This window comes from Burkholderia sp. LA-2-3-30-S1-D2 (genome assembly GCF_001523915.2).
Taxonomy (GTDB): Bacteria; Pseudomonadota; Gammaproteobacteria; order Burkholderiales; family Burkholderiaceae; genus Burkholderia; species Burkholderia diffusa.
This window is the reverse complement of the sequence record NZ_CP013384.1, coordinates 2,683,108-3,143,063: the sequence shown is the minus strand read 5'-3', so window position 1 is coordinate 3,143,063 and position 459,956 is coordinate 2,683,108. Positions and strand designations below refer to the sequence as shown.

Annotated in this window: 396 protein-coding genes, 4 tRNA genes, 3 rRNA genes, 1 other RNA gene, 2 pseudogenes, 1 riboswitch and 1 other annotated feature (2 of these 408 only partly in view); of the genes and pseudogenes, 228 read left to right on the top strand and 178 right to left on the bottom strand. The window is 65.8% G+C overall.

Going from position 1 to position 459,956, the window contains the following annotated elements:
- From tssC to WS66_RS27500, 10 genes and pseudogenes are all read left to right on the top strand, one after another.
- On the top strand, positions 1 to 1,083 hold the 3' portion of the coding sequence (tssC, locus tag WS66_RS27540; protein WP_039320274.1) for a type VI secretion system contractile sheath large subunit. 408 nt of this gene lie to the left of the window's left edge; the window shows 1,083 of its 1,491 coding nt (coding positions 409-1,491); its start codon lies off the left edge, out of view; the stop codon is at positions 1,081 to 1,083.
- A 70-nt stretch (positions 1,084 to 1,153) separates the two neighbouring features.
- Entirely contained in the window at positions 1,154 to 1,657 is a 504-nt protein-coding gene (locus tag WS66_RS27535) for an Hcp family type VI secretion system effector (RefSeq protein WP_006477093.1), read from the top strand.
- A 62-nt stretch (positions 1,658 to 1,719) separates the two neighbouring features.
- A complete protein-coding gene (tssE, locus tag WS66_RS27530; RefSeq protein ID WP_059465243.1) occupies positions 1,720 to 2,205 on the top strand; it encodes a type VI secretion system baseplate subunit TssE in 486 nt (161 codons plus the stop codon).
- A 77-nt stretch (positions 2,206 to 2,282) separates the two neighbouring features.
- The gene (tssF, locus tag WS66_RS27525) at positions 2,283 to 4,118 is read left to right on the top strand and encodes a type VI secretion system baseplate subunit TssF (protein ID WP_059607865.1); all 1,836 of its coding nucleotides are present in this window, start codon (positions 2,283 to 2,285) and stop codon (positions 4,116 to 4,118) included.
- Positions 4,082 to 5,182 carry a type VI secretion system baseplate subunit TssG gene (gene tssG / locus WS66_RS27520; protein WP_059607866.1) on the top strand — a complete coding sequence of 367 codons (1,101 nt, stop codon included), beginning with the start codon at positions 4,082 to 4,084 and terminating at the stop codon, positions 5,180 to 5,182. Before tssF ends, tssG begins: the two co-directional genes overlap by 37 nt.
- Before the next feature lie 43 nt (positions 5,183 to 5,225).
- A complete protein-coding gene (gene tssH, locus WS66_RS27515) occupies positions 5,226 to 7,895 on the top strand; it encodes a type VI secretion system ATPase TssH (RefSeq protein ID WP_059607867.1) in 2,670 nt (889 codons plus the stop codon).
- A 43-nt stretch (positions 7,896 to 7,938) separates the two neighbouring features.
- The gene (gene tssA, locus WS66_RS27510; protein WP_059607868.1) at positions 7,939 to 9,060 is read left to right on the top strand and encodes a type VI secretion system protein TssA; all 1,122 of its coding nucleotides are present in this window, start codon (positions 7,939 to 7,941) and stop codon (positions 9,058 to 9,060) included.
- Positions 9,061 to 9,127: 67 nt separating this feature from the next.
- Positions 9,128 to 9,307 (top strand): annotated as a pseudogene (locus WS66_RS34915) (hypothetical protein); the annotation flags it as partial.
- Between the two features lie 404 nt (positions 9,308 to 9,711).
- Complete coding sequence (locus WS66_RS34495; RefSeq protein WP_236872961.1) at positions 9,712 to 10,176, top strand: hypothetical protein; 465 nt, start codon at positions 9,712 to 9,714, stop codon at positions 10,174 to 10,176.
- Positions 10,177 to 10,520: 344 nt separating this feature from the next.
- The gene (locus WS66_RS27500) at positions 10,521 to 11,357 is read left to right on the top strand and encodes a DUF3304 domain-containing protein (protein WP_059607869.1); all 837 of its coding nucleotides are present in this window, start codon (positions 10,521 to 10,523) and stop codon (positions 11,355 to 11,357) included.
- 122 nt (positions 11,358 to 11,479) lie between these two features.
- Here WS66_RS27500 and WS66_RS27495 read toward each other — a convergent pair whose 3' ends face one another.
- From WS66_RS27495 to WS66_RS27475, 5 genes are all read right to left on the bottom strand, one after another.
- Positions 11,480 to 12,055, bottom strand: a complete 576-nt coding sequence (locus WS66_RS27495) for a hypothetical protein (RefSeq protein WP_059607870.1) — start codon at positions 12,053 to 12,055, stop codon at positions 11,480 to 11,482.
- A 136-nt stretch (positions 12,056 to 12,191) separates the two neighbouring features.
- Positions 12,192 to 13,145 carry an OmpA family protein gene (locus tag WS66_RS27490; RefSeq protein ID WP_059607871.1) on the bottom strand — a complete coding sequence of 318 codons (954 nt, stop codon included), beginning with the start codon at positions 13,143 to 13,145 and terminating at the stop codon, positions 12,192 to 12,194.
- Between the two features lie 4 nt (positions 13,146 to 13,149).
- The gene (gene tagF / locus WS66_RS27485) at positions 13,150 to 14,139 is read right to left on the bottom strand and encodes a type VI secretion system-associated protein TagF (RefSeq protein WP_059607872.1); all 990 of its coding nucleotides are present in this window, start codon (positions 14,137 to 14,139) and stop codon (positions 13,150 to 13,152) included.
- Positions 14,136 to 18,089, bottom strand: a complete 3,954-nt coding sequence (tssM, locus tag WS66_RS27480; protein WP_059607873.1) for a type VI secretion system membrane subunit TssM — start codon at positions 18,087 to 18,089, stop codon at positions 14,136 to 14,138. Before tssM ends, tagF begins: the two co-directional genes overlap by 4 nt.
- A 301-nt stretch (positions 18,090 to 18,390) precedes the next feature.
- Positions 18,391 to 19,236, bottom strand: a complete 846-nt coding sequence (locus WS66_RS27475) for a M15 family metallopeptidase (protein ID WP_059607874.1) — start codon at positions 19,234 to 19,236, stop codon at positions 18,391 to 18,393.
- A gap of 121 nt (positions 19,237 to 19,357) precedes the next feature.
- Here WS66_RS27475 and WS66_RS27470 point away from each other — a divergent pair, with 121 nt between their 5' ends.
- Both WS66_RS27470 and WS66_RS27465 read left to right on the top strand, forming a co-directional pair.
- A complete protein-coding gene (locus WS66_RS27470; protein ID WP_059607875.1) occupies positions 19,358 to 20,314 on the top strand; it encodes a hypothetical protein in 957 nt (318 codons plus the stop codon).
- 205 nt (positions 20,315 to 20,519) lie between these two features.
- A complete protein-coding gene (locus WS66_RS27465) occupies positions 20,520 to 21,548 on the top strand; it encodes a transporter (RefSeq protein ID WP_059607876.1) in 1,029 nt (342 codons plus the stop codon).
- A 111-nt stretch (positions 21,549 to 21,659) separates the two neighbouring features.
- Here the strand turns inward: WS66_RS27465 and WS66_RS27460 are convergent, their stop codons facing one another.
- Positions 21,660 to 23,828, bottom strand: coding sequence for a M1 family metallopeptidase (locus WS66_RS27460; protein WP_059607877.1), 2,169 nt, complete (start codon positions 23,826 to 23,828; stop codon positions 21,660 to 21,662).
- Positions 23,829 to 24,473: 645 nt separating this feature from the next.
- On the opposite strand from WS66_RS27460, the gene WS66_RS27450 reads away from it, so the two are divergent.
- From WS66_RS27450 to WS66_RS27440, 3 genes are all read left to right on the top strand, one after another.
- Positions 24,474 to 24,968, top strand: a complete 495-nt coding sequence (locus tag WS66_RS27450; RefSeq protein WP_059607878.1) for an LEA type 2 family protein — start codon at positions 24,474 to 24,476, stop codon at positions 24,966 to 24,968.
- A gap of 125 nt (positions 24,969 to 25,093) precedes the next feature.
- Positions 25,094 to 26,227 carry a methyltransferase gene (locus tag WS66_RS27445; RefSeq protein ID WP_059607879.1) on the top strand — a complete coding sequence of 378 codons (1,134 nt, stop codon included), beginning with the start codon at positions 25,094 to 25,096 and terminating at the stop codon, positions 26,225 to 26,227.
- 89 nt (positions 26,228 to 26,316) lie between these two features.
- On the top strand, positions 26,317 to 27,207 hold the full coding sequence (locus tag WS66_RS27440) for a class I SAM-dependent methyltransferase (RefSeq protein ID WP_059607880.1): 891 nt from the start codon (positions 26,317 to 26,319) through the stop codon (positions 27,205 to 27,207).
- A 55-nt stretch (positions 27,208 to 27,262) separates the two neighbouring features.
- Here WS66_RS27440 and WS66_RS27435 read toward each other — a convergent pair whose 3' ends face one another.
- Together WS66_RS27435 and WS66_RS27430 are read right to left on the bottom strand one after the other, a co-directional pair.
- On the bottom strand, positions 27,263 to 27,835 hold the full coding sequence (locus tag WS66_RS27435; RefSeq protein WP_059607881.1) for a DUF1415 domain-containing protein: 573 nt from the start codon (positions 27,833 to 27,835) through the stop codon (positions 27,263 to 27,265).
- Positions 27,836 to 27,917: 82 nt separating this feature from the next.
- Positions 27,918 to 28,541: a TetR/AcrR family transcriptional regulator gene (locus tag WS66_RS27430; protein ID WP_059607882.1), complete on the bottom strand. Its 624-nt coding sequence runs from the start codon at positions 28,539 to 28,541 to the stop codon at positions 27,918 to 27,920.
- A gap of 217 nt (positions 28,542 to 28,758) precedes the next feature.
- Here WS66_RS27430 and WS66_RS27425 point away from each other — a divergent pair, with 217 nt between their 5' ends.
- The 3 genes from WS66_RS27425 to WS66_RS27415 all read left to right on the top strand — a co-directional run bounded on the left by WS66_RS27425 (position 28,759) and on the right by WS66_RS27415 (position 32,302).
- Positions 28,759 to 30,042, top strand: coding sequence for an MFS transporter (locus WS66_RS27425; protein ID WP_059607883.1), 1,284 nt, complete (start codon positions 28,759 to 28,761; stop codon positions 30,040 to 30,042).
- Between the two features lie 158 nt (positions 30,043 to 30,200).
- On the top strand, positions 30,201 to 30,806 hold the full coding sequence (locus WS66_RS27420) for a nitroreductase family protein (RefSeq protein WP_059607884.1): 606 nt from the start codon (positions 30,201 to 30,203) through the stop codon (positions 30,804 to 30,806).
- Between the two features lie 245 nt (positions 30,807 to 31,051).
- Positions 31,052 to 32,302, top strand: a complete 1,251-nt coding sequence (locus tag WS66_RS27415) for an Hsp70 family protein (protein WP_059607885.1) — start codon at positions 31,052 to 31,054, stop codon at positions 32,300 to 32,302.
- Positions 32,303 to 32,404: 102 nt separating this feature from the next.
- On the opposite strand, the gene WS66_RS27410 is transcribed toward WS66_RS27415, so the two are convergent.
- Positions 32,405 to 32,608, bottom strand: coding sequence for a cold-shock protein (locus WS66_RS27410; protein WP_006477070.1), 204 nt, complete (start codon positions 32,606 to 32,608; stop codon positions 32,405 to 32,407).
- Positions 32,609 to 33,028: 420 nt separating this feature from the next.
- Here WS66_RS27410 and WS66_RS27400 point away from each other — a divergent pair, with 420 nt between their 5' ends.
- On the top strand, positions 33,029 to 34,627 hold the full coding sequence (locus tag WS66_RS27400; RefSeq protein WP_059607886.1) for an APC family permease: 1,599 nt from the start codon (positions 33,029 to 33,031) through the stop codon (positions 34,625 to 34,627).
- Positions 34,628 to 34,735: 108 nt separating this feature from the next.
- On the opposite strand, the gene WS66_RS27395 is transcribed toward WS66_RS27400, so the two are convergent.
- The 7 genes from WS66_RS27395 to WS66_RS27365 all read right to left on the bottom strand — a co-directional run bounded on the left by WS66_RS27395 (position 34,736) and on the right by WS66_RS27365 (position 40,850).
- Positions 34,736 to 35,527, bottom strand: a complete 792-nt coding sequence (locus WS66_RS27395; protein ID WP_059607887.1) for a DODA-type extradiol aromatic ring-opening family dioxygenase — start codon at positions 35,525 to 35,527, stop codon at positions 34,736 to 34,738.
- A gap of 221 nt (positions 35,528 to 35,748) precedes the next feature.
- Positions 35,749 to 36,345: a UbiX family flavin prenyltransferase gene (locus WS66_RS27390; RefSeq protein WP_059607888.1), complete on the bottom strand. Its 597-nt coding sequence runs from the start codon at positions 36,343 to 36,345 to the stop codon at positions 35,749 to 35,751.
- 13 nt (positions 36,346 to 36,358) lie between these two features.
- Positions 36,359 to 36,670 carry a Grx4 family monothiol glutaredoxin gene (grxD, locus tag WS66_RS27385; RefSeq protein WP_011883132.1) on the bottom strand — a complete coding sequence of 104 codons (312 nt, stop codon included), beginning with the start codon at positions 36,668 to 36,670 and terminating at the stop codon, positions 36,359 to 36,361.
- Between the two features lie 67 nt (positions 36,671 to 36,737).
- The gene (prmC, locus tag WS66_RS27380; protein WP_059607889.1) at positions 36,738 to 37,580 is read right to left on the bottom strand and encodes a peptide chain release factor N(5)-glutamine methyltransferase; all 843 of its coding nucleotides are present in this window, start codon (positions 37,578 to 37,580) and stop codon (positions 36,738 to 36,740) included.
- Between the two features lie 7 nt (positions 37,581 to 37,587).
- Entirely contained in the window at positions 37,588 to 38,670 is a 1,083-nt protein-coding gene (prfA, locus tag WS66_RS27375; protein ID WP_059607890.1) for a peptide chain release factor 1, read from the bottom strand.
- A gap of 93 nt (positions 38,671 to 38,763) precedes the next feature.
- Positions 38,764 to 40,062: a glutamyl-tRNA reductase gene (gene hemA, locus WS66_RS27370; protein WP_059607891.1), complete on the bottom strand. Its 1,299-nt coding sequence runs from the start codon at positions 40,060 to 40,062 to the stop codon at positions 38,764 to 38,766.
- A 26-nt stretch (positions 40,063 to 40,088) separates the two neighbouring features.
- Positions 40,089 to 40,850: a response regulator transcription factor gene (locus WS66_RS27365; protein WP_059607892.1), complete on the bottom strand. Its 762-nt coding sequence runs from the start codon at positions 40,848 to 40,850 to the stop codon at positions 40,089 to 40,091.
- Positions 40,851 to 41,021: 171 nt separating this feature from the next.
- Here WS66_RS27365 and WS66_RS27360 point away from each other — a divergent pair, with 171 nt between their 5' ends.
- From WS66_RS27360 to WS66_RS27345, 4 genes are all read left to right on the top strand, one after another.
- Entirely contained in the window at positions 41,022 to 41,276 is a 255-nt protein-coding gene (locus tag WS66_RS27360) for a hypothetical protein (RefSeq protein WP_059449757.1), read from the top strand.
- Between the two features lie 18 nt (positions 41,277 to 41,294).
- Positions 41,295 to 43,109 carry an aminopeptidase P family protein gene (locus WS66_RS27355; RefSeq protein WP_059607893.1) on the top strand — a complete coding sequence of 605 codons (1,815 nt, stop codon included), beginning with the start codon at positions 41,295 to 41,297 and terminating at the stop codon, positions 43,107 to 43,109.
- A 73-nt stretch (positions 43,110 to 43,182) separates the two neighbouring features.
- Positions 43,183 to 43,734 (top strand): cysteine hydrolase family protein, encoded by a 552-nt coding sequence (locus tag WS66_RS27350; RefSeq protein ID WP_059607894.1) that lies wholly within the window; start codon positions 43,183 to 43,185, stop codon positions 43,732 to 43,734.
- Positions 43,731 to 44,354, top strand: a complete 624-nt coding sequence (locus tag WS66_RS27345) for an HAD family hydrolase (protein WP_059607895.1) — start codon at positions 43,731 to 43,733, stop codon at positions 44,352 to 44,354. The genes WS66_RS27350 and WS66_RS27345 overlap by 4 nt, the downstream gene beginning before the upstream one ends.
- A 59-nt stretch (positions 44,355 to 44,413) precedes the next feature.
- Here the strand turns inward: WS66_RS27345 and WS66_RS27340 are convergent, their stop codons facing one another.
- From WS66_RS27340 to gcvA, 4 genes are all read right to left on the bottom strand, one after another.
- A complete protein-coding gene (locus tag WS66_RS27340) occupies positions 44,414 to 45,736 on the bottom strand; it encodes an IS4 family transposase (protein ID WP_108064754.1) in 1,323 nt (440 codons plus the stop codon).
- Positions 45,737 to 45,917: 181 nt separating this feature from the next.
- Positions 45,918 to 47,585 carry an energy-dependent translational throttle protein EttA gene (gene ettA / locus WS66_RS27335; RefSeq protein WP_059465278.1) on the bottom strand — a complete coding sequence of 556 codons (1,668 nt, stop codon included), beginning with the start codon at positions 47,583 to 47,585 and terminating at the stop codon, positions 45,918 to 45,920.
- Positions 47,586 to 47,774: 189 nt separating this feature from the next.
- Complete coding sequence (locus tag WS66_RS27330) at positions 47,775 to 48,083, bottom strand: DUF3761 domain-containing protein (RefSeq protein WP_059600622.1); 309 nt, start codon at positions 48,081 to 48,083, stop codon at positions 47,775 to 47,777.
- Positions 48,084 to 48,172: 89 nt separating this feature from the next.
- A complete protein-coding gene (gene gcvA / locus WS66_RS27325) occupies positions 48,173 to 49,090 on the bottom strand; it encodes a transcriptional regulator GcvA (protein WP_059600624.1) in 918 nt (305 codons plus the stop codon).
- Positions 49,091 to 49,284: 194 nt separating this feature from the next.
- Between gcvA and WS66_RS27320 the strand changes: the two genes are divergently transcribed.
- From WS66_RS27320 to gabP, 3 genes are all read left to right on the top strand, one after another.
- On the top strand, positions 49,285 to 50,547 hold the full coding sequence (locus tag WS66_RS27320) for an MFS transporter (protein ID WP_059600627.1): 1,263 nt from the start codon (positions 49,285 to 49,287) through the stop codon (positions 50,545 to 50,547).
- A gap of 104 nt (positions 50,548 to 50,651) precedes the next feature.
- On the top strand, positions 50,652 to 50,996 hold the full coding sequence (locus tag WS66_RS27315) for an MmcQ/YjbR family DNA-binding protein (protein ID WP_059600634.1): 345 nt from the start codon (positions 50,652 to 50,654) through the stop codon (positions 50,994 to 50,996).
- Positions 50,997 to 51,465: 469 nt separating this feature from the next.
- A complete protein-coding gene (gene gabP, locus WS66_RS27305) occupies positions 51,466 to 52,857 on the top strand; it encodes a GABA permease (protein ID WP_059600629.1) in 1,392 nt (463 codons plus the stop codon).
- A 498-nt stretch (positions 52,858 to 53,355) separates the two neighbouring features.
- Here the strand turns inward: gabP and WS66_RS27300 are convergent, their stop codons facing one another.
- The 6 genes from WS66_RS27300 to ychF form a co-directional block, all read right to left on the bottom strand.
- On the bottom strand, positions 53,356 to 53,913 hold the full coding sequence (locus WS66_RS27300) for a hypothetical protein (protein ID WP_159086588.1): 558 nt from the start codon (positions 53,911 to 53,913) through the stop codon (positions 53,356 to 53,358).
- A 69-nt stretch (positions 53,914 to 53,982) separates the two neighbouring features.
- Positions 53,983 to 55,220, bottom strand: a protein-coding gene (locus WS66_RS27295; protein ID WP_108064622.1) for an IS3 family transposase whose coding sequence is annotated in 2 segments (ribosomal slippage) — positions 53,983 to 54,929 and positions 54,929 to 55,220 — 1,239 coding nt in all. Because the reading frame shifts where the segments join, the coding sequence is not laid out codon by codon here.
- Positions 54,823 to 54,939, bottom strand: a sequence feature (AL1L pseudoknot). Its footprint overlaps the gene before it by 117 nt.
- Positions 55,221 to 55,851: 631 nt before the next feature.
- Entirely contained in the window at positions 55,852 to 56,340 is a 489-nt protein-coding gene (locus WS66_RS33815; RefSeq protein WP_159086587.1) for a hypothetical protein, read from the bottom strand.
- Positions 56,341 to 56,343: 3 nt separating this feature from the next.
- A complete protein-coding gene (locus WS66_RS27285; RefSeq protein ID WP_108064733.1) occupies positions 56,344 to 61,206 on the bottom strand; it encodes an RHS repeat-associated core domain-containing protein in 4,863 nt (1,620 codons plus the stop codon).
- A 426-nt stretch (positions 61,207 to 61,632) separates the two neighbouring features.
- The gene (locus WS66_RS27280; RefSeq protein ID WP_236872960.1) at positions 61,633 to 62,670 is read right to left on the bottom strand and encodes a tyrosine-type recombinase/integrase; all 1,038 of its coding nucleotides are present in this window, start codon (positions 62,668 to 62,670) and stop codon (positions 61,633 to 61,635) included.
- 183 nt (positions 62,671 to 62,853) lie between these two features.
- Positions 62,854 to 63,948 (bottom strand): redox-regulated ATPase YchF, encoded by a 1,095-nt coding sequence (gene ychF / locus WS66_RS27275; RefSeq protein WP_059608048.1) that lies wholly within the window; start codon positions 63,946 to 63,948, stop codon positions 62,854 to 62,856.
- A 247-nt stretch (positions 63,949 to 64,195) separates the two neighbouring features.
- Here ychF and WS66_RS27270 point away from each other — a divergent pair, with 247 nt between their 5' ends.
- From WS66_RS27270 to WS66_RS27255, 4 genes are all read left to right on the top strand, one after another.
- Positions 64,196 to 65,374 carry a UbiH/UbiF family hydroxylase gene (locus WS66_RS27270; protein WP_059608049.1) on the top strand — a complete coding sequence of 393 codons (1,179 nt, stop codon included), beginning with the start codon at positions 64,196 to 64,198 and terminating at the stop codon, positions 65,372 to 65,374.
- A 90-nt stretch (positions 65,375 to 65,464) separates the two neighbouring features.
- The gene (locus tag WS66_RS27265; protein WP_059608050.1) at positions 65,465 to 66,193 is read left to right on the top strand and encodes a DsbC family protein; all 729 of its coding nucleotides are present in this window, start codon (positions 65,465 to 65,467) and stop codon (positions 66,191 to 66,193) included.
- Between the two features lie 117 nt (positions 66,194 to 66,310).
- Complete coding sequence (locus WS66_RS27260; protein WP_059608051.1) at positions 66,311 to 68,110, top strand: M61 family metallopeptidase; 1,800 nt, start codon at positions 66,311 to 66,313, stop codon at positions 68,108 to 68,110.
- A 147-nt stretch (positions 68,111 to 68,257) separates the two neighbouring features.
- Positions 68,258 to 68,854 carry an FMN-dependent NADH-azoreductase gene (locus WS66_RS27255; RefSeq protein ID WP_059608052.1) on the top strand — a complete coding sequence of 199 codons (597 nt, stop codon included), beginning with the start codon at positions 68,258 to 68,260 and terminating at the stop codon, positions 68,852 to 68,854.
- A gap of 119 nt (positions 68,855 to 68,973) precedes the next feature.
- Here WS66_RS27255 and WS66_RS27250 read toward each other — a convergent pair whose 3' ends face one another.
- The 8 genes from WS66_RS27250 to rpe all read right to left on the bottom strand — a co-directional run bounded on the left by WS66_RS27250 (position 68,974) and on the right by rpe (position 76,293).
- Positions 68,974 to 69,882 (bottom strand): uracil-DNA glycosylase, encoded by a 909-nt coding sequence (locus WS66_RS27250; protein ID WP_059608053.1) that lies wholly within the window; start codon positions 69,880 to 69,882, stop codon positions 68,974 to 68,976.
- A gap of 13 nt (positions 69,883 to 69,895) precedes the next feature.
- Positions 69,896 to 70,522, bottom strand: coding sequence for a CYTH domain-containing protein (locus WS66_RS27245; RefSeq protein ID WP_059608054.1), 627 nt, complete (start codon positions 70,520 to 70,522; stop codon positions 69,896 to 69,898).
- Positions 70,522 to 71,307, bottom strand: coding sequence for an indole-3-glycerol phosphate synthase TrpC (gene trpC / locus WS66_RS27240; protein ID WP_059608055.1), 786 nt, complete (start codon positions 71,305 to 71,307; stop codon positions 70,522 to 70,524). Before trpC ends, WS66_RS27245 begins: the two co-directional genes overlap by 1 nt.
- A 29-nt stretch (positions 71,308 to 71,336) precedes the next feature.
- A complete protein-coding gene (trpD, locus tag WS66_RS27235; RefSeq protein WP_059608056.1) occupies positions 71,337 to 72,368 on the bottom strand; it encodes an anthranilate phosphoribosyltransferase in 1,032 nt (343 codons plus the stop codon).
- A 13-nt stretch (positions 72,369 to 72,381) separates the two neighbouring features.
- On the bottom strand, positions 72,382 to 72,981 hold the full coding sequence (locus WS66_RS27230; protein ID WP_059608057.1) for an aminodeoxychorismate/anthranilate synthase component II: 600 nt from the start codon (positions 72,979 to 72,981) through the stop codon (positions 72,382 to 72,384).
- A gap of 13 nt (positions 72,982 to 72,994) precedes the next feature.
- Positions 72,995 to 74,488 carry an anthranilate synthase component I gene (gene trpE / locus WS66_RS27225; protein WP_059608058.1) on the bottom strand — a complete coding sequence of 498 codons (1,494 nt, stop codon included), beginning with the start codon at positions 74,486 to 74,488 and terminating at the stop codon, positions 72,995 to 72,997.
- 358 nt (positions 74,489 to 74,846) lie between these two features.
- Entirely contained in the window at positions 74,847 to 75,602 is a 756-nt protein-coding gene (locus WS66_RS27220; RefSeq protein ID WP_059608059.1) for a phosphoglycolate phosphatase, read from the bottom strand.
- Positions 75,603 to 75,606: 4 nt separating this feature from the next.
- Positions 75,607 to 76,293, bottom strand: a complete 687-nt coding sequence (gene rpe / locus WS66_RS27215) for a ribulose-phosphate 3-epimerase (protein ID WP_006482066.1) — start codon at positions 76,291 to 76,293, stop codon at positions 75,607 to 75,609.
- A gap of 177 nt (positions 76,294 to 76,470) precedes the next feature.
- On the opposite strand from rpe, the gene apaG reads away from it, so the two are divergent.
- Positions 76,471 to 76,845 (top strand): Co2+/Mg2+ efflux protein ApaG, encoded by a 375-nt coding sequence (apaG, locus tag WS66_RS27210; protein ID WP_057924835.1) that lies wholly within the window; start codon positions 76,471 to 76,473, stop codon positions 76,843 to 76,845.
- 14 nt (positions 76,846 to 76,859) lie between these two features.
- Here the strand turns inward: apaG and WS66_RS34490 are convergent, their stop codons facing one another.
- Positions 76,860 to 77,003 (bottom strand): hypothetical protein, encoded by a 144-nt coding sequence (locus WS66_RS34490; protein WP_006758475.1) that lies wholly within the window; start codon positions 77,001 to 77,003, stop codon positions 76,860 to 76,862.
- A 28-nt stretch (positions 77,004 to 77,031) separates the two neighbouring features.
- Between WS66_RS34490 and mltA the strand changes: the two genes are divergently transcribed.
- Positions 77,032 to 78,156, top strand: a complete 1,125-nt coding sequence (mltA, locus tag WS66_RS27205) for a murein transglycosylase A (protein WP_236872959.1) — start codon at positions 77,032 to 77,034, stop codon at positions 78,154 to 78,156.
- 136 nt (positions 78,157 to 78,292) lie between these two features.
- Here mltA and paaK read toward each other — a convergent pair whose 3' ends face one another.
- From paaK to paaN, 5 genes are all read right to left on the bottom strand, one after another.
- Positions 78,293 to 79,591 (bottom strand): phenylacetate--CoA ligase PaaK, encoded by a 1,299-nt coding sequence (paaK, locus tag WS66_RS27200; protein ID WP_059608060.1) that lies wholly within the window; start codon positions 79,589 to 79,591, stop codon positions 78,293 to 78,295.
- A 38-nt stretch (positions 79,592 to 79,629) separates the two neighbouring features.
- The gene (paaI, locus tag WS66_RS27195) at positions 79,630 to 80,082 is read right to left on the bottom strand and encodes a hydroxyphenylacetyl-CoA thioesterase PaaI (protein ID WP_059608061.1); all 453 of its coding nucleotides are present in this window, start codon (positions 80,080 to 80,082) and stop codon (positions 79,630 to 79,632) included.
- 1 nt (position 80,083) lies between these two features.
- Positions 80,084 to 80,875, bottom strand: a complete 792-nt coding sequence (gene paaG / locus WS66_RS27190) for a 2-(1,2-epoxy-1,2-dihydrophenyl)acetyl-CoA isomerase PaaG (protein ID WP_059608062.1) — start codon at positions 80,873 to 80,875, stop codon at positions 80,084 to 80,086.
- 45 nt (positions 80,876 to 80,920) lie between these two features.
- Positions 80,921 to 82,123, bottom strand: a complete 1,203-nt coding sequence (pcaF, locus tag WS66_RS27185) for a 3-oxoadipyl-CoA thiolase (RefSeq protein WP_059608063.1) — start codon at positions 82,121 to 82,123, stop codon at positions 80,921 to 80,923.
- Positions 82,124 to 82,210: 87 nt separating this feature from the next.
- Positions 82,211 to 83,917: a phenylacetic acid degradation protein PaaN gene (gene paaN / locus WS66_RS27180; protein WP_059608064.1), complete on the bottom strand. Its 1,707-nt coding sequence runs from the start codon at positions 83,915 to 83,917 to the stop codon at positions 82,211 to 82,213.
- Between the two features lie 129 nt (positions 83,918 to 84,046).
- Between paaN and WS66_RS27175 the strand changes: the two genes are divergently transcribed.
- The 9 genes from WS66_RS27175 (at position 84,047) to WS66_RS27125 (ending at position 96,218) form a co-directional block, all read left to right on the top strand.
- The gene (locus tag WS66_RS27175) at positions 84,047 to 84,823 is read left to right on the top strand and encodes an enoyl-CoA hydratase (protein WP_059608065.1); all 777 of its coding nucleotides are present in this window, start codon (positions 84,047 to 84,049) and stop codon (positions 84,821 to 84,823) included.
- A 569-nt stretch (positions 84,824 to 85,392) separates the two neighbouring features.
- A 16S ribosomal RNA gene (locus WS66_RS27165) occupies positions 85,393 to 86,925 on the top strand.
- A gap of 63 nt (positions 86,926 to 86,988) precedes the next feature.
- Positions 86,989 to 87,065: transfer RNA gene (locus WS66_RS27160), tRNA-Ile, on the top strand.
- Between the two features lie 37 nt (positions 87,066 to 87,102).
- Positions 87,103 to 87,178, top strand: a tRNA-Ala gene (locus WS66_RS27155).
- 281 nt (positions 87,179 to 87,459) lie between these two features.
- Positions 87,460 to 90,341: ribosomal RNA gene (locus tag WS66_RS27145) — 23S ribosomal RNA — on the top strand.
- Positions 90,342 to 90,471: 130 nt separating this feature from the next.
- Positions 90,472 to 90,584 (top strand): 5S ribosomal RNA (gene rrf, locus WS66_RS27140).
- The 16S, 23S and 5S rRNA genes sit together here with 2 tRNA genes alongside, the layout of an rRNA operon.
- A 113-nt stretch (positions 90,585 to 90,697) precedes the next feature.
- Positions 90,698 to 91,948 carry an IS256 family transposase gene (locus WS66_RS27135; RefSeq protein WP_108064732.1) on the top strand — a complete coding sequence of 417 codons (1,251 nt, stop codon included), beginning with the start codon at positions 90,698 to 90,700 and terminating at the stop codon, positions 91,946 to 91,948.
- Positions 91,949 to 92,332: 384 nt separating this feature from the next.
- Positions 92,333 to 94,408, top strand: a complete 2,076-nt coding sequence (locus WS66_RS27130) for a molybdopterin-containing oxidoreductase family protein (protein ID WP_059608336.1) — start codon at positions 92,333 to 92,335, stop codon at positions 94,406 to 94,408.
- Positions 94,409 to 94,544: 136 nt separating this feature from the next.
- Positions 94,545 to 96,218: a long-chain fatty acid--CoA ligase gene (locus tag WS66_RS27125; protein WP_059608156.1), complete on the top strand. Its 1,674-nt coding sequence runs from the start codon at positions 94,545 to 94,547 to the stop codon at positions 96,216 to 96,218.
- A gap of 380 nt (positions 96,219 to 96,598) precedes the next feature.
- Here WS66_RS27125 and WS66_RS27120 read toward each other — a convergent pair whose 3' ends face one another.
- On the bottom strand, positions 96,599 to 97,756 hold the full coding sequence (locus WS66_RS27120) for a porin (protein ID WP_059608157.1): 1,158 nt from the start codon (positions 97,754 to 97,756) through the stop codon (positions 96,599 to 96,601).
- Positions 97,757 to 98,033: 277 nt separating this feature from the next.
- Here WS66_RS27120 and coq7 point away from each other — a divergent pair, with 277 nt between their 5' ends.
- The 18 genes from coq7 to lpxC all read left to right on the top strand — a co-directional run bounded on the left by coq7 (position 98,034) and on the right by lpxC (position 118,286).
- On the top strand, positions 98,034 to 98,660 hold the full coding sequence (coq7, locus tag WS66_RS27115; protein WP_059608158.1) for a 2-polyprenyl-3-methyl-6-methoxy-1,4-benzoquinone monooxygenase: 627 nt from the start codon (positions 98,034 to 98,036) through the stop codon (positions 98,658 to 98,660).
- 387 nt (positions 98,661 to 99,047) lie between these two features.
- On the top strand, positions 99,048 to 99,476 hold the full coding sequence (gene mraZ, locus WS66_RS27110) for a division/cell wall cluster transcriptional repressor MraZ (protein ID WP_006400450.1): 429 nt from the start codon (positions 99,048 to 99,050) through the stop codon (positions 99,474 to 99,476).
- 23 nt (positions 99,477 to 99,499) lie between these two features.
- Positions 99,500 to 100,441 (top strand): 16S rRNA (cytosine(1402)-N(4))-methyltransferase RsmH, encoded by a 942-nt coding sequence (rsmH, locus tag WS66_RS27105; RefSeq protein ID WP_059608159.1) that lies wholly within the window; start codon positions 99,500 to 99,502, stop codon positions 100,439 to 100,441.
- Positions 100,438 to 100,779 (top strand): cell division protein FtsL, encoded by a 342-nt coding sequence (ftsL, locus tag WS66_RS27100; RefSeq protein ID WP_059608160.1) that lies wholly within the window; start codon positions 100,438 to 100,440, stop codon positions 100,777 to 100,779. Before rsmH ends, ftsL begins: the two co-directional genes overlap by 4 nt.
- Positions 100,776 to 102,623, top strand: coding sequence for a peptidoglycan D,D-transpeptidase FtsI family protein (locus WS66_RS27095; protein WP_059608161.1), 1,848 nt, complete (start codon positions 100,776 to 100,778; stop codon positions 102,621 to 102,623). Before ftsL ends, WS66_RS27095 begins: the two co-directional genes overlap by 4 nt.
- Positions 102,620 to 104,158 carry a UDP-N-acetylmuramoyl-L-alanyl-D-glutamate--2,6-diaminopimelate ligase gene (locus WS66_RS27090; protein ID WP_059608162.1) on the top strand — a complete coding sequence of 513 codons (1,539 nt, stop codon included), beginning with the start codon at positions 102,620 to 102,622 and terminating at the stop codon, positions 104,156 to 104,158. Before WS66_RS27095 ends, WS66_RS27090 begins: the two co-directional genes overlap by 4 nt.
- Positions 104,155 to 105,561, top strand: coding sequence for a UDP-N-acetylmuramoyl-tripeptide--D-alanyl-D-alanine ligase (locus WS66_RS27085; protein WP_059608163.1), 1,407 nt, complete (start codon positions 104,155 to 104,157; stop codon positions 105,559 to 105,561). Before WS66_RS27090 ends, WS66_RS27085 begins: the two co-directional genes overlap by 4 nt.
- A 16-nt stretch (positions 105,562 to 105,577) precedes the next feature.
- Positions 105,578 to 106,747: a phospho-N-acetylmuramoyl-pentapeptide-transferase gene (gene mraY / locus WS66_RS27080; protein ID WP_059608164.1), complete on the top strand. Its 1,170-nt coding sequence runs from the start codon at positions 105,578 to 105,580 to the stop codon at positions 106,745 to 106,747.
- A 28-nt stretch (positions 106,748 to 106,775) separates the two neighbouring features.
- A complete protein-coding gene (murD, locus tag WS66_RS27075) occupies positions 106,776 to 108,284 on the top strand; it encodes a UDP-N-acetylmuramoyl-L-alanine--D-glutamate ligase (RefSeq protein WP_059608337.1) in 1,509 nt (502 codons plus the stop codon).
- Positions 108,281 to 109,564: a putative lipid II flippase FtsW gene (ftsW, locus tag WS66_RS27070; protein WP_059608165.1), complete on the top strand. Its 1,284-nt coding sequence runs from the start codon at positions 108,281 to 108,283 to the stop codon at positions 109,562 to 109,564. The genes murD and ftsW overlap by 4 nt, the downstream gene beginning before the upstream one ends.
- A complete protein-coding gene (murG, locus tag WS66_RS27065; RefSeq protein ID WP_059608166.1) occupies positions 109,561 to 110,664 on the top strand; it encodes an undecaprenyldiphospho-muramoylpentapeptide beta-N-acetylglucosaminyltransferase in 1,104 nt (367 codons plus the stop codon). Before ftsW ends, murG begins: the two co-directional genes overlap by 4 nt.
- On the top strand, positions 110,661 to 112,058 hold the full coding sequence (murC, locus tag WS66_RS27060) for a UDP-N-acetylmuramate--L-alanine ligase (protein ID WP_059608167.1): 1,398 nt from the start codon (positions 110,661 to 110,663) through the stop codon (positions 112,056 to 112,058). The genes murG and murC overlap by 4 nt, the downstream gene beginning before the upstream one ends.
- A 1-nt stretch (position 112,059) precedes the next feature.
- Positions 112,060 to 113,001 (top strand): D-alanine--D-alanine ligase, encoded by a 942-nt coding sequence (locus tag WS66_RS27055; protein ID WP_059608168.1) that lies wholly within the window; start codon positions 112,060 to 112,062, stop codon positions 112,999 to 113,001.
- A gap of 19 nt (positions 113,002 to 113,020) precedes the next feature.
- Entirely contained in the window at positions 113,021 to 113,773 is a 753-nt protein-coding gene (locus WS66_RS27050) for a cell division protein FtsQ/DivIB (protein WP_057926855.1), read from the top strand.
- A gap of 26 nt (positions 113,774 to 113,799) precedes the next feature.
- A complete protein-coding gene (gene ftsA, locus WS66_RS27045) occupies positions 113,800 to 115,032 on the top strand; it encodes a cell division protein FtsA (protein ID WP_006752447.1) in 1,233 nt (410 codons plus the stop codon).
- Between the two features lie 192 nt (positions 115,033 to 115,224).
- Entirely contained in the window at positions 115,225 to 116,421 is a 1,197-nt protein-coding gene (gene ftsZ, locus WS66_RS27035; protein WP_059608169.1) for a cell division protein FtsZ, read from the top strand.
- A gap of 200 nt (positions 116,422 to 116,621) precedes the next feature.
- Complete coding sequence (locus WS66_RS27030; protein WP_059608170.1) at positions 116,622 to 117,128, top strand: peroxiredoxin; 507 nt, start codon at positions 116,622 to 116,624, stop codon at positions 117,126 to 117,128.
- A gap of 240 nt (positions 117,129 to 117,368) precedes the next feature.
- Entirely contained in the window at positions 117,369 to 118,286 is a 918-nt protein-coding gene (gene lpxC / locus WS66_RS27025) for a UDP-3-O-acyl-N-acetylglucosamine deacetylase (RefSeq protein ID WP_059506998.1), read from the top strand.
- Between the two features lie 82 nt (positions 118,287 to 118,368).
- On the opposite strand, the gene WS66_RS27020 is transcribed toward lpxC, so the two are convergent.
- Positions 118,369 to 118,848, bottom strand: a complete 480-nt coding sequence (locus WS66_RS27020) for a DUF721 domain-containing protein (RefSeq protein WP_059535175.1) — start codon at positions 118,846 to 118,848, stop codon at positions 118,369 to 118,371.
- A 267-nt stretch (positions 118,849 to 119,115) separates the two neighbouring features.
- On the opposite strand from WS66_RS27020, the gene secA reads away from it, so the two are divergent.
- The 4 genes from secA (at position 119,116) to WS66_RS26995 (ending at position 124,627) form a co-directional block, all read left to right on the top strand.
- Positions 119,116 to 121,914: a preprotein translocase subunit SecA gene (gene secA / locus WS66_RS27015; protein ID WP_059608171.1), complete on the top strand. Its 2,799-nt coding sequence runs from the start codon at positions 119,116 to 119,118 to the stop codon at positions 121,912 to 121,914.
- A gap of 142 nt (positions 121,915 to 122,056) precedes the next feature.
- Entirely contained in the window at positions 122,057 to 123,298 is a 1,242-nt protein-coding gene (gene argJ, locus WS66_RS27005) for a bifunctional glutamate N-acetyltransferase/amino-acid acetyltransferase ArgJ (RefSeq protein WP_059608172.1), read from the top strand.
- A 19-nt stretch (positions 123,299 to 123,317) separates the two neighbouring features.
- Complete coding sequence (locus tag WS66_RS27000) at positions 123,318 to 124,187, top strand: ATP-binding protein (protein ID WP_059608173.1); 870 nt, start codon at positions 123,318 to 123,320, stop codon at positions 124,185 to 124,187.
- Complete coding sequence (locus WS66_RS26995) at positions 124,184 to 124,627, top strand: NUDIX domain-containing protein (RefSeq protein WP_059608174.1); 444 nt, start codon at positions 124,184 to 124,186, stop codon at positions 124,625 to 124,627. Before WS66_RS27000 ends, WS66_RS26995 begins: the two co-directional genes overlap by 4 nt.
- 62 nt (positions 124,628 to 124,689) lie before the next feature.
- On the opposite strand, the gene WS66_RS26990 is transcribed toward WS66_RS26995, so the two are convergent.
- From WS66_RS26990 to WS66_RS26950, 9 genes are all read right to left on the bottom strand, one after another.
- On the bottom strand, positions 124,690 to 124,890 hold the full coding sequence (locus tag WS66_RS26990; RefSeq protein ID WP_059608175.1) for a DNA gyrase inhibitor YacG: 201 nt from the start codon (positions 124,888 to 124,890) through the stop codon (positions 124,690 to 124,692).
- 28 nt (positions 124,891 to 124,918) lie between these two features.
- Positions 124,919 to 125,674 (bottom strand): cell division protein ZapD, encoded by a 756-nt coding sequence (gene zapD / locus WS66_RS26985; RefSeq protein ID WP_059608176.1) that lies wholly within the window; start codon positions 125,672 to 125,674, stop codon positions 124,919 to 124,921.
- A 109-nt stretch (positions 125,675 to 125,783) separates the two neighbouring features.
- Complete coding sequence (gene coaE, locus WS66_RS26980; RefSeq protein ID WP_059608177.1) at positions 125,784 to 126,392, bottom strand: dephospho-CoA kinase; 609 nt, start codon at positions 126,390 to 126,392, stop codon at positions 125,784 to 125,786.
- Positions 126,393 to 126,476: 84 nt separating this feature from the next.
- On the bottom strand, positions 126,477 to 127,388 hold the full coding sequence (locus WS66_RS26975; RefSeq protein ID WP_059608178.1) for a prepilin peptidase: 912 nt from the start codon (positions 127,386 to 127,388) through the stop codon (positions 126,477 to 126,479).
- A 45-nt stretch (positions 127,389 to 127,433) separates the two neighbouring features.
- Entirely contained in the window at positions 127,434 to 128,639 is a 1,206-nt protein-coding gene (locus WS66_RS26970) for a type II secretion system F family protein (protein WP_059608338.1), read from the bottom strand.
- 5 nt (positions 128,640 to 128,644) lie between these two features.
- The gene (locus WS66_RS26965; protein ID WP_059608179.1) at positions 128,645 to 129,922 is read right to left on the bottom strand and encodes a GspE/PulE family protein; all 1,278 of its coding nucleotides are present in this window, start codon (positions 129,920 to 129,922) and stop codon (positions 128,645 to 128,647) included.
- A gap of 82 nt (positions 129,923 to 130,004) precedes the next feature.
- Complete coding sequence (locus tag WS66_RS26960; protein ID WP_082729084.1) at positions 130,005 to 131,291, bottom strand: HlyC/CorC family transporter; 1,287 nt, start codon at positions 131,289 to 131,291, stop codon at positions 130,005 to 130,007.
- 149 nt (positions 131,292 to 131,440) lie between these two features.
- Positions 131,441 to 131,517, bottom strand: a tRNA-Pro gene (locus WS66_RS26955).
- A gap of 149 nt (positions 131,518 to 131,666) precedes the next feature.
- Complete coding sequence (locus WS66_RS26950) at positions 131,667 to 132,662, bottom strand: polyprenyl synthetase family protein (RefSeq protein WP_059608181.1); 996 nt, start codon at positions 132,660 to 132,662, stop codon at positions 131,667 to 131,669.
- Positions 132,663 to 132,872: 210 nt separating this feature from the next.
- Here WS66_RS26950 and rplU point away from each other — a divergent pair, with 210 nt between their 5' ends.
- The 4 genes from rplU to proB all read left to right on the top strand — a co-directional run bounded on the left by rplU (position 132,873) and on the right by proB (position 135,981).
- Entirely contained in the window at positions 132,873 to 133,184 is a 312-nt protein-coding gene (gene rplU, locus WS66_RS26945; RefSeq protein ID WP_006025184.1) for a 50S ribosomal protein L21, read from the top strand.
- 24 nt (positions 133,185 to 133,208) lie between these two features.
- Complete coding sequence (gene rpmA, locus WS66_RS26940; RefSeq protein WP_006476999.1) at positions 133,209 to 133,472, top strand: 50S ribosomal protein L27; 264 nt, start codon at positions 133,209 to 133,211, stop codon at positions 133,470 to 133,472.
- A gap of 187 nt (positions 133,473 to 133,659) precedes the next feature.
- Positions 133,660 to 134,772, top strand: a complete 1,113-nt coding sequence (gene cgtA / locus WS66_RS26935) for an Obg family GTPase CgtA (protein ID WP_059608182.1) — start codon at positions 133,660 to 133,662, stop codon at positions 134,770 to 134,772.
- A gap of 90 nt (positions 134,773 to 134,862) precedes the next feature.
- Positions 134,863 to 135,981, top strand: coding sequence for a glutamate 5-kinase (proB, locus tag WS66_RS26930; protein ID WP_059608183.1), 1,119 nt, complete (start codon positions 134,863 to 134,865; stop codon positions 135,979 to 135,981).
- 97 nt (positions 135,982 to 136,078) lie between these two features.
- Here proB and WS66_RS26925 read toward each other — a convergent pair whose 3' ends face one another.
- Positions 136,079 to 136,636 (bottom strand): CNP1-like family protein, encoded by a 558-nt coding sequence (locus WS66_RS26925; RefSeq protein ID WP_059465329.1) that lies wholly within the window; start codon positions 136,634 to 136,636, stop codon positions 136,079 to 136,081.
- A 63-nt stretch (positions 136,637 to 136,699) separates the two neighbouring features.
- A complete protein-coding gene (locus WS66_RS26920; RefSeq protein ID WP_059608184.1) occupies positions 136,700 to 137,347 on the bottom strand; it encodes an RNA pyrophosphohydrolase in 648 nt (215 codons plus the stop codon).
- Positions 137,348 to 137,575: 228 nt separating this feature from the next.
- Between WS66_RS26920 and WS66_RS26910 the strand changes: the two genes are divergently transcribed.
- Positions 137,576 to 139,312, top strand: coding sequence for a proline--tRNA ligase (locus WS66_RS26910; RefSeq protein ID WP_059608185.1), 1,737 nt, complete (start codon positions 137,576 to 137,578; stop codon positions 139,310 to 139,312).
- A 21-nt stretch (positions 139,313 to 139,333) separates the two neighbouring features.
- A complete protein-coding gene (locus WS66_RS26905) occupies positions 139,334 to 139,936 on the top strand; it encodes a MarC family protein (protein ID WP_012363042.1) in 603 nt (200 codons plus the stop codon).
- Between the two features lie 85 nt (positions 139,937 to 140,021).
- Here WS66_RS26905 and WS66_RS26900 read toward each other — a convergent pair whose 3' ends face one another.
- On the bottom strand, positions 140,022 to 140,573 hold the full coding sequence (locus tag WS66_RS26900) for a hypoxanthine-guanine phosphoribosyltransferase (RefSeq protein ID WP_059608186.1): 552 nt from the start codon (positions 140,571 to 140,573) through the stop codon (positions 140,022 to 140,024).
- 94 nt (positions 140,574 to 140,667) lie between these two features.
- Entirely contained in the window at positions 140,668 to 142,035 is a 1,368-nt protein-coding gene (gene ffh, locus WS66_RS26895) for a signal recognition particle protein (RefSeq protein WP_059608187.1), read from the bottom strand.
- Positions 142,036 to 142,124: 89 nt separating this feature from the next.
- On the opposite strand from ffh, the gene WS66_RS26890 reads away from it, so the two are divergent.
- From WS66_RS26890 to WS66_RS26855, 7 genes are all read left to right on the top strand, one after another.
- The gene (locus WS66_RS26890; RefSeq protein WP_059608188.1) at positions 142,125 to 143,018 is read left to right on the top strand and encodes a cytochrome C assembly family protein; all 894 of its coding nucleotides are present in this window, start codon (positions 142,125 to 142,127) and stop codon (positions 143,016 to 143,018) included.
- Between the two features lie 13 nt (positions 143,019 to 143,031).
- A complete protein-coding gene (locus WS66_RS26885) occupies positions 143,032 to 143,349 on the top strand; it encodes a PP0621 family protein (protein ID WP_059608189.1) in 318 nt (105 codons plus the stop codon).
- The gene (gene ampD, locus WS66_RS26880) at positions 143,346 to 143,936 is read left to right on the top strand and encodes a 1,6-anhydro-N-acetylmuramyl-L-alanine amidase AmpD (protein WP_059608190.1); all 591 of its coding nucleotides are present in this window, start codon (positions 143,346 to 143,348) and stop codon (positions 143,934 to 143,936) included. The genes WS66_RS26885 and ampD overlap by 4 nt, the downstream gene beginning before the upstream one ends.
- Positions 143,937 to 144,388: 452 nt before the next feature.
- The gene (locus WS66_RS26875) at positions 144,389 to 147,382 is read left to right on the top strand and encodes a ribonucleoside-diphosphate reductase subunit alpha (protein WP_059608191.1); all 2,994 of its coding nucleotides are present in this window, start codon (positions 144,389 to 144,391) and stop codon (positions 147,380 to 147,382) included.
- Between the two features lie 364 nt (positions 147,383 to 147,746).
- Positions 147,747 to 148,958 carry a ribonucleotide-diphosphate reductase subunit beta gene (locus WS66_RS26865; RefSeq protein WP_059535212.1) on the top strand — a complete coding sequence of 404 codons (1,212 nt, stop codon included), beginning with the start codon at positions 147,747 to 147,749 and terminating at the stop codon, positions 148,956 to 148,958.
- An 82-nt stretch (positions 148,959 to 149,040) separates the two neighbouring features.
- A complete protein-coding gene (locus tag WS66_RS26860) occupies positions 149,041 to 149,367 on the top strand; it encodes a hypothetical protein (RefSeq protein ID WP_081334211.1) in 327 nt (108 codons plus the stop codon).
- 28 nt (positions 149,368 to 149,395) lie between these two features.
- On the top strand, positions 149,396 to 150,082 hold the full coding sequence (locus tag WS66_RS26855; protein WP_059608192.1) for a histone H1-like DNA-binding protein: 687 nt from the start codon (positions 149,396 to 149,398) through the stop codon (positions 150,080 to 150,082).
- Positions 150,083 to 150,297: 215 nt separating this feature from the next.
- On the opposite strand, the gene WS66_RS26845 is transcribed toward WS66_RS26855, so the two are convergent.
- The 10 genes from WS66_RS26845 to WS66_RS26800 all read right to left on the bottom strand — a co-directional run bounded on the left by WS66_RS26845 (position 150,298) and on the right by WS66_RS26800 (position 158,537).
- Positions 150,298 to 150,771 carry a glycine zipper 2TM domain-containing protein gene (locus tag WS66_RS26845; protein ID WP_059608193.1) on the bottom strand — a complete coding sequence of 158 codons (474 nt, stop codon included), beginning with the start codon at positions 150,769 to 150,771 and terminating at the stop codon, positions 150,298 to 150,300.
- Positions 150,772 to 150,790: 19 nt separating this feature from the next.
- The gene (locus WS66_RS26840) at positions 150,791 to 151,729 is read right to left on the bottom strand and encodes a carbohydrate kinase family protein (RefSeq protein ID WP_059608194.1); all 939 of its coding nucleotides are present in this window, start codon (positions 151,727 to 151,729) and stop codon (positions 150,791 to 150,793) included.
- A gap of 94 nt (positions 151,730 to 151,823) precedes the next feature.
- Complete coding sequence (gene tpx, locus WS66_RS26835; protein WP_059535219.1) at positions 151,824 to 152,327, bottom strand: thiol peroxidase; 504 nt, start codon at positions 152,325 to 152,327, stop codon at positions 151,824 to 151,826.
- A gap of 72 nt (positions 152,328 to 152,399) precedes the next feature.
- A complete protein-coding gene (locus WS66_RS26830; RefSeq protein ID WP_059608195.1) occupies positions 152,400 to 153,740 on the bottom strand; it encodes a DUF3426 domain-containing protein in 1,341 nt (446 codons plus the stop codon).
- Positions 153,741 to 153,785: 45 nt separating this feature from the next.
- A complete protein-coding gene (gene prmA, locus WS66_RS26825) occupies positions 153,786 to 154,688 on the bottom strand; it encodes a 50S ribosomal protein L11 methyltransferase (protein ID WP_059608196.1) in 903 nt (300 codons plus the stop codon).
- Between the two features lie 2 nt (positions 154,689 to 154,690).
- Positions 154,691 to 156,058: an acetyl-CoA carboxylase biotin carboxylase subunit gene (accC, locus tag WS66_RS26820; protein ID WP_059608197.1), complete on the bottom strand. Its 1,368-nt coding sequence runs from the start codon at positions 156,056 to 156,058 to the stop codon at positions 154,691 to 154,693.
- An 84-nt stretch (positions 156,059 to 156,142) separates the two neighbouring features.
- The gene (gene accB, locus WS66_RS26815; RefSeq protein ID WP_059608198.1) at positions 156,143 to 156,619 is read right to left on the bottom strand and encodes an acetyl-CoA carboxylase biotin carboxyl carrier protein; all 477 of its coding nucleotides are present in this window, start codon (positions 156,617 to 156,619) and stop codon (positions 156,143 to 156,145) included.
- Positions 156,620 to 156,683: 64 nt separating this feature from the next.
- Positions 156,684 to 157,136, bottom strand: coding sequence for a type II 3-dehydroquinate dehydratase (aroQ, locus tag WS66_RS26810; protein ID WP_040143361.1), 453 nt, complete (start codon positions 157,134 to 157,136; stop codon positions 156,684 to 156,686).
- 194 nt (positions 157,137 to 157,330) lie between these two features.
- Positions 157,331 to 157,885, bottom strand: coding sequence for a TlpA family protein disulfide reductase (locus tag WS66_RS26805; RefSeq protein WP_059608199.1), 555 nt, complete (start codon positions 157,883 to 157,885; stop codon positions 157,331 to 157,333).
- A 7-nt stretch (positions 157,886 to 157,892) separates the two neighbouring features.
- Complete coding sequence (locus tag WS66_RS26800) at positions 157,893 to 158,537, bottom strand: hypothetical protein (RefSeq protein ID WP_059608339.1); 645 nt, start codon at positions 158,535 to 158,537, stop codon at positions 157,893 to 157,895.
- A 234-nt stretch (positions 158,538 to 158,771) separates the two neighbouring features.
- Here WS66_RS26800 and mpl point away from each other — a divergent pair, with 234 nt between their 5' ends.
- The 18 genes from mpl to WS66_RS26705 all read left to right on the top strand — a co-directional run bounded on the left by mpl (position 158,772) and on the right by WS66_RS26705 (position 177,696).
- A complete protein-coding gene (mpl, locus tag WS66_RS26795) occupies positions 158,772 to 160,157 on the top strand; it encodes a UDP-N-acetylmuramate:L-alanyl-gamma-D-glutamyl-meso-diaminopimelate ligase (protein WP_059608200.1) in 1,386 nt (461 codons plus the stop codon).
- Complete coding sequence (locus WS66_RS26790; RefSeq protein WP_059608201.1) at positions 160,154 to 160,723, top strand: YqiA/YcfP family alpha/beta fold hydrolase; 570 nt, start codon at positions 160,154 to 160,156, stop codon at positions 160,721 to 160,723. The genes mpl and WS66_RS26790 overlap by 4 nt, the downstream gene beginning before the upstream one ends.
- Positions 160,724 to 160,804: 81 nt before the next feature.
- Entirely contained in the window at positions 160,805 to 162,895 is a 2,091-nt protein-coding gene (locus WS66_RS26785) for an RNB domain-containing ribonuclease (protein WP_059608202.1), read from the top strand.
- Positions 162,892 to 163,758, top strand: coding sequence for a shikimate dehydrogenase (gene aroE / locus WS66_RS26780; protein ID WP_059608203.1), 867 nt, complete (start codon positions 162,892 to 162,894; stop codon positions 163,756 to 163,758). Before WS66_RS26785 ends, aroE begins: the two co-directional genes overlap by 4 nt.
- A gap of 14 nt (positions 163,759 to 163,772) precedes the next feature.
- A complete protein-coding gene (gene mtgA, locus WS66_RS26775; protein WP_059608204.1) occupies positions 163,773 to 164,510 on the top strand; it encodes a monofunctional biosynthetic peptidoglycan transglycosylase in 738 nt (245 codons plus the stop codon).
- A gap of 427 nt (positions 164,511 to 164,937) precedes the next feature.
- Positions 164,938 to 166,548 carry a S10 family peptidase gene (locus WS66_RS26770; RefSeq protein ID WP_059608205.1) on the top strand — a complete coding sequence of 537 codons (1,611 nt, stop codon included), beginning with the start codon at positions 164,938 to 164,940 and terminating at the stop codon, positions 166,546 to 166,548.
- An 84-nt stretch (positions 166,549 to 166,632) separates the two neighbouring features.
- Positions 166,633 to 167,037 carry an EF-hand domain-containing protein gene (locus WS66_RS26765; protein WP_059608206.1) on the top strand — a complete coding sequence of 135 codons (405 nt, stop codon included), beginning with the start codon at positions 166,633 to 166,635 and terminating at the stop codon, positions 167,035 to 167,037.
- 335 nt (positions 167,038 to 167,372) lie between these two features.
- A complete protein-coding gene (locus tag WS66_RS26755; RefSeq protein WP_059608207.1) occupies positions 167,373 to 168,272 on the top strand; it encodes an IclR family transcriptional regulator in 900 nt (299 codons plus the stop codon).
- Positions 168,269 to 169,294: a 2-dehydro-3-deoxygalactonokinase gene (locus tag WS66_RS26750; RefSeq protein ID WP_059608208.1), complete on the top strand. Its 1,026-nt coding sequence runs from the start codon at positions 168,269 to 168,271 to the stop codon at positions 169,292 to 169,294. The genes WS66_RS26755 and WS66_RS26750 overlap by 4 nt, the downstream gene beginning before the upstream one ends.
- Before the next feature lie 22 nt (positions 169,295 to 169,316).
- A complete protein-coding gene (locus WS66_RS26745; RefSeq protein WP_059608341.1) occupies positions 169,317 to 169,994 on the top strand; it encodes a 2-dehydro-3-deoxy-6-phosphogalactonate aldolase in 678 nt (225 codons plus the stop codon).
- Positions 169,994 to 170,773 (top strand): SDR family oxidoreductase, encoded by a 780-nt coding sequence (locus WS66_RS26740; RefSeq protein ID WP_059608340.1) that lies wholly within the window; start codon positions 169,994 to 169,996, stop codon positions 170,771 to 170,773. The genes WS66_RS26745 and WS66_RS26740 overlap by 1 nt, the downstream gene beginning before the upstream one ends.
- A gap of 102 nt (positions 170,774 to 170,875) precedes the next feature.
- Positions 170,876 to 171,871 carry an arabinose ABC transporter substrate-binding protein gene (locus WS66_RS26735; protein WP_059608209.1) on the top strand — a complete coding sequence of 332 codons (996 nt, stop codon included), beginning with the start codon at positions 170,876 to 170,878 and terminating at the stop codon, positions 171,869 to 171,871.
- 67 nt (positions 171,872 to 171,938) lie between these two features.
- Positions 171,939 to 173,450 (top strand): L-arabinose ABC transporter ATP-binding protein AraG, encoded by a 1,512-nt coding sequence (gene araG / locus WS66_RS26730; protein ID WP_059608210.1) that lies wholly within the window; start codon positions 171,939 to 171,941, stop codon positions 173,448 to 173,450.
- A gap of 90 nt (positions 173,451 to 173,540) precedes the next feature.
- Positions 173,541 to 174,557 carry an L-arabinose ABC transporter permease AraH gene (araH, locus tag WS66_RS26725; protein WP_059465359.1) on the top strand — a complete coding sequence of 339 codons (1,017 nt, stop codon included), beginning with the start codon at positions 173,541 to 173,543 and terminating at the stop codon, positions 174,555 to 174,557.
- Between the two features lie 23 nt (positions 174,558 to 174,580).
- Entirely contained in the window at positions 174,581 to 175,396 is an 816-nt protein-coding gene (locus WS66_RS26720; protein ID WP_059608211.1) for an SDR family NAD(P)-dependent oxidoreductase, read from the top strand.
- A gap of 74 nt (positions 175,397 to 175,470) precedes the next feature.
- Complete coding sequence (locus WS66_RS26715) at positions 175,471 to 176,532, top strand: aldose 1-epimerase (RefSeq protein ID WP_059608212.1); 1,062 nt, start codon at positions 175,471 to 175,473, stop codon at positions 176,530 to 176,532.
- Between the two features lie 39 nt (positions 176,533 to 176,571).
- Positions 176,572 to 177,399: an orotidine-5'-phosphate decarboxylase gene (gene pyrF, locus WS66_RS26710; protein WP_011350899.1), complete on the top strand. Its 828-nt coding sequence runs from the start codon at positions 176,572 to 176,574 to the stop codon at positions 177,397 to 177,399.
- Between the two features lie 81 nt (positions 177,400 to 177,480).
- Positions 177,481 to 177,696 carry a hypothetical protein gene (locus WS66_RS26705; protein ID WP_059608213.1) on the top strand — a complete coding sequence of 72 codons (216 nt, stop codon included), beginning with the start codon at positions 177,481 to 177,483 and terminating at the stop codon, positions 177,694 to 177,696.
- On the opposite strand, the gene WS66_RS26700 is transcribed toward WS66_RS26705, so the two are convergent.
- Genes WS66_RS26700 through thiL form a run of 3 tightly spaced genes read right to left on the bottom strand, consistent with a single transcriptional unit; the run spans position 177,655 to position 179,753 of the window.
- Positions 177,655 to 178,155 carry a CinA family protein gene (locus tag WS66_RS26700; protein WP_059608214.1) on the bottom strand — a complete coding sequence of 167 codons (501 nt, stop codon included), beginning with the start codon at positions 178,153 to 178,155 and terminating at the stop codon, positions 177,655 to 177,657. The genes WS66_RS26705 and WS66_RS26700 overlap by 42 nt on opposite strands.
- A 31-nt stretch (positions 178,156 to 178,186) precedes the next feature.
- Positions 178,187 to 178,729, bottom strand: a complete 543-nt coding sequence (locus WS66_RS26695; protein WP_059608215.1) for a phosphatidylglycerophosphatase A family protein — start codon at positions 178,727 to 178,729, stop codon at positions 178,187 to 178,189.
- A complete protein-coding gene (thiL, locus tag WS66_RS26690) occupies positions 178,719 to 179,753 on the bottom strand; it encodes a thiamine-phosphate kinase (RefSeq protein WP_108064731.1) in 1,035 nt (344 codons plus the stop codon). The genes WS66_RS26695 and thiL overlap by 11 nt, the downstream gene beginning before the upstream one ends.
- Before the next feature lie 100 nt (positions 179,754 to 179,853).
- Here thiL and WS66_RS26685 point away from each other — a divergent pair, with 100 nt between their 5' ends.
- From WS66_RS26685 to WS66_RS26675, 3 genes are all read left to right on the top strand, one after another.
- On the top strand, positions 179,854 to 182,196 hold the full coding sequence (locus WS66_RS26685; protein ID WP_269467503.1) for an NADP-dependent malic enzyme: 2,343 nt from the start codon (positions 179,854 to 179,856) through the stop codon (positions 182,194 to 182,196).
- Positions 182,197 to 182,575: 379 nt separating this feature from the next.
- On the top strand, positions 182,576 to 183,007 hold the full coding sequence (locus tag WS66_RS26680; RefSeq protein ID WP_006760307.1) for a ribonuclease: 432 nt from the start codon (positions 182,576 to 182,578) through the stop codon (positions 183,005 to 183,007).
- A 16-nt stretch (positions 183,008 to 183,023) separates the two neighbouring features.
- A complete protein-coding gene (locus tag WS66_RS26675) occupies positions 183,024 to 183,587 on the top strand; it encodes a barstar family protein (RefSeq protein ID WP_059608342.1) in 564 nt (187 codons plus the stop codon).
- 339 nt (positions 183,588 to 183,926) lie between these two features.
- On the opposite strand, the gene WS66_RS26670 is transcribed toward WS66_RS26675, so the two are convergent.
- The 3 genes from WS66_RS26670 to speE all read right to left on the bottom strand — a co-directional run bounded on the left by WS66_RS26670 (position 183,927) and on the right by speE (position 186,191).
- Positions 183,927 to 184,694, bottom strand: a complete 768-nt coding sequence (locus WS66_RS26670) for a 16S rRNA (uracil(1498)-N(3))-methyltransferase (protein ID WP_059608343.1) — start codon at positions 184,692 to 184,694, stop codon at positions 183,927 to 183,929.
- Positions 184,695 to 184,711: 17 nt separating this feature from the next.
- A complete protein-coding gene (locus WS66_RS26665; protein WP_059608218.1) occupies positions 184,712 to 185,128 on the bottom strand; it encodes a VOC family protein in 417 nt (138 codons plus the stop codon).
- 205 nt (positions 185,129 to 185,333) lie between these two features.
- Positions 185,334 to 186,191: a polyamine aminopropyltransferase gene (gene speE, locus WS66_RS26660; protein ID WP_059608219.1), complete on the bottom strand. Its 858-nt coding sequence runs from the start codon at positions 186,189 to 186,191 to the stop codon at positions 185,334 to 185,336.
- Positions 186,192 to 186,407: 216 nt separating this feature from the next.
- Here speE and tkt point away from each other — a divergent pair, with 216 nt between their 5' ends.
- Both tkt and gap read left to right on the top strand, forming a co-directional pair.
- Positions 186,408 to 188,480 (top strand): transketolase, encoded by a 2,073-nt coding sequence (gene tkt / locus WS66_RS26655; RefSeq protein ID WP_059608220.1) that lies wholly within the window; start codon positions 186,408 to 186,410, stop codon positions 188,478 to 188,480.
- Positions 188,481 to 188,566: 86 nt separating this feature from the next.
- Positions 188,567 to 189,577, top strand: coding sequence for a type I glyceraldehyde-3-phosphate dehydrogenase (gene gap / locus WS66_RS26650; protein ID WP_006485712.1), 1,011 nt, complete (start codon positions 188,567 to 188,569; stop codon positions 189,575 to 189,577).
- A gap of 76 nt (positions 189,578 to 189,653) precedes the next feature.
- Here gap and WS66_RS26645 read toward each other — a convergent pair whose 3' ends face one another.
- On the bottom strand, positions 189,654 to 190,544 hold the full coding sequence (locus WS66_RS26645; RefSeq protein WP_059608221.1) for a LysR substrate-binding domain-containing protein: 891 nt from the start codon (positions 190,542 to 190,544) through the stop codon (positions 189,654 to 189,656).
- A gap of 149 nt (positions 190,545 to 190,693) precedes the next feature.
- Here WS66_RS26645 and WS66_RS26640 point away from each other — a divergent pair, with 149 nt between their 5' ends.
- Both WS66_RS26640 and WS66_RS26635 read left to right on the top strand, forming a co-directional pair.
- On the top strand, positions 190,694 to 191,467 hold the full coding sequence (locus WS66_RS26640; RefSeq protein WP_059608222.1) for an SDR family NAD(P)-dependent oxidoreductase: 774 nt from the start codon (positions 190,694 to 190,696) through the stop codon (positions 191,465 to 191,467).
- Positions 191,468 to 191,476: 9 nt separating this feature from the next.
- Entirely contained in the window at positions 191,477 to 192,535 is a 1,059-nt protein-coding gene (locus WS66_RS26635) for an L-idonate 5-dehydrogenase (RefSeq protein WP_059608223.1), read from the top strand.
- Between the two features lie 248 nt (positions 192,536 to 192,783).
- Here WS66_RS26635 and WS66_RS26630 read toward each other — a convergent pair whose 3' ends face one another.
- A complete protein-coding gene (locus WS66_RS26630) occupies positions 192,784 to 193,506 on the bottom strand; it encodes a FadR/GntR family transcriptional regulator (protein ID WP_175815302.1) in 723 nt (240 codons plus the stop codon).
- Positions 193,507 to 193,694: 188 nt separating this feature from the next.
- Here WS66_RS26630 and WS66_RS26625 point away from each other — a divergent pair, with 188 nt between their 5' ends.
- From WS66_RS26625 to WS66_RS26615, 3 genes are all read left to right on the top strand, one after another.
- The gene (locus WS66_RS26625; RefSeq protein ID WP_059608225.1) at positions 193,695 to 195,014 is read left to right on the top strand and encodes a C4-dicarboxylate transporter DctA; all 1,320 of its coding nucleotides are present in this window, start codon (positions 193,695 to 193,697) and stop codon (positions 195,012 to 195,014) included.
- Positions 195,015 to 195,115: 101 nt separating this feature from the next.
- Entirely contained in the window at positions 195,116 to 196,123 is a 1,008-nt protein-coding gene (gene alc / locus WS66_RS26620) for an allantoicase (RefSeq protein ID WP_059608226.1), read from the top strand.
- A gap of 13 nt (positions 196,124 to 196,136) precedes the next feature.
- The gene (locus WS66_RS26615) at positions 196,137 to 196,661 is read left to right on the top strand and encodes an ureidoglycolate lyase (protein WP_059608227.1); all 525 of its coding nucleotides are present in this window, start codon (positions 196,137 to 196,139) and stop codon (positions 196,659 to 196,661) included.
- A gap of 196 nt (positions 196,662 to 196,857) precedes the next feature.
- Here the strand turns inward: WS66_RS26615 and fur are convergent, their stop codons facing one another.
- Positions 196,858 to 197,286, bottom strand: a complete 429-nt coding sequence (fur, locus tag WS66_RS26610) for a ferric iron uptake transcriptional regulator (protein ID WP_011350926.1) — start codon at positions 197,284 to 197,286, stop codon at positions 196,858 to 196,860.
- 142 nt (positions 197,287 to 197,428) lie between these two features.
- On the opposite strand from fur, the gene WS66_RS26605 reads away from it, so the two are divergent.
- The 9 genes from WS66_RS26605 to WS66_RS26565 all read left to right on the top strand — a co-directional run bounded on the left by WS66_RS26605 (position 197,429) and on the right by WS66_RS26565 (position 206,683).
- Entirely contained in the window at positions 197,429 to 198,226 is a 798-nt protein-coding gene (locus WS66_RS26605) for an outer membrane protein assembly factor BamE (protein WP_059608228.1), read from the top strand.
- Positions 198,227 to 198,291: 65 nt separating this feature from the next.
- Entirely contained in the window at positions 198,292 to 199,089 is a 798-nt protein-coding gene (dapB, locus tag WS66_RS26600) for a 4-hydroxy-tetrahydrodipicolinate reductase (RefSeq protein ID WP_059608229.1), read from the top strand.
- A 19-nt stretch (positions 199,090 to 199,108) separates the two neighbouring features.
- Positions 199,109 to 199,777, top strand: coding sequence for a MotA/TolQ/ExbB proton channel family protein (locus WS66_RS26595; RefSeq protein WP_059608230.1), 669 nt, complete (start codon positions 199,109 to 199,111; stop codon positions 199,775 to 199,777).
- 24 nt (positions 199,778 to 199,801) lie between these two features.
- Positions 199,802 to 200,257 (top strand): ExbD/TolR family protein, encoded by a 456-nt coding sequence (locus tag WS66_RS26590; protein ID WP_059608231.1) that lies wholly within the window; start codon positions 199,802 to 199,804, stop codon positions 200,255 to 200,257.
- Between the two features lie 279 nt (positions 200,258 to 200,536).
- A complete protein-coding gene (gene leuS / locus WS66_RS26585; RefSeq protein ID WP_059608232.1) occupies positions 200,537 to 203,131 on the top strand; it encodes a leucine--tRNA ligase in 2,595 nt (864 codons plus the stop codon).
- 38 nt (positions 203,132 to 203,169) lie between these two features.
- The gene (locus tag WS66_RS26580) at positions 203,170 to 203,721 is read left to right on the top strand and encodes an LPS-assembly lipoprotein LptE (RefSeq protein WP_059608233.1); all 552 of its coding nucleotides are present in this window, start codon (positions 203,170 to 203,172) and stop codon (positions 203,719 to 203,721) included.
- Between the two features lie 18 nt (positions 203,722 to 203,739).
- Positions 203,740 to 204,834 carry a DNA polymerase III subunit delta gene (gene holA / locus WS66_RS26575; protein ID WP_059608234.1) on the top strand — a complete coding sequence of 365 codons (1,095 nt, stop codon included), beginning with the start codon at positions 203,740 to 203,742 and terminating at the stop codon, positions 204,832 to 204,834.
- A gap of 137 nt (positions 204,835 to 204,971) precedes the next feature.
- Positions 204,972 to 206,243 (top strand): glutamate-5-semialdehyde dehydrogenase, encoded by a 1,272-nt coding sequence (locus WS66_RS26570; RefSeq protein WP_059608235.1) that lies wholly within the window; start codon positions 204,972 to 204,974, stop codon positions 206,241 to 206,243.
- Positions 206,244 to 206,260: 17 nt separating this feature from the next.
- Complete coding sequence (locus WS66_RS26565) at positions 206,261 to 206,683, top strand: CopD family protein (RefSeq protein WP_108064730.1); 423 nt, start codon at positions 206,261 to 206,263, stop codon at positions 206,681 to 206,683.
- Positions 206,684 to 206,774: 91 nt separating this feature from the next.
- On the opposite strand, the gene WS66_RS26560 is transcribed toward WS66_RS26565, so the two are convergent.
- Positions 206,775 to 207,623: a MurR/RpiR family transcriptional regulator gene (locus WS66_RS26560; RefSeq protein ID WP_059608236.1), complete on the bottom strand. Its 849-nt coding sequence runs from the start codon at positions 207,621 to 207,623 to the stop codon at positions 206,775 to 206,777.
- A gap of 293 nt (positions 207,624 to 207,916) precedes the next feature.
- Between WS66_RS26560 and edd the strand changes: the two genes are divergently transcribed.
- The 4 genes from edd (at position 207,917) to WS66_RS26530 (ending at position 212,561) form a co-directional block, all read left to right on the top strand.
- A complete protein-coding gene (gene edd / locus WS66_RS26550; protein ID WP_059608237.1) occupies positions 207,917 to 209,773 on the top strand; it encodes a phosphogluconate dehydratase in 1,857 nt (618 codons plus the stop codon).
- 19 nt (positions 209,774 to 209,792) lie between these two features.
- Positions 209,793 to 210,419, top strand: a complete 627-nt coding sequence (gene eda / locus WS66_RS26545; protein ID WP_059608238.1) for a bifunctional 4-hydroxy-2-oxoglutarate aldolase/2-dehydro-3-deoxy-phosphogluconate aldolase — start codon at positions 209,793 to 209,795, stop codon at positions 210,417 to 210,419.
- 263 nt (positions 210,420 to 210,682) lie between these two features.
- Positions 210,683 to 212,044 carry a GntP family permease gene (locus WS66_RS26535; RefSeq protein ID WP_059535304.1) on the top strand — a complete coding sequence of 454 codons (1,362 nt, stop codon included), beginning with the start codon at positions 210,683 to 210,685 and terminating at the stop codon, positions 212,042 to 212,044.
- A 13-nt stretch (positions 212,045 to 212,057) separates the two neighbouring features.
- Positions 212,058 to 212,561 (top strand): gluconokinase, encoded by a 504-nt coding sequence (locus WS66_RS26530; RefSeq protein ID WP_059608239.1) that lies wholly within the window; start codon positions 212,058 to 212,060, stop codon positions 212,559 to 212,561.
- Between the two features lie 82 nt (positions 212,562 to 212,643).
- Here the strand turns inward: WS66_RS26530 and WS66_RS26525 are convergent, their stop codons facing one another.
- Entirely contained in the window at positions 212,644 to 213,291 is a 648-nt protein-coding gene (locus WS66_RS26525; RefSeq protein ID WP_059608240.1) for a TetR/AcrR family transcriptional regulator, read from the bottom strand.
- Positions 213,292 to 213,556: 265 nt separating this feature from the next.
- Between WS66_RS26525 and WS66_RS26520 the strand changes: the two genes are divergently transcribed.
- Entirely contained in the window at positions 213,557 to 214,978 is a 1,422-nt protein-coding gene (locus WS66_RS26520) for an NAD(P)/FAD-dependent oxidoreductase (RefSeq protein WP_059608241.1), read from the top strand.
- A 76-nt stretch (positions 214,979 to 215,054) separates the two neighbouring features.
- Here the strand turns inward: WS66_RS26520 and purB are convergent, their stop codons facing one another.
- Complete coding sequence (gene purB, locus WS66_RS26515) at positions 215,055 to 216,443, bottom strand: adenylosuccinate lyase (RefSeq protein ID WP_059608242.1); 1,389 nt, start codon at positions 216,441 to 216,443, stop codon at positions 215,055 to 215,057.
- Positions 216,444 to 216,708: 265 nt separating this feature from the next.
- On the opposite strand from purB, the gene WS66_RS26510 reads away from it, so the two are divergent.
- The 6 genes from WS66_RS26510 to WS66_RS26485 all read left to right on the top strand — a co-directional run bounded on the left by WS66_RS26510 (position 216,709) and on the right by WS66_RS26485 (position 222,538).
- The gene (locus WS66_RS26510; protein WP_059608243.1) at positions 216,709 to 217,662 is read left to right on the top strand and encodes a LysR substrate-binding domain-containing protein; all 954 of its coding nucleotides are present in this window, start codon (positions 216,709 to 216,711) and stop codon (positions 217,660 to 217,662) included.
- 221 nt (positions 217,663 to 217,883) lie between these two features.
- Positions 217,884 to 219,170 (top strand): Glu/Leu/Phe/Val family dehydrogenase, encoded by a 1,287-nt coding sequence (locus WS66_RS26505; protein ID WP_059465395.1) that lies wholly within the window; start codon positions 217,884 to 217,886, stop codon positions 219,168 to 219,170.
- A gap of 250 nt (positions 219,171 to 219,420) precedes the next feature.
- On the top strand, positions 219,421 to 220,314 hold the full coding sequence (locus tag WS66_RS26500) for a glutamate/aspartate ABC transporter substrate-binding protein (protein ID WP_059608345.1): 894 nt from the start codon (positions 219,421 to 219,423) through the stop codon (positions 220,312 to 220,314).
- Between the two features lie 84 nt (positions 220,315 to 220,398).
- On the top strand, positions 220,399 to 221,139 hold the full coding sequence (locus WS66_RS26495) for an amino acid ABC transporter permease (protein ID WP_059608244.1): 741 nt from the start codon (positions 220,399 to 220,401) through the stop codon (positions 221,137 to 221,139).
- The gene (gene gltK, locus WS66_RS26490; protein ID WP_059608245.1) at positions 221,139 to 221,816 is read left to right on the top strand and encodes a glutamate/aspartate ABC transporter permease GltK; all 678 of its coding nucleotides are present in this window, start codon (positions 221,139 to 221,141) and stop codon (positions 221,814 to 221,816) included. Before WS66_RS26495 ends, gltK begins: the two co-directional genes overlap by 1 nt.
- Positions 221,813 to 222,538: an amino acid ABC transporter ATP-binding protein gene (locus WS66_RS26485; protein WP_059608246.1), complete on the top strand. Its 726-nt coding sequence runs from the start codon at positions 221,813 to 221,815 to the stop codon at positions 222,536 to 222,538. Before gltK ends, WS66_RS26485 begins: the two co-directional genes overlap by 4 nt.
- Before the next feature lie 110 nt (positions 222,539 to 222,648).
- Here the strand turns inward: WS66_RS26485 and WS66_RS26480 are convergent, their stop codons facing one another.
- Together WS66_RS26480 and WS66_RS26475 are read right to left on the bottom strand one after the other, a co-directional pair.
- Positions 222,649 to 227,883 carry an autotransporter outer membrane beta-barrel domain-containing protein gene (locus tag WS66_RS26480; protein ID WP_059608247.1) on the bottom strand — a complete coding sequence of 1,745 codons (5,235 nt, stop codon included), beginning with the start codon at positions 227,881 to 227,883 and terminating at the stop codon, positions 222,649 to 222,651.
- A gap of 597 nt (positions 227,884 to 228,480) precedes the next feature.
- The gene (locus tag WS66_RS26475) at positions 228,481 to 229,398 is read right to left on the bottom strand and encodes a class II glutamine amidotransferase (RefSeq protein ID WP_059608248.1); all 918 of its coding nucleotides are present in this window, start codon (positions 229,396 to 229,398) and stop codon (positions 228,481 to 228,483) included.
- A gap of 201 nt (positions 229,399 to 229,599) precedes the next feature.
- On the opposite strand from WS66_RS26475, the gene pyrC reads away from it, so the two are divergent.
- The 3 genes from pyrC (at position 229,600) to rnpB (ending at position 231,963) form a co-directional block, all read left to right on the top strand.
- Positions 229,600 to 230,664 carry a dihydroorotase gene (gene pyrC, locus WS66_RS26470; protein WP_059608249.1) on the top strand — a complete coding sequence of 355 codons (1,065 nt, stop codon included), beginning with the start codon at positions 229,600 to 229,602 and terminating at the stop codon, positions 230,662 to 230,664.
- On the top strand, positions 230,661 to 231,539 hold the full coding sequence (locus tag WS66_RS26465) for a DUF3025 domain-containing protein (RefSeq protein WP_059608250.1): 879 nt from the start codon (positions 230,661 to 230,663) through the stop codon (positions 231,537 to 231,539). Before pyrC ends, WS66_RS26465 begins: the two co-directional genes overlap by 4 nt.
- Positions 231,540 to 231,551: 12 nt before the next feature.
- An RNA gene (gene rnpB, locus WS66_RS26460) (RNase P RNA component class A) lies at positions 231,552 to 231,963 on the top strand.
- A 70-nt stretch (positions 231,964 to 232,033) separates the two neighbouring features.
- On the opposite strand, the gene WS66_RS26455 is transcribed toward rnpB, so the two are convergent.
- Positions 232,034 to 232,498: an OsmC family protein gene (locus WS66_RS26455; protein WP_081060216.1), complete on the bottom strand. Its 465-nt coding sequence runs from the start codon at positions 232,496 to 232,498 to the stop codon at positions 232,034 to 232,036.
- Between the two features lie 432 nt (positions 232,499 to 232,930).
- Positions 232,931 to 233,236: a DUF1090 family protein gene (locus tag WS66_RS26450; RefSeq protein WP_059608251.1), complete on the bottom strand. Its 306-nt coding sequence runs from the start codon at positions 233,234 to 233,236 to the stop codon at positions 232,931 to 232,933.
- A gap of 312 nt (positions 233,237 to 233,548) precedes the next feature.
- On the opposite strand from WS66_RS26450, the gene rplM reads away from it, so the two are divergent.
- The 3 genes from rplM to erpA all read left to right on the top strand — a co-directional run bounded on the left by rplM (position 233,549) and on the right by erpA (position 234,960).
- Complete coding sequence (gene rplM, locus WS66_RS26445; protein WP_009687896.1) at positions 233,549 to 233,977, top strand: 50S ribosomal protein L13; 429 nt, start codon at positions 233,549 to 233,551, stop codon at positions 233,975 to 233,977.
- 11 nt (positions 233,978 to 233,988) lie between these two features.
- Positions 233,989 to 234,381, top strand: a complete 393-nt coding sequence (gene rpsI / locus WS66_RS26440) for a 30S ribosomal protein S9 (protein WP_011883283.1) — start codon at positions 233,989 to 233,991, stop codon at positions 234,379 to 234,381.
- 207 nt (positions 234,382 to 234,588) lie between these two features.
- On the top strand, positions 234,589 to 234,960 hold the full coding sequence (erpA, locus tag WS66_RS26435; protein ID WP_006751888.1) for an iron-sulfur cluster insertion protein ErpA: 372 nt from the start codon (positions 234,589 to 234,591) through the stop codon (positions 234,958 to 234,960).
- A gap of 128 nt (positions 234,961 to 235,088) precedes the next feature.
- On the opposite strand, the gene WS66_RS26430 is transcribed toward erpA, so the two are convergent.
- Positions 235,089 to 236,237, bottom strand: a complete 1,149-nt coding sequence (locus tag WS66_RS26430) for an anhydro-N-acetylmuramic acid kinase (protein WP_059608252.1) — start codon at positions 236,235 to 236,237, stop codon at positions 235,089 to 235,091.
- Positions 236,238 to 236,379: 142 nt separating this feature from the next.
- Between WS66_RS26430 and tyrS the strand changes: the two genes are divergently transcribed.
- From tyrS to WS66_RS26415, 3 genes are read left to right on the top strand one after another with little or no spacing between them, the layout of a single operon-like run.
- Positions 236,380 to 237,621, top strand: coding sequence for a tyrosine--tRNA ligase (gene tyrS / locus WS66_RS26425; protein ID WP_059608253.1), 1,242 nt, complete (start codon positions 236,380 to 236,382; stop codon positions 237,619 to 237,621).
- Positions 237,618 to 238,076: a D-aminoacyl-tRNA deacylase gene (gene dtd, locus WS66_RS26420; protein ID WP_006751891.1), complete on the top strand. Its 459-nt coding sequence runs from the start codon at positions 237,618 to 237,620 to the stop codon at positions 238,074 to 238,076. The genes tyrS and dtd overlap by 4 nt, the downstream gene beginning before the upstream one ends.
- Before the next feature lie 23 nt (positions 238,077 to 238,099).
- Complete coding sequence (locus tag WS66_RS26415) at positions 238,100 to 238,762, top strand: histidine phosphatase family protein (protein ID WP_059608254.1); 663 nt, start codon at positions 238,100 to 238,102, stop codon at positions 238,760 to 238,762.
- 51 nt (positions 238,763 to 238,813) lie between these two features.
- On the opposite strand, the pseudogene WS66_RS26410 reads toward WS66_RS26415, so the two are convergent.
- From WS66_RS26410 to WS66_RS26365, 10 genes and pseudogenes are all read right to left on the bottom strand, one after another.
- Positions 238,814 to 238,957 (bottom strand): annotated as a pseudogene (locus tag WS66_RS26410) (ParB/Srx family N-terminal domain-containing protein); the annotation flags it as partial.
- Positions 238,958 to 239,008: 51 nt separating this feature from the next.
- Complete coding sequence (locus WS66_RS26405) at positions 239,009 to 239,962, bottom strand: oxygenase MpaB family protein (protein WP_059608255.1); 954 nt, start codon at positions 239,960 to 239,962, stop codon at positions 239,009 to 239,011.
- Positions 239,963 to 239,986: 24 nt separating this feature from the next.
- Complete coding sequence (ruvB, locus tag WS66_RS26400) at positions 239,987 to 241,054, bottom strand: Holliday junction branch migration DNA helicase RuvB (RefSeq protein WP_059608256.1); 1,068 nt, start codon at positions 241,052 to 241,054, stop codon at positions 239,987 to 239,989.
- A gap of 108 nt (positions 241,055 to 241,162) precedes the next feature.
- Positions 241,163 to 241,744, bottom strand: coding sequence for a Holliday junction branch migration protein RuvA (gene ruvA, locus WS66_RS26395; RefSeq protein ID WP_059451998.1), 582 nt, complete (start codon positions 241,742 to 241,744; stop codon positions 241,163 to 241,165).
- A 167-nt stretch (positions 241,745 to 241,911) separates the two neighbouring features.
- The gene (ruvC, locus tag WS66_RS26390; RefSeq protein WP_059465409.1) at positions 241,912 to 242,454 is read right to left on the bottom strand and encodes a crossover junction endodeoxyribonuclease RuvC; all 543 of its coding nucleotides are present in this window, start codon (positions 242,452 to 242,454) and stop codon (positions 241,912 to 241,914) included.
- A gap of 151 nt (positions 242,455 to 242,605) precedes the next feature.
- A complete protein-coding gene (gene purH / locus WS66_RS26385; protein ID WP_059608257.1) occupies positions 242,606 to 244,171 on the bottom strand; it encodes a bifunctional phosphoribosylaminoimidazolecarboxamide formyltransferase/IMP cyclohydrolase in 1,566 nt (521 codons plus the stop codon).
- A 44-nt stretch (positions 244,172 to 244,215) separates the two neighbouring features.
- Positions 244,216 to 244,449, bottom strand: coding sequence for a Fis family transcriptional regulator (locus WS66_RS26380; protein WP_006476892.1), 234 nt, complete (start codon positions 244,447 to 244,449; stop codon positions 244,216 to 244,218).
- Positions 244,446 to 245,513 (bottom strand): tRNA dihydrouridine synthase DusB, encoded by a 1,068-nt coding sequence (gene dusB, locus WS66_RS26375; RefSeq protein WP_006497523.1) that lies wholly within the window; start codon positions 245,511 to 245,513, stop codon positions 244,446 to 244,448. Before dusB ends, WS66_RS26380 begins: the two co-directional genes overlap by 4 nt.
- Positions 245,514 to 245,658: 145 nt before the next feature.
- Complete coding sequence (locus WS66_RS26370; RefSeq protein WP_059608258.1) at positions 245,659 to 246,846, bottom strand: UbiH/UbiF/VisC/COQ6 family ubiquinone biosynthesis hydroxylase; 1,188 nt, start codon at positions 246,844 to 246,846, stop codon at positions 245,659 to 245,661.
- Positions 246,847 to 246,937: 91 nt separating this feature from the next.
- Positions 246,938 to 248,335 carry an aminopeptidase P N-terminal domain-containing protein gene (locus tag WS66_RS26365; RefSeq protein ID WP_059608259.1) on the bottom strand — a complete coding sequence of 466 codons (1,398 nt, stop codon included), beginning with the start codon at positions 248,333 to 248,335 and terminating at the stop codon, positions 246,938 to 246,940.
- Positions 248,336 to 248,522: 187 nt separating this feature from the next.
- Here WS66_RS26365 and WS66_RS26360 point away from each other — a divergent pair, with 187 nt between their 5' ends.
- Positions 248,523 to 249,134 carry a glutathione S-transferase family protein gene (locus tag WS66_RS26360; protein ID WP_059608346.1) on the top strand — a complete coding sequence of 204 codons (612 nt, stop codon included), beginning with the start codon at positions 248,523 to 248,525 and terminating at the stop codon, positions 249,132 to 249,134.
- A 94-nt stretch (positions 249,135 to 249,228) separates the two neighbouring features.
- Here the strand turns inward: WS66_RS26360 and WS66_RS26355 are convergent, their stop codons facing one another.
- The 4 genes from WS66_RS26355 to WS66_RS26340 all read right to left on the bottom strand — a co-directional run bounded on the left by WS66_RS26355 (position 249,229) and on the right by WS66_RS26340 (position 253,766).
- Positions 249,229 to 250,848, bottom strand: coding sequence for an FMN-binding glutamate synthase family protein (locus WS66_RS26355; RefSeq protein ID WP_059608260.1), 1,620 nt, complete (start codon positions 250,846 to 250,848; stop codon positions 249,229 to 249,231).
- A gap of 120 nt (positions 250,849 to 250,968) precedes the next feature.
- Positions 250,969 to 252,147: a tRNA 2-thiouridine(34) synthase MnmA gene (gene mnmA / locus WS66_RS26350; protein ID WP_059608261.1), complete on the bottom strand. Its 1,179-nt coding sequence runs from the start codon at positions 252,145 to 252,147 to the stop codon at positions 250,969 to 250,971.
- Entirely contained in the window at positions 252,144 to 252,653 is a 510-nt protein-coding gene (locus WS66_RS26345; protein ID WP_059608262.1) for an NUDIX hydrolase, read from the bottom strand. Before WS66_RS26345 ends, mnmA begins: the two co-directional genes overlap by 4 nt.
- A gap of 192 nt (positions 252,654 to 252,845) precedes the next feature.
- Entirely contained in the window at positions 252,846 to 253,766 is a 921-nt protein-coding gene (locus tag WS66_RS26340) for a LysR family transcriptional regulator (protein WP_059608263.1), read from the bottom strand.
- A 79-nt stretch (positions 253,767 to 253,845) separates the two neighbouring features.
- Here WS66_RS26340 and WS66_RS26335 point away from each other — a divergent pair, with 79 nt between their 5' ends.
- The gene (locus tag WS66_RS26335; RefSeq protein WP_059608264.1) at positions 253,846 to 254,769 is read left to right on the top strand and encodes a carbon-nitrogen hydrolase family protein; all 924 of its coding nucleotides are present in this window, start codon (positions 253,846 to 253,848) and stop codon (positions 254,767 to 254,769) included.
- A 52-nt stretch (positions 254,770 to 254,821) separates the two neighbouring features.
- On the opposite strand, the gene WS66_RS26330 is transcribed toward WS66_RS26335, so the two are convergent.
- The 8 genes from WS66_RS26330 to WS66_RS26290 all read right to left on the bottom strand — a co-directional run bounded on the left by WS66_RS26330 (position 254,822) and on the right by WS66_RS26290 (position 264,018).
- On the bottom strand, positions 254,822 to 255,508 hold the full coding sequence (locus WS66_RS26330) for a helix-turn-helix transcriptional regulator (protein WP_059608265.1): 687 nt from the start codon (positions 255,506 to 255,508) through the stop codon (positions 254,822 to 254,824).
- 73 nt (positions 255,509 to 255,581) lie between these two features.
- Entirely contained in the window at positions 255,582 to 255,998 is a 417-nt protein-coding gene (locus WS66_RS26325; protein ID WP_059608266.1) for a VOC family protein, read from the bottom strand.
- A 290-nt stretch (positions 255,999 to 256,288) separates the two neighbouring features.
- A complete protein-coding gene (locus WS66_RS26320) occupies positions 256,289 to 257,587 on the bottom strand; it encodes a THUMP domain-containing class I SAM-dependent RNA methyltransferase (RefSeq protein WP_059608267.1) in 1,299 nt (432 codons plus the stop codon).
- Between the two features lie 166 nt (positions 257,588 to 257,753).
- On the bottom strand, positions 257,754 to 259,877 hold the full coding sequence (locus WS66_RS26315; protein WP_059608268.1) for a site-specific recombinase: 2,124 nt from the start codon (positions 259,875 to 259,877) through the stop codon (positions 257,754 to 257,756).
- Between the two features lie 503 nt (positions 259,878 to 260,380).
- On the bottom strand, positions 260,381 to 261,118 hold the full coding sequence (locus WS66_RS26305; RefSeq protein WP_059608270.1) for a PqiC family protein: 738 nt from the start codon (positions 261,116 to 261,118) through the stop codon (positions 260,381 to 260,383).
- Positions 261,115 to 262,734 (bottom strand): PqiB family protein, encoded by a 1,620-nt coding sequence (locus WS66_RS26300; RefSeq protein ID WP_059608271.1) that lies wholly within the window; start codon positions 262,732 to 262,734, stop codon positions 261,115 to 261,117. The genes WS66_RS26305 and WS66_RS26300 overlap by 4 nt, the downstream gene beginning before the upstream one ends.
- Positions 262,727 to 263,356, bottom strand: coding sequence for a paraquat-inducible protein A (locus WS66_RS26295; RefSeq protein WP_059608272.1), 630 nt, complete (start codon positions 263,354 to 263,356; stop codon positions 262,727 to 262,729). The genes WS66_RS26300 and WS66_RS26295 overlap by 8 nt, the downstream gene beginning before the upstream one ends.
- A complete protein-coding gene (locus WS66_RS26290) occupies positions 263,353 to 264,018 on the bottom strand; it encodes a paraquat-inducible protein A (RefSeq protein WP_059608273.1) in 666 nt (221 codons plus the stop codon). The genes WS66_RS26295 and WS66_RS26290 overlap by 4 nt, the downstream gene beginning before the upstream one ends.
- Before the next feature lie 258 nt (positions 264,019 to 264,276).
- On the opposite strand from WS66_RS26290, the gene WS66_RS26285 reads away from it, so the two are divergent.
- From WS66_RS26285 to WS66_RS26265, 4 genes are all read left to right on the top strand, one after another.
- Positions 264,277 to 264,837: a cytochrome b gene (locus WS66_RS26285; RefSeq protein WP_059608274.1), complete on the top strand. Its 561-nt coding sequence runs from the start codon at positions 264,277 to 264,279 to the stop codon at positions 264,835 to 264,837.
- Between the two features lie 8 nt (positions 264,838 to 264,845).
- Positions 264,846 to 265,406 (top strand): YceI family protein, encoded by a 561-nt coding sequence (locus WS66_RS26280; RefSeq protein ID WP_059608347.1) that lies wholly within the window; start codon positions 264,846 to 264,848, stop codon positions 265,404 to 265,406.
- A 66-nt stretch (positions 265,407 to 265,472) separates the two neighbouring features.
- Entirely contained in the window at positions 265,473 to 266,054 is a 582-nt protein-coding gene (locus tag WS66_RS26275) for a YceI family protein (protein WP_059535372.1), read from the top strand.
- Between the two features lie 175 nt (positions 266,055 to 266,229).
- Complete coding sequence (locus WS66_RS26265) at positions 266,230 to 267,507, top strand: MFS transporter (RefSeq protein ID WP_059608275.1); 1,278 nt, start codon at positions 266,230 to 266,232, stop codon at positions 267,505 to 267,507.
- A 21-nt stretch (positions 267,508 to 267,528) separates the two neighbouring features.
- Here the strand turns inward: WS66_RS26265 and WS66_RS26260 are convergent, their stop codons facing one another.
- From WS66_RS26260 to queA, 6 genes are all read right to left on the bottom strand, one after another.
- Positions 267,529 to 269,064: a S41 family peptidase gene (locus WS66_RS26260; protein ID WP_179955269.1), complete on the bottom strand. Its 1,536-nt coding sequence runs from the start codon at positions 269,062 to 269,064 to the stop codon at positions 267,529 to 267,531.
- Between the two features lie 158 nt (positions 269,065 to 269,222).
- Complete coding sequence (gene secF, locus WS66_RS26255) at positions 269,223 to 270,173, bottom strand: protein translocase subunit SecF (protein WP_059608276.1); 951 nt, start codon at positions 270,171 to 270,173, stop codon at positions 269,223 to 269,225.
- A gap of 18 nt (positions 270,174 to 270,191) precedes the next feature.
- Positions 270,192 to 272,213, bottom strand: coding sequence for a protein translocase subunit SecD (gene secD / locus WS66_RS26250; RefSeq protein ID WP_059608277.1), 2,022 nt, complete (start codon positions 272,211 to 272,213; stop codon positions 270,192 to 270,194).
- 106 nt (positions 272,214 to 272,319) lie between these two features.
- Positions 272,320 to 272,643, bottom strand: a complete 324-nt coding sequence (gene yajC, locus WS66_RS26245) for a preprotein translocase subunit YajC (protein WP_006476868.1) — start codon at positions 272,641 to 272,643, stop codon at positions 272,320 to 272,322.
- 255 nt (positions 272,644 to 272,898) lie between these two features.
- Entirely contained in the window at positions 272,899 to 274,086 is a 1,188-nt protein-coding gene (gene tgt / locus WS66_RS26240; RefSeq protein WP_059608278.1) for a tRNA guanosine(34) transglycosylase Tgt, read from the bottom strand.
- 170 nt (positions 274,087 to 274,256) lie between these two features.
- Entirely contained in the window at positions 274,257 to 275,324 is a 1,068-nt protein-coding gene (gene queA / locus WS66_RS26235) for a tRNA preQ1(34) S-adenosylmethionine ribosyltransferase-isomerase QueA (RefSeq protein ID WP_059608279.1), read from the bottom strand.
- Between the two features lie 167 nt (positions 275,325 to 275,491).
- Between queA and recG the strand changes: the two genes are divergently transcribed.
- The 6 genes from recG (at position 275,492) to ubiA (ending at position 283,617) form a co-directional block, all read left to right on the top strand.
- On the top strand, positions 275,492 to 277,819 hold the full coding sequence (gene recG / locus WS66_RS26230) for an ATP-dependent DNA helicase RecG (RefSeq protein ID WP_059608280.1): 2,328 nt from the start codon (positions 275,492 to 275,494) through the stop codon (positions 277,817 to 277,819).
- A gap of 137 nt (positions 277,820 to 277,956) precedes the next feature.
- Complete coding sequence (locus WS66_RS26225) at positions 277,957 to 278,916, top strand: hydrogen peroxide-inducible genes activator (RefSeq protein ID WP_059608281.1); 960 nt, start codon at positions 277,957 to 277,959, stop codon at positions 278,914 to 278,916.
- A gap of 542 nt (positions 278,917 to 279,458) precedes the next feature.
- On the top strand, positions 279,459 to 281,645 hold the full coding sequence (gene katG, locus WS66_RS26220; protein WP_059608282.1) for a catalase/peroxidase HPI: 2,187 nt from the start codon (positions 279,459 to 279,461) through the stop codon (positions 281,643 to 281,645).
- A 99-nt stretch (positions 281,646 to 281,744) separates the two neighbouring features.
- Positions 281,745 to 281,900: a hypothetical protein gene (locus WS66_RS34165; protein WP_170296459.1), complete on the top strand. Its 156-nt coding sequence runs from the start codon at positions 281,745 to 281,747 to the stop codon at positions 281,898 to 281,900.
- 95 nt (positions 281,901 to 281,995) lie between these two features.
- Positions 281,996 to 282,484, top strand: a complete 489-nt coding sequence (locus WS66_RS26215; protein WP_059608283.1) for a Dps family protein — start codon at positions 281,996 to 281,998, stop codon at positions 282,482 to 282,484.
- A 260-nt stretch (positions 282,485 to 282,744) separates the two neighbouring features.
- Positions 282,745 to 283,617, top strand: coding sequence for a 4-hydroxybenzoate octaprenyltransferase (ubiA, locus tag WS66_RS26210; RefSeq protein WP_059608284.1), 873 nt, complete (start codon positions 282,745 to 282,747; stop codon positions 283,615 to 283,617).
- A gap of 95 nt (positions 283,618 to 283,712) precedes the next feature.
- Here the strand turns inward: ubiA and proC are convergent, their stop codons facing one another.
- From proC to WS66_RS26180, 6 genes are all read right to left on the bottom strand, one after another.
- Positions 283,713 to 284,525, bottom strand: coding sequence for a pyrroline-5-carboxylate reductase (gene proC / locus WS66_RS26205; RefSeq protein ID WP_059608285.1), 813 nt, complete (start codon positions 284,523 to 284,525; stop codon positions 283,713 to 283,715).
- Between the two features lie 50 nt (positions 284,526 to 284,575).
- Complete coding sequence (locus WS66_RS26200) at positions 284,576 to 285,274, bottom strand: YggS family pyridoxal phosphate-dependent enzyme (protein WP_059608349.1); 699 nt, start codon at positions 285,272 to 285,274, stop codon at positions 284,576 to 284,578.
- Positions 285,275 to 285,390: 116 nt separating this feature from the next.
- The gene (glcF, locus tag WS66_RS26195; RefSeq protein ID WP_059608286.1) at positions 285,391 to 286,617 is read right to left on the bottom strand and encodes a glycolate oxidase subunit GlcF; all 1,227 of its coding nucleotides are present in this window, start codon (positions 286,615 to 286,617) and stop codon (positions 285,391 to 285,393) included.
- A 7-nt stretch (positions 286,618 to 286,624) separates the two neighbouring features.
- Entirely contained in the window at positions 286,625 to 287,713 is a 1,089-nt protein-coding gene (glcE, locus tag WS66_RS26190; RefSeq protein WP_059608287.1) for a glycolate oxidase subunit GlcE, read from the bottom strand.
- Between the two features lie 150 nt (positions 287,714 to 287,863).
- Positions 287,864 to 289,357, bottom strand: coding sequence for an FAD-linked oxidase C-terminal domain-containing protein (locus WS66_RS26185; RefSeq protein WP_059608288.1), 1,494 nt, complete (start codon positions 289,355 to 289,357; stop codon positions 287,864 to 287,866).
- A gap of 38 nt (positions 289,358 to 289,395) precedes the next feature.
- Complete coding sequence (locus tag WS66_RS26180; RefSeq protein ID WP_059608289.1) at positions 289,396 to 290,805, bottom strand: FAD-binding oxidoreductase; 1,410 nt, start codon at positions 290,803 to 290,805, stop codon at positions 289,396 to 289,398.
- A gap of 140 nt (positions 290,806 to 290,945) precedes the next feature.
- Here WS66_RS26180 and WS66_RS26175 point away from each other — a divergent pair, with 140 nt between their 5' ends.
- Together WS66_RS26175 and hmpA are read left to right on the top strand one after the other, a co-directional pair.
- Positions 290,946 to 291,497 (top strand): cob(I)yrinic acid a,c-diamide adenosyltransferase, encoded by a 552-nt coding sequence (locus WS66_RS26175; protein WP_059608290.1) that lies wholly within the window; start codon positions 290,946 to 290,948, stop codon positions 291,495 to 291,497.
- Between the two features lie 96 nt (positions 291,498 to 291,593).
- Positions 291,594 to 292,802 carry an NO-inducible flavohemoprotein gene (gene hmpA / locus WS66_RS26170; protein ID WP_059608291.1) on the top strand — a complete coding sequence of 403 codons (1,209 nt, stop codon included), beginning with the start codon at positions 291,594 to 291,596 and terminating at the stop codon, positions 292,800 to 292,802.
- Between the two features lie 113 nt (positions 292,803 to 292,915).
- Here hmpA and aroG read toward each other — a convergent pair whose 3' ends face one another.
- Complete coding sequence (gene aroG, locus WS66_RS26165) at positions 292,916 to 293,989, bottom strand: 3-deoxy-7-phosphoheptulonate synthase AroG (protein WP_059465445.1); 1,074 nt, start codon at positions 293,987 to 293,989, stop codon at positions 292,916 to 292,918.
- Positions 293,990 to 294,031: 42 nt separating this feature from the next.
- On the opposite strand from aroG, the gene WS66_RS26160 reads away from it, so the two are divergent.
- Positions 294,032 to 294,277 (top strand): hypothetical protein, encoded by a 246-nt coding sequence (locus WS66_RS26160; protein WP_162499696.1) that lies wholly within the window; start codon positions 294,032 to 294,034, stop codon positions 294,275 to 294,277.
- Positions 294,278 to 294,387: 110 nt separating this feature from the next.
- On the opposite strand, the gene tldD is transcribed toward WS66_RS26160, so the two are convergent.
- The 3 genes from tldD to WS66_RS26145 all read right to left on the bottom strand — a co-directional run bounded on the left by tldD (position 294,388) and on the right by WS66_RS26145 (position 301,026).
- Positions 294,388 to 295,854 carry a metalloprotease TldD gene (gene tldD, locus WS66_RS26155; RefSeq protein ID WP_059451318.1) on the bottom strand — a complete coding sequence of 489 codons (1,467 nt, stop codon included), beginning with the start codon at positions 295,852 to 295,854 and terminating at the stop codon, positions 294,388 to 294,390.
- A gap of 93 nt (positions 295,855 to 295,947) precedes the next feature.
- Entirely contained in the window at positions 295,948 to 296,775 is an 828-nt protein-coding gene (locus WS66_RS26150; RefSeq protein WP_059608292.1) for a carbon-nitrogen hydrolase family protein, read from the bottom strand.
- A 51-nt stretch (positions 296,776 to 296,826) separates the two neighbouring features.
- The gene (locus WS66_RS26145) at positions 296,827 to 301,026 is read right to left on the bottom strand and encodes a YhdP family protein (protein ID WP_059608293.1); all 4,200 of its coding nucleotides are present in this window, start codon (positions 301,024 to 301,026) and stop codon (positions 296,827 to 296,829) included.
- 228 nt (positions 301,027 to 301,254) lie between these two features.
- On the opposite strand from WS66_RS26145, the gene glnE reads away from it, so the two are divergent.
- Entirely contained in the window at positions 301,255 to 304,056 is a 2,802-nt protein-coding gene (gene glnE / locus WS66_RS26140) for a bifunctional [glutamate--ammonia ligase]-adenylyl-L-tyrosine phosphorylase/[glutamate--ammonia-ligase] adenylyltransferase (protein WP_059608294.1), read from the top strand.
- A 128-nt stretch (positions 304,057 to 304,184) separates the two neighbouring features.
- Here the strand turns inward: glnE and recN are convergent, their stop codons facing one another.
- On the bottom strand, positions 304,185 to 305,834 hold the full coding sequence (gene recN, locus WS66_RS26135) for a DNA repair protein RecN (protein ID WP_059608295.1): 1,650 nt from the start codon (positions 305,832 to 305,834) through the stop codon (positions 304,185 to 304,187).
- Positions 305,835 to 305,853: 19 nt separating this feature from the next.
- Complete coding sequence (locus WS66_RS26130) at positions 305,854 to 306,756, bottom strand: NAD kinase (RefSeq protein WP_059608296.1); 903 nt, start codon at positions 306,754 to 306,756, stop codon at positions 305,854 to 305,856.
- Between the two features lie 131 nt (positions 306,757 to 306,887).
- Here WS66_RS26130 and hrcA point away from each other — a divergent pair, with 131 nt between their 5' ends.
- The 3 genes from hrcA (at position 306,888) to WS66_RS26115 (ending at position 309,526) form a co-directional block, all read left to right on the top strand.
- Positions 306,888 to 307,910, top strand: coding sequence for a heat-inducible transcriptional repressor HrcA (hrcA, locus tag WS66_RS26125; protein WP_011544637.1), 1,023 nt, complete (start codon positions 306,888 to 306,890; stop codon positions 307,908 to 307,910).
- Between the two features lie 138 nt (positions 307,911 to 308,048).
- Positions 308,049 to 309,113, top strand: a complete 1,065-nt coding sequence (gene hemH, locus WS66_RS26120; RefSeq protein ID WP_059608297.1) for a ferrochelatase — start codon at positions 308,049 to 308,051, stop codon at positions 309,111 to 309,113.
- 5 nt (positions 309,114 to 309,118) lie between these two features.
- Positions 309,119 to 309,526 carry an RNA-binding S4 domain-containing protein gene (locus WS66_RS26115; protein WP_059608298.1) on the top strand — a complete coding sequence of 136 codons (408 nt, stop codon included), beginning with the start codon at positions 309,119 to 309,121 and terminating at the stop codon, positions 309,524 to 309,526.
- On the opposite strand, the gene WS66_RS34160 is transcribed toward WS66_RS26115, so the two are convergent.
- Positions 309,498 to 309,659 (bottom strand): hypothetical protein, encoded by a 162-nt coding sequence (locus WS66_RS34160; RefSeq protein WP_006476841.1) that lies wholly within the window; start codon positions 309,657 to 309,659, stop codon positions 309,498 to 309,500. The genes WS66_RS26115 and WS66_RS34160 overlap by 29 nt on opposite strands.
- 350 nt (positions 309,660 to 310,009) lie before the next feature.
- On the opposite strand from WS66_RS34160, the gene grpE reads away from it, so the two are divergent.
- The 5 genes from grpE (at position 310,010) to WS66_RS26085 (ending at position 316,420) form a co-directional block, all read left to right on the top strand.
- Entirely contained in the window at positions 310,010 to 310,555 is a 546-nt protein-coding gene (grpE, locus tag WS66_RS26105; protein WP_059465453.1) for a nucleotide exchange factor GrpE, read from the top strand.
- Between the two features lie 10 nt (positions 310,556 to 310,565).
- Complete coding sequence (locus WS66_RS26100; RefSeq protein ID WP_059608299.1) at positions 310,566 to 311,006, top strand: thioredoxin family protein; 441 nt, start codon at positions 310,566 to 310,568, stop codon at positions 311,004 to 311,006.
- 147 nt (positions 311,007 to 311,153) lie between these two features.
- Positions 311,154 to 313,106 (top strand): molecular chaperone DnaK, encoded by a 1,953-nt coding sequence (gene dnaK / locus WS66_RS26095; protein WP_059608300.1) that lies wholly within the window; start codon positions 311,154 to 311,156, stop codon positions 313,104 to 313,106.
- 253 nt (positions 313,107 to 313,359) lie between these two features.
- Entirely contained in the window at positions 313,360 to 314,496 is a 1,137-nt protein-coding gene (dnaJ, locus tag WS66_RS26090; RefSeq protein ID WP_059608301.1) for a molecular chaperone DnaJ, read from the top strand.
- A gap of 4 nt (positions 314,497 to 314,500) precedes the next feature.
- Positions 314,501 to 316,420, top strand: a complete 1,920-nt coding sequence (locus WS66_RS26085) for a chorismate-binding protein (RefSeq protein WP_059608302.1) — start codon at positions 314,501 to 314,503, stop codon at positions 316,418 to 316,420.
- 136 nt (positions 316,421 to 316,556) lie between these two features.
- Here WS66_RS26085 and panB read toward each other — a convergent pair whose 3' ends face one another.
- The 6 genes from panB to hda are packed head-to-tail and all read right to left on the bottom strand — an operon-like array spanning position 316,557 to position 321,643.
- Positions 316,557 to 317,372 (bottom strand): 3-methyl-2-oxobutanoate hydroxymethyltransferase, encoded by an 816-nt coding sequence (panB, locus tag WS66_RS26080; RefSeq protein WP_059608303.1) that lies wholly within the window; start codon positions 317,370 to 317,372, stop codon positions 316,557 to 316,559.
- Positions 317,373 to 317,417: 45 nt separating this feature from the next.
- Positions 317,418 to 318,104: a deoxynucleoside kinase gene (locus WS66_RS26075; protein ID WP_059465459.1), complete on the bottom strand. Its 687-nt coding sequence runs from the start codon at positions 318,102 to 318,104 to the stop codon at positions 317,418 to 317,420.
- Positions 318,101 to 318,643, bottom strand: a complete 543-nt coding sequence (folK, locus tag WS66_RS26070; protein ID WP_059465460.1) for a 2-amino-4-hydroxy-6-hydroxymethyldihydropteridine diphosphokinase — start codon at positions 318,641 to 318,643, stop codon at positions 318,101 to 318,103. The genes WS66_RS26075 and folK overlap by 4 nt, the downstream gene beginning before the upstream one ends.
- A gap of 35 nt (positions 318,644 to 318,678) precedes the next feature.
- The gene (pcnB, locus tag WS66_RS26065; RefSeq protein WP_059608304.1) at positions 318,679 to 320,214 is read right to left on the bottom strand and encodes a polynucleotide adenylyltransferase PcnB; all 1,536 of its coding nucleotides are present in this window, start codon (positions 320,212 to 320,214) and stop codon (positions 318,679 to 318,681) included.
- Between the two features lie 5 nt (positions 320,215 to 320,219).
- Entirely contained in the window at positions 320,220 to 320,897 is a 678-nt protein-coding gene (locus WS66_RS26060; protein WP_059608305.1) for an HAD family hydrolase, read from the bottom strand.
- Positions 320,898 to 320,908: 11 nt separating this feature from the next.
- Positions 320,909 to 321,643 (bottom strand): DnaA regulatory inactivator Hda, encoded by a 735-nt coding sequence (gene hda, locus WS66_RS26055; RefSeq protein WP_059608306.1) that lies wholly within the window; start codon positions 321,641 to 321,643, stop codon positions 320,909 to 320,911.
- Between the two features lie 247 nt (positions 321,644 to 321,890).
- Between hda and purM the strand changes: the two genes are divergently transcribed.
- Together purM and WS66_RS26045 are read left to right on the top strand one after the other, a co-directional pair.
- The gene (purM, locus tag WS66_RS26050) at positions 321,891 to 322,946 is read left to right on the top strand and encodes a phosphoribosylformylglycinamidine cyclo-ligase (RefSeq protein ID WP_059608307.1); all 1,056 of its coding nucleotides are present in this window, start codon (positions 321,891 to 321,893) and stop codon (positions 322,944 to 322,946) included.
- Positions 322,947 to 323,053: 107 nt separating this feature from the next.
- Positions 323,054 to 323,449 carry a YybH family protein gene (locus WS66_RS26045; RefSeq protein WP_059608308.1) on the top strand — a complete coding sequence of 132 codons (396 nt, stop codon included), beginning with the start codon at positions 323,054 to 323,056 and terminating at the stop codon, positions 323,447 to 323,449.
- 55 nt (positions 323,450 to 323,504) lie between these two features.
- Here WS66_RS26045 and miaA read toward each other — a convergent pair whose 3' ends face one another.
- Positions 323,505 to 324,482 (bottom strand): tRNA (adenosine(37)-N6)-dimethylallyltransferase MiaA, encoded by a 978-nt coding sequence (gene miaA, locus WS66_RS26040; RefSeq protein ID WP_059608309.1) that lies wholly within the window; start codon positions 324,480 to 324,482, stop codon positions 323,505 to 323,507.
- A complete protein-coding gene (gene mutL / locus WS66_RS26035) occupies positions 324,479 to 326,467 on the bottom strand; it encodes a DNA mismatch repair endonuclease MutL (RefSeq protein ID WP_059608310.1) in 1,989 nt (662 codons plus the stop codon). Before mutL ends, miaA begins: the two co-directional genes overlap by 4 nt.
- A gap of 171 nt (positions 326,468 to 326,638) precedes the next feature.
- Between mutL and WS66_RS26030 the strand changes: the two genes are divergently transcribed.
- Positions 326,639 to 327,322 (top strand): DedA family protein, encoded by a 684-nt coding sequence (locus WS66_RS26030; protein WP_059608350.1) that lies wholly within the window; start codon positions 326,639 to 326,641, stop codon positions 327,320 to 327,322.
- 166 nt (positions 327,323 to 327,488) lie between these two features.
- Here the strand turns inward: WS66_RS26030 and WS66_RS26025 are convergent, their stop codons facing one another.
- Positions 327,489 to 328,301 carry a mechanosensitive ion channel family protein gene (locus WS66_RS26025; RefSeq protein WP_059608311.1) on the bottom strand — a complete coding sequence of 271 codons (813 nt, stop codon included), beginning with the start codon at positions 328,299 to 328,301 and terminating at the stop codon, positions 327,489 to 327,491.
- A 239-nt stretch (positions 328,302 to 328,540) separates the two neighbouring features.
- Here WS66_RS26025 and WS66_RS26020 point away from each other — a divergent pair, with 239 nt between their 5' ends.
- On the top strand, positions 328,541 to 329,323 hold the full coding sequence (locus WS66_RS26020) for an SDR family NAD(P)-dependent oxidoreductase (RefSeq protein ID WP_059608312.1): 783 nt from the start codon (positions 328,541 to 328,543) through the stop codon (positions 329,321 to 329,323).
- On the opposite strand, the gene WS66_RS26015 is transcribed toward WS66_RS26020, so the two are convergent.
- The gene (locus WS66_RS26015; protein WP_236872958.1) at positions 329,226 to 330,344 is read right to left on the bottom strand and encodes a hypothetical protein; all 1,119 of its coding nucleotides are present in this window, start codon (positions 330,342 to 330,344) and stop codon (positions 329,226 to 329,228) included. The two genes, WS66_RS26020 and WS66_RS26015, sit on opposite strands and share 98 nt — an antisense overlap.
- A 674-nt stretch (positions 330,345 to 331,018) precedes the next feature.
- Between WS66_RS26015 and WS66_RS26010 the strand changes: the two genes are divergently transcribed.
- A complete protein-coding gene (locus tag WS66_RS26010) occupies positions 331,019 to 333,073 on the top strand; it encodes a capsular polysaccharide biosynthesis protein (RefSeq protein WP_082729089.1) in 2,055 nt (684 codons plus the stop codon).
- Here the strand turns inward: WS66_RS26010 and WS66_RS26005 are convergent.
- Positions 333,015 to 334,400 carry a capsule biosynthesis protein gene (locus WS66_RS26005; protein ID WP_059608315.1) on the bottom strand — a complete coding sequence of 462 codons (1,386 nt, stop codon included), beginning with the start codon at positions 334,398 to 334,400 and terminating at the stop codon, positions 333,015 to 333,017. The genes WS66_RS26010 and WS66_RS26005 overlap by 59 nt on opposite strands.
- Before the next feature lie 70 nt (positions 334,401 to 334,470).
- Here WS66_RS26005 and WS66_RS26000 point away from each other — a divergent pair, with 70 nt between their 5' ends.
- From WS66_RS26000 to WS66_RS33805, 7 genes are all read left to right on the top strand, one after another.
- Complete coding sequence (locus WS66_RS26000; RefSeq protein ID WP_236872957.1) at positions 334,471 to 336,585, top strand: glycosyltransferase family 2 protein; 2,115 nt, start codon at positions 334,471 to 334,473, stop codon at positions 336,583 to 336,585.
- A 15-nt stretch (positions 336,586 to 336,600) separates the two neighbouring features.
- On the top strand, positions 336,601 to 337,728 hold the full coding sequence (locus WS66_RS25995) for an ABC transporter permease (RefSeq protein WP_059608316.1): 1,128 nt from the start codon (positions 336,601 to 336,603) through the stop codon (positions 337,726 to 337,728).
- A gap of 19 nt (positions 337,729 to 337,747) precedes the next feature.
- Entirely contained in the window at positions 337,748 to 338,878 is a 1,131-nt protein-coding gene (locus tag WS66_RS25990) for a polysaccharide biosynthesis/export family protein (RefSeq protein ID WP_059608317.1), read from the top strand.
- A gap of 11 nt (positions 338,879 to 338,889) precedes the next feature.
- Positions 338,890 to 339,708, top strand: a complete 819-nt coding sequence (locus WS66_RS25985; RefSeq protein ID WP_059608351.1) for an ABC transporter permease — start codon at positions 338,890 to 338,892, stop codon at positions 339,706 to 339,708.
- Positions 339,705 to 340,361 carry an ABC transporter ATP-binding protein gene (locus WS66_RS25980; RefSeq protein ID WP_059608318.1) on the top strand — a complete coding sequence of 219 codons (657 nt, stop codon included), beginning with the start codon at positions 339,705 to 339,707 and terminating at the stop codon, positions 340,359 to 340,361. Before WS66_RS25985 ends, WS66_RS25980 begins: the two co-directional genes overlap by 4 nt.
- A gap of 61 nt (positions 340,362 to 340,422) precedes the next feature.
- Complete coding sequence (locus tag WS66_RS25975; protein ID WP_082729091.1) at positions 340,423 to 341,646, top strand: glycosyltransferase family 2 protein; 1,224 nt, start codon at positions 340,423 to 340,425, stop codon at positions 341,644 to 341,646.
- A 45-nt stretch (positions 341,647 to 341,691) separates the two neighbouring features.
- Positions 341,692 to 342,669 carry a hypothetical protein gene (locus WS66_RS33805; protein WP_159086586.1) on the top strand — a complete coding sequence of 326 codons (978 nt, stop codon included), beginning with the start codon at positions 341,692 to 341,694 and terminating at the stop codon, positions 342,667 to 342,669.
- A gap of 90 nt (positions 342,670 to 342,759) precedes the next feature.
- Here the strand turns inward: WS66_RS33805 and WS66_RS25965 are convergent, their stop codons facing one another.
- From WS66_RS25965 to WS66_RS25920, 10 genes are all read right to left on the bottom strand, one after another.
- Positions 342,760 to 343,857, bottom strand: coding sequence for a polysaccharide pyruvyl transferase family protein (locus tag WS66_RS25965; protein ID WP_082729092.1), 1,098 nt, complete (start codon positions 343,855 to 343,857; stop codon positions 342,760 to 342,762).
- A gap of 57 nt (positions 343,858 to 343,914) precedes the next feature.
- On the bottom strand, positions 343,915 to 348,000 hold the full coding sequence (locus WS66_RS25960; protein WP_159086585.1) for a rhamnosyltransferase WsaF family glycosyltransferase: 4,086 nt from the start codon (positions 347,998 to 348,000) through the stop codon (positions 343,915 to 343,917).
- A 54-nt stretch (positions 348,001 to 348,054) separates the two neighbouring features.
- Positions 348,055 to 349,410, bottom strand: a complete 1,356-nt coding sequence (locus WS66_RS25955) for an aminotransferase class I/II-fold pyridoxal phosphate-dependent enzyme (protein ID WP_059608323.1) — start codon at positions 349,408 to 349,410, stop codon at positions 348,055 to 348,057.
- A gap of 10 nt (positions 349,411 to 349,420) precedes the next feature.
- Entirely contained in the window at positions 349,421 to 357,049 is a 7,629-nt protein-coding gene (locus WS66_RS25950; protein ID WP_059608324.1) for a type I polyketide synthase, read from the bottom strand.
- 617 nt (positions 357,050 to 357,666) lie between these two features.
- Positions 357,667 to 358,578 carry a dTDP-4-dehydrorhamnose reductase gene (rfbD, locus tag WS66_RS25945; protein WP_059608352.1) on the bottom strand — a complete coding sequence of 304 codons (912 nt, stop codon included), beginning with the start codon at positions 358,576 to 358,578 and terminating at the stop codon, positions 357,667 to 357,669.
- Positions 358,579 to 358,586: 8 nt separating this feature from the next.
- Complete coding sequence (gene rfbC / locus WS66_RS25940; protein ID WP_059608325.1) at positions 358,587 to 359,138, bottom strand: dTDP-4-dehydrorhamnose 3,5-epimerase; 552 nt, start codon at positions 359,136 to 359,138, stop codon at positions 358,587 to 358,589.
- Positions 359,123 to 360,016: a glucose-1-phosphate thymidylyltransferase RfbA gene (gene rfbA / locus WS66_RS25935; RefSeq protein ID WP_059608326.1), complete on the bottom strand. Its 894-nt coding sequence runs from the start codon at positions 360,014 to 360,016 to the stop codon at positions 359,123 to 359,125. The genes rfbC (WS66_RS25940) and rfbA (WS66_RS25935) overlap by 16 nt, the downstream gene beginning before the upstream one ends.
- Before the next feature lie 11 nt (positions 360,017 to 360,027).
- Entirely contained in the window at positions 360,028 to 361,089 is a 1,062-nt protein-coding gene (gene rfbB / locus WS66_RS25930) for a dTDP-glucose 4,6-dehydratase (protein ID WP_059608327.1), read from the bottom strand.
- A gap of 583 nt (positions 361,090 to 361,672) precedes the next feature.
- Complete coding sequence (locus WS66_RS25925; protein WP_059608328.1) at positions 361,673 to 362,506, bottom strand: class II glutamine amidotransferase; 834 nt, start codon at positions 362,504 to 362,506, stop codon at positions 361,673 to 361,675.
- A 150-nt stretch (positions 362,507 to 362,656) separates the two neighbouring features.
- A complete protein-coding gene (locus tag WS66_RS25920) occupies positions 362,657 to 362,986 on the bottom strand; it encodes a carboxymuconolactone decarboxylase family protein (protein ID WP_006484989.1) in 330 nt (109 codons plus the stop codon).
- Positions 362,987 to 363,115: 129 nt separating this feature from the next.
- Between WS66_RS25920 and WS66_RS25915 the strand changes: the two genes are divergently transcribed.
- Complete coding sequence (locus WS66_RS25915; protein WP_059608329.1) at positions 363,116 to 364,063, top strand: cupin domain-containing protein; 948 nt, start codon at positions 363,116 to 363,118, stop codon at positions 364,061 to 364,063.
- A 152-nt stretch (positions 364,064 to 364,215) separates the two neighbouring features.
- Here WS66_RS25915 and WS66_RS25910 read toward each other — a convergent pair.
- The 9 genes from WS66_RS25910 to WS66_RS25870 all read right to left on the bottom strand — a co-directional run bounded on the left by WS66_RS25910 (position 364,216) and on the right by WS66_RS25870 (position 370,733).
- Positions 364,216 to 364,291, bottom strand: a tRNA-Lys gene (locus WS66_RS25910).
- Positions 364,292 to 364,349: 58 nt separating this feature from the next.
- The gene (gene ybgF, locus WS66_RS25905; protein WP_059608330.1) at positions 364,350 to 365,099 is read right to left on the bottom strand and encodes a tol-pal system protein YbgF; all 750 of its coding nucleotides are present in this window, start codon (positions 365,097 to 365,099) and stop codon (positions 364,350 to 364,352) included.
- 19 nt (positions 365,100 to 365,118) lie between these two features.
- Entirely contained in the window at positions 365,119 to 365,628 is a 510-nt protein-coding gene (gene pal, locus WS66_RS25900; RefSeq protein ID WP_059465490.1) for a peptidoglycan-associated lipoprotein Pal, read from the bottom strand.
- A 17-nt stretch (positions 365,629 to 365,645) separates the two neighbouring features.
- Positions 365,646 to 366,941, bottom strand: a complete 1,296-nt coding sequence (gene tolB / locus WS66_RS25895; protein WP_059608331.1) for a Tol-Pal system beta propeller repeat protein TolB — start codon at positions 366,939 to 366,941, stop codon at positions 365,646 to 365,648.
- A gap of 109 nt (positions 366,942 to 367,050) precedes the next feature.
- Positions 367,051 to 368,118: a cell envelope integrity protein TolA gene (tolA, locus tag WS66_RS25890; RefSeq protein ID WP_059608332.1), complete on the bottom strand. Its 1,068-nt coding sequence runs from the start codon at positions 368,116 to 368,118 to the stop codon at positions 367,051 to 367,053.
- Positions 368,115 to 368,564 carry a protein TolR gene (gene tolR / locus WS66_RS25885; RefSeq protein ID WP_006484943.1) on the bottom strand — a complete coding sequence of 150 codons (450 nt, stop codon included), beginning with the start codon at positions 368,562 to 368,564 and terminating at the stop codon, positions 368,115 to 368,117. The genes tolA and tolR overlap by 4 nt, the downstream gene beginning before the upstream one ends.
- A gap of 10 nt (positions 368,565 to 368,574) precedes the next feature.
- Complete coding sequence (gene tolQ / locus WS66_RS25880) at positions 368,575 to 369,252, bottom strand: protein TolQ (RefSeq protein WP_059608333.1); 678 nt, start codon at positions 369,250 to 369,252, stop codon at positions 368,575 to 368,577.
- Positions 369,253 to 369,396: 144 nt separating this feature from the next.
- Positions 369,397 to 369,882, bottom strand: coding sequence for a tol-pal system-associated acyl-CoA thioesterase (gene ybgC / locus WS66_RS25875; protein WP_059608334.1), 486 nt, complete (start codon positions 369,880 to 369,882; stop codon positions 369,397 to 369,399).
- Between the two features lie 104 nt (positions 369,883 to 369,986).
- On the bottom strand, positions 369,987 to 370,733 hold the full coding sequence (locus WS66_RS25870) for an SDR family NAD(P)-dependent oxidoreductase (RefSeq protein WP_059608335.1): 747 nt from the start codon (positions 370,731 to 370,733) through the stop codon (positions 369,987 to 369,989).
- A gap of 180 nt (positions 370,734 to 370,913) precedes the next feature.
- Positions 370,914 to 371,014, top strand: a riboswitch (ZMP/ZTP riboswitch).
- Positions 371,015 to 371,151: 137 nt separating this feature from the next.
- On the opposite strand from WS66_RS25870, the gene glyA reads away from it, so the two are divergent.
- From glyA to WS66_RS25830, 7 genes are all read left to right on the top strand, one after another.
- Positions 371,152 to 372,399 carry a serine hydroxymethyltransferase gene (gene glyA, locus WS66_RS25860; protein WP_108064727.1) on the top strand — a complete coding sequence of 416 codons (1,248 nt, stop codon included), beginning with the start codon at positions 371,152 to 371,154 and terminating at the stop codon, positions 372,397 to 372,399.
- A gap of 6 nt (positions 372,400 to 372,405) precedes the next feature.
- A complete protein-coding gene (gene nrdR, locus WS66_RS25855; RefSeq protein WP_014897962.1) occupies positions 372,406 to 372,885 on the top strand; it encodes a transcriptional regulator NrdR in 480 nt (159 codons plus the stop codon).
- Positions 372,886 to 373,038: 153 nt separating this feature from the next.
- The gene (locus tag WS66_RS25850) at positions 373,039 to 373,599 is read left to right on the top strand and encodes a GspH/FimT family pseudopilin (protein WP_059604553.1); all 561 of its coding nucleotides are present in this window, start codon (positions 373,039 to 373,041) and stop codon (positions 373,597 to 373,599) included.
- Positions 373,596 to 374,018: a type IV pilus modification PilV family protein gene (locus WS66_RS25845; RefSeq protein WP_059604443.1), complete on the top strand. Its 423-nt coding sequence runs from the start codon at positions 373,596 to 373,598 to the stop codon at positions 374,016 to 374,018. The genes WS66_RS25850 and WS66_RS25845 overlap by 4 nt, the downstream gene beginning before the upstream one ends.
- Entirely contained in the window at positions 374,002 to 374,841 is an 840-nt protein-coding gene (locus tag WS66_RS25840; protein ID WP_082728990.1) for a PilW family protein, read from the top strand. The genes WS66_RS25845 and WS66_RS25840 overlap by 17 nt, the downstream gene beginning before the upstream one ends.
- A 106-nt stretch (positions 374,842 to 374,947) precedes the next feature.
- Positions 374,948 to 375,496 carry a pilus assembly PilX family protein gene (locus WS66_RS25835; RefSeq protein WP_082728991.1) on the top strand — a complete coding sequence of 183 codons (549 nt, stop codon included), beginning with the start codon at positions 374,948 to 374,950 and terminating at the stop codon, positions 375,494 to 375,496.
- Entirely contained in the window at positions 375,493 to 375,945 is a 453-nt protein-coding gene (locus tag WS66_RS25830) for a type IV pilin protein (RefSeq protein WP_059604447.1), read from the top strand. Before WS66_RS25835 ends, WS66_RS25830 begins: the two co-directional genes overlap by 4 nt.
- A 63-nt stretch (positions 375,946 to 376,008) precedes the next feature.
- Here WS66_RS25830 and WS66_RS25825 read toward each other — a convergent pair whose 3' ends face one another.
- From WS66_RS25825 to WS66_RS25815, 3 genes are all read right to left on the bottom strand, one after another.
- Positions 376,009 to 376,452: a DUF3318 domain-containing protein gene (locus tag WS66_RS25825; protein WP_059604450.1), complete on the bottom strand. Its 444-nt coding sequence runs from the start codon at positions 376,450 to 376,452 to the stop codon at positions 376,009 to 376,011.
- A gap of 43 nt (positions 376,453 to 376,495) precedes the next feature.
- On the bottom strand, positions 376,496 to 376,885 hold the full coding sequence (locus WS66_RS25820; RefSeq protein WP_059604455.1) for a phage holin family protein: 390 nt from the start codon (positions 376,883 to 376,885) through the stop codon (positions 376,496 to 376,498).
- Positions 376,886 to 377,009: 124 nt separating this feature from the next.
- Positions 377,010 to 377,312 carry a DUF883 family protein gene (locus WS66_RS25815; protein WP_006754606.1) on the bottom strand — a complete coding sequence of 101 codons (303 nt, stop codon included), beginning with the start codon at positions 377,310 to 377,312 and terminating at the stop codon, positions 377,010 to 377,012.
- Positions 377,313 to 377,630: 318 nt separating this feature from the next.
- Between WS66_RS25815 and WS66_RS25810 the strand changes: the two genes are divergently transcribed.
- On the top strand, positions 377,631 to 378,269 hold the full coding sequence (locus WS66_RS25810; protein ID WP_059604460.1) for a peroxiredoxin: 639 nt from the start codon (positions 377,631 to 377,633) through the stop codon (positions 378,267 to 378,269).
- A gap of 146 nt (positions 378,270 to 378,415) precedes the next feature.
- Here WS66_RS25810 and WS66_RS25805 read toward each other — a convergent pair whose 3' ends face one another.
- The gene (locus tag WS66_RS25805) at positions 378,416 to 379,603 is read right to left on the bottom strand and encodes an acyl-CoA dehydrogenase (RefSeq protein ID WP_059604462.1); all 1,188 of its coding nucleotides are present in this window, start codon (positions 379,601 to 379,603) and stop codon (positions 378,416 to 378,418) included.
- A 172-nt stretch (positions 379,604 to 379,775) separates the two neighbouring features.
- Here WS66_RS25805 and WS66_RS25800 point away from each other — a divergent pair, with 172 nt between their 5' ends.
- Together WS66_RS25800 and WS66_RS25795 are read left to right on the top strand one after the other, a co-directional pair.
- On the top strand, positions 379,776 to 380,567 hold the full coding sequence (locus WS66_RS25800; RefSeq protein WP_059604464.1) for an IclR family transcriptional regulator: 792 nt from the start codon (positions 379,776 to 379,778) through the stop codon (positions 380,565 to 380,567).
- A gap of 127 nt (positions 380,568 to 380,694) precedes the next feature.
- A complete protein-coding gene (locus WS66_RS25795; RefSeq protein ID WP_059604558.1) occupies positions 380,695 to 381,105 on the top strand; it encodes a GFA family protein in 411 nt (136 codons plus the stop codon).
- 187 nt (positions 381,106 to 381,292) lie between these two features.
- On the opposite strand, the gene WS66_RS25790 is transcribed toward WS66_RS25795, so the two are convergent.
- Positions 381,293 to 382,096, bottom strand: a complete 804-nt coding sequence (locus WS66_RS25790) for an EAL domain-containing protein (RefSeq protein ID WP_059604468.1) — start codon at positions 382,094 to 382,096, stop codon at positions 381,293 to 381,295.
- Positions 382,097 to 382,475: 379 nt separating this feature from the next.
- Here WS66_RS25790 and WS66_RS25780 point away from each other — a divergent pair, with 379 nt between their 5' ends.
- Genes WS66_RS25780 through fahA form a run of 5 tightly spaced genes read left to right on the top strand, consistent with a single transcriptional unit; the run spans position 382,476 to position 388,433 of the window.
- The gene (locus tag WS66_RS25780; protein WP_059604471.1) at positions 382,476 to 384,164 is read left to right on the top strand and encodes an FAD-dependent oxidoreductase; all 1,689 of its coding nucleotides are present in this window, start codon (positions 382,476 to 382,478) and stop codon (positions 384,162 to 384,164) included.
- 29 nt (positions 384,165 to 384,193) lie between these two features.
- Positions 384,194 to 384,424, top strand: coding sequence for a DUF2783 domain-containing protein (locus WS66_RS25775; protein ID WP_014897947.1), 231 nt, complete (start codon positions 384,194 to 384,196; stop codon positions 384,422 to 384,424).
- Positions 384,421 to 385,782, top strand: a complete 1,362-nt coding sequence (locus WS66_RS25770; RefSeq protein WP_059604473.1) for an MFS transporter — start codon at positions 384,421 to 384,423, stop codon at positions 385,780 to 385,782. Before WS66_RS25775 ends, WS66_RS25770 begins: the two co-directional genes overlap by 4 nt.
- A 15-nt stretch (positions 385,783 to 385,797) precedes the next feature.
- Positions 385,798 to 387,132 carry a homogentisate 1,2-dioxygenase gene (gene hmgA / locus WS66_RS25765; protein WP_059604477.1) on the top strand — a complete coding sequence of 445 codons (1,335 nt, stop codon included), beginning with the start codon at positions 385,798 to 385,800 and terminating at the stop codon, positions 387,130 to 387,132.
- The gene (fahA, locus tag WS66_RS25760) at positions 387,129 to 388,433 is read left to right on the top strand and encodes a fumarylacetoacetase (protein WP_059604481.1); all 1,305 of its coding nucleotides are present in this window, start codon (positions 387,129 to 387,131) and stop codon (positions 388,431 to 388,433) included. The genes hmgA and fahA overlap by 4 nt, the downstream gene beginning before the upstream one ends.
- Before the next feature lie 145 nt (positions 388,434 to 388,578).
- On the opposite strand, the gene WS66_RS25755 is transcribed toward fahA, so the two are convergent.
- From WS66_RS25755 to WS66_RS33800, 6 genes are all read right to left on the bottom strand, one after another.
- A complete protein-coding gene (locus WS66_RS25755; RefSeq protein ID WP_059604483.1) occupies positions 388,579 to 389,739 on the bottom strand; it encodes an MFS transporter in 1,161 nt (386 codons plus the stop codon).
- Positions 389,740 to 389,832: 93 nt separating this feature from the next.
- Positions 389,833 to 391,002, bottom strand: coding sequence for an MFS transporter (locus WS66_RS25750; protein ID WP_059604486.1), 1,170 nt, complete (start codon positions 391,000 to 391,002; stop codon positions 389,833 to 389,835).
- Positions 391,003 to 391,262: 260 nt separating this feature from the next.
- Positions 391,263 to 392,030 (bottom strand): 5,6-dimethylbenzimidazole synthase, encoded by a 768-nt coding sequence (bluB, locus tag WS66_RS25745; protein WP_059604489.1) that lies wholly within the window; start codon positions 392,028 to 392,030, stop codon positions 391,263 to 391,265.
- Positions 392,031 to 392,149: 119 nt separating this feature from the next.
- On the bottom strand, positions 392,150 to 393,148 hold the full coding sequence (locus tag WS66_RS25740; protein ID WP_059604492.1) for a 2-hydroxyacid dehydrogenase: 999 nt from the start codon (positions 393,146 to 393,148) through the stop codon (positions 392,150 to 392,152).
- A gap of 30 nt (positions 393,149 to 393,178) precedes the next feature.
- A complete protein-coding gene (locus WS66_RS25735; protein WP_059604495.1) occupies positions 393,179 to 394,165 on the bottom strand; it encodes a LysR family transcriptional regulator in 987 nt (328 codons plus the stop codon).
- Positions 394,166 to 394,317: 152 nt separating this feature from the next.
- Positions 394,318 to 394,593 (bottom strand): hypothetical protein, encoded by a 276-nt coding sequence (locus WS66_RS33800; RefSeq protein ID WP_159086584.1) that lies wholly within the window; start codon positions 394,591 to 394,593, stop codon positions 394,318 to 394,320.
- A 313-nt stretch (positions 394,594 to 394,906) separates the two neighbouring features.
- Here WS66_RS33800 and WS66_RS25730 point away from each other — a divergent pair, with 313 nt between their 5' ends.
- Positions 394,907 to 396,118 (top strand): pyridoxal-phosphate-dependent aminotransferase family protein, encoded by a 1,212-nt coding sequence (locus WS66_RS25730; protein WP_059604498.1) that lies wholly within the window; start codon positions 394,907 to 394,909, stop codon positions 396,116 to 396,118.
- 63 nt (positions 396,119 to 396,181) lie between these two features.
- Here WS66_RS25730 and WS66_RS25725 read toward each other — a convergent pair whose 3' ends face one another.
- Complete coding sequence (locus WS66_RS25725) at positions 396,182 to 397,117, bottom strand: AraC family transcriptional regulator (protein ID WP_059604501.1); 936 nt, start codon at positions 397,115 to 397,117, stop codon at positions 396,182 to 396,184.
- A gap of 133 nt (positions 397,118 to 397,250) precedes the next feature.
- On the opposite strand from WS66_RS25725, the gene WS66_RS25720 reads away from it, so the two are divergent.
- Positions 397,251 to 398,141: a DMT family transporter gene (locus tag WS66_RS25720; protein WP_108064726.1), complete on the top strand. Its 891-nt coding sequence runs from the start codon at positions 397,251 to 397,253 to the stop codon at positions 398,139 to 398,141.
- 111 nt (positions 398,142 to 398,252) lie between these two features.
- On the opposite strand, the gene WS66_RS25715 is transcribed toward WS66_RS25720, so the two are convergent.
- Positions 398,253 to 399,467, bottom strand: coding sequence for an MFS transporter (locus WS66_RS25715; RefSeq protein WP_059604506.1), 1,215 nt, complete (start codon positions 399,465 to 399,467; stop codon positions 398,253 to 398,255).
- Between the two features lie 348 nt (positions 399,468 to 399,815).
- Here WS66_RS25715 and xdhA point away from each other — a divergent pair, with 348 nt between their 5' ends.
- From xdhA to WS66_RS25695, 4 genes are all read left to right on the top strand, one after another.
- The gene (gene xdhA, locus WS66_RS25710; RefSeq protein ID WP_059604509.1) at positions 399,816 to 401,387 is read left to right on the top strand and encodes a xanthine dehydrogenase small subunit; all 1,572 of its coding nucleotides are present in this window, start codon (positions 399,816 to 399,818) and stop codon (positions 401,385 to 401,387) included.
- An 18-nt stretch (positions 401,388 to 401,405) separates the two neighbouring features.
- The gene (gene xdhB / locus WS66_RS25705; protein WP_059604513.1) at positions 401,406 to 403,769 is read left to right on the top strand and encodes a xanthine dehydrogenase molybdopterin binding subunit; all 2,364 of its coding nucleotides are present in this window, start codon (positions 401,406 to 401,408) and stop codon (positions 403,767 to 403,769) included.
- 1 nt (position 403,770) lies between these two features.
- Positions 403,771 to 404,445 carry a xanthine dehydrogenase accessory protein XdhC gene (gene xdhC / locus WS66_RS25700; RefSeq protein ID WP_059604561.1) on the top strand — a complete coding sequence of 225 codons (675 nt, stop codon included), beginning with the start codon at positions 403,771 to 403,773 and terminating at the stop codon, positions 404,443 to 404,445.
- Positions 404,446 to 404,542: 97 nt separating this feature from the next.
- The gene (locus tag WS66_RS25695; protein WP_059604516.1) at positions 404,543 to 404,944 is read left to right on the top strand and encodes a hypothetical protein; all 402 of its coding nucleotides are present in this window, start codon (positions 404,543 to 404,545) and stop codon (positions 404,942 to 404,944) included.
- Between the two features lie 43 nt (positions 404,945 to 404,987).
- Here the strand turns inward: WS66_RS25695 and WS66_RS25690 are convergent, their stop codons facing one another.
- The 3 genes from WS66_RS25690 to WS66_RS25680 form a co-directional block, all read right to left on the bottom strand.
- The gene (locus WS66_RS25690; RefSeq protein WP_059604519.1) at positions 404,988 to 405,935 is read right to left on the bottom strand and encodes a LysR family transcriptional regulator; all 948 of its coding nucleotides are present in this window, start codon (positions 405,933 to 405,935) and stop codon (positions 404,988 to 404,990) included.
- Positions 405,936 to 406,004: 69 nt separating this feature from the next.
- On the bottom strand, positions 406,005 to 406,643 hold the full coding sequence (locus WS66_RS25685; RefSeq protein ID WP_059604522.1) for a 2-hydroxychromene-2-carboxylate isomerase: 639 nt from the start codon (positions 406,641 to 406,643) through the stop codon (positions 406,005 to 406,007).
- Positions 406,644 to 406,750: 107 nt separating this feature from the next.
- The gene (locus WS66_RS25680) at positions 406,751 to 408,196 is read right to left on the bottom strand and encodes a TAXI family TRAP transporter solute-binding subunit (protein WP_059604525.1); all 1,446 of its coding nucleotides are present in this window, start codon (positions 408,194 to 408,196) and stop codon (positions 406,751 to 406,753) included.
- Between the two features lie 454 nt (positions 408,197 to 408,650).
- Here WS66_RS25680 and WS66_RS25675 point away from each other — a divergent pair, with 454 nt between their 5' ends.
- The 3 genes from WS66_RS25675 to WS66_RS25660 all read left to right on the top strand — a co-directional run bounded on the left by WS66_RS25675 (position 408,651) and on the right by WS66_RS25660 (position 413,788).
- A complete protein-coding gene (locus WS66_RS25675) occupies positions 408,651 to 409,016 on the top strand; it encodes a BON domain-containing protein (protein ID WP_059604528.1) in 366 nt (121 codons plus the stop codon).
- A 235-nt stretch (positions 409,017 to 409,251) separates the two neighbouring features.
- Positions 409,252 to 411,342 (top strand): D-(-)-3-hydroxybutyrate oligomer hydrolase, encoded by a 2,091-nt coding sequence (locus WS66_RS25670; RefSeq protein WP_059604530.1) that lies wholly within the window; start codon positions 409,252 to 409,254, stop codon positions 411,340 to 411,342.
- 610 nt (positions 411,343 to 411,952) lie between these two features.
- A complete protein-coding gene (locus WS66_RS25660) occupies positions 411,953 to 413,788 on the top strand; it encodes a S10 family peptidase (RefSeq protein ID WP_059604533.1) in 1,836 nt (611 codons plus the stop codon).
- A gap of 157 nt (positions 413,789 to 413,945) precedes the next feature.
- Here WS66_RS25660 and WS66_RS25655 read toward each other — a convergent pair whose 3' ends face one another.
- The 5 genes from WS66_RS25655 to WS66_RS25635 form a co-directional block, all read right to left on the bottom strand.
- Positions 413,946 to 414,734 (bottom strand): sulfite exporter TauE/SafE family protein, encoded by a 789-nt coding sequence (locus WS66_RS25655; RefSeq protein ID WP_059604564.1) that lies wholly within the window; start codon positions 414,732 to 414,734, stop codon positions 413,946 to 413,948.
- Positions 414,735 to 415,040: 306 nt separating this feature from the next.
- A complete protein-coding gene (locus tag WS66_RS25650) occupies positions 415,041 to 416,480 on the bottom strand; it encodes a DHA2 family efflux MFS transporter permease subunit (RefSeq protein WP_059604536.1) in 1,440 nt (479 codons plus the stop codon).
- A gap of 128 nt (positions 416,481 to 416,608) precedes the next feature.
- Entirely contained in the window at positions 416,609 to 417,340 is a 732-nt protein-coding gene (locus WS66_RS25645; RefSeq protein WP_059604538.1) for a DsbA family oxidoreductase, read from the bottom strand.
- Positions 417,341 to 417,556: 216 nt separating this feature from the next.
- The gene (locus tag WS66_RS25640; RefSeq protein WP_059604541.1) at positions 417,557 to 418,351 is read right to left on the bottom strand and encodes a helix-turn-helix transcriptional regulator; all 795 of its coding nucleotides are present in this window, start codon (positions 418,349 to 418,351) and stop codon (positions 417,557 to 417,559) included.
- Positions 418,348 to 419,322 (bottom strand): ornithine cyclodeaminase family protein, encoded by a 975-nt coding sequence (locus WS66_RS25635; RefSeq protein WP_059604544.1) that lies wholly within the window; start codon positions 419,320 to 419,322, stop codon positions 418,348 to 418,350. The genes WS66_RS25640 and WS66_RS25635 overlap by 4 nt, the downstream gene beginning before the upstream one ends.
- 331 nt (positions 419,323 to 419,653) lie before the next feature.
- Between WS66_RS25635 and WS66_RS25630 the strand changes: the two genes are divergently transcribed.
- The 11 genes from WS66_RS25630 to groL all read left to right on the top strand — a co-directional run bounded on the left by WS66_RS25630 (position 419,654) and on the right by groL (position 430,663).
- Positions 419,654 to 420,433: an ABC transporter substrate-binding protein gene (locus WS66_RS25630; RefSeq protein ID WP_059604546.1), complete on the top strand. Its 780-nt coding sequence runs from the start codon at positions 419,654 to 419,656 to the stop codon at positions 420,431 to 420,433.
- 67 nt (positions 420,434 to 420,500) lie between these two features.
- Positions 420,501 to 421,745, top strand: a complete 1,245-nt coding sequence (locus WS66_RS25625; RefSeq protein ID WP_059604549.1) for an NAD(P)/FAD-dependent oxidoreductase — start codon at positions 420,501 to 420,503, stop codon at positions 421,743 to 421,745.
- Positions 421,746 to 422,225: 480 nt separating this feature from the next.
- Positions 422,226 to 424,694, top strand: a complete 2,469-nt coding sequence (locus WS66_RS25615; RefSeq protein WP_108064725.1) for a beta strand repeat-containing protein — start codon at positions 422,226 to 422,228, stop codon at positions 424,692 to 424,694.
- Between the two features lie 276 nt (positions 424,695 to 424,970).
- Complete coding sequence (locus WS66_RS25610; protein ID WP_059608124.1) at positions 424,971 to 425,330, top strand: COG4315 family predicted lipoprotein; 360 nt, start codon at positions 424,971 to 424,973, stop codon at positions 425,328 to 425,330.
- A gap of 54 nt (positions 425,331 to 425,384) precedes the next feature.
- Positions 425,385 to 425,900, top strand: a complete 516-nt coding sequence (locus tag WS66_RS25605) for a sigma-70 family RNA polymerase sigma factor (protein ID WP_059608125.1) — start codon at positions 425,385 to 425,387, stop codon at positions 425,898 to 425,900.
- Entirely contained in the window at positions 425,900 to 426,688 is a 789-nt protein-coding gene (locus WS66_RS25600) for an anti-sigma factor family protein (protein ID WP_059608126.1), read from the top strand. The genes WS66_RS25605 and WS66_RS25600 overlap by 1 nt, the downstream gene beginning before the upstream one ends.
- A gap of 27 nt (positions 426,689 to 426,715) precedes the next feature.
- A complete protein-coding gene (locus WS66_RS25595) occupies positions 426,716 to 427,129 on the top strand; it encodes a hypothetical protein (RefSeq protein WP_059608127.1) in 414 nt (137 codons plus the stop codon).
- Entirely contained in the window at positions 427,126 to 427,758 is a 633-nt protein-coding gene (locus WS66_RS25590) for a LolA family protein (RefSeq protein WP_059608128.1), read from the top strand. Before WS66_RS25595 ends, WS66_RS25590 begins: the two co-directional genes overlap by 4 nt.
- 41 nt (positions 427,759 to 427,799) lie before the next feature.
- On the top strand, positions 427,800 to 428,309 hold the full coding sequence (locus WS66_RS25585; RefSeq protein ID WP_059608129.1) for an SRPBCC family protein: 510 nt from the start codon (positions 427,800 to 427,802) through the stop codon (positions 428,307 to 428,309).
- A 373-nt stretch (positions 428,310 to 428,682) separates the two neighbouring features.
- Positions 428,683 to 428,976, top strand: coding sequence for a co-chaperone GroES (locus tag WS66_RS25580; protein WP_011544732.1), 294 nt, complete (start codon positions 428,683 to 428,685; stop codon positions 428,974 to 428,976).
- 46 nt (positions 428,977 to 429,022) lie between these two features.
- A complete protein-coding gene (groL, locus tag WS66_RS25575) occupies positions 429,023 to 430,663 on the top strand; it encodes a chaperonin GroEL (protein WP_059608130.1) in 1,641 nt (546 codons plus the stop codon).
- A gap of 170 nt (positions 430,664 to 430,833) precedes the next feature.
- Here groL and WS66_RS25570 read toward each other — a convergent pair whose 3' ends face one another.
- Positions 430,834 to 431,700, bottom strand: a complete 867-nt coding sequence (locus WS66_RS25570; RefSeq protein WP_059608131.1) for a hydroxymethylpyrimidine/phosphomethylpyrimidine kinase — start codon at positions 431,698 to 431,700, stop codon at positions 430,834 to 430,836.
- Positions 431,701 to 431,954: 254 nt separating this feature from the next.
- Here WS66_RS25570 and WS66_RS25565 point away from each other — a divergent pair, with 254 nt between their 5' ends.
- The 8 genes from WS66_RS25565 to WS66_RS25530 all read left to right on the top strand — a co-directional run bounded on the left by WS66_RS25565 (position 431,955) and on the right by WS66_RS25530 (position 438,574).
- A complete protein-coding gene (locus WS66_RS25565; RefSeq protein WP_004186709.1) occupies positions 431,955 to 432,125 on the top strand; it encodes a rubredoxin in 171 nt (56 codons plus the stop codon).
- Between the two features lie 104 nt (positions 432,126 to 432,229).
- A complete protein-coding gene (locus tag WS66_RS25560) occupies positions 432,230 to 433,534 on the top strand; it encodes a hypothetical protein (protein ID WP_059608132.1) in 1,305 nt (434 codons plus the stop codon).
- 182 nt (positions 433,535 to 433,716) lie between these two features.
- Complete coding sequence (locus WS66_RS25555) at positions 433,717 to 434,295, top strand: YqgE/AlgH family protein (protein WP_006751106.1); 579 nt, start codon at positions 433,717 to 433,719, stop codon at positions 434,293 to 434,295.
- A complete protein-coding gene (ruvX, locus tag WS66_RS25550; protein WP_059530402.1) occupies positions 434,292 to 434,741 on the top strand; it encodes a Holliday junction resolvase RuvX in 450 nt (149 codons plus the stop codon). The genes WS66_RS25555 and ruvX overlap by 4 nt, the downstream gene beginning before the upstream one ends.
- On the top strand, positions 434,728 to 435,243 hold the full coding sequence (gene pyrR / locus WS66_RS25545; RefSeq protein WP_059608133.1) for a bifunctional pyr operon transcriptional regulator/uracil phosphoribosyltransferase PyrR: 516 nt from the start codon (positions 434,728 to 434,730) through the stop codon (positions 435,241 to 435,243). Before ruvX ends, pyrR begins: the two co-directional genes overlap by 14 nt.
- A gap of 74 nt (positions 435,244 to 435,317) precedes the next feature.
- Positions 435,318 to 436,349, top strand: a complete 1,032-nt coding sequence (locus WS66_RS25540) for an aspartate carbamoyltransferase catalytic subunit (protein WP_059608134.1) — start codon at positions 435,318 to 435,320, stop codon at positions 436,347 to 436,349.
- A gap of 61 nt (positions 436,350 to 436,410) precedes the next feature.
- Positions 436,411 to 437,697 (top strand): dihydroorotase, encoded by a 1,287-nt coding sequence (locus WS66_RS25535; protein ID WP_059608135.1) that lies wholly within the window; start codon positions 436,411 to 436,413, stop codon positions 437,695 to 437,697.
- A 19-nt stretch (positions 437,698 to 437,716) separates the two neighbouring features.
- On the top strand, positions 437,717 to 438,574 hold the full coding sequence (locus WS66_RS25530; RefSeq protein WP_059608136.1) for a lysophospholipid acyltransferase family protein: 858 nt from the start codon (positions 437,717 to 437,719) through the stop codon (positions 438,572 to 438,574).
- A gap of 33 nt (positions 438,575 to 438,607) precedes the next feature.
- Here the strand turns inward: WS66_RS25530 and WS66_RS25525 are convergent, their stop codons facing one another.
- The gene (locus WS66_RS25525) at positions 438,608 to 439,447 is read right to left on the bottom strand and encodes a symmetrical bis(5'-nucleosyl)-tetraphosphatase (protein ID WP_059608137.1); all 840 of its coding nucleotides are present in this window, start codon (positions 439,445 to 439,447) and stop codon (positions 438,608 to 438,610) included.
- A gap of 341 nt (positions 439,448 to 439,788) precedes the next feature.
- Here WS66_RS25525 and rfbB (WS66_RS25520) point away from each other — a divergent pair, with 341 nt between their 5' ends.
- The 10 genes from rfbB (WS66_RS25520) to WS66_RS25475 all read left to right on the top strand — a co-directional run bounded on the left by rfbB (WS66_RS25520) (position 439,789) and on the right by WS66_RS25475 (position 451,238).
- Positions 439,789 to 440,850 (top strand): dTDP-glucose 4,6-dehydratase, encoded by a 1,062-nt coding sequence (gene rfbB, locus WS66_RS25520; protein WP_059608138.1) that lies wholly within the window; start codon positions 439,789 to 439,791, stop codon positions 440,848 to 440,850.
- 11 nt (positions 440,851 to 440,861) lie between these two features.
- Positions 440,862 to 441,755, top strand: coding sequence for a glucose-1-phosphate thymidylyltransferase RfbA (rfbA, locus tag WS66_RS25515; protein WP_059608139.1), 894 nt, complete (start codon positions 440,862 to 440,864; stop codon positions 441,753 to 441,755).
- Positions 441,740 to 442,288, top strand: a complete 549-nt coding sequence (gene rfbC, locus WS66_RS25510) for a dTDP-4-dehydrorhamnose 3,5-epimerase (protein WP_059608140.1) — start codon at positions 441,740 to 441,742, stop codon at positions 442,286 to 442,288. Before rfbA (WS66_RS25515) ends, rfbC (WS66_RS25510) begins: the two co-directional genes overlap by 16 nt.
- Entirely contained in the window at positions 442,285 to 443,181 is an 897-nt protein-coding gene (rfbD, locus tag WS66_RS25505; protein WP_059608141.1) for a dTDP-4-dehydrorhamnose reductase, read from the top strand. Before rfbC (WS66_RS25510) ends, rfbD (WS66_RS25505) begins: the two co-directional genes overlap by 4 nt.
- 76 nt (positions 443,182 to 443,257) lie before the next feature.
- Positions 443,258 to 444,064, top strand: coding sequence for an ABC transporter permease (locus WS66_RS25500; protein WP_059608142.1), 807 nt, complete (start codon positions 443,258 to 443,260; stop codon positions 444,062 to 444,064).
- Positions 444,054 to 445,367 carry an ABC transporter ATP-binding protein gene (locus tag WS66_RS25495; protein WP_059608143.1) on the top strand — a complete coding sequence of 438 codons (1,314 nt, stop codon included), beginning with the start codon at positions 444,054 to 444,056 and terminating at the stop codon, positions 445,365 to 445,367. The genes WS66_RS25500 and WS66_RS25495 overlap by 11 nt, the downstream gene beginning before the upstream one ends.
- A 77-nt stretch (positions 445,368 to 445,444) precedes the next feature.
- Positions 445,445 to 446,590 carry a DegT/DnrJ/EryC1/StrS family aminotransferase gene (locus WS66_RS25490; protein ID WP_059608144.1) on the top strand — a complete coding sequence of 382 codons (1,146 nt, stop codon included), beginning with the start codon at positions 445,445 to 445,447 and terminating at the stop codon, positions 446,588 to 446,590.
- Positions 446,577 to 447,875, top strand: a complete 1,299-nt coding sequence (locus WS66_RS25485) for a glycosyltransferase (RefSeq protein ID WP_059608145.1) — start codon at positions 446,577 to 446,579, stop codon at positions 447,873 to 447,875. The genes WS66_RS25490 and WS66_RS25485 overlap by 14 nt, the downstream gene beginning before the upstream one ends.
- Positions 447,876 to 447,910: 35 nt before the next feature.
- Positions 447,911 to 449,275 carry a glycosyltransferase family 4 protein gene (locus WS66_RS25480; protein WP_059608146.1) on the top strand — a complete coding sequence of 455 codons (1,365 nt, stop codon included), beginning with the start codon at positions 447,911 to 447,913 and terminating at the stop codon, positions 449,273 to 449,275.
- Between the two features lie 40 nt (positions 449,276 to 449,315).
- Positions 449,316 to 451,238, top strand: a complete 1,923-nt coding sequence (locus WS66_RS25475; RefSeq protein WP_236872956.1) for a glycosyltransferase family 2 protein — start codon at positions 449,316 to 449,318, stop codon at positions 451,236 to 451,238.
- Between the two features lie 22 nt (positions 451,239 to 451,260).
- Here the strand turns inward: WS66_RS25475 and WS66_RS25470 are convergent, their stop codons facing one another.
- Positions 451,261 to 451,929, bottom strand: a complete 669-nt coding sequence (locus WS66_RS25470; protein ID WP_059608153.1) for a NeuD/PglB/VioB family sugar acetyltransferase — start codon at positions 451,927 to 451,929, stop codon at positions 451,261 to 451,263.
- A gap of 117 nt (positions 451,930 to 452,046) precedes the next feature.
- Positions 452,047 to 454,422 carry a glycosyltransferase gene (locus tag WS66_RS25465; protein ID WP_236872955.1) on the bottom strand — a complete coding sequence of 792 codons (2,376 nt, stop codon included), beginning with the start codon at positions 454,420 to 454,422 and terminating at the stop codon, positions 452,047 to 452,049.
- A gap of 319 nt (positions 454,423 to 454,741) precedes the next feature.
- On the opposite strand from WS66_RS25465, the gene WS66_RS25460 reads away from it, so the two are divergent.
- The 5 genes in view from WS66_RS25460 to WS66_RS25440 are tightly spaced (at most 58 nt apart) and all read left to right on the top strand, a layout consistent with a single transcriptional unit that may run on beyond the window.
- The gene (locus WS66_RS25460; RefSeq protein WP_442859296.1) at positions 454,742 to 455,533 is read left to right on the top strand and encodes a glycosyltransferase family 2 protein; all 792 of its coding nucleotides are present in this window, start codon (positions 454,742 to 454,744) and stop codon (positions 455,531 to 455,533) included.
- Entirely contained in the window at positions 455,530 to 456,495 is a 966-nt protein-coding gene (locus WS66_RS25455) for a UDP-glucose 4-epimerase family protein (protein WP_059608150.1), read from the top strand. Before WS66_RS25460 ends, WS66_RS25455 begins: the two co-directional genes overlap by 4 nt.
- A gap of 5 nt (positions 456,496 to 456,500) precedes the next feature.
- A complete protein-coding gene (locus WS66_RS25450; protein WP_059608151.1) occupies positions 456,501 to 457,517 on the top strand; it encodes an MraY family glycosyltransferase in 1,017 nt (338 codons plus the stop codon).
- A 12-nt stretch (positions 457,518 to 457,529) separates the two neighbouring features.
- Positions 457,530 to 459,416: a polysaccharide biosynthesis protein gene (locus WS66_RS25445; RefSeq protein WP_059608152.1), complete on the top strand. Its 1,887-nt coding sequence runs from the start codon at positions 457,530 to 457,532 to the stop codon at positions 459,414 to 459,416.
- A gap of 58 nt (positions 459,417 to 459,474) precedes the next feature.
- A protein-coding gene (locus WS66_RS25440) for an IS256 family transposase (RefSeq protein WP_108064691.1) crosses the window boundary here: on the top strand, positions 459,475 to 459,956 show its beginning. Its footprint extends 778 nt past the window's final position; only the first 482 of its 1,260 coding nucleotides appear in the window; its start codon is at positions 459,475 to 459,477; its stop codon lies off the right edge, out of view.

Below are 459,956 nucleotides of genomic sequence, written 5' to 3'. Positions count from 1 at the left end.
GACCAGAGCGCGCTGTTCAAGAAGGTCTACGAAGAAGAGTTCGGCACGTTCGGCGGCTCGCCGTTCGGCGCGCTGATCGGCGATTACGAGATCTCGCGCCAGCCGGAAGACATGTACTTCATCGAGCAGATGTCGCACGTCGCGGCGGCCGCGCACGCGCCGTTCATCGCGTCGGCGTCGCCGGAGCTGCTCGGCCTCGAGTCGTTCTCCGACCTCGGCAAGCCGCGCGACCTCGGCAAGGTGTTCGACACGGTCGAATACGCGAAGTGGAAATCGTTCCGCGACGCCGAAGATTCGCGCTACGTCGGCCTGACGCTGCCGCGCTTCCTCGGCCGCCTGCCGTTCAATCCGAAGGACGGTCAGACCGCGGAGAACTTCAACTTCGTCGAGGACGTCGACGGCACCGAGCACGACAAGTACCTGTGGTGCAACGCGGCGTGGGCCTTCGCGGCACGCCTGACGGCCGCGTTCGACGACTTCGGCTGGTGCGCTGCGATCCGCGGCGTCGAAGGCGGCGGCCTCGTCGAGGACCTGCCGACGCACACGTTCAAGACCGACGACGGTGAAGTGGCACTGAAGTGCCCGACCGAAATCGCGATCACCGATCGCCGCGAGAAGGAGCTGAGCGACCTCGGCTTCATCCCGCTCGTGCATTGCAAGAACTCGGATTACGCTGCGTTTTTCGCCGCGCAATCGGTGCAGAAACCGAAAAAATACAGCACCGACAGCGCGAATGCGAACGCCGTCCTGTCCGCCCAGCTTCAGTACATCTTCTCGGTATCGCGCGTCGCGCACTACCTGAAGGCGATGATGCGGGACAAGATCGGCAGCTTCGCATCGGCGCAGAACGTGGAGACTTTCCTCAACCGGTGGATTTCGCAGTACGTCCTGCTCGACGACAACGCGTCGCAGGAACAGAAGGCGCAATTCCCGCTGCGCGAGGCATCCATACAAGTGTCGGAGATTCCGGGCAAGCCGGGCTCGTATCGTTCGGTCGCGTTCCTGCGTCCGCACTTTCAGCTCGACGAACTCTCGATTTCTCTGCGACTTGTCGCTGATCTGCCCAAACCGGCAAATTCATAAGCGAGTAAATCGCCCGGGCGGGCCGCCTGGGTAGGACGTTAAAACCACCTCTTTGGGGAGTCGAAGGGCCATGTTACATATGCACTTGCAGTTTGGTAGTCCGGCGGTGAAGGGCGAATCCGCGGACAAAGACCATCAGGGCTGGATCGAACTGAAATCGTGGGATCACTCGATCGTTCAGCCGCGTTCGGCAACGGCATCGACCGCAGGCGGTCACACGATGACGCGCTGCGAGCACGGCGACATGATTTTCACGAAGGAAATCGATTCGTCGAGCCCGCTGCTGTATCAGCACGCATCGGGCGGCACCACGTTCGATGAAGTGACGGTCCATTTCTCGCGCGCGGACGGTGAAGGCAAGCGCGTGCAGTATCTGGAAGTGAAGCTCAAGTACGTGATCATCTCGAGCATCGCTCCGAGCGTTCGCGAAGAAGGTCTGCCGCTCGAGACGTTCTCGCTGAAGTACGCGGCCGTGCAGTGGAAGCAGACCCAGCAGAAGATCGGCGGCAACCAGGGCGGCAACACGCAGGGCGCCTGGAGCCTGACGAAGAACGACAAGACCTACGCGGTCTAAGGTCGGATGCGGCAACGGGGCGCGTGGCGTCCCGTTGCCGTTTTCGCTGTGCACGCCGGCCGATGAAACGATTCGAACCCAGTTTTCTCGACAAGCTGTTCGACGACGAACCGCATCTGCCGGCCTCGGCCGCGATGCGGCAATTGTCGCTGGACGAGCTCAAGAACACGGTCGCCCGCGACGTCGAGGCGATCCTCAACACCCGTATCGCGCACACCGAGATCGAGCTGGCCGCGCTGCCGGAATGCCAGAAATCGGTGCTGACCTACGGGCTGAACGATTTCGCGGGGTTGAGCCTCGCGAGCCACTACGACCGCGCGTTCATCTGCAAGTCGATCCAGCAGGCCATCGCGCGCCACGAGCCGCGGCTGCAGCAGGTGCAGGTGACGTTCGAGCTGAACGAGCAGTCGACCAATGCGCTGTACTTCGCGATCCAGGCGCTGCTCGTCGTGCATCCGGCCGAGGAGCCGGTGAGTTTCGACGCGATGCTGCAGCCGTCGACGCTGCAGTACTCGGTCACGCGCACGCGCGCGGCCAGAATGCTGTAAATCAAGCCGCCGAGCGGGCCGGACCGCCCGGTGATGGTTCAGGGTCCGGCAGGAAATATTGAGGTTCGGGGTCGTCGATGGAAGAATTGCTGCCGTACTACGAGCGCGAATTATCGTTTTTGCGGCGCTATTCGCGAGATTTCGCCGAACGTTATCCGAAGATCGCCGCGCGGCTCGCGTTGTCCGGCGAGCACTGCGAGGATCCGCACGTCGAGCGGATGATCGAGTCGTTCGCGCTGCTCGGCGCGCGCATCAACAAGAAGCTCGACGACGATTACCCGGAATTCACCGAAGCGCTGCTGGAAGTGCTGTATCCGCACTACCTGCGGCCGTTCCCGTCGTGCTCGATCGCGCAGTTCACGCCGGCTTCGCCTGGCCAGCAGACCGAACCGGTCGTGATCGATCGCGGCACCGAACTGAAGAGTCGCCCGATCCGCGGCGTGCAGTGCCGCTTCCGCACCGCCTACGACGTGACGCTCGCGCCGATCCGCATCTCGGAAGCGCGCTACGTGCCGGTCGCGCTCGCGCCGAGCGCGACGGTGCTCCCGTCCAACGCGACGGGCGTGATCTCGATCACGTTCGAATCGCTCGCGGCGCAGCTCGATCTCGGCGCGCTGAAGGTGCCGACGCTGCGTGCGCACCTGCACGGCGAGCAGTCGTTCGTCGCCGCGCTGACCGACTGCCTGTTCGTCAACGTGCTCGGCGCGTATGTCGAGCCCGAACGCAACGGCCGCTGGGCCGCGCTGCGCAAGCTGCCGATCGCGCAGGCCGGCTTCGACGAAGACGACGCGCTGATCGACTATCCGGCGAAATCGCATCCCGCGTATCGCCTGCTCACCGAATATTTCGCGTTCCCCGACAAGTTCGATTTCGTCGACTTCGACCTCGCGGCGATCGCGCGCGCGTCGGGCCGCTGCCAGCGCGCGACGTTGCATCTCGTGCTGCAGGACGTGCGCAGCGATTCGCACGTCGCGCGGTTGCTCGAGCTGCTGACGGCCAGCCATTTCCGGCTGTTCTGCACGCCGATCGTCAACCTGTTCCGCCAGCACGGCGAGCCGATCCGCATCACGCACCGCGCGGTGTCGTATCCGGTGATCGCCGAGGCGAGGCGCGCGTTCGCGTACGAGGTGTACTCGATCGATTCGGTGAAGCTCGTCAGGCAGCAGGCGCATGAAGAATCGGTGATCGAGTTCCGGCCGTTCTATTCGCTGCATCACGGCGAATCGGCGCGGATCGGCCATTACTGGTTCGCGCGCCGCAACGACTGGGTCGCGCAAAAAAGCCCCGGCTATGAAACCGAGATCTCGATCGTCGACATCGACTTCGAGCCCACGTCGCCGCAAACCGACACGCTGAGTCTCGACCTCACCTGCACGAACCGCGACCTGCCGTCGATGCTCGCGTTCGGGCTCGAAGGCGGCGACCTGTTCCAGGAAGGCGGCGCGCAGACGAGCGGCATCTCGCTGCTGAGGCGCCCGACGCAGAGCGTGCGCTTCGAGCGCGGTCGCGCCGCACACTGGCGGCTCGTGTCGCATCTCGCGCTGAACCACGTGTCGCTGGTCGCGCACGGCCTCGCGCCGCTCAAGGAAATGCTGACGCTGTACGACCTGCGGCGCACCGCCGTGTCGATGCGCCAGATCGACGGCCTGGCCGGCGTCGAGCAGCGCGGTGCCGTGCAGTGGCTGCCCGGCAAGCCGTTCGCGACCTTCGTGCGCGGCATCGAGATCCGCCTGACGATCGACGAGGAGCACTTCGTCGGCGCGAGCCTCGCATCGTTCGTGCGCGTGCTCGACAGCTTCTTCGGGCTTTACGTCCACCTCAACAGTTTCGTTCAACTAGTCGTCGTGTCGAAGCGCACCGGCGAGGAGATCATCCGATGCAAGCCCCGGACCGGCGAATCGATCCTGGCGTAGTCGACGCGCTGCTCGACGAGCCGCACCGCTTCGAGTTCTTCCAGGCGGTGCGCGTGCTCGAGGGGCTGTTCGCGCGGCAGGCGTCGGATGCCCCCGGCGCATGGCGGCAGGGCGACGTCGTCGCGCAGCGCATCGAATTCCGCAACACGCTGTCGCTCGGTTTTCCGCCGAGCGAGATCGAGGGCGCGCGCTCGTTTGACGACGACGGCACGCTGCTCGACTCGGGCGAGCAGCGTGGCGCCGCGCTCGCGGCCGGCGAGCTCGGCCACGTCGAGCTGACGCCCGCGTTCTTCGGGCTGCTGGGCGGGCAGGGCGCGCTGCCGCTGCACTACACCGAGCAGATCGTCGCGCGCGAGCACCTGAAGCGCGACCACGCGGCGCGCGCGTTCTTCGACGTGTTCTCGAACCGCGCGACCGCGCTGTTCTACGCGGCGTGGAAGAAATACCGGCTGCCGTTCCATTACGAACTCGATCGCGACGAGCGCTACCTGCCGCTCCTGCTCGCGATCGCCGGCGTGCCGAGCGACGAGGTGCGCGACAGCCTCGCGGCCGGCGCGGGCGGCGTGCTCGACGAGGCCGTCGCCGGCTACGCGCTCGCCGCGCGGCACCGGCCGATGTCGGCCGCGTACCTGCAGCGCACGCTGTCCGATTATTTCCGCGTGCCGGTGAAGATCGACCAGTTTGTGGGCAAGTGGTACGACGTGCCGACCGACCAGCTGAGCGTGCTCGGCGAAGTCAACGCGGTGCTCGGCGCGACGGCGCTCGTCGGCGAACGCGTATGGCAGCGCGACATGCGCGCGCGGATCGTCGTCGGCCCGCTGTCCAAGCGCGACTACGAGGCATTCCTGCCCGGCGGCCCGCAGGCCGTCGCGCTCGAGCGGATGCTCACGCTGCTCGCCGGCGTCACGCTCGAATACGAGGTGAAGCTCGTGCTGAAGCGCACCGAGGTCGGCGCGAGCGTGCTCGGCGCCGGCTCGCGGCTCGGCTGGGACGCGTTCCTCTGCACGCGCGACGCGGTCGACGACCGCTCGGACGCCCGCTACGAACTGCACGTGATTCACTGATTCCGAACGACAACAACACGCAATCGAACCTGAGATCGACGCCATGAGCACGCCTCTGAAGACCCTGATCACGAAACTGAATCCGCTCTGCCGGCACGCGACCGAGCGCGCGGCGAGCGCGTGCCTGGCGCGCGGCCACTACGAGGTCGATCTGGAGCATCTGTTCCTCGCGCTGCTCGACGAAGCGACGGGCGACCTGCCGCTCGCGCTGCGCGCAAGCCGTGTCGATCCGCATGCGCTGCGTGCCGATCTCGAGCGCGAACTCACGCGCCTGAAGACGGGCAACACGCGCACGCCGGTGTTCTCCGTGCACCTGATCGCGCTGTTCGAGCAGGCATGGCTGATTGCGTCGCTCGATTCGCAGCTCGGCCGCATCCGCTCGGGGCACCTGCTGCTCGCGCTGCTGACCGCGCCCGATCTCGCGCAGTTCGCGCAGCGCATGTCGTCGCGGTTCGTGGAAATGAACGTGACGGACCTGAAGCACAAGTTCGACGAGATCATGGCCGGGTCGAGCGAGGCCGAGCCGCGCCAGGCGGATGCGGAAGGCAGCGACGTCGCGCCGGCCGCCGACGGCACCGCGCCCGCGGCCGGCCCGTCGAAGACGCCCGCGCTCGACACGTACACGACCAACCTCACGCAGCGCGCGCGCGACGGCAAGATCGACCCGGTGATCGGCCGCGAAGCCGAGATCCGCCAGGCGATCGACATCCTGATGCGCCGCCGCCAGAACAACCCGATCATGACCGGCGAGGCCGGCGTCGGCAAAACCGCCGTCGTCGAAGGGCTCGCGCTGCGGATCGCCGCCGACGACGTACCGCCGCCGCTGCGTGGCGTCGCGCTGCACGTGCTCGACATGGGCCTGCTGCAGGCCGGCGCGAGCGTGAAGGGCGAGTTCGAGAACCGGCTGAAGAGCGTGATCGACGAGGTGAAGAAGAGCGCACATCCGATCATCCTGTTCATCGACGAGGCCCACACGATCATCGGCGCGGGCGGCCAGGCCGGCCAGAACGACGCGGCGAACCTGCTGAAGCCGGCGCTCGCGCGCGGCGAACTGCGCACGATCGCCGCGACGACCTGGAGCGAATACAAGAAGTACTTCGAGAAGGATGCGGCGCTCGCGCGGCGCTTCCAGGTCGTGAAGGTCGAGGAGCCGAGCGAGCCGCTCGCGGCCGCGATGCTGCGCGGGATGTCCGGGCTGATGGAGAAGCACTTCAACGTGCGGATCCTCGACGATGCGATCACCGAGGCCGTGCGCCTGTCGCATCGCTACATCAGCGGCCGCCAGCTGCCGGACAAGGCGATCAGCGTGCTCGACACCGCATGCGCGAAGGTCGCGCTCGCGCACAGCGCAACGCCGGCCGCGATCGACGATACGAAGAAGCGCATCGAGCGGATCGACGCGGAAATCGCGTCGCTGGAACGTGAGGCGGCCGGCGGCGCGTCGCACGACGAGCGGCTCGGCGAGCTGCGCGGCGCACGCGACACGGCGCTCGCGCAATTGACCGAGGACGAAGCGCGCTATGAAGCCGAGCGAGCGATCGTCGCCGAGATCACCGAGTTGCGCGAAGCGCTCGACAAGGCACGCGGCCCGTCGGAAGACGGCCAGCCGGTCGACGTGCAGGCGACCCGCGACAAGCTCGCCGAGCGCGTCGCCGCACTGCACGCACTGCAGGGCGGCGAGCCGATGGTGCCGCTGCAGGTCGATGGCCACGTGGTTGCCGAGATCGTCGCGGCATGGACGGGCATTCCGCTCGGCCGGATGGTGAAGGACGAGATCGACACCGTGCTGAACCTGCAGCCGCTGCTCACCGCGCGCGTGATCGGGCAGGACCACGCGCTCGACGCGATCGCGCAGCGCGTGCGCACCGCGACCGCCAACCTCGAGGATCCGAACAAGCCGCGCGGCGTCTTCATGTTCGTCGGGCCGTCGGGCGTCGGCAAGACCGAGACCGCGCTCGCGCTGGCCGACATCCTGTACGGCGGCGAGCGCAAGATGGTCACGATCAACATGAGCGAATACCAGGAAGCGCACAGCGTGTCGGGCCTGAAGGGTTCGCCGCCGGGCTACGTCGGCTATGGCGAGGGCGGCGTGCTGACCGAGGCAGTGCGCCGCAACCCGTATTCCGTCGTGCTGCTCGACGAGGTCGAGAAGGCGCACCCGGACGTGCTCGAGATGTTCTTCCAGGTGTTCGACAAGGGCACGATGGACGACGCCGAAGGGCGCGAGATCGACTTCCGCAACACGCTGATCATCCTGACGTCGAACGTCGGGTCGGCGGCGGTGATGCAGGCGTGCCTGAACAAGCCGGCCGAGGAGCTTCCCGATCCGGACGCGCTCGCCGAGGCGCTGCGCCCGCAGCTGTACAAGACCTTCAAGCCGGCGTTCCTCGGCCGGATGAAGGTCGTGCCGTACTACCCGATTTCCGACGACGTGCTGGCCGAGATCATCGAGCTGAAGCTCGAACGCATCCGCCGCCGCATCGAAGCGAACCACAAGGCCGCGTTCGAGTGGGACGAGTCGCTCGTCGATGCGGTGCTTGCGCGCTGCACCGAGGTCGATTCGGGCGCCCGCAACGTCGACCATATCCTGAACGGCACGCTGCTGCCGGAGATCGCGGGCCACGTGCTCGGCCGGATCGCCGACGGCGCGGCCATCGCGCGCATCGCGGTGCGCGCGGACGAGGCCGGCGAATTTGCGTACACCGTCGAATGAGCCCCGCGGGCGACATCTCATGCATCAACGGATTCACTGAACCATGCCGATCAATCTCCCCGAGCTGCTGACGCCGATCAGCGACGCGTCGCCCAGCGGCGACGACCTGCTGTTTTCGAACGAATTCGACGCGATCCAGGACGCGCGGCGCTACGACGATCCGACGCTCGACCAGGGCGAATGGGTGACCGAGATCAAGGAGGCCGACTGGGGCTTCGTCGTCGATCACGCGGGCGAGCTGCTGCGCACGCGCACCAAGGACCTGCGGCTCGCCGTGTGGCTGACCGAGGCGCTCGCGCTCGAGGACGGCATCACCGGCCTCACCGAAGGTTATGCGCTGCTGGAAGGCCTGTGCCGAGACTACTGGGACACCGTGCATCCGCTGCCCGAAGGCGACGACGTCGAATATCGGCTCGGCAACGTCGCGTGGCTGTCCGGCCGCACGGCCGAGCTGCTGCGCGGCATTCCGGTGACGGAGGGCGCGTCGAACGCGTTCACCACGCTCGACTGGGAAGTCGCACAACACGTCGCGCAGGCCGTGAGGCGCGACCCCGAGCATGCGGACGACATCGCACGCGGCAAGCCGTCGGTCGAGCAGGTCGATGCGTCGCGGCGCGTGACGCCGATCGCGTTCTACACCGCGTTGCTCGCGAACCTGAAGGCGTTCGAGTTCGCGCTCGATGCGTTCGAGGAGCGGCTCGTCGAGCGGGCGGGCGATTCGGCGCCGAGCTTCCGGCAGGCGCGCGACGCGTTCGAGACCGTGTACCGGCTCGCCGAGCGCTTCGCGCGCGAGCAGGGCTATACGGGTAGCGCGCCGCACACGCAAGCGGCGCCGCAGGCGCAGCCCGAGCGCATCGAGCCGAGCTTCGGCGATACGTTCCACAGCGAGGAGACCCACGTGCAGTCGCAGACCGCTCCGCGTCCGCCGGTGACGCAGATGATCGCCGGCATCCAGAACCGCGCGCAGGCCGTCGACCAGCTGCGTGCCGTCGCGCGTTACTTCCGCCAGACCGAGCCGCACAGCCCGGTTGCGTATCTCGCGGACAAGGCCGCCGAATGGGCCGACATGCCGCTGCACAAGTGGCTCGAGAGCGTCGTGAAGGACGACGGGTCGCTGTCGCATATTCGCGAGCTGCTTGGGGTGAGGCCGGACGAGCAGTCGTGAGCGATGGGTTTTTGACCTGAGAGCGCGGGCCCGGCGGGTTTGCGATGAACGAGAAGAAGGGTGACGCATGAACGTGACCGAACTGGCACAGGCGATCCGTGGTGGCCTGATTCAGCAGGACCGCCTGCTGAAGACGGATATCCCGTCGCTGCCGAATAACGCGCTCGTGCCGCGCCGCGCCGTGACGCGGTCCGAGCTCGGCCGAGATTTCAGTGTGGTGCTCGACCTCGTTTCCACCGCGAGCGAAGGCGGCGGCTACGATTTCTCGAATTTGAATGATGGGGAGCGGGCGAAGATGCTGTACCTGTCTCACCACTTGGGAGCGGCCGATGCAAAACGGTATTTGGCCGGAACAATTGCTCCGGAGGATACGTATACGGAGCAAAGCCGCACCGTCCGCCCAGGCTCATCGCTCGCGGGGCCAAGACGCGTTTGACCGCGCAGGTGGGAAGCGCGGCAGCAGCGAAGCGTGCGGAAGAGAACGGTAGGAACTATGTCAAGGCTCATCGCCTGTGGTTGAGCCATCTCATCGACACAGGTGTCAACTTCAAGAACTTCGCATGCGATGCTTCGAAACTTGAAGATGTTCGCCCACTGTTGGATCTTGTGACTGTCGTCGGTGGTACGAACCCCACTTTTTAGGAGGTGGGCTTGTTGAAGTCGTTTGTTGTAGTGTTGATGACGGTCTATTGCATCAATGTCAAGGCGCAGACCTCGGGTGGGGATCACGATACGATCCGCACCGTTGCGGGCACATTGCAGATATCAAAGATCGCCCGGCCGGGAAGTGACGGCGTTACATTCAACGTCGAGCTCGATGGCAAGCAATTCGATCACCTTTACGGTTCACGCTATGTCTACTATCCGGATTCGAAAGAACAGGACAAGGCCGTCTCGCGGCTGATCGTCGAAGACTTCAGCGGTGGTTTTTCAGACCCACGGGTAATCTCCCTGTACGACTTCCGCCAAAAACCCGCTGCCGTCTTGCCGGTTAGCGACAAGTTGGATATTGACGACGTTCGATGGCTGCCTGGCTGCGTACTGCTAAGCGTTGGGGGGAAGTGGTTTGCTTTCGCGAACGGAAAGCTTGTGGCGGTTCACAATAGAAGGAAGTAACTCGAGATGTCCGCGGGGTGAAAGTCGCTGAGGGCGTATCGATCCAGATGGAGTTCCTCGGATTGCTCGATACCGTTTCGTCCGTCATGTCGGAGGAAGCCGAGAACGGGTCGTAATGGTTACTTATCCGGGTATGTTCGAGATCAGCTGCGATATCGGCCAGCCTGCGGATGCCGCGCGATTTCGGCCCCGATTGTTGTCGCGATTGATGTTGCCGTTGCTGTCGGACATATCGTCATTTACGTAGACAAAAAATCGCATTTACCGAGTGGACAACTAAAATCGATACGTCGGAAGGGCATGCTGGGCAATATTCGGAAGGGAAAACATCATTGAATAGGGCAATGAGATTTTCGAGTCTGGTGAGCCGTGTTCTGGCAGGGTGCCTGCTCCTGACGGCCATGGCGGCGTGCGGCAAGCCGGAACCGACATACAGCGGGATTTCGGTCATGGCTCAGAACTACCTGCCCTATAACCTGGATAAATTCACGATCACCGATGCTCATGGCAACAAGGCAGGCGGCGGTGGCGACAGCATGCCGGGGGGCGGTGGGGGCGTGACTTGTTGCTATCAGCTCAAGGGGACCGAGTTCATCGTCAAATGGGACTACTACGACGTTGACCAGTGGCATAAGGGCGACGCACAGACGTTTCACGCCGAAGCAAAGGTTGTGCTGCCTCCGTCAAAGGTTCCGGAAAATGTGGGCAGCCGAATTCTTGCAGTTCATTTTTATCCGGATCGCCACATCGAGCTTCAGTTTCCCGGCACGCCGATGGACGAATCGCGTATTCCGATGATCGATGTGTCGCACTGGATGTCGACCAACTATCAGGTGCAGTTGAGCAAGCGATACGACGAACGCGAAGACCGGCAGTTTCGCCGTATCGCGCGTATCGTGGCGGCAGCATGGTTGAAATACCGCCTGACCGATTTAGATGACTTGAAGCAGTACGCGTACTACGCCTTGCTGGTGAATAGCCGTTTCGACGCGCATCCGGAGGTTCAGCGCGTCTTGAAAGCCGCTGCGGATCGGCCCGGCGTGTTTGCAACGTCGATGCGGTCTCTGCCGAAGAGCGTCCTATCCGAATTGACGACCGGCCAGTTCGAGCCGGTTGCCTTGCCGGCGGTTCCAGACGGCTTGTTGCCGCCGTTACGTGCAGAGGAAAAGCAGCGTGGCTGAGAGAATCAAACTCGACCCGGATGACGGAAACGCAGTACGTTTCCTTCCCGCGCAACGATCAGCCGTCGCGCCCCGACCGGCACGATACGACGTCTGATCCGATTCCGGTCTGCCGGCGCGAGTCACGAACCGCCGATACGTTTCCGCGCGCGCCGAGTCTTTCGCCTCAACGATTGCTTCTTCCTATCCTCGATCCACGGCAGCATCGAAATGCTCGTCGCACACAGCATCAATCCGCCGATCAGGGCGAATAGGCCGAATCCGATTTCACGCACCCATGCTCCGCCCTCAACCGCTTCGTTGCGCCGCGCAATGCCGGGAAACATCGGCGAAACGCGCAGGCCATCGTTCGCGGCCGCATTGCAGTACGTCTTCGTGAACGCTGCGAACTGTTCGTGGCTGATGTTCGAGGCGGCCGAACGCGAATACACCGGCGACCCGGCAGGCTGCCACGCTGTATCGTACTGCTGCGTCTGTCCCGCGCCATAGCGGAAGACGGCGCGCGCCTCCCATGTCGCATCGGATTTGCCATATCGCAGAGACAACTCGCATCGCTCGACAATGGCGGGGACGTGAGGCCACACACGAGCGCGAACGAGGATGGCAGAATTGACGGCGCCAGCTACACCCATCAGCACGAAGGCCGCACCGAAGAGCAGAAGAATGGCCGACCGCAAGCAGCGCATTGCGTATTTCACTGGAATGGTCGGATTCAGTAGGGGGTCGGTCAGGCGATCGGCCTGTTGACAATGCGGGGAGATGGGGGCTGCACGATCCGGCGGGACGAGTCTGCCGGTATCCTGCCACCGGCTCGCCGCACAGCCGAACCTCCGCCTACTGCCCCACCCGGAACTCGATCCGCCGATTCCTCGCCCTTCCATCCGCCGTGTCATTCGGCGCGATCGGCTGATCCGGCCCGACGCCCGTCGTCGTCATCTGCTGCGGCGGGATGCTCTTCGTGATCAGATAACCCTTCACCGCATCCGCGCGCGCCTGGCTCAGCGCGATGTTCGACGTCCGGTTCCCCGAGTTGTCGGTGTGGCCGATGATGTCGACCGTGCGGTTCTGCATCTTCGCGAGCGCGGCCGCCATCTGGTCGAGGATCTGCTTGCCCTGCGGCGTCAGCGTCGCGCTGCCGGTCTCGAACTCGATCGTCCGGTTCGCGAGCGTCTGGTCGAGCACACCCTGCTCGGATGCCGACACGCGCAGCCCGTTCTTGATCGTGTAAGTCGGGTTCAGCGTGTTCGCCATGTCGCTCGCGAGCTGCTGGCGCTGCGCTTCGTTGTGCACCTCGCCCTTCATCTCGATCTGCGTGCCGTTGATCTTCAGTTGCCCCTTGCTGATCTGCTTGAGCTGCGCGCCGAGCAGCTTCTGCACGTTCGCGCTCCAGTTCGGCGGCGTCGCGACGTCGCCGACCTCGATCTGGTCGACCACATTCACCGCGCCGTAGGTGTCGCGCAGCTTCTGCAGCACGGCGGCCTTGGTCGCCTCGTTCGGCACCTTGCCGCCGACCACGACCTGGCCGGGTGTCGCGTTCGCGGGCGGCGGCGAGATCGTGCCGGCCGTGCCGTGCACCACCGTGCCGGAGGCGGTAGCAGGCGCGGTGCCGGGGTTCGTGTTCGACGACGGCAGCGCGGTCGTCGCGACCGTGCCGTTGCCGACCGGCGTGACGGTCGCGCCGCCGGTGTTCTGCGCGTAGGCCGCGCCGCTGGCGACGAGGCCGGCGGCGGCGAGGGCGGCAACGAATGCCGAGAAGCGCATGCGCCGGACGTGATTCGTGCGTTGCATCCCGTCAGCCTCCGATGAACGCTTCGCGGAACGCGTCGATGGCGACGCGCAGCGAGAGTTGCGGTTGGTCGAGGTAGCTGACGAGCTTGCTGATCTGCTGATCGTTTTGCGCATGGGCGTCGATCCATTCGGGATCGTCGATGTCGATGTTGTGGGCGGCGTAGGTCTGCGGGTCGACGACGCTCAGCAGCGTCTTCGACGACGCGCCGTTGAAGCCGATGATCAGCCGTTCGCGCTCGGCGATCGTGCCGATGAAGATCGCGAGCTCGAAGTCGGCCTGCGCGACGAACGGTGCGATCAGTTCGAGCCAGAACGCGGCGACGAGGCTTCGGTAGAACGGATCGACGGGCAGCGGCAGCGTGAGGCCGCGCTCGATGTGCGACGAGCCGCTCTGCATCACGGGCCGCAAGAGCGAGCCGAGCGCGAGCATCGCGCCGCGCAGCCGGACCGGATGGCCGCTTTCGAGCAGCATCTGCTGCAGGCCGTACAGCGACTGGTGTTCGATGAAGTCGTTGAAGGTGCCGTCATGCGACGTGCCGGGGCCGCCGACGTCGATCGGCACCTGCGTGTCGCCGAGCGCCTGCAGCGCGCCGGGCGGCTCCTCCTTCGCGAGCAGCGGCGGCATCTGCGCGGCGACGCGCGACCACAGCCGGGCGAACGCGAGCGGGCTGCGCGCGAGGAACGCGAGCGGCCGGTCGACCTCGAGCGCGGTCGCACCGAGAAACGGGAAGCGGCGCATCGACACGTCGTGGCTCGCGACCATGTGGCCCGCGATCGCGAGCTTGCTGCGCGAGCCGAGGAACGCAAAATGCATCGGCTTCGCATCCTCGTAGACGATCTTCCAGCGCGGATCTTCCGCGAGCAGTTCGAGCGCCTGCGCGATCCAGCGATCGAGCGTCTGCAGCAGCTGCGGATTGTGCGGGCTCTTCACGAAGTCGCCGCGCGACGGAATCTTGCCGAAGTAGGCGATCTGCGCCTGAACGGTTTGCGTCATTGCGCCCCCTGTGCATTCGTTGCGGTGGCGGCCGCGACGGCCGGTGCCGGTGTCGGTGCCGCGGCCGGCGTGCCCGTGCCGGCCTGCGTCGCGTTCTGCGCGGCACCCGCGCTCGCGTCGGCGACCGACGACGGCAGCTGCAGGCCGCGCAGGCTCTGCTGCTGCGGCTGGTCGCCGCCGCCGCTCGTCGGCTGCGACGTGCTGATGATGCGCATCGTCACCGACACGTTCACGCTGCCCTGGACCCACGTGAGGTCGAAGGTGCCGTCCGGACGGCGCTTGCGCTGCGCCGAGTTGATCAGCTTCTCGAGACCGTAGCGGCCCGGTTCGTTGACGAGTTGCACGGTGCGGCCGTCGAAGGTCGTCGCGGACAGCGTCGCGCCCGGCGAGCCCTGCGGGTTCGGCCACACGAAGTTGGTCCATTGCGGCGGCGTGTTGCGGTAGCGCAGTTGCTGGCCGTCGATCGCGATCGTGTATTCCGTCGTGCCCGTGCTCGGTTGCGGCAGGATCTGGAACACGGTCTGCGGTTCGGCCGCCGCGGCCGCGCCGCCCGCGGCGCCGCCGGCGAGCGGGGCGACCCAGCGTGCGAAGCCGTTCGTGAAGTCGGGTGTGAGGCCGATGCCCATGTCGCCCCACGTGCGGGCCGCAAGCGTGTCGCCACGGCGCACCGCGAGCGGGCCCAGCGTCGTGCCGACGAACTTCGCGATCGCGCCGTCCGGACCGAACACCTGCGCGATTTCACCGGCGCCGGCCTCGACCTTTGCGTTCGCCGCGAACGGGTACTTCGTCGCGAGCGAGCTCTGGAACGGCTGGTAGACCTGCGCGTTCCACACCTTGTTGACTTCGGCGCTCGCCGGCTGGATCACCACCGAGAACGCCTGCATCAGCGGGCGCACCAGGAGCGGTCGCAGCGACTTGCGTTGCGAATCGGTCAGGCCCGTCAGCATCTGCTCGTCGACGAACTTCAGCGAATCGGCCAGTTCCGAGCCGTTGCCGTCGAGCGTCTGCTGCATCAGCTGGCGCGCGCCGGGGCCGGGGTCGCCCTGGTTCTTGATCACATTGAAGCGCGTACGGACCTTCGACAGCGAGTCCATGTAGCCCTTGAGCATCGACGTGCCGTCGTGCGTCGTGACGATCCGCGCGAGCCCGATGAACTCCTGGCCGATCGGACCCATCGGCACCTCGGCCGGATTGCCGTTGATGTCGATGTTCGCGGCCGCCACCTGGCCGGCCTGCGAGCGCGTGAACAGTTGCTTGACCCAGTTCACGACGCCGGTCTGCGCCTTCTTGATCGCGACGTTCGCCAGCGACGGGTTGTCCCACGACGTCTGGTCGTACGCGGTTTCGAGGATCTTGCGGATCGGCGAATCCTGCGGGTCGCCGAGGCGGTTCATCCCGTCGACGGCCTGGCCGAAGCTGCTGAAGCCCTGCACCGCGATACCCTGCATGAACTTCTGCCAGTGCTGCGCGTATTCGGTCTTGTACATGCCGACGAGCGTCTTCTGGATCTGCTCGGGACTGCCTTCCAGCGTCAGGTCGTCCTGCGTCGACGTGTTCAGCACCCAGTCCTTCGCCTGCAGTTCCTTGGTCGCCGCGTCGCGGATCGCCGGCTGCACGTAGTCGAACCACGCTTCGCGCGTGAACGTGCCCGGAATCGCATAGCTGCCGGCGACCAGCCCCTGGTTGCCGTCGCCGACGATGCGCGCGATGGTCATCGGCGCGAAGCGGGTCGACGCGCGCGCCTTGATTTCCTCATAGACGCGCTGGCGGGCCGGCATGCCGCGCACGACGCGGCGCAGGTTCTCGCGGGTCTGGTCGACGAGCGCGAGGTTCGCGTCGATCATCGGCCAGTCGTCGTCGTTTACGCGCGCGAGGTAGAACGAGATCATGCGCTCGGCGCTCTTGATCATCTCGTCGCGCGGCATGTTGCCGCGATTCGTCTCGAGCCAGCCGCGCCAGAAGCGTGCGAGCTGGTCGGTCAGGTGCGCCTGTTCGACGTGACGCTTGTCGGACAGCATCAGGTAAGTCTTCAGCGCGTTGTACGCGTCCTGCACGTTGGTCGGTGACGCGTCGCTGTACAACCCGCCCTGCGGTGCCGCCGCCTGTTGCGGCGCGGCGGCCGTCGCGGCGGATGCGCCTTGCGCGGCGCCGGCGAGCGGCGTGGCGCCCGGCGGGTTCGTCGACACGGGAATCGGGCCGCCCTGCATGGCGCCCGATTCGGGCGGCCGCGTCATCGGCACGAGCTGTTCGGGGTGCGCGTTCACATCCTTCATGAACGACGCGAGGTTCTGCGAGACCGGCGCCAGCAGGATCTGGCGCACGCCGTTGTAGTACTCGGTCAGCAGGTGCTGTTCGAGACGGTCACCCTGGTACAGGCCGAGCGACACCGACACCGGCTTGTCGCGGCGGAACTGTTCGAGCTGTTCGATCCGGTCTTCCAGGATATCCATCGCCTGCAGACGCGACTGCAGATCGTTGCGGCCCTGCTGCAGGCGCGTGACGTTGTCGAGGTCGGCCTGCACGTTCGCGACGAGCTGCTGGTTGCCGATCGTCGACCAGGTCCAGCCGCCGAGCGCGAGCGCGAGCGCCGCGACGAAGCCGAAGAAGGTCGCGTAGCGCAGCCGGGTCTTGGTCGGGCTCGCGAACTGGCGCACGGTCTGGCGATCCGCGAAGATCACCTTCGAGAACAGGTCGCGCAGGAAGAAGCCATTCTTCGAAAACGCGCTGTGCGGCTTCGGCAGCGCGCTCGCGTCGAGGCCGAAGCGGTGCGCGATGCGCTGCGCGGCGGCGCTGTTGGTTTCGCCTTCCTGCAGCGCGCTGGTGAAGTAGAAGCCGCGGAAGATCGGCTTGTACTGGAACGGGTTGTTCTCGAACAGCGTCGCGAGGAACGCGCGCAGCGACGGCTTGATCGTCGAGAATTCGAGCGGGAAGCTCAACTGGCCCGGCGACAGCTGGTTGCCGCGCGACAGCGACAGCTGCGCGACGCTGATTTCCTTCAGCCCTTCGTAGAGCTCCTCGAAGTGCGTGTCGAACTGCGCGACGACGTCGCGCTTGTCGTCCGGCTCGTAGGGCAGGGTGGCGCCCCACACGCGGTCGTATTCGTGCTTGTCGCTGCTGCTGAAGAATTCGGTGAAGCCGGTGATCAGGTCGGCCTTCGTGAACATCACGTAGACCGGCGCGAACACCTCGAGCTTTTCCGTCAGCTCCTGAACGCGCTGGCGGAGGTTTTTCGCGAGGTTGATCGCGAATTCCGGGCGGTTGCCGGTCAGTTCGGCGATGCTCGCGGTAACGATGATGCCGTTGATCGGCGCCTTCGGGCGATAACGCTTCAGCAGGCCAAGAAAGCCGAGCCACTCGCTGCGGTCTTCCTCGTGCACCGAGTAGCGGCCGGCCGTGTCGAGCAGGATCCCTTCGGTCGTGAAGAACCAGTCGCAGTTGCGCGTGCCGCCGATGCCGTGGATCACGGCGCTGTTCTTGTCCGCGAACGGAAACTGCAGGCCGGAGTTCAGCACCGCGCTGCTCTTGCCGGCGGCCGGGTTGCCGATGACGATGTACCACGGCAGCTCGTACAGCGCGGAGCCGCCCGACACCTGGCCGATCTTCGACGTCTTGATCGTCTTGACCGCGTCGGAGAGGCGCGTGCGCAGCACGTCGAGGTCGGCGGTCTTGGTGTCGGGTGCGAGCGCGGCCGCGGCCGGCGCGGCGATCTTGCCGGTTTCCGCCTGCTCTTCCAGCACCTGGCCGAGCTGCTGGTTCGCGCGCTTCACGCGCCAGCGGCGTACCAACGCGACGCCAAGCCACAGCACGAGGATCGCCGCGAAGGCGATCGCCGCCCACAGGAGCGGCAGCTGCAGCATGTCGGCGACGATGAAGAGAATCGCCGCTAGCGCGATGATCCCGACAATCGAGAGCGTACGCGGATGAGTCAGCACGTTGAGGATGCGTTGCATAGGACGTTCAGGTTCCGGTGCGATTCGGTGAGGCGACGCAGGCGCGCCGAGCGGCAAGCGTGGCGCCGCGATGTGTCGCCATGCTGTCAAACGGGATGAAGGGGGCTGGCATCAATGCGCCCGCGGCATCGGAGAAGGCGCGCGCAATAATGAAAGGACGCTGTGAGAATTAAAACGGAAGCGGCGATCGGAAAAAATCGTGCAACGGAATGCCCGATCGATTGCGCCGCTCAAATCGTTTCCTGCCGGATGATTAAAAAGCCCCATGCCGCCCTCATTATTTCTTGTCCGGCAGCCCTGACTAGCTGCCGCGTCCCAGTTTAAAACCGGGTTTATGGTATTCCACGTGCCCGAGATCCATCATTTTCCATCGGCCTCCCCAGGTCAGGCCGACCTGTTCGGCGACCTGTCCGTACAACTGGTAGCCGCGCATCGCCCAGGGATCTTTCTCGGAAATGACCAGCTTGCCGTCGCGCAGAAACGCGTTGTCGCTCGCGAGCCCGAATTGGTGATAACTCTGGAAGGCCGCCGCATTGGTCACGTTGGTGCCCATTTGCGCGAGCCGGTTCTGTCGTTCCGGGCTCCGATAACCTTCCAGCAGCGCCATCTCGTAACCATATTGTTCGTGCATGATCTTGTAGACCAGCAGCAAACGCGTACGGAAATCGGGATCCAGCAGGTTCCAGTCGCGGCTCGCGTCCTTCAGTGCCGGCCGCACCTGTTCGACTTCCTTCGTGGCAAAGACTTCCGGCGGCAACGGCGGGGGCGGCACGAGCTGTTCGCCCTGCAGCAGCGCGGCGATCTTCTCGTCCGGCACGCGCGCCGTGTCGTCGTACTGAAACAATTGCCGACCGCGTAACGCAATGGCCACCAATGGCGGCGTCGCAAGAATACCTGCCGACACCATAATCATCAAGCGTCGCCGAATCAGTAAATTTTGCACATCGCTTAATGCGCCGCGCGTAACGGTTGCCGATTTAACAATCTGACTTCGCGTGCGTGCGGCGCGAGCGTTCGCGCGGCGCGTCAGACGGCCGTGAAACTGGGCGACGGATTCGAAAACCGCCGTGCGGATACCCGGTAAAAGCAACAGTGCCGCGACCGCGACGGCAAGGGCGAAATAGGCGACGAGTGCGACGGCAATCAACGAAATCCCCGGAAATTGGAATTGATTGTGTTTTGCAATGCTTGCTCTTAGAATCAGGCTGCTTTGAGAGGCCGGGCTATATTATCGCGGTGAATTAAACCAGGATTCAATGAGACGCTGAATGAGTGCGCCGGAAAATTCAAATTCGAAAACCCCGCCGAGCCTGCTGTCCGATACCAAACCGGCAGGTGAGGGTGGACCGCAGCAGTCGCGCATTCTCGCGAATCTGGAAGGACGTGTCACGCCGCCGGCCGAAGCGCCGCGCCGCTCGCTGAAGGGGCCGATCGCGGCCGTCGTCGCGCTCGTGGTCGCCGTCGGCGGCTGGGGGGCATGGCGCTGGCAGCAGCAATCCGGCGAACAGGCCGTCGTGGCCGCCGCGCCCGCGCAGGCAGCGGCGAAGGCCGAGGCAGCCAGCGGCGGCGCCGTGCAGGTCGCGCAGAATGCCGCGTCGGCCGCTCCTGCCGCGGAACCGGCCACGATCGTCAATGACGATGCGGCGTCCCAGACCGTTGCGTCCGCATCGGGCGCGGACAACAGCCGCTTGTCGCGCGCGCTCGCGAACGGTGCCGACGATGCATCGGGCGCGGCCACGGCTGGCGCCGTCGCCGCGACGGCCGCCGCCGCGGCTGCGACAGCGAAAACCGCGAAGGCCGACGCCGCGCAGAGCGGCAAGGTCGCCGCACGCAGCAAGGCCGATGCGAAGGCCGACGCGAAGGCGGAGGCCCGCAAGCACCACAAGGAACAGCAGGCGGAGCTCGCGCAGGCGAAGAAGCGTCGCGACGCGACGACCCGTACCGCGAGCGCAAAGGCCGCCGGGAAGGACGACCCGGATGCGGACCTGCTCGCCGCGCTCGTCGCACGCACGAAGCCGGCCGACAAGAAGGTCGCCGCGCAGAAGGGGCAGGTCGTGCCGACCAAGACGGCCGCCACGACGGGCGGTTCGCTCGCAGCGCGCGTGAAGGAGTGCTCGGAGCGCGGCTTCTTCGAGGATCAGCTGTGCCGGTGGCGCGTCTGCGACGGCCATTGGGGCAAGGATCCCGCCTGCCCGACCGCCGCGCAGTCGGAGACGCGGCAGTAGCGAGGCGTCACGCCGGCCTGCTCATCGCACATGCGCCGCCCGATGGGCGGCGCATTGCTTTTTGGGGCTGTCCGACGCTGGACGTCCGTATGTGACCCCGTCACGAAAATGTCGCATACGTCGGGCATACGTTTCCTTTCATTTCCCGGCGTGGCGCCGCAATGCGCGATGCGCGGCGCGGCCGCGCCGCACGACCTTCGACACGATGGATCTGATCGTACAGACTTACGGCGCCGATACGTCCGGCATGGTGTGCGGATTCCGCTTCGTCCCGGGCGGATCGGGTGCGATGCTCGATGCCGACGCGGCCGCCGCATGGCTGCGCACGTGCCGCGCGCGCGAGGCAGCCACCTCGGACGATTTCGTCTGGCTGCACTTCAATCTCGCGCACGGCGCGAGCGAGCGCTGGATGCGCACGCACCTCGGATTGCCCGACAGCTTCTTCGAATTCCTTCACGAAGGATCGCGCTCGACGCGCATCGAGCAGGAGGACGGCGCGCTGCGCGCGATCGTCAACGACGTGATGTTCAACCTCGAGCTGACGCCGTCGGAAATCGCGACGCTGTTCGTCCACGTCGAGCGGCGCATCATGATCACCGCGCGGCTCAAGCCGCTGCGCTCGGTCGACACGCTGCGCGCCTGCGTGCGCGACGGCGAACGGTTCCGGTCCCCGGCCGAACTGCTCGTGCACCTGCTGCGCGACCAGGCCGACCTGCTGATCCAGATCATGCGGCGCACGAGCATCGACGTCGACCGCATCGAGGATCGCTTCCTGTCGCAACGGCTCACGTCGAATCGCGTCGAACTCGGCGCGATGCGCCGTACGCTGACGCGACTGCAGCGCATGCTCGCGCCCGAGCCGGGGTCGATCTTCCGGCTGCTCGCGAAGCCGCCCGCGTGGCTGCATGCCGAAGACGTGCAGGAACTGCGCGAGTCGACCGAGGAATTCTCGCTGGTGCTCGCCGACCTGTCGGGGCTCAACGAGCGGATCAAGCTGTTGCAGGAAGAGATCGGTTCGCGGCTCGACGAGCAGAACAACCGGACGCTGTTCACGCTGACGCTGGTGACCGTGATCGCGCTGCCGATCAACATCGTCGCGGGCTTCTTCGGGATGAACGTCGGCGGCGTGCCGTTCTCGGAGAACAAGCACGGGTTCTGGCTGATGGTGCTGCTGGTCGCGGGCTTTACCGCGCTCGCCGCGTGGTGGGCGTTTCGCCGGCGCAATGATCGCTAGCGGCGGCCGCAAAAAAACAGGCCCCGCATCCGGAGCCTGTCGAAGGACGTGAAAGACTGAACGCCGGCCGGCGCCGCAAATGCCGCGGCACCGGCCGGCCGGACCACGACGTTACTGAACCAGCGTCTTGCGCGGCTTGAACATGCCCTGGTAGCGCAGCGACGGACGTTCCTTCACCGTCGGCGCGATGCCGCCGAAGCTCGGCGTCTGACGCAGCTTCATCGCGGCCGGCGAGGCGACCGAGCCGATCGACGTCGAACGCGAAGCCGGCGCGAGGTTGTTCGCGACGAGCAGCGCGGCCTCGCTCTTCAGGTTCGCGAGCAGCACCGGATCGGTCGAGCCGTTGACCTGCGTGAGCAGGCCGCTCCACGCGGCGTCGCCGTAGTTCACGACGTAGTAGTCGAGACCACTCGGATCCGCGACCACGCCCGTGCAGCCGTCGATCCGCGTCTGCGTCTGCGTATCCTTCAGCGCGAGCGTCGTGTGTTTCGCGAGCCCCTGGCCGTATGCGAGCGTGATCGGTACCGTCCACTGCAGGCCCGGATACGCGTTCTTGTTCGGGAACGGCTGCTGTTTCAGCGTGACGATCGTCTGGTTCTTCGTCATGTCGCACTGCGTGTCGAGCGAGATCAGCGGCACGCCCGTCTGGCGCACGTAGCTGTCGCCGATCGGGCCGACCGGCTGGCCGCTCGCCTTCGACAGCGCATCCCACAGGCGCTTCGGTGTGCCGTTGCCGAACGAGTAATCGACCAGGTATTGCTGCAAGCCCTTGCGCAAGGTTTGCTCGCCGAGATAGTTCTCGAGCGTCTTCAGCACGTGGCCGCCCTTGTCGTAGGTGAACGCGCTCGCGCTCAGCACGAAGTCGTTCGACGCCCAGTCATTGAAGTTCGGCGCGACCGGGAATGCGTTCGGGCCGATGTCGCGATTGATCACGCGATACTTGTTCTTCACCTGATCGAGCCAGCTGAACTCGTCGGGGAAGAACTGGATCGTCGTCTTCGTCTCGAAGAACGTCGCGAACGATTCATTGAGCCAGACGTTGTCCCACCAGTCGGTCGTGACGAGGTCGCCGAACCACTGGTGCGCGACTTCGTGCGTCAGCACCTCGTTACCGTAGTGCGACATCGGCTGGCCCGGTTGCGGCAGGATGTCGTCGGCGAACTCGAGGATCGACCCCCAGTTCTCCATCCCGCCGAAGTTCAGATCCTTCTGCTCCTTGAACGCATCGTTCGCGGCGACCGTGTCGAACTTCGTCAGCGGCAGCGGGATGCCCGTATAGCGGTAGTAGAAGTCGAGCGCCTGCTTGGTGCGGTCCATCGCCGGCTTCGCCCAGTCGCTCATGCCCGGCGGCGTGAACACGCGCAGGTGCAGACCGCCCTTGCCGCCCGGCAGGGGGCTCGAGAAATCGTCCTCGTAGGTGTCGAACATGCCACCGCCGAAGAACAGCAGGTACGACGGCATCGGCGGCGTCTTCTCGAACTGCACGAACTTGTAGCCGCCGCCGACGTTGGTCGACGGCTTCTCGGCCGCGTTCGACACGACGCGCCAGTTCTGCGGCACTTCGGCCGTCACTTCATAAGTCGGCCGGAATGCAGGCTCGTCCCAACCCGGGAACCACTGGCGCGACAGGTTGGTTTCGCCCTGCGTGAGGATCGCGCCGCTCGTCGTGCCGTCGGTGCTCTTCAGGTCGACGCGGAACACGCCTTCTGCGGCCGAGCAGCCCGGATACGGATCGTCGCCGCAACTGCCGCCCGTCTGCGTGGCCGGATCGTCGTACGACTTGAAGTTGATGATGCCCGACCATTCCATGTGGAGCGAATAGTTGCCCGGCGAGATCGTGCCGGCGACGGGACGCAACTGGTAGAAGTCGCCCTTGTCCTGCGGCGTCGCGATCAGCTGGATGTTGCCCGGCTGCAGCGTGATGCGGCCGCTCGTGAACTTGATCCGGTGACCGGCGATGACGATGTTGTTGACCGGCTTCAGCACCTTGATCTCGACGTCGGCGCGCCCGTCGAACGCGTTCAGCGCATCGTTCGGTCGGAACCACAGCCGGTAGTTGACGGGTACCACGGTGTCCGGCAGTTCGACAGGCGACACGCTCTTGTCGACATTGGACGCGCTCGGCGGCGTGTTGGCGGCGGGCGACGAGCTCGAGTGCGGCGCGCCGGCGGAGCTGAGCGCGGAAGCCGAGCCGACACCGCTGTCGTCGCCGCCGCACCCGGCGAGCGCGAGTGCGGCGACCAGCGGCAGGTAACGCATCTTGTGAATGTTGATCGACATGACTGAAACCTCGATTGTTGAAAGAATCGTTCAGTGCTGCGAAAACGCCGGCAAAGTAAATCCCTCGCCGTTAATCAACAGCGACGAGAAATGCCAATGACGGATTATTCGAAAAGACGGCCGGCCGACTACGTGAAGGTAATCATGGTTTACTGCCCCCTCTGTGTTTCCGGATGTCGGTTAACTTGCCGGTTCAAAATGGCCGGGCGCGTGTTGTACTGAATTGATTTCGCGCGCACGACACGGGGCCGCCCGCCCTGCGCGGGCGTGCATTCCCTTTGAACCGACGACCCACGGGGCTGGCCGTGCAAGGCCGCAGGACGGAAGGACGGCGTGTCGCCGTTCCGTAAAATCGCCGTCATGCGGCTTGAAGGTTTGTCGGCCTGCTCGAAGGATGCGTAAATATACTTGATGGTTTTGGGTAAAGGAAACGAAAAAATTAGAAAGTGATTCGATTGAATATTTTGCGCACTATTGAATGCTGGAAGGCATTAATTCGCTTTCCATTCGACTACTTGTTTTCGTAGTTTTAATCTATTAACGATCTCGGCGGTGCGCGGAAACTACGAATCAGGGTGGAGCGTGGCGCGCTCGGTACAATGCAGCGACGATCCGTCAAATCGATTGCCGCAAGGAGGCCAGCCCATGCCACGAGCCCTGTTCCATATCGCGCCGCTGCGCGCGATGCTGCTGCTGTTCGCCGCCGTCTTCGTGCTCGGCGGTTGCGCGGGTCTGACGCGCGAGCCGGTGAGCGTGACCGTCGCCGGGCTCGATCCGCTCGTCGGCCAGGGCCTCGAGATGCGCTTCAGCCTGAAACTGCGCGTGCAGAACCCGAATGACACGCCGATCGAATACGACGGCATTTCGGTCGCACTCGAACTGAACGGGACGCCGTTCGCGAGCGGCGTGAGCGATCGCGCGGGCGTCGTGCCGCGCTTCGGCGAGGCCGTGATCGACGTGCCCGTTTCGGTGTCGGCGTTCGCCGCCGCGCGGCAGGCGTGGAACCTGCCCGGCGCGGCGGCCAACGGCGAGTTGCCGTACGCGCTGCGCGGCCGGCTCGCGGGCGGCGTGCTCGGCGCCGTGCATTTCCGCGACGCGGGCACGTTGCGCATGCCGGCGATGCCGGGATGGGGCGGGTAGGCTGCCTGCGCAATGCCAGGGTGGTCGCCCGTGCTTTGCCGCGCGGGCAAAGCACGGTATGGTGTGGTCCGCGCGGCGCGCTCCTGTGGCGCCGCCTGTCTGAAGCCAACCGTAGCCGAGCTCGCGTGACCGATTTCCCCGTTTTCCACTGGACCGACGCCGACGGCGCCGAACATGCCGTGCGCTGGCGCTCCGAAGCCGGCGTGCAGCCGCCCAGGCGCGCCGTGCCCGCCGACGACCGCCTCACCGCCGACGCCGCGTACCGCCTCGCGTGCGAGGGCACCGCGCTCGTCTGGCAGGGCGACTTCCAGAACGCGCGCCAGCTCGTGCAGGCGATGGCGCGCCGTGTCGAACGCAAGCCGAAGAAGGCGAAGGCCGCGGTGGGCGTCGACGCATTCAACCTGCACCGCCTCGCGCAATCGCAGCGTGCCCGCACGCTCGGGATGCTGCTGATCCCGCTCGACGCCGACTACACGATCCCGCTGCGCCGCGCACCCGACGTGCGTGCAGCGTGCGAGGAAGCGTACGGCCCGGGCGGCGCGCCGTCGGTCGTGTCGCTGCGCGAGCTGCTCGGCCTCGTCGGCGCGCACGAATGGCGCAAGAAGGGCGTGCCGATTCCGGCGCTCGGCGGCGCGCTGATCCATCCGCATTACGGTGTGTTTTCGCCGGTGCGCGGCGAATACGTCGAACTCGTCGCGCGCACGCCGCTGCCCGCGACGTCGCTCGCGTTCGACATCGGCACGGGCACCGGCGTGCTCGCGGCCGTGCTCGCGTCGCGCGGTGTCGAGCGCATCGTCGCGACCGATCAGGATCCGCGCGCGCTCGCGTGCGCTCGCGAGAACGTCGCGCGGCTCGGTCATGCCGAGCGCGTCGAGGTTGTCGAAGCCGACCTGTTTCCGGCCGGCCGCGCGCCGCTCGTCGTCTGCAACCCGCCGTGGGTGCCGGCCCGTCCGAGCGCGCCGATCGAATACGCGGTCTACGATCCCGACAGCCGCATGCTGCGCGGTTTCCTCGCGGGGCTCGCCGACCATCTCGAACCGGGCGGCGAAGGCTGGCTGATCCTGTCCGATTTCGCCGAACATCTCGGCCTGCGGCCGCGCGATACGCTGCTGCAATGGATCGACGAAGCCGGGCTCGTCGTGCTCGGCCGCGAAGACATCCGCCCCGCGCACCCCAAGTCGGCCGACGCGGACGACCCGCTGCACGCGGCACGCCGCGCCGAGGTCACGTCGCTCTGGCGGCTCGGCGCGCGAGCCTGATCGCGTATTTTCGGTAAACTGTCGCCATTCCTCACGAATTCCCGCCGCCGGGCCGTGGTCGACCGACCGTGGCCCGGCGCCGCTTCACGATGTCGAACAAGACCTACGAAATCCGTCCGGAGCAGTCCATCGAGCTGCTGAAGGAGCTGCACATCCTCACCCGCGACGGCAAGCTGAACCAGGACAGCCGCCGCAAGCTGAAGCAGGTCTATCACCTGTTCCAGTTCATCGAGCCGCTACTCGCGAGCGTGCAGGCCGACAAGGGCAGCGTGACGCTCGTCGATCACGGCGCCGGCAAGTCGTATCTCGGCTTCATCCTGTACGACCTGTTCTTCAAGCAGCAGCCGGGGCACGGCACACCGGCGTTCGCGTCGCACGTGTATGGGATCGAGACGCGCGAGGAGCTCGTCGCGCGTTCCACCGAACTCGCCGCGCGACTCGGATTCGGCGGCATGTCGTTCCTGAACCTGTCGGTCGCCGATTCGATCACGTCGCCGAAGCTGCCCGAAACGGTCGATGTCGTCACCGCGCTGCATGCGTGCGACACGGCGACCGACGATGCGATCCGTTTCGCGCTCGCGAAGCGCGCGCAGCACATCGTGCTGGTACCGTGCTGCCAGGCGGAAGTCGCGGGCGTGCTGCGCAGGAACAAGGGCAAGTCGCTCGCGAACGCGCTGACTGAAGTGTGGCGGCATCCGCTGCATACGCGCGAATTCGGCAGCCAGATCACCAACGTGCTGCGCTGCCTGCAGCTCGAGGCGCACGGCTATCAGGTCAGCGTGACCGAGCTGGTCGGCTGGGAACATTCGATGAAGAACGAGCTGATCATCGCGCAGTACAAGAACCTGCCGCGCCGCAAGCCCGGCGAGCGGCTGAACGAGATCCTCGGCATGTTCGGGCTCGCCGAACTGAACGAGCGCTTCTTCGCGCCGGCGCCCGCGGCGGCGGCGGGCGAGGCTGTCGAGCAGGCCCCGGACTGAGGCAGGCCGACTCGCGGCCCGTTTGCCGCGCGGCGGACGGCCGGCGCGCGACGCGTCAGACGTCGTCGCCCGGCCGGCGCATCCATTCACGCCAGCCGTCGTGGCCGAGGCGGCGCAGCGTTTCCTGGTTTTTCTCGTAGATCGCGGACGCGTCCGGGAACGCGTCGACCGCGCGTGCGATGCTGTCCTCGCGCAGCAGGTGCAGGATCGGATACGGCGCGCGGTTCGTGTAGTTCTCGATGTCGTCGGCTTCGCTGCCTTCGAACCGGTACTCGGGATGGAAGCTCGCGATCTGCAGCACGCCGTCGAGCCGCAGTTGCCGCACGAGCCGGTCGGCGAAGAACAGCGCGTCGTTGTAGTCGACGAAATCAGCGAACGCGCGCGGATAGATCACGAGCGTCGTGTCGACCTGCTGCGGATCCGCCGCTTCAAGCGCGCGCAACTCGGTTTCGAGGTCGGCGAGCGCGTCCTCGCGCGTCGTCGCTTCGCTGATCGCATAGCGCACCTGCTCCTTCACATAGACGCTCTTCGCGAACGGGCACAGATTGAGCCCGATCACCGCGCGCGCGAGCCAGTGCCGCGTGGCGGCGAGGATGTCGTCGTGCGAATCGGGGCGGGTATCGGTCATGGCGAGGGCAGTCGGGCAAGGCGGAAGCGAGGGCCGCATTGTAGCGGGAGCGGGCACGCGGGGTTCGGGCGTGCGCCGCCTGTCACGCGCAGGCGGCTTCGATCAGTTGCGTGACCAGCGCGGGCGCGGTGCCGATCGGCGTTTCGCCGTGCCGGTAGGTCTGGCTGGCCGCGTAGATGCCCTCGACCACGAGCGCGAGCGCATCGGCCAGCGCTTTCGGCTGCCGGGCGCCTGCGCCTTCGCATAGCTCGACGAACCGCTTCATCAGCCGCTCCTTGTTCTGCGCGACGCGTTCGCGCGCCGGATGCGACGCATCGGGGAATTCGGCCGCGACGTTGACGAACGGGCAGCCGCGATAGTCCTTCTGCGTCGCGCGCTCCGCGAGATCGACGAAATACTGGATCAACTGCGCCTTCGGCTGGCCGGGATGCTTCGCGACGCTCGAATCGAGGCGCTCGAAGAAGCACGCATCCATCCGTTCGAGATACGCGAGGATCAGCTCGTCCTTCGACGAGAACTGGCGGTACAGGCTCATCTTGTTGACGCCCGCGCGTTCCACGACCGCTTCGACGCCTACCGCGCGCACCCCTTCCTTGTAAAACAGCTCCTCGGCGGCGCGCAGCAGGTGTTCCTGCGCGGCGGCCGCGGCGATCGGCTGGCGCGTGCGACGTGCCGGCGGCTTGTTGGCGGCCTCGATGCCCGACATGATGACCCTCGACTGCGTGATGAATTGCTTGACATGTTACCGACTGGTCACTACGATCGCAACACACTTGTGACCGATCGGTAACAATGCCGGCCGGATCGACAGACAGATGCCAGGTATCGGCGCCGGTCAGCCGATGCAGCATGCGGCGGAGGTGGCCTGGTGGTGACGCGGGGCCGGCGCGCGGGTGCCGGCCCGCCAATTGGAGAGCGACGACATGAACTGGGCAGTGACACGAATCGGCGGGCGTTTCCACTATGGATGGCTCGCGGCTGCGGTGGTTTTCCTGATCCTGCTGGCCGCGGCCGGCACGCGCGCGACACCGAGCGTGCTGATGGTGCCGCTCGAGCGCGAACTCGGCTGGAGCCGCGCGGCGATTTCGCTGGCGATTTCGGTGAACATTGCGCTGTACGGCCTGACGGGCCCGTTCGCGGCCGCCGCGATGCAGCGCTTCGGGCTGCGGCCGACGATCCTGACTGCGCTGGTGACCATGAGCGCGGGCGTCGCGCTGTCGTCGATGATGACGCAGAGCTGGCAGATGGTCGTGATCTGGGGCCTGATGGTCGGCTGCTCGACCGGCGTCGTCGCGCTGACGCTGTCGGCGACCTTCGTCACGCGCTGGTTCCATGCGCGGCGCGGCCTGGTGATGGGCATCCTCACGGCGAGCACGGCCACCGGTCAGCTCGTGTTCCTGCCGATGCTCGCGGCGATCGCGCAGCGTCATGGCTGGCGGCCGGTCGTGCTGGTCGTCGCGGTGGCGGCCGCGATCGTGATTCCGCTGGTCGCGTTCCTGCTGCCCGAGCGGCCGGCCGACGTGAAGCTGCGCCCCTACGGCGAGCCGGCCGACGCGCCGGCCGCGCCCGACGCGACGAAGGAGAACCCGCTCGCGGTCGCGTTCCGCACGCTGCTGACGGCGAGCCGCTCGCGCGACTTCTGGCTCTTGTTCTTCAGCTTCTTCATTTGCGGCGCGAGCACCAACGGCTATGTCGGCACGCACCTGATTGCGATGTGCAGCGACTACGGGATGACCGAAGTGCAGGGTGCATCGCTGCTCGCCGCGATGGGCGTATTCGACCTGTTCGGCACGACGCTGTCGGGCTGGCTGTCCGACCGCTACGACAACCGTGTGCTGCTGTTCTGGTACTACGGGCTGCGCGGGCTGTCGCTGATCTACCTGCCGCATGCGTTCGGCATCGATTTCTTCGGGCTGCCGCTGTTCGCGATGTTCTACGGGCTCGACTGGATCGCGACCGTGCCGCCGACGGTACGACTCGCCACCGACGTGTTCGGCAAGGCCGCGGCGCCGGTCGTGTTCGGCTGGATCGTCGCCGGCCACCAGCTCGGCGCGGCGTTCGCGGCGCTCGGCGCGGGGCTGCTGCGTGCGAGCCTCGGCACCTATACGATCGCGTCGATGATCTCGGGCGGGCTCTGCATCATCGGCGCGCTGATCGTGCTGCGGATCAACCGCGGCCCGTCCCGCGCGGCCGCGCAGGCCGCCTGAGCGCGGCGCTTCGGCCGGCCCATGCACGGGTGCGGCCGGTCAATGCGGGATCCGTGATTTGCATTGCGCGGGATGATCGGGCGCGTGACGCCTCGAGCGGTTATGCTTTCGGTTCGCCGGGCGTTCGCGCCCCTTCATCGATGTCAGCGAGGAACCGCATGTCCGTCAAACCTGCTCCCACCACTGTTTCGATTCACGACCTGATCGCCGGCCGCTGGAGCCCGCGCGCGTACTCGGACGAGCCGATCAGCGCCGCCGATCTGCACGCGGTGCTCGAAGCCGCTCGCTGGGCGCCGTCCGCGTACAACGCCCAACCGTGGCGCTTCATCGTGTTCGATCGCACGCAGGACGAAGCGGCGTTCAAGCGCGCATTCGCGACGCTGGTGCCGTTCAACCAGGGCTGGAACGCGCCGGCGCCGGTGCTCATCGCCGTGACCGCGCACACGCTCACGCCGAAGGGCGAGCCGGCGCCGACCGCGCTGTACGACGCGGGCGCGGCCTCGATGTCGCTGGTGCTGCAGGCGCACGCGCTGGGTCTTGCTGCACACCAGATGAGCGGCTTCGACGCGAAGGCGTTCCGCGACGCATTCGAGATTCCGGCCGACGTCGCGATTCCGGCGATCATCTCGCTCGGCCACTACGGCAACGTAGACAAACTCGATCCGGTGCTGCGCGATCGCGAAAAGGCGCCGCGCACGCGTCATGCGATCGGCGAAGTCGTCTATGCGGGCGCCTGGAAGAAGGGTTTCGACGCCGCAGCCTGATCCGCAATCGGGCAGGCGCTCGTCGAGCACGCTGTCCGCGGCAGTTGCGCGCGCAGCACGCGGGCGGCGTGGTGGCGCTGGATGACCCGTCCGCACCCGTCGCCGGTGCGCCGCGGGTGCGCCTGATCGCGACCCCGGGCCGGTTGCGCCGGCATCGGTGGGCGATCCGGTTGTGATCCGGCGGGCTTCATGATAAAAAGCCCGTCCTTTCCGTTTTCGCGCCGGCCCTGCTGCGGCACCTTCCCATGACTTACTGCGCGATCGATTTCGGCACGTCCAATTCCGCCGTGGCGCTGCCCGACGGCGATGGCATGCGCCTCGCGCCCGTCGAGGGCGACCACCTGACGCTGCCCACCGCGATCTTCTTCAACAACGACGAGCAGACGGTCGAGTACGGCCGCGCGGCGCTGGCCTCCTATATCGACGGTTTCGACGGCCGCCTGATGCGCTCGATGAAGAGCATCCTCGGCTCGCCGCTCGCGGAAACCACGACCGATCTCGGCGACGGCAGCGCGATGGCGTACACGGAGATCATCGCGCGTTTCCTGACGCATCTGAAGCGCAAGGCCGAAGCGCGCGCCGGCGCGCCGATCGGGCGCGCGGTGCTCGGCCGGCCGGTGTTCTTCGTCGACGACGATCCGCGCGCCGACCGCCTCGCGCAGGACCAGCTCGAAGCGGCCGCGCAGTCGGTCGGTTTCACGGACGTGCATTTCCAGTACGAGCCGATCGCGGCCGCGTTCGACTACGAGTCGCGCCAGCAGGCCGAGCGGCTCGTGCTGGTCGCCGACATCGGCGGCGGCACGTCCGACTTCTCGCTGGTGCGCGTCGGGCCGGAGCGGATGGCGCGCCTCGAGCGCAAGGACGACGTGCTTGCTCACCACGGCGTGCACGTCGCGGGCACCGATTACGACCGCCGCGTCGAGCTGGCGGCGATCCTGCCCGCGTTCGGCTACCGCGCGCTCGATCCCGAGGGGCGCGAGCTGCCGAACCGGATCTACTTCGACCTGGCGACCTGGCACCTGATCAACACCGTCTATACGCCGAAGCGGCTGGGCGAGCTGAAGCTGATGAAGCATCTGTACCAGGACGTACGGCAGTACGACCGGCTCACGCGCGTGGTCGAGCAACGGCTCGGGCATGCGCTGATGGCGCGCGCGGAAGAAGCGAAGATCGGCGTGGCGGCGGGCGGGGAGACGGTGATCGACCTGAACGACGTGGAAGAGGATCTGCAGATCGCGTTCGACGCCGAACGCCTCGTCGATGCGAGCGTCGACGACACCGCGCGCATCGTCGACGCCGCGCGCGAAACGGTACGGCTTGCGGGCGTCGCGCCGCGCGATGTCGGCGCGCTGTATTTCACCGGCGGCTCGACCGGGCTCGCGTTCCTGTCGGGTGCGCTCGCCGGCGCATTCCCGGACGCGCAGCCGGTGTTCGGCGATCGCCTCGCGAGCGTCGCGACCGGGCTCGGCATTCACGCGCAGCGGCTGTTCGGCTGAGCGAAGGCTATTCGGGTCGGCGGTGGCCGCAAGGCGGCCCGCGCCGGAAAACAAAAAGCCCCGCCGAAGCGGGGCTTTTTTACACGAAATATCGCGCCGAACTTAGACCGGACGGATGTTCGCAGCTTGCAGACCCTTCGGGCCCGTCTTCACTTCGAATTCAACCTTCTGGTTTTCTTGCAGCGTCTTGAAGCCTTCGACGCGGATTTCCGAGAAGTGCGCGAACAGATCGTCGCCGCCGCCTTCCGGGGTGATGAAGCCGAAGCCCTTTGCGTCATTGAACCACTTGACGGTACCGGTTGCCATGTTACTTGTTCCTAAAAAGATAAAACGGGGCCGAGGCCCATGGGTGCGGAAAATCAAGGAAGGGGGTAATAGGACCAACCGGAGTACCGTTGATGGGCGAACTACGAAAGAACCAATTCACTCGCCGCTTGAAATCCTGCAACGTTGTTTATACGGCTATTCGGTCGCGCGGTCAACCGTATTTCCATGCACTCAGGGTTATTGCGGGGTTCAGGTTTACAAACCTTGCAAACGGTGCGAATTTTTTGTAGGGGCCGAACGATTTTGGCGCCAACTTGCAGGTGCAACCGTTAAACTACGCGCCGCGCGGAAGGGTTGCCCCGATCGGGTGATCCTTCCCCCCAAAATTGCATGCGCGGTGCTATCCGAGCCGATCCCGGACAGCAGGCCGACCATGCTTTTTGAGACATAGGAGAGGATGTGAAGAGTTCTATTCAACGGAACATCGGCCCGTTTGCACTGATGCTGACGGGGCTGGGTTCGATTATCGGCTCGGGCTGGCTGTTCGGCGCCTGGAAGGCTGCGAAGATTGCCGGTCCGGCAGCGATTTGCGCATGGATCATCGGCGCGGTCGTGATTCTCGCGATTGCACTGACGTATGCCGAACTGGGCGCGATGTTCCCCGAGTCGGGCGGCATGGTGCGCTACGCGCGCTACTCGCACGGTTCGCTGGTGGGCTTCATCAGCGCGTGGGCGAACTGGATCGCGATCGTATCGGTGATTCCGATCGAAGCGGAAGCATCGATCCAGTACATGAGCACGTGGCCGTATCCGTGGGCGCACGCGTTGTTCGTGAACGGCGAGCTGACGACACCCGGCCTGCTGCTATCCGCCGTGCTGGTCGTCATCTACTTCATGCTGAACTACTGGGGCGTCAAGGCGTTCGCGCGTGCGAACACCGCGATCACGATCTTCAAGTTCCTGATCCCCGGCCTCACGATCCTTGGCCTGATGCTGTCGAGCTTCCACCCGGAAAACCTCGGCACCGCGTCGAATGCGAGCTTCGCGCCGTATGGCTGGTCGGCCGTGCTGACCGCGGTCGCGACGAGCGGCATCGTGTTCGCGTTCAACGGCTTCCAGAGCCCGGTGAACCTGGCCGGTGAAGCGCGCAATCCGTCGCGCAGCGTGCCGTTCGCGGTGATCTCCTCGATCCTGATCGCACTCGTGATCTACGTGCTGCTGCAGATGGCGTACATCGGCTCGGTGAATCCGGCCGACGTCGCAAAGGGCTGGTCGCACTTCAATTTCTCGTCGCCGTTCGCGGAACTCGCGATCGCGCTGAACCTGAACTGGCTCGCGATCCTGCTGTATGTCGACGCGTTCATCAGCCCGAGCGGCACCGGTACGACCTACATGGCGACGACCACCCGCATGATCTACGCGATGGAGCGCAACAACACGATGCCGAAGATGTTCGGCAACGTGCATCCGATCTACGGTGTGCCGCGCCAGGCGATGTGGTTCAACCTGCTCGTGTCGTTCATCTTCCTGTTCTTCTTCCGCGGTTGGAGCTCGCTCGCGGCGGTGATCTCGGTCGCGACGGTGATCTCGTACCTGACCGGCCCGATCAGCCTGATGTCGCTGCGCCGCGCGGCGACCGACATCGAGCGTCCGCTGTCGATCCCGCTGATGAAGCTGATTGCACCGTTCGCGTTCGTGTGCGCGTCGCTGATCCTGTACTGGGCGAAGTGGCCGCTGACGGGCGAAATCATCCTGCTGATGATCGTCGCGCTGCCGGTGTATTTCTACTTCCAGGCGAAGTCGGGCTGGACCGGCTGGGGCGCCGACCTGAAGGCCGCGTGGTGGCTGGTCGCATACCTGCCGACGATGGCCGTGCTGTCGCTGATCGGCAGCAAGGAGTTCGGCGGTCACGGCGTGCTGCCGTACGGCTGGGACATGCTGATCGTCGCGGCCATCTCGCTGGTGTTCTACTTCTGGGGCGTGAATACGGGCTACCGGACGCAGTATCTCGACGAGCGCGAGTCGCACGACGAGATCCTCGAAGGGGTCGGTGCCTGACGCGTGACTCGCCACCGGAATCGGCGGTGGTGGAAAGCGTAAAAAAAGCCCGTCCGAGCGCTGCTCGGGCGGGCTTTTTGTTTGCGGCCGCCGGCTATGTCGCCGGATTCAGGCGGCTGCGCTCGCGAACACGTAGTTCGTCATCGCGAGCACGCGTTGATACGTGCCGAGCGACTGGATGCCGAGCTGATAGTCGTCGTCGGCCGCGCCGAGCGCGGTGAACACCGGCAGCAGGTGTTCGTCGGTCGGATGCATCAGCGCCGCGTGCGGCGCCTGCCGGCGATAGTCGAGCAGCGCGTCGACATCGCGCGCGGCGAGCTTCGCCTCGAACCAGTCGGTGAATTCCGCGACGCGCGGGTCCGCATCCTCGGGCGCCGCGCTGAAATCGGCCGCGCGCAGGTTGTGCGTGATCTGGCCCGAGCCGATCACCATCACGCCTTCGTCGCGCAGCGGCCGCAGCGCGCGGCCGAGCGCGAAGTGATGGGCTGCGTCCGCGCGGGGCTGGATCGACAACTGCGCGACGGGCACGTCAGCCTCCGGGAACATCAGTAGCATCGGCACCCACGCGCCGTGGTCGAGGCCGTGCTCGGTCGTCGCGGTCGCGATGCCGGCCGCGTTCAGCAGCGCGGCCGCCCGTTCGGCGACCTCGGGCGCGCCGGGTGCCGGGTACCGGATTTCGTACAGCGCGCGCGGGAAGCCGTAGAAGTCGTGGATCGTTTCAGGATGCGCGGCCACGCTCGCGACCGGCTGTTGCGTGCCCCAGTGCGCGGACAACATCAGCACCGCGCGCGGGCGAGGCAATTCGGCGCCGAGGTGCGTGAACGCACCGGACGGCAGTGTCGGGTCGATCGGCAGGGTAGGGGCGCCGTGGGACAGGTAAAGCGAGGGCAAGCGGTTCATGGTGGGGAGCCTGCAAAAGGGATTTGCCTGTGACTATAGACGCACACCAATTATTGATAAATCGGCTGATAGGAATTTGATTGACTCGTGTGAGTTGATAATTCGGCCGGCTTCGGGCGTTCGGCGGCAGGCGAGGGCTCGAGGTTGCCGGATCGAGCGGGAAGACGGCCGAATCAGCGAAGATGCGTGAAGAACGACGCCGGAGCGCCGTGTCGAGCGGCTTACCCTGCCGGCCTGATGCCTGCCCACGGCGTCGTCATCGGTGCACTGAGTGCGAACAGGTCGAGCACGCGGGTGACGGTCTGGTCGACGAGTTCCTCGATCGTCTTCGGCATCGCGTAGAACGCGGGTAGCGGCGGAAACACGATACCGCCCATTTCGGTCACGGCGGTCATGTTGCGCAGATGCGCGAGGTTGAACGGCGTTTCGCGCACCATCAGCACGAGACGGCGGCGTTCCTTCAGCGTGACGTCGGCCGCACGCGTGATCAGGTTGTCCGACAGGCCGTGCGCGACGCTCGCGAGCGTCTTCATCGAGCAGGGCGCGATCACCATGCCATCGGTCGCGAACGAACCGGATGCGATCGTCGCGCCGACATCGCGCACCGAATGCACGACATCCGCCCGGCTTTCGACCTCGGCCTTGGGCAGCTTCAGTTCATGCTGGATATTGAGCCAGCCGGCGTTCGAAACCAGCAGATGCGTTTCGACGCCGCCGGCGGCGCGCAGCAATTCGAGCAGCCGCACGCCATAGACTGCACCGGTGGCGCCGGTGATCGCGACGATCAGCCGGCGTGGCGGCGCACTGGGAGATGCCATCGGGAAGGGGGCGTTACGCGGCGGCGAACAGTTGCTGCAGTTCGCCGGACTGGTACATCTCCATCATGATGTCCGACCCGCCGATGAATTCGCCCTTCACGTACAGCTGCGGGATGGTCGGCCAGTTCGAGAATTCCTTGATGCCCTGGCGGATTTCGTCGTCCTCCAGCACGTTGACCGTCTTGAACTGGTCGACGCCGCAGGCCTTCAGCACCTGCACGGCGCGGCCCGAGAAGCCGCACATCGGGAATTGCGCGTTGCCCTTCATGAAGAGCACGACCTGGTTTTCGTCGACGATTTGCTTGATACGTTGTTGGGTGTCCATGACTGACCTTGCGTTTGCGGGGCGTTAGAACGAAATGATAGCGGATTTCAACCGGGCGGGCCGGCCATCAGCCGGGCAGGCGGCCACCCGTCGTGCGTTCGATCGCGGCCAGATCGGCGAGCGACTGGACCGAAATGAAGCCGCGTGACACGAGCAAGGCGCGCACGGCTTCGGCCTGGTCGTAGCCGTGCTCGATCCATAGCGTGCCGCCGGGTCTCAGGTAGGCGCCGGCGCCCGCGACGATCGTGCGGATCGCGCTGAGACCGTCGGCATCGTCGGTGAGCGCGCCGCGCGGCTCGAACCGCAGGTCGCCCTGCGCGAGGTGCGGATCGTGCTGCGCGATGTACGGCGGGTTGCTGACGATCGTGTCGAACGCGAGTGCCGGATCGAGCGCGGCGTACCAGTCGCTCTGCAGCCAGTGCAGCGGGCCGCCGGGGCGGCGCGCGTCGAGCAGCTTGTTCGCGTTGCGTTGCGCGACTGCGAGCGCGGCCGGCGAACGGTCGAGCGCCCATACGCGCGCGTCGGGCCGTTCGGCCGCGATCGACACGGCGATCGCGCCGCTGCCGGTGCCCAGATCGAGCACCGTCGGATGTGGTCGTCCGTCGATCGCGTCGAGCGCGGCTTCGACGAGCAGTTCGGTTTCGGGGCGCGGGATCAGCACGTCGGGCGTCACGTCGAACGGCCGGCCGAAGAACTCGCGCATCCCGACGAGCTGCGCGACCGGCTCGCCGGCCACGCGGCGCGCTTCGAGCGCGCGATAGCGTTCGACCGCGGCAGCGTCGAGCGGCACGTCGCCGCGCGTGATCAGTTGCGTGCGGGTCCAGCCGAGCGCGTGCGCGAGCAGCACGCGCGCATCGACCGCGTCGAGCGGCGACGCGCGCAGCAGATCGTCGGCGGTGGTGTCGGGCATCGCGATCTCAGTCGGCGTCGCCGAGCGACGCGAGCAGTTCGGCCTGGTGCTCGCTGACGAGCGCGCTGATCAGTTCGTCGAGATCGCCGTCCATCAGCGCCTCGAGCCGGTACAGCGTCAGGTTGATCCGGTGGTCGGTCATCCGGCCCTGCGGGAAGTTGTAAGTGCGGATCCGCTCCGAGCGGTCGCCGGAGCCGATCAGGCTCTTGCGCGTCGCGGCTTCCTTCGCGTGCTGCTCGTGATACTGCTTGTCCTTGATGCGCGCGGCAAGCACCTTCAGCGCGCGATCCTTGTTCTTGTGCTGCGAACGGTCGTCCTGGCATTCGACGACGATTCCGGTCGGGATGTGCGTGACGCGCACAGCCGAATCGGTCTTGTTGATGTGCTGGCCGCCCGCGCCGGATGCGCGGAACGTGTCGATCCGCAGGTCGGCCGGGTTGATCTCGACCTCGCCGATCTCGTCGGCTTCCGGCATCACCGCGACCGTGCACGCGGACGTATGGATGCGCCCCTGCGTCTCGGTCGCCGGCACGCGCTGCACGCGATGGCCGCCCGACTCGAACTTCAGGCGCGAATACGCGCCCTGGCCCGCGATCCGCACGATCACTTCCTTGTAGCCGCCGAGATCCGACGCGCTCTCCGACATCATCTCGACCTGCCAGCGCTGGCGTTCCGCGAAGCGCAGGTACATGCGCAGCAGGTCGCCCGCGAACAGCGCCGATTCGTCGCCGCCCGTGCCCGCGCGGATTTCGAGGAAGATGTTGCGGTCGTCGTTCGGATCCTTCGGCAGCAGCATTTTCTGCAGCTCGACCTCGAGGCGGGCCATGCTCTCGCGCGCGCTGCGGATCTCGTCTTCGGCGAAATCGCGCATCGACGGATCGGTGAGCAGCTCCTGCGCGGCGGTTTCGTCGTTGCGCGCCTGGCGCCACAGCGCGTACTGCTCGACGACCGGGCCGAGTTCCGCATGTTCGCGCGTCAGCTTGCGGTACTGGTCGAGATCGGCCGTGACGTTTTCGCGGCTCAGCAGGTCGTTCAGTTCGGCCAGCCGTGTGGACAGCTGGTCGAGCTTGCGTTGCATGCTCGTCTTCATGGTGTGGAGCGGCGCTCCCGGGGCAAGGGTATTCGGAAAGGATAGGCCGGCGGCAGGACAACGACCGGCCGGCGGCAGAGCAACCGGCCGGCGCTAGTGGCCAGACTGGTCGTTCGAGCGCGGCGCGTGCTGGTAGAAGCCGCGCATCAGGTCGATCAGCGAATCGCGGTCGGCGCCGTTCACGCGGTTGAGCGCGCTCGTCGGGCCGTGGATCAGCTTGTTGGTGAGCGCCTGCGACAGCGCTTCGAGGACTGCCGCCGGATCGTCGCCGCGCGCGAGCAGCTTTTGCGCCTTCTCGACTTCCGCGCGGCGCAGCGCGTCGGCCTGCGTATGCATGTGACGAATCACCGGCACGACGCTACGCGTGTCGAGCCACTGCATGAAATTCTGCACACGCGTCTCGATGATCGTCTCGGCTTGCGCAACCGCGGCCTGGCGCGATGCGTTGCCTTCGCGCACGATCGCGCCGAGATCGTCGACGGTATAGAGGAACACGTCCTTCAGCTTGCCGACTTCCGGCTCGATGTCGCGCGGCACCGCGAGGTCGACCATGAAGATCGGCCGATGGCGGCGTGCCTTCACCGCGCGTTCGACCGCGCCGAGGCCGATGATCGGCAGCGTCGACGCGGTGCACGACACGATGATGTCGAATTCGTGCATGCGGGCGGGCAGATCCGACAGCGGCATCGCGCGGCCGTTGAAGCGTTCGGCGAGCCGCTGGCCGCGTTCGGCCGTGCGGTTCGCGACGACGAGCTCGCGCGGGCTCTGCGCGGCGAAGTGCGTCGCGCACAGCTCGATCATCTCGCCGGCGCCGATGAACAGCACGCGCTGATCCGATACCTTTTCGAAGATGCGCTGCGCGAGGCGGACGGCCGCGGCGGCCATCGACACCGACTGCGCGCCGATCTCGGTCGTGCCGCGCACTTCCTTCGCGACGGCGAACGTCCGCTGGAACAGCTGGTTCAGGTAGGTGCCGAGCGCGCCGGCTTCGGTCGCGGTGCGCACCGCGTCCTTCATCTGGCCCAGAATCTGCGTTTCGCCGAGCACCATCGAGTCGAGGCCCGACGCGACGCGGAATGCGTGCCGGACGGCTTCCGACTGTGGCAGCGCGTAGACGTGCGGTGCGAGCTCGTCGACCGGAATCCGGTGGTACTCCGACAGCCAGCGAATCGCCCCCTCGCGTGCGGCCCGATCATCGGTCGCGCAATAGAGTTCGGTGCGGTTGCAGGTGGAGAGAATCGCCGCTTCGGGCGAATTGGGCGCCTGGGGGCCGAGGAACACGTTCTTGAACGTGACGAGAGCCGGCTTGATTTGCTCGAGCGGAAACGCCACGCGTTCGCGCAGGGCGACAGGCGCAGTGTGGTGATTGATTCCGATCGTGAGGAGTTGCATATCGAGGGCTATCGTTTAGCGCCATATTATAGCGTTTCGGTGATTTCCTCACTCGCGGCATACCGGGCATCAGCGTGGCGCGGCCTCGAATTTGGGGGCTCGATCGGCACGCGGTCGAGCTGATAGCCGTAGCCGTAGAGCGGCAGAAGCCGGTAGCCATGCTCCGGAAGCAGCTGCAGCTTGCTGCGCAGCCGGGACGCGTGCGTGTCGAGCGTGCGCGACTTCATGTCGCGGCGGCGGGCCCACACGGTTTCGAGGATATGGGCGCGCGACACGGGCCGGGACAGGTTCGCGAACAGCAGTTGCGCGAAGCGGAACTCCTTCGGCGTCAGCGAGACGACCACGTCGCCGAAGCGCACGAGGCCGTGGGTCGCATCGAATGCGTATTCTCCATACATTTCGCGGGAGCGATTCGGCGGCCGCCGGACGCCAGCGCGCCGGCTCAGCGCATTCACCCGTGCGAGCAGTTCGGGCCCGCTCACCGGGCGCACGAGGCAGTCGTCGGCGCCTGCGTGCAGGCATGACACGACTTCGCTTTCGCGCGGCAGCTGCATCACGGCGATGGCCGGCAGGCCGGGCAGGATCGCTTGCGCACGCGGAATGACCTCCTCGGCCGGCTGATCGCCGGCCCAATTGCAGGTGATCAGCATGTCGCAGGTATCGGTAGCGAGCCACTCGAAGAACGCGGTGCTGGACGGAAACGTGTGGCACACGTGACCGCCGGCGAAGAGGAGGCGGTTCAGGAGCGCAGCATGACGTGCTTCCGGATCGATCAGGGCGATTCGCATGAGGATTTCTTCAATACGGCTGCCGGAGCGCGCTTGCCATAACGTCGGGTCGGCCCCTACACTCGAATGTTCGCGGCGCCCGGCTGGTCTCGGGTTCGATGGATGAATCGATGCTAGTCGCTGGCAACGTTCACGCCTATGGGACGAATCTGAATTTATAGAAGGCGTCGAATGAACTGGTTTGGAATCCTTGTCCTGGGAGCGGCCGTCGGGCTGTTCGGCCGGTGGCTGCATCCGATGCGGCGCACGGGCCGGCCGGCATGGTGGATCGCGGTGCTGGTCGGCATCGCAGGCGCCGCCGCCGCGCGCATGGCCGGCAATCTCTCTGGACTGTTTTACGATGGCGAAACGCTCGAATGGCCGGTCTGCACCGGTGTCGCGTTCCTCGCCGTAGCCGTGACGGTCGCGGTGTCTGCCCGTCGCTGAAAGCTCTCAGGTGAAATCATGAATGCCCGTCTCCCCGAAGTCTCGTCGGTGCCGGCCCGCCTCGCGCTGCTGCGCGGTGCGATGGTCCGCGAGGACCTGGCCGCCTATCTCGTGCCGTCCGCCGATCCTCACCTGTCCGAGTACCTGCCCGAACGCTGGCAGGCGCGCCGCTGGCTGTCCGGTTTCACGGGCTCGGTCGGCACGCTGGTCGTGACCGCGGATTTCGCGGGCTTGTGGGTCGACAGCCGTTACTGGGTGCAGGCCGAAGCGGAACTCGCCGGCACGGGCGTCCAGCTGATGAAGATGACGGGCGGCCAGCAAAGCGCGCCGCATGTCGACTGGCTCGCTCAGAACGTGCCGGCCGGGGCGACGGTCGGTGTCGACGGTGCCGTGCTCGGCGTCGCGGCGGCACGCGCGCTGACGGCCGCGCTGAACGCGCGCGGCATCGCGCTGCGCACCGATCTCGACCTGCTCGACGCGATCTGGCCGGAGCGCCCGGGGCTGCCGGGCGACGCGGTGTTCGAGCACGTGGCGCCGCAGGCCGACACGACGCGCGCAAGCAAGCTCGCCGAAGTGCGCCGCGCGATGCACGCGCAGGGCGCGCAATGGCATTTCGTGTCGACGCTCGACGATCTCGCGTGGCTGTTCAACCTGCGCGGCGCCGACGTCAACTTCAACCCCGTGTTCGTCGCGCACGCGATGATCGGCGCCGATCGCGCGACGCTGTTCGTCGCCGAAGGCAAGGTGTCGCCGGCGCTGGCCGCGTCGCTCGCGCGGGACGGCGTCGAGGTTCGCGCGTATGACGCCGCGCGCGCGGCGCTCGCGGCGCTGCCCGACGGCGCGACGCTGCTGATCGACCCGCGCCGCGTGACGTTCGGCACGCTCGAGGCCGTGCCGGCCGGCGTGAAGCTGGTCGAGGCCGTGAACCCGTCGACGTTCGCGAAATCGCGCAAGACGTCCGCCGAGATCGAGCACGTGCGCGTGACGATGGAGCACGACGGCGCCGCGCTCGCCGAATTCTTCGCGTGGTTCGAGCGGGCGGTGAGCCGCGAGACGATCACCGAGCTGACGATCGACGAGCAGCTCACTGCCGCGCGCGCACGGCGCCCCGGCTACGTGTCGCCGAGCTTCGCGACGATCGCCGGCTTCAACGCGAACGGTGCGATGCCGCACTATCGCGCGACGCCCGAGTCGCACGCGACGATCGCCGGCGACGGCCTGCTGCTCGTCGATTCGGGCGGCCAATACGTGACCGGCACGACCGACATCACGCGCGTCGTGCCGGTCGGCACCGTCAGCGATCTGCAGCGCCGCGATTTCACGATCGTGCTGAAGTCGATGATGGCGCTGTCGCGTGCGCGCTTCCCGCGCGGCATCCGCTCGCCGATGCTCGACGCGATCGCGCGCGCGCCGATGTGGGCGGCCGGGCTCGACTACGGTCACGGCACCGGCCACGGCGTCGGCTACTTCCTGAACGTGCACGAGGGCCCGCAGGTCATCTCGCACTACGCGCCGGCCGAGCCGTATACCGCGATGGAAGAGGGGATGATCACGTCGATCGAGCCGGGCGTGTACCGGCCCGGCAAATGGGGCATCCGGATCGAGAACCTGGTCGTGAACCGCGCGGGCGGGCAGACCGAGTTCGGCGACTTCCTCGCGTTCGAGACGCTGACGCTCTGTCCGATCGACACGCGCTGCGTGCTGGTCGAGATGCTGCATGAAGAGGAGCGCGCGTGGCTGAACACGTATCACGCGACCGTGCGTGAGCGCGTCGGCCGGCACGTGAGCGGCGATGCGAAGGCGTGGCTCGACGCGCGCACGCAGCCGATCTGACGCTAGGCGCAACGAGCGACAACGGCCGCACGACGGCCGCACGACGGCCGGACCATGATCGAGAGGGCAACCGATGGCAGACACCGCAGTGATCGTGATCGACATGCAGCGCGGGCTGGTGCAGCGGGCGCGGCCCGCGTACCGGCTCGACGACGTCGTGTCGGGCATCAACCGGCTGACGGCGGCGGCGCGCGCGGCGAACGCGCCCGTGTGCTTCGTGCAGCACGACGGCGACGCGGACGACGATATCGTTCCCGGCACGCCCGGCTGGGAACTGCACGATGAACTGATCGTCGGTCGTGCCGACTGGCGCATCCGCAAGCAGATGAGCGATTCGTTCCACGACACGCCGCTCGCCGCGCAGCTCGACGGCCACGGCATCCGCTCGGTGCTGATCTGCGGCTATGCGACCGAGTTCTGTGTCGATTCGGCTGCGCGCCGCGCGGCACTGCTCGGCTATCGGACGACCGTCGTGTCCGACCTGCACACGACGAACGAGCGCACGCACCTGTCGGCCGCACAGATCGTCACGCATCACCACTTCGTGTGGGAAAACAATACGCTGTCGGGCAATTCGGTGACGCCGCGTCCGCTTGCCGACGTGCTCGCCGCGGAGTTCGCATGACGATCAAGGCGGTGGTGTTCGATTTCGGCGGCGTGCTGATCGACTGGAGCCCCGAGTATCTGTACCGGCAACTGATTCCGGACGAAGCCGAGCGCCGCCGGTTCCTCACGCACGTGTGCGCGATGGAGTGGGTGATCCGCCAGGACGGCGGGCAGTCGATCGACGAAGGGACGAGCGAGCTCGTCGAGAAGTTTCCGGCGCACGAGGCGCTGATCCGCGCGTTCTACGCGCGCTGGCACGAGATGATCGGCGGCGTGCTCGACGAAGGCGCCGCGCTCGTCGACCGGCTCGATGCGCTGGGAATGCCGCTCTTCGGGCTGACCAACTGGTCCGCGCAGACGTTTCCGTATGCGTGGGACAACTTCCCGGTGCTGCGGCGCTTCAAGGACATCGTCGTGTCGGGTCGCGTGAAACTCGTGAAACCCGATCCGGCGATCTACCGTGAAATGCATGCGCGGATCGATCCGTTCCTGCCGGGCATCGCGTCGCACGAACTCGTGTTCATCGACGACAATGCGAAGAACGCGGCGGCCGCGACGGCGCTCGGCTGGCACGGCATTCATCACACGAGCGCGGCCGCGACCGAGGCGCGTTTGCGCGAGCTGGGCGCGCTCGCGTAGTCTTCCGGCAGACGACGGCAGACGAATGCAAAAAAGCGGGCCGCGAGCCCTAATGCCGTTCAGTTAAGGTTCTTTCTGAGGAACCGGACAGCGTAACGAGCAGGACGGGACTTGACGGCCCGATCGCATTTGCGATCGGGGCGTTTTACGTTGATGAGCAACTTGAGGTGCTCGCGAAGTCGCTTGAGGACGGCTGGCAACTTGGCGAAGGCAGGCGTTCGCGCAGCCCACATCATCTCGTGCTGGATCAGATGGAACGAGCGAACGAAGCTCAGTTCGGTCGGCTCGCACTTGGCTTCGAAGGCGGCGCAGGCCATTTCTCGACGAATCAGGTTGTAGGCGATCAATGCGCCCCAGATCTCTTGATAGATGCCCTCGACGGTTCGGCTGCGTAGCGCCAGTTCGCTACCCAGCATGGACTGCTTCAGTTCACGGTAGCTGGTTTCGATCTGCCAGCGCCGCTCGTAGCAAGCCACCAGATCGGCCAACTTGAAGCGGCGCCGATCGGTCAAGGACGTCAGCAGTACTCGCTGCCGCCCCTGTGCATCCTGAATGCGCACCGCACGTGCCGTCCACCACTCCGGCAGATCGGGGCATTTCTGCCGAGCCTGAGGCGAGACGCGCATGCGCACTAGTGCATCGTCCGGTTTGCCGGACAGCACCTCCCAACGCGTATTGGACTTTGCCGGAATGAGGAAGTGGCGATTGCGTTCGCCCGAGCTCAGGCCGCACAGGATCTCGGCTGCCAGGAAGCCTTTGTCGAAGACCGTGAGCGAATGGTCGGGAATCTGCGCCAGCAGATCCTTGGCGTAGATCATCTCGTTGGTGTCGTAGCGGCCAAACGCGATGTTCGCCACGAGATGCGTCGGGATCGAGGTCAGCGTGACAGCCCGCACTTGTGGGTAGCTCGCCACCTTGCCGCTCGCGTAGCGTTGGGCCCCAAAATGTTCCCGATTCGCGGCACTATCCGGCGTGCGTAGCGTGGTGCCATCCATGGCCCATAGGCTGAGGCCTTTGAAGCCATGACGAACAGCGTCCTGCTTGCACCATGCCTGCGCGGTTTGCTCGAACAGCCAAGCTATCGGGGCTTGGCCCAAGCGTTGCCGGGCTTGGGTAACGGCGCTCTTGCTGACGAAGGTGGCCTCGTTGGGCAACACTAGCTCAAGGCTGTCCACCACTTCACTGATCGACCAATGACGATAGATCGCCAGCGCAATCACCAGCCAGACCACCTGTTCGGCGGGCAACCGACGGCGACGGATGCTCGCCGTGCCGGTCGCTTCGACGGCTTGCTCGATCCATGCATGCGGTAGATGCTCCGCCAACCGGCTCAGGTCGGTTGGTCCGGCATCCAGCATGAAGGTCAGGTGGTCGGTCAGCATCGCGCCAAAAGTTAACATCTCAGCGCAGCGTTTACAACCATTCCTTCCCCAAAACAAAAATGCCGTTCAGTCGCTTAACTGAACGGCATTAGCATTGCTGCGGGCTTTTTCGTTTTGCGGAGCCGGCAGCGGCCGCTTTCTGCATCCGGCTCCGCGTGGCCGGGTGCCCGGGCCGCTCCGTTCAGCGGCTGATCGGCTTGTAGCGCAGACGCTTCGGCTTCGCGGCTTCTTCGCCGAGACGCGCACGCTTGTCGGCTTCGTATTCCTGGTAGTTGCCGTCGAAGAACGTGACCTGCGAATCGCCTTCGAACGCGAGGATGTGCGTCGCGATCCGGTCGAGGAACCAGCGATCGTGCGAGATCACCATCACGGAGCCCGCGAATTCGAGCAGCGCGTCTTCCAGGGCGCGCAGCGTTTCGACGTCGAGGTCGTTCGACGGTTCGTCGAGCAGCAGCACGTTGCCGCCGGAGATCAGCGTCTTCGCCAGGTGCAGGCGGCCGCGTTCGCCGCCGGACAGGTTGCCGACGATCTTCTGCTGGTCGCCGCCCTTGAAGTTGAAGCGGCCGATGTACGCCCGCGACGGCGTTTCGTACTTGCCGACCGTCAGCACGTCGGCGCCGCCCGAGATTTCCTCGAACACCGTCTTCGAGCCGTCGAGCGCGTCGCGGCTCTGGTCGACGTACGCGAGCTTCACGGTCGGGCCAAGCACGACTTCGCCCGAATCCGGTTGTTCCTTGCCGGTCAGCATCTTGAACAGCGTCGACTTGCCGGCGCCGTTCGGGCCGATGATGCCGACGATCGCGCCGGCCGGAATCTTGAAGTTCAGGTTGTCGATCAGCAGGCGGTCGCCGAACGACTTGCTGACGTTCTTGAACTCGATCACTTCATTGCCGAGGCGGTCGCCGACCGGAATGAAGATTTCCTGCGTTTCGTTGCGCTTCTGGTATTCCTGGCTGTTCAGCTCCTCGAAGCGCGCGATACGCGCCTTCGATTTCGCCTGGCGCCCCTTCGGGTTCTGGCGCACCCACTCCAGTTCCTTCTTGATCGCCTTCTGGCGCGCCGATTCAGACGCTTCTTCCTGCTTCAGGCGCTCTTCCTTCTGGTCGAGCCAGCTGCTGTAGTTGCCCTTCCACGGAATGCCGTGGCCGCGGTCGAGTTCGAGAATCCACTCGGCCGCATTGTCGAGGAAGTAGCGATCGTGGGTGACGGCGACGACCGTGCCCGGGAAACGCACCAGGAACTGCTCGAGCCAGTCGACCGATTCGGCGTCGAGGTGGTTGGTCGGTTCGTCGAGCAGCAGCATGTCCGGCTTCTCGAGCAGCAGCTTGCACAGTGCGACGCGGCGCTTTTCGCCGCCCGACAGGTGCTCGATCTTCGCGTCCCACGGCGGCAGGCGCAGCGCGTCGGCGGCCACTTCGAGCTGCTGCTCGGGGCTGCCGCCGTCGCTCGACGCGAGGATCGCTTCGTACTTCGCCTGCTCGGCCGCGAGCGCGTCGAAGTCGGCGTCCGGTTCCGCATACGCGGCGTAGATTTCCTCGAGCTTCTTGTTCGCCTGGAACAGGTCGCCAAGGCCTTCCTCGACGGCTTCGCGCACCGTCTTCGTCGGGTCGAGCTGCGGTTCCTGCGGCAGGTAGCCGATGTTCAAATTCGGCATCGGCGTCGCTTCGCCTTCGATGTCCTTGTCGACGCCCGCCATGATGCGGATCAGCGTCGACTTGCCCGAGCCGTTCAGGCCGAGCACGCCGATCTTCGCGCCGGGAAAGAACGACAGCGAGATGTCCTTCAGGATCTGGCGCTTGGGCGGCACGATCTTGCCGACCCGGTTCATCGTGAAAACGTATTGGGCCATTTGGGTGTGAAAGTCAGAAAAGGTTGAGACGGCCGCGCAGCTCGCGGGCGTGCGTGGCGTCGGGAAATTCGGTACGGAGCGTGCCGCGCGGGGCGCGGCGGTGTCGCCGCGGGTTGGCGGCGCGAGCGCGTATTGTACTTCGCCGCCGGCTGCCGCTGGCACCGCGCAGGCCATCCGGCCGACCCGCGTTCACAGCCACGCGGCGACGCCGCCGTGCCCGGAGCAGGTGCCGCGCCGATGGCGGCTGAAACTATACGTGCCGTCGCGGCAGCGCGCGCTCGCGCCCTCGGGCACGCGGCCCGATTTCGAGTGGGCCGGCGCATGGATGGTGTCGCCGTCGCGATTGCGGTACGTGTCGTGCCGGTCGAGGTCGGCTTCGTTAGCGTAGCCGGGCGACGCGCGATACGCGTGCGCCGCGGGCGGCAGGGCGGCACACGCGACGAACAGCGCGGCCGACAGGGTCGCGATGCGCGTCATGCGGCGGAGCAGGGCAGGCATGGTCGCTCTCCGGATGTCGTTGTCGGGTGCGGGCCGCATGTTAGCCGATCGGCCGAAGATCGTTGCCGCAGCCCAACGGGGCAGCGACGCTACGCCGCGCCGGTCATCGATGCCGCGCCGTCGGCCTGTGCGGCCTCGAGAATCCATCGGCGGAACGCGGCGACTTTCGCGCGTTCCGCATGGTGCGGCGGATAGACGAGGTAGTACGCGAAATCGTCGAGCCAGGCGACGTCGGCAAGCTGCACGAGCCGGCCGCTCGCGAGCTCGTTGCGCACCATCGCCGCCGGCAGCAGGCCGGCGCCCTGGCCGGCGAGGATCGCCTGCAGCAACAGACCGGAATCGTCGAACGCGGGGCCGCGCGGCGGACCGAAATCAGCGATTCGCTGCGCGTCGAACCAGATGTGCCAGCCCTTGCGCTCGGCGTCGTGCTGATGCGGCCATCCGGCCAGGTCGGCGGGTGTGGCCGGAAGGCCCAGCCGCGCGACGAGTGCCGGCGCCGCCAGCGCGACGATCTCCACGGTGAGCAACCGTTCGCTGCATAGCCCGATGTAGCGGCCGAGACCGTGGCGGATCGCGACGTCGACGCCGTCGCGCGAGAAATCGGCGAGCGCGTGGCTCGTGACGATCTGCAGGTCGACGTCCGGGCACGCGTCGCGGAACTGCGCGAGGCGCGGCACGAGCCACGCGGACGCAAAAAAGGGAGTGACGCTCACCGTCAGCACGCCGCTGTCGGCGGCCCCCGACACACGCTGCGACGCGTCGGCGATCTGCCGGAACGCGTTGCGCACGGGCGGCAGGAAGTCGCGGCCCGCGGCGGTCAGCAGGATGCCGCGATTCACGCGCTCGAACAGCTGTACGCCGAGATGCGTCTCGAGCGTGCGGATCATCTGGCTCACCGCCCCCGGCGTGACCGACAACTCCTCGGCCGCCGATTTCACCGACAGGTGGCGGGCGGCCGCCTCGAACGCACGCAACGCGTTGAGCGGTGGAAGGCGTGAACCGATCATTGAGTTTTTCTAAAGCGAAAGACCGATGAAATATCGTTTGAGGCGACGAGCGTGCACGAGTACCGTTGTTGCATTGGATCGTATCCGTGGTAAGCGGGTTTTGCGCTGTCGATGCGATCAACATAGTTCAACTATATCCATGAGGCAATCCGGATGCCGTGCGGCGTCCGGCGGAACCTGAAAGGAGGATCGTCATGAGCAGCCTGCGCGCATCGCGCGTCTTCTACGGCTGGTATGTGGTGGCGGCCGCATTCGCCGTCACGTTCGTCGGCTTCGGCAGTGCTTACACGTTCAGCGCGTTCGTCGAGTCGCTCCAGCGTGATTTCGCGGCATCGCGCGGGCAGATCTCGCTCGTGTTCTCGCTGGCCGGCTTCCTGTATTTCGGCTTCGGCATCGTCAGCGGCCCGCTTGCCGATCGCTTCGGCTCGCGGCGGCTCGCCGTCGCCGGCATGTTGCTGACGGCAGCGGGTCTCGCGGCGGCCGGTGCCGCGCATACGCTGCTGCAGGTCTATGTCGCGTACGGGCTCGGTGTCGGCCTCGGCGTCGGCTGCGCATACGTGCCGGCCGTCGGCGCCGTGCAACGCTGGTTCGTGCGGCGGCGCGGATTCGCGTCGGGGCTCGCGGTCGCGGGGATCGGCGTCGGCACGCTCGTGATGCCGCCGCTCGCATCCGCGCTGATCGCGCACGTCGGCTGGCGCGGCGCGTACGTCACCCTCGCGGCGATCGCGGTAGTGGTGGGCGCGGGCATGTCGCTGCTGATCGAGAACGATCCGCGCGGGCGCGGATTGCTGCCCGACGGCGATGCGGCGCGTGCGCAATCGCGCGACGGGCAGCCCGGTGCCACTTCATCGGTGCCCGCCGGCGCGACCGTGCGCGAAGCCGTCACGTCGCGACCGTTCGCGAGCCTGTATGCGGCATGCCTCGTCTGCTCGTTCGGTGTGTTCGTGCCGTTCGTGCATCTCGTGCCGTACGCGCTCGATCACGGCGTCGCGCAGTCGACGGCCGTGCTGCTGCTCGGCGCGATCGGCGTCGGCAGCACGGCAGGGCGCTTCTTCCTCGGCGGCGTCGCCGACCGCTTCGGCCGCCGCGCGTCGCTGCTCGCGATGTTCGCAGGCATGGCGGCCGCGCTCTCGGCGTGGGCCGGTGCCGGAAGCGTCGCGACGCTGGCCGCGTTCGCACTCGTGTTCGGCGTGTTCTACGGCGGCTGGGTCGCCGTGCTGCCGGCCGTCGTGATGGACTACTTCGGCGGCCGCAACGTGAGCGCGATCATCGGCATGCTGTACACGAGCGTCGCGTTCGGCACGCTGATCGGGCCTGCCGCCGCCGGTTTCATCTACGACGCGGGCGGCGGCTATCTCGTGCCGATCCTGGCCAGCGCGGCCGCGAATGCGATCGCGTTTGCGATCGTTGCCGCCACGGGGCGCGCGCCGGTGGCGGCGTGCGCGGCGGGTCGCTAGACGCGCGTCGCCGGGCGCGCGGCCAGACGCCGCTCGGCTAGGCGCCATCCCCGATTTCCGCTACGGTGTCCGGGACGTCGATCACCAACGGGCGGAGGCGCATCGTGACATTCGACGAAGTTCGGCAGGTCGTGCTGGCATGGCGGGGTGTCGAGGAAGGCAAGTCGTACGGCACGCCCGCACTCCGGGTGAAGGGCAAGATGCTCGCGCGTCTGCGCGAGGACGGCGACACGCTCGTCGTGCGGGGCGTCGGCCCCGACGAGCGCGCGTGGCTGATCGAATCGGAGCCCGACGTGTATTACGTGACCGATCACTATGCGGGCTGGCCGATCGTGCTGGTGCGCTTGTCGGCCGCGCATCCTGACGCCGTGAAAAACCTGCTTCTGCGAGAATGGCGCGCGATCGTGCCGGCCAAATGGCGGGACGCAGGGCCGGGCGGCGCGACCTGAGCATCCGGCGCAGCACCTGCGCGGCACACAAACCACCTTGACGGAATGCGTCCGTTGCGATGTCGGGCGGGCATGTCTCACCGCGCGTTTCCCGATCCGGCGGCTCATGAGCGGATAGCCGAACCGGACCAAGCGTTGCATCGGTTCGCATCGATGCAACAAGTGGTTCCATCGAAATTCTTCAATTGGTTCTTAGTCAAGAACCGTTTGATGCTTACACTCCTTCGCTTCGAAGGCGGCTGACCAACAGCCGACGGAAAGGGCGCACGCGATGCGCCGGCGCCCCGTGTGCCGCATCGCACCCGCAGCTTCGCAGACTGCGGCGCGCACCGACCGGAACAGGCTCGATCCGGCTCCCTGCCCGCATGCCGCGCATGCGCGGCGCGCTGCCGGATTCAACAACGACAAATCCCGCGCCGCCTTCATGCGACACCCGGTCATATCGGAACCGTTTTTTGGAGAGAGACACATGAGTGGAAGCAAGACAGGCCTCGGCACGGGTCTGAAGCAGCGTCACGTGACGATGATGTCGATTGCCGGCGTCATCGGCGCCGGCTTGTTCGTCGGCTCCGGCCACGCGATCGCGGAAGCCGGCCCGGCTTCGATCCTCGCGTATGCGATCGCGGGCGTCCTGGTCGTGCTGGTGATGCGCATGCTCGGCGAGATGGCCGTCGCGCATCCGGACAGCGGTTCGTTCTCGACCTATGCCGATCGCGCGATCGGCCACTGGGCCGGTTTCACCATCGGCTGGCTGTACTGGTGGTTCTGGGTGCTCGTGATCCCGATCGAGGCGACGGCCGCCGCGACCATTCTCAATGCATGGTTCCCCGGCGTCGCGACCTGGATTTTCGCGCTCGGCATCACGTTGCTGCTGACGATCACCAACCTCTTCTCGGTCAAGAACTACGGCGAATTCGAATTCTGGTTCGCGCTGATCAAGGTCATCGCGATCGTCGTGTTCCTGTGCATCGGCGGCGCGGCGATCGTCGGTATCGTGCCCGCGCCGGCCGTATCGGGCGTGTCGAACCTCTTCGCGCACCAGGGCTTCATGCCGAACGGCGCCGGCGCGGTGCTCGCGGCGATGCTGACGACGATGTTCTCGTTTCTCGGCACCGAGATCGTGACGATCGCGGCCGCCGAGTCGGACAACCCGCAACGCCAGATCGTGCGTGCGACGAACTCCGTCATCTGGCGTATCACGCTGTTCTATCTCGGCTCGATCCTCGTCGTCGCGGCCATCGTGCCGTGGAACGATCCGCTGCTGCCGAAGCACGGCTCGTATCAGCGCGCGATGGAGCTGATCGGTGTTCCGAACGCGAAGGCGATCATCGACGTGATCGTGCTCGTGTCCGTCGCGAGCTGCCTTAATTCCGCGCTCTACACCGCATCGCGGATGCTGTTCTCGCTGTCCAAGCGCAAGGACGCGCCCGCGTTCCTGCATAGCACCGATTCGACCGGCACGCCGCGTGCGGCCGTGCTCGCATCGACCGCATTCGGTTTCCTGACCGTGATCGCGAACTACCTGATGCCGGAGCAGGTATTCGGCTTCCTGCTGGCGACGTCGGGCGCGATCGCGCTGCTCGTGTATCTCGTGATCGCGATCTCGCAGCTGCGGATGCGCAAGACGCTCGAATCGAGCGGCGCCGACCTGACGCTGCGGATGTGGCTGTTCCCGTGGCTCACGTGGGCGGTGATCGTGTTCATCTGCGGCACGCTGACCGTGATGTTCGTCAGCGAGGAACACCGGATGGAAGTGGGGGCGACGGCCGTGCTCGCGCTGCTCGTGTTGTTTGCTTCGTGGTTGAACAAGCGCGGTCGTGATGCGCGAGCAGGTGCTGGGCGGCGGGTGTCGGCGACGTGATGACGTGACGATCTGAAGGCGGGCAGCGGTGCTCGTCTTTGGCCGACGGGCAAGCCCGCGGATGAAAAATGGGCCGATTGGCATTTGCCAATCGGCCCATTTGCTTTTCGTGCCGGATGCGCATCATGCGATGCCGAGCGTATCGCACGGCATCGGCATTGCACGTATCAGACGTTGAAGCGGAAGTCTGAAAAGCCACCGGCCGGGAAGCCTCGTCCTTATTAGTTCTCCACTGCAGAAGAGGTTTGGCGAGGCTTAGGCACCTTCGGGAGGTACCCCCGGTTGTACCCCCAAAGTGAATGTGAACTCTTGCTGCAGAACGGCCACTTGCGGCCACGCTCCACCTAGGCCATTGCCCCACCTTCCGTCTGCGGTCTAACCGTGGAAAGGGCCAAACCCCATAACTGCCAAACTGCTAGGGCGCGGGGGCGAATCATCTATGCATCAACTAGGCCAACTTGACCGCCTATCGATTGGTCCGTGTAGCCCACAGACGTTTCATCGCATCAAAGTGATGCTCAATGGCATGGAGATGATGATCCCCATGGATACCGCGTAGGCTCTGGAATGTCCCGGCGGAAAGAATGGATTCGCGGCGATTTCGGCTAGCGCGACGAAATACGTTGCGAAGAACATGAACCATAAGGCATGACCGAAGGCGCCGCACAGAGCTGCTGCAAGCGCGAAACCTGCGATAACTGCAGCCGCAACGGAGGCGAACGCCACAGCACGAGCGGACACGTGGGCAACGAATGCCGTGAAGCGGAGATATTCGCGTGTGGTGCGTAGCCGCTCGACCAATCCTTTGGCGAGCCACAGAAACATCACGGTCAACAGTAGCGAATTGAAGGCGATGTGTTCCTGAAGCAGTTCAGAGCCCCAATTCGCCTTGTCGAAATGCCGATAGCCCACCCACTGAACCAGCCCGCAAATCAGGCCAACGGTGCCGAAGAATGGGAGATCACCTTTCAGTTCCTTCGCAACTAACATCCAGGGGACCGCCGTTGCTACCTCAGACCGTGAAGAACGTCTGCAATCGTTGAAGTAATCATTCATAGGATCACTACCCTCTACACCGAACACCTACACCTTGAACCGCGCCGGGAATCGTGGAGGCCGGTTGGTTTAAGTTAATGCAGGCAAGTCAGCGGCATTTCTGAGTTGCCTGTAGTAGTTTGCCTCAGCCTCAGCGGGCGGGATATAGCCGAGCGGTTCCATCAACCGATGATGGTTGTACCAGGCCACCCATTGCAGCGTTGCCAGTTCGACGGATTCCCTCGTTTTCCAAGGGGCGCGCCGATGAATCAGTTCCGTCTTGTACAGGCCATTGATCGTTTCGGCCAGCGCATTGTCGTAGCTGTCGCCCCGGCTGCCGACCGACGGCTCGATGCCGGCCTCAGCCAGCCGTTCGCTGTACCGAATGCTGACATATTGCGCCCCTCTATCGGAGTGATGTATCAATGTCCCGTCGTCACCCGGTTGGCGAGCGTACAGCGCCTGTTCAAGTGCATCCAGAACAAAGTCCGTGGTCATCGACGAACTGACGCGCCAGCCAACGATACGACGGGCGAACACGTCGATGACGAACGCCACGTAAAGCCAGCCCCGCCATGTCGAGACGTAGGTGAAATCCGACACCCAAAGCTGATTCGGTCGCTCAGCCTTGAACTGCCGGTTCACCCGATCCAGCGGGCACGGCGCGCTCGAATCGGGAGTCGTCGTGCGAACTCGCTTGCCGCGAACTGCGCCTCGCAAGCCCTGCAGCTTCATCAACCGCCCGACCGTGCAGCGTGCGACCAAGATGCCCTCACGGTTCATCTGCTTCCAGACCTTCGGCACGCCATAGACCTGCATGTTGGCCTGCCAGACACGCTTGATCTCCGGCTGCAGAAGCTCATCGCGTTTGGCGCGGGCGCAGCGTTTGGACGGATCGCGAAGCTGCGCAGCATGGCGTCGGTAGCCCGACGGGGCAATCCGCAAGACCTTGCAGATCGGCTCGACCCCGAAGGTGTCGCGATGCTGATCAATGAAGGCCTTCAGGACTTGAAACGGCGGTCGAGCTCCGCCTGGGCGAAAAACGCGCTCGCCAGCTTGAGAATCTCGTTGGTCCGGCGCAGTTCCTTGACCTCGCGTTCCAGGGCCTTGATGCGTTCACGCTCGGCCGTGCTCACGCCATCGCGCTCCCCGCGGTCGACCTCGTCGCGTTTGACCCAATCCAGCAGCGTCTGCGGCGTACAGCCGATCATCGGCGCAATCGATTCGACCGCTGCCCACATCGACGGGTGTTCGCTACGCTGTTCGCGTACCAGACGCACTGCGCGCTCCCGCACTTCCGGGGAAAATTTGCTTGCCTTCTTGTTCATGACTCGATTCTCTCAAGAATACGAGCCTCCACAAAATCCGGTGCGGTTCACCTTGGACATTTCTTGTCCGAGCGGGCTTGGCCGTCCGGAAGGTCACTGCGCTTTTTTTTCCGCCATTTCTGGTCATCGATTTGGCCATCTTGGTGAGATCACTTGGAGCTCTACGACGCCCGGGAACCGGAGGCTACGGCAGTTACTTCGGAACAGCACGGTGCAATACAAAATCTAGATCCTTGCAGCCATCTTCGAAGCGAACTCTGCTACCGCCTTTTCTATGTCCACGGGGGTTCCGAGCATCGCCGGCAGATCCTTTACCCGATGGTATATGACAGCTACCAGTTCACTTTCTGTAGGACGTGGCACAAGCCTTTTAAGGTTGGATATTGCTTGCCTAAGCTCCCTGGCATCGCTGGGATGCGAACTGAACCAGGTTGGCCTAGAGGCCCAGCATTCGATTGCTTGTTTGATGTCTTCCCGCATAAAAATTCCCTATTTGCGATCTATTGAACGTTACGGAGAGCCTAACCCATTCATAGCCCCCTTGGCGTCCTGAGTCAGGAGGCCCAGATTACGGCGGGGTACCTGGGGCGGTGAGAACTGTCATCCGGAGCCGTCTTGGCCAGCATCAAACTCACCGCCCTCCAAATTCAAACTCATCCATGATTCGGCGCAGAGCGATTGTGTCCTCCCCGTCCGGATTCGCTTCATGCTGGCGCTCGAAGAAAAACTCTACAAGATAGAACTCATCTTCGCTCCTAATTTTCCCCCGTTTAATGATGGCGCCTATCTTTTTTTCATCCTTATCAAAAAATTCAGGGAAATCATTTAATATAATTTGGTTGTATTTTTTTATAAAATCCCTTCTTTCGGTGATCGGTATGTAATTCATAAAATCGCTGGCCCCTCTGAGCCCTTGTTTTACTCCCTCAGTCAAAGTTGAAGCAGAGACGCCCTCAGCTAGTGCTTGAGAGTATTTGTTACGACCAGTCTCCCAAGAATCCTTAAATTTCAACAACACCGGGTGTTGGTAACTGGCCAAGAGAGAAACGATTTGGTCGAATATCCCAAGAAGTTTCGTCAGTTCAGCTGTTTTTTGCGATGTTCTCGTCATGAATTTCACTCGCTATTTCCAAATTCTGAATCTAGATGGGGAATTGTCCGGAAGTGCTCCAAATTCCGCCGTCGAAGCAGCGTCATACAAGAAGCCGCGTGGATTCCAATCCCCGACCCCATTAATCATGTTTCTTGTGCTCCCGCCAACACTTTGAGCGCCACCATGGAAATCTATGAGCTGTTGCTCCCGCCCACGTATTGCATCTCTATTAACAGAGAACTTATCCAAGACCGGGGAAGCAAATCCCTCTGCATTCAGATGGCCTTGCTGTAGCCCTCGCCGGCGCACCAGCGTATTGGGATCACCATACCCTGAAGTTCGCCCGCAATACACCTGCTGTGTGATTGGATGAGTCCTTGTATACGTCGCATGGTAGTACGGCAGCCGATTGGGGGTATCACCTGTCAAAAGGAGTGGTAAGAGCAACCCCGCCGGCTTGACTGATGGTACGGGTACGGAGTTGGGTATCGAAATGGGCGCCGGCACCGCAATGGAGCCAGTCAAGCCCAACGGATCCATCCATCCCACAGGATTCGGTGCGAACTGGTACAGACTCAACCCGCCTGCAAGCCCAATCGGATCTTTCGATACGAAGCGCCCACTACTAGGATCGTAGTACCTGTGCCGGTTGTAATGCAGCCCGGTCTCATGGTCATGGTATTGCCCCTGGAACCGGATGGAGTTGGCGATCAGTGCCTTCCCCGATGCCTTCCTGATTGCCTCCTGCGCAACACCCCAGGCGCGGTACTCCGCGCTCCACGCAATCTCACTGTGCTCGTCGGTCAGCTCCTGCGGCGTGCCGAGGTGGTCGCACTGGTACCACGCCAGGCTGTTGATGGCTGGTGCGGGCGGCGGCGGCAGCCATAGCGGGTCTTCATCCTGCCGGTAGTAATCGCCGTACTCCGGCTGGTCGAGCAATTCGATGGCGTCGTCGCGCACCGCCTGCGCTACCGGCACAAAGCTGCCGGGTTCGTACACGTAGTGCGTGGTGCGTGCGCCAAAGCCGTCCTCGTCGGCGATCTTGCTTTCCCAGGCCAGCGTATCGCCGTCCCAGCCATACAACGTGAAGCCGCATTGCAGCGCGCGGTTGCGTTTCACACGCTCGGCGCGGTTCCAGTGTGGCCCCGCTTCCCTTCTTTCCTCGTAGTGCGCCTGGCTGTGCTTGGACAGGCGCCGCCCGAGCGCATCGTAGGTGTAGTCGACCTTCAGGCGCTCGTCTTCGTAGTGGGTCAGGCGGTCGAACAAATCCCACGTAAAACGGTCTTCCTTGCCGTTGTGCCAACGTTGCGTGAGGTTGCCGCGCGCGTCGTACTGGTAATGGGTGCCGGCGTATTGCTTGAGCAGGTTGTCCAGCGCCTTGATGCGCGGCATGCGCTGGCGCTCGGCTTCGCGCTGGGTTTCCGGGTCGATGAGGTTGCTGGCCGGATCGAAGTCAAACGTCTCGTGGCCGAGCCGGCTTTGCGCTTCGAGCAGGCGGCCCACCGGATCGTAGCGGTAGGCGAGCTGCCCGCGCCGCGTGTCGTTGATGTCGGTGAGCTGGCCGCTGGCGTCGTAGCGGTAGCGACGCACCAGCAGGCGGTTGCCGCCGCCAGTGCGTGTGGGCGCAGGCGTGTCGCGCGCCAATACTTGCTCGCTCAGCCGCCCCATTGAATCCCACTGCTGCGTTTGCAGCAGACGGTTGCCTTGCAGCCGTGCGACCTCGCGGTGCAGGTCGTCGCGCTCGTAGCTGACCAGCTCGCGCTCATCGAGCTGCAGCGCCAGCAGGTGGCTGCTGCCGTAGGTGAGCCAGCTGACGCGGTGACCATCCGGGCGCACGGTAGCGATGCGCTGGTTCAGCGCATCGTATTCGTGCTGCCACACGCCCACCAGCGGCTGGCCCAGGCGGGTGTAGTGCTGGTGCTCACGTACCAGGTTGCCGGCCGGGTCGTGGAACCATTGCAGGCGACTGTCGGCGTTGCTGGCCAGTGCGAGGTTGCCGTTGAGGTCGTAGGCGAAGCGCTCGATCTGCCAGTCGGCCTTGCGCGGGGCAGCGTCGCCGGTTTGCAGCGCGGCGCGCCGCTCGGTGAGGCGGCCCATCGGATCGAAGGTATAGGCGGTGATGCGCTGCCCGTCGATGGCACGCGCCAGCTTGCCGGTCTCCTCCTCGTACTCGTAGCGCGTGATGGCACCGTCGAAGCCGGTTTCCGCCAGCAGACGGCCCACCGGGTCGTAGTGGAACTCGGCATCGCGGCCGTTCTCGTTGCGCAGCGCGGTGAGCTGGCCGAGCTTGTCCCACTGATAGCGTAGGGACTGGCCGGCGGCGTCCACCCGCTTGGCCAGCAGCCCGGCCTCGGTGTAGTCCCATTCGGTGCGCCGGCCCAGCGCATCGATGTGGGTTAGCAGCCGGCCCTCTGCGTCGCGCTCGAAGTGCTCTTCGGTATCGTCCGGGTAGCGGATGGCGGCGAGCTGGCCGGCCTCGTGGCGGTAGCGGGTGACCTGGCCCGCTGCGTCAGTGAACTGGGTGAGCTGGCCGCGCTCGTCGTAGGCCCATTCGCTGGCCTTGGCCGAGCAGTCCACGTAGCGAGTGAGCTGGCCGCTGCTGTTGTACTCGAGCTGCCTGGTCTTGCCGTTGGCATCGGTGATGCCGATCGGCAGGCCCATCAGGTTGTACGCGTACTCGGTCTTGTTGCCCAGCGGGTCGATGGCCTCCGTGAGCCGACCGCGGGTATCGTAGTCGCGCAGCCAGAGGCCGCCCTCGGCGTCGCTGATCTTGATGAGCTGGTCTTTGCTATCCCACGCGTAATGCACGGTGGTGCCGTCCGCACGGATGTGCTCCAGCAGGTTGCCGTTCTCGTCATAGGCATAGCAGTCCTCGCTGCCGTCCGGGTGGATATGCTGGACGACGTTCTTCGCCCCATCGCGGAACAGCCATTCCTCACGCTGATCGGGATGGATGATGCGGTACGTGTAGCCGAGGTGGTCGTAGTAGTGCCAGGTCTCCTGCGTGTAGCCGAGGTGGTCGTAGTAGTGCCAGGTCTCCTGGCCATGGGCATCGGTGACGTAGGTAAGGCGGATGTTCTCGTCCCACTCCAGGCGGGTGTCGAAGCTGCCGTCGTCGGCCCATTCGCGCACCGCTTTAGCATCCGCGCCCTCGCCCTGCCACACCAGGTTCATGCCGCGGCCGGTGCGGTCCGTGTAGCGGGTGATCAGGTGGTGCTGGTACTGGTAGGTCCATGCGGCAGCATTCTCGTCTTGTGCCAGCGTGAGGTCGCCCGCTTCGTCATAGCGGTACAGGCTGAGGCGGCGCAGGGGTTCGTGCTCGCCCATCAGCCACAGGCCGGTGATGCGGCCCGCTTCGTCCACCAGGGTGCCCAGGTGGGTATGCGGCTGACTGGGATCGTCCTGGTAGGTGATCAGGTCCGACAGCACCGCGCGATTGCCAACACGGTGGTCGTAGCCGAGCAGCATGCCGGCGCCGCCGCGCAGCTCGATCCGCACCAGCAGGTAGCGGTCGCCGTGGCGCTGGTAGGTCTCGCGGCGTTCGTAGCCACGACACAGCACCAACTCATGATCGCGTACACGAACCAGGGTGAGGTCCTCGATGCGATCTTCATGGAACTGTCCGACCTTGGGCAGCGGGTAGTCGTGGCTGCGCCCGTCGGCGCCATGGTAGCGCAGGCCTTCGCCCCGCACGTCGAAGCGCGTGGTGTATGGCGTGATCCAGCGCGCGCCCAGCTCGCCATCATCGAAAGCGCCCTGGCTGGAGCGGTAGGTGCGGGTCCATTCAATGGGGAACGGACCCGGCAAGGCGAAGTCGGTATGCGCGATGGTCTCGCTGCCCATGGCGAAGCTGATGCTGCTGCCGGTGCCTGACGGCGCTCCGATCTTGCACACGTTGGCGTCTTGGTCGGCCGGGCGTTCTTTGACGCGTGCCTCAAGTGATTCACCTGGATGGAGCGATCCAGCCCGGCTCGTCGTATCGGTCTTGATATTGGCGGCCAGGTAACGGCTCGGCCCTCGCGCTTCGAGCGACCGATGCAATCCGGCGACGATCCACCCGACACTACCTTGCGTCGACGGATTGGCCTGCGCGCGCACCTGGCTGGCCAAGAGCGCGGCGAACTGGCGCAGTAGCTGGGCGTTTGCGGCGATCTTGGCGCGTGTTTCTTTTGAAAGGCTTTGTGCCGGTGCGCTCTGGCTTGTGGTTGCGGCATCGCGCTGAAACTGAAGCGCCGCGTCATAGAGGTTGGAAAACGAGTCGGAGGGGTCGCGCCACGACTTCCCTGATTCGCTTTTGCCGGGCGCTGTACCGACAACGTTGTTCGCCTGAGTCAGGGTCTCCAGACCGCTGGCGAGGTCCAGTATGAGGCTTTCGCCAAAGGTCGCGGCTTCATCCAGCAAACCGGGTAGCCTTTGTTGGGTCTGCTGTACAAAGTCGTCCAACTCGCCCCGAATGCTGCTGTTCAGATTGACCGTCAACGTGTTGAGCAGGGCCTCGCTGACCAGGGATTTTTCGCCAGTCAGTTCCTGTCGCGCAAGAAAAAGTGCAGGCCGCAGCGTCATGCGGGCAGGCGCGGTGGCCGGGGCCGGCATCAGACCGATCAGATTGATGCTTGCGATCGCCCAGTCCGAGGTATCACGGTCCTCGCGTGTGGTGAGGGTGACGATATCGCCCAGCAGGTCTGCCAGATTGAGGATGTTACGGACCGCTGGCAGATTGCCTGCAACGGTGCGCAGGCGATCCAGGGTCACTGCTCCGTCGGTGATTGCGCCCAGCCATTGGCCAAATGCATCGATGGTCAGCGCCACGTCACCCAGTTGGATCTGGTTGAGCGGAGCGACTGTGACGGGACGTGCGGAAGAGGCGGACGCTTCAGGTGCTTGGCTTGCCATCGGTGCTCCAGGAACTGAGCACCTACAACTACTGCCTCTAGTGAAGGAATGACTAGCAGCAGGCTCTCAGCATGTGGACGTACATGAAATTCTCCAGGCACAAGCGTGCGCAATTACTCGCGATTTGAATATAGGATCGATCTGAAAAGCCGTTTAGATGGGCGGCTAACTGTACAAAATTCATTTCACCGCAAACGCGGTGGTTGTAAAGCAGTGCATACCGCGCTCGACGTTGCACCGATGCGTTATGCGGCCACGGCACTAGGACGATTGTGCTAGGTCACTCAGGTAGTCGGCCCATGCTTGCATCAGCTACTTCCGGTCTGCAAGCAGGAGAGCCTTGTTGTAGGTGACCCGTACTTTGTCGCTTTCGATATGGGCGAGTTGCCTCTCAATAGCATCCGGGTGATAACCGTTTTCATTGGTTCACGTTGAGAAAGTCGTGCGCCAGCAGTGCGGTGTTGTACCGCGCCCCAGGTTCATATCGCGCATGGCGTAGCTGAGCCGATTGGGCGTTGTGAAACCCTTGGCACTGCGGTGCGGGAACAAATAGTGACCGCCACCCGTGATGCGTTGCAGGTCTTTCAGGACTGCGATGGCTTGCGGGGAAAGTGGACTGATATGGTCACGTCGCGCTTTCATCTTGGCGGCGGGGCGGCGCCATACCGCGTCCTTATAGTCGAACTCGTCCCATTCAGCATCCGCAGGCTCGCCCGGACGACAAGCCGTCAGGGCAATCAAACGCAAGCAAAGTGCGGTTTCCGGATAGCCTCTGTACCCCTGCAACGACTGGTAGAGCCCATGAATTTGTTCGCGGGTCATGACGGCTTTGGTCTCACTGACCGGGATACGGAGTAGCCCGCGCAGGTTAGGGATCGGATTGGATTCAGCCAGACCCCGCATCACGGTGAATTCAAAGATGGCAGACAGGTCACCCTTGATGTGGATCGCTGCCCACGTGCCAGATACATTGCAGTCCAACAGCGGGCGAATCTGCTTGACGCCAATGTCGCTCATCGGCATCCCATCGACCTTGGGAGACAGGTACTTCCTGATGCGGGATTCTTTCGTGAGGTAGGAGCTGGGCGCGAAAACTGGCTTGATCTCGGCTAAGTCCGCCTGCGCCACCTTGGCGAACGAGCTTGCACGAGGGCGTTTGCGGCCTTCCAGTGGGTCAAGGTTGGTTTGCTTGACCCGTTGCCGCTCATGGGCAGGGTGAATGCCTTGTTTGACGAGTGCACGCGCCCGTTCCCGGGCGGCGCGCGCCTCTGCAAGACCTATTCGGGGAAAGCTGCCAATGGCAAAGAGATTTTCTTTGCCTTGCAGGCGGTATTTCCACCGCCAAAGCTTGCCGCCGGTTGGCTTGACCAGCAGGAACAAGCCCCCGCCGTCTGAAAGTTTCCGGTCTCGATCAGCAGGTTTGACCGACTTGATCTCGGCGTCGGTGAGTAGATTCTCGGGCATCGTTGGACGCCACTGCGGGGAGAAGTACCCCCACGGTTGAACACGAGTACCCCAACGCTACCCCCAAATTTTTCAGAACTCGATGAACAATAGGAACGCTCAGGAAACCGTATTGTTTTGCAAGCCCTTAATTTTAAAAGGTTTGCTCAGTCCGCCGAGCGCTGCTGAGTTCAGAAAAAATCGTCAGACGTTGAACAGGAAGTTCATCACATCGCCGTCGTGCACGACGTATTCCTTCCCTTCCGCGCGCATCTTGCCGGCTTCCTTCGCACCCTGTTCGCCCTTGTACGCGACGAAATCGTCGAATGCGATCGTCTGCGCGCGAATGAAGCCGCGCTCGAAATCGGTGTGGATCACGCCGGCCGCTTGCGGCGCCGTGTCGCCGATATGGATCGTCCACGCGCGCACTTCCTTCACGCCCGCGGTGAAGTAGGTCTGCAGGCCGAGCAGCTTGAAACCCGCGCGGATCACGCGGTCGAGGCCCGGCTCTTCCATGCCCATGTCGGCGAGGAACGCTTCCTTGTCCGCATCGTCGAGATCGGCGATTTCCGCTTCGATCGCTGCGCACACCGCGACGACCGGCGAGTTCTCGCTTTCCGCGTACTTGCGCACTGCGTCGAGATGAGGGTTGTTCTCGAAGCCGTCGTCCTTCACGTTCGCGACGTACATCGCCGGCTTCGCCGTGATCAGGCAGAACGGCTTGAGCAGCGCCTGCTCGTCGTCCGACAGATCCAGGCCGCGCACGGCCTTGCCCTGGTCGAGATGCGCGCGAACCTTTTCGAGCACCGCAGCGAGCTTCACCGCTTCCTTGTCGTTGCCCGACTTCGCGGCCTTCGAGTAGCGCGTGAGCGCCTTCTCGACGGTGCCGAGGTCGGCGAGCGCGAGTTCGGTGTTGATCACTTCGATGTCGTCGATCGGGCTGACCTTGCCCGCGACGTGGATGACGTTGTCGTCCTCGAAGCAGCGCACGACGTGCGTGATCGCATCGGTTTCGCGGATGTTCGCGAGGAACTGGTTGCCGAGGCCTTCACCCTTGCTCGCGCCCGCGACGAGGCCTGCGATGTCGACGAATTCGACGACGGCCGGCACGATGCGCTCCGGGTTGATGATCTCGGCGAGCGCCTTCAGGCGCGCGTCCGGCACCTCGACGATGCCGACGTTCGGTTCGATCGTGCAGAACGGGTAGTTCTCGGCGGCGATGCCGGCCTTGGTCAGTGCATTGAACAGGGTGGACTTGCCGACGTTGGGCAAGCCGACGATGCCGCATTTGAGACTCATGGAATCCTTCGGACGGGTAAGGCGGCGCGGCCGGACAGGGCACGGCGGCGCGGGAAAATAGGGACGGCCGGCGCGTGGGGCGCGGCGGGCCGACGTTCAAAGGCGCTATTGTACCGTGCCGACGCCCCGGTTTCCGGCCTTCCCCCGAATGCCCGATGCGGCGGGCCGTCGCGCTGCCGGGCCGGCCCGCGATTATGCTGATTTCCCGCAAAGTCCGGCCGCGTAAGGGATTGGCCCCGCGGCTATAATGCCCGCCATGACTGCCCACCACACCTTCGACGTCGCCGTGGTCGGCGGCGGGCTCGTCGGCAAGACGGCCGCGCTCGCGCTGACCCAGTCCGGCTACAAGACCGCCTTGCTCGCCCAGCCGGCCACGCCGCGCCCGGCCGATCTCGCGTTCGACACGCGCATCTACGCGCTGTCGTCCAGCTCGCAGGCCTTGCTGGAGCGGCTGCGAGTCTGGCAGGCGCTCGATCATGGCCGGCTCGCGCCGGTCTACGACATGCGCGTGTACGGCGATGCGCACGCGGAACTGCATTTCTCCGCGTATCAGGCCTCCGTGCCGCAACTGGCCTGGATCGCGGAATCGTCGCTGATCGAGACGTCGCTCGATGCCGCGCTGCGGTTCCAGCCGAACCTCACGTGGTTCGATGCGCGTGCGCAGGGCTTCGACGTGCACGACGACGCGGCCGTGCTCACGCTGTCGTCGGGGCAGGTGCTGGAAGCCGATCTCGTCGTCGGCGCCGACGGCGCGCATTCGTGGGTGCGCTCGCAAATGGGGGCCAAGGTCGAACGGCGCGACTACCGGCAAACCGGCGTCGTCGCGAACTTCAAGGCATCGCTGCCGCACCGCGAGACGGCCTGCCAGTGGTTTCACGAAGGCGAGATCATCGCGTTGCTGCCGCTGCCGGACGGTCACGTATCGCTCGTGTGGTCCGCGCACACCGCGCACGCGGACGAATTGCTCGCACTCGATCCGGCGCAGCTCGCGGCCGAAGTCGAGCGCGTGTCGCACGGTCAGGTCGGGGCACTCGAATGCGTGACGCCCGCGGCCGGCTTCCCGCTCGCGCTGCAGACCGTCGACAAGCTGATCGCCCCGCGTGTCGCGCTCGTCGGCGATGCCGCGCATCTGATCCACCCGCTCGCGGGGCAAGGGATGAACCTCGGGCTGCGCGACGTCGCCGCGCTCGCCGATGCGATCGCGAACAAGGAGAGCTTCCGCAACCTCGGCGATACGGTGCTGCTGCGCCGCTACGAGCGTTCGCGCCGCGAGGACATCCGGGCGCTGATGGTCGCGACCGACGGGTTGCAGCGGCTGTTCGCGGTGCCAGGCTCCTTTGCGAAGGCGGTGCGCAACGCGGGCATGGCGTTCGTCGGTGCGCAACCGCTCGTGAAGCGCTGGCTCGTGTCGGCCGCGCTCGGCTGATCGAACCTTCGCGCCTTCGGCCTGTCGGACAGGGTTCCGTTACGGCGTACACTGTGACGTGCACTCCGATTGAGCTGAAGGAACTACAGGATGAAAAAAACGATCCGCATCGCATCGCTGGCGCTGGCCGTCACGATGGCGACGCTCGGCTGCACCGCGCAGGCCGACCAGACCACCGACAAGCTGAAAGCCACGCTGCAAGCGCGTCTCGGCAACGACGCGCCGATCAAGAGCGTGTCGAAATCTCCGGTCGCGGGCCTGTACGAAGTGAACCTCGGTACGCAGATCATCTATAGCGATGCAGCCGGCGACTACGTGCTGCTCGGCGATCTCGTCGACACCAAGACGCACAAGAACCTGACCGACGCGCGCCTTTCCGACCTCAACAAAATCGATTTCGCGAGCCTGCCGCTCGCGAACGCGATCAAGGTCGTCAAGGGCAACGGCGCACGCAAGATCGCTGTGTTCTCCGATCCGAACTGCCCGTACTGCAAGCGCCTCGAGACGACGTTGCAGTCGATCGACAACGTGACCGTCTACACGTTCCTGTATCCGGTACTGTCGCCCGATTCGACCGCGAAGTCGAAGGCGATCTGGTGCGCGACCGACCGCGCGAAAACCTGGCAGAGCTGGATGCTCGACCATCGCGTGCCGACCGGCGCCGGCACCTGCGATACGACCGCGCTCGACAAGAACCTCGCGCTCGGCCGGGGGATGAACGTTACCGGCACGCCGACGATCTTCCTGCCCGACGGCCGCCGCCTGCCGGGCGCGGTGTCGGCCGACCAGCTGAACCAGGCGCTCGCGTCGAGCAAGTAAACTGACCGACACCCCGGGGCTGCATGGCCCGGCCAGCGAGGGGCGCCCGCGATATCAGCCGGCGCCTCTCTTCGTTTCCGCTGCCGTATTCCGTCCGATTTTCGTCCGATTCCCACGATGACCCAGCCGATCCGTTATTCGATTGCCCCGAAAGATCTTGCCGCGCACCTGTTCGAAGTGTCGGTGACGGTCGCCGATCCCGATCCCGAAGGCCAGCGCTTTTCGCTGCCGGTGTGGATTCCCGGCAGCTACCTCGTGCGCGAGTTCGCGCGCAACATCGTGACGCTCGCCGCGTTCAACGACGCGGGCCGCAAGGTGCGGATCGCGAAAACCGACAAGAACACGTGGCAGGCCGCGCCGGTGAACGGCGCGCTGACGCTGCGCTACGACGTGTACGCGTGGGACCTGTCGGTCCGCTCCGCGTATCTCGACGAATCGGGCGGCTTCTTCAATGCCACGGCCGTGTTCCTGAGCGTCGCCGGCCACGAGGCTGCGCCGTGCGAGGTCGACATCGCGAAACCGGCGGGCCCGGCGTTCCGCACGTGGCGCGTCGGTACGTCGCTGCCCGAGGCACGCGGCACCCGGCGCTATGGGTTCGGCGGGTACCGCGCATCGAACTACGACGAACTCACCGACCATCCGGTGACGATCGGCGAATTCGCGCTGGCGACGTTCGACGCGCACGGCGTGCCGCACGACATCGTGATCGCCGGGCGCGTGACGCAGCTCGACATGGAGCGGCTGCGCGCCGACCTGAAGCGCGTGTGCGAGGCGCAGATCGCGCTGTTCGAGCCGAAGTCGAAGAAGGCGCCGATGGACCGCTACGTGTTCATGACGCTCGCGGTCAGCGACGGCTACGGCGGCCTCGAGCACCGTGCGTCGACCGCGCTGATCTGCAACCGCACCGATCTGCCGGTGAAGGGCCGGCCGGAGACGACGGAGGGCTATCGCACGTACCTCGGCCTGTGCAGCCACGAGTATTTCCATACGTGGAACGTGAAGCGTATCAAGCCGGCCGCGTTCGTGCCGTATGACCTCGCGCGCGAAAATTACACGTCGCTGTTGTGGCTGTTCGAGGGCTTCACCTCGTATTACGACGATCTGATGCTCGTGCGCAGCGGGCTGATGTCGCAGGACGAATATTTCGCGGCGCTCGGGCGTACCATCGGCGGCGTGCTGCGCGGCACGGGGCGGCTGAAGCAGAGCGTCGCGGAAAGTTCGTTCGACGCGTGGATCAAGTACTACCGCCAGGACGAGAACGCGACCAATGCGATCGTCAGCTACTACACGAAGGGTTCGCTCGTCGCGCTCGCGTTCGATCTCGCGATCCGCGCGCAGACGCGCAACCGCAAGTCGCTCGACGACGTGATGCGCTTGCTGTGGCAACGCTACGGACGCGAGTTCTATCGTGGCAAGCAGGCGGGCGTCGAGGAAAACGAGGTCGAGACGCTGATCGAGGAAGCGACGGGCGTCGCGCTCGGCAGGCTGTTCTCCGACGCCGTGCACGGCACGCGCGACCTGCCGCTCGCCGAATTGCTCGCGCCGTTCGGCGTGACGCTCGCGCCGGAAGTCGCGCCTGGCGCGGCCGCGAAGCCGACGATCGGCGCGCGCCTGCGCGGCGGCGCGGACTGCACGCTGGCGGCGGTATACGAAGGCGGCGGCGCGCATCGCGCGGGGCTGTCGGCCGGCGACACGCTGATCGCGCTCGACGGGCTGCGCGTCACCGGCACGAACCTCGACACGCTGCTCGCGCGCTACCGCCCGGGCGACAAGGTCGAGGTGCACGCATTCCGCCGTGACGAGCTGCGGACCGCGAAACTGAAGCTCGACGGGCCGGACGTCGCGCGCTACCGGCTCACGGCCGCTGCAAAGCCGGCTGCCGCGCACAAGGCCCGGGAAGCCTGGCTGAAGGGCTGAGCATGCACGAGCGGGTTTCGGGGCGCGATCAACGATTGTTCTGCTGTTGCAACAATCCGTCGCCTTGAACCCGCTTTTTCGCGACCATGCGGCCACGCACAATGGCGTCACTCGCGCTACCGAAGCGCAACCAAACCGGAGCCTGACATGACGACCATTCTGCAAATCAATTCCGCGGCGCGCTCGCAAGGTGCGCAATCCACGCTGCTGGCCAACGAACTGACGGCAAAGCTGCAACAATCGAACCCCGGCGCGAAGGTCGTGGTTCGCGACCTGCTGGCCGACGCGCTGCCGCACCTCGATGAATCGGTGCTCGGCGCATTCTTCACGCCGGCCGACCAGCGCAACGCGGAACAGAATGCGATCGTCGCGAAGAGCGATGCACTGATCGCTGAACTGCAGGCCGCCGACATCATCGTGATCGGCGCACCGATGTACAACTTCGGTGTCTCGTCGCAACTGAAGACGTATTTCGACTGGATCGCCCGTGCAGGCGTCACGTTCCGCTACACCGAGAACGGTCCGGAAGGCCTGATCAAGGGCAAGAAGGTTCACGTAGTGACGGCGCGCGGCGGCAAGTACCTCGGCACGCCGAACGACAGCCAGACGCCGTTCCTGCGCACGTTCCTCGGCTTCATCGGCTTGACCGACGTGAGCTTCATCCACGCGGAAGGCCTGAACCTCGGGCCGGATGCACAGAGCGCCGCGCTCGCCGGCGCCCGCGAAGCGATCGCTGCCGCGTAAGGCCGATGCGGGTGCGTTGCACCCGCTGCGTCGCCAGATGAAAAAAAACGCCGCGTCCCGAAAGGGGCACGGCGTTTTCACGTGATGCAGACGAAAGCGGGAAGTTGAACGCGGAACGGTTACGCGAGCGTTTCGGCCACCTCCGGCAGGCGCCAGTCGATCGGCTCGCGACCCGCTTCGACCAGATAGTCGTTCGCGAGCGCGAAGTGGCGGCAACCGAGGAAGCCGCGGTGTGCGGACAGCGGCGACGGATGCGGCGCCTCGAGCACGCAGTGCGCGCTCGCATCGAATAGCGCGCGCTTCGCCTGCGCATGCGCGCCCCACAGCATGAACACGAGGCCGCGATGGCGGCTGGCGAGTTCGCGGATCAGCGTGTCCGTGCATTGTTCCCAGCCGCGCCTCGCGTGGCTCGCGGCCGCGCCGCGCTCGACCGTCAGCACGGTGTTGAGCAGCAGCACGCCCTGGCGCGCCCAGGTATCGAGGCAGCCGTGACGCGGCGTGTCGTGGCCGAAATTCGCGGCGATTTCCTTGAAGATGTTGCGCAGCGACGGCGGCGTGCGCACGGCCGGCGGCACCGAGAACGCCAGGCCATGCGCCTGCGGCGTACCGCGGTCGTCGCCGTGGTACGGGTCCTGGCCGAGGATCACGATCTTCACGTCGTCCGGGCTCGTCAGGCGCAACGCCCGAAACACGTCGGTCGGGTAGACCGTCTTGCCGGCCGCGCGTTCGTCGTCGACGAAGCGGCACAGCGGTGCATACGCATCGCTGTCGATGAAGGGTTTCAGCACGTCGCGCCAGACGGCCGGCAGCCCGTCGAACTGCGCGGCGAGGTGTGGGACGTGCGCGGCGGCAGCGGGCTGCGGCGCGGCGGAGGCCGGGGCGGCTGCCGCGGTCTTCTTTGCGGGCCTGCGCCCAGCGGCGGCCGGTGCGGGCGCCGAGGCGGAAACATCGTCCAGCGCCGTTTCCGGCACGGGATCGTCGAACAGCGACGCCTGTTGCGGCGTGCGGAGAGTCTTGCGGGTTGCCATGCGTGATGCGGGTTTATTGCGCGCGCAGCCGGTAGCCGCGCTGCGCCTTGCTGATGTTTTCGGGGGCGAGGCCCGGCAGCGCTTGCTGCAGTTCGGCGGCGAGTGTCGCGAGCGCAGCTTCCGGGCCGTCGATCAGTTCGAGTTCGATTTCGCTGATCGGTTCGCGGCGCGTATCGTTTTCCGCCTGGACGACGATCTCGCCGATGTCCACTGCGGCCTCGACGGTTGCGCCGCCGATTGCGATGCGCCACAGCGTACGCGAAAAATCCGTCCGGAACAGCGCGTGCAGCGCCGGCGCCGCGTCGCGCAGCGCGGTGGCCGCGTTCGGCACGTCGCACGCGGCGACGAGCGCATCGATTTCGAGCGCATCGCCGGCGACGGGCAACTCCCATTCATGGCGGCGATGCAGGCCGGCTTCCGCGCTGCCGACCGTCTTGAACGTCTGCAGCCAGCCGTGCGGCGTGCGGCGCACGCGCACCGCGCTCTTCGAACGGGCCAGCGCGAGATCGGGCGTGTCGTAGTAGACGTTCGCGAGCGCGATGACCTCGCCGGCTTCACCGGTCAGCGTCTCGAAAAAGCGCCGCGCGGCATCGGCCTGACCGGCCGGCAGCGCGAGCTTGATTTCCTTTTCGATCGCCATCAGAAGAACATCCGCGCGAGTTCCTCGCCCGGCTGCTCGGCGCGCATGAACGCCTCGCCGACGAGGAACGCGTTCACGTTCGCCGCGCGCATCGTGTCGACGTCGGTGCGCGACAGGATGCCCGACTCGGTCACGACCATGCGGTCCGGCGGAATCATGTCGAGCATGTCGAGCGTGGTCTGGATCGACGTCTCGAACGTTCGCAGATTGCGGTTGTTGATGCCGAGCAGCGGTGTCTTCAGCGTCAGCGCCTGTTCCATCTCGTCGCGGTCGTGAACTTCGACCAGCACCGCAAGGCCGAGCGAGTGCGCATACGCCTCGAGGTCCTGCATCAGCGGCGTGTCGAGCGCGGCCGCGATCAGCAGGATCGCGTCGGCGCCCATCGCGCGCGCTTCGAGAATCTGGTACGCATCGACGATGAAGTCCTTGCGCAGCACCGGCAGCGTGCAGGCCGCGCGCGCTTCCTCGAGATAGCGGACACTGCCCTGGAAGAATTGCTCGTCGGTCAGCACCGACAGGCACGCGGCGCCGTGCGCCGCATACGAGCGTGCGATGTCGGCCGGCACGAAATGCTCGCGCAGCACGCCCTTCGACGGGCTCGCCTTCTTGATTTCGGCGATCACCGCCGCGTTGCCGGCCGCCTGCTTCGCACGCAGCGCGCCGACGAAGTCGCGGAGGTCGCGCGCGGATGCGTCCAGCTTCAGTGCCTCGAGCGGAGTGCTGCGCATGGCCGCCGCGACTTCGTCGCGCTTGACGGCGATGATTCGGTCGAGAATGTCGCTCATGTGGGTTCCTGCTTGATTCGTAAAGGGAGTCAGCGCTTGAACTGCTGCGTGAAACGCACGAGTTCGTCGACCTTCGCGCGCGCCTTGCCGCTCGCGACTGCTTCGCGGGCGAGCTGGATGCCGTCCGCGATCGATTCGGCGATATTGGCCGCATAGAGCGCGGTGCCCGCGTTCAGCGTGACGATCTCGCGTGCGACGCCCGGCTTGTTGTCCAGCGCGCCGAGCAGCATCGTGCGCGATTCTTCGGCATTTTCCACCTTCAGCGTGCGGTTCGACACCATCTGCAGGCCGAAGTCCTCCGGATGGATCTCGTATTCGTGAACCTCACCGTCGCGCAATTCGCCGACGAGCGTCGCGGCGCCGAGCGACACTTCGTCCATCCCGTCCTTGCCATACACGACCAGCACGTGCTGCGCGCCGAGGCGCTGCATCACGCGCACCTGGATGCCGACGAGGTCGGGATGGAACACGCCCATCAGCTGGTTCGGCGCGCCGGCCGGATTGGTCAGCGGGCCGAGGATGTTGAAGATCGTCCGCACGCCGAGCTCGCGGCGCACGGCCGCGATGTTCTTCATCGCCGGATGATGGTTCGGCGCGAACATGAAGCCCATGCCGGTTTCGGCGATCGACGCGGCAACCTGGTCGGGCTGCAGATCGATGTTCACGCCGAGCGCCTCGAGCACGTCGGCGCTGCCGGACTTGCTCGACACGCCGCGGTTGCCGTGCTTCGCGACCTTCGCGCCGGCCGCGGCCGTGATGAACATCGACGCGGTCGAGATGTTGAACGTGTGCGAGCCGTCGCCGCCCGTGCCGACGATGTCGACGAAGTTCGAGTTGTCCTGCACTACGACGTGGTTCGCGAATTCGCGCATCACGGTCGCGGCGGCGGCGATCTCGCCGATCGTCTCCTTCTTCACGCGCAGCCCGGTGATGATCGCGGCCGCCATCACGGGAGACATGTCGCCGCGCATGATGAGCCGCATCAGGTGCAGCATCTCGTCGTGGAAGATCTCGCGGTGTTCGATCGTGCGTTGCAACGCTTCCTGCGGGGTAATCGTCATCGTGCGTCTCCCGTCAGGCCGCCGGCGCGGCCGCCCGGGCCGTCGCGCGATTCTGCTTCAGGAAATTCTCGAGCAGCGCGTGGCCGTGCTCGGAGAGGATCGATTCCGGGTGGAACTGCACGCCTTCGATCGGCAGCGTCTTGTGACGCACGCCCATGATCTCGCCGTCGTCGGTCCACGCGGACACCTCGAGGCAGTCGGGCAGCGATTCGCGTTCGATCGCGAGCGAGTGGTAGCGGGTGACGTCGAAATGCTTCGGCAGGTCGGCGAACACGCCGCGGCAGTCGGTTTCGATCCGGCTCACCTTGCCGTGCATGATGGTCTTCGCGCGCACGACGCGGCCGCCGAATGCTTCGCCGATCGCCTGATGGCCGAGGCAGACGCCGAGGATCGGTTTCTTGCCCGCGAATTCGCGCAGCACGTCCAGCGTAATACCCGCGTGCTGCGGGTTGCTCGGGCCGGGCGACAAGCAGATGGCGTCGGGGTTCAGGCGCGCGATCTCGTCGAGCGTGATTTCGTCGTTGCGGTACGTGCGCACGTCCTCGCCCAGTTCGCCGAAGTACTGGACCAGGTTGTAGGTGAACGAGTCGTAGTTGTCGATCATGAGCAGCATGGTCAGTCTCCGGTCAGAAGTCGCTATCGAGGCCGTCCTGGACCTGTTCGGCCGCACGCAGCACCGCGCGCGCCTTGTTCTCGGTCTCTTGCCATTCGGATTCGGGCACCGAGTCCGCGACGACGCCGGCCGCCGCTTGCACGTACAGGTTGCCGTTGTGGATCAGGCCCGTGCGGATCGCGATCGCGAGATCCATCTCGCCCGAGAACGACAGGTAGCCGACGGCGCCGCCGTACAACCCGCGCTTGATCGGCTCGAGCTCGTCGATCAGTTCCATCGCGCGCACCTTCGGCGCGCCGGACAGCGTGCCGGCCGGGAACGTCGCGCGCAGCACGTCGTAGTTCGTCATGCCGGGCTTCAGCTTGCCTTCGACCGAGCTGACGATGTGCTGCACGTGCGAGTACTTCTCGATCACCATCTTGTCGGTCACCTGCACCGAGCCGATCTCCGCGATGCGGCCGACGTCGTTGCGCGCGAGGTCGATCAGCATCACGTGCTCGGCGATTTCCTTCGGATCGTTCAGCAGTTCGGTCGCGAGTTCCGCGTCGCGCTCGGGCGTGTTGCCGCGCGGACGCGTGCCGGCCAGCGGACGGATCGTGACGATCTGGTCATCGCCGCGCTTTTCCTGGCGCACGAGGATTTCCGGCGATGCGCCGACCACGTGGAAAGCGCCGAAGTTGTAGTAATACATGTACGGCGACGGATTCAGCGAACGCAGCGCGCGATACAGCGACAGCGGATTGTCGCGGTACGGCTTCGTGAGCCGCTGGCCGACCTGGATCTGCATCAGTTCGCCGGCCGCGATGTATTCCTTCGCCTGGCGCACGGCGGCCAGATAGTCTTCCTTCTTGAACTCGCGGAACGTCTCGGTGCGCACGCTCGCCGACGTCACGGGCGGCTGCACGGTCGTGCGCAGGCGCTGCTTCAGTTCGCGCAGGCGTTGCTTTGCCTTCGTATAGGCCTCTGGCTGGGCCGGGTCCGCATAGATGATCAGGTAGAGCTTGCCGGCGAGATTGTCGATCACCGCGACTTCCTCGGTGAGCAGCAACTGGATGTCGGGCAGGCCGAGATCGTCGCGCGGCGCGGTGTTCGCGAGCTTCTTCTCGATGTAGCGCACCGCGTCGTAGCCGAAATAACCGGCGAGGCCGCCGCAGAAGCGCGGCAGGCCCGGGCGCTGCGCGACCTTGAAGCGCGCCTGGAACGACTCGATGAATTCGAACGGGTCACCGTTGTGCGTCTCGACGACCTGGCCGTCGCGCACCACTTCGGACATGCCGTTGCGGGTGCGCACCAGCGTGCGTGCGGGCAGGCCGATGAACGAATAGCGGCCGAAGCGTTCGCCGCCGACCACCGACTCGAGCAGGAAGGAGTTGGCGCCCGCGCGTTCGGGCTGGGCCAGCTTCAGGTAGAGGGACAGCGGCGTTTCGAGGTCGGCGAGCGCTTCCGCGATCAGCGGGATGCGGTTGTAGCCTTCGTTCGCCAGCGATTGGAATTCGAGTTCGGTCATGTTCCGGTCCTGTTCGGGACGAGCGGCGGAGTGCGCCAGGGATCACTTGACGCTGCGCGGGCTGCCGTCGGCGAAAGGGCGGTCGATCGAGAAGTGCCTGTTGCCGGCCGGCACTCCGGGCGTGAACGTCGCGAGCCTGCGGCCGATCCTGAACGCAAGCGTTCGGACACGGTAGAACTCGAGGTGGTGCGACGATCGGCGCGCGGATGCGCAGCGAGATAAAAAACGGCGCTGAAGACGTGCCTCAGCGTACCTCATCGAAGAGGTTAGCGCGACCAGCGACGCCAGGGCCAGGCTCCCCGGTCGATGCTGCTCAGACTCCGTTTTTTATTCAGAAACATGCGGATGGAAGAAATAATCAGATGGTTGGCCGGCCGGCGTTGTGCGCGGTAATCGCGCGGGCCGCGACCAGCAACGAATCGACTATACCATCCGAATTTATCGTTTGTATAGCTTTGCCGTGGTTGTAGCCGTACGGCACCGTCAGCGTCGCCATTCCCGCCGCGCGGCCCGCCAGCGCGTCGTTTTCCGAGTCGCCGATCGCGACCGCCGCGTCCGGCGCGACGCCGAGCGCGTCGCAGGCCGTCAGCATCGGCAGCGGATCGGGCTTCTTGCGCGCGACGCTGTCGCCGCCGAGGACGATGCCGAAGCGATCGATCAGCCCGTATTGCTCGAGCAGCTCGACGGCGAAGCGGTGCGGCTTGTTCGTCACGCACGCGAGCCGGATGCCGGCGGCGCGCAGCGCGTCGAGGCCGGTTGCGACGTCCGGATAGAGGCGCGTGTGGCGGCCGTTGATCTTCGCGTATTCGGTCTGATAGATCGCGAGCGCGTCGTCGAAGCGCGCGTGCGCCTCGTCGGGCGCGAAGCGTGGCTTCAGCACGCTGTGGATCAGGTGCTCGGAGCCCTTGCCGACGTAGCCGATCACCTCATCGCGCGACGTGGCCGGCGCGCCGAGCTGCGCGAGCATCCCGTTCAGCCCGGCCGTGAAATCGTCGGCCGTGTCGACCATCGTGCCGTCGAGGTCGATCAGCGCCGCGTCGATGCGCGGCGTCGCGAAACGGATCGTGCCGTCGGCTGCGGCCGGTGCCTGACGGGTCTGCGAGGAATCGGCCACGACGTCAGCTCCGCTCGACGGTGGCGAGCGCGGCGCGCATCTCGTCGATCACCTTGCGGTAGTCGGGCTTGCCGAAGATCGCCGAACCCGCGACGAAGGTATCCGCGCCGGCTGCCGCGATTTCCGCGATGTTGTCGGCCTTCACGCCGCCGTCCACCTCGAGCAGGATCTCGCGGCCGGTGCGCTCGGTGTATGCGTCGATGCGCGCGCGTGCTTCGCGCAGCTTGTTCAGCGTTTCCGGAATGAACGACTGGCCGCCGAAACCCGGGTTCACCGACATCAGCAGCACGAAGTCGAGGCGGTCCATCACGTGGTCGAGATAGTTCAGCGGCGTCGCCGGGTTGAACACGAGGCCGGCCTTGCAGCCGTGATCGCGGATCAGCGACAGCGTACGGTCGATGTGGTCCGAACCTTCCGGGTGGAAGCTGATCAGGTTCGCGCCGGCTTTCGCGAAATCGGGCACGATCCGGTCGACCGGGCGCACCATCAGATGCACGTCGATCGGCACCTGCACGTGCGGGCGGATCGCCTCGCAGACGAGCGGGCCGATAGTGAGGTTCGGCACATAATGGTTGTCCATCACGTCGAAGTGAATCCAGTCGGCGCCGGCGGCGACCACGTTGCGGACTTCTTCGCCGAGCCGTGCGAAGTCGGCCGACAGGATGCTGGGAGCGATACGGAATTGAGTCATGACAGGGGAGCGGGGACGCTGCGGCGCAAAACCGCCATTCTACCGTCCGGCGACCCGGTGCGCGGCGACGGGCCGTGCGGTTGCGGCCCGATTCCGAATAGAATGCCGAACCAGTGCGGCGCGCCCGCGGCCCTGCCGCTCCAGTTGGCGCGGGCGGTTACCTACAGCGGAAACATCATGAGTCAGTATCAGTTCACCGTTTCGGTGAAAACCAGCTACTTGCCGGAACAATCCGACCCCGATCGACGTCAATACGCATTCGCGTACACGCTGACCATCCGCAATACCGGGCAGGTCGCGGCGCAGCTGATCGCGCGTCACTGGATCATCACGGACAGCGAAAACCACGTGCAGGAAGTGAAGGGGCTCGGCGTCGTCGGGCACCAGCCGCTGCTGCAGCCGGGCGAACAGTTCGAATACACGAGCTGGGCCGTGATCGCGACGCCGGTCGGCACGATGCGCGGCGCGTACTTCTGCGTGGCGGAGGACGGCGAGCGGTTCGACGCGCCGGTCGACGAGTTCGCGCTGCACATGCCGCGCACGCTGCATTGAGCGTGCGGGGCCGGTCAGCGCGGCTGGCGGTCGTTGCCGCGGGCGTGCTTCTTCCTGCCCGACGACGTCCACACGACGATGAAGATCAGCAGGGCAAGCGCTACGAAAGCCTCGAGCGCGAAGATGAGCATCGGATATTGGTCGAGAAAATCTGACATGGCGGTTTCCATCAAGAACGAACATTGTATGTGGTTTGGGCCCCGGGTGGCCGGCTGGGTGGCGGCGGCCGCGACGGCAGCGCTGCTTGCCGCATGCGGCGGCGCGCCGACGCGCACGTCGGCGCTCAAGCCGCCGACCGGCGCGGCGATCGTGCCAGGGCAGATTGCCGCGAAGCGGCTCACGCCGGTCGCGTGGCAGCAGGTGCCGGGGTGGCAGGACGATTCGCTGATCGGCGCGACGGCCGCGCTGCGGCAGAACTGCGTGCGGCTCGCGCGCCAGCCCGCATGGCAGCGCGCCTGCGCGGCCGCCGACCGCCTCGACGAGCTCGACGTCGGCAGCGCACGTGCATTCTTCGAAACGTATTTCACGCCGTTTCAGCTGGCGAATACCGACGGCACGCTCGACGGGCTCGTGACCGGCTATTACGAGCCGCTGCTGCACGGCTCCCGCGTGCGTCGCGGCCCTTACCAGTACGCGCTGTACCGCTGGCCGGCTGGCTATCGCGCCGGTGCCGCGCTGCCCGCTCGCGCCCAGCTCGAGCGGGCCGGCATCCTGAACGGCAACGAACTCGTGTGGGTCGATGATCCGATCGAGGCGTTCTTCCTGCAGGTGCAGGGTTCGGGGCGCGTGCTGCTCGACGACGGCTCGGTGATGCGGGTCGGCTTTGGCGGCACCAATAACCAGCCGTATCGCTCGATCGGCAAGTGGCTGCTCGATCGCGGCGAGCTGACGCCCGCACAGGCGACGATGCAGGGCATCAAGGCTTGGGCGAAGGCAAACCCGACTCGCGTGGATGCGTTGCTCGATACGAATCCACGATTCGTGTTCTTCCGCGACATGCCGACGAAGGAAGATGCGCCGCACGGCGGCGCGGACGGCCCGATCGGCGCACTCGGCGTGCCGCTCACGGCGGAGCGTTCGATCGCGGTCGATCCGTCGTCGATCCCGCTCGGCACGCCGGTGTTCCTGCAGACCACGCGTCCGCTGACGAATACGCCGATGAACCGGCTCGTGTTCGCGCAGGACACGGGTTCCGCGATCAAGGGCGGCGTGCGGGCGGACTATTTCTGGGGGCTGGGCGACGACGCCGGCGACCAGGCCGGACGGATGAAGCAGATCGGCCGGATGTGGCTGCTGTTCCCGAATTCGTGATGCGCGGTGGTGCCGGCGTATACGTGTAGCCCGGCATCAAAGCGAAACAGCCCGATCGGTGTTGGCCGGTCGGGCTGTTTTTTTGCCTCGCGATTGCTGTTGCGCGCGGCGGTCGGGTGGCGGGGGGCTGGGGGTATCAGCCCTTGCGCTTGTCGATCACGCGGCGTGCCTTGCCGACCGAACGCTCGATCCCGTTCACGGGCAGCACATTGATCACGGCCGTCACGCCGATCAGCGACTTGATGTCGTGCGCGAGCGCTTGTCTCGCCGCATGGATTGCCGCCGTGTCGGGGGCAGTTTCGGGGCACGGCTCGACATTGAGCGTCAGCACGTCGAGCGGACCTTCCTTCGTCAGCACGATCTGATAGTGCGGTGCAAGCGCACGCTGTTTCAGCAGCTGCTCCTCGATCTGCGTCGGGAAGACGTTGACGCCCCGCACGATCATCATGTCGTCCGAGCGCCCGGTGATCTTTTCCATCCGGCGCATCGTGCGGGCGGTGCCGGGCAGCAGACGCGTGAGGTCGCGCGTCCGGTAGCGGATGATCGGCAGCGCTTCCTTCGTCAGCGACGTGAAGACCAGTTCGCCAAGTTCGCCGTCCGGCAATACTTCGCCGGTGTCGGGGTCGATGATTTCCGGATAGAAGTGATCTTCCCAGATGGTCGGGCCGTCCTTGGTCTCGACGCACTCCGATGCGACGCCGGGCCCCATCACTTCGGACAGCCCATAGATGTCGACCGCGTCGATGCCCATCCGATGCTCGATGGCCATGCGCATGTCGTTGGTCCAGGGCTCCGCGCCGAAGATGCCGATGCGCAGCGAGCTTTGTGCGGGGTCGAGGCCCTGGCGCTCGATTTCGTCGGCGATCGACAGCATATAGCTCGGCGTCACCATGATGATGTCGGGCCGGAAATCCTGGATCAACTGCACCTGCTTTTCGGTCTGGCCACCGCCGAACGGAATCACGGTCAGTCCCGCGCGTTCGGCGCCGTAGTGTGCGCCGAGCCCGCCGGTGAACAGCCCGTATCCATAACTGACATGAACCTTGTCGCCACGCCGCGCACCCGCCGCGCGGATCGAGCGCGCGACGAGATTGGCCCAAGTGTCGATGTCGCGCGCCGTATAGCCGACGACGGTCGGCTTGCCGGTCGTGCCCGACGACGCGTGAATGCGCGAGATCTGGTCCTGCGGCACCGCGAACATCCCGAACGGGTAGCTGTCGCGCAGGTCGCTCTTGGTCGTGAACGGGAAGCGCGACAGATCCGTGAGCGTCTTCAGGTCGTCGGGATGGACGCCCGCTTCGTCGAATTTGCGGCGATAGACGGGAGAGTGGTCATACGCATGCCGGAGCGACCACTTCAGGCGTTCAAGCTGCAGTGCGGTAAGCTCGTCGCGCGAGGCGGTCTCGATCGGCTCGAGCGGTAGCGGGGTAGTCATGCCTGTCTCCAGTGATTGTTATGAGCGAGCGGTGGACGTCAACGTTCTTCCGGCAGCACCGTGCCCTTGATCTGGGCCGATTTGCCCCGAAACATCGCGACCGTTTCGCCTGTCTGGTTCGTGACGCGGATGTCATAGATGCCGTGCCGGCCGCTGCGCGTCTGCTCGATCGCTTCGGCCGTCAGCAGGTCGTTACCGTATACGGGACGCAGGTATTCGATCGAGCAGCCGGCCGCAACGGTATTCAGGTTGTACGAGTTGCATGCGAACGCGAAGGTCGAATCGGCGAGCGTGAAGATGATGCCGCCGTGACAGGTCTGATGTCCGTTCAGGAATTCCGGCCGTACGCGCATCTGCAGGCGTGCGTAGCCGGCCCGCACTTCGGCGATTTCCATGCCGAACGCGCGGCTGCAGGCGTCTGCGTCGTACATGGCCCGTGCCGTCGCACGGGCGAGCGCATCAGGGGTGAGCGTGTCGTTGGAGGTGGTCATGTCAACGCCCCTCGAAGCGCGGCGCACGCTTCTCGATGAACGCCTTCACGCCTTCCGCGTAGTCGTATGACTGGCCGAGCTTACGCTGCAGGTCGCGTTCGAGGTCGAGCTGCTGATCGAGCGTATTCGAGACGCTGTCGCGCATCGACTGCTTGATCGACGCGATTGCGAGCGTCGGTTGCTGCGCGAGCTGATTGGCTAGCTGACGGGCCAACGCGGCGAGCGCATCGTCATCGACCGCGCGCCAGATCAAGCCCCATTGTTCAGCCTGTTCGGCGCCGAGCTTGTCGCCGGTCAGGGCCAGCCCAAGCGCGCGTGCCATGCCGACGCGTTGCGGCAGGAACCACGTACCGCCCGAATCGGGCACGAGCCCGATCTTGACGAAGGCCTGAATAAAGCTGCTCGAGCGTGCCGCGAACACGATGTCGCAGGCGAGTGCGAGATTCGCGCCGGCGCCCGCCGCCGTCCCGTTGACGGCGGCGATCACCGGAATCGGCATGCGTTGCAGGCGGCGAATCAGCGGATTGAAATGCTCGTCGATCAGCGTGCCGAGGTCGGTGGACGCGCCCGGTGTGAAGTCGAGATCGGCCAGGTCCTGGCCTGCGCAAAAGCCGCGCCCCGCACCCGTCAGGATCAGCGCACGTGCGCTGGCCGTCTCGACTTCATCGAGCGCAGACTGCAGTTCGCGGTGCATCGCTCGCGTGAAGCTGTTCAGCTTGTCCGGGCGGTTGAGGGTGATCGTGGCCACGCGGGCAGTCTGATCGATATCCAGCTGGATCGGCTGATATGACATGCAGTGTCTCCTTCATGACTTCGTTATAGGCGCGCGGCGCGTCGGTTACATGCGCTCGATGGCGATCGCGATGCCCTGGCCGACGCCGATGCACATCGTACAGAGTGCAAAGCGGCCGCCCGTACGCTCGAGTTGGTGAAGCGCCGTGGTCACGAGCCGAGCGCCCGATGCGCCGAGCGGGTGACCGAGCGCGATCGCACCGCCGTTCGGGTTCACGCGCGGATCGTCGTCGGCGACACCGAGCATGCGCAACACCGCGAGACCTTGCGAGGCGAACGCTTCGTTCAGCTCGATCACGTCGAACTGGTCGATCGTCATCCCGAGCTGGCGCAACAGTTTCTGCGTGGCCGGCGCCGGGCCGATCCCCATCACGCGCGGTTCGACGCCTGCGGTCGCCATACCGACGACGCGTGCGCGGCGGCGCAGCCCATACTGATCGGCGGCTTCCGCGTTGGCGAGCAGCAGTGCGCATGCGCCGTCGTTGACGCCCGACGCGTTGCCGGCCGTCACCGAGCCGTGCGGGCGCACGACGCCCTTCAGCTTCGCGAGCGCCTCGAGCGACGTTTCTCGCGGATGCTCGTCACGCGATACGACGAGCGGGTCGCCTTTCTTCTGCGGAATCGTCACCGGGACGATTTCCTCGGCGAGCGTGCCGTCCTGCTGCGCACGCGCGGCCTTCTGCTGGCTGCGCAGCGCGAACAGGTCCTGATCGGCACGGCTGATACCGTAGTCGACCGCGACGTTCTCGGCCGTCTCCGGCATCGAATCGACGCCGTATTGCTGTTTCATCAGCGGATTGACGAAACGCCAGCCGATCGTCGTGTCGAAAACGGCGGTCTGGCGTGCGAATGCGCTGGTGGCCTTGCCCATCACGAACGGCGCGCGCGTCATGCTTTCGACGCCGCCCGCGATCATCAAGCGTGCCTCGCCCGCCTTGATCGCGCGCGCGGCGGTGCCGACGGCGTCCATGCCCGAACCGCACAGCCGGTTCAGCGTCGTACCCGGCACGGCGGTCGGCAGGCCCGCGAGCAGCGCGGACATGCGCGCGACGTTGCGGTTGTCTTCGCCGGCCTGGTTTGCGCAGCCGTAGATCACGTCGTCGATGGCCGACCAGTCGACATTGCGGTTGCGTTCGATCAGCGCCGTGAGCGGCACCGCACCGAGATCGTCGGCACGAACGTCTTTCAGGGAGCCGCCGTAGCGGCCGATGGGGGTGCGAATCGCGTCGCAGATGTAGGCGTCGGTCATGGGGGTGTCGATGTGCAACGAACCTGCCGGTTGGCAGATTCGTTCATGGTAGTGAACGTGACGGCGTTTGCACGTCGGCCATTCGGGTTATGCCGTTTGGCCGGCTTCCGCAGGTACAGCCTTCGGCGCAACATGGACGCGGCTTTGCACCACTCGGAACCGGTTGGCGACGAACGCCGGATCGGCGAGCGCCGCGTTGGCGGCCGGGTTCGCGCCGGTGCCGTGGAAGTCGGAGAATGCAGCCGACTGGTTGACGAATACGCCGCCCGTCAGGTTGATCGACAGCGCGACGCCGCCACGCACCGCTGCATCGTGCGCAGCGTCGAGGACCTTGTCGTCGGTGCTGTAGACGGAGAGCGTCAGCGCACCATGTTCCGCGGCGATTTTGCCGGCGAGATCGAGCGATTGCGCGGTCGAGTCGGTCGCAATCACGAACGAGATCGGGCCGAACCACTCCTGCGTGAATTTCGCTTGGTCGGCCACGTCGAGTTGCAGCACGAGCGGCGTGCGCACCCGAGCGTCGGCGAATGTCGGATGCTGGAGCGTCTGGCTGTCAGCGAGCACACGACCGAGCTTGCGGGCGTCGTCGATACGCGCGACCACGCCGTCGTTCTGGATCGCGCCGATCAGTTCGACCGAGCGAGCCGGGTCGCCGGTCAGTTTCTGCACGGAGACAGCGATCGCCTGGGCGACTTCGTCGAAGCTTGCATGGCCGTCTGCCGTCCGGATGCCGTCGCGCGGCACGTAAATGTTCTGCGGTGCCGTGCACATCTGGCCGGAGTACAGCGCTAACGAGAACGCGATGTTCTTGGCCGCGGCCTTCAGGTCGTCGGTCGAGTCGATCACGATCTGGTTGACACCGGCCTTCTCGGTATACACCTGTGCTTGATGGGCATGGTGTTCGAGCCACGTGCCGTTTTGCGTGCTGCCCGTGAAGTCGATCAGCTTGATTTCAGGACGCAGCGCGAGGTCCTGCACGAGGGCGCCGTCGTTCGGCTCGGTCGCGAGGAGCGTGACGACGTTCGGATCGAAGCCGGCTTCGCGCAGCACGTCGCGGGCGATGAGGACCGTGATCGCGAGCGGCAGGATCGCGCCCGGATGAGGTTTGACGATCACCGTGTTGCCGGTCGCCAGGTCGGCGAACAGGCCGGGGTAGCCGTTCCAGGTCGGGAACGTGCAGCAGCCGAGCACGAGGCCGGTGCCGCGCGGGACGATCGTATAGCGCTTGTGCATCGCGAGCGGCGGGTTCTTGCCTTGCGGCTTCTCCCAGTGTGCATCGGCCGGGATGCGGCGCAACTCGTCCCAGGCGTAGGCGACCGCTTCGAGCGCACGATCCTGCGCGTGCGGGCCCCCGGCCTGGAATGCCATCATGAACGCCTGGCCCGTCGTGTGCATCACGCTGTAGGCAATTTCGAAGCTCGCGCGATTCAGCCGTGCGAGGATTTCGAGACTGACGCCGATCCAGGCGCTCGGGCCGGCTTCGCGCCATGCGCGCTGGGCCGCGGCGGCCGCGGCAATCAGTTCGTCGGGTGTCGATTTCGGATAGCGGATGCCCAGCGCGATCCCGTACGGCGACTGCTCTGCGCCGACGGTTCCGCCGGAAGCCGGCTGGTCGAGCACGAACGTGTTGCCGAGGTGTGCCTTGAACGCCGCTTCGCCGTCGGCGTTGGCGCTTTCCCCGTACACTTTGGGACTCGGCATTTCCGCGAACGGGCTCCAGTACCCGCGGCTCTCGATGGCGGCGAGGGCGTGTTTCAGCGTGTCTTCGTGCTTCGTGAACAGTGCATGGGTCATGGCGGCGGCCTGATGGACATAGGGAAGGGTTGGATCGATTAATTAACCGACCGGTTGGTCGGAGAATGGTAGCATCAAACTATTCGCATGTGCGAGGCGTTTCTCATTTCATTGATCGAGGAGAAATAGATGTCTTACGAGAACATCCTGGTGGAGACCCGGGGGCGAGTCGGGCTGATCACACTGAACCGTCCGAAGGCGCTGAATGCGCTGAACGATGCGCTGATGGATGAGTTGGGCGCTGCGCTGAAAGCGTTCGACGCAGACGAAGCGATTGGCGCGATCGTCGTGACGGGGAGCGAGAAGGCGTTCGCGGCCGGGGCCGACATCGGCATGATGGCGACCTATTCCTATATGGATGTTTATCGCGGCGACTACATCACCCGTAACTGGGAGACCGTCCGCGAGATCCGCAAGCCGATCATTGCTGCCGTGGCGGGCTTTGCGCTTGGCGGTGGTTGCGAGCTCGCGATGATGTGCGACATCATCTTCGCAGCGGATACGGCCAAGTTCGGCCAGCCCGAAATCAAGCTGGGCGTGATGCCGGGCGCAGGCGGCACGCAGCGTCTGCCGCGCGCGGTGTCCAAGGCGAAGGCAATGGACATGTGCCTGACGGCGCGCTTCATGGACGCGGCCGAGGCGGAACGGGCGGGGCTCGTGTCGCGCGTGCTGCCGGCTGACAAACTGCTCGACGAAGCGATTGCCGCTGCGACGACGATTGCCGAGTTTTCACTGCCGGCGGTCATGATGGTCAAGGAGTCGGTGAATCGCGCGTACGAGACGACACTGGCCGAGGGTGTCCATTTCGAGCGTCGACTGTTCCATTCGCTGTTCGCGACCGAAGATCAGAAGGAAGGGATGGCGGCATTCGTCGAGAAGCGGAAGCCGGTATTCAAGAACCGCTGATTTGGCAGTGGCTGGGTGGCGCCTGGCGAGCGGCGGGTGTCGGTCGTCGGCAAGATCGCCCGGGGCAATGAGCCCGAAGCCCCCGTGCGCGTTAGCGCACGGGGGCTTTTTCAAAATATTTTCACAAAGGGGGTTGCGCAGACTGGGGCAGGTGCATAGAATCACGCCTCTTTCGCGCTAACGGAAACGCGGCGCGGGGGAAGAAGGGAAGCGGTGCGATGGAGGGTCGGTTGTAGAGCCCCGGCGCACACGAAGTTGAACCCGGTCGTCGCAACGAAGCAGTTCAAAAAGTTGTTGACTGACTGAAAAAGACGGTTCATAATTTCGCTTCTCTGCTGCTGAAAACGCAGCGCTGCTGAGAAACTCCAGGTTTCTCGCAGAAATGCTCTTTAAAAATTAACAGCCGATAAGTGTGGGCGCTTGATGGAAGCGAGCTGATCTTCGGATCAGATAGCGAAAGTATCAAGAGTCTCACACTAAAGTAAGTCAGGTTTATGAAGCAATTCATATTCCTGTCAGCTTTGAGTGAGCGACCGGTTCTTAACCGAACCGAAAACAGTAACAGGTTTAAACTGAAGAGTTTGATCCTGGCTCAGATTGAACGCTGGCGGCATGCCTTACACATGCAAGTCGAACGGCAGCACGGGTGCTTGCACCTGGTGGCGAGTGGCGAACGGGTGAGTAATACATCGGAACATGTCCTGTAGTGGGGGATAGCCCGGCGAAAGCCGGATTAATACCGCATACGATCTACGGATGAAAGCGGGGGACCTTCGGGCCTCGCGCTATAGGGTTGGCCGATGGCTGATTAGCTAGTTGGTGGGGTAAAGGCCTACCAAGGCGACGATCAGTAGCTGGTCTGAGAGGACGACCAGCCACACTGGGACTGAGACACGGCCCAGACTCCTACGGGAGGCAGCAGTGGGGAATTTTGGACAATGGGCGAAAGCCTGATCCAGCAATGCCGCGTGTGTGAAGAAGGCCTTCGGGTTGTAAAGCACTTTTGTCCGGAAAGAAATCCTTGGTTCTAATATAGCCGGGGGATGACGGTACCGGAAGAATAAGCACCGGCTAACTACGTGCCAGCAGCCGCGGTAATACGTAGGGTGCAAGCGTTAATCGGAATTACTGGGCGTAAAGCGTGCGCAGGCGGTTTGCTAAGACCGATGTGAAATCCCCGGGCTCAACCTGGGAACTGCATTGGTGACTGGCAGGCTAGAGTATGGCAGAGGGGGGTAGAATTCCACGTGTAGCAGTGAAATGCGTAGAGATGTGGAGGAATACCGATGGCGAAGGCAGCCCCCTGGGCCAATACTGACGCTCATGCACGAAAGCGTGGGGAGCAAACAGGATTAGATACCCTGGTAGTCCACGCCCTAAACGATGTCAACTAGTTGTTGGGGATTCATTTCCTTAGTAACGTAGCTAACGCGTGAAGTTGACCGCCTGGGGAGTACGGTCGCAAGATTAAAACTCAAAGGAATTGACGGGGACCCGCACAAGCGGTGGATGATGTGGATTAATTCGATGCAACGCGAAAAACCTTACCTACCCTTGACATGGTCGGAATCCTGCTGAGAGGTGGGAGTGCTCGAAAGAGAACCGGCGCACAGGTGCTGCATGGCTGTCGTCAGCTCGTGTCGTGAGATGTTGGGTTAAGTCCCGCAACGAGCGCAACCCTTGTCCTTAGTTGCTACGCAAGAGCACTCTAAGGAGACTGCCGGTGACAAACCGGAGGAAGGTGGGGATGACGTCAAGTCCTCATGGCCCTTATGGGTAGGGCTTCACACGTCATACAATGGTCGGAACAGAGGGTTGCCAACCCGCGAGGGGGAGCTAATCCCAGAAAACCGATCGTAGTCCGGATTGCACTCTGCAACTCGAGTGCATGAAGCTGGAATCGCTAGTAATCGCGGATCAGCATGCCGCGGTGAATACGTTCCCGGGTCTTGTACACACCGCCCGTCACACCATGGGAGTGGGTTTTACCAGAAGTGGCTAGTCTAACCGCAAGGAGGACGGTCACCACGGTAGGATTCATGACTGGGGTGAAGTCGTAACAAGGTAGCCGTATCGGAAGGTGCGGCTGGATCACCTCCTTTCCAGAGCTTCTCGCAAAATTGAGCGCTCACGCTTATCGGCTGTAAATTTAAAGACAGACTCAGGGGTCTGTAGCTCAGTCGGTTAGAGCACCGTCTTGATAAGGCGGGGGTCGTTGGTTCGAATCCAACCAGACCCACCATTGTCTGGCGGTAACACCTGAGGCAATCTGTACTCATGGGGGCATAGCTCAGCTGGGAGAGCACCTGCTTTGCAAGCAGGGGGTCGTCGGTTCGATCCCGTCTGCCTCCACCAATCACCAACGCTAAGGGCTTGGTTCAGACACTGAACCGAGAATTTTGCATTGGCGATTGAGCCAGTCAGAGGATACGTAGTATGTATCGGCTGTCGTTCTTTAACAATCTGGAAGAAGTAAGTAATTTGGATAGCGGAAGCGTCTTGAGATGGACGTGGAAACTATCCGGGTTGTGATTGTATCGATGTATCTCAAGATGATTCGAACTCTATGTTCGGCTCGATTTTGGAATACGGCACAACGCGAGAACTCAACCTGTAACGAGACAGACTCGTTATAGGGTCAAGCGAACAAGTGCATGTGGTGGATGCCTTGGCGATCACAGGCGATGAAGGACGCGGTAGCCTGCGAAAAGCTACGGGGAGCTGGCAAACGAGCTTTGATCCGTAGATGTCCGAATGGGGAAACCCACTCCTTTTGGAGTATCCATGACTGAATACATAGGTCATGTGAAGCGAACGCGGTGAACTGAAACATCTAAGTAACCGCAGGAAAAGAAATCAACCGAGATTCCCAAAGTAGTGGCGAGCGAAATGGGATGAGCCTTGCACTCTTTATTTGTATTGTTAGCCGAACGCTCTGGAAAGTGCGGCCATAGCAGGTGATAGCCCTGTAGGCGAAAACAGTATGAAAGAACTAGGTGTGCGACAAGTAGGGCGGGACACGTGAAATCCTGTCTGAAGATGGGGGGACCATCCTCCAAGGCTAAATACTCGTGATCGACCGATAGTGAACCAGTACCGTGAGGGAAAGGCGAAAAGAACCCCGGGAGGGGAGTGAAATAGATCCTGAAACCGCATGCATACAAACAGTCGGAGCCTCGTAAGGGGTGACGGCGTACCTTTTGTATAATGGGTCAGCGACTTACGTTCAGTAGCAAGCTTAACCGTATAGGGCAGGCGTAGCGAAAGCGAGTCCGAATAGGGCGTTCAGTTGCTGGGCGTAGACCCGAAACCAAGTGATCTATCCATGGCCAGGATGAAGGTGCGGTAACACGTACTGGAGGTCCGAACCCACTAACGTTGAAAAGTTAGGGGATGAGCTGTGGATAGGGGTGAAAGGCTAAACAAACTTGGAAATAGCTGGTTCTCTCCGAAAACTATTTAGGTAGTGCCTCGTGTCTCACCTTCGGGGGTAGAGCACTGTCATGGTTGGGGGGTCTATTGCAGATTACCCCGCCATAGCAAACTCCGAATACCGAAGAGTGCAATCACGGGAGACAGACATCGGGTGCTAACGTCCGGTGTCAAGAGGGAAACAACCCAGACCGCCAGCTAAGGTCCCCAAATATAGCTAAGTGGGAAACGAAGTGGGAAGGCTAAAACAGTCAGGAGGTTGGCTTAGAAGCAGCCACCCTTTAAAGAAAGCGTAATAGCTCACTGATCGAGTCGTCCTGCGCGGAAGATGTAACGGGGCTAAGCTATATACCGAAGCTGCGGATGCGTGCTTTGCACGCATGGTAGGAGAGCGTTCCGTAAGCCTGCGAAGGTGCCTTGTAAAGGGTGCTGGAGGTATCGGAAGTGCGAATGCTGACATGAGTAGCGATAAAGGGGGTGAAAGGCCCCCTCGCCGTAAGCCCAAGGTTTCCTACGCAACGTTCATCGGCGTAGGGTGAGTCGGCCCCTAAGGCGAGGCAGAAATGCGTAGCTGATGGGAAGCAGGTCAATATTCCTGCACCATTGTTAGATGCGATGGGGGGACGGATCGCGGAAGGTTGTCCGGGTGTTGGAAGTCCCGGTCGCTGCATTGGAGAAGGCACTTAGGCAAATCCGGGTGCGTAATTCAAGGGTGTGGCGCGAGCTTCTTCGGGAGCGAAGCAATTGGAAGTGGTTCCAAGAAAAGCCTCTAAGCTTCAGTCTAACGATGACCGTACCGCAAACCGACACAGGTGGGCGAGATGAGTATTCTAAGGCGCTTGAGAGAACTCGGGAGAAGGAACTCGGCAAATTGGTACCGTAACTTCGGGATAAGGTACGCCCTTGTAGCTTGACTGGCCTGCGCCAGGAGGGTGAAGGGGTTGCAATAAACTGGTGGCTGCGACTGTTTAATAAAAACACAGCACTCTGCAAACACGAAAGTGGACGTATAGGGTGTGACGCCTGCCCGGTGCCGGAAGATTAAATGATGGGGTGCAAGCTCTTGATTGAAGTCCCGGTAAACGGCGGCCGTAACTATAACGGTCCTAAGGTAGCGAAATTCCTTGTCGGGTAAGTTCCGACCTGCACGAATGGCGTAACGATGGCCACACTGTCTCCTCCCGAGACTCAGCGAAGTTGAAGTGTTTGTGATGATGCAATCTACCCGCGGCTAGACGGAAAGACCCCATGAACCTTTACTGTAGCTTTGCATTGGACTTTGAACCGATCTGTGTAGGATAGGTGGGAGGCTATGAAACCGGAACGCTAGTTTCGGTGGAGCCGTCCTTGAAATACCACCCTGGTTTGTTTGAGGTTCTAACCTTGGCCCGTGATCCGGGTCGGGGACAGTGCATGGTAGGCAGTTTGACTGGGGCGGTCTCCTCCCAAAGCGTAACGGAGGAGTACGAAGGTACGCTAGGTACGGTCGGAAATCGTGCTGATAGTGCAATGGCATAAGCGTGCTTAACTGCGAGACCGACAAGTCGAGCAGGTGCGAAAGCAGGTCATAGTGATCCGGTGGTTCTGTATGGAAGGGCCATCGCTCAACGGATAAAAGGTACTCTGGGGATAACAGGCTGATACCGCCCAAGAGTTCATATCGACGGCGGTGTTTGGCACCTCGATGTCGGCTCATCTCATCCTGGGGCTGTAGCCGGTCCCAAGGGTATGGCTGTTCGCCATTTAAAGAGGTACGTGAGCTGGGTTTAAAACGTCGTGAGACAGTTTGGTCCCTATCTGCCGTGGGCGTTGGATATTTGAAGGGGGCTGCTCCTAGTACGAGAGGACCGGAGTGGACGAACCTCTGGTGTACCGGTTGTCACGCCAGTGGCATCGCCGGGTAGCTATGTTCGGAAGAGATAACCGCTGAAAGCATCTAAGCGGGAAACTCGCCTTAAGATGAGATATCCCTGGGGACTAGATCCCCTTGAAGGGTCGTTCGAGACCAGGACGTTGATAGGTCAGGTGTGTAAGCGCAGTAATGCGTTCAGCTAACTGATACTAATTGCCCGTAAGGCTTGATCCTATAACAAGTCTGTCTCGCGCTACAGAGCGCGTCGGACTGGTTGGATTCTCGTGTGTGATACACACAACCTAAATTACTGCTTCTTCCCAGATTGGTTCTGTTGGCCACGCCAGCAGAACAACCCTCTTTGCCTGATGACCATAGCGAGTCGGTCCCACCCCTTCCCATCCCGAACAGGACCGTGAAACGACTCTACGCCGATGATAGTGCGGATTCCCGTGTGAAAGTAGGTAATCGTCAGGCTCCCTAAGCCAAGAACCCCCGCCCAAAAGGCGGGGGTTTTTGCATTTGCGCAGCGAAAAGGGGCCTGTCAGTAATTTCGTGTTCAAGGCATATGATCCTTCCCAGGAGAACCTATGCCTCGCAAACCGAAAACCCCACCGGTAGAGCTACCGGCGATTCCCGCTGAACTGCTTGAACAATTCGGCAACGGCCCGATGACGGCCGAAGCGATCAATGCCGCGACGCTAGCCCTCAAGAAGGCGCTGATCGAGCGAGCGCTGGGCGGTGAGATGAATCACCACCTCGGCTACGCGCCGGGCGCGGCAAAACCGGCCAGCGTGACGAACCAGCGCAACGGCCGTGCCGCCAAGACGGTTCTGACCGAAGACGGACCGATCCGCATCGAAGTACCGCGCGACCGCGACGGCAGTTTCGAACCACTGCTGATCCCCAAACACGAACGACGCTTCACGGGCTTCGACGACAAGATCGTTGCGATGTACGCACGGGGCATGACCGTGCGCGAGATTCAGGGCTTTGTGCTGGAGCAGTACGGCACGGAAGTTTCGCCCGAATTCATCAGTTCGGTGACCGATGAGGTCATGGCCGAAGTGACGGCCTGGCAGGCCCGGCCACTCGAACCGATGTATCCGGTCGTATTCTTCGACGCGCTGCGCGTGAAGATTCGCGAAGACGCCGTCGTGCGCAACAAGGCCGTCTATCTGGCACTGGGCATTCTGCCCGACGGCACGCGTGACATCCTGGGCCTGTGGATCGAGAACACCGAGGGCGCCAAGTTCTGGATGAAGGTATTCAATGATCTGAAAACACGCGGCGTGGGCGACATCCTGATTGCCGTGACCGACGGCCTCAAGGGCATGCCCGAAGCACTTGCGGTGGTGTTTCCGGCCACGACGCTGCAAACCTGCATCGTCCACCTGATCCGCAACAGTCTCGATTACGCGAGCTGGAAAGACCGCAAGTCCCTCGCTGCTGCGATCCGCCCGATCTATACCGCCCCGAGCGCTGAAGCCGCGCAGGCCGAGCTGGATGCGTTTGCTGACGGTCCGTGGGGGCAGAAATTCCCGCCGGTCAGCACGGCGTGGCGCAACGCCTGGGATCGCGTGATTCCGTTCTTTGCGTTCCCGCCGGGCGTGCGCAAGGTGATCTACACGACGAACGCCATCGAGAACATCAATTCGCAGCTACGCAAGATCATCAAGACCCGAGGTCACTTCCCGACCGATGATGCCGCGACGAAACTGATCTGGCTGGCGCTGCGCAACATCACTGCCGATTGGGGACGTGCCGCTCACGACTGGAAGACAGCGATGAACCAATTCGCTATCCTCTACGAGGACCGGTTCGTTCGACCATCCGTGTGAATCTCAACCCCGCCTTGAACACGGAAATTCTGACACCCCCGCGAAAAGCGCGAGTGCAGGCAATCGAACCTCTCCGGTTGTTGCTCAAGCCCTTAACCCGACCCCGCCGCTCTCCATCATCCCGGACCAATCACCCGCTTATTCGCTGCAATCTCCGGCCAGGGAGGTGACTCGTGTCCGGCGAAGCCGCCGACAAGGCACTTTTCACACCCGCCCCACGTCCGTATCGTCGCATCGGCAGTTCGGAGCCGGTCCAGCGTCGACATTTTTCATCCGCTATTCCAGTCTTTTCGCTGAACAGGCGGGAAATTCGTGCGAAATGAGGTCTTAGTCGGTCCATCCTCGTAAAATTTGCGAACCTCCACCCCAGTCGCATCCAGAATGATGAACGTCGCCACTCAGATAGCTCGGGCCGTTTGCCCGCACGATTGTCCGGACACATGCGCGATGCGCGTGACCGTCGAAAACGGCCGTGCGATCAAGGTCACGGGTGACCCCGACCATCCGCCCACGCAGGGCGTGTTGTGTACGAAAGTCAGCCGATATGCCGACCGCGTCCATCATCCCGACCGGCTCACCGTGCCCCTCAAGCGCATCGGCGCGAAGGGGGAAGGGCGCTTCGTGCCGATCAGCTGGAGCGAAGCACTTGACGAGATCGGTCGTCGTCTCGGGGAAATAGCTGCGCGTGCGCCGGAGGCGATTATGCCGTACAGCTACGCGGGAACGATGGGACTCGTGCAGGGCGAAGGCATTGCGCAGCGGTTCTTCCATAAACTCGGTGCGTCCCGGCTTGAGCGGACCATCTGCGCCGCGGCCGGTGCAGCAGGGCTGCGCTATACGTATGGCGGAAGCATCGGTATGCATCTCGAGCATTTCGAGGAAAGCGAGCTGATCCTGATCTGGGGCGCCAACCCGATCGCATCCAGCCTGCATTTCTGGACCCGAGCGCAGGAAGCCAAGCGTCGAGGCGCCCGACTGGTCGCAATCGATCCCTACCGCTCGCTGACGGCGGAGAAATGCCATCAGCACTTCGCGTTGAAGCCGGGCACCGACGGCGCGTTCGCGCTCGGCATGATGCATGTGCTGATTACCGAAGACCTGCTCGATCACGACTACATCGCGCGCCATACGCTCGGCTTCGATGCGCTCAAGGCGCGAGCCCTGTCCTATCCGCCGGAGCGTGTCGCCCAGATCTGCGGCATCGAAGTGTCGGAACTGATCGAACTCGCACGTCGTTACGGCGCGACCCGCAAGGCGTCGATTCGCCTCAATTACGGCATGCAGCGTGTGCGCGGTGGCGGCAATGCCGTGCGTGCGATTGCGAGTTTGCCTGCGCTGACAGGCGCGTGGCGCGACCGGGCCGGCGGGCTGCTGCTGTCGTCGTCGGAATTCGCTCCGGTCAATCAGTCGGCGCTGCTGCGTCCGGATCTGATGCCAGGCTGGCCACACAAACTGCCGCGCATCATCAACATGAATGCGATCGGCGATGCACTGCTGCATCCGGGCGACGCCACCTTCGGGCCGAAGGTCGAAGCGGTGATTGTCTACAATTCGAATCCGGTCGCGGTCGCGCCCGACTCGTCGAAAGTCGCCGCCGGGTTCGCGCGCGAAGATCTGTTCACGGTCGTTCTCGAGCACTTCAAGACAGATACGGTCGATTTCGCCGACATTGTGTTGCCTGCCACGACGCAACTCGAGCATCTCGATGTCCACAAGTCATACGGCCACACCTATGTGATGGCGAATCTACCGGCGATTCCGCCAGTCGGCGACGCACGGCCGAACACGGAAATCTTTCGCGGCATCGCACGCAGCATGGGGCTCGACGAGCCCGCGCTTTATCACAGCGACGAAGATGTCGCGCAGATGGCGCTCCGTTGGGACGATCCGACGCTCGACAGCGATTGGGAGACGTTGAAGCGGGCCGGCTGGCTGAAGCTCAAGGTGCCGGACGCGCCTTTCGCGAATGGCGGCTTCCGCACACCGTCCGGCAAATGCGAGTTCTACAGTGCGCGACTCGAGCAGATGGGCATGGACCCGGTGCCCGATTACCTGCCGCCGTTCGAATCGGCCGAGGCCGCCCCTGAACTCGCCGCTCGTTATCCACTGGCGATGATTTCCCCGCCGGCCCGCCACTTCCTGAACAGCACGTTCGTGAACGTGGACAGCCTGCGCAGTACGGAAGGCCAGCCGCACCTCGATATACACCCGGCCGACGCCGACGCGCGCGGCATCGGGGAGGGCGACATCGTGCGCATCTTCAACGACCGCGGATCGATGCAGGCGGTCGCGAGAGTGACCGATCGTGCGCGGGCAGGGCTCGTCGTTGGACTGTCGATCTGGTGGAAGAAATTGTCGGCGGATGGACGGAACGCGAACGAGGTGACGAGCCAGGCGCTGACCGATCTCGGCAACTCGGCGACGTTTTACGATTGTCTGGTGGAAGTTGAGCGGATTTGACCGAACTTCTTGATATGATCAGACGAATATATTCGAAAGTTCGAAGTGGGCATCTAACCCGGTTGTCTCGGCAAGGACGAGCCGCTACGATGCGTTTTAGCACGACCATTCGAAAATCTGTGAGGAGACGCGCAGTATGAACAAAATTTGGCTGAAATCGTACCCACCCGGCGTTCCAGCCGAAATTGACGCGTCCCCGTATCCATCCATCCCGGATCTCCTCGACGAAAGCTTCAAGCAGTATCGTGACCGCAAGGCGTTCGTCTGCATGGGCAAGAGCATCACGTACGGCGAACTCGATGCGCTGTCGCGCCAGTTCGGCGCGTGGCTGCAGTCGCGCGGCCTGAAGCGCGGCGCGCGCGTCGCGCTCATGATGCCGAACGTACTGCAGTACCCGGTAGCGATCGTCGCGGTGCTCCGCGCGGGCTTCACCGTCGTCAACGTCAACCCGCTCTATACGCCGCGCGAGCTCGAACATCAGCTTAAGGATAGCGGGGCGGAGGCGATCGTCATCCTCGAGAATTTCGCGTCGACGCTGCAGGCCGTCATCGCCAACACCGCGGTCAAGCATGTGGTGGTCGCGTCGATGGGCGATCTGCTGGGCATCAAGGGCTGGCTCGTCAATTACGTTGTGCGCAACGTGAAGAAGATGGTGCCGGCCTGGCAGCTTCCGTCGTACACGCGCTTCAAGGCCGCGCTGTCGGATGGTGCGCGGCAAACCTTCAAGCCGCAGAAGCTCGGCCCCGACGACGTCGCGTTCCTCCAGTACACGGGCGGTACGACCGGTGTCGCGAAGGGGGCGACGCTGTTGCACCGGAACATCGTGTCGAACGTGCTGCAGGCCGGCGCATGGCACCATCCCGCGCACGAGAAGTACCCCGAGGTGAAGCAGTTCGTGACGGTCGTCGCGCTGCCGCTCTATCACGTGTTCGCGCTGACGGTCTGCGGCTTTCTGACGATGCGCACGGGCGGCATGGGCATCCTGATCCCGAATCCGCGCGACATCGGCGGGATGATCAAGGAGTTGAAGGGTTACCAGATCTCGACGATTCCGGCCGTCAACACGTTGTACAACGCGCTGCTGAACCATCCCGAATTCAACCAGCTTGACCTGTCGAAGCTCGTGATCGCCAACGGCGGCGGCATGGCGATCCAGGAAGGCGTCGCGAAGCGCTGGTATGAGAAGACCCACACGGCGATCGTCGAGGGCTACGGCCTGTCGGAGACCTCGCCGGTCGCGACCTGCAACCCGGTAACCGCGACCGAATATAGCGGGACGATCGGCCTGCCGCTGCCGTCGACAGAAGTGGCCATCCGCGATGACGCAGGCAACGACGTCGCGCTCGGCGAGCCGGGCGAGATCTGCATCCGCGGGCCGCAGGTCATGGCCGGCTACTGGAACCGTCCGGACGAAACCGCGAAGGTCATGTTCCCGGACGGTTTCTTCAAGACCGGCGACGTCGGCGTGATGGACGCACGCGGTTACGTGAAGATCGTCGACCGGAAGAAGGACATGATCCTGGTATCGGGTTTTAACGTGTATCCGAACGAGGTCGAGGACGTGGTGGCGTCGCACCCGGGCGTGTTCGAGGTGGCGGCGGTCGGCGTGCCGGACGAGCACTCGGGCGAAGCCGTGAAGCTGTTCGTCGTGAAGAAGGACCCGGCGCTTACCGACAAGGACATCCTCGCGTACTGCAAGGAGCGGCTCACTGGCTACAAGCGCCCGAAACTCGTCGAGTTCCGCACGGAACTGCCGAAGACGAATGTCGGCAAGATCCTGCGGCGCGAACTGCGCGACGGACGCGCATAACACCGCAGTCGAACGAACGAGCCCGGCCAATGCCGGGCTTTTTTATTCGTGGTGTCGGCACCGAGGTTGCCGCGCCGAGGTCCGACGGTCGCAGGAACGGCACGCGTTCTACCGGGATGCGCCGTGGCTGACGGAGCGGCTCGACCGGATCGCCGGCGGCGGCCGCGATCCGCGATCCGCGACTCGCATGGCGCGATACCACGACGCATGCTGCCCGCCGGCAGCGGTGGCATTCCCGTCGATGAGCCGTATGGGCCGGTTCGCCGCCGTGAACGGGCCGTCCGGCGATCGTCCTGTTCGCCGCTCACCGCTTCGCAGCCGCAAAAGAAAAAGGCGCCCGAAGGCGCCTTCAATATGCTGCGGCTTGTCAGACAAGCTGATTAGAACTTGTGACGGATGCCGACGCGCGCTGCGACCTGGTTGCTGGTGCTCGACGGGTCGAGACCGTTGATCGACGCATGTGCCTGAACGACGTTGCCTGCCGAATCGAGCGTGTTGCCCGACGCATGCTGGTACACACCGATCACGTAGACGTCCGTGCGCTTGGACAGGAAGTAGTCGACGCCCAGCGAGCCTTGGTGGTACTTGGCTGCCGAGTTGCCATCGATCTTGCTGCCTTGCGTGTAGTCATACGCCGCGCCGACGATCAGCGCCGGGGTCAGCTGATACTTGAAGTTGATTTCGCCGTTGTTGAACGTCGCGGTCTGGTTCACGAACGGACCGACCGAGAAGCCCTTGAACTTCGTGTTCGAGTACGTCGCGCCGATCGTCGCTGCGCCGAACGTGTACGCACCGCCCGCACCGATGACCTGGTACGTGTTCGCGCTGTTCGCATATGCGCCGTAGACCGGCGACGACACGGCCGTCGCCGCAGCCGACGCGCCGGTGTTGAACATGCCGCCGTAGTTCGCCGGCGTGCGTGCGTTCAAGTAGCCGACGCCCAACACCAGCGGGCCGTTGTTGTAACCGGCGCCGAGCGACCAGACCTGGTTCTTCGAGAACTGGCCGGCCTGACCGCCGAAGCTGTACATGCCACCGAACGAGAAGCCGCCGTAGGTCGGGCTCGTGTACTTGACCGCGTTGTTCACACGGTACGCGTTGTTGAAGTTGTCGAGGTCGCCCGGGTGAGCAGCGATGTAGCCGCCCCACTGGTCGCCTGCCTCGAGCGGGCCGACGAAGTCGACGACGGAGTCGTACTGGCGACCCAGCGTGACCTTACCGTACTGGCTCGACAGGCCGACGTAAGCCTGGCGGCCGAACATCAGGCCGCCCTGGCCGAGCTTGCCGGAGTTGACGTCGAAACCGTTTTCGAGCACGAAGATCGCCTTCAGGCCGCCGCCCAGATCTTCGGTGCCGCGCAGGCCGAAGCGGCTGCCTTGCATCACGCCGCTCGACAGACCATACAGGTGGCCGCCCTTTGCATTGTTGTTGAAGATGAAGCCTTCATCGATGATGCCGTAGAGTGTCACGCTGCTTTGCGCATGGGCTGCGCCAGCAAACGCGCCCAGCGCGACGAGCGCGAGAAGCGACTTTTTCATTAACGGATCTCCAAGAATCACTGAATTTTTTTGGCGGGGCGGATAGTTATGTTGTGTTGACGGGCCCCATCAACTTCGCAAGAAGTCGCACGTAATGTAGCAAAGCCGATTTTTCCGACAAAGCGAAATGCCTTGGCGCAAGGCTGCCATGTTTCCTTTATGCAACAATGGTTAAAATCACGGGTTAACCGCAATTTCCGCTGAATAATCAAGTCGGTTAAGCAGCGGAGCACGTGCCTTTGCCGTCCGCGGCAGCACACGCAGCCAGGAGAACAGGATGGTGTTGGATGAACTGATCAGCGAATTCGATCGCGGCCTGCGATCGCTGACCGGCATTAGCCGGATGAGCCGCCCGGTGCCTGCGCCGGCGGAGCCGCCGGCCGGCGAACTGACGCCCGCGGAGCGTACGCATGCCGCCGGGCTGATGCGCGTGAACCACGTCGGCGAGGTCTGCGCGCAGGCGCTTTATCAGGCGCAGAAGCTGACCGCGCGCTCGTCGTCGTCGAAGGCGATGTTCGAGGAAGCCGCGCGCGAGGAGGAGGATCATCTCGCGTGGACCGCGCATCGGCTGAAGGAACTCGATTCGCGTCCGAGCCTGCTCAACCCGCTGTGGTACGCTGGCGCGCTCGCGATCGGCGTCGTCGCCGGAACGCTGGGCGACAAGGTCAGCCTCGGCTTCATGGCGGAGACGGAGCGCCAGGTCGAGAGCCATCTCGACGGGCACCTGTCCGAGCTGCCGGCGACCGACACGGCGTCGCGTGCGATCGTCGAGCAGATGCGGCTCGACGAGGTGAAGCACGGCAAGGCCGCGACCGATGCCGGCGGGATCGAGCTGCCGCTGCCCGCGCGGATGCTGATGCGCGCCGCATCGAAAGTCATGACGAGCACTGCATACTATCTCTGACATTCGGGCCGGGGCGGCGCGCGACGCCGCCTTGGTCCGCCGTTCCCGATACCGCCCGTTTTTTCCGCGTTTTCCCGCCCCCGAAAGCCCCGTCCGCACGCCAGTCTGGCCCGCCTTTCTCACGTATCACCTTCACAAGTTGCACTAGCTCATTCATTTATAACGATTTTTAGCATGAAGGGCCGCATGAGCATGCGCGCGTAAGTCCTTGTTCTAACTAACAAAATTCGTCAAAAAACCGGGCCGCTCCCTTGACCGTGCCAAACCCTTCCACTAAAGTGGGAGACAGTGTGAGAAAGTGTATTTTTGTGTGATTTGGCGGGCTATTCCGGCTAAATTCTTGAGCATTGAGCGGGTGCTTCGGTGCCCTGAACGGGAGAGCGGAAAGTGTTCCAAGGGGCGTCGGCGCTGACGCTCGATGCGAAAGGGCGGATGTCGGTGCCGGCTCGCTATCGCGAAGCGCTGCAAGGACAGGCAGAAGGACGGGTGACTGTTACCAAGCACCCGGACGGCTGCCTGTTGCTGTTTCCGCGCCCCGAATGGGAAGTGTTCCGCGCCAAGATCGCCGCGCTGCCGATGGACGCTCATTGGTGGCGGCGAATTTTTCTCGGCAATGCGATGGATGTCGATCTCGACAGCGCAGGCCGGATTCTCGTATCGCCCGAGCTGCGGATGGCGGCCGGACTGGAAAAGGAAGTCATGTTGTTGGGAATGGGTAGTCACTTCGAGCTGTGGGATTCGCAGACCTACATCGCGAAGGAGCAGGCAGCGATGGCGCAGGGCATGCCCGACGCGCTGAAGAACTTCACGTTCTGATTGCGGTGACGGAGACGCCCGCGATGGGAAACGAATTGCAGCATCGGACCGTACTGTTGGACGAAGCGGTCGATTCGCTCGTGACGCGGCCGGACGGCATTTATGTCGACGGCACGTTCGGGCGCGGCGGTCATAGCCGCGCGGTGCTCGCGCGGCTGGCGCCGGCCGGCCGGCTGATCGCGTTCGACAAGGATCCGAGGGCGATCGAGACGGCGCAGCGCATCGAGGATGGGCGCTTCTCGATCGTACATGACAGCTTTGCATCGATGCGCGACGCGCTTGCGGCGCGCGGTGTCGAGAAGGTGTCGGGTGTGTTGCTGGACCTGGGCGTGTCCTCGCCGCAGGTGGACGATCCGGCGCGCGGCTTCAGCTTTCGCGCGGATGGCCCGCTGGACATGCGAATGGATCCGACGCGCGGCGAGTCGGCGGCCGAATGGCTCGCGCGCGCTTCGGTGCAGGAATTGACGGAGGTGATACGGGATTATGGGGAAGAACGGTTTGCTTTTCAGATTGCAAAGGCGCTTGTTGCTCGCCGGGCAGAGTCCGACCGTCTTGGGCCTCTCGACACCACGGGCGAGCTTGCCCAAATCGTGGGTAACGTCGTCAAAACCCGTGAGAAGGGCAAGGATCCGGCAACCCGCACCTTTCAGGCTATACGGATTCACGTCAATCAAGAGCTTGCGGACCTGCAAGTCGTACTAGACGCGGCATTGTCTTTGCTGGAGCAAGGGGGGCGGCTGGTGGTCATCAGCTTTCATTCACTCGAGGACCGGATCGTCAAGCGATTCATGCAGGCGCACGCGAGTGCGCCTGCCGTCGATCGTCGCCTGCCGATCCGTGCCGTCGACCTCCCGAGCCCGCCGCTCAAGATCATCAGCCGTCAATTCCCGAGCGAGGCGGAAGTCGCCGCGAATCCGCGCGCCCGGTCGGCCGTGATGCGCATCGCGGAGCGCGTCACGCCATGAGCCGCTTCAACATCTTCCTGCTGATCATCGTGATGGGCTGTGCACTGTCGGTCGTCAACTCGACGAACCAGCAGCGCCAGATCTTCATCCAGCTGCAGCGCGCGCAGTCGCAGGAGCGTCAGCTCCAGCAGGACTACGCGCAGCTTCAATATCAGCAGAGCGCGCTGTCCAAGACGTCCCGCATCGAGCAGCTCGCGAACGATTCGCTGAAGATGCAGCCGATCACGACGGGCCGCACCCAGTACCTGACGCTGCCGCCGGGCGCCGCGAAGGCGATCGACGCGCCGATTCCCGCGTCGGCCGATACGGCCAGCAAGGGCAGCGGAGGCGCGCGATGAAGCCGTCGCAAAAGCGCCAGGACGTGAAGTTCTCGTCGAGCCCCGTGCTCGGCGTGCACCTGCCGATGTGGCGCTCGAAACTCGTCGTGTTCCTGCTGTTCATGGCGTTCGTCGCGCTCGCTGCGCGGGCGTTCTGGATCCAGGGGCCCGGCAACGCGTTCTACCAGAAGCAGGGCGAGAGCCGCTACCAGCGCACGATCGAGCTGCCGGCAACGCGCGGCAAGATCCTCGACCGTAACGGGCTCGTGCTCGCGACGAGTCTGCCCGTGCGCGCGATCTGGGCAATTCCGGACGCCGTGCCGGACGATCTCGACGCCGGCAAGGTCAACCAGCTCGGCAAGCTCCTCGGCATGACGCCGAAGGAACTGCGCGTGAAGCTGTCGGAAGATAAAGGTTTCGTCTACGTAAAGCGCCAGGTGCCGATCGACGTCGCGGACAAGGTCGCCGCGCTCGACATTCCCGGTATCTATCAGCGCAACGAATACAAGCGCTTCTATCCGGAAGGCGAGATTACCGCTCACCTGATCGGCTTCACGAATGTCGAGGACGAAGGGCAGGAGGGCGTCGAACTCGGCGACCAGAAATTGCTGTCCGGCACGTCCGGCGTGCGCCGCGTGATCAAGGACCGGATGGGGCACATCGTCGAGGACGTTGCCGAACAGATTCCGCCGCACAACGGGACGGACGTCGACCTGTCGATCGACAGCAAGATCCAGTACATCGCGTATGCGAACCTGAAGGCCGCCGTCGAGAAGTTCAAGGCGAAGGCCGGCGCTGCGATGGTCGTCGACGTGCGCACCGGCGAGGTGCTGGCGCTCGTCAACTACCCGACGTACAACCCGAACGACCGCTCGCGCTTGACGGGCGAGCAGTTGCGCAACCGGATCATGACCGACGTGTTCGAGCCGGGGTCGATCATGAAGCCGTTTACGGTGTCGCTCGCGCTCGACCTGCACCGCGTGACGCCGAACACGCTCGTCGAGACGGGCAACGGGCATTTCGTGCTCGACGGCGCACCGATCACCGACGACGCGGGTTTCGGCACGCTGACGGTCGGCGGCGTCATCCAGAAGTCGAGCAACATCGGCGCGACGAAGATCGCGATGACGATGCGGCCCGAGGAAATGTGGAATATGTATACGAGCATCGGCCTCGGCCAGGCGCCGAAGGTCGGGTTCCCGGGCGCCGTGGCCGGCCGCCTGCGTCCGTGGAAGAGCTGGCGTCGCATCGAGCAGGCGACGATGTCGTACGGCTACGGCCTGTCGGTGTCGCTGTTCCAGCTCGCGCGCGCATACACGGCGATCGCGCATGACGGCGAGCTGATGCCCGTGACCATTTTCAAGACCGACCCCAACCAGCCGGTCGTGGGTACGCAGGTGTTCAACCCGACCACCGCGCGCGAGGTGCGTGCGATGCTCGAAACGGTGGTGGCGCCGGGCGGCACGTCGCCCGATGCGGCCGTGCCGGGTTATCGCGTAGGCGGCAAGAGCGGTACCGCTTACAAGCACGAAGGCCACGGCTACACGCGCAAGTACCGCGCGTCGTTCGTCGGCATGGCGCCGATGCCGAACCCGCGCATCGTCGTCGCCGTGTCGGTCGACGAACCGACCGCCGGCAGCCACTTCGGCGGCCAGGTGTCCGGCCCTGTATTCTCGGCGATCGCAGGCGATACGATGCGCGCGCTGAACGTGCCGCCGAACATGCCGATCAAGCAGCTCGTCGTGTCCGACGACGCGCCCGGCGCGCCCGCCGCGACGGGCCCGCAAAAGCTCGCCGCGGGCGGCGGTGCGAAGCATATGATCGTATCCAGCACGACACGTAATTCACCAGGAGTTGTTCGATGAGCGCCGCTCGCAGTTCCCATCCGGCGCATCAGCAGATCGCGGCCGCGCTTGCGTGGCTGCGCCAGCATGTGGCCCCCGCGGCGCAATTGCATGCCGACACGCGCAGTCTGCAGGCTGGCGACGTGTTCCTCGGCTATGCGGTCGACGGGGCGGACAATCGCGCCTTCATTTCCGATGCCGTCGCGCGCGGCGCGGCCGCCGTGCTGTATCAGCCGGAAGGTCTCGAAGCCGCACCGGCCGTACCCGTCGCACTCGCGGTGCCGGCGCTCGACCAGCTGGCCGGCGAGATCGCCAGCGGCTGGTACGGCGACCCGAGCGACAGCCTGCTCGCCATCGGCGTGACCGGCACCAACGGCAAGACGTCCTGCACCCAATGGATCGCGGCCGCGCTGACGGCGCTGCACCAGCCGTGCGCGCTGATCGGCACGCTCGGCAGCGGCATGCCGGGGCAACTGGTGCCGACCGGCTTCACGACGCCGGACGCGCCGCAGCTGCAGCGGAGCCTCGCGCAACTGCACGACGCGGGCGCGAAAGCCGTCGCGATGGAAGTCTCGTCGCACGCATTGCATCAGGGGCGCGTGAACGGCACGGCATTCGACATCGCCGTCTTCACGAACCTCACGCAGGATCACCTCGACTATCACGTCACGTTCGACGCGTACGAAGCCGCGAAGTCGAAGCTGTTCGCGTGGCGCGGTCTGCGCGCAGCGGTCGTCAATCGCGACGACGAAGCCGGTCGCCGCCTGCTCGACAAGCTGGCCGGCCGCGTGCGCACGATCGCATACGGGATCGGCGACGCGCAGGCGGCCGACGCCGATCGCGAACTGGTCGCGCTCGACGTGCGCGCGACCACGACGGGCACGGCCTTCCGTCTGCGCTCGTCGTGGGGCGACGCGGACGTCGAGGTCGGCACGCTCGGCACGTTCAACGTCAGCAACCTGCTCGCGGTGCTCGGCTCGCTGCTTGCGGCCGACGTGCCGTTCGACGCGGCCGTCGCGGAGATTGCGCGGCTCGAGTCCGTCAACGGGCGCATGCAGCGCCTTGGCGGCCGGCTGCAGAACGACGAACCGCTGGTCGTGATCGACTACGCGCATACGCCCGATGCGCTCGACAAGACGCTCGACGCGTTGCGCCCGATCGCGGCGGCGCGCGGTGGGCGGCTCGTCTGCATGTTCGGCTGCGGCGGCGATCGGGATGCGACGAAGCGCCCGCTGATGGGCGCGATCGCCGAGCGGCTCGCCGACGAAGTCGTCGTCACGAGCGACAATCCGCGCAGCGAGGATCCGCAGCGCATCATCGATCAGGTCATCGCGGGGATGACCGCGCCCGATCGCGCTCGCCGCATCGAGGATCGCGCGAGCGCGATCCTGCAGGCCGTGCGCGGCGCGGCCCGCGAGGATGTCGTCGTGCTGGCCGGCAAGGGGCACGAGGCGACGCAGGAAATCATGGGCAAGAAGCGCACGTTCTCCGATCAGGATCACGCGCGGCTCGCGCTTGCGGCACGCGCGACGCACGGCAAGGGAGGCGGCGAATGACGATGCTCAGTCTCGGCGAAGCCGCGCGCCTGATTCCCGGCGCCACCGTCCGCGGCGATTCGGATACCACGTTCGAGCGCGTGTCGACGGACAGCCGCACGGTCGGTCCGGGCGACCTGTTCGTCGCGTTGAAGGGCGAGCGCTTCGACGCGCACGACTTCCTCGGCGACGTCTCCGCGCGCGGCGCAGCCGCGGCGCTCGTCGCGCACGCGCCGGCGGGCCTCGCGATGCCGGTCATCGAGGGCGGTGAAACGCGTGCCGCGCTCGGCGCACTCGCGCACGGCTGGCGCAAGCGCTTCGCGGTGCCGCTCGTCGCGGTGACGGGCAGCAACGGCAAGACGACCGTCAAGGAAATGATCGCGTCGATCTTCGCGGCTGCAGTCGGCACCGACGCGCGGCTGGCGACGGCCGGCAACCTGAACAACGACATCGGCGTGCCGCTGACGCTGCTGCGCCTGTCGGGCGCACATCGCGTCGCGGTGATCGAGCTCGGGATGAATCACCCGGGCGAGACCGAAGTTCTCGCGCGCCTCGCGGCGCCGACCGTTGCGCTCGTCAACAATGCGCAGCGCGAACACCAGGAATTCATGGCGACGGTCGAGGCGGTCGCGCTCGAACACGCGGCCGTGATCCACGCGCTGACGCCGGACGGCGTCGCGGTGTTTCCGGCCGACGATGCGTACGCCGGTATCTGGCGTGTCGCGGCGACCGGCAACCGGATTCTCGATTTCGCGCTGCACGACGCCGAACGACAGGTCGAAGCGCAGGTCGCGGGCCGTTTGCACGGCGGCGAGCTTGCGATCGACACGCCGTCCGGCCCGGTGACGGTGCGGCTGCGCGCGCTCGGCGAGCACAACGCACGCAACGCATTGGCGGCAACGGCCGCGGCACTCGCGGCCGGTATCGAGCTGGCCGCGATCAAGCAGGGGCTCGAATCGTTCGAGCCGGTCAAGGGCCGCTTGCAGGTCCGGCGAGCGGTCGTCGGCAGCCTCGCGGGCGCGACGGTCGTCGACGACACCTACAACGCGAACCCCGATTCGATGCGCGCGGCGATCGACGTGCTGGCCGCGCAACCGGAGCTGCGCGTGCTGGTGATTGGCGACATGGGCGAGGTGGGCGACGAAGGCCCGGCATTTCACCGGGAGGTCGGCGCGTATGCGCGCGAGCGCGGCATCGATGCGCTGTTCGCACTCGGCGATGCGTCGCGCGATGCATGTACCGCGTACGGCGACACGGCCCGCCATTTCGATGACGTCGGCGCGCTGGTGACGGCACTTCTCGCTGCGGGCTACGGCGCGCAGGCGACGGTGCTCGTGAAGGGCTCGCGGTACATGAAGATGGAGCGCGTGGTCGACGCGCTGACGAAACAACCCGCGGCGGGCACGGTGCCCGCTGCACACTGAGTAGAAGGAAGGAAGCATGCTGCTGGCGCTGGCGCAATGGCTGCAAGGAGACGCAAGCTTTTTGCGCTTGTTCACGTACCTCACGTTCCGTGCGGTGATGGCCACCATCACCGCGCTGGGGATCGGGCTCGTGTGCGGACCGTGGGTGATCCGCAAGCTGACGCAAATGAAGGTTGGTCAGGCCGTGCGCAAGGACGGCCCGCAGACGCACCTGGTCAAGTCCGGCACGCCGACGATGGGCGGCGTGCTGATCCTGATCGGCATCGCTGTCGCGACGCTGCTGTGGGGCGACCTGACGAACCGTTTCATCTGGATCGTGATGCTCGTCACGTTCGGTTTCGGCGTGATCGGCTGGGTCGACGATTACCGCAAGGTCGTCCACAAGGACCCGCGCGGGATGTCGTCGCGCGAGAAGTATTTCTGGCAGTCGGTGATCGGGCTGTTCGCAGCCGTCTACCTCGCCTTCAGCGTGTCCGAAGCGAACAACGTGCGCGTGTTCGACCTGTTCATGGCATGGGTGAGGAGCGGCCTGTCGATGGGGCTGCCGGCGCGCGCCGACCTGATGCTGCCGTTCCTGAAGTCGATCAGCTACCCGCTGGGCGTGTGGGGCTTCATCGTGCTGACCTACTTCGTGATCGTCGGCGCGAGCAATGCGGTGAACCTGACCGACGGCCTCGACGGTCTCGTGATCATGCCGGTCGTCCTAGTCGGCGCGTCGCTCGGTGTGTTCGCGTACGTGATGGGCAGCTCGGTCTATTCGAAATATCTGCTGTTCCCGCACATCCCGGGCGCCGGTGAATTGCTGATCTTCTGTTCCGCGATGGGCGGGGCAGGGCTCGCGTTCCTCTGGTACAACACGCACCCCGCGCAGGTGTTCATGGGCGACGTCGGCGCGCTGGCGCTCGGTGGCGCGCTCGGCACGGTCGCGGTGATCGTGCGCCAGGAAATCGTGCTGTTCATCATGGGTGGCATCTTCGTCGCGGAAACACTGTCGGTGATTCTGCAGGTGTCGTGGTTCAAGTACACGAAGAAGCGTTACGGCGAAGGGCGGCGCCTGCTGAAGATGGCACCGTTGCATCACCATTTCGAATTGTCCGGCTGGAAGGAAACGCAGGTGGTGGTGCGTTTCTGGATCATCACGCTGATGCTGTGCCTGTTCGGTCTGTCCACCCTCAAGCTGCGGTAACGGAAAGGTAACAAGGATGTCTGGCGAGATGTTTGGAGATCGGCAGCGGCCGATGGTGCTCGTACTGGGGCTCGGGGAATCGGGTCTCGCGATCGCGCGATGGTGCGCGAGGCACGGGTGCCGGCTGCGTATTGCCGATACCCGCGAGGCGCCGCCGAACCTTGCCGCGCTGCAGGCCGAAGGCATCGATGCGGAGTTCGTCGGCGGGCCGTTCACGCCCGCGCTGCTCGACGGCGGCGTCGAGATCGTCGGGCTGAGCCCCGGCCTGTCGCCGCTCGAACCGGCACTGGCGGCGCTGATCGCGGCCGCGAACGAGCGCGCGATCGCGGTGTGGGGCGAACTCGAATTCTTCGCGCAGGCGCTGCGCGCGCTCGGCACGAGCGGCTATCAGCCGAAGGTGCTCGCGATCACCGGCACCAACGGCAAGACCACGACGACGAGCCTCACGGGCCTGCTGTGCCAGCGTTCGGGCAAGAAGGTCGCCGTCGCCGGCAACATCAGCCCGGCGATGCTCGACCGGCTCGCGGGCGCGATCGACGATACGGCGCTGCCCGACGTCTGGGTGCTCGAACTGTCGAGCTTCCAGCTCGAGACGGCCCGCACGTTCGCGCCGGATGCGGCCGCGATCCTCAACATCACGCAGGATCACCTCGACTGGCACGGCAGCTTCGACGCCTATGCGGCCGCGAAGGGCCGGATCTTCGGCGCGACGACCACGCGCGTGCTCAATCGCGACGATGCGGCCGTGATGAAGTTCGCGCCGGCCCCCGGCGCGGCTGATGCGGCGCGCACGGTCACGTTCGGCCTGAACGAACCGACGCAGGACGGCGACTACGGCCTGTCGCGCGACAACGGCATTGCGTGGCTGGTCGAAGCGGTCGACCGCGACGCGCCGGACGAGACGACGAGCCGTCGCCGCAAGCGCGACGCCGCGCATACGCCCGACATCTCGCAGAAGCGCCTGATGCCGGCTGACGCGCTGCGCATCCGCGGGCTGCACAACGCGGCGAACGCGCTGGCCGCGTTCGCGCTTGCACGCGCGATCGACCTCCCGGCCGCGCCGCTGCTGCACGCGCTGCGCGAGTATCGCGGCGAGGCGCATCGCGTCGAAGTGATCGCGACGATCGACGACGTGGACTACGTCGACGACAGCAAGGGAACGAACGTCGGCGCGACGGTGGCCGCGCTCGACGGGCTCGCGCAGAAGATCGTGCTGATCGCCGGTGGCGACGGCAAGGGCCAGGATTTCGCGCCGCTGGTTGCGCCGGTCGCGCGCTGGTGCCGTGCCGTGATGCTGATCGGCCGCGACGCGCCGGCGATTCGCGACACGCTCGCCGAAACCGGCGTGCCGCTCGCCGACCACGCGACGCTCGAAGGCGCGGTGCGTGCCGCCGCCGATCTCGCCGAGTCGGGCGATGCGGTGCTGCTGTCGCCCGCGTGCGCGAGCCTCGACATGTTCAGGAACTACGCCCATCGCGCGGACGTGTTCCGCGCGGCGGTGGATGAAATCGCCATCGACAAAGGAGCGACGCCATGAGCTGGTCCGATCGCCTCGTGTCCCGTTTCAACGACCGGCGCGACGCCGGCGGCAATGCCGCCGGCGGCCGCGTCGCGTCGGCCACGCGCGCCGCGACCGGCGGCCTCGCGAGCGTCGTGAACGGCGTTCGGCCGAGCCGCTCGCGCATGCTCGACTTCGACTACTCGCTGCTGTGGGTCGCGATCGCGCTGCTCGGGCTCGGCGTCGTGATGGTGTATTCGGCGTCGATCGCGATGCCCGATTCGCCGAAATACGCGTCGTATCACGACTACGCGTTCCTGATGCGCCACTGCGTGTCGCTCGTCGTCGCGTTCATCGCGGCGGTGATCGTGTTCCGCGTGCCCGTGTCGACCTGGGACAAATACGCGCCGCATCTCTTCCTGATCGCACTGGTCAGCCTCGTGATCGTGCTGATCCCGCACGTAGGCAAGGGTGTGAACGGTGCGCGCCGCTGGATTCCGCTCGGCATCACGAACATGCAGCCATCGGAAATCATGAAGCTCGCGGTGACGATCTACGCGGCGAACTACACGGTGCGCAAGCAGGAGTACATGCAGAGCTTCGCGAAGGGCTTCCTGCCGATGGCGTTCGCGGTCGGTCTCGTCGGCGCGCTGCTGCTGCTCGAGCCGGACATGGGCGCGTTCATGGTGGTCGCCGCGATCGCGATGGGCGTGCTGTTTCTCGGCGGCGTGAACGGCAAGCTGTTCGGCGGCCTGGTCGCGACGGCGGTCGGTACCTTCACGATGCTCGTATGGCTGTCGCCGTGGCGTCGCGAGCGGATCTTCGCCTACCTCGATCCGTGGGACGAGCGCTATGCGCAGGGCAAGGCGTACCAGCTCACGCACTCGCTGATCGCGTTCGGCCGCGGCGAGTGGTTCGGCGTCGGCCTCGGCGGCAGCGTCGAGAAGCTGAACTACCTGCCCGAAGCGCATACCGACTTCATCCTCGCGGTGATCGGCGAGGAACTCGGCTTCGTTGGCGTGCTGGTCGTGATCCTGCTGTTCTACTGGATCGTGCGCCGCGCGTTCGAGATCGGCCGTCAGGCGCTCGCGCTCGACCGCACGTTCGCGGGCCTGATGGCGAAGGGCATCGGCATCTGGTTCGGCGCGCAGACGTTCATCAACATGGGCGTGAACCTCGGCCTGCTGCCGACCAAGGGCCTGACGCTGCCGCTCGTGAGCTACGGCGGCTCGGGCATCCTGCTGAATTGTGTCGCGCTTGCGGTGCTGTTGCGGGTCGACTATGAAAATCGCGTACTGATGCGGGGAGGGAAGGTATGACCGCGTCGCGACGCACGCTGATGGTGATGGCAGGCGGCACCGGGGGCCACGTGTTCCCGGGGCTCGCCGTCGCGCACCGGATGGAAGCGGCGGGCTGGCGCGTCGTATGGCTCGGCAATCCGGCCGGGATGGAGGCGACGCTCGTGCCGAAGCACGGCATCCCGATGGAATACGTGCGCTTCGGCGGACTGCGCGGCAAGGGCCTGAAGACCAAGCTGACGCTGCCGTTCAACCTGCTGCGCGCATGCTGGCAGAGTCTCGGCGCGCTGCGCCGCGTGCGGCCGGACGTCGTGCTCGGGATGGGCGGCTACATCACGTTCCCGGCGGGCGTGATGACCGCGCTGTCGGGCCGCCCGCTCGTGCTGCACGAACAGAATTCGATCGCCGGTCTCGCGAACAAGGTGCTCGCGAAATTCGCGAAACGCGTGCTCGTCGCGTTCCCCGGCGCACTGCCGCACGCGGAATGGACCGGCAACCCGATTCGCGCGGAACTTGCGCGCACGGAAACGCCCAAAGCACGCTATGCGTCGCGCAGCGGTCCGCTGAACGTGCTGGTCGTCGGCGGCAGTCTCGGCGCAGCCGCACTGAACGAAGTCGTGCCGCGCGCGCTGGCGCTGCTGGCGCCGGGCGAGCGCCCGCGCATCGTGCACCAGGCCGGCGCGAAGCACATCGAGGCGCTGAAGGCGAATTACGAAGCGGCCGGATTCGCCGGCGGCGACGACGTGCGGCTCGTGCCGTTCATCGACGACATGGCGACCGCGTACGCGGCGGCGGATCTCGTGATCTGCCGCTCCGGCGCGATGACGGTATCGGAAATCGCGGCGGTGGGCGTGGCGGCGCTGTTCGTGCCGTTCCCGTACGCGGTCGACGACCACCAGACGACCAATGCCGCGTTCCTCGCCGATGCGGGCGCGGCGGTGCTGGTGCAACAACGCGACCTGTCGGCGGAACTGCTTGCCGACTGGCTGCGCGGCCAGTCGCGGGCGTCGCTCGCGGACATGGCGGAGCGTTCGCGCTCGCTGGCGAAGCCCGAGGCCACCGACGAAGTCGCGCGCGTCTGCGCGAAGGTGGCCGGCGCGAACCTGGAACAACTGCAATGAAACACATCGTCAAACACATTCATTTCGTCGGGATCGGCGGCGCGGGCATGAGCGGCATCGCCGAAGTGCTCGTCAACCTCGGCTACGAGGTCAGCGGCTCCGACCTGTCGCGCAACGCGGTGACCGACCGTCTCGCGGCGCTCGGCGCGCGGATCGCGATCGGGCACGACGCGGCGAACATCGAGGGCGCGAACGCGGTCGTCGTGTCGACGGCCGTGCGCTCGGACAACCCCGAAGTGCTGGCCGCGCGCCACCAGGGCGTGCCGATCGTGCAGCGCGCGGTGATGCTCGCGGAGCTGATGCGCCTGAAGCAGGGGATCGCGATCGCCGGCACGCACGGCAAGACCACGACGACGAGCCTCGTCGCGAGCGTGCTCGCGGCCGGCGGGCTGGACCCGACTTTCGTGATCGGCGGCCGACTGATCAGCGCCGGCGCGAACGCGCGGCTCGGCACGGGCGACTTCATCGTCGCCGAGGCCGACGAGTCGGACGCGTCGTTCCTGAACCTGTATCCGGTGATCGAAGTCATCACGAACATCGACGCCGATCACATGGACACCTACGGCCACGATTTCGCGCGGCTCAAGCAGGCGTTCATCGAATTCACGCAGCGCCTGCCGTTCTACGGCAGCGCGGTGGTGTGCGTCGACGATCCGAACGTGCGGCAGATCATCCCGTTCATCTCGAAGCCGGTCGTGCGCTACGGGCTGTCGCCGGACGCGCAGGTGCGCGCGGAAGACATCGATGCGCGCGACGGCCGCATGCATTTCACGGTGATTCGCGAAGGGCGCGCGCCGCTCGCGGTGGTGCTGAACATGCCGGGCCTGCACAACGTGCAGAACGCGCTCGCGGCGATCGCGATCGCGACCGATCTCGGCGTGGCGGACGACGCGATCCAGCTGGCGCTGGAGGAATTCAACGGCGTCGGCCGACGCTTCCAGCGCTACGGCGAGGTGCCGAGCGCGGACGGCGGCCATTACACGCTGATCGACGACTACGGCCACCACCCCGTCGAGATGGCCGCGACGATCGCGGCCGCGCGCGGCGCGTTCCCGGGCCGCCGCCTCGTGCTGGCGTTCCAGCCGCACCGCTACACGCGCACGCGCGACTGTTTCGACGACTTCGTCAATGTGCTGTCGACGGTCGACGCGCTGGTGCTGACGGAAGTCTATGCCGCGGGCGAAGCGGCGATCGCGACGGCCAACGGCGACGCGCTGTCGCGTGCGCTGCGCGCGGTGGGCAAGGTTGACCCGGTGTTCGTCGCGACGGTCGACGACGTGCCGGACGCACTGGCCAGGGTCGCGCAGAACGGCGACGTGGTGATCACGATGGGCGCGGGTTCGATCGGCGGCGTGCCGGCGAAGCTCGTGCAACACACACAACAGAAGGCATGACATGAGCGGGATCGATCCGAAACGTTTCGGCAAGGTGGCGGTGTTGTTCGGTGGCGAATCCGCCGAGCGCGAGGTGTCGCTTACCTCGGGCCGTCTCGTGCTGCAGGGCCTGCGTGACGCGGGCGTCGACGCGCATCCGTTCGATCCGGCCGAGCGGCCGCTGTCGGCGCTGAAGGATGAAGGCTTCGTGCGCGCGTTCAACGCGCTGCATGGTGGCTACGGCGAGAACGGCCAGATCCAGGGCGCGCTCGATTTCTACGGTATCCGCTACACGGGCAGCGGCGTGCTCGGCTCGGCGCTCGGCCTCGACAAGTTCCGCACGAAGCTCGTGTGGCAACAGACGGGCGTGCCGACGCCGCCGTTCGAGACGGTGATGCGCGGCGACGATTACGCGGCCCGTGCGGCGGACATCGTCGCGAAGCTCGGCCTGCCGCTGTTCGTGAAGCCGGCGAGCGAAGGCTCGAGCGTCGCGGTGCTGAAGGTGAAGACGGCCGACGCGTTGCCCGCCGCACTGTCGGAAGCCGCGGCGCACGACAAGATCGTGATCGTCGAGAAGAGCATCGAAGGCGGCGGCGAATACACCGCGTGCATCGCCGGCGATCTCGACTTGCCGCTGATCAAGATCGTGCCGGCCGGCGAGTTCTACGACTACCACGCGAAGTATGTCGCCGACGATACGCAGTACCTGATTCCGTGCGGGCTGCCGGCGGAACAGGAAGCGGAACTGAAGCGCATCGCGCGCCGCGCATTCGACGTGCTCGGCTGCACCGACTGGGGGCGGGCGGACTTCATGCTCGATGCCGCTGGCAACGCGTATTTCCTGGAAGTGAACACGGCCCCCGGGATGACCGACCACTCGCTGCCGCCGAAGGCCGCGCGGTCGATCGGCATCAGCTATTCGGAGCTGGTCGTGAAGGTGCTGTCGCTTACGCTCAACGACTGACGCAGGAACGGAACGACGTATGTGGAACAACGTTCGCCAACTCAACCTTGCCGCCAGCGCGCTGTACGCGCTGTTGCTGCTCGTGTTGGCGGCGGCCGGCTGCTACTGGCTGATCCAGCGTCCGACGTTCGCGCTGCGCGAAATCCGGATCGACGGCGACACCGAGCACATCAACACGCCGACGGTGCGTGCGGGCGTGGTCGGCCGGCTGAAGGGGAATTTCTTCACGGTCGATCTCGATACGGCGCGCGCCGCGTTCGAGCAGATGCCGTGGGTGCGCCACGCGAGCGTGCGCCGGGTGTGGCCGAATGCGCTGGCTGTCACGCTCGAGGAGTACAAACCGCTCGGGACCTGGGGCAGCGCGCAGCTCGTGAGCGTCGACGGCGAGCTGTTCACCGCGAACCAGGGCGAACTGGATCAGGAACTGCCGGCGTTCGACGGCCCGGAGGGTAGTGCGAAGGAGGTCGTCACGCGGTATCGCGACTTCACGAACTGGTTTGCGCCGCTGAAGGCGGCGCCGGAAGAAGTGACGCTGTCGGCGCGCTACGCGTGGACGGTGAAGCTGTCGAACGGCATGCAGGTCGAACTGGGCAAGGAGCGCACCAGCGAGACCCTGCATGACCGGAGCCAGCGCCTCGTCGCCGCGTGGCCGGCCGTCACGGAGCGTTGGGGCAACGACATCGAGTATGCGGACCTGCGTTATCCGAACGGATTCGCGATTCGTGCGGCAGGCATGCGGTTCCTGACCGATACCGACAAGCGCAAGAAGTAACGAGAGATCACACGCAAGAGCACTTTATGAGCAAAGACTACAAGGATCTGCTGGTTTCCCTCGACATCGGCACGTCGAAGGTGGTGGCCATCGTCGCCGAGCTGAAGGGCGAAGGCCATTACGAGGTGATCGGCCTCGGCCAGAGCGAATCGAAGGGTCTGAAGAAGGGCGTGGTGGTCAATATCGAGGCCACCGTGCAGTCGATCCAGCGCGCGCTCGAGGAAGCCGAGCTGATGGCCGATTGCAAGATCACCAACGTGTTCACGGGGATTGCCGGCAGCCACATCCGCAGCTTCAACTCGAGCGGGATGGTCGCGATCAAGGACAAGGAAGTCACGCAGACCGACGTCGCGCGCGTGATCGAGACCGCGAAGGCGATCAACATCCCGACCGACCAGCAGGTGCTGCACATCCTCACGCAGGAATTCATCATCGACGGGCAGGAAGACGTGCGCGAGCCGATCGGGATGAGCGGCATCCGCCTCGAGGTGAAGGTGCACATCGTGACGGGCGCGGTCAGTGCCGCGCAGAACATCGTCAAGTGCGTGCGCCGCTGCGGGCTGGAAGTGAACGACCTGATCCTGCAGCCGCTCGCGTCGTCGCTGGCCGTGCTGACGGAAGACGAGAAGGATCTCGGCGTGGTGCTGGTCGACATCGGCGGCGGCACGACCGACATCGCGATCTTCGCCGAAGGCGCGATCCGCCATACCGCGGTGATTCCGATCGCCGGCGACCAGATCACGAGCGACATCGCGATGGCGCTGCGCACGCCGACGCCGGACGCGGAAGACATCAAGGTCGGCTACGGGATCGCGAAGCAGGCGCTCGCCGATCCGGACGAGATGGTCGAAGTGCCGGGCCTCGGCGAACGCGGCCCGCGCACGCTGTCGCGCCAGGCGCTCGCGGCCGTGATCGAGCCGCGTGTCGAGGAACTGTTCTCGCTCGTGCAGCAGGTCGTGCGCGAGTCGGGTTATGAAGAACTGCTGAGCTCCGGCGTGGTCATTACCGGCGGGGCTTCGATGATGCCGGGCATGGTCGAGCTCGGCGAAGACATTTTCCTGAAACCGGTGCGCATCGGCGCGCCGGAATACGCAGGCGGCCTCGCCGACGTGGTGCGCAATCCGCGCTACTCGACGGCGATGGGCCTGCTCGTCGAAGGCAGCGCACAGCGCATGCGCGGTCGCAAGGTCGCCGTGCAGTCCGGCAACGCGGGGCAGATCTTCTCGCGGATGAAGGAATGGTTCCTGAGCAATTTTTGAGTACACCCACGGCTCGGCATGCCGAGCCTGCCCCCCGAGGGGGCCAGGAAAACCCGGGGTGGCCCGGCGTTTTCTTGGGGACGAACCGAATCGAAATTCGCGCCGGTGCCGGCGGCTGGCGCGCGACAGGGGGTTGCCCGATCTCCTGCCGAATAACGGCCGAGTAGTTTTATTCTCTTGACGGAGGCAACAATGGAATTCGAAATGCTGGAAACCGAAACCAACGGCACCATCATCAAGGTGGTCGGCGTTGGCGGCGCTGGCGGCAATGCCGTTCAGCACATGATCAACCGTGGCGTGCAGGGCGTCGACTTCATCGTGATGAACACCGACGCACAGGCGCTGTCGCGCGCGCGCGCACCGTCCGTGATCCAGCTCGGCAACACCGGTCTCGGCGCCGGCGCGAAGCCGGAAATGGGCAAGGCGGCGGCGGAAGAGGCGCGTGAGCGCATCGCCGACGCGCTGCGTGGCGCGCACATGGTGTTTATCACGGCCGGCATGGGTGGCGGTACGGGCACGGGCGCGGCGCCGGTGGTCGCGCAGATCGCGAAGGAGATGGGCATCCTGACGGTGGGTGTCGTCAGCAAGCCGTTCGAATTCGAAGGCGGCAAGCGCATGCGCGTCGCCGAAGCAGGCTCGCAGCAACTGGAGGATCACGTCGACTCGCTGATCGTCGTCCTGAACGACAAGCTGTTCGACGTGATGGGCGATGACGCCGAGATGGACAAGTGCTTCCAGTGCGCGGACGACGTGTTGAACAACGCGGTCGCAGGCATCGCTGAAATCATCAATGTCGATGGCCTCGTGAACGTCGACTTCGAAGACGTGAAGACGGTGATGGGCGAGCAGGGCAAGGCGATGATGGGCACGGCGACGGTCGCCGGCGTCGATCGCGCACGCCTCGCCGCGGAGCAGGCCGTGGCGAGCCCGCTGCTCGAAGGCGTCGATCTGTCGGGCGCGCGCGGCGTGCTGGTCAACATCACGTCGAGCCGTTCGCTGCGCCTGTCGGAAACGCGCGAAGTGATGAACACGATCAAGAGCTACGCGGCGGAAGACGCCACGGTGATCTTCGGTGCGGTGTACGACGACGCAATGGGCGATGCGCTGCGCGTGACGGTCGTGGCGACGGGTCTGGGCCGTGCGGCGAAGAAGCAGCAATCGGCTCCGATGACGCTGCTGCGCACGGGTACCGACAACCAGCCGGTCAGCGCGATCTCGCACGGCTATGCGCAGCCGCAACACGTCAGCACGGCCGACTACGGCGCGCTCGATACGCCGGCGGTATGGCGCAACTCGCGCGAAACCGCGGCATCGCACGTGCAGGCGCTGCAGGAGAAGGGTGTCGACACGTACGACATCCCGGCTTTCCTGCGCAAGCAGGCTGACTGACGACGCACACACAGGCGAAGCCGCGGCGCAATCGATGAGATTGCCGCGGTAACGCCGGCGTGACGGATGCCACGGACCACGACAGGCCGCGTCGGATGCGACGCCGGGCCGGGAAACGTGCCCTCTTCGCATGAGCGGAGCGGGATGGGACGTGCTGTCCGCAATACGCCGAAAAACCGTATCGCTATGAGGGACCAGCCATGATTCAAGTGGGCGACGCGCTGCCCGACGCGCAACTGTTCGAATTCGTCGACGACGCGCGCGAAGGCTGCACGCTGGGGCCGAATGCCTTCAGCGTGCGCGATCAGGTGGCGGGAAAGCGGGTGGTGATCTTCGGATTGCCGGGCGCGTTCACGCCGACCTGTTCGGCGCAGCATGTGCCGGGCTATGTCGAGCACGCCGAGCAACTGCGCTCGGCGGGCATCGACGAGCTCTGGTGCGTGTCCGTCAACGACGCATTCGTGATGGGCGCATGGGGACGTGATCTGCACACCGCGGGCAAGGTGCGCATGATGGCGGACGGCAGTGCTGCTTTCACTCATGCGCTGGGGCTGACGCAGGATTTGTCCGCGCGTGGCATGGGAATCCGTTCCCTGCGCTACGCGATGGTGGTCGACGACGGTGTGGTCAAGACGCTGGCCGTCGAAGCGCCGGGCAAGTTTGAAGTGAGCGATGCGGCGAGCGTGCTCGCGACGTTGATGTCCTGATCGTGCGGTGCGCCGTTGCCTGCGGGCAACGCTGCGCACCGGCCTCAGGGCAGTTGTAACACGGGCCGATGACCGGAAACGCCTCCGTTCCGGGCATCGGCCCGTCCCGTATCGGCGCGGGTAAACAGTCGAAACAGATTGATACGCAGTTTCAAACAGCGTTGAATAGGGAATTACGCTATAATCCCACCTATCGAATATAACTCCTGATTGATAATCTCAATCAAGATGAAGAACATCATGCTGAAGCAGCGCACCATCAAATCGATCGTGAAGACCGTGGGCATCGGTCTCCACTCGGGCCGCAAGGTCGAACTGACGCTTCGCCCGGCCGCGCCGGGCACGGGGATCGTTTTCTCGCGCGTCGACCTGCCCACGCCTGTCGACATCCCGGCATCCGCGATGTCGATCGGCGACACGCGGCTCGCGTCGGTGCTGCAGAAGGATGGTGCGCGCGTGTCGACCGTCGAGCACCTGATGTCGGCGTGTGCCGGCCTCGGCATCGACAACCTCTATGTCGACGTGACGGCAGAGGAAATCCCGATCATGGACGGCAGCGCCGCGTCCTTCGTGTTCCTGATCCAGTCCGCGGGCATCGAGGAGCAGAACGCGCCGAAGCGCTTCATCAAGGTGAAGAAGCCGGTCGAAATCCGTGACGGCGACAAGTTCGCGCGTCTCGATCCGTATTTCGGGTTCAAGCTGAAGTTCACGATCGACTTCCGTCACCCGGCCGTCGACAAGACGGGCCAGGAACTCGAGGTCGACTTCGCGAACACGTCGTACGTACGCGAGATCGCGCGTGCGCGCACGTTCGGTTTTGCCCATGAAGTCGAAATGATGCGCGAGCTGGGTCTCGCACGCGGCGGCAGCATGGACAACGCGATCGTGCTCGACGAATACCGGATCCTGAACAACGACGGGCTGCGCTACGACGACGAGTTCGTGAAGCACAAGATGCTCGACGCGATCGGCGACCTGTACGTGGTCGGCCATCCGCTGCTGGCGTCGTACACCGCATACAAGTCGGGTCACGGGCTGAACAACGCGCTGCTGCGCGAACTGCTCGCGCACGAGGACGCATACGAGATCGTCACGTTCGACGATCCGCAAGCCGCGCCGAGCGGCTTCGCGTTCGACACGCAGACGGCCTTCGCCTGATCGGCGTTCGGCACCCGCGATAAAAAAAGCGACCTTCGGGTCGCTTTTTCGTTGGGCGGCCGCCTGCGCGGTCGGCGCGGGTTCAGCGCGAAGACTTCGCACCGTGGCGCGCGGCCATCCGCGCGAGTGCAGCCTGCAGCGGCGACGGCTCGAGGTGATCGGCCAGGTCGCGCAACGCGGTGGCGCCGACGGTCGTCATACGCGCCTGCTTCACGTGCGGTGGTTCCGGCGCGTCCTTCGGACGCACGCGCACGCGTAGCGCCGAGACCGGCCAGCCGCGCTTCTGGAGATCGGCGAGCAGGCGCGGCTCGACCTGCCGCAGCCGGGCGGCGAGCGCATTGTGCGCGGCAAAGAGGGTCAGGGTGCCGTCCTTGATGGAGCCCGGTTCGACGTGATTCGCAAGATAGTCGGGCAGGAGCGCGGCGAGGTCGCGCTGCAGCGACGCGACTTGTTCGACGCCGGCGCGCAGCGCCGCGAACGCGTCGGTGCGGTTGAGCACTTCGGACACGGGTTGCGGGCGATACGCGGCGAGCGGGCCGAAACGCTTGGAAAATCGGTTCATCGAGGCATTCTTCGGGCGCGCACGGGCGCGGACGTTGACGCCGATTGTACCCGCGCCGGCTCGCGCACGGGCGGCTTTCGGGCCACGCGGCCGGTGGCCCGCGCGGGTTTGGCGTGCGGCGTGAGTCCAGCCGGGACACCGGCGCATGCTTCCTCGCGTGCTAAAATTCCTCGTTTGATTCCACTAATTCGCTAAGCCGCCGAGGCTCGGGCGTCGGGGCGCGCAACGCGCGCCGGGCGCCGGTGCTGCGACGCAGGATCCGATCCGATGACAACCGGTTTTCTCCAGAAAATTTTTGGCAGCCGCAACCAACGGCTCGTCAAGCAATACCAAAAGACCGTCGCGACGATCAATGCGCTCGAAACGCAGATCGAGAAGCTGACGGACGACCAGTTGCGCGGCAAGACGGATGAGTTCCGCCAGCGGATCGCGGGCGGCGAGTCGCTCGACAAGCTGCTGCCCGAAGCGTTCGCGGTCTGCCGGGAGGCGAGCCGCCGCGTGCTGAAGATGCGCCACTTCGACGTGCAGATGATCGGCGGCATGGTGCTCCACTACGGCAAGATCGCGGAAATGCGCACCGGCGAGGGCAAGACGCTCGTCGCGACGCTGCCCGTCTACCTGAATGCGCTGGCCGGCCGTGGCGTCCACGTCGTGACGGTCAACGACTACCTCGCGCAGCGCGACGCCGAATGGATGGCGCGCCTCTACAACTTCCTTGGTCTGTCGGTCGGCATCAACCTGTCCGGCATGGAACACGACCAGAAGCAGCAGGCCTACGCGGCGGACATCACCTACGGCACGAACAACGAGTTCGGCTTCGACTACTTGCGCGACAACATGGTCTACGAGACCGACGCGCGCGTGCAGCGGGCACTGAACTTCGCGGTCGTCGACGAAGTGGACTCGATCCTGATCGACGAGGCGCGTACGCCGCTGATCATCTCGGGTCAGGCGGAAGATCACACCGAACTGTACGTCCGGATGAACGCGCTGCCGCCGCTGCTCGAGCGGCAGATCGGCGAGGAGAAGGCCGACGGCACGGGCGTCGAGAAACCGGGCGACTACACGCTCGACGAGAAGGCGCGCCAGGTGTTCCTGACGGAGTCGGGCCACGAGAAGGCCGAGCGGCTGCTCGCCGAGTGGGGCCTGATCGGTGAGGGCGAGAGCCTGTACGCGCCGCAGAACATCACGCTGATGCACCACGTGTACGCGGCGCTGCGCGCACACACGCTGTTCCACAAGGACCAGCACTACGTCGTGCAGAACGGCGAAGTGGTGATCGTCGACGAATTCACGGGCCGCCTGATGGCGGGGCGCCGCTGGTCCGACGGCCTGCACCAGGCGGTCGAGGCGAAGGAACACGTGAAGATCCAGAGCGAGAACCAGACGCTCGCCTCGATCACGTTCCAGAACTACTTCCGCATGTACGCGAAGCTCGCGGGCATGACCGGTACGGCCGACACCGAAGCGTACGAATTCAACGAGATCTACGGCCTCGAGACGGTCGTGATCCCGACCAACCGCCCGCCGAAGCGGATCGACAAGCAGGACCAGATCTACAAGACGGCCAAGGAGCGTTACGACGCGGTGATCCGCGACATTCGCGACTGCTACGAGCGCGGCCAGCCGGTGCTGGTCGGCACGACGTCGATCGAGAACTCGGAACTGCTGTCGCACCTGCTGAAGCAAGCCGGCCTGCCGCACGAGGTGCTGAACGCGAAGCAGCACGAGCGTGAAGCCGCGATCGTCGCGGAAGCCGGCCGTCCGAACCGCATCACGATCGCGACCAACATGGCGGGCCGCGGTACCGACATCGTGCTCGGCGGCAACGCCGAGAAGCAGGCTGCGTTCATCGACGCCGACGACGCAATCCCGGCCGACGAAAAAGCGCGCCGCATCAAGCAGCTGCACGACGAGTGGGAAACGCTGCACGAGCAGGTGAAGGCCGCGGGCGGCCTGCACATCATCGGCACCGAGCGCCACGAATCGCGCCGGATCGACAACCAGCTGCGCGGCCGTGCGGGCCGCCAGGGCGACCCGGGCTCGTCGCGCTTCTACCTGTCGCTCGACGATCCGCTGCTGCGCATCTTCGCGGGCGACCGCGTGCGCTCGATCATGGACCGACTGAAGATGCCGGAAGGCGAGGCGATCGAGGCCGGCATCGTTACGCGTTCGATCGAATCGGCGCAGCGCAAGGTCGAGGCGCGCAACTTCGACATCCGCAAGCAGCTGCTCGAATACGACGACGTGTCGAACGACCAGCGCAAGGTGATCTACCAGCAGCGCAATGAACTGCTCGAAGCCCACGACATCACCGAGACGATCTCGGCGATGCGTCATGGCGTGATCGCCGAAGTTGTCCACCAGTTCGTGCCGCAAGGCAGCATCGAGGAACAGTGGGACGTGCCCGAGCTCGAGGAAGCGCTGCGCAACGACTGGCAGCTCGACCTCGCGATCCAGGAAATGGTGAACGAGTCGTCGTCGATTACCGCCGAGGAGATTCTCGAAGCGGTGACGACCGCCGCCGACGAGCAGTACGAGGCGAAGGTCGCGATGGTCGGCCGCGAATCGTTCAGCGCCTTCGAGCGCTCGGTGATGCTGCAGACGGTCGATCGCCTGTGGCGCGAGCACCTCGCGGCGCTCGACCACCTGCGCCAGGGCATCCACCTGCGCGGCTATGCGCAGAAGAACCCGAAGCAGGAATACAAGCGCGAGGCGTTCGAGCTGTTCGCCGCGATGCTCGAGGCGATCAAGCAGGAAGTCACGCGCATCGTGATGAACGTGCAGATCCAGTCGCCGGAGCAGCTCGAGGAAGCCGCCGAGCAGATCGAGGAGCGCGGCGGTCAGCTCGAAAACGTCGAGTATCAGCATGCGGACTACGCGGAATCCGGTGCCCCGGTCGCGAACGTCGCGGCCGCCACCGCGGCGACCGCGACGGCCGACATGGTCGGCAGCGCGATGACCCACAGCGGCCCCGGCGGCGAGATGCCGAAGGTCGGCCGCAATGACCCGTGCCCGTGCGGCAGCGGCAAGAAGTACAAGCAATGTCACGGGAAGCTGTCATGATCGACGGCGGCGCGCATCCGCGTGCCGCTTCGTTTGCAGCTTCGAGTCAGTGATGTGAGTTGCGGCGGCCCGCGTGCGGCCCGCCGGTTCTTCCAATCGATGCCGGCGGATGCCGGCATTTTCCATCCGGCAGGTGTGCCCCATGGCTGTCAATTTTCCGTCGATCGATCCCGCCCAACTCCATCCCGTCGCCGGCGTCACGCTCGGCTGGGCGGAAGCGAACATCCGCAAGCCGAATCGCAAGGACGTGCTGGTCATTTCCGTCGACGAAGGGGCGACGGTCGCCGGCGTATTCACCGAGAACCGCTTCTGCGCCGCGCCGGTGACGGTGTGTCGCGAGCACCTGGCAACGGTGCGTGCCGGCGGCGCGGGCATCCGCGCGCTCGTCGTGAACACGGGCAATGCGAATGCGGGCACCGGCGAGCCGGGCCTCGTGAACACGCGCGAAACCTGCTCGGAACTCGCGCGCCTCGCGGGCATCGACGCCGCGCAGGTGTTGCCGTTCTCGACCGGCGTGATCCTCGAGCCGCTGCCGATCGACCGCCTGAAGGCCGGGCTGCCGGCCGCGCTCGCAAACCGCAAGGCCGCGAACTGGTACGACGCCGCGCAGGCGATCATGACGACCGACACGCTGCCGAAGGCCACGTCTCGCCAGGTGACGATCGACGGCCACACGGTCACGCTGACAGGCATCAGCAAGGGTGCGGGCATGATCAAGCCGAACATGGCGACGATGCTGGGCTTCCTCGCGTTCGATGCGACCGTGGCGCAGCCGGTCCTCGACACGCTCGTGAAGGAAGTGGCCGACCGCTCGTTCAACTGCATCACGATCGACGGCGACACGTCGACGAACGACTCGTTCATCCTGATCGCGTCCGGCAAGAGCACGCTGCCCGCGATCACGTCGACCGATTCACCGGCCTATGCAGCGCTGCGCGATGCGGTCACGCAGGTCGCTCAGGTGCTGTCGCAGCTGATCGTGCGCGATGGCGAAGGCGCGACGAAATTCATGACGGTGCAGGTCGAAGGCGGCAAGAGCGTCGCCGAGTGCCGCCAGATCGCTTATGCGATCGGGCACTCGCCGCTCGTGAAGACGGCCTTCTACGCATCCGACCCCAACCTGGGCCGGATCCTCGCGGCGATCGGCTACGCGGGCGTCACGGATCTCGACGTCGGCAAGATCGATCTCTATCTCGACGACGTGCTCGTCGCGAAGGCCGGTGGCCGCAACCCGGCTTACCAGGAGGAGGACGGCCAGCGCGTGATGAAGCAGAGCGAAATCACGATCCGCGTGCTGCTCGGCCGCGGTGACGCGCAGGCAACGATCTGGACGTGCGATCTTTCGCACGATTACGTGAGCATCAACGCGGATTATCGCTCCTGATCCGGAGCGATCGAACGACATGGACAAGCTCGAACAGTTTCTGACGCGCGCGGAAGCGCTGCTCGGCCGCCTCGAGGGGATGCTGCCGCCCGCGCCGGCGGCCATCGACTGGAACGCCGCCACCGCGTTCCGCTGGCGCAAGCGCCAGGGGCGCGGCTATTTGCAGCCGGTGCCGGCAGCGTCGTCGATCACGCTGGGCGACCTGCACAACATCGATCGACAGAAAGGGCTGATCGAGCAGAACACGCGACAGTTCGTCCAGCGCAAGCCGGCGAACAACGTGCTGCTGACAGGTGCGCGCGGCACTGGCAAGTCGTCCCTGATCAAGGCCTGCCTGAACGCGTATGCGAAGGACGGGCTGCGCCTGATCGAAGTCGACAAGGACGACCTGCACGATCTCGGCGACATTGTTGATCTGATCTCTCAGCGTCCGGAGCGTTTCATCGTGTTCTGCGACGACCTGTCGTTCGAAGAGGGCGAATCGGGCTACAAGGCGCTGAAGGTCGCACTCGACGGCTCGATCGCCGCGCAGTCCGACAACGTGCTGATCTACGCGACGTCGAACCGCCGCCATCTGCTGCCCGAGTACATGAGCGACAACGAGTCGTACAAGCATCTGCCGGACGGCGAGATCCACCCCGGTGAAGTCGTCGAGGAAAAGATCTCGCTGTCGGAGCGCTTCGGCCTGTGGGTCAGCTTCTACCCGTTCAAGCAGGACGACTACCTCGACATCGTCGCGCACTGGCTGCGCCATTTCGGCTGCGCGGACGCGGAGATCGAGACGGCGCGCGGCGACGCGCTCGTCTGGGCGCTCGAGCGCGGGTCGCGTTCGGGGCGTGTCGCATGGCAGTTCGCGCGCGACTGGTCGGGTCGCAAGGAGCAGGCATGAGTACGGATTTCGCAGCGGGCAGCGTGCGCGCGCCCGATGGACGCAAGGTGACAGAGGTCGCGGTCGGCGTGATGGTGCAGGCGGACGGTCGTTACCTGCTCGCGCAGCGGCTGCAGGGCAAGCCGTACGAGGGCTACTGGGAGTTTCCCGGCGGCAAGCTGGAGGCCGGGGAGAGCGTGGAGGACGCGCTGGCGCGCGAATTGCACGAGGAACTCGGCATCGAAGTCACGGCCAGCCACCGCTGGCATACGCTCGAGCACGATTATCCGCACGCGTACGTGCGGCTCTATTTCTGCAAGGTGACGGGCTGGACGGGCGAGCCGCACAGCAAGGAAGGGCAGGCGTTCGTGTGGCAGCAACTGCCGGTCGAGGTCGCGCCGCTGTTGCCGGCGGCGCTGCCGGTGCTGGAACTGCTCGAGAAGGAGGCGGCGTCGCAATGACGCCGTGGCGGCTCGCCTGAAAGGCGGGCCATATCCTCAGGGCGAGCGGTGTCGCGCGCCGCTCAGCTGTCGCGGCGGCCGTCGGCGCCATCTTCCTCCGACGACGGACCCTCGTCGGCGGCGCCGCCGATCCGGTACTTTTCTGCGGCCCATGCGCCGAGGTCGAGCTGCTTGCAGCGGGCCGAACAGAAGGGACGGAACTTGTTTTCAGGCGTCCAGCGCACTTCTGCGCCACACGAAGGACATTTCACAACGGTAGTCATACGAAAGCGTCGAACCGGCACGCGGCCGTTACAGATTGCACAGTGTCAGATGGAACGGCACGTCGATGTCCACCGCGCGCGGCCGCACGTCGCCGTCCTGCATGGTGAACCGTACCCACAGCATGTATTTGTTGGCGCTCGCTTCGGGAATCACGCGCAGCTCCGGAGGTACGCGGACCTGCATCAGCTGGTAGGAGCGCCCCGACAGCATCTGCTGGTAGCTGCCCTGCATCGCCATCACTTTCGAAGCCTGCCCCGATTCACGTGCGAGCCGCAGCACGATCGCAGCGGCATCGCGCAGCGGCAGCAGCGGCAGGATCCATTTCGCGATGTCCTGGCGCCGCTGTTCCGCGGGCCATTGCTGCCACGCATAGTACGACGGCAGGTCGAACTTGCACGTGCCGCCGGGAATCACCGCGCGGCTGCGGATGCTGGCGAGCCACTCGTTGTCGACCAGATGCTGCCCGGTCTTGCCCTGCATCTGCGCAAGATTGGCGAGCGTCTGCTCGATTTCACCGAGCACGGCCTCGAGCGCATTCTGTTCGATGCCCGGATTGCCGCGAAAGGGGGCGAGCGTCTGGCGTTGACGTTCGAGCTCCTTCATCAGATCCGATTTCAGGTCCGCGCGGCCTGTGACCTCGGCGATTTCGAACAGCGTCGTCAGCGCGACGTGATGTTCACGCGGGTCCTCCTGAGCCAAAAAGAACGCGAAGCGCTCGAACAGGTCTTCGAGGCGCAATAGCGTGCGAATTCGCTCGTTGAACGGATACTCGTAAAGAATCAAGCGCGCTCGCCTCTAGGGTAGGGATTGAAACAATGCAGGACATTCTAATGCTCACTGTCTACCCTAGCAACGCACCAATTTCGTACACCATCACGATCGCGCGCGGCGGTCAGTGTGCGGCAGCCGCGAATGCAAGATAGCGTTGGTGCAGTGCATCGACCTGTGCGGCGAGAGCAGCGGGTGTCGTCGCGTCGTTGACGATCACGTCGTCGGCCGCGGCGAGACGCGCGTCGCGCGTCGCTTGTCTTGCGATGATCGCTTCGACTTGTTCGCGCGTGAAATCATTGCGCCGCATCACACGTGCGATCTGCGTTTCGACCGGACAGTCGACGACCAGCACGCGATCGCTGCGCGCCTTCCAGTTACCTGACTCCACGAGCAGCGGCACGACGAAGATCACGTATGGGCCCTGCGCTTCGCGGGCCTCGCGCTCGGTCTCGGCGCGGATCAGCGGATGCGTGATAGCTTCGAGGCGCCGACGTGCGTCGTCGTCGCTGAAAATGAGTGCGCGCATCTTCGCGCGGTCGAGCGAGCCGTCGGCTGCGACGAAATCCGGTCCGAATGCCTGTTCGATCGCTGGCATCGCGAGGCCGGCCGGTGCGGTGATGCGGTGCGCGATCAGGTCGGTATCGACGAGCGATGCACCGCGTGCGGCGAACATGTCGGCGACGGTCGTCTTGCCGCTGCCGATGCCGCCGGTGAGTCCTATTGAAAACATGTGAGCCTCCGCCGGGCCGTCGCGAGGCAGCGAAGCGCCTCCCCGCGACGCAGCGAACATGGCGGCCACCGGCGGTGCGTCATGTCAGCCGCCGAGTGCCGAGTAGAAAGGGGTGCCGAAAAACAGCGTCGCGACGCCGCCTGCCGCGAGAAACGGGCCGAACGGAATCGGCTCCTCGAAGCGCATGCGTCCGCGCCAGGTCGCGACGAGCCCGACGAGCGCGCCCGTCACCGCGGCGAACAGCACGACCTGCGGCAGCGCGGCCCAGCCCATCCATGCGCCGAGCGCGGCGAGCAGCTTCAGGTCGCCGAAGCCGATGCCCTCGATGCCGCGCAACCATTTGAACAGCCAGTAGACCGACCACAGGAACAGGTAGCCGGCCATCGCGCCGACCACGGCCGAACGCAGCGACGTGAACGTGCCGCCGAGGTTCAGTGCGAGCCCGGCCCACAGCAACGGCAGCGTCATCGAATCGGGCAGGTACCCGGTCTGGATATCGATCGCGCTCATTGCCAGCAGTGCCGCGCACAGTCCGAACGCGGCGAGTGCGGCGACGGTGGGGCCGAACGCGGCGAGCGAACCGGCGGCGAGCAGCGCACCGGCGAGCTCGACGAGCGGATAGCGCACGCCGATCGCATGGCCGCACTGACGGCAGCGCCCGAGCAACAGCAAGTAGCTCACGAGCGGGATGTTCTCCCACGCACGCAGCACGTGACCGCAATGTGGACAGGCGCTGCGCGGGCGCCACAGATCGTAATGCGGCGGATAACCGTCGTCCGGCGGCGCGCTTGCGCTGCCGGTCGCTTCGGCGATCTCGGCCTGCCAGGCGCGCTGCATCATCACCGGGACCCGGTGCACGACGACGTTCACGAAGCTGCCGACGCACAGGCCGAGCACGACGGCGAACGCATACTGCACCGCGTGCGGCAGCATCGCCAGCGCGAGCAACATGCTGTCGGGCGAGTCGAAAACGGTGATCAGGGGCGCGGGCGTCATGGGGCTCGGGTTCGGGCATGAAAGGCGACAGAATCGGTTGCGATGCTACACCACGTTGCCCAGCTGAAGGATGGGCAGATACATCGCGATCACGAGGCCGCCGACGAGTGCGCCCAGCACGATCACGATCAGCGGCTCGCCGAGCGCGGCGAGCGCATCGAGACGCGCGTCGAGCTGGCGCTCGCATAGCGCGGCGATATCGGTGAGCATCGTGTCTAGCGCGCCGGTTTCCTCGGCGACGGCGATCGGCTGCACGACGTCGTCCGGGAAGCATCCCGTCGCGTGCATCGCATCGGCCAGACGCGCGCCGCGCAGCACGCGCGTCGCAATCTGTGCGGTGGCCTGTTCGAACACCGGATGGCCGGCGGTGCGCTCGAGCGTGGCGAACGCATCGGCGAGCGGGACGCCGGCACCGAGCAGCGTTGCAAGCGAGCGGCACCACCGCGCGGTCGCGAAGCGCGTGAGCGCGCTGCCGACGAACGGCAGATTCAGCAGATGCCGTGCCACCGTATAGCGCAGCGAAGGCGAGCGCCGCAGCGCGTGGCGCGCGGCGAATCCTGCGACGGCTGCGCCGGCAACCAACGTGCCACCCCAGGCCGATGTCGCGGACGAGAGGGCGAGCAGGGCGCGGGTCGGTGCAGGCAGTACCGCGCCGAAACCGTCGAAGATCTGTCGGAACGTCGGCACGACCCACACCATCAGCGCGGCCGAGATAGCGAGCGCGAACACGATGACGGCGACCGGGTACGCAAGTGCGGCACGCAGCTTGCGCCATTGCGCGTCGGCGCGTTCCCGGTGCTCCGCGACGCGGGTCAGTACGGTACCGAGCGCACCCGATGCCTCGCCCACCTCGATCAACTGGCGATACAGCATGCCGAACTGGGACGGATAGCGTGCGAGCGCGGCGGCGAAGCGTTGCCCGCCGACGATCTCGCGCGCGAGACCGGCGGCGATGCGCGGCAGCCCGTCGCGCGTGCGGGTGCGGGCGAGCATCTCGAGCGACGGTGCGAGTGGTAGTCCGGCTTGCAGCAGGCTCGCGAGCTGACGCGTGAAGCGCGTGACCTCCCTTGCGCCGGCCGCTGGTGGTCGGGCCGCGCCGCGGACGTCGAGCGACAGCACCGCGACGCCGTCGCGCGCGAGCGCTGCTCGTGCGGCGGCGGCATCGAAGGCGATGACGTTCCCGCGGCATGGCGTGCCGTCGCGACGACGGCCGCGCCACGCGAAGCAGGTTTCGTTTGGCGGTGCACGCATGGCGGTCACGCGTCAGGCGTCGCGGCCAGCGCTTCCGCGATGCTCGTCGTGCCGTCGCGGACGTGCGCAAGTGCCGCGTCGCGCAGACTGCATACGCCCTCGGACGCCGCGCATTGTGCGAGCGTGCCGACGCTTGCGCGCGCGACGATGCGCTCCGCCATTGCCGGTGAAACCGGCATTGTCTGATGCAGGCCGATCCGGCCGCGATAACCGATGCCGTGACAGGCGGCACAGCCGCGCGCGACGAACGGACGCCATCCGGATTCCAGTGCTGCCGAATCGCAGCCAGCTTCGCGCAGCGCGCGTGCCGACGCGTCCGAACGCACGCGGCAGATGGTGCACAGGCGCCGAACGAGGCGTTGCGCGGTGACGAGGCGCAATGCGGCCGCCAGGTTGTACGGCGCGACGCCGATGTCGAGCAGTCGCGCGACGGCTGTCGGCGCGTCGTTCGTGTGCAGCGTCGACAGCACGAGGTGCCCGGTCTGAGCGGCCTTGATCGCGACGTCGGCCGTCTCCGCATCGCGAATCTCGCCGACCATGATGACATCCGGGTCCTGCCGCAGCAGCGCGCGCAGCGCAGTGGCGAAAGTGAGCCCGGCTTTTTCCGCCACGCCAACCTGGTTGATGCCGTCGAGCTGAATCTCGGCCGGATCCTCGACCGTGCACACGTTGTGGGCATCGCGGTCGAGCATCTGCAGCGCGCAGTAGAGCGACAGCGTCTTGCCGCTTCCGGTCGGCCCGGTGACGAGCACGAGGCCGTGTGGCGCGAGAATCGCGGCCTCCATCGCCGCCGCCTGCCGCGCGTCGAAGCCGAGGCGCGCAAGCGTGAGGTCGGGCGGTAATGTTTCGAGGCGACGCAACACGAGTTTCTCGCCGAACAGCGTGGGCAGCGAGCTGACCCGGTAGTCGCCTCGCATGCCGCCGTCGACCGCGATGCGCAGCCGGCCGTCCTGCGGAAGCCGGCGCTCGGCGATGTCCATGCGGGAGAGCACCTTGATCCGTGTGACGAGTGCGTCGCGCAGATGAGCAGGCGGCCGCGCGTGTTCGTGCAGGACGCCGTCGATGCGCAGGCGGATGCGCCAGCCTGCTTCGAACGGTTCGACGTGGACGTCGGACGCGTCGCGCATGCGGGCGGCGTGCAGCGTGTCGGTCAGCAGCCGCACGGCGGGCGAATCGTCGAGCTGCGCCGCATCGAGCGACCGGGGCGTTTCAGCGGGCGATGCGTCGATGGAGGCAGGCGGCCGCTGCGTGTGCAGCGGCGCCCCAGGAGGTGGGAAGTGCATGTGAGCCGGCGCTCGGCCGCCTGTTGATCGTGACCTGCAAATGGTCGCGTATCGCGAGCGGTGCCGACAGTCGGCCGTTCGGCTAGCGCGTGGCGCGTGCGCGCGTGCTGCGCGGCTTGAAGAGCTTGACGGTGCGAACGGCCTGGTCGTCGCTGCGCATGACCTCGAGCATCACGTCACGGATTTTCAGGCACACGTCGCCTTCGGGAATTTCCTCGAGGATTTCGAGGATCAGGCCGTTCAACGTTTTTGGTCCGTCGGTTGGCAGTTGCAGGTGCAGCCAGCGGTTCAGTTCGCGCAGCGGCATGCTGGCGGCGACGATGCATTCGCCGTTCTGGTTCCAGCCGCCCGCGCGTTCGCCGCGCGGCATCGACGTCGTGAATTCGCCGATCAGTTCCTCGATGATGTCTTCGGGCGTGACGAGCCCCTCGAGTTCGCCGTACTCGTTGACGACAAGCGCGGTTCGCTGGCGGCTTTCCTGGAAATACTGGAGCTGCTGGACGACCGGCGTGCCCGACGGCACGTAGTACGGCTCGGCGAGCAGCGTGCGCAACGTTTCGCGGTCGAAATCCTGGTTGTGCAGTGCCGTGAGTGTCTTCCGGACGTGCAACACGCCGAGCACCTTGTCGATGTCGTCTTCGTAGACGACCAGGCGGTTGTGATAGCAGGTTTCGAGCTGATGCAGGATGTCGTCGAGCGGCGCGTGAAAGTTGAGCGATTCGATTTGCCGGCGCGGCACCATCACGTCGTCGACGGTGATGTTCTCGAGGTCGAACAGGTTGAGCAGGATGCTGCGGTGCTTGGTCGGCATGAAGCTGCTCGATTCGAGCACGATCGCGCGCAGCTCGTCGGCCGACATTCGCTGGTCGCGGCCCTTCTTCGTGTTGATGCGCAGCACCCAGAGCACGCCGTTCGCGAGCGCGTTGACGAACCACACGATCGGCTTGAACACGCGCATCAGCGGCGCGATCACGAGACTGGCGGGCAGCGCGATGCGCTCGGGGAAGGTCGCGCCGACGATCTTCGGCGCGATTTCCGCGAACACGATGATCAGGAACGCGACGATGCCGGTCGCGATCGACAGCGCGAGGTTGTTGCGGCCGAACGTGTGTAGCGCGAGCGAGGTCGTCAGAACCGGGATGATCGTGTTGAACAGATTATTGCCGATCAGGATCACGCTGAGCAGCAGGTCGGTGCGTGTGAGAAGACCCTGCGTGGTTTTCGCGCCGAGCACGCCCTGGCCGGCGAGATGCTTCAGCCGATGGCGGTTGAGCGCCATCATCGCGGTCTCGGAAATGGAAAAGAAGCTGGAGCAGAGGAGAAGCAGGAAGACGGCGCCGATTTGCGCCCATAAGGGAATTTGGTCCACGCGTCAGAAGGGCAGTGAAGGACAGGGATGGAGGGAATATAGCAGAGGCCGGCGGCCGGGATGTATCGCACGCGGCATCGGGCCCGCGTGACCGGGCAAAAGGAAGGCAAAAAAAAACCGTGCACATGGTGCACGGTTTTTTTCAAATCTGGTCGGGGTGAGAGGATTCGAACCTCCGGCCTCTACGTCCCGAACGTAGCGCTCTACCAGGCTAAGCTACACCCCGATTTTTTGCTCTTCCGACTCTAGCGCCTTCGTGAAGATCGCTGCGTCGTCTCAAGCAAGAACGTAACTATAACGATGTTTTTTCTAAAAGGGAATACTTTGTTGAAGAAATTTTTCGAGACAAGGTATCGCGTCCCCTTCGCGGCGCGTTTACGACTGTCGCGACGTCGAGTACGAGCACAGCGCGAGCAGGCTTTCCTTGTAGATCGAATCCGGGAACGCGGCGATCGCGGCCGCAGCGGCCTGTGCTTCCTTGCGCGCGCATTCGAGCGTATGGTCGAGCGCGCCCGAGCGGGTGATTGCATCGAAAATCGTATCGAAGCGATCGGTGCCGCCTTGTTCGATCACCTCGCGCGCGAGCGCCGACTGTTCTGGCGTGCCGCGTTCGATCAGGTAGATGAGCGGGAGCGTCGGTTTGCCTTCGCGCAGATCGTCGCCGGCATTCTTGCCCATCGCTTCGGCCGTGCCAGCGTAGTCGAGCCAGTCGTCCATGATCTGGAATGCGGTGCCGATCCGCCGGCCGTATTCGGCAGCGGCGGCTTCGGTCGGCGCATCGGCGCCGGCGAGCACCGCGCCCAGGCGGGCCGATGCCTCGAACAGCTTCGCCGTCTTGTAGCGGATCACCTGCATGTAGCGCGACTCGTCGACGTCCGCGTCGTGCATGTTCAGAAGCTGCAGCACTTCGCCTTCGGAGATGATCGTCGTCGCTTCCGACAGGATTTCCATCACGCGCATCTTGCCGACGCCGACCATCATCTCGAACGAGCGCGAATAGAGGTAGTCGCCGACCAGCACGCTCGCCGCATTGCCGAACAGCGCGTTGGCCGTCTGGCGGCCGCGCCGCAGTTCGGATTCGTCGACGACGTCGTCATGCAGCAGCGTGGCGGTGTGGATGAACTCGACGACGGCAGCCAGCACGTGCCGCTGGTGCGACGTCTCGCCGAGCGCACCGGCGACGAGCAACAGCAGGGCCGGACGCAGCCGCTTGCCGCCCGCGCCGATGATGTACTCGGCGATCTGGTTGATCAGCAGTACGTCGGACGCGAGGCTCTGCCGGATAACGCGATTCACCTGCTCCATGTCGCTGGCGATCGGGGCGAGCAGGTGGGCGGCGCTGAGGGTGGGGGAGGCGGTGGACGACGACATGATGATCGAAATGGGTGATGCCGCGGATTATAAGTCGAATCCACGATATCCCGGTCTGTCGGACGTGCCGGCACCGTGATTTTGGCCGTCCGGCCAGGTCTTGCGCGCGGCAATCGCGGATCGGCTTTGACTTGGGTGCTAACCCCATGTATAATCACGTGTTTTCCGCGCGTGGTGTGCGGAAAAATTGGATCCAGAGTGAGGTTCTCAATGTACGCGGTCATAAAAACCGGCGGCAAGCAGTACAAGGTTGCCGTTGGCGAAAAACTCAAAGTAGAACAGATACCGGCTGACATTGACGCTGAAATCACGCTCGACCAGGTTCTCGCAGTGGGCGAAGGCGAATCGATTAAGTTCGGTACGCCGCTGGTCAGTGGGGCTTCCGTCAAGGCCACCGTTGTGTCGCACGGTCGTCATGCCAAGGTCACCATCTTCAAGATGCGTCGCCGGAAGCACTACCAAAAGCACGGCGGCCACCGCCAGAACTACACTGAGCTGCGCATCGACGCGATCAACGCGTAAGCGCCTCGGTAAAGGAGCAATCAGATGGCACACAAAAAGGCAGGCGGCTCTTCCCGGAACGGCCGCGACTCCGAGTCGAAACGTCTCGGCGTGAAAGTGTACGGCGGCCAGGCAATCAATGCCGGCGGCATCATCGTGCGTCAGCGCGGTACGCGCATGCACGCTGGCGAGAACGTCGGCATGGGCAAGGATCACACCCTGTTCGCGCTGGTCGACGGTCACGTCAAGTTCGCGACCAAGGGCGCGGACAAGAAGCATCTGGTCATCGTTGTCCCGGCGGCTGCCTAAGTTCAGGCACCCACGGGCTTCGTAGCCGAAAGGCCCCGCAGTCTTCGCGGGGCCTTTTTTTATTTGGCCGCCGGGCGCATGTGCGCACCGGCGGCTGTCGCGAAACGGCGGGCAATTGGCCGAACGGCAGATTGTTCAAGCGCGCCGGCGCGCGGCACAATAGCGGAAATACTGGTCGGAGTGACGAATGAAGTTCATTGACGAAGCACGAATCGAAGTCATCGCCGGCGACGGAGGCGATGGCAGCGCGTCGATGCGCCGCGAGAAATTCGTTCCGTTCGGCGGGCCGGACGGCGGCGACGGCGGCCGGGGCGGGAACGTCTACGCGATCGCTGACCGTAACATCAACACGCTGATCGACTATCGCTACGCGAAGAAGCACCTGGCGCGCAACGGCGAAAACGGTCGCGGATCCGATTGCTACGGCAAGGGCGGTGACGACGTCACGCTGCGCATGCCGGTCGGCACGGTCGTGACCGACATGGACACGGGCGAACTGATCGCCGACCTGACCGAGCACGATCAGCAGGTGATGCTCGCGAAGGGTGGCGCAGGCGGTCTCGGCAACCTGCATTTCAAGTCGAGCACGAACCGCGCGCCGCGCCAGAAGACCGACGGCAAGCCGGGCGAACGGCGCATGCTGAGGCTCGAACTGAAGGTGCTCGCCGACGTCGGTCTGCTCGGCATGCCGAACGCTGGCAAGTCGACCTTCATCTCGTCGGTGTCGAACGCGAAGCCGAAGATCGCCGACTATCCGTTCACAACGCTCGCGCCGAACCTCGGCGTCGTGCGGGTCGGCCCGAGCAAGAGCTTCGTGATCGCCGACATCCCGGGGCTGATCGAGGGCGCAGCTGAAGGTGCGGGCCTCGGCCACCAGTTCCTGCGACACTTGCAGCGCACCGGCGTGCTCTTGCATCTCGTCGATTTGGCTCCGTTTGACGAAAGCGTCGATCCGGTCGCGGAAGCAACCGCGATCGTTGGCGAACTGCGCAAGTACGACGAGGCGCTCTATGAGAAGCCGCGCTGGCTCGTCCTCAACAAGCTCGACATGGTGCCGGAAGACGAGCGCGAGGCGCGCGTCGCCGATTTCCTCGACCGTTTCGGCTGGGACGGCCCGGTGTTCGAGATTTCGGCGCTCACGGGCCAGGGCTGCGAAGCGCTGTGCTACGCGATCTACGACTACCTCGCCCAGCATTCGGACGCGCATCGCGCGGCGGAAGAGGAAGATCTGGCCGCGGACGTGCGATTCCGCGATGCGCCGCCCGCCGCTGGCGGCGCGACGCCCGGCGACGACGCCTGAGCGTGGCTGGAACGCACCGGGCGTCGCGCCCGGTGCCGGAATTTAAGCGCGCCCGGTCGGGCAGGCATCAGATACAGGAGACGGCGCACGATGCGTTCGATCATCGCGGATTCGAAGCGATTGGTGGTGAAGGTGGGCTCGAGCCTCGTAACCAACGACGGCAAGGGGCTCGATCATGCTGCGATCGGCCGCTGGGCGGCCCAGATCGCCGCGCTGCGCGCGCAGGGCAAGGAAGTGGTGCTCGTCAGTTCGGGCGCGATCGCTGAAGGGATGCAGCGGCTCGGCTGGAGCAAGCGTCCGCGCGAGATCGACGAGCTGCAGGCTGCCGCCGCGGTTGGCCAGATGGGGCTCGCGCAAGTCTATGAAAGCCGCTTCACCGAGCACGATATCCGCACCGCGCAGATCCTGCTGACGCATGCCGACCTTGCCGATCGCGAGCGCTACCTGAATGCGCGCTCGACGCTGCTCACGCTGCTGCGGCTCGGCGTCGTGCCGATCATCAACGAGAACGACACGGTCGTCACCGACGAAATCAAGTTCGGCGACAACGACACGCTCGGCGCGCTGGTCGCGAACCTGATCGAAGGCGATGCGCTCATCATCCTGACCGATCAGTCGGGGCTGTTCACCGCCGATCCGCGCAAGGATCCGAACGCGACGCTGGTCGCGGAAGCCAGTGCGGGCGCACCGGAACTCGAGGCGATGGCGGGCGGGGCCGGCTCGAGCCTCGGCCGCGGCGGAATGCTGACGAAGATCCTCGCGGCGAAGCGCGCAGCGCACAGCGGCGCGAACACCGTGATCGCGAGCGGCCGCGAAGCCGACGTGCTGGTGCGGCTGGCGGCGGGCGAGGCGATCGGCACGCAGCTGATCGCGCGCACCGCGCGGATGGCCGCGCGCAAGCAATGGATGGCCGACCATCTGCAGGTACGCGGGCACGTCGTGATCGATGCCGGTGCGGTCGAGAAGCTGACGGCCGGCGGCAAGAGCCTGCTGCCGATCGGCGTGATTGGCGTGCACGGGGCGTTCGCGCGCGGCGAGGTGATCGCATGTGTCGGCCCCGACGGACGCGAAGTGGCGCGCGGTCTCACGAACTACAGCAGTGCGGAAACGAAGCTGATTCACCGCAAGCCGAGCGGCGAGATCGAGACGGTGCTTGGCTACATGCTGGAACCGGAGCTGATTCACCGCGACAACCTCGTGCTCGTGTAACCATTCGGCCAGACGTCCCGAGATACTAAAAAAGCCCGCGTTGTGCGGGCTTTTTGTTGGGATTGGCGGGGCAGGGCCGGTGGCCTGCGTCGCGCAGTCAGCGCAGCTGGCTCATCGCGGTGCGGTGGAACCGGATGTTCTCGAGAATCTGCTGGGTCGTGCCCTGTGGCATCTTGTTCGAGCAGAAGTAGTCCTGGTACAGCGCCGAGTGGTACGCGTTCAACTCGCCGTTCTCGATGCGACGCCAGTCGTTCTCGACCGTGCGGTCCCAGCCGTCGTGATCCGAATTCAGGCCGGCATACTGACGCCATTCGTAGGTGTCGCAGCGGATGCCTTCGTAGTTCACGTTGCGTGCGCCGGCCGGGCTCGTGATGACGACCGCATAGCGCACGACGCCGTCGGTGCCGACCGCGAGCGACTTCGCATCGACGGAGAACTTGAGCGGCGTGTTCTGCGATACGTTGAACGGTAGCAGGTCGCCCGCTTGCGGAAGCGGCGGCAGCGTGTCGACCGGGTTTTCCTTCCAGTTGCCCTGGCGGTCCAGCAGGTACACGAACTCGCTGTCATCCTTGTTGGTCGGCGTCTTCGAATTTGCGCAACCGGCCAGCGTGGCCGCCGCGACAATCGATGCGAGCGCGAGAGCAATCGCTTTCAATATGCATTCCTCGTAAAAAAAGGGCGCGACACAAGGTCGCGCCCGGTCATGCAGTCCGACTCGTCATTTGCCGACGATCTCGCGGGGCGGCATCTCGTCGAGCGTGCTCGCCTCCACTTCGATCTCCGAACAGACTAACGATGTGTCGACAATCGTCAGCGTCTGCTGGACCTGCGCACCGATGACGCGCGGATAGCGCGACGGACGCGGCCCACGCGGCTTTTCGGCTCGCTGCGCCGGGCGGCGCAGGAAGCGCGACAGTTCCGTCAGCGCCAACTGATAGACATCCCGCTTGAACTCGATCACCGCATCGAGCGGCACCCAGTACTCGTTCCAGCGCCACGCATCGAACTCCGGGTGATCGGTCGCGCGCAAGCAAATGTCGCAATCGCGTCCGACCATCCGCAGCAGGAACCAGATCTGCTTCTGGCCGCGGTAATGGCCGCGTACTTCGCGTTTGATGAACTTGTCAGGCACCTCGTAACGCAACCAGTCGCGGGTGCGGCCGATTATCTTGACGTGTTCCGGGTGCAGGCCGGTCTCTTCGTGCAGTTCCCGGTACATCGCCTGCATGGGGGTCTCGCCGTACTTGATCCCACCTTGAGGAAACTGCCAGGAATGCTCGCGGAGCCGCTTGCCCCAAAACACCTCGTTGCGCGCGTTCAAGAGGATGATGCCGACGTTCGGGCGAAAGCCTTCACGATCCAGCATACAACCACCTTCGAATCCTTTAAAATTGCTTTGATTATAAACAGATAACGGGCGCTGCGCACCGTGACGGAGCGAATCCGCGCGGGGTGCACCGGCTGAATTGTCCCTGATTAGTCTGCTACGTCATCTGCGCCATCGTCGTCCCTCGTTGTTCGCCGCGCGCAGCTTTTTCACCTTGAAACTTTTTCGGGCGCCCCGCCTTGGGGCGCCGTATTTGGAACCGTCCGCATGAAAGCTTCCCGTTTCTTTATCGGCACCCTCAAAGAAGCACCGGCCGACGCAGAGATCGTCAGCCACAAGCTGATGGTGCGCGCCGGCATGATCCGTCGCGTCGCCGGCGGCATCTACAACTACCTGCCGGTCGGCCTGCGTTCGATTCGCAAGGTCGAGGCGATCGTGCGCGAGGAAATGAACCGGGCAGGCGCCATCGAGCTGCTGATGCCGGCCGTGCAACCGGCCGATCTGTGGCAGGAATCGGGGCGCTGGGAACAGTACGGCCCCGAGCTGCTGCGCTTCAAGGACCGCAAGGACAACGACTTCGTGATCGGGCCGACGCACGAGGAAGTCATCACCGACATCGCGCGCAACCAGATCAAGAGCTACCGGCAGATGCCGGTGAACTTCTACCAGATCCAGACGAAGTTCCGCGACGAGATTCGTCCGCGCTTCGGTGTGATGCGCGGCCGCGAATTCATCATGAAGGACGCGTATTCGTTCGACAAGGACGCGGCCGGTCTGAACGAGTCGTATCGCAAGATGTATGACGCATACGTGCGCATCTTCACGCGCCTCGGCCTCGAGTTCCGTGCGGTCGCGGCCGACAGCGGCTCGATCGGCGGCAACTTCTCCCACGAGTTCCACGTGATCGCCGACACCGGTGAGGACGCGATCGCCTACTGCCCGACGTCCGACTTCGCGGCGAACATCGAGGCGGCCGAAGCGTTGCCGCTGATTGCCGAGCGCGCGGCGCCGGCCGAAGCGATGGAGAAGGTCGCGACGCCGGGCAAGGCGAAGTGCGAAGCCGTCGCCGAACTGCTGGCGATCCCGCTCGAGCGCACGATCAAATCGATCGTGCTCGCGACCGACAACGAAGGCGCCGAGCCGACCATCTGGCTCGTGATGCTGCGTGGCGATCACGACCTGAACGAGATCAAGGTGTCGAAGCTGCCGGGGCTGAAGAACCACCGCTTCGCGACCGAGCAGGAAATCGTCGAGTGGTTCGGCACGCCGCCGGGCTATCTCGGCCCGGTCGGCACGAAGAAGCCCGTGAAGGTGATCGCGGACCGCACGGTCGCGAACATGAGCGACTTCGTCGTCGGCGCAAACGAGGTGGACTATCACATCGCTGGCGTGAACTGGCGCCGCGACCTGCCCGAGCCTGACGTCGCCGACGTGCGCAACGTGCAGAAGGGCGATCCGTCGCCGGACGGCAAGGGCGTGATCGACATCTGCCGCGGCATTGAAGTCGGCCACGTGTTCCAGCTCGGCACCAAGTACTCGGAAGCGATGGGCGCGACGTTCCTCGACGAATCGGGCAAGCCGCAGCCGATGCTGATGGGCTGCTACGGCGTCGGCGTCACGCGTATTCTCGGCGCGGCGATCGAACAGAACTTCGACGACCGCGGCATCATCTGGCCCGAGTCGATCGCCCCCTTCGAGGTCGTGCTGTGCCCGATGGGCTACGATCGCAGCGACATGGTTCGCGAGGCGGCCGACAAGCTGTACGCGGAACTGGCCGCCGCCGGCATCGACGTGATCCTCGACGATCGCGGCGAGCGCCCGGGCGTGATGTTCGCCGACTGGGAACTGATCGGCGTGCCGCATCGCCTGGTGATCGGCGAGCGCGGCTTGAAGGAAGGCAAGATCGAGTACCAGGGCCGCCGCGACGCCGAAGCGACGCTGCTGCCGGCCGAAGCCGCCGCGGCGACGGTGACGGAAAAGATCCGCGCCGCGCTCGCGCGCTAAGCGCTACAACAGGGGAACACGGTGGAATACACCTTCCTGTCGGCCACCGTGCTCCTCGTGCTGATCACGGATCCGCTCGGCAACATCCCGCTGTTCATCACGGCGATGCGGGACGTGCCGCGCGAGCGGCGCGTGAAGCTGATCCTGCGTGAAGTGGGGATCGCGTTCGTGATCCTGCTGTTCTTCATGGTGGTCGGCGACCGCTTCCTGCGGATGATGAGCTTGACCGACCTGTCGCTGCGGCTCGGCGGCGGGATCGTGCTGTTCCTGATCGCGCTGCGGATGATCTTCCCGCATCCGGACGGCGCGCTCGGCAGCGATCCGCGCGCCGGGGGCGAGCCGTTCATCGTGCCGCTCGCGATTCCGGCGCTTGCCGGGCCGTCCGCGCTCGCGACGGTGATGCTGCTGACGTCGCAGGCGCCGGGCAAGATGTTCGAGTGGGTTGGCGCGCTGACGGTCACGATGATCGTCTGTGCGATCACGCTGGTGCTGGCCGAACGGATCCAGCAGTGGCTCGGCGAGCGGACCGTCGCCGCGTTCGAGCGGCTGATGGGTTTGGTGCTCGTCGCGATCTCGGTCGAGATGCTGCTGGCTGGCATCCGGGCGTTCGTGCACCAGTTGTAGCGCGGGCGGCGCGGCGCGTGCCGACGAAAAAAAGCGGCGCTCCGGGAAACCGGGGCGCCGCTTTTCTTTGTAGCGGGCAGGGCGGTCAGACGTTCGCGGTCAGTGCGCGGATCGTCGGCAGATTGCGCCAGTAGCCCTTTGCGTCCATCCCGCAGCCGAACACGTAGCGGTCCGGCACCGAGAAGCCGCAGAAGTCGGGATGCAGCGGTTTCGCCTTCGAGAGCGTCTTCTCGCACAGCACGGCGGACATGAAGCGCTTTGCACCCATGTCGAGGATGCGGTCGCGGATCGCGGCCATCGTCTCGCCTTCGTCGAGGATGTCGTCGAGCACGAGCACGATCCGGTCCTTCACCGATTCGCGCGGCGCGACGCGCCAGTGCATCTCCGGGCTGCCCTGCGTGGTGTTGCGGTAGCGGGTCAGGTGGATGTAGTCGAACTCCAGCGGGAAATCGAGATGCGGCAGCAGCATCCCGGTAAACACTGCGGCGCCACCCATCACCGAGAGCACGAGGGGAAACGCGTCGCCGATGTCGGCGCGGATCGCGTCGGCCATCCGGACGATCGATGCGTTGACGGCATCGGCCGAGACGATCTCTTCGGAGTGGTCGAAAATGTGGAGGGCTTCTTCGCGGTTCATGTGTTCTGGCGGGCAGTCGGTATACAAATAAGGATGAAGCAGAACGGCCGGCGCGCGCTACGGCAAAAACCCGCGCGCCGACCGACGGGCGGAATCAGCGCATGCCGGGCATCATGCCCTTCAGGCCGCGCATCATCTTCTGCATGTTGCCGCCCTTCAGCTTCTTCATCATCGTACGCATCTGGTCGTACTGATTCAGCATCCGGTTGACTTCCTGCACCGGCACGCCCGCGCCGGCTGCAATACGGCGCTTGCGCGTCGCCTTGATGATTTCGGGTTTTGCGCGCTCGGCGGGCGTCATCGAGCTGATGATGCCTTCCATCCGGCGGATCGACTTCTCGGCCTGGCCCATGTCGGCGCCGGCCGCCGCCTGCTGGAATTGCGCGGGCAGCTTGTCCATCAGCGAGGACAGCCCGCCCATGTTCTTCATCTGCGAGATCTGCGCGCGGAAATCGTTCAGGTCGAAGTCGCCGCCTTTCTTCACCTTGTCGGCGAGCTTCTGCGCGGCCTGCACGTCGACGCCGCGCTGCGCCTCCTCGACGAGCGCGAGGATGTCGCCCATGCCGAGGATCCGGTTCGCCATCCGGTCCGGGTAGAACACCTCGAGGCCGTCGAGCTTCTCGGCGACGCCGACGAACTTGATCGGCTTGCCCGTGATGTGGCGCACCGACAGCGCGGCACCGCCGCGCGAATCGCCGTCGAGCTTGGTCAGCACGACGCCGGTGAGCGGCAGCGTGTCGTTGAATGCCTTCGCGGTGTTGACCGCGTCCTGGCCGAGCATCGCGTCGACGACGAACAGCGTTTCGGCCGGCTTCAGCGTGCCGTGCAGCGCGGCGATTTCCTGCATCATCGCCTCGTCGATACCGAGGCGGCCGGCCGTGTCGACGATCAGCACGTCATGGTAGTGGCGCTTCGCCCAGTCGACGGCCGCGAGTGCGATGTCGACGGGCTTCTGGTCCGGGGTCGACGGGAAGAAGTCGGCGCCGACCTGTTCGCTCACCGTTTTCAGCTGCATGATGGCGGCCGGGCGATACACGTCGCACGACACTGTCAGCACTTTCTTCTTGTACTTCTCGCGCAGAAGCTTCGCGAGCTTGCCGGCGGTCGTCGTCTTGCCGGCGCCCTGCAGGCCGGCCATCAGGATCACCGCGGGCGGCGTGACCGCGAGGTTCAGCTCGGCGGCCTTGCCTTCGTAGTCGCCGCCGATCACGGCGGTCAGTTCCTTCTGGACCACGCCGACGAGCGCCTGACCCGGCGACAGGCTGCTGATCACTTCCTCGCCGAGCGCCTTTTCCTTGACCTTGGCAATGAATTCGCGGACGACGGGCAGCGCGACGTCGGCTTCCAGCAGCGCGAGACGCACCTCGCGGAGCATCTCCTGGGTGTTCGCCTCGGTGAGCCGGGCCTCGCCGCGCAGCGTCTTGACGACGCGCGCCATCCGTTGAGTGAGATTGTCGAGCATGGGGAGCGATGGACAGTGGGGCCCGAAGGCGCAACGGAACCGAACAAAGGGAGCCGTCGCGGGAAGGGGGCCTAGTGTAAACTTCGAACATGGATATTGTACTGTATGCCCTCACCGCATTCCTGTACGGCGGCCTCGCCGTCGCAGGCTGGCGCACCCACCGCCAGGGCGCGACCTCGCTCGTCGCGAGCGTGCCAGCCGTGCCGGTTCCGGCGTCCGCCGCGTCGGGGATGAGCGGGGCCGGCCGCGCGCTGCTGTTCGCGGCGCTCGTCGCGCACGGCGTGCTGCTGCACATGACCATTTTTCCGAACGACGCGATGATCTTCGGCTTCGCGTTCGCGCTGTCCGCGATGTTCTGGCTCGGCGCCGGCATCTACTGGATCGAGAGCTTCTTCTTCCCGCTCGACAGCCTGCGCCTGCTGGTGCTGCCGCTCGCGTGCGGCGCGTCGCTGCTGCCGCTCGTGTTCGGCGGCGTGCGGGTGCTGCCTTATGCCGCAGCGCCGCTGTTCAAGATGCACTTCCTGATCGCGAACATCGCGTACGGCCTTTTCGCGATCGCCGCGCTGCACGCGGTCCTGATGCTGATGGTCGAGCGGCGCCTGCAGTCGCTGAGGAGCGGCGGGCGCGACGGCTCGACCGGCTGGATCGCGAGCTGGCTCGAGACGCTGCCGCCGCTGCTCACGCTCGAGAAACTGCTGTTCCGCCTGATCGGCGCCGGCTTCGTGCTGCTCACGCTGACGCTCGCGTCGGGGATCCTGTTCAGCGAGCAGATCGATGCGCGCGCGCTGCGGCTCGATCACAAGACCGTGTTCGCGGTGCTGTCGTGGCTGATGTTCGGCGGCCTGCTGGTCGCCCACAAGACGTCGGGCTGGCGTGGACGCGGCGCCGCGCGCTGGGTGCTCGTGTCGTTTGCCGCGCTGCTGCTCGCGTATGTCGGCAGCCGGTTCGTTTTCGAGGTGCTGCTGCACCGCTCCGTGGTTTGAACGCAGGTCTCCGATGCGACAGATTCTTCTCCTGATTCTTCTCTTCTTCGCGGGTTCGTGGCTCACGCGCAAGCTGCGCCAGGCCCAGGAGCACGCACAGGCGCGCACCGGCCGCGGCGGCGGCTTTGATGGCGCACCCGGTTCCGGCGGCGCCGGGACGGCACGCCCGAACGGCGATGCGCGCTCGCTGCCCGAACCGATGGTGCGCTGCGCCGAATGCGGCGTGCATACGCCGAAGGGCGACGCCGTCGCCGCGGGTGGCGAATATTTCTGCAGCACCGAGCACGCGCAGCGCCACGGCGCACACGCGAGCGGCCGCGACGCCCGATGAGCGACGCAGCGCTGCTGTCGGTCGACGCGCACGGCTGGGTGCGCGAAGCGCGCCACGCGCCGTCGCCGAATTTCGAGGCGCGGCCCGCAGGCGCGGTGCCGACGCTCGTCGTCGTCCACAACATCAGCCTGCCGCCCGGCGAGTTCGGCGGCGACGCGATCGAGGCGCTGTTCCTGAATCGCCTCGATTGCGATGCGCACCCCTATTACCAGAGCCATCTGCGCGGCGTGCGCGTGTCCGCGCACTTCCTGATTCGTCGCGACGGTGAGCTCGTGCAGTTCGTGTCGTGCGACGAGCGCGCCTGGCATGCGGGCGCGTCCGAGTTCTTCGGCCGGCCGCGCTGCAACGACTTCTCGATCGGCATCGAGCTCGAAGGCGCGGACGACGTGCCGTTCGACGCGGCGCAGTACGCGACGCTCGGCGTGCTCGCGCGCACGCTCGCCGCGCGCTACCCGATCGATGCAGTGGCCGGGCATTCCGACGTCGCGCCGGGCCGCAAGACCGATCCGGGTCCGCACTTCGATTGGCAACGCTTCGCGGGCGATGCCGGCTTTTCCGCCGAATACTTTCCCTTCCGTCAGCACTGAGCGCAGGGTTTTTTGACCGGGGAAAGTTTTTTCTCCGACCAATGCCTTGTCGTGTCTGCGCGCGAGCGATGTCAAGACCTCCATCGCAAATTATCCGTTTTGACCTCGTCCGAATGTCCACTATACTTGGTGCCAGTTGAGCGGTTCTGTACTAGATATAGTGTGTGTCGCAGGGGAAACCCGAGCGGCACCGGCTGGCGGGCAACGCCGGCGGACAGGGTTCTCAGGGCGGCGCGCCAGGCCGGGCGGTCCGGGCGTCGCGATCAAGCGCAGCGAACTTCGACGGGGCAGGGTACACATGACGAAGCACACGACCGGAACGGTTGTCGCGCATCGACCGAACCGGCTTCCCCGACGCATCGCTCGCCTCTTACCGCTCGCGCACTCCATTGCGCAGCGTTCGTTTTAATCCGCGGTTCTCTCCGCACCATCCAACACCAGGAGCTTTGCACATGCAAACCACCGACAACGCGACGTCCCAGTACGAGAGCGCCTCGAGCCGTCCGCTCGGCGGGACCGAACAGGGCGCGCAGGCGCTCGCGCCGCAGGCCACGTTCGCCGACTACAAGGTGATCCGCCGCAACGGCAGCGTGGTGTCGTTCGAGCCTTCGAAGATCGCGATTGCGGTGACCAAGGCTTTCCTGGCCGTCAACGGCGGGCAGGGCGCGGCATCGGCGCGCGTACGCGAACTCGTCGAGCAACTGACGCACAACGTCGTGCGCGCGCTCGTGCGCAGCCGTCCGAACGGCGGTACGTTCCATATCGAAGACATCCAGGACCAGGTCGAGCTCGCGCTGATGCGCGGCGGCGAGCACAACGTCGCGCGTGCGTACGTGCTGTATCGCGAGAAGCGTCACCTGGAGCGTCAGCATGCGGGCGAGGAAGCAGCAGCCGCGGGCGGCGAGTCGAGCACCGGCATCAACGTCGTCGACAACGGCGTCACGCGTCCGCTCGACCTGAACGCGCTGCGTGCGCTGATCGTGTCGTCGTGCGACGGCCTCGGCGCTGCGGTTAACCCTGACCCGATCGTCGCGGAAACGGTGAAGAACCTGTACGACGGCGTGCCGATGAGCCAGGTCTACGACTCGGCGATCCTCGCTGCGCGCACGATGATCGAAAAGGATCCGGCATACAGCCAGGTCACGGCCCGTATCCTGCTGCACACGATCCGTCGCGAGATCCTCGGCGAGGAAGTGCTCCAGGCCGAGATGTCGGCCCGCTACGCCGAGTACTTCCCGCAGTTCCTGAAGCGCGGCGTCGACGCTGGCCTGCTCGACGACAAGCTGCTGCAGTTCGACCTGAAGCGCCTCGGCGAAGCGCTCGACGCGAACCGCGACCTGCAGTTCGGCTACCTCGGCCTGCAGACGCTGTACGACCGCTACTTCCTGCACGTCGAAGGCACCCGCATCGAAATGCCGCAGGCTTTCTTCATGCGCGTCGCGATGGGCCTGTCGCTGAACGAGATCGACCGCGAAACGCGCGCGATCGAGTTCTACAACGTGCTGTCGAGCTTCGACTTCATGAGCTCGACGCCGACGCTGTTCAACTCGGGCACCCACCGCTCGCAACTGTCGTCGTGCTACCTGACGACGGTCGCGGACGATCTCGACGGCATCTATGAAGCGCTGAAGGAAAACGCGCTGCTGTCGAAGTTCGCCGGCGGTCTCGGCAACGACTGGACGCGCGTGCGCGCACTCGGCTCGCATATCAAGGGCACGAACGGCAAGTCGCAAGGCGTGGTCCCGTTCCTGAAGGTCGTGAACGACACGGCCGTCGCGGTCAACCAGGGCGGCAAGCGCAAGGGCGCGGTCTGCGCGTACCTCGAATCCTGGCACCTCGACATCGAGGAATTCCTCGAGCTGCGCAAGAACACCGGCGACGATCGCCGCCGCACGCACGACATGAACACGGCGAACTGGATTCCCGACCTGTTCATGAAGCGCGTGATGGAAGGCGCCGACTGGACGCTGTTCTCGCCGTCGACCTGCCCGGATCTGCACGACAAGTTCGGCGCGGAGTTCGAGAAGGCTTACACGGCTTACGAAGACAAGGTCGCGCGCGGCGAGATCAAGCTGTTCAAGAAGATCCCGGCGCAGCAACTCTGGCGCAAGATGCTCGGCATGCTGTTCGAAACCGGCCACCCGTGGATCACGTTCAAGGATCCGTGCAACGTGCGCTCGCCGCAGCAGCACGTCGGCGTCGTCCACTCGTCGAACCTGTGCACGGAAATCACGCTGAATACGAGCGACACCGAAATCGCGGTGTGCAACCTGGGCTCGGTGAACCTCGTCGCCCACCTGGTGAAGCAGGCCGACGGCAGCTACGCGCTCGACCACGACAAGCTGAAGCGCACGATCAGCGTCGCGATGCGCATGCTCGACAACGTGATCGACATCAACTACTACGCGGTGCCGAAGGCGCGTAACTCGAACCTGAAGCACCGTCCGGTCGGCATGGGCATCATGGGCTTCCAGGACTGCCTGCACCTGCTGCGCACGCCGTACGCGTCGGACGCGGCCGTCGAGTTCGCCGATCGTTCGATGGAAGCGGTCTGCTACTACGCGTACTACGCGTCGACCGAGCTGGCCGAGGAACGCGGCCGCTACTCGAGCTACCGCGGCTCGCTGTGGGATCGCGGCATCCTCCCGCAGGACACGCTGAAGCTGCTGACGGAAGCGCGCGGCGGCTACGTCGAGGTCGACACGTCCGAGTCGCTCGACTGGACGACGCTGCGTTCGCGGATCGCCGCGCACGGCATGCGCAACTCGAACTGCGTCGCGATCGCGCCGACGGCGACGATCTCGAACATCATCGGCGTGTCGGCCTGTATCGAGCCGACCTTCCAGAACCTGTACGTGAAGTCGAACCTCTCGGGCGAATTCACGGTGGTAAACGAGTACCTCGTTCGCGACCTGAAGGAACGCGGCCTGTGGGACGAAGTGATGGTCGCCGACCTGAAGTACTTCGACGGCATGCTGTCGCGCATCGACCGCATCCCGGCCGACCTGCGCGCGATCTACGCGACCGCGTTCGAAGTCGACCCGACGTGGCTGGTCGAAGCGGCGTCGCGTCGCCAGAAGTGGATCGACCAGGCGCAGTCGCTGAACATCTACATGGGCGGCGCGTCGGGCAAGAAGCTCGACGAGGTCTACAAGCTCGCATGGCTGCGCGGCCTGAAGACGACCTACTACCTCCGCACGATGGCGGCGACGCACGTCGAGAAGTCGACGGTCGCACACGGCGCGCTGAACGCAGTGCCGACGAGCGGCGGCTCGAGCAGCGGCGGCGCGCAAGGCGCGGCAGGCGGCTTCGGTGCGGCGGGCGGCGATGCATCGTCGGGCGCGGTCAATGCGGCACCGGCGCTGGCGCCTGTCGAAGCAGATGGTCCGGTGTGCACGATGCGTCCGGGCGATCCGGGCTTCGACGAGTGCGAAGCCTGCCAGTAACACTGGCGCGCATGACCTGAAGAAGGTTCGGGCGGCGCGCACGGCAACCGATCGAGGTTGAAGTGTGCGCCGCTCTCAACTAAAAAAATGATAAGGAATCTGTAACGCGACACTTGCGTTGCAGGCAGTGACAAGCGATCGAAACATCCCCGACGACGTCGCGTTTCGATCAGCGTTCGATGCGTCGAGCGCACCTCGCGATACATGCGTGACACGCGTCGCGCTCTGCATGAACGACGATGCGTTGCTCAAAGTGTTGTATCGAGGTCGCAACGCGAATCGAAAAAAGGATTTTTCGTGAGCGAACCCTTTTATCGCTCAGGAAAAGATGGTACAAACCGTTCTAAATTGATGGTGAGAATTTATGCTCAACTGGGATGACGAGAAGACTGCCGTAACCCCCGCGAGCGGAGCGCAGCAGAACGCGATGCGCACCTCCGCAGGGATGGCTGTCGGACTGCAGGCCGCAACGCCTGCCGCCCATCAGGTCCGCGACATTTTCGAAGGCGATCTTGCGGTGCCGCCGCAAGCATCTGCTGTTCCCGCTGGCGGTTCGGAAGCGCGGGTCAATGTCGCCGACAAGCGCATCATCAACGGCCAGACTGACGTCAATCAGCTGGTGCCGTTCAAGTACAAGTGGGCGTGGGAAAAGTATCTGGCGGGTTGCGCGAACCACTGGATGCCGCAGGAAATCAACATGTCCCGCGACATCGCACTGTGGAAGGACCCGAACGGTCTGACCGAGGACGAGCGCCGCATCGTCAAGCGCAACCTCGGTTTCTTCGTGACGGCCGATTCGCTCGCCGCGAACAACATCGTGCTCGGCACGTACCGCCACATCACGGCGCCCGAATGCCGGCAGTTTCTGCTGCGCCAGGCGTTCGAGGAAGCGATCCACACGCACGCGTATCAATACATTGTCGAATCGCTCGGTCTCGACGAAGGCGAGATCTTCAACGCGTACCACGAGGTCACGTCGATCCGCGCGAAGGACGAATTCCTGATCCCGTTCATCCACACGCTGACGGATCCGGCCTTCAAGACCGGCACGCTCGAAGCGGATCAGAAGCTGCTGAAGTCGCTGATCGTGTTCGCCTGCATCATGGAAGGCCTGTTCTTCTATGTCGGCTTCACGCAGATCCTCGCACTCGGCCGCCAGAACAAGATGACGGGTGCTGCAGAGCAATATCAGTACATCCTGCGTGACGAGTCGATGCACTGCAATTTCGGTATCGACCTGATCAACCAGATCAAGCTCGAGAACCCGCATCTCTGGACCGCGGAATTCCGCGCCGAGATCCGCGAGCTGTTCAAGCAGGCTGTCGAACTCGAATACCGCTACGCCGAGGACACGATGCCGCGCGGCGTGCTGGGTCTGAACGCGTCGATGTTCAAGAGCTACTTGCGCTTCATCAGCAACCGTCGTTGCCAGCAGATCGGCCTCGATCCGCTGTTCCCGAACGAGGAAAACCCGTTCCCGTGGATGAGCGAGATGATCGACCTGAAGAAGGAACGCAACTTCTTCGAGACGCGTGTGATCGAGTATCAGACGGGCGGTGCGCTGTCCTGGGAATAACCCGCAGCAGCGAACCCGTCACATGATGGAGCAGCCGGCGGCCTCTCGGCCCCGGCCCAAGGTTTAGGAGCAAGAACGCCTGATGCAAAGCATGCCCGGTGCCTTAACGGCCCAACGACATGATCGGCACTTTGCGAACCCTTCAGTGGGATGGGCAAACTTCCCTCCGGAAAAAGCGGGCAGCCGTGTGGCGGTCCGCTTGATCAAGCGATTAGGGGTAGCGGCGCGAGGTGCGCCGGCTACCGACTTGATTTGGCGCGCGAGGCCATGGGGTCACGCGCGCCATACCGTATTCATTAGCGTAAGCGCGTGGTATCCGCGTACGCCGATGAATAGCCCGCTTCGAAGCGCACGTCCTGAACAGCGTCCGCGGGAAGCGGGTTTTGACGAAGGGTGTAGTTTGAACTGACTCTCATCTGAACCTGAAGGAGAACAACATGGCTACTGCCAAGAAGAAACCGGCTGCTAAGAAGGTCGCTGCCAAGAAGACCGTTGCGAAGAAGGCTGCTGCTCCGGCGAAGAAGGCCGCTGCAGTGAAGAAGGTTGCTGCGAAGAAGGTCGCGGTGAAGAAGGTTGCCGCGAAGAAGGCAGCACCGGCGAAGAAGGCCGCTGCGAAGAAGGTCGCGGCAAAGAAGGTCGCAACGAAGAAGGTTGCAGCCAAGAAGGTCGCTGCGAAGAAAGTCGCGGTGAAGAAGGTTGCCGCGAAGAAGGCAGCACCGGCGAAGAAGGCCGCAGCGAAGAAGGTTGCTGCGAAGAAGGTCGCAGTGAAGAAGGTTGCTGCGAAGAAGGCAGCACCGGCTAAGAAGGCTGCTGCGAAGAAGGCCGCGCCGGCGAAGAAGGCTGCCGCCAAGAAGGCTGCGCCTGCTAAGAAGGCTGCTGCGAAGAAGGCTGCCCCTGCGAAGAAGGCTGCGCCTGCCAAGAAGGCTGCCGCCGCACCGAAGGCTGCTGCCGCACCGAAGGCCGCCGCCCCGGCGAAGAAGGCTGCTGCTCCGAAGAAGGCCGTCGTGAAGAAGGCTGCACCGGCAACCACCGCGTCGACCGCATCGGTCGCGCCGGCATCGGGCGTGAAGACCGCGCTCAACCCGGCAGCGGCATGGCCGTTCCCGACCGGCAGCCGTCCGTAATCGCGGCTGACCAGTACCACCCGGACACTCACGTGGTGTCCGCGGGTTGAGTAGCGCTACTCAATCGGTCCCGCCATCTGGCTCAGGTGGCGGGATTTTTTTCGTCCGTATTCATCGATGTGTCGACCGGTTGCCGGGCACGAACGAAAAAAAACGCATGTGCAGTTTCGCACATGCGTTCGACCGCGGCTTGCGCCGCGTGCTGAGGATGCTCGTTAGTGCGTGACGCGCGTGACGCCGCCGCTCGACAGCAGTCGCACACGCTCGCCGGCGCGGAACATTTCGCCGCTCGCCGCCTGCGTGATCGAGCGCAGGTCGCCGTTGTCGAGGCGCACGGTGATTTCGACACCGTTCGCCGTGCTGAGGTTTTCGCCGACCGCGTTGCCCGCGACCGCGCCGACGAGACCGCCCGCGATGGCCGTCAGGATCGACCCCTTGCCGCCGCCGATCGCGCTGCCCGCGACCGCGCCGAGCGCACCGCCACCGAGCGTGCCGATCGCGCTGCCGCCGCCGTCGGACTGGATGCGCACGGCACGGACGCTTTCGACCGTGCCCATGCGAACGGTTTGTTCGCGCTGCGCCTGGCCGACGCTATAGACATCTGCGGAGCCCGGCGCCGTGAAGCAGCCCGCGAGCGTGAGCGTGGCCGTCAGCATGGCGGTGAGCGTGAGGGTTTTCTTGGTCAACATTTTTACTCTCCCACAATATTCATTTGAGACTGTACCCGAAGGCAGCCTCGAAACGCGCGTCGATTTCGGCGCGCGTCAGTGCGTAAGTTTGAGGCCCCTGGTGGGCGATCTTGATCGAGCCCATCAGGCTCGCGAGGCGGCCCGTCGTTGCCCAGTCGAGGCCATTCTCGATGCCGTACAGCAGGCCGCCCCGGAAGGCGTCGCCGCAGCCGGTCGGATCGACGACACGCTCGGCTTGCACAACCGGAATCTGTTCTTCGCCGTTTTCGTGAAGAATGGTGGCGCCGTGCTCGCCGCGCGTGATGATCAACGCCTGAACCCGGCTGGCGATTTCCTGTTCGGACCAGCCCGTCTTGTCGCTGACGAGCTTGCCCTCGTAGTCGTTGACCGCGACGAAGGTCGCGAGTTCAATGATGCGGCGCAGCGTCGCACCATCGAACAGCGGCAGGCCTTGGCCCGGATCGAAGATGAACGGGATGCCGGCCTTCGCGAATTGCTCGGCGTGCTGGACCATCCCGTCGAAGCCGTCCGGCGCGACGATGCCGAGCTTCACGCCCGACACTTCGTCCGCGCGGTTCAGGTGCGACTGCATCATCGCGCCCGGGTGGAATGCGGTGATCTGGTTGTTCTCGAGATCGGTCGTGATCATCGCCTGCGCGGTATGCGTTTCGGGCACCACGCGCACGCTGGCCTTGGACAGGCCGAGGCTGTCGAGACGCTCGAGATAGCGATCGGCGTCGTTCGCGCCGACCGTCGCCATGATGCGCGCGTCGCCGCCGAGCATGTGCAGCGCGTAAGCGATGTTCCCCGCGCAACCGCCGAATTCGCGACGCATCGTCGGCACGAGGAAGCTCACGTTCAGAAGGTGAACCTGGTCGGGCAGGATGTGCTCGCGAAACCGGCCTTCGAAGGTCATGATGTTGTCGTAGGCGAGCGAGCCGCAAATCAGCGTAGTCAAGGCGTGCGTTCCTGTAGAGAGCAAAAGGAAGCGGCCGCCCGGCCGGTGCGCCGAGGCCGTCGGGCCTCGCGCGGCAGGGCCGGGCGGCAGCGGGTTACTTCAGTGCGGCGAGCGCTGCGTCGTAATTCGGCTCGTCCTTGATCTCGCCGACGAGTTCCGCGTGGATCACCTTGTCCTGCGCGTCGAGCACGACGACCGCGCGGGCCGTCAGGCCATTCAGCGGGCCGCTCGTCACGTCGACGCCGTACGCGTTCGCGAACGCGCGGGCGCCGCGGAACGTCGAAGCCGTCACGACGTTCGCGAGGCCTTCCGTCGTGCAGAAGCGCGTGGCGGCGAACGGCAGGTCGCCGGATACGACGATCACGACCGTGTTGTCGAGCGACGACGCGGCTTCGTTGAACTTGCGGGTCGACGTCGCGCAGGTCGGCGTGTCGAGGCTCGGGACGATGTTCAGCACCTTGCGCTTGCCGGCGAAGCTGGCGAGCGACAGATCGGCGAGGTCCTTGCCGACCAGCTTGAAGTCGGGGGCTTGCGAGCCGACGGCCGGGAACGTGCCGGCGAGATCGATCGGGTTGCCACCCAGCGTAACTTTGCTCATGTTCGTGCTCCGAAATAGCGCGCCGCTGCGGCGCGCGGGTTGAGACGGCGCGCATGCACGCGCCGCGGGGCGTCACGGATAGAAGATCTGGACGCGGAAATTCGAGGCGGGTGCGCCGTTCGTGTCGAGACGGACGACCATCGTCCGCGTCGTGCCGGGCGGCAGCCCGGCGTCGATCGGCGTGCCCGGGCGGACGTAGTCGCGCGGCGCAAGCACGCGGCGCACGGTCACGTGATTCGTGTCGTCGAGCAGCGTCAGCTCGAGAGACGGGTAGGCGAGTGCGACGCGGTAGCGGTTCGTCAGCGGTACCTTCAACTCCAGCACGCGCGGGCCGTCGAGCTGGCGCAGGTCGGCCGCGTCGAGCCGCAGGCCGTCGATCGCGCGCGGCGGCGTGACCGTGCAGCCGAGCGGCGCGCACGCCTGCCGGAACCAGCCCTGCGTGACCGGCCAGTAGATCATCACGGTTTCGCGCTGCCACCACGCGAGTTGCGCGACGAGCAGCGCCGCGAGCGCGGCAGCGACGAGTCCGCCGAAAAAGCCGCCGAGCATCCCGCGTCGCTCTGGCGCGCGCGTCTCGCGGGTCACGGCGAAGTGCGGGCGATCGTCGTCGGCCAGTGTGGCGGGGAAGGGCGCGGCCGATCTGACGGCCGGTTGGGCAGCCGTTTCGCTGGCGGCCGCGGCCGGTCCGGCGGCGCGCGCGTCGGCGTTGGCATCGTATTCAGGGACGGCTTGCGCCGGCGTGAATGCGAAGCGCGGTTCGCGCGGTGCGTGTTCGTCGTCGGGTACGGAGAAGTGCGCGTTGCCGACGGGTTCGTCCGCGTCGGTGGCCGACGGCGTGTGCGCGACGAAGCGCGGTTCGCGCAGGTCGGGTTCGGCGGGTGCCGTGGCCCGCGATGTGCCGGACGAGTCGGTTTCGTGCCCCGCCAAGTCCGGCTCGGCCGACGCGACAGCGTGCAGTTCGGCGGAGGCCGATGCGATCGGGGCGGGCGTGCCGGAGAGGTGGACGACACCGGCGTCCATGGCCGGCAGCGCGAGCGGCACCAGCGGCTCGGTGCGCACGGTCTGTACGTTGTGCTGCAGGGATGGGTCGACGCCGGCATCGAGCCACGGCGCCCACATGTCCCAGCCTTCGGGCTTGTAGTCGGAACCGGGCGCCGGCTCGACCGGTGCGTCGGTGGTGAAGAGCCGCACGGGCGCGGCTTCGTGTTGCGGTTCGGCGGCGGCCGGCACGGCCGGTGCCGCTTCGGTCAGCGCTGGCTCGGGCTGCCGTGCCGGTTCGGGAACGAGCGACTGCGACGCGTTGAAGACCTGATGGCAGTGTCCGCAGCGCACGAGCCCGTCATGCAGCGAGAGCTGTTCCTGCTGCAGCCGGAAGACGGTTTCGCAATGAGGGCAGCGCGTCGCAAGAAGCATGTCGAGCCGGGCGGCCTGCTGGCCAAAGTGAAGGACAGCGCTATTCTAATGGCTTTCCCGCCGCGTTCCGGCGAGGCATACCCAACCTTCGTGTTCGCGCCAGACCGAGATGTCCACATAGCGCGCATAGACGGCCGCGACTTCGTCCGCCTGGCGCGCGAGCACGCCCGACAGCGCGATGCGCCCGCCCGGTTTCACCTTCGATGCGAGCATCGACGCCATCAGCTTCAGCGGGTTCGACAGGATGTTGGCGACGACGACGTCGAATTCTCCGGCCGGGCACGCGTCGGGCAGCCCGTACGTCACTTCCGCATGGTTGCGTTCGCTGTTCTGCCGCGCCGATTCGACCGCTTGCGGATCGATGTCGATGCCGACCACGGGGTTCGCCCCGCATTTCTTCGCGAGGATCGCGAGGATGCCCGAGCCGCAGCCGTAGTCGAGCACGGACTGGCCGGGCTTGACCGACTGTTCGAGCCATTCCATGCACAGGCGCGTGGTCGGGTGGCTGCCCGTGCCGAATGCGAGACCGGGGTCGAGTTCGAGGATCAGGGCGTCGGGGTCGGGTGCGTCGTGCCACGACGGCACGACCCAGATCCGCTCGCCGATCGGAATCGGCTCGAACTGCGACTGCGTGAGCCGCACCCAGTCCTGCTCCTCGACTTCGCGCACGTCGAACTTCGGCGTATCCGCGATGCCGATCTCGTTCGCGGCCGCCGCGAGCAGCACGGCCGGCTCGTGATCGGGCGACAGCAGCGCGATCACGCGCGAGTGCTGCCACGCGGTGCGTTCGGGCACGAGGCCCGGCTCGCCGAAGAGCGGCTGTTCGTCGGGCGTGTCGGCGTCGGCGTCCTCGACGGACACCGACAGCGCGCCGAGGTCGAGCAGTGCGTCGGACAGCGCCTCCGCATGCTCACGGGCCAGTTCGACGACGAGTTCGCGATAACTCATGCTTACGCTTCTTCCGGTGCGACCTGCTGCTTCTGCGCGAGCCGGTTTTCGAGGTAATGGATGCTGGTGCCGCCTTCGACGAACTTCGAGTCGATCATCAGCTCGCGGTGCAGCGGGATGTTGGTCTGGATGCCTTCGACGACCATCTCCGACAGCGCGATGCGCATCCGGCGGATCGCCTGGTCGCGCGTCGCGCCGTAGGTGATCAGCTTGCCGATCATCGAATCATAGTTCGGCGGCACGAAATAGCCATTGTAGGCGTGGGAGTCGACGCGCACGCCGGGGCCGCCCGGCGTATGCCACGACGTGATCCGGCCCGGCGACGGCGTGAACTTGAACGGATCTTCGGCGTTGATCCGGCATTCGATCGCATGTCCGCGGAACTGGATGTCGCGCTGGCGCAGCGCGAGCTTCTCGCCGGCCGCGATGCGGATCTGTTCCTGCACGATGTCGACGCCCGTGATCAGCTCCGACACCGGATGCTCGACCTGCACGCGCGTGTTCATCTCGATGAAGTAGAACTCGTTGTTCTCGTACAGGAATTCGAACGTGCCCGCGCCGAGATAGCCCATCTTCTTGCACGCGTCCGCGCAGCGGTCGCCGATGCGCTCGATCAGGCGGCGCGGAATGCCGGGCGCCGGCGCTTCCTCGATCACCTTCTGGTGACGGCGCTGCATCGAGCAGTCGCGCTCGCCGAGCCAGATCGCGTTCTTGTGCGCGTCCGACAGCACCTGGATCTCGATGTGGCGCGGGTTCTCGAGGAACTTCTCCATGTACACCTGCGGGTTGCCGAACGCACGGCCGGCTTCCTCGCGGGTCATGTTGACCGCGTTGACGAGCGCGGCCTCGGTGTGCACGACGCGCATCCCGCGCCCGCCGCCGCCGCCCGCCGCCTTGATGATGACCGGATAGCCGATCGCGCGCGCAATCTTCACGATCTCCTTCGGATCGTCCGGCAACGCGCCTTCCGAGCCCGGCACGCACGGCACGCCGGTCTTGATCATCGTCTGCTTCGCGGTGACCTTGTCACCCATCATGCGGATCGTTTCCGGGCGCGGGCCGATGAACGTGAAGCCCGACTGCTCGACGCGTTCCGCGAAGTCGGCGTTCTCCGACAGGAAGCCGTAGCCGGGGTGAATCGCCTCGGCATCGGTGACTTCCGCGGCGCTGATCAGCGCCGGCATGTTCAGGTAGCTCAGGTTCGACGGGGCCGGGCCGATACAGACGGCTTCGTCCGCGAGGCGCACGTACTTGGCTTCCTTGTCGGCTTCCGAGTAGACGACCACCGTCTTGACGCCGAGTTCGCGGCACGCGCGCTGGATGCGCAGCGCGATTTCACCGCGGTTGGCAATGAGGATTTTTTCAAACATAGCGAGTATTCGTCTCTTCGAGGGGCGCGCGAACGGCGCCTGGCGAGCATCGGCGGCGCGCGGCCCGCAGGCCGCGCGGCGGACTTAGCCGATCACGAAAAGCGGCTGGCCGTATTCGACGGCCTGGCCGTTCTCGACGAGGATTTCCTTGATCACGCCGGCCTTGTCCGATTCGATCTCGTTGAGCAGCTTCATTGCTTCGATGATGCAGATCGTCTGGCCTTCCTTGACCGTGTCGCCCACCTGGACGAACGGGTCCGCGCCCGGCGACGGCGCGCGATAGAACGTGCCGACCATCGGCGACGTCACGACGTGGCCTTGCGGCACGGCGGGCGCGGCAGCGGTGCCTGCGGCGGGCGCGGCAGCCGCGCCTTCGGCCGGCAGCGCGACCGCCGGGGCCGGCGCGCTGACCTGCGGGGCAAATCCGCCCGTCGGCTGGACATAGACCGGCGGCGCGTTCTTGACGATACGCACCTTGCCTTCGCCTTCCGTCACTTCCAGCTCGGAGATGCCGGATTCGGAGACGAGGTCGATCAGAGTTTTCAGCTTACGAAGATCCATCGGGAATTCCCCTTTCAATACGTGAAAGCGCCGGTGGGACCGGCGCTGAATCTAGATCGCGAAATCAGCCGCGCGACGCGCCTTGCAGCTTGTCGAGCGCGTACTCGAGCGCGTACAGATAACCTTTCCAGCCGAGCCCGCAGATCACGCCTTCGGCCTGGTCGGAAAAGTAGGAGTGATGCCTGAAGGCTTCGCGGCGGTGCACGTTCGACAGATGAACCTCGACGAACGGGATGCCAACGCCGGCGATCGCGTCCCGGATCGCGACGCTCGTGTGCGTATACGCGGCGGGATTGATCAGGATGAAATCGGTCTGTTCCTCCCGCGCGGCCTGGATGCGGTCGACGAGCGCGCCTTCATGGTTGCTCTGGAACGACGACAGTTCGGCGCCGGCCTCCTGCGCCCGCGCGGCAAGCGCTTGATCGATCTGCGCGAGCGTGACGCGGCCGTACACCTCCGGTTCCCGGGTGCCGAGAAGGTTCAGGTTGGGGCCGTGCAGCACCAGCAATCGTGTCATGGTCGCTTCTATTTCTGCGGAATTGCGCGAACTTTAGCGCTATTTAGAGAAATTTGTCTAGTTTTGCCGAACGGCCGGGCGCGCCGGACCTGCAAGAATTACCGGTGCGGCCGCAAAGTATCAGCGAATTCACGTGAAATTGCGGCGATCGACGCACAAATCGCCGCCAACGCGCAGGCAGCCGTTCAGGGCGATCACAACGCGTCGAGGGTCTTTTTCAGCTCGGCCGGTTGGATTTGTCCCAATTTTGTCTCGCGAATCTTGCCGGTTTCGTCGATGACGACCGTAAACGGCAGCGCGCCGGCGGTATTTCCAAAATTACGGGCCAGATCGGCGCCCGCATAACCGCTGACGAAAACCGGATAGTCGACCTTTACCTTCTGCAGAAAGTTCTTCACGTTCTGGTCGGAATCGACGCCGATCCCGATGAAACGGATCCCCTTCTGCTTGTATTGGTGCGACAGCGCGACGAGCTCCGGCATCTCTTCGACGCACGGGCCGCACCATGACGCCCAGAAATTGACCACGACCTTCTGGCCCTTGAAGGAAGCGAGCGACGCCGGCTTGCCGTCGACACCGGTCAGCGACGCGGCCCACAGCTGGTCGACCGGGCTGCCGTTCGCGGCGGGTGCGGCGACGGCGACGCCGTCATCGGCGCTGCCGCCGCGGAACCAATGGCCGGCGGCGATTCCGCCGGCGACGGCGGCGGCCGCGACCACCGCGAGCGCCAACATGCGTTTCATCATCATCGTTGAATCATTCCGGTTCGGAAGGGGCGTTGCTGGCCTCGAGCAGCGCGCGCAACGCGGTGGCGTCGGCGCGGGCGACCCGGCCGCGGGCGTCGGCCTTGACGGCGCCGCGCAGGTCGTCGCTCGCGTAGAGCGCGACGTGAATGCCGATCGCGTCCACGTCGCGCCGCGGGCGCCACAGGAAGCTGAGCGTCTCGACGTCGGCGCGACCGGCGAAATGCCGCGTTTCGGACACGTCGTACTGAACGTTCTGGTTCAGCAGATAGATCGCGACGTCCTTCGGGTTGTCGGTGAATAGCTGCAAATGGATGTCCGAATGCGCGTTCGCGGTGCCGTTCAGCACCGCACCCGTCACGTACGGATTGAACTCGGCGAGCCGGCGCATCCAGTCGAGCGCGATCTCGCGCAGGCGGCGCAGCTCGTCCGGCTGCGTGTCGCTCTGGAACAGGGCGAGGTACTCGCGCAGTTCTTCCTCGATCAGGTCGTTATCCGGCAGCCATTCGCCGGCAACGCGCGTATCGCCGAACAACTGGCGCGCGGCCTTGCGTTTCGCGCTGGCGTAATCGAGGCCGTCCTCCGCGATCAGGCGGGCGGCGGACTGGGCAATTTCCTCGCGGGCGCGCCGCGGGTCGACAAGAGGTTTGCGAGACATGATCCGGCAATCATACTCGATCGCCGCCACGGCCGAACGCGGTGCGGCCGGGTGCCGCCCGCCGCGCCGTGCGGTGTTCGGATCCATCGTTCGGGCCGCCGGGCAGGGCGGGCCGTCAGTTACAATGACGGTCTTTGTGTCGCGGCGAAAGTCGTTGGCCGGGCGGCCTGTCCGGCGTGCCGCAGACCTTCCTTTCCGAATCGACGGCGCCCGGCGGCGCGAAAGCATTCATCTATGCACATCCACATTCTTGGCATCTGCGGCACCTTCATGGGCGGTCTCGCCGTGCTCGCGCGCGAGGCGGGCCACACGGTGACGGGTTGCGACGCGGGCGTCTATCCGCCGATGAGCACGCAGCTCGAGGCGCAGGGCATCACGCTGATCGAGGGCTACGGCGCCGAGCAGATCGAGCTGAAGCCCGACCTGTTCGTGATCGGCAACGTCGTCACGCGCGGCAACCCGCTGATGGAGGCGATCCTCGATCGCGGCCTGCCGTATGTATCGGGCCCGCAATGGCTCGGCGAGCACGTGCTGGCCGGTAAATGGGTGCTGGCTGTCGCGGGCACGCACGGCAAGACGACCACGTCGTCGATGCTCGCGTGGTTGCTGGAAGATGCCAGCCTGAACCCGGGCTTCCTGATCGGCGGTGTGCCGCTGAACTTCGGCGTGTCGGCGCGGCTGACCGATTCGAGTTTCTTCGTGATCGAGGCCGACGAATACGATACGGCGTTCTTCGACAAGCGCTCGAAGTTCGTCCACTACCGGCCGCGCACCGCGGTGCTCAACAATCTCGAATTCGATCACGCCGACATCTTCCCGGATCTCGCCGCGATCGAGACGCAATTCCATCACCTCGTGCGCACCGTGCCGGGCGTTGGCCGGATCGTGACCAACGGCCGCTCGGACGCGCTGGAGCGCGTGCTCGCGCGCGGCTGCTGGAGCGAGGTCGAGCGCTTCGGCGTCGACGGCGGCTGGCAAGCGCTGCCTGCAGAAGACGGCGTGCCGGTCGACGAACGTTTCGCGGTGTACTCGCAGGCCGAGCGCGTCGGTGAAGTCGCGTGGCAGGTGCAGGGCGACCACAACCGGATGAACGCGCTCGCGGCGATCGCCGCCGCGCGCCACGTCGGCGTGCCGCCCGCGCAGGCCGCCGAATCCCTCGCATCGTTCCGCAACGTGAAGCGGCGCATGGAAGTGCGCGGCAGCGTGGACGGCGTGACCGTCTACGACGACTTCGCGCACCATCCGACCGCGATCGAAACGACGATCGCCGGCCTTCGTGCACGCATCGGCCGCCAAAATTCCCGCATTCTCGCCGTGCTCGAGCCGCGTTCGAACACGATGAAGCTCGGTGTGATGAAGGCGCAATTGCCGGCAAGCCTCGCCGACGCCGATCTGGTGTTCGGCTACGGCGCCCCGACCGGGCGCGACGCGCTCGGCTGGAACCTCGGCGACGCGCTCGCGCCGCTCGGCGACAAGGCCCGTGCGTTCGACGATCTCCACCTGCTGGTGAAATCGGTCGTCGAGGCCGCGCGCCCGGGCGACCACGTGCTCGTGATGAGCAACGGCGGCTTCGGCGGCGTGCACCAGAAGCTGCTCGACGCGCTCGGGAGCCGCGCGTGATCCTGTACCTGCACGGATTCCGGTCGTCGCCGGAGTCGCAGAAGTCGCGGCTCCTCGCCGCGCGCATGGCCGAACTCGGTCGCACGCACGAGTGGCGCTGCCCGTCGCTGTCGGTATCGCCGCTCGAGGCGATCGCCGTCGCGGAAGCCGAGGTGGCCGGTGCGCGCGACGTGACGGTGATCGGCAGCTCGCTCGGCGGCTACTACGCAACCTGGCTCGCCGAAAAGCACGGCTGGAAGGCGGTGGTGCTGAATCCGGCGATCGTGCCGCAGCGCGACCTCGAGCAGTATCTGGGCGAACAGCCGCTGTGGCACGGCGGCGGGTCGATCGTCGTCGAACGCCGTCACCTGCACGAGCTCGATGCGCTGCGCGTGCCGGCGATTTCGCGGCCCGAACGCTACTATCTGTTCGCGGCGACCGGCGACGAAGTGCTGGACTACCGCGAGATGCTCGCCCATTACCCGGGCGCGAAAACGCGCGTGATCGAAGGCAGCGATCATGGAATCAGTGAATTTGCCGACTATATCGACGACGTTCTCGCCTTTTGCGACGAAAGAACGTCATGAACCCGGCGTCATGCCGATCGAATTCCCATCATCATGCGGCGCCGCCGATGCGGCGCCCGGCAGTCTGAACGAGAGTACTGAGTGAACGTTTTCTTCGAGGAATCGGGCAGTTTCAAGGCGGGCAGCGTGCTGTCGCGCCAGGGCGACGCGTTTCAGGTCGAATTGCCCGGCGGGCGGCGCGCGAAGGTGCGTGCAAAGGACGTGCTGATCGAATTCGAGAAGCCGGCCGCCGGCGAGCTGATGCAGGAAGCCGATACGGCCGCGCAACAGATCGACCTGGATTTCCTGTGGGAATGCGCGCCGGCCGAGGAGTTCGCGTATACGGCGCTGGCATCGGAATATTTCGGCGCGACCTACGGCCCGGTCGAGCGCGCGGCACTGGTGCTGCGGCTGCACGGCTCGCCCGTCTACTTCCGCCGCAAGGGGCGCGGCCAGTATCAGCGGGCGCCGGAAGATCAGCTCAAGATGGCGCTCGCGTCGCTCGAGCGCAAGCGTCAGCAGGCGCTCGTCCAGGCGCAGTATGAAGAGGAACTGAAGGCCGGCAAGCTGCCGGAAGCGTTCGCGGGCAAGGTGCTCGGGCTGCTGACGCGGCCGGACAAGAACGCGATCGAATACAAGGCGATGGAAGCGGCGGCCGGGGCGCGCGGCGTGTCGCCGGCGCGGTTGATGCTCGACTGCGGCGGCATCGCGTCGCCGCGTGCGCTGCACGAGGCGCGCTTCCTCGCGGAATTCTTCCCGCACGGCACGGGCTTCCCCGCCGTCACGGTCGGCCCGCTGCCGGACGACCTGCCGCGCGCGGACGTCGAGGCGTTCTCGATCGACGACATCACGACGACCGAAATCGACGACGCGTTCTCGGTCGAACACCTGTCCGACGGTCGCGTGCGGATCGGCGTGCACATCGCGGCGCCGGCGCTCGGCATCGTGCGCGGCGACGCGGTCGACGCGATCGCGCGCGCACGCCTGTCGACCGTCTACATGCCGGGCGACAAGATCACGATGCTGCCGGACGACGTCGTCGACGTGTTCACGCTGAAGGAGGGCGATTACCGCCCGGCGCTGTCGCTGTACATCATCGTCAACCGCGAGACGCAGGAGATCGTCGCGAACGAGACGCGTGCCGAACTCGTGTTCGTGAAGAACAACCTGCGCCACAACACGCTCGACGAGCTCGTCAATGAAGAGACGCTCGCGGCCGGCACCGGCGACTACCCGCACAAGGACGACATCGCCGTGCTGTGGCCGCTCGCGCAGGCGCTGTTCGAGAAGCGCCAGGTCGCGCGCGCGGGCTATGGCCTGAAGCGCGAAGTGCAGCGCAACACCGACTACAACTTCTACGTCGAAGGCGAGCACGTGACGATCACGCCGCGCCGCCGCGGGTCGCCGCTCGACCTGATCGTGTCGGAGCTCGCGATCCTCGCGAACTCGACGTGGGGCGCGTTCCTGCACGATCACACGGTGCCGGGCATCTACCGCTCGCAGCGCGGCTTCGGCGCGCCGGGCCCGAAGCGTACGCGGATGCAGACGACGGCCGCGCCGCACGAAGGCCTCGGTGTCGCTCAGTACGCGTGGAGCACGTCGCCGCTGCGCCGCTATGTCGACCTGGTGAACCAGTGGCAGTTGCTCGCATGCGTGCAGCACGGCGTCACGGCCAAGCTCGCCGCGCCGTTCAAGCCGAAGGACGCCGACCTGTACGCGGTCGTGCAGGGCTTCGACGACACCTATACCGCTTACGCCGACTACCAGCGCCGGATGGAGTACTTCTGGTGCCTGCGCTGGCTCGCGCAGGAGCAGAAGAAGCAGGTCGTCGCGAGCGTCGTGAAGGGCGACCTGGTGCGCCTCGAGGAAATTCCGCTGCTGCTGCATGTGCCGGGGCTCGGCGTGCATGCGCGCGGCACGCGCGTGCTGCTCGACGTGATGTCGCTCGACGAGCTGACGATCGAGGCGTCGGTGCGACTGCTGAACGTGCTTGACGCGCCGACCGTGACGAGCGGCGACGCGGCCGAAGACGAAGACGAGACCGAAGGCGGCGACGACACGCTGGTCGATGCGGAAGACGCGTCGGCGGAAACCGAGGCCGAGGCACTGGCCGAAGCGGACGGCGCGGCGGTCGAAGACGGCGAGGCCGCGAACGGCACCGGCCAGGAAAGCGAAGAGGGGCGCGCATCATGAACGCAGCCGCGTCGACGAGCGGCGCCGACCGCTACGTGGTGTTCGGCAATCCGGTGGCGCACAGCAAGTCGCCGTTCATCCACGCGCAGTTCGCCGCGCAGACGGGCGAGGCGATCGTCTACGAGCACCGGCTCGCGCCGGTCGACGGTTTCGAGGCCGCCGTGCGCGCGTTCGTCGCCGAAGGCGGACGCGGCGCGAACGTGACGGTGCCGTTCAAGCTCGACGCGCATGCGCTCGCCGACACACTGTCGCCGCGCGCGGCGGCGGCGGGCGCGGTGAACACGCTGCGCATCGAAGCCGACGGCCGCATCTACGGTGACAACACCGACGGCGTCGGTCTCGTGCGCGACATCGAATCGAACCTCGGCGTGTCGCTTGCGGGTGCGCGCATCCTGTTGCTCGGCGCAGGCGGCGCGGCGCGTGGCGTCGTGTTGCCGATGCTCGAGCGCGCGCCGCTGTCGATCACGATCGTGAACCGCACCGCGAGCAAGGCCGAGGCGCTCGTCGGTCAGTTCACGCAGGCCGCGCACGATGCGGGCTGCGTGCTGTCGGGCGGCGGCCCGGACACCGTGCGTGCGGAGCCGTACGACGTGATCGTCAACGCGACGGCCGGCAGCCTCGACGCGGCGCTGCCGGAGTGCGACGCGGCTGCGTTCGGCCCGGGCACGCTCGCGTACGACATGATGTACGGCGCGCAGCCGACCGTGTTCATGCAGCATGCGGCGTCGCTCGGCGCGCGCACGGCCGACGGGCTCGGGATGCTGGTCGAGCAGGCGGCCGAATCGTTCTTCATCTGGCGCGGCGTGCGGCCGGACGGCGCACCGGTGCTGGCCGCGCTGCGCCAGGCGCTCGCGGCGGCCTGACCGGAGCGCGACAGGTGGTGGCGGTAAACGGCACGCAGCGCACGCGGACCATCAGTCCGACCCGCTGGATCGTCTATGCGGGTTCGGTGTTCGCGGGCGCGTGGCTCGCGACGCAGCTGTTCTATCTCGTGCAGATCGCGCTGTGGTCGTTCATCAATCCGGGTTCCACCGCGTTCATGCGGACCGACGCATGGTGGCTGTCGCGCGACAATCCGCCCGCGCGGATCCAGCACCAGTGGGTGCCGTACGACCAGATCTCGCGCAACCTGAAGCGCGCGCTGATCGCGTCGGAGGATTCGACCTTCGCGACCAACAACGGCTACGACGTCGACGCGATCCTGCAGGCGTGGGAGAAGAACAAGGCGCGCGGACGGATCGTCGCGGGCGGGTCGACGATCACGCAGCAGCTCGCGCGCAATCTGTTCCTGTCGCGCGAGAAGAGCTACATCCGCAAGGGGCAGGAGCTGATCATCACGTGGATGCTCGAGGCGGTGCTCGACAAGGAGCGGATCTTCGAGATCTACCTGAATTCCGTCGAATGGGGCCGCGGCGTGTACGGTGCCGAGGCCGCCGCCCGCTATTACTACAGGATTCCCGCGAGCCGGCTCGGCGCGTGGCAGTCGGCGCGTCTCGCGGTGATGCTGCCGAAGCCGCGCTGGTTCGACGCGCACCGCGGCTCGGCCTACCAGGCGCAGCGCGCGGCCGTGATTGCCCGCCGGATGGGCGCGGCCGAACTTCCGCAATCGCAGTGAGCGGCGCGCTCGCGCCGGGACATTGTCCGTTCCGTCGCCGGCGCGCCATTGGTGCGCTGCAGCGCATTCGTGTCGCCCGCATTTCGGGACGCATCCATTAGACGAATTCATCTATTTCGCTTTACTGAGCAATGCCCGCCCGCGCGAGATTTTGTTTGCCGATATGGCACGAAATCCGCATGGGTTGAGTGTTTTCCGGGTGGGCGCGAAAGCAATTGAAAGACTGTTGAAACACAACGGTTCGTGAATTGAAGCATTCCTGAAAGGTGTGCGCCGCACCGAGCGTCGATCAAATATTTCCAAATTTTTCAAAGCCGACCCGCTCACGTATATTGGCCAGCGCCTCGGCTTATCGGCCGCAATCGAGGCGGGGGGCGGCTCACCCGGCTGCTCGACACAAAAAACATTCGAGAGAAGGAAAGCGACGATGCCAGCGAGCAAAGCGAAGCTGTTGTTGTGGGTTGTGTTCTCTTCGCTGATTCTGACGGCCTGCAACGACGACGTGACGTCGTCCTCGGCAGCAGGTACCGACAATTCAGCCGATCCCGCCGCTCAGGTGGACAAGCCATACAACGATCCCAACAGTTATTCGTCGAGCGCGACCGCGTCGCTCGACGCGTCCGCCGCGGTCGAAAAGGCCGCCGTCACCCATCACCAGATCACGCTGAACGGCAAGACGATTCGCTACACGGCGACCGCCGGCCACCTCGTCGCACGCAATCCGCAGACGGGCGCGCCCGAGGCATCGTTCTTCTACGTCGCGTACACCGCCGACAACCAGCCCGCGGCGAAGCGGCCCGTCACGTTCCTGTATAACGGCGGCCCCGGCTCCGCATCGGTGTGGCTGCATCTCGGCTCGTTCGGTCCGAAACGGATCCAGACGGGCGACCCGAACGCGAACGCGTCGACGTTCCCGTTCGTCGACAACGCGGAAAGCCTGCTCGACACGACCGACCTCGTGTTCGTCGATGCGATCAGCACCGGCTTCTCGGAGGCGATCGCGCCGAACACGAACCAGACGTTCTGGGGCGTCGACCAGGACGGCGGCGCGTTCCGCGACTTCGTGACGCGCTACATCGCCGTGAACCAGCGCAACGATTCGCCGAAGTACCTGTTCGGCGAGTCGTACGGCACGCCGCGCACCGACGTGCTCGCGAACCTGCTCGAGACGGCCGGCGTGAAGCTCGACGGCATCGTGCTGCAGTCGTCGATCCTCAACTACAACGCGAACTGCGACATGGCGAGCGACTATGTCGGCAACTCGAATAACGGGGCGAGCCCCGTGAGTTGCGCGGGCTTCGTGCCGTCCTACGGCACGGTCGGCGCGTACTACCAGCTCGACAACCCGAACCCGTCGAGCCTGCCGCAATATGCGGACCAGATGCGTCAGCTGACGGCCGGCAGCTACGTGCCCGCCGTGAACGCGTATCTCGCGAGCCACACGCCGCCCCCGCCGACGCTCGTCACGACGATGGTGAATTCGACCGGCGTGAAGCAGACGCTGTGGAACGCGGACTTCAACGTCGTCCCGACCTTCTTCGACAACAGCTTCCAGGTGTCGCTGATCCCGGGCACGCTGATCGGCCGCTACGACGCACGCGTGAACGTGCCGTCGTCGAGCCCGCTCGCGGCGGACGGCGACCCGTCGAGCACGTTCATCACGAAGCCGTTCACCGACACGATCGGCAGCTACCTGCCGAACGTGCTCAAGTACAGCGCGCAGTCGGCGTATTCGCTGAGCAGCAATGCGATCCAGACCTGGGACTGGACGCACGACGGCCTCGCGATGCCCGACACGATTCCCGATCTTGCGGCTGCGCTGACGCTGAATCCGTCGCTGAAGGTGCTGTCGCTGAACGGGTATCACGACATCGCGACGCCGTTCTACCAGACCGAGCTCGACCTCGCCCGGCTCGGCTCGCAACCGAACCTGACGATCAAGGACTATCAGGGTGGACACATGGTCTATCTCGACGATACGTCGCGTCCGCAGGAGAAAGCCGACCTCGTGACCTTCTACAACGCGGCCGCGCACTGATGCGATGTGCGGGCCTGGCGACGCGCGCCCGTGGCTGCGCCGTTCGCCGGCCGTCGACGACCTCATTCCAGACTGGAGCCTGACATGAAGAAACGTTTCATCGTCGTTGCCGCCGCGCTCGCATGCGCCGGCGTTGCAGCATCCGCATCGGTGTCCGCGTTCGCGCAGGCGAGCGACGCCGTCACTCCGGCGCGCGCGCGCCAGGCGCAGCTCGGCGATCCGTACGTGCCGCCGGCCGCGCGCAAGCCGACCGCCGGCACGCAGACGACGGGCGCCGCGCTGCACGCGCAGGTGGTGCGCAAACTCGCGCGGCAGTTCGGCGCGGCCGATACGCAGAACACCGGTTCGATCACCGAAGCGCAGGCGCGCGCGGCCGGCCTCGGCTATGTCGCGAATCACTTCCGGCAGATCGACGCGAGCGGTAACGGTCGCGTGTCGTTCTCCGACGTGCAGCGCTACATGCAGGCGCGCAGCACGAACCAGCAGTAAGCGCGGCGTGCATGACCAACGGGGGCGGGACCCGCGACGCGTCGGGTTCCGCCCCCGTGCGCATGGCACGACCGTTTCGCGACCTCCGCCGGTTATCTCATTATCTGGGCAACGCATTCAAATATTGGAGACGAATGCGTGCGCTCCTACAATCCGAAGCACATCGACAGCTTCGGACCCACGCATCGCGCGGCGCCCGACGCACACGGAGACACATTCCATGAAGTTCGCCGGGCGCTTTCCTCGGTGCATCGACCGCCGCGTTGCCGCGACGCCCGACCTCGTTCCGGCGTCGCGACAGCGGCTTCACCGATTCGGCTGAAGAAACCCGTTCCATGACAAAGATGCCCGATTCCCTTGCTCTCGACGCCCGGCGCGCGACGCCGGGCGATGCGCCGCTCACCGACTCCATCGGCGCGACCAGCACGCCGCTCGACCTCACCGCGCAGCAGGCCGGTACGCAGACGCTGTTGCGCGGTCTCGCGATCCTCGAAGCGATCGCGAACGGCGCGCGCGACATGCGTGCGATCGGCGCCGCGCTCGGCACGACGCGCAGCACGACGCACCGTCTCGTCAGCAGCCTCGTGCAGGCGCGCTACCTGCGCCAGGTGCAGGGCGGCTACCTGCTCGGCCCGAAGCTGATCGAGCTCGGCACGATCGCGCTCGAACAGATGCCGCTCACGGCGGTCGCGCGGCCGCACCTCGAGGCGCTCGCCGAAGCGACGCTCGACACGATCCACCTCGGCGTGCGCGACGGCGATGACGTGCTGTACATCGACAAGATCCCCGGCACGCGCGGCCTCGAGATGCGCTCGCGTGTCGGCCACCGGATGCCGCTCGCATCGACCGGCATCGGCAAGGCGATGATGCTCGACCTCGATCCGGACCTGTGGCGCTCGCTGTTCGAAGCCGCGCGGCGCGCGCTGGCCGGCGTCAACTTCAAGCCGGACAACCGGCCCGAGACGAGCGCGTTCCTGCAGCGCATGGCGCATTACGCGGCCGGCGGCTACACGTTCGACCTCGAGGAAAACGAGGCGTCGATCCGTTGCGTAGCCGCGCCGATCCGCGACGCGTCGGGCGCGATCGTCGCGGCCGTATCGGTCGCGAGCACGATTCCGTACATGCCGCACGACCGGATGGACGAACTGATTCCGCTCGTGCAGCGCGAAGCGCGAGCCATTTCCGCGGAACTGGGCTGGAGCCCGCCGCAGGGTACCCGCAGGATCAAACGATGACCAATTCGACCCGGACCGCTCCGGACGCCTCCTGCGCCGCACCGTCGCTGATCGCGCTCGACTGGGGCACGACGTCGCTGCGCGCGTATCTGTTCGACGCGCACGGTGCGCTGCTCGACACGCGCAGCCGCGCCGCGGGCGTGATGCATGTGCCGGCCGGCGGCGCGCGAGCCTTCGACGTCGTGTTCGAGGAAGCGTGCGGCGACTGGCTCGACCGCGCGCCGGGCGTGCCGGTGCTGGCCGCCGGGATGGTCGGCAGCGCACAGGGCTGGCGCGAGGCGCCGTACGTCCAGGTGCCGGCCGGTGCCGACGCGCTCGTCGCGGGGCTCGTCACGGTGACGACGTCGCGCGGCACGACGGTGTCGATCGTGCCGGGCGTGATCGCGACGGGCGATTTGCCCGACGTGATGCGCGGCGAAGAAACGCAGATATTCGGCGCACTCGCGAACGATCCCATGCTTGATGCAGATCGTTCAGGCGTACTGATCGGATTGCCGGGCACGCATGCGAAGTGGGCATGGGTGAAGGACGGGCTCATCGAGCGCTTCCAGACCTTCATGACCGGCGAGTTGTTCGCGGCGCTGCGCGATCACACGATCCTCGGCCGCACGATGCGCGCGAGCGCGTCGCCCGACCGCGCGGCATTCGCGCGCGGCGTCGCGGTGGCCCGCGGTGCGCAGCGCGCGGGGTTGCTCGCGACGATCTTCAGCACGCGCACGCTCGGCCTGACCGACCGGCTCGCACCCGATGCGCAGGGCGATTACCTGTCAGGCCTGCTGATCGGCCATGAGCTGAACGCACTTGACGCGATGCTGGCGGAACGCGGTGTCGCGCTCGCGAACCAGCCGCTGCTGCTGATCGGCGACGACGGATTGTGCGCGCGCTACGTCGATGCGTTGAGCGTGTTCGGCTGCACGCATGCGCGCGTCGTCGCTCAGGCGACAGAGCGCGGCTTGTGGTGGATCGCGTCGCGCGCCGGGCTCGTGCGCGCGGATGGCGAGCCCGTCTGCGCCGACCAATGAATCGATTGAAGAGGAACCGCCGATGTCGTCCGACCTTACGCTGCCCGCACCATACACGCCGCACGCCGCGCTGATGCGCGCGTTCGACGCGTGCCCGCTGATCGCGATCATGCGCGGCATCACGCTCGCCGAAGCCGCTGATCACGGCCTTGCGCTGCACGAAGCGGGCTTCCGGATCGTCGAGGTGCCGCTCAACTCGCCCGATCCGTTCGGCAGCATCGCGGCGCTGCGCCGCGCGCTACCCGACGACATGATCGTCGGTGCTGGCACCGTGCTGCGCGCCGAGCATGTCGACCGCGTGCAGGACGCGGGCGGCACGCTGATCGTGATGCCGCACAGCGACGCGGCCGTGATCCGCCGTGCGCGCGAGCGCGGGCTCGCGAGCGCACCGGGCGTCGCGACGCCGACCGAGGCGTTTGCCGCGCTCGCGAACGGCGCCGACGTGCTGAAGATGTTCCCGGCCGAGCAGCTCGGCGTGCCCGTCGTGAAGGCGTGGCGTGCGGTGATCGACCGCGCGGTGCCGCTGATTCCCGTCGGCGGAATTTCCCCGGACAACATGCAGCCGTTCCTCGCGGCCGGCGCCAACGGCTTCGGGCTCGGTTCGGCGCTGTACCGGCCCGGCCAGTCGGCGGAGGCGACCGCGGCGAATGCGCGCGCGTTCCAGGCCGGCCTGCGCGTGGCGCGCGGCGGAGCCGCATGATGGGACGTCTCGCGGGCAAGGTCGCGATGGTGACGGGCGCCGGCCGCGGGATCGGCGCCGCGATCGCGCAGGCGTTCGCGCGCCAGGGCGCGGCCGTCGCGCTCGTCGACCTCGACTTCCCGCAAGCGCAGCGCACGGCGGCGGCGATCGCCGACGACATCGACGGCGCGCGCGTGCTGCCGCTGCATGCGGATGTCGCGCGGCAGGATTCGGTGCGCGACGCGCTCGCGCAGACCGAAGCCGCATTCGGCCCGCTCGACGTGCTCGTGAACAACGCGGGCATCAATGTGTTCGCCGATCCGCTGACGATGACGGACGAAGACTGGCGCCGCTGCTTCGCGGTCGATCTCGACGGCGTATGGCACGGCTGCCGCGCGGCGCTGCCTGGGATGGTCGAACGCGGCCGCGGCAGCATCGTGAACATCGCGTCGACGCATGCGTTCCGGATCATCCCGGGCTGCTTTCCGTACCCGGTCGCGAAACACGGCGTGCTGGGCCTCACGCGTGCGCTCGGCATCGAATACGCGGCGCGCAACGTGCGCGTGAACGCGATCGCGCCCGGTTACATCGAGACGCAGCTCACGCGCGACTGGTGGGACGCGCAGGCCGACCCGGCCGCGGCGCGCGCCGAGACGCTCGCGCTGCAGCCGATGAAGCGGATCGGCAAGCCGGAAGAAGTCGCGATGACGGCCGTGTTTCTCGCCTCCGACGAGGCGCCGTTCATCAATGCGGCTTGCATCACCGTCGACGGCGGGCGCGCGGCGCTGTACCACGACTGACGCAACGATTCGACAGACCGCACGTGCGACGGCCGCGCGCACGCTGCGTCGAAACCAACAAGCGGCTGTATTCCGTTCGATGAAGACAAGGAGACACTGGAGATGAAACGCAGAACCTTCGTAACGCTGGCCGCCGCGGCGGCAGTGGTGATCGGAAGCCCGGCCGCGCATGCGGCCGACCCGGTCAAGATCGGCTTCCTGGTGAAGCAGCCGGAAGAGCCGTGGTTCCAGGACGAGTGGAAGTTCGCCGAGATCGCGGCGAAGAACAAGGGCTTCACGCTCGTGAAGATCGGCGCGCCGTCGGGCGAGAAGGTGATGAGCGCGATCGACAACCTGTCCGCGCAGAAGGCGCAGGGCTTCATCATCTGCACGCCGGACGTGAAGCTCGGGCCGGGCATCGTCGCGAAGGCGAAGTCGCACAACCTGAAGATGATGACGGTCGATGACCGCCTCGTCGACGGCGCGGGCAAGCCGATCGAGGCGGTGCCGCACATGGGGATCTCCGCGTACAACATCGGCAAGCAGGTCGGCGACGGCATCGCGGCCGAGATCAAGAAGCGCGGCTGGGACATGAAGGACGTCGGCGCGATCGACATCACCTACGAGCAGCTGCCGACCGCGCACGACCGCACGAGCGGCGCGACCGACGCGCTGGTGGCGGCCGGCTTCCCGAAGGCGAACGTGATCGCGGCGCCGCAGGCGAAGACCGACACCGAGAACGCGTTCAACGCGGCGAACATCGCGCTCACCAAGAACCCGCAGTTCAAGCACTGGGTGGCGTACGGCCTGAACGACGAGGCCGTGCTCGGCGCCGTGCGCGCGGCCGAAGGGCGCGGCTTCAAGGCGGACAACATGATCGGCATCGGCATCGGTGGTTCCGAATCGGCGCTGAACGAATTCAAGAAGCCGCGGCCGACGGGCTTCTACGGCACCGTGATCATCAGCCCGAAGCGCCACGGCGAGGAAACCTCGGACCTGATGTACGCGTGGATCACGCAGGGCAAGGCACCGCCGGCGCTGACGCTGACGACGGGCATGCTCGCGACGCGCGACAACGTGTCGAAGGTGCGCGACGAGATGGGGCTCGCATCGAAGTAAGCCGCCCGCCGGCTGCCGCGGCGATGCGGCGGCCGGCGATCGATGGAACTGCAAGTAGGGAGACGACGTGTCAGCGGCACTGCGTTTTGACAATATCGGCAAGGTATTTCCCGGCGTGCGCGCACTCGACGGCATCTCGTTCGACGTGCACGCGGGCGAGGTGCATGGCCTGATGGGCGAGAACGGCGCGGGCAAGTCGACGCTGCTGAAGATTCTCGGCGGCGAATACCAGCCCGATGCGGGCAGCGTGCTGGTCGACGGCCAGCCCGTGCATTTTTCGAGTGCGGCCGCGTCGATCGCGGCAGGCATTGCGGTGATTCACCAGGAATTGCAGTACGTGCCCGACCTGACGGTCGCGGAGAACCTGTTGCTCGGCCGCCTGCCGAACGCGCTCGGCTGGGTGAGGAAGGGCGAGGCGAAGCGCCATGTGCGCGAACGGCTCGCGGCGATGGGCGTCGATCTCGATCCCGACGCGAAACTCGGGCGGCTGTCGATCGCGCAGCGGCAGATGGTCGAGATCTGCAAGGCGCTGATGCGCAACGCGCGCGTGATCGCGCTCGACGAACCGACGAGCTCGCTGTCGCATCGCGAGACCGAGGTGTTGTTCAAGCTCGTCGACGACCTGCGCGCGCAGGGCCGCGCACTGATCTACATCTCGCACCGGATGGACGAGATCTACCGGCTGTGCGATGCGTGCACGATCTTTCGCGACGGGCGCAAGATCGCGTCGCACGAATCGCTCGCCGACGTGCCGCGCGAGCGGCTGGTCGCCGAGATGGTCGGGCGCGAGATCGCGGACATTTACCACTACGCGCCGCGTGCGCTCGGCGACGTGCGGTTTTCGGCCGAAGGCGTCGACGGCCCCGCGTTGCGCGAACCGGCGAGCTTCTCGGTGCGCGCGGGCGAGATTGTCGGCTTCTTCGGGCTGGTCGGCGCGGGGCGCAGCGAACTGATGCGGCTCGTGTACGGCGCGGACCGCCGACGCGCGGGCGCGCTGACGCTCGACGGCAAGCGCATCGACGTGAAGCGCACCGGCGACGCGATCCGTCACGGCATCGTGCTGTGCCCGGAAGACCGCAAGGAGGAAGGGATCATCGCGATGGCGTCGGTCGCGGAGAACATCAACATCAGCTGCCGCCGTCATTCGCTGCGCGCGGGCCTGTTCATCGACCGCAAGACCGAAAATGAAACGGCCGACCGCTTCATCCAGCGGCTGAAGATCAAGACGCCGAACCGGCGGCAGAAGATCCGCTTCCTGTCGGGCGGCAACCAGCAGAAGGCGATCCTGTCGCGCTGGCTCGCGGAGCCCGACCTGAAGGTCGTGATCCTCGACGAGCCGACGCGCGGCATCGACGTCGGCGCGAAGCACGAGATCTACGACGTGATCTACCGGCTCGCGGAGCGCGGCTGCGCGATCGTGATGGTGTCGTCGGAACTGCCGGAAGTGCTCGGCGTGTCCGACCGCATCGTCGTGATGCGCGAAGGCCGCATCGCGGGCGAACTGCCGCGCGAGCAGGCGAACGAGCATGCGGTGCTGAGCCTCGCGCTGCCGCAGACCAGCGTCGTCGAGGCGGCCTGACGCGGTTTCAGGTCGCCTCGGGCGACGCACGACATTCGAATCGATCAAGCGCGGCGCGGGCCGCGCGACGCAGGAGCAGGAGACACAATCATGCAAGTCAGGGAAAACCTCGCCAGCGCAGCCGTGAAGCCGTCGGCCGACGCGCTGGTTCCACAACAGAGCGACCGCCAGAAGTGGTGGCAGCACCTCACTGAATACAGCCTGATCGCGATCTTCGCGGTGATGTTCGTGACGATGTCGCTGACGGTCGATCACTTCTTCTCGATCGACAACATGCTCGGCCTCGCGCTGTCGATCTCGCAGATCGGGATGGTCGCGTGCACGATGATGTTCTGTCTGGCCTCGCGCGACTTCGACCTGTCGATCGGCTCGACCGTCGCGTTCTCGGGCGTGCTGTGCGCGATGGTGCTGAATGCGACCGACAACACGTTCGTCGCGATCGTCGCGGCGGTCGCGGCCGGGGCGGCGATCGGCTTCGTGAACGGCGCGGTGATCGCGTACCTGCGCATCAACGCGCTGATCACGACGCTCGCGACGATGGAAATCGTGCGCGGGCTCGGCTTCATCGTGTCGAAGGGGCAGGCGGTCGGCGTGTCGTCGGATACGTTCATCGCGCTCGGCGGGCTGTCGCTCTTCGGCGTATCGCTGCCGATCTGGGTCACGCTGATGTGCTTCATCGTGTTCGGCGTGCTGCTGAACCAGACCGTGTACGGCCGCAACACTCTCGCGATCGGCGGCAACCCCGAGGCGTCGCGCCTCGCGGGGATCAACGTCGAACGCACGCGCGTCTACATCTTCCTGATCCAGGGCGCGGTGACGGCGCTCGCCGGCGTGATCCTCGCATCGCGCATCACGTCGGGCCAGCCGAACGCGGCGCAGGGCTTCGAGCTGAACGTGATCTCCGCGTGCGTGCTCGGCGGCGTGTCGCTGATGGGCGGCCGCGCGACGATCTCGGGCGTCGTGATCGGCGTGCTGATCATGGGCACCGTCGAGAACGTGATGAACCTGCTGAACATCGACGCGTTCTATCAGTACCTGGTGCGCGGCGCGATCCTGCTCGCGGCCGTGCTGCTCGACCAGCTGAAGAACCGCGGCGTACGCGACTGACCGATTCCACGGAGACGATTCGCATGACCATCGAAACTTCCGCGCAGGATTCGCGCGCCGCGAGCGACGCACGCTATGCGCGCTACCCGAGCCTCGAGGATCGCGCGGTGCTGATCACGGGTGGTGCGACCGGGATCGGCGCGGCGTTCGTCGAGCATTTCGCGCGGCAGGGCGCGCGCGTGGCGTTCGTCGATCTCGACGCGCACGCGGGCCAGGCGCTCGCGGAAACCCTCGCGCAGGCGCCGGACGTGCACCACGCGCCGCTGTTCATCCCGTGCGACCTGACCGACATCGACGCGCTGCGCCATGCGATCGACGCGATCCGCGCGCGCATCGGCGCGATCGCCGTGCTCGTGAACAACGCGGCGAACGATACGCGCCACGCGATCGGCGACGTGACGCCCGAGTCGTTCGACGCGGGCATCGCGGTGAATCTGCGCCATCAGTTCTTCGCCGCGCAGGCGGTGATCGACGACATGAAGCAGCGCGGCGGCGGCGCGATCATCAATCTCGGTTCGATCAGCTGGATGCTGAAGAACGGCGGCTACCCCGTCTACGTGATGGCGAAGGCGGCCGTGCAGGGCCTCACGCGTGGGCTCGCGCGCGATCTCGGCTCGTTCGGAATCCGCGTGAATTCGCTGGTGCCCGGCTGGGTGATGACCGACAAGCAGCGCAAGCTCTGGCTCGACGACGCGGGCCGTGCGGCGATCAAGGCCGGCCAGTGCATCGACGCCGAGCTGCTGCCGGACGATCTCGCGCGCATGGCGCTGTTTCTCGCGGCCGACGACAGCCGGATGATCACCGCGCAGGACGTGGTGGTCGACGGCGGCTGGGCCTGATTGCCGATGTTCGAATTCGCGCGGCACCGCGCGACGACCCGTATCACTTCATCGACGAAGGAAAGGAGCTCACCATGACCGCCACGTCCTCGCGCGCATCGTCGTCCACGAGCCAGTCGCGCCGCGCGCGCCTGGCTGCCGCCGCGCAGCCCGTCAGCGCCGGCCCGCAGACCGCCGCGTTCGCGCAGGGCGTCGGCACCGCGCATGCGGCGGTCGTCACGCTGTCGAATGCGGCGCTGCGGCTCGACGTGCTGCCGCATCTGGGCGGCGGCATCGCGCGCTTCGACTGGCGCGGCGATCACGGTGCGCTGGTGCCTGTGTTCCGGCGTTGCGAGCACCCGGAAACGGCGACGGATCCGAACGCGCTCGCCTGCTATCCGCTGCTGCCGTACTCGAACCGGATCGGCAACGGCCGTTTCGAATGCGACGGGCGCAGCGTCGCGGTGCCGCGCAACCGCCGCGACGAACCATTGCCGATTCACGGCGACGGCTGGCTCGCGCCGTGGCAGGTGGACGACGCAACCGACACGACGCTGCAGCTGTCGCTCGATCGCGCGAGCGGCGCGCCGTACGCGTTTCGCGCGATCCAGTCGTTCGCGCTCGACGACACGACGCTGTCGATCGCGCTGACGATCGAAAACGCGGGGCGTGCACGGCTGCCGTTCGGGCTCGGCGTGCATCCGTTCCTCGTGCGCGACGATGCGACCGAGCTGGCCGCGGCCGCGGGCGGCCTGTGGCTGTCGGGTACGGATTTCCTGCCGGTGCGGCACGTGAGCGTGCCGCCGGCCTGGCAGTTCGGCGTCGCGTATCCGTTGCCGGCGACGCTCGTCAATCATGCGTTCACCGGCTGGGGCGGCCACGCGACGGTGAGCTGGCCTCGCCGCGGGCTGTTGTTGACGATCGCGGCCGACGCCGATGCGTACGTGCTCTATACGCCGCCCGGCGAGCATTTTTTCTGCTTCGAGCCGGTCGATCATCCGATCAATGCGGTGAACCTGCCGGGCGGCGCGGCCGCGCACGGGATGACGCTGCTCGCGCCGGGCGAGCGGCTCACGCGGCGTTTCGCGTTCACCGTCGAGCGGTCCGATGCGCGCATCGACGCCGCCGCGCGCGAAGGACGCCGGCGACGCGGGTAAAATACGCGGTCTACCAACGGTTTGCCGCGAGTATCCGCCATGTCTTCCCCGCTTACTTTCATCGAATCGCTGCGCGCCGCGTGGCAGCGCACGAATTCGCTTCTGTGCGTCGGCCTCGACCCCGAGCCGTCGCGCTTTCCCGTGCAGTTCGACGGCCAGCCCGACGCGATCTTCGAATTCTGCCGGCAGATCGTCGACGCGACCGCGCAATATGCGAGTGCGTTCAAGCCGCAGATCGCGTACTTCGCCGCGCATCGCGCGGAAGATCAGCTCGAGCGCCTGATCGCGCACATCCACCTCCAGCATCCGGGGCTGCCCGTGATCCTCGACGCGAAGCGCGGCGACATCGGCAGCACGGCCGAGCAGTACGCGCGCGAGGCGTTCGAGCGCTATCGCGCGGACGCGGTCACGGTGAACCCGTACATGGGCTACGACTCGGTGGAGCCGTACTTCGAGCATGAAGGCAAGGGCGTGATCGTGCTGTGCCGTACGTCCAACCCGGGCGGGTCGGACCTGCAGTTCCTCGACACCAACGGCCGGCCGCTGTACCAGGTCGTGGCCGACCTCGCGGCGAACAAGTGGAATGCGAAGAACGGCCAGCTCGGCCTCGTGGTCGGCGCGACGTTCCCGAAGGAAATCGAGATCGTGCGCGGGATCGTCGGCGACATGCCGCTCCTGATCCCCGGCATCGGCGCGCAGGGCGGCGACGTGCAGGCGACCGTCAACGCGGGCCGCACCGCCGACGGCACCGGGATGATGATCAACTCGTCGCGCGCGATCCTGTACGCGAGCAAGGGCGAGGATTTCGCCGAAGCCGCCGCGCTCGCCGCGCAGAAGACGCGCGATACGATCAACGCGCATCGCTGAAATAGCGCTGAAACGCAGGCCGCCCGCCCGGGCGGCCTTGCACCTCCGAGCCCGCATCCGCGGGCCGCGCGGCTGCTTCGCGTGTCTGCCATCCTGGCGCACGCGAACAACGTCCCGTCGCTTGCGCACGGCATGCCCGCGCGGCAGAAGGCGCTCGGCCTGCCGGTCACGGCGGACAAGAACTGGATCGTCATGAAGCCCGACGCAATTCAGTCGGCGGGCAGGGGCGGCCGCCCCTGCCGCTGCGCCGGCGAATCAGCCTTCGCGCTCGTCGAGCAGCTTCAGCAGCCCGCGTAGCGCATGCGCGGCCGCCTGCGCGCGGATCTGCTCGCGGTCGCCCTTGAACACGAGGGTCTCGACGTCGGTATGCAGCCGGTTGCTCCATGCGAACGACACGGTGCCGACCGGCTTCTTCTCGCTGCCGCCGGCGGGACCGGCGATGCCGGTGACGGACAGCGCGACCTGCGCGCGGCTGTTGCGCAGCGCACCTTCGGCCATCGCGCGTGCGACCGGCTCGCTGACGGCGCCGTGTTTCTCGATCAGGTCGGATGGAACGCCGATCATGTCGATCTTCGCCTGGTTCGAGTAGGTGACGAAGCCGCGCTCGAACCACTGGCTGCTGCCGGAGATGTCGGTGATCGCGGCGGCGATCATGCCGCCCGTGCAGGATTCGGCGGTGGCGAGCGACAGGTGCTCGTCACGCAGCTTGTTGCCTGCGCGGATCGCAAGCTGATGGACGACGGAATCGGTTGGCATGCGCGTCGGGAACGGGGAGTCGGGAAATCGGTCAGCCGACGACGGAGCGCCAGGCGGCGATCACGAGCAGCGTCATGAACGCGGCGATCAGGTCGTCGACCATGATGCCGAGCCCGCCTTTCACGCGACGGTCGAAATAGCGGATCGGCGGCGGCTTGAGCATGTCGAAGAAGCGGAACACGACGAACGCCCACAACTGGCCGATGAAGGTCGCGGGCGTGACGAACAGCATCACGAGCCAGATCGCGACGATTTCGTCCCAGACGACGGCGCCCGGATCGGACGTGCCCATCTTTCGTGCGGTGAAACCGGTGATCCACGTGCCCGCCGCGAAGCCGACCGCGATCAGCGCCCACCATTCGGGCACCGTCAGGTAGCGGTTGAGCACCACGAACGTGAGCCAGCCGAACAGCGAGCCGAACGTGCCGGGCATGAACGGCGCGAGCCCGCTGCCGAATCCGAGCGACACGATGTGCGCCGGGTGCGACAGCATGAAGCGCGCCGTGGCGCGCTGCGGCACGTTCCGGGCGGCGCCGGGCGCGGCCGCGGATTGCCCGGTCGGGTCAGTCTGCATGGAAGTGGTCGAAACCGTGCAACGTGAGAGTCAGGGGGGCGCCGGCGGCGTCGCGCCACGCGATCGCGGGCTGCTCCGACGGCGAGGACAACGCGCGTATTGTACCGACTCGCGTCACCCGGACGCCGGCGCTCGCGCCCGCTGCCTCGATCGTCGCGCGGGCCGCGGCCGGCGCGGTGAAGCACAGTTCGTAGTCGTCGCCGCCGGCGAGCATGCAGCGTCGCTGCACGTCGGGCGGCAGCGTCGCGAGCGCAGCCGAGCGCGGCACCGCGTCGGCGTCGATCTCGGCGCGCACGTTCGAGCGGGTCAGGATGTGCTGCAAGTCGCCGGCGAGGCCGTCGGAGATATCGAGCGCCGCATGTGCGACGCCCGCGAGCGCAAGCCCGAGCGCGATGCGCGGCTCGGGACGCTCGAGCGCCTGCCGGAACACGGCGGCTTCGTCCGCGCCGGCGGTCCATTCGCCGCGCGCGAGTCCGAGCCCAGCACGGGCGTCGCCGAGCGTGCCGGACACCCAGACGTCGTCGCCGTCACGCGCGGCATCGCGCCGCAACGCCGCGTCCGGCGAGACTTCGCCGAACACGGTCACGCACAGGTTCAGCGGCCCGCTCGTCGTGTCGCCGCCGATCAGTTCGCAGCCGAACCGCTCGGCAAGCGCGAACAGCCCGTTGCTGAACGCCTCGAGCCACGCCGCGTCCGCGCGCGGCAGTGCGCACGCGAGCGTGAACGCGCGCGGCTCGGCACCCATGGCCGCGAGATCCGACAGGTTGACCGCGAGCGTCTTGTGGCCGAGCGCGTCAGGTGCGACATCGGGGAAGAAATGGCGGCCTTCGACCAGCATGTCCGTCGAAATAGCCAGCAATTTTCCGGATCGAGGCGCGATCAGCGCGCAATCGTCGCCGATGCCGAGCGTCGACGCACGCGCCCCCCGGGCCGCGCGGCGCGCGAAGAAGCGATCGATCAGCGAAAACTCGGACAGGGCGGCTGGCACGGCGGACGGACCCGGAAGCGGTGAAGGGAACGGCATTGTACGCAGCGAACGGCGCCGTTCCTGCACCGTTCAGTACATTTTTGTCGCGGCTGTCGCACCCGAATCGCCGGTCTGGGGGCCTTCGATTGGCGCTACAATGCCGTCGAACAGTTATTCTAATCCGCCCGTCAAGAGACACATGTCGACCCAAGCCTCCTCCAAAGCCAAGCTCCGCGAAGCCGCTCTCGACTATCACGAATTCCCGACGCCGGGGAAAATCGCGATCGCCCCGACCAAGCAGATGATCAACCAGCGCGACCTCGCGCTCGCGTATTCGCCGGGTGTCGCCTACGCGTGCGAGGAGATCGTCGAGAACCCGCTGAACGCCGCGCGCTTCACCGCGCGCAGCAACCTGGTCGGCGTCGTCACGAACGGCACCGCGGTGCTCGGGCTCGGCAACATCGGCCCGCTCGCGTCGAAGCCGGTGATGGAGGGCAAGGCCGTACTGTTCAAGAAGTTCGCCGGCATCGACGTGTTCGACATCGAGCTGAACGAGTCGGACCCGCACAAGCTGGTCGACGTGATCGCCGCGCTGGAGCCGACTTTCGGCGGGATCAACCTGGAAGACATCAAGGCGCCGGACTGCTTCATCGTCGAGCGCGAAGCGCGCAAGCGGATGAAGATCCCGGTGTTCCACGACGACCAGCACGGCACCGCGATCGTCGTGGCCGCGGCCGTCACGAACGGCCTCAAGGTCGTCGGCAAGGACATCAAGAAGGTGAAGCTCGTCGCGTCCGGCGCGGGTGCGGCCGCGCTCGCGTGCCTGGACCTGCTGGTCGACATCGGCCTGCCGCTCGAGAACATCACCGTGACCGACCTGGCCGGCGTGGTCTACAAGGGCCGCACCGAGCTGATGGATCCGGACAAGGAGCGTTTCGCCCGCGAAACCGACGCCCGCACGCTGGCCGAGGTGATCGACGGCGCGGACATCTTCCTCGGCCTGTCGGCCGCCGGCGTGCTGAAGCCGGAGATGGTGAAGGGCATGGCCGAGCGCCCGCTGATCCTCGCGCTCGCGAACCCGACGCCGGAAATCCTGCCGGAAGCGGCGCTCGAAGTGCGCCCCGACGCGATTCTCGCGACCGGCCGCACCGACTATCCGAACCAGGTCAACAACGTCCTGTGCTTCCCGTTCATCTTCCGCGGCGCGCTCGACGTCGGCGCGACGACGATCACGCGTGAAATGGAGATCGCGGCCGTCAACGCGATCGCCGAACTCGCGCAGCACGAGCAGAGCGACATCGTCGCGACCGCATACGGGATCCAGGACCTGTCGTTCGGGCCCGAATACCTGATTCCGAAGCCGTTCGATCCGCGCCTGATCGTCAAGATCGCGCCGGCCGTCGCGCAGGCAGCGATGGACGGCGGCGTCGCGACGCGCCCGATCGAGGACATGGAGGCGTACCGCGTTCACCTCCAGCAGTTCGTGTACCACAGCGGCACGACGATGAAGCCGATCTTCCAGCTCGCGCGCAGCGCGCCGGCGGAGAAGAAGCGCGTCGTGTTCGCGGAAGGCGAGGAAGAGCGCGTGCTGCGCGCCGTCCAGATCATCGTCGACGAGAAGCTCGCGACGCCGATCCTGATCGGCCGTCCGTCGGTGATCGAGCACCGTATCCAGCGCTACGGCCTGCGCCTCACGCCGGGCACCGACTTCACGGTCGTCAACACCGAACACGACGAGCGCTACCGCGACTTCTGGCAGACGTACTACAAGATGATGGCGCGCAAGGGCATCAGCGAGCAGCTGGCCCGTGTCGAGATGCGCCGCCGCACGACGCTGATCGGCTCGATGCTGGTGAAGAAGGGCGAAGCGGACGGGATGATCTGCGGCACGATCAGCACCACCCACCGCCACCTTCACTTCATCGACCAGGTGATCGGCAAGCGCCCTGGCTGCAGCGTGTACGCGGCGATGAACGGCCTCGTGCTGCCGGGCCGCCAGATCTTCCTGGTCGACACGCACGTGAACGTCGATCCGACCCCGGAGCAACTTGCCGAGATCACGATCATGGCCGCGGAAGAAGTGCGCCGGTTCGGCATCGAGCCGAAGGTCGCGCTGCTGTCGCACTCGAATTTCGGCACGAGCAACGCGCCTTCGGCGCAGAAGATGCGCGATACGCTCGCGATCCTGCAGGAACGTGCGCCGGAGTTGAAGGTCGACGGCGAAATGCACGGCGACGTCGCGCTCGACGCGGCGCTGCGCAAGGAAATCCTGCCCGAATCGACGCTGGAAGGCGATGCGAACCTGCTGATCCTGCCGAACATCGATGCCGCGAACATCGCGTACAACCTGCTGAAGACGGCCGCCGGCAACAACATCGCGATCGGGCCGATCCTGCTGGGCGCAGCCCAGCCGGTGCACGTGCTGACCGAATCGGCGACCGTTCGCCGCATCGTCAACATGGCGGCGCTGCTGGTCGCCGACGTGAACGCCGCACGCTGAGCCGGAACGAACCGCGCGGCAACGGTCGAACCGGTGCCGCGCGCCGGGCGAAATTGTAAACAAAAGCAAAAAGAGGCGTGCCCGCAAAGGGCACGCCGTCGGGCAAGGCGCAAACGCGCTTCCCGCAAGCAGCAGCAGCATCTCTCCACTCCGGGTAGCGAGCGTGGCAAGGAGGCAGGGTCTTGCCATACGAGAGATGCCGCTGGTATTTTATCTCATGTAAGATATATGTAGTCTTGTTTCGGTAAAAAATGCACGATTCCGGGCGGCGCCAGCCTTTCGATTCCCAAACGAACATTGATTCGCGCGGACAATAGCGCTACGCTAACGCCTTTGGTTGGTCGTCAACTACTTGATTTAACAGCGGGAACCCTGGTTCATGGCACGCAAGTGGCTCCGCAACGGCGCGCTCGCGTCCGTCTTCGCGATGTTCGCGATGGGTATCGTCGGTACGCCGACGGGCAGTCTGGTTTCCGCCGCTTACGCACGGCAGGCCGTTTCGGCCGACCTGGCCGTCGGCGGGGTCGATACGATCCCGACCGCCCGTCTGCCGCGCGAGGCCGTGACCACGCTTGGCCTGATCGGCGCCGGTGGCCCCTATCCGTACGAGAAAGACGGCGTCGTCTTCGGCAACCGCGAGCGGATCCTGCCGAAGGCGAAGCGCGGCTACTACCACGAGTACACGGTGCCGACGCCGCGCGCACGCAATCGCGGCGCGCGCCGGATCGTCTGCGGCGGGCCATTGCGCCGGATCGACAACTGTTATTACACGGACGACCACTACAACAGTTTTAAACGTATTGTTGAATGACTTCGGGATGAACGGCATGAGCGACTCCATCTACGCGCACGATACGGCGGCGGCGGAACTGTTCGCGGCCGGCGACGGCAATCTGTTTCAGCGCGTGATGCAACTCCACGCGGCGGCACAGGCCGGCGGCGGCCCGGAGCAACAGGAAGCCGAGCCCGGGCTTTCATCGAACGAGGAGCCTATGAGCCTTTTCACGACCGTGCGACCCAATCTCGTGCAGTCGATCCGCGCGTTCCGCGTGCAGGATCTTGCCGACGAAGCCAGCCGGCTCGGCCAGCATTTCCTGTATGCATATTGCGGCGCCGCGCAGTCGAAGCAGGAAGTGATGGAGACGATCGCGACGTCGTTCCTGTTTCCGAAGCATTTCGGGAAGAACTACGATGCGCTGTACGACTGCCTGACCGACCTCGTCGCGAAGGCCGGCGCGCAGCCCGGTTTCGTGATCGTCCTGGAAGGGCTGCCGATCGCGCAGAAATTCGACAAGGAAGGGCGCGAGACGCTGCTCGACGTGTTCCGCGAAGCCGCCGAATTCTGGGCCGAGCGCAAGGTCGCGTTCCGCGTGTTCTATTCGTTCGCGTAAAGCGCGAATCTGTCGGCCGCCCGAACGCGGCCGATCCGGCAAAAGGCCCGCCTCGCGCGGGCTTTTTTGCGCCGCGCGACGCATGCAGGACGGAGGTGCTGGATGCGTCGCCGGTGACGCGCGCGATGACGGGCACGATCGATCTTGACAGCATCGATGTCGACTGGGCAACCGGCAGCCTGCAACACGTGCTGACGCCGGTGCTCGACGCATTGTCCAACCTGATGCCGCACCGCTCGTCGAGCGGCAAGTCGCAGCAAGCCGCAAGATCGAAACGCGCCGCATTCAAGTGGCGACCCCGCGGGCCGGGGCGCCGCGGGTCGCGGCACGTCGGGTTCGTCACCAGCCGCCCCAGCGCGCGGCCAGCGCCGCGAGCACAGCCGCGCCGGCCGTCTCGGTGCGCAGCACGCGCGGGCCGAGCGACAATGCGGTGAACCCGTGTGCGCGTGCCGCATTTTCCTCGTCCGGCGACAGCCCGCCTTCGGGGCCTATCAGCAGCGTGACTGCCGCCGCGGGCGGTGCGTCGGGCAGCGACGCGAACGGGATGCTCGCGCGCGGCGACAGCAGCAGCCGCAGTTCGCCGTCGGACGGCGCGGCCGGCAGCGTGTCGAGCCAGGCGCCGAAGCCGCGTACCGGCGCGACGTCGGGCACGCGGTTGCGCCCGCATTGTTCGCACGACGCGCGCACGACGCCGCGCCAGTGCGCAACGCGCTTGTCCGCGCGCTCCCTCGACAGTTTCACGACGCCGCGCGCGGTCGACAGCGGCACGACCGCCGCGACGCCGAGCTCGACGGCCTTCTCGATCACCCAGTCCATCTTGTCGCCGCCGGCGATGCCTTGCGCGAGCGTCACGCGATAGGGCGGTTCGGCTTCGGACGGGTCGAACGCCTCGATCTGCGCGAGCGCGCTGCGCTTGTCGATCTCGACGAGCCGCGCGCGGTACTGGCCGCCGCTGCCGTCGAACAGCGCCAGCGCGTCGCCGGGCTGCAGCCGCAGCACTTGCGCGTGACGCGCGACGTCGGCCGGCAACGCGAGCGTCGCGTCGGCGCGCAGCGCCGCTTCGACGAAAAAGCGCGGCACGGCCGCGGTGGTGGTGGCTTCACTCATGCGTATCGCGGCTCCGTTCATGCGCTCAGGCGGCGCGCGAGCGCCCAGCGATAGCCGTCGAGATCCTCGATCTGCGCGAAGCGGTCGCCCCAGAATTGGTCTTGCGGCGCGGTCAGCGTTTTCGCGCCCGCATCGAGCGCGCGCTGCCAGGTCGCGTCGACGTCGTCGACATACAGGTAAAACGACTGCGGGGCGGTTGCGCCCGCACTCTTCGGCGTGAGCGCGGTGGAGCCGAACGCGCCTTCGGGCGCGAACATCACGATCAGTTGCCCGCGGTAGGTCATCTCCACGTGCATGATCGCGCCGTCCTCGTCGAGGACGTCGCGCAACTCGAAGCCGAATGCGGCCTGGAAGAACTCGATGGCCGCATGCGCATTGCGCACGGCCAGGTAAGGCGTCAACCAAGGCACGTTGGCCGGACGTGGATCGGTCATGAAATCTCCTGTCGAACGGTGTTGGCGCTTGAGCGGTTACTCCGGTCCCATGTTTTGCAGTCCAACGGGTATTGGCGCGCGGGCGCCCGGTGCGGTGCCGCGCATACGCCGGCTGCCCGCGTGCATCGTTCCGGGCCCGCGCGTCGCGGGTCAAGCGCGGGAGAAAGCGCGGCCAGCCCGCAGAACGATGCGTCCGCCCGGAAGCTCAGCGGCGAGCGCCCAGTGTATCGCGCAGCGCGCGCGGCAGGGCAAAGAGGGCTGCATGGAGTCGCGCATCGTAGTAGCGCAGGCCCTGCACGCGGCGCGCGGCGAGACGCTCGTCGATGTCGTGCGCGAACAGCGCGGCCGCATCGAGCGTGTCGCTCGCGATCGCCATCAGCCATTGGGATCCGTACAGCGGCACGTGCGCGGACAACGGATCGACGACCGCGAAGCTCGCGCGCAGGTCGGCGAGCAGCGTGGCGATGCGCGCCGCGTGGAACACCGGCGAGCCGAGATGCATCGAGATCGCGCCGCACGGCGTGAGGATCCGCTTGAGTCGCGCGTAGAACTCGCGCGTATAGAGGCCGGCCGCCGGCGAATCGGGTGGCGTGAGGTCGAACACGACGAGGTCGAAATGCTCGACGGTCGACGTGACGAAACGCGCGGCGTCGCCGATCACGACCTCGACGCGCGGGTCGTCGAGCGCGCCCTGATGCACGTCGTCGAGATAGCGGCGCGCCATGCCGACCACCTCGTCGTCGAGTTCCGCGACGACGATCCGCTCGATGCACGCGTGCTTGAGCAGCTGACGCGCCGCGCCGCCATCGCCGCCGCCGAGCACGAGCGCCTTGCGCGGGCACGGATGCGCGAGCGCGGCCGGGTGCGTCATGCACTCGTGGTACACGTATTCGTCGCCGACCGACGTCATCGGCCGTCCGTCCAGCGTGAAGAGGCGGCCGAGCTGCGGGGTGTCCCAGACTTCGATGTGCTGGTGCGGCGACGCGACGTGCGCGAGCCGGCGTGCGTTCGGGAAGCCGTACGTGGCGTCGGGCGTGGGATGGAAGAGAAGGGTCGTGTTCACGGGCGGGCCGCTCGGGGCGGGCAGTTCCGACGCCTGAATTATAGGAGGCGTGCGGTTCCGCGGAAAAGCGTGCCGGAACACCGCGCGCCGACAAGGGAAATGTCAGCCCATCTGTTAAAATGACGAGCTTTGCAGCCCCGTCCGTAGGCTCCGTCCGCTTCGCGTCCGTCAGGCGCCGCACCGCGCGCCGGGAACGATTGACGCTCGAGCTTCCGGATGCCGCCGTGCCCCCGTTTCCTCGACTCGTTCTCCGGACTCGACATGACGACTTCGTCTCCCGCCTCTACCACCCTGATGGCCAACGCGATCCGTGCGCTCGCGATGGACGCCGTCCAGCAAGCGAACTCCGGCCACCCCGGCATGCCGATGGGCATGGCCGAAATCGGCGTTGCGCTCTGGTCGCGCCACCTGAAGCACAACCCGACGAACCCGCACTGGGCAGACCGCGACCGCTTCGTGCTGTCGAACGGCCATGGCTCGATGCTGCTTTACTCGCTGCTGCACCTGACCGGCTACGACCTGCCGATGGAAGAGCTGAAGAACTTCCGCCAGCTGCATTCCAAGACGCCGGGCCATCCGGAATACGGCATCACCCCGGGCGTCGAGACGACCACCGGCCCGCTCGGCCAGGGTCTCGCGAACGCGGTCGGCATGGCGCTCGGCGAAGCGCTGATGGCCGACGAGTTCAACCGTGACGGCGCGAAGATCGTCGATCACCACACGTACGTATTCCTCGGCGACGGCTGCCTGATGGAAGGCATCTCGCACGAAGCCTGCTCGCTCGCGGGCACGCTGAAGCTGAACAAGCTGATTGCGCTGTACGACGACAACGGCATCTCGATCGACGGCGACGTCGTCAACTGGTTCCACGACGACACCCCGAAGCGTTTCGAGGCCTACGGCTGGAACGTGATCCCGAACGTGAACGGCCATGACGTCGACGCGGTCGACGCGGCGATCGCGAAGGCGAAGCTGTCGGACAAGCCGACGCTGATCTGCTGCAAGACGGTGATCGGCAAGGGCGCGGCGACCAAGGCCGGCGGCCACGACGTGCATGGCGCTGCGCTCGGCGCGGAAGAAATCGCGAAGACGCGCGAAGCGCTCGGCTGGAAGTGGGAGCCGTTCGTGATTCCGCAGGAAGTCTATGCGGCGTGGGACGCGAAGGAAGCCGGCAAGCGTGCCGAGTCCGACTGGGACGCGACGTTCGCGCAATATCGCGCGAAATTCCCGGCAGAAGCCGCCGAATTCGAGCGCCGGATGGCCAACAAGCTGCCGGCCGACTGGGCCGAGAAGGCCGCGGCGATCATCGCCGGCGCGAACGAGCGCGCCGAGACGGTCGCGACCCGCAAGGCATCGCAGCAGGCGATCGAAGGGCTGGCTGCCGCACTGCCGGAACTGCTCGGCGGCTCGGCCGACCTGACCGGCTCGAACCTGACCAACTGGAAGGCGTCGAAGGCGGTCCGCGCGAATCCGGAAGGCGCGGGCGTCGTGCTGGGCAACCACATCAACTACGGCGTGCGCGAATTCGGCATGAGCGCCGCGATCAACGGCCTCGCGCTGCACGGCGGCCACAAGCCGTTCGGCGGCACGTTCCTGACGTTCTCCGACTACAGCCGCAACGCGCTGCGCGTCGCCGCGCTGATGAAGGTCCCGTCGATCTTCGTGTTCACGCACGATTCGATCGGCCTCGGCGAAGACGGCCCGACGCACCAGTCGATCGAGCACGTGTCGAGCCTGCGCCTGATCCCGAACCACGACGTATGGCGTCCGGCCGACACGGTCGAGACGGCCGTCGCATGGACCCACGCGGTTGCCGCGGATCGTCCGTCGAGCCTGATCTTCAGCCGCCAGAACCTCGCGTTCAACCCGCGCACGGATTCGCAGATCGCGAACATCGAGAAGGGCGGCTACGTGCTGAAGGACTGGGACGAAGAGATCGTCGCGCGCAAGATCATCCTGATCGCGACGGGCTCGGAAGTCGAACTCGCGATGAAGGCCGTCGAGCCGCTCGCGCAGCAGGGCATCGCAGCCCGCGTCGTGTCGATGCCGTCGACCAACGTGTTTGACCGCCAGGACGCCGAATACCGCGAACGCGTGCTGCCGCACGGCGTGCGCCGCGTCGCGATCGAAGCGGGCGTGACCGCGTTCTGGCACAAGTACGTCGGCCTCGAAGGCGGCGTCGTCGGGATCGACACGTTCGGCGAATCGGCCCCGGCCGGCGTGCTGTTCAAGTACTTCGGCTTCACTGTCGAGCACGTCGTCGAGACCGCGAAGGCCGTGCTGGCCTAAAACCATTCGCGACGCGCGCTACCCCCGCGCGCGTCGCACCGTGAAGCTGCACGAAACGAATTTTTTCAGCCATCAGGAGATAGACCATGACGATTCGCGTCGCAATCAACGGCTACGGCCGTATCGGCCGCAACACGCTGCGCGCGTTTTATGAAAACGGCAAGAAGCACGATCTCGAGATCGTCGCGATCAACGACCTGGGCGATGCGAAGACCAACGCGCACCTGACCCAGTACGACACCGCGCACGGCAAGTTCCCGGGCGAAGTGTCGGTCGACGGCGACTACCTCGTCGTGAACGGCGACAAGATCCGCGTGCTGGCGAACCGCAACCCGGCCGAACTGCCGTGGGGCGAGCTGGGCGTCGACGTCGTGATGGAATGCACGGGCTTCTTCACGACGAAGGAAAAGGCGAGCGCGCACCTGAAGGGCGGCGCGAAGAAGGTGATCATCTCGGCGCCGGGCGGCAAGGACGTCGACGCGACGATCGTCTACGGCGTGAACCACGACGTGCTGAAGGCCGAGCACACCGTCATCTCGAACGCATCGTGCACGACGAACTGCCTCGCGCCGCTCGTCAAGCCGCTGAACGACAAGATCGGCCTCGAAACCGGCCTGATGACGACGATCCACGCGTACACGAACGACCAGGTGCTGACGGACGTGTACCACGAAGACCTGCGCCGCGCGCGTTCGGCCACCCACAGCCAGATCCCGACGAAGACGGGCGCCGCATCCGCCGTCGGCCTCGTGCTGCCGGAACTGAACGGCAAGCTCGACGGCTACGCGATCCGCGTCCCGACGATCAACGTGTCGATCGTCGACCTGTCGTTCATCGCGAAGCGCGACACGACGGTCGAGGAAGTCAACGCGATCATGAAGGAAGCATCGGAAGGCGCGCTGAAGGGCATCCTCGGCTACAACGACGCGCCGCTGGTGTCGATCGACTTCAACCACAACCCGGCTTCGTCGACATTCGACGCGACGCTGACCAAGGTGTCGGGCCGCCTCGTCAAGGTGTCGAGCTGGTACGACAACGAGTGGGGTTTCTCGAACCGCATGCTGGATACGGCTGTCGCGTTCGCGAACGCGAAGTAATCCCGCACGTCGCGCGGCCGCCGCAAGGCGGCCGGCGTGGCGAACGAGCCCGGCCCGGTTTTTCCGGCCGGGCTTTTTATTGCCCGGCGTTCGCCGTCACATGTTCGAGCGCGTCGACGAACGCGCGCTTCAGCGGGCTGTCGAGGTTGGTCCACGCGAGCCCGATTCCGGTCCGGTGCCCGGCCAGGTCGAGCGGCCGCGCGAGCACGTTCGGCGGCAACGCGCTCGCGGCTTCCACCGGGATCAGCCCGATCCCCATCCCGGCCGCGACGAGCGCGAGCATCGTCGTGAATTCCCCGAACTCCTGCGCGATCTCGAGCGTCGTGCCCGCGCGGCTCAGCGCGAGCAGCATGTCGTCGTGAAAGCCGGGCGCGTAGCGGCGCGCGAGCACGAACGCGGGCTGTCCGCGCAACGCGGCCGGCGTGATCGTCTCGTGCGCGGCAAGCGGATGGTCGAGCGGCAGCGCGACGACGAAGCCTTCCTCGAGCACCACGCGCGTGTCGATTCCCGCATACGCGGCCGGCAGCCGGATCATTCCGAAATCGATGCGCCGGTCGCGCAGTGCGGCGATCTGGTCGGGCGTCGGCCGATCCTTCAATTCGAGCGCGATCAGCGGATAGCGCTCGCGCATCGTGCGCAGCACGGCCGGCAGCAGCGCCGGCAGCACGGACGACACGAACGCGATGCGCAGCGTGCCGATCTCGCCGCGGCTCGACAGCCGCGCCATCTGCTCCGCACGCGCGGCTTGCTGCAGCGTCGCCCGCGCCTCGGGCAGGAACACGCGTCCGGTATCGCTGAGTTCGACCTTGTGGCGGTCGCGCTCGAACAGGCGTGCGCCCAGATCTTCCTCGAGCGCCTTGATCTGCATGCTCAGCGCGGACTGCACGATGAACAGGCGCTGCGCGGCGCGCCCGAAATGCAGCTCTTCAGCGAGCGTGACGAAGGCGCGCAATTGCTTGAGTTCCATGGTGGGCGGCCGGCAGCGGACGGTGATCGGATTTCATGATAACCGGATCAAAAAAGACCATTGGCGCGGCCCCGGCCGAGCGCCGAAGATACGCTCATCGCGAGACCGGCCGCGACCGGCGGTCGGCTCGATGGCACGAGGAGACATGCATGAGCAACGCGCTTGACCGGTTCCGGCTGGACGGCCGCCGCGCACTGATCACGGGTTCCGGACGCGGGATCGGGCTGACACTCGCCCGCGGGCTCGCGGAGGCCGGCGCGGCGATCGTGATCAACGACCGCAATGAGGAGAAGGCCGCGACGCTCGCGCACCATTTCCGCGAGGAAGGCTTCGCGGCCGATTACGCGGTGTTCGACGTCGCCGAGCATGCGCAGGTGCGTGCGGCGATCGACGATTTCGAGGCGCGCGTCGGCGCGATCGACATCCTCGTGAACAACGCGGGCATCCAGCGCCGCGCGCCGCTCGATGCATTCGAGCCGGACGACTGGCACGCGCTGATGCGCGTGAATCTCGACGGCGTGTTCAACGTCGCGCAGGCGGTGGCGCGCCACATGATCGCGCGCGGCCGCGGCAAGATCATCAACATCTGCTCGGTGCAGAGCGAGCTTGCGCGGCCGACGATCGCGCCGTATGCGGCGACGAAGGGCGCGGTGCGGATGCTGACGAAAGGGATGTGCGCCGACTGGGCGCGTCACGGCATCCAGGCGAACGGCCTCGCGCCAGGCTATTTCGAGACGGAGCTGAACCGCGCGCTGGTCGACGACGCGGCGTTCTCCGAATGGCTCTGCAAGCGCACGCCGGCGGGCCGCTGGGGACGCGTCGACGAGCTGTGCGGCGCTGCGATCTTCCTGGCATCGGCCGCATCCGATTTCGTGAACGGCCAGACGCTGTTCGTCGACGGCGGCCTGACCAGCGCCGTATAGGAGAACGTCATGCGTATGCGTTGCATGTGTCTCGTGATCCACGGTCCGAACGACCTGCGGCTCGAAGAGCAGGACGCGGGCGAGATCGGCCCGGGCCAGGTGCGCGTCGATGTCGCAATGGGCGGCATCTGCGGCTCCGACCTCCATTACTTCCGGCACGGCGGCTTCGGCGCGATCCGGCTGCAGCAGCCGATGGTGCTCGGCCATGAAGTGGCCGGCACGGTGGCGGCCGTTGCGCCGGACGTGACGTCGGTGACGGTCGGCGATCGCGTCGCGGTGAATCCGAGCCGCCCGTGCGGCGCGTGCCGCTACTGCCTGGAAGGGCTCCCGAACCAGTGTCTCGACATGCGCTTCTATGGCAGCGCGATGCGCATGCCGCACGTGCAGGGCGCATTTCGCAACGCGCTCGTGTGCGATGCCGCGCAGTGCGTGAAGGTCGCGGACCATGTGCCGCTGTCGCTCGCGGCGCTCGCCGAGCCGTTCGCGGTCGGGCTTCATGCGGTGTCGCGCGCGGGCCCGCTGATCGGCCGCCGGGTGCTCGTGTCGGGGTGCGGGCCCATCGGCGTGCTGGCGGTCGCGGCGGCGCGCGTGCATGGGGCGGCGGAGATCGTCGCGACCGACGTGGTCGATGCGCCGCTCGAGGTTGCCCGCGCGCTCGGCGCGGATCAGGCGATCAACGCGTCGACGGACACCGGCTGGGTCGCGCGCTACGGTGCCGACAAGGGGACGTTCGACGTGATGATCGAGTGTTCGGGCAATCAGCGCGCATTGCGCGACGGCCTCGACGTGATGCGGCCGCGCGGCGTCGTCGTGCAGCTCGGGCTCGGCGGCGATGTCAGCCTGCCGCAGAACGTCGTGGTCGCGAAGGAACTGTCGATATGCGGTTCATTCCGCTTCCATGCGGAATTCGCGCTCGCGGTGCAGCTGATCAATGCGCAGCGCGTCGACTTGCGCCCGGCCGTGACGGGCGTGTTCCCGATGCGCGACGCGAACCGCGCGTTCGAGCTGGCCGGTGACCGGCAGCGCGCGATGAAGGTGCTGATCGATTTCACGCACGAGGGGGCATGATCGTCCACTGATTGCGCGACGGCGCGCATGCAGAAAAGGCACGCCCGCGATTTGCGGAGCGTGCCTGTTTCATTGGCCGGCGCGAAAGCGGGCGACTGCGTGACTTGCCGCGCGGTGCAGCTCACCGAATTCGGCGAGGTCCGTGCGCGTCACGCGCGCGCTCGCGTATCGCGATCCTTCGGGGGAATGACCGGCACGACCGGAGAATGGGCTGCCGCGGCGGCCGGGACCGCCGGCCGACGGCCGCGTCAGGTGCCCGGCGTCGGGAAGAAGATGCCCGCGCGTTGCGCGGCGTTCTCGATGTGCGTCTCGATCGCCGTACCGGCCGCGGCCGCATCGCGGGCGATCAGCGCGTCGACGATCGCGCGGTGCTCGTGCCACGTCGACAGCAGCAGCTCGCGCCGGTAGAACGGCATGCGCTGGCTTTCCTTCATGATGTCCGCGCTGCTGCGCAGCACCGACTCGATCGCCGCGTTGCCCGCGAGATGGATGATCCGCATGTGGAAGTCGAAGTCGAGCCGCGACGCTTCGTCGAGTGCGCTCTCGGTCAGCGCGACGTGCAGGTCGGCGAGGTTGTCCTCGAACCATGCGATGTCGTCGTCGGTGACGACGTGCGCGGCCATCCGCGCGGCGAATCCTTCGAGCGCATAGCGCATCTGGTACGTGTCGGGCGGCGACGACTGCTCGGCGAATTGCCACGGATGGGCGGCCGTCGCCTGGGCGCTTTCGACATACACGCCCTTGCCGGCGCGGATGCGCAGCATCCCGAGCGCTTCGAGCGTGGAGAGCGCCTCGCGCAGCGACGCGCGGCTGATCTCCAGCTCCTCGGAGAGCTGGCGCTGGGCCGGCAGCAGGCTGCCGACCGGATACACGCCTGCCTCGATCCGGTCGCGGATCGTCGCGATGGCGGCGTCGGTCACGGTGTGCGGAACGTTTTTCATGATGTGAACGATGGCCGGTCTGACCGGCATTGTAATCCGCCTGCGCGCGGTGCATGACCGGCCTACGGGAAAGTCACGATCCGCCCCTGCATGGGCGGGAAATCCCTATTTTGTTCGGCCTTGACGCGACTATATCGGCTTCCTACTATCCACCATAACATCACTGGTCTTACCAGTATGAACAGACGAAACTGCAACCGTTGGATCGGGAGAGCGCCGTGTCGAAATTCCTCAATTCGCTGTTTGGCCGGGTAGTCGTTGCATTAATCCTGGGGGTCGCGCTCGGCGCGTTCTTCCCGCATTTCGCCGAGTCGCTGCGACCGCTCGGCGACGGCTTCCTGAAGCTCATCAAGATGGTCATCGGCCCGATCGTGTTCTGCGTCGTGGTCAGCGGGATGGCCAATGCGGGCGACCTGAAGAAGGTCGGCCGGGTCGGCCTGAAGGCGGTCGTCTACTTCGAGGTGATGACGACGATCGCGCTCGGCATCGGGCTCGCCCTCGCGTGGCTGACGCGCCCGGGCGTCGGGATGAACATCGACCTGCACTCGCTCGACGCGGCCTCGCTCTCGTCGTACGCGAAGAACGCCGAAAGCCTGAAGGACACGGCCGGCTACCTGATGAAGATCATCCCCGAGACCGCGATCGACGCGTTCGCGAAGGGCGACATCCTGCAGATCCTCGTGTTCGCGGTGCTGTTCGGCTCGGCGCTGTCGCTGCTCGGCGACAAGGCGCAGCGCGTGAACAGCCTGATCGAGGAGCTGTCGCACGTGTTCTTCCGCATCATCGGCTTCATCATCAAGCTCGCGCCGCTCGGCGTGCTGGGCGCGATCGCGTTCACGACCGGCAAGTACGGCGTCGCGTCGCTCAAGCAGCTCGGCTACCTCGTCGCGGTGTTCTACCTGAGCTGCATCGTGTTCGTCACGGTCGTGCTCGGCATCGTGATGCGCATCGCGGGCTTCTCGGTGTTCAAACTGATCCGCTACCTGCGCGAGGAACTGTCGATCGTGCTCGGCACGGCGTCGTCGGACGCGGTGCTGCCGCAGGTGATGAGCAAGCTCGAATACATGGGCATCAAGGATTCGACGGTCGGGCTGGTGATCCCGACCGGCTATTCGTTCAACCTCGACGGCTTCTCGATCTACCTGACGCTCGCCGTGCTGTTCATCGCGCAGGCCACCAATACGCCGCTGTCCACGCATGACCTGATCGTCGTGTTGCTGGTATCGCTCGTCACGTCGAAGGGCGCGCACGGGATTCCGGGTTCGGCGATCGTGATCCTCGCGGCGACGCTGTCGGCGATTCCCGCGATTCCGGTGCTCGGCCTCGTGCTGATCCTGCCGGTCGACTGGTTCGTCGGCATCGCCCGCGCGCTGACCAACCTGATCGGCAACTGCGTCGCGACGGTGGTCGTCGCCGTGTGGGAGAACGACATCGACCGGGCCCGCGCGACGCGCGTGCTGAACCGCGAACTGCGCTACGTGGCCGACGAACAGGCGAGCGCCGCACCGGTCGCCGGCGACCAGGCCCACGCGCTCTGAGCGCCCTCGCGCGAAGCGGCTTCCCCGGCCGCTTCGCGCGAACGAATTCCCTGCGGCCGGCGCGACGATGCGCCGGCCCTCATCAAGATAATGGAGACGACATGGCAGCCCCCATCCTCGATCCGAACGCGCCGGCCTTCACGCGGCGCTACATGAACCTCGCCGACCCGCGCCTGGGCGCACAGGCGCTTTTCGCCAGCGACGAATTCTTCGCGCCGAAGGAGCGCATGCTGAATCCCGAGCCGGCCGTCTTCATTCCCGGCAAGTACGACGACCACGGCAAGTGGATGGACGGCTGGGAAACGCGCCGCAAGCGCACCACCGGCCACGACTTCTGCGTGGTCCGGCTCGCGCGGCCGGGCGTGATTTACGGCGTCGATCTCGATACGAGCCACTTCACCGGCAACTTCCCGCCGGCCGCATCGATCGAGGCATGTGCGGTGGACGGGGACACGCCGCCGGACGACGCCGAATGGCGCACGATCGTCCCCGCGACGACGCTGCAGGGCAATTCGCACCACTACGTGAGCGTTGACGATGCGCAGCCGGTCACGCATCTGCGTGTGAACCTGTATCCGGACGGCGGGCTCGCGCGGCTGCGCGTGTACGGCCAGCCGCAGCGCGACTGGCGCCACGTGCCGGCCGGCGAGCTCGTCGATCTCGCGGCGATCGAGAACGGCGGCTACCTGGTGGCCGCGAACAACCAGCACTTCGGTCCGGCCTCGCAGATGCTGATGCCGGGGCGCGGCGCGAACATGGGCGACGGCTGGGAAACGCGGCGCCGCCGCGAGCCCGGCAACGACTGGGCGATCGTCGCGCTGGCGCGGCCGGGCATCATCCGGCGCGTCGAGGTCGATACGGCGTTCTTCAAGGGCAACTTCCCCGACCGCTGTTCGCTGCAGGCCGCGCGGGTCGTGGGTGGCACCGACGATTCGCTCGTCACGCAGTCGATGTTCTGGGCCGAGCTGCTCGGCGAGCAGAAGCTGCAGATGGACCACGTGCATACGTTCGACCAGCTCGCGGCACTCGGCCCCGTCACGCACGTGCGTTTCAACATCTTCCCGGACGGCGGCGTGTCGCGCCTGCGTCTGTGGGGCGAGCCGGCTTGAAGGAGGCATCGGCATGAGCGGATCACACATCCTGCGCGTCGAGCGCCTGACCCGCGAGGCGTTCGCGCCGTTCGGCGACGTGATCGCGCTCGAAGGCGCGCGGCACTTCCCGATCAACGGCGGCACGACCGAGCGCTTCCACGATCTCGCGACGATCGACGTCTGCGCGGATGGCGGCCGGCCGCTCGTCAGCGTGTTTCGCGCGCAGCCGCGCGCGCTGCCGGTCGCGATCACGCTGATGGAGCGCCATCCTCACGGCAGCCAGGCGTTCATTCCGCTCGCGGCCGTGTCGCGCTACGCGATCGTCGTCGCGCCGGCCGGCGAGTTCCGGCCCGACGCGATGCGCGCGTTTCTCGCCGAAGGCTGGCAGGGCGTGAACTACGCGAAGGGCGTCTGGCACCATCCGCTGCTTGCGCTCGACGCGGTCAGCGACTTCGTGATCGTCGACCGCGGCGGCCCGCAGCCGAATTGCGACGAGATTCCGCTCGACGACGCGTGGGCGCTCGAGTTCGCGCCGGCGTGCGCGAGCGCGGCCTGACGCGCGGCGAAGGTGGCATCGGGCGTCGAGCATCGCGCACCGTGCGGCGGCGGCATGGCTCGCCGCTCACAATTGGAAACTTTCCCGAACTGGCCCGCGCGCAACGTGCGGGCCTTTTCCATTCCGATCCCGAAAACAACACGGCCCGGGCGGCGAGATGCCGGCCGGGCCGTGGCGCAGGCGTGATGCGTGCGGATCAGTGCTTGCGGTGCGGGCAGTTCTCGGTCGTGCAGGAGCCGTACATCGCGAGCGAGTGTTCCTGGAGCCGGAAGCCGCGTTCCTTCGCGATCGCCTGCTGGCGGCCTTCGATCTCGGCATCGAAGAATTCCTCGACGCGGCCGCAATCGAGGCAGACGAGGTGATCGTGGTGCGAGCCTTCGTTCAGTTCGAACACGGCCTTGCCGGATTCGAAGTTGCTGCGCGTGAGCAGGCCGGCCTGCTCGAACTGCGTCAGCACGCGATAAACGGTGGCGAGCCCGATGTCGAGCTGCTCGTTGAGCAGATTGCGGTAGACGTCTTCGGCCGTCAGGTGACGCACCGGGCTTTGCTGGAAGATCTCGAGAATCTTGAGGCGCGGTAGGGTGGCCTTTAGCCCGATATTCTTGAGATCCGTCGGATTGGTCATGGCTAGGCATCCCTAGAGTACAATGCAGGGCTTCAATGTTACCGGCTTTTCGCCGTTCCAGAAACACGCGCGGCCCGCGACGCGGGCCTGCACGGTGACGGAAATGTTCCCGGAATCTCTTTCGCACCTTCAGAGGAGTCGCATGCGGAGTGCCATCATCGCTGCCGCCGCCGTTGCCGCGCTGGCTGGTTGTTCGTCGTACGACAGCGTGACGCAGCGCATCGCGCAGAGCATCACGCCCTATCGGATCACTGTCGTGCAGGGCAACTTCGTGTCGCAGGAGAAGGCCGCGCAGCTGCAGGCCGGAATGACGCGCGAGCAGGTCCGCGCGCTGCTCGGCACGCCGCTGCTGTCGGACATGTTTCATGCCGACCGCTGGGATTACCTCTTTTACTTCAAGCGCGGCTCGACGTCGATCGTCCAGCAGCGCGACCTCGTGCTGACGTTCTCGGGCGATCGCCTCGCGAGCTGGACGGGTGCCGAGAACCTGCCTTCCGAACTCGACCTGCTGGCCGATATCGACGGCGATCGCGGCGGCAAGAAGGCGAAGGCCGCGGCCGCGGCGAAGAAGGCGTCCGAGGCCGCGGCTGCCGCGAGCGCCGCGCAGGCGGCCGCGACCGCATCCGCCGAGCCGGTTTCCGGCGTGGCGGTCGACCAGGATGCCAACGCCCAGGCGGCGCGCGCGGCGAACCGCGCGACCAACCAGGTGTCGGGGCAGGGCACGACCGCCCGCCGCTTCACGCCGTCCGCGCAGGCTTCGGGCGGCGCGCCGGTGCCGGGCGGCCAGCCGCCGGGCGCCGCGCCGGCGATCCAGCCGCAATTCCAGTTCCATCGCCCGCCGCAGCCGAACGTGTCGAGCGAGGCGTCGCCGCCGGTCGGCCCGCGGGGTTCGGACAACCTGCAGAACCAGCCGCTCACCGCGCCGGCCCAGTCGCAGTAAGCGGCCGGCGAGCGGAAACAGGGCGGCATGTGCCGCCCGCTTTTAGACCTGTCGTGTAGAAAGCCATGAAGATTGCGATTGCCGGTGCATCGGGCCGTATGGGCCGGATGCTGATCGAAGCCGTTCTCAACGATTCCGACGCGCAGCTCGTCGGCGCGCTCGACCGCGCCGATTCGCCGTTCCTCGGTCAGGACGCGGGCGCGTTCCTCGGCAAGGAAACCGGGATCAAGCTGACCGACGACCTCGACGCCGTATTCGCGCAGGCCGACTACCTGATCGACTTCACGCGGCCGGAAGGCACGATCGCGCACGTCGCGGCCGCGCTGCGCCACGACGTGAAGCTCGTGATCGGCACGACCGGCTTCACCGCCGAGCAGAAGGCCGAGCTGCAGGCTGCGGCAGGCAAGATCGGCATCGTGTTCGCGGCGAACATGAGCGTTGGCGTGAACGTCACACTGAAGCTGCTCGAATTCGCGGCAAAGCATTTCTCGCACGGCTACGACATCGAGATCATCGAGGCGCACCACCGCCACAAGGTCGACGCGCCGTCGGGCACCGCGCTGATGATGGGCGAGGCCGTTGCCGGCGCGCTCGGGCGCTCGCTCGACGAATGCGCGGTGTACGGCCGCCAGGGCGTGACGGGCGAACGCGATCCGTCGACGATCGGCTTTGCGGCCGTGCGCGGCGGCGACATCGTCGGCGATCACACCGTGCTGTTCGCCGGGATCGGCGAACGGATCGAGATCACGCACAAGTCGTCGAGCCGCGTATCGTACGCGCAGGGCGCGCTGCGTGCGGTCCGCTTCCTGTCGGCGCGCGGCGCCGGCCTGTTCGACATGCAGGACGTGCTCGGCCTGCGCTGACCCTCACGGGGAAACTCCGATGGCGATTCCCACCGGCGTTGTCCACTACCTCGAAAGCGGCGATGCGATCACGCACGCCGTCGCCTACGTGCTGCTGGCGATGTCCGTCGCCAGCTGGTGCTTCCTCCTCATGAAAGCCTGGCTGCTGGTCCGCGCGAAGCGCCAGGGGCCGCGGGCGCTCGCCTCGTTCTGGCGCGCGGCGTCGCTCGACGCGGGCATCGCCGCGCTCGCCGGTGCCGATCGCGAGCGCGTGTTCGTACCGCTCGCCGAAGCGGCGCGCGATGCGGCCGACGAACATGATCCGTCCGCGCTCGCCGCGCGTGTCGAGCGCAGCGAACGCGTGCTGCGCGCGCTGCGTCACGCGATGCTGCGCTCGCAGCGCCGTCTCGAGTCCGGTCAGGTGCTGCTCGCGTCGATCGGCAGCACCGCGCCGTTCGTCGGCCTGCTCGGCACCGTATGGGGCATCTATCACGCGCTCGGCAGCATCGCCGCGAGCGGGCAGGCGCAGATCGAGAACGTCGCGGGGCCGGTCGGCGAGGCGCTGATCATGACCGCGTTCGGGCTGGTCGTCGCGATCCCCGCAGTGCTCGCCTACAACATCCTCGGGCGGCTCGTGCGCCAGCTCGCCGAGGAACTCGACGGCTTCGCGCGCGACCTGCACGTGTTCGTGTGCGCGCAGGAAGCCTGACGCGCGTATTCCGGAGGAGCGACCATGGCATTCGGCGGACTGGAGCATCACAAGACGTCCGCGCCGATGGCGGAGATCAACATGACGCCGCTGATCGACGTGATGCTCGTGCTGCTCGTCATCTTCATCATCACCGCGCCGCTGATGACGCACGCGATCCGGCTCGACCTGCCGAAGGTCGCGGCCAGCGTCGCGCGCGACACGCCGCAGTCGGTCACGCTGTCGATCGACGACGCCGGCAAACTCTACTGGGACGACGCGCCCGTCGCACTCGACGCGCTGCCGGCGCGCTTCCGGGCCGCCGCCGCGGGCGCCGCGCCGCCCGAGCTGCGGCTGCGCGCATCGCGCGCGACCCGCTACGAGGTGATCGCGCAGGTGATGGGCGCCGCGCAGGCTGCGGGCCTCACGCGGATCGGCTTCGTCACCGACGTGCCGCCGACGGGTGCCGCCGCACCGGCGGCCACGGGCGCGACACGCTGACGCGCAGCCCGCCCGCGCGCCGGGGCGGGCAAGAATGCATGGCCGGCCCGCGAGACCGGCCGTCCCGCCCGCCACGGACGGTATAATCTTCGTTTCCGCCCGGTTGGCAGGGTTTCGCCGGGTAACCTGGAGACCCTCCGGGTTACCCGGCGAATATCCGGAACCATGAGGCAGGCCCGAGAACCGTGAGCCTGCTCCCGCCGCCGGGCTGCCCGATTTCGTCCACTTCCGCGTGCCCGCCTCGTGGCGCGCCGCTTAAAGCCTAGTCCGAACCACACCATGCACGAGAGATACGTACCCGCCGACGTCGAAGCCGCCGCCCAGGGCGACTGGCGCGCAGCCGATGCCTACAAGACGAAGGAAGATTTGCAGAAGCCGAAGTTCTACTGCGTGTCGATGCTGCCGTACCCGTCCGGCAAGCTGCACATGGGTCACGTGCGCAACTACACGATCAACGACGTGATGTACCGCTATCTGCGGATGAACGGCTACAACACGCTGATGCCGATGGGCTGGGATGCGTTCGGGATGCCGGCCGAGAACGCCGCGATGGCGAACGGCGTGCCGCCCGCGAAGTGGACCTACGACAACATCGATTACATGAAGGGCCAGATGCAGTCGATGGGCCTCGCGATCGACTGGTCGCGCGAGATCGCGACGTGCAAGCCCGACTACTACAAATGGAACCAGTGGCTGTTCCTGAAGATGCTCGAGAAGGGCATCGCGTACAAGAAGACGGGCACCGTGAACTGGGACCCGGTCGACCAGACCGTGCTCGCGAACGAGCAGGTGATCGACGGCCGCGGCTGGCGCTCGGGCGCGCTCGTCGAAAAGCGCGAGATCCCGATGTACTACCTGCGGATCACGCAGTACGCGGATGAGCTGCTGAACGATCTCGACGGCCTCGGCTGGCCCGAGCGCGTGAAGATCATGCAGCAGAACTGGATCGGCAAGAGCTTCGGCGTGAACTTCGGCTTCCCGTACGAACTCGACGGCGAAAAGAAGCTGCTGCGCGTGTTCACGACGCGTGCCGACACGATCATGGGCGTCACGTTCTGCGCGGTCGCGGCCGAGCATCCGCTCGCCACGCGCCTTGCGCAGGGCAAGCCGGAACTGCAGGCGTTCATCGACGAATGCAAGCGCGGCGGCGTCGCCGAGGCCGACGTCGCGACGATGGAGAAGAAGGGCGTCGCGACGGGCTTCTCGGTCACGCATCCGCTGACGGGCGAACCCGTCGAGGTGTGGATCGGCAACTACGTGCTGATGAGCTACGGCGAAGGCGCGGTGATGGGCGTGCCGGCACACGACGAGCGCGACTTCGCGTTCGCGAAGAAATACGACCTGCCGATCAAGCAGGTGATCGCGGCCGAAGGCCAGACGTACTCGCTCGACGCATGGCAGGAGTGGTACGGCGACAAGGAGGTCGCGGTCTGCGTCAACAGCGGCAAGTACGACGGCCTGGCATATGGCGCGGCGGTCGATGCGATCGCGGCCGACCTGAAGGCCGGCGGCTTCGGCGACAAGCAGGTCACGTGGCGCCTGCGCGACTGGGGCGTGTCGCGCCAGCGCTACTGGGGCACGCCGATCCCGATCATCCATTGCCCGTCGTGCGGCGACGTGCCGGTGCCGGAGCAGGACCTGCCGGTCGTACTGCCGGAAGACCTCGTGCCGGACGGCTCGGGCAACCCGCTCGCGAAGTCGGAAGCGTTCCTGAACTGCACGTGCCCGAAGTGCGGCGCGGCCGCGAAGCGCGAAACCGACACGATGGACACGTTCGTCGATTCGTCGTGGTACTTCTCGCGCTACACGGCACCGGACGCCGAGACGATGGTCGACGCGCGCACCGATTACTGGATGCCGATGGATCAGTACATCGGCGGCATCGAGCATGCGATCCTGCACCTGCTGTATTCGCGCTTCTGGACCAAGGTGATGCGCGACCTCGGCCTCGTGAAGTTCGGCGAGCCGGCGAAGAACCTGCTGACGCAGGGCATGGTGCTGAACGAGACGTTCTACCGCGAAGACGCGGCGGGCAAGAAGACCTGGTACAACCCGGCCGACGTGACGGTCACGCACGACGACAAGGGCCGCCCGGTCGGCGCGACGCTGAACACCGACGGCCAGCCGGTCGTGCTCGGCGGCATCGAGAAGATGTCGAAGTCGAAGAACAACGGCGTCGATCCGCAGGTGCTGATCGACCAGTACGGTGCCGATACCGCGCGCCTGTTCACGATGTTCGCCGCACCGCCCGAGCAGCAGCTCGAGTGGTCGGGCGCGGGCGTCGAGGGCGCGAGCCGCTTCCTGCGCCGCGTGTGGAGCTTCGGCGCGACGAATCGTGAAGCGCTCGCCGCGCGTGCGGGCTTCGACGCGGCCGCGCTCGGCGACGCCGACAAGGCACTGCGCCGCGAGATCTACAGCGTGCTGAAGCAGGCTGATTTCGACTACCAGCGTCTGCAATACAACACGGTCGTGTCGGCCGCGATGAAGATGCTGAACGCGATCGACGGCGCGAAGGGCGCGACGCCCGGCGTGCTGCGCGAAACGTACGGCGTGCTGCTGCGCGTGCTGTATCCGGTCGTGCCGCACGTCACGTTCGAGCTGTGGAAGGCGCTCGGCTACGCGGACGAATTCGGCCCGCTGCTCGATGCACCGTGGCCGAAGGTCGACGAGGCCGCGCTCGAGCAGGCCGAGATCGAACTCGTGCTGCAGGTGAACGGCAAGGTGCGCGGCGCGCTGAAGGTCGCGAAGGACGCGAGCCGCGAGGCGATCGAAGCAGCGGCGGTGGCCGACGACGCGTTCGCGAAGTTCAGCGACGGCAAGCCGGCGAAGAAGATCGTCGTCGTGCCGGGCCGCCTCGTGAACATCGTCGTCTGACGGCCGCCGGCCGTCTGACGTACCCAGAAGGAGCGAAGGTGATCCGCAGATCGTTTTTGATGCTCGTCGGCAGCGCGGTCGCGCTGTCGGCATGCGGCTTCCAGCTGCGCGGCCAGCAGGACTATGCGTTCAAGCACCTGCTGGTGGCCGGCGCGCCCGCGCCCGTCGAGGCGCGGCTGACGCGTCTCGTCGAGGCCGGCAGCGACACGAAGATCGTCAAGTCGGCGGACGACGCCGACGCCGTGCTGCGCATGTGGGAGTCGCGCGGGCAGAACACGCTGACGCTCAACAAGTATGGGTCGGCGCAGGAATACGCGCTGTTCTATACGCTGAACTACACGCTGACGAGCAAGGACGGCACCGTGCTGATCCCGCCGAGCGCGATCGCGCTGAACCGCGCGATGACGTACAGCGACCAGTACACGAACGCGAAGGCGCAGGAAGCCGACATCCTGTACGCGGACATGCAGAACGACGCCGTCGACCAACTGATGCGGCGTCTCGCGATCGTCCACTCGCTGACGCCGGCGCCGGAGGACGTGGTGCCGGGCGTCGCGCCGGGCGCGCCCCTGCCGCCACCGCCGCTCTGATCGACGGCGCACGCACCGATGCAATTGCGACTTGATGCGCTGGAGCCGCACCTCGCGAAGGGGATGGCCGGACTCTACACCGTCTACGGCGACGAGCCGCTGCTCGCGCAGGAAGCGTGCGACCGCATTCGTGCGGCCGCGCGCGCGGCCGGCTTCACCGAACGTTCGGTGCACACGGTCGAGCGCGGCTTCGACTGGAGCGTGCTGCTCGGCGCGACCCAGGCGATGTCGCTGTTCGGCGAGCGTCAGCTGATCGAGTTGCGCATTCCGTCGGGCAAGCCCGGCAAGGAAGGCGCCGACGCGCTGAAGACGCTCGCGGCCACGCCCAATCCCGACGCGCTGATGCTCGTCACGTTGCCGCGTCTCGATGCGGCCACGCAGAAATCCGCGTGGTTTACCGCGCTGCAGAACGGCGGCGTCGCGCTGAAGATCGATCCGGTCGACCGCGCGCAACTGCCGAACTGGATCGGCCAGCGTCTGTCGATGCAGGGCCAGCGCGTCGCGGCCGGCGACGATGGCCGGCGCGCGCTGCAGTTCATCGCGGAGCGCGTCGAGGGCAACCTGCTCGCCGCGCACCAGGAAATCCAGAAGCTTGGGCTGCTCTATCCGCAGGGCGTGCTGTCGTTCGAGCAGGTGCACGACGCGGTGTTGAACGTCGCGCGCTACGACGTCTTCAAGCTGAATGAGGCGATGCTCGCGGGCGACGCAGCACGGCTCGCGCGGATGATCGACGGGTTGAAGGGCGAGGGCGAGGCGATCGTGCTCGTGATGTGGGCCGTCGTCGAGGAATTGCGCACGCTGTTGCGGATCAAGCGCGGGGCGACGGCCGGCAAGCCGCTCGCCACGCTGCTGCGCGAGAACCGCGTGTGGGGGCCGCGCGAACGGCTGATCGGCCCCGCGCTGAACCGCGTGTCGGAAGCGGTTCTCGAGAAGGCGCTCGCGTTCGCCGCGAAGCTCGACCGGCAGGTGAAGGGGCTGTCGGCCGTCGCACCGGGCCGCCGCACGCAGGACGATCCACCGCCCGATCCGTGGGACGGCCTGTTCCAGCTCGCGATGACGGTAGCGGGCGCGCGCGGCGAGCGACCGCCGACCGCGGGTCGCGTGCGTCGTTAAGCCCCGTCCGGGCCTTCAGCGCACGCATCGCAACCCGCTTACAATGTTCCGATAGCTGGCGCGGCCCGCTTGCCGCCGCGCTCCACGCTTCCCACGAATTCACGCCGCGCCAAGCGGCTCGCTTTTCGAGTCACACGATGGATATCGACCAGTACATGACGGACCTGGGCCGCCGTGCCCGGCACGCTTCCCGCGCGATGGCGCGCGCCAGCACGGCCGCGAAGAACGCGGCGCTCGACGCCGTGGCCCGCGCGATCGAGCGCGACGCGCAGGCGCTGAAGGATGCGAATGCACGCGACGTCGCCCGTGCCCGTGAAAAGGGGCTCGATGCGGCGTTCATCGACCGCCTGACGCTGTCGGACAAGGCGCTGAAGACGATGGTCGAAGGCCTGCGCCAGGTTGCGTCGCTGGCCGATCCGATCGGCGAGATCGGCAATCTCAAGTACCGCCCGAGCGGGATCCAGGTCGGCCAGATGCGCGTGCCGCTCGGCGTGATCGGCATCATCTACGAGTCGCGCCCGAACGTGACGATTGACGCGGCCGCGCTGTGCCTGAAGTCGGGTAACGCGACGATCCTGCGCGGCGGCTCCGAGGCGCTCGAATCGAACGCGGCGCTCGCGAAGCTGATCGGCGAAGGGCTCGAGGCGGCCGGCCTGCCGCAGGATGCCGTGCAGGTCGTCGCGACAGCCGATCGCGCGGCGGTCGGCAAGCTGATCACGATGACCGAATACGTCGACGTGATCGTGCCGCGCGGCGGCAAGAGCCTGATCGAGCGCCTGATCAACGAGGCACGTGTGCCGATGATCAAGCACCTCGATGGTATCTGCCACGTGTATGTCGACGATCGTGCCGATCTCGCCAAGGCGCTGACGGTGTGCGACAACGCGAAGACGCACCGCTACGGCACCTGCAACACGATGGAAACGTTGCTCGTGTCGAGCGGCATCGCGGCGACGCTGTTGCCGCCGCTCGGCAAGCTGTATCGCGACAAGCAGGTCGAGCTGCGCGTCGATCTGGCCGCGCGCGCGGTGCTCGCCGAAGCGGGCATCGGGCCGCTCGTCGACGCCACCGACGAAGACTGGCACACCGAATATCTCGCGCCGGTGCTCGCGATCAAGGTCGTCGACGGCCTCGACGCGGCGATCGAGCACATCAACCATTACGGCTCGCACCACACCGATGCGATCGTCACCGAGGACCACGACCGCGCGATGCGCTTCCTGCGCGAAGTCGACTCGGCCAGCGTGATGGTCAATGCGTCGACGCGCTTCGCGGACGGCTTCGAATTCGGCCTCGGCGCGGAAATCGGCATCTCGAACGACAAGCTGCACGCACGCGGCCCCGTGGGCCTGGAAGGGCTCACGTCGCTGAAGTACGTCGTGCTCGGGCACGGCGAAGGCCGTCAGTAACGCGAGGCGCACAACCGATGGCAATGCTCTGGGTCAAGACGTTCCACATCGTTCTGATCGCCGCGTGGTTCGCGGGGTTGTTCTACCTGCCGCGCATCTATGTGAACCTGGCCATGGAGACCGATCCGGCCGCGGTGCGGCGCCTGCTGCTGATGGCGCGCAAGCTGTTCCGCTTCATGACGATGATCGCCGTGCCGGCGCTCGCGTGCGGGCTGTGGCTCTGGCTCGTGATCGGCATCGGCCAGGGGCAGGGCTGGATCCACGCGAAGGTGACGGTGGTGCTGCTGCTCGTCATCTACCACGCGTATTGCGGACACCTGCTGCGGGTGTTCGAGCGCGGAGAGAACAAGCGCACCGACAAGTGGTATCGCGTGTTCAACGAGCTGCCGGTGCTCGGCATGCTCGTGGCGGTCGCGCTGGTCGTGATCAAGCCGTTCTGAACTTTCCGGCGGCCGCATGCCGGCAGTCGATCGACGCGCAAATGAAAACGGCGCCCCTCGGGGCGCCGTTTTCATTTGCGCGTCGTATGCGTCATTCCTTCGTCGGGTCGTCGATCCGGCGGCGCGTGATCGCTTCCTTCGCGCGGCCGACGCGCTCCATGAGCGCGGGCCCGCGCGACAGCGCAACGCCGACCGCGAGGATGTCGCCGATCGCGAGATGCGACATCCGCGACGTCATCGGCGAGAACACGTCCGTTTCCTCGGCCACGTTCGACGCGAGGCTCACCGTCGCGAGCTTCGCGAGCGGCGAGTGGCTCTGCGTGATCGCGACGACCTTCGCGCCGCACGCGAGCGCGGAGCGCGCGGCATCGACGATATCGCGCGTGCGGCCGGTATTCGAGATCGCGACGACGACGTCGTGCGGCCCGAGCAGCGCCGACGACATCGAGAACGTGTGCGGGTCCGAATACGCGACGCTCGGCACGCCGAGCCGAAAGAACTTGTGCTGGATGTCCTGCGCGGCGATGCCCGAGCCGCCGGCGCCGTAGAACTCGATGCGCGACGCGTTCGACAGCAGGGCGATCGCGTCGGCGACGCTGCCGGCCGACAGGCTGTTGCGCACTTCGATCAGCGCGCCGATCGTGCGGTCGAACACCTTGCCGATGATGCCGGGCGCGGGCTCGTCGGGCTCGACGTCACGATAGACCGACGACACGCCCGGCGCGACGCTCTGCGCGAGCCGGATCTTGAATTCGCGAAAGCCGCTGCAGCCGAGCGCCTGGCAGAAGCGCGCGATGGTCGGCTGGCTGACGCCCGCGCGGGTCGACAGCTCGGTCATTGCGAGGTCGAGCACCTCGCGCGGCGCGGCGAGAATGTAGTCGGCGAGCTTGCGCTCGGACGGGCGCAGGTCGGCGCGGATCGCTTCAATGCGAGGCAGCATGGGGCGGCGAATGAAAATCGGGTTCGGATGAGCGAGTGTATCGCAATCGAATTGTAGAAAATCTACATGGAAATGCTAGCTCCATCGTCAGCGATTTTCTAGACGACAAATGCTCAAGATTAGGGTTTTCACTAGGTAAAGCCTTGCTGGTGGCGGGAATGAGGGTTGCGCGCATGTCGATCTGCATTGCATGCTTGTAGTTTTTCTACTAGACTGGCTTCGTTCGTTCGACGCACTCGAGCGTCCCCACGATTCCAACCGCCGGTGTCGTCCGGCATACAGGAGCGCCCAGCATGACGTCGCTGCACCCCACCCTGGCGAAAGTCACCGAACGCGTGATCGCCCGCAGCCAATCGACCCGTTCCGCCTATCTGCAGCGCATCGACGGCGCGCAAGGCAAGTTCCCGGCGCGTGGCGCATTGTCGTGCGCGAACCTCGCGCACGGCTTCGCGGGTCTCGAAGGCAGCGACAAGTTCCAGATCAAGGCGATCCGCGAGCCGAACATCGGCATCGTGTCCTCGTACAACGAGATGCTGTCCGCGCACGCGCCGTACAAGGACTTCCCTGACATCATCAAGGTCGCCGCACGCGAGAACGGCGGCGTCGCGCAGTTCGCGGGCGGCGTGCCCGCGATGTGCGACGGCGTCACGCAAGGCAATCCGGGGATGGAGCTGTCGCTGTTCTCGCGCGAGGCGATCGCGATGGGCACGGCGATCGCGCTCACGCACAACATGTTCGACGCGGCGCTCTGCCTCGGCATCTGCGACAAGATCGTGCCGGGCCTGCTGATCGGCGCGCTCCAGTTCGGCCACCTGCCGACCATCTTCGTGCCGGCCGGCCCGATGACGAGCGGCCTGTCGAACGACGACAAGGCGAAGATCCGCCAGCAATTCGCGACCGGCCAGGTCGGCCGCGACGCGCTGCTCGAAGCGGAATCGGCCGCGTATCACGGCCACGGCACCTGCACGTTCTACGGCACCGCGAACAGCAACCAGATGCTGATGGAACTGATGGGCCTGCACCTGCCGGGTTCGGCGTTCGTTCATCCGCACACGCCGCTGCGTACCGCACTGACCGCCGAAGCCGCGCGCCGCGTGCTCGACCTGACGGTCGAACGCGGCCAGTACACGCCGATCGGCCATGTGATCGACGAGAAGGCGATCGTCAACGGGATCGTCGCGCTGCTCGCGACGGGCGGCTCGACCAACCACACGCTGCACCTCGTCGCGATCGCGCGCGCGGCCGGCATCCTGATCGACTGGAACGATTTCGACGAGCTGTCGGCGGTCGTGCCGCTGCTCGCGAAGATCTACCCGAACGGCAAGGCCGACGTGAACCATTTCCACGCGGCGGGCGGCGTCGCGTTCCTGGTGCGCAACCTGCTCGAAGGCGGGCTGCTGCACGAAGACGTGACGACCGTCGCAGGCAAGGGCCTGTCGCATTACACGAAGGAGCCGAAGCTGATCGACGGCAAGCTGACGTGGGTCGACGGCACGGCCGAGAGCCACGACACCAAGGTGCTGCGCGGCATTCGCGACCCGTTCCAGCCGGACGGCGGCCTGCGCCTGATGCAGGGCCGGCTCGGCCGCGGCGTGATCAAGATTTCGGCGGTCGCACCCGAGCACCGCAAGGTGAGAGCGCCCGCGATCGTATTCGATTCGCAGGAAGCCGTGCAGGAGGCCTTCGATCGCGGCGAGCTGAAGCGCGATTTCGTCGCGGTCGTGCGCTTCCAGGGCGCGCGCGCCAACGGGATGCCCGAGTTGCACCGTTTGACGCCGCTGCTCGGCGTGCTGCAGGATCAGGGCTTCCACGTCGCGCTCGTGACCGACGGCCGCATGTCCGGTGCGTCGGGCAAGGTGCCGGCCGTGATCCACGTGTCGCCGGAAGCGCTGCTGGCCGGCCCGCTCGGCAAGGTCAAGACGGGCGACACGCTCGTGATCGACGCGGAAGCCGGCATCCTCGACATCGAGGTCGACGACGCCGAGTGGCAGGCGCGCCCGGTCGCGCAGCCGCTGCACCAGGCCGAGAACGAGGTCGGTTTCGGGCGCGAACTGTTCGGCGTGTTCCGCGCGGCGGCAGCGCCGGCCGAGCAGGGCGCATCGGTTTTCGGGGCGCTGGTCGGCGAAGCGGCCGTCCGCGTCTCTGCATGAATTTCAAGGAGCGAATTTGATGAAGACGATTGCTGAAATCGTGAAGCTGGGCCCGGTGATTCCGGTGCTCGCATTCGACTCGGTCGAGCAGGGCGAACACGTGTCGCGCGCGTTGCACGCGGGCGGCGTCAAGGTGCTCGAGATCACGCTGCGTACGCCGGCGGGCCTGGAGGCGATCCAGCGCGCGAGCCAGCTCGCGGACGACATCGTCGTCGGCGTCGGCACGATCACGAAGCCCGAGCACTGCGCGCAGGCGAAGAAGGCCGGCGCGAAGTTCGGCGTGTCGCCGGGCCTGACGAAGGACCTGCACCTCGCGTCGCTCGACGCCGGCCTGCCGCTGCTGCCGGGCGTGATGACGCCGAGCGACATCATTCAGGCGCTCGAATTCGGCTACGAGATCGTCAAGTTCTTCCCCGCGCAGCAGGCCGGCGGCGTGCCGATGCTGCAGGCGTTCCACGGCCCGTTCCCGGCGCTGAAGTTCTGCCCGACGGGCGGCATCACGGTCGATACCGCGCCGAATTTCCTGAAGCTGCCGAACGTCGTGTGCGTCGGCGGTTCGTGGCTCACGCCGGAGGCCGCGCTTGCCGCGCAGGACTGGGCCGAGGTCACGCGTCTCGCGCAAGCCGCGAGCCAGCTTCACCGTTAATACTTGTACGAAATGATAAGGGCCTGTTCGCGCCAGTAACGGGGCTTGCGAACGTCACGCCCTTGACCCTCGGCAAACAAGCGCTTAATGCTTGTTTTACCGAGGGTTTTTGCTGATGGAACCGGTTCTATCCGTGGGCCGTAAAGATAAGTAAAATTCAGCGTCCTCACGGGGTGGGTGCCCCCCGTGTTTCGGAGACCTGCATAGCCGGGCATACTCGCAACAGCTCGCCCGGTTTCGAACAATTCAAGGAGGAGTGCCACATGGGGGCTGTCCAAGGCAGCATGCTGCTCGTATTCACGCTGATCGCGATTGCCGCGCTGATCCTGATGATCGCGCGCTACAAGATCTACCCGTTCCTGGTGCTGATCATCGTTTCGCTGGGCCTGGGTCTCGTCGTCGGCATGCCGATGGACAAGATCGTCAAGTCGTTCGAAACGGGCACGGGCGGCACGCTCGGCCACATCGCGATCGTCGTCGGCCTCGGCACGATGCTCGGCAAGATGATGGCCGAATCGGGCGGCGCCGAACGGATCGCGACCACGCTGATCGACTGGTTCGGTGAAAAGAACATCCACTGGGCGATGATGTTCGTCGCGATCATCGTCGGCTTGCCGGTGTTCTTCGAAGTCGGCTTCGTGCTGCTGATCCCGATCGCGTTCAACGTCGCGAAGCGCACCGGCAAATCGCTGCTCGTCGTCGGTCTGCCGATGGTGGCCGGCCTGTCCGTCGTGCACGGGCTGATTCCGCCGCACCCGGCCGCGCTGCTGGCCGTTCAGCAATACGGCGCCGATATCGGCAAGACGATCGCGTTCGGCCTGATCGTCGGCGTGCCGACCGCGATCATCGCCGGTCCGCTGTTCGCGCTGATGATCTCGAAGTTCGTGAAGCTGCCGGAAAACAACCCGCTCGCAGCGCAGTTCGTCGATACGCACACGGACGGTCGCAAGCGCGAGCTGCCGAGTTTCGGCATCACGCTGTTCACGATCCTGCTGCCCGTCGTGCTGATGCTCGTCGGCAGCTGGGCCGACCTGGTGTTCGCACCGAAGTCGCTGCCGAACAACCTGCTGCGCTTTGCCGGCAACTCCGACGTCGCGCTGCTGATCGCCGTGCTGGTGAGCTTCTTCACGTTCGGCAAGCTGCAGGGCTTCAACCGCGACCAGATCCAGAAGTTCTGCGGCGAGTGCCTGGCGCCGATCGCCGGCATCACGCTGATCGTCGGTGCGGGCGGCGGCTTCGGCGGCGTCCTGCGTGACAGCGGGATCTCGCAGCAGATCGTCGAGACCGCGAAGCACGCACACCTGTCGCCGCTGCTGCTCGGCTGGTTCGTCGCGGCGCTGATGCGTCTGGCAACGGGTTCGGCGACGGTCGCGATGACGACGGCCTGCGGCATCGTCGCGCCGATCGCGGCGGCGTCGGGTGCGGCGGTTCGTCCGGAGCTGCTCGTGCTCGCGACGGGCTCGGGCTCGCTGATCTTCTCGCATGTGAACGACGGCGGCTTCTGGCTGATCAAGGAATATTTCGGGATGACGGTCGGCCAGACGTTCAAGACCTGGTCACTGCTTGAAACCATCATCTCGGTGCTGGGTCTGAGCTTTACGCTGCTGCTGAGCGTGGTCTTGTAACAAGGGGTAGTCAATGATTCTGATCGCAATGGGCGTGTCGGGCGCGGGCAAATCGCGAATCGGCGAAATGCTGGCAGAACGCCTGTCGTGCAGCTATACCGACGGCGACGCGTTTCACAGCGCGGCGAACAAGGAAAAGATGCACAACGGCATTCCGCTGACCGACGACGACCGCTGGCCGTGGCTGCGCACGATTCGCGCGGCCATCGAGGAGAAGCAGCGCGCCGGCGAGACCGCCGTGTTCACCTGCTCGTCGCTGAAGCGGTCGTACCGCGACGTGCTGCGCGGCTCCGATACCGACGTGCGGTTCGTGTATCTGAAGGGTTCGTTCGAGGTGTTGCACGAGCGCCTGAAGACCCGCACCGGCCATTTCTTCGATCCGTCGCTGCTGAAGAGCCAGCTCGACACGCTCGAGGAACCGGGCCCGGACGAAGCGATCGTGGTCAGCATCGAGCTGACGCCCGAACAGATCGTCGATCAGGTCATGCTGAAGATCGGTATCGCGCGGCAACATTGAGCGCGGTTCGCGGCAATCGTCATGCAGCAGTGAAAAAGGCGCCCCTCGGGGCGCCTTTTTTCGTTGGCGGTGCGTGAGCCGCTCAGGTCGCACGGACGTGCTGCGCGATGCCGTCGAGCAGCACGTCCAGCATCGTGTCGTGCACGGCGGCCGGATCGAGTTGCGCATAGAGCGGGGCGGCCGATTTGACGAGCGGATGCGCGGTATCGGACAGCGCATGCATTTCCGCGAGCTCGACGTCGTTCGCGGGCCGCGTGAGGCCGCCGGCCTCGGCGGCGGCGAGGCCGATCACGCTCGCATACCAGCCGACGCACACGGTCGGCAGTGCGCTGCGCGGGATGCCGGCATCGGCCAGCGCGCGATGCACGGTCTCGATGTGCGCGAGATCGGCCGGCCCGGTGCTCATGTGACGCTGCAGCAGCGCGAACGCGGCGGGGTGGCGCAGCGCGAGCGCGCGGTACTGGCGGGCGAGATCGAGCAGCCGCTCGCGCCACGGCAGTGAAGGGTCGACCGGCGCGAGCGAGCGCGACAGCGCGTTCGCGATCGCACGGCTCAGGCCCTCTTTCGACTTGAAGTGATAGAGCACGCTCATCGGGTCGCATCCGACCGACTGCGCGAGCTTGCGCACGCTGAACGCGGCTTCGCCGACCTCTTCGAGCAGCGCGAGCGCGGCCGCGACGATCGCATCCTTGTCGAGGCCGCGCGGGCCTTGGGCGGGTTTGTCTTTCATGGAAGCGGGATGGCTGCGGCTGTAATCTTGACGAAAACATATTCTACGCTGTAGAATTATTTCTGCGGTGTAGAAATTGGGTGTCCCGGCACCTTTCAATGCGTGCTTTCGCACGGTCCGGGATCCTGGCAGGCACGAGCGTGCCTGCCGTCAACACGGGCCATCGCGCCCTTTATCTCGTTGACACCCAAGTGGAACCGGCTGCCCCACCCGCGAAGCCTGAACGGCACTTCGACAGGCGGCCCAAGACCATGCAAGTGCAATCATGACTTCCAACCACAAGCCCCTGATCCAGGGCGAATCGCGTTTCGACCAGACGCAACTGAACATCGAAAAGGACAACTGGAACTGGTGCGCGCCGTCCCGCTACGACGGCGAGCGCCCGGCCAACTGGTACGAGGCGTCTCTGTCGCGCCATGAAAACAGCGCGCCGCTCGCGCACGACATGGTGTGCGACGTGCTGGTGATCGGTGCGGGGCTGCTCGGTGCATCGGCCGCGCTGCATCTGGCGGAAGCGGGCGTCGACACGATCCTCGTCGACAAGCATCACGTCGGCTCCGCGGCGTCGGGCCGCAACGGCGGCCAGCTCACGCCGGGCCTCGCGCGCTGGGAAGCAGCCGACATGATCGACCATCTGTCGCACGACGACGCGAAGCGGCTGTGGCGCTTCGCGTCGGCCGAATCGATGGACCTGATCGACGCGATCGGCGCGCGTTACGCACTCGACCTCGACCGCAAGCGCGGCCACATCACGGCGGCGGTCCACCCGGGCCACATGAGCGCGCTGCTCGACGGCGCCGACGCACGCCGCCATCTCGGTGACGCCGGCGTGACGCTCGTCGGCCGCCATCAGCTGCACGACGAATACGTGCGCTCGGGGCTGTATCACGGTGCGGCGATCGACGCGACCGGTGGCCAGCTTCATCCGCTCGCGCTGGTGCGCGGTCTCGTGCACGGCTTCCGGCTGAACGGCGGTGCGTTGTACGAGGGCACCGAGGTGCTGGAGCTCGACGAAACGCCGGCGGGCGTCGTCGCGACGACGCCGGGCGGCACGATCACCGCGCGCCGTGGCGTCGTGCTCGCGCTGCACAACACGACGTTCCGTCTGCTGGACGACGGCACCGCCACCACTGTGCCGTTCTTCACGTACGTCAGCGTGACGGCGCCGCTCGACGTCGACGTCGCGACACTGATGCCGGCCGGCATGCCGGTGTACGACACGCAGTTCCAGATCGACTACTACCGGCCGGTGCGCGGCAACCGCCTGCTGTTCGGCGGGCAGGGCACCGGCACGTGCTGGGCACAGCCCGACGTCAACGCGTATCTGCTGACGCGGCTGAACACGGTGTTCCCGCAGGCCGATGGCCAGTTCGCACTGGACTACTGCTGGAGCGGCGTCAGCGACTTCACGCTGAACGGCGCGACCGACAGTCGCAAGACCGACGGCCGCGTGCCGATGTACATGGTGCAGGGCTGGAGCGGTCATGGCGTCGCGCAGACGGTGCGGATCGGCAAGGCGATCTGCGACGATTTCGTCGGTCGCAACGACGATTTCTCGATGCTGACCGGCATCGATCACCGCGCGATTCCGCTCGGCCGCCAGTTGTCGCCGATCGCGATTCCCGCTGCGAAGGCCGCGATGAGCGTGATGAGCGCACTCAACCCGGGGCGGATGATCTCGTTCTGACCGGCCGCGGCAGGCAATGAAAAAGCCCGATGCGATTGCTCGCATCGGGCTTTTTTACGTGCGGAGACGGCGGTGCTTACGCGATCCGCTTCGCGAGTTCGACGGCCTTGCCGATGTACGACGCAGGCGTCATCGCGAGCAGGCGGTCCTTCGCATCTTGCGGGATCGCCAGCGTGCCGACGAATTCCTGCAGCGCTTCGCGCGTGATGCCCTTGCCGCGCGTCAGTTCCTTCAGCTGCTCGTACGGGTTCTCGATGCCGTAGCGGCGCATCACCGTCTGCACCGGCTCCGCGAGCACTTCCCAGCAGTTGTCGAGGTCTTCGTTCAGGCGCTGCGGGTTTACTTCGAGCTTGTCGAGGCCGCGGATCAGCGAGTCGTACGCGAGCAGCGAGTAGCCGAGTGCGACGCCCATGTTGCGCAGCACCGTCGAGTCGGTCAGGTCGCGCTGCCAGCGCGACACCGGCAGCTTGTCGGCGAGGTGGCGCAGCGTCGCGTTCGCGAGGCCGAGGTTGCCTTCCGAGTTCTCGAAGTCGATCGGATTGACCTTGTGCGGCATCGTCGACGAGCCGATTTCGCCGGCCTTCGTCTTCTGCTTGAAGTAGCCGACCGAGATGTAGCCCCACACGTCGCGGTCGAGGTCGAGCAGGATCGTGTTCGCGCGCGCGACCGCATCGAACAGCTCCGCCATGTAGTCGTGCGGCTCGATCTGGATCGTGTACGGGTTGAAGGTGAGCTTCAGGCGGTTCTCGATCACGTCGCGCGAGAACGCTTCCCAGTCGAATTCCGGATACGCGGACAGGTGCGCGTTGAAGTTGCCGACCGCGCCGTTCATCTTGCCGAGGATCTCGACCTTCTCGATGCGCGTGATCGCGCGCGAGAGGCGGGCCGCGACGTTCGCGAGTTCCTTGCCGAGCGTCGTCGGGCTGGCCGGCTGGCCGTGCGTGCGCGACAGCATCGGCTGCTCGGCAAGCGCGTGCGACAGCGCGACGAGGCGCTGGTGGACCGTGCGCAGCGCCGGCACGATCACGTGCTCGCGCGCGCCGGCGAGCATCATCCCGTGCGACGTGTTGTTGATGTCTTCGGACGTACACGCGAAGTGGATGAATTCGCTGGCCTTCTCGAGTTCGGCCTGGCCCTTCACCGATTCCTTCAGCCAGTATTCGACGGCCTTCACGTCGTGGTTCGTCACGCGCTCGATGTCCTTGATGCGGGCGGCGTCGTGCGCGGTGAAGCGCTCGGCGAGTTGCAGCAGGAATTGTTCGGACGCGTCCGAGAAGCGCGGGACTTCCGCGAAGCCGGCGCGCGACAGCGCGATCAGCCAGTGCACCTCGACGGTGACGCGGTGGCGCATGAAGGCGGCTTCGGAGAGCCAGTCGCGCAGCGCTTCGGTCTTGCTGGCGTAGCGGCCGTCGATGGGCGAGAGCGCGGTGAGGGCGAAAAGCGTATCGGGACGAGTGTCGGACATGATCGGGCGTGGCCTTGGCGGCCGGTGCGAACGAGGGGAGGAGAATCCGGCATTTTACCATTGGCGCGGGGCGATCCCGGCCGAACCTGTCCGGCCGCCGCCGCCGTGGGCGATCGGCACGCATGCGGCGCCCGGGCGGCGCGCAAGCAGTCCGCCGGCTGGCGCCCGGGCCGGCTCGCCGGGCTGCCCGCCGCGCCGCCGGGCGGGCTCGCCCGCCGGTAGAATGCAGGCTTCTTCCCGACTGCCGCCCGCCGCGCCCGCCTGCATGGAACTGAAATGGCTCGAAGACTTCGTCTCGCTCGCGGAAACGCGCAGCTTTAGCCGGTCCGCCGAACTGCGGCACGTGTCGCAGCCCGCGTTCTCGCGGCGCATCCAGGCGCTCGAGGCATGGCTCGCGACCGAACTGATCGATCGTTCGGTTTATCCGACGCGGCTCACGCAGGCCGGCCAGATCTTCTACGAGCAGGCATTGACGATGCTGTCGCAGGCGCACGAGGCGCGCACGCTGCTGCGCGGCCATGTCGGCGCGCCGGTGCCGACCATCGAGTTCGCGGTGCCGCATACGCTGTCGCTCACGTATTTTCCGCGCTGGCTGCAGCGGATCGAGGCGAAGATGGGGCAGGTCCACACACGGTTGCGCGCGCTGAACGTGCACGACGCCGTGCTGTCGCTGGTCGAGGGCGGCTGCGATCTCGTGATGGGCTACCACCACCCGAGCCACCCCGTCGCGCTCGATCCGGCCCGCTACGACATGCTGGTCCTAGGCAGCGAGCCGATCAGCGCATTTTCGGCGCCGGGCCGCGCGGGCCGGCCGCGCTATACGTTGCCGGGCACGGCCGAGGCGCGCGTGCCGTACCTGTCTTATACGCCGAATGCGTATCTCGGCCGGATGACCGAAGTCATCGTTGCGAACGCACCGACGCCGCTGTTCCTCGATCGCGTGTACGAAACCGACATGGCCGAAGGGCTGAAGGCAATGGCGCTCGCGGGCCACGGCGTCGCGTTTCTGCCGCACAGCGCCGTCGAGGATGCGGTGGCCACCGGCCGCCTGATCCGGCTCGACCGGTCCGCGCGCGGCGGCACGCACCCGTTCACGCTGACGATGGAGATCCGCCTGTACTGCGACAAGCTCGCGCTGCAGGGCGACGACCCGCACCAGAAGCTCGTACGCGCACTGTGGGAAGTCGTGCGCGACGAGCTGCGCGAAACCGCCGGTTAACCGTGAGCGGTTAACAGCGCCGGTCGAGCGCGCCGCCGCCGCCGAGACGCTTGCCGCGCCTTTCGGACCGATGTCCGGCGGGCGTTCTTGCGCAAATCGACCGCGGATTTGCAAAAAATCACGATCATGCAGGAAACGCATAATCGAATAAGCAAACGGCATTGGATAAAAAAAACGGGTTTTTCGACAATGTGCGCAATCCGTTGAACGTTGGAGCGTCCATGTCTTCGCAACTGCAGTCCATCCCGTCCTACCTTCACGCCGACGATCTCGGCCCGTGGGGCAACTACCTTCAGCAGGTCGATCGCGTCGCGCCGTACCTCGGTTCGCTGTCGCGCTGGCTCGAAACGCTGAAGCGTCCGAAGCGCATCCTGATCGTCGATGTGCCCATCGAGCTCGACAACGGCACCGTCGCGCACTTCGAAGGCTATCGCGTGCAGCACAACGTGTCGCGCGGCCCGGGCAAGGGCGGCGTGCGCTACCACCAGGACGTGACGCTGTCGGAAGTGATGGCACTGTCGGCATGGATGTCGGTGAAGAACGCGGCCGTGAACGTGCCGTACGGCGGTGCGAAGGGCGGCATCCGCGTCGACCCGCGCAAGCTGTCGCGCGGTGAGCTCGAACGCGTGACGCGTCGCTACACCAGCGAAATCGGCATCATCATCGGCCCGAACACCGATATTCCGGCGCCGGACGTCAACACCAACGAACAGGTGATGGCGTGGATGATGGACACGTTCTCGATGAACCAGGGCCAGACGTCGACCGGCGTCGTGACCGGCAAGCCGATCTCGCTCGGCGGTTCGCTCGGCCGCAAGGAAGCGACGGGCCGCGGCGTGTTCGTCGTCGGTTGCGAGGCGGCGAAGAAGAAGGGCCTCGAGATCGAAGGCGCGCGCATCGCGGTGCAGGGCTTCGGCAACGTCGGCGGCATCGCGGCGAAGCTGTTCCAGGAAGCGGGTTCGAAGGTGATCGCGGTGCAGGATCACACGGGCACGATCTACCAGCCGGCCGGCCTCGATTCGAACAAGCTGCTCGACCACGTCGCACGCACGGGCGGCGTCGCGGGCTTCGAAGGTGCCGAACCGATGCCGAACGACGAGTTCTGGACGGTCGAGACCGACATCCTGATCCCGGCGGCACTGGAAAACCAGATCACCGAGAAGAACGCATCGAAGATCCGCACGAAGATCATCGTCGAGGGCGCGAACGGCCCGACGACGACGGCGGCCGACGACATCCTGAGCGCGAACGGCGTGCTCGTGATCCCCGACGTGATCGCGAATGCGGGCGGCGTGACCGTGTCGTACTTCGAGTGGGTGCAGGACTTCTCGAGCTTCTTCTGGACGGAAGACGAGATCAACCACCGTCTCGAGCGCGTGATGCGCGAAGCGTTCGCCGGCGTGTGGGCGGTCGCGGAAGAGCACAAGGTGTCGGTGCGTACGGCGGCGTTCATCGTCGCGTGCAAGCGCATCCTGATGGCGCGCGAAATGCGCGGCCTGTATCCCTGATCGGTCATTGCCGATTCGATCCGGCAACTATGACACGAGCATGACGCAATCCACCCGATTGTGTGCATGAACCCTCGCGGGCGGTGGCGAATCCGGCATCGCCCGCGTGTGCATCAGGCGCTACCCAGGGGCGCCGGAAGCCGGGAGGACGGCTTCGTACAGGACGATTCGTAGTACGGTAAACAACCAGTACTTTCAAAAATATTACTTTGATACACTGGCGCGGGTTTCAGCCAAGGAGATGACCAAAATGAAATACCAGAAGGCAGTCCTGATGGTCGCGGCGCTGTGCGCGTTCGCGAGCGGCGCGCATGCACAGGAGACCGGCACGCTGAAGAAGATCAAGGACACGGGCGTGATCGCGCTGGGCCACCGCGAATCGTCGATTCCGTTCTCCTACTATGACCAGAGCCAGCAGGTCGTCGGTTATTCGCGCGAATTCCAGATGAAAGTCGTGGACGCCGTGAAGAAGAAGCTGAACCTGCCGAACCTGCAGGTCAAGAACATCCCGGTGACGTCGCAGAACCGCATCCCGCTCGTGCAGAACGGCACGGTGGACATCGAGTGCGGCTCGACGACCAACAACACGGAGCGTCAGCAGCAGGCCGCATTCTCCGACACGATCTTCGTGATCGGCACGCGCCTGATGACGAAGAAGGATTCGGGAATCAAGGACTTCGCCGACCTCAAGGGTAAGACGGTCGTGACCACCGCCGGCACGACGTCCGAGCGCCTGCTGCGCAAGATGAACAACGAGAAGCAGCTGGGCATGAACATCATCAGCGCGAAGGACCACGGCGACTCGTTCAACACGCTCGAGTCGGGCCGCGCGGTCGCGTTCATGATGGACGACGCGCTGCTCGCGGGCGAGCGCGCGAAGGCGAGGCAGCCGGGCGAGTGGGTGATCGTCGGCACGCCGCAGTCGGAAGAGGCGTACGGCTGCATGATGCGCAAGGGCGATGCGGACTTCAAGAAGGTCGTCGACGACGCGATCTCGCAAGTCGAGAAATCGGGCGAAGCCGCGAAGATCTACGCGAAGTGGTTCGAGAACCCGATTCCGCCGAAGGGGCTGAACCTGAACTTCCCGCTGTCCGATTCGATGAAGAAGCTGTACGCGAACCCGAACGACAAGGCGCTCGACTGACCAAGCAGCCGCTGACGCAGAAATGACGCTACTGAAACGGAAGAGGCCTCGCTTCTTCCGTTTCTTTTTGCTGGAGTCTTGCCCATGTCTTACCACTGGAACTGGGGCATCTTCCTGAGCCCCGTCTCGACCGGCGAGCCGACGACTTACTTCGGATGGCTGATGTCCGGATTCTGGGTGACGATCGAGGTGTCGCTCGTCGCCTGGGTCGTCGCGCTGATCGTCGGTTCGCTGTTCGGCGTGCTGCGCACGGTGCCGAACAAATGGCTGTCCGCGCTCGGCACCGTGTACGTGTCGATCTTCCGGAACATCCCGCTGATCGTGCAGTTCTTCGTCTGGTACCTCGTCGTGCCCGAACTGCTGCCCGCGTCGATCGGCACCTGGATCAAGCAGTTGCCGCCCGGCACGCAGTTCTTCACCGCGTCGATCGTCTGTCTGGGCCTGTTCACGGGCGCGCGCGTGTGCGAACAGGTGCGCTCGGGGATCAACGCGCTGCCGAAGGGCCAGCGCGCGGCCGGCCTCGCGATGGGCTTCACGCAATGGCAGACGTACCGCTACGTGCTGCTGCCGGTTGCATACCGGATCATCGTGCCGCCGCTCACGTCCGAGTTCCTGAACATCTTCAAGAACTCCGCGGTCGCGTCGACGATCGGCCTGCTCGACTTGTCCGCGCAGGCCCGCCAGCTCGTCGACTACACCGCGCAGACCTACGAGTCGTTCATCGCGGTGACGCTTGCGTATGTGCTCATCAACCTCGTCGTGATGTCGTTCATGCGCTGGATCGAAGGCCGCACGCGGCTGCCCGGCTACATCGGAGGCAAGTGATGCATCAGTTCGACTGGAGTAGTATTCCCGGCGCGATACCGACGCTGTGGTCGGGTGCGATCGTCACGTTCAAGATCACGCTGATCGCGATCGTCATCGGCATCGTCTGGGGCACGCTGCTGGCGCTGATGCGGCTGTCCGGCGTGAAGCCGCTCGAGTGGTTCGCAAAGGCATACGTGACGGTGTTCCGCTCCATCCCGCTCGTGATGGTGCTGCTGTGGTTCTTCCTGATCGTGCCGCAGGTGCTGCAGGGCGTGCTCGGGCTGTCGCCGACGATCGACATCCGGCTCGCGTCGGCGATGGTCGCGTTCTCGCTGTTCGAAGCCGCGTATTATTCCGAGATCATCCGCGCCGGCATCCAGTCGGTGCCGCGCGGGCAGGTGAACGCAGCGTTCGCGCTCGGCATGAACTACGCGCAGGCCATGCGCCTCGTGATCCTGCCGCAGGCGTTCCGCGCGATGGTGCCGCTGCTGCTCACGCAGGCGATCGTCCTGTTCCAGGATACGTCGCTCGTATACGTGATCAGTCTCGCGGACTTCTTCCGCACGGCCGCCAACATCGGCGACCGCGACGGCACGACCGTCGAGATGGTCCTGTTCGCCGGCGCATGCTATTTCGTGATTTGCTCGTTGGCGTCTGTTCTCGTCAAGGGTCTCCAGAAAAAGGTCACACGATGATTTCCATCAAGAACGTTTCCAAGTGGTACGGCCAGTTTCAGGTTCTCACCGACTGCACGACCGAGGTCAAGAAAGGCGAAGTGGTCGTCGTGTGCGGCCCGTCGGGCTCCGGCAAGTCGACGCTGATCAAGACCGTCAACGGCCTCGAGCCGTTCCAGCAGGGCGAGATCCTCGTGAACGGCCAGTCGGTCGGCGACAAGAAGACGAACCTGTCGAAGCTGCGCTCGAAGGTCGGGATGGTGTTCCAGCACTTCGAGCTGTTCCCGCACCTGTCGATCACCGAGAACCTGACGCTCGCGCAGGTCAAGGTGCTCGGCCGCGGCAAGGACGAAGCGACCGACAAGGGCATGAAGCTGCTCGATCGCGTCGGCCTGAAGGCGCATGCGCACAAGTTTCCGGGCCAGCTGTCGGGTGGCCAGCAGCAGCGGGTCGCGATCGCGCGCGCGCTGTCGATGGACCCGATCGCGATGCTGTTCGACGAGCCGACGTCCGCGCTCGATCCCGAGATGATCAACGAGGTGCTCGACGTGATGGTCGAGCTCGCGCAGGAAGGGATGACGATGATGGTCGTGACGCACGAGATGGGCTTCGCGAAGAAGGTCGCCCATCGCGTGATCTTCATGGACAAGGGCGCGATCGTCGAGGACGACCGCAAGGACGATTTCTTCTCGAATCCGAAGTCGGATCGCGCGAAGGACTTCCTCGCGAAAATCCTGCACTGAGCGCTCGTGCGCGCGGAATGCGCAAACCGCCCGGCCGAACGCCGGGCGGTTTTTTTTCGCCTGCCGTCCGTCGCCCGCCGCTGGCGACGAACGGATTCCGGCGCGCGGCGTTACCAGCTGTAGCGGTAGCCAACCTGCCCGGTGACGCCGCGCCGGTAATCGCCGCCGATGTTGCGCGCATATTTCACGTTCGCGTACAACTCGCCCGACTTGCCGAAGCCCGCGGTCACGCCAAGGCCGAGCTCGTACCACGTGCGGCCCAGGTGCGTCGCGAACGGCGTGCCGCCGACGACGGTCTGGCCCGGCGACAGGAAGTCGTGCAGCACGTCGGCAGTGAAGTACGGCGTCGCGGCGCCGCCACCCGCGTTCGCGTCGAGGTTCGGCCGGAAGATGCGCACGCCGACGCGTCCGCGCAACGCATTGGTCGTCGTGCCCGACACGGCAGACACATTGTCGTCGAACCCGTTCAGCTTCAGGTACTGATACATCAGCTGCGCCTGCGGCTCGACCGCGATCGGCGTGCCGCCGATCCCGAACGGCTTGCCGACCTCCTGCGACAGTGCGATGCCGAAGCCGTTCTGCGATGCCTCGTTGCCGTAGCTGTCGCGATAGCGGTTGCCGTAGTGCGTGACCTGGCCGACGCTGTCGAAGTAGGTGCCGTCGGACAGGTAGCGCGTCCAGTAGCCGCCGACGCTCTGCGCGTGCATCTCGACCGAGCCCGTCGACGTCGACAGGCCCGCTGCGTCGGCGCGTGCCATGTCACTGAAGCTCGCGTTCGCGACGCCGATGCTCGCCGTCACGCCCGCATGCGTGCTGCCGCCGCCGGGCGCCTGGTCGAGCGTCCAGTCCTTGCCGAACTGCGCGAAGAACGTGCGCTCGTCGGCCGCGAAACGGCCCGCGTTCGCATCGAGGCTCTGTCCGCCGATGCGGCCCCACACACCGTCGCGGTTGCCCGACGCCTGCTTCTCGAGGTTGTAGATGTCGCCGACGCGCTCGTGCAGCTTGCCGAGCGTCGAGAAGCCGTAGTCCGCGTTCAGCAGCGGCGTCATCGCATAGCCTGCGACGCCCGGACGGTACGCGAGATTGCCGCCGCCTTTGATGACGTTCGGGCCGACCGGATCGCCCGGGTCCGTCGGGTCGAGTTGCGAGCGCAGATACCAGCCGTTCGCATCGCTCTGTCCGCCTCGGTAGAGCCGGTATTCGTATGCGCCGGCCTGCACCGGGCCCGCGAGATGGAACGCCGATGCGGAGGTCGTGCCGCCGTTGGCCGTGACGACCACCGGAATCCCTTCGCCCGTCGTCTGCGCGCCGGTGCCGCCCGTGTTCGCGATCTTCAGCCCCGTCGTGCCGGTCGCGGCACCGCCGTTCACGATCAGCCGGTCGGTCGGCGAGGCATCGGCGCCGAGATAGGTGTTCAGCGCGATCGTGCCGCCGTTGCCGACGTAACTGCCGGTCGTCAACGTCCGGTAGCTGCCTGCCGCCGTCGGCGCGCCGGACGGCGCGGCGAATGCAACCAGACCCGCGTTGTTCAGGCTGCTCAGCACGGAGCTGCCGGTCATGTGCCACGTGCTCGTGCCGTCCACGGTGAGCGCGACCGGATCGATCTTGCCGGTGAGGGTCGTGCCGTTCGTCAGGAACACGTTGCCGGTGCTCGACGCGTCCGACACGATGTCGCCGGCGAGATTCACGGCCGATGCGTTGAAGGTCGCGGTGCTCCCGTTCGCGAGGTCCAGCAGTGTGCCGTTGCCGGCCGTCACGACGGTGCCGTTGCGCACCGCGATATCGACCGTGCCGCCGCGCGCCGCGAACGCCGGCCCGGCGACGGACGCGACGCTGCCGCCGTCGACGAGCACTGCGCTCGTCGCGCCGGTCGCGAGCGTGTCGGTGCTCAGCACGCCGGCCGTCGCGCCCTTGAGCGTCGTGCCGGTCAGCGCGAGCACGCCGCCGCCGTCGACCGTCGCGCCGTTGCCGGCCGCGCTCGCGATCGACGAACCCGTGTCGCCGATGCGGCCGCCATTCCGTACGACGAGGCCGTCGGCTGCCGTGCCCGCCGTGGAGACCTTCGCGCCCGACAGCAGTGCGATCGCGCCGCTGCCCGCGACGATCGCGTGCGCGCCGGCACCCGTCGTCGTGACGGTCGTACCGTCGGCCGCGAGCGTCGAATCCGCGCCCGTCACGAAGAGGCCGCGCGCGTCGTCGCCGGCGGTGCGCACGATGGTCGCCGCATCGGTCGCGATGCGCGCGCCGGCGCCCGTCGACGACAGTCCGTCGGCGCCGGCGCCGGTCGTGCCGATCCGCGTGCCCGACAGCACGATCGTCGTGTTCGAACCGAGGTTGTCGATGCCCTTGCCCACGCCGCCCACCGCGATCGACGTCTCACCGGCTGCGATCCCGCCGCCCGACACGGTCGAGTCGATCAGCACGCCGTCGGCGCTGCCGTTCGCGACGACGGTGCCCGCGCCCGACAGGGCGAGCGACGCGCCGGTATCCGTCAGGTGAACGCCGGCGATGCCGTCGTCCGCCTCGATCGTGCCCGCGTTGGCGAGCGTTGCCGACGCGCCTTGCACGAGCGCGCCGGTGCCGTTCGATACGCGGATCGCCGACGCGTTGTTCACCGTGCCGAGCGTGCCGACGACCACCCCCGTCGAGCCGGCGCCGGTCAGCAGCACCGTATTGCGGTTCTCGAGCGTGCCGAGGTTTTGCGCGACGAAGCCGGTCACGCCGGCCGTCGACGACGCGACCGCCGCGTTGTTGGTCAGCGTCGTCGCGACTGGCGTTCCGGCGTTCGCTCCGGTAAGGGCGTGCGCCTGGCCGTCGACGGTGCCCGCGATCGCGCCGGCCGCATTCAGGTCGATGGTCGCGCCCGAGTCGATCGTGCCCGTCGCGCCGCCTTCGACTACGACCGCGATGCCGTCCGTGCCGTTGACGTTGTAGGTGGCGTGTCCCGTGGACAGCGTCGTGCCGGCACCCGTGGCGAGTACGCCGCGCGCGCGCTGGCCGTTCACGTCGGTCGTCAGCGTGCCGGCCGCCGACGCGCCCGTATAGGCCGCGCCGCCCGCGATGCGGAACAGCGTCGAATCGTCGGTATCGACGCTCAGGTGCTGCGCGGCGACGTTGATCTTCGAGCCAGCGCCGTATGCGTAGAAACCGATCTGGTTCGTGCCCGACATGAAGGCGGGCACGGCGTTGGCGTCGACGTTGATCGTCGCGCCCGAGCGCGCGTGGACGCCGATCGCGCCGTTGCCCGTCAGGTTGAGCGCGCCGTCGACCGTGGCCTTCGCGCGCGGCCCTTCGGCCCACACGCCATAGTTGCGCGTGTCCGACGCCGGATCGAGCCCGCCAGCCACGTTGATCGTGCCGGTCGACGTCGCGGCCGTCGCGGTCGAACCGGTGCCGACCACCATGATGCCGATGCCGTTCACGCCGTTCAGCGTGATCGTGCCCGTGTTGGTCACGGTCGCGGCCGTATTGGCGGCGAGCATGCCGACGTTGGCGAACGGCGTGCCGGGTGCCGCACCGTTCACGATGATCGTGCCCGCGTTGCGCAGCGTGCCGGACGACGAACCGATGCTCGCCATCCCGGCGCCGTTTTGCGTCTGCGAGCCGATCACGATCGAGCCGAGGTTGCTGGCGGTGCCCGATGCGCCGAGCAGGATCCCGTAGGAATGCGCGGACAGCGCGACGTCGTTCGCCGCTGCCCCTGGTCCGTATTGGGCCGCACGGCCGAGATAGATCGTGCCGCCGGCCGCGTTCGTGAAGGCGCCGCCGGCCGCGAAGCCGCCGATCACCTGGCTGTCGAGCGTCGTCGCGTTGACGCCGACGTTGATCGTGCCGGCGTTCGACGCGTTCGCACCGTTCGTCACGGCCACCGCGTAGTTCTGCAGGTCGGGGCGGTTGCCGTCGAGCGTCCATGCGCCGACGTTCATCACCCCGTTGTTGACGAACGAGGTACCCGTGCCGCTTGCGTAAACGCCATTGCCCTCGGTGTACGCGTGGAAGCCGAAGTTGTCGGGCGGCGCGCTGCTGCTCGTGTCGAAATTGTCGCCGGACGCGTAGCCGGACGAGATCGTGCCGTTGTTGACGCCGCTCGCGCCGTTCAGCAGGCGCACCAGCGTGAAGTCGCCCGACAGGCGGCCGTCGTTGACGAAGTGCGCGCCGTCTTCCGCGAGGACGGCCGAGCTCGACGCGATCGTGTTGGTGCCGCGGAAGTCGATCTGGCCGTCCTTGCCGATTTGCAGTGTCGCGTTCGCGCCCGTGCCGTGCATCGCCGACAGATGATCGATCGGCAGCGTGTTCTTGTCGCCCGACGATACGTTGTTCTGATACTGGAAGGTTTGCTGCGAGAACGTGACGGCCTGGCCGAACGCGCTGTCGTAGGCGGCCTGCGAGCCGAGCGCGCCGCTTTGTACCGAACGCACGAGAAAGTCGTTGTACGCGGCGAGCGACGCGGCGTCGGTGACGGTCCACGTGCTGCCGTCGAATGCGGTGAAGGTGCCCGCATAGGCCGGGACGTCGAGCTGGAGATTGCCAACGGCACCGCCGCTCGCGAGATAGTCGCCGGTGCCGAGCCAGACCTGGTTGCGCGAATTCCAGTTGACGACGCTTTTTGCCGTGCCGGTGCCGTCCGCGAAGGTCAGGTCGGTCTGCTTCGGCGCGATCGAGATCGCGTTGCCGGCCGCGTCTGGCGCGTTCGCGGGATTGCCGATCGACACGTTCAACGTGCCGCCGGTGTTGTCGACGGTGCCGATCCGCAGGTTCACGTACTGGTTCCCGTTCACGTCATGGTAGACGGGCACCTCGGTCGAGCCGGCCGTCGACGCGGCGAATGCGGACGAGTTGTACGTGGCGATCGACGTATGGGTGCCCGTAATCGTGTCGGGCGTGCTGACGCTCTGCGTCTTGCCGCCGAGCGACAGCAGCGGCTGGTTCGGGTTGCCCGACACGATGGACGTATTGCCGATCGGCGTGAGCGTATAGCCGGGGTCGCCAGCGGCACCCGTCCATGCACCCGTCACGCCGACCGTGTCGCCGCCCGACACGGTCGTGGCGCCGGCCAGGTTGTCGTTGACGGTCGGGCTGACGCTGCCGAGCGCGCAACTACCGCCGCTTGCGACCGCCGAACCGTTACCGCAGGTCGATGCGTACGCGGAGCCGGCCGACAGCGCGGCCAGCGCCGCACCGAGCGCGGCGACGCGTAGCGGCGAGCGGCGGATCGCCGTGCGGCCGTCACGGCGGCTTGGGGCCGATTGGCTGCCCGAACGCTTGCCGCGCGCCCGGGCCGTTTCCGCAACCGCGACCCAGCAGCCGGCGGCTTCGCTCCATATCGATCGAAATGAGTGATTCACGACAAGCCCCTCTTTCTTCTTTTGAAGTGGTATTCGCCGTATGCGGCGAATGCGCATTCCACGGTGATGTGTGTTTCGAATGGACGTGCGGCAGCCGTGGCTGCGTCGAGTGCCAATCAGGATTCGTTACACCGAAGATGGAGCGAGTCTACTAATCGACGGGATGGTCGATTTTCAAAAAATCAAGATATGTGGGGATGGTAACGGTATGGGGTGGTATTTCTGGATTGTGTGATTAATCGAACTGAAAGCCTTGGTGGGGAAGGGTTTGGTGGGCTTTCCTATAGGCCGGGCGGGATCGCCAGGTCGGTGGGATAGCGCACGATCAGTGTTGGGTTCATGCTTTAAACTGCGGCTTCCGGATTATCCGTTTTAGACCGCTTTTATCTTGTTTTTTTGTTGGTTAATTATTTTCTATCGAAAATTAATAAAATAAAAGCGGATGTTGTATGGCGATGATCGCGTGCATCCAATGGCGATCTGAATGAAACGCGAAACGTCGCCGGGCGGAGACTTTCACTGCCGGTGATCGCCGGGTCGTGACGCGCGCGCACAAGCGGAAGGCGGGAAGGGCGGGCGCCCGGCGGCGCGGCGCGCTCAGTAGTCGATCGGGTCGTCGGCGTCGTCCGCGGTGCCGACCGCCAGCGCCTCGCGCTGCACACCGCCGCACGGGGCGGACGCCGATGCGTCGAGCGCCGGGTTGCGCAGCTTCTCGAGCACGCGCTCGGGCACCGGAATTTGCATCCGCGCGGTGACGTCGCCGCACTGGAACATGATCAGCTCGCCCGGTTCGAACGAGGTCCAGATTTCGTTGTCGGTCAGCGGCTGCGTGGCGATCACCGCGACGCGATCCTCGGGCGTCGTGTATTTCGCAAAGTCGATTGACAGGTCTTCGTCGACCAGATGCGCGGTCGAGAACGGCCAGCGCCGCACGAGGTAGTGCAGCCGCGTCGAGCAGTGCGCGAAGAGCGCCTGGCCGTTCGACATCAGGAAGTTGAACACGCCGTGATCGGTGATGCCGCGCGTCAGCTCGCCGACGCGCTCGAACAGTTCCGGCAACGGCGGCTGCGCGCCGGGGAACGCTTCGCGCAGCCCCTGCATCAGCACGCAGAACGCCTTCTCGCTGTCGGTCGTGCCGACCGGATGGTAGACGCTGCCGTCGAGATCGGGTTCGTAGTCCTGCAGATCGCCGTTATGCGCGAAGATCCAGTGCCGCCCCCACAGCTCGCGCATGAACGGGTGGCTGTTCTCGAGCAGGATGTGACCCTGTGTGGCCTTGCGGATGTGCGCGATCGTGTTCTTGGACTTGATCGGGTAGCGCTTTACCATTTCGGCGATCGGCGACGTGGCCGACGCCTGCTGGTCGATGAACAGGCGACACGCCTTGTCCTCGAAGAACGCGATCCCCCAGCCGTCGGCATGGTGATCGGTGAGGCCGCCCCGGGCCGCGAAACCTGTGAAGGAGAATGTGACGTCCGTCGGCGCGGCGCAGTTCATTCCTAGGAGTTGGCACATTTTACTTGGGGCGGGGGCGGAAGCTGGGTAACCAACCGGGTGAACCCCGGTACAATGTGGCTTCTAGCATATCACCGAGCCTTGAGCGGTAAAAAGCGGATTCCGCCAGCCGAAGGCCTCGTGTTGCGGTTTGCCGTCAGTCGGCCCGCGCACGCGCGTTCCGGCCCCGCAGATCGCCAGCCCGTTCCTACAACGCCTCCTATGACTGCCTCGAACGCTTCCTCTCCGGCGACGCTCACGCTCGCCCGTCCCGACGACCTGCACCTGCACCTGCGCGACGGCGACATGCTGGCCGCGGTGCTGCCGCACACGGCGCGCCAGTTCGCCCGCGCGATCGTCATGCCGAACCTGAAGCCGCCCGTCACGACCACCGCGCAGGCGCAGGCGTATCGCGAGCGAATCCTGGCCGCGCTGCCGGCGGGCATGGCGTTCGAGCCGCTGATGACGCTGTACCTGACCGACAACACGGCGCCCGACGAAATCAACCGCGCGCGCGACAGCGGCTTCGTGCATGGCGTGAAGCTGTATCCGGCCGGCGCGACGACGAACTCCGACCATGGCGTCAGCGATCTCGCGAAGTGCGCGAAGACGCTCGAGGTCATGCAGGAAACCGGCATGCCGCTGCTCGTGCACGGCGAGGTGACCGATCCGGCGATCGACATGTTCGATCGCGAGAAGGTGTTCATCGACCGCGTGATGACGCCGCTGCGGCGCGATTTCCCCGGCCTGAAGGTCGTGTTCGAGCACATCACGACGAAGGACGCGGCCGACTACGTGCGCGACGCCGACGCGGCGCCGGGCCTGCTCGGCGCGACGATCACGCCGCAGCACATGCTGTACAGCCGCAACGCGCTGTTCGTCGGCGGGATTCGCCCGCATTACTACTGCCTGCCGGTGCTGAAGCGCGAAACGCACCGCGTCGCGCTCGTCGAAGCCGCGACGTCGGGCAACCCGCGCTTCTTCCTCGGCACCGACAGCGCACCGCACGCGCGCGACGCGAAGGAAACCGCATGCGGGTGCGCGGGCTGCTACACGGCACTGCACGCGCTCGAGCTGTATGCGGAAGCGTTCGACCAGGCCGGCGCGCTCGACAAGCTGGAGAATTTCGCGAGCCGCTTCGGCGCCGATTTCTACGGGCTGCCGCACAGCACCGAGACGATCACGCTGCGCCGCGAGACCTGGGAACTGCCGCGCGAGGTCTTCGCGGGCGATACGCCGGTCGTGCCGCTGCGCGCCGGCGAAACGATCGGCTGGAAGTTCGCGTGACCGGCACGCCGCCGCGCGGGGCCGGCCTGACGGCCGGCGGCGGGGCGGCGGTATTCGCGCAGATCGATTGGTCAGCGCCGTGGCTCGCGCCTTACGCGGCGCCCGGTCGTGCGCTGCAGGCGGCTGCGCTCACGGGCGAGACCGCGCTGCTCGATGCGCTGAACGGTGCGCTCTGCGGCGGTACGCGGGCGAGCGGCCGCGGCCGGCCGCTGCGCTTCGTGCCGCAGGCGGAGCTGCCGCCAGGCATCGCATACGAAACGCATATCGCCGACACGGGCGGCGTCCCGACCCGTCACAATCTTCATGACTTCTTCAATGCGCTCGTCTGGTTCGCGTATCCGCGCACCAAGGCCGCGCTGAACGCACGCCAGGCCGCGGCGATCGACGCCGCGGGCGGCGTCGGCCCCGTGCGCGGCACGCTGCGCGATGCGCTCACGCTGTTCGACGAGAACGCCGCGCTGTTCGTGACGTCCGACCGTGCGCTCGCCGACGCGCTGCGCGGCTTCAACTGGCAGCTGCTGCTGGTGGCGGCGCGCGACGCGTGGGGCACGCGCTGCGAGGCGCGGCTCGTCGGCCATGCGCTGCTCGAGAAGCTCGTCACGCCGTACAAGTCGTGCACCGCGCACACGTGGATCGTCGAAGTGACTGACGACTATTTCTCGTGGTCCGACGCGCAGCGTGCCGCGCATGTCGATGAGCGGATCGCTGGCGAATTCGCGACCCGCGACCTGACGAGCCGTGATTTCGCGCCGCTCCCGGTGCTCGGCGTGCCGGGCTGGTGTGACGCGAATGCCGCGCCCGCGTTCTACGACGACCCGGCGGTTTTCCGCAGCGGCCGCCGTTCGCGCGCTGCCGGCGGCGGCGCGCAGTGCTAGAATGCGCGTCGCAAAGCAGGCCAGGCAGTCGCGGCCTCGCCGCCTTCGGGCAGGCGAGGGCGAGGAAAGTCCGGACTCCACAGGGCAGGGTGATGGCTAACGGCCATCCGTGGCGACACGCGGAACAGGGCAACAGAAAGCAAACCGCCGATGGCCCGGCGCAAGCCGGGATCAGGTAAGGGTGAAACGGTGCGGTAAGAGCGCACCGCGGCGACGGCGACGTCCGCCGGCACGGTAACCTCCACCCGGAGCAATTCCAAGTAGGCAGGCGCGCATTTTCGGATGCAGGACGGGGCCCCCGTCTCGTCTGCGGGTAGGAAGCTTGAGCGCGTCAGCAATGGCGCGTCTAGAGGAATGGCTGCCACGCGCTGTGCGCTTCGGCGTACAGCGTGCACAGAATCCGGCTTATCGGCCTGCTTTGCCGCTCGAATGCGAAAGGGCCGGCGCTCCGTCAGGAGCGCCGGCCCTTTTTTTCATGCGTGGCTGCCGGGCGTTCAGGCCGCGACGATGTCGAACGAATGCGTGAGCTCGGCCGTCTTCGCGATCATGATCGACGCGGAGCAGTACTTGTCGTGTGACAGGTTGATCGCGCGCTCGACCGTCGCCGGGTTCAGGTTGCGGCCCGTGACGGTGAAGTGGAAGTGGACCTTCGTGAACACCTTCGGATCTTCGCTCGCGCGCTCGGCCTTCAGCGTGACCGAGCAGCCGGTGACTTCCTGGCGGCTCTTCTTCAGGATCAGCACGACGTCGTACGCGGTGCAGCCGCCGGTGCCGACCAGCACCATTTCCATCGGGCGCGGCGCGAGATTATGGCCGCCACCTTCCGGTGCGCCGTCCATCGCGACGAGGTGCCCGCTTCCGGTCTGGGCGGAAAACGCCATGCCGTCCTGACCCATCCAGCTTACTTTGCATTCCATGCTTGCACTCCAGCGTTGCCTGATTCGGATTCGATCACGCATTGTAGCCCGCGGTGCAATAGTCGGCTGATGCGCTGCACGACGCGCAACGTCGCGCCGCCGCACGCGGCGCCTGGCGGGGCGCCGAACGCCGATTTCCCGGCTGGCTTTAGGGGTATTACTCTAGATGTGCCGGATTTCTGGTTGCGTTATTTTTCACAATCTATTGATTTTAAAAGGGAAAATCCGCTATGCCGTGAAATTCTTCATATTTCACATCATGGTGTGAGATTTCGTAATGCAAATTTTCTTGTGATGTCGGCGGTGCGTTCGTATAATGAGCCTCATTGGTTGTCGCGCTGCGGCAACCTCCGCATGTCTCCTCCACCCTCCTCCTAAGGTGGATTAAGCCCGAACCAGCCGTTCGGGCTTTTTTTCGTTCCGTGCAAGCATCGGCGCGCAGTTTGCGCGCTCCGATGCCTGTCGTTGACGCCGTTACGCGGGCCGCCGTGCGACTGCCTGCGATGCCGCGCCGGTTGGCGTGTCGGTCGAACCGGCGGCAGGCGGCGGGACCTGCGCGGCCGATGCGTGTCCATGACCGCGCGCGCAGAAGTGGCGTACGCGTTCGCGTACCGCGCGCAGGCGGGCGATGCGATCTTCGGCATGGGCGCCGCGAGCGTCGGCGATACGGGCGTCGAGTGCGTCGAGCTTGGCCTCGCAGCCGGCCCTGGCGGCGACGGCGGGCGCGGCGGCGGCCAGCAGCGCGGCCGCGAGAAGGGGCGTAAGTCGTTGTTTCATCATGCTTGTTTGTTGTTTTTCCGTTGTCGGCCGGTCTGGCGCGGCAAGGTCAGGTGCCGCGCGTCGATGGGTGCCTCCCCGGGCGCTCGGTTCGCCTGGTATATCGGGGCACGACCGGATTTTGGCCCATTTCGGGCGCCGCCGGCACGGGACGCGGATTCTTTTTGACCGCGCTGCCGCATTTCCTTTATAATTCAGGGCTTTTCCGCATTCATGCCCACGGAAAAAGAACAGGGAGAGCCTGCACCGCGCCTCGAAGCGCACACAGACAAGCAGGAAGAACACATCGGGCAAAGCATTTTTTTTGGATCGATCATGAAGACGTTTTCCGCAAAAGCCCATGAGGTGACGCGTGAATGGTACGTGATTGACGCGACGGATAAGGTTCTCGGCCGTGTTGCCAGCGAAGTGGCACGCCGTCTGCGCGGCAAGCACAAGCCTGAGTTCACCCCGCACGTCGACACTGGTGATTTCATCATCATCATCAACGCAAGCAAGTTGAAGGTCACGGGCAACAAGACTCTGGACAAGAAGTACTACCGTCACTCGGGCTACCCGGGCGGTATCTATGAAACGACGTTCGGCAAGATGCAAGAACGCTTCCCGGGCCGTGCGCTCGAGAAGGCGGTCAAGGGCATGCTGCCGAAGGGCCCGCTCGGCTACGCGATGATCAAGAAGCTGAAGGTCTACGCTGAAGCGACGCATCCGCACTCGGCTCAACAGCCGAAAGCGCTCGAGATCTAAGGGGAGCCCACATGATCGGTAACTGGAACTACGGTACGGGCCGCCGCAAGAGCGCAGTCGCACGTGTCTTCATCAAGGCTGGCAAGGGCGACATCATCGTCAACGGCAAGCCCATCGCTGACTACTTCTCGCGCGAAACGTCGCTGATGATCGTGCGTCAACCGCTGGAACTCACGAACCACGGCCAGACGTTCGACATCAAGGTGAACGTGAACGGCGGCGGCGAAACGGGTCAGGCAGGCGCAGTGCGCCACGGCATCACCCGTGCGCTGATCGACTACGATGCGACGCTGAAGCCGTCGCTGTCGAACGCAGGCTTCGTCACGCGCGATGCACGTGAAGTCGAGCGTAAGAAGGTTGGTCTGCGCAAGGCACGCCGCGCAAAGCAGTTCTCGAAGCGTTAATTCCGCTTCATGGCCGCGCCGCTTCCGGGCGGCGTCCGCCGGAAAAACCGCCAGTTTTCGCGCTGGCGGTTTTTTTATGCCCGCGCGGCGGCGCCCCGCGGGCGGTTTCCTTTACGGAAATCAACAAGAACCTATTGATTTCATGGACATCAGCACGATCTTCTGATCGGCCCTACAATAGCGGCTAAAGCTTTTTGGAGAGTTCGCATGAACGCTGTTACCGAATCCGCAGCAACGACCGCCGAAATGCCGGTACCGTTCGTCTTCACCGACGCCGCGGCCGACAAGGTCAAGCAACTGATCGACGAAGAGGGCAATCCCGACCTGAAGCTGCGCGTATTCGTGCAGGGCGGCGGCTGCTCGGGCTTCCAGTATGGCTTCACGTTCGACGAGGAAGTCAACGAGGACGACACCGTGATGAACAAGAACGGCGTCCAGCTCCTGATCGACTCAATGAGCTACCAGTACCTGGTCGGCGCCGAGATCGACTACAAGGACGACCTCAACGGCGCCCAGTTCGTGATCAAGAACCCGAACGCCACGACCACCTGCGGGTGCGGCTCGTCGTTCTCGGTCTGAGCGCACGACGGATCCTGTCCGGTTCGCCGGAATGAAAAACGGGGCATCATGCCCCGTTTTTTGTGCCCATGCGCGGTGCGAACCGCCGAACCGAGCGGCCTGCGGGTCATCGCATCATGGGCCTTCCATCAGCGCGGATAAAGCGCGCCTAGTACGCGCGCGTCCGCGGCGCCCGTCACGCTCGCGAGGTTGCCGGGCTGGCGCGCGGTGAAGCGATACGCGAGCCACGCGAACGCGAGCGCTTCGACCTGTTGCGGCGGCACGCCGAGCGCAGCTGTCGTATCCACCGTTGCCGGCACGCCAGCCTCGCGCAGTGCATCCGCGAGCGCGGCGAGCAGCACCGGATTGCGGGCGCCGCCGCCGCAGACGAACACGGCCCTGCAATCCGTCGCATGCTGCGCGACTTCGCGGGCGACCGAGACGGCGGTGAGCGCCGTCAGCGTCGCCTGCACGTGTTCCGGCGCGACCTGCGCGAACGCGGCGAGCTTCGCGTCGAGCCACGCGGGGTTGAACAGGTCGCGGCCGGTGCTTTTCGGCGGCAGCGCGGCGAAGTAAGGCTCGTCGAGCAGCGCGTCGAGCAGCGGCGCGTGCACGGTGCCGCGCGCGGCGAACTTGCCGCCGTCGTCGTACGGCTTGCCGAGGTGGCGCGTCGCCCATGCGTCGAGCAGCGCGTTCGCGGGCCCGCAGTCGAAGCCGCGCACGTCGCCGCCATCACCGGGCAGGATCGTGATGTTGCTGATGCCGCCGAGGTTGCAGACGACCCGCGTCTCGCCCGGCGCGCCGAACATCGTCGCATGGAACGCAGGCGCGAGCGGCGCGCCGTGGCCGCCGGCCGCGACGTCGCGGCTCCGGAAATCGGCGATCACGTCGATATGGGCAAGCTCCGCGAGCAGTGCCGGATTGTTGAGCTGGCGCGTGTAGCCGCGCTCGGGACGGTGCCGGACCGTCTGGCCATGCACGCCGATCGCGCGGATCTCGTCGCGCGACAGGCCGGCGGTGCGCTGCAACTCGTGACAGCACACCGCGTAGCGCGCGACGAGCGCGTTCGCCGCGACCGATTCGCGGTCGATCTCGTTGTCGCCGGGCTGCTGCAGCGCGAACAGCGCGTCGCGCAGCGATTGCGCGAAGCCGACGAACGCTTCCGCGAGCACGACCGGCGCGCGGCCGGTCTCGAAACGCACGGCGACGCCGTCGACGCCGTCCATGCTGGTTCCCGACATCAGTCCGAAATAGATGCCGTCGGCCGGATGGGCGGGTTGCGGATGTCGTTGCGGCACGTTGGATTCTCCTGGATCGAGCGACGCGGGCCTGTGCCACGCGCCTTGCGCCCGATTATCCGCGCAACCTGACGCATCGTTAAGCGATGCACGCGCAAGTTATGGGAAAATCCCTGTCTTTGCGACATTCTTCCTGGCACCGATGAGCACCGAACCCAGTTCCAAGCCTGTTTTCCCGATTACCGACGAAGTCCGCCATGCGCTCGCCGTCACGAAGCGCGGCGTCGACGAACTGCTGATCGAGGAAGAGTTCGCGCAGAAGCTCGCGCGCAGCGCGGCTACCGGCACGCCGCTGCGCATCAAGCTCGGCCTTGATCCGACCGCGCCCGACATCCACATCGGCCATACGGTCGTGCTGAACAAGATGCGTCAGCTGCAGGATCTCGGCCACACCGTGATCTTCCTGATCGGTGATTTCACGTCGCTGATCGGCGACCCGTCGGGCCGCAATGCGACGCGTCCGCCGCTCACGCGCGAACAGATCGAGTCGAACGCGAAGACCTACTTCGAACAGGCCGCGCTCGTGCTCGACCGCGAAAAGACCGAAATTCGCTACAACAGCGAATGGTCGATGCCGCTCGGCGCGGACGGGATGATCAAGCTCGCGTCGCGCTACACGGTCGCGCGGATCCTCGAGCGCGAGGACTTCACGAAGCGCTTCCAGAGCGGCGTGCCGATCTCGATCCACGAATTCCTGTACCCGCTGATGCAGGGTTACGACTCGGTCGCGCTGAACGCCGACCTCGAGCTCGGCGGCACCGACCAGAAGTTCAACCTGCTCGTCGGCCGCGAACTGCAGAAGCAGTACGGCCAGGAACAGCAGTGCATCCTGACGATGCCGCTGCTCGAAGGCCTCGACGGTGTCGAGAAGATGTCGAAGTCGAAGGGCAACTACGTCGGCATCAGCGAGAAGCCGACCGACATGTTCGGCAAGCTGATGAGCATCTCGGACACGCTGATGTGGCGTTACTTCGAACTGCTGTCGTTCCGCAGCCTCGACGAAATCGCCGGTTTCAAGCGCGACGCCGAAGGCGGCCGCAATCCGCGCGACTTCAAGGTGCTGCTCGCGCAGGAAATCGTCGCGCGCTTCCACTCGCAGGCCGACGCCGAGCGTGCGCTCGAAGATTTCAATCACCGCGCGAAGGGCGGCGTGCCGGACGACATCCCGTCGGTCACGCTCGCGGGCGCGCCGCTCGCGATCGGTCAGTTGCTGAAGCAGGCGGGCCTCGTGCCGTCGACGAGCGAAGCGCTGCGCAACATCGAGCAAGGCGGCGTGAAGATCGACGGTGCGACGGTGTCCGACAAGGGCCTGAAGGTCGAGGCCGGCGAGTTCGTCGTCCAGGTCGGCAAGCGCCGCTTCGCGCGCGTCACGCTGACAGCATGATCGCGCTGATCCAGCGCGTGAAGCGCGCCGACGTGCGCGTCGGCGACCGCACGACGGGCGAGATCGGCGCAGGGCTGCTCGCGCTCGTCTGCGCGGAGCGCGGCGACACCGAGGCCGCCGCTGACAAGCTGCTCGCGAAGCTGCTCGGCTATCGTGTATTCAGCGATGCGGCCGGCAAGATGAACCTGCCGGTGTCGAACATCGACGGCGCGGGCGGCGCCGGCGGACTGCTGCTCGTGTCGCAGTTCACGCTCGCCGCCGATACCAATAGCGGGCTGCGGCCGAGCTTCACGCCGGCTGCGCCGCCCGACGAAGGCGCGCGCCTGTTCGACTATTTCGTCGCGGCCGCGCGCGAGCGTCATCCGGTCGTCGAAACGGGTGAATTCGGCGCCGACATGCAGGTGTCGCTCGTCAACGACGGTCCCGTGACGTTCTGGCTGCAAGTGCGGCCCTGATTCCTTCCCCGAGACGCGCCGCGATGACCACCACGCAGATTCTCTTCATTCGCCATGGCGAGACGGCCTGGAACCGCATCAAGCGCATTCAGGGCCATATCGATATTCCGCTCGCCGACACGGGGCTTGCGCAGGCGCAGCGGCTGGCCGTCCGGCTCGCGCGGGAAGCGCATGAAGGGCAGCGGATCGACGCGATCTATTCGAGCGACCTGATGCGCGCGCAGCAGACCGCGCAACCCTTTGCCGATGCGCTTGGGCTGCCGCTGCGGTTGCACGAAGGGCTGCGCGAACGCGCGTACGGCGTGTTCCAGGGGCATGACAGCACCGAGATCGAGACGCTGTTTCCGGATGCCTACGCCGCGTGGCAGACGCGCGACCCGGGATTCGCGCCGGACGGCGGCGAGTCGCAGCGCGCGTTCTATCATCGCGTGCTGCATGCGCTCGAGCCGATCGTCGCCGCGCATCAGGGCGAGCGCATCGCATGCGTCGCGCACGGCGGCGTGCTTGATTGCGTGTATCGCTTTGCAAACGGTCTCGACCTGTCGGCGCCGCGCAGCTATCAGTTGCTCAACACCAGCATCAACGTCGTCGATTACGTCGATGGCCGTGCGCAAGTCGTGCAATGGGCCGACGTGTCGCATCTGGATACCGCAAGCGACGACGACGGGTATCGCAAGGTACTTTGATGCAGTCACGCCGGCCACGCCGTTGTGACCGGCCGGGGGCCGCCTTCCACGTCAGGCTTGGTGCGGAGGTGCTTGGCGCGTTCTGTAGTCGAGCGTGTACGCGACCCTGCCGGGCTTGTCGGCCGTGATCGGCTGGCGCAGCTTGTCGAATTCCCCTTTCGTGTGCTTCTTCCCATCATGGATCGCATCGGCGCGGCGGTCACGGGAATTTGCCGGCAAATTGAAATGATCCGAAGAAAAGGATCGTCAGGCGTGCGGGGTACCGTCGGGCGGTGTCGCGGTTGCGCGGCGGCGTGCGCGTTTCGACGCGCCGTTGACGAGCGCCCAGCGCAGCACGGGGGCGATCGCCCTGACACCGGGTCGGACCACCGCGCGTCGCAGCGGCGCGAACGTCGACACGCCGAGCATGCGCTGCGCCCAGTTCGGCAGCAGGTCTATGCCCGCATGCATGATCAGTGACGCAGCCGGCCGCAGCGCGGGCGTAGAGACCGGCACATTCAGCAGGATGTGCATGACGTCGAAGGTGCGTGGCCCCGCTTCGAGTTCGGGCCGCAGGCGCGCGAAATAGGCCGCGACTTCCGCACGCGAACGGGGAACATCCCGGGCGCCGAGCAACTCGGCGATCAACGCCGTCTCAGCGTAGTAGCCGTCCTGCTGTTCGCCCGACAGCGACGGATTCACATAGCGCAAATGTGCGGCGAGGAAGCTCGATACTTCCGCGACATGCACCCAGGTCAGCAACGCCGGATCGTCGGCTCGGTACGGCCTGCCGTCGGGCGCGGTACCCGATACGCGCGCGTGGATCGTTTTTACGCGCTCGATCAGCGCGAGTGCGTCCGCGCGGCTGCCGAACGTCGTGCCCGTGATGAACGTGGCGGTGCGCCGCAAGCGGCCGAGGATGTCGGTGCGAAACGACGAGTGATCCCAGACGCCCGCCAGCGCGAGCGGATGGAGCGCCTGCAGCAGCAGCGCGGCAATGCCGCCCGTCATCATCGACGTGAAATCGGCATGCACGCGCCAGCAGATGGCGTCGGGGCCGAACAGCCCCGGGTCTCCGGGGGGCGACGACAGATCGATCGACGGACCGCCGCCACCTGTCGTCAGGTGCGTGATGCCCGCCACGAGCCGCTTGCGGATCGGTTCGACCCAACGCGGGCCCGGCGTGGGCGTGGCGGGGTGCGGGCTGGGCGGCGTGGTCATGGCAGGCGCGGTGCGGGCGGCGGGTTACTTCCCGTCGGCGGTATCCCACATCCCGCGTTCGGTCTTGCCGGCATCGGGCGCGGAGAGCCCGAAGTGGCGGTACGTGAGCAGCGTCGCGACGCGCCCGCGCGGCGTGCGCTGCAGGAAGCCCTGCTGGATCAGGTACGGTTCGAGCACGTCCTCGATCGTGTCGCGCTCCTCGCCGATCGCCGCCGCGAGGTTGTCGATACCGACCGGGCCGCCGTCGAACTTGTGCAGGATCGCCTCGAGCAGCTTGCGGTCCATCAGGTCGAAGCCGACCGGATCGACGTCGAGCATCGCGAGCGCGGCGTCGGCCACGGCCGCGGTGATCTGGCCGTCGGCCTTCACTTCCGCATAGTCGCGCACGCGGCGCAGCAGCCGGTTCGCGATCCGCGGCGTGCCGCGCGAGCGCTTCGCGATTTCCAGCGCGCCGTTCGGATCGATCTGCGCGTTCAGCAGCGACGCCGAGCGCCGCACGATGCGCGACAGTTGCTCGGCATTGTAGAACTCGAGGCGCGCAACGATCCCGAAGCGATCGCGCAGCGGGTTGGTCAGCATGCCCGCGCGGGTGGTTGCGCCGACCAGCGTGAACGGCTGCAGATCGAGCTTCACGCTGCGTGCGGCCGGTCCTTCGCCGATCATGATGTCGATCTGGTAATCCTCGAGTGCCGGATACAGGATTTCCTCGACGACCGGCGACAGCCGGTGGATTTCGTCGATGAACAGGACGTCGTTCGCTTCGAGGTTGGTCAGCAGCGCGGCGAGGTCGCCCGCGCGCTCGAGCACGGGGCCCGACGTCTGGCGCAGGTTCACGCCCATCTCGCGCGCGATGATGTGCGCGAGGGTGGTCTTGCCGAGGCCTGGCGGCCCGAACAGCAGCACGTGATCGAGCGGCTCGGAGCGGCGCTTCGCGGCCTCGATGAAGATCTCGAGCTGGCCGCGCACCTTTTCCTGGCCGACGTAGTCGTCGAGCTGGCGCGGCCGCAGCGCGCGTTCGAACACCTCCTCGTGCGACGAGGCGGGCGTGGCGGCGATGATCCGCTCGGCGGCGAGTTTGTCGGTTTCAATCATGCGGCCATTGTACCGCGCGCGATCACGCGGTCGAACTGGCCGAATGGCCGACTGGCGCGCGCCGCACGGCGGCGCGACACTGGCTGCGACAGCCGGTTCGGGCGGGTGTTACGCCTTCGACAATGCCTTGAGCGCGAGCTTGATGCCCTCGGACACGCCGGTGCCGGCCGGCACGTTCTTGATCGCGGCGAGGCCTTCCTTTTCCGAGTAGCCGAGCGCGAGCAGCGCGTTGAGGATGTCGGTCGCGTGATCGGACTGGGATGCGGCACCGGCGAGCGCACCGAGGTCCGCGCCGAGCTTGCCCTTTAGCTCGAGCAGCAGGCGCTCGGCGGTCTTCTTGCCGATGCCGGGCAGGCGCGTGAGACGTGCGGCGTCCTGCATCGTCACTGCCTGCGCGAGCTCTTGCACGCTCATGCCGGACAGCACGGCCAGCGCCATGCGCGCGCCGATACCGGTGATCTTCAGCAGTTCGCGGAAGGTCGTGCGCTCCTGCGGCGTCAGGAAGCCGTACAGCAGGTGCGCGTCCTCGCGCACGATCTGCTGCGTGAGCAGCACGACGCGCTCGCCCGTTTGCGGCAGGTTGTAGAAGGTGCTCATCGGCACGTCGATCTCGTAGCCGACGCCGTTGCAGTCGACGAGCAGGTGGGGCGGGTTCTTTTCGAGCAGGATGCCGGCGATGCGACCGATCATGGATGGCGTGAAGCGAGGAAGAAAGCGCGAGTGTAGCGCAGGTGCGGCGCGATGCCGATGAGTTGGCCGTCAGGTTGGGGTGGCGATCAGGCGATCAGGCCGGCAGGCGGGTAGAGCGGTTGCAGGCGCAATGCGTGCATTGCGCCCTGGATGTGCGTGTCGTTGCGTCAGCCGACGAGCCGTCCGCGCCGCACCCGCAGTCCCTTTTTCGCGAGCGCTGGCGCGAGGCCGCTGATCGTGCCGAGCGTATTACCGCTGTGTGCATGGCAGATCGCCATCCCAAGCGCATCGGCCGCGTCGCTGCCGGGCTGGCCCGTGAGGTTGAGCAGCCGCGTGACCATCTCCTGCATCTGCGACTTGGTCGCGCGGCCGTAACCGACGACGGCCTGCTTCAGTTGCAGCGCGGTGTATTCGGCCACCGGCAAGCCGCCGGCGACGAGCCCGCAGATCGCGGCGCCGCGTGCCTGGCCGAGCAGCAGTGTCGACTGCGGGTTCACGTTGACGAACACCTGTTCGATCGCGGCCTGGTCGGGCGCGTGTTCGCGCACGAGCGTCGATACGCCCTGGAAGATCGTGCCGAGTCGGGTGGCCAGGTCGGCCGTTGGCGTGCGGATCACGCCGCTTGCGACATAGGCGAGCCGGTGGCCGCTGACGTCGATGATGCCGAAGCCGGTCACACGCAGGCCAGGGTCGATGCCGAGAATTCGCATGAGTGAGGAGAAAAACCTGATGCAGCGATACTACAACGAATGGTGTGCGGTGCCGGCCGCACGGTCGTGTACGTCGGCGCCGCGCAATAAAAAACCCGGCGGGTATGATGCCGCCGGGTTTCCATGCAGCGGCCGCGCGGGCCGCATGCGATCAGTGACGGAAGTGACGCACGCCCGTCAGGATCATCGCAATGCCGTGCTCGTCGGCCGCCGCGATCACTTCGTCGTCGCGCATCGAGCCGCCCGGCTGGATCACGCAGGTCGCGCCTGCCGCCACGACGACGTCGAGACCGTCGCGGAACGGGAAGAACGCATCCGACGCGACGGCCGAGCCGGCCAGCGTAAGGCCCGCGTTCTGTGCCTTGATGCTCGCGATGCGCGCGGAATCGACGCGGCTCATCTGGCCGGCGCCGACGCCGAGCGTCATGCCGTTGCCGCAGAACACGATCGCGTTCGACTTCACGTACTTCGCGACGCGCCATGCGAACAGCAGGTCGTCCATTTCCTTCGCGGTCGGTTGACGCTTCGTGACGACGCGCAGCTCGCTCGGCTGCACGTTCTTCGAATCGAGCGACTGCACGAGCAGGCCGCCGCCCACGCGTTTCAGGTCGAACGCGTTATGACCGTCGCCGAGCGCGATTTCGAGCAGGCGCACGTTCTGCTTCGCGGCGAACACCTGCTTCGCGGCGTCGGAGAACGACGGTGCGATCAGCACTTCGACGAACTGCTTCGCAACAGCTTGGGCAGCCGCTTCGTCGACTTCGCGGTTGAACGCGATGATGCCGCCGAAGGCCGAGGTCGGGTCGGTCTGGAATGCCTTCGCGTATGCGTCGGCCGAATCGTTGCCAACTGCGACGCCGCACGGGTTCGCATGCTTGATGATCACGCAGGCCGGTGCGTCGAACGTCTTCACGCATTCCCACGCAGCGTCCGAATCCGCGATGTTGTTGTACGAGAGTTCCTTGCCCTGCAGCTGGCGGTAGTTCGCGAGCGCGCCGGCCGGCGTCGCGAGATCGCGGTAGAACGCCGCGCTCTGGTGCGGGTTCTCGCCGTAGCGCAGGTCCTGGACCTTGTTGAACGCCATGTTCAGTGTTGCCGGGTACGCGCTGCGCGATGCGTGCTTCAGCTCGTCGGTCAGGCTCGTCAGGTAGTTCGTGATCGCGCCGTCGTATTGCGCGGTGTGCGCGAACACCTTCGTCGCGAGGCGGAAGTTGGTCGCGTAGCCGACCGCGTTGCCGTTCGCCTTCATTTCGTCGAGCACGACCGAGTAATCGGCCGGATCGACGACGACCGTCACGTCGCGGTGGTTCTTCGCGGCGGAGCGCAGCATCGTCGGGCCGCCGATGTCGATGTTCTCGATCGCGTCGGCGAGCGTGCAGTCGTCCTTCGCGATGGTCGCGACGAACGGGTACAGGTTCACGACGAGCAGGTCGATCGTCGGGATGCCGTGCTGTTCCAGCGCCTGCATGTGCTCGGGCAGGTCGCGGCGGGCCAGGATGCCGCCGTGCACCTTCGGGTGGAGCGTCTTTACGCGCCCATCGAGCATTTCCGGGAAGCCCGTGTAATCAGCCACTTCGGTAACGGGCAGGCCCGCGTCGGCGAGCAGTTTCGCGGTGCCGCCGGTCGACAGCAGCTTGACGCCGAGGTCGGACAGCGACTTCGCGAAGTCGACGATGCCGGTCTTGTCGGAAACGGAAATGAGCGCTTGCTTGATCATGATGGAACCACCAATAGCCAGGGAAACGGGGACGGGACGGCCGCCTACAGCAGGCCGTGCTGCTGCAGCTTCTTGCGCAGCGTATTGCGATTGATGCCGAGGTACTCCGCGGCGAGCGACTGGTTGCCGCCTGCCTGTACGAGCACGACCTCGAGCATCGGCTTTTCGACGCAGGACATCACCATTTCATAGACGTCGTGCGGATTGGAGCCGTCTAGATCCCGGAAATACACGTCCAGGCTCTCGCGGACACATTGTTCGATGTTGTGCTTGCTCATGCTGCTAACTGGTTATGGTCGTCCGACTCGCCCTGGCCGTTTTCCTCTTCGTCATCGACGTAGACGAGGTGGTCCGACAGCGCTTTTTGCGCCTCGAAGAATGCATTGACGGCGGCGAGCTGCTCGCGGGTGGAATCGAGCGTGTTCATCCTGTGCCGGAACCCGTTGGCACCGGAAAGGCCGCGAGTGTACCAGCCGATGTGCTTGCGCGCAGTACGGACGCCCGTGAATTCACCATAGAACGCGTAGTGGTCTTCCAGGTGTTCGTTCATCACGTGCTGGATCTCGTCGATCCGCGGCGGGGGCAGCAGCTCGCCGGTTTGCAGGAAATGATCGATTTCACGGAACAGCCATGGCCGGCCTTGCGCGGCACGACCGATCATCAGTGCGTCGGCGCCGGTTGCGTCGAGCACGGCCTTCGCTTTCGCCGGCGACGTGATGTCGCCGTTCGCGACGACCGGGATGCGCACGGCCGCCTTCACGGCCGCGATGGTGTCGTACTCCGCGTCGCCGCGGTAGAGGTCGGCGCGCGTGCGGCCGTGCACGGTCAGCATCGAGATGCCGGCCGCCTCGGCGAGGCGCGCGACCGTGATCGCGTTCTTGTGCTCGCGATCCCAGCCGGTGCGGATCTTCAGCGTGACGGGCACCGCATCCGGCCCCGTGCCGACCGCCGCGACGACGGCCTCGACGATCCGCTGCACGAGCGGTTCATTCTGCAGCAGCGCGGAGCCGGCCGCGACGTTGCAGACCTTCTTCGCCGGGCAGCCCATGTTGATGTCGATGATCTGCGCGCCGTTGTCGACGTTGTAGCGGGCGGCTTCGGCCATCATCGCCGGATCGGCGCCGGCGATCTGCACCGCGATCGGCTCGACTTCGCCTTCGTGGTTCGCCCGTCGCATCGTCTTCGCGCTCTTCCACAGCTGCGCATTGGACGCGACCATCTCGGACACGGCGTATCCGGCCCCCAGCCGCTTGCACAGCTGGCGGAACGGGCGATCCGTCACCCCGGCCATCGGGGCGACGAACAGGTTGTTACGCAATACGTGAGGGCCGATAACGGGCATCGCAATGGCACCGCCCGCGAGCGCCGGGCGTCGCGGGCAAAAAAGGGCGGAGGGAAAACGCGCATTTTACCGTATTCCCATGCCCGGCCGATTTGACCCGGTTTGCACGGCGCTGATGGCGCAACGCGCGCCGCGCCGCCGCGCGTCAGTTGCGCTGGCCGAACATCATCTGGCGCGCGATCGCCTTCTTGAGCGGCGGTACGAATTCGAGCGCGGTGAGGGCCGCGCCGCGCAACAGCGGAATGGGGCCGCTGTCGACCGTGAACAGCCGCGCGAGCGTGTCGGTCGCGCCGATCGTGAAGCGCCGGTCGAGCGCACGCCGCGCGTTGAAGGTTGCGAGCGCGGTCGCGTCGAAGCCTTGCGTGGACAGCGCGTCGACGAGCGTATGCGCGTCGCGCAGCCCGAGGTTGAGCCCCTGGCCGGCGACCGGATGCAGCGTTTGCGCGGCGTTGCCGACGATCGCGATGCGCCCGTTGACGAGCGTTTGTGCCGCGTTCAGCCCGAGCGGGAACGATGCGCGCCCCGCGATCGCGACGAACTGCCCCATCCGCTCGCCGAAGGCAGCGCCGAGTTCGCGCAGGAACGCGTCGTCGGGAAGGGCGGCGCGGCGGGCCGCTTCGTCGGGCGTGCAGCACCACACGAGCGAATACTCGGCCTGGCGCGGGCCGCCGAGCGGCAGCAGCGCGAGCGGGCCTTCGTGCGTGAAGCGTTCCCATGCGACGTTCGGGCGCGGTGCCGAGACCGTGACCGTGCCGACGATCGCGGTCTGACCGTAGTCGCGGCGATGCTTGCCCGTATCGGCCTGCTGTTCGTGGAACAGCCCGCCTTCGGCGTTGACGACGATGCGCGCGCGCAGCGTGCGCTCGCCTTGCGGGCCGTCGAGTGTCAGCGTGACGCCGTCGGCGTCCTGTCGCGGCTTGCGTGCGGTGGTCGACGTGAGCCAGTCGACGCGCGTGCCGCGCACGGCCTGCGCGAGCACCTGCACGATCGAGCCGTAGCGCACGACATAGCCGAGCGCGGCGAGGTCGTGCTCGTCGCGGTCGATCAGCGTGCGGCCGAAATGGCCGCGCTGCGACACGTGGATGTGTTCGATCGGCGTCGCGTCGCCCGGCCATCCGAGCGTGTCGAGCAGCACGCGGCTGCCGTGCGATACGGCGATCGCGCGCGGGTCGTTCGCGCTCGCTGCCGGCTCGCGAGCGTCGATCAGCGCGATCGACGCGTGCTGCGTCGCGCTGCGTCGGCCGAGCCAGCCGGCGAGCGCGAGCCCGACGGGGCCCGCGCCGACGATGGCGAGATCGTAGTCCGGCGTGGCCGGGGAGGAGGCGGTCGTCATCAGTGTTCGTGAAACGGGGTAACGGTCAACAGCGGGTCAACGGCGGGTCAACGGTGACTCGACAGCGGGGCGATGGCAACCTGCGGCATGCTCACGCGCCGTGCGCCGCGCCCGCGCGCATCAGCGCCTCGATCTCGGCAGCCGCCACCGGCACGTCGCGTGTGATCAGCTCGCAACCGTGCTCGCGCACGATCGCGTCGTCCTCGATGCGGATGCCGATGTTCCAGTATTCGGACGGTACGTCGTCGGCTGCCCGCACGTACAGGCCCGGCTCGACGGTAAGCGTCATGCCGGGTTTCAGCGTGCGCCACGGCAACGCGCCGTCGGCGTCGCGCGCGGCGAGCCGCTCGCGGTAGTCGCCGCAATCATGCACGTCCATGCCGATCCAGTGGCCAGTGCGGTGCATGTAGAAGCGTGCGTATGCGCGCTCGGCGATCACGTCGTCGACGTTCGAGAAGCGCGTCTTCGGGATGATGCCCGTGTCGAGCAGCCCTTGCGCCAGCACGCGCACGGCCGCGTCGTGCGGCGCCTCGAACGGTACGCCCGCGCGCGTCGCATCGATCGCAGCCTGCTGCGCGCCGAGCACGATGTCGTACAGCGTGCGCTGCGCGGGCGAGAAGCGCCCGTTGGCCGGAAACGTGCGCGTGATGTCCGACGCGTAGCCGTCGAGTTCGCACGCGGCATCGATCAGGATCAGATCGCCGTCCCGCGCGGTTGCGTTGCCGGCCGGGTAGTGCAGCACGCATGCGTTCGCGCCGGCCGCGACGATCGAGCCGTACGCGGGCGCCTGCGCGCCATGCTTGCGGAACGTGTACAGCAGCTCGGCCTCGAGTTCGTATTCGCGGATCCCCGGGCGGCACACCTGCATCGCGCGACGGTGCGCGAGCGCGGAGATGTGCGCGGCACGCATCATGATCGCGAGTTCGTGTTCGTCCTTCACGAGCCGCATGTCGTCGACGAGCGGCGTGAGGTCGAGCAGCGCGTCCGGCGCGGCGACACCCGTGCGCGCTTGTGCGCGCACCGCGTCGATCCAGCCGGCCAGCTGGCGGTCGAACTCGGCCGAGGCACCGAACCGGTAGTGCACGGTGCCCGCATCGGCGAGCAGGCGGGGCATTTCGGTGTCGATCACGTCGACCGCGTAGGCCGCGTCGAAGCCGAATGCATCGCGCGCGGCCTCGGGCCCGTAATGGAAACCTTCCCAGATCTCGCGATCGGCATTCTTCGCGCGGCAGAACAGGACCGATTCCGGCGCGCCGTGCGACCCGGCCGCGTTCAGCACGAGCATGGCATCCGGCTCGGTGAAGCCCGTCAGGTAGTAAAAGTAGCTGTCATGTCGGTACGGGAAGGCCGTATCGCGGTTGCGCAGCATTTCCGGCGCGGTGGGAACGATGGCGACGCCGCCGCCCGCTGCGCGCAGTGCGGCAAGCACGCGTTCACGGCGCTGGCGGTAGACGTCGACGGCGATGGCGGTATCGAGGGGCGCATTCATCGTGCGATTGTAGCGCCGCCGGACGCGGCGTGTGAGAGGCGCGGCGGCAAGCCGCGCCGGACGGGGCTCGGCGACGGTTGTTGCAAACCATCCACAGGCCGGACGGGCGATTTTCTGCCCGGCCACACCGGCCGGTTATGATCGGCGACAACGTATACTCTCGGCGGTTCCCTTAAAAAGGCAGATGATGAAATTAATCGGTTCGCTCAGCAGCCCGTACGTCCGAAAGGCGCGAATCGTGCTTGCTGAAAAGAAGATCGACTACAAGCTGGAGCTCGAGAACGTGTGGGCGCCGGAGACGGACATTCATGCATCGAATCCGCTCGGCAAGGTCCCGTGTCTCGTGATGGAGGATGGTGCCGCGGTGTTCGATTCCCGCGTGATCTGCGAATACGTCGATACGCTGTCGCCGGTCGGCAAGCTGATTCCGCCGTCGGGGCGTGAGCGTGTCGAAGTGCGTTGCTGGGAAGCGCTGGGTGACGGCGTGCTCGACGCGGCCGTGGCGATTCGTCTCGAACACACGCTGCGTGACGAAGCGCAGCGCAGCGCGAGCTGGATCGCGCGCCAACAGCGCAAGATCGACGACGCGCTCGTCGCGATGTCGCAGGGTCTCGGCGGCAAGACGTGGTGCGTCGGTAATCATTACACGCTTGCCGACATCGCACTCGGCTGCGCGCTCGGCTACCTCGACTTCCGGATGCCCGAACTCGACTGGCGTGATCGCCATCCGAACCTCGACAAGCATTTCGTGAAGCTGTCGCAGCGGCAGACGTTCGTCGACACGCTGCCGCAAGGCTGACCGGCCGCCGGCGGCGAATCGGACAGACAAACGAAAGCGCCCCGCGGGGCGCTTTCGTTTTGGCGAGCCGCCTCCGGCGGCGGGCGATCGCGCGTTACTCGATCGACGTGTAAACGGTTTCGCCGAGCGCGAACGAATCGCTGCGCGCGATCGGCCACCACTTGTCGTACAGCGTATAGCCGCAGGTCTGGCCGTCGAGCAGCGCGCCGGGCTTCAGGTATTTCAGCAACTGCGACATCAGCCGCACCTCGTGCGGCGCGACGCGCTGCACGATGTGATGCGCGCGCAGCTCGGACGGATGGCCCAGGCCGGCCGCCTGCACGAGTTCCTGCAGCGCATGCAGCGTATTGCGATGGAAGTTGTACACGCGCTCGGCCTTGTCGGGCACGACGATAGCGCGCTGGCGCACTGGGTCCTGCGTGGCGACGCCGGTTGGGCAGCGGTCGGTGTGGCAGTGCTGCGCCTGGATGCAGCCGACCGCGAACATGAAGCCACGCGCCGAATTCACCCAGTCCGCGCCGATCGCGAGCGTGCGCGCGATGTCGAACGCGGTGATGATCTTGCCGCTCGCGCCGATCTTCACGCGGTCGCGCACGCCGATCCCGACGAGCGTGTTGTGCACCAGCAGCAGCCCTTCCTGCAGCGGCACGCCGACATGGTCGGTGAATTCGAGCGGCGCCGCGCCGGTGCCGCCTTCCGCGCCGTCGACGACGATGAAGTCGGGCACGATGCCCGTCTCGATCATCGCCTTCGCGATCCCGAAGAATTCCCACGGATGGCCGATGCACAGCTTGAAGCCGGTCGGCTTGCCGCCCGACAGCGTGCGCAGCCGCTCGACGAATTCGAGCAGACCGCGCGGCGTCGAGAATTCCGAGTGCGTCGCGGGCGAGATGCAGTCCTTGCCCATCGGCACGCCGCGCGTCTCGGCGATCTCGGGCGTGATCTTCGCGGCCGGCAGCACGCCGCCGTGGCCCGGCTTCGCGCCTTGCGACAGCTTGATCTCGATCATCTTCACCTGCGGATCGGCGGCCTGCTTCGCGAACTTGTCCGGGTTGAACGTTCCGTCGTCGTTGCGGCAGCCGAAGTAGCCGGATGCGATTTCCCAGATGATGTCGCCGCCGTGCTCACGGTGGTACTTCGACAGCGAGCCTTCGCCGGTGTCGTGCGCGAATCCGCCTTTCTTCGCGCCGAGGTTCAGCGAGCGGATCGCGTTCGCGGACAGCGAGCCGAAGCTCATCGCCGAGATGTTGAAGATCGAGATGTCGTACGGCTGCGCGCGGTTCGCGCCGACCCGGATGCGGAAGTCGTGGTTCGGCAGCTTCGTCGGCGCGAGCGAGTGGCTGATCCATTCGTGCGCGACGGCCTTCACGTTCAGCTCGGTGCCGTACGGGCGATTGTCGGCGACGTTCTTCGCGCGCTGATAGACGAGGCTGCGCTGCGCGCGGGAGAACGGCTTCTCGTCGGTGTCGTCCTCGACGAAATACTGGCGGATCTCGGGGCGGATGAACTCGAACAGGAAGCGGAAATGACCCCAGAGCGGGTAATTGCGCAGGATCGCGTGACGGTCCTGGTTCAGGTCATACAGGCCGAGGGCGACGAGGGCGACGGGGATGATGATCCACAGCCAGGAAAGCACGTGAATCGACGCGAGTGCGGCCACGGCAACGAGCAGCAGCACGGCGCACCACATTGCGAGGTAGCGTCTGGAAAGCATGGGGGGGCTCCGCAAGAATCTTGAAATGCCGCCATGCGTACGCTGCGCGGCGGCGCACCGGCCGCGACGGAATCGTGTTCCGCCGGGCGCGGCGTGCCGCAAGTCTAAACCGAATGGATGTCAGCGTGCTTCGGCGAGCGCGCCCGCGTGGGCTGCCGCCGGGACGGCCTGGCCGGGCTGGCCGGTGGCCGCGAACTCGATGATGCCGCCGCCGAGGCAGATCTCGCCGTCGTACAGCACGGCCGACTGGCCGGGTGTGACCGCCCATTGCGCGTCGTCGAATGCGAGCGAGAAGCGCTCGCCGTCGGCCCGGCCGAGCGCGGCCCGGCCGAACGCGGCCCGGCCGAACCTGCAGGCCGCATCGGCCTGACGATAGCGCGTCTTCGCCCCGCACGAAAAGCCTTCGGCCGGCGGCTCGCCCGCGACCCAGCTCACGTTGCCGGCGACGAGCTCGCGCGACAGCAGCCACGGGTGGTCGTGGCCCTGCACGACGTACAGCGTGTTCGACGCGATGTCCTTCGCCGCGACGAACCACGGTTCGCCGCTGCCGTCCTTGCTGCCGCCGAGGCCGATGCCCTTGCGCTGGCCGAACGTGTAGAACGCGAGGCCGATGTGCTCGCCGACCACCTTGCCGTCGGGCGTCTTCATCGGGCCGGGTTTCGTCGGAAGATAGCGATTCAGGAAGTCGCGGAACGGCCGTTCGCCGATGAAGCAGATGCCGGTCGAGTCCTTCTTCTTCGCGTTCGGCAGGCCGATCTGCGCGGCGATCTCGCGCACCTTCGTCTTCGGGATCTCGCCGAGCGGGAACATCGTCTTCGACAGCTGCGCCTGGTTCAGCCGGTGCAGGAAGTACGACTGGTCTTTCGTGTGATCGAAGGCCTTCAGCAGTTCGAAGCGACCGTCGCGCTCGCGCACGCGCGCGTAATGGCCCGTCGCGATCATTTCCGCGTCGAGCGACATCGCGTGGTCGAGGAACGCCTTGAACTTGATCTCGGCGTTGCACAGCACGTCCGGGTTCGGCGTGCGGCCGGCCGAGTATTCGCGCAGGAATTCGGCGAACACGCGGTCCTTGTATTCGGCCGCGAAGTTCACGGCTTCCACGTCGATGCCGATCAGGTCGGCCACCGACACCACGTCGATCCAGTCCTGGCGCGTCGAGCAGTATTCGCCGTCGTCGTCGTCTTCCCAGTTCTTCATGAACAGGCCGACCACGTCGTACCCCTGTTCCTTCAGCAGCCACGCGGTCACCGACGAATCGACGCCGCCCGACATGCCCACTACTACACGGCGCTTGCTCATTTGTTTACCGCCTGACGGTCGAATGCTTCCGGGCGCGGCGCGACCGAATGCGTGTGCACGAAATCGAGCGGAATGCGCCGCCCGGCGAGATAGTCGTCGACGCAGCGCATCACCGCCGGCGAGCGATGGCGCTCGCTGCACGCGCGCAGTTCGTCGGCGCTCATCCACAGCGTACGGACGATGCCGTCGTCGAGCATGTGGCCCGGCAGCGGCTCGCCGGCCGTGCCGCAGAACGTGAAGCGCAGATAGGTCGCGCCGGCGCTGCCGGGGCGGGCGTAGTGCGCGAGATAGACGCCGACGAGCGCGTCGGGTACGAACGGATGCGCGGTTTCCTCGAGCGTTTCGCGGATCACGGCGTCGGCGAGTGTCTCGCCGGCTTCGAGGTGGCCGGCCGGCTGGTTGATGCGCAGGCCCGTCGAGGTTTCTTCCTCGATCACGAGAAAGCGACCGGCGCGCTCGACGAGCGCCGCGACGGTCACATGCGGGGTCCAGATTTCGGGTTTCATGGTTCGGCATTTTACCGGTTGCGCCCGGACGCTGCCGGCCGTCTGGTTAGACGAATCCGACCCCGGTCGTTCTTTGCGGCGGCAACAGGTCTTCCCGATTGCCGCGACGCGCATGGGCGCCGCCCGCCTCGGCTGGCGGCCAGCCGAGGGGCGGAAGGTCCGATCGTCACGAGTCGAATCGTGCCCCGTTTTTCACGGGGCGACGATCGTCGCGACGCAGGCGGCGATCGTATCCCGCACGCGCACGATCGCCGGGTCGCGCTGCGTGCTCGTGCGCCAGCCGATTTCCACCGGGTAGCCCGGCAGCTCGACCGGGCACGCGAGCGCGCGCAGCGACGTCGACTGCGCGATCGCACGAGCCGCATGCGCCGGTATCGTGGCCACCGCGTCGGAGCCGGCGAGCAGGTACGGCAGCGCCGCGAAATGCGTGGTCGACGCCGCGACGCGCCGTTTGTGGCCGAGCGCGGCCAGGGCTTCGTCGACGATCCCGATCACGCCGCCCGACGACACGAGCAGGTGATCGCGCTGCACGAAATCGGCGAGCACGAGCGTGCGCGGCGCGTGCGCGCGGCCGGCCGGATCGATGAGGCATGCGTAGCCGCCCGTCGCGACCGCGCGCCGGCTCAGCCCGTTCGCCGAGAACCCGCCCGACGCGATCGCGATATCGACGCCGTGCCGCAGCAGCGCGTCGCCCGCGATACCGCTGTGCGTCTGCCGAAAGATCAGCCGGATGCCCGGGGCTTCGCTTGCGACTGCGTCGATCAGCGCGCGGCCGAGCGCGATCTCGAAGTCGTCCGACAGGCCGATCGAGATCGTACGGCCGACCCGTTCGCCGCCGTCGGCCGCGATCGCGAGGCTTGCGCGGCAGCGGTCGAGCGCATCGGAGAGGATCGGCTTCAGTTCGTCCGCGCGCGGCGTCGGCGCGAGCCCGCGGCCGGTGCGCACGAACAGCGGATCGGCGTAGATCACGCGCAGCCGCGCGAGCGCCGCGCTCACCGCCGATTGCGTGAGGCCGAGCCGCAGCGCCGCGCGGCTCGCGCCGCCTTCCTCGTACAGCGCCTCGAACACCTTCAGCAGGTTCAGGTCGAGCCCGGCGATATCATCCGTATTCATGTCAGTTATCGTTTTATCGATTTGATCGATGAAATGATATCGATAAAGATGGCGTCACCCACTCACTGGAGACGCTTTCATGTCCACCTCAGTTATCGCCGCGCTGCAGATCGGCGCATCGCCCGCCGGCACGCGCGCCACGCTCGACACGATCCTCGGCTACGAAGCAGCGATCCGCGACAGCGGCGCGTCGCTCGTCGTGTTGCCGGAGGCCGTGCTCGGCGGCTATCCGAAGGGCGAGATCTTCGGCACGCGGCTCGGCTACCGGCTGCCCGAGGGCCGCGACGCGTATGCGCGCTACGCCGCGCAGGCGATCGACGTGCCGGGCCCCGAAACCGACGAACTGGCCGCGCTGTCGCAGCGCACGGGCGCGAGCCTGGTGGTCGGCGTGATCGAGCGCGGCGGCAGCACGTTGTACTGCACGGCGCTGTTCTTCGATCCGCGCGACGGGCTCGTCGCGAAGCACCGCAAGCTGATGCCGACCGGCACCGAGCGGCTGATCTGGGGGCAGGGCGATGGCTCGACACTGCCGGTGGTCGACACGGCCGCGGGCCGTGCGGGCGCCGCGATCTGCTGGGAGAACCACATGCCGCTCCTGCGCTGCGCGATGTATGCGAAAGGCGTGCAGATCTGGTGCGCGCCGACCGTCGACGAGCGCGACCTGTGGCAAAGCTCGATGCGGCACATCGCGCACGAAGGGCGCTGCTTCGTCGTGAGCGCCTGCCAGGTGCAGCCGTCGCCGCGAGCGCTCGGCATCGACGTGCCGGGCTGGGATCCCGAGCGGCCGCTGATCCGCGGCGGCAGCGTGATCGTCGGGCCGCTCGGCGACCTGCTGACGGAGCCGCTGATCGGCGAGGCCGGGCTCGTGACCGCGCGCATCGATACGGACGAGCTCGTGCGTGCGCGTTACGACTTCGACGTGGTCGGACACTATGCGCGCCCCGATGTGTTTTCGCTGCACGTCGACGAGCGGCCGAAGCGGTCTGTCGTGTTCGGGGAATGACGGGCGTTGCCGGGGCGCGGACGCCCCTGCATGCGAATGGCGGCGGCGCGCGTCAGCGCATCGGCGCTTCCGCGATCCGCATGTAGTCGGCGATGCGCCGGCCTTCCATGTCCGGAAACTGCTCGTGCACGGTGATGTCGCCCATCCGCGCGATGTCGAAGGTGCGGAAGTCATCGCGCAGCTCGCACCACGCGCCGATCGTCCAGCGTCCGCCCCAGTAGACGAGCCCGAGCGGCCACACGCGGCGCTTCGTGTGCGCGCCGAGCCGGTCGCGGTAGTCGAAGCTGACGATGTGATGCGTGTCGACCGCCTGGTGGATCGCGTCGACCTTCGCGCAGAATGTCTCGTCGATGTGGAACGAGGGCGCGAACACCGGCAGGCGATCGAGCGCGGTGCGCTTGTCGGCCGGCATTGCCGACGCGATCTTCGCGAGCGCCGAACGCGCGCCGCCCGCGAAGCGCGCGCCGCCCCAGGTCTCGAGCATCCGCGCGCCGGCCGCGAGTGCCGCGAGCTCCTCGGCGGTGAACGTGAGCGGCGGCAGGCTCGCGTTGCGGTTCAGCCGGTAGCCGATGCCGGCTTCGCCTTCGATCGGCACCCCTGACAGTTGCAGGGCGCGCACGTCGCGATAGACCGTGCGCGGCGACACCGACAGCCAGTCCGCGAGCTGCTGCGCGGTCGTGAGACGACGCCCGCGCAGCAGCTCGGCGATCTGGAACAGGCGGTCGGCACGGCGCGTCATGGCTGAACCTCGACTCCAACGGCTACGGGGACTTCGCGATGATAGCGCCGCGCCGGCCGGATCGTAGACGCGCTCAGTGGCATTTCGGTGCGTGCAGGCCGACGCGGTTGCCTTCGGTATCGATCAGGTAGCCGATGTAGCCGTAGTTGTTCGGCAACTCGACGACCGAGCCCTGCACGACGCCGCCTGCGCGCTTCGCGCGCTCGAGCGCCGCGACGACCGATTCGCCGGCGTTCAGGTACACGAGCACGCCGTTGGCGCTCGGCTTCATCTGCTGCGGATCGAACACGATGCTGCCGCCCGTGCTCGACGCTTCGTGATCGAACACGGCCATCGGCACGCCGCCGATGACTTCGCGTTGCAGCGTCGTCTGCAGCACGGTTTCGTAGAAACGGATCGCCCGGTCGAAATCGAGGGACGGGATGTCGAACCACGCGATCGCGCGTTCCAGGGTTGCGGTTTCGGTTGTTGCTGCAGTTGCGGACGTCATGACGAGCTCCTTGTTGTTCGGGTTCTTGATGGAAACCAGCCTTGCATTGCGCCGGGATTGCAGTGTGATCGGGTGCTGCTGACAGCGTGCTGTCAGTAGTCGTGGCGGTGCTGACAAAAGGGAGGGCTGACGGCTTTGGCGGGCGGGGGCGGTGCGGGAACCGCATCGGCGCGCGGGGGCGGCGCGGCACGCAGGCACTGCCCGCGTGGGGGTGGTGGAAAGAACAACGCCCGGCTCAGGCCGGGCGTCGTCTGGGTGTCAGCAGGCGGCCGCGGCGGCCGTCTCGCGTGTCAGGCGTCGCCTTCCGGCGCGGCGGGGCGTGCCTTCACGCTGCCGGCGATCAGGTCGAAGCGGAACAACCGGCATTCGAGCGCGCCGTTGAACAGCGGCGTCTTCGCCGATTCGCGCAGGCGCAGCAGCCCCGGCAGCGATCGGTCCGACGTCAGCAGGAACGCCTGCCAGCCCGTGAAGCGCTGCTTGAGCGCATCGCCGAGCGCGTTGAAGAATTCGCTGTCCGGTGCGTCGGTGTGCGTGCGGCGGAATGCGTCGTCGTTGCCGCGGTTGCGGCCCGTCTCGCGCACCTCGCCGCGCGCGCTGCGGCCGCGCACCTCAATCCGCTCGCCGTACGGCGGGTTCGCGAGAATGATGCCCGGGCCGTCGCACGGCGGCGTCATCCCGCGCGCGTCGACCTGCTTGAGCCACACCGACGGCACGCCCGCACGCTCGAGGTTTGCGCGCGCCTTCTCGAGCATGTCGCCCGAGATGTCGCTGCCGTACACGCCGAGCGAATCGCGCTTGCCGCGCGCCGCGCGCTTCGCGTCGAGCGCCGCGACCTTCAGGCCCTGCCATGCGGTGATGTCGTACTGCTTGAGCTTTTCGAAGCCGAACCGGCGCTCGACGCCCGGTGCGACGCCGAGCGCGATCTGCGCGGCTTCCGCGAGGAAGGTGCCGCTGCCGCACATCGGGTCATACAGCGGCGTGCCGGGCGTCCAGCCCGTCAGGCGCAAGATGCCGGCCGCGAGGTTCTCGCGCAGCGGCGCCGCGCCCTTGTCGAGGCGCCAGCCGCGCTTGAACAGCGGCTCGCCCGACGTATCGAGGTACAGCGTGCACTCGTTGGCCGTCAGGAACGCGAACACGCGCACGTCCGGCGCGCCGGTGTCGATGCTCGGGCGCGCGCCGGTCTTGTCGCGCATCCGGTCGCAGATCGCATCCTTCACGCGCAGCGTCGCGAATTCGAGGCTCTTCAGCGGCGACTTGATCGCGGTGATGTCGACGCGCAGCGTCTGCGTCGATGCGAACCAGCGCTCCCATGGCTGCTCGAGCGCCAGCGCGTAGACGTCCTGTTCGTTGCGGTACGGGCGGTGCGCGATCTTCAGCAGGATCCGGCTCGCGATTCGCGAATGGAGGTTTGCGGCCATGCCGGCGGTCCAGCCGCCGCGGAAATGAACGCCGCCCGGCACCTGCGCGCCCGCGGTGAACGGCGCGCCGTCCAGATGTCGGCCGGCGATTTCGGCCAGCTCGGCGGCAAGCGCCGCTTCGAGGCCGCGCGGGCAGGGAGCGAAGAATTCGTACAGGGTGGGCGAGGACATAAGGCGGGTGAGGACGTGCAAAAGTCCACTATTGTACGCGGCGCGGGCGGCCGGAGCCGGCGTTGCATCCGATTCGGCGCGCCGGTCCCGGTGTGCCGGGCCCGACGGCGAGCCGGCAGGCCCGCGCGGCGACGCCCGCCTCGGGCTGCGCGCCGCCGTCGGACGGTCAGTGAGCGCCTGGCTGGCCGGCCCGCGCGGCCGGCGTGCCGGCCGGCCAGAACAGCGCGGACGGCTTCGACAGCACCGTGCGGACGATCGCGCCGACCAGCGCGCGCACCTTGGTGCGGCGCAGGCTGCGCGAGCGCACGGCCATCGTGAATGCGAGCGCGAAGCTCACGAGCACGTTGAGGATCGCCATGCTCAGGACGCCGGCGCAGGCCCACCACAGCTCGGGCGTGCCGAGCGCGCCCTTGCCGAGCACGCCGAGTGCGATCCCGATCGACCCGGCCGACAGCGTCACGTGGCGCACCTCGAACGGGAACAGGAACACGGTGACGATCGCCGGGATCAGGCCGAGCATCAGGCCGAGACCCACGTTGGCGACGACGCCCGCGACGTTCGAGCGACAGAAGTGCGCGAGTTTCGCGGCACCCGACGCGCCGAGCGTGAGCCGCAGCCGCCGGTTGTACGTGAGCGCGTCGCCGACCCGATGCAGCACGAACCAGTTGTCGGCCCAGCCCGCGAGCAGGCTCGACGCCCACAGCAGCACGCCCGTGAGCGCCGCATAGAATGGCGTCGGGCCCAGCAGCGAGAACGAATGCAGCGTCGCGTGCGCCTTCCCCGGCGAGATCAGGTTTGCGTGCAGCAGGTTGCCGGCGAACAGCTGCACGAGCAGGCACACGGGCAGCACGACGAGCACGTTGCCGGAAATCGCCGCGGCCTGCGTGCGGATCAGCGCGATCACCGACGCGACGAACGCCTTCACGCCTTCCTCGTGGCCGGTGTCGTCGAGCTCGCGCGCGAGCGTCGGCGCGGTCATCGCGGGCTGCTTGGTCGCGAGCGTGAAATGCAGGAAGTGCATCAGCATGAAGCTCGCCGCGTAGTTGACGCCCGCGAGCAACCCTTCGAGCATCGACTGCAGGTGCGCGCCGGTGATCGCGAACTTCACGCACACGGTCACGACGGTGACGAGCCCGCCGCCCGCGGCCATCCGCAGCATCTTCAGGTACTCGGCGCGGCCGCGCGAGATGTAGTGCTCGCCGGTGTCCGCGTTGGTCTCGACGAGCTTGCGCGCGAACAGCGAGAAGTTGCTGCGCATGAGGTGCGACACGCTCTGGCTGTTCTGGTTCGCGTCGACGAGTTCGGCCGTCAGGCGCGCCATCCCGCGCAGGTCGTCGCGTGCCATCCACGCGTTGAGCAGCATTTCCGCGCGCAGGATGCGCATGCGCATCCGTTCGACCTGGAACACGATGTCGACCGACACGCCGTTGCGGTACAGGTGCGCGAACACATCGTCGACGGCGATCCGGCATTCGTCGAGCAGCACGCGCAGGTAGTTCACCTCATGAAGCAGCTTGCTCGGGTCGCCGCCGTCCTCGACGGCCGCGTGCGCGGTCTCGACCGCGAGCATCGCGCGCGTGAGCCGATAGAACGGCTGCGTTTCGAGCGGCTTGCGCGCGTCGTCGTCGGACAGGCGGCTGCGCACCGTCTGCGACAGGCCGGTCGAGCTGATCTGGCAGGTCAGGTTGTGCAGCGCGGCCAGCAGGTCGCGCGAGAACGAGCCGGGCTCGTGGCGCTCTTCGTCGGTGACGTCGAACGAGAACAGCTCGGCGAGGCGCGCGAGCAGGTCATCGGGCAGCGCGTCGATCCATTGCGCGTCCCCGGGTGCCGGGAACATCAGCGTGAACAGCGCCGTCAGTTCGCGGCGGTTCGGCGCGGGCGGGATCAGCGACGCGTCGATGCGCTCGAACAGCGCGCCGAAGAAGCCGGAATGTACGGGCATCCCCGCGTCGCACAGCAGCGAGATGCCGTCGCATTCGCGCAGAATCCCGCGCAGGATGCGCGCGGCGTGCGATTTCCATGCGGGATTGCGGTCGAGCACGTGGAACAGGTAGCGCAGCCGCGCGTGCGCCGGATACGCGCGCGCGTCGGCGTCGCGTTCGGCCGGCGTGTCGTGCGCGACCTGCATCGCGCCGTTGCGGCGCAGCCAGTGCGCGAGCTCGATCAGCCATTCGCTGCGTTCGGCGTACGACGCGTCCGCGTCGGCATGCGCAAGCAGCGCATCGAGCTGGTGGCCCGCATTGCGCGACGCGCGCCACTTCTTGATCAGGGTCGTCAGGGAACGAAACATAAACGGAATAGCGAAAGCCCTGGACGGGCGGGTTCGGGATGCCGGCCGGAACACGGCGCGGCGCCGGGGAGAACGGTGAGGCTGATCGGGGGGCGCGGACGATGCGCGGCGACCCGCGATGCGGCTGCCCCGGCGCGGACCACGCGGATCGCATGCGCGCCCCGACAGACGCGGCGATCGGACCGGATACCACTGGCGGATCGCCGCCGGCGTGCGCGCGCGACGAGCGGCGCGAGCCGGAAAGTGCGTAGGATCGTCAATCGGGCGCGAAAACGCAAGCCGACCGCGTTGCATGGTGCCGGTTCCGGCGGATTTTGACAAACAATGCAAAGCCGCCGTCCGGCCGATGGATGCCGAGCAGCGCAGGCAGTGGCGGCGAGGGCGGCAGGTTCGCGTGCGCGGTTGCATGCGCACGCGGATCGATGCCGACGATGACTATCGGGCGGCGTGTGCCGAGTGCAGCCGTGCCGCGCATGCATCGGCCGCCGGCCCGCGCGTCGCGCTTACGCGCCGGATTTGCCCGTCGCGCCCGCATCGTCGCCGGGCATCGGACTGGCCGGGCAAGGCACGGCGGGCGCGGCGGCCGTTGCCTTGCCGGACGCGGTCGTCGAGGTGGCCGACGCAGCCGCGGCTCCGCGCCGCGCGGCCATCGCGCGCACGCCGGACGCGGCCTGCGATGCGATCACGTCGAGCGCGCGCCGGTGGCCCGCGACGAGTGCGTCGTAGCCGTCGGCGACCGGTTCCGCGACGCTCGTGCGACACGTCATCACGGCCTGCGTGCCGAGCGCGCGCACGCTCCACACCGCATCGATCGCCGCGCGTTTGCCGGGCCACGACTCGAAGCGCTGCACGTTCACGCTGATCCGATAGACGGGCACGCCGGCCGGATACGCGGAATTCGCGACGTCGATCGTGCCGAGCTGCGCGGCGAGGTCGTCGGACAACGCGCGGCGGATTTCGTCGGCGGGCGGCGCGGCCCAACGCTCCTGTTCGAGCACGTCGACCTGCGCGGCGTTCTTCTGCACGACGAGCTGGTTCTTCGCGACCTGCTCGGGCACGCCGACGGACGGCACCTCGATCAGGAACGACGGGTTGGCGGGCGCGGTACGCACGGGCGCGGCCGCGTCGGCCGGGCTCAGCGTATAGAACCGCGCGGGCGGCGAGCTGCACGCGGCGAGCGCAAGCGCGGCGAAGACTGCCGCCGCGCCGCTCGCGACGATGTTCGCGCGTGTCGTCGTCATTGTTGATCTCCTGGCTTGCCCTTGAGCAGCGATTCGGGATGGCGCTCCAGATAGTCGGCGAGCGCGTTCAGCGATTGCAGCGTGCGCGTGAGTTCCTTCAGTGCGCCGCGCACGTCGGACTGCAGCGGCGAATCCTGCTGCAGCGTCGCCTCGGCGGTCGAGAAGGTCTGCTTCGCGGCCGACAGCGTGTCGCGCGCTTCCGGCGCGACCTGCGTGTCGAGCTGCTTGAAGAGCTTGTCGGCGTTCGACAGCGCGCTGTTCAGGTTCGCGCCGATCTGGTCGAACGGCACCTTGTCGAGCTTCTTCGCGATGTCGGCGACCTGCAGCTGCAGTTCGTCGAGCGTGTTCGGCACGGTCGGCAGCTCGAGCGGCTGGCGTGCCGCGTCGATCTTCACGACCGGTGCCTTCGGGAAGAAGTCGAGCGCGACATAAAGCTGGCTCGTCAGCAGGTTGCCGGTGCGCAGCTGGCCGCGCAGCCCGTGCCTGACGAGGCGCGTGACGATCTCGCGGCGGGCCGGTTCGCCCTTGCTCTCGATCGTTTCGCGGAAGCGCGGGCCGAGCCGCTCCGGATACACGTTCATCGTCACCGGCATCAGGAAGTTCTTGGTCTTCGGATCGAAGTCGATGCCGATGTTCGTCACTTCGCCGAGCACGATGCCGCGGAAGTCGACCGGCGCGCCTACCGCGAGCCCGCGCAGCGACTGGTTGAAGTTCATCACGACCTGCAGCGGCTGGCCGTCCGGATCGCGCATCGCGTCCGCCTCGTCGGAGCCGAGGCGGAAGGTCGTGTTGTTCGGCGCCGTCGCGCCGCTGTCCTGGTTCGGCGGCGTCTGGAACGCGATGCCGCCGAGGATCACGGTCGCGAGCGACTGCGTGTTCAGCTTCAGGCCGCTCGAATCGAGCCGCAGGTCGACGCCGCTCGCCTGCCACCAGCGCGAGTTCATGCCGACGTACTGGTCGTACGGCGCGTTGACGAACACGTTGAACGTGACGCCCGTGCCGTCCTTGTCGAGCGAGAAGCCGACCACCTGGCCGACCTGCACGCGGCGGTAGTAGACGGGCGAGCCGATGTCGACCGAGCCGAGGGAATCGCCGCGCAGCACGTATTGCGTGCCCTTCTGGTCGCCGGTCACGGCCGGCGGCGTCTCGAGGCCGGTGAAGTCGGTCTGCGTGTCCTGCCCGTGGCCGGCATCGACGCCGATGTACGCGCCCGACAGCAGCGTGCCGAGCCCCGACACGCCGGTCGCGCCGACGCGCGGACGCACGATCCAGAAGCGCGAGCCCTTGACCGCGAAGTCCTCGGCTTCCTTCTTCAGCTGCACCTGGACGAGCACGCGCGACAGGTCCTTCGACAGCTTGATCGTCTTGACCATGCCGATCTCGACGTCCTTGTACTTGACCTGCGTCTTGCCCGGCTCGAGCCCTTCCGCGCTGTGGAAGCTGATCGAGATTTCCGGGCCGCGTTCGCGCACGGACTTGATCACGAGGCCGATACCGATCAGCGCGGCGATCAGCGGCACGAGCCAGACGAGCGACGGCAGCCAGCCGCTTTTCGTCGAGATCGCCGGATCGGGCGGCCGGGACGCGTCTTGCTGCGGGCCTTGCGGACTATTCATGGTGTTTCCCTGAGGTTTCGACTGGATCCCAGATCAGGCGGGGATCGAACTGCATCGACGCGAGCATCGTCAGGATCACGACCGAGCCGAACGCGAGCGCGCCGGGGCCGGCCGTGATGACGGCGAGCGAACGGAAATGGACGAGCGCGACGGTGAGCGTCACGACGAAGATGTCGAGCATCGACCAGCGGCCGATCCGCTCGACGATCCGGTACAGGCGCGTGCGCTGCAGCGGCCGCCACACGGTGCGCCGCTGCGCGGTGCCGACGAGGATCGTCAGCACGCCGAGCTTGAGCATCGGCACGAGGATGCTGGCGACGAATACGACGACCGCGAGCGGCCAGTCGCCGGACGTCCAGAAATAGATGACGCCGCTCATGATCGTGTCCTCCTGCGAGCCGACGATCGACGACGTGCGCATGATCGGCAGCAGGTTCGCCGGAATATAGAGGATCGCGGCCGCGATCAGCAGCGCCCAGGTGCGCGTGATGCTGTTCGGCGTGCGGAAGTGAAGCGTGCTGCCGCAGCGCGCGCAATGCGCGTGCGGATGGTCGATCGTCTGCACGAGCCCGCATGCGTGGCAGCTGGCGTAGCCCTCGCGGGCGGCGGTCGGCATCGTCATTGGCGGGGCGCTTGCGGCGGCGAAGCGGTGCCGTCGGGCGTGGCGGGCGTGCGCCCGGCGCGCAGGTCGTCGGCGATGTCCCACAGCGTGCGTGGATCGAACATCAGCACGACGGCGGTCATCAGCGTGAGCGCGCCGAACGCGAACAGCGCCGCGTCGGGCACGACGCGCGCGAGGCTCACCATCTTCACGATCGTCACGACGATCCCGAGCATGAACACCTCGATCATCCCCCACGGCCGCACGAGCTGGATCGTGCGCAGCACGAAATTGAGGCCCGGCGGCACGACGCCACGCCGGATCGGCAGCAGCACGTAGAGCAGTGCGGCCATCTCGACGAGCGGGAACAGCACGGTCGAGCAGAACACCATCACGCCGACGATCTCCATGTCCTGGTGCCACAGCGCGTCGATCGCGCCGATCAGTGTCGTCTGCACGCGGGTGCCGTTCAGGTCCATTTCGAGGATCGGGAACGCCTGCGCGATGACGAACGTGACGAGTGCCGCGACCGCAAGCGCGCTGATGCGCTCGATCTGCGTGGTGCTGTTGCGATAGAGCAGTGCGTCGCAGCGCGGGCAGCGCGCGATTTCGCGACCGCTCAGGCGCGGTTTATGCAACAGTGCGTCGCATTCGTGGCAGGCAATCAGGTCGTGTCGTTGCATGGAAAAGGCGGTTGTGCGACGGGCGGGGAACGCGTCGACGGGGCCGGAACCCGCGCCAATCTTACCAAAACGGCTTTTTCGGCGTGTCAACGCCCCGTTGCCGGGTGACCGGTCGGTAACATGGCGCAAACCTGGCAGCAGGCTGACGCGCCTGTCCTCGGAGTCCGCGCGAGACAAAAGGTTGCGGTAGCATGGCGCCCGTGACAAGCGTCGGACGAATTTACCGGCGCAGCCGTTCGCTCAACTGAGGAATCCATGATGGCATCGAAATCGCCGCCGGCCTCGCCGGCACGCTACGCGCACACCGCGATCGCGCTGCACTGGCTGATCGCGCTGCTGATCGTCTGCGGCTTCGCACTCGGCTGGGTGATGACCGACATCCCCGGCTTCACGCCGACGAAGCTCAAGTACTTCTCGTGGCACAAGTGGATCGGCGTGACGGTGTTCGCGCTCGCGGTTGTGCGCGTGCTGTGGCGCGCGACCCACCTGCCGCCGCCGCTGCCGGGCGACACACCGGCGTGGCAGCGTGCGGTGTCGCACGGCGTGCACATGCTGCTTTACGTGCTGATGATCGTGATTCCGGTTACGGGCTATCTGTACAGCTCCGCGTCGAACATCCCGGTCGTCTATCTCGGCATCGTGCCGCTGCCGCGCCTGATCGATCCCGATCCTGCGCTGAAGGAAACCTTCAAGACGCTGCACGTGTCTTTGAATTACATTCTGCTTTCGCTCGTCGCCATGCATGTGCTCGCGGCGCTCAAGCACCAGTTGTTGGACCGCGACGGCCTGCTGTCGCGGATGCTTCCCTCCGCCAAATGAAGGATCCCATGAAAGTGTCTTTCTCCCGCTCCATGCTGACCGCGTTCGCCGCGGTGTCACTTGTCGCGTCGGCCGCGGCGCACGCCGACGTCGATCTCGCGAAGAGCAAGGTGTCCGCCGTGTCGAAGCAGATGAACGTGCCGACCGAAGGCGCATTCAGGAAGTTCTCCGCGCAGGTGAAGTTCGACCCGGCCAAGGCCGCGCAGGGCAGCGCGCAAATGACGATCGACATCGCGAGCTTCGACCTCGGCGACAAGATGTACAACGACCAGGTCGCGGGCAAGGACTGGTTCGACGCAAAGGCGTATCCGCAGGCGACCTTCGCGTCGTCGGCGATCGCGCCGGCGGGCGGCAACAAGTACAACGTAACCGGCAAGCTGACGATCAAGGGCAAGTCCGAGACCGTCACGGTGCCCGTCACGGTCACGCAGAGCGGTCCGACGCAGACCTTCGACGGCGTGCTGCCGATCAAGCGTTCGGCGTTCAACGTCGGCACCGGCGAGTGGAAGGACACGTCGATCGTCGCCGACGAAGTGCAGATCAAGTTTCATCTCGTCGCCACGAAGTAAGCGGCGGGTTGTCGCATCACCCCGAATGCCGCGCGAGGGCGCGGCGTCGTTCCAAGGAGAAAGCGTTTGAAAAAGCATCTGATCATCGCCGCGGGCGCGCTGGCCGCTTCGCTGTCGTTCTCGGCATTCGCTGACAGCGCGACGTACCAGTTCGACCCGAGCCATACGTACCCGAGCTTCGAGGCCGACCACTTCGGCGGCCTGTCGGTCTGGCGCGGCAAGTTCGACAAGTCGAGCGGCACCGTGACGCTCGACCGCGCGGCGAAGACCGGTACGGTCGACGTGACGACCGACATCGCGTCGATCCACACGGGCAGCGCGAAGCTCGACGAGCACCTGCAGACGGCTGAGTTCTTCGACGTCTCCAAGTTCCCGCAGGCGAACTACAAGGGCGCCATCAAGTTCGACGGCGACAAGCCGGTGTCGGTGGTCGGTAACCTGACGCTGCACGGCGTCACGAAGCCGGTCACGCTGAAGATCGATTCGTTCAAGTGCATGCCGCATCCGATGCTCAAGCGCGAAGTGTGCGGCGTTGACGCCGTCGGCGAATTCAGCCGCGACGATTTCGGCCTCGACTACGGCAAGCAGTACGGCTTCAAGATGAAGACGAAGCTGCTGATCACGGCCGAAGCCGTCAAGCAGCAGTAACGCGCGCGGCCGGGCTGGCCGCCGCGTCACGCCGCCGGCCCGTCGCGAGCCAGCCGCCGCGCTCCCGTTTTCAGGGGGCGCGGCGGTTTTTTTTGCGCGCCTATAATCGTCGGCGCAGCGCGCGGCGCGAGAATCGGCGCGCCCGACACAACGTACAACGACAAGGAGATCGCCGATGCACGCCGTCACGCAGTCCAGCTCCATTGCCTCGTCGCCGCGCGTGTGGCGCGCGGTGGTCGCGGCGTCGATCGGTAACGCGCTCGAGTGGTTCGACCTCGTCGTCTACGGCTTCTTCGCGGTGACGATCTCGAAGCTGTTCTTTCCGGCCGGCAACGACACCGTGTCGCTGTTGCTTACGCTCGGCACGTTCGGCGTGTCTTTCTTCATGCGCCCGCTCGGCGCGATCGTGCTCGGCGCGTATGCCGACCGCGCGGGCCGCAAGGCCGCGCTCACGCTGTCGATCCTGCTGATGATGGCCGGCACGCTGGTGATCGCGGTGCTGCCGACCTACCAGACGATCGGCGTTGCCGCGCCGCTGATCCTCGTCGCCGCGCGGCTGATGCAGGGTTTCTCCGCCGGCGGCGAATTCGGCAGCGCGACCGCGTTCCTGGCCGAGCACGTGCCGGGCCGGCGCGGCTTCTTCGCGAGCTGGCAGGTCGCGAGCCAGGGGCTCACGACGCTGCTTGCCGCCGGCTTCGGCACCGTGCTGAACGCGCAGCTCACGGCCGACCAGATGGCCGTGTGGGGATGGCGCATCCCGTTCTTCTTCGGGCTGCTGCTCGGGCCCGTCGCGTACTACATCCGCTCGAAGGTCGACGAGACGCCCGAATTCCTCGCCGCCGAAAGCACCGCGAGCCCGCTGCGCGACACGTTCGCGTCGCACAAGGCACGGCTCGTCGCCGCGATGGGCGTGGTGGTGCTCGGCACCGTCGCGACCTATCTCGTGCTGTTCATGCCGACCTACGGCGTGAAGCAGCTCGGCCTTGCGCCGTCGGCCGCGTTTGCCGCGATCCTCGTCGTCGGCGTGATCCAGATGGCGTTCGCACCGCTCGTCGGCCACTGGTCGGATCGTTACGGACGCGTGCGCGTGATGCTCGCGCCGGCCGTCGGCATCCTCGTGCTGATCTATCCGGCGTTCGCGTACCTGGTCGCGCATCCGGGCTTCGGCACGCTGATCGCGCTGCAGGTGCTGCTCGCGTTCCTGATGACCGGCTATTTCGCGGCGCTGCCCGGGCTGCTGTCCGAAGTGTTTCCGGTGCAGACGCGCACGACCGGGATGTCGCTTGCGTATAACGTCGCGGTGACGATCTTCGGTGGCTTCGGACCGTTCATCATCGCGTGGCTGATCCGCGCGACCGGGATGAAGACCGCGCCGAGCTTCTACCTGATGTTCGCGGCCGTGCTGAGCCTCGCGGCGCTGATCGTGCTGCGCCGGCGGTTCGGGTTCAGGTGACGCGGGGTGCGCGGCGGCGCGTCAGTCGCTGCCGCGCTCGCATACCGGCTGCGCCGGCATCAGTTGCGCGGGCGCCGCGATGGTCTGCACCGGCCGGCCGGCGAGCGCGTCAAGCGCCTGCCGGAGCTGCCAGTCGGCATCCGTGCCGAATTCCCGCTGCGGCAGCGCCGCGCTCTTCGACGTATCGATTTTCTCGCGCACGCGCGCTTCGCGCAGTTTCTGCCGTGCCTTGCGTACCTGCGCGAACGGATCGGGCGCCAGCCGGTCCGCATACGGCGCGCGGGCGAGATCGACTTCGCGGTACCACAGCAGCACGCCGTCGACGTCCGAGTCGTGGCGCGGCGGCACGAGCCAGTCCGGCACGACGCCGTAACCGTCCATCGGGCAGCCGTTCGGCCGCAGGTTGCGCGCGAACGTGAAATTGACGCGTGTGCCGTCGATCAGGTCGACGCCGGTCTGCGCGAGCCCCTTTCCGTAGGTCGGCATCCCGAGCAGCCGCGCGCGGCCGAGGTCCTTCAGTGCCGCCGCTGTCGCTTCGGCGGCCGACGCGCTCTGTCCGTCGACGAGCACGACGAGCGGCACGCTGCGCCACCAGTCGTCTGCCTGCAGCCGTGCGAGCGGATCCTGGCCGTGCATGACCGGCAGTTCGTAGTCGGGCCAGTTGGTCGTGAAGCGGCGACGCTTCGTGCCGTCGCGCTCGAGCGTCACCATCGCGGTGCGGTCGCGCCCGGCGAACAGCGCGGTGATGCCGATCGCCGCATTCAGCGCGCCGCCGCCGTTGATGCGCAGGTCGAGGATCACGCCTTTCACTGGCGGCCCCGCGCGGCGCGCGGCCTGCACCGCGTCGATATAGTTGCCGACCGCGGGCTCCGGGAAGCTCGACAGCCGCGTGTACAGGATGTCGCCGGCGAGCCGCTTGGCGGTCGCCGGGTGTGGCCGGACGATTGCGCGGACCGGCGCGAAGGTCAGCGTCGAATGGTTTGGACCACGCCGGACCGTGAGCTTCAGCGGCATGCCCGCGTCGCCCTTCGCGAGATTCACGACCTCGCTGCTGTCGATCCCGATGACGCTACGGTCGTTCATCGCGACGACGAGATCGTCGGGCCGCACGCCGGCCTGTTCGGCGGGCGCGTCGGGGATCACGTCGATGATGTGCAGGCCGTCGGGCCGCGTCTCGAACACGATGCCGATGCCCGGCGTGCCGTCGCGTGCGCGGCGCTCGTCGTCGCGCCGTTGCTGTTCCTCCTTTGCATTGAAGAAGCGCGCATACGGCAGCGTCTTGATTCCGTCGTGCACGGTGGCGTCGAGCAACGCGCCGATGTCGACGTCGGTCAGGTGCTGCTTCTTCAGCACTTCGACCGCGGCCTTCAGTTCGCAGAGCTGCGGTTCCCAGTCGGGCGGGCAGGGTGACGGTTGTGACGCCGCGGCAGCAGCGGCGGGCGGGGCGGACGCGGATTGCGCGCGGGCGGCCGATGCGCATGCAACGAACGCGGCCGCGGCGGCGGCACCGGTACTCCAGGCGACGATGCGATGAACGACACGCGTGGCAGGCATCATGAGGACCGCGGCTTGGACGGGTGGCGGGGCGGGATGGTGAAGCGATTGTAGCCGACGGCCCGTGCGGTCGCGCCGGAGGACGCGGGCGCGGCTCGCGCATGAAAAAAGGCCGGTCCAACAGGACCGGCCTTCTGGTATCCGCCGAAACGACGCGGTGTTTAAACCTGCGCGCCCGCGTTCGGATCGTCCGGATCGTGCGCCGTCTTCTTTTCCTTGATCAGGTCTTCGCGCTTGATGCCGAGCCACATCGCGAGCGAGCCCGCGACGAACACCGACGAGTAGATGCCGAACATGATGCCGACCGTCAGCGCGAGCGCGAAGTAGTGCAGTGTCGGGCCGCCGAAGAAGAACATCGACAACACCATCATTTCCGTCGACGTGTGCGTGATGATCGTCCGCGACATCGTGGTCGTGATCGCGTGGTTGATCACCTCCGACACGCTCATCTTGCGTTCGCGGCGGAACGTTTCGCGGATCCGGTCGAAGATGACGACCGACTCGTTGACCGAGTAGCCGAGCACCGCGAGAATCGCCGCGAGCACCGCCAGCGAGAACTCCCACTGGAAGAACGCGAAGAAGCCGAGAATGATCACGACGTCGTGCAGGTTCGCAATGATGCCGGCGACCGCGTACTTCCATTCGAAGCGGATCGACAGGTAGATCACGATGCCGATCACCACGCACGCGAGCGCGAGGAGACCGTCGGTCGCAAGTTCGCGGCCGACCTGCGGGCCGACGAACTCGACGCGCTGCAGCGTAACGTCCGGGCTCTGCGCCTTCAGCGCGCTCATCACCTGGTCGCTCTGCTGCGCGGACGTGAGGCCTTCCTTCAGCTGCAGGCGGATCAGCACGTTGCGCGACGTGCCGAAGTTCTGCACTTGCGCGTCGGCGTAGCCGAGCTTGCCGAGCGTGTCGCGCACGGGTTCGAGCTGCGCGGCCTGCTGGTACTGCACCTCGATCACCGTGCCGCCGGTGAATTCGACGGACAGGTGCAGCCCGCGGTGGAACAGGAAGAACACGGCGGCGAGGAACGTGACCAGCGAGATCACGTTGAACACCAGCGCGTGCCGCATGAACGGAATGTCTTTACGGATGCGGAAAAATTCCATGGCTTCGTCTCCGGGGCCTTATTGGGTCGAGCCCGGTTTCTTCGTCGACACGCCTTGCTGCGCGCGGTTGCGCAGCTGCGGCTTGCCGGCGCGCGGTGCGTTGCCCTTCGCGGGTGCGGCGAGCTTCGCGGCGCGTGCGGTATCGGTCGATTCGTCAGCCGCGGCGAACGAGGCGCCAGCCGTGGCGCCTTCCGGCTTCCACACCTGGCCGATCGCGAGCGACTTCAGCTTCTTGCGGCCGCCGTACCAGAGGTTGACGATCCCGCGCGAGAAGAACACCGCGGAGAACATCGACGTCAGGATGCCGAGGCAGTGCACGATCGCGAACGCGCGAACCGGGCCCGAGCCGAATGCGAGCAGCGCGAGGCCGGCGATCAGCGTCGTGACGTTCGAGTCGAGAATCGTCGCCCACGCGTGCGCGTAGCCGGCCTGGATCGCGATCTGCGGCGGCTGGCCGGCGCGCAGTTCTTCACGCACGCGCTCGTTGATCAGCACGTTCGAGTCGATCGCCATGCCGAGCGCGAGCGCGATTGCCGCGATACCCGGCAGCGTCAGCGTCGCCTGCATCAGCGACAGCACCGCGACGAGCAGCAGCAGGTTCACGGACAGGCCGATCACCGAGATCACGCCGAACAGCATGTAGTACGCGATCATGAACACGGCGATCGCGCAGAAGCCCCAGATCACCGAGTGGACGCCCATCTTGATGTTGTCCGCGCCGAGGCTCGGGCCGATCGTGCGTTCCTCGATGATGTCCATCGGTGCGGCGAGCGAACCGGCGCGCAGCAGCAGCGCGAGGTCTGCCGCCGCCTGCGGCGTCGGCTGGCCCGTGATCTGGAAGCGGTCGCCGAGTTCGGACTGGATCGTCGCGACCGTCAGCACCTCGCCCTTGCCCTTCTCGAACAGCACCATCGCCATCGGCTTGCCGATGTTCTCGCGCGACACCGCGCGCACCGAGCGGCCGCCCGCCGAGTCGAGGCGGATGTTGACCGACGGACGCTGGTGTTCGTCGAAGCCGGCCGACGCATCGATGATGCGGTCGCCGGTGAAGATCACTTCCTTCTTCAGCAGAACGGGCGCCTGGTTGCCCTGCGTGAACAGCTCCTCGCCCGGCGGCACGGGGTCGTTCGGGTTCGGGTGCGTGTTGATCGGATCGGCGAGGCGCGCCTCGAGCGTCGCGGTGCGGCCGATGATGTCCTTCGCCTTCGCGGTGTCCTGCACGCCCGGCAGTTCGACGACGATGCGGTCGCTGCCTTGCTGTTGCAGGATCGGCTCGGACACGCCGAGTTCGTTCACGCGGTTGTGGAGCGTCGTCAGGTTCTGCTTGAGCGCGGCGTCCTCGACGGCCTTCTGCACGGCCGGCGTGAACGTGCCGACGACTTGCGTGCCGCCGCCGCCGGGCTGGGTCGCCCATTGCAGTTCGGTGACCGACGCGGCGAGCACCTTGCGGGCGTCTTCCGCCGTCTGCGCGTCGCTGAAATTGACGACGACGGACTGGTCGACGCGGCTCACGCCGCCGTCGCGGATGTTCTTGTCGCGCAGCAGCGTGCGCGCATCGGATGCGTCGGAGTCGAGCTTCTTCGTGAGCGCGCCCGTCATGTCGACCTGGAGCAGGAAGTGGACACCGCCGCGCAGGTCGAGGCCGAGATACATCGGCAGTGCGTGCAGCGCGGTCAGCCAGCGCGGCGACGCGCTTTGCAGGTTCAGTGCGACGACGTACTGCGGATCGTTCGGATCGGCGTTCAGCGACTTCTGCAGCAGGTCCTTGACGCGCAGTTGCGTATCGGTGTCCTTCAGGCGCACGCGGATGTTCGCGTTGGACGCCGTGTTCTCGAAGGTGACGTCGTCCGGCGTGATCTGCGCGGAGGCGAGCGCGGATTCGACCTGGGTCAGCGTGGTCGAGTCGAGCTTGACCGTGGCCTTGCCGCTCGACACCTGCACCGCCGGCGCTTCGCCGAAGAAGTTGGGCAATGTGTACAGAAGGCCGATGGCGAGCGCCACGACCATCACGACATATTTCCAGAGTGGATAACGATTCATGAGGGGGCCGAACGGGTGGTTGGCGTGAAAGCGTCGCGTCCGGCGCCGCGGCGGCCCGCTCTCTCAGGCGGGCACGACGCGGGGAGCCGGACGCTCGGTGAAAGCCTTACAGCGACTTGATCGTGCCCTTCGGCAGAATGGTCGTGACCGCAGCCTTCTGCACGGTGATTTCGGTGCCTTCGGCGATTTCGACGCCGATGTAGCCTTCGGTGACCTTCGTCACCTTGCCGACGAGGCCGCCGCTCGTGACGACTTCGTCGCCCTTCGCCATGGCCGCGAGCATGTTGCGGTGTTCCTTCTGGCGCTTCATCTGCGGACGGATCATGATGAAGTACAGCACCGCGAACATCAGGATGAGCGGCAGGAAGCTCATCAGGCTCGATTCGGCGCCACCGGCACCTTGCGCGAAGGCATTGGAAATGAACGGCACGTTGGTCTCTCCGTAGGGGAAGATCGAAAATTAAGCCGGCTATTCTACCACCGGCCCCATGTGCAAACGGCGCAGCAAATGCGCTTTCGGATCAAGCTGTTAAAGCATGAAACGGCACCGTTGCGACGCGTTTGGAAAGGCGATTGTAATATTCGGCGGCCACAACTGGCGGTCGGGACGCGATATTTAGTACACATCCTATGTGACGTGGCGCGGTGCGGGCAGCGGTGCGGAGCCACGCGGCCCGCCAGCCGGTCAGTCGACCCCTCTTGCGCGATCCTCCGCGAAGCGCTGGCGGAACGCGTCGAACGTATGGGTCTCGATCGCGTCGCGGATCTCGCTCATCAGCTGCAGGTAGTAGTGCAGGTTGTGGATCGTGTTGAGCTGCGCGCCGAGGATTTCGCCGACGCGGTGCAGGTGGTGCAGGTAGCCGCGCGAGAAGTTCTGGCACGTGTAGCACGTGCAGCTCGCGTCGAGCGGCTTCAGCGAATTCTTGTGCGTCGCGTTGCGGATCTTCACGTCGCCGAAGCGCGTGAAGAGCCACCCGTTGCGTGCGTTGCGGGTCGGCATCACGCAGTCGAACATGTCGACGCCGTTCGCGACGCCCTCGACCAGATCCTCCGGCGTGCCGACGCCCATCAGGTAGTGCGGCTTGTTGGCCGGCAGCTTCGGGCCGACGTGGCGCAGCACGCGCATCATGTCTTCCTTCGGCTCGCCGACCGACAGCCCGCCGATCGCGAGGCCGTGGAAGCCGAGCTCCGACAGGCCCGCGAGCGATTCGTCGCGCAGGTCCTCGAACATCCCGCCCTGGACGATCCCGAACAGTGCGTTCGGGTTGCCGAGCCGGTCGAACTCGTCGAGCGAGCGTTTCGCCCAGCGCAGCGACATGCGCATCGAGTCGGCCGCTTCCTTGTGCGTGGTCGGCACGCCGTTGGTCGCGTACGGCGTGCATTCGTCGAACTGCATCACGATGTCGGAGTTCAGCACCTTCTGGATCTGCATCGACACTTCCGGTGACAGGAACAGCTTGTCGCCGTTGATCGGCGATGCGAACGTCACGCCGTCCTCGGTGATCTTGCGCAGGTCGCCGAGCGAGAACACCTGGAAGCCGCCCGAGTCGGTCAGGATCGGCTTGTTCCAGCCCATGAAGCCGTGCAGGCCGCCGTGCGCGTCGATCGTCTCGAGGCCGGGGCGCAGCCACAGGTGGAACGTGTTGCCGAGAATGATCTGCGCCTTGATCTCATGCAACTCGCGCGGCTGGATCGCCTTCACGGTGCCGTACGTGCCGACCGGCATGAAGATCGGCGTCTCGACCACGCCGTGGTTGAGCTTCACGCGGCCGCGGCGCGCATGGCCGTCGGTCGTCAGCAGTTCGAATTCGAGCCCGTTGGCCGGGCGGTCCTGCACGGGAGCGTGCGTATCGTGGGATGAACCTTCGGTCATCGCGTCATTCTCCTTGCCACCGGAGAACAGTCCGGCGCATGTTGGAAACGCCGCCGGCAAGCCGGCGGCTGGGAAAAGCGGGCGCGCGCCATCGGAGCGCGCGCAGCGGGACAACGGGAGCCACGGCGGCTGCGCGGTCGCGGGCCCGTGCGTCTTCGCACCTGCCGCGCTTACGCGCGCGGCGCCTCCGGCGTGTCGCGCCGCGTGAGCAGCATCGCATCGCCGTAGCTGAAGAAGCGGTAGCGTTCGTCGATCGCGTGCCGGTACGCGGCGCGGATCGTCTCGACGCCCGCGAACGCGGACACCAGCATCAGCAGGGTCGACTTCGGCAGGTGGAAGTTCGTCACGAGCCGATCGACGACGCGGAAACCGTAGCCCGGCGTGATGAAGATGTCGGTCTCGGCCTGCGTCGCCGCGAGCGGGCGGCCCGCTTCGTCGGCGCTGCGCGCCGCGGCTTCGAGCGCGCGCATCGACGTCGTGCCGACCGCGATCACGTTGCCGCCGCGCGCGCGGGTCGCGGCGATCTTGTCGACGAGTGATTGCGGCAGGTCGTACCACTCGCTGTGCATCCGGTGCTCGGCGATGTTCTCGACGCGCACCGGCTGGAATGTTCCGGCGCCCACGTGCAGCGTCAGCGTCGCGCGCTCGACGCCCATCGCGTCGAGCTTGTCGAGCAGCGGCTGGTCGAAATGGAGCCCGGCCGTGGGTGCCGCGACCGCGCCCGGGTTGCTCGCATAGACGGTCTGGTAGCGCGTCTCGTCGTTCGCGTCGGCGTCGTGCTCGATGTACGGCGGCAGCGGCAGGCGGCCGTGCTGCTCGATCAGCGTGAGGCACGGCTCCGGGAAATGCAGCGTGAAGAACGGCTCGACGCGCTCGCCGACCGTCACGTCGAACGCGTCGGCGAGGCGCAGCGTCGTGCCGGCGCCCGGCGACTTGCTCGCGCGGATCTGCGCGAGCGCGGTGTGCGTGCCGGTCACGCGCTCGATCAGCACCTCGATCTTGCCGCCACTGGCCTTCTGGCCGAAGAAGCGCGCCTTCAGCACCTTGGTATCGTTGAACACGAGCAGGTCGCCCGGCGCGATGCACGACGGCAGCTCGGCGAAGCGGCGGTCGACGAGGCGCGCGGGCTCGACGGTGCCATCGACCTCGAGCAGGCGGCTCGCGGTGCGGTCGGGCAGTGCGGTTTGCGCAATCAGCTCGGGAGGCAGATTGAAATCGAAATCGGAAAGCGTGAACATGCGGGCTGGTTCGAAACGGCCGGCGGGCGCCGCCGACAGGGCGGAAACGCATGAATGGGGCGCGCAAGCCGCTATGATGGCGGGATGCGCGGCCTGGCCGGCGTCGTTCGTTCGGACGACGTGAAAGCCGCTATTGTACTTGCCTTGCGAAGCACCCAGACGATCCGATGCCTGTGTCACCACGCCGTTCCTCCGCCGCTGTTGCCGATTCCGCCGATCCGTTCGACGCGGACGATGCCGCGTTGCACGCGCAAAGTGTCGAGCCGCGCGGTGCAGCGCCGCGCCGCGCGGGCCCGAAGCGCGGCGCCGACGGGCGGCTCGCGCAGCCGGCCGCCGCCGCGCCCGACGTCGAACCGGGCGCGGGCAGCGACGACGCGGGGGCAGCCGGTACGCCCGGCGCGAAGCGCAAGAAGAAACCGGCTGCCGACAAACCCGTGAAGACCGCCGACAAGCTTGCGAAGCTCGGCCTCACACGCTCGATCGATCTCGTGCTGCATCTGCCGATGCGCTACGAGGACGAAACCACGCTCACGCCGATCGGCGAACTGCTGCCGGGCGGCATCGCGCAGACCGAGGGCGTGGTGTTCGACAACGAAGTCGCATACCGGCCGCGGCGCCAACTCGTCGTGAAGATCCAGGACGACGACGGCGAGCAGCTCGTGCTGCGCTTTCTCAATTTCTACGGCTCGCAGGTCAAGCAGATGGCGGTCGGCCAGCGGCTGCGCGTGCGCGGCGACGTGCGCGGCGGCTTCTTCGGGATGGAGATGGTGCATCCGGCCGTGCGCGTCGTCGAAGCCGATGCGCCGCTGCCGCAGGTGCTCACGCCCGTCTATCCGAGCACGGCCGGCGTGTCGCAAGCCTATCTGCGCAAGGCGATCGAGAACGCGGTCGAGCGCACGCCGCTGCCCGAGCTGCTGCCGCCCGAGATCGAACGCGACTACCTGAAGCCGCTCGGCGTGCCGACGCTCGCGCAGGCCGTGCGCATCCTGCACCACCCGGGCGTCGATTCCGATGAAGCCGCGCTGATGGACGGCTCGCATCCGGCGTGGACCCGCATCAAGTTCGAGGAACTGCTCGCGCAGCAGCTGTCGCTCAAGCGTGCGCACGAGGAGCGCCGCACGCGCGCGGCGCCCGCGATGCCGCGCCGCGCCGCGACCGATGCCGACGCGCTGACGACGCGTCTCTACGCGGCACTGCCGTTCACGCTGACGGGCGCGCAGTCGCGCGTCGTCGACGAGATCGCGCACGACCTCACGCTCGCGCATCCGATGCAGCGTCTGCTGCAGGGCGACGTCGGCAGCGGCAAGACGGTCGTCGCGGCGCTGGCGGCCACGCAGGCGATCGACGCCGGCTACCAGGCCGCGCTGATGGCGCCGACCGAAATCCTCGCAGAGCAGCATGCGCGCAAGCTGCGCGCGTGGCTCGAACCGCTCGGCGTATCGGTCGCCTGGCTCGCGGGCAGCCTGAAGGCGAAGGACAAGCGCGCGGCGATCGAGGCCGCGGCGCTCGGCACCGCGCAGCTCGTGATCGGCACGCACGCGATCATCCAGGACACCGTCGAATTCGCGCGGCTCGGCCTCGTGATCGTCGACGAGCAGCACCGCTTCGGCGTCGAGCAGCGTCTCGCGCTGCGCGCGAAGGCCGCGAACGCGGCCAACGGTGCACGCGATTTCCAGCCGCACCAGCTGATGATGTCGGCCACGCCGATTCCGCGCACGCTCGCGATGACGTATTACGCGGATCTCGAGGTGTCGACGATCGACGAATTGCCGCCGGGCCGCACGCCGGTGCTGACGCGCCTCGTCGGCGATGCGCGGCGCGAAGAGGTGATTGCCCGCGTGCGCGAGGCCGCGCTGACCGGCCGCCAGGTCTATTGGGTGTGTCCGCTGATCGAGGAGAGCGAGACGCTGCAGCTGCAGACGGCCGTGGAGACCTACGAGACGCTAGCTGCGGCACTGCCCGAACTGAAGGTCGGGCTCGTGCACGGGCGGCTGTCGCCGGCCGACAAGGCGGCCGTGATGGAAGCCTTCACGCGCAACGACGTGCAGTTGCTCGTTGCGACGACCGTGATCGAGGTCGGCGTCGACGTGCCGAACGCGTCCCTGATGGTGATCGAGCACGCGGAGCGGTTCGGCCTCGCGCAGTTGCATCAGCTGCGCGGCCGCGTCGGGCGCGGCACCGCGGCGTCGGTCTGCGTGCTGCTGTACACGGGCCCGCTGTCGCTGACCGGCCGTGAGCGGCTGAAGACGATGCGCGAGACGACCGACGGCTTCGAGATCGCCCGGCGCGACCTCGAAATCCGCGGCCCCGGCGAATTTCTCGGCGCGCGCCAGTCCGGCGCCGCGATGCTGCGCTTCGCGAACCTCGAGACCGACGGCTGGCTGATCGACCCGGCCCGCGACGCGGCAGCGCGGCTGATCGCCGCGTATCCCGACGTGGTCACGCAGCACCTCGCACGCTGGCTCGGCGGGCGGGAGCAGTATCTGAAGGCCTGATTCGCGCATTCAGGGACGGATAGAAAACCGCCGTTCGGCGGTGATTCGGCGCATCGCGATGCAGAGAAACTTGGCGAACCGGTGCCAACGGGTGTATAAATTAAACCTATCGCCTGTATAACCCTGATTGACCCACAATGACCCTGACTGAATTGAAGTACATCGTCGCGGTCGCGCGCGAACGGCATTTCGGTCGCGCGGCCGAAGCATGCTTCGTGAGCCAGCCGACGCTATCGGTGGCGATCAAGAAGCTGGAAGACGAGCTCAACGTGCAGATTTTCGAGCGCGGCGCCAGCGAAGTGAGCGTGACCCCGATTGGCGACCAGATCGTCACGCAGGCGCAGCGCGTGCTCGAGCAGACCTTCGCGATCAAGGAGATCGCGAAGCAGGGCAAGGACCCGCTCGTCGGCCCGTTCCGTCTGGGCGTGATCTACACGATCGGGCCGTACCTGCTGCCGACGCTCGTCAAGCAGATGATCCAGCGCGTGCCGCAGATGCCGCTGATGCTGCAGGAGAATTACACGCTGAAGCTGCTCGAACTGCTGAAGCAGGGCGAGATCGACGCCGCGATCATGGCGCTGCCGTTCCCCGAAACCGGCCTGATGGTGCGGCCGCTGTACGACGAACCGTTCGTCGTCGCACTGCCGGCCGGCCATCCGTGGGAGAAGCGCCACGAGATCGACGCCGAGGACCTGAAGCAGGAAACCATGCTGCTGCTCGGCAACGGTCACTGCTTCCGCGACCACGTGCTCGGCGTGTGCCCGGAGCTGATGCGCTTTTCGCAGACGGCCGACGGTATCCAGAAGACCTTCGAGGGGTCGTCGCTCGAGACGATTCGCCATATGGTCGCGAGCGGTGTCGGCATCACGGTGCTGCCGCGGATGTCGGTCGCCGAAGTCGGCCCGCGCGCGAACGGTCCCGACGCCGAGTTGCTGTCGTACGTGCCGTTCAACGAACCGGTGCCGGATCGTCGCGTCGTGCTGGTGTGGCGCAAGAGCTTCACGCGGATGCCGGCGATCGACGCGATCAGCGACGCGATCGCGGCGTGCGACCTGCCAGGCGTCGCGAAGCTCGACATGCCGGCGACGATGAATTGAGCAGGGTGCGGTGCATCTGAGGCAGGCCAGGGACGGGGTCTAGCGACCCCGTTTATTTTTGCCTATCGAATAGATGAAATTTATCAAATTCAAATTAATGATAGAAATTAATAGAATCACTTCCATGGATTGCACTGGATCTGCGGTCCGATTTGCACACTGAATGCAGATGTCAAAGGAGGATGTCATGATGCGGTCGGTATTGCAGCACGCGCAGCGGAACATCCCGTCGCGCCACGTGGTCGTAAATCGCGCGAGGGCCGCGGCCCGAAGCCTGCGCCCGATAGCGTTCGCGTATCTGGCGGACCGTGTGTATGGCGGATGAGTGCCGCGGCACCCTGGTTCCGTGTTCCCCCGACTCACCGCCATTCAGCCATGAGGGCGCATTGCATGTCCGAAGTCCCGCAGCCCGCATCGAAGGCAACTCCGTCTGACACCCCGTAGCACGACAGGACCAACCTGTTCCGTTTCATCCCCCTGCAATGCTCCACGAACCGCGCCCGGCAAGTGGGGGCTTACGAGCAAGTAAAGGAGAAAAAAGCATGTCGACCGAATCGAAATGTCCGTTCAACCATACGGCGGCCGGCGGCACGTCGAACAAGGACTGGTGGCCGAACCAGCTCAATCTCAACATCCTGCATCGGCACTCGGCGCTGTCCGATCCGATGGACAAGGATTTCGACTACGCGGAAGCGTTCAAGAAGCTCGACCTCGCGGCGGTGAAGCGCGACCTGCAGGCGCTGATGACGACTTCGCAGGACTGGTGGCCGGCCGACTTCGGTCACTACGGCGGCCTGTTCATCCGGATGGCCTGGCATAGCGCCGGCACGTACCGGACCGCCGACGGCCGCGGCGGCGCGGGCGGCGGGCAACAGCGCTTCGCCCCGCTGAACAGCTGGCCGGACAACGGCAACCTCGACAAGGCGCGCCGGCTGCTGTGGCCGATCAAGCAGAAATACGGCCGCAACATCTCGTGGGCCGACCTGATGATCCTGACCGGCAACGTCGCGCTCGAATCGATGGGCTTCAAGACCTTCGGCTTCGCCGGCGGCCGCGTCGAGACGTGGGAGCCGGACGACGTCTACTGGGGTTCGGAAAAGATCTGGCTGGAACTGAGCGGCGGCCCGAACAGCCGTTACTCGGGCGTCCGTGACCTCGAGAATCCGCTCGCGGCCGTGCAGATGGGCCTCATCTACGTGAACCCGGAAGGCCCGGACGGCAACCCCGACCCGGTCGCGGCGGCACGCGATATCCGCGAGACGTTCGCGCGGATGGCGATGAACGACGAAGAAACGGTCGCGCTGATCGCCGGCGGCCATACGTTCGGCAAGACGCACGGCGCGGGCCCCGCATCGAACGTCGGTCCGGAACCGGAAGCGGCCGGTATCGAGCAGCAGGGTCTCGGCTGGAAGAGCACGTACGCATCGGGCAAGGGCCGTGACGCGATCACGAGCGGCCTCGAAGTGACGTGGACGTCGACACCGACGAAGTGGAGCAACGATTTCTTCACGCACCTGTTCAGCTACGAATGGGAGTTGACGAAGAGCCCGGCCGGCGCGCATCAGTGGGTCGCGAAGGGCGCCGACGAGGTGATTCCGGATGCGTTCGATTCGGCGAAAAAGCATCGCCCGACGATGCTGACGACCGACCTGTCGCTGCGTTTCGACCCCGCCTACGAGAAGATCTCGCGCCGCTTCTACGAGAACCCGGCCGAGTTCGCCGACGCGTTCGCGCGCGCCTGGTTCAAGCTCACGCACCGCGACATGGGCCCGCGTGCGCGCTATCTCGGCCCGGAAGTGCCGGCCGAGCAACTGCTGTGGCAGGACCCGATTCCGGCCGTCGACCACGCGCTGATCGACGCTGCCGATGTTGCCGCGCTGAAGGCGAAGATCCTCGCGACGGGGCTGAGCGTGTCGCAGCTCGTGTCGACCGCATGGGCGTCCGCATCGACGTTCCGCGGTTCGGACAAGCGCGGCGGCGCGAACGGTGCGCGCATCCGCCTCGCGCCGCAGAAGGACTGGGAAGTCAACCAGCCCGCGCAGCTTGCGAAGGTGCTCGAAACGCTCGAAGGCGTGCAGAAGGCGTTCAACGATGCGCAGACGGGCGGCAAGAAGGTGTCGCTCGCCGACCTGATCGTGCTGGCCGGTGCGGCCGGCGTCGAGCAGGCCGCGAAGAATGCGGGCGTGGCCGTGACGGTGCCGTTCGCGCCGGGCCGGATGGACGCGTCGCAGGAGCAGACCGATATCGAAGCGATGGCCGTGCTCGAGCCGGTTGCGGACGGTTTCCGCAACTACCTGAAGAGCGCGTACAAGACGCCGGCGGAGGCGCTGCTGGTCGACAAGGCCCAGCTGCTGACGCTGAGCGGGCCGGAGCTGACGGTGCTCGTCGGCGGCCTGCGTGTGCTCGGCGCGAACGTCGGTGACGCAAGGCACGGCGTGTTCACCGATCGTCCGGGCTCGCTGACCAACGACTTCTTCGTGAACCTGCTCGACATGGGCACGGAGTGGAAACCGGTGTCGGCCGCTAACGACGTGTTCGAAGGGCGAGATCGGGCGACGGGCCAGGTCAAGTGGACGGGTACGCGCGTCGACCTGATCTTCGGTTCGCACTCGCAGTTGCGTGCGCTGGCCGAGGTGTACGGCAGCGCGGACGCGAACGAGAAGTTCGTGCGCGATTTCGTCGCGGCCTGGAACAAGGTGATGAACCTCGACCGTTTCGACCTCGCGTGAATGTCGCGATGCGGTAACGCAGTCACGCTGTAACGTGAAACGGCCGGTCGCACGACCGGCCGTTTTTTCTTCCAGGATCTTGTCGAAGGAGTGACGACCATGACGCAAATGATGCTGAACATGCGCACCGCGTTCACGCCGGCCGAGTGGGCGCGGCGTATCGTCGGTTTCGCGATCGTCGTCGGCGGTGCGGCCGAGCTGGCCGCGCAGGCGCTGCACGCGCTCGCGCCGCTCGTGTCGAGCGCTGGCGGCTGAGCACGGCGAGTCCCGAACGGGTGCCGTGCAACGCGGCATGCGGATTGCTCGACGCATTTTCTCCGGTTCAACATTTCGAATGAGGAGTTCCGAAGATGGCCAGGAAAGGCAACGCCACGCAGATCAACATCGGCATCAGCGACAAGGACCGCAGGAAAATCGCGGATGGCCTGTCGCGCCTGCTTGCCGATACGTTTTCGCTGTACCTGAAGACCCACAATTTCCACTGGAACGTCACGGGTCCGATGTTCAACACGCTGCACCTGATGTTCGAAGCGCAGTACAACGAACTGTGGCTCGCGGTCGACTCGATCGCCGAGCGCATTCGCACGCTCGGCGTCGTCGCGCCGGGCACGTTCGCGGATTTCGCGAAGCTGTCGTCGGTGCCGGAAGCGAATGGGGTGCCGGGGGCGGAAGAGATGATCCGTCAGCTCGTAGAAGGGCACGAGACGGTCGTGCGCACCGCGCGCGAAATCTTCCCGATCGCCGATGCGGCGAGCGACGAGCCGACCGCCGACCTGCTGACGCAGCGCCTGCAGACGCATGAAAAGACCGCGTGGATGCTGCGGTCGCTGCTCGCGTAAGTTCGATGCGGCCGGTATCGGCGGGCAGTCCGACCTCAAACCGGGCCAGGTTGCCTGCATCGGATTGAATTCCGCCTGCCCGCCGGTGCATGTCCGCCGCACATCTGTCCCTGGATTGGCGGGCGGGACTGCCCCGGCCGCTTGCAGCGGGCTGGAGCGGCCGACGCGCGGGCCGCGCCACCCGGCCGCGGGGCATCCCGACATGACGCGAACCGTGCCTCCGCTCTAAAATGCCGGGATTATCTTCCCGGTGCTTCGCCATGCTTGCCCGCTTTCCCCTGTATCTGCGGCTCGTCCGGATGGACAAGCCGATCGGCAGCCTGCTGCTGCTCTGGCCGACGCTCAACGCACTGTGGATCGCATCGGACGGCCATCCGCGCTGGCCGCTGCTCGTGATCTTCGCACTCGGCACGCTGCTGATGCGCTCGGCCGGCTGCGCGATGAACGACTATGCCGACCGCGATTTCGACCGTCATGTGAAGCGCACGGCCGATCGGCCGCTGACGTCGGGCAAGATCCGCGCATGGGAAGCCATCGCGATCGCCGTGGTGCTGTCGTTCATCGCGTTTCTCCTGATCCTGCCGCTCAACACGCTGACGAAGGAGTTGTCGGTCGTCGCATTGTTCGTCGCCGGTTCGTATCCGTTCATGAAGCGATTCTTCGCGATTCCGCAGGCGTATCTCGGCATCGCGTTCGGCTTTGGCATCCCGATGGCCTTCGCGGCCGTGCAGGACACGGTGCCGATGCTCGCGTGGGTGATGCTGATCGCGAACATCTTCTGGTCGGTCGCGTACGACACCGAATACGCGATGGTCGATCGCGACGACGACATCAAGATAGGGATTCGCACGTCCGCGCTGACGTTCGGCCGCTTCGACGTCGCGGCCGTGATGGCATGCTATGCGGTGACGCTCGGCATCTACGTATGGATCGGCGTGACGCTCGGCTTCGGCCTCGCATACTGGGCCGGCTGGGCGGCTGCGGTCGGCTGCGCGCTGTATCACTACACGCTGATCAAGGGGCGCGAGCGGATGCCGTGCTTCGCGGCGTTCCGGCACAACAACTGGCTCGGCGGCGTGCTGTTCGCGGGAATCGCCGCGCATTACCTGCTGGCGGGTGCGGCCGGCAACTGAAGGGGCCGCGCGCCGATGCGCGATGCCAGCAAAAAAAGCGGCCGAGGCCGCTTTTTTTGTTGCCGGCGCCGGAAACCCGGCGGCGGTCGCCGCGCTTACGCGCGGCCGAGCTCGTCGCCCATATCCTTCGCGCGTGCCTCGGCTGCGAGCGCGCCGCGCACGATCGCTTCCTTCACGCCCTGCGCGTCGAACGACGCGAGCGCGGCGGCCGTCGTGCCGCCCTTCGACGTCACGCGCTCGCGCAGCACGCTTGCCGGCTCACCCGATTGCGCGGCGAGTTGCGCGGCGCCCGCGAACGTCGCGACCGCAAGCGCGCGGCCCTGTTCGTCGTTCATGCCGAGGCGGCGCGCGGCTTCCTGCAGCGCTTCGATGAAGTAGAACACGTAGGCCGGGCCGCTGCCCGAGATTGCCGTGACCGCATCGAGCTGCGCTTCGTCGTCGAACCACACGATCTCGCCGACCGCGCCGAGCACGTTGGACGCGAGCTCGCGACCGGCCGCGTCGACGCCCGGCAGCGCGGCGAGACCCGTCACGCCCATGCCGACCAGCGCGGGCGTGTTCGGCATCGTGCGCACGACGCGCGCGTAGTCGCCGAGCCAACGGGCGAGGTCGGTGCCGCGAATGCCTGCCGCAATGCTGATCACGAGTTGTGATTTCAAATGCGGCGCGAGCGCTTGCGCGACGTCCTTCAGCGCCTGCGGTTTCACCGCGAGCACGATCGCGTCGTAGTCCGCGAGCGTCGCGTCGATGGCCGCGCCGGTGCGGATGCCGAACTGCTGCGCCGCGCGCGCGCGGGCGTCCTCGTTGACGTCGATGGCATACAGGCCGTCAGCGGCGACGCCGCGCTTGATCAGGCCGCCAATGAGGGCCGCGGCCATGTTGCCGCCGCCGATGAATGCGATTTTCATGATGTCAGATTGAGCAGGTGATTGAACGGAAAGGCGGAAAAGTGCAGCGCTCAGTGCGAATAGTCGCGCGCGCCGAAGATCGCGGTGCCGACGCGCACGATCGTCGCGCCTTCGAGCACCGCGGCTTCGAGATCGGCGGACATGCCCATCGACAACGTGTCGAGCGGCAGGCCCTCGGCGCGCAATGCGTCGAACAGCGCGCGCAGCGCGCGATGCGGCATGCGTTGCGCGTCGATATCGCCAGCCGGTTCGGGAATCGCCATCAGGCCGCGCAGCCGCAGCGCCGGCAGCGCGGTGATCGCGCGCGCGAGCTCGGCCACGTCGGCCGGCGCGACGCCGCTCTTGGACGCCTCGCCGCTGATGTTCACCTGCACGCACACGTTGAGCGGTGGCAGGTGCGCGGGGCGTTGTTCGGCGAGGCGCTGCGCGATCTTCAGCCGGTCGACCGAATGGACCCAGTCGAACCGTTCGGCGACCGGGCGCGTCTTGTTCGATTGCAGCGGCCCGATGAAATGCCATTCGAGGTCCGCGCGCAGGTCGGCGAGCGCGTCGATCTTGTCGATCGATTCCTGCACGTAGTTCTCGCCGAACGCGCGTTGTCCGGCCGCATGCGCGGTGCGCACGTCGTCGGCGGGAAAAGTCTTCGACACGGCGAGCAGCGAGACGGTGGCGGGATCGCGGCCGGCCGCGCGGGCGGCGTCGGCGATGCGGCGGTGAACGGAGTCGAGACGGGCGGCGAAGTCGGACATGACGGGCACGGAAGCAGGCACGGGGAACGAGTACGGCAGCGAGTACGGTGACGAATGCGGCACGGCACGCGCCGCTTCGAATCACCCATTATACGGACGCCGCCGCAGGCGCCGCGCTAGCCGTACAGCAGATGCTCGACGAGCTGGATCCAGTGCGCGACGGGAATCTGCGTGCCGCTTTGCAGGTGCGCGATGCAGCCGACGTTGCCGGACACGATCATCTGCGGCTCGAGCGCCTGCAGCTTCTGCAGCTTTTGCTTGCGCAGCCGGTACGACAGCGACGGCTGCGTCAGCGAATAGGTGCCGGCCGACCCGCAGCACAGATGGCTGTCGGCCGGCAGCCGCACGTCGATGCCGAGCGTCTCGAGCAGGCGCTCGACCTTGCCGCGCGACTGCTGGCCGTGCTGCAACGTGCACGGCGGGTGATACGCGACGGTATGGATCGCGCGGCGTCGCGCGAGCGTCGAGATCTCGGCCTCGAACGCGAGCAGCACGTCGGAGATGTCGCGCGTCAGCGCGACGATGTGCTGCGCCTTCTCCGCATAGGCCGGATCGTCGCGCAGCAGGTGCGCGTATTCGAGCACCGTCGCGCCGCAGCCCGATGCATTCATCACGATCGCCTCGGCGCCTTGCGCGACGTATGGCCACCACGCGTCGATGTTGCGGCGCGCGTCGTCGAGCGCTTCGTCGTGATAGTTCAGGTGCAGGCGGATCGCGCCGCAGCAGCCCGCGTCGGGCGCGACGATCGTCTCGACTCCGAGCGCGTCGAGCACGCGCGCGGTCGCGATGTTGATGTTCGGCAGCATCGACGGCTGCACGCAGCCGGCGAGCATCAGCATCTTGCGCGGATGCGTGCGCTGCGGCCATTCGAGCAGTCGCGTGCGCGGCGGCACCTTGTCGCGCAGCCGTTTCGGCAAGAGCGGCCGCACGTGCTGGCCGAGCCGCATGATCGGCGAGAACAGCGTCGCGTTCGGCACGAGACTCGCGAGCAAGCGACGCACGAGCCGCTGCTGCACGGGGCGCTGCACTTGCGCTTCGACGTGCTTGCGGCCGATCTCGACGAGCCGGCCGTACTGGACACCCGACGGGCAGGTCGTCTCGCAGCTGCGGCAGGTGAGGCAGCGGTCGAGGTGCTGCTGCGTGCTGCGCGTGACGGGCGCGCCTTCGACCATCTGCTTGATCAGGTAGATGCGGCCGCGCGGGCCATCGAGTTCGTCGCCGAGCAGCTGATAGGTCGGGCAGGTCGCGGTGCAGAAGCCGCAATGCACGCACTTGCGCAGGATCGCGTCGGCCTCGTCGCCGTCGGGCGTATTGCGGATGAAATCGGCGAGGTTCGTTTGCATCGAGCCCTCAGAGGTCGGGGTAGAGCCGGCCGCGGTTGAAGATGCGCGCGGGATCGAACGCCGTCTTCAGCCCGCGGTGAATCTTCATCAGCGGCGCAGGCAGCGGCGTGAACACGCCCGCGCTGCGGTCGTAGGAATCGCCCGCGCGGAACAGCGTCGCATGGCCGCCGGCCTGCTTCGCGCTCATGCGCACCGTCTGCGCGTCGGCGTCGGTGATCCACCAGCGCTGCGCACCGCCCCATTCCATCAGCTGGGTGCCGGGCAGGTGCATCGGTTCGGTGATCGACGGCAGCGCGAGGCGCCACAGCGCATAGCCGGGCGGAATGCCGTTGAAGAACGGATCGGTGTGCTCGCGCAGGCCGGCCCAGAATCGCTCGGCCTCGACCGCGTCGACGACTTCGCCGCCGAGCAGCGTCTTCGCCGATTTCACGGCGGCCTCGGCGCCCGACAGCCGCAGCACCAGCGTGCCGTTGCGCCAAGCGCTCGCGCTGACCGGCAGCGGATGGCCGCCCCATTCGTTGAGCTTGCGCACCGCGTCGGTCGCGGTCACCTCGAACTTCAGCGTGACTTCGGCGACCGGCACCGGCAGCACCTTGATCGACAGGTCGAGCATCAGCCCGAGCGTGCCGAGCGAGCCGGCCATCAGCCGCGACACGTCGTAGCCGGCGACGTTCTTCACGACCTGCCCGCCGAAGCGCAGCACTTCGCCGCGCCCGTTCATCAGCGTGACGCCGAGCACGAAATCGCGTGGCGCGCCGCAGGTCGCGCGGCGCGGGCCCGCGAGGCCCGCCGCGATGCAGCCGCCGACGGTGGCCGCGCGGCCGAAATGCGGCGGCTCGAACGGCAGCATCTGGCCGCACTCGGCGAGGACGGTTTCAAGCTGCGCGAGCGGCGTGCCCGCGCGGACCGTGACGACGAGCTCGGCCGGATCGTACGACACGATGCCCTGAAACGAGCGCGTGTCGAGTATTTCGCCGTCCAGCGCCTGGCCGTACCAGTCCTTGGTGCCGCCGCCGCGAATCCGCAGCGACCGGCCGTCGGCACTGGCGGCACGGATGCGCTCGGCCCATCCGGCGACGATGTCGTCCTCTTCCATGTTCTGTTGCTGCCTCGTTGTTGTCCGGTCGATTGTACCGGGGTGGCGCGAATCCACATCGCGACTATCCCTAAGCCCCGTATGACGAAGGCATGCAGCCGCCACGCGCACGGCCGGCACGGGCCGCGCGACTGCGTGACTGCGCGGCGCTCAGAAGCGCGGCAGGTCGGGGTGCGGCAGCAGCCCCCCACGGACGTGCTGGCGGCCGTACTCGGCGCAACGCGCGCGGGTCGGGATGCCCTTGTCGGGGTTGAGCAGCCCGGCCGGATCGAATGCGCGCTTGACCGCGAAGAACGCATCGCGCTCCTGCGGCGAGAACTGTACGCACATCGAATTGAGCTTTTCGATGCCGACGCCGTGCTCGCCCGTCACGCTGCCGCCGAATTCCACGCAGCATTCGAGGATTTCCGCGCCGAACTGCTCGGCGCGGTGCAGCTCGTCCGGATCGTTCGCGTTGTAGAGGATCAGCGGATGCATGTTGCCGTCGCCGGCATGGAACACGTTGATGCAGCGCAGTCCGTAGCGTGTTTCGAGTTGCTCGATGCGCGCGAGCAAGGGGCCGATCGCGCGGCGCGGCACGGTGCCGTCCATGCAGTAATAGTCGGCGGAAATGCGTCCCGCGGCAGGAAACGCGTTCTTGCGGCCGGACCAGAAACGCAGCCGCTCGCTTTCGTTGCGCGACACCTGGATTCGCGTCGCGCCATGCTCGCGCAGCACGGCCGTCATGCGGACGATTTCCTCCGCGACTTCCTCGGGCGTGCCGTCCGATTCGCACAGCAGGATCGCCTTCGCGTCGAGGTCGTAACCCGCGTGCGTGAACGCCTCGACGGCCTGCGTGGCCGGCTTGTCCATCATCTCCAGCCCGGCCGGGATGATGCCCGACGCGATGATCGCGGCGACCGCCTCGCCGCCCTTCACGACATCGTCGAAGCTCGCCATCACGAGCTGCGCGGTCTGCGGTTTCGGGATCAGCTTCACCGTGACCTCGGTGACGATCGCGAACATCCCTTCGCTGCCGATCATCACCGCGAGCAGGTCGAGTCCCGGCGTGTCGAGGCCGAGCGAGCCGAATTCGACGATCTCGCCGTCGATCGTGACCGCGCGCACGCGCATCACGTTGTGCACCGTCAGCCCGTATTTCAGGCAGTGGACGCCGCCGGAATTCTCCGCCACGTTGCCGCCGATCGTGCAGGCGATCTGCGACGAAGGATCGGGTGCGTAGTACAGCCCGTACGGCGCGGCCACTTCCGAAATCGCGAGGTTGCGCACGCCGGGCTGCACGGTGGCGGTGCGCGCGTACGGATCGACCTCGACGATGCGCGTGAAGCGCGCGAGCGACAGCACGACGCCGTTGACGATCGGCAGCGCGCCGCCGGACAGGCTCGTGCCCGCGCCGCGCGGCACGATCGGCACTTCCATGCGGCGGCAGATCTGCACGATCCGCTGCACCTGCGATTCGGTTTCGGGTAGCGCGACCGCGAGCGGCAGCCGGCGGTACGCGGACAGGCCGTCGCATTCATACGGCGCCGTATCTTCGTCGCGGAACAGCAGGCAATGCGTCGGCAGCACGGCCATCAGCGCCTGCACGACTTCGCGCTGGCGTTGCGCGCGGGTTGCGCTCGACAGTTCGACGGAAGCGTTCATGGGGTCTCCAGCGGGCGGCGCGGCAGCGCGCCGCCGTGTCAGCACGTGAAGATCTTGCCGGGATTCATCAGGTTGCGCGGATCGAGCGCGAGCTTGATCGCGCGCATCGCGTCGATCGCGTTGTCGCCGTGCTCCTTCGGCAGGAAGCGCATCTTGTGCAGGCCGACGCCGTGCTCGCCGGTGCAGGTGCCGCCGAGGCGCAGCGCGCGTTCGACGATCCGGTCGTTGATGCGTTCGGCTTCGTCGATTTCCTCGGGCTTGTCGGGATCGATCAGGATCGCGACGTGGAAATTGCCGTCGCCGACGTGGCCGACGATCGGGCAGGGCAGCGACGATGCGCGCAGGTCGACTTCGGTTTCCTCGACGCACGCGGCGAGTTGCGAGATCGGCACGCACACGTCGGTCGTCACCGCGCGGCAGCCGGGTTTGAGCTGCAGCATCGCAAAATACGCGTTGTGGCGCGCGGCCCAGAGCCGCGTGCGATCCTCGGGGCGGGTCGCCCATTCGAAGCCCTGGCCATTGTTCTGGCCCGCAAGCGTCTGCACGAGCTCGGCCTGCTCCTTCACGCCGGCTTCGGTGCCGTGGAATTCGAAGAACAGCGTCGGCGCTTCGGCGAGCGTCAGGTTCGAGTGGCGGTTGATCGAGCGTACCGCGAGCGCGTCGACGAACTCGACGCGTGCGATCGGCACGCCGATCTGGATCGTCTCGATCACGGTGCGCACAGCGTCGCCCATCGACGGGAACGTGCAGATCGCGGCCGACACGGCTTCGGGCAGCGGATGCAGGCGTAGCGTGATCTCGGTGATCACGCCGAGCGTGCCTTCGGAGCCGACGAACAGGCGCGTGAGGTCGTAGCCGGCCGACGACTTGCGCGCGCGGGAGCCCGTCTTCACGACACGGCCGCCGGCGAGCACGGCGGTCAGGCCGAGCACGTTCTCGCGCATGGTTCCATAGCGCACGGCGTTGGTGCCCGATGCGCGGGTCGCGGTCATGCCGCCGATGCTGGCGTCGGCGCCCGGATCGATCGGGAAGAACAGGCCGGTGTCGCGCAGCGCTTCGTTGAGCGCCTTGCGCGTGATGCCCGGCTCGACCGTGACGGTCAGGTCTTCCGCGTTGATCGACAGCACCCGGTTCATTTCCGACAGGTCGAGCGAGACGCCGCCGCGCACGGCGAGGAGGTGGCCTTCGAGCGACGAGCCGGCGCCGTACGGGATCAGCGGTACGCCGTAGAGCGCGCACAGCGAGACCACTTCGCGAACTTCATCGGCGTTGTGGGCGAATACGACGGCATCGGGCAGTTGCGGATCGAACGGCGATTCGTCGCGGCCGTGATGGGCGCGGACGGCGTCGGCGGTCGAGACGCGCTCGCCGAAGGCGGCGCGCAGCGCATCGAGCATGGCGGAGGGCAGCGGGCGGCGCACGGTGGCCGGCGGGGCAGGGTGATTCACGAATGTCTCCTGACGACTGCTTGTCAAACTTTCGGCCCATTCTACGCTGTAACGCCCGCTGCGCCCGCCGCCGCGGGCTGCGATAATCGCGTTCCTAGGTAACCGGGCCGCATTGCGGCCGCGCACGAGAGGAGATTCGCATGGGCAACCGCTTGAGCAAGATCGCGACGCGCACGGGCGACGACGGCACCACGGGTCTCGGCGACGGACGGCGCATCGGCAAGGACGACGCGCGGATCGCCGCGATCGGCGACGTCGACGAACTGAACTCGAACCTCGGCGTGCTGCTTGCCGATCCGCTGCCGGACGACGTGCGCACCGCGCTCGTCACGATCCAGCACGACCTGTTCGATCTCGGCGGCGAGCTGTGCATTCCCGGCCACGCGGTACTCGACGACACGCACCTCGCGCGCCTCGACCGGTGGCTCGCCGACTACAACGCGACGCTGCCGCCGCTGAAGGAATTCATCCTGCCGGCCGGCTCGCGCGCGGCGTCGCTCGCGCACGTATGCCGGACGGTGTGCCGCCGCGCGGAGCGCTCGATCGTCGCGCTCGGGCGGAACGACGCGCTCAATGATGCGCCGCGGCGTTACGTGAACCGGCTGTCGGACCTGCTGTTCGTGCTGGCGCGCGTGCTGAACCGCGCGGGTGGCGGCTCGGACGTGCTGTGGGAGCGCGGGCGCGTCCGCTGACGCCCTGTCGCGTTTTTGCGCGCTGCGACAATTTGCCCGAGGGGCGTCGATTTTTAAAGATGTATCGTACGTGCATGTTTAACGGAGAAATCGAACATGACCCACATCACCGCTGACCAGATGGCTCGTGTGAAGGCCACTGCCCCTGTCCTCGCCGTGCACGGTGCGACGATCACGAAGCACTTCTACCAGCGCATGTTCGCGCGCCATCCGGAACTGAAGAACCTGTTCAACCAGACGCACCAGAAGACCGGCAGCCAGCCGGAAACGCTCGCGAAGGCGGTCTATGCGTATGCGGCGAACATCGACAACCTCGGCGCGCTCGGCGGGGCGGTGTCGCACATAGCGCACAAGCACGCGAGCCTGAACATCCGTCCCGAGCATTACCCGATCGTCGGCGAGAACCTGCTCGCGTCGATCGTTGAAGTGCTCGGCGACGCGGTCGACGCGGAGACGCTCGAGGCATGGCGTGTCGCGTACGGCCAGCTCGCGCAGATCCTGATCGGCGCCGAGGCCGACCTGTACGCGGGCGCCGCGTGGAGCGGCTTCCGTCCGTTCAAGGTCGCCCGCAAGGTGCGTGAAAGCGACGAGATCACGTCGTTCTACCTGACGCCTGCCGACGGCGGTGAGGCGCCGACCTTCGCGCCGGGCCAGTACGTCACGGTGAAGCGTTTCGTCGGCGACCTCGGCGTCGACCAGCCGCGCCAGTACAGCCTGTCCGACGCACCGCACGGCAAGTGGCTGCGCATCTCGGTGAAGCGCGAGGCCGGCCAGCCGGAAGCGATCCCGCCCGGCAAGGTATCGACGCTGATGCATGACGGCGTTGAGGAGGGCGCGATCGTCGAAGTGACCGCGCCGATGGGTGAATTCTCGCTGAAGCGCGGCGTCGATACGCCGGTCGTGCTGATCTCCGGCGGCGTCGGCCTGACGCCGATGGTGTCGATGGCATCGACGCTGGTCGGCGAAGGCAGCACGCGCGAGGTGCGGTTCGTCCACGCATGCCGGTCGGGCGCGGTGCATGCGTTCCGCGACTGGCTGAACGATACGGTGCGCGAACACGCGAACGTGAAGCGCACGGTGCTGTACGAGCTGGTCGGCCCGAACGACCGGGTCGGCGTCGATCACGACCTCGAGGGGCGCTTGACGCCGGAACGCGTGAAGCAATACGCGCTGGTGTCGGATGCCGACTACTACGTCTGCGGCCCGATCGCGTTCATGAAGGCGCAGCGCGACGCGCTGGTCGCGCTCGGCGTCGCGCCGGAGCGCATCAATACCGAGATCTTCGGTTCGGGCGCGCTCGAGTGAGCGCCTGACGGCGGCTGCTTGCCAACCAAAAAGCCCGGCGTGAGCCGGGCTTTCTTCTTGCGGCGCAGGCTGCAGGCCGCGGGTGGCACGCGCCGCCTCGGGCCTGCCGGCGATCAGTTGCCGCTGCCGCGCGCGACGCGCCGTGCCTTCACCGATTCCGCGAGGCCTTCGAGCACCTTCACGCTGTCGTCCCACGCGATGCACGCGTCGGTGATGCTCTGGCCGTAGGTCAGCGGGCAGCCTTCCTTCAGGTCCTGGCGCCCCTCGACGAGGTGCGACTCGATCATCACGCCGACGATGCGCTCGTCGCCGGCCGCAACCTGGCGGCCGATGTCCGCGCATACGGGGATCTGGTTCTCGTGCTTCTTCGAGCTGTTCGCGTGGCTCGCGTCGATCATCAGGCGCGCGGCGAGGCCCGCCTTGCCGATGTCCGCGCACGCGGCGTTCACGCTGTCCGCGTCGTAGTTCGGCGTCTTGCCGCCGCGCAGGATCACGTGGCAGTCCTCGTTGCCGGCCGTCGACACGATCGCCGAGTGGCCGCCCTTGGTCACCGACAGGAAATGGTGCGGCTGCGATGCGGCCTTGATTGCGTCGACCGCGATCTTCACGTTGCCGTCGGTGCCGTTCTTGAAACCGACCGGGCACGACAGCCCCGACGCGAGTTCGCGGTGCACCTGCGACTCGGTCGTGCGCGCGCCGATCGCGCCCCACGAGATCAGGTCGGCGATGTACTGCGGGCTGATCATGTCGAGGTATTCGGTCGCGGCCGGCAGCCCCATCTCGTTGATCTGCAGCAGCAGTTCGCGCGCGGTGCGCAGCCCTTCGTTGATCTTGAAGCTGTTGTCGAGGTGCGGATCGTTGATGAGCCCCTTCCAGCCGACCGTCGTGCGCGGCTTCTCGAAGTACACGCGCATCACGATTTCCAGCTCGCCCTTGAAGCGCTCGCGCTCCTTCACGAGCCGCCCCGCGTATTCGATCGCCGCCTTCGTATCGTGGATCGAACACGGCCCGATCACGACGATCAGCCGGTCGTCCATACCGTGCAGGATGCGGTGCATCGACTGGCGCGAGTTGTAGATCAGCTCGGACGCGGCTTCGGAGCACGCGAATTCGCGGATCAGGTGGGCGGGCGGCGTCAGTTCCTTGAGTTCGCGAATGCGGACATCATCGGTGTTGTGCGGGGGCATGCTGTTTCTCCTAATTTTGCGGGCGCCGTTCGGTCAGTGCGCGTGCGGCAGATTCATCAATTCAAGCAATTCAGTGATTCCGGTCGGAACCGCGGGATCCGCTGCGGCGGGGACCGGGTGGCGAAGGGCGAAAAAAAACCGCCGGGTTCGCCGGCGGTTTTTTCGGGAATTTCGGTTGCGCTTTACGCGCCATCAACCCTCTCGATCCGCCAGCGGTCTGAGATGCCAAAAAAAGTAAAAATAAAACTTGGCGGACATGACGGAGATTCGGTTCGTCAAAAAAGTTGATTCGGAATTTATACCCCGGCGCCAGGCCGCTGGCAACCGGGGATGCGCGAAAATGCGGACAATCCGCGCGTTTTCGGCAAAATGCGCGGATTGTCTGCGCCGCGATGCGGTTATGCCGTACCGCCGACCGTCATCTTGTCGATCCGCAGGGTCGGCTGGCCGACGCCGACCGGCACGCTCTGGCCTTCCTTGCCGCACACGCCGACGCCCGAGTCGAGCGACATGTCGTTGCCGATCATGCTCACGTACTTCAGTGATTCCGGGCCGCTGCCGATCAGCGTCGCGCCCTTCACCGGGTAGGTGATCTTGCCGTTCTCGATCATGTACGCCTCGGACGCCGAGAACACGAACTTGCCGTTCGTGATGTCGACCTGGCCGCCGCCGAAGTTCACCGCGTACAGGCCGTTCTTCACCGATGCGATGATTTCCTGCGGATCCTTGTCGCCGTTCAGCATGTACGTATTGGTCATGCGCGGCATCGGCAATGCCGCATACGACTCGCGCCGCGCGTTGCCGGTGACGGGCATTTTCATCAGGCGCGCGTTCAGCGTGTCCTGGATGTAGCCCTTCAGGATGCCGTCCTCGATCAGCGTCGTGCACTGCGTCGGGTTGCCTTCGTCGTCGATGTTCAGCGAGCCGCGGCGATTCGGCAGCGTGCCGTCGTCGACCACCGTCACGCCCTTCGCGGCGACCTGCTCGCCGATCCGGCCGGCGAACGCCGACGAACCCTTGCGGTTGAAGTCGCCCTCGAGGCCGTGGCCGATCGCCTCGTGCAGCAGCACGCCCGGCCAGCCCGGCCCGAGCACGACCGTCATCGCGCCGGCCGGGGCAGGGCGCGCGTCGAGGTTCACGAGCGCCGCGTGCACGGCGTCGTCGACGTAGCGTGACAGCACTTCGTCGGTGAAGTAGCCGTAGTCGAAGCGGCCGCCGCCGCCGCCGGAGCCGATTTCGCGGCGGCCGTTCTGTTCGGCGATCACCGTGACCGACACGCGCACGAGCGGCCGGATGTCGGCGGCGAGCGCGCCGTCGCTGCGCGCGACCAGCACAACATCGTATTCGCCGGCGAGCCCCGCCATCACCTGCGTGACGCGCGGGTCGCGACCGCGCGCCATCTGCTCGATGCGCTCGAGCAGCTTGACCTTGGCCGTCGCGTCGAGCGACGCGAGCGGATCGGACGGCAGATACAGGTCGCGGCCCGAGATGCCCTTCAGCGACGTCGCCGCCTTGATCTTCTGGCGGCCGCCGCCGGCCGCCGCGATCGCCTTGGTGGCCGCGGCCGCCTGGGCGATGGCTTCCGGAGACAGGTCGTCCGAGTAGGCGAACGCTGTGCGGTCGCCCGCGACCGCGCGCACGCCGACGCCCTGGTCGATGCTGAAGCTGCCCGACTTCACGATGCCTTCCTCGAGGCTCCACGCTTCGCTGCGGGTCGCCTGGAAGTACAGGTCCGCGTAGTCGACGCGATGCGTGAAGATGTCGGCGATCGTGCGCGTGAGCAGGCTCTCGTCGAGGCCGTACGGCGTGAGGAGGATGTCCTTCGCCAGCGCAAGATTGCGGATGCCGGGTTCGATGATGTTCATGCGGGTATCGAGGGTTCTCAAAAAGTTGTCGGGTGCGTTCTGGGCAGATGGGTTGGCCGGGCGGCGTTTCAAGCGCCAGGGCGGATCAGCGGTTCAGGCCAGCACGCGATGCCGCCACGCGGGCAGGCTCTGGCGCACGTCGGCGATGCGCTGCGGATCGAGCGCGCCGGTCACGACGCTCGCGCCTTCGTCGCGGAGCGCGACGATTTCGCCCCACGGGTCGATCAGCATGCTGTGGCCCCAGGTGCGCCGGCCGTTCTCGTGCTTGCCGCCTTGCGCGGCCGCGAGCACGTAGCACTGGTTCTCGACGGCCCGCGCGCGCAGCAGCATTTCCCAGTGCGCGCGGCCCGTCGTATACGTAAACGCCGACGGCACGACGATCAGCGCGCAGTCGCCCATCCTGCGGTACAGCTCCGGAAAGCGCAGATCGTAACAGACCGACAGGCCGACCCGCCCGAACGGCGCGTCGAACGTGACGACCGTGTCGCCCGCGCGGATCGTGCGCGCCTCGTCGAACGATTCGTCGCCTTTCTCGAAGTTGAACAGGTGGATCTTGTCGTAGCGGGCCGCTTCGTTGCCGGTCGGGTCGAACACGAGCGTCGTGTTCAGCACGCGATCGGGTTCGGGCGCCTTCAGCGGTAGCGTGCCGCCGATCACCCAGATGCCGTGACGATGCGCGGCCTCCGAGAGGAAGCGCTGAATCGGACCGTCGCGGTAGGGTTCGGCGAGCGCGAGCTTGTCGGTGTCGCGATGGCCCATGAAGCAGAAATACTCGGGCAGCAGCACGAGCTGCGCGCCGTCGCCTGCCGCTTCCGCGATCAGGCGTCCGGCTTCGGCGAGATTGCGTGCGACGTCCGGCGTGCTCACCATCTGCAGCGCGGCGACCCGAAAGGGCGTGGCGGAACGGGCGTGATCGGTCATCGCTGGATCGGTTGCGTCATAAATGGGGTGCGGCCCGGCACCCTGCGCGCGTCAGTGGCTCGCCGCATCGGCCGGACCGTGATTCATCTTACCCTGATCGCCTCGCACCCGCTCGATGTGCGGATGCGCCCACGAGCCGGTGATCGCGTAGTCGAGCGCGAACGCGTGCGACAGCGTCTCCGACAGCGCGTAGTTCGCCGCCAGCACGCCGACGCCGAGCAGCGGATTGATGACCGCGGCCGCGATCGCGGCCGTGCCGGCGCCGATCTTCGGCGCGACGTGCGCGTGCAGGTCCTGCGTCTCGGTGCCAAGGTCGACCGCGCCGCGCACGGTCACGTTCGCCGGCGCAGTCGTCATCGAGAAGTCGTCGGTGCGTGCGATCCCGTTCGAGATCCGGCTGGTGCCCGTGATCTTGTCGAACGGCAGTCCCTTGCCGATCACGTCGCGGAAATTCAGCGTCAGGAAGCGCGCGAGACTCTGCAGGCTCAGCACGCCGAGCAGTTTCGCGGCGCCCGGATCGACCTTCAGGATCTGGCCGTGCTCCAGGTCGAGCGCGATCTGGCCGCCGAGCGACGGCAGATCGACCGCGGTCGGGCCGCCGCGCCAGCCGACCTTGCCGGTCACCGCGCCGTGGCCGTCCGCCAGCGTGCGCGGCAGGCCGACGAGGTCGAGCAGCGCGCCCGCGTTGCCGACGTCGAGCTTGAAGTCGAACACGCTGCGGCGCGGTGCATCGTTTTCGTCGACGCCGCGGGCCAGCGCGCGGCGCGACGTGCGCCAGTTGCCGGTCGCCGTCAGCTTTGCGGCCGGGTTCGCCAGCTCGAGCTTGTCGAGCTGCCACACCGGCGCGCCGTCTTCCTCGATGTTGCGCGCATTGACGACGAGCCGGCCGATGTCGTGATCGCGTGCAACGACCTGGTCTACGATCAGGTCGACCGACGGCATCGGCCGGTCGGTCGGCGTCGGCAGGTTCATCGCGCGGCCGACGAGGTCGTGCTGCGCACTCTGCGGAATCACGAGCTTCGCGAGCCGCGCGTTCAGCACGCCCGCGCCGTTGTGGCCGCCGCCCGGCGCCCACGACAGGTAGCCCGAGACCTGGTTCGACGCGATGTTCGCCTGCCACAACTCGTCGATGTGCGACGCGCCGATGATCACGTTTTCCCAGTTGCGCTTGAGCAGCTTCAGCGTGCCGAAGTGGAGCGCGAAGCGTTTCGGCGTGAAGCTCGCGACGTCGATGCGCGGCGCGGCTTGCGGTTCCGGCGCGCGCGGCGCGTCGTGCTGCAGCGTGCGGGCCAGTGCGAGCCAGGCGTCGGCGTCGAGTTCGTCGACGTCGACGGCGGCGCTCACGCCGTCCTGCGGCAGGTCGGGCATCCGGTGGATGCCCATCGCGCCGCGCACCGCGCGCAGCGGCTGGCCGGGTGTTGCGTCGAGCAGGTAGGTCGCGGACACGGGGCCGAGCGTCAGGTCGGCATGCTCGAGGTGCTTGCCGCCCGCCTCGGCGGCCGGCTGCAGCGTGAAGCGGAACGGCATCGGCGTGCCGGCCGGTTTCGCGAACGGCGCCGGGAAGTTCAACGCGACGCCCGTCAGGTCGGAACGCGCGGTGACTTCCGGCAGGCGGCCCGGCGCGCCGCGCACGGCGAGCTGGTACGGTGCGTCGCCGACCACGTGCTCGAGCAGCGCCGCAGCCGTGCCGCGCAGGTTCATCCCGCGCGCGGCGTCGAGCGCGAGCTTGCCGTCGACGTCCACCGCGTACGGGCCGTGCGACTGGAAGTTGCCGTTCGCGCGCACGGGTCCGCCGAGGAAGCGCCCCGACAGGTCGTGCAGCGATGCGCCAGTCTCGGAGAAGCGCACGCTGCCGCGCAGCGCGGACAGCGGCGGCACGCCGTCGGTCGACAGCGTGTTGCCGCCGAACGCGAGTGCGCCTTCGACGTGGGTATGCGGATGCGGAACGTGCTGCGGAATCGTGATCTTGAGCGCGAGCGCCGCCGGCCCCTGCGCATCGATCCGCTGGCCGATGTGCCCGCTCATCGCGCCGAGCGAGCTGTTGTCCGCGTAGTCGATCAGGTCCGCGAGCGGGCCTTGCGCATGGCCGTCGATGACGAGCGGCGACGTCGACGGGTTGCCGAGATCGTCGATCCGGCCGGCGACCTTCGTCAGCGCGACGCGCTTGTAGTGCGCGCGCGCGATGTCGAAACGCAGCTTGTTCTGCGCGAGCTCGAACACGCCGTCGATCCCGTCGAGTGCGGGCCAGACGCTCGGCGTGCCGTTCGCGAGCTTGCGCGGCGGGTACGGCGTCGGCTCGAAGCGGCCGCCGGTGAACGGCGCGACGATATGGAACACGCCGGCATCCGGCTCGTGTTCGAACGGGAATTTCTCGAGCGGGCCGCGGGCGACGATCGACGCGCCCTTGGACACCTGGCCGTCCTGCAGCGCATGGCCGAGATAGTTGCGCAGGTGCTCGGACATCCCGGTCGGCAGGTAGCGCGGAATGCGCGCCACCGACGCGCGCGCGAAATCCGCGCGCAGGTCGAGCGAGCCGCGGCCGTGGCCGGGGTTCGTGTACGAGCCCGACACCGCGATTTCCGCATCGGGGTTTGCGACGAACAGGTCCGGCAACGTCACGTCGACGCGCGCGTGCTTCTCGCCCGGCGCCGGCGTGATCACCCATTTCGCGTTGCCGCGCAGCCGGTCGAAGGTCAGGCGCGGCTCGTCGAATTCGCCGGGCACCGTGACCGCGGCGTTGACCGTGTCGAAGTGCGCGGCGCCGCCCGTCTCGTTCGCGTCGACGCGGCCCCACAGGTTCTCGACGCCCGGCCAGCCGGCGCGCGGATGGCCACGCGGCGAGAGACCGGGGGGCGGCTCCTGCGCGGCGAAGCTGATGCCCTGCAGGTCGCCGAGGAAGCGGTAGCGCACGATCGGTGCGGCGCCGGTGCGGCGCTCTTCGTCGGCGAGCTCGGCCCGCGCCGGCTTCGCGCGTTCGACCTCGATGTGATAATTCGACACCATCCCGCGCGGGTCGAGCTTGATCAGTTCGTTGCGCAGCTGCGCCGGCAGCGGCAGCCCGCGGATGAACTCGCTGAGGATGCCGAGATCGACGCGGTCGCCGACGACGCTCAGGAGCTGCCCCTGGTCGGCGGCCGGCACGCGGTAGCGGGCGGTCAGCGTCGACAGCGCGAGCGAGCGGGCGAGCGGCGTGCCGTCCGGCAGCGGCGGCTGCCCGAGCTCCGCGTTGAAGCGCGTCAGGTGCAGCGTGTAGTCGCGGCCGGCGTCCAGCGCCATGTCCCAGCCGAAGCCGACCGTCGGCACGTCGAGGCGCGGCTGGGTCGGCCGCACGCGCAGCACGACGTCGGCGCCCTGCAGGTCGCCGCCGGCGGAGCGCAGGTGGCCGTTCTGGAAGGTCGCCCAGATTGCGTTGTCGATGCGGCCCGCGTGGATCGTGAGCGGTATGTCGAGATAGCGGCCGAGCGTCTGCAGGTCGACGGGGCCGGTCGACAGATACGCGTCGCCGGTCCAGTTCGTCGGCTTGCCGATCGGCGCGAGCGGCTTGTGCCGGAAGCGCGCGCGGAAATCGAGCGGGCCGAGCAGCAGGGTGCCGTTCGCGGGCGCCTGAAGCGCGGCCTTGTGTTCGCGACCGTCGTTGAGCACCGCGAGGCGGATGCCGGACAGCGCGAGCTCCGGTGCATCGTGCTGCGCGTCGCGCCAGCGCAGCGTGCCGTTGCGCAGCACGATCGCTTCCTGCTTCAGCAGCCAGGTGCCGAACGTGTCGTTGCCGCCATGGGTGGTCGCGACGCCGACGCCCGCGATGCTCAGCGAGCCGTCGGCCGCGCGCGCGACGACGAGGTCCGGATGGTCGACGATCAGGCTCGACAGCGCGGGCGACAGCCGCAGCAGCGACAACCACGACAGCGCGGCCGTCGCGTGCGGGACCGACAGCGCGATCTGGCCGTCACGGCCGCGAATGGTGAGGTTGGCGACTTCGACGCCCGGCTGCATGCCGGACCAGTGGGGGGACAGTTTGCCGATCGAGAGCTGCGCGTGGAGCTTGTCGGACACCGCGCGCTCGATGCGCGGGCGAAATTCGTCGATGCGCGGCAGCACCACGTAGCGCAGCCCGAGGAACGCGCCGGCCGCGACGAAGTACGTGCCGATCCCGACTGCCAGCGTCACCCTGAACACGTGACGCAGGACTGGATGATCGTGCTTCGGAGGTCCCGCTTCGGGCTCAGCTAAGGCGGATTCCTGACGGTCGGACATGCGGCGGAAGGGCGGCGATATGGTAGTTTTGCAGACTGACGTTGAAATGTATCACAGGGGTTCGTGCCGGCGGCCGTTGCGGCAGCGCGGCACGGGCTTTCCGGCGCGCGGTTTTCGCGGCGGCGCATCCGCGTCGCGACACCGCGCCGAGTCCACGGGGCCTGTCGGCGGCAGGGCGCGCAAGCGCTTTCCCGCACCGGCGGGCCCGACCGCCAGGCCCGCTTTTCGATGACCGACGCTTCCGCCCTGATCAGCCAGTCCTACTCCCGCTATATCGCCCGCGCGGCCGCCGCGCGTCCCGCGCTGTCCGACCAGATCGCCGCGTGGGCCGCCGCGCCGCTCGCCCGTGCGCAGCTCGACGCGCGCCTGACCGAACTGCTCGCATCGCCGGCCGGCGCGGCCGCGCCGGGCGACGAGCAACTGAAGCGCGCGCTGCGGCAGTTGCGTGTCGAGGTGTTCGGCGCGGTCGCGGAGCGCGACCTGCGCGGCGTCGCGGACGTCGCCGAGGTGACGGGCGCGATGACCGATCTCGCCGAGGTGGCCGTGCAGCGCTCGCTCACGCTGCTGTCGGCCGAACTCGAGGCGATGTACGGCGAGCCGCGCGGCGCCGACGGCCAGCGCGTCGTGCTGGGCGTGGTCGGGATGGGCAAGCTCGGCGGCCGCGAGCTGAACGTGTCGTCCGACATCGACCTGATCTTCGTCTACGAGGACGACGGCGAGACCGCCGGCGGCACGCGCTCGCCGCTGTCCACCCAGGAATACTTCACGCGGCTCGGCCGGCGCCTGATCGGCGTGCTGTCCGAAGTCACGGCCGACGGCTACGTGTTTCGCGTCGACATGCGGCTGCGCCCGAACGGCGATTCGGGGCCGCTCGTGTGCAGCCTCGGGATGCTCGAGGAATATTTCTACGTGCAGGGGCGCGAATGGGAGCGCTACGCGTGGATCAAGGGGCGGCTCGTGTCGGAAGGCGACAGCGACGCGGCGCAGCGGCTCGCGTCGCAGCTCGAATCGATCGTCAAGCCGTTCGTGTACCGCCGCTATCTCGATTTCGGCGTGATCGGTGCGATCCGTTCGCTGCACCAGCAGATTCGCCAGGAAGCCGCGCGCCGCGCGTCGATGCGGCCCGACAAGGCCGACGACATCAAGCTCGGGCGCGGCGGGATCCGCGAGATCGAATTCAGCGCGCAGGTGTTCCAGTTGATCCGCGGCGGCCAGGATGCGGAATTCCGCGTACGGCCGACGCTCGCGGTGCTGCGCCATGCGCAGGCGCGCGGGCTGATCGGCGAGGACGTGCGCGAGCGCCTGACCGACGCCTACAACTTCCTGCGCACGCTCGAGCACCGGCTGCAGTACCGCGACGACGCGCAGACGCACGCGATGCCGGTCGATCAGGCCGAGCGCGCGGCGTTGGCCGCGTCGCTCGGCTTTGCCGACTACGCGGCGCTGATGACGGTGCTCGACGGCTACCGCACCTTCGTCGAGGCGCAGTTCGACCAGATCTTTGCCGACAAGGTGAGCGGCGGCCCGTGCGCGGCGGGCGAGGACACCACCGCGTCGTGGATCTGGAGCGGGGCGCTCGCCGACGACGGCGAAGACGACGCGCTGCGCGCGCGCCTCGACGGGCTGGGCTTCACCGATCCGGCGACCGTGCTCGCTCGGCTGCGCGCGATCTGGCAGTCGTCGCGCTACGCGGGCCTGCCGGAAAAGAGCCGGCAACGTTTCGACAGCGTCGCGCAGCGCGCGCTCGAGGCTGCGCCGCGGATCGACGCTGCGCGCCGCGACGACACCATCGTGCGGCTGTTCGACCTGCTCGAGACGGTCAGCCGGCGCGGCGTCTATCTGGCGCTGCTGACCGAGTATCCCGCCGCGCTCGATCGCGTGCTGTCGGTGCTCGGCGCGACGCGCTGGGGCGGCGGCTACCTGATCCGCCATCCACAACTGCTCGACGAACTGCTCGACGACGAAGCGATCGCGAGCCCGTTCGACTGGCCCGCGTTCAAGGACGCATTGCGTGCGCGCCTCGCGGCCGCCGACGGCCCCGAGCAGCAGATGGACCTGCTGCGGCATGCGCAGCACGCGGAGGTGTTCCGCATCCTGCTGATCGATCTGGCGGGCCAGCTGTCGGTCGAGCACGTGAGCGATCGCCTCTCGGAGCTCGCCGACGCTGTGCTCGACGTGACGATCGAGGTTGTCTGGTCGCAGCTCGCGAAGCGCCACCGTGACGTGCCGAAGTTCGCGGTGATCGCGTACGGCAAGCTCGGCGGCAAGGAGCTTGGCTACGCATCGGATCTCGACCTGATCTTCCTGTACGACGACCCCGACGAGCGCTCGGCGGACGTCTACACGACGTTCACGCGACGGCTGATCACGTGGCTCACGACCGCGACCGGCGCCGGCGCGCTGTTCGACATCGACCTCCGGCTGCGGCCGAACGGCGAGGCCGGACTGCTCGTGACCGATCTCGACGCGTTCCGCCGCTACCAGCTGCGCGAGGGCGACGCGGCGAACACCGCGTGGGTGTGGGAGCACCAGGCGCTGACGCGTGCCCGCTACAGCGCGGGCGACACGCAGATCGGCGCCGACTTCGAGGCGATCCGCCAGCAGGTGCTGACGACGCCGCGCGACGGGGCGGTGCTTGCGAAGGAGATCGTCGACATGCGCGGCAAGGTGTTCGCCGGCCACCCGAACCAGACCGAGCTGTTCGACCTGAAGCACGATCGCGGCGGGATGGTCGACATCGAGTTCATCGTCCAGTACTGGGTGCTGCTGCATGCGTCGAGTGATGCCGAGCTGATCCGCAATACCGGCAACATCGCGCTGCTGCGCGAGGTCGCCCGATTCGGGCTGATGGGCGAGGACGAAGCCGAGCGCGTCGGCGCCGCGTACCGCAAGTACCGGAAGCTGCAACACAAGCTGCGGCTCGACGGGATGGAAAAGGCGCGGGTCGATCCGGCGCTGGTGGCCGACGAGCGGGCGGCCGTGACGGCGCTGTGGGAGCGGGTGTTCGGCGCGGTTGAAACGAGTGTTTGATTCGGGCGTTCGAGTCGAGCGTTCGAATCACCGGAGCAGGGCGGCGGCGATCGGGCGGCCGCTGCTGCCGATGAAAAGAGACCGACGCATGTGCCGGTCTCTTTTCATTCGGGGGCCGGGTGCCCGCGTCAGGCCGCGAGCATTTCCTTCGCGTGCTTGCGCGTCGTCGCGGTGATCTCGAGCCCACCGAGCATCCGGGCGACTTCCTCGACCCGGCTCGCCTTGTCGAGCGGGACGACCGACGAGACGGTGCCACCGCGGTCGTCGGCACCCTTCGCAACCTGGAAGTGATGGTCGCCGCGCGCGGCGACCTGTGGCAGGTGGGTCACGCACAGTACCTGGCGGTCACGCCCGAGCTGATGCAGCAGGCGGCCGACCACCTCGGCGACGCCGCCGCCGATGCCCGTGTCGACTTCGTCGAAGATCAGCGTCGGCGTCGGGCTGGCGGCACTCGCGATCACCGCGAGCGCAAGGCTGATCCGTGCGAGTTCGCCGCCCGATGCGACTTTCGCGAGCGGCCGCAGCGGCACGCCGGGGTGTCCGGCGACCCGGAATTCGACCTGCTCGAGCCCGTGCGCGCCACCATCGGCGAGCGGCACGAGCGCGACTTCGAAGCTGCCGCCCGCCATCGATAGTTCCTGCATGCCGGCCGTGACGGCCGTGCCGAGCGCCTTCGCGGCCTGCGCGCGCGCCTTCGACAGGCGTTTCGCGTCAGTGAGATAGGCTTCCCATGCCTTGGCCTGCGCGGCTTCGAGCGCGCCGAGATCGGCGGCTGCGTCGAGCGCGGCGAGCTGCGCGCGGCGTGCCGCATGTTCCTCGTGCAGCGTGTCGGGCGGCAGCCGGAACTTGCGGGCGGTCGAGTGCAGCGCGTCGAGGCGCGTTTCGACCTGCGCGAGCCGGGCCGGGTCGAGATCGAGGCGCTGCGCGTAGTGCGACAGCGAATAGACGGCTTCCTGCAACTGGATCTCGGCCGGTTCGAGCGATGCGAGCGCGTCGCCGAGCCCCGTGTCGTAGTCGGCCAGGCTGCGCAGTTTCGACACGATCGCGCCGAGTTGCGGGAGCATCGCGTCGTCGGCCTCGGACAGCGCGTTGAGCGCACCCTGCACGCCGGCGATCAGATTCGCCGAATGCGACAGGCGCTTGTGCTCGCTGCCGACTTCGTCCCATTCGCCCGGTTGCGGTGCGAGCTTGTCGAGCTCGGCGAGCTGCCATGCGAGCTTCTCGCGTTCGAGCTGCAGTTCGCGCTCGTGCGCCTTCGCGGCGTCGATCGCCTGCGTCGCGTCGCGCCAGACGCGCCACGCGCGTGCGACGTTCGCGGCATCGGCGACGAGCCCCGCGTGCGTGTCGAACAGCTCGCGCTGCGCATCGGGGCGCATCAGCAACTGGTGCGCGTGCTGGCCGTGGATGTCGACCAGCATCTCGCCGAGTTCGCGCAGCTGCGCGAGCGTCGCGCTGGTGCCGTTGATGAATGCGCGCGAGCGGCCGTTCGCGTCGATCACGCGGCGCAGCATCACGGTGTCCTCAGTGTCGAACGCGTGTTCGTCGAGCCAGTGCGCGACGCGGTCGTGCGGCGTGAATTCTGCGGTGATGTCGGCGCGGCCGCAGCCGGCGCGCACGACGCTCGCGTCGGCGCGTTCGCCGAGCGCGAGGGCGAGGGCGTCGATCAGGATCGATTTGCCGGCGCCGGTTTCGCCGGAAAAGACGGTAAAGCCGCTGTCGAATTCGAGATCGAGCGCGGCGACGATGACGAAGTCGCGAATCGAGAGGTGGCGGAGCATGGTGTCGGGCTCAGGGGCGTCAGAACGCCTTGTCGTCTTCGTTCGACGCGTGTTCGTTCCAGTGCAGCTTCTTGCGCAGCGTCGAGAAATAGCTGTAGCCGACCGGGTGCAGGAACGGCACCGTGTGCTTCGAGCGGCGCACCTCGATCGTGTCGTTCAGTTCGAGCGCGGTGAACGATTGCATGTCGAAATTCACGTTGACGTCGCGCCCGCCGACGATCTGGATCGCGATCTTCGAATCGTCGGGCAGCACGATCGGCCGGTTCGACAGCGCGTGCGGCGCGATCGGCACGAGCACGATGCCCTGGAGCTGCGGATGGAGGATCGGGCCGGCCGACGACAGCGCGTACGCGGTCGAGCCCGTCGGCGTGGCGACGATCAGGCCGTCCGAACGCTGGTTGTACATGTACCGGCCGTCGACCGACGCGCGCAGCTCCACCATCCCCGAGAAGCCGCTGCGGTTCACGACGACGTCGTTGAACGCGAGCGCATGGTAGATCGGTTCGCCGTCGCGCACGATCCGGGCCTCGAGCAGCGAGCGCTCCTCGCGCTCGAACTTGCCCGCCAGCATCACGGGGATGCGTGCGTGCATGTCGGCCGCCGCGATGTCCGTGATGAAGCCGAGCCGCCCGTGGTTGATCCCGATCAGCGGTGTCCGGTACGGCGCAAGCTGGCGGCCGATGCCGAGCATCGTGCCGTCGCCGCCCAGCACGACCGCCACGTCCGCACGCGCCCCGATTTCGGCCGGGGTGAGCGCCGGATAGCCGGTGATGCCGAACTCGCGCGCGGTATCGCCTTCAAATACGACCTCGAAGCCCAGCTTCGCTAGGCTGGCAGCCAGGGTGGCGAGCGGCTCGGCGATGCCGGGCGTGTTGCTCCGGCCGACGAGCGCGACAGTGTTGAACTGATTACCGGTTTTCATGCCGGCATTACACCATAGCTCGTTGACGAAAAGAACCGGCCGTGCGGCGGCGGGGCCGGATCGGGCCGGCCCGCGCAACAATGGCCGACGCCACTCGCCGCGGTCGCGTGGTTGCGCTAAAATTTTCCACCATGCTAGATCCTCGCGCACGAACCCTCCTGAAAACCCTGATCGAACGGTATATCGCCGACGGTCAGCCAGTCGGATCGCGCACGTTGTCCCGTTACTCCGGGCTCGAGCTGAGCCCGGCGACGATCCGCAACGTGATGTCCGACCTGGAGGAGCTCGGCCTCGTGTCGAGCCCGCACACGTCGGCCGGCCGCGTGCCGACGCCGCGCGGATACCGGTTGTTCGTCGACACGATGCTGACGGTCGAGGCGCCGATCGACGCCGAGGCCGTCGCGCGGCAGGTGCAGAACACGCTGCAGGCCGGTGAGCCGCAGCAGCGGGTGGTGGCGGCCGCCGCGAGCGTGCTGTCGAACCTGTCGCAGTTCGCGGGTGTCGTGCTGACGCCGCGGCGCAGCCACGTGTTCAAGCAGATCGAGTTCATGCGCCTGTCGGACAAGCGCATCCTGCTGATCATCGTCACGCCCGAGGGCGACGTGCAGAACCGGATGCTCGCGACGCCGCGCGACTACTCGCCGTCGCAACTGACCGAGGCGTCCAATTACATCAACGCGCATTTCGCCGGCCTGTCGTTCGACGAGGTGCGCCGCCGCCTGCGCGACGAGATCGACCAGTTGCGCGGCGACATGACCACGCTGATGCACGCGGCCGTGACGGCCAGCACCGAGGTGCCCGACACCGAGGACACCGTGCTGATTTCCGGCGAGCGCAACCTGCTCGAAGTGGCGGATCTTTCCTCCGACATGGCGCGGCTGCGCAAGCTGTTCGACGTGTTCGACCAAAAGACGGGCCTCCTGCAATTGCTCGACGTGTCGAGCCACGCCCAGGGCGTGCAGATCTTCATCGGCGGCGAATCGACGCTGGTGCCGATCGAGGAAATGAGCGTCGTGACCGCGCCCTACGAGGTGAACGGCCAGATCGTCGGCACGCTCGGCGTGATCGGCCCGACCCGCATGGCGTACAACCGCGTGATCCCGATCGTCGACATCACCGCGCGGCTGCTGTCGCTCACGCTGAGCCAGCAGTAACCTGAACCGATCCCGTTCAGCCATCGTGCCGCGACGCCGCGTGCGCTGCCAGTCGGCCGAACGGCCAGCCAACCCCAGCGAGCCGGCCCGCTATAATTGAGGGCCGTCCGACTGCGTGCCTCGAGCACGTTCCTGCCCATGCGTTTCGATCTTGAGCCGCCTTCGAGCGTTGCGGCCGCCCATCCCATCGGCGTGCTGCTGATCAATCTCGGCACGCCCGACGCTCCGACACCGCGCGCGGTGCGGCGCTATCTGGCCGAATTCCTGTCGGATCCCCGCGTCGTCGAAATCCCGCAGGTCGTCTGGCAGATACTGCTGCGCACGCTGATCCTGCCGCTGCGCGGTCGCGCGTCCGCGAAGAAATATGCGGCAGTGTGGATGCCCGAGGGCTCGCCGCTGCGCGTGTACACCGAGCGCCAGACCGAAGGCGTGCGCCACCTGCTCGCATCGAACGGCTACCAGGTGACGGTCGACTACGCGATGCGCTACGGCAGCCCAGGCATTGCCCAGGCACTCGCGCAGTTCAAGCGCGCGGGCGTCGAGCGTGTGCTGCTGATGCCGATGTATCCGCAGTACTCGGCGTCCACCACCGCGACCGCATTCGATGCCGCGTTCGCCGCGCTCGCGCGGATGCGCAACCAGCCGGAAGTGCGCACGGTGCGGCAATATGCCGACCATCCGGCCTACATCCACGCGCTTGCCGAGCAGGTGCGTCAGTACTGGGCGCAGCACGGCCGGCCCGACTTCGCGGCCGGCGACAAGCTCGTGCTGAGTTTTCACGGGGTGCCGAAACGCACGCTCGACCTGGGCGACCCTTATCATGACCAGTGCCAGCAGACGGGCGCGCTGCTGATGGCCGCGCTCGGGCTGTCGACGCTCGAGTGCCGCGTGACGTTCCAGTCGCGCTTCGGCAAGGCCGAGTGGCTGCAGCCGTACACCGCGCCGACGCTGCGCGAACTCGGCGAGGCCGGCGTGCGGCGGGCCGACGTGTTCTGCCCCGGTTTTACGGCCGATTGTCTGGAGACGATCGAGGAGATCGGGATGGAGGTGCGCGACGAGTTCATCGCGGGCGGCGGCCAAGCCTTCCACCGGATTCCGTGTCTGAACGGCGCGTCCGCGTGGATCGGCGCGGTGGGCGAGATTGTCGCCGAGAATTTGCAGGGCTGGCCGGTGAAGGCCGCACAGCCCGAAACGGTGAATTGAACGCGATGAACTACAGGATTTCGACGGAACCCGGCGCGAAGCTGCGCATCGACAAATGGCTGTGGGCAGCGCGCTTCTTCAAGACGCGCTCGCTCGCGTCCGACGCGGTCGACAAGGGCCACGTGAAGATCGGCGGCGCGGCCGTCAAGCCGGCGAAGGACGTGCGCGTCGGCGACGAGGTCGAGATTGCGATCGACGGTGTCGTCTGGCACATTGCCGTGCTGGGCATTTGCGACGTGCGCGGACCCGCGAGCATCGCGCAGACGCTTTACGAGGAAACGGAAGCGGGGCGCGTCGCGCGGCTCGCCGAACTGGAGCGGCGCCGCACGTATCGTGAGCCGGCGGCGAATCTGCACGGCCGGCCGACCAAGCGCGACCGGCGCATCATCGACAGATTTTCTGGTGGGAGCTGAACATCTGGTCGAAAGTCGCCCGCGCGCTTCCGTATTCGGTCGTGCGGTCGGTCACGGCTCCGGACAGACAGATGGTGGTGGTGCCGGCGATCAGTACCAGCGCGACCACCGATATGGCAAAGGTCAGTTTCACGGTACTCGCCTCGATGGGACGGTGAATGCAGCGCCAGGTGGATGTCAGGCGGCGGTAAGCTAGGGTAAACGCGCTTTCTCGACGCTTGAGTGGAGTGTAGTGCAGCCCCCTGTGCCGAGCTAGTACTTGCCTGGTAAGCGTTGTTACCGACCGTTTCGTCCGATCTGGCGACAAATGCGCGCAATCGGGCGGGGTGCGGCGCGGTTGTTTCGCAGTGTTGGCGAATACCGGCGAATAACCCTCTTGAAACCGCAGTTTTCGCCCTTATTTGCACCAACAATGTGCGGTGTCGCCGGCTACGGTCCGGCGGTTGCCGATTTGGCTTCAACCTCTAATCGACTTTCAGCGACATGGAAAACACGCAAGAGAACCCGGCTACCCAATCGGCCGAAGACATCGGCAGCGAGAAGCAGGCGGCGCAAGGCGCTGCTCCCGCCGCCGAAGCAGCCGACGCTGCGCTCGCGGAGGCTCAAGCCAAGGTCGCCGAGCTGCAGGAGAGCTTCCTCCGGGCGAAGGCCGAGACCGAGAACGTCCGCCGCCGTGCGCAGGAAGACGTCTCGAAGGCGCACAAGTTTGCGATCGAAGGCTTCGCGGAGCACCTGCTGCCCGTGCTGGACAGCCTCGAGGCCGCCGTCAGCGATACGTCCGGCGACATCACGAAGGTGCGCGAAGGCGTCGAGCTGACGCTGCGCCAGCTGACGAGCGCGCTCGAGAAGGGCCGCGTCGTCGCGATCAACCCGGTCGGCGAGAAGTTCGATCCGCACCAGCACCAGGCGATTTCGATGGTGCCGGCCGATCAGGAACCGAATACCGTCGTGACCGTCCTCCAAAAGGGTTACACGATCGCGGACCGCGTGCTGCGCCCGGCGCTCGTCACGGTCGCCCAGCCGAAGTAAGGCTGCCGCGATGGTTCCCGCCGGCGTCGATCCGGCCGCGTTCGAAGCGTTCGACATGCAGGCGCTGGCGGCCGACACGTTCGACGCGGCGATCGCCGGCGCCGGCGATGCACTCGCCGTGGTGTTCTTCTGGGGCGTCGACTGCTTCAACTGCGAGATCGCGAAGAAGGCGATGCTCGCCCAGACGGACGCGATGCGCGCGCTGGACCTGAAGTGGTTCCATTGCAACGTGTATGAACATCATGAGCTGGGGCGCCGCTTCGGCCTGCACGGTGTGCCGACGTGGTTCTTTTTCCATCGCGGCAAGCGGCTCGGCCGCGCGACCGGCTGGCATGGCCTCGCGCAGTTCCAGGCGGCTGTGTCGGCGGCGCGCGCGAAGGTTGCCGCGGCGGCAGGCGCGCCGTCGGACCGCGACGACGGTCCGCACGATCCGGCTACCGGCATCGATTGAAAAAATTTAATACCCGCATCGCTTGGCGGGTCTTGAAAACGGATCGGCCGGACGCATTTCGGGAACAGAGTTGAATTCTGGCGCGCGAAACCACCCAAAAACGCGGGGTTTCGCGCAGCAAACAGGCATTTCTGGAGATTAGCAAAAATGGGAAAGATCATCGGTATTGACCTCGGCACCACGAACTCGTGCGTCGCCATCATGGAAGGCAACCAGGTCAAGGTCATCGAGAACTCGGAAGGCACGCGCACGACGCCGTCGATCATCGCCTACATGGACGATAACGAAGTGCTCGTCGGCGCACCGGCCAAGCGTCAGTCCGTGACCAACCCGAAGAACACGCTGTTCGCGGTGAAGCGCCTGATCGGCCGCCGCTTCGAAGAGAAGGAAGTCCAGAAGGACATCGGCCTGATGCCGTATACGATCATCAAGGCCGACAACGGCGACGCATGGGTCGAAGCGCACGGCGAGAAGCTGGCGCCGCCGCAGGTTTCGGCGGAAGTGCTGCGCAAGATGAAGAAGACGGCCGAAGACTACCTCGGCGAGCCGGTCACGGAAGCCGTGATCACGGTGCCGGCGTACTTCAACGACAGCCAGCGTCAGGCAACCAAGGACGCCGGCCGCATCGCGGGCCTCGAAGTCAAGCGGATCATCAACGAGCCGACCGCGGCTGCGCTCGCGTTCGGCCTCGACAAGGCCGAGAAGGGCGACCGCAAGATCGCCGTGTATGACCTCGGCGGCGGCACGTTCGACGTATCGATCATCGAGATCGCGGACGTCGACGGCGAAATGCAGTTCGAAGTGCTGTCGACCAACGGCGACACGTTCCTCGGTGGCGAGGACTTCGACCAGCGCATCATCGATTACATCATCGGCGAGTTCAAGAAGGAGCAGGGTGTCGACCTGTCGAAGGACGTGCTCGCGCTGCAGCGCCTGAAGGAAGCCGCTGAAAAGGCGAAGATCGAGCTGTCGTCGAGCCAGCAGACCGAAATCAACCTGCCGTACATCACGGCCGACGCATCGGGCCCGAAGCACTTGAACCTGAAGATTACCCGCGCGAAGCTGGAAGCGCTGGTCGAGGATCTGGTCGAGCGCACGATCGAACCGTGCCGCATCGCGATCAAGGACGCGGGCGTCAAGGTGTCGGACATCGACGACGTGATCCTGGTCGGTGGCCAGACCCGCATGCCGAAGGTGCAGGAGAAGGTGAAGGAGTTCTTCGGCAAGGACCCGCGCCGTGACGTGAACCCGGACGAAGCCGTCGCAGTCGGCGCGGCGATCCAGGGCCAGGTCCTGTCGGGCGACCGCAAGGACGTGCTGCTGCTCGACGTGACCCCGCTGTCGCTCGGCATCGAGACGCTCGGCGGCGTGATGACGAAGATGATCAACAAGAACACGACGATCCCGACGAAGCACGCACAGGTGTATTCGACGGCGGACGACAACCAGTCGGCCGTGACGATCAAGGTGTTCCAGGGCGAACGCGAGATGGCGGCAGGCAACAAGCTGCTCGGCGAGTTCAACCTCGAAGGCATCCCGCCGTCGCCGCGCGGCGTGCCGCAGATCGAAGTGACCTTCGACATCGACGCGAACGGCATCCTGCACGTCGGCGCGAAGGACAAGGCGACCGGCAAGGAAAACAAGATCACGATCAAGGCGAACTCGGGACTGTCCGAAGCTGAAATCGACCAGATGATCAAGGACGCGGAAGCGAACGCAGCGGAAGACCACAAGCTGCGCGAGCTGGCCGATTCGCGCAACCAGGGCGACGCGCTGGTCCACAGCACGAAGAAGGCGCTCACCGAGTACGGCGACAAGCTGGAAGCGGGCGAGAAGGAAAAGATCGAAGCGGCGCTGAAGTCGCTCGAGGACGTGCTGAAGGATACGTCGGCCGACAAGGCGGCGATCGACGCGAAGGTCGAGGAACTCGGTCAGGCTTCGCAGAAGCTCGGCGAAAAGATGTACGCCGACATGCAGGCGCAGCAGGCCGGTGCGGCCGGCGCGGCGGGGGCAGCGGAAGGCGCGGCCCACGCGGGCGGCGCGCAGCAGGCTGCGGACGACGTCGTCGACGCCGAGTTCAAGGAAGTGAAGAAGGACTGAGCCGGGTTGCCATGGCACCGCACGCCGCGCGCGACACGCGCGCGGCGCGGCTGAACAGCGGTCTGTCTTTCCTTCCGGATGGCCGGATCGACTCCACGCCTGGCGGGCTTCGCGGCCCTCCGGGCACATTTGTTTTTTGGCGGGTGCTGCGCGAGCCGTCCGCGGACGGCGCAGCGCCAGACGAGTCGAGAGACTTTACTGCGGGCGAAAGGAGCCGCCGCGTGCGTGACGCGCGACGGCACAGCGAATCGATATGGCGAAACGGGATTACTACGAGGTTCTGGGCGTCGCGAAGAATGCGAGCGACGACGAAATCAAGAAGGCGTATCGCAAGCTTGCGATGAAGTATCACCCTGACCGCAATCCGGACAGCAAGGATGCGGAAGAGCATTTCAAGGAAGTGAAGGAAGCCTATGAAATGCTGTCGGACGACCAGAAGCGCGCGGCGTACGATCAGTACGGCCACGCGGGCGTCGATCCGAACATGGGCGGTGCGGGCGGACAGGGTTTCGGCGGTTTCGCGGATGCGTTCGGCGACATCTTCGGCGACATCTTCGGTCAGGCCGCGGGCGGCGCCGCGCGTGGCGGCCGCGGCGGTCCGCAGGTGTATCGCGGTGCCGACCTGCGCTACAGCATGGAAATCACGCTCGAGCAGGCCGCGCACGGCTACGACACGCAGATCCGCGTGCCGAGCTGGGTCTCATGCGAAGTCTGTCACGGGTCGGGCGCGAAGCCTGGCACGAAGCCGGAAACCTGCCCGACTTGCCACGGCCAGGGCACGGTGCGCATGTCGCAGGGCTTCTTCAGCATCCAGCAGACCTGCCCGAAGTGTCACGGCACCGGCACCTACATCCCCGAACCGTGCGCGCACTGCCACGGATCGGGCAAGGTGAAGGAAACCAAGACGCTCGAAGTGAAGATCCCGGCCGGCATCGACGACGGGATGCGGATCCGCTCGGCCGGCAACGGCGAGCCTGGCATCAACGGCGGGCCGCCGGGCGACCTGTACGTCGAGATCCACATCAAGCCGCACTCGGTGTTCGAGCGCGACGGCGACGATCTCCACTGCCAGATGCCGATCCCGTTCACGACCGCCGCACTCGGCGGCGAGATCGAGGTGCCGACGCTGGCCGGCCGTGCGTCGTTCCCGGTGCCGGAAGGTACCCAGTCGGGCAAGACGTTCCGCCTGCGCGGCAAGGGGATCAAGGGTCTGCGTTCGAGCATCGCGGGCGATCTGTACGTACACGTGCAGGTCGAGACGCCCGTGAAGCTGACCGATCAGCAGCGCGACCTGCTCAAGCAGTTCGAGAAGTCGCTGGCCGAGGGCGGTGCGCGTCACAGTCCGCAGAGCAAGAGCTGGTTCGACCGGATGAAGAGCTTCTTCGAGTGACGGCATGACTGAAGGCAACGAGAGCGCGTCGTTCGCGCTCTTGGACGATTGCGACTCGACCGCGTCCACGCGGTCGAGTCGTTTGTATTCCGGTTTCGTGCGGGAGCGCTTGTGTACGGATCCGGCACGGCTCGACGAGCTCGATGTGGCGGTGGCGCAGGATCTGCGCGACGGGCTGCATGCGGTCGTCGTCGGCGATTACGAATTCGGACGCAATCTTGAAAGAGCGCAGCCGGGCCATGCCCCGCTGCGCTTTTTGCTGTATGCGCGCTGCGAGCGCCTGTCGCGCGACGAAGTCGATGCGTGGCTCGCGCAGCAGGACGGCGGCGGCCCGCCGTCGATCGCGGGCGTCGCGCATGTCGCGAAGAGCGTGTCGCGCGACGCGTTCGACGCGGCGATCGCCGCAGTGCACGACGCGCTGCGCGCGGGCGATTCGTACCAGATCAACTACACGTATCGGCTGAATTTCGACATGTTCGGCACGCCGCTCGCGCTGTACCGGCGGCTGCGCGCGCGTCAGCCCGTGCGTTATGGCGCGCTGATCGCGCTGCCCGACAGTGCGTGGGTCGTGTCGTGCTCGCCGGAGCTGTTCGTCGAGAAGCACGGCGACATGCTGCGCGCGCGGCCGATGAAAGGCACCGCGCCGCGCTCGGCCGATCCGCGCGACGACGCGGCGGCCGCCGCGTTCCTCGCGAACGATCCGAAGAACCGCGCGGAAAACGTGATGATCGTCGACCTGCTGCGCAACGACGTGTCGCGGATCGCGCGTACGGGCACGGTCAGGGTGCCGGCGCTGTTCTCGGTCGAGCCGTACGCGTCGGTATGGCAGATGACGTCGACGGTCGAGGCCGGCTGGCGCGACGGCACCACGTTCGCGCAGATGCTGCGCGCGCTGTTTCCATGCGGATCGATCACCGGTGCGCCGAAGCACAAGACGATGGAACTGATCGACGCGATCGAGTCGACGCCGCGCGGGCTCTATACGGGCGCGATCGGCTGGCTCGACGCGCCGAAGGAAGGGGCAGCGGCAGGCGATGCGTCGCCCGGCGATGCGACCGGCTGCGGCGATTTCTGCCTGTCGGTCGCAATCCGGACGCTGATGCTCGAGGCGGTCGATGTCGATGCTGCCGCAACGATCGACACGCGTGACGCGGCAGCGGCCGCTCGCGGCCGGCGACGCGGCACGATGGGGGTCGGCGCGGGCATCGTGCTCGACAGCGTCGCCGCCGACGAATATGCGGAGTGCGAATTGAAAGCGCGATTCCTGACCGACGCCGATCCCGGCTTCCAGTTGTTCGAAACCACCGCCGCGACGCGTGCGGACGGCATCCGGCATCTCGAGCGCCATCTCGCGCGGCTGCGGCGCAGCGCGGATGCATTCGGCTTCCGCCTCGACGCCGATGCGTTGCGCCGCGAGATCGACGCGCGCTGCGCGGCGCTCGACGGCGATGGTCCGTACCGGATGAAGCTCGCGCTCGCGAAGGACGGCACGATCGACATCATGGCCGCGACGATGAAACCGCTACCCGCTGGGCCGGTCGGCGTGATGCTTGCGTCCGCGCACGGGTTCGCACCGACCCGCACGGACGACGCGCTGCTGCTGCACAAGACGACGCGCCGTGCCGAATACGATCGCGCATGGCAGGCGGCGGAGGCGCTTGGTGGCTTCGACATGCTGTTTGTCAACGAGCGCGGCGAGGTGACGGAAGGCGGGCGCTCGAACCTGTTCGTGAAGCTCGACGGCCAGTGGGTGACCCCGCCGCTGTCGAGCGGTGTGCTGCCGGGCGTGATGCGCGGCGTGCTGCTCGACGATCGCACATTCGGCGCCCAAGAGCGCATCGTCACGCTCGACGATCTGGCGCGCGCCGAGGCGCTGCTGCTGACCAATGCACTGCGCGGCGCGCTCGATGCGGTATTGAAATGACGCGATGAACGACTGGGCCGCGTGCCCGACGAACCGATACCGCTGATCTTCGGCAACACCGCATTCAAGGAAAAAGCGCGGCGCCCCGCAAAGGGTGCCGCGCTTTTTTTCGGATCGAACAGGCGCCGGCCGCGCGTCAGAACGAGTGTTCCGGGCCTGGGAACGAGCAGTCCTTCACCGCGCTCACGTACGCCTCGACGGCCGCCTGGATGTTCGGCTGGCCCTGCATGAAATCCTTCACGAAACGCGGGCGCTTGCCGGGGAAAATGCCGAGCATGTCGTGCAGCACCAGCACCTGGCCCGAGCATTCGAGGCCCGCGCCGATGCCGATCGTCGGGATTTTCAGCATGTGCGTGACTTCGGACGCGACGAGCGTCGGCACCGCTTCGAGCACCACGAGCTGCGCGCCCGCGTCCTCGATCGCGCGCGCATCGCGCAGCAGCTGCGCGGCGCCAGCTTCCGTGCGGCCTTGCACCTTGAAGCCGCCGAACGCATGCACCGACTGCGGCGTGAGGCCGAGGTGCGCGCACACCGGCACCGAGCGTTCAACGAGGAAGCGGACCGTGTCGGCGAGCCACTCACCGCCCTCGAGCTTGACCATCTGCGCGCCGGCGCGCATCAGCGTGACCGCGTTCGCGAACGCCTCGGCCGGTGTGCCGTACGTGCCGAACGGCAGATCGGCGACGACGAGCGCGCGCGGCTGCGCACGCGCGACGCATGCGGTGTGGTACGCGATGTCGTCGATCGACACCGGGAGCGTGGTGGTGTGACCCTGCAGCACGTTGCCGAGCGAGTCGCCGATCAGCAGCACGTCGGTGCCGGCGCGATCGAGCAGCGCGGAAAAGCTCGCGTCGTAGCAGGTGAGCATCGCGATCTTCTCGCCGGCCTCGCGCATTGCCTGCAGCTTGGGCACAGTGACGGCAGGCCGGCTCGATTCCTGGAGATAGGTCATGGGGAAATCCGGTTCGATGGGGGAGGAACGACAGGCGAGGACGCGTCAGCGCGTCGTTTCGCCCTTGACGAAGAATTCCTTGCGGCCGCGCATCGTGTCGATGCGCTCGATCAGCAGCGCGAGGTCTTCGGGGGAGTCTTGCGGGTTCAGGTGTTCGGCTGCGACCGTGAGTACCGGCGTTCGGTCGTAGTGATAGAAGAATTCGTTGTACGCATCGACGAGCGAGCGCAGGTACGCGTCGCTGATCTGCAGCTCCATTGGCAGCCCGCGCTTCTGGATGCGCGAGAACAGCACCTCGGGGCTCGCCTGCAGATAGACGACGAGATCGGGCGCGGGGGCTTGCGGGACGTCGAGGTGCGTCGCGATCGACCGGTACAACTGCCATTCGTCTTCCGGCAGGTTCAGCCGCGCGAAGATGTCGTTCTTCTGCGGCATGAAATCGGCGACGACGGGCCGGCCCGTATCGAGCGCGCCGATCAGTTCGCGCGCCTGCTGCGCGCGCTGCAGCGCGAACGACAACTGCGCGGGCAGCGCGTAGCGCGCGGTGTCGCGATAGAAGCGTTCGAGGAACGGGTTGTCCTGCGGGCGCTCGAGCAGCGTCTGCATCGACCAGCGCTCGGCGAAGAGGCGCGCGAGCGTCGTCTTGCCGACGCCGATCGGCCCTTCGATCACCAGATAGCGATGCGGGGCGCGCAGGTCGGGCGCGGTGACGGTCAGCGGAGTGATGTTCATCGGCAGCGGTTCTTGTCGGCGTCAGCGCCGGCGGCAAGGGCCTTCTGCATCAGGCATTGACAGGTCTGCACCTTCTCGACGCGCTGATCCGCGACAGAGGCGAGGTACGCATCGGCGCGGCCGCGCGCGGGGATGTCGAGCGCCGGCTCGATCTCGACGAGCGGCACGAGCGCGAATGCGCGATCGGTGAGGCGCGGATGCGGGACGATCAGGTCGGGTTCGTCGATCGAATCGGAGCCGAACAGCAGGATGTCGAGGTCGAGCGTGCGCGGCGCGTTGCGATACGGGCGCTCGCGCCCGAAGTGATGTTCGATCTTCTGGCAGAGCGCGAGCAACTCACGGGCCGACAGCGTCGTGTCGAGCTTGACGACGCAGTTGTAGTAATCGTCGCCGCCCGCTTCGAAGGGCGCCGTGCGATACAGGCTCGATTTGCCGAGGATCGAGATGGTGCGCTGCTGCGCGAGGCACACCACCGCGTCCTTCAGGGTCTGGCGCGCATCGCCGAGATTCGCCCCCAGTCCGATATATGCAACCGTCATGGCATCACTTCCTACGTCGTTCGCCGGCGCGCGCGTCAGTCGTCGGAACCGCCCGCGGTGTCCGGCGCCTGCTCGGCGGCGCCTTCGTCCGGCTTGCGGTTTCGCGCACCGCCGCGGCGGCGCCGCTTGCGGGGCGATTTTTCCTTCGAGCCGCCCTGCGTGAGGAGTGCCTCGCGCGCGGCCGCGTCGCCTTCGATGAAATCCGTCCACCACTGTCCGACTTCCGCATCGAGCTCGCCGGATTCGCAGCGTAACAGGAGGAAATCATACCCCGCTCTAAACCTTTGGTGTTCCAGCAGCCGCATCGCGCTGCGGCCCGAGCGTTTTTCGAGGCGCAGCTGCAGGCCCCAGATCTCGCGCATGTCGGCCGAGTAGCGCTTGTGGATCGCGAGTTTCTCGGTCTGCATGTCGATGACATCGTCCATCGCGCGATGGAGCGCCGGCACCGGGAATTCGCCTTCCGCCGTGTATTGCTCGAAGCGCTGGCGCATGTCGTGCCACAGCAGCGTCGCGAACAGGAAGCCCGGCGATACCGTCTTGCCGGCGCGCACGCGCGCGTCGGTGTTGTTCAGCGCGAGCGTGATGAACTTCTCGCCCTGCGGTTGTTCGAGCACGACGTCGAGGAGCGGCAGCAGCCCGTGGTGCAGGCCCTCCTTGCGCAGCCGCTGCAGGCACGCGAGCGCGTGGCCCGACAGCAGCAGCTTCAGCATTTCGTCGAACAGGCGCGCGGCCGGCACGTTGTTGATCAGGTCGGCGAGCGCCTTGATCGGTTCGCGCGTATGCGGCTCGATCTCGAAGCCGAGTTTCGCCGCGAAACGCACGACGCGCAGCATCCGCACCGGATCCTCGCGGAAGCGCGTGGCCGGGTCGCCGATCATCCGCAGCAGGCGGGCGCGCATGTCGGCCATCCCGTCGTGGTAGTCGAGCACCGTCTGCGTCGACGGATCGTAGTACATCGCGTTGATCGTGAAGTCGCGGCGCGCGGCGTCTTCGTGCTGTTCGCCCCACACGTTGTCGCGCAGCACGCGGCCGCTGGCGTCGACCGCGTGCGTGCGGCGATCGAGTTCGTCGCGCTTCAGGCGCTTCGGCGGCTCGGCCGACGCGGCAGCCTCGGGCGGCGCATCGACCAGTGCGCGGAACGTCGACACCTCGATCAGTTCCTGGCCGAACTGCACGTGGACGATCTGGAAGCGGCGGCCGATCAGGCGCGCGCGGCGGAACAGGCGTTGGACTTCGGTCGGCGTCGCGTCGGTCGCGACGTCGAAGTCCTTCGGCGCGATGCCGAACAGCAGGTCGCGCACCGCACCGCCGACGATGAATGCGCGAAAGCCCGCCTGCTGCAGCGTGTCGGTCACGCGGACGGCATTGCGCGAGATCAGTGACGGATCGATCTGGTGCACGCTGGCCGGCACGACGGTCGGTTCGTGATTGCTGCGCGGCTTCCTGGCGCCGCCGCGGCTACCCTTCGCGAGGCGCTGGGCAGGGGCCGTGTCGGCGGCGGGCGCCTCGGCGGGTGACGTTTGTTCGGCGCCGTCCTGGCCGAGCAGCTTGCGAATGAATTTTTTGATCACGACGTTCAGAAGAGATCGAGGATGCGCCAGCCGCGCGCGCTTGCATGCGCACGCAACGTGTCGTCGGGGTTGGTCGCGATCGGGTCGGTGACTTTCTCGAGCAACGGGATGTCGTTGTGCGAGTCGCTGTAGAAGTAGCTGTGCTCGAAGTCGTCCCAGTGCTTGCCGAGCGACGCGAGCCATGCTTCGGTGCGCACGATCTTGCCTTCGCGATAGCTCGGCGTGCCGGTCGGCCGGCCCGTGTACGGCGAATCGGGATGCCCGTCGGTCGTTTCGACCTCGCACGCGATCAGCGTGTCGACGCCGAACGCGGTCGCGATCGGACGCGTGATGAATTCGTTGGTGGCCGTCACGACGCAGCACAGGTCGCCGGCATCGATGTGCTTGCGCACGAGTTCGAGCGCGGCGGGCGTCATCGCGGGGCGGATCACCTCGTGCATGTACTGCTCGTGCCATTCGGCGAGCTGCGCGCGCGAATACTTCGCGAGCGGCGTGAGCATCGCGCACAGGTACGCATGGATGTCGAGCTTGCCGGCCTTGTAGTCGGCGAAGAACTGATCGTTCTGACGCGAGAAGCTTTCCGCGTCGACGATGCCGAGCTTCACCATGAAGCGGCCCCATTCGTGGTCGCTATCGGTCGGGATCAGCGTGTGATCGAGGTCAAAGAGTGCCAGATTAGTCATGGATGCGCATTTTACTCGAAGCGGTTCGGGCCTGTGCCCGGCGGTGCGATGTCGTCGCCGGGGCGGGCCAGCATCCGGCGCAGCAGCGGCAGCGTGACGGCGCGCTTCTGCTCGAGCGAGAAGCGGTCGAGCGCGTCGAGCAGCGCCATCAGGCTCGGCATGTCGCGGCGGAAATGGGTCAGCAGGTAGGCGGCGATGTCGTCGGTGAGCGCGATCCCGCGCTCTTTCGCCGCGAGCTTCAGCACGGCGATCTTGCCGGCATCGGACGGCGGCGACAGGTGAAACACGAGCCCCCAGCCGAGGCGCGTGCGCAGATCCTCGCGCACGTCGAGCGCGAGCGGCGCCGCCGGGCCTGCCGCGACGAACGCGCTCGAGGGGTGCGCGCGGACCTCGTTGAACAGGTTGAACAGCGCGACCTGCTGCGTGTCGCTCATCCGGTCGCAGTCGTCGATCGCGTAGATGCCGATGCGCGCGTCGAACGTGAACGCGCCGAGCGGGCTTTGCGGCGTCAGGTAGCGCGCGTTGCCGTACGACGCGTCGCTCACGAGCGCCTGCAGCAGATGGGTGCGGCCGCTGCCGGGCTCGCCCCAGATATAGAACGACCGGTCCGGCACGGGCCCCGCCGCGAGCGCGAGGTCGAGCTTCTGGAGCCGCGAGATGAGCTCGTCGTTCTCCTCATTCATGATGAAGTTGTCGAACGTGGCGGGCGGCGGCGTGCCGAGATCGAGCGTCAGTTGACGGGACACAACAGTCACAATGCGGGTCGGTTGATGAAACGCGCGCCGTACGCCGGGCACGCGCGCGGGGCTGCTCCGGTGCCTGCACACGCGGCCGCACGCACGGCGGCGCGCGGGTTTCGGCGCGGCTCGCGTAGCGATGAAAACGGGGACGTGTCGAGCAAGATGCAATCCCTGACGATTCGGTGCTGGGAATTCCGGCCAACGGGCCGGCTTCGGGTAAAATCGCATTTTACCGACCTTCTCGCATTCCCCCATGAATCCTCCGAAATCCGCTCCCGACGCTCAGGGTCTGTCCTACCGCGACGCAGGCGTCGACATCGACGCAGGCGACGCGCTCATCGACAAGATCAAGCCTTTTGCGAAGAAAACCCTGCGCGACGGCGTGCTCGGCGGCATCGGCGGGTTCGGCGCGCTGTTCGAAGTGCCGAAGAAGTACAAGGAACCCGTGCTCGTGTCGGGCACCGACGGCGTGGGCACCAAGCTCAAGCTGGCCTTTCATCTGAACAAACACGACACCGTCGGCCAGGATCTGGTGGCGATGAGCGTGAACGACATCCTCGTGCAGGGTGCCGAGCCGCTGTTCTTCCTCGACTACTTCGCGTGCGGCAAGCTCGACGTCGACACGGCCGCAACGGTCGTCAAGGGCATCGCGCACGGCTGCGAACTGTCGGGCTGCGCGCTGATCGGCGGCGAGACGGCCGAAATGCCGGGCATGTACCCGGACGGCGAATACGACCTGGCCGGTTTCGCGGTCGGCGCGGTCGAGAAGAGCAAGATCATCGACGGCAGCACGATCGCCGAAGGCGACGTGGTGCTCGGCCTTGCTTCGAGCGGCATCCACTCGAACGGCTTCTCGCTCGTGCGCAAGATCATCGAGCGCGCGAACCCCGACCTGTCGGCCGATTTCCACGGCCGCTCGCTGGCCGACACGCTGATGGCGCCCACGCGCATTTACGTGAAGCCGCTGCTCGCGCTGATGCAGAAGCTGCCGGTGAAGGGCATGGCCCACATCACGGGTGGCGGCCTCGTCGAGAACATTCCGCGCGTGCTGCGCGATGGCCTCACGGCCGAGCTCGACCAGAACGCGTGGCCGCTCCCGCCGCTGTTCAAGTGGCTGCAGGAGCACGGCGGCGTCGCCGACGCCGAAATGCACCGCGTGTTCAACTGCGGGATCGGGATGGCCGTGATCGTCGCGGCGGCCGATGCCGACGCGGCCATCGCCGACCTGACGGCCGCCGGCGAACAGGTGTGGAAGATCGGCACCGTGCGTGCGAGCCGCGAAGGCGAGGCGCAGACGGTCGTGGTCTGACGCACCGCACGCAAGACGCAGCAAGGAAAGCCGCCCGGAGTCGATCCGGGCGGCTTTTTTTCTGGCGTGGCCCGGCGTGTCGGCGGGCTGCCGAAGGGGCAACGACGATGATCGAAGACGAACGCGCGATTCGCGATCTGGTGGAAACCTGGTTCGTGTCGAGCCGGCGCGGCGATCTGGCCACAGTGCTCGACCTGATCGCCGACGACGCGATTTTCATGGTGGCCGGCAAGCCGCCGTTCGACAAGGCGGCGTTCGCGGCCGCGTCGCGCGACGCAAATGCGGCGGCTGGTAATCGGCCGAAAGTCGACGGCCGTTACCGGATCGACGAACTTCGCGTGATGGGCGACTGGGCGTACATGCGTAATTTCATCGAGATCGATGTGACGCCGCCGGGCGGTGACGCCGTGCGCCGCTCCGGCCATACGCTGACGATCTTCCGCAAGTCGGATGGCCGATGGCAGCTCGCGCGGGACGCGAATCTCGTCATGCTTGCGCACTGAGCGGGGCAGGGGCATCACGCGTGTGCAGCAGGCGACGCGCGCCGATCCGGCCCCGTTAGTGATCCTCGATACGGCCGTCCAGCACGCGTTCGAGCGCGTCAACCGCCCGGTCGGTCGAATCCGGCGCGACGCAGTCGACGACGATCCGCTCGGGCATCGCGCGCAGCCATGTGATCTGCCGTTTGCACAGCTGGCGCGTCGCGAAGATGCCTTTGTCGCGCATGGTCCGGTAGTCGGTGTCGCCGTTGAGGAACTCCCATGCCTGCCGGTAGCCGACGCAGCGCATCGACGGCAGGCCGAGGTGCAGATCCTCGCGGCGGCGCAGCCGTTCGACTTCGTCGATGAAGCCCGCGTCGAGCATCGCGTCGAAGCGTTGCGCGATGCGCGCGTGCAGCACCGCGCGGTCCGACGGCTCGAGCGCCACCGGCACGAAGCGGTACGCGGCGGCCGCATCGTCCGCTCGCCGCGGCGCGGCAAGCAGCGCCGACATCGGCTGCCCGCTCAGCAGGAACACTTCGAGCGCGCGCTGGATCCGCTGCGAATCGTTCGGGGCGAGCCGCGCGGCCGTCGCGGGGTCGACCTGCGCGAGCCGCGCATGGAGTGCCGGCCAGCCGTCGCGCGCGGCGTCGGCATCGAGCTCCGCGCGCACGGCCGGATCGGCGGTGGGCAGGTCGTTGAGGCCCTGCGTCAGCGCCTTGTAGTACAGCATCGTGCCGCCCGCGAGCAACGGCGTGCGGCCGCGCGCGACGATCCCGCCGATCACGCGCAGTGCGTCCGCGCGGAATTCGGCCGCCGAATAGGCGTCGGCCGGGTCGATGATGTCGATCAGGTGGTGCGGCACGCTCGCGCGCTCGTCGCGCGTCGGTTTCGCGGTGCCGATATCCATGTCGCGGTAGACGAGCGCCGAATCGACGCTGACGATCTCGATCGGACGGCGCGCGGCGAGCGCCAGCGCCGCGGCCGTCTTGCCCGAAGCAGTGGGGCCGAGCAGGCAGGCGATCGTCGTCGGACGAGACTGCGGTGAAGCGCTCATTGGCCGCGCATGAAGAGACGGTCGAGGTCGTTCAGCGTGAGCTGATACCACGTCGGCCGGCCGTGATTGCACTGGTCCGCGCGTTCGGTCGCCTCCATCTGGCGCAGCAGCGCGTTCATCTCGTCGAGCGTCAGGCGCCGGTTCGCGCGCACCGCGTGGTGACACGCGAGCGTGCCGAGCAGCTCGTGCTGGCGCTCGGTGAGCACGCGTGAACCGCCGAACGCATGCAGGTCGGCCAGCACCGCGCGCGCGAGCGACTGCAAATCAGCGTCCTTCAGCAGCGCGGGCACCGCGCGGACCGCAAGCGTCGTCGGCGACAGCACCGCGAGGTCGAAGCCGAGCGATTCGAGCGTGTCGCGTTCTTCCTCGACCGTGCCGATCTCGACCGGCGTCGCCGTCATCGATATCGGCAGCAGCAGTGACTGCACCGCGACCGTGCGGTCGGCGAGCGCGTTCTTGAACTGTTCGTAGAGAATCCGTTCGTGAGCGGCGTGCATGTCGACGATCACGAGGCCGTGCGCATTCTGCGCGAGCACGTAGATCCCGTGAATCTGGCCGAGTGCGAAGCCGAGCGGCTGCTCGCCGTGTGCGGTGGCGGCAAGCGGCGACGCGGTGAAGCCCGGCAGCGGCGCGACTGGCGCATCGACCGCATCCGCCGAATCGCGCGCGATGATCGTCGTGCCATCCGGCGTGCCCGCACCCGTGTCCTTGCGGCCGAACAGCGCGTCGTAGAGCGCGAGCGGTTGCGCGACCGGCAGTGTGCCCTGCGTCATGCGTGCCTGGCGCATCCACGTGTTGCCCGACGACGATGACGGCGACGAGAAGCCGCTGCCGCCCGTGCCGGTGGCCGCGCCCTGGCCGAGTGGCGTATTCAGGAACGACGCGGGGCCGCTCGGCGCCGGAGAGAGTTGCGCGGCATGGCCGCCCGCGGTGGTTTCCGGCGACGCGCCCGCGTGGCGCGCGAGTGCGCGCTGCACCGCGTGGAACACGTACTGGTGGATCGAACGCGAATCGCGGAACCGCACCTCGATCTTCGATGGGTGCACGTTCACGTCGACCGCTTCCGGCGGCAGGTCGAGGAACAGCACGTACGATGGGTAGCGGTCGCCGTGGAGGACGTCCTCGTACGCCGCGCGCACCGCATGCGTGAGCAGCTTGTCGCGCACGAAGCGGCCGTTGACGAAGAAGTATTGCTGGTCGGCGCGGCCGCGGCTCGCGGTCGGCAGGCCCGCGCAGCCGTAGACGGCGAGCGGCCCGGCCTGCTCGTCGAGCGGCAGGTGCGCGGTGGCGAAGCCGTCGCCGAGAATCTTCGCGACACGCTGCGCGGGCTCGGTCGCGTTCCAGTGCTCGACGGCCTTGCCATTGTGCAGCACCGAGATCGCGACGTCCGGCCGCGCGAGCGCCGCGCGGCGAATCATTTCGAGGCAGTGGCCGAATTCGGTCTGCTCGCTTTTCAGGAACTTGCGGCGCGCGGGCGTGTTGAAGTACAGCTCGCGCACCTCGATCGTCGTGCCGACCGCGCCGGCGGCCGGCGACAGCGCGCCCGTGGTCGCGTCGATCTTCGTCGCATGTGCGACGTCGGCCGTGCGGCTCGTGATCGACATCTCGGCGACCGACGCGATCGACGCGAGGGCTTCGCCGCGAAAACCCAGCGTCGCGACCGCCTCCAGCTCCTCGAGCGAGCGGATCTTGCTCGTCGCGTGACGCATCAGCGCGAGCGGCAGTTCGGCGGGCGGGATTCCGCAGCCGTCGTCGGTGATCGAGATGCGCTTGACGCCGCCTTCCTCGAGCACGATGCGCAGCGTCGTCGCACCGGCGTCCATCGCGTTCTCGAGCAATTCCTTGACGACCGACGCCGGGCGTTCGACGACCTCGCCGGCAGCGATCTGGCTGATCAACTGGTCGGGCAGGGGCTGGATCGCGCGCAGCGGGCGCGGAGCAGGGGCGGGCGCGGCGCCCGCGGCCGTTTCGGTGATTTCGGACATGGCCGAATTATAGCGAGGCGGCGGTGGCGTGCCGGGGCGGTGCCGGTTACGTTTTTTCACGGAGCCTTAAGGTAGTTTCGGTATGATGGCTCCGTTCCGCGTGCCGCCTTGTCCGGCGGGCACTTCCGCCTTTTCGGCCGTTCCGGCCCTTTCGCCTTCGAGGAATCGCATTTGGATACGCTGCTTCATTTCGTCAACCTGGTCCTGCATATCGACGCGTTCCTCGGCGACTTCATCCGGCAGTACGGTGCGTGGGTGTATCTGGTGCTGTTCCTGATCGTGTTCTGCGAGACCGGGCTCGTCGTGCTGCCGTTCCTGCCCGGCGATTCGCTGCTGTTCATCGGCGGCGCGTTCGCGGCGACGGGCGACATGAACGTTGGTGCGCTGATCGTGCTGCTGCTGGTCGCGGCGATTGCCGGCAATACCGTGAACTACCTGATCGGCCGCTGGATCGGGCCGAAGGTGTTCAATACGCATATTCCGGTGCTCGAGCGCTTCCTCGATCGCGCGGCGCTGCAGAAGACCCACACGTTCTACGACAAGCACGGCGGCAAGACGATCGTGCTCGCGCGCTTCATCCCGGTCGTGCGCACGTTCGCGCCGTTCGTCGCCGGCGCGTCATCGATGAGCGTCACGCGCTTCCAGCTGTTCAACGTGATCGGCGCGCTGGTCTGGGTGCTGCTGCTGGTGCTGCTCGGCTACTTCTTCGGCAATATTCCGTTCATCCGCCAATATCTGAACGTGATCGTGCTGGCGGGGATCGGTGCGGCGATCGTGCCGGTTGCGCTGGGCGCGCTGTGGAAGCTGGTGCGCGGGCGGCGGTCGGGCAGTACGCCGAACACCGGCGGTCACTGAGCCGCACATGTTCGCTTCGGCGCAATAAAAAGGCGTGGCGGCTGCCACGCTTTTTTTTCGTCCGTGCGGCCCGACCGATTGCCGATTTGCGGTATCGGCCGATCCGGCTGCTCGACGCCGGCTGCTTCAGTCAGAATCCCGCGGACCGATGGGCGACACCGTTGCGTCAGGTCGTGCGATGCAAGATCGGCGTTTCGGGCGTCGGGTATTGCGCGTCGCGGAACGTCTCGAGGATCACGCGATTGGTATCGCAGTACACCTGCCAGTAGTTCTCCGGCTGCGTCGACGGACGCACGAACAGCAGCGGGCCTTCCGGCGTGAACTGCAGCACGCCCACGTCCGGCGCAGGATCGGGCAGCACGTTCGGGATCTGCTGTATCCGTGACTTCAGGCGGTTGATTGCATCGACCGCGTCCACGCTGTTCGCAATCTTGGCGGTCAGGTCGACGCGGCGATGCGGCGTCGCGCTGTAGTTCGCGATGTTGTCCGAGAAGATCTTGTTGTTGCCGACGATCGTCACGATGTTGTCGGCGGTGATGATCGTCGTGCCGAACAGACCGAGTTCCTTCACCGTGCCGGTGACGCCGCCCGCGCTGATCACGTCGCCGATCTTGAACGGACGCAGCACCTGCATGAACACGCCGGCGGCGAAGTGGGCGAGCAGGCCGCCCCAGGCGGTGCCGATCGCGAGGCCGAGGCCGGCGAGCAGCGCGGCGAACGACGTGGTCTGCACGCCGAAGATCTGCAGGATCGCGAGGATCAGCAGGATCGTCAGCAGCACGCCGACCACGGAGGTCAGGTAGTCGGTGAGCGTCGGGTCGACCTTGCCGCTGCGGCGCACGACCTTGCCGAGCAGGCGCGTGGCGATGCGGATCGCCACGCGACCGACGAACCACAACACGATCGCGGCGAGGAGATTCAGGCCAAAGTCGAGGCCGCGGGTCATCAGGAATTGCTGGGCGGATTCCAAGTTCAGCATCAGGGCTCCATAAATGAGAAAGGGACCGGCAGGCGGCTTTTCGACGGAAGGTTATAACTGAAGAGAAGTCAATCGAAGATGAAAGAGTGTTAAAACCCCAAGCGATGTAGCAAGGGAGATGTCTTCCCGGTCGTGCTGACTGTTTGGGGAAAATATTCTATGAATGATGTGCGTTTTTTATGGGGCATGTCGGATAATGCTGCCGAAAATATCACGATCCAAGTCCATATCTCTCGACCATGCCTACACAAAAAAACGGGGTTCCGCGTTGCGTGCTGATTACGGGTGCAACGGGCGGCATCGGTTCCGCGCTGGCGCAGGAATATGCGCGTGCCGGCTCGGCGGTACTCATCTTGCACGGTCGCAATACCGCGCTGCTGCAGCAAGTGAGTGACGCCTGTACCTCGCTCGGTGCGCGTGTCATCACGGCGGCATTCGATGTTCGCGATCACGATACGTTGCGGAACTGGGTCAGCGAAATGAGCGCGGCTGAAGCGCCCGATCTCGTGATCGCGAATGCTGGCGTCAATATCAATACCGGTCCCGGGCATCAAGGCGAAAACTGGGAAGACATGCACCGTCTGCTGGACGTGAACGTGAAGGCAAGCATGGCCACAGCTCATGCGGCGATGCCTGCGATGCGCGCGCGCCGTGGAGGTCAGATCGCGCTGATCAGTTCTCTTGCCGCATGGCGGGGATTGCCCGAGACGCCCAGCTACAGTGCGAGCAAGGCTGCGGTGAAGGCCTACGGAGAAGCGATGCGCGACGGGCTGGCGGCGGAGGGCGTCAAGGTCAACGTGATCATGCCCGGCTACGTCGAGTCGCAGATGTGCTTCGATATGCCTGGCCCGAAGCCATTCCTCTGGAAAGCACCGAAGGCGGCGCGCGTGATACGCGTGGGCCTGAGCACCAATCGCGCGCGAATCAGCTTTCCATTCCCACTGAATCTCGGATGTTTCCTGCTGGCCGGATTACATCCGGCCGTGTCCGGCTGGTTCCTGAGTCGGCTGGGTTACGAGTAAGCGCGACTTGTTCGGGCGCGGTGCGAACCATCCCGATCGGGGCTGCCTGTTCGGCAGGGGGAAGCTGAAGCAGCTCCTGTGCGGCCACGCGTAGTGCGTGGAGGCGGGCCGGGTCACCGGCCAGCGCGCATAGTGCATCAATCCAGATCTGCGGATCATTGGCGAGCAAGAGGCCGTTCTCGGCGTGCCGGATGACCTCGTGATACGGACCTGCGGCGGCATACAGCCCCACCGCGCGGCAGCGGGCGATATCGTAGGCCTTCACGTGCGCGCGCGCGGCGTTGAACGCGGAGGGAAGCAGCGGAGCGAGGCCGATATGGCCGTCGAGGAGACGGCAGTGGCCGCGATAGTTGGCCCAGTCCATCGGATGTACGACCCGTGTGCGTGGCAGGCTGCGAAAGAGCACATTCACCGCATGCGCGCCAATCAGCTCGAAATGGACGTTGGGACAGCGCGCGAGCACTTGCGCGATGATCGGTCGCAGCCATGTGATCTCGGCTTCATGAGCGGCGCTGCCGTGATAGAACACGAGGACCGGCGATTCCGGTGCGTCAACTACAGCGTTGCGGACTTGCAGCGTGCGGGCATCCTCTGGCAATGCGCGCGGCGTCACGAGTTTAGCCGACCGCTCCGGATAGCGATCGCGTAGTGCCTGCGTCGAAAACCAGTATTCCGTGGCAAGGTCGCGGATATCCGCCGTATGCGCATGGCAATATTTGCGGAGTTTTTTCACATACAGACGAGGCAGCCCGTTCCAGGACCGTGGCTGTAGCAGGTCGTCGTCCATGAAATATACGATTCGCGCTAATTGCGCGCGATGAATGCGCAATGCGCGCGCCCATCGCGCGTTCAGGTAGCGGATGATCACGACGGCCGTCCCCGGTGCCAGGTCGCCCGGTTCCGGCAATGCATTGTCCAGGTTTTTATAGACGACAGGCAGCCCCGACTCCCGCAGGCGCGGCAGCACGTAATAATCCGTGGACGGATTTTCACCTTGATGCAGAACCAGCCAACGTTTCACCGCCGTGTTGCGACGGAGGTGAAACGGGGCGTCTGCCGATTTTCGGTATAGGAGCCTGCGCAACATTTGAACATCAAATGCGTGTGGTTGATCGGTGCGCGCCTGCGCGACTCGTGCAAAATCATCCCGACATGAGCGGGCGTTCTGGACTTTTCGTTGATGCGGTGATTCTAAAGATGTTTGATGGTATGTGCGCAACTGGCAATGACAAATTTATATGGGTCCACCCTTGTAATAATTTTTAATATTGTAAATTATTTACATTCGTGCGGTCGGTACGGGTTGATGTTGCGTCCGCAACCGATGGCCGGCCATGGGGCGAAGCGGTTCGCTCCAATGTGCATAAATCGGCTTGTTGGCGTCTTTGAAGAGGGTGCCCGTTAAAATATCGACATCGACCGGGTGCGGCAGTGGTGGAGGGTTGAGAAGTACAATGCAATCGCTCCCGCGCGAGGATGAGGGCAGGTGGTGATCGCATGAATTGCATCATGCGCGCAGCATTTCTGCCGTTGTTGTCCGGTTGCGCGGATCGATAATCGAAGGTCCGCTCGGCACGAATCTCCCGGTGGGCGCATCGATATTCCGTTATTCCGGCTTCGCAGGATATACCTCCGCTTTCGGCAGTTGCCGGATCGCGTGAGCGCTTGTGGCCATATTTGTCGAGGCTCAAGTTTTTGACTGATTTTTTTGTTGGCCGGGGCGAAGTCGCCGGGCAGCCGCTTCGCAAAGCGTCGACAGGTTCGCTGCCGTGCGTCTATACGATGGCGCCCGGCGTGAACCGCATCCCGACGCTCGCCGCGTTGCTGGATGATTTTCAACTGCACTACCGGCCGGTGGGCCAGCCGGTCGCGGGTGCGGGTGTCCTTGCATGGGGGCGCCGTCCGAGCGCAATGGCCGCCGAGTGCTACGCGAAGAAACATGGCCTCGCGGTCTATCACATCGAAGACGGCTTCGTGCGTTCAGTCGGACTCGGTAAGGACGACCCTCCGCTTTCGGTCATTTTCGACGATGTCGGGCTTTATCTCGACGGCAGCCAGCCATCGAGGCTGGAATCCCTGATTGCGCAGCCGCTGCGCGACGACCAGATCACGCGGGCTCGCGCACTGGCTGCGGCATGGCGGGACGGCCGCGTGTCCAAATACAACCACAGCCGCGACCTGGACAGGGCATTGCCCGATGGATGCATATTGGTTGTGGACCAGACGCGTGGCGATGCCTCGATTTCCTGTGGTCTTGCCGACGCGTCCAGCTTCCACCGCATGCTGGAAGCCGCGCTGTGTAACCATCCTGATCGCACGATTCTGCTCAAGGTGCATCCCGACGTCGTGTCGGGCCGCAAGCAAGGCCATTTCGATCTCGACGCGGTGCGCGCGATGCCGCGCGTGCGCGTGCTGGCCGACAGCGCGCATCCGGCCAGTGTGCTGCCGCTGGTTCACGAGGTTTATACAGTGACTTCGCAACTCGGTTTCGAGGCATTGATATGGGGGCTACCGGTACGTGTATTCGGCATGCCGTTCTACGCGGGGTGGGGGCTGACTCGGGACGAGTTGCAGGCACCCGGGCGACGCGGTACGGCCACGTTGGAGCAACTCGTTCATGCTGCGCTGATCGATTATTGCCGCTATGTCGATCCGGAAACCGGCAAGCGCTGCGAGGTTGAAGCCGTGATCGCGTGGCTGGCGTTGCAGCGCCGGATGCGGCAACGATTTCCCGTCGAGATCGATGCGCTCGGGTTTTCCGGCTGGAAGAAGGACTATGTGCGTCAGTTCTTCGGCGGCAGCGCCGTTCGATTTCGCTGGCGGGTGCCGCGAGCCAGCGATGCCGCCGTTGCCACGTGGGGGCGCAAGGTTGACGACCGGCTTGCCCCAGCATTGCCCGCGACGCACGCGGTCATTCGCGTCGAGGACGGCTTCGTGCGCTCCGTCGGCCTCGGCGCCGACCTGACTCGCCCGTTGTCTTGGGTGCAGGACGACGTCGGCATCTATTACGATGCCACCCGGCCTTCCCGACTGGAAATGCTGCTTGCACACGCGACGTTTTCCCCCGAACTGGTTGAACGTGCAGCCCGTCTGCGCCGGGCCGTCTGCGATGCGGGCATTACCAAGTACAACCTCGCGGGCCGCGCGAACTGGAGCCGTCCGCAGGGGCGGCGCGTGATTCTGGTGCCCGGACAGGTCGAGACGGATGCGTCGATCCGCTTCGGTGCGTCGGATATTCGCAGCAATATGGATCTGTTGCGTGCGGTCCGGGTCGCCAATCCCGATGCGTACCTGCTGTACAAGCCGCACCCAGACGTCGTGGCCGGCCTGCGCAAGGTAGGGCGCGGCGAAGGCGACGCGGCGCAGTGGTGCGACGAGACGCTTGGCTCAGTTTCGTTTCACGAACTGCTCGGCAGCGTGGACGAAGTGCATGTGCTGACGTCGCTGGCCGGGTTTGAGGCGCTGATGCGTGGCGTAAAGGTTGTGACTTACGGGCAACCGTTCTACGCGGGTTGGGGCATCACACACGATGCCGGCTTGACGGAAGCGGTGCGTCAGCGGCGCGCTCGTGTGCTGGAGCTCGACGAACTCGTGGCGGCGGCGCTGATTCTATATCCCACATACGTGAGTCGAACGACGAGGCGCTTCACCACGCCGGAGCGTGCGCTGCAGGAACTCGTCGAATGGCGTGCTACGCCGCAGGTGCCACGCTGGCGGCACTGGGTTGCACGTCTGTTTCGGGAGGCTTAGCCACCGGGCGTGTACCTGCCGGCTCGATGCCGCTGCCTTTCAACGAACCGAAGATCGGAACGTTCGACCGCAGCGCGCGATCGAGCCGCGGCGGCGGATCGACAAAGGCGCCGTGGCCGTTTACCTCGTCTTTCATCACGCGGTGCACGATTTCGACGCATGCTGCGTCGCGGCCCGCACGGTTGTAGAACGAGCCATGTATCTGGATGGTGGCAGCAATCGCCGCCACGAAGTCGTTGAGCAACGGTTTATTGACGCGCTCGGGCCTGGTCCAGAACGTTTCCAGCGAACCCTGGTGCGTGAGCCCCGCAATGTCGTACATCGCCATTCCGAGCACTTTCACGGGGCAATTGGCGCGCAACGCATGCAGGCCCACGGTCGAATTCACCGCAATGACCCCCTTGCTGTGCTTGATCGTGCGCTTGAGGTCGCAGTCCGTCACGGCAATGACGCGCGACGCCACGTCGTAGCGTTTTGCCGTGCGTGCGACGAATTTCTCCCAGCGCTCCATGCCATTGTCGAGCGGATGCAACTTGATGATCAGTGAGCCGTCCTGCGGAGCATGCTGCGCGAACGACGCAATGACTTCCTCGATCACTTGCCGCTGATCGCTGTACGCGGAATTGGCGCGCAGCTGGTAATCGGCTTGCATCTGGAGTGCGAGCATCCAGTAACGAGCGCCCGAGTGGCGCAATACGTCGGCGGTGGCGACCCGCGCGGGCTCGTTCAGGCGCTGGCCGATCATGCGCGGCAGCCAGCGCAGATAGTCCAGTAATGGCAGGTAATACTTGTCGGTACGATAGAGCGGGAAAAAATATGGCACGAGCGAGGTCAGGAGGTTATAAAGCACCTCGTTGAACGCCTCCTGCCCGAAACTGTGCGAATAATGCTTGGCGTCCGGCTTGAACGGTCCGACACGGCGGGCAATTGCGCGGATCGCCTTCGGGTCGGTGGGGAAGTGCGACAGCGTGCCCATGCCGCCGCGCTCCAGGGTGAGCCAGTCGGGGCGCAGGTAACCGAATTCGATCGAGTACGTGCGAATGCCGAGCGACTCGGCGACTTCGCGCGCGACCGCGTGGTAGGGCAGACGGTCGGCAAAGTACATGATGTCGGTGATCTCGTGGCGTACCAGATAGTCGCGCAGGAAATCCGCCCAGCGGCTAAAACGGCCTCGATAGTTGACCGCCCCCGGTTTGCGCCAGTACGCCCAGTCCCCCAGGGAAAGGTTGATTCGATGCGTGCGCACGAGCGCGGCATCGAAGTGGTCGCTTAACTGACGCCAGAAAAGCGAGGGAGGCCCCTGGAGAAATAAGATTGCTCGGTGCATGACGGGTACTTTTAGGTTTTTTTAGTCTTCCTCAGGCCGTGAATTATAATCGTGGATCCCGAGTTGCGTCATGGTCAAGACAGGTAGTGAAGAAGTGGCGGCTGATATCAATTGTGAGAGTAATAGCCGCACGGCCATGGTGTGGCTGATAGAAGGGCTGGCGGCGGGCAATGGCGAGGCATGCGTTGCTACCGCAGTGCTGACGCTGGATGGCGGCCGGACACAAGATTTTACAGTTTTAATAAGCAGCAAGGGACGCATACAGGAGCTGGTCAAGACTGACGCAACTGTGCGGGCTGTCAATTTGGTCGTGGACGGCGACGAAAAGCCTGTTTGTGTGGAATTCCTTCATTGCCGCCGCCTGAGTTTCGCAGCGTATCGTTTGCGGCAGCTCTGGAGAGTGGCTCGCACGTTGTACAAGCAGCCTTTGCAGCGATGTACCAGAGCCGGACTCACGCTGGCTACGCTTTTCTCCGATATTGATTACGCGTACGATGTGGCTTGCCGTTTTCGGGCAAATGTGTTCCGCGGTGGCTACTCAGGGTGGTATCAAGAGTTCTATGCTATTAGTCCGGCGGACCGCGCGTTGATGGCCCGTCGTGCCGAAAATTGGCATTTCTCACCAAGATTTAACATTTTTTTGTCGGCAAACCGGCAAACTACTCGGGCAAATATCGATGCGACGCGGGCCAGTCTGGCGGCGCAAACCTATCAGCGATTCGACGTCAAGTTGCTGGAAGACGATCCCGCGGCAGATTGGTCACGTTTGATTTCGACGCCGTTCGAGCAGAATGCGTGGTGCCTCGTTATCCGGGCGGGAGTCACGCTATCTGAGCAGGCGTTGTTCTGTCTCGCGGATGCCGTAGTCAAAGTACCGGATGCCGCGGTCGTTTATGCGGATCACGACTTTCAGCGCGCCGACCGCGAATTGCACGATCCTGTTTTCAAGCCGGATTGGTCACCCGAACTGCTGCGCTCCACCAATTACATTGGAGAGGCGTTCGTCTGGAACAGCCGGTATGCGCACCGTTTGCCCGAATTCGGAGCGGAAGTGAATGGGGCGAATGTCATGCATGCGTTGCTATTGCGTTTGAGCGAACTGGGCTCGCCGATGGTGCATGTGCCTGCGCCTCTCTGGCATCTGACGTCCAGCGAAGAGCCGGTTGACGGCGCGGAGACCGCTCGCGTAGTGGCCGCGCATTTGAACCGTGTTGGGATATCGGCAAAGGTTGAAGCGACGGGGCCGGGCAGATGCCGGGTACGTTACGCGGTAGCGGTGCCGGCTCCTCTGGTCAGTATCGTCATTCCGACGCGCGATCAGTTGGGACACCTGCGTCGTTGCATCGCCAGTGTGCTGGAAAAGACGCGCTACACACCGTACGAGATTCTCGTCGTGGACAATCAGAGCGTCGAACGCGAAACACTGGACTACCTGCGGAGCTTGCAGCAGGTGGAAAATGTTCGGGTGTTGCCGTTCGATGAGCCATTCAATTACTCGCGTATCAACAATGTGGCGATCGCCAAGGCGAAAGGCGAGTTGGTGTGTTTGCTCAACAACGATACCGAGGTGATCTCGCCGGACTGGTTGGGGGAAATGGTGGGGGTGTTGTCGAGCACGGCTGTCGGTGCGGTGGGTGCGAAACTGCTTTACGAGGACGACACCGTACAACACGCCGGCGACACGGTGGGTTCGGGGGGATGCGCCAATCATTTGCACTCGGGCATTGGTGCGGATGAGCCGGGCTACGCAGGTAGGGCTTTGGTTACGCAGGATCTATCGGCAGTGACCGCAGCTTGCTTGCTTACCAGAAAGTCGCTGTATTTGGCGCTCGGAGGGTTGAACGAAAAAAATCTCAAAGTCGCTTTCAACGACGTGGATTACTGCTTGCGCGTCCGTGATGAGGGCTTGCGTGTTGTATGGACGCCCCACGCGCTCTTGTATCACTTTGAGTCGCGTTCACGAGGTAAGGACGTTACCCCTGCACAGCAACGTCGTGCCAGAGCGGAAGTGAGATATATGAGCAAGCGCTGGGCGGATGTCATGCGTCACGACCCGTTTTACAACCCCAACCTCAATTATCTACAGGCTGATTTTGCTTTGAGCGCTACGCCGAGTGTTCCTCGGCCGTGGGCCTTTCGAAGAAATCTAATCCAGAGGATCTGGAACTGTATGGTTTACCAGTAAATTAATTACGATAAAATGACGATCGGCAATATCAAAAAACATAAACTCTTCCTGGGCATAGTAGTCGTGCCTATGATACTCGCTCTCGCTTATTACATCGTTCTTGCGCAAGATCGCTTTACCAGTACATCTGAAGTAGTGGTGAAAAAGGTCGGTTCGAACGAAGGGGGGAGTGGTGGCGGGGCGGCCGCCGCTCAGGCTTCGGGTTTGTCCATGCTGCTGGGCGGTGGCGCTTCTAGTTCTCTTGAAGAAACGCTTTATGTTCGTGAATTCGTTCTCTCGCAAGACATGTTAAATGTCTTGCAGGAAAAGTTGCATTGGAGCGAGCATTACGCCGGACGCCTGCGCGATCCATGGTATTACCTGTCGCCGGATGCATCAAAGGAAAAAATGCTTAAGTACTATCAGCGGATGGTGACGGCCAGCTTTGATGAGCCGACTGGTTTGTTGACTATTCGCGTGCAGGCGTTCGATAGAGAATTTGCGGAGAAGTCGCTTAAGACGATCATTGCTGAGAGCGACAATTTCGTCAATAGCGTTTCGCATCGCCTGGCGCTCGAGCAGGTCGAGTTTGCCGAGAGCGAAGTGGAACGCGCGCGCGATGTCTACGATCGTAAACGGGATACAGTGTTGGCATTCCAAGGCAATAACAATGTCCTGGATGCACAGAGATCGGCTTTAGCTCGCAACGATGTGATTTCGCAGCTTCAGGCAGAGGAAATCAAGGCGGATACTGCACTTCGCGCAATGCGGGCTAGCCTGAGCGAAAATAGTCCGCAAGTTCGACAACAGCAAATTCGCGTTCAGGCCCTTCGCCAGCAAATTTCGGTTGAGCAAAATAAATTGACGGCGAAAAATTCCGACAACCAGATGAATGTGGTTGCGGCAAGATTCCGTAATCTTGAATTGGATGCTCGAATTGCCGAGGACATGTATAAGGCGTCGGCAATTGCATTGAATGAGGCACACAATCAGGCTGCAAAGAAATTGCGCGCCCTTGTCGTGATTGTGAATCCTAATATGCCGGATGAATCACTTTTGCCGCGTCGTTTTTATAACCTGTTTACGATTCTGGTGATCTTGTTGTTGGTATATGGTGTCGCGCGCTTTGTGATTGCTACAATCAAGGACCATCGAGATTAAGAATCGGATTTGCTACGGTATGTACAAAAAATATTCCTTTTTCGGCACCCGGCAGAACGTCGTGCGCTGCCTGCGGGCTGCGGCGTTACTCTCCAGCGTGGCGGCCCTAAGCGCTTGCGGCATTTTGTCGGGAGCTGGGCCGTATATGACCAGCATCACATCGGCGTCGAATGGGGGCAACAGCGACTATCCGTACACGCTCATCGAACTTGCCCCTGGCAATATCGCGCCGTACGTTCGTCCGCCTGAAAGTGCACCCCGAAAGCAGGTTGCTCCTCAAGAGGTGCCGGAGGTGCAGCTTGTGCCGGGGGATGTGATCAAGGTGTTGATCTCGGACGACAACATGGCAGGTACTACGGTATTTGCTCCGCTTGCACAGGGGGGGACCGTCTTCGACAAAGTACGCGTGAATTCTGATGGGGAAATTTCCCTTCCCTATATGGGAACGAAGAAGGTAAGCGGAAAGAACCTTGATCAGGTCGAAGCCATTATCCGCAAGGGGGTGATGGGGCGTGCGAGCGAGCCTCAAGTGCATGTTGAACTCGTCAATGACCTGTCCAGTTCGGTTCTGGTCGCGGGGGCGGTGAAGAGTCCCGGGCGCTACTCGGCACTCCAAGGGCCCCTGACCATACTGGACGCCATCAATCAGGCGGGTGGCCCGGTGCTGGAACCCTATCTGATCAACGTTGTGCTCCGTACAGGAAAAAAAGTCTCTGCGTACAACTATCAGGATCTATTGTCGGGTGGAAATATGCCGGTGCCGCCGAAATCCGAGATCATATTGAATCGTGCGCGAGAGCGGTTCGTGGCGATGGGAGCAGTCGGTAAGCCGGGGTTGCACGATTTGCCGTCGTCGAATCCTACGCTGCTGGAAGTTCTAGGTTCGGTTGGAGGATTGAGCGAACGCAGCGCAAACCCTCAGGGCGTATTTGTTTTTCGCCTGGCTGATACCGTGGAAAAAGGCAAGCCAGAAGCGGAGGTCTTTCATCTAGACATGCGCGAACCAGTATCCATGTTTCTTGCGAAGAAATTTCTGGTGCTACCCGAGGATACGATTTATGTGACAAATGCGCCGACATATGAGTTGCAGAAGATTATTGCTCCTATCGTCCAGGTAATGTTGCTGGGCAGGTATGCAACCGATTATTAAGATTGATGGCCATGTCAGAAATTGATTCTGGTTTTAAGGCGAAGCGGACATCGCTGAAAATATTTCAGTCGGTGCTATTTGCTCTGTTTTTAAGAGAAATGCAGACGCGATTCGGGGCGCGGAGAATGGGCGTCGTATGGGTTATCATGGAGCCGCTGAGTATTCTCGTGGTTATCTTGACCTTTTATGCCTTTTTTAAAGTAAGTCCGGTACAAGGCCTTGATTTCATCATCTATATGGTTAGTGGAATTGTTCCGTTCCACATGATGAGAAATATCTCATGGAGAATGATCGATGCAATACAGGCTAATCAAGGGTTATTTTCTTATCGACAGGTTTTGCCGTTCGATACTTTTATCGCTCGTATGACTGTCGAGATCTGTGTTTACTCATGTGCCTACGTAATCATTTGCTTTTTTCTTGGGTTTTGGTTCGATCACGACGTTTTGATCGATGATCCGCTCGCATGGTGTTTGTCGATCGCAATGGGGATTGTGGTCGCATTTTCGATCGGCGTGTTGTTCGCTATTATTGGGCACGCATTTCCGAGATTGAAGCTGGCCCTTCGGTTGTCGTATCTTCCCATATACCTGACATCGGGGGTATTTTACCCGGTATGGCGGATATCCGACGAAAAGTTGTCGTGGCTGGCATGGAATCCTTATCTTGAGGTAATCGATAATATCAGATCTTCCATGTTTGCGAGTTATCCGAAGGTAGAGCAACTGGACGTTCTTTATCCGATATATTTTTCCTGCTTCGCATTGTTTTTGTCCATGCTTTTGTATCGCTGGCGTAGAGAGGATCTTCGGAAATTCACACAGACATGATCGAACTACAAAACCTGACGAAATTCTATGTGACCACCCGTGGGAGAAAGTACATCTTTCGAAATTTATCGTTCAGCGTTCCCCCCGACAAGAACATCGCGTTGATTGGGCGAAACGGGGCGGGCAAGAGCACCTTGATGAGGTTGCTGTGCGGAACAGATATACCTGACAGCGGAAAGATCGTTACCGACAAGCGGATTTCATGGCCAGTTGGACTAGGTGGAGGATACCAAGGATCGTTGACTGGCCGTCAAAATGCAAAATTTGTATGTCGGACACTGGGAGCAGAAGGAGCGGCGCTCGATAAGGTACTGGCCTATGTTGAGAATTTTGCAGAATTGGGCGAATACTTCGAGCAGCCAGTCAATACTTACTCGTCAGGCATGCGGGCAAGACTGGCTTTCGGAATGAGCTTGGCATTCGACTTCGACTACTACATGGTTGACGAGGCAATGTCGGTAGGGGATGCACACTTTCGTGAGAAGGCGGAAGCCGAATTCAAGCGACGCGTGGGAAAAGCAAATCTGATCCTCGTGACACATGGGATGGCCCAGGTTCGAAAAATGTGTGACATTGTTTTGTTGCTCAACAATGGAGAGGTCTCGGTGTTTGATGACGTTGAGCAAGGAATAGCGGTATATATGAAACTGTGAGATTCGAGACTGTCATTCTGTTTTGATGGTTTAAAATGACGGAAAAACTCTATGCTTCGTGATGACTGATAAGATTGGAATTGCTTCTATTTTCAGGAATGAGTATCCATTCATAGTTGAATGGCTCGCCTATCATCGTTCGCTCGGTGTTAGGCGATTTTTTATTGCGGATAATGAAAGCGATGATGGTACTCGTGAATTGTTGCAGATTCTACATGACCTGGGTTACATAAATCTTGTGCTCCAGCCGATCATCGACGGTGAGAACTCACAACTCGCGGCCTATCAAAGGATTCTGGAGGTGTATGGTGCAGAAATCGAATGGCTGGCATTTATTGATGCCGACGAGTTTGTCGGCATTGAAAAAAATGATCTATCGTTGGTTGAATATTTGCGGAGAATTTCTAAAATAAGAAACGTTGGTGCCATAGCTATAAATTGGGCAGTCTATGGGTCCTCACACTGGATGACGGCAGGTCGCGAATTCGTTACCGATAGATTTACGATGCGAGCTGAGCAGAACAGATCTATTAATCGACATTATAAAACATTCATCAGAACGTCTGCGTGTAGAGGTGTGGGAACCAATCCACATGCTTTCAAACTAAAAAAAGACTTGATCTATGTCGATTCCTCGGGGCGAAAACTCGGAGATGGTGAATGGGGCGGCCTTACAAAAGATGTCGCTTGGGCGGGGATACGAATAAATCACTATGTGGTCAAGTCGCGTAGTGAATTTTTCACCAAGAAGAGGCCTCGCGGGCGGCCCGGCGGGAAAACCAGAGCCGCTGAATTTTTTGAACAGCACGATATCAATGAGGTCGAGGACAGGCTGGGCAAGCTCAGAGCAAGCGCGTTGTTGCGGGAATATGATGAAATTGTTGCGTCTTTGAAGATCGCCGGCGTCGAGTATGGTGTGGAAGATAAAAGGAATGATCCTTTACACTTCACCGGTGGCGGCGGGATGAAATTCAGAGTCGATAGCGTTTTTTTTGAAGATGGTCGAATCGAATGCAAGGGATGGGTCGACGGACCGAAAAATAATTGCATTGATTTCAAGATGCTTGTTAACTATGCTTGTGTGGTGAAGGCAATTAGTATCGAAAGAATGGTCCGTGCGGACGTTGCGAGGCACTTGAAGGGAGATCCCGGCGTGCGTTACGGATTCAAGTGTGTCTTCGATGCGAAAAAGTTAGTCGAAAAGCGGGAGGCTATCGAACAGCTTGAACTTTGCATAGGAGGAGGTGAAAGCAGTGTTGATGTTCTTGTCAGGCTGAAAATCTGATGGAGAAAATGTGCGGGGTGTATTTTGACGACGACTAGATATTTAATGCGATCAAATCGAAATTTTCTGTCGACATGTCTCATTTTTTTGACCTTCGTCTCGGGTGTATTTGGTTTTATAGGAAGCTTGGAGGCGCGAGAGGTCGGCATCGCTTACACGACATTCCATAACTGGAAAAAAGCTTGGGGTACTCCGCTTCTCGGGCATTATTCGGCGGATGATCCACATGTCATTCAGGAGCACGCAAAGTGGTTGAGTGGCGCTGGAGTCGATTTTATTTTTATTGATTGGTCGAACGACATTGATTATCTGCCTGGCTGTAGTTGCCGAAAGGATATTGAAGCTCTGGAAACGGCGACCTACGCGCTGGCAGATGAATATCAAAAGCTCGACGATCATCCCAAGATAGCCATCATGCTTGGCATTCCCGGGACTCCAGAGGCAATTGAGGATGGAAGGCTTCAGAAGAAGGCCGATCAAGTATACAGGGATTTTATAAGAAATCCCAATCGAGTGGCGTTATATCAAAAATATGAGGGCAAACCCCTTCTGATTGTTTATGTAGGAACGCCCTCGCCATTCAAAAGATCTCTGCCAAACTGGAATGATCCGCGGTTTACAGTTAGATGGCTAACGGGTTTTGTTTCTCAGCAACCAGATTTGCTCCTAGATAATCAAGTAAGCAAATATGGCTATCTGTCATGGGAGGATCGCGGTCCTCAAACTTATACCATGCTGGGAGGCCATCCGGAGGCCATGACGATTACCGCGAGCTGGCGTCCGGATTCAAATGCGCGTATAGCTGGGCGGACGCGCATGGGAGGCGATACATTCAGAGAGGAGTGGCAGCGCGCGATAGACAAGAAGGTCGACCTTGCGTTGGTTGTTTCATGGAATGAATGGGCACTGTCCGAGCAGAAGAGTGCTGAGGGAAGCAAGGATATCGAGCCATCTGTCGAATTCAAGGACTTTTATTTGCGTCTGCTAGCTAAGGAGATAACTAGATTCAAGCGAGCGAATTGAAAGCTGGCTGAACAAGGTGGAGGCTGTTTGAACTTGTTAGCGAACGACACAATTCGCAATGTGGGACGTGTCGTTCGCTTTGACCTAAATTTATACCGTGGTCAGCATTCGAAGATTGTTCTTTTCAAAGAAATCGACGAAATTTAACCTGTATTTGTTATAGCCATTGATAAATTTCGATACGTCACTTGAGGAATAGAGGCTGGAAAAATCGATATCGCTTCTGATATCAATCTCGGTCTCGTTGACAAAAGGAATGTTCAGCGCCGTGGCCACTTCAGCTGTCCGGGAGTCGTGGACGATCAGTGTGGCAGGCGTTCCCGCCAACAGTGATGCGATAGCCCCATGCAGGCGCGTACCAACATACATGGCTTTGCTGTTCATGAATGCAAGCCATGACGTCAGATCGAAAAATACGTGAGTTTTCTCGGTGACGTAATTTGCTATGCGACTTTCGTTTTCGCCATACAACGCCCCTAGAATATTTGTCGCCTTGAGGAGAATTTCCTGGTTGCTATACCGTTTCAGGGCGAAATACATATCAGCTAGTTCAGATTGCAGCACTTGATGCAAGTTGAACTTCAAGGCCTGTCGATACAGGTGGATCTGAAAAAGACTCGCGCTTTGAAAGCCGTGACGAGTTCCGCCTATAACTATGCCATTGCTCATTTCCCTCGAGAAATTCTTAATGGCAGGCGCCTGCTTGCCCGCAAGTAGCAACGAAGGGCAGCCGGTTACGCTGACCTTCTTGATTCCGTAAGCCTCAAGTACAGAGGCGGAAAAATCGCCTCTGGTGGAGATAGTGCTGGAGCGCTCGGCAATCAATCTAACCAAATTTAGCGTTCCTTCCTTGAGTTTTGGAATTTCAGATCGCAACGAGGATTGAGCACCAAGGCCCACTATAACGATCGGTAGCTTGGTTCTTCTCAGCCGCTCGTATAGCGATCCAAGATCAATGTCAGAATTCAGCCAGTTCGCCGCTGCAAGCACAATGCAATCTTTGTCTTCCAGATCGGCCTCGGTGAATCCGAGATGTCCTTTGGTTGAACCTTGAATATTCTGATACAGACTCTCACTGAAGAGAAGATTTCCTGTGTTTTTTCCACTGTTGGAGAATGCTTGATCGAGCGTTATTTTGCTGATGTTCTCTTGGGAAAAAATTCCAAGTACTACCGGCGATTTAAACATAATAAATTTATCGAGTTTAATAGAGATAGTTGTTGGCCATCACCAAATTTATTGGGGTCAAATGTCTGTGCGGCTATCTTCCCAGCCTTGGGTTCGCCCTCTCACCAGAAGCTTGTTCGACTTTTGCCGTTGCTTGAGGTCGGAGTTCTTGATCCCATTCTTCATCGCAAAATGGTAATCCCTTGCATCCATATGCGCAATGGCAGCGTCTTCGTCACCGTGCAGTCTTACTCCGAATTGCTGTGCCCAAAACTTGCCTTCGGCCGTAGCGGTTTTGAACTGTGCCTGATCGGAAAGATTGTGAGAATGCAGGACAATCGCATCATTTACATATGCCTTCTGATAGCCCGCCTTAATTGCAAGCGATGCCCAAACATAGTCTTCTCCCCATTCGATTTCCGGATACGGGAGGCTTCTCCATATTTTCCGAGACATCGCCGAGTTGTTGTCGGAGTAGAAATATGCGAGCATACGCCAGTTAACTCCTCCTCGATAACAATAACTGGGAAGTCCGACTTCGGAGTCGATTACCGATGGTAGTAGCGCCAAATTATCAAAGTGTTCATTGATGTCCCGCTCGATAAACAACCCGTGGTCCGGATAAGCAGCGTGCCGGCCGGTAACTCCTGCGACGCGATCACCCATGCTGAAGCCGCTAATCAAGGATGACAGCCAGTGCTTGTTGGCGGGTGTGGCGTCCTGGGTGAGGATTGCCACGTAGTCGCCTTCTGTCATCGAGATTCCCAGATTCCGAGTTCGTCCATGTTGGAATTCATTTTGTGGAATCTGAGCGAAACGGACATTGCGATCTTTGAATCTATTGACAATTTCCGGTGTATTGTCTGTGGACGAGCTGTCAATTACTAAAACGTCGTAAGGGAAATCACACTCTTGATTGGTGACAGCATCGAGAACCTTGAGGAACTCGCCTCCTGCGTTATACGTTGGAATGAAAACGGAAACGCGAGGTTTCTTTACAATAAGAGGTGAGCCAATCGACGACGCGATATTTTCAAATTTCGATTCTACAAGTTTTTCAATGATAGCGCTTTCGATCTTTCTGGCGCTATTTTCCCAAGAACTCGCCGCAATAAATTCGAGTCCGTTTTTGCGCTGAATTTCTCTCTTGCGAGGCGAGTTCAGCAAATCATTGATCGTATCGACAATGCCGTAGGGGGAGGGCGGTGCGAACGCGACCTCACCGTTGTGAAAAATTGCCCGCGTGCTCGGCACGTCAAGCTCGACGACCGGAAGTCCGCAAGCCATCATTTCCAAGGGAATCAAGGAATAATTGGTTGCAGAGTAGACGAGGCCAATATCCATCGACCTATAGAGTTCCGCGAGCTTTTCGTGGCTCAAAATACCATGCGGTACATACGGAAAATCGTAATTGACTTCAATGTTTTCCTCTCCAAACAAGTGGGCCTTGAACCGCCTGCCTGATCGATGGAGTTGCTCGAGTGCGGCGAACCCCAGCTCCACAGCTCGTCTTGGTGTGTACGGGCGCGCATAGAAGGCGATTTGCACTTCATGTTCGGATGAGTAGGTGGCCGCGGCGGAGGTCGAGAGCGGGAAGTAAATATCGTGATCGGCAGCAAGTTCCCAACGACGCGACCATACGCCACGCTCCTTCATGATCTTGTCAAGCCAGGCGCCCGCACACAAAGCAGAGAATCCGAAGTCATAGGTGCTCTCGGCTACAAGGCGATTGGCGCCTGCGGGATGGAAATCGGGCTCGAAATCTTGAACGAAATAAAATCGCTCCTTGAATTTCGTTGCTCGGCTAACTGGAAATGCGGTCCAGCAGTCCGTTGCAATGATGACATCCCCGGAAAGTTGGCGCAGGTCTTCGGGCAAGAAGAGAACGGAAACGCTTTTGCCGATGGGCATATACCAATCAATGATGCGTTGCCGTGCGACCTCCTCGCTTGGCATGTTCGTGGCGTTCTGCAGCCAGATGGTCTGCTGGTGTCCGAATTGCTCAAGGAATCTGACCATCCGGAAAATGGTCGTGTGTCCTCCCGCGCCCTTCCCGAAACTGGGCAGAACCCAATGGATGTCGAGTGCTTTCCCGTTGAATGCACGCGACAACGGCTTAAGTGGAAGCGGCGGGCGGGTCGCCGCTCGGGCGCTGTCGCGCGGCCACGCGTCGGTGATTTCCGAATTGGTCGCATCTCGTCCAGGAGCTGGCAGCGACTCTCCAAGCAAGGCGCGCACAGGAGATGTATAGGAATGGACCGTGAATCCCCGTGCGCGGATGGTCATCGGCATGACTCGTTCTAGCGCATGCGCCAACGTGTTGTCGACCTGACCTTCCTCAGTTTCGAACAGATCCAGGTTGTCGATCTTTTCAATCAACGGCAGCAGCGATCGGGTCCGGAACCAGCACATCGAGCCAGCGGCAAATTCGGCGGAGATGTATTCCTCGCTGATACCGAGAAAGCGCAGCAGATTCTTTACATTCTCCGTATTTGGATTGCTGACTGTGTATTTCTTGACTTCATAGAAATTTTCTGGATACAGTGCACCAATTTTTTGATCGATAGTAAATTGATCAATGATTGCATTGACCATTTCCTTGCTGCCCATGGTTTGATCAAAAATGTAGTGGCGCCAGATATTTCCCCAGTTGATGTGCCTGCTTTGCTTCGTGTGGAGATGGAGTACCAAGTCATAGTCTTTCCACACATGCGCCGAGCCGACCAGGAACGGACCGATATCGCGCCCCTGGTTTGGTACTAGGATGACGTCTTTCGTGAATTCAGGAAGATGCCTGTTCAGATAGTTGATACAAAATATCCGATCTGCTTCGCTGCAAACGGTCAATGCGATATGCGTTCCGCTCGGAAAATTCTGTAACCCCTTCGCAATTTCGCCGAGCAATTCGGGATAGTAGCAGTGAACATGAACACAGACACTCGTTTCCGGACTGTGTTTGAAGGTCGGATAGATTGTAATGGTACTGCCGGGTCGCGTGAGAACATTTTTCTGACGACCCTGCTTTATGTAATGGAGCAGAGGATTCTGGTCTGGATTATCTTTTAGATTGAATGTTTTGTAGAAAAAGCTATCAAAATTCGGATTCGGATTTCTACTTTCCTTGAATCCAAAATTCATGTAGTGAAGGAATGGGGCAATTCCGGATGCTTTGACATCCGGATACATCGACAGATAGAAATTCTCGTCGAATTCAAGGCGACACAATTCTTCGGATGAGGCCGGTTTGGTCGCGAGATCTTTCCTTTTGCCTTGGCGTACATAGTGAATCAGAGGATTCTGCTTTGAGGCTCGGCCAAGGTGAGTGTTTCTGTAATAAATTCCATCGAATTCCGGGTTGGGATTTCGTCCTTCCTTGTAGCCATGATCCATGTAATGCACGAATGGATCGATTCCGGATTCCTTGACATCCGGATAGTTAGACAAATAGAAGTCTGCATCGAACTCGCGACGGTACAGTTCAGTGAGCGGATCTGAGGGGGGCGCGTCGGTCGCCGCGCTGGCGATCTCGAATCCTTGAGATTCCGGAGATGAGGCCAATTGCGCCGTCTGAACATCCGCAATCAAGGCGGGGGAGAATAGCTGCGCGGCCTGTCGTGCATCATGGAGTACTTTTCCATTCCAGTTGTATTCTCCATAAAGCATGATGCAGCATGCGGCCGGATCAGATACGTCCGGATTAATGTGGGGATGTGCTGCAAGGAATGCATCGCGGTTAAATGAAGCGGACGGAATGCGTCCTTCTTTCCAACCATGCATGATGTAATGCAGGAGCGGATTGATCCCTTTCAGTCTGACATCCTCGTACGTCTTCAAATAAAAATTGGAGTCAAAGAAAAACGAGGGATTAATCTGCCTGCTTTGCCAGTTGTTCAGGTAGTGGTCGGCTGGATCTTGCTTGGCTGTCAGCTTGGCAGATTCTCGATAGATATCGCCGTCAAAGAATATTGATTTTTTGACTAGATCGGATTTCCAATTATTGGTCTTTTTTGAGAAAAACATATGTGCACGGCCCTTTATCTTGAACGGAATGGTTTGATGATCAGGTGTCCCGCTGGTCTGTACGGTAGCTGGAAAGATCGATGGCTCTTGTGAAATCTCGAACGGCTCGTCATACGAGAGCGAGTGCGTGTCGGTGACGTCCACTGAACTTCCGGAGGCGGAGATTGGGCTTTCGTTGTATCGAACATAGCCAGCCCGTCATTTATTGGTCAATGTTTTCATCGCCTCGACCGTCCTGTCGATCTGGGCCTCGCTATGCGTGCAAGCGATGAAGAACCGCAATCGCGCCGACTGTTCCGGCACAGCCGGATAGAGAATCGGCTGTACATTGATGCCCTGCTCGAACAGCGCATCCGACCACTTGGTGGCCCGCAGCGAGCTGCCCAGAATCGCCGGAACGACAGCAATCCCCGCGCTGCTTCCCGTATCGATCCCCGCAGCCTTGGCCTGTGCAAGAAAATACTGCCCGCGTGCCTGCAACGTCGCCACGCGCTCGGGCAACTCCAGCATGCGCCGCAGCGCCGCGAGCGAAGCCGCGGCCACCGGCGGCGGCATGCCCACGCTGTACAGGAACCCGGGCGCCAGAAACTTCAAGTGCTCGACGAGCGCGGTTTCACCGGCGATATAGCCGCCACAGCCGGCCAGCGATTTGCTGAGCGTGCCCATCCAGATGTCAACGGCATCGCCGGCGAGGCCGAAGTGCTCGCGAATCCCGCGCCCCGTTTTACCCATCACGCCCATCGAATGCGCTTCGTCCACCATCAGGAACGCCCGATGGCGGCGTTTGACGTCGACGAAGCGCGGCAGGTCGGGGTAGTCGCCGTCCATGCTGTAGATACCTTCGAGCACGATCAGCACGCGCTCGAACTGGTGCCGCTGTTCTGTCAGCAACCGTTCGAGCGCATCGGCGTCGTTGTGCGCGAACGAAAAACGCTTCGCTCCGGAAAGCTGGATCCCCTGAAGCACGCTGTTGTGAATCAGTTCGTCATGGATCACCAGATCGCGCGGTCCGAACAGATAACCGATCGTGGTCACGTTGGCGGCATGGCCGCTCACGAACGTGATCGCGTCGTCCACGCCGTACAGATCGGCGAGCGCACGCTCGAGGTCGCGGTGGATCGGGCGTTCGCCCGATACCAGGCGGCTTGCCGACACGGACGTGCCGTATCGGTCGATCGCATCCTTGGCCGCCTGCGACACAACAGGGTCGCCCGACATGTCGAGGTAGTTGTAGCTCGCGTAATTGATATACGTGTTGCCGGCGATGTCGGTCTGCGCGCCGGCGGTGCCTTCATGCAGCTTGAAGAACGGACTGCGCACGCCAAGGCGGGCGGCGCCGTCGTTCATGATCCGCAACTGGCGGTAGCCCGGATACTGGTCGAAGCGCGTATACGCCTCCGGCACGGACGACGCCGTTTTCCGGCCTGCGACGGGCGAGGCCACGGACTGGTCGCGCCCGGCCTCCCGCAGCTTGCGCTCGAGCGCCTGCTGGATGAGCTTGTTCTTCAGGGCCGAGGTCAGGCCCGGCAGGCCGGTGGTTTTAGTCTTGCTCATGTCGTCGCGCTTATCGGATCATGCGTTGCGGCTTGTGGCCCGCTTCTTGTGCGGCCTTGATTTCGTCGGTGAATTCGGCAATCGCTTCGCTGGAAACATCCTCGGTGTGCTGGGCCACCACGTGGGCCACCTGCTGGGCGACGGTGTCTGGCTCGGACGGCTCGTCACCGCGCAGCACCTCGATCAGTCGCGTCGCCAGCTTGGTCAGGGTGGGGCTCTCGGATAGCGCCATGACCGGCAGGCGGACGCCGAAACGGCTTTCGAGCGCCACCACCAGTTCCACACCCATCAGCGAGTCAAGCCCCATGTCGTAGACGGAGCGGTCGGGGTCGATCTTGTCGGCCGGCACGCGCAGGATCTCGCTGACCTCGTGCTTGATCATGTCGACCACCGCCGGGTGAAGTTCCTCGTCGTTCAGCGTGGCCAGCAATTCGGCGACGTCGTCGCTGCCGTCCTCGTCCTGGTACGAGGTGGCTGCATCGCGCGCCACCCACGCGAACTTGGGCGTCTGCGCGCTGGGCAGGAAGCGGGCGAGCGAGCGCCAGTCGAGTTCAAGCACGCCGAGGTCGCCGGTGTTGGCGAGCAGCATGTTTTCCAGTGCGCCGAGTGCCGTCGCGGCGGGAAGCGCGCTGCCGCCCATGCGGTTTTGCAGCGCGTCCTTGACCTTCTGGTTGCGTGCGAGGAAGCCCGCATCGGCAATCGCGCCCCAGCGCGGGCTAGTGGCGGGCAGGCCGCGCGCGCGCCGGTGGCGGGCGAGCGCTTCGAGCCAGCCGTTTGCGGCCACATAGTTCGATTGGCCGGGGTTGCCGAACAGCGTGGTGCCCGACGAATGGAACACGAAAAAGTCCAGTGGCAGCGCGCGGGTCAGCTCGTCGAGGTGCAGCGCGCCAACGATCTTGGGCGCCATCACGCGTTCGATCTGTGCGGCGGTTGCACTACGCACGAGACCGTCGTCGATGACCATCGCGGCATGCACGATCCCGCGCAACGGCGGCATCTGCGCATCCACGTGCGCGAGCAGTGCGGCGAGCGCCGCGCGGTCGGTCACGTCGCACGGCGCGGCATGCACGGCGACGCCGCGTTCGCGCAGCGCGGTGATCGCTTGCTGCGCCTCTTCCGACGCCGGGCCGCTGCGGCTCACGAGCACCAGATGGCGTGCGCCCTTGTCGGCGAGCCATTGCGCGGTGCGCAGGCCGAACCCGGAGAGGCCGCCGGTGACGAGGTAGCTGGCGTCGTCGCGCAACTGCAGTTCGCCGTCGGCCACGGCTGCTTGCGCCGGGGCGCTGGCGTGCAGGCCGCGACGATAGGTGATGACGATCTTGCCGATCTGGCGCGCCTGCTGCATGTGACGGAACGCATCGACGATGTCGTTCGCGTCGAACGCGTGATATGGCAGCGGGCGCAGCACGCCTTCCTCGAAGAGCGCCATCATCTCGCCGTACAGGCGTCGGGTCAGGTCGGGGCGCTTTGACATCAACTGGTCGGCGTCGATGCCGAAGTAGCTGATGTTGTTCCGGAACGGGCGCAGCCCGATGCGCGTGTTCTCGTAGAAGTCGCGTTTGCCGAGCTCCAGGAACCGGCCGAACGGCTTCAGCGCGCGCAGGTTGCGGTTGATGGCTTCGCCCGCGAGGGAATTGAGCACGACGTCGACGCCTTCGCCATCGGTGGCCGCGAGGATTTCGTCGGCGAAGTCGAGCGAGCGCGAATCGTAGATGTGCTTCACGCCCATCAGACGCAGGAAATCTCGTTTTTCGTCCGAGCCGGCGCTCGCGTGAATCTCCGCGCCGATCCATTGTGCGAACTGGATGGCCGCGATGCCGACGCCGCCGGCGGCGCCATGGATCAGCACGCGTTCGCCGGGCTCGAGCCGGGCCAGGTGATGGAACGCGTAGTAGACGGTGAAGAACGTGCTCGGGATGGTGGCCGCGGCCTCGAACGACAGGCTGCGCGGAATGTGCGACAGCGCGCTCGACTGCGTCACGACGACGTTGCCGAAGCTGGCCGGCCCGAAGCCGACCACGGCGTCGCCTGGCTTGTATCCGGTGACCTTGCGGCCCACGCGCTCGACGACGCCGGAGAACTCGAGGCCCAGCGTCGGGCCGGCAAAGCCGCTTTCGATCGCTTCATCTGACAACAGGCCGAGCGTGTACATCACGTCACGGAAATTCAGGCCGGTGGCCTCGACGCGGATTTGTAGCTCGTCCTCGCGCATGTCGGGCAGCGTATGGGCTTCCCAGCGCAGGTTGCGCAGCTGGCCCGGTACCTCGAAGCCGAGGCGGAGCGCGGTGTCCGTTGCGGACGCGGGCATCGCCGGCGCTTCGGGATGCGGGCGCGGGTTCTTGCGCAGGCGTGGCGCGTAACGCTCGCCTGACGAACCCAGCGCCACTTCTTGTTCGCCGTCTGGCCATAGCAGTTCGCGCGCGAGCGCTTCCAGCGGCAACGGGGCGGCCTGCGGCAGGTCGACGAGACGCACGTCGAAGCCGGCGGCCTCGTTGATCATCGTGCGGCCGTAGAGCCACAGCGAAGCGTCATTCAGGGTCGCATATCCGTCGGTTTGCGCGACGGGCAGGAACGGCGCGGCGCCGGCGGTCAACAGCCACAGCGTGGTCTTCAGGCCGGCGCGCTCGCTGGCCGATGCGAGCCCGGCGGCCAGCGAGCAGCGCTGCACCTGAGCCAGTAGCAGGCGTTGCGAATCGCCGGCGTCCAGGTTCGCGCCGTAGGCGAGGCCCGCAAGATGCACAATGCCGCGGATCTCGCCGAGCTCGGCTTGCGCGCGCTGGAGCAGCGCATCCAGCTGTTCGGGCGCGATGTCCGTCTCCATGCGCACGGGCAAGCGGCGGCGGTTCGACAGGTAGTCGGCCAGCTTGCGTGCGGCGCCGGATTCGCCTGCCGTGTGCGTGTCGGCGAGAATCAGCCACCCGCCTTGCGGCAGTTGCGGCTGCGCGACGGCGGGCGCTTCCAACGGCAGGCCGGCAGCGAGCAGATAGGGGCCGCACGCGCTTTCCGGCGCGAGTTCCAGTGGTTCGTCGCAGTCGAGGCCGAGCTGGGCCAGTTCGGTTTGCCAGAAGGCTGCGGTGCGTTGCGGGGTGCCGGACGTGCCGTCGGCGCGTTTAGTCCACCACGTGGCGTTGCCGCCGAAGATGAAGTCCATCCACGCGGCGGGTTGCGTGCCCCACAGCAGCAGCGTGCCGCCGGGCTTCAGGCGGTTCGCGCCATATTGCAGCGCCTGTTGCGCCGCTTCCAGGCTGCCGAAGTCGCAATGGAAGATGATCAGGTCGGCGTCGCGGCTCGTGCTTGCCGCGCTTGCGTCGATCCGCTGGACCGACAGCTCGGGGCAGTGCTCGCGCAGGCGTTCCGCCTGTTCGAGTGCGGCGTCCTCGGCGCTTGCGTAGCCGAAGTCGGCGACGGCGAAATCCAGGCGGCGGCACAGGTCGGCTGCGACGCGCGATGCGCCGGCGCCGATTTCCAGAATGCCGACGCGCTGGTCGGGCGCGCGGGCAAGCAGTGCTTTCTCGAGATGGGCGCCCAGCGTGTCGGACAGCCGCCGGGTTGCCGTGTCGCCGAGCACGTATTGCGCCAGTCCGACGGGCGAGATGTCGCGCGGGCAGATGTTCGCCCACGCGGTTTCGCCGCTCAGCAACGCCGGCAGGTGCAGGCCGATGCGGCCGGTCGCGTGCACCAGCGTGAAGTAGTCGGGGTATTCGCGCAGCAGGCTGTTCCAGATGTCAGCGGTGCTTGCGCCGTCATCCTGCGACGCGTCGATCTGCCAGTCCTGGGAATCGGGAAGCCGGCGCGCGTTGCGGCCGAGCAGCCAGTCGAGCAGCGGTGCCGCGTGCGGTGCGGCATCGCGACAGGCGGTGAGCGCGCTCGCGTCGAGGTTGCCATTCGTCGACAACGTCAGCAGCGCCTCGGTGGCGTAGCGGTCGCACAGAGTTTCCAGCAGCGGATCGACTTCCTGCGCATAGCGTTCGAGCAGGCCGTCCGTCACGATGGCACGGACCATCGCGCGCAACGCAGGCTGCAGCGCATTGCGTCGCAGCGCGGGGTTCGCCTGTTGCGGGCTTTGCGGATGCGGGCTCGGAATCGCGGCGTAGTCGAGGAATGCAAGCGGCTCGGCTTGCGCCTTCGACAGCCGCACGCTACGGAAGCGCGCTTCGCTGATGGCCGCAATCTGCTGTCCTTGTTCGTCGAACAGCGCGAACTCGGCGGTGAGCGAATGCGGCGCGCGCTTCAGCAGGCGCGCACGCACCCGATGCGGCGTGCCGAGACCCGCGCGCCAGCGCAGCCGGCCGATGCGGGTCGGCACGAACGCGACGCCCTGGCCGAGCGACGGATCGTCCTTCAGCATCTGGATGATGAGCTGGAACGTGCAGTCGAGCAGCGCCGGGTGCAGCAGGCTGTGCGGCAGGCTCGCGGCAAGCGCCTGTGGCGCGTGCAGCACGGCCACTGCGTCGCGCGGCGATTCGAGCCAGCCGTGCGACACCGCCTGGAAGGCCGGGCCGTAGTCCAATTCGGCCGCGCGCGTCAGCGCGAGGTGCGTCGCACCCGTGAAGTCGGGCTCGCGCGCGGGCAGCGCGGGCGCGGTTTCGGCCAGCTGAGGGAGATTCGCGCCCGACAGCAGACGACCGCTCGCATGTACGGTCCACGGGTCGGTGCCGCCGACCTGCTTGCTGCGCAGCTGGAAGTGGCCGTCGCTATCGTCGAGCGACAGTCGCGTGATCTTGCTCGGTGCGGCGGACAGCAGCAGCGGCGCATGAATTTCGAGCTCCTCGATGTCCGCGTTGTCGCCGGGGTGCCATTGCAGCGCGGCGGCGAGCGCGATTTCCGCGAAGCCGGAGCCCGGGAACACGGTCGCGTGGCCGACGACGTGATCAGCCAGCCACGGCTCTAGCTGCGTATCGAGCTGGTTTTCCCACGCCGGCTGCGTCTGCTGGCTCATCTTGTAGCCGAGCAGTCGATGCACGCGGCGGCGTCCGAGCTGGTTCAGCGATTCGGTCGTGACGGGGTGCCAGTAGCGCTCGCGCTGCCATGCGTACGACGGCAGTTCGGTGCGAGCCGCACCGGTCGGAAAGAAGTGGGCCCAATCAACCGGCGCGCCGCTGATGAGGGCCTGGGCAACGGCGGCTTGCACGTGCTCTGGCGCGTCGTCGTTGCGCCGGCCGGTCGGGATGCAGTGGCCGGTCTTGCCGTGATGCTTGAGCATCTCGTTGACGTAGCTGCGCAGCACCGGCGCGGGGCCGACTTCGATCAGCACGTTGCTGCCTTGCGCAACGAGGCTGTCGAGTGCCTGCTCGAAGCGTACCGGCACGCGGATGTTGCGCCACCAGTATTCGGCGTCGAGCGCCGCGCCGTCGAGCAGCGCGCCGGCCACGGTCGAGAAGAACGGCACGTTGCCGCGTCGCGGACGGATATGCGCGAGCGCCCGTTTGAGGGGGGCTTCGATCGGATCCATCGCGCTGCTGTGGAACGCGTAATCAAGATCGAGCTGCTTGTAGAAGACGCGCCGATCGGCCAGCACGTGGCCGACCTTTTCCAGCGCGTCCACGGCGCCCGCGAGCGTCGCGCCCTTGATGCTGTTGTAGCCGGCGACGCACAGCGTGTGCCGAAGGCCGAGTTCGTCCAGCAGTGCGGCGGCGGCGAGGCCGTCCATGCCGACTGCCGCCATGCGTCCCTTGCCCTTCGAGAGACCTTGCTGCTGGCTGCGGTGGTAGATCACCGTGATCGCATCGGCCAGCGTGAGCGCACCGCACGCCCAGGCGGCGGCGACTTCGCCGACGCTGTGGCCGGTGACGGAGGCAGGCTGCACGCCTTGCGCGGCGAGCATGCGCGTGATGCCGACCTGGATGGCGAAGAGGGCGGGTTGCGCGACTTCGGTGCGCTCGTAGGCACCGCCTTGTGCTTCGCGCTCGAACAACTCCTGGATTGACCAGCCGGCGAGCCCGGTGAACAGGCGGTCGATTTCGGCCACCGACTCGGCGAACACGGGATGCGTGAGCAGCTTGCCGCCCATGCCGGCCCATTGCGAACCGTTGCCGGAATAGACGAACACCGGGCCCTGCGCGTCGCGCACGGCCACGCCGTTGTGTGCGGCCGGGTTTGATGCTTCGTCCGCGCCGATCTGGTCGAGCAGTTGCGCGACGGTGTCGTTGTCGGGGCCGAATACGACCGCGCGCTTGTCGTGCCAGTCGCGGCGCAGCGCGGCTTCATAGGCAACGTCATACAGCGCCGGCGCACACGGGCCGCGCAGCGTGTCGGCAAGCTTGCGGGCATTGGCCTGCAGTGCTTCCGTGCTGCGGCCGCTCACGATCATTGGCACGGTGGCCGGCGGGTTCGGCAGCGCATGGGCGGCACGGCTGGTTTGCGGCGGCGTCTGCAGGATCACGTGCGCGTTCGCGCCGCCGAAACCAAACGAGTTCACGCCGATGGTCAGCGTGCCTGTCTCGCGCAGCGGATGCGGCTTGGTCACGACCGCGATGTTCCAGTCGTCGAAGCGGATGTTCGGGTTGAATTCCTGGATGCCGATCGTGCCCGGCACCACGCGATGCTGCAGGCTGTAGATGGCCTTGACCAGCCCTGCGACGCCCGATGCTGCTTCGAGGTGGCCAAGGTTGCTCTTGACCGAACCGATCGGCAACGGCACGTCGGCGGGGCGGCGCTGGCCGAGCGCTTGCCCGATCGCACGGGTTTCGATCGGATCGCCCACCGGCGTTCCGGTGCCGTGCGCTTCCAGGTAATCGATGGCTTCAGGCGGAATGCCCGCCTGTTCGTAGACTTGGCGCATCAGCGCGGTCTGCGCGTCGACGCTCGGCACGGTGAGGCCTGACTTGCGGCCGTCGGTGTTGACCGCGGTACCCGCCACGACGGCGAGGATCCGATCGCCGTCGGCCACCGCCTGGTCGTAGTCTTTCAGCAGGAACAGGCCGCCGCCTTCCGAGCGCACGTAACCGTCGCCCGACGCGTCGAAGACCTTGCAGCGCCCGCTCGGCGACAGCATCGATGCCTTCGAGAAGGTGATGAAGCCATAGGGATGCAGGTGCAGGCTGACGCCGCCTGCGATCGCGTGACTGATTTCGCCGTTGACGATCGCGCGGCACGCAAGGTGAAACGCCACCATCGCCGATGAGCATGCGGTATCGATGGCGAGGCTCGGGCCGCGGAGGTCGAAGATGTAGGACAGGCGGTTGGCGGCGATGCTGGCGGTGTTGCCGGTCGCCATCGAAGCGTCCACCGTGGCGAGATCGTCGGCCATCCGGTACGAGTAGTCGGCGCTGGCGATGCCGACGAAGACGCCGCAATCGCTGCCGCGCAGCGACGACGGTTTGACGCCGGCGTTTTCGATGCTTTCCCAGCAGAGTTCCAGCAACAGCCGTTGCTGAGGATCCATCAGCGCGGCTTCGCGCGGCGAGATCCCGAAGAAGTCGGCGTCGAAGCCTGAGACATCGCCGATCGAACCGGCAGCGAATGTGTACGCGGTGCCCGGATGTTCCTTGGCCGGATGCAGGTACGCATCCTTCGACCATCTGGCAGCCTCGACTTCGGTCACGCAGTCCTTGCCGTTGAGCAGATCGCTCCAGTAGTGACGACTATCTGTTCCCGGAAATCGAAATGCCAATCCGACTAAAGCGACGCGTTTGCTCATGAGCTTCTTTTCTTTGTGACTGGCTGACTGTGTGTTTTCCCTGTTAATGCGTGGAACTGCGAGATGGTCTGGATGTACGCGTGGGGAGTAGGAATTGCCGTGTCCGCCAGCCTTGGGACGTGGGCGCGACCCGCGATTTTATCCTGAAAGCTGGCTGGAACGTAAATTGGCTCTTTTTATCCGCGAATCCCGGTCCGGCGCGCGACCCTGACAGGCCGGGACTCGGTTTGCCGAGATTGATTCGCGCGACGTTATATTTTGATCACAATCTTACTGATTGTCTGCTAATGGGGCGGTAAGTCGCACTTGTCGCAGACGTGCTCGACGGGATGAAGGCAATGTTGCGCCAGTAATATTTGCTTTTCTGAGATGGCGGTGATACTGCAAACCGGGCGTTTTCATCTCTTGCGCTGAAGTATTTTTCGGCGCACTGGAATCACGTATGAGGATTTAAAGCACGGCACGGGTCAACGTATTTCGGGGGAGGTGTTCAAGAGCAAAGAACGGGTAATGGCTTGGTAAGAACTAGGGTGGTTTAACCGGCTTCAAGTCGCCGGTTGCATGACGGCAGGAATAGAGTTGCCGCCGCTTTCCTGGAAGCGCGGCGGCGGCTGGCGTTACATCCCCTTCATGCACAGCTCGAGCGCGGCTTCCCAGTGCGGCGCACGCACGCCGAGGTGCTTGGCCAGTTTCTCGTTCGACATCCGCGAATTGGCCGGGCGGTTGGCGGGTGTCGGATAGGCGCTGGCGGGAATCGGCACGACCACGGGCTTCCTTGGCAGATTTGAGAGACGGAAAATCGCCTCGGCGAATCCGTGCCACGAAGTCGAACCCGCCGCGCACAGGTGATAGACGCCTGAATGCGCGTTCCACCATGCTTCCCGACCGGCCGCGCCGGTGGCGGCGGCCTGTGCGACGACATGGGCGGTCAGCGTTGCGATCGTGTTCGACCAGGTCGGCGCGCCGATCTGGTCGGCGACGATCTTCAGTTCGTCGCGCTCGGCGCCCAGGCGCAGCATCGTCAACAGAAAGTTCTTGCCGCGCGCGCCGTACACCCAGCTCGTGCGGAAGATCAGATGCGCGCAGTCGGCGGCCGCGATCGCCTGTTCGCCTTCGAGCTTGGTCTTGCCATAGATGTTTTGCGGATCGACCGGATCGTCCTCGACATAGACGCCGTCCTTGGTCCCGGCAAAGACGTAGTCGGTCGAGTAGTGAATCAGCGCTGCGCCAATACGCTTCGCCTCTTCGGCCAGCACCGCGGGCGCTTCGGCGTTCAAGCGCGTGGCAAGCGCGACGTCGGTCTGCGCCTGATCCACTGCCGTGTAGGCGGCCGGGTTCACGATCAGGTCGGGCTTCACTTCGCGCACGACCTCGCGCACTTGGTCGAGGCGCGACAGGTCGAGCCGGTTGCGGTCGAGCGCGACCACGTTGCCGAGCCCTTGCAGCGTGCGCGCCAGCTCGAATCCCACCTGGCCATTGATGCCGGTGAGCAGGATGGTCCGTTGCTCGGGCCGTTTTTTCTGTTCCACGGCGCCGCTCACTTGTAGTACTCGGCTTCGGCGAGCCGCTTGCCAGCCGCATCCTTGGCCGCGAGCACGGGCTCGCCTTCGAGCGGCCAATCGATGCCGATCTCCGGATCGTTCCACAGCAAGCTGCGCTCGTGCTCAGGGAACCAGTAGTCGGTGGTCTTGTAGAGGAATTGCGCGGACTCCGACAGCACCACGAAACCGTGCGCGAAGCCGGGCGGCACCCAGAGCTGGCGATGGTTGTCGGCCGACAGTGTCACGCCGGCCCATTTGCCGAAGTTCGGCGAACTGCGCCGGATGTCGACCGCGACGTCGAATACCTCGCCTTCGACCACGCGCACGAGCTTGCCCTGCGCGTGCTCGATCTGGTAGTGGAGCCCGCGCAGCACGCCCTTTACCGAACGCGAGTGGTTGTCCTGGACGAACTCGACGTCGGCCTCGACGAGCGCCGCGAATTCGCGTCCGTTGAAGCTCTCGTAGAAATAGCCGCGCGCGTCGCCGAATACCTTCGGCTCGACGATCTTGACTTCGGGGAGCGCCGTAGCAGTTACCGTGATGGCCATGCAACCTGATCCGTGAGAATGTTCAGCAAATATTTGCCGTAGCCGTTTTTCGACAGCGGCTGCGCGAGCTTCTGCACCTGCTCGGCATCGATCCACTGCCGGCGGTACGCGATCTCCTCGGGGCAGGCGACGACCAAGCCTTGCCGCTTCTGCAGCGTCGCGATGAAGCTCGCGGCCTCGATCAGCGAATCGTGGGTACCGGTGTCGAGCCATGCATAGCCGCGGCCCATGATCTCGACGTTCAACGCGCCGTCCGCGAGATAGCGGGAATTGACGTCGGTGATTTCGAGCTCGCCGCGCGGCGACGGCTCGATGTCGGCGGCGATGTCGCACACGCGGTTGTCGTAGAAGTAGAGACCGGTCACGGCGTAGTTCGAACGCGGCTTGGCTGGCTTCTCTTCGATCGATACGGCACGGAAGTCTTGATCGAATTCGACGACGCCGTAACGTTCCGGATCGTGCACGTGATAGGCGAACACCGTCGCGCCCGCGTCTTGCGCGTCTGCGTGCTCGAGCTGTTTCGCCAGGTCGTGACCATAGAAAATGTTGTCGCCGAGAATGAGCGCCGACGGATCGTTGCCCACGAATTCGCGACCGATGATGAACGCCTGCGCGAGGCCGTCGGGCGACGGCTGCACCGCATACTGGATGTTCATCCCCCACTGGCTGCCGTCGCCGAGCATGGCTTCGAAGCGTGGGGTGTCCTGCGGCGTGGAGATGATCAATACGTCGCGAATGCCCGCGACCATCAGCGTCGAGAGCGGGTAATAGATCATCGGCTTGTCGTAGACCGGAAGCAACTGCTTCGAGACCGCATGCGTGATCGGATAGAGCCGTGTGCCGGAACCGCCGGCGAGAATGATGCCCTTGCGCGCCATGTCCGTTCCCCTTACGCGCGGTGCGCGTAGTTCGTTGCGACCCACTTCCGGTAGTCGCCCGAAGCGACTTCGTCGACCCATTCCTGATGGTCCAGATACCAGCGCACCGTTTTCGCGAGGCCGGTTTCGAACGTTTCGGCGGGCTTCCAGCCGAGCGCTCGCTCGAGCTTGCGTGCGTCGATCGCGTAGCGTCGATCATGGCCCGGCCGGTCGGTCACATAAGTGATCTGGTCGCGATACGAACCCGCCGATTTCGGTCGCAGTGCATCCAGCAGGTCGCACAGCGTGTGCACGACCTCGAGATTCGTTTTCTCGTTCCAGCCGCCCACGTTGTACGTCTCGCCGGTCTGGCCGCGCGCGAGCACCTCGCGGATCGCACTGCAGTGGTCGCCGACGTACAGCCAGTCCCGTACGTTCTGGCCGTCGCCGTACACGGGCAACGGCTTGCCGGCGAGCGCGTTGGCGATCATCAGCGGAATGAGTTTCTCGGGGAACTGGTATGGGCCGTAGTTGTTCGAGCAGTTCGTGGTGAGCGTAGGCAGGCCGTACGTATGCTGGTAGGCGCGCACGAGATGATCGGAGCCGGCCTTCGTTGCCGAATAGGGGCTGTTCGGTGCGTACGGAGTCGTTTCGGAGAATTGCGGATCGGCAGGCGACAGCGAACCGAATACTTCGTCCGTGGAAACGTGCAGAAAGCGGAATGCGGCCTTGTCTGCCGCAGGCAGCGTATTCCAGTACTGGCGTGCAGCTTCAAGCAGCGTGAATGTTCCGACGACATTGGTCTGAACAAAATCCGCCGGCCCGTGAATCGAGCGATCGACGTGGCTTTCCGCAGCGAAATGCAGGACTGCGCGAGGCGTGTATTCCGCGAACAGCGCATCGAGCGCCGCACGGTCGCAAATATCGGCTTGCGCGAACACGTGCTTCGGGTTTCCGTGCACCGATTTTAATGTTCCGAGATTGCCCGCATAGGTCAATTTGTCGACGTTCAGAACCGATTCGTCGGATTGACGCAGCCAATCCAGCACAAAGTTGGCACCGATAAAGCCGGCGCCACCTGTAACCAATATCATGTAGCCTCTTTTTATGTTAACGGCAGTGAGTCCTGCCTTGCTCTCGTTCGTGCGCGTCGCCCTCGATTGACGCAGGACGAAGAGTATCAAGAAATCGTGCTGCCCCGACGGATCTGGGGGCTGGGTTGCACGCATATTCTAGGGTATTCCTTCGAGGCGACGCATGTATCAACCGCACAGTCTGCGTTGAAAGACTATTAATTCTCTATACCGCGGGACTCGGATGATGCCGGTCGTGTGCGGTGTATCGCGATTCTCCGTGCGCTTGCGCGGGATTCATCAGACGTGCTGTCGCACGCAAACATTTGCGCAAAGCCGCGACAAGGAGAGTGCAAGCGGAACTCGACGCCGAATGCGGTGATGGTTTTTTGATACTAAAAATCGATGGCAACTATATCATGCTCGATTCGATCGGCGCGAATCACCCGTTTTATATCGAGATTTGGAATCGCAATATTTTTACTTTACCGACATGGCGGGTGGCGTCGTGGCTGGTGACGTGCCTGTCGTATTCCTCGTTAAATCCGGTCCGATTCGGACTCATTTCACCTGGTGTGGCGGGGACTTTAAACGCCGCTTCAACCTATTTGTGCCGCGGATTGAACGGCCGCTGCTGCACATCCGCCCCATGCGCGACGATCACCGTGCTTTCGGGCACTTCCTCCCATGCGTCGCGCAGGTCGATGAGCGGCTCCGACACGACCATGAACGCGTCGTCGCCCGCTTCGACGATGCGCGGATTGTGCGGATAAAGTTCGTGCAGATGCCTGAACGACGTGCTGTGGAACAGCGAGCGCGATTGCCGTTCGCTCGAGTAGCGCACCGCGATGATCCGGTCGCCGTCCGTCACGCAGATCGTCATGTTGAGCGGCTCGGCGACTCGGTATCGCGCGGCGGTTTCCTCGATCACGCCGACCATGCGTTCGAGCGCCGGCAGCGGCATCTGCTCGAGGCCGTAGGTCAACGCGAGACGGAACATCAGCTCGGAATCGGTCGAGCCTTCGAGCGTAGCGAACAGCGCCGGGTCGACCTTCATCGTCAGGTCGCGGCGCAGCTTGTGGAAATCGCGGATCAGCCCGTTGTGCGCGAACAGCCAGCGGCCGTGGCGGAACGGGTGACAGTTGGTTTCCTGCACGGGCGTATCGGTTGCAGCACGGATGTGCGCGATGAACATCCGCGAGCGGATCGCGCGCGCGGCTTCGCGCAGGTTGCGATCGTTCCACGCGGGATGCACCGAGCGGTAGCGGAACGGCAGTTCGTCGGGGTTGCCGTACCAGCCGATGCCGAACCCGTCGCCGTTGGTGGTCGTGGCGCCCAGTTCCGAATGCAGGCTCTGGTCGATCAGCGAATGCTTCGCGCGAAACAGTACGGTCTCGAGATGGATCGGATTACCCGTATAGGCGAGCCAGCGGCACATGAAGCGCTCCTTCGCGATGAATCCTCTCGCGCATGGTAGCCGACTTCGCGGCGCCGTTATACGCGGCTGCCGCACGCTCGCCGGTTGGCAGACTGCGCCGGTCGATCGTCGATGAAGGATGCGGCGGGTGCCGCGTCCTTCGTGCACGCGTCAGTCGCCGAGCGCGTCCATCACGCGGGCGGAGTAGACGAGCGCCGCGCCCGCATTCAGCGCGATCGCGACGCCGAGCGCTTCGGCCACTTCCTCCTTGGTCGCACCATGCTTTGCGGCTTCCGCCGTGTGCACGGCGATACAGCCGTCGCAGCGCGTGGTGACGGCCACCGCGAGCGCGATCAGCTCGCGCGTCTTTGCGTCGAGATGACCCGTCTTGGCGCCGGCGCCGGACAGCGCCTTGTAGCCGGCCAGCGTATCGGGCGACAGCTTGGCGATGTCGCCGATGCGCGTCGAGAGTTCCTTCCGGTATTCGTTCCAGTTCAGCATGATGCGTCCTTTCGAGAAGAGGTGAGGAGGGCGGCGGGCGCCGCGATCTCGGGCGATGCAGACCTATTCTGATCGTTCGCGCTGAGGGTTTCGATGCGCTAGAGTGTCAATTTTTAGCGAGATCGTCTCATGGATGCCCTCAGTCAACTACTATCGCTGGGCCGCAGCCATGTCGAACTCGACGTGCGCTGCCTGCTCGATGGCCCGTTCGCGATGCCGCACGATCCGTTGCCGCCCGGCGAGGCCGCGTTTCACCTCGTGCTGGCCGGAACGTGCCGGATGCGTACCGCGGACGGGCGCACGCTGCAGCTCGCCGACGGCGATTTCGTACTGCTGCCCGCGGGTGGCGCGCACGACCTGCTCGACGCAGGAGCCGGCCGGTTGGGGCCGGTTGCAGCGCTGCGCGATCTGGGGACGGGCGGTGGCACGGTGCTGCCGGTCAAGTCGAATCTCGATCCGGCCGAACCGGGCGGCGCGAGCGTGGACCTGCTGTGTGGACGGTTCGTCTATGCGCGCGGTGCGGGTGAACTGCTGATGCGCACGCTGCCGCATGTACTGCATGTCGGGTTGCGCGAGGCGTCGGGGTTCGCGCCGCTGCAGCTGCTGACGAGCGTGCTGCGCACCGAGGCGTCGAATGGTCAACCGGGCGCCGGCGCGATCGTGAACGCGCTCGGCCAGGCGCTGCTCGCGTATGCGTTGCGCGCATACGGTCGTGGTGCGCGCGTGCCGTCCGGCTGGCTCGCGCTTGCGGCCGACGCGCGGCTCGGCCCGTCGGTTCAGGCCGTGCTGCAGGCGCCGGAGAAGCCGTGGACGGTCGAGTCGCTCGGCGATGCATCCGCGATGTCGCGCGCGACATATGCGCGGCATTTCCGCGAGCGGGCCGGGATGAGTGTCGGCGCGTTCATCGCGCAGATCCGGATGATGCATGCGTGCGCGCTGCTGCAGGACACGCAGCGCGGGCAGGCGGAGATCGGGCAGGCAGTCGGCTATCAGTCGGAGGCGGCGTTCGGCAAGGCATTTCGCGCGGTGCTCGGCACGACGCCGGGGCGCTGGCGTCGCGCGCAGCGCGACTCGTGAGGTTGCCGGCGGGGGCGTCGTGCTCGACGACGAACCGTTGGCGAAAATCGAAGAGGGGAGAAGTGTCTGCGTGCCGCGGCGCACACCTGCTCGCGAGGCAACAACAATGAAAAAGGGGCTTCCGGTTTCCCGGAAGCCCCTTCTTGACATCTTGGTAGGCCGTGCGTGACTCGAACACGCGACCAACGGATTAAAAGTCCGCTGCTCTACCAACTGAGCTAACGACCCAAAGAGCAAAAAATTATAGCGGCGGATCGCTGGTCTGTCAACAACCCGTCACCATAATTTATTTGATGCTTTCGATCTTGCCCTGTGCCGTCTGCGCGGCGTTCGATCCAGCGTATTGCGACACGACCTGCTCGAACGTCTTCTTTGCAGCCGCCTTCTGGCCCTGCTCGAGTTGGTTCGTGCCGATTGCCACGAGTGCGTCGGCCGCGCGCGGGTGCTGCGGGAACTTGCTCACAATCCCTTGCCACGTTGCAGTCGAACCGCGGTAGTCGCGCAGCGCGTATTGCGCATTGCCGTACCAGTACTGCGCGGTCGGCTGGTAGGGGCTCTGCGGATACTTCGCGATGAACGCGCGGAACGAAGCCGCCGCCGCCTTGAAGTTGCCGTTGCGGAACTGCTGTTGCGCCGCGTTGAGCGCATCCGTTTCACCCGGCTGCACGGTGCCTTCCACGCCGTCGATCGTCGCCTGTTGCGGCTCGAACTTCTTCAGCCGCGTGTCGAGATCCTGGTAGTACTCCTTCTGCTGCCGCTCGAGTGTCGTCAGCCGGTTCGTCAGGTCTTCGTTCTCGCCGCGCAGCGTCGCGACCTGCTGGTTCAGCTGGTCGATACGGCCGGATTGATCGAGGATCGTACGCTGGGCGGCCGACAACTGGCTGGACAGGTTGTCACTCTTGCTGCGCAGATCAAGCACGGCGCGGCGCGCCTCGTTGTCGTCGAACATGCCGGCGTGCGCCGGCGCGGCCGACCACGCCGCGCCGACGACGCAGAATGCTGCGGCCATCCGCAGCCAGGATACACGGTGCGTCATACGGCAAATCTTCCGTTACTTACTGTTGGTAGACGAGGTCGGCGCGGCGGTTCTGCGCCCACGATGCTTCGTCGTGACCCGATGCTTGCGGCTTTTCCTTGCCGAGGCTCACGGCTTCCATCTGCGAGTCGTTCACGCCGAGCAGTGCCATCGCGCGGCGGACAGCCTCCGCACGCTTCTGGCCCAGCGCAAGGTTGTACTCGCTCGTGCCGCGTTCGTCGGTGTTGCCCTGGATCAGCACATGGCGCTGCGGGTGGCTCTTCAGGTACTGAGCGTGCTGCTGCAGCAGCGGCTGGTATTCGTCCTTCACCGAATAGCTGTCGAAGTCGAAGTAAATGCTGCGCTTCGCAAGCGGGCTGTTCGGGTCATTCAGCGGATCGACGTTCACCTGCGCGACGTTGTCGGCGCTCGGCTGCGTGCTCATCGCGCCCGCGTTGGCCTTGTCGTCGAGCTTGACGCCCGACTTACACGCTGCGAGCGCACTGATCATCATCACGGCCAGGGCCAGACGAGCTTTGTTCGACATCATGGTTACTCTCCTTGTGGTCATTGCATGAAGGGCCCCCACGACGGCTCACGAACGGAGCCGCCCTGGACGGACAGGATCTGCGGCGGCGCGCTGCCGTCGGAGGGCACTGCTGCCAGCACGTTGCGACCACCCGACTGGGTAGCGTAAAGAAGGTACTGGCCGTTTGCCGCGAAGCTCGGCGATTCGTCGCGATTGGTATTCGTGATGGCGTTCGCCGCGCCGGTTTGCAGATCCTGAACGTACAGCTTGAACCCCCCACCCGTGCGGGAGATGTAGGCGAGCAGCTTGCCGTCCGGGCTGATGCGCGGGCTGGTGTTGTAGCTGCCGGTGAAGGTCACGCGTTGCGCGGAGCCGGCGCTTTCGCCTTGCGCGGGCATCCGGTAGATCTGCGGCGCGCCGCCGCGATCGCTCGTGAAATAGATCCAGCGGCCGTCCGGCGAGTAGAACGGCTCGGTATCGATCGAGCTGCTCTGCGTGAGCCGGCGCAGACCGCCGCCGTTCGCATTGACCGTATAGATTTGCGTATTGCCCGTCAGCGACAGCGCAACGGCCAGCGTGTTGCCGTCCGGCGACCACGCCGGCGCACTGTTGTTGCCCTTCTGGTCGGAGACCATGTAGCGGCGGCCCGTCGGCAGGTCATGGATGTAGACGATCGGCTTCTTGCGCTCGAACGACACGTACGCGACCTTCGTCCCGCTCGGCGACCACGCCGGCGAGATGATCGGCTCGGTGCTCGAGAGCGCGATGCGTGCGTTCTGGCCGTCGGAGTCCGAGATCTGCAACTGGTACCGGTTGCCCGTCTTGATCACGTACGACAGACGCGTGGCGAACACGCCGCGCACGCCGAGCAACTTCTGGTAGATGAAGTCGGCGATCTTGTGGCCAGCCGTGCGCAGCGTGCTGTCGTTCGCCGTCAGCGACAGGCCGCCGAGGCTTTGCTGCTTCACGGTGTCGTACAGGATGAAGTTCACTTTGTACTGGCCGTTGGCGTCGCGGTTCACGCTGCCGGCGACGAACGCGTTCGCACCCTTGGCCTTCCATGCGCCGAGATCGACCGATGCGGTTTCGGGCACCGGCGTGCTGCCCGCGTCGATATTGGTGAATTTGCCGCTGCGCGCGAGGTCGGCGCGGACGATCGACGTGACCTGCTGCGGCAGGTTCGCCTCGTTCACGAAATTCGCGGTGGCGATGGGGAACTGGGTCGAACCGACGCCGGTGATCAGCACGTTGACCTGCGCATTAGCGGCGCCGCCGGCCGCAATCAGACACGAGGCCACGAGTGCCCTGAAACCTAGTTTCGTCATCAAACTCATGCTTCTTGCTTCCCATGTGACTTGGATCGCTGCGCAACCGCAGAGACAGTAAAAATACCCGATTCGTTCCCGTCCGGCAGCGACGCACGGAGTGTAAGCGCATTTGCGATCACTCCGCTGCCTTGAAGGTAATCGTAATGTCGGACGGGGTACGACCGTTAGAATCGGGCGGCAATGGGACCGACGCCTGAATCGCATTGACCACGGCTTGATCCCACCCCGAATTTCCGCTCGAACGGCGGATCGAAACGCTCAGCACGTCGCCCGACGGCGTGCAGCGGATCGCGACGACCGTCGTCAGGCCCGCGCGCTCGCCGCCCCAGACGATGTTCGGCTTCACACGGCGACGCACCTTGTCGGGATAGCCGGGCGACGCGGCATTGCCGCCGGAGCCCGTCCCGGTACCGCTTTTCGCGAGGCCTTCACCGCCGCCTTCGCCGGACCCGGACATGCCTTGCATCTGCGCGAGACGCGCGCTGCGCTCACGGTCGAGCTTCGCCTTCGCCGCCGCGTCGGCCTTCGCGCGCGCCGTCGCCTCGGCCTTCGCCTTTGCCTGGGCTTCCGCCTTCGCCTTCGCGGCCGCGTCGGCCTTGGCCTTCGCCGCCTGCTGCGCTTCCAGCTGCGCCTGCTTCTGTTGCTGCAGTTTCTGCTGCTGGAGTTTTTGCTGTTCGAGCTTCTGCTGCTCCACGAGCTGTTGTTGCTTGAGCTTGTCCGCCTGCTTCTGCTTTTCGCGCTCGGCGGCCTTCTGCGCGGCGAGGGCAGCAGCCTGCTGGGCCGCAAGCTGCTCGCGCCGGGCTTCTTCCTGCTGGGTCTTCAGTTGCTGCGCGCGGCGCTGCTGCTCGAGCAGCGCTTCGCGCGCGGCCGCTTCCTGTTGCCGTTTCTTCTGCTGCAGCGCGATGTCCGCCTGCTCGTCCCTGACCGGGGGAGGGGGCGGTGCGAGCTTCGCGGGCGGCGTGGGTGTGACGACGGGCCGCGGCGCGGGCACGTCGGGCACCTCGGTCCACAGTTCGGCTTCGGCGCCTGCCGGCGTGCTGTTCTGCCACTGCACGCCGTGATAGAGGAACAACGCGAGCAGCACGTGCATCAGCGCCGCGAGCGCGAACGCGCGCCAGGTGCCGCGCTCGCGAGGGGGCTGAGACGGATAGGCGTTGCCGCGCGTGGATTGCTGCCGGTTCATTGCGATTTGACGAGGAGGCCGACGCGCTTGACGCCGCGCGCCTTCAGGTCCGACATCACGGTCATGACGGCATCGTACTGCACGGTCTTGTCGGCCGCGATCACGACGGGCTGGTCGGGATGGTCAGCCTGCCGGGCCGAGATGAAGCTGTCGAGCTCGGCCTTGGTCATCGTGTCTTCCTGCGTCGCGCCGGAGTCGCCCTTGTACTTGACGCTCATCGTGCGGTCGGCCTTGATGTTGACGACGACTGGTGGCGTCTGTTCCTGGGGGGCGGCATTGCCGACGGTCGGCAGATTGATGATCGACGGGGCGACGAGCGGTGCCGTGACCATGAAGATCACGAGCAGCACCAGCATCACGTCGATGTACGGCACGACGTTGATGTCGGCCATCGCGCGGCGCGAGCGGCCGCCGCGCATGCTGGATCGAATGGGACTTCCTGCCATGGCGCGCTCCTTACTGGGCCTGACGCTGCAGGATGTTCGAGAACTCTTCGATGAAGGTCTCGAAGCGGATTGCGAGGCGGTCGATGTCGTGCGCGTAGCGGTTGTACGCGACAACCGCCGGAATCGCGGCGAACAGGCCGATCGCGGTGGCGACGAGCGCCTCGGCGATGCCCGGTGCGACGTTCGCGAGCGTCGCCTGCTGCACGTTCGCCAGGCCGCGGAACGAGTTCATGATCCCCCAGACGGTGCCGAACAGACCGATGTACGGACTGACCGAGCCGACCGACGCGAGGAACGCGAGGTTCGCTTCGAGCACGTCCATTTCGCGCTGGAACGACGCGCGCATCGCACGGCGCGCGCCGTCGAGCACGAGGCCCGGGTCGCTGATGCGCTTTTCCTTCCCCTTCAGGAACTCACGCATCCCCGATTCGAAAATCCGCTCGAGCGCGCCGATCGTGTGACGATTGTTGGCCGCGCTTTGATACAGCGCCTGCAGGTCGCCGCCCGACCAGAAATCCCTTTCGAAGCGTTCGGTCTGCGCGCGTGCGCGGCGGATCGCGAACCACTTGCGGAAGATGAAGGTCCACGACATCAGCGACAGCAGCAGCAGCAGCCCCATCACGGCCTGGGCCAGCACGCTCGCGTTGAGGACGAGGGAAATGATCGACAGGTCTTGAGAAGTGTTCATAGAGGTTTGAGTAACGTCCCTTCGGGGGTGTCCGGCGAGGGCGCACGGTATGCGTGTGGCGCGGCGCGCCGGCCTGGCCTGGCGCCGAACCTTGCTTAGTATCGATTCAGGAGGGCAAGTTCATAGGCTTTGTCTAAACGGTGCTCACCCGAGCTTCGTTGACAATACAGTCTGCCCGGCGTCGATGACGGGCCCGCGTTGCAGCGCGTCGAGCACGACCGGCGGGATTGCCGCGGGCCGGATGCCGGTTCGGTCGACGCAGCCGAGGCGGATGTGTCCGGCCACGAGCAGCGTGTCTCCGCACCAGGCTTCCTGCGTGAATTCCACCGATGCGCGGCCGATGCGTCCGGGCCGGCTCGTGATCGTCAGCGCGTCGTCGAGTCGCGCCGGCGCGCGGTAGTCGAGCGACGTGCTGCGAACGATGAAGATCGCGCCGGTATCGTCGGCGAGCCGACGCTGGTCGATGCCGCATGCGCGCAGCCACTCGGTGCGAGCGCGTTCGAAGAACTTCAAGTAGTTGGCATAGAAGACGATGCCGCCTGCGTCGGTGTCCTCGTAGTACACGCGTACCGGCCAAGTGAAGCCGGAGTGCGCGTCCGGGGAGCGGGTAGGCTGAGTCATGGCGCGCATTTTACCGGAAGGCCGAGGCCGGATTCGTAACCGATTCGTAACGGAATGTAGTATGCCGTAGCACACTGCGGGCCGGCCCCGGGAGGAGGCGGGCCCGCGCGACTTCAGCCGCGGTGGACGGTCGGGCCGCCGGGCGCTTGCGCGACCGGCATCAGCTCGATCGTGTTGACGTTGACGTGTGCCGGGCGCGTCGCGATCCAGTAGATCGTGTCGGCGATGTCCTCGGGCATGAGCGGCTGGACATTGTTGTAGACGCTCGCCGCTTTTGCGTCGTCGCCGCGATAGCGGATGTTCGAGAACTCGGTGCCGCCGCACAGGCCCGGCTCGATGTCGGTGACGCGCAGCGGCGTGCCGAGCAGGTCGGCGCGCAGGTTCAGGCTGAATTGTCTGACGAAAGCCTTGGTCGCGCCGTAGACGTTGCCGCCCGCATAAGGATACGAACCCGCGACCGAGCCGATATTGAAGATGTGACCGCGGCCGCGCTCGATCATGCCGGGCAGCAGTGCGTGCGTAACGGTGACGAGGCCCGTGCAGTTCGTGTCGATCATCGTGTGCCATTCGTCGAGGCTGGCCTTTTGGGCCGGCTCGACGCCGAGCGCGAGGCCGGCGTTGTTGACGAGGACGTCGAGTGCCGCGAATTCGGCGGGAAGGGCGGCCGGCACGGCCTCGACGGCCGCGCGATCGCGTACGTCGAGCTCGAGCGGCAGCAGGGAATCGCCGAGTTCGGCGGCGAGCGCATCGAGACGATCCTTGCGGCGCGCGGTCGCGACGACGCGGTGGCCGCCCTTGACGAAGGCACGGGCGATGGCGGCGCCGAAGCCGGCGGACGCGCCTGTGACGAACACGATCATTGCTGCTCCTGGTCGGTAACAAAGTAGCGGATAGTATCCCGCAAGCCTACTGAGATTGCGGCACCGCGGCAAGGCGGCACAGCGTTCCGGTGCGGGCGCGTAGAGTCTGGCCCCAATTGCTTGGGGCGTCCCGCCGTGCGGTTGCCTATTCATGACGCATCCAATACACTAACGCGCTCATCACCCCTGCGTGACTGGCGATAGAACCCTTCGGGTTCAAGGTGGAGCATCCCACCGTGAAGCGCGGGGCGCCGTTTTTGCCGTTCGCCTGGGCAGCCGTTGTGCGCCGTCGCGTGCATCGCCGGTGGCTGTCCTGCCTCGCGTCATACGGATTCTTCCGCCACGTCGGGCTGGTTCCGCCAGCAGCGCAATGTACTCGGCCACTCCGGTCAACCTGTACACACTTAACGGAAACCGTATGTTTGACAGAGCCCAAAGCACCATCGCGAACGTCGATCCCGAAATCTTTGCAGCGATCGAGCAGGAAAACCGCCGCCAGGAAGAGCACATCGAGCTGATCGCGTCGGAAAACTACACGAGCCCGGCCGTGATGGCCGCACAGGGCTCGCAGCTCACGAACAAGTACGCGGAAGGGTATCCGGGCAAGCGTTACTACGGCGGCTGTGAATACGTCGACGTGGTCGAGCAGCTGGCGATCGACCGCGTGAAGCAGCTGTTCGGCGCGGAAGCGGCGAACGTGCAGCCGAACTCGGGTTCGCAGGCGAACCAGGGCGTGTTCTTCGCGATGCTCAAGCCGGGCGACACGATCATGGGCATGAGCCTCGCGCACGGCGGCCACCTGACGCACGGCTCGCCGGTGAACATGTCGGGCAAGTGGTTCAACGTCGTGAGCTACGGCCTGAACGAAAACGAAGACATCGACTACGACGCAGCCGAGCAACTGGCGAACGAACACAAGCCGAAGCTGATCGTCGCGGGCGCGTCGGCATTCGCGCTGAAGATCGACTTCGAGCGTCTGGCGAAGATCGCGAAGTCGGTCGGTGCGTACCTGATGGTCGACATGGCGCACTACGCGGGGCTGATCGCGGCGGGCGTGTACCCGAACCCGGTGCCGCACGCGGACTTCGTGACGACGACGACGCACAAGAGCCTGCGCGGCCCGCGCGGCGGCGTGATCCTGATGAAGTCGGAATACGAGAAGCAGATCAACTCGGCGATCTTCCCGGGCATCCAGGGCGGCCCGCTGATGCACGTGATCGCGGCGAAGGCGGTGGCGTTCAAGGAAGCGCTGTCGCCGGAGTTCAAGGCCTACCAGGAGAAGGTGGTCGAGAACGCACGCGTGCTGGCTGAGACGCTGGTCAAGCGCGGGCTGCGGATCGTGTCGGGCCGTACGGAAAGCCACGTGATGCTGGTGGACCTGCGCGCGAAGAAGATCACGGGCAAGGCGGCGGAAGCGGCGTTGGGCGCGGCACACATCACGGTGAACAAGAACGCGATCCCGAACGATCCGGAAAAGCCGTTCGTGACGAGCGGGATCCGTCTGGGTTCGCCGGCGATGACGACGCGCGGCTTCGGCCCGGCGGAAGCGGAGACGGTCGGCAACCTGATCGCCGACGTGCTCGAGAACCCGGAAGACGCAGCGACGATCGAGCGCGTGCGCGCGCAAGTAGCCGAGCTGACCAAGCGTTTCCCGGTTTATCGCTGATCCAGCATGCGCTGCCCGTTCTGCCGGCACGAGGACACGCAGGTCGTCGACTCGCGTGTGTCCGAAGATGGCGCCGCGATTCGACGGCGCCGTCGTTGCTCGGCTTGCGACAAGCGCTTCACGACGTACGAGCGGGTCGAGCTGAACCTGCCGGCCGTCGTGAAGAAGGACGGCAGCCGCACGGAATTCGACCGTCGCAAGATCGTCGCCAGCATGCAACTCGCGCTGCGCAAGCGGCCGGTTGCGGCTGACGCGATCGACGCGGCGGTTGCCCGTATCGAATACCAACTGCTCGCGACCGGCGAGCGTGAAGTGCGTAGCGAGAAGCTTGGCGAACTCGTGATGAACGAGTTGCGCGGCCTCGATACGATCGCCTATGTCCGTTTCGCATCGGTTTACCGCCGGTTCGAGGATGTTTCCGAATTTGCCGACGTGATCGAGGAGTTCCGTCGCGCGTCCCCCTCCAAATCTCCGCGTAAGCGCTGACGCGCTGCGTCCGTTCATCGTCTTCTCCGTGGGTTCAGTTCGCGCCGATTGTGTCGGCCGCGATCGCATGTAGCCAGTCGGCCGTTCGGCTAATGGCGCGTGTCTGCTTGCGTCGCTACAGTCGTCGCATCACGTTGACGGAGGGCGATGGCGATGGGACTGCACCGACAGGGCGTTGAACAACGCGTGCGACGCTGCGGCGGCTTTACGCTCGTCGAGCTGATGGTCGCGATCGCGCTCGCAGCCGCGATCGGGCTATACGCAACACCTGCATTCGATCAGTGGCACATGCGTGAACGTGTGGATGCACGCACGCGTGCGTTGCTCGGCGCGCTGTCGTTCGCGCGCACCGAAGCAACACGTCTCGGCGTGCGCGTCACGCTGTGCAGGGCCGGGCGCGACGGCGGTTGCGTGCGTTCAGGCGAGCGGTGCGACCTGGCGGGATGGTCGTGCGGATGGATAGTCAGCGGGCAGTTCGACGGACGGTCGCGCGTGCTGCGGCGCTATCCGCGCGATGCCGACATCGCTGTCGCGGGAGCGGCGCACGATCTGGCATTTGCTCCGCCGGCGGGTCAGGTGCTTGGCGGGATCAGACGTTTCGAGTTGCGTCCGCAGCGCACGCTGTCCGGTGACGACACACGCGTGTCGCGCTGCGTCCGGATAGCGGCAGGCGGCCGGGCGCGCGTCGTCACCGGTCGTTGCGAAGCGGCATGAAGCGCGCGCGCAAATCGATGCACGGCACGTCGCTGCTCGAAGCGGTGCTGGCTGTCGCGCTACTTGCAACCGTGATGCTGGCCGTGGCCGGCAGCCAGCTTGCGATGACGCGCGCGCAGTGGGCGACGATCTGGCGTGAACGCGCGCTGTGGCTGGCCGATGCTCGCATTGAGCGCCGGCACGCAGTGGCAGGCGCCGACGACGGCATCGCGGCGCTCGCGTCTGCATCGTTGCCCGGCGGCACGACGGCGCTCGACGATGGGCCGGCGGGTGTCCGCTACGTGACGGTCGGCTGGCGTGACGTTCACGCCCACGCGCTGACATCGGCGCGCTGCGAAAGTGCGCGGGCAACGGTCGGGCCACCGTCGTGCGTGCGGATTCCGTTTCGGGAGGCCGAGGTCAATGCCGATGAACGGTGAACGCCGTAGCCGCGCGCATACGCTGCTCGAAGTGCTGATCGCGATGACGGTCGGTCTGCTGGTGCTTGCCGCTGCCGGTGCGCTGTATCACGCCCAGCGCGTCGCGCAGCGGCGAGCGGAAGACGGGTTCCGGATGCGCGATGCGGCCGCGACCGCACTGATGCTGATCGGCGAGCAGATCCAGATGGCCGGGTTTCGTCCGCTCGATGTCGAAGGGCCGCCATCGTTACCGCCCGTGTTCGGCTGTTCCGCGGGGCGCGTGCGAGGCAACGGAGCGAAGGTGCGCTGCGAAGCCATGCGCGCAGCGTCGGATGCATTGCTGGTTCGGTATGTCGGCGATGCCGTGTCGACGTGGCCGACGGCTGGGGCACAGGTGTCGGATTGTCTCGGGCAGGGTGTTGGCGCGCCTGGTGAGCGGCCGCTCGTGGAAAATCGTTTCGACGCGCATGTCAGCCCGTCGACGGGTGAGCCCGAGTTGTACTGCGAGGGAAGCGGGCGCCCGGGTACGCCGCAACCCGTCGTGTCCGGCATCGATCAACTGCGCGTGCGTTACCTGCGTCGCGAAGCCGTGCAGTTCGTCGACGCGGGGGCGATGGGCAGCGGTGACTGGCGCGATGTCGTTGCCATGCATGTATGCGTGCGTGCGCGTGGCGAACCGACGCACGGGCCCGCGCGTCATGTCGATTGCGACGGCCGCACGGCCGTTTCGTCGGACGGTCGCGCGCATCTGGTGCTGCATCGAATCGTCGCGTTGCGCAATGCCGCGGTCGCATCCACCGATCCCGTGGGTGATGCGGCGCAGGATCATGAGGTGTTGCGATGATCGACGCGAACCGATTCGTCGACCAGCTCGCAATGCGAATCGCGGCTGGTTTCGAAAGGCAGCGCGCCGTGGCGTTCCGCGACATGCGGCACGCGGTGAGGTCCCCATGCTGAGCGGAACAACATCACGCACACGCTTTCCGTCCACCAGCCGCCACTGGCGTCGCGACGCAGGCCTTGCACTGCCTGCCGTGATCGCGGTTGGCGCGGCGGTCGCCGCGCTGACCGGCACATGGTTCGAATCCGCATTGACGGAATCGCGCCGCACACGTGCATTGTCGGACCGGCTGATTGCATTTCACGCGGCCGATGCGGCGGTCGCAGCCTGCACGGCGCGATTGCTTCGAGGCGGGGCGCCGTACATCGACGAGCTCGCGTCATCCGCCGAGCCGGACGCGTGGCGGCGTGTGACCGCGCTGGGTGTCGCCGAAGCATTCGCGCCGTTCGCATCCTGGCCGATGGCGGCCCAGCCGCCGCGTTGCCTGATCGAAGCCTGGCGAGGTGTCGGCCCTCGAGGGAGTCGTGCTTACCTCGTCACCGCGCGTGGTGTCGGTGGCCACGCGTCAAGCGTGGTCTGGCTGCAGAGCCAGGTCGCGGTGCGACACGGACGCATCGTTGCACAGCGCTGGCGTCGCGTCGCGGCGGTTCATCGATGAAACGGCCTCCATTGCTGCGCCGATCGGTGGCGTTCACGTTGCTCGAACTGATGATCGTGCTCGCGATCGTCGCCGCGCTGGCCGGGTGGGCTATCCCGTCGTATCGCGAGCACGTCGCGCGTGTGCATCGCGCATCCGCGGTCGCTGCGCTCTACCGCGCGGCTCAGTATCTCGAAACGCTCGACGGCGCGCCGCCACGGACGCTGCCAGACGCATATTCGCAGGCGCCCCCGGACGGGCAGGCGGTCTACGACATCGCGCTGCGGCGAGCAGCCGGCGACGATGCACCGGTGGCCTACGAACTCATTGCACGCCCGCTCGATGCAGGCCCGATGCGCGATGACGCATGCGGTGCTTTCACGCTGCGCGCGGACGGGACGAAAGGGAATGCAGGATCTAACGATGCTGACGCCGACGCACGGGAGCGGACATGCTGGGGCGTGCGTTGATCACGCGATCACGCACGGAAAACGCGCAACGGCGCCGGGCCCATGCGCGCCTGTCGTTGCGTGTCAGTCGTCGTTCGTGGCAGGGTTGCGCTCGTCGCGCGACTGTTTCCAGATCCGGTAGATCTCCCATGCAGCGAAGCCGACGGAGCCCCATTTCAGCGCGGGGCCAGCGCTCGCGCGTATCAGCGAGCGTATGGGTTTCGCCAGCACGAGCGACGCGAGCGAACTCAACATCGGGTACTGGTTGACGAGTTGGCCGAGGCTCGCGTTCAAGTTCTTGGCGGACTGGCTGAAGCCGGTGCCCGACAGGCCGGGGACGAATACCTTGAGCCAACTGAAGCGCGTGACGGCGTGGCGCATTTCGGCGGCGGCTTCGGCAAGCTCGAGCCGTTCGACCTCGGATCGCAGGATCAGCAATTCCTTGCGGAGTGCGCGATGCTGCGACGCGCTCCAGTTCGATCGCGACGAATGGGGGCGGGTTGAATGGCCCGTGACGTTCTGGCTCATGGCGCGTCGGCGAAGTAGGTGAGGGAGGGGAACGCGACTGCGTTCACGGCTTGCCGCGGAAAATTTCGCGATCTTTATCGAGCTCGGCGAGCGTCGCCTCGAACACGGTCGGCGCGTCGCGCAGGCCCGAACGCGCTTTCAATGCACATCCGATGCCCGCGATCGCGTACAGCGCGGTGATGGCCGCGAGCGACTGCCAGCGATAGGTGTCCCAGAACGCGATCGTGACGAGCACGGTCAGGCTGATGAGCGCCATCGTCGCGAGCATCATGGCCGCAAGCCCGAGGAACAGCACGCCCATCAGGCGTTCCTTCTCCTCGGCGAGTTCGATGCCGACCAGTTCGAGGCGCGTTTGCAGGAGGCCGATCGCGGAGCCGACGAGGCGGCGCAGCGGTCCCTGGCCGGACGGCTGCGGGTGGGTGTCTGTCGTCATGGATGAGGCGCTTGTGCGCGCAATGAGCGGCTAGGGCAAAGCCGGCCGGGGGCGGACCGCCGGCTGGCTTCGGCACCCATACGCCGCACCGGGCGGCACATGGGGCGGAACGGCGTTGAGCGCGTTACTTGCGGTTGATCAGCAGGCCGATCAGCACGCCGACGCCGGCAGCGACGCCGATCGACGTCCACGGATGCTCGTGCACGTAGTCGTCGGTCGCGCGCGCGGCCTTCTTGCCTTTCTCGACCACCACGACCTGGACGTCGGTTGCCTTTTCCTTGGCCTGTTTCAGGCGCGACATGGCTTTCTCGCGCAGCTCGGCCGCACGGTCGCCCGTGCTGCTCGCTGCCTGCTTGAGCAGATCCTCGGCGTCCGCGAGAACGGTTTTGATATCCGACATCAGCTTCTCCTTGTTGATTTCCGACATTGCAACTCCCTTCATGCTGTCATGCTGCAGGTTCACATCGTAGCGAAACCCTTGCCTGCTGGCGAGCCGGGAAGACACGCGGCGGCGGTGCAAGACCACATGGTAAACGACTCGTAAGCATTGACAGAGCCACAAATGCTGCGAAAAGTTTCCCTTGTGGCCGTCGGTCGTGTCCCGATACCGGGTAAAAATGACAAAAAAGTATGAATATCAAACAGAATAATCGTTCGCGTCGCCCATTGCTTCCCGTAAGCTGATGGACTGTCCCGCGCCGTCCAGGGCGCGGTTTCAACCAGCATCGTTCGAGGAGGGAACATCATGAGTCTGCGTCTTGGTGACATCGCACCGGATTTCGAGCAGGAATCGAGCCTGGGCCCCATCAAGTTTCACGAGTGGCTGGGCGACAGCTGGGGCGTCCTGTTCTCGCACCCGGCCGACTACACGCCGGTGTGCACGACTGAACTCGGGCTGACCTCGAAGCTGAAGGGCGAATTCGAGAAACGCAACGTGAAGGTGATCGCGCTGTCGGTCGACGGCGTCGAATCGCACAAGGGCTGGATCAACGACATCAACGAAACGCAGTCGACCGTCGTCGGTTTCCCGATCATCGCCGACGCGGACCGCAAGGTGTCGCAGCTGTACGACATGATCCACCCGAACGCGAACGAAACGCTGACGGTGCGCTCGCTGTTCGTGATCGACCCGAACAAGAAGGTGCGGCTCACCATCACCTATCCGGCCAGCACCGGCCGCAACTTCGACGAAGTGCTGCGCGTGATCGACTCGCTGCAGTTGACCGACAATTACAAGGTCGCGACGCCCGGCAACTGGAAGGACGGCGACGACGTCGTGATCGTGCCGTCGCTGCAGGATCCGGACGAGCTGAAGAAGCGCTTCCCGAAGGGCTTCAACGCCGTGCGTCCGTACCTGCGCCTCACGCCGCAGCCGAACAAGTAAGCAGCGGCGGGTGAACGCGGTACCGGGCCGGCGGCCCGAAGCGCGGATCCGATGAAAAACGGCCCGTCCGGCAGTCATGCCGGGCGGGCCGTATCTTTTTGCGCGTACGCCGCGGCACTGCCGCGTACGACGCCGCATCCGGACGATCAGAAGAACGCCTGGATACCCGTCTGCGCACGGCCGAGGATCAGCGCGTGGATGTCGTGCGTGCCTTCGTACGTGTTCACCACTTCGAGGTTGACGAGATGGCGCGCGACGCCGAATTCGTCCGAGATGCCGTTGCCGCCGAGCATGTCGCGCGCGAGCCTCGCGATGTCGAGCGCCTTGCCGCACGAGTTGCGCTTCATGATCGACGTGATTTCGACGGCCGCCGTGCCTTCGTCCTTCATCCGGCCGAGACGCAGCACGCCTTGCAGGCCGAGCGTGATTTCGGTCTGCATGTCGGCGAGCTTCTTCTGGATCAGCTGGTTCGCGGCGAGTGGACGGCCGAACTGCTTGCGGTCGAGCACATACTGACGCGCGGTGTGCCAGCACGACTCGGCCGCGCCGAGCGCGCCCCAGGCAATGCCGTAGCGCGCCGAGTTCAGGCACGTGAACGGGCCGCGCAGGCCGCTCACGTTCGGCATCAGGTTCTCTTCGGGCACGAACACTTCGTCGAGGACGATCTCGCCGGTGATCGACGCGCGCAGCCCGACCTTACCGTGGATCGCCGGCGCCGACAGGCCCTTCCAGCCCTTCTCGAGGATGAAGCCGCGGATCGCGTCCTTGCCGTTTTCTTCCAGTTTCGCCCACACGACGAACACGTCGGCGATCGGCGAGTTGGTGATCCACATCTTCGCGCCGGACAGCGAATAACCGCCGGGCACCTTCGTCGCGCGTGTGATCATGCTGCCCGGGTCGGAGCCATGGTTCGGCTCGGTCAGGCCGAAGCAGCCGATCCATTCGCCGCTCGCGAGCTTCGGCAAGTATTTCTGCTTCTGCGCGTCCGAGCCGAATTCGTGGATCGGCACCATCACGAGCGACGACTGAACGGACATCATCGAGCGGTAGCCGGAGTCGACGCGCTCGACTTCGCGCGCGATCAGCCCGTAACTCACGTAATTGAGGCCGGGGCCGCCGTACTCTTCCGGAATCGTCGGGCCGAGCAGGCCGATCTCACCCATCTCGCGGAAGATCTCGGCGTCGGTGCGTTCATGGCGGAACGCCTCGGTGACGCGCGGCGCGAGCTTGTCCCGCGCATACGCGTGCGCGGCATCGCGCACCATCCGCTCTTCTTCGGTCAGTTGCTGGTCCAGCAACAGCGGATCGTCCCAATGAAAAGTTGCAGCGCTCATCGTGTCATCTCCTGTTGGCCAGGGTGGGCGCTTCAGCGCTTGCCCTGATCCCATGCTTTGCGGTCGGTCCCGGGTTGGCGCTTCGCGGCCTGCCCCGATATCTAACGTTCGCTTGACTATAGTTCCGCTGTGCGGAACAATGTTTTGCAAAACGAACCCAGTGTAGCATCACATGACGCTTTCAACCATCGACGAAACCACGATCGACGAGCGCAAGTTCGTCGTTGCGCTCGCGCGCGGGCTCGACCTGCTGCGCGCATTCCGGCCCGGCGAGACGATGCTCGGCAATCGCGACTTCGCGGAGCGCACCGGGCTGCCCAAGGCGACGGTGAACCGGCTCGCCTATACGCTGACCGTGCTCGGCTACCTGCGCTATGACGAGACGCTCGGAAAGTATGCGCTCGACGCCGGCGTGCTGTCGCTCGGCTACGCGCTGCTGTCCGGCTCGGGGACGCTCGATCTCGCCCGGCCGCACATGCAGGCGCTTGCGCGCGAGATCGGCGCGGCCGTGTCGCTCGGTTGCCGCGACGGGCTCGACATGATCTATCTGGAGACGATCCGCAGCGAAACCGCGCTGACGCTCGGGCTTGCGCCCGGCTCGCGGCTGTCGATGCTGACGAGCTCGATGGGGCGCGCGTACCTGGCCGTGCAACCGGAGGACGTGCGCCGCGCGCTCTATGCGGATCTGCACCGGGCCGCCGGCGGCGCGGCCGACGCGGATGCGCTCGTCGCGGCCGCGCGGGACGCGGTGGCCGAGTTCTCCGCGGGCGGATGCTGCTATTCGTTCCGCGCGTGGCACATGGACGTGAACGCGGCGGCCGTGCCGTTTCGCGAACCGCGCGAGGGGCGCTGGCTGATCCTGAGCTGCAGCGGGCCTGCGTCGTCGATGGACGAGGACGTATTCCGCACGCAGGTCGGGCCGAAGCTGAAGGCGCTCGCGCAGCGGCTCGGGCAGACGGTCTGAAACGGTCGCTGCAAGCGGCGCGTCGCCGGGCCGATCGGGCACCGGAGTGGGCGCCGCAGCTGGTTGCACCGCGCGCGAACCGCGCTCATCATCGTCCACCGGTTCCCCGACGATGACGAGGTTCGCGATGTCCCACCCGGAAACCATGGAAGGCGGTTGCGCATGCGGGGCGATCCGCTACCGGATCGCCGGCATTCCGGCCGACGCAGGCTTTTGCCATTGCCGGCTCTGTCAGCGCACGACGGGGGCGGCGGTCGTCGCGTCGGCATCGGTGCCGCTCGACGCATTCGAATACCTGCGGGGTGAGCCGACGGTCTATGCGTCGAGCGCGTGGGGCGAGCGGCGCTTTTGCGGCCGCTGCGGCGCGCAGTTGGAGTACCGCCTGACCGATGCGCCGACGACCGTGGAAATCAACTATGCAACGCTCGACGAGCCGGCGCGGCTGCGTCCCGCGTGGCACGTCTGGTACGGGGATCGCTTCCCGGGCATCGAGATCGACGACGATCTGCCGAAATTCGACGATGGCGGAACGGCATAGGCTGCGGCCGTCGCCGTGCCGGCATCGAATCCGCGCGCAAGCGCGTTCTACCTTTCACGCATGAACGGAAGAGGGACCGGCCGGTTTCCGGCGGCGATGCGCGCCGCCCCCGATTCCCGAAGCAATCCTGACATCGGATTCCGCCATCCGGCGTGCCGCCCCCCGCGCGGGCCGGGCACCCGCCCGCTCAGGCCGGGACGACCTTCGCGAACACCGGCCCCTGCATGAACCGCACGTCGTGCTGGCGCAGCAGCTCGCACTGCGTCTCGTCGACGACGCCGTCGAAAATCAGCGGAATCCGCACGCGCTGCGCATACGCGACCAGCGCCTTCACCATCCCGTCGCGCAGCGCGATGCCCGCATCCATCTTGATGTAGTCGGGCCGCGCCATCTCCGATTCGACCGCGAGGATCCGGCCCGGGTCGGGCAGCTTGTCCGCGACCTTGAAGCCGTGATGCTGGTAGCTGCGCGTCAGGTAGCCGAGGAAGGTCTTGTGCGCGACCGCGACCGCCGGCAGCTCGATCACGATCCGCTCGGTCGGCAGCCCGAAGCGCTGCAGCACCGACGAAAAATGCTTGCCGTGGTCGTACTTCACGCTCTTGAGCAGCCGTTCGTGCACGCGCAGGAACAGCAGCCCGTGTCGTTGCGCGCCGAAGAAGTTGATCGCGTGCAGCGCGCGCGACAGCCGGTCGATCGCGACGAGCGTCTGGTCGTCGACGGCGGAGTCGACCGGGTCGTGCGGCGTACCCGTGACCAGCGTGACGGCCTGGAAGCCGAGTTCGTCGCCGTAGCGCTCGATCGCGTCAGCAAACGACGTCGACTGCGGCGCGCCGGGCATCGTCACGTCGTAGATCGGTTCATAGGCGCTCGCGAGCGTGCGCTCCGGCAGGGTGGCGCACGCGGTGCCGCCCTCGGCGAGCGCGAGGTGTTCCCGCAGATACGGCAATTGCCCGGCACGGACGATCAGCTCGGGAATGTTGGGCGGAATCATCGGCGTAGGAAGGAAAAATGGCGGCCGAAAGGGCCGCCTCGTGCCTTGATATTAGCAGCGCGCGCCCGGCTCGGCTTGGCGTTTCGCTCATATGGTTATCCCGTCCTCGAGCCGATGGCTAGGGTTTACGTTGATTTCACTATTCGTAATTGGTTTTACTATTCGTAAATCCAAAGATTTGTCGCCGATCAAGAAAAGCGGCGTTCGGGCGCCCGGAGCGGCGCCGTTTCCCGAATGGAATCAACAGGAAGCAAGGAGCGAGACGTGGCGGTTGACAGCAAGTGGGCGAGACAGGGCGGGCCGCGGCAGCGGCGGGCAACGGGCATGAGCGGGACGACGCGGCGCGCGTCGGCGCGCGGACGGCAGGGCTGAGGAGCGGATGGCGACCATGAGCATCGATTACCAGACGCTGAAGTTCGACTACCGGCCGCGCGCGACGCGGGGCGCCGGCGATGACACCGCCATCCACCCGGTGGTGGTGGTCGGGGCGGGCCCGGTGGGCCTGTCGGCCGCGATCGACCTCGCGCAGCAGGGCGTGCCGGTCGTGCTGCTCGACGACGACGACACGCTGTCGACGGGCTCGCGCGCGATCTGCTTCGCGAAGCGCACGCTCGAGATCTTCGATCGGCTCGGCTGCGGCGAGCGTTTCGTCGACAAGGGCGTGAGCTGGCACGTCGGCAAGGTGTTCCTGCAGGACGAACAGCTGTATGCGTTCGACCTGCTGCCGGAGGAAGGCCATGCGCGTCCCGCATTCATCAACCTGCAGCAGTACTACGTCGAAGGCTATCTGGCCGAGCGCGCGTTCGCGCTGCCGAACATCGACATCCGCTGGAAGCACAAGGTGACGGGTGTCGCGCAATCGGCGGAACACGCCACGCTCACCGTCGAGACGCCGGAAGGCATCGAGACGCTGCGCGCGCAGTACGTGATCGCGGCCGACGGCTCGCGCAGCCCGATGCGCGCGGCAATGGGCCTCGAGAGCCGCGGCCGCACATTCAAGGACCGCTTCCTGATCGCCGACGTGAAGATGAAGGCGGAATTCCCGACCGAGCGCTGGTTCTGGTTCGATCCGCCGTTCCACCGCAACCAGTCGGTGCTGCTGCACCGCCAGCCCGACAACGTCTGGCGCATCGACTTCCAGCTCGGCTGGGACGCCGATCCGGTCGCCGAGAAGCAGCCGGAGCGCGTGATCCCGCGCGTGCGCGCGCTGCTCGGGCCGGACGCCGAGTTCGAGCTGGAATGGGTGAGCGTCTATACGTTCCGCTGCCAGCGGATGGATACGTTCCGGCACGGCCGCGTGCTGTTCGCGGGCGATTCCGCGCACGGCGTGTCGCCGTTCGGCGCGCGCGGCGCGAACAGCGGCGTGCAGGACGCGGACAACCTCGCGTGGAAACTGAAGCTCGTGCTCGACGACCGCGCGGACGACCGCCTGCTCGACACCTATGCGAGCGAGCGCGAGTTCGCGGCTGACGAGAACATCCGCAACTCGACGCGCTCGACCGACTTCATCACGCCGAAGAGCGCGGTGTCGCGCGTGTTCCGCGACGCGACGCTGAAGCTCGCGCGTGACTGCGAGTTCGCGCGCAAGCTCGTGAACAGCGGCCGCCTGTCAGTGCCGGCCGTGCTGGCCGATTCGCCGCTGAATACGCCGGACCGTAACGGTGACGCGTTCGCGTGCGCGATGCGGCCGGGCGCGGCGGCGGCCGATGCGCCGGTGCGCGCGCACGGCGCGTCGGGCTGGCTGCTGCGGCACCTGGGCGACGGCTTCGCGGGCATGCTGTTCGGCCTGCCGGGCGACGCCACCGCGCTCGCGCAGGCACTCGACGGCCTGGCGCTGCCGGTGCGGCCGGTGCTGGTCGTGCCGGCCGGGCACGCGCGACCGGTGGCTGGCGTCGACGTCGTGGAGGACGTCGACGGTTTCGCCGCGCAACGCTACGACGCGAAGCCCGGCACGTTCTACCTGCTGCGCCCCGACCAGCACGTCTGCGCGCGGATGCGCTCGCTCGAGCGCCAGGCGATCGCCGACGCGCTGGCGCGCGCGACCTGCGCGCGCGGAACACCGCATTGAACACGACAACGATACCGGAGACACCTGTCATGCCCCGACTCGATACCCGCCCGCGCCTGGCCGATCCGGACGCGTTCTACGAAGCGTTGATCGACATGCATCGCGATCTGTCCGACGCCGACAGCCAGCTCGTCAACGCGAAGCTGATCCTGCTGCTCGCGAACCAGATCGGCGATGCCGACGTGCTGCGCGAAGCGATGGCGCTCGCGCGCCAGGGCGTGACACCGCCCGTGCATCCGGCCGCCGAGGTGGCGCAATGAGCGCGGCGCCGGCCGACGCGCGCGTGCTCGAGGTCGAGCGCGTGATCGACGAGACCCATCGCCCCGGCTTTCACTGGATGCTGCTCGCGTTGTGCGGGCTGTGTCTCGTGATCGATGGCTTCGATGCGCAGGCGATGGGCTACGTCGCGCCGAGCGTGATCGCCGAATGGGGCGTGCCGAAGCAGGCGCTCGGCCCGGTGTTCAGCGCGAGCCTGTTCGGGATGCTGCTCGGCGCGCTCGGGCTGTCGGTGCTGGCCGACCGGATCGGGCGGCGCCCGGTGCTGATCGGCTCGACGCTGTTCTTCGCGGTGACGATGCTCGCGACGCCGTTCGCAAGCTCGATTCCCGTGCTGATGGCGATGCGCTTCGTCACGGGCCTCGGCCTCGGCTGCATCATGCCGAACGCGATGGCGCTGGTCGGCGAATTCAGCCCGGCCGCGCATCGCGTGAAGCGGATGATGATCGTGTCGTGCGGCTTCACGCTCGGCGCCGCGATCGGCGGCTTCATCAGCGCCGCGTTGATTCCGGCGCTCGGCTGGCGCTCGGTGTTCTTCGTCGGCGGCGCGGTGCCGCTCGTGCTCACGCTCGCGATGCTCGCGCGGCTGCCCGAGTCGCTGCAGTTCCTGGTGCTGAAAGGGCGCGACGCGCAGGCCCGCGCCTGGCTCGCGCGCTTCGCGCCGCAGGCCGGCATCGACGCGAGCACGCGCCTCGTCGTGCGCGAGCGCGCGGCGAGCGGCGCGCCGGTCGCCGAGCTGTTCCGCCATGGCCGCCTGCCGGTCACGCTGCTGCTGTGGGCCATCAGCTTCATGAACCTGATCGACCTGTACTTCCTGTCGAACTGGCTGCCGACCGTGATGCGCGACGCGGGTTATTCGCCGGGCACGGCGGTGATCGTCGGCACGGTGCTGCAGACGGGCGGCGTGATCGGCACGCTGTCGCTCGGCTGGTTCATCGAACGCTACGGCTTCGTGCGCGTGCTGTTCGCGTGCTTCGCATGCGCGGCCGTCTCGGTCGGACTGATCGGCTCGGCAGCGCATGCGCTGCCGTGGCTGCTGATTGTCGTGTTCGCGGGCGGATTCTGCGTGGTCGGCGGGCAGCCAGCCGTGAATGCGCTCGCGGGCCAGTATTACCCGACGTCGCTGCGCTCGACCGGCATCGGCTGGAGCCTCGGCATCGGCCGGATCGGCTCGGTGCTCGGGCCGCTCGTCGGCGGACAACTGATTGCGCTCAACTGGACCAACGGCGCGCTGTTCCACGCAGCCGCGGTGCCCGTGCTGTGCTCGGCGCTGTTCGTGCTGGGACTGGCCGGCGTAACGCGGCGCAGCGGTGCGCAGGCGCCGAACGCCGCCATGAATTGATGGAGAAAGGAAACGATGACGCTTGACCTGTCGAAACCGGCGAACGCCGGCTACCTGAGCGGTTTCGCGAACGAATTCGCGACCGAGGCACTGCCCGGCGCGCTGCCGCATGGCCGCAACTCGCCGCAGCGCGCGCCGTACGGGCTGTATGCGGAGCAACTGTCGGGCACCGCGTTTACCGCGCCACGCAGCCACAACCGCCGCTCGTGGCTGTACCGGATCCGGCCCGCGGCCGTGCACCGGCCGTTCGAGCCGTTCACGGGCACGCAGCGGCTCGTGTCGGAATTCGGCGACTCGGCCGACGTGCCGCCGACGCCGCCGAACCAGCTGCGCTGGGATCCGCTGCCGATGCCGGCCGAACCGACCGATTTCGTCGAAGGGCTCGTGACGATGGCCGGCAACGGCTCGGCGGCCGCGATGAACGGCTGCGCGATCCACCTGTACGCCGCGAACCGCTCGATGCAGGACCGCTTCTTCTACAGCGCCGACGGCGAACTGCTGATCGTGCCGCAGCAGGGGCGGCTCTTCATCGCGACCGAGTTCGGCCAGCTCGACGTCGAGCCGTTCGAGATCGCGGTGATCCCGCGCGGCGTGCGGTTTTCCGTCGCGCTGCCGGACGGCGATGCGCGCGGTTACATCTGCGAGAACTTCGGCGCGCTGCTGCGCCTGCCGGACCTCGGCCCCATCGGCTCGAACGGGCTCGCGAACCCGCGCGATTTCCTCACGCCGCAGGCCGCGTACGAGGATCGCGAGGGCGCATTCGAACTGGTCGCGAAGCTGAACGGGCGCCTGTGGCGCGCGGATATCGGACATTCGCCGTTCGACGTCGTTGCGTGGCACGGCAACTACGCGCCGTACAAATACGACCTGCGCCTGTTCAACACGATCGGCTCGATCAGCTTCGACCATCCCGATCCGTCGATCTTCCTCGTGCTGCAGTCGCCGAGCGACACGCCCGGCGTCGACTCGATCGACTTCGTGATCTTCCCGCCGCGCTGGCTCGCGGCCGAGGATACGTTCCGCCCGCCCTGGTTCCACCGCAACGTCGCGAGCGAGTTCATGGGGCTCGTGCACGGCGCGTACGACGCGAAGGCCGAAGGTTTCGTGCCGGGTGGCGCGAGCCTGCACAACTGCATGTCGGGCCACGGGCCGGATGCGGACACGTTCGAGAAGGCATCGGCGAGCGACACGACGAAGCCGCACAAGGTCGACGCGACGATGGCGTTCATGTTCGAAACCCGCACGCTGATCCGGCCGACGCGCTACGCGCTCGACACCGCGCAGCTGCAGGCCGACTACTTCGAATGCTGGCAAGGCATCAAGAAACACTTCAATCCGGAGCAACGATGAGCGATACCCAAGACTGGCGCGCGACGCTCGACCCGGCCCGCAAGAGCTGGGTCGAGACGGCGAACGATCCCGCCTGCGATTTCCCGATCCAGAACCTGCCGTTCGGGATCTTCAGCGATGCGAAGCAACCGGCGCGCCGCGCGGGCGTCGCGCTCGGCGACCAGATCGTCGACCTCGCCGCGCTCGCGCGTGCGGGCCTCGTGACGCTGCCAGCCGGCGCCGAGGCGTTCGCCGCACCGACGCTCAACGCATTCATCGCGCTCGGCCGCGACGCATGGCGTAGCGTGCGCGTGCAACTGTCGGATCTGTTCTCGCGCGAGAACGCGCGGCTGCGTGACGATGCGGCGCTGCGCGCGCAGGTGCTCGTCGCGCAGCGCGACGCGACGCTTCACCTGCCGGTCGACATTCCCGGCTACACCGATTTCTATTCGTCGAAGGAGCATGCGACCAACGTCGGTTCGATGTTCCGTGATCCGAAGAATGCGCTGCTGCCGAACTGGTCGGAGATGCCGATCGGCTACAACGGCCGAGCGTCGTCGGTGGTCGTGAGCGGCACGCCGGTGCGGCGCCCGAACGGCCAATTGAAGCTGCCCGACCAGGAGCGTCCGGTGTTCGGCGCATGCCGCAAGCTCGACATCGAACTGGAAACGGGCTTCATCGTCGGCCGCGGCAACGCGCTCGGCGAGCCGATCGCGTGTGAGGACGCGGAAGCGCATATCTTCGGGATGGTGCTGCTGAACGACTGGAGCGCGCGCGATATCCAGCAGTGGGAATACGTGCCGCTCGGCCCGTTCAACGCGAAGACCTTCGCGACGACGATCTCGCCGTGGATCGTCACGCTCGACGCGCTCGAACCGTTTCGCGTCGAGCAGCCCGAACAGTCGCCGCAGCCGCTCGCGTATCTGCGGCACGCGGGCAAGCATGCGTTCGACATCGCGCTCGAAGTGACGCTGCGCGCGGAGGGTGCCGCCGAAGCGACGTCGATCTGCCGCACCAACTTCAAGCACATGTACTGGACGATGGCGCAGCAGCTCGCGCATCACACGGTCGCGGGCTGCAACACGCGCGTCGGCGACCTGATGGGATCGGGCACGATCAGCGGGCCGACGAAAGATTCGTTCGGCAGCCTGCTCGAACTGACGTGGAACGGCAAGGAGCCGCTCGCGCTGAACGGCGGCGGCAGCCGCGCGTTCATCGAGGACGGCGACGAGCTCACGCTCGCCGGATGGTGCCAGGGCGACGGCTATCGCGTCGGCTTCGGCACGTGTGTCGGCAAGATCCTGCCGGCGTTGAAGGCGTAACGCGCAACGTAGCGATCATGAGCACGACAGCCCGCATTGCGCGGGCCGTCGTCGTTTTCGGCGTGTGACCGGCGTATCCGTGGCCCGGCGGCGCGTGTTCGCGCCGTCGTCGTCCGGGCGGCGCGCTGCGGCGGGCGCGCCAATGTCAGACCGCGCGCTGCAACGCGGCGCGTCGTTCCCACAGCGCGGCCGCGACGAACGCGGCGACGCAGACGACCAGCACGCCGATCAGCGCGTTGCTGCCCAGTTGCTCCATCAACGCGCCGGCAACCAGCGGGCCGCCGAAGCTCGCGGCGCTCCACGATGCCGACACGAGCGAACTCGCGGTGACGAGCGCCGCGCCGCGGAAGCGTTCGCCGCATGCGACCAGCGACAGCGTGTAGATGCTGCCGGCCGCCGCGCCGAGCACGAACAGCAACGGCCAGCACAGCCACGGGTTCGCGATCACGAGCGGCAGCAGCGGCAGGCCGGCGAGCACGATCCAGCCGGCGCCGAGGTGCACGCGTTCGCGGCCGAGCTTGTCCGCGAGCCAGCCGATCGGGAACTGCATCGCCGTATCGCCGAACAGCATGATCGATGCGAGCAGCACGGCGGTCGCGCTCGCGACGCCGTGATCCATCGCATAGAGCGGCAGCAGCGACAGCGCGAGCGTATCGAACAGCGCGAAGAAGCCGGTGCCGATGATCAGCGCGGGCATGCGCGGCAGCACGGCGAGCCAGCTGTCGTGCGCTGCGTGATGCGCGTCGTCGCCGGCGAGCGGCGCGCGGCGGATCGTCGCGAGCGTCGGCAGTGCGAGCAGGAACAGTGCGCCGCACAGCGCGAAGCGGATGCTCGTCGCGCCGGCGATCTGGCTGACGAGCACGGGGCCCGCCATCTGGAACAGCGTGAAATTCGTCGCGTAGATCGCGACCACGCGGCCGCGCGTCGAATCGTCGGCGAGCTGGTTGACCCACGCCTCGCCGATCGTGAACAGCAGCATCAGCGCCGCGCCGCACAGCACGCGCAGCACGCCCCATACGATCAGGTTCGACGTGAACTGCATCAGCGCGGTGGCTGCAGCAAGCAGTACGACCGACACGACGATCGCGCGGCGCGAGCCGATGCGTCGCGCGAGCGCGGTGACGAACGGGACGATCGCGAGGCCTCCCAGGGCCTGCGCGGCGGTCAGCATGCCGACGACGTTGGTGCCGTGTCCGGCCTCGGTCAGCGCGAGCGCAGTGAGCGGCAGTGTGGCGCCGGTGCCGAGGCCGACGACCGCGACGCTCAGGATCAGCGCAAGGAAATCACGATTGAGAATGGCTTTCATCGGGCGCGATGCTACACCGCGGACCCTGAAAGGTCCATGAAGGACATCAGGTTCGCGTGGAGTTGTGCGCGCAACGATTGCAGCAGGGTTGCGTTACACGTACTCGGTCGGCACGGCCACCGGGCGGCGTTCGAGCGACGCCGACCACAGCGTGAGCGCCAGTGCCGCGACCGCCATCGCGACGCCGACCCACGGCAGGTTCACGAGCGACACGCCGGAGCCGATCGCCATGCCGCCGAGCCAGGCGCCCGTCGCGTTGCCGAGGTTGAACGCGCCCTGGTTCAGCGTCGACGCGAGGTTCGGCGCGTCGCTCGCACGATCGACGATCAGGATCTGCAGCGGCGGCACGATCGCGAACGCGAGGATGCCCCACACGAAGATCGTCGCGAGCGCCGCGAACGGCAAATGCATCGTGCCCGCGAACAGCGCGAGGACGATGCCGATCAGCGCGAGCGTCGCGATCAGCGACGGCATCCGGCGCCAGTCGGCGAGCTTGCCGCCGAGCGTGCCGCCGACCGTCAGGCCGAGGCCGAACAGCAGCAGCACGTAAGTCACCTGACGCGGCGAGAAGCCCGTCACGTCCTCGAGGATCGGCGTGATGTACGTGAACACGCTGAACAGGCTCGCGGAAGCAAGCACGCTGATGCCGAGCACCATCAGCACCTGCGGGTGCTTCAGCACGCTGAATTCCCGCGTGATGCTGGTGTCGGGCATCGCGAGGTTCTTCGGCAGGCAGACCGCGAGCGCGGCGGCCGCGGCGATGCCGATCCCGGTGACGGCCCAGAACGTCGCGCGCCAGCCGAACGCCTGGCCGAGCGCGGTGCCGAGCGGCACGCCGAGCACGTTCGCGAGCGTGAGGCCGGTGAACATCAGCGCGATCGCCTGCGCGCGCCGGTTCGGCGCGACCAGGTTGCTCGCGACCACCGAACCGATCCCGAAGAACGCGCCATGGCAGAACGCGGTGACGACGCGCGCGGCCATCAGCACCGCGTAGCCGGGCGCGATCGCGCAGAACAGGTTGCCCGCGATGAACAGCCCGATCAGGCCCATCAACGCGCGCTTGCGCGGCATCTTCGCGGTGACGATCGCGAGGATCGGCGCGCCGATCGTCACGCCGAGCGCGTAGCCCGACACGAGCATGCCGGCGGCCGGGATCGACACGCCGAGGTCGCGGGCGACGTTGGGCAGCAGCCCCATGATCACGAACTCGGTGGTACCGATTCCAAATGCGGCAACGGCAAGGGCGAAGAGAGGTAACGGCATCGCGGTGAGCTACGGAAAGGCCGCGGCCCGAGGTCGGCGCGGGATGCGCGGGGCGGGCGGGGCGGAGAGGCATCAGCCGCGATTCTACTTCAGTGAAAACCCCTATGCTCGGGGCCAAAACGGATGTTGCCGGCGTGCGACGCGGTAACGGCCGGGGTGCCTCACAGTGTGGGATTGGGCGGGTCCAGCGGCGGCGCGCGGCGAAATTCGGGGCGGAGCGACGCCGGTGGAGCGGCGCCTTACGCGCGCCGTGGGTCCGGTCAGCGTTCGGGCAGGGCGCCGGCGGGTGCCGAGTCTGAGCGGTCGTCCGGTTCGGCAACTGCGGGCGACGGCGATGGCGACGATCCGGCTGTCGCGCCGGCGTTTGCCGTGCAGTCGGCGGCCTGCATCACCGGTGCGTCCCAGCCGTTTTCGAACAGGCATGCCTCGATCGGCATCCGCGCGGCCCAGCGCTCCTCCTCGAGCATCGGCTTCGCGTAGAACGCATCGACATGCCCGACGCACAGCACGGCGATCGGCTTCGCGCCGGCCGGCATGCCGAGCAGCGTGCGCAGCGCGTCGACGTCGAACAGCGACACCCAGCCCATCCCGAGCCCTTCCGCGCGCGCGGCGAGCCACATGTTCTGAATCGCGCAGGCGGCGGACGCGAGGTCCATCTCCGGCAGCGTGCGGCGGCCGAACACGTGGCGCTCGCGATCGTCGGTCAGCGCGACGACCAGCAGCTCGCCGCATTCGCGCACCCCTTCGACCTTCAGCCGCATGAATTCGTCCTGCCGCTCGCCGAGTGCGTCGGCGGTCGCGCGGCGCTCGGCCTCGACCAGCGCGTGGATCGCGGTGCGCAGCGCGGGATCGGTGATGCGGATGAAGCGCCATGGCTGCATGAAGCCGACGCTCGGCGCGTGGTGCGCGGCGCGCAGCAGCCGCGCGAGCGTGGCCGGATCGACGGGCGCCGGCGTGAAGTGGCGCATGTCGCGCCGTTCGAAGATCGCGCGGTAGACCGCGGCAATGGCGGAGTCGTCGAAACGCATGAGCGGCAGAAGCAAGGGGGAAGTCGGCGCAACGATAGCAGACGCCGGACGGGCGGCGTTACATCAGTCAAAACAAAATGATGAATCGTTGACGGATCACGAGCGCCGAGCGCCGAGGATCAGCGCCCCGTCGTGACGACGTTGGTCGGCGTGCCGGCGTGCCACGCCTCGATGTTCAGCAGCGTCGTGTGCGCGATCTCGGCGAGCGCCTCGCGCGTGAAGAACGCCTGGTGCGACGTGACGATCACGTTCGGGAACGTCAGCAGGCGCGCGAGGACGTCGTCCTGCAGCGGCAGGTCGGAGTGATCCTCGAAGAACAGACCGCTCTCCTCCTCGTACACGTCGAGCCCGAGATGGCCGAGCTGGCCGCTCTTGAGCGCGTCGACCAGCGCCTGCGCGTCGACGAGGCCGCCGCGGCCGGTATTGATCAGCATCGCGCCGTGCTTCATCCGCGCGAGCGTCTGCGCGTTGATCAGATGGTGCGTCGACGGCAGCAGGGGGCAGTGCAGGCTGACGATGTCCGAATGGTGCAGCAACTCGTCGAGTTCGACGTAGCGCGCGCCGAACGCGATCAATTCCTCGTCGTACGGCGGCATCGAGTGCGCGAGCACGTGCATCCCGAAGCCCATCATGATCTTCGCGAACACACTGCCGATCAGGCCGGTGCCAACCACGCCGACGGTCTTGCCGTGCAGGTCGAAGCCGAGCAGGCCGTTCAGCGAGAAGTCGCCTTCGCGCGTGCGTGCGACCGCGCGCGGCAGCCGCCGGTTGAGTGCAAGGATCAATGCGACCGCGTGTTCGGCAACCGCATGCGGCGAATACGCCGGCACGCGCACGACGGCGATGCCGAGCCGCTCGGCTGCCGCCAGGTCGACGTGGTTGAAACCCGCCGAGCGCAGCGCGATCAGGCGCGTGCCGCCGTCAGCGAGCCGTTGGAGCACGGCCGCGTCGACGGTGTCGTTGACGAACGGACAGACGACCTCGAAGCCGTGCGCGAGGATCGCGGTCTCCGCGTCGAGGTGCGACGGCTGGAAGTGCAGCCGATAGCCGAATTGCCGGTTGGCGGCGGTAAACGATTCGTCGTCGTACTGCCGGCTGCTGAACAGGATCACACGCACGCTGCACCTCCGATGGCTATCGCGTGCAGTTTACTGCAGGCCCGTCTGCCGGCCGGTGGCGATGTCGGTGCGATCGGGCGTGCGCAGGAAGCCGTAGCCGGTCCGCTCGCGGGCCGCCTGTGCGCCGAAATGCTCGAGCGCGTGCTCGACGAAGCTTCGCGTGCGGGCCGGCACGTACTGGCGGTTCGGGTAGACGAGGGACAGCTGCGTGTCCATGTCGTCGATCCGGTAGGCGGGCAGTAGCCGCACGAGCGTGCCGGTGGCGAGCGCGTCGACGATGCTCGCCTCGGGCAGCACCGCGATACCGGACCCGGCGACGGCCGCCGCCTGCACGAGCGCCAGCTGGTTGACCGTGCAGGTCGGGCGCACCGTGATCGAATGCGTGACGCCGTCGTGGCCGACCAGCCGCCACGCGGGCGCATGCTGGTGCGGCGCGAGCGCGACCCAGTCGTGGCCCGGCAGGTCGTCGGGTGCGCGCGGCTCGCCGCGCCGTTCGAGATACGCGGGCGCCGCGCAGGCGACGAACGGGTTCGGTGCGAGTGCGTGGCCGATCAGGGTCGGGTTGCCGTCGAGCAGGTTGCCCGTCGCGATGCCGACGTCGTAGCCGGATTCGAGCACGTCGAGCGGCCCTTCGGCGACGGTGAGCTGCACGCGCAGTTCGGGGTAGCGGTGCCGGAAACTGCTGACGAGCGGGGTGAGCGCAAGCGGCGACAGCAGGCCGGACGCGACCACGCGCAGCGTGCCGGCCGGCTCGCGCACGGCGTGCGCGACGGACGCCTCGAGATGATCGAATTCCTCGAGCAGCGCACGGCAGCCGTCGAGGTAGCGCAGGCCGGCCTCGGTCAGCGACAGGTTGCGCGTGGTGCGGTGGATCAACCGCGTGTTCAGGTGAGACTCGAGCATCGCGATCGAGCGCGTGACGAGCGCATTGGATACGCCTAGATGGTGCGCCGCGCGCCGGAAGCTCTGCTGTTCGGCGACGCAGACGAACACACGCATGGTCTGAATCTGGTTCATGGCTCGCGAATTTCTGGCCCGGTTGATTGATTTTGGTTGTGATTTTTCGTTGTGCGACCTGGAAAAACGTCGCGTGACACCAGGTTCTGGCGCATATCGAAAAATCGGATTTCGATTCTGCAGACGATTGTTCATTACAGAACCGATATCCGTCAACCTGAGAAAAAGGGCGGGTTGCGTAAAATCGAAATAGCGGGTATCGATTTAGCGGGGAAGCGTCGTGTGTGTGTGCGGTGGATAGCCGGAAGTGTATTGAGTGAAACTGCCGGCGGTTGAATATTTGTCATGTAAATCAATGTATTGTGCGTGATCGTGTGTGGCGGGGTGCGGTATTGGGTGAAATCGCTCACCAATTGATGCCGCGATAATGGATGTTTTTTGCCCGGGTCTGGTTTTCGTGGGCCGATTCCACCCTGCACGATTTTCATCGTGATGGCCGGTATTCCGGTTGATGCATGTATCGTGCAGAACGCGGGCATCCGGAGCGCGTCGCAATACTGCGCGAGAAAATCGCGGACGTCGAACCGCGGATGGAACCGTTTCGCATGCGCACGGCAATGCTGCGGGATTGCGCAACCCGGTCGTGCGACGCTGGCCCGGTCCGTCGACCGGGCCAGCGTCACGCTGTCCGGCCGCGCGTGCCTCTTGCGCGCGAGCGCGGAACGCGGAATGATCGATCAGTTGGCCGTGCCGTGCGGCGAACGACGTCCGAGCGTTTTCTTCCTACCTCCCTTGCCTGCCATGTCCATCGATTACTCGCCGATTCCCTGTCCCGTCGTCGTGCCGCTCGACGCGATCCTGCCCGAAGAACCGCTGCTGATGATGGGGGCCGGCCCGGTCCCGATCCCGGCCGCCGTCGCGAAGGCGAACACGATCGTGATCAACCACCTCGGCGCGACGATGGCGAAGATCATCGAGCAGGTGAAGGAGATGGCGCGCTACGTGTTCCAGACCCGCACGAAGTGGGTGCTCGGCGTTGCCGGCCCCGGCTCGGCCGCGATGGAGATGGCGATTTCGAACCTCGCGTGGCGCGGTACGCGCGTGCTGTCGATCCGCAACGGGTTCTTCAGCGCGCGGATGGCCGAGATGGCCACGCGCGTCGGCGCCGACGTCGCCACGCTCGAGGTGGCCGACCGCTCGGTCGCGAGCCTCGACGAAATCGCGGACGCGATCGCGCGGGAGCGGCCCGAGATCGTCACGATCGTGCAGGGCGAGACGTCGAACACCGTGTGGAATCGCGATCTGCGCGACATCGCGGCGCTCGCGAAGGCGGCCGGTGCGCTGGTCGTGGTCGACGCGGTGTGCACGCTGTCGACGATGCCGCTCGAGATGGACGCGTGGGGCATCGACGCGGTGATCACGGGGGGCCAGAAGGGGCTGTCGTCGATCCCCGGTGTGTCGCTGATCGCATTCTCCGACGCCGCGTGGGAGCGCATGAAGCATCGTCCGGAACCGAACGCGCACTGGTGCCTCGACATGGCGCTCGCGGAGAACTTCTGGCACAACGCGGGCTATCACTACACGGCGCCGGTGTCGGGCGTGCTCGCGCTGCACGAGGCGCTGCGGCTCGTCTGCGCGGAGACGCTCGAAAGTCGCTTCGCGCGCCACCTGCGCTGCTCGCTCGCGCTGCAGGCGGGCGTCGAGGCGATGGGGCTCGCGCTCTATGCGCCGAAGGACTGCCGGCTCAACTCGGTGGTCGGAATCGAGACGCCCGAAGGGCTCACGCCCGGGATGGTGTGCGGCCATATCTCGAAGCAGTACCAGGTCGAGATTTCGGGCTCGTTCGGGCTGCCGATCGTGCGGATCGGGCAGATGGGCGAACAGTGCCGCGAACACAACCTGTTCCGCACGCTGCACGCGTTCGGCCGCACGATGGTCGACCTGAAGGTGCCGGTCGACCTGCCGGCCGGCGTGGCTGCGCTCGAGCAGGAACTGTCGCGGCGCGGTACGTGAGCGGGGAGACGCGAGGCGGGTGCGCTGCACGAAACCGCCTCGTCGACGGCCGGGGTGCGGCGTTCAGCCGCCCTGCATCGCGCGCCGGTACGCGTTCGGCGTCGTGCCGTGCGCGTCGCGAAAGCGGTGGCTGAAGTGGCCGGCGTTCGCGTAGCCGCATTCGGCCGCGACCTGCGCGAGCGGTAGCGCCGTCGTGCGCAGCAGCAGGCGCGCCCGCGCGAGCCGCTGCTCGGCCACCCACGCGTGCGGCGCGCGGCCGAACGACAGCCTGAACATCCGCGAGAAATGGTATTCGGACAGCGCGGCGACGTTCGCCAGCTCGCCGAGCGTCAGCGGCTGCGACAGGTAGCTGTCGATGTAGTCGCGCACGCGGCGGCGCACGGCCGGCGCGAGTCCGCCGCGGAACGGCACATCGGTGCGCGTCGTGCTCTGGCCGCGCAGCAGCAGGCTCAGCACGTCGTGCGCGGCTTCGTTGACGCGCAGCCGTCCGTCGGCATCGTCCCAGCGTTCGAGCGCAAGCGAACGGAACTGTGCCGCGACGCGTGCATCCTCGAAATAGGTGCGGTCGGCAAGCTTCAGCTCGCGTGGCTCGCGATCGAGCTCGCGGATCGCGCGCTGCGTGAAGTGCTCGGGCAGGAAGTAAAGGTGGATGAAGTGCATCTCGCCGCGCACCCACCAGCGCGACTCATGATCGCCCGGCAGCGCGCACAGCAGGCTCGGCGCGCCGTAGCGCGGCACGCGTTCGCGCTCCGTCCGGTAGCCGCCGTCCAGATAGCACGACAGCGTGTGGTGGCCGGGCTGTTCGTAGATCGTTTCGCTTTCGTCGGTGATGCGCGTCCATTCGGCGATCGCGAGATGGTCGCCGAGCCACGTGAAGCGCTCGAGCGTCGCGTTCGCCTCGGCGAGCGTGCGGCATACCGACTGCAGGCCGAACGGCATCGCACCGCCGGCAAGGGCAGCCGCGTGGTCGATGGGCGGGGCGTACAGGGGCGAACTCATGATGGGGCGAGTATAAGCGCGCGCGAAGCGCGCCGTGCGGCTGCCCGAAAAAGACCGCAATTCCGGACAATCCGCGCGGGCAGGGTGGCGGCACAGTCGGAGTCCGCTTCACTCGTTCCGCTTCGTTGCCGCCATGAACCTGTCGCTCTATTTCGTTACCGTGCTGATCTGGGGCACCACCTGGATCGCGATCAAATGGCAGCTCGGCGCCGTGCCGCCGCCCGTGTCGATCGCGTGGCGCTTCTGGCTCGCGGCCGCCGTGCTGTTCGCGCTGCTGCGCGTGATGCGCCGGCCGGTGCGTCCGCCGCGCGAGGCGTGGCGCTACCTCGTTGCGCAGGGCTTCGCGCTGTTCTGCCTGAATTTCCTGTGCTTCTACTATTCGGAGCAGGTCGTGCCAAGCGGCCTCGTCGCCGTGATCTTCTCGACCGCTCCGCTGCTGAACTCGATCAACGGCCGGCTGTTCATGGGCCGCCCGCTGCGGCCGTCCGCGATCGCCGGCGCGCTGCTCGGGCTGACCGGCATCGCATGCCTGTTCTGGCAGCAGATGGCCGGCCATCTCGACGATCACGCGACCTGGACGGGCCTCGCGATCGCGTTCGCGGGCACGATGTGCTTCTCGGCAGGCAACCTGCTGTCGAGCCGGATGCAGTCGATGGGCCTGCACCCGCTCGTGACCAACGGCTGGGCGATGCTGATCGGCGCGGCGATCCTGACGGTCGGCAGCGCGATGGCCGGGCTGCCGTTCATGATCGACCCGAGCCCGCGCTATCTCGGCGCGCTCCTCTATCTGGCCGTGCCGGGCTCGGTGATCGGGTTCACTGCTTACCTGACCCTCGTCGGCCGGATCGGGCCCGAGCGCGCCGCATACTGCACGGTGCTGTTCCCGATCGTCGCGCTTGCCGTGTCGACGGTCTTCGAGGGCTACCAGTGGTCGCCGCTCGCGGTGGTCGGGTTGTTGCTCGTGGTGGCCGGCAACCTTGTCGCGTTCGACCTGACGCGACGGTTGTTCCTGCGCACGGCCTGACCGGGGCGGCCGTCGCGACGGCCGCCGGAAACAAAAAACGCCCGCGCGATGCGGGCGTTTTCCTTTGGGCGCCAGGGCAGCGGCTGCCTGCGCGTCCGGCGAGCGGCTCGCTCAAGCCGCCGCGCCGCTCCCCGCGACCCGCGCCTGCCGCTGATACAGCACCATCGACAGCGCGACGCCTGCCGCCGCGGCCACCGCCGCGAACAGGAACACCTGCGGATAGCCGAACTCACCAGCCACATAGCCGGCGAGCGGGCCCGTGATGCCGAGCGAGAGGTCGAGGAACACCGAATACGCGGACAGCGCCGCGCCGCGGCTTGCCGGCGGCACGAGCCCGACGGCCTCGACGCCGAGCGCCGGGAAGATCAGCGCGAAGCCGAAGCCCGTCAGCGCCGCGCCGACGAGCGCGACGTGTGGCACGGGCGCGAGCCACAGCAGCACGAGGCCCGAGCATTCGAACGCGAACGACACGATCGCGACGCGGAAGCCGCCGTAAGTCTTGATCGTGTTCGCGAACAGCAGGCGCGCGCCGATGAACAGCGTGCCGAACACGGTCAGCGACAGCGCGGCGTTCGGCCAGTGGCGCGCCGCGTAGTACAGCGTGACGAAGGTCGCGATCGAGCCGAAGCCGGCGGAGCCGAGCGCGAGACCGAGGCCGTGCGGCAGCACGCGCGTGAACACGCTCGCATACGACATCCGTTCGCCGTGCACGAGCGGCACGGAATCGATCAGGCGTGCAAGGTAGAAGCCGGTCGCGGCGAGCGCGATCACGATCACGCCGATCAGCGCCGGATTCAACGTGTGCGCGATCGCGACGCCGACGGGCGCGCCGAGCGCGAGCGCGCCGTAGGTCGCGATGCCGTTCCACGAAATCACTTTCGCGTTGTGCGCGACGCCGACCCGCCCGATGCCCCAGAGGATCGCGCCGGTGCCGCACAGGCTCTCGCCGACGCCGAGCACGAGCCGGCTCGCGACCAGCAGCACGAGGCTCGCGATCGGCCAGTGGGCCAGCAGCAGCGCGACGAGCAGCAGCACGCCCGACACGCCGCAGCCGATCAGCCCGCGCAGCACTGTCTGCTTCGGCCCGAGTGTGTCGGCGAAGCGCCCGGCGAGCGGGCGCGACGCGAGGGTCGCGAAATACTGGACGCTGATTGCGCCGCCCGCGACGATGGCGGAAAAGCCGAGGTCGTCGTGGACGAAGCCCGGCAGCACCGCGAGCGGCAGGCCGATGGTCAGGTAGCAGATGAACGTGAAGCAGACGACGGACACGATTTGCAGCGTGACCGCGAACCCGCTGCGCGGCGGTGTGGCGGAATCGGTTGACATGGGGTCGGAACGAATGGGCGAAACGGGCGGAAGACGGCGAAAAAGGGAATCGGGATTTTCCCATGGAACCGGTTTTCATGCAGGTACCATTTAGTTAATCGCGACCCGTTTCCGTTACCGAAGAATCGCTGACGGAAGGGCGCCGGCAGGCCTGGAACCCAGATGGGGCAAGGTGCCCGACGCCCGCCGTGCGGCCTCGGTGCCCATATCGCGGCAGTTATATGGGCCCCATGCGTGATGGGCTATGGGTTGAGGAATTTGATGGTGATAGCGTGCAAACTGTCAGAGAAACGTCGGTCGAGCGCCCCGCGCAGGCCGCCTTGCCCCCACTTGAAGAACGATAGAGACATGAGTGAGCCGATCCGCTTCTACCATCGTCACGCGGTCCGCGAAGTCAGCGGCGCGGACGTCACCCGCACCGTGCTGCAATACCTGCGCGAGGACGCGCACTGCACCGGCACCAAGGAAGGCTGCGCGGAAGGCGACTGCGGCGCGTGCACGGTCGTCGTCGGCGAGCTGACCGACGCGGGCACCGTCGCGTTCAAGGCCGTCAACGCCTGCATCCAGTTCCTGCCGACGCTCGACGGCAAGGCGCTGCTCACGGTGGAAGACCTGCGCCAGCCGGACGGTTCGCTGCACCCGGTGCAGCAGGCGATGGTCGATTGCCACGGGTCGCAATGCGGGTTCTGCACACCCGGTTTCGTGATGTCGATGTGGGCGCTGTATGAGAAGCATGGCCACGAAGGCTGCGGCAGTGCGTGTGCAAAGGCGAAGGACGTGCCGACGCGCACCGAGATCGCCGATGCGCTGACCGGCAACCTGTGCCGCTGCACCGGCTACCGCCCGATCGTCGACGCGGCCGTGCAGATGTTCGACGCAACCGGCGAAGGTGCGCCGGCGTCTACCGCGCCGGTCGACACGGCCACGCTCGCCCGTACGCTCGCATCACTCAAGCGCGACGACACGTTCGACTACACGACGGCCGACGGCGCGCGCTTCGCGGCGCCGCGCACGCTCGACGCGCTGGCCGCGCTGAAAGCCGAGCGTCCCGCTGCGCGGATCCTCGCCGGCAGCACCGACATCGGCCTGTGGGTCACCAAGCAGATGCGCCGTCTGGACGACCTGATCTACGTCGGCCAGATCGCCGAACTGCAGAACGTCGTGCGCGGCGACGACTGGATCGAGATCGGCGCGGGCGTGACGGTCGAGAACGGGTATGCGGCGCTCGCCGACACGTATCCGGAACTGACGGAAATGTGGAAGCGCTTCGCGTCGCTGCCGATCCGCAACGCGGGGACGATCGGCGGCAACGTCGCGAACGGTTCGCCGATCGGCGACTCGATGCCGGGCCTGATCGCGCTCGGCGCGCGGGTCGTGCTGCGCGGCGGCGACACGGTGCGCGAGCTGCCGCTCGAGGCGCTCTACACCGGCTATCAGCAAAAGGACATGGCGCCGCACGAATTCGTCGTCGGCCTGAAGGTGCCGACCCGCACCGGCGCGCGTGCGAAGCTGCAGTTCCGGACGTACAAGCTGTCGAAGCGCTTCGACTCCGACATTTCGGCGGTGTGCGCGGCGTTCGCGTTCATCGCGGACGGCGAGCTGATCCGCGAGCCGCGCATCGCGTTCGGCGGGATGGCCGCGACGCCGAAGCGCGCGACCCACACGGAAAGCCTGCTCGACGGCGCGCAATGGCACGAAGCCACCGCGCAGGCCGCGATGCAGGCGCTCGAGCGCGACTACCAGCCGCTCACCGACATGCGTGCGACGAGCGCGTATCGCCTCGATACCGCGAAGAACCTGATGTATCGATTCTGGCTGGAGACGCGTCCGCACGACCCGCTGCCGCCGCAAGCCCTGAATGTGCGTGAAGTGGCCGCCGAAGCCGGCGCCGACGTTGCCGATGTCGCGGCGCGCGTCTGAAGACGGAGAACACCGAAGATGAACCAGCAAGCAGAACCGTTCCTGAACACCCTCGACCCGCAGGCCGACGCCGCGCAGGTGCACGTCTCGCGCGCGCACGAATCGGCCCACCTGCACGTGAGCGGGCGCGCGACCTACACCGACGACATCCCGCTCGTCGCGGGCACGCTGCACGCGGCGCTCGGGTTGTCCGCGAAGCCGCACGCGAAGATCGTGTCGATGAACTTCGACGCGGTGCGCGCGACGCCCGGCGTGGTCGCCGTGTTCACGGCCGACGACATCCCGGGCGTCAACGATTGCGGCCCGATCATCCACGACGACCCGGTGCTCGCCAAGGGCATCGTGCAGTTCGTCGGCCAGCCGATGTTCATCGTCGTCGCGACGTCGCACGAAATCGCGCGGCTCGCCGCGCGCCGCGCGCAGGTCGACTACGAGGAGCTGCCCGCGATCCTGACCGCGCAGGATGCGCGCAAGGCCGAAACCTACGTGATCCCGCCGCTGAAGCTCGCGCGCGGCGACGCGGCCGCGCGGCTCGCCGCCGCGCCGCATCGCGAGTCGGGCGAGATGCTGCTCGGCGGCCAGGAGCAGTTCTACCTGGAAGGCCAGATCGCCTACGCGGTGCCGAAGGACGACGACGGGATGCACGTGTACTGCTCGACGCAGCACCCGAGCGAGATGCAGCATCTCGTCGCGCACGTGCTCGGCGTCGCGTCGCACAACGTGCTGGTCGAATGCCGCCGGATGGGCGGCGGGTTCGGCGGCAAGGAATCGCAGTCGGGCCTGTTCGCGTGCTGCGCGGCGCTCGCCGCCTGGAAGCTGCTGTGCCCGGTGAAGCTGCGTCCGGACCGCGACGACGACATGATGATCACCGGCAAGCGGCACGATTTCCATTACCGCTTCGACGTCGGCTACGACGACGACGGCCGCCTCGACGGCGTCGCCCTCGACATGACGTCGCGCTGCGGCTTCTCGGCGGACCTGTCGGGCCCGGTGATGACGCGCGCGGTGTGCCACTTCGACAACGCGTACTGGCTCGGCGACGTCGACATCGCCGGCTACTGCGGCAAGACCAACACGCAGTCGAACACCGCGTTCCGCGGGTTCGGCGGTCCGCAGGGCGCGTTCGCGATCGAGTACATCCTCGACGACGTCGCGCGCACGCTCGGCCGCGATCCGCTCGACGTGCGCTACGCGAACCTGTACGGCAAGACCGAACGCAACGTGACGCCTTACGGGCAGACGGTCGAGGACAACGTGCTGCATGAACTGCTCGGCGAACTCGAAACGACGAGCGACTACCGCGCACGGCGCGCGGGCGTGCGCGAATTCAACGCACGCAACGCGGTGCTGAAGAAGGGCATCGCGCTCACGCCGGTGAAGTTCGGCATCGCGTTCAACGTCACGCACTTCAACCAGGCCGGCGCGCTGGTGCACATCTACACCGACGGCTCGGTGCTCGTGAACCACGGCGGCACGGAGATGGGGCAGGGGCTCAACACGAAAGTCGCGCAAGTGGTCGCGCACGAGCTCGGCATCCGCTTCGGCCGGATCCGCGTGACGGCGACCGACACGAGCAAGGTCGCGAACACGTCCGCGACGGCCGCGTCGACGGGCTCCGACCTGAACGGCAAGGCCGCGCAGGATGCGGCGCGCCAGTTGCGCGAGCGCCTCGCGGCATTCGCGGCGAAGCAGTTCGGCGACGGCAAGATCGATGCGGCCGACGTGAAGTTCGGCAACGATGTCGTGTGGGTCGGCGGCCACGGCGTGCCGTTCGGCGAAGTGATCGCGAAGGCCTACCTTGCACGTGTGCAGTTGTGGTCCGACGGTTTCTACGCGACGCCGAAGCTGCACTGGGACCAGTCGAAGCTGCAGGGCCGGCCGTTCTACTACTACTCGTACGGCGCGGCCGTGTCGGAAGTCGTGATCGACACGCTGACGGGCGAGATGCGCACGCTGCGCGTCGACGCGTTGCACGACGTGGGCGCTTCGCTGAACCCGGCACTCGACATCGGCCAGGTCGAAGGCGCATTCATCCAGGGGATGGGCTGGCTCACGACCGAGGAGCTGTGGTGGAACGCGGGCGGCAAGCTGATGACGCACGCGCCGTCCACGTACAAGATTCCGACCGTCAACGACACGCCGCCCGAGTTCAACGTGCGGCTGTTCCAGAACCGTAACGTCGAGGACAGCATCCACCGGTCGAAGGCCGTCGGCGAGCCGCCGCTGCTGCTACCGTTCTCGGTGTTCTTCGCGGTGCGCGACGCGATTGCCGCGGTCGGCGACTACCGGGTGAATCCGCCGCTCGACGCGCCGGCCACCGGCGAGTCGATCCTGCGTGCGGTGAATGCGGTGCGCGCGGCGGGCGCCGCGCGGGCAGGCTGATATGAACCGGCCTCCAGGCTCACTGCGCTCGCTGCATGCCGCGTCGCATGCACCCGCCGCCGGTTGCAACGGCGCGTGCGACAACGCGCCGTCGATCGACACGTTCGCACCGGGCACCGGCCGGCGCAACCGCGCGACCGCTGCGCAGCCGCCGATGCACATCGTGCTGTTCGGCGCGGGGCACGTCGGTCATGCGCTGGTCACGCTGCTCGGCGCACTGCCGTGCGTCGTGCAGTGGGTCGACACGCGCGACGAGCTGTTCCCGGACGAATGTCCACCGAACGTGCAGCCGGAGTCGACCGACACGCCGGAGGCCGTCGTCGACGCGGCGCCGCCCGGCGCGTACTTTCTCGTGATGACGCACAATCATGCGCTCGATTTCTCGCTCGCCGCGCAGATCATGCGGCGGCGCGACTTCGCGTACTTCGGGATGATCGGTTCGCGCACCAAGCGCGTGAAGTTCGAGCGCCGGCTCGCGGCGCGTGGCGTCGATCCGGCGCGGCTCGCGGAGATGGTGTGCCCGATCGGCATCGCGGGCATCGTCGACAAGGCGCCCGGCGCGATCGCGGTGGCCGTCTGCGCGGAACTGCTGCAGGCCCGCTCGGGCATGCCGGTGGCCGATGCGAAGGCTGTCGCGGCGGGGCGCGTGCGCGACGACGTGAGCTGCGCGCGGTAACGACGCGGGCCGGCACGCCCGACGCACGTCCGCCGGTTTTTGCCTACACTGCACGGATCGCGCGGCATCGGGCCGCGCGCCTTTTCGTGCAGGCACCATGTCCGATCCCCAGGTCTATCTCGACGCACTCGATGCAAGCGTCGTCGACATCGAGCGCTGGCTGTCCGGCACCGATACTTCACCCGCGGCGCTCGAGGCGCTGATCGCGCCTTTTTCCGCCGATTTCACGATGATCATGACCGACGGCCGCGCGCTCGACCGCGACGGCACGCGTGCACTGTTCGCGAGGCTCGGTGGCGCGAAGCCGGGGCTGCGCATCGTGCTGTCGGACATCCGCGTGCTCGCGGCCGACGCATCGCATGCGGTGCTCACCTATCTCGAAGCGCAGCATGCGGCATCGGGCGAACTGCCCGCGCGTCGCGCGACCGCCGTGTTCGCGCGCGACGCGGCAGGCATCGTGCGCTGGACGCATCTGCAGGAAACCTTCTGCACGGCCTGAGCGGCGGGGCTGCGTCGTCGCGCGCAGGCCGTGCCGCGCGGTGTCACCGCTTGCGGCCGCGTGCGGCAGTCAGCTCGTCGGACACGCTCTGCATCAGCGCGCACAGCCACGCGATGTCGGTCGGGCGATCGGGGTGCGGGTGCGTGAGCAGGTAGCTCTTGATGCGCGGGAACGGCACGGGCGGCGTGACGACGACGAGCGGCAGCAGCTGCGCATAGTGCGTCGCGAAGCGGCGCGTCGTCGTGAAGATCAGGTCCGACTGCAGCAGCACCTGCGGCACGATCCCGAAATACGGCAGCGTCGTCACGATCCGCCGCGTGAGGCGCGCGCGTGCGAGGCCGATCTCGATCGCGTTGCGCTTGTCGCCGGTGTAGGGCGTCGGCGCGACGTGCGCGGCCGACGCGTACGCTTCGCGCGTCAGCGGTGCACGGGCGAGCGGATGCGCATCGCGCATCAGGCACACGATCGTGTCGGAGAACAGGTCCTGGCGCGCGAACCGCGGGTCGGGCTTCGGCCAGTTGCCGATCACGAGATCGAGCGCGCCCGATTCGAGCGCCTCCGCGTGATCGAGCGCGGGATTCAGCGAGTCGATTTCCAGATGTGCATGCGGCGCCGCGTCGCGAAAGCGTTCGATCAGCGTCGGCATGAAGAAATCGTTCAGATAGTCGGGCGCGGCGACGCGGAACGTGCGCCGCGCCGACGACGGGTCGAAGTCGCCGTGCGGCGTCGCGATGAAGTCGACCTCGCGCAGCGCGCGCGACGCCGCGCCGAGCAGCGACGCACCGTACTCGGTCGGCACCATCCCGGACTTGCCGCGCACGAGAATCGGGTCGTTCAGCGTCTCGCGCAGCTTGCGCAGCGCGGTGCTGATCGCGGGCTGGGTCTGGTTCAGCCGCAGTGCGGTCTGCGTGACGCTGCGCTCGAGCAGCAGCGTGCGCAATACGCGCACGAGCCAGATATCGAGCGAGGCGGTACGGTCGTCGTCTTCCATCGGTGCGCGGTGATTCGGGAGAAGCGTAACCTTACCGCAGCCACGTGTCGCGGTGCGTGATACCGGCCATCACGCGCGCCCCTTCGGCAGCGTGCTGATCCGCTTGACCTCGCGCGATTCGAGCCAGTTCGGCGTGCGCGCGCAGTACAGCACCATTGGCAGCGCGTCCTCGCCCCAGAACAGCTGCTGGTTCATCCAGAACGTCGGCACGCCGAACACGCCGAGCGCGATCGCGTCGTCGGTGTTGCGGCGCAACTGCGCGCTCGTTTCCTCGAATTCGATCAACTCGTCACCGTGCCCGACGCCGACGCGCTCGCACAGCGCGGCGAACCCGTCCGGCGTCGACGGATCGTTGCCGTCGTGCCAGATGAAGCGGAACATTTCGAGCACGGTCGCGATGTCGGCGCGCAGCGCGATCGCGAGGCGCAGCACCTTGTCGGTGTCGAACGGATGCGCGGGCGGCATCTTGAAGCGGATGCCGAGCTGTTCGGCGCGAAACAGCGCATGGCGGTACGTGAACATGCGCTTGGCCGGCACGTCGGCGCTCGGGCGCTGTCCCCAGTGGCGCTGCAGGTCGGGCAGCGACACGGCGACGGGGTCGAACGGCACGTCCGGCCACTTGTCGTGCTGTTCGAGCAGCAGGTAGGAGAACGGCGACACGAAGTCGAAGAACCAGGCGGGTTGGGCAGTGTCGAGGCCGGTTGTCATGGCGATCTCCAGAGAATGGGGCGTGTGCGCCTCGCGGCGGCCTTCAAGTTAAGCGGCGGCGCGCGGATGCAGCCGCGCGGATGCAGCAATGATCGTGGATCGTCCGCTCATGCGGAACCGGGAGTCGCCCGAGGGGGCTCGCCGGCCGGCGACGCGGCCGCGCCGCCGCGCGCCGCCGCGAGGCCGCCGGCGCCGGGTGTGCCCGACGCGGCGTCGTGGTCGTGCGCGGTGAGCCGCTCGCGCACGAAGCCGATGTGCTCGCGCAGCACGTAGAACTGCCCCGCATACGCGAGCGGCATCTTCATCCGGTTCACGGCTTCCTCGATGTCGTCGAGCTCGTCGAGCAGATGGACGCGCTCCTCGGCCGTATGCTCGCCGAGCGCGCGGCGCTCGAGCGCGATCAGCGCGCCGTACCAGCGGTAGATGCGCGAACGCACGCGCCAGCCGTACAGCGACGGCACCAGCCGCAGCCCGGGGATCAGCACGACGATCAGCGGCACCACCACGACCAGCAGCCGGTCGACGAGACTCGCGACCCAGAACGGCAGCCGCCGGTACAGGAAGGTCTTGCCCGACTTGTAATAGCGCGCCGCGTCGTCGGACAGCGGGAAGCCGCGCGTGACGGCCGACGGGAATTCGCCCGCGTGCTGCAGGATTGTCGCGTGGCCGTGCACCTCGCGCGCGGCCTCGATCAGCAGGTCGGACAACGCGGGGTGCAGCGAGTCGCGCGCGACCAGCTCGATCGTCGGCGCGACCGTATGGATATCGGCGGGCGGCAGGTTGCGGCCGAGATCGTAGACGCCCATCGGCAGCGTGATCGCGGTCAGGTACGGGAAGCGCCGTGCGTACGCCTCGGCCTGCGTGAACGAGTACACATGCACGCCGGGCGCGCGGAACAGTTTCGCCATGACCGGGATCTGCGTCGAGTCGCCGGACAGGAATGCGGCGTCGATCCTGCCGTCGAGCAGCGCGGTCGCCGCGTCCTCGCCGGCCGTCGGCAGCAGCTCGGTGGAGCCGCCCGGCACGATGCCGTTCATCTTCAGCAGCGCGAGGCTCAATTCGCGCGCGCCGCTGCCTTCGGCGCCGAGCGCGAGCCGCTTGCCCTTGAAGTCGGACAGGCGCGCGACCACCGGGCCGCGGTACATGATCGCGAGCGGCACGTAGCCGATGCTGCCGAGCGATACCAGGTGCTCGTCGCGCTCCTTCGGGCCGATGCCGCTCTGCACGAAGCCGACGTCGACCGGCGCGTTCGGGTTCGACAGCCGCGCGAGGTTCTGCGCGGATCCTTCGGATGACTGGACGTCGAGCGTGACGCCGTTCTTCGCGAGGATCGCCTTGTATTTCTGCGCGGCGTTCCAGTAGGTGCTGCCGGGCGGGCCGGACGAAATCACGAGCGTGGACGGCGGCGCCGGCTGGATCAGCTTGACCGCGAGCCAGACCGCCGCGACCGCGAGCAGCACGGTGGGGCCGATCGACAGCGCGAGGTCGCGCCACGACACCGCGACGAAGCGGGCGAGGATGCGGCGGGGCGGGCGAGGGCTGGCTGGCTTCATGGAGTCGACGGATGACACGGGCGTGATGCGCCGGTGACGCGCGTCACGGACGATGTACGCGATGCAGGTTCTGGCGGCGATGGTACCCGGTTTCGCCCGGCATGCGCGAGTCCGGCGCCGTGGCGCGGCGGCGGGCACGGGCGCGCGAGCCCGCGGCCGCCGGGGGCTCGCGCGTCAAAAGCTTTGCGCTTCGGCGGGCGCTGGATTACATTGTGCGTCGCAGCCGCGACCGATTCGCGCGCGACCCGGCACGCAATGAGACCGGGCGCGTCCGGCCGGCGGCTGTCCGGCCCGGCCGGCCCGCATTCGCGTGCGCCGGTCGCCGGCCCGTGTCGCCTCTCTCGCATCGCCGTGGAAATCATCGGCCGTCCCGCCCGTTCGCGCGCGGGCCGGCTGCCTTTGGGGGTATCCGGCCGTACTGTGCGCGGCCGTTCCGAAGTCATAAGGAGATAGCATGAAGTCGATCGTGTTGAGAGCGTTGGGTGTTGCGGCCGTGGCTGCCTGTCTGTCGGGCAGCGTATATGCGCAGTCGAGCGATGCGGCGGCAACCGGGGCGCCGGCTGCGGCAGCGAGCTCGCCGAAGGCCGCGGCCAAGACCGCGAAGAAGGCGAACCGCAAGCTCGGCTACGCGGTGCGCAAGGCAATTGCGAAGGCAGGCGGCATCGACGTGGCGAACCTCGTCGTGCGCTCGAAGGGCGGCGCGATCTCGCTGGAGGGCACGGTGCCCGACCAGGCACAGATCGACAAGGCGGAAGAGGTAGCGAAGAGCGTGAAGGGCGTGACGTCGGTCACGAACAAGCTGACGGTTCAGCAGCAATGATGCCGGGCGGCGGCGCGCCAGCGCCGCGCGCCCGCTTGCGGCGGGCCCCGGCGTACCGGGGCCCGTTTGCGCTTTAGAATGCCTCGGGCCTGCCGCTTTGCGCCAGGCCCCCCGAACGGGTATCCCCAAGGGACTTCCTTCGGGACGGAAAACGCTGGACGGCCCCGCGTTCTTCAGAGGCCGTGAGCCGCGCACGACGTAGCGGCGGACCGATAACGATATCGAGAGGGCGGCAATGACGACGCACGGGTGGGGCAGTCGGATTCTCTTGGTCGCGGCGCTGGTCGCGGTTGCGATGCTCGGTGCCTGCAACGGTGACGATTCGGGCGAGCGCAACCGGTTGCCGGGTTTCGTGTCCGGCAGCGTGCGCACGACCGCCTATGACGGCACGAGCGACGATCTGCTGACGGCCGGCCTGGGCAAGACCGGGCTCGCCACTGCCACCGCGCCCGCGTTCGCGAATCCGTCCCGACCGACGAGCGCCGAGCTGCGCCGGGTCGCGATCTGGTCGAACTACCGCGCGCTCGTCGACATGAGCGCCAATGGCGGCTACGGCCGTTTCTGGGGGCCGAACGTCGATCTCGACGGCAACGACACGCTCGGCGAAGGCAAGATCCCCGGCACCGAATATCTCGCGTATTCCGACGACGGCAGCGGCCGCAAGAACGTGACGCTGCTCGTGCAGGTGCCCGCGGGTTTCGATCCCGCGCAGCCGTGCATCGTCACGGCGACGTCGTCCGGTTCGCGCGGCGTATACGGCGCGATTTCGGCGGCCGGCGAGTGGGGCCTCAAGCGCGGCTGCGCGGTCGCATACAACGACAAGGGTGGCGGCAACGGCGCGCACGAACTCGGCTCCGACACGATCACGCTGATCGACGGCGCGCTCGCCGACGCCGTGCTCGCCGGCAACGCCAGTCTCTTTACCGCCAACGTGACGAGCGGCGACCTGGCCGCCTTCAACAGCCGCTTCCCGAACCGCTACGCGTTCAAGCACGCGCATTCGCAGCAGAATCCCGAGCAGGACTGGGGGCATGTGACGCTGCAGGCGGTCGAATTCGCGTACTGGGCGCTCAACGAGCAGTTCGGGCCGCTGCTCGACAGCTCGCATCACGGCGTGCGCTACCGCCCGGGCGACATCACGACGATCGCCGCGTCCGTCAGCAACGGCGGCGGCGCGGCGCTCGCGGCGGCCGAGCAGGACACGCGTCGCTGGATCACCGCGGTCGTGGTCGGCGAGCCGCAGGTCAACGTGCGGATGGCGCCGAACGCGGTCGTGCGCGAGGGCGGCCAGCCGGTGCCGTCGTTCGGCCGGCCGCTGGCCGACTACGCGACGCTCGCGAACCTGCTGGAGCCGTGCGTGGCCGCATCGGCGTCGCTCGCGGGCGCGCCGTACCTGAGCGCGCTGCCGGCCGCCACCACGCAGTCGATTCGCACGCAGCGCTGCGCGACGCTCGCCGCGGCGGGGCTCGTGTCGGGCGCCGATACGCAAAGCCAGGCCGCCGACGCGCTCGCGCAACTGCATGCGGCCGGCTATCTCGCCGATTCCGACCTTCTGCAGGCACCGATGTGGGATTCGCAGGCGATTCCGGCGATCGCGGTCACCTATGCGAACGCGTACACGCGCTCGCGCGTGACCGACAATCTGTGCAATTTCAGCTTCGCGACCACCAGCGCGGCGACGGGCGCGGTCGCGCCGCCCGCTACGTCGCCGATGCCGGCCGTGTTCGGTCTCGGCAACGGCGTACCGCCGACCGCCGGCGTCAGTCTCGTGTTCAACACCGGCGCGGGTGTCGACCACCGGCTCGCGACGCCCGACGCGAGTTTCGCGGGCGCGCTGTGCCTGCGGCAGCTGTGGACCAACGGGATGCTCGACATGCCGGCGAACGTCGACGCGGTGCGCGTGAACGCGAACCTGCAGGGCAAGCCCGCGATCATCGTGCAGGGCCGCAGCGACGCGCTCGTGCCCGTGAATCATGCGTCGCGCGCATACGTCGCGCAGAACGGCATCAGCGAAGGCGGCCGCAGCCAGCTCGTGTTCTACGAGGTGACGAACGGACAGCACTTCGATGCGTTCCTGCCCGTCGCGGGCTTCGACACGCGCTTCGTGCCGGTCCACTACTACAACCTGCAGGCGCTGAACCTGATGTGGCGGCACCTGAAGAGCGGTGCCGCGCTGCCGCCGTCGCAGGTGATCCGCACGGTGCCGCGCGGCGGCACGCCGGGCGCCGCGCCGGCGCTGACGAGCGCGAACCTGCCGCCGATCTCGGCGTCCCCCGGCGCGAACACGATCACGACCGGCGCTGGCGCGATCGACGTGCCGCTCTGACGGCGCCCGCCGCGCCGCGATACGGAAGCCGGACAGTCGTCCGGCTTTTTTCTTTTCGGCACCTGGAATCGGTCCCGCACTGGCCTTTATCGGAATGGCACGCGCTGTAACAAATTATTACTTTACGACGTAAAACCCGGAATCTATTATGCGCCGATATTTTCACTTAATTTAATAAATTACCGCAAAGACAATATTCCTTTCCGTATAGTTAATCGATCCTTTCGATTTTATTAAATCGGCTCGAGCTGCGATTGGTCGCCGTTTTGCGATTGATCGGCATTTCGCCGAGGGGGTCGTTCGTCTCTTGGAAGCGAAGGCGCCTTTTCTGGCGGGCTTCTGGGGAATGCTTTTGCTTGCTGTTTCTAGCGCATGCGGATGACAGGGCGGAATTCGCATTGCCGAGCATTATTGAATCGTCGTTTGCAATGGAATTGATTCCATTGTGCGGTCGAGGAATATGGGTGGGGTAAATCGTGCCGGTCGGTATTCGCCGATCCGGTAAAAAACTCGGAGTGCATCGCAAAACGAATGCGCTCCCGGTGCGGAGCGCCGGCGCAAATGATCCTTTGCGACCGGCGGTATTTATCGTTCTGTTCGAGAGGCAATAATGACGACACTGAAGTCCTTGAAAGACGGTTTCGCGCTATTTGGAACGACACTGAGCGTGCCGATCGCCGCAGCCGCTGTTGCGGCGCTGCTCGTCACGGGGTGCGGCGGCGACGACGGGTCCGGCCCGACCGCCGCCACCGCGGCGGCCGCGACGACGTCGAACGGCAGCACGGCGGCCACCGCCAATGCAACGGCCGCCGTCCCGGCCGACCAGCCGTACGTCGACAGCGACGTGTACGGCACCGGGCCGAACGACGCGGTCACGGATTCGACCGAAGGGGCCGCGGTCGTGCACCGCCAGGTCACGATCGGCGGCAAGACAGTCCAGTACACGGCCACCACGGGCCACCTGACCACGATCGATCCGGTCACGTCGGCGCCGAACGCGAAGATGTTCTACGTCGCGTACACGCAGGACAACCCGGACCCGTCGAAGCCGCGCCCGGTCACGTTCTTCTACAACGGCGGCCCCGGCTCGTCGTCGGTCTACCTGCTGCTCGGCTCGTATGGGCCGAAGCGCCTGCAGTCGTCGTTCCCGAACTTCACGCCGCCGGCCCCGTACAAGCTGCTCGACAACCCGGACAGCCTGCTCGACCGCACCGACCTCGTGTTCATCAACCCGGTCGGCACCGGCTACTCGGCGGCGATCGCCCCGGCGAAGAACAAGGACTTCTGGGGCACTGACCAGGACGCGCACTCGATCGACCGCTTCATCCAGCGCTACCTGACCAAGTACTCGCGCTGGAACTCGCCGAAGTTCCTGTATGGCGAGTCGTACGGCACGGCGCGCAGCGCGGTCGTATCGTGGGTGCTGCACGAGGACGGCATCGACCTGAACGGGATCACGCTGCAATCGTCGATTCTCGACTACGCGAACGCGCTGTCCGCGCCGGGCACCTTCCCGACGCTCGCGGCCGACGCGTTCTACTGGAAGAAGACGACGCTCAACCCGACGCCGACCGACCTCGACGCGTACATGGTGCAGGCCCGCAACTATGCGGACAACACGCTCGCGCCGCTCGCGCAGAAGCCGAATCCGCAGGACGGCGGCTTCGTGAACGTGCGGCTTAACCTGAACCTGCAGACCGCGCAGCAGATGGGCTCGTACATCGGCACGGATCCGACGTCGCTGATCCAGACGTTCGGCAACCCGGCCGCGCTCGGCAACGTGCCGTCGTCGGACGACAACCCGCCGTACACGTTCTTCCTGACGCTCGTTCCGGGCACGCAGATCGGCCAGTACGACGGTCGCGCGAACTTCACGGGCAAGGGCATCGCGCCGTACATCCTGCCGAACTCGGGCAGCAACGATCCGTCGATCACGAACGTCGGCGGCGCGTACACGGTGCTGTGGAACAGCTACATCAACACCGACCTCAAGTACACGTCGACGTCGTCGTTCGTGGACCTGAACGACCAGGTGTTCAACAACTGGGACTTCAGCCACACGGACCCGACCGGCGCGAACAAGGGCGGCGGCAATACGCTGTACACGGCCGGCGACCTGGCGGCGACGATGAGCGTGAACCCGGACCTGAAGGTGCTGTCGGCGAACGGTTATTTCGATGCGGTCACGCCGTTCCACCAGACCGAGCTGACGCTCGCGCAGATGGCGCTCGATCCGACGCTCAAGGCGCAGAACCTGACGATCAAGAACTACCCGTCGGGCCACATGATCTACCTGAACGACGCGTCGCGGACCGCGCTGAAGGGCGATCTCGCCAACTTCTACGACGGCATCCTCGCGAACCGCACCGCACTGCAGCGCGTGTTGAAGCTGCAGGCGCGCACGCAGCAGCTCAAGCAGCAACAGTTGAAGCAGCAGGGGCAGTAAGCATCGCGTTGCGGCCCGCACGGTCCGGCCTTGCGCCGGGCGGTGCGGGTTCGCGAGACCCCGGATGGACGACAGCCCGATCGGCGCAGGCCGGTCGGGCTGTTTTTTTCAGCGCATGGCGATGCCGGCGGCTGAAGGAGGCGCCCGGCGGCGGCGCCTACGCGAGCACGAGCCGCACGCCGACCGCGACGAGCGTCGCGGCGAGCAGGTTGCGCAGCAGCCGCTCGGGCGCGCGCGCCGACAGCAGGCTGCCGAGCACGATGCCGGGCAGCGAGCCGAGCAGCAGCGACAGCAGCATCGACCAGTCGACCGAGCCGAGCAGCCAGTGGCCCATGCCCGCGACGAGCGTGAGCGGCACCGCGTGCGCGATGTCGGAGCCGACGATGCGCGTGGTCGCGAGCGTCGGGTACAGCAGCAGCAGCACGGTGACGCCGATCGCGCCGGCGCCGACCGACGTCATCGACACGAGCACGCCGAGCACGGCGCCCGTCAGCACGGTCGACCACAGCGTGCGCGCAGGGCTCGGCGCGAGCGGGTTGCGCGCGGCGAACGCGGTCAATTGAGGACGGAAGATCAGCGCAAGCGACGTGAGCAGCAGCGCGATGCCGAGCACGAGCTGGATCATGCGCGCGGTGCCCGGCGTGTTCATCCCGTGCGTGTGCAGCCACCACAGCGTGAGCGCCGCGGCCGGGACGCTGCCGGCCGCGAGCCGGCCCGTGATACGCCAGTCGATCGACCCCTTCAGGCCGTGGACGAGCGTGCCGGTCGCCTTGGTCGCGGCCGCATACAGCAGGTCGGTGCCGACCGCTGTCGCGGGGTGGACGCCGAACAGCAGCACGAGGATCGGTGTCATCAGCGAACCGCCGCCGACGCCCGTCAGGCCGACGAGGATGCCGACGAACAGGCCGGACAGGGAGTACAGCAGATCGATATGGGGAAGCGACATCGGAAGCAGGCGGTTATGCGGCGTTCGGCGGCGGCGCGCGGCCACTGCGCGCGCGTCAAAGTCCGCCATTGTCGCAAATGTGGCGGGTGGATGTACGACTGCGTTAAAAATCGGCCGCGAAGGCCCGTGCGGCTGGCGGCTGGCGGGGCGTGAAACGGGCGTTCGATCGACGGCGGGGCCGATTACGCGATCGGCCCGAAAGGTATGATGAATCGGGAATGCGGGCCGCGCCCCGGCGCGCGCAAAAAAGGGCGCGACAGTGCGCGCCCCGGTGCGATGCCGACGACCGGCGCCGCCTGCCGACGGTCAGTGCATCGCGGGGCCGACGCCTTCGACGCCGTTCTGCGGCCGGATGCGCAGCGCAAGGCCGATCAGCGCGGCCGCGGCGGCGAACGCCGCGCCGAACGCGAAGGCCGCGTGGTAGCCGCCGTTCAGCGCGTCGAGCGGCGCGGCGTGCGCGGCCGCGAGCGCATCGGTGCGGGCGGCCGCAAGGCTCGCGAGCACGGCGAGGCCGAGTGCGCCGCCCATCATGAATGCGGTGTTGACGATGCCTGACGCGAGCCCCGAATCGGCCGGGTCGACGTCGCTCATCGCGGCGAGCAGCACCGGATTGAACGCGACGCCGGCGCCGATGCCGAGCAGCGTCATGCCCGGCAGCACGTGCCAGACGAAGCTGCCGTCCGCCGGCGCGCGCGAGAACAGCGCGAGGCCGCAGGCCGCGACGAGCAGGCCGGCCGCGATCGGGCCGCGGATGCCGAAGCGCATCACGATCCGCGCCGACAGCCCGAGCGAGAACGCGGCCATGATCAGGTTCGCCGGCAGGAACGCGAGCCCGACCTGCAGCGGCCCGTAGCCGAGCACGCGCTGCATGTAGAGCGCGGACAGGAAAAACCACGCGAACATGGCCGCCGCCCACAGCACGCCGATCACGTTCGCGAGCGCGACGTTGCGCGCGGCGAACAGCGTGAGCGGCATCAGCGGATGCGCGACGCGCGCCTCGATCGCGATGAACAGCGCGAGCAGCACGACGGCCGCGCCGATCAGCACGACGGTCTGCGTCGACAGCCAGCCGGCCTCGTTGCCGCCGACGATCCCGTAGACCGCGAGCATCAACGACGCGGTCACGGTGATCGCGCCCGCGATGTCGAGCGGCGCGGCGCCGGCCGGCGCGCGCATGCGCGGCAGCAGCGCGACGCACATCGCATAGACCGCGATGCCGATCGGCAGGTTGACGAGGAAGATCCAGTGCCACGACAGCGTGCTCGTCAAGAGCCCGCCGAGCAGCACGCCGATGCTGCCGCCGCCCGCGCAAACGAAGCCGTAGACGCCCATCGCGCGCGCCCGTTCGCCCGGTTCGGTGAAGAGGTTCATGATCAGCGACAGCGACACGGCCGACACGATCGCGCCGCCGAAGCCCTGCACGGCGCGCGCGGCGATCAGCATCGTCTGCGACTGCGCGAGGCCGCAGGCGAGCGATGCGAGCGTGAACACGACGAGGCCGGCGAGGAACATGCGCCGCTGGCCGTACAGGTCGCCGAGCCGGCCGCCGAGCAGCAGGCAGCCGCCGAACGTCAACAGGTATGCGTTGACGACCCACACGAGGGCCGTCTCGGTGAAATGGAGGTCGGTGCTGATCGACGGCAGCGCAACGTTGACGATCGTGCTGTCGAGCACGATCATCAGCACGCCGAGGCAGAGGACGATCAGCGCGTACCAGCGCTTCTCGCCGTGGATCCCGTGGGTCATGGGCTGGCCGCCTTCTCTCTGATAGTTATTTGAAAGGCTGCATTGTAGACGTCATTCGCGCGCGCTTCCTGCCGGTTTATGGCAGGAGCGACGCGTAGCGGCGGCGCGCGTCGCGCGGCGCCGGGAGGTTATCCGCGCGGCGGCAGTTCGCAGCCGTCGGGGCCGCATGCGGCGGCGTCGCCGGCGAATTCGACGATGGCGCTATCGTGCCACGCCTGCTCGAGTGCCTGCGCGAACACGTCGGTCGGCTGCGCGCCCGATACCGCGTAACGGCCGCCGAACACGAATAGCGGCACGCCGCGTCCGCCGATCTGCGCCGCGCGCGCGATGTCGGCCTCGACTTCGTCACGGTATGCGTCGCTGCGCAGCACGGCTTCGACGGCCGAGCGCTCGAGCCCCGCTTCGACCGCGAAGTCGATCAGCGCCGCGTGGTCGAACAGCGAGCCGTGCTCGCAGAAATACGCGCGGTACAGCCGCTCGGTCAGCGCATGCGCACGGCCGGTCGTTTCCGCGAGCTTCACGAGCCGGTGACCGTCGAGCGTGTCGCCGACGAACGTGCCGGGCAGGTCGTAGCGGAGCCCGACACTCGCGGCCGCATCGGTCACCTGGCGCAGCATCTGGTCGACCTGCGCGGGCGACATCCGGTACTTGCCGGCGAGCATCGCCTCGACCGGTTCGACCGGCTGGCCCGGCATCAGCCGGTACGCGCGCAGCGCGACGTCGACGTGCTCGGCGTGCGCAAACGCGGCGAGCGCCTCGTCGAAGCGGCGCTTGCCGATCCAGCACCATGGGCAGATCAGGTCGGACCAGATTTCGACGGTCAGGGTCGGGCGGGCAGTCGGGGCAGGGGTGGTCGTCATGGGCGGTCCGGGACGGCAAATAAATGTAACTGGGACTATATCATTTTATGCTTCGATGCTTCGATGCTTCGATGCTTCGATGCTTCGATGCTTCGATGCTTCGTCGGCGTCTCGCCCGGGCGGAAAGGGCCGGCCCGGACGCTTCACGAAGCATGGACACGCATGGTGTGTACCGGTAGCGATTGTCGATGGCGGCATGCCCGCCGCCCGCGCTGCTTACGCGTCGCCCTGCGTTTCCTTCAGATGCTTCAGGTGCTTGTAGACGGTCGCGCGCCCCATCCCGAGCACGTTCGCGACGTAGTTCGCGGCGCTCTTGCCACGGAACGCGCCTTCCGCGTACAGCGCTTCGACGAGTTCGCGCCGGTGCTCGCGCGTGAGGCCGTTCAAGCCGACCTGCCGCTCGCGCAGCCAGCCGTGCAGGAACGTGTTGATACGCTCCTGCCAGTCGTCGCGGAACAACTCGTCCGGTTGCGCGACGATGCCCGCGCCCTTGATGAAGACGTCGAGCGTCGCGCGGACGTCGTCGAACACCGCGATGTTGAAGTTGATGCACATCATCCCGGCTGGGCGGCCTTCGTCGTCGAACAGCACGTTGCTCACGCAACGCATCCGCCGGCCGTCCCAGTTCAGCTTTTCGTACGGACCGATCACACGCTCGCGCGCCGAATGATCGATTTCCTCGAGCGCGGAGTCGTCGCCGACCTCGCGCTTCGACAGGTTGTTCGCGAGATACAGCACGGTCTGGTCGTGCAGGTCGTGGATCACGACTTCCGCATACGGGAAGAACAGCGCCGCGATGCCATCGGCGATCGGTGCATAGCGGGTGAGCAGCAGGTCTTTGACGGGGGATTGCTTCTTGCGCATCGGAATCGCCATCTCGGGTGAGCGGGGGCCGGGCGGTGCGTCGGCACGGCGCGCCGGCGTGCCGTCGACCGGCTGGTCCGTGCGCCCGCGCGCTGCCGCCGCGGCGGTTGCGCCATTGTATCGGCCCCGCGCGCGCGTGCTGCTCATGCGCGCGTCAGATGCGTGTACAGCGCGTGTGCGATCGCGATGTCCTCGAGCCCAAGGCCGATCGAGCGGAAGAACGCATGACGCGTGCGCGACGGCGCCGCGCACGTGCCGGCGACGAGCGCGGGCAGGTCGCCGACGATCCGCTCGGGCGTCCAGCCGTGCCCGGCCGCCGCGATCTGCATCTCGCCCGCGCTCGCGGGCGTCGTGTGCCGGTAGTCGCAGTACACGTCCATGTCGGGCAACCACGCGGGCGGGATCTCGTGCGCGCGCGCGACGTTGGTGCTGATCGACGTGACGAGCGCGGGGCGCGTGAGCATGCCGTCCGCGAGCACCGGCGTGCCCGACGACGTGCACAGCATCACGACGTCCGCGTCGCGCACGCACGCCTCGACGCTGGCGGCTGCACGGGCCCGCGGATCGATCCGCGCAAGCGTCGCCCGTAGCGTCGGGTCGCCGGCGAGCGCGGGCGAATGGACGCTGATCGATGCCCAGTCGCGCAACGCCGCGGTGTGGCGCAGATGCGCGAGGCCGACCGCGCCCGTGCCGATCACGGCGAGCCGGCGCGCGTCGCGCGGTGCGAGGCAGTCGACCGCGAGCGCCGTCGTACTGGCCGTGCGCTCGACCGTCAGCAGCCCCGCGTCGCACCACATCAGCGGCTGGCCGGTGCGCATCGACATCAGCGCCGTCCATGCGGTGACGATCGGTTTCCCGTCGGGTTTGCCGCCCGTCACGACGTACGGAGACAGCTTCGCGCCGAACACCTGCTCGTCGGCGAGCGCGCCGAGATACGTGATGAAATCGCCGGCCTGCTCGGGGAACAGCGTGAGGGTCTGCGGCGGTTGCACCGCGCGGGCCGACGCGAGCGACGCGAACATGCGGCGCAGCGTGGCGAGCACGTCGAGCGACGGCAGCGCCGCGCGCACCGCGGCTTCGTCGACGACCAGCGGCAGGGTCGGGGCGGGTTGCGTCATGGGACTTCTCCGGTCGGGGCCGGACAGGACAGTCTCGAAATAGCGTGTCCGGCGGTGTTCGTAGTGGACTAAAAGTCTAATATAGACAATGTAATTCTGGCGAGTTTTTCTTTTCAGGACCGAGGCGCGCTATGCGGAACGGTAAAAATGTCGATAAATCAATGGTGTGTCGTATGGGCGGTGGCGATTCGATCACTGCATCGCGCTTGCGATTATCGTATTCCCTATAGTCTATAGTAGACTAAGAGTCTATATTTTGCGTGCGGACCGGCGTGCCGTCGCACGATAACCGGTCTTCATCGCCTCAATCCGGAATCGAAGGACATCCGTCATGAACTGGAAGCTTTCCCTCTGCGCCGTCGCGGCGCTTGCGTGCGCGGCCGTCTCGGCCCACGCGGAACAGACCACGCTGCGCTTCGGGATCGAAGCAGCGTATCCGCCGTTCGAGAGCAAGACGCCGGCCGGCCAGCTGCAGGGTTTCGACGTCGACATCGGCAACGCGGTGTGCGCGAAGCTGAACATGAAGTGCGTGTGGGTCGAGAATGCGTTCGACGGGCTGATCCCGGCGCTGCAGGCGCGCAAGTTCGACGCGATCAATTCGGCGATGAACATCACCGCGAAGCGCAAGCAGAGCATCGACTTCACGCCGGCGATCTACGTGGTGCCGATCGTGATGGTCGCGCACCGCGGCTCGCCGCTGCGGCCCGATGCCGCCAGCCTGCGCGGCAAGCACGTCGGCGTGCTGCAGGGCTCGTCGCAGGAGGATTTCCTCAAGGCGCACTGGGCGAATGCGGGCGTGGCAGTCGTGTCGTATCAGGACCAGGACCAGATCTATGCCGATCTCGTCGCCGGACGTCTCGACGCGGCCGTGCAGGAAGCGCAGACCGCGCAGGACGGTTTCCTCGACAAGCCGGCCGGCCGCGATTACCAGATCGTCGGCGACGCGCTGAAGGATCCGGCGACGCTGGGCGAAGGCACCGGCTTCGGGATGCGCAAGGGCGACAAGGCGCTGCAGGCGAAGATCGTCGGCGCGCTCGACGCGCTGAAGAAGGACGGCACGCTGAGTGCGCTGTCGCAGAAGTACTTCAAGCGCGACATCGTCGCGAAGTAAGCCTGGCCGCCCGCCGGCCGCGGTGCCGGCGCGCGTCGTACCGAATCTCGACGCAGTACGGGGAAGCATGGATTTCGACGTCATCGTTCTGGGGGCCGGCATCGTCGGCGTGTCGTCGGCGCTGCATCTGCAGGATCGCGGGCTGCGCGTCGCGCTCGTCGACCGGCGCGCGCCCGGCGAGGAAACGAGCCACGGCAATGCCGGGCTGATCGAGCGCTCGTCGGTCGTGCCGTACGCGTTCCCGCGCCGGCTCGGCACGCTGCTGCGCTACGCACGCAACCGCTCGGTCGATCTCTATTGGGACTACAAGGCATTGCCCGCGTATGCGGGCTGGCTCGCGCGCTTCTGGCGCGAATCGTCGCCGCAGCGGCTCGCGGCCGCCGCGCGCGACATGCTGCCGCTCGTCGCGGCGAGCGTCGTCGAGCACGACGCGCTGCTCGCGCGCACCGACGCGCAGCCGCTCGTGCATGACGGCGGGTGGATCGAGGCGTTCCGTTCACCGGCGCTGTTCGACGCGGAAACGCGCGCGCAGCAGCGGGTGGCCGACGCGCACGGGTTGCGGATGAGCGTCCTCGACGCGCGCGCGTTGCGCGAATGCGAGCCCGGCATCGGCGACGCATTCTGCGGCGCATTCCACTGGCAGGACCCGAAGACCGTGTCGAGCCCCGGGGGCCTGACGAAGGCGTACGCGCGGCTGTTCGAGCGTGACGGCGGCACGTTCGTGCGCGGCGACGCGGCGACGCTCGCGCAGGTGGACGACGGCTGGCGGGTCAATACCGAGCATGGGCCGATCGCGGCCCGCTCGGCCGTGGTCGCGCTCGGGCCGTGGTCCGATCACGTGTTCGCGCCGCTTGGCTACCGGATTCCGCTGCGCGCCAAGCGCGGCTATCACATGCATTACCGGCCGACCCGCGCGCCGCTGAACGTGCCCGTGTGCGATACCGAGGAGGGGTTCGTCGTCGCTCCGATGGAGGGCGGACGCCTGCGGCTCACGACCGGCGTCGAGATCGCGTTGCGCGGCGCGCCGCCGACCGGCGTGCAGCTTGCGCGCGCCGAGCCGCTGGCGCGCGACGCGTTCGGCATCGGCGAGCGGCTCGATCCGGCACCATGGCTCGGGATGCGGCCGTGCACGCCCGACATGCGGCCGGTGATCGGGCCTGCGCCGCGCCATCGTCATCTGTGGTTCGCGTTCGGCCATTGCCACCATGGGCTGACGCTCGGCCCCGCGACCGGGCGTCTGCTCGCCGAGATGATGACGGGCGAGCCGACCTACATCGATCCCCATCCGTACCGACCCGCGCGCTTCGGCTGAGCGCGTTTCGATACGACGGCCGCCGCAGTGCGGCCGTCACATTTTTTCATTTGGTTATCCGTATTATCCGCAGTCGCGCAAATGGAAATGATCTGCGTAATTGATCGGAAAGAAATCACGAAATAAGAAAAACGGTAAACAAGTGATTTATTAATGCATTTTCATGAAAATGAAATGCGGAGCAGGCGATCTGCCAGGGCAATCCGGCGGCGCTTTCACAACGGACGTCCCGATGTGGCACGGAATGTACCGGAACACGTTACTTCGGGCCTCGCAAACGTTACGTTACATCCGTGCGCCGGACGTCTCATTCGTCAGATTATTGTGCCCGTGCGACCCATTTATTTTCCCGGAAATCCATATAAAACCGCTATTGGCCCGCAATAGGCCAACGAATCAATCCGTTTTATCCGGGTGGCACACTTCGTGCAATCCGTCCCCATGCTTTATCAACGTAGTGCCAACCGAGATGGGGTAAAGATGGGACAAAAGATTGAATTGACGGGTGTGGCGCTGTCGGTCGCGACGGTGTTCGGGGTACTGGCTTCCGGTTCGGCTATCGCGGGGACGCTCGATGCGCTGCCGCTTCCGCAGGTAATCGTGAATCCGCCGACGAACAGCGTCTCGATCGGACTGGCCGCGACCGGCACGTCACCGCTGGGTTCGATCACCGTGGCGGCGGGCGGGTCGGGCGCGATTCAGACGTCGCTGGGCGATCCGGCGCAGGCGTTGTCTGGCGCGGTGAACGCGCTGCAAGGCGCGCTCGGCGGCGCTGGCGGCACGGTGACGCCGCTCGCGCCCGTTCAAGGCGTGGTGAACCAGGTGACGGGCGCGCTCGCCGGCGGCAATCCGGCCGGCGCGTTGACCGGCGCGCTGGGCACGGCGACGGGGACGTTGAGCAATGCGGTTGGTACGGTCACGGGTGCACTGGGTAACGTGGGTGGCGGTGCGAATCCGCTGGCGCCGGTTCAAGGTGTCGTCAATCAAGTGACGGGGGCGCTCGGTGGCGGCAATCCGGCAGGTGCGTTGACCGGTGCGTTGGGCACGGTCACGGGTGCACTGGGTAACGTGGGCGGCGGCGCGAATCCGCTGGCGCCGGTTCAAGGCGTCGTCAATCAAGTGACGGGGGCGCTCGGTGGCGGCAATCCGGCAGGTGCGTTGACCGGTGCGCTGGGCACGGTCACGGGTGCACTGGGTAACGTGGGCGGCGGCGCGAATCCGCTGGCGCCGGTTCAAGGCGTCGTCAATCAAGTGACGGGGGCGCTCGGCGGCGGCAATCCGGCAGGTGCGTTGACCGGTGCGCTGGGCACGGTCACGGGTGCGCTGGGTAACGTGGGTGGCGGTGCGAATCCGCTGGCGCCGGTTCAAGGTGTCGTCAATCAAGTGACGGGGGCGCTCGGTGGCGGCAATCCGGCAGGTGCGTTGACCGGTGCGCTGGGTACGGTGACGGGTGCGCTGGGTAACGTGGGTGGCGGTTCAAACCCGCTGGCGCCGGTTCAAGGCGTCGTCAATCAAGTGACGGGGGCGCTCGGTGGCGGCAATCCGGGAGGTGCATTGACCGGTGCGCTGGGCACGGTGACGGGTGCGCTGGGTAACGTGGGTGGCGGTTCAAACCTGCTGGCGCCGGTTCAAGGCGTCGTCAGTCAAGTGACGGGGGCGCTCGGCGGCGGCAATCCGGCAGGTGCGTTGACCGGTGCCCTCGGCACGGTCACGGGTGCACTGGGGAACGTCGGCGGCACGAACCCGCTGACACCGATCCAGAACATTGTCGACCAGGTCACGGGCACGGTGGGCAGCGGCAATCCGGCCGGTGCGCTGGGCAACGCGGTCAATACGATCACCGGGACGCTCGGCAACATCGGCGGCGCGTCGAGCCCGCTGGCGCCGGTGCAAGGCGCCGTCACGCAACTCGCCGGCACGCTTGGCAACGGCAACCCGGCCGGTGCGCTGACGGACGCCGTGAACTCGATGACGGGCGCGCTCGGCAACCTCGGCGGCACGAACCCGCTGGCGCCGGTGCAGGGCGTCGTGAGCCAGGTCGTCGGCACGTTGTCAGGCGCCGGCGGCGGCAGCCCGATCGCGCCGATCACGAACCTCGTCAGCGGCCTGCAGAACGCACTGCCGACGGGTGGCAACGCGGCCGGCGCGCTGACCGGCGCACTCGGTTCGGTCACGAGCGCGCTCGGCAACCTCGGTAGCACAAACCCGCTGGCCCCGGTCCAGGGCGTCGTGAACCAGGTCGTCGGCACGCTCGGCAGCGGCAACCCGGCAGCCGCACTGAGCAACGCGGTCAATTCGGTGACGGGTGCACTCGGCAACCTCGGCGGTACGAACCCGCTGGCGCCGGTGCAAGGCGTCGTGAACCAGGTGGTCGGCACGCTCGGCGGCAGCAATCCGGCCGGCGCACTGACGGGGGCCGTGAGCTCGGTGACGGGCGCGCTCGGCAACCTCGGCGGCACGAACCCGCTGGCCCCGGTGCAGGGTGTCGTGAACCAGGTCGTCGGCACGCTGTCGGGCGCAGGCGGCAGCCCGATCGCGCCGATCACGAACCTCGTCAGCGGTCTGACCGGCGGCAGCAACCCGGCCGGCGCACTGACCGGTGCACTCGGTTCGGTGACGGGCGCCCTCGCGAACGGTCCGGCAGCCCTCGGGCAGGCGGCCGGCGCGCTGTCGGGCGCGGCCGGTTCGACGGCTGCGGCGGGCGGCAGCCTGCTCGGCTCCGGCGCGAGCGCGGCCGGCAGCACGGCGGGCGCGACCGGTTCGCTGGTGTCGACGACCGGCAACGCGACGGCAACGGTCGTCAATGCTGTCGGCACGACGCTGGGCGCGGCGCTGGGTTCCACGCCGAGCCTGTCGGTCACGCCGCACTCGGGCAACGGCTCCGCGAACAACCCGCTCGCGCCGGTGTCGACGCTGCTGCAGGCGGTGACTGGCGCATTGCCGAAGTAACCGGCCGGAACGCGCGGCGGCGGCGCATCGCCCGCCGCGCGCAACGGGTCGTACATCGCGGCATGACAGCAATGTCATGCCGCGTTTTCTTTGGGTTCCCGATGTGTTTCCCGTGAGGAATGGCGCCGCTTTGTGGGGTGGCATGGAATAACCGGCCGGTTTCGTCCGTTTACATACCGAGTCTCGGCGCGGCCGGACAGCGGGATAATGGTCATGACGAAGTCGACGTCCCGTCCGGCGCCACCGTGCCGCGATGCCATGTCAAGGAGAACGGGAATGAAGACGATGCTGTTCGCCATCGCGCTGACGGCCGCGATCGCGCGGCCCGCGGCCGCCGAGCCGCCGCAGGCCGGTGACGGGAAACTGGTCGACGAAGATCACATGACGCTGTACGTGTTCGATCACGACGCGCCGGGCAAGAGCACCTGCACCGGCACCTGTGCGGCCAACTGGCCGCCGGCACTCGCCGACGGATACGACAAGGCGTCGGGTGCACTGAGCCTCGTCACGCGCGACGACGGCCGGAAGCAATGGGCTTACCACGGCCGTCCGCTGTATCGCTGGAAGATGGACCGCAAGGCCGGCGATGCCGGCGGCGACGGGATCGGCGGCATGTGGCACGTCGCGCGCCCCTGAGAACCGACGGACTGAATGACGGACTGACGGCGCGGCGATGCGCGAGGCATCCGGATGAGCTACGAATCGGACCTGCTGGTGTGGCTGCCGCATCTCACGCGATATGCGCGCGCGCTGACGGGCGAGCGGGCCTGGGCGGACGATCTCGTGCAGGACACGCTCGAGCGCGCGCTGAACCGGCCGCCGCGCGACGGCGGAAACCTGCGTGCGTGGCTGCTGACGCTGCTGCGCCACCGCTTCATCGACCAGTTGCGCGCGCGGCACGAGATCGCGGTCGACGATGCGACCGCGCCATGGCAGACGATGGCCGCGCCGACCGACGAGATCGGCGGCCTGCTGCTGCGCGACGTGCAGCGCGCGCTGTATCGGCTGCCCGTCGAGCAGCGCGAGGTGCTGCTCCTGGTCGCGCTCGAGGAATTGAGTTACCGCGAAGCCGCACAGGTGCTCGGCGTGCCGGTGGGGACGGTGATGTCGCGGTTGTCGCGGGCGCGTGAACAGATGCGTGCGCTGCTGTCCGGCGAGTCGCCGGCGCGCGGCGCGGCCGCGTTACGGGTGATCGGGAAGACATGATGGACGACGATCCGCGCAAACCTTCGAATGATCGGGACGGCGGAGCCGATGCATCGGCGCAATTGCTGTCGGCGCTGCTCGACGGCGAACTGTCCGGACAGGAGCGCCGCGAGGTGCTCGAACGGCTGCAGTCCGATCCGCGCGAAGCCGACTGGTTTGCGCATTACGGCGCGCAGCGCGACGCGTTGCACGCGCTGTTCCCGCTGCCTGCCGCCGCACCCGCGCTGTTTGTGCAGCGGCGCGCACCGCGCTGGCGCGGCGTCGCGTATGCATTCGCGGGACTGGCGGCCGGGCTGGTGATCGGCGTCGCGCTGCACGCGGGCTGGACGACGTTCGGTGCCGAGCCGGCCTTCGCCGCGCGCGCGGACGTCGCGTACGCCGTGTACGCGGCCGATCGGGAGCATCCGGTCGAGGTCGACGCACGCGATCCGGCGCGCCTTGCCGCGTGGCTGTCCGCGCGTCTCGGGCGGCCCGTGCGCGCGCCGTCGCTCGACGAATACGGATACGCATTGCTGGGCGGCCGGCTGCTGCCGGGCGACGCGGGGCCGGCTGCGCAACTGATGTACCAGCGTGCGGACGGCAAGCGCGTGACGCTCTACATGACGGCCTACGATGCGCGGCGCTTCGCGCCGCAGTCGATGTCGGCCAGCGGCCGCGACACGTATTTCTGGTCCGATCGCGGCATGGGTTACGCGCTCTCCGGACGCGCCGACGAACGACGACTGCGCGAGCTCGCGATCGAAGCATGCGGCGCGCTCGGCGGACCGACCGACGCGTGGAAGGGTTGACGCGCGCGACGTCGGCAGGGAGCCAACATGAACACGAAGGCGGTGATGGCGGCGGTGGCGCTCGTGGCGGGCGCCGGGCTCGCGCGGGCGGACGGCGATGCGCCGGTGCGCGTGCCGGTCGACGCCGACGGCGTGCAGCGGGTGGCGATCGTCGGCGGCAGCTATTTCTTTCGCCCGAACCACGTGATCGTCCGCGCGCACGTGCCGGTCGAACTCACGGTATCGGCCGAACCGGGCGTCGTGCCGCACAGTTTCGAGATCGATGCGCCGCAGGCCGGGATCGCGGTGCACACCGAACTGGGCACGACGCCGCGCACGTTGCGCTTCACGCCGACGGCGCCCGGCCGCTTCGCCTACTATTGCACGCATCGGCTGCTGTTCCTGCGCAGCCATCGCGAGCGCGGAATGGAAGGCGTGCTCGACGTCGAGGCGGCGCCGTGATCGCCGCATTGCTGGCCGCGAGCCTGATAGGAGCGAGCATGACAGCCGATCCCGTTACCATCGCGCAGTCGCATTTCGACCAGGTCCATTCGTACCGCGCGACGATCCGCTCGTCCGCGCGAAGCGGCGAGCACGCCGAATTCCACTATGCCTACCGGAAACCCGGTTTCGTCCGGATGGACTTCGTGTCGCCGCATCACGGCGCGGTGCTCGCGTACGACCCCGACGCGGGCAAGGTGCGGCTGCGCCCGTTCGGCGAGCATGCGCTGCCCGCGCTGACGCTGTCGCCGTCCAATCCGCTCCTGCGCGACCGCAGCGGCCATCGCGTCGACCGGTCGGATGTCGGCGTGCTGCTGCGTAACGTACACGCGCTGCAGCAGGGCGGTGCGACCGTGACGGAAGGCAAGGAAACCATCGGCGGCCGTACCACGCTGCGCGTATCGGTGACGGGCGCGCCCGCACACGTGGTTGACGGCGTGCATCGCTATCTGTTGTGGCTGGACGCCGAGGACGGCTTTCCGCTGAAGGTCGTCAGCTTCGCGGATGACGACGGCGCGCCGCTCGAAACGGTGACGCTCGACGACGTCGAGATCGACGTCGCGTTTCCCGCCCGCTTTTTCGCGCCCTGATCGCGCGCTTGATCCCGATTCTGATTCGCGCCGGAGGCAGCATGGCGGAATACCGGTTTTCGACGACGTGGCGCGTGGACGCGCCCCTCGCGGCTGTCTGGGACGCGATCTACCAGGTCGATCGCTGGCCCGACTGGTGGAAGAGTGCCGTGCAGACCGCCGAGATCGAGCGCGGCGACGCGCGCGGCGTCGGCGCGCTGCAGCGATACACGTGGAAAGGCGCGTTGCCGTACCGGCTGACCTTCGACATGCGTGTGCTGCGCGTCGAGCGGCCGCATGTGCTCGAGGGCCGCGCGAGCGGCGCGATCGAAGGCGACGGCCGCTGGTCGTTCGCCGGCGACGGTGCGCGCACCGTCGTGCGCTACGACTGGCACATCCGCACGCGCGAGCGCTGGATGAACTGGCTGGAGCCGATCGCGCGCCCGCTGTTCGCCTGGAATCACGACGTCGTGATGCGCGAAGGCGCGAAAGGCCTCGCGCGACTGCTCGGCGCGACGGTCGTGACCGACGGCCGGACGTTCCAGCCAGTGGCGGGCTGTCCGGACATGTGACGATCCCATGGCCGCCGTTTGGGCCCCTGTCGGGTCCGAGCAGCCTTTTCACGCGATGCCGGACGACCGCGGGAACTCGGTGCTCGCCCCGTGTCAAATTGGGGCGAGGGTCGGGATTTCCCGTATCCCATCCGCTCCCGGTGTGCGAGATTGATGCTTATGTAATTGTTTTAACTGAATTTTTGTGATTCACCCCCGTTTTTCCGTCGTTCCGCCTCGCACGAAAAAACCTCCGGCTCCCCTTCTTGAATTTGTCAAAACCCGTCCATATAATTAGCACTCGCTGCACGAGAGTGCTAACAATTCTCTGCCGGGCGATTTGCCGGGCAGATTCCCCAAGCGTTCTTCAATCTCAGTCAAGAGAGGAGTGAATATGAACCTTCGTCCTTTGCACGATCGCGTGATCGTCAAGCGTCTGGATCAAGAAACCAAGACCGCCTCGGGCATCGTCATCCCCGAAGCCGCTGCTGAAAAGCCGGATCAAGGCGAGATCCTCGCGGTCGGCCCGGGCAAGCGTGACGACAAGGGCGCTCCGATCGCGCTCGACGTGAAGGTCGGCGATCGCGTCCTGTTCGGCAAGTACGCAGGCCAGACCGTCAAGGTCGACGGCCAGGAACTGCTGGTCATGCGCGAAGAAGACATCATGGCCGTGGTCAACGCGAAGTAAGCGTCCACTGACGGTACATATTCCCAAGAATTCAAGGAGTTAGAAGATGGCAGCTAAAGACGTCGTATTCGGCGATTCCGCCCGTTCGAAGATGGTCGAAGGCGTGAACATTCTCGCCAACGCAGTCAAGGTCACGCTGGGTCCGAAGGGCCGCAACGTCGTGCTCGAGCGCAGCTTCGGCGGCCCGACGGTCACCAAGGACGGTGTGTCGGTCGCGAAGGAAATCGAGCTGAAGGACAAGCTCCAGAACATGGGTGCGCAAATGGTCAAGGAAGTCGCTTCCAAGACCAGCGACAACGCAGGCGACGGCACGACGACGGCAACCGTCCTCGCGCAATCGATCGTTCGCGAAGGCATGAAGTACGTCGCATCGGGCATGAACCCGATGGACCTGAAGCGCGGCATCGACAAGGCAGTCGCAGCGGCTGTCGAAGAGCTGAAGAAGATCAGCAAGCCGTGCACGACGAACAAGGAAATCGCACAGGTCGGCTCGATCTCGGCGAACAGCGACTCGTCGATCGGCGATCGCATCGCTGAAGCGATGGACAAGGTCGGCAAGGAAGGCGTGATCACCGTCGAAGACGGCAAGTCGCTGGCCGACGAACTCGACGTCGTCGAAGGCATGCAATTCGACCGCGGCTACCTGTCGCCGTACTTCATCAACAATCCGGACAAGCAAGTCGCCGTCCTCGAAAACCCGTTCGTGCTGCTGCACGACAAGAAGGTGTCGAACATCCGCGATCTGCTGCCGGTGCTCGAACAAGTCGCGAAGGCAGGCCGTCCGCTGCTGATCATCGCCGAAGACGTCGAAGGCGAAGCGCTCGCAACGCTGGTCGTCAACAACATCCGCGGCATCCTGAAGACCGTTGCGGTCAAGGCGCCGGGCTTCGGCGATCGTCGCAAGGCGATGCTGGAAGACATCGCGATCCTGACCGGCGGTCAGGTCGTCGCGGAAGAAACCGGCCTGACGCTCGAGAAGGCAACGCTGGCTGAACTGGGCCAGGCGAAGCGCATCGAAGTGGGCAAGGAAAACACGACGATCATCGACGGCGCAGGCGAAGCCGTGAACATCGAAGCGCGCGTCAAGCAGATCCGCACGCAAATCGAAGAAGCGACGTCGGACTACGACCGTGAAAAGCTGCAAGAGCGCGTGGCCAAGCTGGCCGGCGGCGTGGCAGTGATCAAGGTCGGCGCTGCGACCGAAGTCGAAATGAAGGAAAAGAAGGCACGCGTCGAAGACGCGCTGCACGCAACCCGCGCTGCCGTTGAAGAAGGCATCGTCCCGGGCGGCGGCGTTGCGCTGATCCGTGCACGTACCGCGATCGCAGGCGTGGCCGGCGCGAACGCCGATCAGAACGCAGGCATCAAGATCGTGCTGCGCGCAATGGAAGAGCCGCTGCGCCAGATCGTCACGAACGGCGGCGAAGAAGCGAGCGTCGTGGTCGCAGCAGTTGCAGCAGGCAAGGGCAACTACGGCTACAACGCAGCGACGGGCGAGTACGTCGACATGGTCGAAGCCGGTGTCGTCGACCCGACCAAGGTCACGCGCACCGCACTGCAGAACGCAGCTTCGGTCGCAGGCCTGCTGCTGACGACGGACGCAGCTGTCGCAGAACTGCCGAAGGAAGATGCACCGATGCCGGGCGGCATGCCGGGCGGCATGGGCGGCATGGGCATGGACATGTAATCGACTTCGGTCGATGGTGTCCGGAACGCGCAGCGATGCGCGTTCCAGCCAAAAGAAAAGACCCGCAGCGATGCGGGTCTTTTTTTATGCGCACGCGAAAGGGGCTGACATGCGGCTCCTAAGCGAGAGCAGGCGGCGCGCAACGGCGGCGCAGGGCCGCCCGCGCGGCGTCAATGCCGGGCAATTCGCGGCGAGGTTTTGCTGCTGTCCGTCACCGGACGCCCGCCTTCCTCATCGTTGCTGCGCGCCCAGAAGAACCGGTCGGGCAGGTACGCGCCCATGCCGGGCCGGAACGCGTCGCGGACGGCCTGGTACAGGTATTCCTGCGCCTCGCGCACCGCTTCGGGCGGCTCCTGGCCGTTCGCGAGCAGTGCCGCGATCGCCGCGCCGAGCGTGTCGGTGATGCCCATCAGCCGGTGCGGCGAGCGATCCCACATGTCTTCGCGAAGCTGGCCTTCCTCACCGTACAGCGTGTTGACGAGCCGGTGCGAACCCGTCTCCGACGACAGGATGTACTCGCAGCCCTGCGACAGCAGGTGCGACACGGCCGCGTCGAGATTCGGCGCCTCGGCATCGCCGTCCGGCTGTGCGAGCGCGATCAGCGTCGCGTGGTCGGCGACCAGCAGTGTCGTCTGCGGTGCGAGCAGGTCGGCGATCGATTCGCGCAGATCGTCGGCGGCGAGCACGTGCTCGTCGTCGAGCGTGAAGTCCGGTGCGAGCACGAGCGGCACGCCGTCGTAGTCGGCGACCACTTCCGCGATCGCGCTCACGACTTCCGCGCGCGTCGCCGCGCCGATCTTGAACGCGGCAACCGGCATGTCCTCGAGCAGCATGCGCGCCTGGGCGGCGACGACATCGGGATCGAGGCCGGTCACTTCGTCGCAGGCGGCGGAGTCGCGCACGGTGTAGCCCGTCAGGACGGACACGCCGTGACAGCCCATGCTCGCCAGGGTCATCAGATCGGCTTGGAGGCCGGAACCGCCGGTGGGATCGGACAGGCCGAAGGTGAGGACGATCGGAGGGGCGTTGCTGGACATGTAGAAATGGGGCAAGAAAAAAACGGGGAAGCGACAGAACTGCGGACGGCGAGGCGAAGTGGGCGTTTCGGCCCCGTGTTGCCCGGCAGGCCGCACTTTTCAGTCATTATGCGGCGGAATCCGGCCCGCACGACGGAATTTTTAGCGCGGCGCAACGTAGTCGTCGTACTCCAGCGCGATTGCTAGGCAGTCCGGCCCCGACACGGTACCATCATGGCTCCCGAATTTACCGACTTTTCCCGACGCGGCTTAAGATGGAATACAAGAGCTGGATGTGCCTGATTTGTGGCTGGATTTATGACGAAGAAGCCGGGCTGCCCGAAGAGGGCATCGCCCCGGGCACGCGCTGGGAAGACGTCCCGATCAACTGGACGTGCCCCGAATGCGGCGCTCGCAAGGAAGACTTCGAGATGGTCCAGATCTGACCGGACCCTTGGCCCACGGACACCCCGCTTCGGCCTCGCGGTTGCCCGGCGCTCTTGCGCCGCGGCCGGCGCGAGCGACTTGACGATGACAGGCGCGCGTGTCCATGACGTCCGATCCGGCCAACGTTTCTCACCCTGACGCACTGCCCAACCCGCGTGGCGGGGCCGTGCGCGCCGCCGACGCGTGGCTCGCGGCAGCCGCCGACGCATTCGAGCACCGGGACGACGCGGCCGCGCCGCTGTCAGCCGCCGCCGCCGTGCTGGCGGAGGCCGGCTGGCTGCCGGCCGCCCGTTTCGCCGGGCAACTGTCGGCCGCCGTGCCGCTCGTCGCCGCCGAGCCGACTTCGGCCGGCTGGCGGGCCGCGCTGCGCGACTTCCGCGCGGCCGTCGGCCGCCACAACCTGCGCGAACTCGCCTGTTCGTCCGTTCTCTTCGATCATTTCCGTGCATTGCGTGCGCAAAGCGCCGCCGACCTGCGTGCGAGCACGCCGCTCGACGCGCTCGCGCTCGTCGGTCGCGCGGTGCCGCAGGCCACGCTGCGCGTACTGCCCGAGGAGATCGCGACCCGGGTACGCGCCCGCTACGAGCAGGCGCTGCTCGGCGTGCTGCGTGCGCGGCACGGCGCGCCCGACGCCGCGCTCGACGAACTCGATGCGATGCAGGCTGCGCTGGCCGACGATGGCCCGTACGATTTCTGGCGGCTCGCGGCAGCGTGCCAGCGTGCGCTGCGCGCAACCGGCGCGCCCGAACTGAAGCGCTTTCTCGCGCGGACGAACCTGCTGCTCGGCGAGCAGGCGCAGGGCCGGCGGCGCAGCGCGCCGCCCGAGCTCGTGCGCGAGACGGTCGCGCTGTTGTGGCGCGATTTCGCGCTGTTCGGCGCAGCCGCGGAAGACGTCGCGCTCGTCGACGTGCTGCACGACTATGGGCTGACCGTGGACTGGCATGTCGCCGGCACGCCCGCGTCCGAGGCGCTGTGGGAGGCCGACGCCGCGCGGGCCGAGCACGACGCGGTTGCCGTCGCTCCGACCCGTGCGCTCGGCGTCGTGACCGTCAACGCGCATGCGTATGAGGATTTCCTGCAGACGGCCGACGCGTCGATGGCCGATCTGGCCGTCGATCCGGCCGCGGCCGATGCGGGGGCCGCATGGCGCGCATCCGCGGCCGCCTACCGGGTCGGTACGGCCGCGTGCGCGCTCGGGCTCGGTCATGCGGCGCTGCTGGCCGACACGCTCGGGCTCGCGTGGCGCCGCGCCGCGCACGGCATGCCGCTCGCCGACGGCGGGCTCGATGCACACGCCCGCGCGTCCGACATGCTGCGCGCCGCGCTGCTGAAGATCGCCGCGGGGGTGGCGCCGCCGGACCTGACTGCGGCGTCCGGGGCGCTCGGCGCGGCGCTCGGCCGGACCTGACGCACAACGGGGCGCGACCGCAGCGGCAGCCCTTGTCGCGCGGGCCGGCAACACGCTGCCGACAGCGCCCGCGCGCGTGTTAGAGTGCCGTGTGATCCGCGCGCGTCGTTGCCAGCGTCGCGCGGCGTTGCTTGTTGATCGCGGCCCGGTCAGGTCGCGGCGTCTTTGCTAAAATTCAAACCATGTCAAAGCCTTCCGATCGCATCAATCTCACCAACCAGTTCCTGATCGCCATGCCGAACATGGCGGATCCGACGTTTTCGGGAACGGTGGTCTATCTTTGCGATCACAGCGAGCGCGGCGCGCTCGGCCTCGTCATCAATCGTCCCACCGACATCGACCTCGAATCGCTGTTCAACCGCATCGACCTGAAGCTCGACATCGAGCCGCTGCTGCACATCCCCGTGTACTTCGGCGGCCCGGTCCAGACCGAGCGCGGCTTCGTGCTGCACGAGCCGGTCGAGGGCGCGAACTACAACTCGTCCATGTCGGTCGAGGGCGGGCTCGAGATGACGACGTCGAAGGATGTGCTCGAGGCGGTCGCGACGGGCACCGGCCCGAAACGCTTCCTGCTGACGCTCGGCCATGCAGGCTGGGGCGCCGGTCAGCTCGAGGAAGAAATTTCCCGCAACGGCTGGCTGACCGTGGCCGCCGATCCCCGCATCGTGTTCGACACGCCGGCCGAGGAACGCTTCGAAGCCGCACTGGGCCTGCTCGGCGTCAGCTCGTCGATGCTGTCCGGCGAAGCAGGGCACGCATGAGTGGCGCGAGCGCGCGCGATGCGACGCTCCTGGCGTTCGACTACGGCGAAAAGCGAATCGGCGTCGCGATCGGCAATGCGCTGACGCGCTCGGCCCGTGCCCTCGTCGTGATTCCCAACCTGAACCGCGAGCACCGCTTCAAGGCGGTCGGCGAACTGCTGGCCGAATGGCGGCCCGACGCGCTCGTCGTCGGCCTGCCGATGCATCCGGACGGCACGCCGCACGAGATGACGCAGCAGGCGAAGCGCTTCGGCAACCAGCTGAACGGCCGCTTCGGGCTGCCCGTCACGTGGGTCGACGAACGCTATTCGTCGGTCGAGGCCGAGGCCGGGCTGCGCGAGCGCAACGTGCGCGGGCGCGCACGTGCCGAGATGCTCGACGCCGAGGCCGCGCGCGTGATCCTTCAACAGTATCTCGATCAATTGTCCGACCATGAGCACCATTGACGCCGACGCGCTCTACCGCGTCCTGCTCGACCAGATCCGCGACGCATACGGCACGGCCTTCGCCGAGCCGGGCGGCCCGCGGCTCGCCGGCATTTACAGCGGCGGCGCGTGGCTCGCCGAGCGCCTCGCGCGCGATCTCGGCGCGCCGGCGTTCGGCGTCGTGAACGTCGCGCTGCATCGCGACGACTACGCGAAGAAGGGGCTGCACAGCCAGGCCAGCCCGACGTCGCTGCCGTTCGACGTCGACGGCGCGCGCATCGTGCTCGTCGACGACGTGCTGTCCACCGGACGCACCGTGCGCGCCGCGCTCAACGAACTGTTCGACTACGGCCGTCCGGCCGCGGTCGAGCTCGCGGTGCTCGCCGATCGCGGCGGCCGCGAGCTGCCGGTCGCCGCGCGCTTCGCGGGCGGCACGCTCGACGTGCCGGCCGATGCGACGCTCGTGCTCGCGCGCGACGAAGCCGCGCAGCTGACGCTGCGCATCGAGGCGCACGGCGCCTGACCGAACCGCGAAACCGTATCCCGGGCCGCCGGTTCGTACCGCGGCCCGTTTGCATAGTTGGAATCACGCACACCATGACTACCGACACCACTGGCCGCACCGGCAATCCCGCTGCGACCGCGAGCCCCGAGCGGTTCCGCTACGGTTTCCTGAAGGGCAACCCGCAGCTCACGAAAAACGGCGAGCTGAAACACCTGCTGTCGATCGAGGGGCTGCCGCGCTCGATCGTCAACCACATTCTCGATACGGCCGAGCAGTTCGTCAGCGTGACGGACCGCGAGGTGAAGAAGGTGCCGCTCCTGCGCGGCAAGTCGGTGTTCAACCTGTTCTTCGAGAACTCGACGCGCACGCGCACGACCTTCGAGATCGCCGCGACGCGCCTGTCGGCCGACGTGCTGAACCTGAACATCAATGCGTCGTCGACGAGCAAGGGCGAGTCGCTGCTCGACACGATCAACAACCTCTCGGCGATGCATGCCGACCTGTTCGTCGTGCGCCACGCGTCGAGCGGCGCGCCGTATCTGATCGCCGAGCACTGCGCACCGCACGTGCACGTGATCAACGCCGGCGACGGCCGTCATGCGCACCCGACGCAGGGCCTGCTCGACATGTACACGATCCGTCACTACAAGCGCGACTTCACGAAGCTGCGCGTGGCGATCGTCGGCGACATCCTGCATTCGCGCGTCGCGCGCTCCGATATTCACGCGCTCACCACGCTCGGCGTGCCGGAAGTGCGCGCGATCGGCCCGCGCACGCTGCTGCCGGGCGGCCTCGAACAGATGGGCGTGAAGGTGTTCCACAACCTCGACGAAGGGCTGAAGGGCGTCGACGTGATCATCATGCTGCGCCTGCAGAACGAGCGGATGAGCGGCGCGCTGCTGCCGTCCGCGCAGGAATACTTCAAGACCTGGGGCCTGACGCCCGAGCGCCTCGCGCTCGCCGCGCCCGACGCGATCGTGATGCACCCGGGCCCGATGAACCGCGGCGTCGAGATCGACTCGCAGGTCGCCGACGGTCCGCAGTCGGTGATCCTCAACCAGGTCACGTTCGGCATCGCCGTGCGGATGGCGGTGATGGGCATCGTTGCCGGCAACAGCGACTGAGCCCGCCTACGCGCATCCTTATCCAGGCATTCAACGCATTCAACGCATTCACAGACAGCGCATGAAGATTCATATCCAAGGCGGCACGCTGATCGACCCGGTCGCCGGCACCGAACGGCAGGCCGACGTATTCGTCGCGGACGGCAAGATCGCCGCGATCGCGGCGGCCGGTGCGGCGCCGGCCGGTTTCAACGCGGGCAAGACGATCGACGCGTCCGGCCTGATCGTCGCCCCCGGTCTCGTCGACCTGTGCGCGCGGCTGCGCGAGCCCGGCTACGAGCACAAGGCGACGCTCGCGTCCGAGATGGCCGCGGCCGTCGCCGGCGGCGTCACGACCCTCGTGTGCCCGCCGGACACCGACCCCGTGCTCGACGAGCCGGGCCTCGTCGAGATGCTCAAGTTCCGCGCCCGCAACCTCCACCAGGCGAACGTCCATCCGCTCGGCGCGCTCACCGTCGGCCTCAAGGGCGAAGTGATCACCGAGATGGTCGCGCTGACCGAGTCGGGCTGCGTCGGTTTCACGCACGCGAACGTGCCGGTGCGCGACACGCAGGTGTTGCTGCGTGCGCTGCAGTACGCGAGCACCTACGGTTACACGACGTGGCTGCGTCCGCTCGACGCGTTCATCGGCCGAGGCGGTGTCGCGGCGAGCGGCGCGCTCGCGTCGCGGCTCGGGCTGTCCGGCGTGCCGGTCGCGGCCGAGACGATCGCGCTGCACACGATCTTCGAACTGATGCGCGTGACGGGCGCGCGCGTGCACCTCGCGCGGCTGTCGTCGGCGGCGGGCCTCGCGCTCGTGCGCGAGGCGAAGGCCGAGGGGCTGCCCGTGACCTGCGACGTCGGCGTGAATCACCTGCACCTGATCGACGTCGACATCGGCTATTTCGATTCGCAGTTCCGGCTCGATCCGCCGCTGCGCGGCGAGCGCGATCGCGAAGCGATCCGCGCGGCGCTCGCCGACGGCACGATCGATGCGATCTGCTCCGATCACACGCCGGTCGACGACGACGAGAAGCTGCTGCCCTTCGCCGAAGCGACGCCCGGTGCGACGGGGCTCGAACTGTTGCTGTCGCTGACGGTGAAGTGGGCCGACGAAACCAGGACACCGCTCGCGCAGGCGCTGCGCCGCATCACCGCGGCGCCGGCCGACGTGCTGCAGCTGCCGGCCGGGCGTCTTGCCGAAGGCGGCGCGGCCGATCTGTGCGTGTTCGATCCGCGCGCGCACTGGCGTGTCGAGCCGCGCGCGCTGAAGAGCCAGGGTCACAATTCGCCGTTCCTCGGCTACGAACTGCCGGCTTGCGTGCGTGCGACGCTCGTGGCCGGGCAGGTCGCGTTCGAGCGCCACTGAACCACGCCGGATCTTCGCCATGATCGCACTTCGCAAGCTGCGTCTCGTCGTTCACCTGCTGCGCGGCATGGCGACCGTCGCGCTGCGCTTTTCGCACGTGAGCGCCCCGCGGCGCCTCGAGCTCACGCGCCGCTGGTCGCTCAAGCTGTTGCGGATCTGCGGGATGCGGCTCGTCGTCCACAACGACGGCGCGCGCCTCGACGCGGGCGCGCTCGTCGTCGGCAACCACGTGTCGTGGCTCGACATCTACACCGTCAATGCGTGGCGGCCGACGCCGTTCGTGTCGAAGGCCGAGGTGCGGCAGTGGCCGGTGGTCGGCTGGCTGGCCGAGAAGCTCGACACCGTGTTCCTGCAGCGCGAGAAGCGTACCGAGGCGATGCGCGTCATGCACGAGATGGCGGAGCGGCTGCGCAACGGCGGCGTGATGTGCGTGTTTCCGGAAGGCACGACGTCGGACGGGCAGGGGCTGCTGCCGTTTCACGCGAACCTGTTCCAGGCGGCGGTGTCGGCAGGCTGCGCGGTGCAGCCGATCTGCCTCATGTACGAGGATGCACAGGGGCGGCAGTCGGTCACGCCGGCCTATACGGGCGAACTGTCGCTCGGCAAGTCGCTCGACATGGTGTTGCGCGGCGGCCCGCTGGTCGCGCATCTGTACGTGTGCGAGCCCATTGCGCCGGGTGGCGACCGTCGCGCGACCTCTGCTGCCGCGCGTGACGCGATCGCCGCTGCACTCGAAGCGATGCAGGCGAAGGTCGGCAAGCCGTCGCCCGACGCGCTTGCGGAGCTCGAGAAGCATGCGTATCCGGTAACCGAAGTCGGTGCCGGGGCGACGGGCGATGCGGCGACCGAAGAGCCGGTGGCGGGGCGCGAGGGGTAAGGCTTCATTGCGCCCCGGTGCGACGCGGGCAGGCTATTCGCCGCCCAGCGCACGGCATGCTTCGCACTGCACCTGCGTGACCGTGCGTTGCGCCGGGTCGGCCGTCAGTCGTACGGCCGACAACCGATTTCCCCACACGCATCCGGAATCGAGCGCGACGATATTGTCGCGCAGCATCAGGCCGAGCGCGGCCCAGTGCCCGAATACGACGGTCACGTTTTCGGTGCGGCGCTCCGGTGCGTCGAACCACGGCACATAGCCGGGCGGCGCGCTGTCGGGGCCGCCGTTCGCCTTGAACTCCATCGTGCCGTCCGGCGTGCAGAAGCGCAGGCGCGTGAACGCGTTGAACGCGACGCGCATCCGGTCGCGTTTTTTCAGGTTCGGGCTCCATTGATTTGGCTCGTTGCCGTACAGGCCTTGAAGTGTGTCGCGCCAATCGGGGGCGCGCAGCGCGCGTTGCAGCTCGTCCGCGAGTTCCAGTGCGAGCGTGGTGTCCCATTGCGGCAACACGCCTGCGTGGACGAGCAGCATCCCGTGTTCGAAGTGCGCGAACGGGCGGTGGCGTACCCAGTCGAGCAGTGCATCGGCGTCGGGGGCGTCGACAATCTCGCCAATCGTGTCGCCCGGACGTTCCGTGCGGATGCCGGCCGAGACGGCGAGCAGGTGGAGGTCGTGGTTGCCGAGAACGACGGTCGCGCGAGGGCCGAGGTCGACCATCGCACGCAGCGCGGCGAGAGAGTCAGGGCCGCGGTTGACGATGTCGCCGGCGATCCAGAGTGGGGTGTCGGCGGGGGCTGAAAGCTTTTCGATCAGCGACCGGAAAGCTGAATGACAGCCTTGGATGTCGCCGATGGCGATGGGGGGGCGGGTCATGAGAGGCGGATCCTGCAGGTTTCGCGCATAAAGGAAAAACACTCGGAATTTCACTGAAATTTCGCGAGCGTCGTTCTCCGAAATGTGATTGATGTAACAGGAAATTCCATTCTCGACAAGGGTGCGGAGCGCTGTATCAAGTTGTTAGCGGCATGGCTTTTGCGCCGCGTGGCTCCCTATAATTGTCGTTTCCCCGAACAAAATTAGCATTTCATGACTTTGGCGGTCATGCCGACCGGTTAAAATTCCGGTCCGCTATGGCGACTATCGCCAAGTGCTTCGAATTTTGACGCGGCGACCGCCCGGGGGCGCTCGCCGCGCATTACTACAGAGGGAGTCTCATGATTTTGGTCACGGGCGGCGCAGGGTTTATCGGTGCCAACTTTGTACTCGACTGGCTGCGCGGTTCCGACGAATCGGTGCTCAATGTCGACAAGCTGACCTACGCGGGCAACCTCCGTACGCTGCAATCGCTGGACGGCAATCCGAAGCACGTGTTCGCGCGCGTCGATATCTGCGATCGTACCGCGCTCGATGCGCTGTTCGCCGAGCACAAGCCGCGCGCGGTGCTTCACTTCGCCGCCGAAAGCCACGTCGACCGTTCGATCCACGGCCCGGCCGACTTCGTGCAGACCAACGTCGTCGGCACCTTCACGCTGCTGGAAGCGGCTCGTCAATACTGGAACGCGCTGAACGATGCCGACAAGGCTGCATTCCGCTTTCTGCACGTGTCGACCGACGAGGTGTTCGGCTCGCTGTCCGCGACCGATCCGCAATTCTCGGAGACCACGCCGTACGCACCGAACAGCCCGTATTCCGCAACGAAGGCTGGCTCGGATCACCTGGTGCGTGCGTACCATCATACGTATGGCCTGCCGACGCTGACGACGAACTGTTCGAACAACTACGGCCCGTATCAGTTCCCCGAGAAGCTGATCCCGCTGATGATCGCGAATGCGCTCGCCGGCAAGCCGCTGCCCGTGTACGGTGACGGCCAGAACGTGCGTGACTGGCTGTATGTTGGTGACCACTGCAGCGCAATCCGTGAAGTGCTGACGCGCGGCGTGCCGGGCGAGACGTACAACGTCGGCGGTTGGAACGAAAAGAAGAATCTCGAGGTAGTGCACACGCTGTGTGATTTGCTCGACAAGGCGCGCCCGAAGGCCGCCGGTTCGTATCGCGACCAGATCACCTATGTGACGGACCGCCCGGGCCATGATCGCCGCTATGCGATCGATGCCCGCAAGCTCGAGCGCGAGCTCGGCTGGAAGCCTGCGGAAACGTTCGAGACTGGCCTCGCGAAGACCGTCGACTGGTATCTCGACAACCAGGTGTGGGCCAACGAAGTTGCGTCGGGTGAGTACCGCAAGTGGGTCGAGACCAACTACGCGAAACGCACCTGAGGAGAAACGCGATGGCACGTAAAGGCATCATCCTCGCCGGCGGTTCGGGCACGCGGCTGTATCCGATTACCTACTCGGTGTCGAAGCAGCTGCTCCCGGTGTACGACAAGCCGATGATTTACTACCCGCTTTCGACGCTGATGCTCGCGGGCATTCGCGACGTACTGATCATTTCCACGCCTGCGGATACGCCGCGCTTCCAGGCGTTGCTGGGCGATGGCTCGAAGTGGGGGATGAACCTGCAGTACGCGGTCCAACCGTCTCCGGACGGGCTCGCGCAGGCGTTCATCATCGGGCGGGACTTCATCGGCAACGATCCGAGCGCGCTCGTGCTCGGCGACAACATCTTCCACGGCAACGATCTCGCCAAGCAGTTGCACGCGGCCAGCGCGCGCACCGAAAGCGCGACCGTGTTTGCCTATCATGTGCAGGATCCGGAGCGCTACGGCATCGTCGAATTCGACGACCAGATGCGTGCGCTGTCGATCGAGGAGAAGCCCCTCCAGCCGCGCTCCCGCTACGCCGTGACCGGCCTCTATTTTTACGACAACGATGTGTGCGACATTGCTGCGGACATCAAGCCGTCGGCGCGCGGCGAACTCGAAATCACCGACGTCAATTCCCGTTATCTCGCGGCGGGCAAGCTGCGGGTGGAGATCATGGGGCGCGGCTATGCGTGGCTCGATACCGGCACGCACGATTCGCTGATGGAGGCCGCGGCTTTCATCGCGACCCTGCAGAAGCGCCAGGGCCTCGTGGTCGCGTGTCCGGAGGAAATTGCATACCGACTGGGCTGGATCGATGCCGAGCGCCTGCTGGAACTCGCCGCGCCGCTCGCCAAAAACGGGTATGGGCAATATCTGAAGAACCTACTGACGGACAAGATTATATGGCAATCACGGTAACTCCCACCGCAATTCCAGACGTCAAGCTGATCGAACCCAGGGTCTTCGGCGACGCTCGCGGGTACTTCTTCGAGAGCTTCAATCAGCGGGAATTTCGTGAGCAGGTTGCGGATGTCGAGTTCGTTCAGGACAACGAGTCGCGCTCCGGCAAGTCTGTGCTGCGCGGGATGCACTACCAGATCAGCCATGCGCAGGGTAAGCTGGTCCGAGTCGTCGAGGGCGAAGTGTTCGACGTCGCCGTCGATCTGCGCCGTTCGTCCCCGACATTCGGCAAATGGGTCGGCAGCGTACTGTCCGCGGAAAACCACCTGCAGATGTGGGTGCCGGCCGGATTTGCGCACGGCTTCCTCGTGATGTCCGAGACTGCGACGTTTCAGTACAAGACGACCGATTTCTGGTATCCCGAATTCGAGCGCGTGCTGCTGTGGAACGATGCTCAGGTCGGCATCGGCTGGCCGCTCGACGGCGATCCGGTGGTCGCATCGAAGGATCTCGCCGGCACCGTTCTGGCGGATCTGGAGACCTACGCATGAAGATTCTCGTGACGGGGGCGAACGGGCAGGTCGGGTGGGAACTCGTCCGCGCGCTGCAGCCGCTGGGCGAGGTGGTCGCCGCGACGCGTGACGCCGTCGATCTCGGCGATGCAACTGCCGTCGGGGCGTATATCGACGCGCTAGCCCCCGATCTCGTGGTCAATGCGGCTGCCTATACGGCGGTGGATCGCGCTGAGGACGAGCCCGATGTCGCGTTCGCGATCAACCGCGACGCGGTGGCCTCGCTCGCGCAGGCCGCCCGCAAGCGCGGCGCATTGCTGATCCATTTCTCGACCGACTATGTGTTCGACGGAAGCAAGCGGACGCCGTATGTCGAAAGCGACGACGTGTACCCGCTGAACGTCTACGGCGCGAGCAAGCTGGCGGGTGAGCAGGCGATCGCCGAAGCCGGCGGCGACTGGCTCGTGTTCCGCACGTCGTGGGTGTACGCGTCGCGCGGGCAGAATTTCCTGCGCACGATGCTCCGGCTGGGTGCGAGTCGCGAGATGCTGTCCGTCGTCAGTGACCAGTTCGGCGCGCCGACGAGCGCGCGCATGATTGCCGAGCTGACAGCGCACGCGGCGGCGAAAGCGCTTGCCGAGCGCTTGGCGGGCTCGTTCTCGAGCGGCGTATATCACATGACCGCGCAAGGCTCGACGACCTGGCACGCGTTTGCCGAAGCCATTTTCGCCGGCGCCAGACGCCTGTGCCCGCAGATCGACCTGTCGATCCGGGAGGTGCGGCCGATCCCCGCGGCCGAGTATCCGGCGAAGACCGCGCGTCCGGCCTTTTCAGTGCTCGACAACACGCGGTTCGACGAGCGTTTCGGATTGCATCGACCGCAGTGGTCGGACGGGCTTGCGCTCGTCCTCGCGGAACTGATCGATGCCTGATGCCGCCCCGTCCGGGCGGCGCACATCACAATTAATGCCGCGTCGTACGTGCGGCATGGCCTAGCTAGAGATTGTCATGCGGGAACTCATTCAACCATCACTTCCCATCTGGCGGCATCGCCGCCTGATCCTCCAAATGGCGCGCCGCGAGGTGGTCGGCCGTTACCGCGGCTCGGTACTCGGCCTGCTGTGGTCGTTCTTCAACCCGCTGCTGCTGTTGACCGTCTACACGTTCGTGTTCAGCGTGATCTTCAAGGCGCGCTGGAATACCGGATCCGATTCGAAGACCGAATTCGCCGTCGTGCTGTTTGTCGGGATGATCATGTTCCAGGTGTTCTCGGAAGCCGTGAACCGTGCCCCGTCGCTTATCATCAGTAACGCGAACTACGTGAAGAAGGTCGTGTTTCCGCTCGAGGTGCTGCCGGTCGTCGCGTTGCTCGTCGCGTTGTTCCACGCCGCGATCAGCTTCTGCGTGCTGGTGCTCGCGATGGTCGTGCTGGGCTTTCCCGTGCACGCGACGATCCTTTATTTCCCGCTGATCGTGTTGCCGTTCGTCCTGTTCACCCTCGGCGTCTGCTGGTTCCTGGCGTCGCTGGGCGTGTTCATTCAGGACATCGGCCAGTCGATCGGGCTCGTGACCACGGTGCTGATGTTCCTGACACCGGTGTTCTATCCGGTGAGCTCGTTGCCGGCCAATTACCAGCGTATCGTCGGGATGAATCCGCTCGCGTTCGTCATCGAGCAAAGCCGCAATGTTGTGATCTTTGGAACCGTGCCGAGCTGGACCGGTGTGTTGTTGATGATGGTCATCAGTGTCGCCGTCGCGGCGCTGGGCTACCAATGGTTTAATCGCACGAGGAAAGGATTCGCAGATGTCCTCTGATCTCGCAGTCAGCGTGAAGGATTTGAGCAAGGTCTTTCATATTTACGATAGCCCGCGCGCGCGCCTGTTGCAGATGCTGTTCGGCGCCCGCAAGCAGTACTACCGGGAATTCTGGGCGCTGCGCGACATTTCGTTCGACATCGCACGTGGCGAGACGGTGGGGATCGTCGGTCACAACGGTTCCGGAAAGTCGACGCTGCTCCAGGTGATCTCGGGGACACTCGCACCGAGTGCCGGCAACGTCGAAACGAACGGTAAGGTCGCCGCGCTGCTCGAGCTTGGGTCGGGCTTCAACCCCGAATTCACCGGCCGCGAGAACGTGATGCTGTACGGCCAGATTCTCGGGATGAGCGAGGAAGAGCTGGAAGAGAAATATCCGGCTATCGTCGATTTCTCCGAGATCGGCGATTTCGTCAACCAGCCGTTGAAGACCTATTCTTCGGGCATGTACGTGCGCTTGGCGTTCTCGGTCGCGATTCACGTCAACCCGGACATCCTGATCGTCGATGAAGCACTGTCTGTCGGCGACGCGCTGTTCCAGGCGAAGTGCATGGCGGTGATGAAGAAGCTCATGGATCGCGGCACGACACTGCTGTTCGTCAGCCACGATCCGGGCTCGGTGAAGGCGCTGTGTAACCGCGCGATCCTGCTCGATCACGGCAACATGCTGGCCGTCGGCTCGACAGACCATGTGATCGAATCGTATTACTCGTCCTACGTCCGCAAGAAGCAGCACGTGATCGAGGACGCCGATGCGCCGGCGGCGCAGATTGCCGAGCTCGATGCCGACCTCAACGACGGTGCGGACGAGTTCCAGAAGCAGGCGGCGTTCCAGCGGATCCGCAACGGCCGCGCGAGTTTCGTCAACGTTCAGTTGCTGAACGAACAGGGGCGCGCGACGCGCCAGGTCACCTACGGCGACACCGTGACGCTGAGAATGGTCGTGAGCGTCGAGGAAGATCTGCCGCTGCTCGCGTTCGGCTATCACCTGCGCGACAAGAACGGTTTCGATATCGCTTATTCGGACACCGGTCTCGAGCACGCGCATTTGTACGACGTGCGCGCGGGCGAAGTCCACGTGGTCGACTGGACGTTCAAGGTGTCGCTGCGCGGCGGCGACTACAGCATCAGCGCGGCAACGTCGGTACCGACGGACCTGAGCATCGGCCAGGTCGACACGTGCGATCATGTGCCGATCGCCGTGCAGTTCAACGTCTCGCGCGGCACCTACCTGCCGCTGTACGGCGCCGTGCATTTCGACAACAAGGTCCAGACGCGGCTGTTGTCGAAGATGGTGGCCTGACGCGGCGTCGGCCGGCAGTGGATCCGGCGCCGGGACAGGTGTGCGGATCTGCACGAGGAATCAATCAGGAGCGCCCTATGAGACAAAAGCCGGATGGTTTCGCCAATCCGATCTATGTGACGAGGCCGATGTTGCCGCCGCTCGGCGAGTTCACGTCGCAGCTGGAAGACATCTGGGACAGCGCGTGGCTGACGAACGGCGGCGCGAAGCACATCGCGCTGGAGGCGGCACTCGCGAAGCGGCTCGGCGCCCGGCACTTCTCGCTGTTCAACAACGGGACGAGCGCGCTACTCGTCGCCTGTCAGGCACTGCGGCTCGCCGGTGAAGTCATCACGACGCCGTTCACGTTTCCCGCGACGCCGCATGTGCTGCACTGGAACAACGTGACGCCGGTGTTCTGCGACATCGACGAGGAAACGCTGACCATCGATCCGGCGGTGGCGGAAGCGCTGATCACGCCGCGAACGACGGGCGTGCTCGGCGTGCACGTCTACGGGATGCCGTGCGACGTGCAGGCGTTCGAGCGCATTCGCGAGCAGTACGGCGTCAAGGTACTCTACGACGGTGCGCACGCGTTCGGCACAGAAATCGACGGCAAGCCGGTCGCCGAATTCGGCGACGCGACGATGTACAGCTTCCATGCGACTAAGCTGTTTCACTCGGCCGAGGGCGGCGGGTTAGCGATGGCGGACGAAGCGATGAAGCGGCGCGTCGATCTGCTGAAGAATTTCGGAATTCTGAACGAGACCGAAGTCATTATGCCGGGCACTAACGGCAAGATGAACGAAGTGCAGGCGGCACTGGGCCTCGTCAATCTCGCCCATTACGATGCCGAGCATGCCGCGCGGCAGCGTGTTGCACAGGTGTACCTGAGTCGCCTGGACGAGGTTCCCGGCATCAAGTGCTTTCGGCTGCCGCCGAACGTCGGCCACAGCATGCAGTATTTCATCGTGCGTGTGAACCCGCAGGCATGCGGCGTGTCGCGCGACCAGTTGTACGATACGTTGAAGCAATTCAATGTGTTTTCGCGGCGCTATTTCTACCCGCTTTGCAGCGAGCACAATTGCTACCGCGCGCTGCCGAGCGCTGATCCGGGCCGCCTGCCGGTTGCGACGCGTGTGTCCCGCGAAGTGCTGGCGTTGCCGCTGTACGGCGAGCTCGGGGAAGACGGCGCGAATCGCATCGTCGACATCATTCAATACATCTGCAATGGCAAACAATAATTATTCGACCGGGGATTCGCGGCCGCGTGTCAGCGTTCTCACGACGTCTTACAACTACGGCAGATTCATCGGGGAGACGATTCAGTCGGTGCTGTCCCAGACGTACGCGTCGTGGGAGCTGATCATTGTCGACGACTGTTCGACCGACGATTCCTGGGATGTCATCCAGCAGTTCGACGACCCTCGGATTCGCGCGGTGCGCCAGGAGCGCAACCAGGGTGCATGCGCCGCGTACAACATGGCACTGCGGCTTGCGTCAGGCGAGTTCATCGCGAGCCTGGATTCCGACGACGTGTTCGTGCCCGAGAAGCTTGCGGTGCAAGTCGCATTCATGGACGCCCACCCGGATGTCGAGATTTGCGGCAGTTTCATGGCGGAGATCGATGCGTCGAGCCAGCCTGTCGCCGCCGACAACTGCTTTTATGCGCCGTGGTTCAATCAGGACCTCGACCTGAACAAGCCCGACAGCTGGGTGTGGGAGAACCACCTGTGCCATTCGACGGTGCTGGTCAGGAAGTCCACGCACGACCGGATCGGTTTTTTCCGGGAAGACCTGACTTACTCGCCGGACTGGGATTTCTGGCTGCGTTCGCTCGCCGGCGGCGCCCGGTTTCATGTGATGAAGGACGCGCTCCTTCTTTACCGTGCGCACGGTGGCAACGTTACGCATCGCAATCGCGATGCGCTGATGTGGGAGTATGCGGACATCTCCGGCCGTGTCGTGCATCCCTACCTCGTTCGGATCGAGCGCTTCGACTTGCTCCGCAAGAGCATGGAGTCGTTCATCGGACGCTTCTTCGAGATCGACGGCAATTGGCGGCGGTTTCTGGAGCTGATCGAAATGCTGCGCGTGTACGACCGTCACGAGGACACGTTCAGGATTCCGCCGCATCTGTTCTTCAATGGCGAACTGAGCGCGTTCGTGACGAGACTCGCATCCGGCTGGTCACCGCAGGTATTTGCTGCCGTTCGCGAGCGCCTGTCGAAGGCGGAGTACGATGGTCCGGCGCCAGCGGTGGACGCGCTGGCGCCCGAGGGCGCTGCGACGTTTCAACTGCTGATTCGCGGCGAGCGCGACCGCGCGCTTGCCGAACTGGATCAGTTGCGTACCGAGCGCGAGCGCGTTGCAGAGGAACTGGAGCACGCGAAAGCGGAGCTGCGTGCCGGAGCCGAGCGGGAAGGGCGGCTCGCCGCCAGCCTGGCTGACGCGCAGACGGAACTCGATCGTGTCAGGGGCACCATCTGGGGCAAGGCGGATAATCTGTACCGGCGCCTGAGCCGATAATCCGTGCGCCAGCGAATGAATCAAGCTATCTAACCATGTCGCGATACCAGCATCTTCTGTACTTTGCCCAACGCGTCTACCATCGCCTGCCGCTGAGCCAGGAGGCGAAGTGGCGCGTTCGCAAGGCCATTTCGCCGGTTATCACGTCGTTGCGTCACGGCAAGTCGATTCGTCAGGCGTTGCGCTCGGCGGTCCGTCGCGAAGAGTTGCTCGACCATGCGCGAGAGTCGCGCCTGCAGCACCTGATGCTCGACCTCGCGCAGCGCGGGGTGCGAAACGTCAGCCACGTCATTGCGGTGCCGTTCCTCGGAACGGGGGGCGCAGAGAACGTCGCGCTTAATTTCTCGAAGGCGCTGCGCGAGATCCATCCCGACCGTCAGATCCTGATCGTCGTCGCCGATCGCGACCTGGTCGACGAACGCGTCGCGCGGATCGACGGCGTGCATGTGGTCGTCCTGCGCGATTTCACGCACGACGATTCGTACGCGCTGAAGCAGGCGCTCCTGTATGACATGTTGCTTGCGATTCGGCCTGCCGTGTTCCACAACATCAACAGCGAAGTCGCGTGGAACGCGGCCATCTCGCAGGGAAACCGGCTAAAGGAAGTAACGCGTCTGTTCGCCAGCATTTTTGCGTTCCAGTTCGCCGAGGACGGAAAGAGCAAGATCGGTTACGCGGCCTATTTCCTGCAGCCGGGGCTGCCGGCGCTGACCGCGTTGCTGTCCGACAACCAGCGCTTCGTGACCGATGCGCGCGCCGAATACAACCTCGGGCCGCAGGGCGACAAGCTGCATGCGGTGTACAACCCCAGCCGCATCGCGACTGACGGATGGAAGACGCGCGCGCTCGCGCGCATCTCGAGCCGCGGGCAGGATCTGGCGGGGCAGCGCCCGGCGTTTCTGTGGGCCGGGCGGCTCGACAAGGAGAAGCGTGTCGACCTGCTGCTGGCGCTCGTGCATGCATGCCCGCACATCGACTTCTATGTCTATGGCCAGTCGGTCGTGAACGTCAGCGAGCAGCTTCCCGATCTCGCCAATCTGCATCTGATGGGGCCGTTCACGTCTCCGGAAGAGCTTGTGCGCGAACGCGCATATACGGGCTTCATCTTCACGTCGAAGTGGGAAGGCATGCCGAACATCCTGCTCGAGATCGGGACGTTGGGTGTGCCGATCATCGCTCCGTCGGTCGGCGGCGTGGGCGAGCTGATATCGGATTCGACCGGATATCCGCTGTCCGAGAAGCCGGAGGTCGCGGATTATCGCGCGGCGATGGAGTCAGTCATTTCGAATTCGCAGGAAGTTGAAACGCGCGCCCGCGCGCTTGTCGAGTTGATCGACAGGCGCCATACGTGGCAGCGCTTCGTCGAGCATGTCAAGGAGTTGGAAGGTTATGGGATCTGACCGGAAAGAGTCGGGCGCTGGCGACTCGCATGATTCGTCGTTGCCGCTTGTATCGGTGGTAATCCCGTGTTTCAATCAGGCGCAGTATCTGAACGAGTCGATCTCGTCGGTTCGCGACGCGTATCGCGGGCCGCTGGAGATCATCGTCGTCGACGACGGCAGCACGGCACCCAGGACCGACATTCATCTGCGTGCGGCGCAAGCGCTGTCGCCTGCAGTACGGGTGATTTCGCAGCAGAACGCGGGACTTTCGGGCGCGCGGAACACGGGTATCGCCGCCGCGACCGGCGAATTCGTGCAATTGCTGGATGCGGACGACCTCATCGTTCCGCCGAAGCTCGACCTGCAGGTTGCGCATTTCCAGGTGGCGAATGCGCTCGACGTATCGGTATCCAACTTCCTGCTGTGCGACGATACGCGTTCGGTCTTTTCGAAAAACGACGAAGCGATCGCGCACTCGGCGCTCGGTCTGTCTGATTTTCTGTACAAGTGGGAACGCGGTTTTGCGATTCCGATCCACTGCGCGCTGTTTCGCCGAACCGTGCTGATGGACACGCCGTTCGACACGTCCGCGCGCGCGAAGGAGGACTGGTTGTTCTGGTGCGGCCTGAGTGCGCGCGGCGCGCGCATGGCCTACCTCAATGCGCACAATGCGATTTACCGGCAGCATGCGCAAAGCATGCGCCGGTCCTACGTGAAAATGGGAAAGAGCTGGCTGCATGCAGCCGCCAAGATCGACACGATGGTGTCCGCGCGCGAACCGGCGTTTTTCGAATCCGCGGTCGACTGGTTCGAGAATTTCTACCGGAAGCATCCGGCGTACGTCGAGGAAGTCGCGCAGTTGCGCGGTCATGCGCATGAAACCGCGTCGGGTGCCGCCGCGTCCCAGGTCGCTCCAGCCGATCTGTCCGCGCAGAAGCTGGCGCGACTACAGGCAGCCATCGCGAAGATGCCAACGTCGGCGGCACCGCTGATCAGCGTCGTGATTCCCGCATACAACCACTTCGACTACATCGATGGCTGCCTGCTGTCCGTGATCGAACAGCAGGACGTCGCATTCGAGATCATCTGTGTCGACGACCGTTCTCCTGATGCACGCACGACTGCCCTGCTGCGTGCGCTGCAGGGCAGTCACCCGAACGTGCGGATCGTCCTCAACGTCGCAAACAAGGGTATTTCGCGTACGCAGAACGAAGCTGTTGAACAGGCGGCCGGGGAGTACATCGCGTTCGTCGATTGCGACGACGCACTGGCGCCCGGTGCGCTGTCCCGTGTCGCGCAGGTACTGGCGCAGGGGCAGCCGTGCGACTATTTGTTCACCGACCGGTTCGACATCGACGAAAGCGGCGACGAGATCCGGCGTGCAGACTACGGCGGCTATCCGACCATTGCGTTCAGGACCGACGCGAGCATCAAGGACGACCTGCTCGACGGCATGGTCGCATCGCATCTAAAGGTGATTCGGCGCAGCGCGTATCTGCAGTCCGGTGGGTCGGTCGACGCCTATTCCGGCATCCAGGACTGGGAACTGGCGCTGAAGATCGCGGAGTTCGGCAGCTTCCGGTATCTGCACGAGCCGCTCTATCGGCACCGGATCCATACGCGGTCCGTCACGTCTTCGGACAGTGTTGGCCAGTTCAGGAAGACCAATATTGTCCGACGGCAGTTTGCCGGCAGATGGCTGTGCGACGGGCGCGAACGAACCGGGCCGGTCACGCGTTTTTCGAGCGACGCGAAGTCGATGCCGTCGATCGAACAGTTGAAGGAGGTGTGGCGGCAGGGACGGCGATGCGAGATGTTCGTTGCCGCGGACGCGCCGCCAGCGGTGCTCAATTTTCTGCGGGAATTCAATTCGTACTTCGACCGCATCGTGTGGACGAGCGCCGAAACCTATGCGGGCCTGCTCGGGTATGTGGAGCCCGGCGTGATGGTGGCCGGGGCAGGTGTAGCGCGACAGGCCTGAGCGGGCCAGCGCGCTGCGCAGCTCACGCCGGCCGCATCACCATCGGCGCAGCCGGGTTGCCGACCACTGTTGTATTCGGCGGCACGTCCTTGGTCACGACGGCGCCCATGCCGATTACCGCGCCCTTGCCGATCGTCAGCGGTTTATCGGGCGTTCCCTGCTTCAGCACTGCACCGGTGCCGATATAGGCATCGTCTTCGATCACGATCCGGCCGTTACAGGCGACGCGCGGCGCGAACGTGACGAAATCACCGATCACGCAGTCGTGAGCAACGTAACTGTAGATATTGCACTGGAAATGCCGGCCGATTCGAATATCCGACGTGCACATCGTAAAATCGCAGAAGACGGCACCTTCGCCGACTTCGACGTTATCGAGCGATACATGTGTGCCGGCTGACAGCGAACCGAACGCGAGGCTTTCGCTTTCGCAGCGCTGGGCCAGTGCACGTCGGGCGGCAGATGAACCGAGCGACACGACGACCGCACGATCGCGGTGTCCCGGCGAGATGAGCGCATCGAAGGAAATGACTTCAACGCCATTCTGGACGGTGCCGATTTCCGACGGCGTGTCGGAGACGAAGACGATCCCGGATGCCGAGCCGACACCGGCTCGGGCCAGATGTTGTCGTGCCAGCGGCAGAATCTCGCGCCCGAACCCGCCGCATCCGTAAATAGCGATTCGCTTCATCATTCACTCCGGTCTGAATGGGGGGCAGTCTAACGGTAGAGGCGCACGGCGGACAACCTCATCATGAGGGGCGCGGCCCCCGGCTGGCGCGGTGCATGGGGCTTCTTCGGCCGTCGGTTACTTCCTCGTAAACGGCCGCATGATCGCCCGCAGCAGCGGGCCGAGCACCGGAATCCTGTGCAGGCTCAGATACGCACGATAGACGATGAAAATGCGCGCGCGCTGAAACGCGACCCACTGGTTCGCGTATTGCCGCAGTTCGACCGACTCGCTTCTGAGGACGTCGGCTTCGCGTGCATGGACGAGCAGCTTCGCCCGTGCATCCGCGAGTTCGCGCCTCAATCGACGCAGTTCTTCCTGGTTTTCCGCGGATGAAGCGATTTGGCCGGCGGGCGCTTGAGCAGGCGGGTGGGATTCTTGATGGGAGGCATTCATACCGAATATCCGCTGAATGTTTGCGACGTACTGTGCGTCGCCATGCTTTTCGTGAACGTAATCGGACGCACGCTTCGACAGCGCTCTGAGCAGATCGGGTTGGGCGTACAGGTGCTCAATGGCTTCGCGATACGCGTCAACGGCTTCGTCGAGGTCGTTCGATGCCTCGATGAGGAGGCCGGTCTCGCCGTCGAGCACGGCTTCGCCGATACCGCCGATGTTCGGCGCGATGACCGGGAGCCCGGAGCCCATCGCTTCGAGAATGACGTTCGGCAATCCGTCGAACCACGACGTATAGACGAGCGCGTCGTACTCATGCAGCGGAAGATCCGCAAACGCCGAAAACGGCCCCTTGTAACTTGCACCGGCCAGGTCGATTTCGAACCCCGGCGTGATGCCGCCGTACAGGTCGAGCGTGATGTCGGTGCCGCTCTGCGCGAAGTATTTCGACAGCGCGACGGCCAGTTGCGGCCGCTTCTGGCCATCCAGCCGCGACGCCCACAGCAGGCGGCGACGCGGTGTCGCGTGGAGCGTCGGTTCCTTGACGCCGTGCAGCAGCGCGGGGAGGTTGTTCCAACAGGACGCGCTGGCGCCGAAGATGAATTCGTCGTCGACGACCGTCTGTCCATTGTCGGTGACGATCCGCGTGATGTGCTGGATATTGTTCGTCAGGAACTCGACCGCGCCGCCCGAGATGATCGAGACGTCGTCTTCGTAGACACGCGTGTCGCAGAACCGGTAGTACGTGACGTCGCGTCCGCTGAACTGTGCGAAATGGCGGCTCAGCATGCGATGCGAAAACACGCACGCGCGAATATGCAGCCGGGCGTCCGGTGCCGCGGCGCGAATCAGGCGTGCGGTGATGCGATCGCGCTGGCGATCGTCGAGCTTCTTGCCGAGCATCGCGACGTCGATGAAGATCGCCGCGTCGGGCAGCCGCGATAGCCATGCGTGCTTCTCCATCGGCTCGCCGGACAGCACGAGGATGCGCTTCGACGCGCCGCATGCCAGCAGGCCGTTCATCACGTCGAGAATGTAGCGCTCCGCGCCGCCGGCGGGCAGGAAAGGGATCAGGAACACGTCCGTGATCTGGCGGGCGTCGCGAATGGCCTCGCACATTTCGTAGTAGACCGCGGACGGTTCGGGCGTCGACCACATCGCGCTCGTCTGGTTGCCGTGCCGCAGCGACAGCGTGTCGACGGCCGGGTCGATCCGGTTGGCTGCCTCGGTCATGTCCGACAGCAGCCGGCTGCCGAGAAACTTCTGCTTGAGGTCGTACCATGGCGGCAGCATGCGTTCGCCGGCGCGATACGCACGATAGTCGTCCGCGAACACGCGCACGTAAACGGCAGGGTCGAACAGGTTGGTATCCGGCGTTTCGAGCTCGACGCTCTGGTTACGCGCGGCAGCCATGATGCTCTGCTGGCGCTGGCGATAGTAAAGAACGGTGTCGGGGATATAGTGCGCCTTCATCCCGAGTGCGATCGCACACGAATTGAAGTGCCAGTCCTCGAATGCGTGGCCGCGTTGCGTGTCGCAATGAACGTACTTGAGGCGATCGAACGTCGATCGATGGAAGAACACGCGCGACACGTACGGATGGATGTCGGCAAGCAGGAACGGCATCAGGTCCGCTTCGCCGTATTCGGTAATGAAGTACATCGAACCGAATGCGATCAGGTACTGCGGGAACAGCAGCGCATCGTTGCCATACTGCTTGGCGGCGGCCAGCGCTTCGACGAAGAAGTTGAACGATACGAGATCGTCGGCATCGGCCGTGGCGAAATATTCGCCTTGCGCGATCTCGCAGCCGGAGTTTCTGCTCAGACCAAGCGAGCGGTTCGACACCTCGATCGTCTGGACTCCGTCGAAACTGGAAAGGTCAGCCGACGCGATGACGGATCGGGTCGCTTCGTTCGGGTTATCAAGGACGACGACAATTTCCAGGGTGATACCGCGGGCTCTTGCGAAGTCTGCCGCTTCAGCCAGGGACCGGAGCGTCCGGTTGATGATGCCGCCCTCATTGTGAGCGTTGAGAATCACCGAAATATCAAACATAAGGTGCTGCCGGGATGCGTATCGAGGTGTCGCATTATATACAGAAGCATTTGGCGTTTCGGCGCCGGCCGAAGCCTTTCGGAGCGTAGCCGCGTGCCCCTTCCTTGCGGCCCTTTTTCCGGCCGGAACGCCCGTGGAGCGCGTTGCCACGGCATAATTGCTACAAATGGCAATCCCGGTTGCGCGCACAGGCATGGCTGCGCACACTGGCCAATGCACCTCCGCGTCAAACGTTAACGATAGTCAGCACGTGACATCTCATCCGCAAGCATCCTCTCGCTCATCGCATTCCGTCGATGAAGTCTTGTCGATTTCCATCGTGACGTACCACCCAGACGAGGCGCTCCTCGCCCGTACGTTTTCCAGTCTCCGCGCGGCTTGCGCGCGCCTTCAGGCCGTGCGCAACGGCAGCGCGATTAGCCTGTGCGTGGTCGATAACGGCGGCATGCCGGACCTCGCGGCGGAGCTCGCCGCGTTCGGGCAGGCAGGCATCGGGTACCGCGTGCTGTCCGGTCACGGCAACGTCGGCTACGGGCGCGGGCACAACCTCGCGATCGAAGCGGCGCGCAGCCGCTATCACCTGATCTTGAACCCCGATATCGACCTCGAGGCGGATGCGCTCGTGCAGGCGCTCGATTTTCTCGATACGCATCCCGAAGCAGGCTTGCTGACGCCGTGCATCGGCGACGATTCGGGCCGAATCCAGTATCTGTGCCGCCGCTATCCTGCGCTGGTGGATCTCCTCGTCAGGGGCTTCCTGCCGTCGGCCCTGCGCCCGCCGTTCGAGCGTCGGCTGGCCAGCTACGAGATGCGCGATCGCATCAACGAAACGGACGTCGTGTGGGATCCGCCGATCGTCAGCGGCTGCTTCATGCTGTTCCGTACCGATGTGCTCGCGCGCCTGCAGGGCTTCGATCCGCGCTATTTCCTGTACTTCGAGGATTACGACCTCAGCTTGCGTACCGGCAAGTGCGCGCGCATCGTCTACGTGCCGCTGGCGCGCGTGATCCACCACGGCGGCGGCGCGTCCCGCAAGGGTTCCGCGCACATCCGCATGTTCGCGGCGTCGGCGTTCAAGTTCTACAACCGCTTCGGCTGGAGGCTCTGGTGACCCGCATCGTCGTGACGGGCGCGAACGGTTTCGTCGGTCGCTCGGTCTGCCGGCTGGCGCTCTCGGCAGGGCATACGGTCACGGCGCTGGTGCGCCGTCCCGGCAGGTGCGTCGACGGGGTTCGCGAATGGGTGCACGACGCGCCGGATTTCGCTGGCCTCGCGGACGCGTGGCCGGCCGATCTCGACGCCGACTGCGTGATCCATCTGGCCGCGCGTGTTCACGTGATGCGCGACGAGTCGCCCGATCCGGATGCCGCGTTCGAGGCGACCAACGTCGCGGGGACGCTGCGCGTGGCCGAGGCGGCGCGTATGCACGGCGCCCGCCGCTTCGTGTTTGCCAGCAGCATCAAGGCGGTCGGCGAGGGCGATCGCGGCGTGCCGCTCGCGGAAGACGTCGCACCCGCGCCGCAGGATCCATACGGGCGTTCGAAATGGCGCGCGGAACAGGCGCTTGCGCAATTGGGGTTGTGCGCCGGTATCGATGTGGTCGTCGTCCGTCCGCCGCTCGTCTACGGCCCCGGCGTGCGCGCGAACTTCCTGCGGATGATGGACGCCGTGTCGCGAGGGCTGCCGCTCCCGCTGGGCGCGATCGCGGCGCGTCGCAGCCTCGTCTATGTCGACAATCTCGCGGATGCGCTGCTGCGCTGCGCGATCGATCCACGCGCGGCCGGCGAATGCTTCCACGTCGCCGACGACGATGCGCCATCGGTCACGGGCCTGTTGCGCCTGATCGGCGACGCACTCGGCAAGCCGGCCCGCCTGATCGCGGTCCCGTCCACCGTGCTGCGCGCGCTCGGTACGTTGACCGGCCGACGCGCGGCAATCGACCGCCTGACCGGTAGCCTTCAGCTCGATACAGGCCGGATCACGCGCGTGCTCGGCTGGCATCCGCCTTATACGACACGACAGGGCCTCGAAGCGACTGCCGCATGGTATCGTTCGCGCGATACACAACAATAGCCGACATGCATTTCCCGATATCCACGTGGCCAGAAGCGGCCGCGGTGGCGCTGGCCGCTGCCATCGCATCGACGGCCATCCTGCGCGTGCTCCTCGTGAGCGGTCTCGCGTGGCGCCTTGCCACCGACATTCCGAACGACCGTTCGCTCCATACGCTGCCGACTCCGCGTGTCGGCGGATGGGGCATCGTACCGGTCTGCGTCGTTGCGTTGCTCGCGCTGGCGCCGCACTTGTGGCTGATCGCCATCGCTGCCGCCGGACTCGCCGCGATGTCCCAGATCGACGACCGGCGCGGGCTGCCTGCCCGCGTGCGGTTCTCGGCGCACCTTGCGGCGGTCGTCGCGCTGATCGTCGTGTCTCCGGCCGACGCGCCGTGGTGGATGCTGGTCGGCGTCGGCTTCGTGATGGTCTGGCTGACGAACCTGTACAACTTCATGGACGGCGCCGACGGCCTCGCGGGCGGCATGGCGCTGTTCGGCTTTGGCGCGTACGCGATCGCGGCGCTTATCGGCCCGATGCCGTCGCCAGATCTAGTCGTGGCCGGCGCAGCTGTCGCCGGCGCCGCGCTCGGCTTTCTACTGCTGAATTTCCATCCGGCCCGGCTGTTCCTTGGCGATGCCGGCTCGATCCCGCTGGGATTTCTGGCCGGCGCGCTTGGCTACTGGGGCTGGAGCGAAGGCGCGTGGCCGATCTGGTTTCCGGCGCTCGTGTTTGCGCCCTTTATTGCCGACGCATCTGTAACACTTTTGAGACGCCTGTTACGTGGCGAAAAGTTCTGGCAGGCCCACCGGGAGCATTATTATCAGAGAATGGTCCGGGCAGGGGTAGGTCACCGCCGGACTGCTCTTTATTGGTACCTCATCATGCTCGCAGGCATAATCGTCGCCGTTTGGGCAAAGGGACGCCCTGAACTGCAGCAGTGGTTGTCGTTCTTCGCGTGGTACGGCGTCCTGGCATGTATCGGATTGGTGATCGACATGCGTTGGCGCCGGTATCAATCGGCCGCCGAAAATAACTCTTGAGGTTTCCCGCCGATGTTGCGATCCAAAGCATCGTGGCTTTCGCTGAGCGCTTTCCTGTTTGATCTCACGGCGGTCACCGCCGCGTGGCTGTTCGCCTATCTCGTCCGATTCAACGGGAGTGTTCCACCTGATTTCCTCGGTGGTGCGCTAACGGCGCTTGTCTGGGTATTGCCGGTCTATGCGTTGATGTTCCATGCGTTCGGCTTGTACCGCGGGCTGTGGGTATTCGCGAGCCTCCCTGACCTTGTGCGCATCTCGAAGGCGGTGAGCGGCGGCGGCGTGGTCGTGATGATCGGCGCCGTGATGTTCCAGCCGTCGCCGATCATCCCGCGCTCGGTGTTGCTCGTGTCGCCGCTTATGCTGTTCCTCGCGATGGGCGGCGCCCGCGCGCTGTACCGAGCAACGAAGGAGTTCTACCTGTACGGCGGGCTGGTCGGGCAGGGCAAGCCTGTGCTCGTGCTCGGCGCCGGCACGGCCGGCGCGAGCCTCGCGCGCGAACTGTCGCGTTCGGGGGAATGGCGTCTGGTGGGCCTCCTCGACGACGATCCGACCAAGCAGGGGCGCGAGATCTACGGCTACAAGGTGCTCGGCTCGTTCAACGACCTGAAGCACTGGACCGATGCGATGAAGGTCGAATACGCGATCATCGCGATTCCGTCGGCATCCGTTGAAACACAGCGCCGCGTTGCGACATTGTGCGTGCGCGCCGGCGTGAAGGCGATGGTGCTGCCGTCGCTGACCGCGCTGATGCCAGGGCAGGGGTTCCTGTCCCAGGTACGGAACATCGACCTCGAGGACTTGCTCGGACGCGATGCCGTGACGATCGACACGCCGCACGTCGAGGCGCTGCTGCGCGGCCGCGTCGTGATGGTAACCGGCGCGGGCGGTTCGATCGGTTCCGAGCTGTGCCGGCAGATCCTCCGCTTCAAGCCGGCGCAACTGGTTGCGTTCGATCTCTCCGAATATGCGATGTATCGACTCGCCGAAGAATTGCGGGAACGCTTCCCCGACCAGCCGGTGATACCGATCATCGGCGACGCAAAGGATTCGCTGCTGCTCGACCAGGTGATGTCGCGCTACGCCCCGCATATCGTGTTCCATGCGGCGGCGTACAAGCACGTGCCGCTGATGGAAGAGCACAACGCATGGCAGGCGCTGCGCAACAACGTGCTGGGTACTTACCGCGTCGCGCGTTCGGCGATCCGCCACGACGTGCGCCATTTCGTACTTATCTCGACCGACAAGGCCGTCAATCCGACCAACGTGATGGGTGCGAGCAAGCGTCTCGCCGAGATGGCCTGCCAAGCGCTGCAACAGACGAGCGCGCGCACGCAGTTCGAGACGGTGCGTTTCGGCAACGTACTCGGTAGCGCAGGTAGCGTGATTCCGAAGTTCCAGCAGCAGATCGCGAAGGGCGGCCCGGTGACGGTAACCCATCCGGAGATCACGCGCTTTTTCATGACCATTCCGGAGGCGTCGCAACTCGTGCTGCAAGCGTCGAGCATGGGGCGCGGCGGCGAGATTTTCATCCTCGACATGGGTGAGCCGGTCAAGATCGTCGATCTCGCGCGCGATTTGATTCGCTTGTACGGATTCTCGGAAGGGCAGATCCGGATCGAATTCACGGGACTGCGGCCAGGCGAGAAGCTCTACGAGGAACTGCTCGCGGACGACGAGACCACCACGCGCACGCCGCATCCGAAACTACGGATCGCACGTGCGCGGGAAGTGCCGGACCATCTGCTCGACGAGTTGTTGCCGTGGCTGATGCAGCACCGCGTGCTCACCGATGACGAAGTGCGGCGCGATCTCCGGCGCTGGGTGCCTGAATATCAGACGGCTGTGGCGCCGGTGTTGCAGAGTGTGCCAAGGCGTGTGGTGTCGGGTGAATCGGCTTGATGAGCCTATCCGAACCTTTGTGTGTGAGGCATAAACTGACGGCCAAGGAGCCACTTTTATGCCACGCAAACGCAAGGAAGAAGTAACGATTGAGCCGGGCAAGGGCTTGAACCTGGACCCGGAACTGATCAAGCAACTGGTGCCCGGGACGCTGGACCGGGCGACGATCAACGAGCAGCTTGCTGCGCTCAAGAAGGCGATCTTCGAGCGCGCACTGGGCGGCGAGTTGGCCCACCACCTCGGCTACGAGAAGGGCGAAGCCAAGCCGGCCGGCAGCACGAACCATCGCAACGGCACCAGCCGCAAGCGCATCGCGACCGATGACGACCTGCTCGACGTCGAGATTCCGCGCGACCGCGCAGGCACCTTCGATCCGGTGCTGATCGCCAAGGGCGAGCGACGCTTCACCGGCTTCGACGACAAGATCATCGCGATGTACGCACGCGGCATGAGCGTGCGGGAGATTCAGGGCTTCCTGCAGGAGATGTACAGCATCGAAGTGTCGCCGGACTTCATCAGCACGGTCACTGACGCGGTGAT

Excerpts from the sequence above, each read along its gene's own strand:
- ffh (WP_059608187.1), bottom strand. The coding sequence starts at position 142,035 with ATGCTCGACAATCTCACTCAACGGATGGCGCGCGTCGTCAAGACGCTG.
- dnaK (WP_059608300.1), top strand. The coding sequence starts at position 311,154 with ATGGGAAAGATCATCGGTATTGACCTCGGCACCACGAACTCGTGCGTC.
- rfbD (WP_059608141.1), top strand. The coding sequence starts at position 442,285 with ATGAAGATTCTCGTGACGGGGGCGAACGGGCAGGTCGGGTGGGAACTC.
- WS66_RS25500 (WP_059608142.1), top strand. The coding sequence starts at position 443,258 with ATGCGGGAACTCATTCAACCATCACTTCCCATCTGGCGGCATCGCCGC.
- WS66_RS27460 (WP_059607877.1), bottom strand. The coding sequence starts at position 23,828 with ATGTCGATCAACATTCACAAGATGCGTTACCTGCCGCTGGTCGCCGCA.
- WS66_RS25450 (WP_059608151.1), top strand. The coding sequence starts at position 456,501 with ATGCATTTCCCGATATCCACGTGGCCAGAAGCGGCCGCGGTGGCGCTG.
- proB (WP_059608183.1), top strand. The coding sequence starts at position 134,863 with ATGCGTTCGATCATCGCGGATTCGAAGCGATTGGTGGTGAAGGTGGGC.
- tpx (WP_059535219.1), bottom strand. The coding sequence starts at position 152,327 with ATGAGCAAAGTTACGCTGGGTGGCAACCCGATCGATCTCGCCGGCACG.
- WS66_RS26590 (WP_059608231.1), top strand. The coding sequence starts at position 199,802 with ATGGCATTCGGCGGACTGGAGCATCACAAGACGTCCGCGCCGATGGCG.
- WS66_RS26745 (WP_059608341.1), top strand. The coding sequence starts at position 169,317 with ATGTCGTCCGACCTTACGCTGCCCGCACCATACACGCCGCACGCCGCG.
- gcvA (WP_059600624.1), bottom strand. The coding sequence starts at position 49,090 with ATGATCGGTTCACGCCTTCCACCGCTCAACGCGTTGCGTGCGTTCGAG.
- WS66_RS27490 (WP_059607871.1), bottom strand. The coding sequence starts at position 13,145 with ATGCAACGCACGAATCACGTCCGGCGCATGCGCTTCTCGGCATTCGTT.
- secA (WP_059608171.1), top strand. The coding sequence starts at position 119,116 with ATGACAACCGGTTTTCTCCAGAAAATTTTTGGCAGCCGCAACCAACGG.
- xdhA (WP_059604509.1), top strand. The coding sequence starts at position 399,816 with ATGAGTGAGCCGATCCGCTTCTACCATCGTCACGCGGTCCGCGAAGTC.
- WS66_RS25810 (WP_059604460.1), top strand. The coding sequence starts at position 377,631 with ATGAGTCTGCGTCTTGGTGACATCGCACCGGATTTCGAGCAGGAATCG.
- WS66_RS27055 (WP_059608168.1), top strand. The coding sequence starts at position 112,060 with ATGAGCGGGATCGATCCGAAACGTTTCGGCAAGGTGGCGGTGTTGTTC.
- WS66_RS25670 (WP_059604530.1), top strand. The coding sequence starts at position 409,252 with ATGACGACGCACGGGTGGGGCAGTCGGATTCTCTTGGTCGCGGCGCTG.
- WS66_RS27255 (WP_059608052.1), top strand. The coding sequence starts at position 68,258 with ATGACGACCATTCTGCAAATCAATTCCGCGGCGCGCTCGCAAGGTGCG.
- WS66_RS26665 (WP_059608218.1), bottom strand. The coding sequence starts at position 185,128 with ATGACCGATCCACGTCCGGCCAACGTGCCTTGGTTGACGCCTTACCTG.
- WS66_RS27535 (WP_006477093.1), top strand. The coding sequence starts at position 1,154 with ATGTTACATATGCACTTGCAGTTTGGTAGTCCGGCGGTGAAGGGCGAA.
- WS66_RS25570 (WP_059608131.1), bottom strand. The coding sequence starts at position 431,700 with ATGTCCAGCAACGCCCCTCCGATCGTCCTCACCTTCGGCCTGTCCGAT.
- WS66_RS25695 (WP_059604516.1), top strand. The coding sequence starts at position 404,543 with ATGTCCGATCCCCAGGTCTATCTCGACGCACTCGATGCAAGCGTCGTC.
- tssH (WP_059607867.1), top strand. The coding sequence starts at position 5,226 with ATGAGCACGCCTCTGAAGACCCTGATCACGAAACTGAATCCGCTCTGC.
- mutL (WP_059608310.1), bottom strand. The coding sequence starts at position 326,467 with ATGTCCGAAATCACCGAAACGGCCGCGGGCGCCGCGCCCGCCCCTGCT.
- WS66_RS25645 (WP_059604538.1), bottom strand. The coding sequence starts at position 417,340 with ATGACGACCACCCCTGCCCCGACTGCCCGCCCGACCCTGACCGTCGAA.
- WS66_RS26640 (WP_059608222.1), top strand. The coding sequence starts at position 190,694 with ATGAGCAACGCGCTTGACCGGTTCCGGCTGGACGGCCGCCGCGCACTG.
- WS66_RS25660 (WP_059604533.1), top strand. The coding sequence starts at position 411,953 with ATGACGACACTGAAGTCCTTGAAAGACGGTTTCGCGCTATTTGGAACG.
- panB (WP_059608303.1), bottom strand. The coding sequence starts at position 317,372 with ATGACCTATCTCCAGGAATCGAGCCGGCCTGCCGTCACTGTGCCCAAG.
- WS66_RS26330 (WP_059608265.1), bottom strand. The coding sequence starts at position 255,508 with ATGACGCGCCGTGCCGACCGCCTGTTCCAGATCGCCGAGCTGCTGCGC.
- argJ (WP_059608172.1), top strand. The coding sequence starts at position 122,057 with ATGGCTGTCAATTTTCCGTCGATCGATCCCGCCCAACTCCATCCCGTC.
- WS66_RS25495 (WP_059608143.1), top strand. The coding sequence starts at position 444,054 with ATGTCCTCTGATCTCGCAGTCAGCGTGAAGGATTTGAGCAAGGTCTTT.
- WS66_RS25805 (WP_059604462.1), bottom strand. The coding sequence starts at position 379,603 with ATGAGCGCTGCAACTTTTCATTGGGACGATCCGCTGTTGCTGGACCAG.
- WS66_RS25715 (WP_059604506.1), bottom strand. The coding sequence starts at position 399,467 with ATGTCAACCGATTCCGCCACACCGCCGCGCAGCGGGTTCGCGGTCACG.
- ubiA (WP_059608284.1), top strand. The coding sequence starts at position 282,745 with ATGCTTGCCCGCTTTCCCCTGTATCTGCGGCTCGTCCGGATGGACAAG.
- WS66_RS26910 (WP_059608185.1), top strand. The coding sequence starts at position 137,576 with ATGAAAGCTTCCCGTTTCTTTATCGGCACCCTCAAAGAAGCACCGGCC.
- murD (WP_059608337.1), top strand. The coding sequence starts at position 106,776 with ATGTTTGGAGATCGGCAGCGGCCGATGGTGCTCGTACTGGGGCTCGGG.
- WS66_RS26950 (WP_059608181.1), bottom strand. The coding sequence starts at position 132,662 with ATGTCGTCGTCCACCGCCTCCCCCACCCTCAGCGCCGCCCACCTGCTC.
- WS66_RS27260 (WP_059608051.1), top strand. The coding sequence starts at position 66,311 with ATGACCCAGCCGATCCGTTATTCGATTGCCCCGAAAGATCTTGCCGCG.
- secF (WP_059608276.1), bottom strand. The coding sequence starts at position 270,173 with ATGGAATTTTTCCGCATCCGTAAAGACATTCCGTTCATGCGGCACGCG.
- WS66_RS26900 (WP_059608186.1), bottom strand. The coding sequence starts at position 140,573 with ATGAACCGCGAAGAAGCCCTCCACATTTTCGACCACTCCGAAGAGATC.
- tagF (WP_059607872.1), bottom strand. The coding sequence starts at position 14,139 with ATGACGCAAACCGTTCAGGCGCAGATCGCCTACTTCGGCAAGATTCCG.
- tssF (WP_059607865.1), top strand. The coding sequence starts at position 2,283 with ATGGAAGAATTGCTGCCGTACTACGAGCGCGAATTATCGTTTTTGCGG.
- paaI (WP_059608061.1), bottom strand. The coding sequence starts at position 80,082 with ATGACCACCTCCAACGACACGCTCACCCCTGATGCGCTCGCCCGTGCG.
- WS66_RS25850 (WP_059604553.1), top strand. The coding sequence starts at position 373,039 with ATGGGACTGCACCGACAGGGCGTTGAACAACGCGTGCGACGCTGCGGC.
- WS66_RS27500 (WP_059607869.1), top strand. The coding sequence starts at position 10,521 with ATGAGATTTTCGAGTCTGGTGAGCCGTGTTCTGGCAGGGTGCCTGCTC.
- WS66_RS26750 (WP_059608208.1), top strand. The coding sequence starts at position 168,269 with ATGACCAATTCGACCCGGACCGCTCCGGACGCCTCCTGCGCCGCACCG.
- WS66_RS26630 (WP_175815302.1), bottom strand. The coding sequence starts at position 193,506 with ATGCCGGTCAGACCGGCCATCGTTCACATCATGAAAAACGTTCCGCAC.
- WS66_RS26530 (WP_059608239.1), top strand. The coding sequence starts at position 212,058 with ATGATTCTGATCGCAATGGGCGTGTCGGGCGCGGGCAAATCGCGAATC.
- WS66_RS26855 (WP_059608192.1), top strand. The coding sequence starts at position 149,396 with ATGGCTACTGCCAAGAAGAAACCGGCTGCTAAGAAGGTCGCTGCCAAG.
- WS66_RS26860 (WP_081334211.1), top strand. The coding sequence starts at position 149,041 with ATGCAAAGCATGCCCGGTGCCTTAACGGCCCAACGACATGATCGGCAC.
- WS66_RS25490 (WP_059608144.1), top strand. The coding sequence starts at position 445,445 with ATGAGACAAAAGCCGGATGGTTTCGCCAATCCGATCTATGTGACGAGG.
- WS66_RS27450 (WP_059607878.1), top strand. The coding sequence starts at position 24,474 with ATGCCACGAGCCCTGTTCCATATCGCGCCGCTGCGCGCGATGCTGCTG.
- folK (WP_059465460.1), bottom strand. The coding sequence starts at position 318,643 with ATGACGGTTGCATATATCGGACTGGGGGCGAATCTCGGCGATGCGCGC.
- WS66_RS25445 (WP_059608152.1), top strand. The coding sequence starts at position 457,530 with ATGTTGCGATCCAAAGCATCGTGGCTTTCGCTGAGCGCTTTCCTGTTT.
- tssE (WP_059465243.1), top strand. The coding sequence starts at position 1,720 with ATGAAACGATTCGAACCCAGTTTTCTCGACAAGCTGTTCGACGACGAA.
- WS66_RS26680 (WP_006760307.1), top strand. The coding sequence starts at position 182,576 with ATGGCACGCAAGTGGCTCCGCAACGGCGCGCTCGCGTCCGTCTTCGCG.
- WS66_RS26485 (WP_059608246.1), top strand. The coding sequence starts at position 221,813 with ATGATTTCCATCAAGAACGTTTCCAAGTGGTACGGCCAGTTTCAGGTT.
- pyrR (WP_059608133.1), top strand. The coding sequence starts at position 434,728 with ATGAGCACCATTGACGCCGACGCGCTCTACCGCGTCCTGCTCGACCAG.
- WS66_RS25540 (WP_059608134.1), top strand. The coding sequence starts at position 435,318 with ATGACTACCGACACCACTGGCCGCACCGGCAATCCCGCTGCGACCGCG.
- ftsW (WP_059608165.1), top strand. The coding sequence starts at position 108,281 with ATGAGCTGGTCCGATCGCCTCGTGTCCCGTTTCAACGACCGGCGCGAC.
- dtd (WP_006751891.1), top strand. The coding sequence starts at position 237,618 with ATGATCGCGCTGATCCAGCGCGTGAAGCGCGCCGACGTGCGCGTCGGC.
- mraY (WP_059608164.1), top strand. The coding sequence starts at position 105,578 with ATGCTGCTGGCGCTGGCGCAATGGCTGCAAGGAGACGCAAGCTTTTTG.
- ruvC (WP_059465409.1), bottom strand. The coding sequence starts at position 242,454 with ATGCGAATTCTCGGCATCGACCCTGGCCTGCGTGTGACCGGCTTCGGC.
- WS66_RS26115 (WP_059608298.1), top strand. The coding sequence starts at position 309,119 with ATGAACTACAGGATTTCGACGGAACCCGGCGCGAAGCTGCGCATCGAC.
- mltA (WP_236872959.1), top strand. The coding sequence starts at position 77,032 with ATGTGGTTTGGGCCCCGGGTGGCCGGCTGGGTGGCGGCGGCCGCGACG.
- WS66_RS25585 (WP_059608129.1), top strand. The coding sequence starts at position 427,800 with ATGGCGGAATACCGGTTTTCGACGACGTGGCGCGTGGACGCGCCCCTC.
- glcE (WP_059608287.1), bottom strand. The coding sequence starts at position 287,713 with ATGGAAGAGGACGACATCGTCGCCGGATGGGCCGAGCGCATCCGTGCC.
- ychF (WP_059608048.1), bottom strand. The coding sequence starts at position 63,948 with ATGAGTCTCAAATGCGGCATCGTCGGCTTGCCCAACGTCGGCAAGTCC.
- WS66_RS25675 (WP_059604528.1), top strand. The coding sequence starts at position 408,651 with ATGAAGTCGATCGTGTTGAGAGCGTTGGGTGTTGCGGCCGTGGCTGCC.
- WS66_RS25690 (WP_059604519.1), bottom strand. The coding sequence starts at position 405,935 with ATGGAAGACGACGACCGTACCGCCTCGCTCGATATCTGGCTCGTGCGC.
- WS66_RS26885 (WP_059608189.1), top strand. The coding sequence starts at position 143,032 with ATGCGACAGATTCTTCTCCTGATTCTTCTCTTCTTCGCGGGTTCGTGG.
- WS66_RS26770 (WP_059608205.1), top strand. The coding sequence starts at position 164,938 with ATGCCAGCGAGCAAAGCGAAGCTGTTGTTGTGGGTTGTGTTCTCTTCG.
- WS66_RS26865 (WP_059535212.1), top strand. The coding sequence starts at position 147,747 with ATGCTCAACTGGGATGACGAGAAGACTGCCGTAACCCCCGCGAGCGGA.
- WS66_RS25990 (WP_059608317.1), top strand. The coding sequence starts at position 337,748 with ATGTACAAAAAATATTCCTTTTTCGGCACCCGGCAGAACGTCGTGCGC.
- WS66_RS26455 (WP_081060216.1), bottom strand. The coding sequence starts at position 232,498 with ATGCGTGATCGAATCCGAATCAGGCAACGCTGGAGTGCAAGCATGGAA.
- WS66_RS26370 (WP_059608258.1), bottom strand. The coding sequence starts at position 246,846 with ATGACGACCGCCTCCTCCCCGGCCACGCCGGACTACGATCTCGCCATC.
- rfbC (WP_059608325.1), bottom strand. The coding sequence starts at position 359,138 with ATGGCCATCACGGTAACTGCTACGGCGCTCCCCGAAGTCAAGATCGTC.
- WS66_RS25530 (WP_059608136.1), top strand. The coding sequence starts at position 437,717 with ATGATCGCACTTCGCAAGCTGCGTCTCGTCGTTCACCTGCTGCGCGGC.
- WS66_RS26325 (WP_059608266.1), bottom strand. The coding sequence starts at position 255,998 with ATGACGTCCGCAACTGCAGCAACAACCGAAACCGCAACCCTGGAACGC.
- WS66_RS34490 (WP_006758475.1), bottom strand. The coding sequence starts at position 77,003 with ATGTCAGATTTTCTCGACCAATATCCGATGCTCATCTTCGCGCTCGAG.
- rsmH (WP_059608159.1), top strand. The coding sequence starts at position 99,500 with ATGGGAAACGAATTGCAGCATCGGACCGTACTGTTGGACGAAGCGGTC.
- apaG (WP_057924835.1), top strand. The coding sequence starts at position 76,471 with ATGAGTCAGTATCAGTTCACCGTTTCGGTGAAAACCAGCTACTTGCCG.
- WS66_RS26685 (WP_269467503.1), top strand. The coding sequence starts at position 179,854 with ATGCCGTCGAACAGTTATTCTAATCCGCCCGTCAAGAGACACATGTCG.
- tkt (WP_059608220.1), top strand. The coding sequence starts at position 186,408 with ATGCCGCCGTGCCCCCGTTTCCTCGACTCGTTCTCCGGACTCGACATG.
- glnE (WP_059608294.1), top strand. The coding sequence starts at position 301,255 with ATGACCGACGCTTCCGCCCTGATCAGCCAGTCCTACTCCCGCTATATC.
- WS66_RS26150 (WP_059608292.1), bottom strand. The coding sequence starts at position 296,775 with ATGACCGATCACGCCCGTTCCGCCACGCCCTTTCGGGTCGCCGCGCTG.
- pyrC (WP_059608249.1), top strand. The coding sequence starts at position 229,600 with ATGACTGCCTCGAACGCTTCCTCTCCGGCGACGCTCACGCTCGCCCGT.
- WS66_RS26295 (WP_059608272.1), bottom strand. The coding sequence starts at position 263,356 with ATGACGATGCCGACCGCCGCCCGCGAGGGCTACGCCAGCTGCCACGCA.
- WS66_RS25840 (WP_082728990.1), top strand. The coding sequence starts at position 374,002 with ATGCCGATGAACGGTGAACGCCGTAGCCGCGCGCATACGCTGCTCGAA.
- WS66_RS33805 (WP_159086586.1), top strand. The coding sequence starts at position 341,692 with ATGCGATCAAATCGAAATTTTCTGTCGACATGTCTCATTTTTTTGACC.
- WS66_RS25820 (WP_059604455.1), bottom strand. The coding sequence starts at position 376,885 with ATGACGACAGACACCCACCCGCAGCCGTCCGGCCAGGGACCGCTGCGC.
- WS66_RS25525 (WP_059608137.1), bottom strand. The coding sequence starts at position 439,447 with ATGACCCGCCCCCCCATCGCCATCGGCGACATCCAAGGCTGTCATTCA.
- WS66_RS26020 (WP_059608312.1), top strand. The coding sequence starts at position 328,541 with ATGCCTACACAAAAAAACGGGGTTCCGCGTTGCGTGCTGATTACGGGT.
- WS66_RS26975 (WP_059608178.1), bottom strand. The coding sequence starts at position 127,388 with ATGACGCCCGCGCCCCTGATCACCGTTTTCGACTCGCCCGACAGCATG.
- tolB (WP_059608331.1), bottom strand. The coding sequence starts at position 366,941 with ATGAGTTTGATGACGAAACTAGGTTTCAGGGCACTCGTGGCCTCGTGT.
- tolR (WP_006484943.1), bottom strand. The coding sequence starts at position 368,564 with ATGGCAGGAAGTCCCATTCGATCCAGCATGCGCGGCGGCCGCTCGCGC.
- WS66_RS27430 (WP_059607882.1), bottom strand. The coding sequence starts at position 28,541 with ATGTCGGGCATCGAGGCCGCCAACAAGCCGCCGGCACGTCGCACGCGC.
- WS66_RS26570 (WP_059608235.1), top strand. The coding sequence starts at position 204,972 with ATGGATATCGACCAGTACATGACGGACCTGGGCCGCCGTGCCCGGCAC.
- WS66_RS26045 (WP_059608308.1), top strand. The coding sequence starts at position 323,054 with ATGATCGAAGACGAACGCGCGATTCGCGATCTGGTGGAAACCTGGTTC.
- araH (WP_059465359.1), top strand. The coding sequence starts at position 173,541 with ATGCAAGTCAGGGAAAACCTCGCCAGCGCAGCCGTGAAGCCGTCGGCC.
- WS66_RS25465 (WP_236872955.1), bottom strand. The coding sequence starts at position 454,422 with ATGTTTGATATTTCGGTGATTCTCAACGCTCACAATGAGGGCGGCATC.
- WS66_RS27265 (WP_059608050.1), top strand. The coding sequence starts at position 65,465 with ATGAAAAAAACGATCCGCATCGCATCGCTGGCGCTGGCCGTCACGATG.
- WS66_RS27410 (WP_006477070.1), bottom strand. The coding sequence starts at position 32,608 with ATGGCAACCGGTACCGTCAAGTGGTTCAATGACGCAAAGGGCTTCGGC.
- WS66_RS26605 (WP_059608228.1), top strand. The coding sequence starts at position 197,429 with ATGCGGAGTGCCATCATCGCTGCCGCCGCCGTTGCCGCGCTGGCTGGT.
- coq7 (WP_059608158.1), top strand. The coding sequence starts at position 98,034 with ATGGTGTTGGATGAACTGATCAGCGAATTCGATCGCGGCCTGCGATCG.
- WS66_RS26635 (WP_059608223.1), top strand. The coding sequence starts at position 191,477 with ATGCGTATGCGTTGCATGTGTCTCGTGATCCACGGTCCGAACGACCTG.
- xdhC (WP_059604561.1), top strand. The coding sequence starts at position 403,771 with ATGAACCGGCCTCCAGGCTCACTGCGCTCGCTGCATGCCGCGTCGCAT.
- rpsI (WP_011883283.1), top strand. The coding sequence starts at position 233,989 with ATGATCGGTAACTGGAACTACGGTACGGGCCGCCGCAAGAGCGCAGTC.
- WS66_RS26500 (WP_059608345.1), top strand. The coding sequence starts at position 219,421 with ATGAAATACCAGAAGGCAGTCCTGATGGTCGCGGCGCTGTGCGCGTTC.
- WS66_RS26365 (WP_059608259.1), bottom strand. The coding sequence starts at position 248,335 with ATGAATGCGCCCCTCGATACCGCCATCGCCGTCGACGTCTACCGCCAG.
- ybgF (WP_059608330.1), bottom strand. The coding sequence starts at position 365,099 with ATGACGCACCGTGTATCCTGGCTGCGGATGGCCGCAGCATTCTGCGTC.
- WS66_RS26305 (WP_059608270.1), bottom strand. The coding sequence starts at position 261,118 with ATGACGACGACACGCGCGAACATCGTCGCGAGCGGCGCGGCGGCAGTC.
- xdhB (WP_059604513.1), top strand. The coding sequence starts at position 401,406 with ATGAACCAGCAAGCAGAACCGTTCCTGAACACCCTCGACCCGCAGGCC.
- WS66_RS27435 (WP_059607881.1), bottom strand. The coding sequence starts at position 27,835 with ATGACCGATACCCGCCCCGATTCGCACGACGACATCCTCGCCGCCACG.
- WS66_RS27020 (WP_059535175.1), bottom strand. The coding sequence starts at position 118,848 with ATGAACCGATTTTCCAAGCGTTTCGGCCCGCTCGCCGCGTATCGCCCG.
- WS66_RS25985 (WP_059608351.1), top strand. The coding sequence starts at position 338,890 with ATGTCAGAAATTGATTCTGGTTTTAAGGCGAAGCGGACATCGCTGAAA.
- WS66_RS27175 (WP_059608065.1), top strand. The coding sequence starts at position 84,047 with ATGTCTTACGAGAACATCCTGGTGGAGACCCGGGGGCGAGTCGGGCTG.
- WS66_RS26025 (WP_059608311.1), bottom strand. The coding sequence starts at position 328,301 with ATGCTGAACTTGGAATCCGCCCAGCAATTCCTGATGACCCGCGGCCTC.
- aroQ (WP_040143361.1), bottom strand. The coding sequence starts at position 157,136 with ATGACACGATTGCTGGTGCTGCACGGCCCCAACCTGAACCTTCTCGGC.
- rplM (WP_009687896.1), top strand. The coding sequence starts at position 233,549 with ATGAAGACGTTTTCCGCAAAAGCCCATGAGGTGACGCGTGAATGGTAC.
- rfbA (WP_059608326.1), bottom strand. The coding sequence starts at position 360,016 with ATGGCGCGCAAGGGCATCATTCTCGCCGGCGGTTCCGGCACACGGCTC.
- WS66_RS25920 (WP_006484989.1), bottom strand. The coding sequence starts at position 362,986 with ATGCTGAACTGGAACGAATACCGGAAGGAACTCTCGACGCGCATCGGC.
- WS66_RS27390 (WP_059607888.1), bottom strand. The coding sequence starts at position 36,345 with ATGGCATCTCCCAGTGCGCCGCCACGCCGGCTGATCGTCGCGATCACC.
- mnmA (WP_059608261.1), bottom strand. The coding sequence starts at position 252,147 with ATGAGCAAGCGCCGTGTAGTAGTGGGCATGTCGGGCGGCGTCGATTCG.
- WS66_RS27345 (WP_059607895.1), top strand. The coding sequence starts at position 43,731 with ATGACGATCAAGGCGGTGGTGTTCGATTTCGGCGGCGTGCTGATCGAC.
- WS66_RS26415 (WP_059608254.1), top strand. The coding sequence starts at position 238,100 with ATGACCACCACGCAGATTCTCTTCATTCGCCATGGCGAGACGGCCTGG.
- accB (WP_059608198.1), bottom strand. The coding sequence starts at position 156,619 with ATGGATCTTCGTAAGCTGAAAACTCTGATCGACCTCGTCTCCGAATCC.
- rpe (WP_006482066.1), bottom strand. The coding sequence starts at position 76,293 with ATGACTCAATTCCGTATCGCTCCCAGCATCCTGTCGGCCGACTTCGCA.
- ftsA (WP_006752447.1), top strand. The coding sequence starts at position 113,800 with ATGAGCAAAGACTACAAGGATCTGCTGGTTTCCCTCGACATCGGCACG.
- WS66_RS25560 (WP_059608132.1), top strand. The coding sequence starts at position 432,230 with ATGACGTCCGATCCGGCCAACGTTTCTCACCCTGACGCACTGCCCAAC.
- WS66_RS25815 (WP_006754606.1), bottom strand. The coding sequence starts at position 377,312 with ATGTCGGAAATCAACAAGGAGAAGCTGATGTCGGATATCAAAACCGTT.
- WS66_RS26735 (WP_059608209.1), top strand. The coding sequence starts at position 170,876 with ATGAAACGCAGAACCTTCGTAACGCTGGCCGCCGCGGCGGCAGTGGTG.
- miaA (WP_059608309.1), bottom strand. The coding sequence starts at position 324,482 with ATGAGCGCTTCACCGCAGTCTCGTCCGACGACGATCGCCTGCCTGCTC.
- ruvX (WP_059530402.1), top strand. The coding sequence starts at position 434,292 with ATGAGTGGCGCGAGCGCGCGCGATGCGACGCTCCTGGCGTTCGACTAC.
- eda (WP_059608238.1), top strand. The coding sequence starts at position 209,793 with ATGAAGACGATTGCTGAAATCGTGAAGCTGGGCCCGGTGATTCCGGTG.
- WS66_RS26075 (WP_059465459.1), bottom strand. The coding sequence starts at position 318,104 with ATGAACATCACTCCGCTGACCGTCACCGCGCCCGACCTGCGCGCCCCG.
- WS66_RS25750 (WP_059604486.1), bottom strand. The coding sequence starts at position 391,002 with ATGCCGTTACCTCTCTTCGCCCTTGCCGTTGCCGCATTTGGAATCGGT.
- ruvB (WP_059608256.1), bottom strand. The coding sequence starts at position 241,054 with ATGATTGAAACCGACAAACTCGCCGCCGAGCGGATCATCGCCGCCACG.
- WS66_RS25470 (WP_059608153.1), bottom strand. The coding sequence starts at position 451,929 with ATGAAGCGAATCGCTATTTACGGATGCGGCGGGTTCGGGCGCGAGATT.
- secD (WP_059608277.1), bottom strand. The coding sequence starts at position 272,213 with ATGAATCGTTATCCACTCTGGAAATATGTCGTGATGGTCGTGGCGCTC.
- WS66_RS26450 (WP_059608251.1), bottom strand. The coding sequence starts at position 233,236 with ATGATGAAACAACGACTTACGCCCCTTCTCGCGGCCGCGCTGCTGGCC.
- WS66_RS25630 (WP_059604546.1), top strand. The coding sequence starts at position 419,654 with ATGAACTGGAAGCTTTCCCTCTGCGCCGTCGCGGCGCTTGCGTGCGCG.
- bluB (WP_059604489.1), bottom strand. The coding sequence starts at position 392,030 with ATGCGTTTCGACGACTCCGCCATTGCCGCGGTCTACCGCGCGATCTTC.
- leuS (WP_059608232.1), top strand. The coding sequence starts at position 200,537 with ATGCACGAGAGATACGTACCCGCCGACGTCGAAGCCGCCGCCCAGGGC.
- tolA (WP_059608332.1), bottom strand. The coding sequence starts at position 368,118 with ATGAACCGGCAGCAATCCACGCGCGGCAACGCCTATCCGTCTCAGCCC.
- hmpA (WP_059608291.1), top strand. The coding sequence starts at position 291,594 with ATGACCCACATCACCGCTGACCAGATGGCTCGTGTGAAGGCCACTGCC.
- katG (WP_059608282.1), top strand. The coding sequence starts at position 279,459 with ATGTCGACCGAATCGAAATGTCCGTTCAACCATACGGCGGCCGGCGGC.
- WS66_RS27285 (WP_108064733.1), bottom strand. The coding sequence starts at position 61,206 with ATGGCAAGCCAAGCACCTGAAGCGTCCGCCTCTTCCGCACGTCCCGTC.
- WS66_RS25655 (WP_059604564.1), bottom strand. The coding sequence starts at position 414,734 with ATGTCGCTTCCCCATATCGATCTGCTGTACTCCCTGTCCGGCCTGTTC.
- WS66_RS26085 (WP_059608302.1), top strand. The coding sequence starts at position 314,501 with ATGACTGAAGGCAACGAGAGCGCGTCGTTCGCGCTCTTGGACGATTGC.
- WS66_RS26200 (WP_059608349.1), bottom strand. The coding sequence starts at position 285,274 with ATGTCCGACTTCGCCGCCCGTCTCGACTCCGTTCACCGCCGCATCGCC.
- WS66_RS25950 (WP_059608324.1), bottom strand. The coding sequence starts at position 357,049 with ATGAGCAAACGCGTCGCTTTAGTCGGATTGGCATTTCGATTTCCGGGA.
- glyA (WP_108064727.1), top strand. The coding sequence starts at position 371,152 with ATGTTTGACAGAGCCCAAAGCACCATCGCGAACGTCGATCCCGAAATC.
- WS66_RS26700 (WP_059608214.1), bottom strand. The coding sequence starts at position 178,155 with ATGCCAACCGATTCCGTCGTCCATCAGCTTGCGATCCGCGCAGGCAAC.
- WS66_RS26060 (WP_059608305.1), bottom strand. The coding sequence starts at position 320,897 with ATGACTAATCTGGCACTCTTTGACCTCGATCACACGCTGATCCCGACC.
- alc (WP_059608226.1), top strand. The coding sequence starts at position 195,116 with ATGGCAGCCCCCATCCTCGATCCGAACGCGCCGGCCTTCACGCGGCGC.
- WS66_RS27350 (WP_059607894.1), top strand. The coding sequence starts at position 43,183 with ATGGCAGACACCGCAGTGATCGTGATCGACATGCAGCGCGGGCTGGTG.
- WS66_RS25995 (WP_059608316.1), top strand. The coding sequence starts at position 336,601 with ATGACGATCGGCAATATCAAAAAACATAAACTCTTCCTGGGCATAGTA.
- WS66_RS26670 (WP_059608343.1), bottom strand. The coding sequence starts at position 184,694 with ATGAGTGAAGCCACCACCACCGCGGCCGTGCCGCGCTTTTTCGTCGAA.
- rpmA (WP_006476999.1), top strand. The coding sequence starts at position 133,209 with ATGGCACACAAAAAGGCAGGCGGCTCTTCCCGGAACGGCCGCGACTCC.
- trpC (WP_059608055.1), bottom strand. The coding sequence starts at position 71,307 with ATGAGCGACATTCTCGACCGAATCATCGCCGTCAAGCGCGACGAAGTC.
- WS66_RS27280 (WP_236872960.1), bottom strand. The coding sequence starts at position 62,670 with ATGCCCGAGAATCTACTCACCGACGCCGAGATCAAGTCGGTCAAACCT.
- pal (WP_059465490.1), bottom strand. The coding sequence starts at position 365,628 with ATGATGTCGAACAAAGCTCGTCTGGCCCTGGCCGTGATGATGATCAGT.
- accC (WP_059608197.1), bottom strand. The coding sequence starts at position 156,058 with ATGTTTGAAAAAATCCTCATTGCCAACCGCGGTGAAATCGCGCTGCGC.
- WS66_RS26300 (WP_059608271.1), bottom strand. The coding sequence starts at position 262,734 with ATGAATAGTCCGCAAGGCCCGCAGCAAGACGCGTCCCGGCCGCCCGAT.
- WS66_RS25725 (WP_059604501.1), bottom strand. The coding sequence starts at position 397,117 with ATGAGTTCGCCCCTGTACGCCCCGCCCATCGACCACGCGGCTGCCCTT.
- groL (WP_059608130.1), top strand. The coding sequence starts at position 429,023 with ATGGCAGCTAAAGACGTCGTATTCGGCGATTCCGCCCGTTCGAAGATG.
- WS66_RS26260 (WP_179955269.1), bottom strand. The coding sequence starts at position 269,064 with ATGATGCCTGCCACGCGTGTCGTTCATCGCATCGTCGCCTGGAGTACC.
- WS66_RS25755 (WP_059604483.1), bottom strand. The coding sequence starts at position 389,739 with ATGAAAGCCATTCTCAATCGTGATTTCCTTGCGCTGATCCTGAGCGTC.
- WS66_RS26360 (WP_059608346.1), top strand. The coding sequence starts at position 248,523 with ATGAAATTAATCGGTTCGCTCAGCAGCCCGTACGTCCGAAAGGCGCGA.
- WS66_RS26380 (WP_006476892.1), bottom strand. The coding sequence starts at position 244,449 with ATGAGCAAGCACAACATCGAACAATGTGTCCGCGAGAGCCTGGACGTG.
- WS66_RS26345 (WP_059608262.1), bottom strand. The coding sequence starts at position 252,653 with ATGAAACCCGAAATCTGGACCCCGCATGTGACCGTCGCGGCGCTCGTC.
- WS66_RS27085 (WP_059608163.1), top strand. The coding sequence starts at position 104,155 with ATGACGATGCTCAGTCTCGGCGAAGCCGCGCGCCTGATTCCCGGCGCC.
- WS66_RS26175 (WP_059608290.1), top strand. The coding sequence starts at position 290,946 with ATGGGCAACCGCTTGAGCAAGATCGCGACGCGCACGGGCGACGACGGC.
- WS66_RS27395 (WP_059607887.1), bottom strand. The coding sequence starts at position 35,527 with ATGAACCGCTTGCCCTCGCTTTACCTGTCCCACGGCGCCCCTACCCTG.
- WS66_RS26525 (WP_059608240.1), bottom strand. The coding sequence starts at position 213,291 with ATGAAAGACAAACCCGCCCAAGGCCCGCGCGGCCTCGACAAGGATGCG.
- ftsZ (WP_059608169.1), top strand. The coding sequence starts at position 115,225 with ATGGAATTCGAAATGCTGGAAACCGAAACCAACGGCACCATCATCAAG.
- gap (WP_006485712.1), top strand. The coding sequence starts at position 188,567 with ATGACGATTCGCGTCGCAATCAACGGCTACGGCCGTATCGGCCGCAAC.
- WS66_RS26495 (WP_059608244.1), top strand. The coding sequence starts at position 220,399 with ATGTCTTACCACTGGAACTGGGGCATCTTCCTGAGCCCCGTCTCGACC.
- WS66_RS27000 (WP_059608173.1), top strand. The coding sequence starts at position 123,318 with ATGGACAAGCTCGAACAGTTTCTGACGCGCGCGGAAGCGCTGCTCGGC.
- WS66_RS27355 (WP_059607893.1), top strand. The coding sequence starts at position 41,295 with ATGAATGCCCGTCTCCCCGAAGTCTCGTCGGTGCCGGCCCGCCTCGCG.
- WS66_RS27250 (WP_059608053.1), bottom strand. The coding sequence starts at position 69,882 with ATGGCAACCCGCAAGACTCTCCGCACGCCGCAACAGGCGTCGCTGTTC.
- WS66_RS25795 (WP_059604558.1), top strand. The coding sequence starts at position 380,695 with ATGTCCCACCCGGAAACCATGGAAGGCGGTTGCGCATGCGGGGCGATC.
- murG (WP_059608166.1), top strand. The coding sequence starts at position 109,561 with ATGACCGCGTCGCGACGCACGCTGATGGTGATGGCAGGCGGCACCGGG.
- WS66_RS26355 (WP_059608260.1), bottom strand. The coding sequence starts at position 250,848 with ATGCTTTCCAGACGCTACCTCGCAATGTGGTGCGCCGTGCTGCTGCTC.
- WS66_RS27420 (WP_059607884.1), top strand. The coding sequence starts at position 30,201 with ATGTCCGTCAAACCTGCTCCCACCACTGTTTCGATTCACGACCTGATC.
- purM (WP_059608307.1), top strand. The coding sequence starts at position 321,891 with ATGAATCCTCCGAAATCCGCTCCCGACGCTCAGGGTCTGTCCTACCGC.
- rfbC (WP_059608140.1), top strand. The coding sequence starts at position 441,740 with ATGGCAATCACGGTAACTCCCACCGCAATTCCAGACGTCAAGCTGATC.
- glcF (WP_059608286.1), bottom strand. The coding sequence starts at position 286,617 with ATGCAAACGAACCTCGCCGATTTCATCCGCAATACGCCCGACGGCGAC.
- WS66_RS25735 (WP_059604495.1), bottom strand. The coding sequence starts at position 394,165 with ATGAACCAGATTCAGACCATGCGTGTGTTCGTCTGCGTCGCCGAACAG.
- aroG (WP_059465445.1), bottom strand. The coding sequence starts at position 293,989 with ATGCCCCCGCACAACACCGATGATGTCCGCATTCGCGAACTCAAGGAA.
- WS66_RS26765 (WP_059608206.1), top strand. The coding sequence starts at position 166,633 with ATGAAGAAACGTTTCATCGTCGTTGCCGCCGCGCTCGCATGCGCCGGC.
- aroE (WP_059608203.1), top strand. The coding sequence starts at position 162,892 with ATGAACGCAGCCGCGTCGACGAGCGGCGCCGACCGCTACGTGGTGTTC.
- WS66_RS25915 (WP_059608329.1), top strand. The coding sequence starts at position 363,116 with ATGGATGCCCTCAGTCAACTACTATCGCTGGGCCGCAGCCATGTCGAA.
- WS66_RS25780 (WP_059604471.1), top strand. The coding sequence starts at position 382,476 with ATGGCGACCATGAGCATCGATTACCAGACGCTGAAGTTCGACTACCGG.
- recG (WP_059608280.1), top strand. The coding sequence starts at position 275,492 with ATGCCTGTGTCACCACGCCGTTCCTCCGCCGCTGTTGCCGATTCCGCC.
- WS66_RS26560 (WP_059608236.1), bottom strand. The coding sequence starts at position 207,623 with ATGCTGCCTCGCATTGAAGCGATCCGCGCCGACCTGCGCCCGTCCGAG.
- recN (WP_059608295.1), bottom strand. The coding sequence starts at position 305,834 with ATGCTCCGCCACCTCTCGATTCGCGACTTCGTCATCGTCGCCGCGCTC.
- coaE (WP_059608177.1), bottom strand. The coding sequence starts at position 126,392 with ATGTTTTCAATAGGACTCACCGGCGGCATCGGCAGCGGCAAGACGACC.
- proC (WP_059608285.1), bottom strand. The coding sequence starts at position 284,525 with ATGAAAATCGCATTCATCGGCGGCGGCAACATGGCCGCGGCCCTCATT.
- WS66_RS26535 (WP_059535304.1), top strand. The coding sequence starts at position 210,683 with ATGGGGGCTGTCCAAGGCAGCATGCTGCTCGTATTCACGCTGATCGCG.
- WS66_RS27470 (WP_059607875.1), top strand. The coding sequence starts at position 19,358 with ATGAGTGCGCCGGAAAATTCAAATTCGAAAACCCCGCCGAGCCTGCTG.
- paaG (WP_059608062.1), bottom strand. The coding sequence starts at position 80,875 with ATGTCATATCAGCCGATCCAGCTGGATATCGATCAGACTGCCCGCGTG.
- grxD (WP_011883132.1), bottom strand. The coding sequence starts at position 36,670 with ATGGACACCCAACAACGTATCAAGCAAATCGTCGACGAAAACCAGGTC.
- trpE (WP_059608058.1), bottom strand. The coding sequence starts at position 74,488 with ATGACCGAACTCGAATTCCAATCGCTGGCGAACGAAGGCTACAACCGC.
- mpl (WP_059608200.1), top strand. The coding sequence starts at position 158,772 with ATGCACATCCACATTCTTGGCATCTGCGGCACCTTCATGGGCGGTCTC.
- WS66_RS25595 (WP_059608127.1), top strand. The coding sequence starts at position 426,716 with ATGAACACGAAGGCGGTGATGGCGGCGGTGGCGCTCGTGGCGGGCGCC.
- WS66_RS25680 (WP_059604525.1), bottom strand. The coding sequence starts at position 408,196 with ATGAAGCCAGCCAGCCCTCGCCCGCCCCGCCGCATCCTCGCCCGCTTC.
- WS66_RS25600 (WP_059608126.1), top strand. The coding sequence starts at position 425,900 with ATGGACGACGATCCGCGCAAACCTTCGAATGATCGGGACGGCGGAGCC.
- WS66_RS27125 (WP_059608156.1), top strand. The coding sequence starts at position 94,545 with ATGAACAAAATTTGGCTGAAATCGTACCCACCCGGCGTTCCAGCCGAA.
- WS66_RS34165 (WP_170296459.1), top strand. The coding sequence starts at position 281,745 with ATGACGCAAATGATGCTGAACATGCGCACCGCGTTCACGCCGGCCGAG.
- WS66_RS25650 (WP_059604536.1), bottom strand. The coding sequence starts at position 416,480 with ATGACCCACGGGATCCACGGCGAGAAGCGCTGGTACGCGCTGATCGTC.
- WS66_RS25555 (WP_006751106.1), top strand. The coding sequence starts at position 433,717 with ATGTCAAAGCCTTCCGATCGCATCAATCTCACCAACCAGTTCCTGATC.
- WS66_RS26970 (WP_059608338.1), bottom strand. The coding sequence starts at position 128,639 with ATGCGTGCACCGCCAAACGAAACCTGCTTCGCGTGGCGCGGCCGTCGT.
- WS66_RS26755 (WP_059608207.1), top strand. The coding sequence starts at position 167,373 with ATGACAAAGATGCCCGATTCCCTTGCTCTCGACGCCCGGCGCGCGACG.
- WS66_RS26510 (WP_059608243.1), top strand. The coding sequence starts at position 216,709 with ATGGAACTGAAATGGCTCGAAGACTTCGTCTCGCTCGCGGAAACGCGC.
- WS66_RS26520 (WP_059608241.1), top strand. The coding sequence starts at position 213,557 with ATGACTTCCAACCACAAGCCCCTGATCCAGGGCGAATCGCGTTTCGAC.
- WS66_RS27415 (WP_059607885.1), top strand. The coding sequence starts at position 31,052 with ATGACTTACTGCGCGATCGATTTCGGCACGTCCAATTCCGCCGTGGCG.
- purB (WP_059608242.1), bottom strand. The coding sequence starts at position 216,443 with ATGTCCGACACTCGTCCCGATACGCTTTTCGCCCTCACCGCGCTCTCG.
- holA (WP_059608234.1), top strand. The coding sequence starts at position 203,740 with ATGCAATTGCGACTTGATGCGCTGGAGCCGCACCTCGCGAAGGGGATG.
- ettA (WP_059465278.1), bottom strand. The coding sequence starts at position 47,585 with ATGGCCCAATACGTTTTCACGATGAACCGGGTCGGCAAGATCGTGCCG.
- WS66_RS25845 (WP_059604443.1), top strand. The coding sequence starts at position 373,596 with ATGAAGCGCGCGCGCAAATCGATGCACGGCACGTCGCTGCTCGAAGCG.
- tolQ (WP_059608333.1), bottom strand. The coding sequence starts at position 369,252 with ATGAACACTTCTCAAGACCTGTCGATCATTTCCCTCGTCCTCAACGCG.
- WS66_RS27440 (WP_059607880.1), top strand. The coding sequence starts at position 26,317 with ATGTCGAACAAGACCTACGAAATCCGTCCGGAGCAGTCCATCGAGCTG.
- WS66_RS27050 (WP_057926855.1), top strand. The coding sequence starts at position 113,021 with ATGTGGAACAACGTTCGCCAACTCAACCTTGCCGCCAGCGCGCTGTAC.
- WS66_RS27300 (WP_159086588.1), bottom strand. The coding sequence starts at position 53,913 with ATGAATGATTACTTCAACGATTGCAGACGTTCTTCACGGTCTGAGGTA.
- WS66_RS26225 (WP_059608281.1), top strand. The coding sequence starts at position 277,957 with ATGACCCTGACTGAATTGAAGTACATCGTCGCGGTCGCGCGCGAACGG.
- rfbA (WP_059608139.1), top strand. The coding sequence starts at position 440,862 with ATGGCACGTAAAGGCATCATCCTCGCCGGCGGTTCGGGCACGCGGCTG.
- WS66_RS26920 (WP_059608184.1), bottom strand. The coding sequence starts at position 137,347 with ATGCTGGATCGTGAAGGCTTTCGCCCGAACGTCGGCATCATCCTCTTG.
- WS66_RS26130 (WP_059608296.1), bottom strand. The coding sequence starts at position 306,756 with ATGAAAACCGGTAATCAGTTCAACACTGTCGCGCTCGTCGGCCGGAGC.
- hemH (WP_059608297.1), top strand. The coding sequence starts at position 308,049 with ATGCGTTTCGATCTTGAGCCGCCTTCGAGCGTTGCGGCCGCCCATCCC.
- WS66_RS26675 (WP_059608342.1), top strand. The coding sequence starts at position 183,024 with ATGAGCGACTCCATCTACGCGCACGATACGGCGGCGGCGGAACTGTTC.
- WS66_RS25535 (WP_059608135.1), top strand. The coding sequence starts at position 436,411 with ATGAAGATTCATATCCAAGGCGGCACGCTGATCGACCCGGTCGCCGGC.
- cgtA (WP_059608182.1), top strand. The coding sequence starts at position 133,660 with ATGAAGTTCATTGACGAAGCACGAATCGAAGTCATCGCCGGCGACGGA.
- WS66_RS25790 (WP_059604468.1), bottom strand. The coding sequence starts at position 382,096 with ATGATTCCGCCCAACATTCCCGAGCTGATCGTCCGTGCCGGGCAATTG.
- WS66_RS25485 (WP_059608145.1), top strand. The coding sequence starts at position 446,577 with ATGGCAAACAATAATTATTCGACCGGGGATTCGCGGCCGCGTGTCAGC.
- WS66_RS26005 (WP_059608315.1), bottom strand. The coding sequence starts at position 334,400 with ATGCACCGAGCAATCTTATTTCTCCAGGGGCCTCCCTCGCTTTTCTGG.
- rfbB (WP_059608327.1), bottom strand. The coding sequence starts at position 361,089 with ATGATATTGGTTACAGGTGGCGCCGGCTTTATCGGTGCCAACTTTGTG.
- WS66_RS26100 (WP_059608299.1), top strand. The coding sequence starts at position 310,566 with ATGGTTCCCGCCGGCGTCGATCCGGCCGCGTTCGAAGCGTTCGACATG.
- erpA (WP_006751888.1), top strand. The coding sequence starts at position 234,589 with ATGAACGCTGTTACCGAATCCGCAGCAACGACCGCCGAAATGCCGGTA.
- ybgC (WP_059608334.1), bottom strand. The coding sequence starts at position 369,882 with ATGCGCGCCATGACTCAGCCTACCCGCTCCCCGGACGCGCACTCCGGC.
- prmA (WP_059608196.1), bottom strand. The coding sequence starts at position 154,688 with ATGAGTTATCGCGAACTCGTCGTCGAACTGGCCCGTGAGCATGCGGAG.
- ruvA (WP_059451998.1), bottom strand. The coding sequence starts at position 241,744 with ATGATCGGTCGCATCGCCGGCATCCTGCTCGAAAAGAACCCGCCCCAC.
- WS66_RS26145 (WP_059608293.1), bottom strand. The coding sequence starts at position 301,026 with ATGTCCGACCGTCAGGAATCCGCCTTAGCTGAGCCCGAAGCGGGACCT.
- nrdR (WP_014897962.1), top strand. The coding sequence starts at position 372,406 with ATGCGCTGCCCGTTCTGCCGGCACGAGGACACGCAGGTCGTCGACTCG.
- WS66_RS25775 (WP_014897947.1), top strand. The coding sequence starts at position 384,194 with ATGCCCCGACTCGATACCCGCCCGCGCCTGGCCGATCCGGACGCGTTC.
- WS66_RS26990 (WP_059608175.1), bottom strand. The coding sequence starts at position 124,890 with ATGACTACCGTTGTGAAATGTCCTTCGTGTGGCGCAGAAGTGCGCTGG.
- WS66_RS26335 (WP_059608264.1), top strand. The coding sequence starts at position 253,846 with ATGTCCACCTCAGTTATCGCCGCGCTGCAGATCGGCGCATCGCCCGCC.
- WS66_RS26965 (WP_059608179.1), bottom strand. The coding sequence starts at position 129,922 with ATGCACTTCCCACCTCCTGGGGCGCCGCTGCACACGCAGCGGCCGCCT.
- WS66_RS33800 (WP_159086584.1), bottom strand. The coding sequence starts at position 394,593 with ATGAAAATCGTGCAGGGTGGAATCGGCCCACGAAAACCAGACCCGGGC.
- WS66_RS26845 (WP_059608193.1), bottom strand. The coding sequence starts at position 150,771 with ATGTTGACCAAGAAAACCCTCACGCTCACCGCCATGCTGACGGCCACG.
- lpxC (WP_059506998.1), top strand. The coding sequence starts at position 117,369 with ATGCTGAAGCAGCGCACCATCAAATCGATCGTGAAGACCGTGGGCATC.
- WS66_RS25625 (WP_059604549.1), top strand. The coding sequence starts at position 420,501 with ATGGATTTCGACGTCATCGTTCTGGGGGCCGGCATCGTCGGCGTGTCG.
- WS66_RS26830 (WP_059608195.1), bottom strand. The coding sequence starts at position 153,740 with ATGCTTCTTGCGACGCGCTGCCCTCATTGCGAAACCGTCTTCCGGCTG.
- WS66_RS26615 (WP_059608227.1), top strand. The coding sequence starts at position 196,137 with ATGAGCGGATCACACATCCTGCGCGTCGAGCGCCTGACCCGCGAGGCG.
- WS66_RS27340 (WP_108064754.1), bottom strand. The coding sequence starts at position 45,736 with ATGCTGACCGACCACCTGACCTTCATGCTGGATGCCGGACCAACCGAC.
- WS66_RS26805 (WP_059608199.1), bottom strand. The coding sequence starts at position 157,885 with ATGATGATGAAACGCATGTTGGCGCTCGCGGTGGTCGCGGCCGCCGCC.
- WS66_RS27320 (WP_059600627.1), top strand. The coding sequence starts at position 49,285 with ATGAGCAGCCTGCGCGCATCGCGCGTCTTCTACGGCTGGTATGTGGTG.
- dusB (WP_006497523.1), bottom strand. The coding sequence starts at position 245,513 with ATGCCCGTTATCGGCCCTCACGTATTGCGTAACAACCTGTTCGTCGCC.
- WS66_RS25580 (WP_011544732.1), top strand. The coding sequence starts at position 428,683 with ATGAACCTTCGTCCTTTGCACGATCGCGTGATCGTCAAGCGTCTGGAT.
- hemA (WP_059607891.1), bottom strand. The coding sequence starts at position 40,062 with ATGCAACTCCTCACGATCGGAATCAATCACCACACTGCGCCTGTCGCC.
- WS66_RS25685 (WP_059604522.1), bottom strand. The coding sequence starts at position 406,643 with ATGACAACCGGCCTCGACACTGCCCAACCCGCCTGGTTCTTCGACTTC.
- WS66_RS25965 (WP_082729092.1), bottom strand. The coding sequence starts at position 343,857 with ATGTTTAAATCGCCGGTAGTACTTGGAATTTTTTCCCAAGAGAACATC.
- WS66_RS25925 (WP_059608328.1), bottom strand. The coding sequence starts at position 362,506 with ATGTGCCGCTGGCTCGCCTATACGGGTAATCCGATCCATCTCGAGACC.
- tyrS (WP_059608253.1), top strand. The coding sequence starts at position 236,380 with ATGAGCACCGAACCCAGTTCCAAGCCTGTTTTCCCGATTACCGACGAA.
- gltK (WP_059608245.1), top strand. The coding sequence starts at position 221,139 with ATGCATCAGTTCGACTGGAGTAGTATTCCCGGCGCGATACCGACGCTG.
- WS66_RS27095 (WP_059608161.1), top strand. The coding sequence starts at position 100,776 with ATGAAGCCGTCGCAAAAGCGCCAGGACGTGAAGTTCTCGTCGAGCCCC.
- WS66_RS26740 (WP_059608340.1), top strand. The coding sequence starts at position 169,994 with ATGGGACGTCTCGCGGGCAAGGTCGCGATGGTGACGGGCGCCGGCCGC.
- tssG (WP_059607866.1), top strand. The coding sequence starts at position 4,082 with ATGCAAGCCCCGGACCGGCGAATCGATCCTGGCGTAGTCGACGCGCTG.
- WS66_RS26315 (WP_059608268.1), bottom strand. The coding sequence starts at position 259,877 with ATGTTTCGTTCCCTGACGACCCTGATCAAGAAGTGGCGCGCGTCGCGC.
- WS66_RS25800 (WP_059604464.1), top strand. The coding sequence starts at position 379,776 with ATGACGCTTTCAACCATCGACGAAACCACGATCGACGAGCGCAAGTTC.
- WS66_RS27360 (WP_059449757.1), top strand. The coding sequence starts at position 41,022 with ATGAACTGGTTTGGAATCCTTGTCCTGGGAGCGGCCGTCGGGCTGTTC.
- WS66_RS26565 (WP_108064730.1), top strand. The coding sequence starts at position 206,261 with ATGGCAATGCTCTGGGTCAAGACGTTCCACATCGTTCTGATCGCCGCG.
- WS66_RS26720 (WP_059608211.1), top strand. The coding sequence starts at position 174,581 with ATGACCATCGAAACTTCCGCGCAGGATTCGCGCGCCGCGAGCGACGCA.
- WS66_RS25975 (WP_082729091.1), top strand. The coding sequence starts at position 340,423 with ATGACTGATAAGATTGGAATTGCTTCTATTTTCAGGAATGAGTATCCA.
- WS66_RS25610 (WP_059608124.1), top strand. The coding sequence starts at position 424,971 with ATGAAGACGATGCTGTTCGCCATCGCGCTGACGGCCGCGATCGCGCGG.
- WS66_RS25480 (WP_059608146.1), top strand. The coding sequence starts at position 447,911 with ATGTCGCGATACCAGCATCTTCTGTACTTTGCCCAACGCGTCTACCAT.
- gabP (WP_059600629.1), top strand. The coding sequence starts at position 51,466 with ATGAGTGGAAGCAAGACAGGCCTCGGCACGGGTCTGAAGCAGCGTCAC.
- tldD (WP_059451318.1), bottom strand. The coding sequence starts at position 295,854 with ATGAACATCATCGAACCCGGCATCCGCAATCTTGCGCTGGCGAAGGAC.
- WS66_RS27130 (WP_059608336.1), top strand. The coding sequence starts at position 92,333 with ATGAACGTCGCCACTCAGATAGCTCGGGCCGTTTGCCCGCACGATTGT.
- tgt (WP_059608278.1), bottom strand. The coding sequence starts at position 274,086 with ATGACCGAAGGTTCATCCCACGATACGCACGCTCCCGTGCAGGACCGC.
- purH (WP_059608257.1), bottom strand. The coding sequence starts at position 244,171 with ATGATCAAGCAAGCGCTCATTTCCGTTTCCGACAAGACCGGCATCGTC.
- dnaJ (WP_059608301.1), top strand. The coding sequence starts at position 313,360 with ATGGCGAAACGGGATTACTACGAGGTTCTGGGCGTCGCGAAGAATGCG.
- WS66_RS26890 (WP_059608188.1), top strand. The coding sequence starts at position 142,125 with ATGGATATTGTACTGTATGCCCTCACCGCATTCCTGTACGGCGGCCTC.
- hrcA (WP_011544637.1), top strand. The coding sequence starts at position 306,888 with ATGCTAGATCCTCGCGCACGAACCCTCCTGAAAACCCTGATCGAACGG.
- trpD (WP_059608056.1), bottom strand. The coding sequence starts at position 72,368 with ATGACGATTACCCCGCAGGAAGCGTTGCAACGCACGATCGAACACCGC.
- WS66_RS26875 (WP_059608191.1), top strand. The coding sequence starts at position 144,389 with ATGCAAACCACCGACAACGCGACGTCCCAGTACGAGAGCGCCTCGAGC.
- WS66_RS26475 (WP_059608248.1), bottom strand. The coding sequence starts at position 229,398 with ATGTGCCAACTCCTAGGAATGAACTGCGCCGCGCCGACGGACGTCACA.
- queA (WP_059608279.1), bottom strand. The coding sequence starts at position 275,324 with ATGTTCACGCTTTCCGATTTCGATTTCAATCTGCCTCCCGAGCTGATT.
- tssA (WP_059607868.1), top strand. The coding sequence starts at position 7,939 with ATGCCGATCAATCTCCCCGAGCTGCTGACGCCGATCAGCGACGCGTCG.
- dapB (WP_059608229.1), top strand. The coding sequence starts at position 198,292 with ATGAAGATTGCGATTGCCGGTGCATCGGGCCGTATGGGCCGGATGCTG.
- rplU (WP_006025184.1), top strand. The coding sequence starts at position 132,873 with ATGTACGCGGTCATAAAAACCGGCGGCAAGCAGTACAAGGTTGCCGTT.
- WS66_RS26995 (WP_059608174.1), top strand. The coding sequence starts at position 124,184 with ATGAGTACGGATTTCGCAGCGGGCAGCGTGCGCGCGCCCGATGGACGC.
- WS66_RS25720 (WP_108064726.1), top strand. The coding sequence starts at position 397,251 with ATGAACCTGTCGCTCTATTTCGTTACCGTGCTGATCTGGGGCACCACC.
- thiL (WP_108064731.1), bottom strand. The coding sequence starts at position 179,753 with ATGCCGTTCCCTTCACCGCTTCCGGGTCCGTCCGCCGTGCCAGCCGCC.
- WS66_RS27465 (WP_059607876.1), top strand. The coding sequence starts at position 20,520 with ATGGATCTGATCGTACAGACTTACGGCGCCGATACGTCCGGCATGGTG.
- WS66_RS26800 (WP_059608339.1), bottom strand. The coding sequence starts at position 158,537 with ATGTCTCGCAAACCTCTTGTCGACCCGCGGCGCGCCCGCGAGGAAATT.
- WS66_RS27030 (WP_059608170.1), top strand. The coding sequence starts at position 116,622 with ATGATTCAAGTGGGCGACGCGCTGCCCGACGCGCAACTGTTCGAATTC.
- WS66_RS25980 (WP_059608318.1), top strand. The coding sequence starts at position 339,705 with ATGATCGAACTACAAAACCTGACGAAATTCTATGTGACCACCCGTGGG.
- WS66_RS26695 (WP_059608215.1), bottom strand. The coding sequence starts at position 178,729 with ATGCAGACTGACCCGACCGGGCAATCCGCGGCCGCGCCCGGCGCCGCC.
- WS66_RS25605 (WP_059608125.1), top strand. The coding sequence starts at position 425,385 with ATGAGCTACGAATCGGACCTGCTGGTGTGGCTGCCGCATCTCACGCGA.
- fahA (WP_059604481.1), top strand. The coding sequence starts at position 387,129 with ATGAGCGATACCCAAGACTGGCGCGCGACGCTCGACCCGGCCCGCAAG.
- WS66_RS27120 (WP_059608157.1), bottom strand. The coding sequence starts at position 97,756 with ATGAAAAAGTCGCTTCTCGCGCTCGTCGCGCTGGGCGCGTTTGCTGGC.
- WS66_RS26645 (WP_059608221.1), bottom strand. The coding sequence starts at position 190,544 with ATGGAACTCAAGCAATTGCGCGCCTTCGTCACGCTCGCTGAAGAGCTG.
- ftsL (WP_059608160.1), top strand. The coding sequence starts at position 100,438 with ATGAGCCGCTTCAACATCTTCCTGCTGATCATCGTGATGGGCTGTGCA.
- WS66_RS26215 (WP_059608283.1), top strand. The coding sequence starts at position 281,996 with ATGGCCAGGAAAGGCAACGCCACGCAGATCAACATCGGCATCAGCGAC.
- WS66_RS27135 (WP_108064732.1), top strand. The coding sequence starts at position 90,698 with ATGCCTCGCAAACCGAAAACCCCACCGGTAGAGCTACCGGCGATTCCC.
- WS66_RS25835 (WP_082728991.1), top strand. The coding sequence starts at position 374,948 with ATGCTGAGCGGAACAACATCACGCACACGCTTTCCGTCCACCAGCCGC.
- WS66_RS25870 (WP_059608335.1), bottom strand. The coding sequence starts at position 370,733 with ATGATCGTGTTCGTCACAGGCGCGTCCGCCGGCTTCGGCGCCGCCATC.
- WS66_RS26185 (WP_059608288.1), bottom strand. The coding sequence starts at position 289,357 with ATGAACGCTTCCGTCGAACTGTCGAGCGCAACCCGCGCGCAACGCCAG.
- WS66_RS25955 (WP_059608323.1), bottom strand. The coding sequence starts at position 349,410 with ATGAGCAAGACTAAAACCACCGGCCTGCCGGGCCTGACCTCGGCCCTG.
- WS66_RS25830 (WP_059604447.1), top strand. The coding sequence starts at position 375,493 with ATGAAACGGCCTCCATTGCTGCGCCGATCGGTGGCGTTCACGTTGCTC.
- edd (WP_059608237.1), top strand. The coding sequence starts at position 207,917 with ATGACGTCGCTGCACCCCACCCTGGCGAAAGTCACCGAACGCGTGATC.
- WS66_RS26405 (WP_059608255.1), bottom strand. The coding sequence starts at position 239,962 with ATGACCACGCCGCCCAGCCCGCACCCCGCCACGCCCACGCCGGGCCCG.
- WS66_RS27270 (WP_059608049.1), top strand. The coding sequence starts at position 64,196 with ATGCCCGCCATGACTGCCCACCACACCTTCGACGTCGCCGTGGTCGGC.
- tssM (WP_059607873.1), bottom strand. The coding sequence starts at position 18,089 with ATGCAACGCATCCTCAACGTGCTGACTCATCCGCGTACGCTCTCGATT.
- WS66_RS26320 (WP_059608267.1), bottom strand. The coding sequence starts at position 257,587 with ATGTCCTCGCCCACCCTGTACGAATTCTTCGCTCCCTGCCCGCGCGGC.
- WS66_RS26595 (WP_059608230.1), top strand. The coding sequence starts at position 199,109 with ATGGCGATTCCCACCGGCGTTGTCCACTACCTCGAAAGCGGCGATGCG.
- WS66_RS25730 (WP_059604498.1), top strand. The coding sequence starts at position 394,907 with ATGTCCATCGATTACTCGCCGATTCCCTGTCCCGTCGTCGTGCCGCTC.
- WS66_RS26340 (WP_059608263.1), bottom strand. The coding sequence starts at position 253,766 with ATGAATACGGATGATATCGCCGGGCTCGACCTGAACCTGCTGAAGGTG.
- WS66_RS27365 (WP_059607892.1), bottom strand. The coding sequence starts at position 40,850 with ATGCGAATCGCCCTGATCGATCCGGAAGCACGTCATGCTGCGCTCCTG.
- paaK (WP_059608060.1), bottom strand. The coding sequence starts at position 79,591 with ATGACTACCCCGCTACCGCTCGAGCCGATCGAGACCGCCTCGCGCGAC.
- WS66_RS25565 (WP_004186709.1), top strand. The coding sequence starts at position 431,955 with ATGGAATACAAGAGCTGGATGTGCCTGATTTGTGGCTGGATTTATGAC.
- fur (WP_011350926.1), bottom strand. The coding sequence starts at position 197,286 with ATGACCAATCCGACGGATCTCAAGAATATCGGGCTAAAGGCCACCCTA.
- prfA (WP_059607890.1), bottom strand. The coding sequence starts at position 38,670 with ATGAAGACGAGCATGCAACGCAAGCTCGACCAGCTGTCCACACGGCTG.
- pyrF (WP_011350899.1), top strand. The coding sequence starts at position 176,572 with ATGTCTTCCCCGCTTACTTTCATCGAATCGCTGCGCGCCGCGTGGCAG.
- WS66_RS25770 (WP_059604473.1), top strand. The coding sequence starts at position 384,421 with ATGAGCGCGGCGCCGGCCGACGCGCGCGTGCTCGAGGTCGAGCGCGTG.
- pcaF (WP_059608063.1), bottom strand. The coding sequence starts at position 82,123 with ATGACCGACGCCTACATCTGCGACGCGATTCGCACCCCCATCGGCCGC.
- WS66_RS26715 (WP_059608212.1), top strand. The coding sequence starts at position 175,471 with ATGACCGCCACGTCCTCGCGCGCATCGTCGTCCACGAGCCAGTCGCGC.
- murC (WP_059608167.1), top strand. The coding sequence starts at position 110,661 with ATGAAACACATCGTCAAACACATTCATTTCGTCGGGATCGGCGGCGCG.
- WS66_RS25635 (WP_059604544.1), bottom strand. The coding sequence starts at position 419,322 with ATGACGCAACCCGCCCCGACCCTGCCGCTGGTCGTCGACGAAGCCGCG.
- WS66_RS27245 (WP_059608054.1), bottom strand. The coding sequence starts at position 70,522 with ATGGCGATCGAAAAGGAAATCAAGCTCGCGCTGCCGGCCGGTCAGGCC.
- rfbB (WP_059608138.1), top strand. The coding sequence starts at position 439,789 with ATGATTTTGGTCACGGGCGGCGCAGGGTTTATCGGTGCCAACTTTGTA.
- WS66_RS26000 (WP_236872957.1), top strand. The coding sequence starts at position 334,471 with ATGGTCAAGACAGGTAGTGAAGAAGTGGCGGCTGATATCAATTGTGAG.
- WS66_RS27330 (WP_059600622.1), bottom strand. The coding sequence starts at position 48,083 with ATGCCTGCCCTGCTCCGCCGCATGACGCGCATCGCGACCCTGTCGGCC.
- WS66_RS25825 (WP_059604450.1), bottom strand. The coding sequence starts at position 376,452 with ATGAGCCAGAACGTCACGGGCCATTCAACCCGCCCCCATTCGTCGCGA.
- ampD (WP_059608190.1), top strand. The coding sequence starts at position 143,346 with ATGAGCGACGCAGCGCTGCTGTCGGTCGACGCGCACGGCTGGGTGCGC.
- WS66_RS26290 (WP_059608273.1), bottom strand. The coding sequence starts at position 264,018 with ATGCAACGACACGACCTGATTGCCTGCCACGAATGCGACGCACTGTTG.
- WS66_RS26505 (WP_059465395.1), top strand. The coding sequence starts at position 217,884 with ATGTCTTCGCAACTGCAGTCCATCCCGTCCTACCTTCACGCCGACGAT.
- WS66_RS27425 (WP_059607883.1), top strand. The coding sequence starts at position 28,759 with ATGAACTGGGCAGTGACACGAATCGGCGGGCGTTTCCACTATGGATGG.
- WS66_RS26280 (WP_059608347.1), top strand. The coding sequence starts at position 264,846 with ATGAAAGTGTCTTTCTCCCGCTCCATGCTGACCGCGTTCGCCGCGGTG.
- WS66_RS26285 (WP_059608274.1), top strand. The coding sequence starts at position 264,277 with ATGGCATCGAAATCGCCGCCGGCCTCGCCGGCACGCTACGCGCACACC.
- WS66_RS27090 (WP_059608162.1), top strand. The coding sequence starts at position 102,620 with ATGAGCGCCGCTCGCAGTTCCCATCCGGCGCATCAGCAGATCGCGGCC.
- WS66_RS26265 (WP_059608275.1), top strand. The coding sequence starts at position 266,230 with ATGCACGCCGTCACGCAGTCCAGCTCCATTGCCTCGTCGCCGCGCGTG.
- WS66_RS25640 (WP_059604541.1), bottom strand. The coding sequence starts at position 418,351 with ATGAGCAGCACGCGCGCGCGGGGCCGATACAATGGCGCAACCGCCGCG.
- grpE (WP_059465453.1), top strand. The coding sequence starts at position 310,010 with ATGGAAAACACGCAAGAGAACCCGGCTACCCAATCGGCCGAAGACATC.
- hmgA (WP_059604477.1), top strand. The coding sequence starts at position 385,798 with ATGACGCTTGACCTGTCGAAACCGGCGAACGCCGGCTACCTGAGCGGT.
- paaN (WP_059608064.1), bottom strand. The coding sequence starts at position 83,917 with ATGACCCATGCACTGTTCACGAAGCACGAAGACACGCTGAAACACGCC.
- WS66_RS27230 (WP_059608057.1), bottom strand. The coding sequence starts at position 72,981 with ATGCTGCTCATGATCGACAACTACGACTCGTTCACCTACAACCTGGTC.
- WS66_RS25615 (WP_108064725.1), top strand. The coding sequence starts at position 422,226 with ATGGGACAAAAGATTGAATTGACGGGTGTGGCGCTGTCGGTCGCGACG.
- prmC (WP_059607889.1), bottom strand. The coding sequence starts at position 37,580 with ATGCCCGACACCACCGCCGACGATCTGCTGCGCGCGTCGCCGCTCGAC.